The following is a 461,373-nucleotide window of genomic DNA, read 5'->3' on the forward strand; positions in this document are numbered from 1 at the left end:
GGCTTGGTAATCACATACTGCTCATTGATGGGCTGTGTGAAGCTCGGCCAGCCGGTACCGGATTTGTATTTATGGGTGGAGGAAAACAGCGGCTCACCCGAAACAATATCTACATAAATCCCAGCTTGCTTGTTGTCCCAATACGGGTTGCGGAACGCGGGTTCGGTACCGTCTTTTTGCGTGACTTCGTACTCGATGTCTGACAACATCGCGCGAATTTTTTCATCCGAGGGGCGCGAGTAGCGGGTGTTCGTTGCTGTCATCTCTTCCGCTTTTTGCGCATCAATCATTTCTCGCAAGGTGACCGGATTGTCTTTGCGATCGTCACCAAAAATCTCGTCCAGATACTGGTCGCGCCCTGAGGCATAGCGGTAGTAGCTGTAACGCACACTGTGGTTTTTGTAGTAATCCTGATGATAGCTTTCTGCTGGCCAGAATTTCTCGAACGGGATCAGCTCGGTTTTCAGCGGCTGTTTGAACACGCCTAACGCTTCAATTTCCGCCATAAAATCGGCAGCAATTTGTTTTTGTGTTTCAGAGCGATAAAAGATCGCGGGACGATATTGCGGGCCACGGTCTACGAACGAGCCTTGGTCATCGGTGGGGTCGATATGACGGAAAAACTGATCGAGCACCTGTTCGTAATCCACGACTTTTGGATCATAGGTGACATCAATCACCTCAATGTGGCCACTGGTGCCGGACGAAACCTCTTTATAGGTGGGATTTTCAAGCTCACCGGCCGAGTAGCCAGATACCACATCAATCACGCCGTCGAGTTTTTCAAGATCAGCTTCCGTACACCAAAAGCAGCCGCCGGCAAGAGTCGCCTTTTGGTAGCCTTGTGACGTGGTGGCAGTGTCTTTCACCGCCGCATAACTTGCTATCGATAGCAAACTGAACGCTGTAAACGCGATAACGCGCCACATTGACTTGTGCTGTTTCATGATCGCCTCGTTATTGGGGTTGGTGAGGATAAAGACCTGCGCGACAAGCAGAAACTTTCATCCTCTCCCACTTTTCTGTTGTTACAGATAACGTAGCGCAGAAACACCCTTAGCGATCACCTACCAAAGCAGCTGACCCAACACAGGCGCAAGCAACACAGTGACCATGCCCGCAATCATCATTACCACACTCGACACTACCCCTTCGGCATGGCCGATCTGATAGGCTTTAGCGGTGCCCGCTCCGTGTGCTGATGCGCCCAAACTTGCGCCGCGTCCTAAGCGCGAGCGAATCGCAATCACGGTCAAAATACTTTCACCAATCGCCATGCCAATCACCCCAGTGAGAACCACAAACAGGGCGGTGAGATCGCTTTGCCCGCCAATCGCTTTGGTAGCTTCTACAGCAAACGGTGTGGTGATTGAGCGCATCGCCAAACTGCGTTGTAGCAGTTCAGACAGCTCAAACACCCGCGCTAGCACCACAGTACTGGTAATGGCGACCAGCACAGACACTGTGACGCCTATCGATAGCGACAACCAATGGCGGCGGATGAGTACGCGGTTATCATACACGGGGATCGCAAACGCCACAGTCGCTGGGCCCAGCAGCCACAGCAGCCAGTACGATTGCGCCATGTAGTCTTGATACGGGATATTAAACCCAACCACCACCGCGACAATCAGCAAGGGCGCGAGCAACAATGGCATTACCAGAATGGAGGGATGACGGCGATACAGCCATTTGCTCATGTAATAAAAGCCAAGGGTCATTAAAAAGCAGGTAACGCTTAATAACGAGGCGTGAAGCCAAGCAGGTAAAGCAGACATCATGGCTTAGCACTCCGGTTTTAGATCAGGATGATGCGTGTGATGATGATTACTGCGGCGGCGCGCCATTTTAACCTCAAAACGATACACTTTATCGACCACCCAAGCGGTTGACGCAATCACCATCGCGGTACTTAAAATCAGTACAACCATGATCTTACCGCCTTCTTGCAGCAATAAATCTTGGTAATTGACCACCGCCACTACCGCCGGCACAAAAAACAGCAACATCTCGGCTAACAGCCACGCTGCCCCGCGACGTAACCAATCGGCACTGACAATTTTCAACATTAATGCACCTAACAACAGCAACATACCGGTGAGGTTGGCCGGTAGTGGAATAGCAAAGGTTGTGACCAACCAATCAGACAAAAACCAAATGCCTGCTAAGACAAAGACTTGCAGTAAGGTAAGTAAGGCGTTTTTAATCAATTGCATCGAAGGCGTGCCAAGAATCTGTGAGATGGCTCATAGTTTACGTCTTGGCAGAGAGTGAATAAAGTGACTTTTTTTTATTTAAACTATGCCAAAATGGCATGATTTGTTGAGCAATAAAGCTGCGTTAGCGACGACCTAGTCCCGTGAGGAATCAGTTTTTCGTCATACATGCCTGGCACTAAAAGTGAAACTATGTTTTCATATATATCCTTAAAGATAATTTATAGTTTCATTTTTATGGGCAGTCCGTCATGTTGTCTTTGACAAATCGAGTCTTAGCAGATTGTCTTTGATTTCTTTTTAATGTGAAACTATATTTTTACATATTGAGTTTTTATCGAGTTCTAGTTTCATTATGATGAAGTATGATAAGGAAGCGCCACCCAAACGCGGTGCCACTGTGTTCCCGCGGCAGATGAAAATATTGCATCAATTGGGTGAAAACATCTTATTGGCGATGAAACGTCGAGGGATCAGTCAAGATAGAATGCATCAGCGCACAGGGATTTCGAAACCAACGCTACGAAAAATCACAAAAGGCGATCCGACAGTGTCGTTAGGCCATTATGTTAATGTGCTCGCCGTACTAGGTTTGTTAGACGATCTAGGTAAAGTCGCGCTCGATGATGAACTTGGTAGGAAACTGCAAGATATCGAGTTGTTGAAAACGAGACGATAGGGCATCAAACGAATGGAAATCTTTGTCTACGCTGATTGGATTGAAACTGAGCCGCCCTTGTTTATTGGGACACTGAGAGCATCGCGAATCCGTGGTAAAGAGCATTTCAGCTTTTGCTATGACAAGACCTGGCTTAAATCTAAGTATGCTTCTCAAATCGACCCTTGCCTTCATTTATATAGTGGCGAGCAGCACGCTGAAGATGACAAAAACTTCAAGATATTCTTGGATTCTTGCCCTGATCGATGGGGGCGCTTGCTGATGCAACGTCGAGAGGCTGTTATAGCCCGCATTGAGGGACGTAGAGCGAACACATTGTACGAAACCGACTATCTCCTCGGTGTTCATGACTCTTTTAGAATGGGCGCTTTAAGGTTTTGCACCGAGCATGGTGGCAGTTTTCTTGACGACAATGACGATCTGGCGGCTCCGGCTATGACTTCACTCGCGGAGCTAGAATGTGCAGCGCAAGGCATCGAGGACAAACCCGACTTTGATAATCCTGACTACCTCAAATGGTTGAATATGCTTATCTCACCAGGGTCATCGTTGGGCGGAGCTAGGCCGAAAGCTTCTGTAAGAGATGTCGATGGTACTTTATGGCTGGCAAAGTTTCCAAGTCGGTATGACGATTATGATATTGGCCTGTGGGAATACTTGGTTTACCAAATGGCCTTGGACTCTGGGATCAATATGGCTGAATGTAAAGTGCAGGCCATTGGTTCAGACCACCATATTTTCCTGACTAAGCGATTTGATCGTACCGATGACGGCAGGAGACTGCAATTTACGTCAGCAATGACACAGCTTGAATATTTCGATGGCAATGATGATGGAGCGAGCTACTTAGAGTTAGCGGAATTTCTTATCCAGAATGGTTCTAATACGCGGGCGGACTTGGCACAGCTTTGGAGACGTATGCTGTTTAATATCATGGTTGCCAATAGTGACGATCACCTACGTAATCATGGCTTTATTTTTGACATGACAGGTTGGCGACTGTCACCCGCCTACGACATCAATTCAACACAACATGCCCACGGTCTGCACTTAAATATTGACGACAAAGATAATGCTTTAGATATTGACCTAGCGTTTGAGGTGGCGGAGTACTTTCAACTTGATGTGAAAACAGCTGACAAAATTTATCGTCAAGTCGCCCAGGCCGTGTCTAAATGGGAGCGCTTGGCAAAAGGAGCAGGTATCAAACGCGGTGAGCGAGACTTAATGAGAGACTGCTTCATGCTACCGAAAGTGTAACCTAGTGACGCATGGTAAGAAGTGCCAGTTTCTCTGCTTTTTTCGCCATCAACTATGCCAAAATGGCATGGTTAACGATTAGCTTTTAAGGGCCGTTTATGGATATTCGTGCGTTGCGCTATTTTATTGCCTTGGTGGAAAAGCAGAGCTTTACTGCCGCATCGGCGTCGTTGCATGTGACGCAACCGACAATCAGCAAAATGGTGCGTAACCTTGAGCAAGATGTAGGTCAGCCGTTGTTGCACCGAGAGGGAAGGCGGTTTTGGTTAACCGATGCTGGTGAAGTGGTGTATCAGCGTGCGCAGAGCATTATTGCTGAGTTCGAGCAGCTAAATTCCGAGCTCGACGATCTCAACCAACTGGCGCGCGGCCAGCTTAGATTGGGGATGCCACCGATGATAGGGCCGCTGTACGCCAACGTGTTGCGTGAGTACCGCCAACGATATCCGAACGTGGCGCTCAGTATTGTTGAATACGGGGGGCGGCGTACCGAACAAGCATTGATCAATGGCGAGATTGATGTGGCAATCACCATGCTCACCGACACCCAGCCTGAGTGCTTGCAAAGCTTACCCTTACAAACTCACCCCATTTATGCAGTGCTACCTAACCAAGCCGCGTGGCGTGCGCAAAAAAGCCTGACATGGCAGGCAGTCAAAGACGAGCCGTTTTATCTGTATAGCGCTGAATTTACCTTAAGTGATCGAATTATCGCCCGCTGTGAAGAGCACGGTTATCAGCCCACCATTGCCGCGCGTAGCAGTCAGTGGGACTTTTTAGCCGCTTTAGTGAAAAGTGGGGCAGGGGTAGCGTTTTTACCCGCGCCCCTATGCCAGCGCCTCAGCGCCAGCTTGGAAGACAGTGAGTTATTGCTAGTGAAACCAATAAGCCCGGCGATTGAATGGCAACTCGGCTTAGTCTGGCACGGCGAGCGTTATGTCTCACGCACCGCCGAGGCTTGGATGCAGTTGTGTCAGTCGACAGAGGTGCATCGATAGACTTACCATAGACAAGCATTTTGGGAGTATGCTCCAAATAGAACTTTCTCCCTTGCCCAGTTTTCGCGAGCGTGGTTTCCGCCGTATCATGAGGTAATGTTGAAATGTACCTTGCAGAGTAAGTTGAGCCAGAGTAAGAATGAAACAATGAATCCGCGAGTACTTACAGCGCTACGACGGCCTCAATTTCTATCTGCAAGTCCGCATGAATTAGCTTGGATACTTCTACCAGTGAGCATGCTGGTAAATTGTCGTCATAGAAATTAAAAAGTAACTCTCGGATGCTGCCTAACATTGACATATCACGAACAAAAATTGTTAGTTTCACCAGATCGCTTTTTAAGCGTTTCTCTAGCCTAAGTACTTCTGAGATTTGCTCCAGAATCTCTTTAGTTTGCTCTGTCAGACCAAAGGATTGAGCTTCAGTTCCATAGGCTGTAAGCCCTGATATATAAAGCGTTTTATTGTGCTTTGTTGCATGGACGTAAGGCCCTGCGATTTGAGGTAAGCTTTCGTAACTAATCCGTTCAACCACTTGATTTCTCCCTAAAACATAACGAATGACGTAGATCCCCCCTCTTGAAGCTCTACCACACTTAGGAGCGACCTTTAATAACGGAGGTAACCATGTCCACTCAATTATTTTGTGGCGTTTATCTCGCCAAGCACTACTTTTCTCTTCACGCGGTGGATGACCACGGAAAGTCATTCTCCATAAATCTGTTTCACGCACCAAATGACTGGTTACATTAGCAAATATGCCTACGATGTACATAGGTATTGAGTCCTGTAGTGGTGCACATTATTGGGCTAGAGAATTCAACAAGCTCGGCCACAATAACCGTATCATGGCCGCAAAGTAAATCGGTTCTTATCGCACAAAAGGGAAAAATGACCTGAACGATGCCGTTGCCATTTGTGACGCTGTTCAGCGTTCAAACAGCCGGTTCATTCCTGTTAAATCACCCGAACGCCAAGCGATTCTCGCGATTTATCGTGTACGAGAACATTGGCTGCCGGCGCAGCCAAAAAAATGCTATTGCCTATTGACCGGAGAAAGCCTTATATGCTTTAGCCATAAACGCCACATGTAGTGCCAGTGTCAAAGTAAAAACACAATATATAGATATTTCACATTTTCAGATGAAACCAAATGAAATATCCATAAATATAATAATGTTATATTGCAACACATAGCCTAAATGATAATGTAGCATCAAGCCAATAACTGAGGAGTTTGAATGCCTACATTAAGTGTTTCCGATTTTTCTTTGATTGTTGTAACTTCAGGAAAACCAAAGCAGACAAGGGTAAGAAACATCGCTAAACGCGAACCTTACGCAGCTTTTCGCGACTACTATGGTCCGTTACGAAACTCGATTAAACGTCTTTTCATTGCAAAACGACACATTTCTCACCTCTACACGATTTGCAACCGCCAGGAAGGAAGTAAAAAGCGGAATTATGAAATGATTGTCAATACTTTTAAAGATTGGCAATCTGGTAAAAATATTCAGGCTTTTGATCCACCGAGAGAGCACTATAACTTTTCACAAACGAGCATCACTTGTAACCCTGAACTACATGTAGTCTTAGACGGGCAGCCACGCCTAGTTAAACTCCATTTTAGTAATAGTGACAAAATGACTCAGGAAAGAGCGAACATTATCTGTGCTTTGATGGAGGATTCAATTAATGACAGTGGCTTTGAATATTCAGTTTTAGACTTAACCTCAGGAAAAGAGTACTTCTTCAATGGTAACTACGAAAAAATCTATGACAGAATAAATAACGAAATCAAAGAGCTCGAGATATTCTGGTTGGAACTCGCTTAAAAAGTATGGCAGGGATGCCCATTTTTTTGAAAAACGCCCGAAGCACCGGCGCGCGCTAGCGCGTCCAGTCCGAAGGGCGATCCTGCCTTTGCTTGTTGTGTGAGGACAGGTGATCACTCACCCTTATCTTTTTTATTCTTTTGATTTTCAGGCTGAAAGTCAGCCCACCAACCAATATGTTTACAATCAGCACAAATTAGATCTTGTGTGTCTTACCCCATGATTTTTTCTTTGTGTGGTGTTTTGGTAGAACCACACTCTGGGCAAACAGATCCAGCTCGCTTCATAGTAATTTCCTTCCTAAGTTTTTCAGGTTTATTTCACATAACGCAAAGAACAGTTGCAAAATATTTGGCACTATTTGATCGGAGCAAAACTCGAGACATTTACTTTTTCAAGTTCAACGTTCTATAACGGCTCCTTGTTTGGACACCCAACCTTCTCAGTCACGACGAGGGAGGTTCCGCTGGAGATTGTTCCATTAACTCGTTCCCACGCTCCTGCGTGGGAATGTATATGGATTTTGAATCATGGGCACGATTCGCCAAAAGATCACCGAACTGCACTTGATCTCTGTTCTAACACTCGCGGACAGCGTCAATATCTTTAGCGAACAATCCGGTTCAATACTCTAGACGGCGTGATTTTACTCAGGTTATGGAACATTCAGTGTCTGAATGATAACTAGATATGCATTCCCACGCGGGAGCGTGGGAACGAGAAAATGGCCCTGTCACATGATTGGCAGGCAGCGGTGAGACCGCGGTAAGAGATCTTCTATATGTGTTTGCCGTAAGCAATGACTTAATGGCGGAAATGACAGAACGAAGTAGACGACTTTGTTGTTCGAGAGCATTGGCTGCTGTCGCAGCCAAAAAATGCTATTGCCTATTGACCGGAGAAGGGCTCATATGTGTTATAAGCGACCCAACATTCGCTCGATCTGATTTTTTCTAATTTTGTAGTTTGTACCTTTCGATATCTCAGACTTTGTCATTGTTGAGTTTGGTCCAATTAATACAGAATCAACGACACTTGAAAACGGGATAGTCACATAACTTGAATGTTCTGTAAGCGTAAAACCTAATTTCTTATGTAATTCTTGCTTTCGTTTACTGTATTCACTAAAGAAAGCGTCTGCCAATGCATCAGAGTCTTTCGTAGTAAACAAGCCCCACCGTGCTAACTGACTGCAAAAAAATAAGAACAGCGAAAAGTTGTCAGAAACTACGAAACGAAACTCTTTTTCTTTTTCGTACGGTTTTGGAGATTTGATAAAGTTTCTCCAGTACTCCAAGAAGAAAAACCAGATTGTAGTCGCCATATTATTTAACTTAGGATTAGCTGCCTGTATTGCAGGAAGTAACATCTCCAAAAACGAATTTAACCAAGCATCGTCGTATGATATGTAGCAGCACTTCAGATAATCTGGGAGTAATTCAAAGTCTTCAAGAGTCTCTTCTAAGTAGGCTATATATTTGGCTGTCGAGATACGAAGACATATCCCTTTGCCTGCGTTACCATAATTTTCCCATAAGTACTCATTACGACTTGTCGTAGTGTTAGATTGGATGAAAACGTGATCATTGGACAATGCAGAATTGACTACATTTGCAAAGTCGTGCTTTTCAAGAGTCTCATTATTCGTGATACAACCACTAATTCTGCTTTCGATATCTAACTTAACTTTCCGTTCTAATTGATCTTCAAAATTACTAATAGTGAACATACGAATTGTATCGGACTCGACCATGGAGTAAAAACTCTCAACCGACGTGTAATGATAGATATAATCGGGAAGCTCGATATTGAATCGATTATCAACGCCTTTTAGAAAACCAAAGAATAGGTTCCTAGCGCCGTTGAGTTGATCTTGCATTTCTTGATTCATACTTCCTCTGCTTATTTAACCACTTAAGCTTATAACGCCGCGCTCTGCGGAAATTTAAGAGCGCCAGCGAATAAATTTTCCGTAGTAGCGCCTTGTTATGCCTATTGTTCTTCATGCCACCAATCTGGCTCGATATCACCAAAATCTACATCACTGGGAGACGATAAAAGCTCGAAATCCACCAATTCAACATACTCGATTCCTTCGTCAAAATCACCCTCAAAGGTAAGTAAGACTTCAGCCTCAAATTCCATCTCCGTACTTGCCGATGAACTACCAATGGACACGTAATCCTTATCGATTGAATCATGTACCGACAGCGAGAATGATGTAGAAGCCTCAGCAGATACAACAATCTTCGCTTCAACTATGAGGGTGTTGTTTTGCCCTTGAACTGGTTGTAATACCGCACTTCCTGACTCGTCACACACGAAATCGAAACTGTCGAACACAACCTCAACATAATCTGGTTCATAGAAAAATTGTGACGAGGCCTCAGGATATAGTTCTATTTCCGCTACTTGCTCAGACAAGTATTGTTGGATTGACTCGTACAATTCTTCCGGCTTTTCAGTAGGTAATAACTTGGCGATGTCAGTGCAGTAGTCGATAGCAGATGAATGAGGCTGAAACTTAGATATTGCCTCTGCTAGATCTTCTACTAAATCGATGTGATCTGATTCTTCTGCGAACCTTTTCCAGTCTCCATCTCTGGCAACGGCAAGCACCTTCGTGTTGTTTTCTTTCGCCCATGACTCAATGGACATCAAAGCTATCGCATCAGGAAACTCACTTTTCTTTTTTCCTGAATCTTCAAATGGTGGCTCTGCTTGAAAATATTTTTTTATTATTTCATCTAACTCAACTCGGCCTGTTGCTGGAATAATTTCAGCGCCAGTATTCTTAACAAAGTCCTCAAGTCGTTTCTTTGCAACTTCGCCATCCTCAATTTCAGGAACTAAAGCATCAGAAGCAATCTTTGCGCTTTCATCAACGACGGACAGGTGCGCCTTGCTTTCACGTATAGCCTTTACTACTGAAGCCCTGGCCTCTTTAGCCTTTTTTTTGAGATGAGCATGGACTTCTCTAACAACGATCTCGGATAGAATCAGATGAGAAGGTTTCCCATTGAACTGTTCTAAAGTTTTCAGAATTCCAGATTAAAGCTTGAGTCCTTTCTCGTCGAAAATCGATGTATCTACAGATATTGCGCCATAATCCATTTTTACTTTTCTCTACTTCGATAACCTAACTGAGGGGTGACATAACATTGCATTAGTGCGCATGCGCGATTTCCCAAAACCGTTACACGCACTCTTATTCACCTAACCAACTGAAATAAATAGTATTTATCGCCTATCATGCCTATCTCTTTTTCCGAGAAAGTGTGCCCGCCGCCTATCTCTGCTCAGGTGTTCACACTATCCCCAAGCGTTCAGCTGTCACCGCATGACTCATCGACGCTCTTAATCATCCATTCTGGGATAATGTGCATCTGTCACGGATAAACGCGCACGTTTTGCCATGCTACCGCCGATCAGTTGTCGGCACCTAACACGCCATTGAGTTGGCAGATTTGAGATTAGTCTATCAAGGGCTGTTTGGATTTTCGTTCGCTATTGTCCAAAGTGTTAGATAAACCATGTTTTGTGAGGTGGGTGCAAGAAGTTGGTTAGAACACAAGGGACGAGTCGGGTTGGTGTGGCGGTGTGCGCGATTGGAGCGAGGGCTCTTCTCGCGCACTGCTGAGGTTGGGATGCCGCTGTGTCCGTCGGTGCCGATCAGTGCGATTGCGCTGAATGTGTGGTGGCAGAGCGCGTTGCTTTTGTTGCTTGCTGCGTCGGCTGCGGGCGTTGTTGGTTGCGGTGGATTTGATATTGCTGCCAAGCGAAGGTCACCACAAAACAGCCAGTGAGGAGCAATACAATGGTCGGGCCGGGTGCGCTGTCGAGGTAAAACGACAGAGTCACGCCGCCCACGGCGGTGACTAAAGCGATGGCACAGGCAATCCATAACATGCGGCTAAATTGTTTGCTGAGCATAAAGGCGGTGACGCCCGGTGCAATCAACATCGCCACCACTAAGATGATCCCCACGGCATGTAAGCCTGCAACAATGGTAGCAATCATCACCGAGAGCAGTAGCCAGTGAAGCTTTTGTACCGGGAGCCCAAGCACGCTGGCTTGCGCGGGGTCGAACGATAGCAGCATTAAATCTCGCCCTTTAAGCAGCACGAGCGCGAGCACGACCAAGCCGGTGATGGCGGCGGTGAGCAGCTGTTGGTGGTTAATCCCCAACAGGTTGCCAAATAGAATATGATCAAGGTGCAAATCAGACGGGAACTGGCCTTGCAAAATCAGCCCCAGCGCGAAAAAGCCAGAAAACACAATCCCCAGCAAGGTGTCTTCTTTCACACGGCTATTTTGTTTGAGCCAATGCACACTGGTGGCGCATGCGGAGCCGGCGGCAAAGGCGCCAAAAATCAGCGGCAGGCCAAATAAGTTTGCCAACACCAATCCCGGCAGCACTGCGTGAGCTACCGCATCGCCAATTAACGACCAGCCTTTTAATACTAAATAGCAAGAAAGCAGCGCGCAGGGCAGTGCCACCAGAATCGCCATGAGCAGTGCATCTTGCATAAAGGTCAGTTGATACGGATTCATTGCAGTGCCTCCTGACGTTTGGCGCGCCGCGCGAGTAAACCGTGTTTAGGGCCAAACACAAAGGCGGCTAAGAAGAGTCCCACTTGGGCCAGCACAATCAGTGCGCCGGCGTTAAGGTTGGCGAAATAGCTGATGTACACCCCAAATAGTGAGGTGAGTGTGCCGATGACACCGCTCAGCACCAACACGGGCCCAAAGCGATCACTCAATAAATAGGCGGTGGCGCCGGGGGCGATCACCAAGCAAATCACCAAAAAGGCACCGACACTTTTAAGTGCCGCCATGGTGCAAGCGCTGAGCAGCGCAAAAAACAGCACTTTAAGTCCCACCACGGGTAAGCCAATGCAGCGGGCGTGGCTTTCATCGAAAAAGGTCAGCATAAAATCACGCCATTTCACCGCCAGTACGCTGAGGCTCACCAAGGCAATGATCAGCATTTGCACCGCATCGAGCGGGGCAATGGCGAGCAAGTTGCCCAGCATAATTTGTTGAATATCGACCGCAACGGGCGAAATCGAGACCAGAAAGAGGCCAAAGGCGAAAAAGCTCGAGAAAATTAAACCGATGATCGCATCTTGTTTGATGTGACTGCGTTGATGCAAAAACAGCATCACACTCGCGGCCATGCCGCCGGCAACAAAGGCGCCGAGCGAAAAGGGCAAGCCCAGCATATAAGCGCCGGCAACGCCCGGTACAATCGCATGAGAGAGGGCATCGCCCATTAGCGACCAGCCTTTGAGCATCAAAAAGGCCGAGAGCAAGCCGCACACGCCGCCAATCAAGGTGGTGACCAGCAATGCTTTTTGCATGTATTGATAGGCGAGGGGGTCGAGTAAGCTCATTCGCGCCGCTCCTGCGCGCTTTGTTCGCGCTTGCCATACACCACCAAGGGCCGCTCGTCGTCGGAAATCACCGATAGCTCGCGCGGATCGGCGTCTTGGTGGAGCTGATCGCTGGGCATCACATACTGGCGCAGTTTGCCGCCAAAAATGGCACTGAGGTTCTCGGTAGTAAACACATGTTCGGTGCGTCCGCCTGCCACCACCGCGCGATTGACCAACACGGTGCGATCGCAAAAGTCGGGCACGGTGCCAAGGTTATGGGTGGCGATTAAAATGGTTTTGCCTTCGTCTTTGAGCTCGAGCAGCAAACGCATAATTGACTCTTCACTGGTGACATCTACGCCAGTAAAAGGCTCATCCAGTAAAATCAGCGGGCTGTGCTGAGCCAGCGCGCGGGCGAGAAAAACACGTTTTTTCTGTCCGCCGGACAGTTCGCCAATTTGGCGCTGGCGAAATGCACTCATATCAACCCGGGCCAAGGCCTCATCCACCGCTTGATGATCCGCCGCTTTGGGACGACGCATAAACGACATTTTGCCGTAGCGGCCCATCATCACCACGTCTTCCACTAACACTGGGAACGACCAATCAATCTCTTCCGATTGAGGCACATAAGCGACCAAGCCTGCTTTTTGTGCTTGCTTAATCGGGGTGCCGTTGACTGCAATGCTGCCACTGCCGGGGTTCACAAACCCCATGATCGCTTTAAACAAGGTGGATTTGCCGCTGCCATTCGCACCGACTAAGGCAGTGATGGTTTGCGCGGGTAGCGAGAAGCTGGCGTGCTCAAGGGCACATAAGCCGTTTCGATACACAACACGCACCTCGTTGACATCTAACACACTGGGCGTGCCGTCGGTTAAATCATAGTGCGTCATGGCGTAACCCCGCTAACACGGTTTCTGTGGTCACTGTCAGTAAGGATAGATAGTCAGGCACGGGTCCGTCAGCTTGACTGAGCGAATCGACATATAAAATGCCGCCATAGTGTGCGTCGGTTTCTGCGGCGACTTGTTTGGCGGGCGCATCAGACACGGTGCTTTCGGAGAAGACAGCACGCACTTGGTGTTCTCGCACGGTATCAATCAGCGCACGCACTTGTTGGGGGGTGCCCTGACGCTCAGCGTTAATCGGCCATAAGTAGGCTTCGTTGAGGTTTAAATCACGCGCGAGATAAGAAAACGCGCCTTCGCTGCTTACTAGCCAACGCCGGGCGTCGGGGACAGCGGATAGGGCATCTTGCGCACGCGCGAACACGGCTTGAATTTGTGCCTTGTAGGCTTTGGCATTGGCTTGATAATGAGCTTGATTGGCAGGGTCGTATTTAATCAGGGCTTGCTCGATATTATCAACGTATTGCATCGCATCAGAGGGCGACATCCACGCGTGCGGATTGGGTTTGCCGCGATACGGGCCCGAGGCAATCACAATCGGCTCCACTTCGTCCGATAAGATCACATTCGGCACCTCATCAATGTGCTGGAAAAAGCGTTCGAACCAACGCTCTAGGCCTAATCCGTTCCACATCACCACATCCGCACCTTGCGCACGTAGAATATCCCCCGGGGTGGGTTGGTAGTTGTGGATCTCAGCACCGGGTTTAGTAAGTGACACCACCTCGGCATGCTCACCCGCTACGTTAGCGGCCATATCAGCGAGAATGGTAAAGCTGGTCACCACTTTTAACTTGTCCGCGTGTTTTAATTGGTCGGCGTGCGCCAGTGGAGAGAGCAAGAGCGCGACGATAATGATGATGTTCTTCTTCATAAGCCTTTATCTCTTTAACGATGCGTGTGACTACGGCGCGGTGCCGCCAGCCGATCATAAGTTAAAGATAACGGTTATGATAATCATTCTCAAGTAAGTATTGTTAAAAAGGACGCCGATAGCGCCCGTGAGAGATTGCATCTGTGTATTTGCACGTAAGGTGCATGACAGATTAATCGCGAATGGTATCGTGTCTCGCCCACTCCATGATGGTCCAATCTTTCTTTTGTGCGTGCAGACTTAGGTGTGGATCGGGGTTTACTGCAAACGCATTATCAACTTGTTCGAGAAGCGGCACATCCCAGTGCGAGTCACTGTAGCCGTAGGTGTGGCCTACGGTGTCGTGGCGGTCAGAGAGCCATGCCTGCATATAGTCATGTTTGCCACGAAAATCACGCACACAATGAGAAATGGAGCCGGTATACACCCCGTTTATGGTTTCGAGCTCAATCGCAATCACGGTATCGAGTTTGAGCAGTTCGCCAATCGGCCTTGCCAAGTGTGCTGCGGTATTAGACACCAGCACGCAGTGGTCACCACGGTTACGGTGCCATTCAATGCGCTCTAATGCTTGTGGCACCACGACCGGCGCGATCTGTCTATCGATAAAATCAGTGACCCAGCGCTCGACAGTTTGGGTCGATTGCCCTTTCACTGGTGTGAGCTGAACATGCATATATTGCTCAAGGTTAATTCGCGCTTTTTTGAAATCGAGATACGCCTGTTTTTCCTGATCGACCAAGTTTTGTGTGGCGAGATCGCGTTGACAAAGATACTCAAGCCACGCTTGCTTGGTGTCAGTGGCAATAAGGGTTTCGTCGAGATCAAAAAATGCGATGTTGATAGGTGCCGTCATAGCTAATTGCTGATTGTTTTTCATGCCGTCCATCCTAGACAACAACTATGACGATTGGGTTTCAGTTTGCAGTGGTATCGTCTGGTAAGAGCAGCCCGTATTTTTGCTTCAAATCGTCAAAGGTGCCATTTTGTTTGATTATTTCCAACCCGCGGTTAAAGGCTTGAATGTATTCTTGCGCTTTAGGGTTGGCTTTGCCGGCGGTGACATGGATGTGCTGTTTGATCATCGGGGTGGGAGAAAAGTGAAAATCATCAGTATCTAGGTTTAAAGGTTCGAGCTCTTGTTGCATGACAAAGCGATTGCCCACCGCCATATCAACGCGACCGGCGGCGAGCATTTGTAAGCTAGACATCAGTGAGGTGGTTTCCACTCGCTGAAAATATTCTGCGTCTAAAAACCATTGATCATAGCCGTAGTCACGTACGCTGGCGATACGTTTTCCCTTGAGGCTTTTAGGGCCGTTATAATCAAAAATTGTATCTTTTCGCATCATAATATCGATATTGGTTGCGAAATAGGGATCACTGTAAACGAGATATTCACTGCGTGCGTCGGTGTACCAGGTGGTGGTAATTAAGTCGATGCGTGCGTTTCTGACTTCGTGTAAGCCGCGCGCCCAAGGGAAGAGTAGAAATTCGATATCGTAGCCTTGCGTATGGAGTGCCGCGGTGACAACTTCAACAGAAAAGCCGGGTCTTGCATTATCGCGGGTGACGTAAGGTGGCCAGGCGTCGTTCACTGCGGTAATGATTTTCATCTTGCCATACGCAGAGAGAGTGAAGATACAGAGAGCAAAAACGAGGAAAAAACGCTTAAAAGAGGTGGGCCTCATAGCCAGTCATCCTTATCGAACAATGGATATCATCGCCAGACCAAGGCGTCGCTTTTCATGAGTATAGTGAATGTTTTAGTGGTCGATAAAAAACACCCCAGCAGATGCCGGGGCGTTTGAATTCGGATGGTGAGAGACTCGCCGCTTATTGACGGATACCTTCGACGTGAAGCTCCATATCAACATAGGTGGCAGGGCCCATGGTAGGAATACCGAAGTCTTCGAGCTCAAGACGGGTGTTACCCATAAAGCCTGCGCGGTAGTTGCCCCATGGATCTTCACCGTGGCCAACCAGTTCTGCGTCGATTTCAATCGGCTTAGTTTGGCCATGCAAGGTCAGATCGCCTGCGATGGTCATCGAGCCGTCACCGTTGTCGGTGACCTTGGTGCTTTCAAAGGATGCTTGGCCATACTCGCCCACATCCAAGAAGTCACCGCTACGAATGTGCTTATCACGCTCGGCGTGGTTAGAATCGACACTGGTTGTATCAATAGTCACAGAGACACTGGATGCACCAATGTTGTCTGGGTCGAATTCAAACTGGCCGTCAAACTGATTAAAGCGACCTTTGATAAAGCTGTAACCCAGGTGTGGCACTTTGAAGTTGACCGAGGCGTGTGCGCCCTTGGTGTCAATCATATAAGTGTCTGCGAGTGCAGGCCCAGATAAGAGTGTCGCGGCGCTCATTCCCATGGCTAACATGAGTTTTTTCATTTCGAGTTTCCTCCGATCATCTTCCGTAACGTATTGTCTTTATCAATAAAGTGGTGTTTAAGTGCCATGACTGCATGGCCAGCGGCCAATACAATCAAGGTAATGGCAACGTAGTAGTGTACATCCCCAGCAATATCTGACTGGTTGGGGAAAAGCTCACCGGCGCTTGGCACGGTAAACCAAGTGAAGACATCTATCCCTCGCCCATCTGATGTTGAGATCAGATAACCGGAGACAAACAAAGTGATAAGCAACAGATAGATTGTATGATGCCCAGCCGTTGCCGCTTTACGCTCCCACGCTTTGCCCTCGACAGCAGGCATGGTGTGTGTCGCTTTCCACACGAGCCTAAACAAGGTGGCAAGGGCGAGCAATAACCCAATGGATTTGTGCCAATGCGGCGCCGTCTGATACCAGCTGCTGTAATAACTGAGATCGACCATCCAAAGCCCAACAGCGAAAAGACCAATGATCACAATAGTTGATAGCCAGTGTAGCGTACGCATTATCAGATCGTAGCCCGTTTTCGTTGTCATTGTTGCTGCTCCTATTCACTATGCCAACACAGTATATAGGGTGAATGGTAATTCAGAACCGTTTCCCCTTGAACAAGATGTTCGAATAGTTCTAACGAACTCTTGACTGGGTTAGGACTCGTCGGCGGTCCAGCTCAAGCTCAGAGAGACGGAATCAGCGAAGCGAAGTGCGTGAGGCTTATCAATGGTGACTTGCGCATAGCGTACCCAGTGATGGTCACGTGCAATGTCTAGCACGCCTGCCACAAGCTTCTCCAGCAATAAAAAACGGCCATTTTCGACGTAATCGATAATCGCTTTCGTGATCACTTTATAGTTGAGTGCATCATCTACGTTGTCTTCTTCACAGGCTTTGTGGCCGGGATAGTGGATCTCAACATTGATCACTACATCTTGTTTTTTCTCTTGCTCGTCGGGATTAAAACCAATGTAAGTACGCAGGCGCAGGTTGGTTACTTTAATGACAGCGTCGTTCATAATCTTTCCCTGGTCACGAAATTAAATGAGATGGCGTCCGCCATCCAGCTTGATAGATTGGCCGGTCATATGTTGACTGGCGAGAATAAATTCGCAGGCATTCACTACCTCTTGTTCACCCGGTACAGTGCCTAAAATCGATTTACGGCGAGCTTTGTCACGATAGGCGTCATCATCGCCTTCGTTGAACATGATTAGCGCAGGTGAAATGCTGTTCACCTTAATATGTGGCGCAAGCTTTTGCGCGAAGGAGAGCGTCAGGTTTTCTAGCGCCGCTTTGCTGGTTGCGTAGGCGGTATGCTTAGCGCTGCCCTTTTGCGCGACATAGTCGGTAAGGTGAATAATATCGCCCTGCTGCATCCAGCGTGACGCGGCCATGTTAATGAGGTAAGGCGTTTTGGCGTGAATTTGCATCATGTTATCGAATAACGTGGCAATATCTTGGCTTTGCGTTTCACTGTCCCACGACGATGCGTTGTGTATTACGGTATCGAAGGTCGGATGCATCGCATCGAGCGACTCGATAAATGCGTACACGCCCTCATCAGAGGAAAAGTCGGCTTGGAGACAGTGTGCGCCGCGTGCACGTAAGTCAGCCACTTGAGGCCGTTCGGTGCGATAAGATAGGGTCACCTGATGACCTTGGTGAAGAAAGTGACAGGCAAGTGCGTAGCCGATACGCTGCCCGGCGCCAGTGATCAAGAGATGCTTTTTTGTCACGCGTTTTCCTTTCTGTTTATGGATGTCATCAACAACAGGGAGTAACGGTTTTATTACGTTTCATGAATTTATCGCGATCAAAGATAGCGTTATATTCAGCGAAACGATAGCTTTTGCAAGGTTAAGCCGCTGATTTCGTGCCACAAGCAACAAAACGGCTGCGCAACGATTGTATGACAAGGGTGAGGGAAAAGATGGACATTTGCCAATGGGCACAACACAGTGAAGCTGAGCGGGCATACCACGATAGCGAGTGGGGTGTGCCGACATTTGATGATAAGCTGATTTTTGAATTCATTTGTTTAGAGGGCGCTCAAGCTGGGTTGAGTTGGCGCCTCATCTTACAAAAGCGTGCGGATTATCGCGCGGCTTTCTTCGATTTCGACTTTTACCAACTCGCGAACGTGGCCGAACCGAATATCGCTGAGATCATGGCCAACCATGAAATTGTCCGTAATCGTTTGAAGGTGGCCTCTGTATTTACCAATGCCAAGGCGGCGGTGACGCTGGTGGAGGAGTACGGTTCATTGGCTAAAGCCCTTTGGCAGTTTACCGGCGGCGTGCCCATTGTAAACCATCACCAATCGGATGCCGATGTCGCTACCGCGACGGACGAGTCCCGCGCCATGAGCCGTTTTTTGAAAAAGCGCGGCTTTAAATTTGTGGGTGAGACGATTTGTTATTCGCTGATGCAAGCGCTCGGCATGGTCAATGATCATGTCGTCACGTGTCCGCGGTATCAACCCTGTTGCGAATTGGCTGACTCGGTAAAAGCCTCGCCTCAGAAATAACGACGGAATTGCCAGAAGCGCGCTTGCCAATAAGGGTTATCTAATCGTGACACTGTCACTCCCTTTGAGGCGGAAGCATGCATAAAACGCTGTCCACCCAGAAATATGCCCACATGGCGAAGGCCGGGGCGAATATGAAAAAACACCAGATCCCCTTGGCGTGCGGATTGATAATCAATGGCATAGCCGGTTTTTGCTTGGCCGTGGGTGGTGCGCGGTAGTGGGGTAGCGAGCGCCGATTGATACACGTGTTGGGTGTACGCGGAACAATCAATACCTTGCCGTGTGGTGCCTCCCCACCGATAGGGGGTGCCTTGCCACTGACGATAAAGTTGTGTAAGTGCTTGGTCTAGCGCTTGATCGCTAATCGTCCTGTCCGAACTAGGCATATCAGATGTTGTTGCCGCGTCACGCTGCGTGACACAGCCTGTCTGCAACAGGGCGATGAACCCAAATATCATCACTTGTCTAGCGAATTGAGTAAGCGTCAGCGTTTTCATAAGCACGGCTCAATTAATCATACCGCAAAATCAGATCTAGTATATCGCCATTATCATCCGCTGATGTAAAGAGTTATCACACGTTATACCTCATCTTTGAGTTTGCACTAGAGAAGTGCAAGTACAATTTTGCTGGATGTTTTTTATTCTTTTTTTCATCACGATGCCCTTGGTTTCTTCGCCTTTTACGTATTCAAAGCGTTTTTTTCTCTGAATTCCTCCGTTGAGCAAAATAAAGGGAAGCGTCCCTTTTTTGGTGCGCTCTTGCACTATTTACTCTTTTGTCATTATTACTCATGCTGTTTTCACGTTGATTAAGTCATCAAGGCAGATAAATAAATTGTCTTTTGTTTTCTGTAAAGACGATTGTCTTGCTGGGTGTAGGGCGGCATGTGATGACACAGCGTTCATAGGATGAATGTCACTGGTTTTAAAAACCTCATGGAGGATACATGAAAGGAAAACTTCAGACGATTAGTGCAGTAATGCTGACAGCGGCTGCGATGTCGACAAATGTCTTTGCTGCTGAATCCGGGTCGACCTTGGAGAAAGTTAAATCACAAGGCTATTTGACCTGTGGTGTGAGCACGGGATTACCGGGTTTTTCAAACCCTGACTCTGAGGGGGAATGGAAAGGGATCGACGTGGCTTATTGCCAAGCCGTGGCGGCAGCTGTGCTGGAAGATAAGGAAAAAGTAAAGTTTGTGCCTTTAACGGCGAAAGAGCGTTTCACGGCATTGCAATCAGGTGAAGTGGATGTCTTATCGCGCAATACCACGTGGACATTGCACCGTGATACGGCGCTTGGCTTAAACTTTGTCGGCACTACTTTCTACGATGGCCAAGGATTTATGGTTTCGAAAGAACTGGGGGTGGAAAATGCCAGCCAGTTGGACGGTGCGTCGATTTGTATTCAATCCGGCACCACCACAGAATTAAACGTCGCTGATTATTTCCGCAAAAATGGCATGTCTTTCAATCCTGTTGTTTTTGATACCGCGTCGCAAACGGCGGCAGGGTTTGATTCCGGGCGTTGTGATGTTCTCACCTCAGATACGTCGCAGCTTTATGCGCTGCGCTTGAATTTAAAAGATCCATCGTCTGCGGTGGTACTGCCTGACATTATTTCAAAAGAGCCACTTGGACCGGTAGTCAGGCAAGGCGATGATGCCTGGTTTAATGTGGCTAAATGGGTATTGTTCTCGCTGATCAATGCGGAAGAATATGGGATCACCTCTGAGAACGCCGATGACATGCTTAAATCGAATGATCCGAACATTCAGCGAATTCTCGGTGTTGATGGCCCCAAAGGAAAGTCGCTCGGTTTACCGGATATGTGGGGTTATAACGTTGTTAAACAGGTGGGCAACTATGGCGAGTTGTTCGAATCGCAAGTGGGTTCTGGTTCACCATTAAACATTTCACGTGGCGTGAATGCACTGTGGAGTGATGGTGGCTTTATGTATGCACCACCGATTCGTTAAGTAGAAACCTAATACTGGATGCGAAAGAGCGATGCATCATCGCTCTTTTTAGCGATGTTTAAGTAAGTTGGTAGGTTATCGAAGCATGAGCACGCCATTTATTTCAGAACATAAAGCTCAGAAGACGAGCATAATCTATAGCCCCGCTTTTCGATCAATACTTTTCCAAGTCCTATCCCTGATCGCTATTGCGGCATTTCTCTATTCGATTGTTAATAATACACAAGCTAACTTGGAGGCGAGAGGGATCACCACTGGGTTCGACTTTTTATCAGAAAAAGCGGGCTTTAATATCTCGATGTCATTGATTGAATACAGTGGCAGTGACACGTATGGCAGAACGTTTTTTGTCGGTTTGCTCAATACCGTCCTCGTTTCTTTTCTCGGTATTGTACTGGCTTCAGTACTCGGGTTCATTATTGGTGTGGCCCGCTTGTCTTCCAACTGGCTAATAAAAAAGGTTGCGTCTGCCTATATAGAGATATTTAGAAATATTCCCTTGCTATTGCAAATATTTTTCTGGTATTTCGCAGTGCTACAAACCTTGCCCTCTCCTCGTAATAGCTTGAGCCTCGGGGAAGCCATTTTTCTCAATGTACGAGGTTTGTATGTGCCCTCTATTGGTTTTAATCCCGAAGGGTATTTTTTGCTTGGGACCCTAATCTTGGGTGTGTGCTTTACCTTTGTTACGTGTTTGTGGGGGAAAACCTATCAAGCACACACAGGTAAGCAAGTGCCAATGGGCCGCGTCGCGCTGGTGTTGTGTATCGTCGCTCCCGCTGTTGTATTCCTTTTTAGTAGTAGTCCGGTCACTGTTAACATGCCGGTGTTAAAGGGGTTTAATTTCTCTGGTGGTATCACAGTCATCCCCGAATTAGTGGCCTTGTTACTCGCTTTGAGTATTTATACCGCGGCGTTTATCGCAGAGATCGTACGCTCTGGGATTAATTCGGTGAGTGACGGGCAAAAGGAAGCGGCGCTGTCTTTGGGTATTGGTCCAGTGAAGACGTTAAAGCTTATTGTGATCCCTCAAGCTATGCGGGTCATTGTTCCTCCATTAACCAGCCAATATTTAAACCTGACAAAAAACTCTTCACTGGCGATGGCTATCGGGTATCCAGACTTAGTGTCTGTATTTGCCGGAACCACCTTAAACCAAACTGGGCAAGCGATAGAGATCATTGCAATGACAATGGCCGTTTATCTCACACTTAGCCTCGCCACATCTCTGGTAATGAATGTTTATAACAAGAAAGTTATGTTGACGGAAAGGTAGTGGTATCAGGATGAAAAAATATCATTTTAAGGAAGATGAAGCGCCACCTATCAACAACCATGGTGTTTTTTATTGGGCGAAAGAAAACCTATTTAACAGTCCGTTCAATGTGGTTCTGACAATGCTCGTGTTGACGGCACTGTTTGGAGTCATCCCACCCGTTGCTAGCTGGGTGATTGTCAATGCCGATTGGGTTGGTCAAAGCCCCGAAGCATGCAGCAGTAGCGGCGCTTGTTGGGCTTTTATTGGTGTGCGTTGGGACCAGTTTATGTATGGGTTTTATCCCGCTGAGGAGTTATGGCGACCGCAGCTTTTTTACGGCACGCTGGCGATATTGGTCGTGCTGCTTATGTACGATAAAACCCCTTATAAACGTTGGCTAGGCGCGTTTGCCATCAGTGCCTACCCGATCTTGATTGCTACATTGCTGTATGGCGGTGTCTTTGGTTTAGAAAAAGTCGAAACCCATATGTGGGGGGGACTATTAATTACGCTTGTCATTGCTTTGGTCGGCATTATTGCGTCTTTGCCTATTGGCATTCTATTGGCGCTTGGTCGACGCTCTACCATGCCAGTCATACGATCGTTCAGCACGATTTATATCGAAATATGGCGAGGTGTACCGCTGATCACTGTGCTATTTATGGCATCGGTTATGTTGCCTTTATTTCTTGCCGAAGGAACCGATATCGACAAGTTGGTGAGAGCGCTGATTGGTGTAGTGATGTTTGCTTCAGCCTATATGGCCGAAGTGGTACGAGGTGGGTTGCAAGCGATCCCCAAAGGGCAGTATGAAGCGGCAGATGCGCTAGGGTTAACGTATTGGAAAAAAACCATCCTGGTTATTCTTCCTCAAGCGTTAAAGATTTCTATTCCATCGATTGTTAATACCTTTATTAGTCTCTTTAAAGACACTAGCCTGGTATTAATTATCGGTATGTTTGATGTGCTAGGGATTGGGCAAACTGCAAACACTGATCCGGAGTGGTTAGGGTTTGCCACTGAAAGTTATGTGTTTGTGGCTTTTGTTTTCTGGATTTTCTGCTCGGGTATGTCTCGGTATTCAATTTGGCTTGAGAAGCGCCTACATACGGGCCATTAAGCGTAGCGGCAGTAAGGATTAAAAATGGACGTTATCAACAAAGACTATGTGATTGAAATTAAAAAAATGAACAAGTGGTATGGTGAATTCCATGCGTTGAAAGACATTAATCTTAAAGTTGAAAAAGGCGAGAAGATTGTTATCTGTGGGCCATCTGGATCGGGAAAGTCGACCATGATCCGATGTATTAATCACCTGGAGGAGCATCAGCAAGGTCAGATAACCGTTGCGGGTGTGCCCCTAAATGACAATATCAAGAACATCCAAGCGGTACGGGATGAAGTGGGCATGTGTTTTCAGCATTTTAATTTATTCCCCCATTTGACCGTGTTAGATAACTGTACGCTTGCCCCGATTTGGGTGAAGAAAATGCCAAAATCCGAGGCCGAAGAGATTGCCATGCAGTACCTAGAGCGGGTGAAAATTCCTCATCAGGCCTTAAAATTCCCGGGACAGCTCTCCGGTGGCCAGCAGCAACGTGTTGCCATTGCGCGCTCACTGTGTATGAACCCAAATGTCATGTTGTTTGATGAGCCCACATCAGCACTTGATCCAGAGATGGTGCGAGAAGTGCTAGATGTGATGGTGGAATTAGCGGAGGGCGGGATGACCATGTTATGTGTGACGCATGAAATGGGGTTTGCCAAAGAAGTGGCCGACAGGGTGATTTTCATGGACGCAGGGGAAATCATTGAACAAAACACGCCGACTGAATTCTTTAATGCTCCTCAGTTCGATCGTACTAAACAGTTTTTGGATCAGATACTTAGTCACTAATACTGTTACAGGCTCGTATCCATCGAGCCTATTGTATTTCACTGTGTTTTGTTGATTCACTCTTTATGCGCTGCCCTTAATGCAGTTGCGCCCTGCTTCTTTGGCTTTGTACAAGGCTTTATCCGCTAACTGCAATACCTCATCGGGCGTGTCGGCTTGTGAGGCATCGGCAAAGCCAATACTGACAGTAATATTAACGGGCTTTTGTTCGCTTGCGCGTCCACGCTTTTGTCGGCCTTGCTTGTCATCATGAGGACGAGATTCATCACGCAGTATCAAAGGGTAGTTGGCGATGTCCTCACGTAGGGCGTCGAGAAACGGCAAGCAGTGCTCGGTGGTTTTTCCTTTGAATAGCAGGGTAAATTCTTCACCGCCGTAGCGAAAGGCACTGGCGCCTCCTTCACAATGTGCCATATGTTTGGCAACGAGCTTAAGAACATCATCGCCGGTTTCGTGACCGTATTTATCATTGAATTGCTTAAAGTGATCCACATCCAGCATGGCGAGCGTGTATTGTCTGCCTAGGTGTTTGAGCTCGTCTTCAAGTGCGCGACGCCCTGCAATTTCGGTAAGCCCATCAATGAATGCCAGTTGGTGGCTTAGCGAGACTTGGTTGGCAATCAATAACACGCCGGCCAATGAAAATATCAGCGAAGAGATGAAAGGCACATTAAAAAACACCAAGGTCGTGACACCGCATAATACACTGACGAAGGCGGCATGATCTTCAATGCTATTTTTGCGCAACAGTCGAATGGTGCTGACACAGACCAAAATCGAGAGCAACACGATCAGCAGCAGCGGCATGGGACTAACGGCGGTCACTCTGACTAATACCGGATGCTGATGGAGATAGGTGGAGAGTTCACCGAATTGCTGCACCAAAAGGCCGCACCAACCAATTTCCATACCAATCGCGAGGAAAAAGAACAGACCAAACCGAGAGGTGAGTTTTTGATCGCGCACGATGATCATATACAGCAAGTTAATCGGAAGGGCGACGGTGAGCAGCAAGTACTCCATGTAGGTTGTGCCGTGATTGAGTGGCGATTGCAGCCGCGTGAGGATCACTGTGTATCCCACCAATAAGATCACGACCATCATACCGACACGGGCGCTTTTGAATAAGTGGCTTAAAAGTAGTGCGGTGAATAACAGAAAATACGGCGCTGCGTAAATTAAGTTGTAATAGGGGGCTAGCGCAGCAATCAAGGGTTGATAGCTCACGGCAAGCAGCAGCAGTAAAACAATGGGCGTCCCCATACGGACCACGGATGAACGCAAAAATCCCATGAAACCTCTTATTGGGTTGAGGTAACACCATTAACTTACCACGGATCGCTTGTTAGGGGATGGCCTGACGCTCAGAATGTGATAACAGCAATGGTCTAGCGAGTCTCTTTAATTTAATGATTAGATTATCATTTTGGGGGCAAAAAGAAAGCCAAGCGATGGCTTGGCTTTCTGCTGACGTTTCGCATGACGTGCGTGGTTAGAGTGAGAACACGTTTATTCGCTCTGTGACGCCTCTGGCAGGGTAAATACCTGGGTTGGCTTGGCCACAATCGAGCGCGTTGTCTCTTTAATATCGGCAATCACCACTTCTAGGCTATCACCGAGCTTGAACTCAACGTTATCGTCGATAGTGACTGTGCCTGTTTCTTTATCGCAGGCAATCCGGCTTTTGTTATCGATGATCAGCGACGATGGAATAAAGGCAGGCGCGCCGTTTTCCAGCAAGCGTACACGCATTCCGGCCCGGTTGATGTCAAAAATCTCAGCGGTATAGCGGGTTTGCGCTTCAACTTCTGGCTTGAGCAAGCGGGTGTATAGCCAGTCAGCGACATCACGCTCAGCCATACGGTGATGTTTACGGTGGCCGGCAAGCTCTTCACCCACGGTATCGGCCGGGGCATTGGCCTCTGTTTCGCCGCGAATAATCGCTTTGAGCAAACGGTGGTTAATCATATCGCCGTATTTACGGATAGGTGATGTCCACGTGGCGTAGACATCTAGGCCCATCGCGTAGTGTGGCGCTGGCTCATGGCCAATCTCGCTGTACGCTTGGAAACGGCGTAAGCGATTATCGAGATAGGTGGTATCTAGGCTGTTTAGCCAGCGACGGAGCGCACTGAAGCCTTCGACGGTGGCTAGGCTTTCGCTGTCCGCCTCGCCGTCATGCGCTTTTACTAGCTCGACCACGTCGTCGAGTTTTTCACTGTTAAAGCCGGCGTGTGTGTTAAAGATACCAAACCCGAATGCGTCACGAAGCTTTCGACCCGCGCAGATGTTGGCGCTGATCATTGACTCTTCCACGATACGGTTAGCGATACGACGCTGATCGGTGTGGATAGCAATCACATCGTTATCTTCGCTGAGTTCAAAGCGGTAGTCAGGACGGTCGGGGAAGGTGACGGCATGCGTCTCACGCCACTGAATACGGGCTAGCGCAAATTGATGTAATTGATGGATTTGATCCGCAATGTCGCTGCTCTCTGGCTGCCACTGCGCTTGTTCACCGAGTTCGATGTAATCAGAGACTTTATCGTAAGCAAGCTGACCGTGTGATTGGATCCACGCGGAGAAGAATTCAGCATCGTCGGCAATGGTGCCATCAGCATCGATATTAAAGGTGCAGCATAGTGCTGGGCGCTTTTCGTTTGCACGCAGTGAACATAAGTCATCACTGAGATCACGAGGCAGCATTGGGATGTTGCGCCCAGGCAAGTAAATAGTGAACCCACGGTCACGAGCGACTTGATCAAGCGCCTCATCGGCATCGATGTATGCTGTTGGATCGGCGATAGCCACTGTCATGGTGAAGCCACCTTGCGGGTTAGCTTTTACATACAGAGCATCATCCATGTCTTTGGTGGATTCGCTGTCGATGGTAACAAACGGCAAATCAGTCAGGTCGCGACGCTCTAGGCCTTGCTCCAACAATGGCCACGCATCTTTTGGCGCTGGCTCTTGGTTGGGCAAGTTGTGTTTGGCCAGCGTGACCCACCAAGGGGCAATTTTATCGTCCGCATCGGTGATTTTTTCACTGACCTGGCACATAAAGTTGTCATCGCCTTTCAGTGGGTGGCGGATGAGAGACGCCACGACCCAGTCACCTTCTTTCAAGTTGTCTTGCGCCAAGCCACGCTGCGTTTTAGCGCGCAGAGCGTCTTTCATTTGCGGGTGATCGGGGACGACGTTTAAGCGATTACGGATCCACTGCACACGGCCAATAAAGCGATCTAAGCTGGCTTCTACCAGCGTATCCGGCTCAGCCACTTCGCGGTCTTTCTCGGTGCGAACAAAGGCTTCTACTCGATCACCGTGAAGCACTTTCTTCATATAAGGAGGCGGAATGAAAAGGCTGGTTTTGTCATCAACTTCGAGGAAGCCGAAGCCTTTTTCGGTGGCTTTTACCTGGCCTTCTTTTTTCGGCAAGGTTTCTTGGATCTGTTGCTTTAGCTGTGCTAGCAGGGGATTGTCTTGAAACATAACTCGGGTCTCGATAAACGGATCGCCACACTATACGGATTCACTGTTTCAAAACCAACCCGTGGCACTAAAATCCTGTGACCTGACTTAAATGCATGGAAAGTGCGGGGAATACCTACGGATTTCGATGCCTCTGTGAACAAATTGCTATAAACCTGCCCACACGCCGCAAATTTTGTGAACTTGTTCAACTTTTTCTGGCTTTTTTGGTGTAAATAGCGCAGAATGCACATCCTTAATGACCGAGGCCCATGGCGCTGGTGACTGTCACTGCATGAAAGACAGTGTTGCATGGTTGAGCAGAACGCTTGAGGGGCCCCGTTTCGCTACACTCTATAGATTGGGATCCCAATGCAAGAATCTGTAACCAAATTTCGCCAGTTAGATCTGGCCGACACCCTTTTGTCTGCGCTTGACTCAATGGGCTTTGAAACACCGACACCAATTCAAGCCGCTTCCATCCCTGTCCTTCTTGAAGGCCGTGACGCACTTGGTAAAGCACAAACCGGTACAGGTAAAACCGCTGCATTTTCGCTGCCACTACTGAATAAAGTCGATCTAAGCCAGCGTAAACCACAAGCTATCATTATGGCTCCGACTCGTGAGCTTGCTATCCAAGTCGCGGCGGAAATGAAGACGCTGGCACAGAACATCAAAGGCCTCAAAGTGCTTGAGATCTATGGTGGTGCATCGATTGTTGACCAAATGAAAGCGCTAAAAAGCGGCGCGCACATCGTGGTGGGCACACCAGGGCGTGTGAAAGATTTGATCAACCGCGATCGCTTGAAGCTTGACGAAGTACATACCTTTATCCTCGACGAAGCGGATGAAATGCTCAAAATGGGCTTTGTGGACGATGTTACCTGGATCATGGAGCAAGCGCCTGAGAGTGCACAGCGTATCCTGTTCTCGGCAACCATGCCTCCTATCGTTAAACAAATTGTTGACCGCTTCTTGCGTGAACCGGCGCGTGTTGATGTGGCGGGAAGTAATCGCACCGTTGAAAAAGTTGAGCAGCAGTTCTGGGTGGTTAAAGGCGTTGAAAAAGACGAAGCCATGAGCCGTCTGCTAGAAACGCAAGATACCGACGCTTCAATCGTGTTTGTGCGTACCCGTCAAGATACTGAGCGCCTTGCCGACTGGTTATCAGCGCGTGGTTTTAAAGCCGCGGCATTGCATGGGGACATCCCACAGTCACTGCGTGAGCGCACGGTTGATCACTTAAAGCGTGGTGTGATTGATATTTTGGTCGCGACCGACGTCGTGGCACGTGGCCTTGATGTGCCGCGTATCACTCACGTGTTTAACTACGACATTCCGTTTGATGCCGAATCGTACATTCACCGTATTGGTCGTACGGGGCGTGCAGGCCGTGCCGGTAAAGCGATTCTGTTGGTGCGTCCTAACCAAATGCGCATGCTACGCACGGTTGAGCGTGTCACGCAGACCAAAATGGAAGAAATTCAGCTTCCAAACCGCGATAAAGTGGCGGAAGCGCGTGTCGCTCAGCTAGCGGGTGAGTTGGCTGAGAAGAAAGATGGCGATGCCATGGCACCTTTCGTTGAGCTGATTGAGCAACTGCAAAACGATATTGACGTGGATGCAACCACTTTGGCGGCGATGTTGCTGCAACGCCAGCAAGGCAAGCGTCCATTATTCTACAAAGGCCCAGACCCGATGATTGCAGCGATGGAGCGTGAGAAACAACGCCGTGAACGTCGTCGTGACGATCGTCAAAATGGTACTGACCGTCGTGATACTAACCCGGCTGATTGGGATACGTATCAGTTGGACGTGGGTCGTGAGCAAGGTGTACAAGTTAAAGATATCGTCGGCGCAATTGCCAATGAGCTTGGCTTAAACAAGCAAAACATTGGCGCGATTAAACTGGCACCGGCACACACGTTTGTGCAGCTGCCTAAAACCATGCCGAAAGACGTGTTTGCACAATTGCAAAAACTGCGTATTCGTCAAAAAGAGACCAATGCACAGCGTGTTGAAGGTCAAATCATGCGCGAGCGTCGCGGTGGTGACCGCAATGGCGGTGGTCGTGGCCGCAATGAACGTGGCCGTGGCGAACGTCGTTTCAACCGTGACCGCGGCAACGAGCGTCGTGGTGGCTCTGCGCGCGGCGAACGTCGTCAAGCACAGTAAAAGTAGGAAGCCGGGCAGTGATGCCCGGCTTTTTTATAACGTGTCTGCGATGTAATGCCTTGTATGCAGGGTATTAACGACGTAGATATGAGGTCTTTAATCCACCATGACATTCTGGAACAAGACCGATATAGTTAAGCGGTGAGGTGATAAGCGTCACGCCACTGTTTGTCGCTACGCGTGGTGGCGATGGATCGATAAACCACGAGCGTGTTAATGATGAGTTGCCTCTGTCATGATTAACTTTAAAAATACCCTGCGTCTTCTGGGCATGCCTATTTTATGGATGGGTGTTGTCCAATTTGTTTTTGGACTCTTATCGCTTTTTATTTTCCGCGATGGGGTCTCAAAGCACTTCTTTTATCCCTCTTTGCTGATGATGGTTTCATCATTGGCTATCTCGTGGCTGTTTCGGCAAAGCAAACTCAATCAGGTCACCTTTCGCGACGCTTTACTATTTTCAACGCTGACCTGGATACTAGTGGGTTTGCTTGGCGGTATCCCGATAGAACTAGTGACTGGTGTGAGTTTCACTGATGCCACCTTTGAGTCGATCAGTGCGCTGAGTACGGCGGGTGCCACCATTTTGAGTGGCCTGGACAATATGCCTGCTTCATTCCTGCTTTATCGCCAGTTTTTACAATGGATGGGGGGACTTGGTGTGGTGATATTTGTGGTCGCGGTATTGCCGATGCTCAACGTGGGTGGTATGCGGCTATTAAAAGCGGAAACCCCCGGACCAATCAAAGACGAAAAACTCTCTCCTCGAATATCAAAAACGGCGCACTATTTGTGGGGGGTGTACATGGTAATCACCATTGTATGTGCGCTGGCCTATTATGTGGCTGGAATGAGTGTGTACGATGCGATCGCACATAGTTTTTCTACCGTCTCAACCGGGGGGTTCTCCACCCACGATGCCAGTATGTGGCACTTTCAAAGCCATCTTATCTTAATGATTTCTAATATCTTTATGCTGTTAGGAGCGATCAACTTTGGCTTACACTTTCGGATTTTCCGTATCGGTTGGCGCGGCCTAAAGCTATATATTGATGACGAAGAATCACGGGTGTTTTTGATTGTGGTGGCGTGCCTGTCTCTGGTGTTGGGCTTTTACCTTTATGGTGAAGCCCGTTATGAATCGCTCTGGGTGTCACTTAGCTTTGCAGCGTTCCATGTGGTTTCGTTCATTACCAGTACTGGGTTTGGGGCAGCGGATCTAAGCTCGTGGCCAGCGGCAACCGCCTTATTCCTGGTGTTTTGTGCCTATCTTGGCGGGTGCTCAGGCTCAACGGCGGGCGGCAATAAAATTATTCGCGATATTGTTACCTTTAAAATCATTCGTCGCCAATTGCATCAATTGGTGCACCCTTCCGCGATCATCCCCATCCGTTATCAAGATAAGGTGGTCTCGAACGATGTGACCCAAGCGGTAATGGCGTTTATGTCGCTAGCAGCGCTGACCACAGGTGTGTTTACCCTATTGATGATGATGACAGGGCTCGATTTCTGGTCTGCATTTACCGCCGTAGTCGCTTGTATCAATGTGCTTGGGCCAGGGTTTGGTGAAGTCGGGAGTAACTTCCAGCCCGTGACAGACACAGGGATCTGGATCCTAAACATTGCCATGATCCTCGGTCGTTTGGAGTACTTCACCGTGCTGGCATTGTTTATGCCGCACTTTTGGCGTTGGTAACTAAACCAATTGCTCTGCGTGCTCGGGGCATAGTGAAGCCACAAACTCATCTATGTGTGTGTAGCGCGTGTAAGGGTTTAAAAATACCGCTTTTTCACCAGGAATAAATAGGCATTGGCCATTGGGGTCAAACTCCGTGTGTGCAATGGACTCGACCCAGTTGGTTTGCAGCGTTTTACCTTGCCGAGCAAGAAAGTGCTGACGGTGAAACAGGCTATGTTGGGTAATGCTGTCAATGCGCGCCCCGACTTGATGCAAGGTTTGTTCTTGCTGGAACATGACATTTACATCCAGTGTAGGGGAAGGTTGATAGAGGCGAAATGCCACCGTAGGGCCCAGGTTATCACCAGCAACGATCTTGCAATGGGGGAGGGCGTCTAGGTGGGCTTTTAAATACTCGGCATTTTGCAGGCTGTGCGCAATCATGGTCTGATAACCACGTTTGCCCAACATATTGAGGGCGCAATAACTCCCATAGGCGCCTGCTGCACCGCGCGAGCACTCTATTGTTGACTGCAAATGCGTTTGCTGCGTTTTGCTGGTTTCAAAATAAGAAAAGTAATGCGGATCTTGCTTAAGGTGTTCCATGTCCGTTTTCTGTTTGAACATCACCAAGCTGGCGGTATAGGGTACAAACCCCCACTTTTGAAAATCGATAGTGATGGAGTCGGCAAAGCGTAGCCCGCGAATACGGGGTATTAATGCTTGCAGTTTATCCCGTGTCGCCGCGTTGATCCCTATCGGGTTGGCGGCAAAATCATAGTCGTTGAACATCACTAATGGCCAGCCCACGGCCGCATCGACGTGAATGTGTGGCCTAACCGACGTGTTGAAACGCTCACAGGCGCGTGTTGTGATTTGATAGACGCGTTCAATGTCGTCAATGGCGAACGTGTCTGTGGTACCAAAGGTCAGCAAGATGGTGGGCACCGGCATCTTTTCTGCTAAACAATGATTGAGCGAATAGGCAAAGTCATCCAAGTCAAGCCGGTTGTTGGCATCCACTTTAATACGCAGGACTTGGTTGGGGATATCTGTGCCCAGTAAGCCGAGGTTGGTCATATTGGAATAATGGCCAGCCAGTGAGTTAATCATGCGGAAGTCTTGTCCTTGGAACCCCCGCTGGCCTGATAGCGGGAACTGCTTTCTTAGCCCCATTAAATAGCCGTATAAGTTGCCGAACGTCCCGCCTTGGGTAAAGATCCCGGTTGCCTGGTCAGGATCATAGCCAATCAAGTTTGCGACTTGACGTACGAGTGTTTTTTCTAGTTCAACTGACATCCCCGCGTATTCGCTATACACCAAGTTGGGATTAGCCATCGTCGCCAGTAATGCCCCATGTATCGCGGGATCACACGGCGCCGTGATCACGTTTTCCACGGCACGGGGCGATGTCCAATCTTTGGAGTAGGTGGCGGCTTGCAGTGCTAGGTTAGGCAGTGTCTTGGCGCTAATATCACTTTGTTCGGGAACATGCGTTTGTTGACTAAATGGATGCGCAGCGTCGGCCACCGCAGGATGCATACCGTTCTCCAACCAATGAGCCAGTTCTGGCGTCCGATAGACGGGCCAACGATCAGGGTCTCGATTGAAAAAGTGCTGACGAATGGTTTGGTATTGTTGTGTAAACGTCGCGGTTAAGGCGTGTGTTGGTAAGGAACAAGACATAAAAACAATCCTCCCCAATGGGGATCAGGCAGCGTCTCGCTGCCTGATTCAGTGAACGTCAGCCAAACTCATTCGCGTCGCGGTCTGGCCTTGGCGATTTACTGCAATTTAAAGTTATGCACCATGCGATCCAGCTCCTCATTTGAATGGGTGAGGGATTGAGTGGCCGCCGTGGTTTGATTGCCACTGTCTACCAGCTTATTCACCATATCGCGAATCGACAGCATGTTTTTACTGAGCTCTTCAGCGACAGAGCTTTGCTGTTCAGTCGCTGTCGCAATTTGGGTGCTCACATCGTCGATTTCGGTGACAGACGAACTCATGATGGTCAAGCTGTTAGACACTTCCGAGGTTTTGTCTGCGGTGGTCTGACACTGTTCTTTGGTTTTCTCCATGGCCTCGACCACACTCGAAGTGCCATCGAGTAACGCGGTAAGCATTTCGGAAATTTCCGTGGTGCTGCTTTGTGTGCGAGCGGCTAACGCACGCACTTCATCGGCGACGACCGCAAAGCCTCGTCCTTGTTCGCCAGCGCGCGCTGCTTCAATGGCGGCATTCAATGCCAGCAAATTAGTTTGTTCAGAAATTTCGCCAATCACTGTCAGCACGTCACTAATTCGATTCGCATCTTTGTTCATGCTAGTGATCCGCCCCGACATTTCTTCCACCTCATCCACTAAGGCACTGACCGTGATCACCGCATTGTCGACCACTTTAAGTGATTGACTTGCCTCCTTACTTGCCGAGGCAGTGATACTGTTCGATTGGGAAACATTTTCTGCAATGTTTCTCGCGCTTTCGCTCATTTGAGTGATGGCAGTAACCACTTGCTCGGTTTCAGCTGAGTGAGCATCCAGTACGGACTCATTTTCGCTGGTGGTTTGTGACAGCTGGCTAATATTGGCTGAAATGGCTTGGCTGGACTCGGCGACGCTCAACATCATGCCTTGTAGATTTTCGACAAAGCGGTTGAAGCCGTCACTGATTTGCGCCAAATCATCATTGCCGTTCACATCGAGACGAGCGGTAAGATCCCCTTCGCCACGTGACAGATCCAGCACCGCTTCTTTGAGTTTGAGTAAGGGGCGATATGAAAATTGAATAATCGCATAAATCGCGCCAAGACTGACGATGAGCAGTATCACGCCTGTTCCGACAGAATCGATTTGTGCATCGCGAACCCCCGCCAGGGCGGTTTTTTGGTCAACAAAGACCATCAAGGTCCAATACCTGTCTTCGGTTAAGTTGACTCGCTGGAAATAGCCATCAAATTGAATGCCTAAATAGGGGAACGTGAGGTGACCTTGCTCGCTACTGCGGAACATGCTCTCCATTTGTGAAAAGTTAGGACTAATTTGAGAGGGGGTTTTACCGATATCATTGGGGTCATCACTGGCAAAAAACACCGCGTTTTGATCCGTCAATGTCGCGGCTCCACCGGCAAAGCGCATCTCACTGACTTGCGTGATGACATCTTCTAACGGAATATCACCAAGCAGCGCGCCGATAAACTGGCCGTTTTCAAACACAGGAGCCACGGCACTGATCACTTTCTCACCGGTGACCTTGTCCGTGTAAATGTCAGTCAAGTGAATGGACTGATCGGATTTAACCGTGCGGTACCAGTCTCGGTCTCGGAAGTTATATTCATTGGTGGTCACACCATTACCATTGTGATTAGACATGTACGACGCACCGTTTTCGTAGGTCATGATGACATTAGCAATACCGGCGGTATCTGCCAGCATTCGTACTTGCGCCACATTCTCCTGACCGGTGAGATCGGTTGAGAAGTGGCCGGCACCTTGCTCTACCGCAGTGAGCTGAGACTGCACCAGCTGCTCTAACTCGATGACATGATGATCGAGTTTATTTTGAGTTTGGGTGACCAAGGCTTCAACCATTCTGTCACGCAGCGACAGTGCGTTAATTGAACCGAGGATCACGAGTGAGAGTGTGACGAGCAGTCCTACCCCCCAAATAATGCGAGATTTAAACCCTAAGGTCATAGCGATTACCCCTTACTGAGCGCGAGTTTGCCTGTCTAAAAAGTAAGGGTGCTTCCTGTGCTTGATGAGCGTGTTCTGTCCGCTTTTTTGTGCGGGTTTTTGTGTTGCCCACCAAGGAGTCACCCAGCCAACGTTTATTAGAAATTAGTTTATATGGCGTCTATCTGCCAAATAAGAAAGACTTCTTGATAAGAATAACAATAGGGCGAGTGTTCATTTTTTGCTAGGTGAGGGGGTGAAAAATGTATGACATTTTAGCGCGCTTTTAATGAAGGTGTTGTTAGAAAAAAAAGACAGGCGTTCGGGTTTTAAACGCGCGTGTAAGATGTTTACTGACCTAAGCGCCTTATTTTAAGCATTTATCCGCAGCAAGTGAGATAAAACCAAACATTGGCAAGGCGTTGAGACGCCTGAAGGGATGGCGCGATGCGCTCGGCGATAAAAACCGTGTGGCGTACGCTGACTGACAGGTTCCAGCACCAGTGTGAGGGTGCTGGTGAAACCTTATTCGGAGGGAGGGGCCTCAGGGATGATAAAAGCGTCAGGTTGCGCACGGTATTTTTCTACACTGGCGAGATACACCTCGCGTTGCCAGTCGACTAAGGCGCTGGCTTCTTGCTGGTAAAGGCTTTGTGGGGCTTGGTTATTGACTACCTTCCATACGGCGTAGGCAGCTTGTTTATCGAGTTCAATTTTTTGTTTCTCGTCGGCAGGTAGATTCGCCAAGTTGACGTCCATAGCACATCTCTTATCTGATCAGGGCACTCGGATCCTAACCGAGCCGCACGATTCCAGCAAGATTTACTCGCCGTTTACCCCGTGCTGACATTATAGGTAACAGGATTGCTAGGCTGGATGCTTTTAAATGATAGCCAGTGGAAACCGTGATGACCTTTAATGACCAAGACAGACAGGCTTTGTACGAAACATGGATGTCTTATAAAGCTAAAGCTCGGATTACCCAGATAGAAATGGCAAAAAAGCTTGAGATCAGTCACCTTAGCTTCTCTCGGTGCATTCATGGTGACGCCGTGCTCGATAGTCGGTTTGTGTTTGCGTTTTGCCAAGCTATGGGGGTGGAGCCGAACAAGGTCATACCGAGCTTGCGCGATCGTGAACAGGTTGATCAAGACGTGCTTGTCACCAGTAAAGTGATTGTCGATGGGGCGATTGAAGCCGTGCATTATGAAGGAAGCACGGTGATCATTGAGTATCGTAAGCCGCTTGCGCCTTCAGCCAGTGCGGCGCTTGAACGGGTTTCGTGACCGATAAGAGGGAACGGCAGAGGTAGGATCGGGCCGTTTGGGGAGTTGCGCCATAATGGATTCGCGCTCATCGTCGGTCATTTTTCCCCAGCGGACAATTTCATCAAGCGTACGTTTGCAGCCGACGCAAATATCGTCTTCACGTCGACAATGACCAATGCAAGGTGTTAACACGCGAGCTCCTCAACACAAATAAATGACGGACAGGCCGCGGGATACGCTGCCTGTCTGGTACCTAAGATCACGATCTAGTATAGCGATTTTGCTATCGCGTCACCATGCCACGCACTTGTTCGGCACGTTCGTCGTCCGTTGCCTCTTTGGGTGCGGGGGTGAGTAAGGCTTTTTGACAAGCAGGGCGCGCGGCAAGTTTATCGAGCCACGCGCTGAGTGCGTCTAATCCGCTTACATCAACGCCACTCCATTCGTGAATCCTTGCCCATGGCCAGGTCGCCATATCGGCAATGGTATAGCTATCCCCTGCCAAGTAAGGATGCTGTTGCAGTTGCTTATCCACCACTTCAAGCAGGCGGCGGCCTTCTTTTTGATAGCGCTCAATGGCGGCGGGGATTTTTTCAGGAAAATAACGATAGAAGACATTGGCTTGCCCCATCATTGGCCCCACGCCCCCCATTTGAAACATCAGCCACTGAATGGCTTGTGAGCGTGCCTTGGGCTCGCTGGGTAAGAATTGCCCCGTTTTTTCTGCGAGATAGAGTAAAATCGCCCCGGACTCAAACACCGGAAAGTCGCCATTGGCTTTATCGACAATCGCGGGAATGCGACCGTTGGGGTTGATGGCTAAGAAGTCAGGCTGTTTTTGCTCATTTGCCATCAAATCAACGCTGTGTAATTGATAATCCAGCCCCATCTCTTCTAGTGCAATCGCAACTTTTTGGCCGTTGGGTGTCGCGGCAGAATAAAATTCAATCATATTGGCTCCTTGCTCGGGGCGTCACGCTATGTGTGACCCCATGAAAAGTGCGGGCCCTTATCAGTGTCGGGCACTATTAGTCAGTATTGGGGCCAATAGGGTTGAGATCAATCAGTGTGTCATTAACTGTGTCTTGGGCCAAATAAGTGACAGTGTCACTCCATCTTGTTGTGGCCGGTTGTCAGCGACAAGATCGGCTTGATGAAAGTCAGCGATCAACCGTGCGATATACAGTCCTAAGCCAAGGTGCGGTTTATCCGCGCCGTGACCTTCAGGGCGGACACTGACCATAGAGTTAAACAATTGCTCGCGCATATGCTCGGGAAGCAATGGGCCGCTATTGCTGACGGTCATCGCGACCTGATGCGCATTTTGTGACAGCGATAAGGCGATGGGGGCGGCGCCGTTGTCAAACTCCACCGCATTGGCGATAAGCTTATCGAGTAATTGTGCCAGATAATCAGGGACACCTAACACGTTTACCGTGTGGTGGGGAAGGCTTAAGGTAAAGGTCTTATCTGGATAAGCGAATTGGTAGCCTTGGGTACAGCCTTCAAGTAGGGCATTGAGATCCACCATCTCTTTATCGGCGTTATCAAAGCTTTGTTCTAGGCGTGTGGCCTCGGTTAACGTCGATAAAATGCCCGCTAAGCGGTGAACACCGTCCTGCGCTCGGTTAACATAGGTCAGTTGCTCGGGGTTTTCCTGGGTGTAGGCCATGTTCTCGAGCGAGGAGCGTACCACGGCAATCGGTGTGCGTAGCTCGTGGGATAACCGTGAGCTCATGGCCTCCAAGTAGTGATTATACCCGGCAATTCGGCTGACCATATCGGCCATGGTGCGTGATAGTCGACCAATTTCATCATGGCTATGTGTGGTGGTGATATGTCCGGTAACCCGGCCTTGGCTATCGATTGCATGATCGGCCTCGTGCTGTAGGCGACGTAAACGCTTAGCGATATGCGATCCAAATAAGAGCAGTAAAAGCACGCCGGTACATATAACCGCCAGCATGACTGAAAACAGAGTTTCTAACGCTTCATTACGTAAGCTGCGAATGCCATTGGTCGTCTCTTCGACGATCACTGCACCGGCGACACGGTCGTCAAGCCAGATGGGATAAGCGGCCGATAAAATCATTGCTTGATTGTCGTCTGAGCTGCGCCAGCCTGCGTAAGGCCGCCCCTGTAATGCTTGCTGTGCTTGCACCCCTTGGTAGATGGATGCTTGTTGCATGGCGTCGACAAAGTGATCGGGTGGCGTCACGAGCAAGCGGTCATACCAGGGGCGCAGTAGTGTGTCGGTTATCCAGGGGATCAATCCCTCTGGTTGGTCTGAAGGCGACTGAGGCTGCCAAACGCCATTGGAGGTTTGAATATCGCCGTCTTTGGCGAGCACGCGACTGTGCTTATCGACTACCCAAACCCGCGAGGCGTCGTTATTCATTCGCTCAATCAAAGATTGGATAGCCGCAGAGGGCATCATAAAGCTGCCTAATGAGGTGGGAGCGCGCGTTGAAGCACTGCCAATAATGGCGTTGAGTGGCCGCTCGAAACCATTGCCGCGATCATAGTAGGCGAGAGCCAGCTGCTGGCCGACCCAATTTGCCGGGAGTTTCACCTCAATGCTGTAACCCTTGTCTGTCGGTTGCCATTTTGCAGCAATAGGTAGAGGCTGAGCCGGGCCTTCTGTCGAGGTCTTGTCAGCTAAAGTGGGTAGTCCACTGGTCAGGTGACGGATGTGAGCATTATTGCTGTTACTGTCTTGGCTGAGCGCAACACGATAAAAGGCACCTTGGGGGGAAGTGAGCGCCAAGATCATGTGATCTTGGCTGGTGATATCGCCGGTACGCTGTGCTGGGGTAGGACTGGCATCGGTCACTGTGATGCCAAAGTATACGGCATCTCCATTACTCCCAGTGAGCACAGATAATGCCAATTGATCGTTGTGGTAGGGACCTTGGTTAAAAATAAGCCCATCACGCTGATAGTGGCGTTGATGGTGGCGGTCGCGCTGCCAGTCGCCTAAGTCACCGTCCAAGGTGATTGGATGATTGAGGCGAAACGCGTGCAGATCTTTTCCTGGGTCGAGTTGAGAGGGGATGTCTCGATAGGAAAACAAGCTGGGCCTGTCGTTCATCCCCATGGCGAAAGCGCGCGCGGTACCCATCAAAGTCTGCTCTTGTCCCTGTCGTAAGACGTTTTCCATCTCCCACACATATTGATAACCCAAGTAGGGCAATAGGAGCAAAAAGCTCGATAGCACCACAATCTTGGTACGGATACCCGCGATGTGTTGCCATAATTGTTGGGCAAGCAAGTGTAACTTCGCGATCATTCGGGTGCCTCATCCCAACGGTAGCCCATGCCATAAACGGTACTGATGCAATCAAACTGTTCATCAACCACCATGAATTTCTTACGAATTCGTTTAATGTGTGAGGTAATGGTGCTGTCATCCACCACAGCATGTGCTTCATCCATGAGTGCCTGCCGACTTTTAACATGCCCGGGTCGTTTGACGAGGGCGTGCACCATCCAAAATTCGGTCACGGTGAGATCAATCAGTTGGTCATGCCAATAGACCTGCATACGATCAAGATCGAGGTAAAGAGGGCCACATTGGAGACGCTTATCTTCTTTTGAGGGGGTTTGTGCCAAAAGATCAGAGCGCCGGAATAATGCGGCGATACGTGCCATGAGGTGTGGGAGGGAAACATCTTTAGTGAGATAGTCATCCGCGCCCATCCGCAAACCAACCACGGTATCAATATCACTGTCGCGGGCGGTGAGGAATATAATTGGCACCGTCGCCGACACGGCGCGGAGGGATTGGCAAAGAGCAAAACCACCATCGATCTCACTGCCTAAGCCAATATCAATGATTGCTAGATCGGGCAATTGCCGCTCAAAGGCCGCTTGCGCGCTGGGCCGGTCTTGGTAGGTATGGACTTGGTAACCCTGGCGGCGGATAACATCGGCGTAGTTTTCTCGGATCGCCGCTTCATCTTCCACTATCGCGATGTGTTTCATAACTCTGTCTTCTTACTTGCGTTGTGATGACTATACCCAAACTGTGTGCAGAGAAAACCCTCTTCGCGTATGAAACGTAAATTGCCATTTTTTTGCCACTATTGATCGCCAGATTGCCATTTTTACTCCCGCAAAATGCCTTAAGTGCTTGCTGTAATAACGCCATATCAAACAGCACGATTCATCGTAAGCGAGGATAAGATGGATATTAAAAAACAACTGATTCACTCTGTATTTGCCGTTTCAATGTTCGCCGTTGCCACGCCACAAGGGATGGCCGCCAGTGAGATTGAACGTGATAAACAACCCGAACTGATCGGGATGGGAAGCGGCGCTATCGCGGGAGCGGTAGTGGCGGGCCCTGTCGGCGCGGTTGCAGGGGCCATTATTGGTACCGTGATGGGGCAAAATGCCAGCTATGAAAATTTGGCCACCGAGCAGGATGAAACGATTCAAACTATCCGGGATGAGAATCAATCATTGAGTCGCATCAGCCAAAAATATAATGAAGCGCAGCTTGAACTCGCGCGGTTACGCAGTGCGCAGAATCAGGTGGAAGACCTTACGCTGGCGATGAATATTCAATTTCGCACGAGCTCGGCTGATATTGAGCCGCACTTTATGATCCAGCTTGATGAGCTCGCAGGATTTATTCAACAAATGCCAAACGCTCAATGGCAACTCGCAGGCTATGCCGATCCAAGAGGACGTCAAGGCTATAACCAAGCGCTATCGGAACGTCGTGTGCAGGCCGTAAAAGATTACCTTGTGTCCGTGGGCGTCGATCCGCGTCAGCTCAACACGGTGGCGTATGGAGACAGTCAGCCACTGGATAGCCAAGCGGGGAATGAGGGCTTTTTCTTTGACCGCCGCGTGACAGTAAGCCGTATGTCGGGGACGCAAACCGCCCAGCGTTAGTCACTAATACGTGCGAGTTTTGCGACGTGATAACTCATAAAACCTCACCGGCAGATTGAACGGCGGTCTGCGGGTGGGGAAACCCAAACAAGGAAGGCGACAATGATAAGACAAGCCACTAATAAAGATATAGAAACCATTAGCCAACTCTGCGCCCATTGCCAGTCAGATGAGATAGACAAACGTCAGATGCACCGGCATATCAAGCATCTACTTAATCAGGACTTGGTGTCAGTGAGCGTGGCCGAGCTTTGCGGTTTGGTGGCGGGTGTGGTGGTCTGTCAAGTGATCCCACAATTAGGTTTGTCAGGCCACGTGGGTCGCATTAGTACCATTATTGTCGACGAGCCATTCCGCGATATGACGTTGGGACGTCAACTGCTTAATGCTGCCGAGCAGGCGCTGAGAGCAAAAGGATGTGATCACATTGAAGTGGTCCCAAGCTACCAAAAAGACGACGCACAAAGCTTTTATATCCATTGTGGTTTTCATCTGACCCCGGAACGGCTGACCAAACCGCTTGCCGCCTGAGCGGAGACTAAGGCAGCGCCGGGTCTGTGCTGGTCAGCTCATTGGAGACGTAATCGGGCCACTTGCCTGTGGCCTCCCAAATCAACAAGGTGCGTTTGGCGATTAAACCACCCCCATAGCCGACCAACTGACCTTGACGGCCAATAATCCGGTGACAGGGGACAATAATCGAAATCGGATTCTTGCCATTCGCACTGCCCACGGCTTGGTTGGCTTTTGGGTTACCGATAAGATGAGAGATGGCTTGGTAACTGGCCGTTTCACCAAAGGGAATGGATTGAAGCGCCTGCCATACGCGCTGTTGAAAGGCCGTTCCCTGCGGTGCAAGTGGCACCGAGAATGTCTGTCGCGTACCTGCAAAGTACTCATCCAGTTGATGGCAGGCAAGATCGAGAATGGCGACGCTGTCTTGCGAACTGTCTTGAACAAGGTGATTAGGTGCGCGGTTAGGGAGATACAGAGCCGTTAATCCCTGGCTATTGGCCTGCAGTGTTAATGGCCCTAGCGGGGAAGAGTAGATTTTCTTGCTCATGGTACCTCCGTGTTCGACGTGTTTTTTTGTCTTTATTACTGTTATTTTTTGTCTTTATTACAATAGGCGCACGCGGTTAGAAAGGCATTTTCCTGAAATTGCTTCAAGCCTAGCTCTTTTAAATTTACATCGATGGGATGACGTTTTAGCGTTTGTTTCATCACGCTGGAGGAGAAGACTTCGGCGTCAACGCCTTCGATCAGTTGTAGGGCGGCCTCCATTTTAAAGCCGGCACTACTACCCGCGAACTTCCCTTTGGTTTGGCGCTCGCGAATAATGATTTTATCCACCTGATAATCTTCGATGAGCTTGCTCATGGTACGATGGAAATGTTGAATGCTCTCTTGCGCTTCTGGCGAGGGCAGCGTGATTTTCTTGGCTCGACACTCAGGTACCGAAAACAAATCGTTGTCACTGTCGAGTAACACAACATTCGCTTCGTTAGCTTTTAAATCAACCGCGCAAACTCTCATTTTTCTCTCTCTTTCTTAAAAGGCATTGTCACTGAGGGAGGGCAGTATACGCAAAAGCCCTCGCCTCGTCACAGGATTAACGAAATGCATCGACATTGATATCAAGGGCTGTCTCGCTGGTGGCGCGGGCGATACGCAAATCATGGCGCTTAGCGAGATCAATATACTCCACTTCACGAAACCGGTGACTGCGGACTGAATAAAACAACTTGACCACAGGGCGAGTCAAGTCGTCGAGGTTTTCTTGCCATACCAAGCCAACGCGTCCATCCGCTAACTCAACGAGGGAGCCAACGGGGTAAAAGCCAATACACTGAATAAAGGCGCGCAATAAATTGGGATCCAAATGAAACGGCGTGAGTCCCATCATGATCTTAAAGGCTTCAGACGGTGACATCGCTCGTTTGTAACAACGATCCGCGGTCAGTGCATCGTAAATATCGACAATGCCACTCATGCGGCCAATGGTATGTAACGCTTCGCCTTTTAGCCCGTTTGGGTAACCAGTGCCATCCAGTTTTTCGTGATGCATTAAACTCACGTCGCGAGCAATTTGTGATAAGTCAGGGATACTATCCAGTACCGGCTGAGAAAATACTTGGTGGAGTTTCATGTGGTCGAACTCTTCAGCGGTCAGTTTGCCCGGTTTATTGAGCACTTCGTCGGCAACTAGCACTTTACCAATATCATGCACCAGCCCACCGACGGCGAGCTCTTGCAAGGTCGCGTGATCAAACCCTAGATGCCTGCCAAAACTCACCAACAAAAAGGCCACGTTGAGCGAATGCTCCATCAGGTAAGCACTTTTATCTCGAATGCCACTGATCCAAGCAATGGCGTGCTGACGTTCAAAAATGTTGTCGACAATGTCACTGCCCAATGCCTCAAGGGGCGCGACATCAATGGCTTTATTGGCATAGATGTCATTTAATAAGCGACTCAGTTGTTGCTTCGACGAATCGATGAGCGCGCGTGCTTTGTCGATATCCGCGCCGGTTGACGCATACTTACCTTGGTAGAGTGCGCCTTTGTACTGGATTTCATTGATATCTAGGATCTGATCAGCATCTACCCAAACATAGTTAACACCACATTGTTTTAGTTTTTGGATTGTCTCGGGACGGCGAACATAGCCAGGTTTGGTCATCCGGGTGGGTGACTGGGCAGTTTCTATTTGTTCCACGTACATCCCGATTGTCAGCTTGTGGATACTAATTTTCTGCAGCATCGTACCCAGTCCTACCTTGTGTGTTTATCACCAATAATACTAATGATTTTTGGGCGGCTTAAGGTATCGGGTGCGAGACATATTTCATTTTTGTGCACCCGTTAGCGCCTTTCTGCTCTCTTGTTTGGTTGTGCTATACTCCCGCGCTTGTTTTTTGACTATCTGAGTAGTAATGGAAATCATAGCCAAATATACGGATGAGCGGGTGCTGCCGCTGCAAAATAAATCCGTCATTAAGCGCGACGCAGCACGCGCGATTGCCTTAGATGGCGATGAGATTTTGCTGATGTATACCGCACGTTATGATGATTATTCGCTCCCCGGTGGCGGTATGGATGCGGGCGAAACCCCAGAGCAAGCAATGATCCGTGAGCTGCAAGAAGAGACGGGCGCACGACAGATCCGTGATATCACTCCATTTGGCTGTTTTGAAGAGTACCGCCCTTGGTATCGAGATGGTGCGGATGTGATGCATATGTTGTCATACTGCTTCTACTGCCGCGTTGATCGAGACCTCGGTACACCGACCTTTGAGCATTATGAAATCAATAATGGTATGCGACCTGTGTGGGTGAGCCTTAATCATGCTATTGCGCATAACAAAGCAGTGATGGCGAACAGTGCCAAAGCCGGGCAATCGTTGATACGTGAAACCATGTTGCTTGAAATGATTGCAAGTCAACGTCTTGAACAGCGACATGCGACAGCCTAAAACGGGATGCATTGATGGATAAACAACAGCTTATGAAATTAGCCACAATGCCCATGCCATTCGGCAAATACGCTGGGCGCGTGTTGATTGATCTGCCAGAGGAATATCTGTTGTGGTTCCAAAACAAAGCCGAGTTTCCGAAAGGCGAGTTAGGAGAGCTAATGAAGCTGTGCCTGGCGCTCAAAGTTGAAGGGCTTGAGGAAGTGGTTCGCCCTCTCAAGAACCAGCGCCTCTCCCGCTAGCGGCCGATGACCCACAGCCTGTCATCGCCGTTCTCCTCCTGAGTGAGCGCATAGAGAAGTTGTGCTTGTGCGTTCTCATCAGGGGCGACGACATCATAAATACCACTGACTGCTTGACCGTCTAACACCGTATCGACCCGCATGGCGGCGGCGCAGGTTTCTCCGTTTTGGGTGCCTATACAGAGCGACACCGTGGCGTCAGCGATTTCAACACCATCTTCAAGCGCAAGCTGGGCAAAGTAAGCGAGCATATTGGCACGATCTGATTCTGGCCACTGTTGCGCCTGAAGCTTGGCATACTTAATCATCAGTGGGTGATTGTCGACCCAATAGAGAGTGAGTGGCTGATGAGTCGGTGCGTCAGGTTTGTCAAAAGGATGTGGGGGATGAGCAGCGGCATGATAGATATCAAAACCCGCAAGGCTTTCCTTGGTTGGGAATTGCGCTTTTTTTACGTGGCAAGCCATCCAGCGTTGTTTGATATCAAAATGGGAAATAATGGCCGACGCGATCATAAACACCCTACTCATTATCGACAAAGAGAGGCATCATAACTGAGTCAGACGGAATAACAAACTTCTGCTCGTGAAAGCCGGTGCTTATTGCCTGCCAGAGATCACAGCCTGAGTGCGTGTGATCAAGATATGAGCAGACGCTATGCCTTGTTCTGCGTAAAATAGGAAATACTTCCACTGGTTTTTGTGATTGTTGGGTTCCTCTTTTATGTCAGGTCAGCGACTTCGTGCTCAGTTCTCCCGCCTTTATCATCATTTCAATGGCGAAAACACCGATACAACGCTACAAGCTGTGGCGGATATTTTGGTATGTACGCGGCGTAATGCGCGAATGGTGCTCAGTAAGTTAGAAGAGCAAGGATGGTTAACGTGGCAGCCTTCAGTGGGGCGGGGCAAGCTCTCTCGTTTGGCATTTTTGCGTAGTGAAACGGCATTGCGAGAAGAGCAAGCTGCATCTTGGCTGGTGCAAGGGAAAATGGATCACGCGTTGGCGTGCCTTGATCATGACTCGACCAAACTCGCTGCCTTAATCCAAAAACAAATGGGGCCGAGTACGCAAAACGGGCGGCAAATTGTTCGCCTGCCCTATTACCGTCAGCTTGAGACGCTGGATCCGCGCGAACCTTTGCGTCGCTCAGAGCAGCACTTGGTCGGTCAAATTTTTAATGGTTTGGTGCGTTATCGTGGTAGTGAACGTATTGTGACACCGGATTTAGCCCATCATTGGGAAGCGTTGTCGCCGACACATTGGCGATTTTACCTTCGTCCTGGTGTCCGCTTCCATGATGGTCAGCCAATGCGCGAGCAGGATGTGATAGCGAGCCTATCGGCGCTTTCTACGCGGCGTTTTTTTGCTCATCTGTCGCGTGTTGACTCGCCGGGCCCGCGAATGATTGATGTACATCTTTCGTCTCCCGACTCAAGGTTTGATCATGCGCTTACCTTGCCAGAAGCGGTCATTCGTCCTGCTGAGCGCCATCCAAGTCAATCCCTTGGTTATCAACCGATTGGGACAGGTCCTTATCGCGTGGCAGAGAAACAGCCACACCGCTTAGTGCTCGAGGCATTTGATGATTATTTTGGTTATCGTGCCCTGACCGATGAAATCCAGATTATGGTGTTTGATGAGGCCGCAATGTGCTATCTCACTCCCAGCACCTCACTGACGCCGGAGAGATTAGCAAGCCATCAAACCACGCTGAGTCAAAAGTTAGAAATGGATCAGGGGGCCGGTTACCTGTTGTTGAATTGTCGCGATGGATTAGCGAAGCAACCCGCATGGCGTGAATACCTGCATGCAAAGCTGTCATCGCTGCAATTACTGCCACGCTTGGCGCATTGTGGAATGGGTGAGTACCGATTGTTCAATGCGTATGGACTGATGCCAGGTTGGATGCATCATGGTCTTTCGTCCATGTCGCCAGTTGCTCCGTCACCAACGTCACTGACCGTGGCGTATTTATCCGATCATCCTTTATACCCGCTTATCGCCAAGGCAATACACGCGCACTTACTTGAGGATGGTATTCAAGTGAAAACCTTGGCATTGTCATCCGCCGACTACTTTAGTGGTCAATATGGCCGCAAAATCGACATCTGGTTAGGGGCGATGAGCTTTGGTGAACGCGGGCAGGCGGGGTTATTTAACTGGCTAGGGACGCATGATCTGGTATTGAGTGCCTGCACAGATACCATGCTCGAGTCCATTGAGCGTCATACTCAGCGCTGGCGAGAGACGCAAGACGATAGCTGTGCTGAGCACTTAGCCCGTCGCCTGGTTGAGCATCAAATGGTGCCCTTGTTTCATATCTGGATGGGTGTCATGGCGACGCCAGATCTCCAAGATGTGGCATCGAATGCGGTGGGTTGGTTTGATTTCAAAGCCGTGTGGCACAAACCACATTAAAGACTGCTATTATCCTCTTCAACACCGAGCGGAAAGGTGGCGGTGAGCAAAAGGTATTTGTGCAGGGGTAAGCCATCTTTTTTGCGAAACAAAGGGTGAAAGATACGATATCGCCCCTCGGTTAAACCCAAGGGCGCGATAGTCTCAGCCAGGCTCGACGTTGCGCTGGTCAAGCGTATTCCTTGCGCGCGATAGGCGTCTGCGTGGATAGGTTGGTGTCCCAACCACCAAGAAGGAACAGCCTTACTGGCGTTGGTGCGATCAATCCAGTGGTCACTGACCACAATGACCCGCCCAGGCTCGGCAGGGTTTGTGATGCCATGATTCAGTAGCCAAGCAACGTCACGCACCAAGGCATCACGACAGGCGTTATTACCACTGAGTAGGCGATGGGCCAGTATGTATATCGCGCTGCCGTCAAGTTGTAGCTGATAGACAGTTTGGCTATGTGGTCGGGTATCGTCGAGCAAATTAAACGTTGCGGGTTTGTCATGCGCCTCGAGAACCCGCATGAGTCGACGTGCGAGTGCTTTGCCCATGTGGGGATCACGCATTCCCCGATTGTGGACTGTGGGATAGTGATGCTCGCACAATTTGACACAATCTTGCTGAAACTGGCGCAGTGCCAGCGAGACCAGATCATCTAACAAAAACCCGTTACTCCTACCAAAAACGTCTTGAAAGCGGATGCTGCCTTGTCACGCATACTCATAAAAGCGCACAGACTAAAGTATGCAGTATATCACTTTAATCGCCCAATAAATCAGGGAGAAACGCTACTTTGTGCGCACTTTCTCATCGATGGGCGGGGCGAGCGGCGATCGTTGTCATGTTGTGACCGATTAAAGCGGCATGGTTTGTACGCTTTGTACCTTTCCGTATTGGCAGATTATTGCCTCTTTCTGTGGGTGCTTGGTGATGCGTTCACCTCGTAACGCGAGTGATCACCGTATTCTTGCTTTGCCTGCCTAGCCCTGTTTTATGGCTTTATAACCTTGGCACTAAAATTGCTTTAATCCATGTGCTTATCACGGTAATACAACGGAATACCATGAATTTTAACCTTTGGCTTCGTGCGGCAGTCTGTTTGGCTGTTGTCTCATTTCCCGTTTCTTCTTACGCGGCTGATGGCCTTGCTGCGGGGGTTTTCCTTGGTTCGCCAATGTCTGGTGTGACCTTGAAGCAAAACCAATTTAAAATTCAAGCTGGCATCGATAAGGTGGGAGTGGCCGTCGATGGGACTTGGAATTTGGGTGAATGGCTCGGGCGAATGGAATATGCGCCTATGTATGTCTATGCCGGAGGTCAGTGGGTAGATGATTCAACGCATCAGTGGGGACCACGTGCCGGGCTCGGTGTCACTCTTCCGGTGGGTACGGGTGATGTGGAACTATTTGCAGAAGCGGGCACCACTTGGTATTGGGAGGAGAAAGGCGATATTGAGTTTGAAGGCGCTGCTGGAGCACGAGTTTATTTCTAACCTCTCTTGGCCGATGGTAGGCAAAGGTGCCATACAGAGGTTATTAGCCTGTGTGGTACTTTGGGTGTTAGCTGTGCCGACAGCATTTGCCACCCCGTATCCGTTACCCACCGACGGCAGTCGACTTGTTGGCTATCCAGAGGCACACATCGTCAAAGAGGGCGAGCACTTAGAAGCCATTGCTAAACACTATGATATGGGGTTTCTAGCGCTTTTAGCGCTCAACCCAGGGATTGATCCTTACTTGCCTGAGCCTGGCTCTCTGGTGCGCTTACCCAACCAGCTCTTGTTGCCTTCACCACCTCACTCGGGGATAGTGATCAACCTTGCTGAATTACGCCTGTATTATTTTCCTGAACCAGAGGCTAGGGCTAAGGTAACGGGAGAAAAGGCGGACGCGCAACGTGATGTTCATGTATTTCCCATCGGGATCGGTAGAGTGGGTCGCGAAACCCCCACAATGAACACCTATATTAGCCAAAAGCGCGAACATCCGACGTGGACGCCACCGCAGAGCATTCGTGAGGAATATAAAAAACAGCGTGGCATCATTTTGCCTGATGTGGTGCCAGCAGGGTCAAACAATCCCTTAGGTGAGCATGCGCTAAGGTTGGGCTTCGGTAACGGTGAGTATTTGATTCATGGCACTAACAAGTCGTTTGGTATTGGGCTGCGAGTCAGTGCTGGCTGTATCCGGCTTCGACCTGACGATGTGGCATGGCTGTTTGAGCAAGTGGATGTCCACACCCCGGTTAGAATTATCAATCAACCCGCGAAGCTAAGCGTTGAGCCTGATGGGCGAGTGATGGTAGAGGCGCATCGTCCTTTGTCAAAAAATGAAAAAGAGACCAAAGCGCGTTTATCGGTTGAGCCTGATCCTCAGGTGTTAGCGATTTTAGCGCGGCTGGAACTGTCACCTCGGCGCTACCGAGCGGCGTTATCTGTCCAAGAAGGCGTGCCGACAGAGATCGCTACACTGACCCCAGCACAGTTGAAAGCCTGGCAGCGTCTAGAGCGTGTGGACGTAGATGCTAAGCAAATGACGCGATCTGAGCAGTAAAAGTCCGGATAAGGCGGATAAGATCACAGCATAAAAAAACGGCGCATCGCGCGCCGTTATTCATTGTTTGTTCAGTGAGTAATCGGTGCTTAAATCGATACGCTATTTCGTGTAAGACTGCGCCATATTATCAATGCGCTTATTGGCACGTTTTGCTTCGTCATATGCCATTTGAGAGGTATCTTTGGTATCGCTCACGTCGCTTTTCATCATAGATACATCATTCGATAATGCATCGACTTTCGCTGATAAATCATCAACGCTTTGCTGTAACGCTGTGTTGCTGGTACAACCGACGAGCAACATGCTCGATGCGACGGCAGCTAGCGCCATTGGACGGATTTTCATAAATAACCTCGCTATTGTTGTTTGTCATAGCAATCGCGTCATTAGGGTCACGCATCCACGCGACTATTGTCAACCTTAGACGCTTAAACACATTTTTGCTGGATAATCCTTTACTTAAATAGCAGAGCTTGACCGAGTTAACACTTAGCGAGGTAAGAGGTATCCGATATTGTGCTTATTCGTGGTTTGCGTGCATCTCTTTGTTGTGATGTTTCATGCCCGCCATGACCGATTTCACTGGGATCTGCTTGGTGAGTGAATGACCGTCCGCGGTGTTTAATGTCAATGAAATGTGCTCGCCTACTTTGAGTGGCTGAGCCAGATCAAACAACATTACATGTAGGCCACCTGGCTTTAGTGTCACTTGCTCGCCTTCAGGCACCAGGATTTGCGCAATTTGTCGCATTTCCATCATGCCATCCACCATAGCATGCTCATGCAACTCTACCCGTTTCGCTGCCGGCGTGCTCGCACTCACTACCCGTTTTAGCACCTTGCTTTGATTATCGAGAACCATGAAAGCGGCGCTATTTGGTGCACCTGGTGCAGTGGCACGCGCATAGGCATCATGAATAAAAAACTCACCATGGGCATGCACGAATGGTGCAACCATAAAGGCGATAGCGGCAACAAAAGATTTGAATGATGTCATTGTTATTCCTTATTTTGATCAGTCACCCGTTCAATCGCTGCGATCAGCATTTCAGGGTTTAAGGTGTGAGGGACTTTCTCTACGAGTTCACCGTTCGGTGAAAGAAAATAAAAAAAGGAGCTATGGTCAACGGCATAGTCCATGGCGGAGTCTTCCAGCTCGGTGATGCGATACAACACACCGTAGCGTTTTGCCAGCTGCGCAATTTGCGCCTCAGAACCACTGACACCGGTGATGGCCGGATGGAAAAAATGCGCGTACTCCGCCGCTTTTTCGCTTGTATCACGCTTTGGGTCGAGGGTGATAAAGATTGGCGCCACCGCGTTTCGTGTCGACTCAGGGAGCGATTTTAACGCGGCAGATAACACGGCGAGCGAAGTGGGACAAACATCAGGACAATGGGTATAGCCGAAATAAACAATGCGCGGACGTGGGTCATCGGTATTGTAAAGATTAAACGGTTGCCCTTGTGATTGTAATGCCCCTGCTTGAGCCTGCTTTTGTGACGTTTGATAGTTATCAAATAGCGCGCGGGCACCTAAGCCAAAACAAACGGCAATAATGGCGACAAGCCAAGCTTTCTTACTCATAGTCGCTCCATGCGTACTTTAATGGGGAACAGCGTGTTTGCGTCAGCATTTAGGGTAATGGTTCCTGCCCATGTCATGCTGTCTTCGGTGCAAACGGGCAGCATCAGTTGCCCTTGATAAGTCAGTTTATCGGTTTGTTTAAGCACCAGCCGATATTCACCCATGTTCATTTCGACGCCTTTGAGCTTAACGAGCAATGTATCCGTGTTTAGCGCTTGGGGGGCGGTCACAGTGAGGGTATTGGCATGTAATGGATGCACAAGCGGGTCAGCTAAGGTCGCTTGATAACCTTGGTATTGGCACGTTTGCTGATTGAGTGAGCAGTAGGCGGCTGGTGCGATAGTTGTACTCGAGGCGGTCGAGAAAAAGCCAGACAGCCACGAGGGGATAAAAAAAGCCATCACTGCCAGCATCGCAATACTGGCGGTGATTATTAAGGGGTGACTCACGGCGAGCCGTGAGGAGGGTTCATTCATCATCTATTCCTGCTCAGGCGAGAAACGCTCCAGCAATAATACCAGCACAAAGCCACCTATCATGGCAACGATAGCCAAGCCAACTTGTGCCGAGTGTCCCACGATTGCCTCGTAGGCGCCGGGTAAAAGGTTATCTTGCACGAGGGGGACTTGTTCACCGGATGAATTTGTACGCCATGTGAGTGTGTGTTTCCAAGGCCAAATTTTGCCCAATGTGCCCAACATCAGACCGGTGAGAAACGCGAGCGTCAGTGCATAATAGCGGCGCAGCAGCCAGGACAATAGGTGCGAAAACGTCAGTAAGCCAGTTACTGCGCCGACAGCGAACAATCCTAATAAGCCGAATTGCGCTTGGTGAACCGCATCCAGAATGGGGCTGTACATTCCCAGCAATAGTAGGATAAAACTGCCAGAGATCCCCGGCAAAATCATGGCGCAAATCGCGATGGCACCGGCGAGAAAGACGGTGAGCGGACCCGCGGTGAGCTGCAGCGGGTTAGCAATGGTAATCCAGTAGGCAAACCCAATCCCTAACAGTACGGCGAGAACCGTTTTAGGCCGAACCTTGGGGGCGGGCAACTGTTTGGCAATATGCAACGCTGAGGAGATGATCAAGCCGAAGAAAAACGACCAAAGCGGAATGGGATGATGAGTGAGCATCCAACTGATCCCTTTTGCCAAACTGGCAATACTGGTCAGGATGCCGGCCAAGAGTACACAAAGAAAGGTACCGTTAACATGTTGCCAGACCGCCTTGAAACCTTCCTTGCGCCACAGTGCAAAAAGGCGCGGCGTGATACGCCGAATACTCTCCAATAGCTGCGTGTAAATGCCAGTAATAAATGCGATGGTGCCGCCAGAGACACCAGGAACCACATCCGCAGCGCCCATCGCCATGCCTTTGAGGTAAGTTGAGACCAGGTTCTTGATCATAATGCCATTCATCGATAAAAGCTGAGACGCGCATTATACCGATATGAATGGTGAGTGATAGGCCTCCTTATGCTAGGACGACTAGTCGTCTTCGCCATTTAAATTTTGAAGTGCATCGGCTAATGCGCGAACGCGCTCGTTGGTTTGGTCGACTAGCCGGCGGATCTCTGCTGCAGACTCTCCCGAGCGTTGTGCCAATTGTCGTACCTCATCGGCGACTACGGCAAAACCTCGGCCCGACTCACCGGCACGAGCTGCTTCAATCGCCGCGTTGAGCGCGAGTAAGTTTGTTTGTTCGGCGATGCCGTTTATTACACCAATAATTTGTTGTATCTCGCTGCTAGATGCTTCGACTTTTGTCATCTCCTTCTCGGTTACATCAACCGCTTGAGCTCTATTGGTCACATCAATGCCGTAGGAGACGAGGTAAACGGGGTTTCCTTCGGAGTCAAAAATGGGGGCGACGACAGTATCGAAACGGCGTTCGCTTCCGTCTGCAGCGGTAAACGGCAGTACTTCTTTTATTTGTTGACCCGATAGCACATTACTAAATGCCGACTCTCCGAGCTTATTCTTAAGGTTGTTGCTTAGAATTTCTGAGTTTGATGCTGTTTCTGCGCGCAAGTGGTCGAGCATATACGAGTTAAACGAATCAGGTTTACCATCAAGCCGCCATTGCATAATCCCGTTGCTAACACTGATGGCTTCGAAGCGTCTTTCTGCTTCCAATGAGCGTTGCTTGGCTTCGGTGATATCAGCTTGAATGGAAATAAAGCTAGATAAGTGCCCGTTGTCATCAAAAATTGGATTGATAGAAACAGAAATCCAATAGGCATCACCCTGCTTGTTATAATTAAGGAGCTCGTCGTAAAAGGGTTCGCGGTTTTTTAGTTTCTGTGAAATTTTCGCGACTGTTTCGGTATTAGTCCCTGGCCCTTGAAGCATGGTACCTGGTTTTTTGCCGCGCATTTCCGACGTGGTATACCCGGTGAGTTTTTCAAACCCTTGGTTAACATAACGAGTATAGCCATCGGCATCGGTAATGATGACTGAATTATCTGTCTCATCCGCCACCATCGATAGCATTTTGAACTCTTCCCGACGCTCAACGTCTTCTGTGACGTCTTTGACAAACGCGGTGTATTGGATTTCGTTGTCGAGTTCAATTTTCGAGATCGAAAAGCTGCCCCAACGGTGCTCACCATCTTTGCGCACAACGGGTACTTCCCGCGTTGAACCCACAATTTTATTGATGCCAGTCCGGCGGTTTTTGTTGACCAATTCATCGTGCTCATGACGGTGTTGCTCTGGCACCAGCATTTTGACATTGTTTCCTAACATCTCTTCACGCGTGTATCCCCACAAGCGCTCCGCAGAGCGGTTGGCGAAGGTGATAATGTTATTACCGTCAATGGTCACCACGGCATCCAATGCTTGTTCGAGCGTTTGGTTGACTATTTCTTGAGCTTGTTTTTGTGCAGAAATATCGTGAACAAACGCGGTGTAAGTGGATTTGCCAGCATGTTTAATGTGGTTCAACGAGATATTGACCCATACACGAGAGCCATCTTTTCGTTCTAATTGCACATCGCGAGAGGTTCCGACGATGCGATTTTCTTGGGTCATACGGTGATGATTAATGAACCCGTCATGACTGCCCCGAATTTCTTCTGGAACCAGCATTTTGACGTTGTTACCCAATACTTCATTGCGCTGATAGCCCCACAGTGATTCCGCAGCATCGTTGAAATAGATGACGTCATTTTTTTCGTCGATGGTCACGATAGCGTGTATCGACTGATCCAGTGTTTTTTTATAACGCCCATCAACGACCAAATCTTTTAACATTCACTTATTCCTTGTTGACCGCTCACACTCATCAATGGCTATTGATGAGTGTGATATCAGTTCCAATTAGAGAGAAATACCGTACCACATCCTGTACTCGGGTGTTGAGTGAACCGATCAGCGTTTATGCCAATAGCAACACAAAAAACGAGGAAATACTGTCAAAGCGTATTCAAGCGTTGATATCACTATAAATAACGCGAGCGCGGGCCATAAAACTAGTGTAATTAATGGCCTTTTAATGGGGGGACGCGGTCGATGAGGATTGTGCTACGGATAGATGTCCGGGCGGCAAGTGAAACGGGGGAGCCGCACTCCCCCATATAATAGTTAAGGTTGATGAGGTTTCTCGAATACGGCGACGGACCAAGCGGGTACGGTAAGTTTGCCGTTGGTTACGTGAGCCGCCTGTTGGTTATACGCTATCGAGCGGTTGCCCGCATTAGCTTGCAAGCTGTGAAGTTGATAGCCGGTGGCGTCGATGTTATCAAAGTCATTGACGGCCGTGCCCGAGGCATTGATCGTGACGATAATGCCGTCTCGCGTCGCATCAATCGAGCTGTCGTGCAGACTGCTACTGTTATCAAGCAGCATCACAATTAGCCCGGGAATTTGTGAGTCGCCCGTATTGTGAAAGCTGGCACGTTGGTTGATCACACTGCCTTGGCCTAAGTGGAACAGCCCTGATGAAGTGCGCAGTGCCACCAGCTCATTAAAGTAGCTGTCCATGTTGCTGATTGCCTGTGGCGTTGGTTTGGCCTCGCTATTGTGGTTGGCAATCACGGTTTCAATCATCGGCCAGTTGTCGCCGTCTTTATCTTCACGTGGCAGCCCTTTATCCCACTGCGTGGTTTGTTGAGTAAGGTCGACGCGGTTATACCAATCGCCTGAGTCGTAGGAGTCACGCTGCATGGATTTTGAACGAAGCAGTTCGCTGCCCATGTGAATAAAAGGCACCCCTTGTCCCAGCAGTGCCGTTGAGAGTGACACGGCTTGGGCACGAACGCGTGTCTCGAGCGGCATGGCGTAAGGGAATTTGTATTGATGGTTATCCCACAAGGTTTGGTTGTCATGCTTGGAGACATAGTTTTGAACCTCCCAAGCATCTTTTGCGTAGCCAGCCGGTTGACCGTTGTAATCGACCTCGTCACCGCGCACGACATCACCATTGGCAATCTGTAACTGAAAATCTTTTAAGTTACCCGCCATACCCAAACGAACGAGATCGGCATTATGCAGGGCACTGGCTCTTTCCCCGCTGTTTTGCTGTTGTAAATCATTGGGGGCGACCCATTGACCATTACCAAAGCCTTGGTTTTTGCGTAGGTACTCGCCACCATCGAATGGACCGCCGCCGCGAACCGCATCACGAAGTCGGTCAGAAAACGAGCCAATGCCGGTGCCTGCAAGGTTTGTTTGGGTGGCTTGGACAAACTGGCGATCGTTGGCGACTTCACCGAAGTTCCAACCTTCACCATAGAAATACACATCTGGGTTGATGGCGCGGGCAATGGCAAGTGTGTGCTCGATCTGGGCCAGCGGATGATGACCCATTAAATCCCAACGGAAGGCATCGATTTTGTAGTCTTTCACCCAAGTGGCAATCGAGTCATCGATCAGTTTGGCAAACATGCGATGCTCAGGTGCGGTGTTTGAGCAGCAAGTGGATTGTTCAACGTCTCCAGTGACGGGGTTAAGGCGCTGATAATACCAAGGCACGACTTTATCCAGTACAGAATAGGGCCCTAGGCCTGCTTGGTGGGTGTGGTTGTAGACCACGTCCATCACCACATTCATGCCGATATCTTGTTTGATGGTCATGATCATTTTACGAAACTCGAGGATTCGCGCGGTGCCTTCAGGCTCGGTCGCATAACTGCCTTCGGGCACGGTGTAATGGAAAGGATCGTAACCCCAGTTAAAGCTGTCGTACTGACGCATCGCCGCCATCACGGTTTGCACATAGGGGGTATCCGCACTGTCTTGGGTGGCTAAATCCGTCAAGGCCGCTTGGATGGTTTGGTTGTTGTCGCACTCATTCGCCAGCCTTGGCTTCTCTTTCAGCGAAGGTGCTTTGTCACATAGCGTGGAGAAACGGTCGGTTAAATCGATACGTTGCGCCGTGTCTTCGTTGATGGAGGCAATATCAAACACGGGGAGCAGGTGTAAGTGGGTGACCCCAGATTGCGCGAGCGCGGTTAAGTGTTTGACCGGATCAGTGGTGTTTTGGGTAAAAGCCAGATACTTACCGCGTAGATTGTCTGGTGTGGATTGATCGAGTGCGGAAAAATCACGCACGTGCGCCTCATAAATCACACTGTTGGCAGGGTTTTGCTGCGAGTGAGGTGCACTCAGCGTATCCCAGCCACTGGGTTTAAGCGCGGGCGCATTCAGATCCACCACCTGCGAATAGCTGGAGTTGGTCGACAAGCTATGTGAGTAAGGGTCAGTGACTTCGAGACGCTCGATGCGATGTGTTTCAGGGTGATAAACCGATAGTTGATAGCGGTAATAGTCGCCATGATTCAGCGCAGTAGTGGCAATATGCCAGCTTCCTGATTCGGCGTCGAAGTCCATTTTAATGGGCGTTTGGCGCTGTTTTGGCGCGTTTTGTTCGCTCGCCGATTGATAGGGCACCAGCGAGACTTGCTGTGCGGTAGGGGCCCAAAGACGAAACTCAGTGTGTCCAGCGTCAGGGATGGACCCATAGGTAAGTTTTTCGGCGTGTTCTGCGTACAAGGCATCGAGCGCGCGGGCCGGTTGCACATCGGTTGCGGTTAGTACGGTGCCGCCGTCTTTGGCGATGGCGAGAATTTGTCCTTTGAGCCATTGCTTCAGCGCAATATTGGCGCTAACAAAGTCAAAGTCGAACCCTTTAACGTCGCCTTGCAAATGGGGAAACGATGTCTGCCAATTATCGCTCGTGGTAAGGGTGGATTCGACACTCGCAGTGGCGTTTTCCACTTGCTGCGTGTCCGGGTTATAGCGCATCGTGCCATCAGCGGAGTAATACAAGGTGAGCGAGGTGGCGTTAGTTTGATGGGTGAGCAGGGTATCGGCGTCAGCAAATAGCACACTGGCATCGCTGGTGCCCGCGTCTCTAGGGGGCAAATTGGGGTCGTTTTCGATGTTGCAACCCGCTAACGCTATGGTAGCTGCAACGGCGACCGGTGTGCCGAGTGGTTGCAAAAAGTGAGTGCGCTTCATTAATCTTTCCTCATTTATCAATACTGAGCGCAGCTTACTCAAGGAGGGGATCTACCATGCGTGATCGGGTTAAAATTCAGCGTGTCATTACAAAAAAGATGATGAAATTCAGCAAAGTATCACGAAAGGTAGGAGGAGAGCGCGAGGCCTCTACGCCCCCAGAAAAGCCTGAGGGCGTAGACAGGGTTGACTAATTCCCCATAAGTTGTAAAAGGTTTTCGGCGGTGACGACCGCTTCTTTGCGATTAGCGATATTGAGCTTTTGATATAAATTACGAATATGGGTTTTGATCGTTGTTCCCGCGACATCCAACTCATGGGCGATTTGCTCGTTACTGAAGCCTGAATAAATTAAGCCGAGCACTTGCCACTCGCGTTGTGTCAATGAGCTGGTTCGCACGAGCTCTGGCACGTTAGGGTGGTTGACCAGCTTCTCGACAAAGGCTTCATCAAAGTGCGTTGAACGAGAGCGTTGATGGCTCGCAATTTCCTTGAGGAGTTGTTGCGCGCGGTGGCGTTCGAGGGCGCCGAGTGCGTGTTGTTCAATTAACGCATGCAGGAGCGGGGAGAGCGCCTCGCCCTCAATCAAAAAGTTACCCATCATGCCGGTTTGATTGGTGAGGATCAGCGCATCTTGCAAGAGGCTTTTGGCGTATTCTGTCTCTTGTTCTTTGCTGGCAAGGACGGCTTCAACAATCAAATTGCGGTTTTTATCGGTCACCAAGTTGGCTTTGTTCGCTTCGCGGCGCAGAAAATCAATCGCTTGACGTGCTTGGTCATACTGACCCAAATGCAGATGCGCACGGGCAATGTTTCGCCACTGAAGCTGACTAAAGTGGTTGCAGGCGGTAGCGGGGCGAGTGGCTTGGTGTAACCACTCGTCCATGTTGGTGAGTTCATTTTTGGCTTGCCAATAGAGTAACAGCGACAATGATGCATTGGCGGTCCAATCAACGTGATACACAGACTCGCGCAAAAGGTGTTCAATATGCTCAATGCTTTTTGCCGCTTTGTCTAACTCGCCGCGGCTAACGGCCACGCGTGCGAGCATGGAGTAACTATGCAAATGCTTGCTCGGTGGCTGATTTTCTAAAACCTGCAGTCCTTTGTAGGCGCAAGCTTCGGCTTCATCAAGCCGGTTCCAACACCATAAGATTTGGGCACGGAGACGTAAGGCAAACTCGTGGAGAGGGACTTGATGCAGTTGTTGATCCTCAATGAGCTGATCGGCGCTGTCGAGCAACTCAAACGCGGCTTGCACATAGCCTTGTGCCAGGAGAATTTCACTTTGCTGTAAAATGGCCCACAGCGCTTGGTGATATACCTGATGCTGGCGCGCTAACTTTTCCGTTTGTTGCATCATGGATAAAGCGCGATCCAGTTCGCCGAGCACATGATTTACCTCGCCAACCACGGAAGTCGCGACAATACGTCCTCGGTAATTGGCGCTATCGAGTTGCTCGAGCGCTTTTTCTGCCAGCTGCATCGCCTGCTCAGGATTATTCGCGTTAATGGCCACTTGGGCGAGCAACGCATTGGCATTGCCTTGGTAATCGATATCAAGTGGGATTTGTCGGGTTTGATAGGCTTTTTCTGCACTGGCTAAAAGTTCGCCAACTTCATGATACCTGTGCTGACTTTGCGCTAACCAAGCACGCAGTAAGCTCAAATTGGGGTATTGGTATAAAAGCTCATCACTGAGCTTGATAATCGCGGCTTCTAGTGTCGACAATTCACCACGATTAAACATACGCCAGCCGTGCTGATTGAGTATATCGGCCAACAATGCATCGTCTTTGGCGTAGCGTGCATGACGCAACGCTTGATGGGGAGATTGTAACTTCAACCATGCCAGTGCGGCTTGTCTATGCAAGGGCTGTTGCTGGTGGGGGATCCTGGCTTGGCGCTCGTGGGCCAAAAACTCCGCGAATAAATGGTGAAACCGGAACCAATTGTTATCCCCCTCCAGCGCATAGATAAACAAACCATAGCGATTCAGTGACTCGAGCATATTCAATGCATCTTCGCGTTCAGTGAGTGCGAAAACCAACTCGTCATTAAACATCTCTAGTACGGAGACTTTCATGAGAAACTGACGTGTTTCAGCATCAAGCAAATCAAACACTTCTTCGGCCAAATAGTCCCAAAGGTGGGCATGGTTAAAACCAGCGTAAGACGCGGCGCTTTGCATCAGGGTACGCTTTTGGTGCTGCGCTTGAATCGCAATGAGCTGCAAGGCTGACGGCCAACCTTCAACGTAGTTGCATAATGCGTTCGCCGTGGATTCATCCACGCCATCGTCGACACGTTGATTAAAAAAGCGCGTCGTTTCTTCGTTATCGAACGCGAGAAGCTCGTTGCCGATCTCAATCATCAAGTCGCGTACGCGCAAATTCGCGGTGCCCAGTGGAGGGTTGGCGCGTGAGGTGACCACCAAAGTGAGATTATCTGGCATGTGCTTAATGAAAAAGCGCATCGCCTCATGAATCTCCTCATTATCAATGAGCTGATAGTCATCCAACACCAAATAGCTAGTGGCATGAAACCCAGCCAGTTCAGCAAAGACATCAGACAAGAGCGCACGAAGTGATGAGAATTGGCGTTTTTCCGCCAGCTTTATCGTGTTGGCGCAGCCCTCTTGGGTAGCGTGGTGCAGCGCTTGCAGTAAGTAGTTAATGAAGCGAAAGCTGTCGTTGTCACTATCATCAATGCTAAACCAGCCGACATTGGATTGATCCGCGAGCCATTGTGCAGCCATGGTGGTTTTGCCATATCCGGCCGGAGAGCGAAACAGCACCAGCTTATAGTGAGGGGCTTGTTGTAAAATATCGAGCACACGCGGGCGTAATATCGCGTTATAAAGCCGTCCAGGCCGAGTCAGCTTTGATGGGATCCACATAAGACACTGTCCTTTACTGCAAATGCGGTGCGACCCTTTTGGTGCGCACCTCTGTCCTGATTGCAGTGTATGTAACTTCAAACGCACAAACTATGATCTATCCCTGATCTCTTAACGGATGCCCCAATTTAGTGCAGCTACGCCTTTTAATTGTGATTTATATCACTTAAGCGTCATATTGTTGGCCTTTTTAATGGTTGGGATACACATCTATCTCGGTTTATTAGGGCTTAATTTGCGTTAGCGCACAAAAATCACAAAAGGAAAGCGATGTTTTTCACCGTGGACGTAGCCCCTTTTTTGTTTCATAGCGTGACTTAGGTCACTCGATAAAGGGCTGCTCATGGATTTGATGAGAAGCGGCTCACTATTGCTATGTGACCTGGCTCTCTACGCCCTGTGGTCTCCTCCTTTGATGAGCATGACGTGGGAGGATGTTTGCCGTGCTCGGGTTGGGCAAGATGAATAACCATCAAGGTTTCATTCCATTATCGAGAGCGACGACATGACACCAAAACAGCAACATGCGTTTGATAAAAGTGCGTTTAAAATCAGTATGGTTCAACACCTAACCCAGTTAGGTCACGCACCAGACACCGCTCAGCTGCGCGACTGGTACCTCGCACTGGGCCGTGCATTAGCCGAACATACCACGAGTGATCTGGTAGCCACTGAACACGATCAAGCCATTAAACAAGCTAAAAGTGTTAACTATTTATCCCTCGAGTTTTTGATTGGTCGGTTAACCGGCAACAATTTAATTAGCATGGGCTTGTACGATGCGATTGCCGATGCCGTGAGTGAGCTTGGCCTCGGGTTAACGGATTTACTTGAACAAGAGCGTGATCCGTCTTTGGGCAATGGCGGCTTGGGGCGTCTCGCCGCTTGTTTTATGGATTCATTGGCGGCCCAACAGTATCCTGCGGTCGGCTATGGCTTGCACTATGAATATGGTTTGTTCCGCCAGTCATTCAAAGAGGGCGCACAACAAGAAGCACCGGATGCGTGGCGTGAGCCTGAAGGTTACCCGTGGGAAGTGGTACGTCCTGACTTAGCGCAAACCATTGGCTTTTATGGCCATGTAGAGGTGATTGAGGACTCAGGGCACACGTACCGTCAGTGGGTGCCGAGCATGACAATTCAGGCCATGCCCTGGGATCTGCCGATTGTGGGTTATCAAAGCAATACGGTCTATCCGCTTCGCTTATGGGAAGGACGGGCGTTAACGCCGTTTGCCCTTGATGCCTTTAATGACGGTGACTATACCCAGGCTCAGCAATCCGCCATCGATGCAGGGAATTTGACCAAAGTCTTGTACCCCAACGATAACCACGATGCGGGTAAAACATTGCGCTTAATGCAGCAGTATTTCCACAGTGCAGCTTCTGTAGCAGACATTCTCCGTCGTCATCTAGAGGCAGGGCATGCATTGGCCGCATTGCCAGACTACGAAACCATTCAGTTGAACGATACTCACCCCACCATCGCTATTCCTGAGCTGATGCGCGTATTGCTGGATGATTATCGTCTGGGCTGGGATGAGGCTTGGTCCATCGCCAGTCGTACCTTTGCTTACACCAACCACACCTTACTGCCCGAAGCGCTGGAAACCTGGAGTGAGGCGTTGATTGCCAGTTTGCTGCCGCGTCATATGGAGATCATTTTTGAGATCAACCATCGCTTCATGCAAGAGGTAGAAGCGAAGTGGCCCGGCGATGTGGCCAAAAAGCAGGTGTTGTCTGTGATTGACGACAAAGGTGAGCGCATGGTGCGCATGGCTAATTTATGTGTGGTTGGCTCTTATGCGGTGAATGGCGTTGCCGCCTTGCATTCTCAGTTGGTTAAGCGTGATTTATTCCCAGAATTTGACGCGCTATACCCAGGGCGCATTCAAAATGTGACCAATGGCATCACACCGCGTCGTTGGTTGAAGTTCTGTAATCCTGATTTGTCCAACTTGATCAGTGAGAAAATCGGTGAGCAGTGGCCAGCGCAATTGGAGCAACTCGAGCAGATTGCACAATACGCGGACGACACTGCTTTTCAAAAGACGTTTATGGATGTCAAAAAGCGCAACAAGCAGCGTTTGGCGGGATGGGTCAAAGAGCACCTCGATATCACCCTAAATACCGATGCGATTTTTGATGTACAAATTAAGCGCCTGCATGAATATAAGCGCCAGCACCTTAATCTATTACACGTCATTTCACTGTACCAGCGCCTCATCAATGAGCCGAATTTCGATATGGCGCCGCGTGTGGTCTTTTTTGCTGCGAAAGCGGCACCTGGCTATGAATTAGCAAAATCGATCATCTATGCGATTAATAAGGTGGCTGAAACCATTAATAATGATCCACGAGTCGGTGACAAGCTCAAAGTGGTATTTATTCCTGATTATCGTGTCAGTATGGCGGAAATCATTATTCCTGCTGCCGATGTGTCTGAGCAGATTTCTATGGCCGGTAAAGAAGCGTCTGGCACGGGGAACATGAAAATGGCACTCAACGGCGCGCTCACCATTGGCACCATGGATGGCGCGAACGTGGAAATCCGTGAAGAAGTGGGTGACGACAACATCTATATCTTTGGTCTTGATGTCGATGGCGTCACGGCGTTGCGCAAAAAAGGCTATCAGCCTGAAGCGGTCTATCATAGCCAGCCTCTATTGAAGGCCGCCTTGGACAGTCTGTTGGATGAGACGTTTACGCCAGGTCAGCCTGGGGCGTTGCGTCCTGTTTTTGACAGTGTCATGGGTAGCGGCGACCCGTACCTGTGTTTGGCTGACTTTGCCGATTACGTGCGCGCACATAATGACATTGACCGTGATTACCGTGACGCGTCGCAATGGGCACGTAAAGCCATTCTAAACACCGCGCTGGTCGGTAAGTTTAGCTCAGACCGCTCAATTCGCGATTACGTTACTAACATTTGGCAGTTAGAAGCGATTAAGCGCTAATTGCAAAATAATGGGTTAACAACCTCATAGATGGCAGGGAATGAGCCTTGCCATCTAACAATAATGACAACAATATTGCCCAATAAAAGAAGGGGGCAGACCCCTCGGAGAAAGCGATGAAAGAATCTGCATTGAAGACAGTCGCACAAATGGCCAACCTCGCTGATCGCTATATCAGTGCATGGGGCTCAGAAGCGGCCGTGCCGGACAGTACCTTACATGACTTACTAACGTCACTTGGCTATGACACACGAAATGACGAGGCGTTATTGGCATCGGCGGCGAAGAAACATAAAGCGGATGTGCTCGCGCCCGTGCAAGTGGTACAGGAGAATGAGCCAGTCGAAATTGCGCTTCATTTAGGGACCAGTGCGCGAGAAAGTGACTTTAGTTGGCGGTTGGAAACCGAACAGGGCGAGTGCTTTGAGGGTTACTTACAGTCACAAATCGTTCGCGATGAGCGCAGTAATGGCGGCCCATTAGTGTTTAGCCTGCCTTGCTCCCTACCGTGGGGCTATCATCGCCTTTCTGTGATACGTAAACGGCGTCAATCACCGTACCAAATGACGCTCATCATGGCGCCTACTCAATGCTATAAACAACCTGAACTGGATCAACACAAAAAAATGTGGGGGCCGAGTATTCAGCTCTACACACTGCGTACCCCTCACAACTGGGGGATTGGTGATTTTGGTGACTTGAAACAATTGGTCAGTGAGCTCGCCTCGCGTGGCGCGGACTTTGTTGGCCTTAACCCCATTCATGCGTTGTTCCCTGCCAATCCAGAAGCCGCGAGCCCTTATAGTCCCTCATCACGCCGCTGGCTTAATCTTTTGTACATTGATGTGAGCAACGTTCGTGAGTTTTGTTTGAGCGCCCGTGCGCAGCAACTCGTGGGCAGTGCCGAGTTCCAGCGTCGCCTGCAAGCAGTGCGCGACACTCACTGGGTCGATTATAGCGAAGTCGCCGCCCTAAAAATGGCCGTATTGCCTTTATTGTTTCAAGAGTTTAAGCAACGCGAGCTGCTGCAACAGACTCGACGTGGCCGTGCGTTTTTAGACTTTATTGAAAAAGGCGGAGAGAGCTTAAAACAGCAAGCCACCTTTGATGCCTTGCATCAACATTTACGCGCGGAAGACCCTCATGCGTGGGGCTGGCCCGTATTCCCTGAAAAATATCGTCGCTATGAAAATGCAGCGACGCAAGCATTTATCGAGCAGCACAGTGACGACATTCAACTGTACATGTATTTACAGTGGATTGCCGAAGGTCAAATGGAAGAGGTACAAGCCATTGCTGAAGAGCAGGGGATGTCGCTGGGCTTGTACCGTGATCTCGCTGTTGGGGTGTCAGACGCGGGAAGCGAAACCTGGTCGGACAACTCGCCTTTAGTACTGGATGCCAGTATCGGTGCGCCGCCCGATGTGTTGGGACCTCGGGGGCAAAACTGGGGCTTACCGCCATTTGATCCGCAAGCACTGAAACACACAGGCTATCATGCCTACATCGAGTTGTTGCGGGCCAACATGCGTCATTGTGGGGCGTTGCGTATCGATCATGTGCTGGGCTTGCTGCGCTTATGGTGGATCCCTAAGGGAAAAAATGCTACCGAGGGCGCTTACCTGTACTATCCCGTTAAAGACATGCTCGCGATTTTAGCGCTTGAGTCGCACCGTCATCAATGCAGTGTTATTGGCGAGGACTTGGGGACGGTACCCGATGAAATTGGTGCGTTACTTGCGGATGCGGGCGTGCATTCCTACAAGGTATTCTTCTTTGAAACCTCAGAAGAGGACGGGGGCTTTATTTCTCCGGCGCACTATACCGAGCAGGCGATGGCGACGCTTTCCACCCATGATATGCCAACCATTCGTGGCTTTTGGCATTGCGACGATTTAAAACTGGGTCAAGAGCTCGGCCTATACCCAGATGAAGCGCAACTTCAACAATTGTTTGATGATCGTTTGAAAGCCAAGCAGGGCATTTTAGACAGTGTGCGCTGGCATGGCATGCTACCAGATGGGGTTGGGGGCGATGCGCGTTATGTGCCGATGGATGGTCACTTGTGCCGCGCGTTGCAATTGCATGTTGCCGCTGGCAAGTCAGCACTATTAAGCGTCCAGTTGGAAGACTGGTTGGAGATGGACAAACCAGTCAATATCCCTGGTACCGTAGACGAATATCCCAACTGGCGACGTAAGCTTTCGGCCAGTTTGGAAACGCTCTTTAGCCGTGAAGAGTTGAATCAACTTGCCAGAGACTTATCTCGGGTGCGCATGCAAGCGAGTCGGCAAACGGCGTAACCACCATACCATGCTCTAACGCTCTATCCTCAGTGCCAGCCAACACGCATAGGATGGAGCGTTTTTTTATATAAGGAGTCGCTGATGCCAGATTCTTCCATTTCAATACTGCCCCAGTCTATTCAGCCTGATCATTTTGCAATTGATATGGCTGCTTTATATAACCCGAGAGTTGCACATCAGCAAATGGGCGCGCATCCGGTGACGTTACCCGTCGCGGGTAAACCGGTCGAGGGGGTTCGGTTTGTGGTTTTTGCCCCGCATGCACAATCAGTGAGCGTGATCGGTGATTGGAACCAATGGCAGGCAGAGGCTGGAAGCTTTATTGCCATCGAAGGTGGATTTTGGGTGGGGTTTGTCGCTCATCTTGGCCTTAATCAACGCTACAAATATGCGTTAACGGGTCCCGATGGACAATGTTTACCGCACAAAGCCGATCCTTATGGTGCCTATGCTGAACAATACCCGTCATTTGCTTCTCTGACCTATGATCAACATGCTTATCAATGGCACGATCAGCAGTGGCAAGACCGCCCCGTGACTGAAAAACATACGCAAGCGCTCTCTTTTTATGAGCTTCACCTTGGTTCGTGGCAGCGAGATGCATCGGGTCAGTGTCTGGGCTATCGTGAGCTTGCTCACCGTTTAGTCCCTTACTTGGTGGAAATGGGTTATACCCATGTAGAGCTGATGCCAGTCAGTGAACATCCTTTTTATGGTTCTTGGGGCTATCAGCCAGTGGGGCTTTTCGCGCCGACTAGCCGCTATGGCTCGCCGGATGATTTTAAGTACTTGGTGGATTGTTGTCACCAAGCGGGCATTGGCGTCATTCTCGACTGGGTGCCGGGGCATTTCCCTACCGATGATCATGGATTGGCCTATTTCGATGGTACGCCCTTATATCATGACCCCGATCCACGACGTGGCTGGCACAACGACTGGCATTGTCATCTTTACGATATGGGTAAAGAGCATGTGCGCCGCTTTTTGGTGAATAATGCGCTGTATTGGCTCGATCAGTTTCACATCGATGGTTTGCGTGTCGATGCCGTCGCGTCGATGCTTTATCTCGATTACTCGCGTGAGCAGGATCAATGGGTCCCCAACGTGGATGGCGGCAATGAGAACTACGACGCCATTGCCACGTTAAAATGGATGAACGAGTCGGTTTATCACTATTTTCCCAATGCGATGACGATTGCCGAAGAATCGACCACGTTTCCCGGGGTCTCTTCGCCAATTTATGCGGGTGGCCTGGGTTTCGGGTTTAAATGGAACATGGGTTGGATGAATGACAGTTTACGTTATATCCGTAAAGAGTCGGTGTATCGATGCTATCATCACGACACGCTAACATTTCCATTGGGTTATGCGTTTGGCGAGAACTATGTACTGCCTCTGTCTCATGATGAGGTGGTGTATGGGAAAGGCTCATTGATGGGAAAAATGCCTGGTGACGAGTGGCAGCAAACGGCGAACTTACGTGCCTATTTGGGCTACATGTATGGCCAGCCGGGGAAAAAACTCAATTTTATGGGCACGGAGATGGGTCAGACTGCAGAGTGGAACCATGACTGCCAGCTTGAATGGCATTGGCTGCAATACGGTCGCCATCAAGGTATCCAAGCATGGGTGAAAGCGCTGAACCACCTGTATGTCTCAACGCCGGCGCTGCATCGCCTCGACTGCGATCCGGCAGGATTTGAGTGGCGGTTAAAAGACGCGGCAGATATTAGCGTGATAGCCCATGAGCGGCTTGGCGATGACGGCTCGCGGATGCTGGTGGTGAGTAACTTCACCCCTGTCCCCCGGGATGGTTTTCAGCTGGGTGTGCCGATGAGTGGCGACTACCAATTAGTATTAAACTCGGATGGTGAGGCGTTTTGGGGCAGTGGGTATCCCGTTTACGCAACGCTTAGCACCGATAAAAGCGCGGCGCACGATCAACCCCAATCGCTAACATTGAATCTCCCCCCATTAGCCACTGTGTTTTATTGCTGGCAAGGGTGAAGGTACTGAGCCCTTTGGGCGACAAAATGAAGATTGCGCCAAGTTAATCCTTGGCGTTTTTTCTGTCTGAATCGGTACCATAAAAAAGGCCGCGAATGCGGCCTAGTCGCAGTCTCTTACAAGGTGATATTAGGCTGCGTCTTCTTCATCAACGAAGGTGACGCCATTTTCACGATGCAGGCGTTTACACGCTCGACCGTCACTGTGGAACAAATGGCAGCGATGGGCTGGAATACCAATAGCGTACTTCTCGCCGGGCTCAATCTCAACGGTATCGAGTTGGCGATAGATCACGTCTGCGTCTGCACTTTCAAGGTTGAGATAAATTTGCGTCTCGTTGCCTAGCTTCTCGACAATGGTCGCTTCCCCTTCAATCTGCGCATCACCGTCTTTGGCGGCCACCAAATGCTCAGGACGAATGCCGAGAGACATACGATCGCCGCGCGTGACGGTTTTGCCATCGACCGGCATCCAAAAACTGGCGCCTTCACTGAGCTGCACTTTGACACGGTTTGGCTCAACATCCTCAATAAAGACACTCATAAAGTTCATTTTGGGTGAGCCGATAAACGACGCGACAAAGCGGTTTTGAGGGTAATGATAAAGCTCTAGCGGTTTGCCAACCTGCGCCACACGGCCTTCATCTAGTACCACGATTTTATCTGCCATGGTCATGGCTTCGATCTGATCGTGGGTCACATAAATCATGGTACAGCCAAGCTGACGTTGTAATTTGGTAATTTGTGCGCGCATCTGTACGCGTAGGCCAGCATCGAGGTTGGAAAGTGGCTCATCGAGGAGGAAGACACGAGGTTGAGACACCAGGGTGCGGCCAATCGCGACACGCTGACGTTGTCCCCCGGACAAAGACTTGGGTTGTCTGTCGAGTAAGTGGCCGAGTTGTAAGATCTCCGCCGCTTGATGGACGCGCTTATCGACTTCCGCTTTGTTCGTTTTGGCCAGTTTTAGGCCAAAAGACATGTTGTCATAAAGATTTAGGTGGGGATACAACGCGTAAGATTGAAACACCATTCCCACGCCGCGTTTAGAAGGCTCTATTTCATTGACGCGTTGCTCATCAATATAAAGATCGCCCGATGTAATATCTTCTAATCCGGCAACGCAGCGTAATAAAGTGGATTTACCGCAACCAGATGGACCGACAAAAACAACAAATTCGCCGTCTTTAATCTCTAGGTCAACGTTTTTTGAAATCATTACATCGTTGTCATACGCTTTACAAACGTTTTTAAACGTGACACTTGCCATGTCGCTCGCCCTCAATCGCTTTTCATTAATTCGGCTCAATACGCATTATAGGTGGTTGTGTTATTCAATATCGGCCATTTTTGAGCGTTATCTTTTTTGTTGAACGCTGTTTGGTCATTGATTAAGCACATTGGATAGGTTCCACCCGATGCTTTTTTGATGACAGCAGTGTCGCGTATCTGCGCAAGCGGTACATCCTCCCGAGTGAAATTATTGCAGGGGGAGTAGGCGGGGAGGAGGATGATCTCCTCCCTAATTTAGTTTGAGGGCGTACATCACAAAATGATTAGCAAATTAGTTGAAGTTGATCACGTACCGTTTATTTTTGTGAGCCGCATCATTAGCGACGAGCGATATGGATCACGAATTCGCTCGCACAGGCGTAGGGCGTAGAAGCCAGGATGATGAGGAATGCGCGGGAATTACCCATGATAGACCGTGAAATACAGCTCATCCTCCATGGAATCGTGCTACACCTCAGTAGAAGAAGGATAGAAAGATGAAAAAATCACTTAGCGCTGTTGCTCTCGGTACCCTCATTGCACTGGGTTCATTTGGCGCACACGCCAATATCGAAGAAGGCCAACTGACGATTTGGATTAACGGTGATAAAGGCTATAACGGCCTAGCAGAAGTGGGTGACCGCTTTGAGCAAGACACGGGGATTCCTGTGACCGTTGTTCACCCTGATGGTTTGCAGGACAAGTTCCCGCAAACGGCGTCAACGGGCGATGGTCCAGATATTGTTTTTTGGGCGCATGACCGTTTTGGCGGCTACGCAGAGTCAGGCCTGTTGGCAGAAATTCGCCCTTCAGACCGTCTTAAAGAAGGCATGGTCGACTTTGCTTGGGATGCGGTGAAATACAAAGGCAAATACGTTGGCTACCCAGTGGCAGTAGAATCGCTTTCCCTTATCTACAACAAAGATTTGGTGCCAAACCCGCCAGAAACGTGGCAAGACGTAGTTGAGATGGATGCCAAGCTCAAAGAGCAGGGTAAGTCAGCCATCATGTGGAACTTAAAAGAACCCTACTTTACATGGCCATTAATGGCGGCTGATGGCGGCTACGCGTTTAAGCAAACGGCAAACGGCTATGATGTTAAAGACGCGGGTATCAATAACCAAGGTGTGCATGACGCGCTACATTTCATGAAGCAGATGGTCAAAGATGGCGTGATTTCATCAGATATGGACTACTCGGTTTCTGAGTCTTCTTTTAACCAAGGTGACACAGCGATGACCATTAACGGCCCATGGTCGTGGGGCAACATCGAAAAGTCAGGTATCAATTATGGTGTCACCACCTTACCTACCTTCCAAGGTGAAGCGTCCAAGCCTTTTGTTGGTGTGCTTAGTGCCGGTATTAGCACCGCATCGCCAAATAAAGCACTAGCGGTTGAGTTCCTTGAAAACTACCTGCTGACGAAAGAAGGCCTTTCAACGGTCAATGCGGATAAGCCCCTAGGTGCGGTGGCGCTGAATGCGTATCAAGCAGAGCTGGCTCAAGATAGCCGTATTGCTGCGACCATGGAAAACGCCAAACATGGCGAGGTGATGCCGAACATTCCACAAATGAATGGGTTCTGGGCGGCTGCCAAAAACGCCATCATCAATGTGGTCGATGGCCGTCAAAGCGTCGAGGAAGCGCTCGACGATGCGGAAACGCAAATGGTCAAATAAGCTCTATCTGCAGGGGGGCTTGCCTCCCTGCATTTTTTAAAACTATGTGAGTAGCGTTCCTTATGCAGTCAGTCCAAGGTTCCCAAGCTATGACAACGTCAGGCTCTTCTTTGCCCAGCAGCACAAAAGCGTTCATAAAATGGGCGTTACTGGCTACTGTGGCCATCATCAATGGCTATGCCACCGTCTTGATGTATTCGCGTGGTGAAACTGCCTTTGCCCTGTTAACTGTGGTATTAACCGCACTAGCGCTGTACATTTTTGGCAGTAAAAAAACATACGCCCATCGCTATATCTATCCAGGTATCGCGGGGATGATCCTCTTCATTATTTTTCCGTTGGTTTATACCGTTGGGCTGTCATTCACCAACTATAGCGCCAAAAATCAACTCTCTTTCGAGCGTGCCCAGTCCGTATTACTCGAGCGAACCTTTCAAAGTGGCGACAGTTATCCTTTCTCGTTATATCAAACGGATCAAGGCGTTCGTATTGTGGTGGAAGGCGAAAACACACGTTTTGCCACCAAGCCATTTGAATTTGCAACACTGGCCGATGAAAACTTGTCACTTAGCCCAATTGACAGTGTTGAGGGACAAAAAGCGTCACTTCGCGATGTGATTCAAAATCGAGAGGCGCTCGGTAATCTAGATTTGCAATTGTCAGATGATCAAACCATTCGTATGAGTGGGTTACGTAAGTTCGCCGCCATTCAGCCTTTGTATAGTTTGCAAGAGGATGGTCGCACGCTGATCAATAATAAGACGGATGAGACACTCAAACCCAATGATGAGGTAGGGTATTACCAACCGGTTAATGCTTCGGGTGAGTTTGTTGACGACACGGTGTCGCCCGGTTATGTGGTGCAAATTGGCACCGATAACTTTGAGCGTGTCTGGACAGATGAGGGGATTAAAGAGCCCTTTATTGGCATCTTTATTTGGACGATTGTTTTTTCTGTACTCACCGTGGTGTTTACCCTCTTTATCGGTTTGATATTGGCGAGCTTGGTGCAGTGGGAAGAGCTGAAAGGCAAATCGATCTACCGTTTATTATTGATCCTGCCTTATGCGGTGCCAGCCTTTATTTCGATTCTGATTTTCCGCGGTTTGTTTAACCAAAGCTTTGGTGAAATCAACATGGTATTGGAAGCCCTGTTTGGCATCAGTCCGAATTGGTTCTCTGACCCGTTCTTGGCGCGGAGCATGGTGCTAACTGTCAATACCTGGCTTGGTTTCCCTTATATGATGATCCTTTGTATGGGCTTGCTTAAAGCGATCCCCGATGATCTCTACGAAGCATCCGCGATTGACGGCGCGAATTTCATTCAGAACTTCACCCGTATTACGCTGCCGATGATGATTAAACCATTAACACCGTTGCTGATTGCCGCTTTTGCTTTTAACTTCAATAACTTTGTGATGATTATGCTGTTAACAGAAGGTGGGCCAAACCGCATTGGCACCACTGAGCCGGCCGGTTATACCGACTTGCTGGTCAGCTACACCTATCGCATCGCCTTTGAAGGCAGTGGTGGTCAAGACTTTGGCTTGGCAAGTGCCATCGCCACACTGATTTTCTTGATTGTCGGCGCACTGGCGTTAATCAACCTCCGCATGACGCAGAAAAACGAGCACTGAGGGACGTAAATATGGCAATGGTACAAGGTAAATCCTTAAAATATCGCGTCTGGGCAACCCATATTGGCTTGTGCTTATTTTTGGCGCTGATCCTATTCCCGCTGTTAATGATTATTGCGATTTCATTCCGTGAAGGGAATTTCGCTACCGGGAGTTTGATCCCAAAAAATCCATCACTTGAACATTGGAAATTAGCATTGGGCTTCCCGGTGACTAATCCGGATGGCTCGGTCACGCCACCGCCGTTTCCCGTTCTATTATGGCTGTGGAATTCGGTAAAAGTGGCCGGGATCACCTCGCTGTTTATCGTGGTGCTCTCAACCACCTCGGCGTACGCTTTTGCGCGTATGCGATTTAAAGGCAAGCAAACCATCTTGAACGCGATGATGATCTTCCAGATGTTCCCGGCGGTGTTGGCATTGGTGGCTATCTACGCCTTGTTTGATAAGTTGGGGCAGTACATTCCGTTCTTGGGGCTCAACACGCACGGTGGCTTGATCTTTGCCTACTTGGGCGGGATTGCATTACACGTTTGGACCATTAAAGGTTACTTCGAGAGCATTGATGGTTCATTGGAAGAAGCCGCAGCACTGGATGGCGCCACCCCATGGCAGGCGTTTAGGCTGGTGCTGCTTCCGCTCTCCGTGCCTATCTTGGCTGTGGTTTTTATTCTGTCGTTTATCATGGCGGTAGGTGAGGTGCCAGTTGCTTCGATTCTGTTGTCGGATGTTGATTCGTATACCTTGGCGGTCGGCATGCAGCAGTACTTGTATCCGCAGAACTATCTGTGGGGCGACTTCGCGGCGGCAGCCGTGCTTTCAGCGGTACCGATCACAGGTGTTTTCTTACTCGCCCAACGTTGGTTAGTGGGTGGTTTGACGGCTGGTGGTGTGAAAGGCTAAGGCGTTACGCCCTCAGGCGAAGCAAGAGCACGAAAGTAAAGGCAGCTAACATTAGCTGCCTTTTTGATGTGGGTAATATTGGGCTACAGCCAGTCACCGTCAATGCAGACTACAAAGTGCTTGCCTGCCAATATCAGGGATGGTTCGGGTGTGGTGATAGTCGTTTCATTGGTTGCGCTGTCACAGACAATACGCCACTGATGATTTGGTGGAAGCCGTAGATTGTGCGCGGTGTCGCCGCTGTTAATGGCAATTAGCAGCGATTGACCCGCGTCAGAATGATGCGCACCGAGTGTGATCTGACAGCTGAGTGCTTGCAGGCTTGGCCATTGATGATCGTGAATAGGATCGCCATTCGGATGTCGCCACTCAATCTGATTGCGATGGCGCTGTGTGCCACTCAACGCATCAATAAAGCGCGGTATGATAGCATTGCGACGTGCAATCATGGTGGAAAGCCAGTTTGACCAAACATGATCCTGCGTTTGCCAGTTTAACCAACTGATGGGGTTGTCTTGGCAATAGGCATTGTTGTTTCCCTGTTGCGAGTGCCCTAAAACATCGGCCATTAGAATGTGCGGCGTCCCCAGAGAGAAGAGGGTGCTCGCCATCATATTCCTTTTTTGCCGAGTTCTTATCTCAATAATATCAGTATTGTTTGTGGATCCTTCAACACCATAGTTGGCGGAGCGATTATCGCCATGGCCATCTCGGTTGTTCTCGCCATTGGCGTGATTATGCCGCTTGGCATAACTGACCACATCCTGCAGGGTAAAGCCATCATGGTAGGTGATGTAGTTGATGGGCAGGTGATCCGGCCAATACGCTGCGCTGAAAAAGTCGCGTGACCCCATCAACCGCGTGGCGAAATCCTGTAGCATACCTGGCTCTCCTCGCCATAAACTGCGCGTGATGTCGCGGATTTTATCGTTACATTCGGCCCAGTTAACCGGAAATTGTCCTAGCTGATACCCATCGGGACCTATATCCCAGGGTTCCGCAATCAATTTGACCTTAGAAAGGATCGGATCTTGGGCGATGGCATGGAAAAAGGCATTGTGGGGATCAAAGATATCGCCGTCTCGCCCTAAGGTGGCGGCGAGATCGAACCGAAACCCATCCACGTGATAGTCGCTGACCCACATCCGTAAGGTGTCGAGCACCTGCTTCAGGGCAGCAGGATGGCGTATATCAATGGTATTGCCACAGCCGGTATGGTTGCGCAGCCGTTGGCCATCATGTAAGTACATGGCATGATCAAGCGCTTTATAATGAAGAATCGGCCCACCTTCTCCGCCTTCCGCCGTGTGATTAAACACCACGTCTAAAATGACTTCGATGTCGTGGCGGTGTAGTTCGCGTATTGCCGTTTTCAGCTCGTCAACCGCATTTTTCTCCGCGTAGCGTGGATCCGGAGCCATCCAAACGTATGGGTTGTAGCCCCAGTAGTTGGTTTTTTGCTGGCTGAGTAAATGCGGCTCCGGTAAGCAGGCAGTAATAGGAAGCAGTTGCAGGCAATTAATCTGATGTTGTTGATAGAACGCCAACATCGCTGGTGACACCAAGCCTAAATAACGCCCTTGCTGTGTTGGCGCGACATCTGGGTGCTGTTGAGTTAGCCCTTTAACATGGGTTTCGAAAATAACGGTGTCGCACATTGAGCGTAGGGGCGATGACACGCCTTGCCAATCAAATAGCTCATGATCGACGACTTGGCAGCGCGCAACCTGTGTGCTTTGCGATGATGTATAGGGAGGCTGATAGGTTAAAGGGCCGGTAATGGCCTGAGCATAAGGGTCAGCCACACACCAGATTTGACCATCATGTGAGACCTCAAAGCTGTATTCTTGCCCTGCAACGACATCAGCAACATCTTGTGTCCAGTAGCCACGCTTATATTCGTGCATAGCGATCCGCTGAGGTTGGTGCGCTTGATGCCACAATAGTAAATGCACGCCGTCCTGGTCTGGCGCATACAGTGTAAACCGACAGCCTGATGGGTGTAATTGCGCCCCTAATACATAAGGAGATGGGAAACATACCGACATAACTAACACCGTTAAATGAGACGAGTCGCTATTAGAGCGGTTAACTATAAATAATTCAATCTGACGTCACATTTATGATCATTGCCCCTCATGTAATAAAGTTTCATATCTCTATGAATAAAATTATTAATAGTGATCTATTCGACGTTTTGTAGGGGATAAACAAGAAACCCAGTTACCAATTACGCCTTGGTTCAGTGATCGATGTCGACAAGTTAGGATAATCCGCCTTAGCTCCTCCTTACTCCTCCTCCCCCTTCAACCACATCCCTGGATGACGCGCACTTTAGTGTGCAGGGATAGGATATTTCTAGGATAACGAAGAAAGCTAAGCCTTGGACACACTGTCTTTTTCCACTACCCACTGCCGGTGTGAAGAGACATGTATAAAAGGCACATTATGGAGTAAGGTATGAGAAAAGTAAGTTTAATTGCGGCGGCTGTCGCAGCTGCTGTCACTGCCACCTCAGCATTCGCTGTCGACTTTAATGGCTACATGCGAGCAGGGACTGGAATTAGTGCCTCCGGTAGCGGTGACTTGGCTATTAACAAAAAAGGTATTGGCCGCCTCGGTAACGAAGATGACAACTACTCTGAGTTTGGATTTTCGGAAGAGCTAAAAACCGGTGAACAAACTTGGCGAGTTGAGTCAATGATTGCGTCGGGCGCGCCTGGTGAAAGTGGCTGGGAAGATGGTGACTTTAATGTCGCTCAGTTTGCCGTAAAAGCAAAAGGCGTGTTGGCCGACAAAGATGCAACACTTTGGGCGGGTAAAACTTACTATCAACGTAAAGATATCCACATCACTGATTTCTACTTCTTGAATACATCAGGTACCGGTGGTGGTATTGAGAATCTATCCGTTGGCGACCAGAAATTGTCTTTAGCACTGATTCAAGATAACGGTTCCCAGAAACTGAAATCTGAGGGTCAGAAGCTTGTTCTTGACCAGGCTAATAGCTTTGATTTTGATGGTACAGATCAGTCACTAGAAGATCATTTAGATGATTGTGGTGACAGCGCTGAATGTACAAAGAGTGTAACGGAAGCTGCTAAGATTCAACCAGGTGCGTATAAAAGCGAGCCTCATACAACTACAACATCAGAAGATGTTAATGGCTATATTGCCGATATCCGCCTAGCCGATATCGATTTATGGTCAGATGCTAAGTTAGAACTGGCGGCAGCCTATAACTTTGGCGTTGAAAAAAGCGATCAATATCTCCAAGCAGATGATGGTCTGTTGGTCACTGGTATTGTCCACCAGGGCATGGATAATGGCTTCAACCAAACTATCCTCCAGTACGGTACCAATGGCTATGGCGCTCAAGCGGCTAACTTTTGGGGGGCTGGGACTTATTACGATCGTTCTGGCGCGCAAAACGAGGCGACAGGTTACCGTTTGATTAACTGGGGGGTCATGAACCTAGGTGAGTCTTGGGAAATGGGCCATCAATTCGCACTTCTCAAAGGTAATGATATCGGCGGTAAAGATAAAGGTGGTAATTATACCGGTGAGAACCTAGATATTGACCAATTCTCTGTTGTCGTCCGTCCAATGTACAAATGGAATAATACCATGCGTACTGTATTCGAAGCTGGCTATAATGCGGGTGAGAAAATCAATGATGACGGTAACGCGGTCGAAGACTTTGGTAACTCTAAATTGACCATTGCACAAGCATGGGCAATGGGTGACAGCTTCTGGGCACGTCCTGAAATCCGTGTATATGGTTCGTATATCTCTGACCTTGAAAACGATGACGCTTTTGGAACGGGTGAAGATAATGAACTTGTAGCTGGCGTACAGGTTGAAGCTTGGTGGTAAGCCTTTTTTAAACTGTCTTTTTTCATAGCCGACAATTGTCGGCTATTTTTTTAGGTATTTTATATGAATAAGAAAGTGTTATTTATTTCTGGGCTATTATTACTTAGTGGGTGCTCGACGATCGTGGATAACCAATATCAGATTGCACCTACGGGAGAGGCAGTGACACAGATTGAGAAAGCGAAACAACTACCGCTAGAGATGGATAAAGAGATCAAAGTAGCGGTCACCACACAAACACAAGTCCTCGATATCTATAGCATTGATAGCCCTGGCGTCATTTTCGACTTACCAATGGTAAAAAATGGACTAGCTATCAATATTGAGGCAGAAGTCAACGACAGTGTTTTTGTCCCAAGTGCTAAAGTCATTAACCAGTCTGGCGATATTCGTGCTGAGCTTGATGATGATGGGTTAGTCTATCTAAAGCCCCGTCTAGCCGATGGAAACCGTTTGCAAGGGAATATTAAAGTCCATCCACAAATTGGCGACAGTTCGCTCTATTTGGTTATTTTTACCGATAAAGATAAACTTAATGAAACGGTGGCGGTTAGCCACCCAGCGAAATTGGACGCAGAGGGGAGAGGGAATTACTTTCCGGAGGTAGGTGATATTCAAGTGTCGCGCGCGTTGACTGGCACGTTTTCGATTGAAGCAACCGCATTGGGCGCACGTAACAATGCTCAGTCTATCGTCCTGCCAGCGCTCTCCGCCACTGAACGTCCGCAACAAGAAAGCGTTAGTTTTTATCATCAGGCTATTCGGGCCGCCATTGCAGACAACGATGTCGACAAAGCAATGGGATTGCTGCGTGATGCGGAGCAATTGGGTATTACTGACGCTGACCAAGTCTTTCGTGACGCGATGAAAGCACAATTAGACAAGAAGTAATCTCACCATTTAAGCTACGTTTTACATCGCGTCTTCAACAAGACATAACCTCAAAAGGGCAACGTTGGTTGCCCTTTTTTAGTATGAGAGGTAAGGCTGGAAACTAGACCGTAAACGTATCGACCAGTTGGCGAATCGTTTTGGCCTCGTGGTTGAGGGTTTGGTTTGCGCCTTGCGCTTGCTCACTGAGTGACAAGGTTTGTTCTATGCGTTGTGACAGTGCCTGGATGTTTTCAGCCACCTGCTGAGAGACGGCACTTTGCTCTTCCGCCGCGCCTGCGGTTTGGTAATTGATATCGCCTAGCTGCTGCACCAAATCAACAATCTCGGTTAAGGTTTCCTGCACGGAAACACTCGCGTGATAACCCTCCGCCGCACCACGCTCACCTTGTTGGATGACGGCTTCAATATCGGTAAGGAGTTGGTTGAAGGTTTCAAGCGTCGATACGATTTGGTCGACAGATTTTTGTGAGTGCTGGGCCAAGGCGCGCACCTCGTCAGCGACGACCGCAAACCCTCGGCCAGCTTCACCGGCGCGTGCCGACTCAATCGCGGCATTGAGCGCTAGCAAGTTGGTTTGATCTGAAATGCCGCGAATGTCGTCGAGTAGAGAGGCAATATCGCTACCACTGGCTTTGACTTCGCTGACAAAACTGTTGGCTTTTTGCAGATCTGTGTTGGCGGTTTGGTTACGTGCCACATTGTTAGCCACATTCTCCATGCATTGATTCAGCGATGAAACCACTGCGGTATTTTTCTCTTTTGAGGCTTCAGAGTTGGTTGCCACATCTTTTGAGGTCGCGGTCAGTTGCTCCATTGCCGTCGCGGCTTGGTGTAATGTCTCGGTATTATCAGACAGGGCTTGGTGAGCATCGGTGATGGCGTTATTGGCGGTCGTTGATGTGTCGGACAAACGTCCACCTGCTTGTTGAATTTGTCCCACCATCGATTGCAGCGCATCCAACATGTGATTGACTGAGTGTTTAATACGATCAATCTCTGTCTTACCATTAACCGACAAGCGCTGCGTTAAATCGCCACCACCTTGGGCTATCGCTTGAATCGATTGCTCGACGCTACTCAACGGTGCTAATTGACGTTTGATAACGATTTGAATGATCACAAAGGCCAGCAAAAGGACGAGGCCACTCACCCAATATATGGTGTTTTGAATATCGCTTTCGGCGTCTGTCATCATTTGATTCAGCTGTGTGACGGGGGCCATCGCGGCCTGCTTGGGGGTCACAATCATCACTGACCACGTCTGAGACATATTGCCAAATTCGATCGGTTGCGACACATAAAAGTGCGAATCGGTTTGTTTGAATTGGCTTTTATGGCTTTGCTTTTGAAGCTTGGCAAGAGAGTGATACGCGGGAGAGGATAGTTTGGAGACCGCGGCACCATGCTGGACTTGTTGATCGGTGCTAGCAACGATTCGGCCATTTTGACTGACAACAAACAGCTTAGCGTTACTATCAGCACGTTTAGCCAGAATGGACTGGATTTGTGCTGTAGTCAGTGTACTCCCCACCATGGCAACGGTTTTATCGAAACGGAAAACGGGGGTTGTCACATCAAACACCGTTTGGGTTTTGCCATTAATCTCAGCGGTTCTCGGGTCGGTGATACAATCTTTTTGTGTGCTCACCGGGCATTGATACCAAGGGTTAGTTTCAGAGAAATTTTGCGCGGCGGTAAGGCGCATTTCCCCGCTCTCATCTACCGACACAGACGGCACATAGCGTCCATCAGCAGCGCTTGTTGGGTCGCCGTAGTAAAAAGCATCGGCGCCTAACACGTTTTTTTGCCACTCGGTGTAGATGTTGTGCCATTCAGGTTGGCGTTTCAAAATCGAATACATGATCCGAGGTATATCATCTCGGTCGAGGATCCGTGCTGACTTATTCTTTTCCGCTTCGGAGGTATAAATCTGGGCGATAGTCCGCACCGTATCGAGGGGAGAGGCAATATACGCATGGATCTCCTCGCTAATCGCTGTCGCGCGATTTTGCATCTTAATCACCTGATCACGCTTTACGTTTTCAGTGACCTGGGATGACATTGCTGACTGACTGCTATTCAGCGTTGACAAGGAAACGGCACTCACTGCTCCAAGACCGATCAGTACGATGGACGAGGCAGCTAAGCTTATCCGTTGACTTATAGAAAGGGTACGCAACTTTTTCATAATCACTATCCGCACAAAGAAAACCGCACAAAGAAATACTCTGAGTCGTCGAGTGGCGAGACAATGGCGTCGTGCGAAGAGTGATGGCACAACCGGTAGCGCGCCGACAGGGACGATAAGTGACACTAGTGTTACTTAATTAAGAAAAGGGCACATCCTCCTTAACTAAGTGGTCTTAGGGAGGAAATAAAACTCGCAAGACTCTTTTATTCCCCGCATGATCTGTCGCATATTTTTTAATGAGCAATCACGAGTAACTAGGGGCAAGTTCTCAATTCTTATAAGTTAAACAGACGCTAAAAAGCATTAGTTCACATTTTGCCAATTTGTTTGAGGGGCGTAGAGAGGGGGCGTAGGTTATATCTTTCCGGTCAACATCGCTAAATAACTCCTAGGAACTTGCGACACGAGAGTTATGGGGTCAATGTCTAAAAAAGCGAACAAAAAGTTGAGGCTGACTTAACTTTTCTGGTATTCACACTCAGTCGAATTTTTACTGTGTAAATAAGGAAGGGACATGACAGATACAGCACCTGCACCAGAGAAAGACTTGAAGAGTTTTAAACCCAAAAATAGAATAATTGCACTAATTCTAGGCATGTTTTTAGGGTTTGTCGGCGCAGATAGATTCTATCTAGGTAAACCTGGTTCTGGGTTACTGAAAGCCTGCACGTTGGGTGGCTTTGGTTTATGGTGGTTTATTGATAATGCATTACTAATGGTTGACTTAATGGGTCATAGTCTAGGCAAAGATACCGGTATTGTTAAAGATGGTAATGGCAATGAGCTACAATTCGGTTTTTCGATGTACCGTTTCAAAGACGGGAAGCTAGAGCGCGATTGGAAATAGGGATAGCGAATATAAATTGCTTCACGTTTGCATAAAGGTGGGGGAATTGATACGGCAGCCTTTTAAAGAACGTCTCCAATGTAGGCTCCCTCTAAAAAGAGGGAGTTATCGGGTTTTATCTGTTCGGGAATGCTTTCTCGCCCATTCGCCCCTTTTTTATTACTTATTGGCGAGCAAACCTATCCAACGCTTGCTCCGCACTCATGGGTTTGAAGAAATAGAAACCTTGAATTTCATCGACATGTCACATGGGCAGCATGCGTCATTTGCGTAATTGAGAGGCGGTTTCTACGCCTACTGCTGCGGCTGTCAGTCAAAAGAGGAAGGTGGCGAGTGCCATGGTTTGAAAATAGGCGAAGGATTGCCAATGATCAATCTATTTGGTTTCACGGTGAGGAAGGCGTAACGTTTTACAGTGTAAACTGTGCGGAAGCGTGATTAACGCGGCGCCGCCAGGACGCCGCTTGTGGGCTAAGATGACCCATCAATTGCTTTGAGGCTCATTTACGGCGACAGAACTCCGCAATCACAAACAGGGTTTGGCCGTTTACTTTTCCTTGCACGTGGGTAGGGTCGTCGGTCAAGTTAATGCCGCGTATCACCGTGCCTTGTTTGATCACTTGGCTTGAGCCTTTAACGGGCAAATCTTTAATCACGGTCACGTCGTCGCCTTTTTGCAGTGCCACGCCGTTAGCGTCCAATACTTTGACTTCTTCGATATCTTGACCGGTTTCTGCCCACTTACGGACATCGTCTTCCATATACATCATATCAAGATTATCTTGCGCCCAACTTTCGCTAGAAAGACGAGAGAGCTGGCGGTAGGCAACTACCTGTACCGCAGGCTCTTGGCTCCACATACTATCGTTCAGGCAGCGCCAGTGGTTCACATCCATATTGTCTGGGTGTTGAAGTTGGTCGTGACACGTGCTGCAAACCAATACGCAACTGTTCGCTGTGGTGTCGGGCGAGTACGGGACTTCATACACAGATAAGTTGTCTGGGCTGGTGCAGAGTTCACATTGGCCGCCACTGCGCGCCTGAAGCGTTTGTTCAATACTCATTGATTATCTCACGGTTGGCAGGGGATCCCTGCAGTTACAGTGCCGCAGAGTGTAATCGCTGAAATAATTTCTTACAAGTTGTAAGGGATTAGGTCATCGCATGACGTTGCTTTATGTAGGCTCAGTACGAACACAAAAATGCCACGCATGGGCGTGGCATGGGTAACGTTTATTGTTTTCAATAATTAGGCATTTGCCGTGTCTTGCTTCACCACTTCATGGTGATCGAAGATGGTCTTATCTTGGCCACCGGTCAATCGAGAGGTGAGGGTACCGGCCGTCATTGAGCCGCTCACGTTCACAGCGGTACGACCCATATCGATTAATGGTTCGATAGAAATCAACAGACCCGCTAGCGCGACTGGCATATCTAGTGCCGAGAGTACAATCAGTGCCGCAAAGGTCGCGCCGCCGCCCACACCGGCAATACCGAATGAACTGACAGTGACAATCGCAACCAAGGTGGCGATAAAGCCCGGATCGAGTGGATTAATGCCAATGGTAGGCGCAATCATGACCGCCAGCATAGCTGGATACAAGCCGGCACAGCCATTTTGACCCATGGTGGCACCGAATGACGCTGAGAAATTGGCGCTGGCCGGATCGTTACCCAAGTTCTTCATTTGCGAATCGATATTGAGCGGAATCGTGGCCGCACTTGAGCGAGACGTAAAGGCAAACGTCAGCACAGGGAGCACTTTTTTCAGATATTGAATTGGGCTCATACCGACAAGGCCAATCAATACCAAGTGCATGACTAGGATGGCACCTAAGCCTACATAAGAGGCGGCAACAAAGTTGGCAAGTTCAAGAATTTCACTTACGTTTGAGCCAGCTACCACTTTGCTCATCAAAGCCAAAATACCGTAGGGAGTGAGGCCGATGATCATTCTAACCAGCGTACGCACTAATTCTTGAGCCACATCCATAAAGCGCTGAAAACGCTCGCCAAGTTCAGGTTGAGTGCGCGACAATGTGACACCAGCGATGCCTACGAGCGCAGAGAAAATCACCACAGCGATAGTCGAGGTTGGACGGCTACCGGCTAAATCTGCAAATGGGTTTTGTGGGAAGAAAGAGATAACCATATCGGCCAATGATAAGTCTTCGACCGAGCCCAAGCGCTGCTCCAAGGCGGCACCACGCGCCATCTCTCGCGCACCTTGTACGATATCTTGCGCAGACAACCCAAACAGGTTGCTGACGAGTACACCAATGAGCGCAGACGCGGCGGTGGTGGCCAGCAAAATACCGATATTCAAGCTGGAAATTTTGCCCAGTGAGCCTGAGTCTTTCACTTTCAAAATCGCGCCAATAATCGACACCGTAATTAACGGCATGATGATCATCTTGAGCAGGCTGACGTAGCCTGAGCCGACGATATTGATATAGTTGATGGTTTCGCGCGTGATCGCGCCGTCAGCACCGTATAACGCTTGCAGCGCCGCACCGAAAGCAACTCCCAAGCCTAGGCCTGTAAACACACGTGTGGATAAGGATTTTTGTTGCTTGTGCAATTTGACAAGCACCGCCAGCAACAGCGTAAAAGCGATCAGATTTAAAAGGATAACTGTCATAGTCGGCGTTCCAATCTAGAGAATTATAATGACGTGAAGCTCTAACCCCGTTAAATGTATTCAAGGATTAGCGATTGCTTGGCATCATATGCCGGAAGGTGCATGCAATGAAGACCTATGTCACATTCTTGCTAGATAAAAAAAGCACTTATTAAAACCAAAAAGAATATGGCGCAAAATTTCAGCAATGTTTGCTGAGTCAGTGTGCAATAGCATGAAAGGTCTACCAATGTTGGAGGCGATGACACGGTTGGAGCGAATCTCAATTGGATAAAAACGAACGTTCGTACTATAAATGAAGGCATCGTTGGGTTAAAGTGAACCGACTGCGCCACTGTTAGCAATAGATAGTGGCGTATCAACTCGGCTGCTTTGAGGGAGAGTGTCATGGCCGTTTCCGTAGACTCAACATACTCGCTGTCTAAGCGCGAGCAAACGAGATTGCGTATTCTCGAAGCCGCGTTTGAAGCTGCCAGTGTATATGGGTTGGAGAGCTTAACGATAGGTAGTTTGGCGCGCGACGTGCAAATGTCAAAAAGTGGTCTCTTTGCGCATTTTAATTCGCGAGAAAACTTGCAGATCGCCGTGGTCCATTTTGCGGGCGATTGCTTTGTCGAGCGGGTGATCACCCCCAGTCGTGAAGCGGACCACGCGAGTATTGAGGCCAAATTGCAACACTTACTGCGTAATTGGATGGGTTGGCATCAGCACTTTCAGGGTCAGTGCTTGTTCTTAGATGCGTGGCATGAGCAGCGCGCGAGCAATGATCCCATCCATCAGGCGTTGCAGCGTGTTACTCGCCAGTGGCTCGATTACCTGGCCGCGCAATTTGAAAAGGGCAAACAAGCCGGAGAGTTTCGTGCCGATCTCGATACGTGGCAAGCTGTTTATCAGTTATATGGGCACTATTTGAGTAGCCAGTTATTTCTGCGTTTGTCACTTGAATCGCCGGAAGGAACACGCTTTTGGCATGGTGTCGAGCAGTTGCTCGCGCAAAGTCGCCGCTAATTTTCCCAATAAGATGAAGAGGGTGTCGGTATTGAAAACAACGACACTTTTCAGTGTAAAAACGAACATTCGTTCGATTTTAAGGATTCAATGACCATGAGTAAAAAAGTGTATTTTTCAACGCTGGGTCGCTTTAGCGCCAAACGCACGCTCGTGGGGGCGGTGAGCCGTTGTCATCACCGCTTGGCACCTCGACATGCTAGAAAAGTGGCGCGTAAGCTGTTTCTCACACCAACGCGCAGTCCAATGGTGAACGCAGAGCCTGAAGGTTTAGTGCGCTCTCAAGTGCAAAGCCAAGCAGGGGTCTTGCAAATGTATAGTTTGGGGGCGGGGCCAACTTGGCTGCTGACGCATGGCTGGTCTGGATCCGCCAGCCAGTTTTTCCCTCTGATGGCGCACATTGCCTCATTGGGCTTTCGTGCGGTGGCATTCGATCATCCCGCACATGGACAGAGTGAGGGGAATGAGAGCCATATTCCCGGTTTTGTACAGGCAATCAATGATGTATTAGATCAAGTCGATAATGTCTCTGGGGTGATTGCGCACAGTATGGGCGCAGCCGCGGTGTTGGAAAGCGAACACCCCCAGGTGGATGATTTACCGCTCTTTTTGGTCGCACCTGTGCTGAATTATCGCGAGAATTTATACGCCACGGTCCGTAAATCGGGGTATTCACTGAAGCTGTTTGATGAAATTGTCCGAGAAGTGGGTGATCAACATGGTTATCCGATCGAGACCATTGAGCCGCTCGAAAAATTGTCGCGTCGCCGTCATCCGGTGGTGATTGCCCACGATAAAAATGATCGTTTTGCTTCCTTTACCGTCACCGAAAAAGCCACTGACTACCCACATGTGACTGTGCTAGCCACCGAAGGGTTGGGGCACGGGCGTATTCTGACCAGTGACGTCGCCATGCAGGCATTCACCGATTTGGCGGCAAAGATGAATCCTGCGGTACACAGTGTGGAAGCACAAACCGAGAATAAAAAGGCATCAGCCTAAACCGATGCCTTTAGAGGATGCGCCGTTATTCACCCGCGATGGATAAGCGGGCGAAGCGGATGCGTGGCGCAAAGAAAGCGCCATCATAGTTGGGTAAAACGGTATTGCCGATGGCATCTATCTCATTGAGCATGGTATAGAAATTGCCGGCGACTGTGATCCCGCGAACCGGACGAACCCGTTTCCCATTTCGGCAGACAAACCCACTTGCACCGAAAGAGAAGTCGCCACTGATGGCATTCGCGCCTGAATGCACACCTTGCAGTGACACCAACTCGAGATATTCACCCGCATGCACGTCTGCATCACTGTGTTTACCTGCGGCAATCACATCATGACGAGAGGTAACATCCAAACCGCCCTTAGGACTGCGGCCCGCGTTCGCCGTATGGGGAACACCAAAATGCTGTGCTGTGGCGCTGTTGTGTAAAAAGCCGACTAAGACGCCGTTTTCAATCAAAGGCGTGTCGGCGGTGGCAAAGCCTTCGTTATCAAAGGTTTTAATACGCATCCCGCCATCAAGTCTTGCCACATCGGTGATGGTGAGCGCCGTATCTGCAACGGACTTGCCGACTTTTTCACGCCACGGGTTAGTCCCGCGCATAGCGGCATCGCCGGAGAAGCAGCTGCCAAAGGCGCCCAGCAATTCGCTGAGACAATCATGCTCAAAAATCACCGGATACGAACCGGTTTTCACTGGGCCCCCCTCGAGCAAGGCGTCAGCGGTTTGGTAGGCCAGTTGAGTGGCATGGGCGCGATCAAGGTCAACAAAGCGGCGTGACACTGAGGCGCCGAGATGCATCGCTTGCTTACCGTCGTGATTGAGCAGTGCTGCGGTATAGCAACTAAAGCTACGCTCACTGTGATAGCAGCGTGTGCCTAGAGTATTAGCAAGCAACTGATATTGGGTTTGCTCACTGTACCCATTGTAGGGCGCCCCCGTTGCGCGGGGTTGGCTGACCACATCTTGCTCAAGGGCCAGCGCCAACGCGATCTTGTCTTCAATCGGGGTGTTATCTGCTTGTAGCAAGCTGGGATCTTGCTGATCAATTTGCTGCCCTTCAGCGCGAATTTGCTGATCCGGGTCGGCTTTGGTAAAGCTTGCGTTGGTGAGTGCGGCGTTCACCATGCTGGCAAGACTGTCGCTATCTAGCGATTCTGAATAGCTGGTGGCGACTTGATCCCCTTTGATCACTCGCACACCAATCACTTGACCGGCGGTGACTTTGTGCTCGGAGAGATCGCCTTGGTCGGCTTTGAGTGACAAGCTTTCGCTGGCATTGGCAATCACGTCTGCTTGCGCACCTTGCTGTTTCACCAAGCTGAGGACCTGATCGACGGCATCGCTTAGGGTTGCTTTAATGGTTTGCTCACTCATGCGTTACCGCCTCCTACTAGGATGTTATCGACTTTCAATGCAGGTTGGCCCACGGTGGTGGGGACAGCGCCGCTCACCGAACCGCACATGCCGGCGGCGAGGGCAAGATCTTTGCCGACCATGCTGATTTCTTTAAGCACCTTAGGTCCCGTACTGATTAAGGTGGCAGATTTGAGTGGCACAGTGATCTTACCGTCTTCGACCAAGTAAGCTTCTTGGACCGCAAAGTTAAACTCGCCGGTGCCGGGTTGTACTGAGCCGCCCCCCATCTTTTTGGCGTAGATGCCACGCTCCATGGAGCCAATCATGGCGTCTAAGCTGTCGTTGCCGGGCTCAATAAAGGTGTTTCGCATCCGCGAGGTCGGTGCGAATTTATAAGACTCACGTCGGCCAGAGCCGGTGCGGGCATAACCGGTTTTCAGGCTACCCATGTGATCGACCATAAAGGAGGTGAGCTTACCGTCTTTGATCAACTGGGTATGCTGGGTTTCCATGCCTTCATCATCGATATTGATTGAGCCCCACGCATTCGCCAAGGTGCCATCGTCCACCGCGCTCACTACAGGGCTGGCAATCATTTCGCCCATTTGGTCATGGAAGACGGAAGCCTTTTTAGCAACCGAGGTGGTTTCTAACAAGTGGCCACAGGCTTCGTGGAAAATTACCCCACCAAAACCGTTGCCAATCACTACAGGCATTTCGCCTGATGGACAGGCTTGGGCACCGAGTTTAATCAGCGCTTGTCGTGCCACACGCTCGCCCAGCGCAACCGGATCGATATCCTGATGGAACTCCCAGCCTGTGAGTGCACCGGGGGCATCAAAGCCCGTTGACTGTTCTTCACCGTTAGTTGCGACCGCTGTAGCGGCAATACGCGTGTAGTGGCGGGTATCTGTGACATGCAGGCCGTGAGAGTTAAAAATCTCGACCTGTTGCTCACGTTGGCCGACACGACCAATAATTTGCGCGATTTTATCGCTCTCGGCACGAATACGCGCATCCACTTGGCGTAAGAACGCCACCTTATCGGCCACATGTTGATCTGCCGATAACGGCTCAGACACCGGATGTTTGTCATTTAAATGGGACAAATTAAGTGGACCAGCGGTGGCGATTTGATCGCGCTTATCACGCGCGCACAGCAAGCTGGTGACTTTTTTCAATTGTTCTTCATCGCGGCTGTTGGTGTAGCCATAAAGCACTTTGTGGCCGAAAAACAACCGGATACCAATACCAAAATCAATCCCTGAGCTCACTTTATCCACCTCACCAGACAACAGCTCCACGTTGCCTGAGTGATGGCGTTCGACAAAGAGTTCGGCGAAATCCGCGCCTAAAAACAGGGCATGGTCAATCACCGACTTTGCCGTTGATGGATTCAGCATACTTCCTCCTAAAGAAGTGTGTTAGCGAACCTTTTATTTTACCAAGCTTTTATGCGTAATGATCACCACTTGCAGTGAGTGCATGATATTTCATCATTTTTTGTGCTACTCACTGAGCTGCATATGGCTGGTTCAATGTGCTTTACCAAAAGGCGACGAATGTGGCGCAATCCGTTACACTGCGCTGATGCAGATAACAAGCAGGATAAAGCAATGAGTCAGTTCGCAGCCAACATTATCACTGGGTTTCTTGGCGTGGGGAAAACCACGGCGATTCGTCATTTACTCGCGAATAAACCCGAGCATGAGCGTTGGGCTATCTTGGTGAACGAGTTTGGTGAGGTGGGTGTCGATGGCGCTATCCTCTCTGAACAAGGTGCGTTGGTAAAGGAAGTGCCGGGAGGATGCATGTGTTGTGTGGCCGGCCTACCCATGACGGTGGGGCTAAATACCTTGCTTGCCGAGAAGCCGGATCGAATTTTGATTGAGCCGACGGGACTCGGTCATCCCAAAGATATTATCGGTAAGCTGACTCAGCCGCCTTTCGATACTTCTTTGTCGCTGGGCGCGACCATTACTTTGGTGGATCCGCGTTGTATTGATGATGTGCGCTATCGTGAAAATCAAAACTTTCATGATCAAATCGCGCTCGCGGATGTGGTAGTGGCCAATAAGCTTGACCAGTGTAGCGAGGCGCAAATCGCCACCTTTTATGATTATGTCACCGCGTTTGATGGCGAGAAAAGCTTGGTAACCGGTGTTGAACAAGGGGCTCTCGAGACCGCGTGGCTTGCGTTACCGCGTCACGCTCGTCAAGCGCACTATCATCACCACCACAACGATGCCGAGCCCATGACTACATTAGCGCTGGGCACGGACGATACCTTTACCCGCAAAGAAAACCAAGGGCAGGGCTATGTCAGCTGCGGTTGGTTGTTTGCCGCGCACTGTTGTTTTCCGTTTGATGCCTTGTACGGTCTATTGAGCAACATCAACGCTCAACGGATTAAAGCGGTGGTCAATACAGACGAGGGTTTTTACGCGTTTAACGTCGCTAATCAGGTGGTTACCGTGACGCCTATGTCGATTGAACAGGCCGAGTCGCGCATCGAAGTGATCGATACCGACGCCTTACCGTGGGATGAGCTGGAGTCGATCCTGCTTTCTTTTCTGACCCCGTCCCAATAAATGGCATAAACAGAGCTTGTCAGCGGCGCGTCCGTGCCCGCTAAAAAAACCGGCCCAAGTGGCCGGTTTGGTGTGTGTCGCGTGCTCGTCGCGTCTAGCTAGCATATTTGGCGGTAAGCACCTGCCAGCTGCGTTTTTGTTGCTGAAAACGCACCTTTAAATCTTGGTATTGCTGGGTTAGCTCGGCGTTTTCGACTTTTTCGCGCAGCTTGTCACGCTCGAGCGCTAACAGCTGTTTTTTCAGTGTGTAGTAGTCCGCCATTTTGGCGACCAAGGCATCATACTCTTGTTGCAAGATTTGCAGACGATGCGACGCGTGTGGCTTGTCACTAAGCTGTTGCGTGATACGCTGCAATTGCATGGTCGCACGCGCCTTTTCAATCTTCTCTTCGGGGGTTACGCGCAGTTTTTCGGCCAGGCCCAACCAAGATGCGGTTTTGATCAGCCATTTAGTCGGATCAAACTGCCACCAGCGAATGCCATTGCGGTAGTCGTTCTCAAAGATATGGTGAAAGTTGTGGTAGCCCTCGCCAAAGGTCATCAAGGCGAGCACGCCATTATCCCGCGCGGTGTTTTTATCGGTATAAGGCTGGCTGCCCCACACATGCGCCAACGAGTTAATGAAAAAGGTGGTGTGGTGGCTTAGCACTAATCGAGTAAAGCCGACCAGTAAGATAGCGCCCCAAAGATCGCCATGGAGCAAACCAAACGCGATAGGGAAGCCAAAGTTGGTTGCCAGTGTCAGCGCAAGGTAGTGCTTGTGTTGCCACATCACGATCTTATCTTTTTGCAGATCGCGACAGTTGCTGTAATCGCCATAGCGGTTGGGATGGTATTCGCGCAGCATCCAGCCAAGGTGTGAGAACCAAAAGCCGCGCTTGGCCGAGTAAGGATCAACATCGTTGTCATCGACATGGCGGTGGTGAATGCGGTGATCTGATGACCAATGAAGTGCACTGTTTTGCAGCGCAAATGCCCCACCAATGGCGAAGATAAAGCGTAGAGCCGGATGAGCCTGATAGGTTTTGTGAGCCCACAACCGGTGATAGCCGGCGGTGATCGACAGGCCACAAAAGCTGAATGCGACGATCAGCGCAGTGATCTGCATCCAATCAAAACCATGGTGCCATGCCCATAGTGGCGTTCCTATCACCGCAATCAAAAAAGTGAGGGTAAACACGCTAATATTTAACCAGATTAAGCGTGGTTTCTGAGGGGGAGAGGTTGAAGCCTTGGTATCCATAACTCGTTATCTTTATTTAAGCGTACACTTGTACGCTAGAATAGGTGCGTGTTACCGCTTGGTCAAGTCCTCACTGTCGCCTTTGCGCGCAAAAATGTTTCAGGGTTTGTCGTGACTTGCCAAGTTAATGGAAGCACTATATTTTTTTAAATTAGCTACAGGTACGACAAATCAGCCACAGGTACGACGGCTTTTATCGCATTATTGTCCGCTCGGTACAGTTTTCCGCACGGAGGCCGATACCCTTCATAGGTGCTGGAGCACGCATTGATATCCGTGAACGAATGACACAAGGTTAGGAAACGATGATGTCCTATCCGGCCATTCCGCATTTTGTGAAAGCGATGGGCCACCGTGTGGTGAGTTACATCCTGAATGTCACAGAAGCGGAAGGCCGTTTAATTTTGATGCAAAAACTCGGCTTGAGCCGGATTCAGCGCGACACACTCAATCAATATATTGAGCTGTGTCGCCAGCTACGTGTGTCTGCGGTTGAGCAAGGGGAAAGTGAACAATCCTTCTTTTATCGTTTACCGCACGTGATGCAAAACGGCCGCCACGTCTTTAATGTTTGGCGTGCACAGCAGGGCGGTGAACTGGCGACGCGAATTAACAGTTCAGACCCATTAACCAGTGCTTTTTGCCAACTGGCGGGTGAACTTTATCCTTTATTTTTGATTAAAGCAGGACAGCGGCCGCATCTTTTTTATCGAGGCGCCGGCTATCTCACCGCAGCCATTGAGCAATTCCCGGTCAGTAAGCAGGTTCAAAAACGCATGGCGGCAGACCCTGCTCTGTCTCGCCTATTCACAACGTCGGGGAAAGAGCCGCAGCAAACCTGTGGCGACTACAAAGATGCCAGTGGCCACCGCGGCGTGGTCAGCTTGGCCAGTTTACCCGTGTCGATTCTGGTTAATAGCTACGACCTGATGCGTATTCGTGGGGTTGTCAGTCCTGATACGTTCGTAGAAACGGTGCAAGAAATGTTGGAGATGGCACGTAGCTTAGCTGATGGTGAAGTCGCTCATATTCCGATGTTTGTGGGCTTTCGCAATGCGGCGCTCACGAACTTGGCCGAGCTGGATACCAAATGGGGCAGTGTACGTCGCTATACCCCAGGGATTGCGGAATATGTCCTACAAGCGGCGAGTTTAATGGCTAAACGTCGCGATAACGGGTTCATGCTCGAGTCGGGGTATGCGTTTGCGATTAACTTTGGTGATTTTCTAGAGGACGATGATTGGCCAGAAGAGGTATTGGACGCCACGACTGAACAACAAACCACTGAGCTCAACATTGTTTTGTGTATGGCGCTTTGTTACCTCGGTGAACACAAAGCGTTTGTGGCGCCAGAGTGGGTTTGGCGTATCGATCCATTCTCGCTTGATAATCGGCGACAAGACTTTGGTTCAGTGGCAGAAACGGACGATCCTGTTGCTATCAGTGAGACAGACTTAGTCGATATTGAGCGTTGGAGTATGCTCGTGGATGACACCGACTCGAGGGGTATTCGCTTGGCAATGTCTCGTCTATATACCGCAGCGAAAAAGCCAGACACACAAGACGCATTGGTGGATGTGATTATTGCGCTGAGAAATATTTTTGCCGCGAGTGAAGATATTATCCCGATAAAAAAGGCCTTGAGCCATATTCTTGAGCGAGAGACAGACGTCACTCTGATCGATAGGCTTGCCGAGGATTGGCAAGCGTTACTGACCGGTGAATTTGACGCTTCGCCTGAGCTCATCAGCGAAAAAGTGTACGAATGCGTTCAGCTTTGTTTAACATGTTTGCATTATTTCTACTTGCATGCGCCCAGCCTGATCAGTCGCTCTGATCGCCTTGCTCAATTATGCCAACGACAAGAGTAGCCCCCTGATATAAAAAGAATCATCGCATTTTGACTGGTTTGCCCTCATTCCTCGCGATATTGGTTTATGCTTACAGTGTTTACCCAGCCACACTCTCAGTAAAGATGTAGGAAAGGAGAGGCTTTTGACCACACAAATTCTGATCACTGACGATTCTGCGCTCGCTCGTAAGCAATTAGCGCGAACTTTACCCAACGATTTGGATGCCGACGTGCACTTTGCCGAAAATGGCAATGTTGCCCTGGATGTGTTGAGTAGTCAGCCGATCGACATCATGTTCCTTGATTTGACTATGCCGGAACTTGATGGGTATCAGACACTTGAAGCGATGCAAGAAGCCGGAATGACGGTGCCTGTCGTCGTGGTCTCAGGCGACATTCAGCCGCTTGCCCAGCAGCAAGTGCTGGAGCGGGGGGCCAAAGACTTTGTTAAAAAGCCCATCAGTCGTGAGCGCGTCGATGCATTGCTCAAGGCGTATTTGCCCACTGCTTCTGCGTCAGAGACCGAGCGTTCACACGCGCCTAAAGAAAAACTCAGTCGCCGAGATATTTACATGGAAGTGGTGAACATTGCGATGGGGCAGGCAGCAGATAAACTTGCCCGACATTGCGGTGTGTTTGTCCACATGCCACTGCCACAGGTTAATGTGTTTGAAGTGACCGAGTTGACGATGACTATCCGGCACTTGGCCCAATCAAATACCATGAACGGTGTGTGTCAGGGTTTCAGTGGGGAGGGGATCGCTGGTGAAGCGCTGATGCTGATTAGTGATTCCAGTATTACTGAGATGGTGACATTGTTGGACTATCCCGAGGATGGGTCGGTCGACAACGAGCTCGAATTGCTGGTCGATATTAGCAATATTCTGATTAGTGCCTTTTTAAAGGGCTTAGGCGATCAAGGCGCGTTAGAGTTTTCGCAAAGCTATCCGGCGCTCTTGGGTCAGCACGCTGAAGTGGATCAGTTGATAGCGGCGATGAAAGGGTCATGGAAACGCACAGTGACCATTGAAGTCAGTTATCAAATTGATGAGACAGATATAAAATGCGATTTGTTACTATTGCTACTGGATGAGTCTTTGCCGCTGCTCGATGCGAAGTTGGCCTACCTAATGGATGAGGAGTAATGCGATGAGCACAGAAGATTTTGACCAATTCCATTGGATGCTCGACATGGTACAGCACATCGACATGGGATTGATTGTGTTAGACAGAGACTTCCATATCCAAATGTGGAATGGCTTTATGGTTCACCATAGCGGTAAACACGCTAAAGATGTGCAAAACCGCTCGTTATTCGAGGTGTTTCCGGAGATCAATGAGCCTTGGTTTCGTGCCAAGTCGCAACCCGTGTTCGATCTCCGTTGTCGCAGTTTTATTGTCTGGCAGCAACGCCCGTATTTGTTCCGTTGTCGTCATGTTCGCCCGATCACCGGTCAGCTCCCCTTTATGTATCAAAACGTCACCATGCACCCAATGGCGAATACGCGGGGTGAGGTCAATCACATGTTTATCTCCATCCAGGATGTGACTAATGAGGCGCTAGCAAGCCAAACGCCGCGTGCCACAGCACCATCACAACAAGCCGCGCCAAAATAAGCACCTCAAAATAGCCAACACGTGAGTGTCTAGAGTGATTGTTTCCCGCGGTTGTTATTCGTGGTTGCATGATTATCAGGGTCACAGACGGCATAAGTGCCGCCTTTTAGCGATTTCTTCGCATAATACATGGCGGCATCTGAGCAATTGAGCAGCTGTTCGACCGATTCTCCATGATCTGGATAGCAAGCGATACCGATGCTGGCGGAAAGGTGTGCGTGTTGCTGGTCATCTATTGCAAATGGCTGATTGAGACTGGAGATAATTTTCTCGGCGACGCGTGCTGCGTCTTCTGAGTGGCTGGTATATTCTAAAATCACCGCGAATTCGTCGCCGCCCAGTCGAGCGAGGGTATCTGAGTTACGGATGCTTTGGCCCATCCGCTTAGTCGTTTCCACTAACACACTGTCTCCGGCGTCATGGCCATAGGTATCGTTTATTTTCTTAAAGCCATCGAGATCGATAAACAGTAAGGCAAAATGTGCACCTTGCTGACGTGCTTGCGCCAGCACAATATCCGCACGCTGCTTAAAGGCGACGCGGTTAAGCGCGCCTGTCAGGGTGTCGGTATGCGCCATATGCTCAAACTGCAGGTAAAGACGCTTGGTTTCGTTGATATCTTGGTGCGTGCCCGCCATGCGAATTGGGTTATGGTCGCGATCCCACTCCATGACTTTACCCTTGGCCAAGATCCAAACCCAAAACCCATCTTTATGCAGCATGCGAAACTCACATTCATAAAAAGGGTTAGAGTCGCTAAAGGCGGCATCAATTTCTTTAGACGCGCGCGCGAAATCTTCGCTATGACAAAGCTTTTTCCAGGTTTCAAATGAGGCAGGTATCAGCTCGTGTTTTTGATATCCCAAAATTTCTGCCCAGCGCTCATTAATAACCAGCTCTCCACTAGGGATATGCCACTCCCAAGTGCCGACATGGGTACCGCGGATTATTTCATCTAAGCGTTTACGCTCCAGTTGCAGCTCATATTCGGTGCGTCGTGACTTAGTGAGAACAAACCACATTGTCGCGAGCCCTGCACCGAGCACAATGATAATCAAGGATGTAATAATCAGTTGGTGATTTTTTTGCGTGGCGATTTGCTCGGTCTGTTGTGCCACCATTTGCTCGAGTCGGTTTTGATAGTGCCACAGTGATGCCTGGGTGGCCCGATAATCACTGATATCGGTGATAATTGAAAAAAGGGTTGGTTCATCGCGGTAGATAATGGGTATCGAGGATACCCTTACGGTTTTGGTCGTGCCGTCCGATAATATATGGCTGAAAACGAAATAGTTTCGGTTTTCTAATTCCGCCAGCTTACGTTCTTCAGCGACGGCATCAGGGGGCAGGGCATTAATGCTGGCGATATTCATTTGGGTCAGCGTCTGCTGTGAATAGCCGTAAAAGTCGCTAGCTGCTGGGTTGGCGGCTTTGATTTCACCAGTATCTGGGTCAAGGAGAAGCATGACCAGTGCATGTTTCTCAAACAGCTGATCGAAAAGATCGTTTGTCTCTTGCGTCGTTGCGAACGCAAACGGCACCTGCAGTATAAAAAAAAATAAGATGAAAAACGGCTTCATCACGCGTGTCGTCACTCGTCCCCAATGAAAACTTAAGCGTAACATATAGGTTAATTTTTTGTGTGACGGCGACGGGCTGTTCTCACGCGACGACGCTTTGTCCGTGTTTGTATGCAGGCTTTGTGATGATGCTCACTATGTTAGTTAAATGTTTTTACTCTGTTTCTTTGATGGTGGTCGAGGGCACGACGATGTCAAGCGATGGGGCACGTTAGGCAGTTGATTGACACCTGTTTGTAACGTATTAATACGCGTGTCGGGTGATGGATGGGTTGAAAGCAACTCCGGCGGCGCGCCTTTGGACGCTTTTGCCATATTTTGCCACAGGGTAACGCTGGCGCTCGGGTCAAACCCTGCTTGATGCATTAACTGCAGACCAATCTTATCCGATTCTGATTCTTGAGCGCGGTTGTAAGGAAGCAATATCCCCACTTGGACGCCAAGCCCAAGCCCTGCGAGGGCAAGATCGCCATAGGGGTTATCAGAAAGAGTGATGCCGGTAATGGTCAACCCCAAGGCAGTGAGTTGCGAGCGCGATAAGCGCTCGTTACTGTGATCGGCAAGGACGTGCCCAATTTCGTGGCCGATCACTGCAGCCAATTGATCGGGCGTTTTTGCAACGTCGAGCAGTCCGGTGTAAACGCCGATCTTTCCGCCGGGAAGTGCAAAGGCATTGACTTGATCACTGTCGAATACCACCACTTCCCATTCCGAGAAGTTGGATTGCGGTGGCACCACTTTTAAGATGGCGGCGGTGACGCATTGCACGTAGGCGTTGATGGCTTTGTCGTCACTGATAGGTTGCGACTTTTTCATCTCCTCAAACGAACGCTGTCCCAGATTCGCCATGTCATCACCGGAAAAAAGCAATAACTGGTTTCGTCCCGTTGGCGAGTGAGAGCAAGATGAAAGCATAACCATCAGGCATAGAGATAGCATGACGGTTTTAGCAGTGCGTAGCATGGTCATTTCCTGTATCGTTTTGCGCCACAGTCGCAGTGAATATAAGCAAAGATATCAGAGTGCTAATGTACTGGCTTCTTGGCTTAACGTCTACTGGTGCGCGCAGGCAGCGTTAGGCGCGGCTTGATAGTCCGCGTTTCGCGCAGCGATTTCCTTTCCATCGGGATAAACAGCAATGGGTGAAAGTATTGTGAGTATTTGGAAAAAAGACATGTCGTTAGCGGGGTTAAATGCCTCTTCGACTAATACGTTGGTCGCGCATTTAGGGATTGAATATACGGCTTTTGATGCGCAGAGTTTAACGGGAACCATGCCTGTGGCACCGCATACGCATCAGCCGCTGGGCATGCTCCATGGTGGCGCATCTGTCGTGCTTGCTGAAACACTAGGCTCCTTGGCAGCAAACATGTGTGTGCCAGAAGGAAAGTACTGCGTCGGGTTGGACATTAATGCCAATCATCTGCGTGCGATGCGAGAAGGCACGGTGACGGGCGTGGCGAACCCAGTGCATCTCGGCGCAACCACGCAGGTGTGGAATATCACCATCCAAGATGAACGAGGCCGGGATGTGTGCGTGAGCCGACTCACTATGGCGGTACTCACTGATAAGCGCGCCGATAAATCCTTGGAGGACTGAGCAAGATGGTGGTCGATATAGAACACGGCAAGCTAATCGTGACCGCGCATGAGGTGGTGATCCAATTGCCTGCAATGAAATTGAGCATGCAGGTGCAATCTGACTCGTTACGGATTATCGCCGACGCCAATGTGCTGGTGGCTGATGCCGGTGATGTGCGTTGGTCATTGCCGTTAAGTGCACAACATATTGCGTTGATTTCAGATATGACGGGCATCCAACCTCAGTAGCCACCTTACCAATACCGTGCTAGTGGCAACGATCACTCGCACGGTTGGTTAGATGCTAACTTGATGCGCCGTTAGCCGTGTGAGGTGCTGACTTCGTAGCTGGTGAATTTACGCACGTTAATCACGCCAGTATCGAAAATCAAATACTGCCCTTTAATGCCTTTCAAAACCCCACTCACCTCGGCATTTTTATCAAAGTTATGTGAACTTATTTTGGTTGGATGCTCAGTGACAGGGTAACTAAAAGTGAGGGCGTCAAGTGCTGCAGGCAAGACCGCATCATTGCCAAATTGCAAGCGGATATCCGCTAATTCTGGCTCGATCGCTTGGGTTAAACGTTCAGCCTCTGCGTGAAGATCAAGTGGGTCATTGTCGCCTTTTAGGAGCGCGCGCCAATTGGTTTTATCCGCGACATGTTTCGCCATCGCGACTTCAACTAGCCCGGAAATCTGGCGTGTTTTAATCCGAAACACCGGGAGAGCTTGCGTGGCACCTTGATCGTGCCAGCGTGTTGGCATCTGGTTAGCGCGGGTAATCCCCACTTTTAATCCCGAGGTGTTGGCGAGATAAACAATATGATCCGTCATGCAGAACTGTTCTCCCCACTCGGGCTCTCGACAGGTTCCTTGCGCATAGTGGCAGGTTTCAGGCTTCATAATACACATATCGCAACGCGCGAGCTTTTTCATGCAGGGGTAACAATGGCCTTGCGAATAGCTTTTTTTGGTTTTTCGCCCACAGGCATCGCAAAAGATATTGCCAGTATGAGTCAGGGTTAATCTCTGCCCAAGCAATGGATTGAGGTGTAGCTCTTCATTACCCACCCGCAGAAAGTATTGTACGTCGGCGCCGGCTTCTGTGCGCATCTTATCTAGGGTTCCAATCACGACTTTGCTCATTATGGTTTTATTAAGAGCGGCAAGTGTAGCAAATGGGAGAGAGCGGAGTAAGGCAGAGAGGAAAACAGGCAAGCGACAACCTGCCTGTCTCGAAAACGGATTAGCCGAGGCGAGCTTCTATGCTTTTTTGTGTGTCTGTGGTGTGCTCACGATAAAGCGTAACGGAGACCACTAAGAGGTCTTTCTGGGTATCTTCGCTAACCTGATCGATCACGAAATAATCCGCCTCTTCTTTTTCCACCCCTCGTTCGGCCAGGCGTAAGACATCTTCTTGAATATCGCCTTGTATCTCCACGTTGGCCGTTTCTTCAAAATCACCAAACTCAAGCGTGGACTTGGCAATTAGCTCAGGCGCTGCAGAGGCGTGAAATGATAAAAAAGAGAGAACAAATAGCGCAGTAGAGAGACCTTTTTTCATAAGACATCGGATACATTGGTGGATTTACTGACAACCTACTACGCAGCGGAAAAGGGGTTGTCAGCGTCATGTTAGAAACGTGATATCAACGCCTATCGTGTGGCGTCTTCGATATCGTCGCTAAATACGTCGTTATCACAGCGTGCGTCTTGGCCTTGGAGCACGCCAATATCGCCGTAGTAGTCGGCTAATAGGTCGTCATCGGTTGGGATGACTTGATGTTGTAAACTATCCATTTTTTTCTCCTTGGGTGACTCTAACAGCCCACATGAAGGAAGGCTAACGACCCTTTATGTCATCACCATGACAGCTTGCTAGACTCTCGCAATCTTTTTGGTAGGTCAATGACTTTTAGCGCTTATTGGGGTTTGAACGTCGCCACGACGGGACAATGATCGCTGAGCCTGAAGTTCATGACGTTATGATAGGCAAAATGATGCTGAAAACTATATTGCCACCGAGACGCCAACGATTCGGAGACTAAAATATGATCGATTAAGCGGCTGTACATCACTTGGTTCCAGGTCTGAGTACGCCAGTTATAGCGTCGTGCTTTACAACGTGCGCGGACACTCTCTGTTACGTTGATGATGTTTGTTGGTCTCGAGGCATCGTCGAGAAGGGATTGGCGGAATTGTTGCCAAAACGGATCCTGCTTTTCACTGATATAGCGATTAAAGTCACCCGCAATGAGGATGTTTTTATCACCATGTTCACGCACCCAATCGGCTAACACACTGAATTGCTTGCGTAGCTTTTCGCAGCTTCGTGAGGCTTGCGCTTGCTTAAAACAGCCGGACTTAAGATGCACCGACAGCATATGAACCGGTTCTTGGCCCGGCGGTGTGACCACAACATAGGTGCCATATCGCAGAGAGGGCACGCCAAAAAAACCAGGTAGCGCGATTTGACGCAGATCGCGAGGGTCGTCTACTTTCCAGTCTTTACGGACGGCGAACCCCGTCAGTTGCTGGCTTTGTGTGCTTTCTTTAAGGGCGGCATAACGATCGGAAAAATAGACATTATACGCCTCTGTGGGAATGACTCGTGCCAGTGCCTCAGGACTATCAACCTCCTGAAAAGCCAACACATCGGGGGCGAGTTGAACAAAGATCGACGAAAGCTGTTGATAATCGTCTTGATGACGGACGCCGGCTCGTTGATCACCCTTTAAGGTCAGCCACTCAAAATTCCATGTTGCCACTGTCAGTCCATAGCTAGGGGCCGAAAATACCCCAACAAGCACGAGCAGACCTAAAACTCGAAGTACGATGGTGGATACCTCATTATTACGCGTTCCACTGTGATCCTACTGGAAATGTTGCGCATGCAGTGGAGCATTGTAGCACTTTGCGGAGAACCTTTGATTTTAACTGATAACTATCATAACGAAGATCAGTGAGATTGCGGTACAGATAGGCATTTGATTCGTCAGTTGGACGTTATTCGAGACTTCGATGATCTGTGTCAACACAATGTGCCCCCTAGTTGCTATCTAATACCACATCTTGTGTTTTAGTGTATTTTGTATCCTATATATGGTGTGGAGGGCATATGCCAGCGGTAATTAAGCGCGATGGAACACGCGTCCCATTTGATGCAGATCGGATTGTCCAGGCGGTGACATGTGCGCGAGAGTCGGCGCAATCGATGCGAGAGGCTGAGCTGTGTCAACTGACCGACGCAGACATCCTCCGCTTAGCAGATACCATCGCGACGCAGTTTGCTGGCGAGGCCGAGGTGGATATTGATCATATTCAATATGCCGTTGAAGATGTCCTCATGACCGGACCGCATAAAGCGGTGGCACGTGCCTATATTGAATATCGCCATGATAGAGACATCGCTCGCGAGCGCCGTGGCCGTTTGAATCATGAAGTACAAGGGCTGGTCGGGCAAACTAACACTGAATTGCTGCACGAGAATGCCAACAAAGACAGTAAAGTCATCCCCACTCAGCGTGACTTGCTCGCGGGGATCGTCGCCAAACACTATGCCAAGCAACACATGTTGCCCAGTGCCGTGGTAAGAGCGCATGAGTCGGGTGAAATTCACTATCACGATTTGGACTATTCACCTTTCTTTCCGATGTTCAACTGCATGCTAATTGACTTGGCTGGCATGCTGCAAAAAGGCTTTAAGATGGGCAATGCGGAAATTGCGCCGCCCAAATCCATCTCAACCGCTACCGCGGTGACCGCGCAAATCATCGCACAAGTCGCGAGTCATATTTACGGTGGCACCACGATTAACCGCATTGATGAAGTGCTGGCCCCTTATGTTGAAGCCAGTTATCAAAAGCACTTGTTGGTGGCGCGTGAGTGGTCTATCAGTGATCCCGACGCTTATGCCCGCGCCCGTGCTGATAAAGAGTGTTTTGATGCTTTTCAGTCGTTGGAGTATGAGGTCAACACGTTGCACACGGCGAATGGGCAGACTCCCTTTGTCACCTTTGGCCTCGGCTTAGGTAAGAGCTGGGCGGCACGTGCGGTGCAACGTGCTGTTTTAGCAAATCGGATTGCTGGTTTGGGTGAAAATCGAAAAACGGCCGTCTTCCCGAAATTGGTGTTTTGTATCCGAGAGGGCTTAAACCGCCGCCCGAGTGATCCCAATTACGATATCAAACAATTAGCACTCGAGTGCGCCTCTAAGCGTATGTACCCAGATATTCTCAATTATGACCAAGTGGTATCAGTCACGGGCTCCTTCAAAACCCCAATGGGGTGCCGAAGCTTTTTAAGCGCTTACGAAGAGGACGGTACACTGGTGCATGAAGGACGTAACAACTTGGGTGTCGTCAGCGTTAATTTACCTCGTTTAGCCATTGAGGCGGAGGGGGACGAAGACGAGTTCTATGCGCGCCTTGATGCAACGTTAAGCCTTGCGCGCCAGGCACTCGATACCCGGATTGCTCGTTTTAAAGGGGTGAAAGCGCGGGTGGCACCGATTTTATATATGGAAGGCGCATGTGGTATCCGTTTGAACCCAGACGATGATGTCAGTGATATTTTTAAACATGGGCGTGCGTCCATTTCGCTAGGTTACATTGGCCTGCACGAGACTATCAATGCGCTGTACGGTAGCGTGCCGCACATCTACGACAGCGTGGTGAAACAAAAGAAAGCCAAAGCGATCGTGGCTTATTTGCATGATGCGACCGAGCGTTGGAAAGCCGAAACAGGTTATGGATTTAGTTTGTACAGCACCCCAAGTGAAAACTTGTGCAGTCGTTTTTGTCAGCTCGATACCCAGGCGTTTGGTGTGATTGAAGGGGTGACAGATAAAGGGTATTACACCAACAGCTTCCATTTGGATGTGGAAAAGCAGGTGACGCCTTACGATAAAATCGATTTTGAGATGGATTATCCGCGCTTAGCCAATGGTGGCTTTATTTGCTACGGGGAATACCCCAACATTCAACACAACCTAGAAGCGTTAGAGAACGTTTGGGACTACAGCTACGATCGTGTGCCGTACTATGGTACCAACACGCCGATTGATGAATGCTATGAATGTGGTTTTACCGGCGAATTTAATTGCACCAGTAAAGGCTTCACTTGTCCGGCTTGCGGCAATCATGACCCAGCACGTGTGTCAGTGACACGACGTGTGTGCGGCTATTTAGGAAGCCCTGATACGCGACCTTTTAACCCGGGTAAACAGCAAGAAGTGATTCGCCGTGTGAAACACATGTAGGGGGAAGCGTGAATTATCACCAATACCTTCCCGTTGATGTGGTCAACGGGCCAGGCACACGTTGTACCTTGTTTGTATCGGGGTGCGAACACCAATGCCGTGGTTGTTACAACAAAGCCACCTGGCCGCTGAACAGCGGCCATCCTTTCACTGATCTGATGCAAGAGCAGATTGTTCAAGACTTACTCGATTCACGGATCCCGCGCCGAGGATTATCATTGAGCGGTGGTGATCCGCTTCATCCTGCTAACATCGACAGTGTAAAAGAATTGTTACAAGAGGTGGTTAGCCGCGCACCGAGCAAAGACATTTGGCTGTGGACAGGCTATACATTGGCAGAATTGTCATCAAAACAGCGAGATGTTGTCGATTTGGTTGATGTATTAATTGACGGCAAGTTTATCCAAGATGAAGCGGATCCTCATTTAGCGTGGCGGGGAAGTGCCAATCAATGCGTACACTTTCTGTCCGAGCGTGCCCGAAAAGGGCAAGAGAATCATGGTTAAGAGGTTGCCAATTTTCCCGCATGGGGTAGGGTATAGCGTATCTTGAGCATTCAGGCTTAAAAGGACGTAATACTATGTTAGATCTGCTCTCGCCTGCTCAGCAGGATCCGATTCTCTCCTTGTCATTGGCGTATCGTGACGATCCGCGTGAGCACAAAATGGACTTGGGCATTGGCGTATACCGTGACAGTCAGGGTCAAACGCCGATCATGCACGCCGTTAAAGCGGCGCAACAATCACTGGCACAAAGCCAACAAACCAAAGCCTATGTCGGGCTGGCGGGTAATGAAAACTTCAACCAAGCCATGGTTGACCTCTTGCTCAAAGGGACCGATGCTTACCACCGATGTGCGGCGGTGCAAACCCCAGGTGCGAGTGGCGCACTGCGCATGTTGGCTGATTTGATGAATCTGGCCAAGCCGGTGACCACTGTGTGGTTGACCGATCCTAGCTATGTGAATCACAAACCTGTCATGGAAGCGGCAGGCCTGACGGTCAAGTTCTACCCGTATTTTAATCGCGACACCAAAATGGTGGATACCGATGCCATGCTTAACGCGTTGTCGCAAGCTGGTGCGGACGATGTGGTATTACTGCATGGCTGTTGCCATAACCCCACGGGCGCTGATATCAGCTTGAAAGAATGGGAAGCAATTACCGAGCTTGCAAACCGTAATGGCTTTACACCGTTTGTGGATATTGCCTACCAGGGCTTCGGTGATGGTGTGGAGGAAGATGCGCGTGGTTTGCGTATTCTCGCCGACAACGTTGAGGAAATGTTGATTGCCACCTCGTGCTCTAAGAGCTTTGGGTTGTACCGTGAGCGCACTGGCGCGGCGATTGTGGTGGGTAAATCTTCCCAAGGAGCGCAAAATGCGAAAGGGCGTATCCTTCAGCTTGCGCGAAGCACTTATACCATGCCGCCTGATCACGGTGCAGCGATTGTTGAAACCATCCTCACCGACGACGCCCTCACCAAACAGTGGCGAGATGAAATTGAGGCGATGAACACTCGGATCAATACGTTACGTGAAGGGTTGACAGCAGCACTGCGCGACCGTACGGGCGATGGTTATTTTGATTTTATTCAGCACCACCGTGGTATGTTCTCTGTCCTCGGGTTAACGGTTGATCAGGTGAATCAGCTACGCGACCGACATGGCGTGTACGCAGTGGGTGATAGTCGGATTAACATTGCCGGCTTGGCTGAACGTCATATTGATAGACTGGCCGATGCGCTGGTGGATGTAACTCGTTAGGTCCATGGTCAGGTAGAAGTATTCTCATAGGCTCGTCATACTTTGGTAAGACGGGCTTTTTTATAACTGTGCACACATAATGTGATGTTCCCCCACGCTTTTCTTAGTACACAAAAGTATGGTGACGTGAGCAACTGAGCTGTTCGTAAATAGGGAATTTTTTATGACAACGATTCGATCACCGTTTGCCACCATACAAGGCCGATACAGTATCGGATTGATCGTATTTATACTGATCGCGACGATCCTGACGATATTTAGCATTCAGACATGGATTGCTCCAACGCTAAAAAAAGAGGGAGAAGAAAGGCTTAAGCTGAGCCTGAATGAAGTTGGGCGTGATATTACCTTTGCACTGCGTGAGGTCAAAGCGCAGCAACGGGCTATTACGCAACTAATCCCAACCTTAACCAGCGCCCAAATCGATACCCAGTTACCGCACCTAATTGATCAGTACGGCAACCCTTTGGTATTCGGGGGCGGTATATGGCCGCTGCCTAACAAACGTCTCGCAGGCGTTGATCGCGCCTCCACCTTTTATCATCGTGATGAAAGTGGGCAACTGGTTGAGAATACCTACTGGAATAGTGACGAGGCCCCGAATTATTACACCCAACCTTGGCACCGTGCGGGCCAAAATGCCCCTCAGGGAGAATGTGTTTGGGCCAATGCGTACAAAGATGGAGCGAGTGCGCAGCCTCGTACTAACTGCGCCATGGGAATTTATCAACAAGGTGACTTATACGGTGTGGCCACCATAGATGTTACGCTTGGCTTTTTTAATCAATTGGTCGCCGAGAAGCAAAAGGCACTAGATGCCAAGATTGCTATTGTGGAATCTGATGGAAAGATCCTTAGCCAAAGCCGCGGGGGCTTCACGCGTGATGATGTACTTAAATCGGTGTCAGGTTTTAACACGCCTTTTGCCAAAGCCATTGAGACAGCCTTGAATCAACAAACGCAACGTGTGACTTTTCAAGGTAAAAGCCAAGAGCAAACCTTATTGTTGTCGCCAGTCCCTGGTACGCCCTGGACGCTCGTCGTTGCTAAACCAACCTCGGCACTCACGGCGCTGAGCGATAAAATGCTCACTACTCTTGCTTGGATCCAGTTACCCTTGATTGGCCTATTGCTCGTGATCATGCTCATTGCCTTTAAGCGACTTCATAGCCGCTTTGAGACGTTTAAGCACAACGTGGATAGTTTATCTTCAGGCGATGCGGATCTCACACTACGCTTGCCAATTAAAGGTAATGATGAGCTTGATAATATTTCTCACTCAGTGAATGATTTCATCGCGTACTTGCAAGATTTAGTACAGAAAGTGATGAGCGCAAATCAAACCTGCTCCAACTATGTTGAGCAAATTGCTCATGACGCCAGCCAAACACTATCGACGTTAGAGGCTCATGTGCGAGAAACCGAAGGCGTGGCTACCGCGATTAATCAGCTGAGTGCCTCTGCCTCTGATGTGGCGGAAAACGTGAATCAAAGCCATGATGTCACGCGTCAGATGCAATCAGAAGCGCAGCAAGCACGTGAAGAGACACAGGCATCGACACGCAGTGTTATAGCACTCGTCGATAACGTTGAAACCAGTGAGGAAAAAGTCGCGCAAATGCGAGAGCATGCTACCGCGATTGAATCCATTCTCGGTGTGATTGGTGATATTGCTGAACAGACTAACTTGCTTGCCTTGAATGCAGCGATTGAAGCGGCTCGGGCGGGTGAGCAAGGGCGTGGTTTTGCGGTCGTTGCCGATGAGGTAAGAAACTTAGCCTCGCGGACACAACAGAGCACGGGTGAAGTTGATAAGATGTTGGCACAGGTAAGCGAGGCTGTGACACAGGCTAGTCAATCCATGCAAAATACTCGAGAGCAGTGCGTCTCATCCTCAGAGCGGAGCCAACAGGTTGAACAGAGGATCGACACCATGACCCAATCGGTGACGCAGGTTGACGAACTCAGTACGCAAATCGCCACGGCGGCCACCGAGCAAAGCCAAGTCACTGAGGATATCAGCCAAACCATGACGTCTATCCGTGATATCGTTGCCAAACTGCATCAACACGGACAAACCACCGAGCAACGAGCACATGATTTACAAGCTGCAAATACGGCGCTGCAACAACTAGTGGGGCAATTTAAAGTCTAGTATATTTTTGCCAAAGGGGACGAATGCCCCTTTGGCATATGACGTGTTGTCATGTCACGAGTTGTATTAACGTTTGTTTTTGAGGTAACGCTTACGACGAGCCTCTTTTTTAGCGGCTTTTTCTTGTTCTCGGCGGGCGTTGTCTTCTTCAACCTGTACCAGCTCGGTTTCAATCATATCCGGTTTTTCTAAAGTGAGGCCACCTAGCGCACCGGTGCGTAAGTCGTGCAAAAGCACTTCTGAGGCTTTATGGAGGTCAACCCGTCCCCCCGCGCGCAAACAACCGCGTTTGGCACCAATCGCTTCCATTAACTCAATGTCTGTTTCGGGCAATACATCAAGCTGATAGCGTTCTTTAAGCCGCTCGGGATAGGCGCTCGCCAAGTATTCCACGGTATAAAAGGCGACTTCGTCATAATCCATTGCCGTGTCTTTCACGGCGCCGGTTGCCGCGAGACGAAAACCGCTGTGTGGGTTCTCAACCTTTGGCCATAAAATCCCGGGTGTATCAGAGAGCACGACGCCGTTTTGCAGGTTGATCCGCTGTTGTTGGCGCGTCACCGCCGGTTGGTTGCCGGTTTTGGCTATCACTCGGCCAGCAAGGCTATTAATGATGGTGGACTTGCCGACGTTGGGGATCCCCATGATCATTGAGCGAATGTTTTTTCCCATGGTTTCCCGATGCGGTGCCAGTGCGCGGCAGCGATCCATAATCTGGTTTACTTCATGCGGGTGCGAGGTAGTAATTGCCATCGCTGACACACCCTGTTCTTGCTCTAGGTGCGCCATCCACATTTCGGTCATCGCCGGATCGGCTAGATCGCGTTTATTCAGTACCTTGATCACTGGCTTTTCACCACGCAGCGTGCGGATCAGGGGATTTTCGCTACTAAACGGAATGCGCGCGTCGAGCACCTCGATGATCACGTCGATCTTAGGGATGGCCTCTTCGATCTCCTTACGAGCTTTATGCATATGCCCAGGAAACCACTGGATTTTGTTGTTAACCATGTTTGTACAACCTTGCTGATGCCAGTGCGCCAACACGATATCAGTCAGTGGCGCAAGAATGGCGCGCATCATACCACTTAATCAGAGGGATGAGAAAAGCTGGGGCAGGTGTGACTAACTACGTATCTTTCTTTCTCGGGCTTAATTGCTTATCACACCATTTTTCAATAGAGGGGGCGTATAAGGTGAACAGACCAACCATCATGGCGATGGCGCAGATTACATAGATAGCTGTCATTGCAACCCTCCTTATTGGTTAACTTTAGTATACACCTTGTTTCGCCTTTCCTCGGCCTCAGGTGCCGAGGAAAGGCGCGTGTTTGGATCAGGTCGATGAAGATGGTTTGGTATCTGTATCAAACTGCTTGATCAGGACCGAGGTGTCGCAACGGCCATAGCCGCGCGCTTGTAACTTGTTATACTGTTGATCCACCTGCTCGGTTAAGGGAAGTCCCACGCCTAACTTGGCGGCTTCTTCTATACAAAAGCCCAGATCTTTACGCATCCAATCAATCGCAAAGCCAAAATCAAAACTGTCTTCTGCCATGGTCAAAGCACGATTTTCCATTTGCCAAGAGCCTGCGGCCCCGTGCTTAATGGCATTGATCATCTTTTCGATATCGAGATCAGCGGATTGCGCGAAGGTGAGTGCCTCGGATAAGCCTTGTAAGACGCCGGCAATACATATTTGGTTAGCCATCTTGCAGCGCTGGCCGCTGCCATGCGGGCCAATATGCTGGATTGCGCTGGCATAGACGTTCATGACGGGTTCAACGTCACTGAACACAGCCGGGTTGCCACCGACCATAATGGTGAGTGCGCCTTTTTCCGCACCGGCTTGGCCGCCTGAGACGGGGGCATCGAGAAAGCTCAGGCCTTGACGCTCGCATACTTGTGCCAACTCAAGGGCTAGCTCGGCAGAGGTGGTGGTGTGATCGACCAGCGTACTGCCTTTTTTCATATTGGCTAACACACCAATATCGCCATACACCACACTGCGTACGTCATCATCGTTTCCCACGCACATAAAGACGATGTCAGCATCAGCCACGGCTTCGGCTGGCGTTATTCCATATGTGCCTGAATAGGTGTCGCACCAAGCTTCGGCTTTGCCGGTGGTGCGGTTATAGACGCAAGTTGGGTAGCCGTGGCGCTGAAGGTGCCCAGCCATTGGAAAGCCCATCACGCCTAGGCCAATAAAGGCCACCTTGATATCGTTAACTTGCATGGTCATCTTGCTTCCTTGTCGTTTCGTTGTCGTTAATTTATCAGAAACTTAACCTTTCTTGCATGTGTCAATGTTAAGCTTGTATCATCCTTTTTTGTGTTGTAACACGGATAATTATGACAGCACGACAACCTTTCTCGTTAACGATTGCCCATATTAACGACACCCACTCTCATTTTGAGTCCACGCCTGTCTCGCTGAACTTGGATGATAATGCGACACCGGTTTATGCCAATAGCGGCGGGTTCGCACGCATTGCTTCAGCCGTGGCGCATTTTCGTGAGCAAGCCAAGCAAGATGACCATGCATTCCTTTTTCTGCACGCAGGTGATTGCTTTCAAGGGACTCTGTATTACTCCTTGTTCAAAGGTAAGGCGAATGCAGATTTGCTGAATCGACTCGGTATTGATGCGATGGCGATTGGTAATCACGAGCTTGACCAAGGGAATGGCCCCGTGGCTGACTTTCTTGATGATATTCAATTCCCATTGCTTGCGGGGAATTGGCATGTGGCGGATGAGTCAAAAGACAAGGACAAGCGCGTCAGTGAGAAACCCGCTTTACTGCCATACATCGCCCCGGAGGAGCGCGCGAGTACACTCATTAAAACCTATGCCGGACACAAAGTGGGCATCTTCAGTTTAGCGGTTGAGCAAATGGCGGCATTGGCACACCCTGATCATGATACTCCTTTCTTGCCTGCAACACGCATCGCTGAAAACACCGTGGCTTTTTTGCGTCAACAAGGCGTGAACACCATTATTCTATTGAGCCACTTGGGTTATGACAAAGACAAGGAATTAGCGGCTGCGGTTAATGGGATTGATGTGATTGTGGGAGGACATACCCATGTGCTGCAGGGAGACTTTCAAAACCTTGGTTTGGCGAAAGAAGATCCCTACGGCTATAAAGTCAATGATACCTGGATTGTGCAAGCGGGTTGCCATGCGCAAGCCATCGGTCGCTTTACGTTATCTATCGATGAAAACGGTCGGCCAGTTGCCTTTGATGGTCAAAATTACTTGTTGCTCGGGCGCAGTCTCGCGATGGATGCCTCGCGGGAACAGCAATTGACTGAAGGCTCATATCAAGCAGTAAGAAGCTATCTTAACCGACAAGACAATGTACTGATATTACCCAGTGATCTCGCGTTGAAACAGCATCTACAGCGCACCTACCGTCCCCATGTGGCGCAACTAGAAAGTGACGTTGTCACACATGTGCCGCAACGACTCCGTCATGTGCGCGTGCCTGACAGCGAGGGCGGCAGCGAAGTGGCGCCGCTGGTGACAGAAAGCTTTTTATGGGCGGCTCGTGAGCAAGGTATTGAAGCCGATTTTGCTATTCATAATGCGGGTGGCGTGAGAGTCAGTTTAAACGCCGGGCCGCTCTCGGCCGCTTTAATTGCAGGCGCGTTGTTACCGTTTGCTATCGACGTGATCGCCTACCAGGTAACCGGGGCACAGATCCGTCGTGCGATTGAAGGCGCAATCAACAATGCCACAGACAATGGCATGACGGGCCTCGGGTCAGGCAGTTTTCCGTATTGCGCCGATATACGCTGTCGCTACGAAGCGTGGCAGCCGATGGGTGCGCGGGTAACACAACTCGAGATAAAGCGCGGTAATCACTGGATAGCCATAGATAATGAGCGACAATATACAGGTGTGTCGTCATCTTATACCGCCCAAGGAAAAGAAGGATACGATGCGATTCAAACCGGCCACCGTCGCTCGATTGGTTTATCCATGGCGGAGTGCTTTATTGACTATGCGCGTCAGCAGCCAGTGTTAGCGCTACCTACTGAGCCTTTAGTGTGTTACCTCCGAACGTCTGGAGAGAGAAAAACCTGCTGGGGGGAATAACTTGGCCTATCCCTTGCTTATTGATAGTCAGCTTGGTGTTTACGGCAGACAATTGCCGTTTAAGTTTTTGACAAGATTGTCGATACATAGAGTGAACCTGAATTGATCGACACACTATCGAAAGGTGAGGGGTTATGGAAAAACGTGATTGGTTTGATATCGGCTTGATCAGTTTTTGGTTGGTGGCTTGGGCATCGATTGTCTACTTTGTGCCGGTCATTTAACCCATTTACTGATCCGCGGATTGCGGGGGAACCTGTTTGAGCCGGGTTCCCCAACGCACTAACAATGGTTGTAAATAGATTGGCAGCTGTATCGCGCCGATTAATGGCAGAAATGCTGGCCCGAGCGCGGCACCGGCAACGGTGTACGTTAACAGTACATTCCGATTGACCGCCGAAACGGCGGCGATCATGCTCGCCTCCCGCCCCCGTTTGCGATATAGCCCATACGCAATGATGAAAAAAAGTATGCAAATTGCAACTGAAATGGCTAAAAGTTCTAACGCATACCCAGAGTCGTTTTGCCACATTGCCCCGAATGGCCCTACTAGCCCTAATGGAAAACTGAACACTAGCACAATCGTAAACTGTGCCAGTTTGTTGTGAATGCGTTTGAGCTTTTCTGGTTTGATCAGCGCGTGAAAAAGCGCGGCAAACAGCATGGGCCCAAAAATGAAGATCACCAGTCGCACGGCATAGCTTTGCAGGTCCAGTGAAAATGAGTCACCGGATAGCACCGTGAGATTAATAAACAAGACCACGGGCATCAGCAACGTTGAAGCAATGGTATATGCCATGGCGATGAGCGCATCCATTCCCAAAGAACGAATGATGGCTGGTGTTGCAAACAAAGATCCAGTAGCGCAAATACCACTGATGGCAAGTAACAAAGGTGCAGACGCGCCGAGTAGCCACGCGAGAGAACAAGTGAGTATCGTAAGTAGCACTGAGTGAATTAATGCGTACACCCAGACCTGCCACTGAGCTAACGCTTTCACTAATAGGCCTTGATGAATGCCAAGTAGGGTAAACAGCATCAAGGCGAATAGCACATAAGGTAAAAACGGAAATAAGGCTAATGAGACGCTCGGAAAGGCAAAGCCAATCAATGCGGCAATAAAAAGACACAACGCTGAATGTTTGGCGAGAAACGCGAGCATGGTCAACACCTTGGTCACATGTGTAATCACGATGTTATCAGGTTTACACAACTAATCGAGTGAAAAATAGTCTTTTCCAATGATTAATACGCCTTGTCGTACAAAAAGTCAGACAGGATAAGGGAGCGAGCAGTGAATTCAAACAGACAAACTGAATTCATTGATGGTTTGTATGTCAGGTAAGTGATTAGCTTATTTTACTGCAACTTAACATAATGAATACGTGCTAACCGGCAAGCACTTTAGATTAGAAAAACTAATCCATTGGTTTAATTTTCATCAGTTTAAATCTCGGGGCAGCACCTTATAATTTGTGGCGAGTGATTAAGACAACAAAGCGAGGATCTTATGACGACTGCAACGGTTAATATGCCCCGTTCTCGTCGATCTTACGCGGTAACAATCAAAGGACTGATCGCTCACGCCATGGATGTGCTGTTCACTAGCAGCACACACGCTCCCGCTTATGATGCCAGTCGCTTACCGGCACATTTGCAGCGTGATATTGGTATAAACCGATAAGACGACTTAAAACGGATAGAACGCGAAACGCCACATCATCGAGATGTGGCGTTTTTTTTATGGTTTAATCGTTCTCGAATGTTTACGTAAAATGAGTGGCTTGCTAAGCCGACGAATGCGATCAATTGAGGAGTACAAAAGATGGGATGGTTCTCTGCACTGTTTTCCAAGGGAAGCGACAAACAACCACAGGTGTCAGTCACCCCCACAGAATACCAAGGCTATTTAATATACCCTGAATCGACCGCCGAAAACGGTCAATATCGTGTCAGTGGCCGCATTTGCAAACCGCTTGATGACAAGGTACTCACTCATACGTTTATTCGCTCAGATTTGCTGGGAAGTCAGGAAGATGCCAACAGCTTGATGGTCACAAAAGCAAAAATGATGATTGATCAAAACGGTGATCGGCTATTTGATTGAGGGGCGTCAACGAATCGCGCGATAGCAAAAATAATGCATAAATATGAGCAATTAATTCGGATAAAGTGTAGCCCAGATCACATTTATGCCCCAATGGCGATCCCCGCCCTGTGGTGATTAAGGAATAAACTCGTTAAGTTAACACTGTTGCGTTGCTAAGCACGAAATACTGACAACAGACCGCAACAGCGTGATAAGCGAATAAAACCGCTTGGAATGCTTATTTTTGTCAGTGAACCTATTTCAGGCCGCGGTTTTAGCGCCTGTGATAACCAAAAAAATTTCTTATAAGCCAACATTCAGGGAATAGCTATGCAGATTGGTGTTCCAAAAGAGAGGCTCGTTAATGAAACGAGGGTAGCTGCGACACCTAAGTCGGTTGAGCAGCTTATCAAGCTCGGTTTTGACGTCGTAGTAGAGAAGGGTGCAGGTGAAAAAGCAAGCTTTGAAGACACTGCGTACGAACAAGCTGGGGCGAACATTGTTGATACAGATGCTGCCTGGCAGTCTGACATCATCTTTAAAGTTAATGCACCAGGCGTGATTGAAGAGACAGGCCAAGATGAAGTGGCATTGCTGCAAGCAGGCACCACCTTGGTGAGCTTTATTTGGCCCGCTCAAAACGAAGAATTACTCGAACGTCTGTCAGCGCAGAACGTGAATGTGATGGCCATGGATGCGGTCCCACGTATTTCGCGTGCGCAGTCATTGGATGCGCTAAGTTCGATGGCGAACATCGCCGGTTATCGTGCGGTGGTTGAAGCAGCGCATGAGTTTGGTCGCTTCTTTACCGGACAAATCACGGCGGCGGGTAAAGTACCGCCTGCGAAAGTGTTTGTCGCGGGGGCTGGCGTTGCTGGGCTAGCGGCGATTGGCGCAGCCGGTAGCTTGGGGGCGATTGTCCGTGCTTTTGATGTTCGTCCTGAAGTGAAAGAACAAGTCGAGAGCATGGGCGCGGAGTTTCTAGAAGTCGACTTTAAACAAGACAACTCAGACAGTGGCGATGGTTATGCCAAAGAAATGTCTGACGAGTTTAATCTGGCGGCGGAAAAGCTTTATGCGCAGCAAGCAGAAGATGTCGACATTATCGTCACGACCGCACTGATCCCTGGTAAGCCAGCGCCCACGCTGATCACCAAAGAGATGGTTGACAGCATGAAGCCGGGCAGTGTGATCGTCGATCTCGCCGCAGCCAATGGTGGCAACTGTGAGTACACGGAAAAAGACCAAGTGATCACCACGCCCAATGGTGTAAAAGTGATTGGTTACACCGATATGGTCGGCCGTTTGCCCACCCAATCGTCACAGCTTTATGCGACTAACTTAGTCAACCTCACCAAACTGCTTTGCAAAGAGAAAGACGGCAACATCCAGATTGATTTTGATGATGTGGTCGTGCGCGGCGTTACCGTGATCAAAGAAGGCGAGGTCACCTGGCCTGCGCCACCGATTCAAGTCTCTGCGCAACCCAAAGCAGAGCCTAAAGCAGAACCCGCTCCTAAGCCGGCACCCAAAAAAACCTCTCGTGCGACCAAGTATGGCCTGATGGCCGCTGCCGCAGGGGCGTTCGGGTGGATTGCCAATTATGCCCCCAGTGAATTCCTCTCACACTTTACCGTTTTCGTACTGGCCTGTGTGGTGGGCTACTACGTGGTATGGAATGTTACTCACGCGCTGCATACCCCGCTGATGTCCGTGACCAATGCGATCTCAGGCATCATCATCGTTGGGGCGTTATTGCAGGTAGGGCAAGGCATTGGCTTTGTAACCTTCCTTGCTTTCATTGCCGTGTTGATCGCCAGCATCAATATATTTGGCGGCTTTACTGTTACAAAGCGCATGCTTGAAATGTTCCGTAGAGGGTAAGGAGAAAGAATGTCTGAAGGATTGGTACAAGCTGCGTATATTGTCGCTGCGCTTTGTTTTATTCTCAGTTTGGCTGGGCTATCAAAGCAAGAGTCAGCGCGCGCAGGCAACTATTGCGGGATTACCGGGATGGCGATCGCTCTGGTTGCCACTATTTGGGGGCCGGAAGTGCAAGGTGTGGGCTGGATTATTCTGGCCATGGTCATTGGTGGCGCGATCGGTATTTATTACGCTAAGCGCGTAGAAATGACAGAAATGCCTGAGCTGGTGGCGATGCTCCACAGTTTCGTGGGTTTGGCTGCGGTATTGGTGGGTTTTAATACCTACATCGATCACCCGCCGCTGACGGGCGCGATGCTTAATATCCATTTGGTTGAGATTTTTCTCGGTGTCTTTATCGGTGCGATCACTTTCACCGGCTCGATTGTCGCCTTTGGTAAGCTACGTGGCGTGATTTCTTCCAAGGCGTTGATGTTGCCACATCGCCACAAGCTTAACTTGGCTGCTGTCGTTGTGTCGTTCCTGTTGCTAATCAGCTTTGTCAACGCAGAAGGTTCAACAGCGGCACTGCTGATAGTGACCGTGATTGCGTTAGCGTTTGGTTATCACCTGGTGGCCTCGATCGGTGGTGCAGACATGCCCGTGGTGGTATCGATGCTGAACTCCTATTCAGGTTGGGCCGCCGCTGCAGCTGGCTTTATGTTGGCAAATGATCTCTTGATTGTGACAGGCGCGCTAGTGGGCTCATCGGGGGCGATTCTGTCTTACATCATGTGTAAAGCGATGAACCGCTCTTTCATTAGTGTGATCGCCGGTGGCTTTGGCTCTGATGGCACTGCGTCTTCTGGTGATGACGAAGTCGGTGAGTATCGAGAAAGCACAGCCGAAGAAGTTGCCGAAATGCTGAAAGAGTCTAACAGCGTCGTCATCGCCCCGGGTTATGGCATGGCGGTTGCGCAAGCCCAATACCCTGTTTACGAGGTGACAGAAAAACTCCGGAGTATGGGGATTGAGGTGCGCTTTGCGATTCACCCTGTTGCGGGTCGTTTACCAGGCCACATGAACGTCTTGTTGGCTGAGGCCAAAGTGCCTTATGACATTGTACTGGAGATGGATGAAATCAATGATGACTTCCCTGACACAGATACGGTTTTGGTCATTGGTGCCAACGATACGGTAAACCCTGCGGCGATGGACGATCCATCGAGTCCCATCGCTGGCATGCCGGTCCTTGAGGTTTGGAACGCCAAAAATGTGGTGGTATTTAAGCGCTCAATGAACACAGGTTATGCCGGAGTGCAAAACCCGCTGTTCTTCAAAGACAATAGCAGTATGCTATTTGGGGACGCGAAACAAAGCGTTGAAGCGATCTTTAAAGCATTATAAATGACGTCTATTGATTGGTGGCGTTGCCGAGAAGAGCCAGTTTCGACTGGCTCTTTTTTTTTCGCCACGTCTTTTGGCGTGACGGAGAGTGCCGGGCGCGGCCTTGGAACTTACACGGCACTGACATTTTGATAAAAATTGATGGTAAGCTTGCGATCATGCGAATTCTGCTGCTACTCATTCTCACATTGACTGGCTGGCCAACCTTGGCCGCGAGCACGTTCTCGGAACAGATGACTGCCTTTCGTGCGCAGTTATTGCTTGCCGATCCCGTTGCTCGCTATAACCTGATTGGTATTAACCGTGCGTTCCCTCGTGTGCTGCTTAGCCCCGATAGCTTGTTGCCGCAGAGCGCTAATTATCCTTTAAAAGATATTCGCCGCCTTTATCAAGCTGCACAAAAATGCCAAGGCCCGTGGCCCGTCAATCCGAAGGTGACAGAGCCGTTGGTGTTCACGCGAGCGATGTGTAATAACACCCAGCTTCCGGTGGCATGGTTCTCTCGGTCTGGCTTTATTCATCCCGGTGGGGGAAGTTACGCGGCAAAATATGCAGAGCAATTTCCTGAGCGGCGCAGCGAACTAATGCGTTTTTTTCATATTCAAGAGCGGCCTCAAGCAGAACCAGACAGCTTGTTGGGACGATTGCAGCGGATGGACTCTAATGCCGTTGATGCTTTAAACAGCGGCGCTAAATCGTTAATCAGTCAGAATGAGATGTGGGTGCGCGTTGGCAGTTATTACCATTTATACCAAGCTTCGCAATGGCAGCCATTACTGGCCGAGTTTGATTTAAGGATCACCCCTCGTGGGGAGCAAGATTTCTGTTTGGCGCGAGTGGGCAACATTTGTTGGAATGAGGAAAAAGCGCCCAGTTATTGGCCCTACTTGGTCGGAGCATTAATCGTTATCAACCTTGTGGCACTGGGTGGTTGGGCGTTTAACCGTTGGACGGTGCAGCGCCGGTTGATGCAAGAGCGTATGCTGGTGTTGCAAATTCTCACCCATGAACTGCGCACGCCGATTGCTAGCCTCTCCATGACAGTGGAGGGCTTTCGGCGCAAATTTGATAGTTTACCCGATGAGTTTTATGAGGAGTTCCGCCGGCTTTGCGAGGATTCGCGACGCCTAAAACAATTGGCAGAGGCAAGTAAAGATTATTTACAATCCAACCAGAAACCTCTCAGTAAAGAGACGATCCCTTCTGTTGAAGAGTGGTTGGGTTATATTTGCGACGAGCACCAAGTTACGTTACACGTAAGCCAAGATGGTGCCGTGCGAGCGAATGTTTATTGGTTAGCAACATCGTTGAACAATTTGATTGCTAATGCGGTCAAATATGGCGTTGCACCCGTCGATGTTCATGCTCACGTGTCTGAGGATCGTTTTACGATCGCGATACGCGATCAAGGGGAACTCACGGCCAAGGACTGGAAATACATACGTAAACCTTTTGTCAGCCAAAGTGGACTTGGACTGGGGCTGACGATTGTAGAATCCATGATTGAGCGAATGGGAGGGAAGTTAATTTTATCTGGCCCACCCACCACATTTACTTTGGAGATTCATTGTGACGCAAGCGACGTTACTTCTGGTTGAAGATGATGCCAACCTGGCTGATGGTTTACTGGCAAGCTTGGAACAAGCAGGCTACCGCTGCTTATATGCAGAAAATGCGACAAAAGTGGCCGAATTATGGAGAGATGCCGATCTCGTGATCCTCGATCGCCAATTGCCAGAAGGCGACTCCATTGAGTGGCTAGCGGATTGGAATAAGCTTAAAACCATTCCTGTGATTTTACTGACGGCCATGGTCTCGGTGCGCGATCGTGTAGGCGGCCTGGACTCCGGCGCCACAGACTATATCACCAAACCCTTTGCGGAGGCCGAGTTGCTTGCGCGCGTGCGTGTGCATCTTCGCCATCCCGTGGGTGAGGTGGAAGTCTCGAGCGATGACCTCATTATCAATGATGTGCGTATTGATACCGCGAGCCGAGCGGTATTTTGTGGCGAAGAAGAGATGACTTTGACACGAACTGAGTTCGACCTTTTACACTTTTTGGCCAAGAATGCGGGACGGGTATTTACGCGTGATGAACTATTGGATCAAGTGTGGGGCTACAACCATTACCCCACAACTCGCACCGTCGATACGCACATATTACAGCTGCGGCAGAAGCTACCTTCGGTCAATATCGAAACCTTGCGTGGCGTTGGCTACCGTATGAAAGCATGATGAAAAAGTGGGTCGTTTCTGGAACATTACTGACGATTTTGACTGCAAGTGGTGTGCATGCAGCATGGTTTGATGGCAATGATGCATTAACCAGTGCCCATCAGCGCCTGTTAGAGGGGAAAACAACGGCCAGTGTCGAATCGATGATTGAGGCGTGGCAACAGCCCAGTCTTTCAGCGTCGCGTCAGGATCATCTGGCTCAGTTATTGGCACTGGCCATTACTGAAGATTGTGGACGTAGTTTGAGTCGTCAGACGTTGCCGGATTGGCTGAATAATGTCTCCATTCGTCGAGAAACGGTGCAGACTACCAGTCGCGTTTACTACCGCGTCCAAGTGGCGGGAGAGTCGCAGCCTGGTGTTGAGGCGTTTACACTGAAAAAATGGCCGGACGAAACCGTCATCAGTGACGATTTATCGACAGAGCAACAACATCGCTGGCGCCTTGTGAAAGATGGGCTATCAGAGCCGGTTTCTGAAGGGCTTTACCAGTTAATCGCTGAGTCAGTGGCGGGAGAGACATGGTCTAGTTGGTTATTGCTGACACAACCTCAGCCGCGTCAAACGCTGAGCTGGAAAGACACCCGCAGTTGGCACATTGCGCCTTTTGATGATTTTAACTCAACCTGCCAGCGTCCTTTTTTGACGCTTAATCTTTATCCGCAAAACCAAACTGATGGCGCACCGATTTGGTCGGCAGAGAAGCACAAACGACTCCCGACTCAGTTACCCATGCTGGATGTACCCAATGGACAGTATTGGTTCAGTGTTGCCTTGATTGAGCGTCGCTGGCAAGGCGCGTTATTGATAGAAGAAGTACAGCGCATCGGGCGTGCGATTGATCTACCGGACTTGGACCCCGGCTCACTTGAGGCGATTGCGCCTGAGGCTGATAATCAGTAAAGCGACGTTTAGGTGTGTCGTAGTTTGATAAAGCTCACAGGTTTTAGTGAACGCTCTCCACCCATTGGGTTTTGCCTCTATTCTTGCTTTTAGTAGCGAGACAAACAATATAGAGGTCGCTCAATGACTTTTAAAACGAAAGCACTTGTTCTAGCGTTAGCCACGTGCTCTGCTAGTGCGATGGCTGCAACCAATCCCACCGATGCGCGCGGCAATGCGATGGGCGGAGTGGGTGTCGCATCGGGCGACTACCTCTCTGCTGGCTTTCATAATCCTGCTTTGGCGGCGCTTGACCCTGACAGCGCGTTTGGTGTTCTCGTGCCTTATCTTGGCGCTGAGGTGCGTGACCCTGATGAGCTGGTTGATGGGCTTGATGATGTGGCGGATGCGTTTGATACCAATGATGCCAATCAAATTGAACAATCATTGAGAGCGGTGCAAGGCGATAAAGCGTATCTCAATGCAGGCGTCGGTGCCGCAGTCGGCATTCCTACTGGCTCTGTCTCGGCCACCCTTTATACCTCAGGGTTAATTGAGGGCGCGGTGTTACCCGACGTCCGTGACTCAGACATAAATAAAGCTCAGAACAACAATAGCACTTTTGAACCTGAATCCTCAGCAACCATCCTCGCCGCCGGGGTTGGTGAGTTAGGGATAGCACTGGCGACTAACCTTGATATTGCCGGCCAGCGCGTCGCGGTGGGTGTGACGCCGAAACTACAGAGAATTACCACCTATAATTACGGTGTCGCGGTCGACGATTACGATACGGATGATTGGGATGATAGCCGCTACCGAGAAGAAGAAAACACGTTTAACCTTGACCTTGGCGCCGTCTGGCAGTCCGGCCCTTACCGGGTGGGGCTTGCAGGTAAAAACCTTGTTAGCCAAGATGTTGATACTGTGACTAGCGCGAGAACCGGTCACAGTTTCACCTATGAACTTGAGCCGCAAGTCACGCTGGGTTCAGCCTTTGTATCTGACTTTGTCACCCTCGCGGCGGATTTGGATTTGAACAAGAAAAAGGGCTTTAAAGGTACCCTGGATGTGGACGATGACACCCAGTTTTTCCGGGTTGGGGCAGAGTTTGATGCCTTTGGTCATGCGCAGTTACGTACCGGTTATCGCGCGGATCTTGAAGATAACGTCGACAATGCGTTTACGCTCGGTTTAGGGTTGTCTCCCTTTGGTGTGGCCAACTTCGATATTGCTGCCAGTATTATTGATAGCGACAGTTATGGCGGATCGGCTCAGCTGGCATTTACATTCTAGTCCTTTATTGATGATGACAAATGATGAGGCAGGTCCTAAAATGGCCTGCCTTTTTTTGATCACGATTTACCACCAAGAGAGCTCCCTATGTTTGATGGCGTCACGTTAAACCATGAACAACAGCAAGAAGCGGCAGAGCGCATTCATGCACTGATGGCAGAAGGGATGAGCAGTGGCGAGGCCATTATGCACGTTGCTAATGAAATCAGAGCGCAAGCGGCGCAGGCATCTTCGTCTGAAGAGTGAGACAAGCTGCAAACAAATCGCCTTTTTATTTACAATTCCGCCAATCCCTGATTTATTTAAAGGAGATCAGTAAAAGGAGTGTCGGATGAGCAATCGGCTTGAAAAGGCGCGCGAGTGGGCGAGGGTGCGGCACGCACTGCAACGTTATGGTGCCCAGCCTTATCGTTGTCACCTTGATCATGTTGAGCGCATTGCCGCGCCCTTTGGTGAGCAAGCACGCATTGTGGCGCAATTGCATGACATTTTGGAAGATACCGCCACACGTGTTGACGAGATCTCAGCACTTTTCGGCCCAACGGTTGCCAGAGCTGTCATGCTCGTGACGGATCCCCGACGGCCAAGCCGGGAAGAGAGAAAGCGCGCATTGAACCAGCGTTTGATCGCGCTCGATCCGAGCGATGAAGCTGCGTGGCTAGCATTAGTGGTAAAAACCTGTGACCGTTTAGCCAATGTGATTGCCAGTAGTGAGCACAGTCCGCCGCGTTTTTTACAATATCAACGCGAGCATGGAGGCTTCCGGGTCGCGGTGTATCGGCCAGGGTTATGTGATCACCTCTGGCGTGAGCTTGATGGCTTGATTGATGCCGGCCAACAAGCAGACCGGCACCCAGATCATCAACTGCACGCATCCATCTCTTGACTCAGACTAAGCCAGACACGCTTTTCTCCTTAATGCTTTAGTTCATCAATCAGTTATCGAGATCATAAATTGTCGGAATCGGTTGACGTTTGTGCTGCGTGGCTTGGTAAACCTGTATGATTTTCTCCTTAACCGCGTTATCGACAGGCTTGCCCTCAAGAAAATCATCTATTTGCTCATAGGTCAGCTGTAGCGCATCTTCATCCGCTTTTTGCGGCGATAAGTCCTCTAAATCAGCGGTGGGCGTTTTATGCACCAAGATGTCTGGCGCCCCCAATGTGGCCGCGAGTTGACGAACCTGGCGCTTGCTTAAACCAAAGAGCGGCGCAAGATCACACGCACCATCGCCGAACTTGGTATAAAAACCCGTGATGTTCTCAGCTGAATGATCGGTACCGATGACCAGCCCTTGGGTTAATCCTGCTATTTCATACTGTGCCACCATTCTTGCGCGTGCTTTGACATTGCCTTTAGCAAAATCAATACGGCTATCACTATCGGGCAGTAGGCCAACGGCAGATACCGCGTCTAAAACCGATTGGTGGTTACCATCGACACCCGGCTTAACGTTTACTGTGACGGTTTTACTCGGCTTAATAAAAGACAGTGCGAGTTGCGCTTCGTCTTCGTCTTTTTGTTCGCCATAGGGCAACCTAACCGCAATGAATTGATAGTGGTCGTTGCTTGCTTCTTGGTTAAGCTCTTCAACGGCTAACTGTGCCAGTCGTCCACATGTCGACGAATCGACACCACCACTAATACCTAACACGAGGCTACGTGTCCCTGAACGTTGCAACATGGTTTTGATAAAAGCGATGCGACGACGGATCTCTGTCTCAGGATCGATATTCGGTTGAACGCACATGGCTTCGCGGATCTGGTGTTCCATCTTATGTTCCTCTCAATCACTCTGGCATACGATGTAAATGAAGACGCTATGGGGTTATTGTGCATGATCTCTGTTGGCTTGGGTATAGCGCGAGTGAATCTCCTCACGTTGATGGCGACAGGTTAGGCTTTTGGTCAGATTCATGGCATCATCTCCCGTAATCCCTAAACGCGAGAATGACTTGGCGAAGAGCGTATAATGACAGAGCAAATAGCCGTATTTGGCAGTGCATTTAATCCACCCACTCAAGGCCACGCGTCTGTTTTGGCGCAATTGTGTCATTTTGACAAGGTGCTGCTAGTGCCAAGTTATAAACACGCATGGGGCAAAATGATGGCACCTTACGAGACACGATGCGGGTGGGTACAGGCATTGATTGATGATTTGCGCTTACCGAATCTACACGTGTGTCAGCGAGAGGCGTCGTTAGGGCAAAAAGGTGACGCTGTCACGACATACATGCTGCTTTCCGCGTTACAGCGCGATTACCCTGATGCAGCACTCACGTTCGTCGTTGGCCCTGATAATTTGCTCAAATTTGACCAATTTGCGCATAGTGCGCAAATACTCTCTCGCTGGTCAGTCTTAGGGATGCCTGAGACGGTGGTGGTGCGTAGTACACATATTCGTGAACGACTGGCGCAAGGCTTACCGATTGATGATCTCACCACACCCAGTATCGCAGCACAGCTGAGCGAGACGGTCTTTTGTCGCTAACGGCCTATCGGTGCGTTTTCAAGAACACGCGCGTTTAGCGTTCAAACACACAGGCATAGCGGGTATACAGGGTGTCAGCGTCGGCTGTGGAGAGTCCGGCCGACTCAGCCGCGCGCTGCGGTGTTTTACCGGACTTTATCGCCGCTCTGAGTTGTCGAACAGTAAAATACTCTTGCAGTTGTGCAATGGTTAGCTGGGTGAGTGCTTGTAATTGGTAGTGTTGCGCCGCGCTCACCGGTGGCTGACCTGTTTGGGCGCACGCCACACAATCTGCCAGCGCTTGCGTGGGCGCATCGAGTTGTTGCGTCGGAGCCAGATGCATGATTTGGTCAAGCAGCACGGCTTGAATGTGATGCGATTGCTGTGCCGTTAATACAGATGCTGTCGGCGTGCCAAGTTCCATCAAGCCAGCGGTCAGTAATGGAGGCAAAACAACATGCCCCACGCGCTCAGGGAGAGGGTGTTGTGTGCGTGGTGATACGGCCAATTGGTGTAAACGGGTATCGGGCGTGATGGTCAGTGCGTGAAGGCACTCAAAAGGTAGCCAGAACCCCTGACCGGTATAGACAGGGATATCTTTTTTTCCTAAGCGAACAAGCACCAAACCGTCCTCAACATAAAGCAGGTTCGCTGTGTAGCGGCGCTTTCGAGGGGTGAATATCAATGAGGGTGTGTGATAAAGAGTGTATTCGCTCGTGTTCTTCATAACCGTGTCTCGATGTAATAAGGCGGCAATGGTGATCACTTTTGTTGTCGAGGTCAAGTCAAGGACGGCAAGTGGAACTCTTAACCCGCTTGAAGGTCTGACCTCCAACCTGTGTAAAATTTCGGTGGGTTCACTTTGAATCCTTTGTTGACTGCGTAGAATGGCGCGGTTTTTACTCGATATAATGGAAGAAAGTGCAGACAGTTAACGATCCCTATCAAGAGATTCGTCCTTATCACGACGACGAAGTTCCCAGTGCGATTCAGCGCCTCATCCAAGATGATGAGTTCATTAATGCGATCTTGTCTTATCGCTATCCACATGCGTCTGGCCCACTTGGTTGGCTTTTAAAGCCAGCGCTTAAATTGTATCTAACCAAAAAGTGGAACAACATCAAAACAGTGCAGGATGTTCAACTGCATGTTGCCAGTTACATGCGCAAGATGATTAAAACAACGTGCGACAAAGTCACGGTTTCAGGCATAGAAAAGTTGGATCCGAATAAAGCGTACCTCTTTGTCTCGAATCACCGAGATATTGCCATGGATCCCGCGTTAGTAAACTGGTGCTTGCACCAGCAAGGGCTTGATACCGTGAGGATTGCCATTGGTGATAACTTATTGCGTAAGCCGTGTGCGACCGAGCTGATGAAGCTCAATAAAAGCTTTATCGTCAAACGCTCTGCCAAAGCACCACGTGAAATGATGAAGTCGCTATCACAGCTTTCTGCCTATTTACGCTTATCGCTGGATGAGGGGCAATCTATCTGGATTGCTCAGCGTGAGGGGCGGGCAAAGACCGGTCAAGATGTCACGGATCCGGCGATCTTAAAAATGTTCTTCATGGAAGGACGAAAACGTAAGCAAGCGTTTGATGCCTATATGGAGGCACTGAATGTGGTGCCTGTGGCTATCTCTTATCAAAATGACCCGTGTGATGTGGACAAAGCGACTGAATTAGATGCGGTCAACCGCCTTGGCGCCTACGAAAAAAGCGAGTTTGAAGACATTCAAACCATTGTGAAAGGGATTGTCGGAGATAAACGGCATGTGCACGTGGCGTTTGGTGAACCTGTGACGTTGTCACAAGACACGCCCGAGTCAATGGCTGCGAAAATTGATGCGCAAATCCACCAGTTATACCGTTTATACCCCGCAAATTATATTGCCGCTGGGGTAGAACATGACAGTGTCACGCCAGCAGAGCAGCGCTTATATGAGCAAAAGCTTGCTCAGGCTCCCGACGCGGCACGTGATTACTTGCGCCAAATGTACGCAAACCCGGTACTCAACCAATCAAAGACGGTGCCAACCTCCAATACGCCAACCAGCGGTCTCACTGCTGAGCAGCGATAAGTGACGGCGTCACAATTAAGGGCGATCCCAAGTCGGGGGATCGCCAATTTCTTGCAGCATAAAGTCGACAAACTCTCTCACTTTGGGCGCGAGATGCTTGCGTCTTGGGTAAACAATGTAAATGGGTAACTCAAGACAAGGCTTCCATTCAGGAATGAGCTCAATAAGCTCGCCTTTTTCTATTTCCTCGTTGATAAGGTAAGTAGCTAAATAGGCAATGCCAAGTCCCGCCTTTACCGCCTCTAGCACAGCGGGCGCGTTATTTATTGTGTACTGTCCGCTAACATGCACCACTTGCTCTATGCCCGCTTTGACAAACGGCCATTTATCATAGCGGCGTTCACGGCTTTGATAGGTAATGCAATCGTGCTGACGCAAATCACCCAGTTGTTGTGGTGTGCCTCTCGCTTCTAGGTAGCTGGGTGCCGCGACCAGTTTAAATTGGCAATCAGCCAGCTTTCGCGCCACCATGCCTTCAGGAGGATGTTCATGGATCGCGACCCAGCAATCATAGCCTTCCTCGACGAGGTTAGGGCGATGGTCAAAAAGGTTAATGTTAAGATTAAGCGCTGGATAAGCTTGGCGGAATTTAGCGAAGTGGCGCGTCATTAATGTATTGCCAAACGACTGTGCGACCCCAATTTTTAGTTTTCCTGTTACTTCATTGCGATAGCCTGCCACCATCGCTTCCGCTTCGTCCAAGGTAGCGATCAACTGGCTGCCATACTCCGCATATCTGCTACCGACTTCGGTAAGGGAAACAGAGCGGGTGTTGCGCTGCACCAACTGCACACCTAAGCGATCCTCTAAATAGCGAACCTGTTTACTGACCTGAGACTTCGAAATTCCCAGCCTGTCTGCTGCGCGAGTAAAGTGCTGCTCTTGTGCAACAGCGGCTAGCACAACGATTTGTTGAAGGTAATCGAGCATTCTACGCACATCCATTTCATCAATAGCGTGAGACTACCACATAACGTCGGTGGTCAGGAATGTGTGTGACAATGTCACGCATTATGTTCGTCTAGGGTAGTCATCTATGCTGCCTCGAATCTATTTTATTAAATGCGAATATGTTGTGACTTCGACACTTCTATGAGAGCACGACTTTTTGCCTTTGTAAGCGACAGATGATCACCTTACCCTCATTATCACGATAATCATTACAACATGCAAAATATTGTTTTATATGTAAAAATAATTACTGTTTCTCTGAGTGGACACTTAACTTTTATAGTTGTAAGTACTCACTCTTGTTTGTGTTGTAAACTTACACATCACAATTATGCGGCGCTACGCCTTTTTTATTTATTAATTTAATCGATTCATTTAATCGAAATGTCTTGTTTTTGTTCATTGTTCTATTCGCATACACTCTTAGCAGGAGGTGAGCAATGATTGAGTTGATCAAACAGTTTTTTTTGTTGGGCTGTATGTCCTTTGGTGGGCCCGCCGCCCATGTGGGTTATTTTGAGCGGGTTTTTGTCAAAAATAAGCGATGGTTAAGCGAAGAAACATTTGCTTCGGGTCTGGCAATCAGTCAGTTTTTACCCGGTCCGGGAAGTAGCCAGTTAGGCATGTATATTGGCTATCAGCGTGCAGGGTACCTGGGGGCGTTCGGCGCATTTGTGGCGTTTACCTTACCTTCCTTTGCCTTATTGACAGCAGTGGCGGTACTAAACAGTGGTGCGCAGGCAGCAGACTGGGTGGCAACGATCATCAGTGCGGCGAAGTTATTGGCGGTGGTGGTCGTCATTGATGCGACGGTGTCGATGGGTAAAAAGTTTGTCAGCTCGTGGGTGACTGCCGCTGTCGCAGTTATAACGGCATTGTGGTTGTTACTGACGCCTTCAGGCGTGTTGTACCAAGTTCTGCCCATTTTGGTCGCCGGCATGATTGGCGCAATAGGGTTTGCAAAACCGCAGCAGAGCCACACTGCCGTGTCTATTGCGTGGCGTCGTAGTGCCATTATTATTGGCCTGTTTTTATTATTGCTAACGGTGCCTTGGTTGTTTAACCAGACACTTTGGGTACAAGTGTTTAATCTTTTCTATCAGGCAGGGAGCTTTGTGTTTGGTGGTGGCCATGTCGTGCTACCTTTACTTGAGCCCATAGTTGGTGACGTTGTCACAGATTCTGCGTTGATTGAAGGGTATGCGGCGGCACAGCTTGTGCCTGGCCCAATGTTCACGATGGCGAGCTACCTTGGTGCCAGTATTGATGGCTTGTCACCGCTTTGGGGCAGTATTATTGCCACTATCGCGATTTTCTTGCCTGGCGCGTTGCTGATGTTTGGTGTTTTACCTATCTGGGAGGCGGTGAAAACGCAGCCTCGTTTAGCCGGTGCGATCAGCCTCATTAATGCCAGTGTCGTGGGGTTACTCGCTGCCGCGCTTTACCAACCTGTATGGGTGTCTGCCTATACGCAACCCCTTGATTTATTGCCGATAGCGCTAGGTTTAATGGCACTTATCAAGTGGCGTGTTTCAGTGTTTTGGTTGCTCCTATTGATGATGGTGTATCAGTTTACTCTCGCGTAATACGCGCCGAATTTTGTAGCCCTGCCATGTTCTGGGCTACATTTTGGCATTATAATGCACTATAACTTTAGTGGTTGTTCGACAAAAGCTCAGTCACATCTGTCAATGTAGCTAAGCTTTATTCATCAATTGGTGAGGGTTAGGCTTGGAACTGCCAGGGTTGGCGACTGCCCGTATCAGAGGCTGTTTGTGCCAGCTCAATGGCATAGATAACTTTGCTGGCGGAGATAGGGCAAACAGGCGAGGGTTGGTCATTTGTAATTGCCTGAGCTAACCCGTCGAATAGTCGATGGTATTGGCCATCTTCTAAGGTCAAGGGATCAGGTGTGACACTGTCACCAATTTCAAGCATTCCCTGATACGCTTGTTCTCCGAAGCCGGAGACGGTGACCATTAAACCGGCGCGTAGTTGATCCTCTTGGATATCTAAACCAAACGTACTAAAGGTCGCTTTTTCACCATGAACAACAAAACGCTCTGTGGTCCCAGATCGATAGGGGCTTGAGGAGAGAACCACCTCTTTGTCTGGGTAATGCAGGGTGACTTGAAAGTAATCTGTCGTCTCACTGCCTGGGCGGAGTGCGCGGCAACTGGCCGAAACCGCATTCGGATCCCCTAATAAGTGCAGTGCTTGGTCAATTAAATGTGAGCCCAAATCATACAAGATACCGGCGCCTTCACCTGGTAGCTCACGCCACCGTTGACGAACCTCTGGACGGTAGCGATTAAAGCTAGAGTGCATGACTTTGATGTCACCGAGCTCGCCTGCAAGATGTAAGCCTTTCAGAGTGAGAAAATCACCATCCCAGCGGCGGTTATGGTAGGGGCACAATACTAAGCCTTTCTGTTTAGCCAGCGCGGCCAGCTCAAGGCCATCACGACTATTGGTGACAAAAGGCTTTTCCACTAAGACATGACAACCGGCTTCTAATGCTTGTTTAACATGTTGGTAGTGGAGATGGTTGGGCGTGGTGATCACCACCAAATCCGGGGCTTGTTGTGCTAATAAGGTGCTGAGATCATCAAAGCAGGCCGCTTTAGGTAACCGTTGTGCAACCTGATCGGGTTTACTGGACACGACAGCTGAGATAGCAAACTCAGAGATTGCGCTCAGAAAAGGAACATGAAATGTATTGGCAGAAAAGCCAAAACCCACCAAAGCTGTTTTTATCATAAAGCTCACTCGCATTGACGACGTATTATCAGCACTTTATCGGACATCGACATGCCAATCAATCCAAGCGAGATGAGGAGTGATAACGCGTCGCTGTTAAATGCGCTAAGGCATACAAAAGGGCGAAATCAGAAGAATGCTTTAGATCGTTGATATGGTTGCGAGGTTTGGTCAACCCAAGACGAAAAAATGTCGCGAGCTGTGTAAGGTTATCGGTCTCATTGTGGACAAAATTAAACATTAGGTCCACAATGAGAGTGTGCAAACATGAAATGGTGAATGATATGACAGCAGCACAAGCACTAAAAGCGGCAGACAAGAAGAGAATGGCTCAGGTCGGCTTCAAGGCTGCTGTAAACATAATGGAAGGATGGGGATGTACCGGAGCAGACATGCAACGAATTCTTCGCATACCAAGGTCTACGTTCCAAAAGTACAAGGCTAACCCAGACACGATATCTATGGATGATGATCAGCTTGAGCGTTTAAGCTACATCGCAAACATCCACGGTAGTCTTCGAATCATCTTCGATAATCAAGAGAACGTTCAGGGTTTCATGTCTATGGAGAACAAAAACGCTTACTTTGAAGGGCGGACTCCTTTATCTATTATTAGTAGCGGCAAGTTTGCTGACCTCTACGAAGTGTTCTGTCGTGTCGACGCGTTACGTTCCGGTCAGTGGGGATAAAATGCTGAATGCTCGAGAAAATCAAGCGGTAGGATATAGGCTTATTCCGTCTAAGTACCCGACGATTGACTTGTTTGATGATGTCCTCAACCCTGAGGACTTTGAGGTGATGTATCAACTGCAAGCATTGACGAATCCACGTATTCGCGATGAAGTGGGCGATGTATCCCTGATTAAGCCGGAAGAAATCCCGTACCACTGTGAGCGTGGGCGTAGCTATGCTGTCGCTGCCTTTACTCACATTAATCGTGATGGTTCGCGTTTCGCTGATGGCAGCTTTGGAATGCTGTATATCGGCGACACCGAACAAACCGCTTTAAAGGAAGTCATGTATCACCAGCGCAAGTATTGGACTCATGTTAATGGGCTTCACTATGATCGCTTGGTGTTTAGGGCGCTTCGTTTCACATTTGATGACGATAAAGTGATTGATGTGCGCGATAAGCCAATGACCGATCCAATCTACGACCTTATTGATTACTCCGCGGCACAGACGCTTGGTCGTCAGGTTCGGCAAGATGATACATTAACAGGGATCCGCTACAACTCAGTACGAAATGAAAAAGGGAGCTGTTGGGCGATGTCTACGCCACAAGTCGTTAGCGACGTCATACAATGCTTCCATGCAGAAATGATTTGGAACGGAAAAGAAATCAGTCAGGTCGAGAAGATTTACGCAATGGCGTAATCGACACGATTGCGTGTTAACAAATACATCCTTAGTGCGCATTATGTATGTTATGTTAAATATTATTTGGGAGTGCTGAAGTAAAACGAGGTTTGTTGTTTATCATATAGAGCGCTGCTGATGCGCCATTACGACAACTGTCGCCCTACTTAGCGACGTGTATTCATGCTTGCCCATCATTCACCATAAACGATATTTACCATAAAATAGCTAATCACCACTTTCTTTAACCCACTCAGTTCAAATGCTCCGCTTGATCTGAGATGCTTCAAGCGCGCGGTGATGAGCCAGACGGAACGGCTTTACGGGTTATACCAAGCTATTTTGGCAAACACTGGGGCTTCACTTACCTTGGCGGGTGGCGCTAGTAAGGTGATGGCGGCAGCCGTTCAAAGTCATCAATCACTTTAACCATGTTGGGTGGCGTATCACTCCATCGCCAAAATACGATGTTTTTCATCCCTCGGGGGGCGCCACGCGCAAAACTGGGCACAATAATGGCGTTGACCTTTGCACTGATAAGCTGTTTCGATAAGTGCCAACTATCGGGAGTTTGGCTCTGGGTCACTTGATCTAACCAAGCACAGCTTAGCGTCGAGGGCTTGATGCCACAGTTTAGCAGCACTGTCTCATCGGTCAGGTCGAGTACATTGTCACAGTCGACATCATATTGACATATTGTCAAAGGCTGAGCTTTAAAACGAAACCCCTGCTGAGCCTCTACCCATGCACCCGATTGAGACAATGAGGTGTACAGAGCGGCAACGCCTTTGGGGTTAAAGCGTCCACCATTGCGTCTTGCTCCTTCCCCAATGTTAGGCGCGTATGACCAGCGAGGGTTATGGCCACGAAATACCGCACCTTCAAAGCGAAATAGGTATTCCTGTAGCTTTTCTTTACGCATAACCGCCTTCGGTCGTATGGTTAAGGTAGGCTCTCAGCGCGTCCATTCGATCGTGTTTAACCAGTTGCTCTGCGGTTAATCCGCCAAACTCTGGTAGCCCTTCGCTCCGATACCATGCGTAGGCATGAAATTCATTTCCCGTCCACGGAAGGATTCGGTTGATCACTTCTGTGCAGTTACGCAGTTGTTGCTGTGCCTTGATCGTTGAGTATCGCTCTGTGCGGCTTAACGTGGAATAAGGTAATCCAGACAAAGACGCGATTTCTTTCAAATTGGTATGGAAGAACGCGGCCATTTTGCTTGGTTCGACGATACCCTCTGCATTCATGACTGCGTCTAAAATGGATTGGTTCATTTCGCTCACCATGTCAGCAATATTTGACTTATATACATCCAATATGATTGTCAGTATGGTTATTGTCAAGGCGAGTATGTGCTGTGCTTAGCGTATCAATCATGGCACGTGTAGGGCGACGGATTGTGAAAAGTCATCTTATCGGCGAATTCCACCTGTTAACCTTTTTAGTCTGCAGAAGGTTTGCTAAAGTCTCGCTAGTTCTAAACTGATTCGTTACATAAGGATAACCATGAAAGCGCACATTTGGGCTTGTTTGCTCGTGGCGTTGGCAAGCTTCAGTGTTATTGCTGAAGATGAAAACGATGTCAAGCATACCAAAGCGGCGAAAGAGCCGACGTCGTATGCTGAGCAAAGTATCTACGATAAGCCGTTGATGGAAAGATACGTTTTGGATGAAATCCGAAACTTAAGAACAGATTTCCAGGCGCTAGAAAAGCGAATGGTGACGGAAATTACCGATCGTGAGCTGGACGTAGCGGATAAGTCATTGAACTATGCCAACGTGACGGTGACCTACTTCTTTTATTTGATAGCCGGTGCGGCCTCATTGATTGCATTGGTGGGTTGGCAGTCTTTGCGCGATATAAAAACCAATACCAAAGAGTTGGCCGATCAACAACTGTCAGAGATTGCAGAGCAATATGAACGCAAGTTCCAAGCCTTGGAGCGGGACTTGAAGCGTAAAACACGCATTATTGCTGAAAACAACAAAGAGATTGAGCGTATCAATGAGATCCACAACTTATGGCTACGCGCTCAACACTCGCAGACGCCTGAGCAGCGAATGGAAATTTACAATGAAATCCTGAAAATTCGCCCAGGTGACCTCGAGGCGCTCACCCATAAAGCGGATGCGGCAATGGAAATGGGCGAATACCATTGGGCGCTGAGCATCAGTAACCGCGTACTGGAAGTGGATGAACGTAATGCCAACGCCCTCTTCCAGCGTGCGTGCGCCTATGCGCGATTGGGGGCTGAAGATCAGGCAGTGTCTGACTTAGAGCTGGCGGTTGCAGAAAGTGCGTCGCTGCGCGAAGCCGCCCGTGAAGAAGCGGACTTTGAATCATTGCATGGTAATGAGCGCTTTGATGCCTTGATTGATGCTGAAGGCCAAGTTTAAATCAGGCGGAATACAAAAAGGCAGCGTGGGCTGCCTTTTTTACTGCTATTAGGATGTTGTTTTTAACACCTAGCCACCTGCCAGTTTCACCGTATGGCCTTTCTTTTCTAAATGCGCCTTGAGGGCATCGCGTTTGTCCCCTTGGATCTCAATAACACCATCTTTGACTGCGCCACCACAGCCACATACTTTTTTAAGTTCAGCGGCGAGCAGTTTCAGCGCGCCATCATCAAGATCCAACCCAGTTACCAGGCTGACGCCTTTACCTTTGCGCCCTTTGGTTTGTCGCTGAATACGAACGATGCCATCACCTTTAGGGCGGCTTGGCTTTTCTGGCTCGGCTTTAATTCTGCCAGTTTCTGTCGAGTAAACTAAATGATTATTATCAGACATAATTCTGTATCGTTGAAGCGTTTGGGCACACTATATCAAAGCTGAATCCACATAGCAGCCGATGACAGGGAGAGCCACTCAGTGACTTTCCCTCTTAAGCGCGGAGTTGCTCTGCATTTTTGTCAATAAAGTGTTTGAGTGCGGGCAGCGAGCCTTTCATTAAGTTACCGCGTACAATCATGTACCAGCCCTTTTCATCTTTTTCTGGGTCGTCGTTCATGATACGAAAACCTTTATATTCTTCCACCTGCTTTTTTGACGATACGTCATTCTCTTCATCGTCAAAATCAGCGGGCTCCACGAATGTGTTTGTGTCAGCCCACCACTCGATTGACTTTTTTACATTCTGCAAACTGCCAGAGATCGATTTACCTGCGACTCTAGCCCGGTAAACCTCCGTGGTCTCATTACCACCTTCTGTCTTTTCAATCGTATAACCACGATGAAAAAGGCGTCGAGTCATGGTTATCTCCTTTCGCGAACAATAATCCGATACACATACATGGCGTACGAACATCTTTCATTTTTAGACTATTATCACGCGTTGTTCGAGAAATTTCACCCGCACAAGCGGCTGTTAGACTAAGGAGTAGGCGAATTGAGATATATTTCAAACATTCCCCACTAAAGTCTGATACATTGGGGTTATTAACAACAAGTTATAGTGCGTTATGAAAAGACTATTGCCTTTAGACCCTAGTGATATTGAAGAAAGTCAAGCTCGCTTTAATACAGGCACATTGAGCATTGAAGAATGGTCTTCTGTCACGCAAAACGTCTATAGTCAAAACTCGCTGTTGAGTTATCGTAATGACTGGCGTGTTTTCGTTGCCTTCTGCCAAGAACAGAATGTGACGCCACTTCCTTGTGCTGTCACCACGCTGCGCCGTTTTGCTGAAATAACAGCCAATCGGCGTAAGATTTCAGCCGTGCGTAGGATGGTTATTACCGTCGGCTTGGTGCACAAGCTTCACCAATTTAAAGATCCCAGTAAACACCGGGAAGTAAAGTACGCAATGGCGCGCCTACTCCACGCGAAGTTACCAGAAAGCCGAGAGGCCACTCCCTTTCAATCTCATCATCTAGCGGCGTTAAACCAACAGCTTGCCCGTTCAAAGCGCTTAAAAGACATACGTGATCGTTTAGTTTGGTCGCTCTCATACGAAGGATTATTAAAACGCAGCGAGCTAGCCGCCCTGTCGGTAGATGACCTGATCACGGTCGAGGCGCAAGCATTTATTATGGTGAGAGACCAGCGCGTCCCACTGTCTGAATCTGTCGCTAGGTTATTGATGGACTGGTTAGACAAAACAGGGATCCGCCAAGGCCCCCTACTTCGGCGAATCAACAAGCATGGTCAGTTGGGAGAAGCGCCGCTTGACCCATCATCGATTTATCGTGTCTTTCGACGAGCTAGTGCGCTGTTGGATGAGTCCGTCACCTTTTCCGGCCAGTCACCGCGTGTGGGAGCGAGCCGATCGCTGGCGAAACAGGGAATGTCCATTAAACAAATTCAGTATATGGGACGTTGGAAAAGCCCAGCCATGCCAGCGCAATATGTCGGTAACACGGTAGCTAGTGAGCAAGCCAAGTCGCGTTACCGACGCAAAAAGCTCACCGATTAATCAATTAACCCGCCGGCCCGTGGCCGTGCTAATACAGGATGCCAAATATTCATGGAATGCCAAGCCATGGTGCTCCACCAGTTTGGGGAACATAGAAATAGGTGTCATGCCAGGAAACGTATTGATTTCATTAACTAAGATTTCGTTGTCTTCCGTTAAAAAGAAATCGATACGCGACATATCTTTTAAACGTAGTTGCTTGAATGCTTGATGTGCGTATGAACGAATTGCCTCGACCTGGTCTTCGGTCAGATCTTCTGCCTCAATGTAGGTATTACTGTGGCTACCCTCGCTATACTTTTCTTCGTAAGTGTAAAAGCTCCCTTCAGGGCAACGGATTTCCCCAGGGCGCGTCACTATGATCTCATCGCCGACTTGAAACGCCGCCACTTCTAATTCACGCGGCTTGATGGCTTTTTCGATCAATACTTGGTCCGAGAAGGTGAATGCATCGGCAATCCGCGCTTGTAGCTGCGCTGCATCCGTTACGTGGTAACAACCCACACTGGAGCCTTGGCTCGCCGCTTTCACAAACACCGCCTGATGGTCGGCTAAAAACGCGGAGGCACGTGCTTGACTCTGCTCGCCTTGGTCGGTGATAAACACATAGGGAGTATTGGGGATGCCCAGTGCATCAAACCATAGCTTTGACGTTATTTTATTAAAACAGATCTGGCTACCTTCCGCGTCACACCCTAAATAAGGAAGGCCAGTGATCGTCAGTAATGACTGAATATCGCCTGTTTCGCCCGGGAAGCCATGAAGGCAAGGCACGACATAGTGAATTTGCGTGTGTTCTACTTTACTGCACAGGTTGCCATCTGTATCGAGGTGACAGCGCATGCCATCATCAAGGCGCCACCCGTCTTGGGTCATTTCAACTTTGTGCACCTTAATGCGCGGTAATTTAGCCAATTGTGATTCAATATACTGAGCAGACACGAGGGAAATATCATGTTCTGCCCCGCCGCCGCCGCATAACAAAAGCAGGTTGAGTTTGGTCATTTTCTTCTCTCATCACGCGTCGAAACGCGCTATTCGGACATTAACGCCATAGTAGACAAATGCCGTTTCGCTTTCATCTATCAGAGACGTTTTATTGGTTGATTAGAGCCCATTTGCTGCAGGTTTGTTCAATCTGTGCTGCCAATGCGTCTCCACAATACAGGGATAAACGCCACGCAACAAAAAAGCTGGCATTCGCCAGCTCTTTTCAACCACACCAATTTGCGAATTAATTTATACGGATCATCTCAGGTGTTGAAGACCGTTTTATTTTACCAATATCGCGTACAAAAGGACCATATTGCTGAATCGTTTGTGGCAGCGCTTTAATCGCACGCTTGGCCGCATCACGGCTTGGGTACTCACCATACAACAAGGTGTACCAAGGCAAACCATCTACCATTTTTTTGTTGCTCCACAATGGCTGGTCGCTCGGAAGCCGTTTGGCATAATCACTGAACCCTCTATCATGGCTAAGGGCAACGACTTGGATGGTATACCCAGCGCCTTGCGTCGCTGATTTCACCGTTTGCTTTTTCGGTGCCGGCTTCGGCTCAGGCTTGGCCGTGTTCATCATTGGCTCGGCGTCTGCCGTTTGCGCGGCATCGCGCTTGTCAGTTGATTCAATTGTCTGACTGTAGATTTCAGTGGTAACGCCACCGCTACTGCACCCAGTTAGCAGTATCGCGATGGCCAGTAAGCCCAATTTTTTCATTGTGATTCTGTCAGTTATCCAAGTTTGTTTCATTGTGCCCCCGACCCAGTAGCCATTCAACCAAAAGTTATCCTCTTGCACGAGGTTTCCGGCTACAGCTCACAGATAGTCATGTTAAACGTCGTTTTTTAGTCTATCTCACGGTTCACTTTCTGCCATGCCGAGATCACATTGCGTTAAAAAAAACCGTTGAATTCAAGCGCGAACCGATAAACTGGCTTGTGAACACGCTTGCGCCATTGCGCACCACAAGCAAGCACTCATCAAACCAACGGAGGGCATCATGGCCGGTATCGATCAACTCCTCAAGCCAAAGTCCATCGCGGTGGTGGGCGCCTCTGATCACAGTGGTCGTGCAGGCTACGTTGTTACACGCAATTTGCAATCCGGCGGCTTCCAAGGCCCTATCATGCCCGTGACACCCAAGTACCAAGCGGTCGCCGGTATCTTGGCCTACAAAACAGTGGCAGGTCTCCCCTTGGTGCCTGATTTGGCCATCCTCTGTACGCGTGGCGAGATCACGCCTCCTCTTATTGAGCAGCTTGGCGAGCGCGGGGTAAAGCTCGTGATTGTGCTAGCAGCGGGAATGCGGGGGCAATTAAATGCTGAGGGGGTAAGTCAGTACGATGCTATGCAACAGATTGCGGCGAAATATACCATGCGGGTGCTCGGTCCCAATAGCCTTGGCATGATCTTACCTTGGCTCAATCTCAATGCGTCGTTTGCGCCAGTACCCGCCAATAAAGGCAATATTGCCTTTGTGTCTCAATCAGCCGCCGTTTGTACCACCATCTTAGATTGGGCGCGGAACAAACGCATCGGCTTTTCCACCTTTATCTCGCTCGGTGAAGCGAGCGATATCGACTTCCCAGAGTTACTCGATTTTCTTTGTCGCGACAGTAAAACCGACGCCATTTTGCTGTATGTCGACTCTATACGCGACGCGCGCCGATTTATATCAGCTGCTCGTGCCGCTGCCCGTAATCGACGAATTCTCGTGCTTAAAAGTGGCCGCACACGAGGTGGCTCTGTTGCACTCGAGCAGCTCAGTCATACCAACATTGGCTTAGATGCCGCTTATGATGCGGCTATTCGCCGCTCGGGGATGCTACGTGTCAACAATACCCACGAGCTTTTTGCCGCTGTTGAAACGCTTTCTCACTCGGTACCACTTCGCGGAGAACGCCTTGCGATTATTACCAATGGGGGGGGGCCGGCGGTGATGGCCGTCGATACGCTCATGGATGCCGGTGGCAAACTGGCCACGCTCAGCGAGCAGACGCTCGACGCATTGCACCAGGTCCTTCCCAAAAGTTGGTCGCAAACTAACCCCATTGACATTGTTGGTGACGCCGACATGCAAAGATATCAAGCGGTGATTGATATCGTACTAAACAGTGACGATGCCGATGCTGTGCTCATCATGCACTCTCCTTCTGTCACCGCACCAGGACTGGCAACCGCTAAGGCCATAATCCATTCACTCAAAGAAAACCGGCGCGCGCGTCGATTCAATATTCTGACCAACTGGCAAGGCGAAGGCGATGATGCCACGGTCGCGCGTCTCGCTTTTACCCACGCCGGGTTCCCGACCTATCGCACACCCGAAAGCGCCGTCACCGCCTACATGCACCTTGTAGAATACAGACGCAATCAAAAGCAATTAATGGAAACGCCCACATCAACCGGGAGTATGGACTACGACTTGCCCGCCGCTCGCGCCTTTATCGATCAAGCAGAAGATATCGAGCATTTGACCTTAACCACCCATGAAGTCCGTCCCTTGCTCGAAGCCTATGGCATGCAAGTGATATCGACATGGCTCGCCACCGATTCCGTCGAGGCGGCACAAATTGCCGAGCAATTCGGCTATCCTGTGGCGGTAAAACTCCGCTCCCCAGATATTCGCCATAAATCCGATGTACAAGGCGTGATGCTCAATCTACGCACCGGCGCCGAAGTCGCAAATGCCGCCCAAGCAATTGTTGATCGCGTCGCGGTCACATTTCCAGAGGCTCGAATTCAAGGCTTACTTGTTCAATCCATGGCTTCCCGCGCTGGCGCGCAAGAATTGCGGGTCACCATCAGCAACGATCCCGTATTTGGTACCATTATTCTGCTGGGTGAGGGAGGCTCGGATTGGGATGTGACCAAAGATGCCGCCGTTGCGATCCCGCCATTAAACATGGCATTGGCACGTTATCTGGTCATTGGCGCGATAAAGAGCGGCAAAATCAAACAACGTGGTTTTCCGATCTCCATTGATATTGCCAGTTTGTGTCGCTTTTTAGTGACCCTGTCACAGATGATCATTGATTGCCCCGAAATTGATGAACTCGATATTCATCCTTTATTGGTGTCTGGCAATGAGCTGACTATTTTGGATGCATCCCTACGATTGCGCAATTACGCAGGTAGTCAACAAAAGCGGTTAGCGATACGCCCCTACCCGAAAGAGCTTGAGCAGTCTATCCAGCTCAAAAACGGGCAGACCATTCTACTGCGCCCCATCCTCCCCGAAGACGAGCCGACGCACAAAGCCTTCGTAGAAAAAGTGTCCGAAGAAGATTTGTATCGTCGTTTTTTTTCTGACGTCGGCGAGCTCAACCATGAAGCGCTCGCTAATTTAACCCAAATTGATTATGACCGTGAAATGGCACTCGTGGCTACTTGTCATCTTGCGTCTGGCGAAGAAGAGATTTGGGGGGTAGCACGCTTGCTGGCTGACCCACAAAACACCGACGCTGAGTTTGCCGTGCTCGTGCGCTCCGACCTAAAAGGAGTGGGGTTAGGTCGCGTGCTCATGCAAGCGATCATCGATTATGGTCGTCAAGCGGGGTTGTCGCGGATCACCGGGATGACCATGCCCAATAACCGTGGGATGATCGCATTGGCACAAAAATGTGGTTTTAGTATTGATGTGCAAATGGAAGATGGCATTGTCGATATGCAACTGTCTTTGCACCCAAACCCGCCGATTAACGATTAAGAGCGTCTCGGCGGTCTTCGACTGTGTTCGTACGCCGTGCGATCGGACTCACTGATCGCGGCTAAAGACGAGCGAGCGTCCCCCTATTTCATCGACTTGTCAGCAATAGGCATATCCCCAGCTTGTAAGTAGGGTTCAAGTAGCTTGGGAAGCTGGCGTACTAACCATGACTTAGCATTGCCCATTCGGTTGCGTTTCCACGCCAGCCCGAGCGTTAACTCGAATGGCTCTCCGCCTTTTAAACGTTTCAAACGACCCGTATTAAGGTCATCTTGTATCCAGAACCAAGGTAAGGTACCGATCCCTTGTCCGTTTAAGATGGCTGCGTACTTATCGTGCATTGAGCTGACAGTAAGCCGTGGTTGGTCTTCTAACACATTGAAGGTTTTAGGTTGCATACCTCGCGCGGTATCCGCCACCGCCACCCCGCGATATTTGGCACGCACATCAGGCTCTACGGGACGCGCTTCTTTGTGAATAGGATGGTCGGGCGCTGCCACCCAGTAGGCACTCATATCGCCCAAAGGCTGAACTTTGATGCCCTGCGGCACTGTGTCGGGAATGGGTGCCACCAACACATCGGTGCGGTCTTGAGCTAGCGCTTCCCAACATCCTGCCAATATTTGTTCCGACAGCTTAAGGCGTGTATTACTTTTTTTCGCCAAGCGCTCAATCAAGGGAAAGAAGAAATGGCTTTTAAATAACCCGTCATACGCTAAGCAAATTTCTAATTCCCAACCATGCGCCAGAGAAGCGGCGTCGGCCACCATTTCATCTGCTGCGTTCAACAGCATGCGCCCGCGTTCAACTAATAAATACCCGGCATCGGTGAAGGTTGCACGATGCCCTGAACGGTCAAAGATGACTAAACCGAGCTCGTCTTCCAACTTCTGAACCTGATAGCTCAGCGATGATGGCGCACGATTCAATGATTCAGCTGCCGCGGCAAAACTTCCTTTTCTCTCAATGGCATCAAGCACTTGCAAAGCTTCAAATGATAGCATGACGGTCTCTTAGTCGTTGCCCATTAGGGGCGAGATAACTCATGTTAAACACTATATCAGGGTTTGGCTCACCGCCATATCGCAAATCTGGCGCTAACATGCGCTCGCTTAAATGCAATAAATCAGGCATATAGCACAAAACCATCACGGGTTTGGTTTCCTTTTTAGTGAAGGTGTCATACTGTAAAACAGAGGTGACGATGAGACTAGACCGAATTGAAATAGCAGGCTTTCGTGGTATCAATCGCCTGTCACTGCAAGTAGATGAGCTGACCGTTTTAATCGGTGAAAATGCATGGGGAAAATCGTCTCTGCTTGATGCGCTAGAAATTGCATTGCACCCAAGTGGCGATAAACCCCAGTTTAAACGGTCGGACTTTCACGTTGACCATGTCTTAGGTGTCTTGCCTGAACAACAGTTTCAAATCATCCTTCGCTGGCAAGAGAGCTTCCCCGGTGAGCATAAAGCGCGCCGCTATCGTCGTTTTAAACCCGTTTGGAATGGGAACAACGCGGGGTGTCGAACCCTTGATTATTGCTTAAGCGCCACCATCCAAGAAAGTAAAGTCGCGGTACGGAGAGAGTTTTTATCCTCACAAGGCGATATTATTGAGCAAGCAGACAGCGACGCGCTCGCCAGCCACCTAATGCAAATTCACCCAGTTGTTCGTGTGCGTGATGCCAGACGCATGCGCGTGCCAGGGCAAGCAGTGACAAAAGATAACACCCGCCTTGAGCAGCGGCTAGACAACACCTATCGCCGCCTGTTGATGATGCCCGGCCATGTGAATAAAGGCGAGATAAAAAGTGGCCTGCATGCCATGCGTCAATTGCTCGATCACTATTTTGCCGCCTACGAGCATGACCGCGATCCTTATCCCATTCATGCCCCGGGCGCATTAGCCATCACTCATAACCAAATGCACCCGCTCGAAGCGGTGGCCGCCAATACCTCTAATCAAAGTCGGCTCGTGCTCATGGGCTTATTGAGTGCATTTGTCCGGGCGCGCGGGCCAAAACAGCTCAAACGTAATGCGCGGCCAGTGATGTTATTTGAAGATCCAGAAGGGCGACTTCATCCAACCTTACTGAATCAAGCGTGGCGCTTGATTCAGTTGATGCCGATGCAAAAGTTGCTCACCACAAACAGCGGTGACTTGCTCGCGGGCGTACAACTGGATCATATTCGCCGACTGGTGCGACACCCCACTGAAACGCATAGCCACCAAGTACCGCCTCACCTTCTTAGCAAAGACGAGCGCCGCCGCGTGACCTTCCATGTCCGTTTTCACCGACCCAGTGCGCTATTTGCACGCTGCTGGTTGCTGGTGGAAGGAGAAACGGAGATATGGCTGTTTAACGAGCTAGCGCGATTGCAAGGTTATGACTTAGCTGCAGAGGGTGTACACCTTATCGAGTTTGCCCAAAGTGGATTACGCCCGCTTATCAAGGCGGCAAAAGCATTAGGTATTGAATGGCATTTGGTGGCGGATGGTGATATGGCTGGTAAGAAGTACGCTGCGACGGCGCGCGGGCAAATAGAGCATCAACCAGAGGGCGCGCGTTTAACCGTGCTGCCTGATAGAGATATTGAGCACTACTTGTACAACAACGGCTATGAGCCTTTGTTTCGCGACATGGCCGGCGTCACCAGTCAACAGCCCCACATGAATGACAAACGTATTATCGCCAAAGCCTTAAAACGCTATGCCAAGCCTGACGCCGCGTTGGCGATCATCGCCTATACCGAGAATGAGTTAAAAGCCCCCATTCCCAAGCTGCTGCGCTGGATTATTCAACGCGCAATCGGATTGGCCAGAGGTGTTGGTTAACGCCTCTGACTCGTCCTATTCGCGAACTATTGCTCCACCCGCTCAAAAAACAGCGTGACTTTGCCTACTTCAATCCCCCACTTGCGCATTGAGGTAACGTTAAAAAGGCGATCTTGGTCTTGCCGAAACATCCAGTCATCAAAGTGAATCTGATATTCGCTATCGCCGACGGGAACCACTAAATCATAACGCCAATTAAGCGCATTGCCCGCCACAACACCTGTTGCTGTCCCGACGATATCGCCCGCCGTCCCCGTGTAAGTGCCATCAGAGTGACGTTTAATCGTCCAAACCCGGGTTTGCGTTTCGCCATCAGCATACACAAAGGATTCATCCAGTGTCAGTGTGTCGCCTTCTACCACACCGTCGATATCGACAACGAAGCGTCGGGTTTGCTCGCCGGTAAAATCTTGTACCATGCCCCACGCTTTTGTTTGTCCCTCAAAGTACTCAAACAAGTTAAAGTCTGGCTTGCGCCCTTGATAGTCTTCAATGTCGGCAGAGCACGCCGCCAATAGCAAAGCACTCACCAATACCGTCAGAATTTTGCCTATCGTCTGCGTCACTTGTCTCATGGCGTTTCTCCTAATAATGCTCGACGATGATCTGGATAGTCAGTGTCTTCTGATAACCAGATTGCGAGAAAGGCATCTGCCAATTCGATGTCCTTGACCGTCAAGGTCTTTTCCCAGTCTTTCCCTTTTGGCTGAGCGTAAAAAACGCCCTTTTGCGCGTGGCGAACAAACGCAAGACGATCGCCCTCTGTTATCTCTCCCCATGCATTGTCCAGCGCTTGTTGCCAACGCGTTCGTTGTGCTTCCGAAAAGCCCAAGTGCTCCCATTGATCGTTTGTTGCTTTCATCAGTCGTTGGTCACTGATATCGCGCGCGTAGGTAATCACTAAAGCATGAGGCGCTTGCGCTTGATAACGCCCGGTCGGTGAGCGCAGTGATGACTGATATATCGTCCACCAACCCCAAGTTAGCGTCGCTTCGCCAACTTGTGGCCAGCTTTGCCATGTCATTGAAGACGAGGTCGCCCCCATGGTGGCGTAAGGCGTTGCGAGCGCGAGCATTAATACAAGGTGTTTCACCCACTTATTCATGGCTCTCTCCTTGTCGCGACAGAACGGACATCTAACTGGTGTTGCAGCCATTGCATCAGATTAATCAGGATGATGCTGTAGACTAACCAAGTGCCAATCAGCACCGCGCCAGTGAGCCATATGGACTCTGGGAAGCTTAAAACCCCTAAACGCTCTCCTGCCCAGTAACTGCTTGCGCCACCCAAACTGCCCAGCGCCGCCATAAACCAAAATGCGCGTGCGAGGATAAGCTCACGCATTAACCACGCAAAGCTGCAAAATCCTAGCCAGAGTAATAGTAGCCACAACGGCATCACAACGTACTCGGTATCAACCGCTAACCACTGTGTGTGGAGTAATAAGCTATCTCCAATCAACCCAACAGGCGTAAGCACGGCAATGGCCCACATCACGCTGCGGTCATAAAGGATCGCGCCTAGTAGCATCGCGACCATTAACCACTGAAAGCTTGGCGGGCCAAGCGCCGCCGAAAACCAGTAAACATTGAACAATAAAGAGATAACGACAAAGCGCACAGATTATGCCTCTCGCCAAGCAGGACGGCTTAGGAGTAGCTGGACCGCACTGATCGTACGTTCCTTAAAGCCGCCCTCACAATAACAAAAGTAATAGCGCCACAAACGTGCAAAACGATCGTCATAGCCGTAATCGCGCAGTACCTCCGTCTGCTGATTGAAGCGTGTGTGCCAATCAGCCAAGGTTTGTGCGTAATCCAAGCCGATGTCTTTTAGGTCTCTGATCACAAAATCAGTTTGAGCGGTGAGGTGAGACAACAATACGCTCACTGAGGGTAAAAACCCTCCGGGGAAAATATGCTTTTGGATAAAGTCGACGTTACGGCTGTAATGCTCGTAGCGCTGATCAGCAATGGTGATCGCTTGAATGGCCATTAAACCACTGGGCTTAAGCAATGACTGACATTGACGGACAAAGGTATCTAGATACTCTTTCCCCACCGCTTCAATCATTTCAATCGATACCAGCTTATCGTATTCGCCGGTCAGATCGCGGTAGTCTTTTTGTAGCAGCGTGATCTTATCTTCCAGCCCTTCTCGCTCGACACAGGCTTTTGCCCAAGCATATTGCTCTTGTGAAATCGTGGTGGTGGTCACGCGGCAGCCGTAATGCTTAGCCGCGTAGACCGCCATTCCTCCCCAGCCAGTGCCAATCTCGAGCAAATGATCGTTAGAGGTCAGCGCCAGCTGTCGGCAGAGCCGGTCCATCTTTTCCACTTGGGCCTGCTCTAGGGTCATTTCTTTGTCAGTGTAAATAGCACTGGAATACAGCATTTGCTCATCAAGAAAATGACGGTACAAGTCGTTGCCGAGGTCATAATGCGCTGCGATATTGCGGCGCGCGGTCTCTTTTTCATTGCGATTGCGCCAGTGAGCAAGCTTGTTCCCTAGTCCCACCAGCCAGCCAGTGTGCTTTTCAATTCTGTCGATAGCAGGAAGGTTGCGAGCAAATACGCGAATAACGTCGGTCAAGTTCGGTGATTCCCACCAACCATCGATGTAAGCCTCGGCCGCCGCAATGCTACCGCCGGTTAAAATCCGGGTGTAAAAACGTGGGTCGTGTACCAGCACGGATGCATGTAATTGTGCCTGAGGATCACCACACTGTAAGGTTTGGCCCTGCTCATCAACCAGAGAAATACACGCTTCATCAACATGTGCTAGCAGGGTATAAACCAACTGTTTAGCGTAGTGCTCTTTACGTGTCAGTGTGCGTTGACTCTGAGGTACGTCCGTTGCAGACATAATTACTCCTTCTTCGCACTCGGGTGCGGATAAAACGGTGCGCCCTTTATCCAAAGTTTGAGCGCTTGCCAATAAATACCAATGACAACTTTTACTGTTTCCATCGGCGTCCGGATCAATAACTTACTCAGTGTTTTTGATGTAAATGGACGTCGCTGCAGTCCAAGTGTGGCGTCGAATTCTTTCTGTTGTCGGTGAGCCTCGAGGTGCAAGTGAACCCGCGTACCTAAAGGGCGAAGACGCCAGTGATAACGTTGCTTAATGGGATTAAACGGTGAGACATGAAACGCTTTGTCATGCTCATACCGCTGACCCGCAGGCACGGCATAATAATGCCGCTCTCCCCACGGGGTATTACTCACTTCGGCTAATAAATAACGCCAGTTATGGGCTTGGTCATAGAGGTAATAAAAGTTGGCCGGACTGAAATACACGCCCAAATAACGTAGCTGGCACAACGCATACACTTTCCCCTCAATGCGCTCGCCCGTCAGTTCCTGAACCTTATCGATGCATGCCGCTTTGGTGTCGGCTTGTCCATTCAAATAATCGCGATGATCAAAGGCAGCTAACCCCCACTTACCCAAGCGAAACCCTTTGACCTGTGATGCCAACAAACTAAGCTCATCAAGATCAATCACAGGCATAAACACCGAGTAATTGAACGTGTGTTTTATCGGGCTAAAACGCCGATGCCGCACTTGCCCGACATATAAACCGCTATTTAGTGCTGAAACCGACTCACTCACGAATTAATCCCCTCCACGACATCAAGCGCACTCCGCACACCATCCTCGTGAAAGCCGTTATACCAATAGGCGCCACAGAACCAGCTGCGTTGCTGGCCATTAACCCGATGGCGCTGCTGCTGTGCGGCAACACTGTCGGTATTAAACACGGGGTGAGCATAGACAAATTGCTTAAGAATTTTACTCGGCTCGATCCTGTCGGTTTGATTTAACGTCACGCAAAATGTCTCAGGCGCCTGAATTGACTGCAATATATTCATATTGTAGGTCAAAGCCGCTGGTTCTGTGTCTATTTTGTCTGACAAAGGTAAATGATAATTCCAACTCGCCCACGCGCCTTGACGCTTAGGCAACAGCGACGTATCAGTGTGAAGCACAACCTCATTGTCTTGATAGGGAATCGCCCCAAGCACCTGTTGTTCCGCTTCACTGGGATCGGCCAGCATGGCCAAGGCTTGGTCACTGTGACACGCAAAAATCACCTGCTCAAACGCCTGCTCACCGGCTTCTGTCGTCACCCACACCGCATCAGGGGTCCGGCGGACCTTTGTCACGGGTGAATTCAGATGGATCTTATCCTCAAAAGCAGGCGTGAGCTTTTTAACGTACTCACGTGAGCCTCCGGGGATCACATACCATTGCGGCCGATTCGCGATATCCAACAAGCCGTGGTTTTGGAAAAAACGCAAAAAGAACGCCAAGGGGAAGCCACGCATATCCGACAAGGTAGATGACCAGATAGCCGCGCCCATGGGGAGAATATAGTTTTGACAAAAATAATCACTGAACCCATGTTGATTGAGAAAATCGCCTAGGGTATTAAGTGCGCCTTGCCGCTCCGCTTCACCCGTTTCATGTGCGTCGCGCGCGAGGCGGTTGAATCGCATGATCTCCGCCAAAAAGCGGTAGAAGCGTACATTGATGACATTACGCTTCTGCGCAAATAACGAGGAAAGGCTATGCCCGTTATACTCCAGTCCATTCGCATCATTGCGAACACTAAAGCTCATCTGAGAAGGTTGACGACCTACACCAATTTCATTGAGTAAACGTTCATAATTTGGGTATGTGCGATCGTTAAAAACGATAAACCCGGTATCAATCGCGTACTGTCCACTGGCGACGTCGACATCGACCGTGGCCGTGTGGCCCCCCAAATAATCATTCGCTTCAAACAAGGTGATGTCATGCTGTTTATTGAGATAATGAGCACACGTCAAACCGGCAATGCCTGAGCCGATGATGGCAATTTTCATGATTTAGTTCCTTGTCATACGTCGTGCGAGAGCTCGCTGCCAGGACATAGGCAATAGCGCGAGAAACTTGAGAATAAAGGTAAATTTTCGCGGAAAATGTATTTCCGTTTTTCCTTTTGCTAATCCTTGTTGAATCGCCGCCGATGCTTGCTCCACCGTGATGCGCATTGGCATCGCAAAGTCGTTTTGGTCTGTCAGTGGTGTCTTTACAAACCCTGGCGAAATAAGTGACACCGTCACTCCTTGTTGCGCCAGATCTGCCGATAAGGTGTTGGCTATGTAGCTAATCGCCGCCTTCGATCCGCCGTATGCCTCCGCACGTGGCAGCGGCATGTAACTGGCCGACGAGCCGACAATGGCAAGATGCGTACTGTGGGTGAACCGACTCTGTAGCGCTTCAATACAGTGGAGGACGCCGAAGACATTGATCTCAAAAACGCGTTTAAACAGCGCCACATCGACTTTGCCATGGTCGATATATTCACACGTCCCAGCATTTAGAATAATTAAATCGGGAAAGACGCTTAGGTTACTCAGCGCTTGATGCGTTTGTTCGCCATCCGTGGCATCAAACGCCAATGCATCTAATGATGCGTGATCGCGAGCCATAGTGTTGAGCTTGTCTTGATTTCGCCCACAGGCCGTTACCTGCCAACCTTGACGTGCATAGTCTCTTGCCAATTGCTCACCAATTCCCGACGTGGCGCCGGTGATCAATACGTTTTTCATTGTCCTAGCCTCGTTTTGATATGTTTGAGCAGGCGACCTATCACAGGCAGCGCCTCGTACAGCATTTCACCTAAGTCGAAGTAATCACGATGGCGAATGATTTTGCCGTCATAAAAACGTAAGTGAGAGCAGCCCTGAACTTGTCGCGTTTTCCCCCCATCCAACTTGGGATGCGTTAACATCATGGTCCAGGTCACAAAGGCATCGTCTCCGTCTACCGCGGTCGTGTGTATATGAAATTGACAATCGGTAACGTTTTCGTACAGCAGCGAAAAATACTGGATAAACGCTTCTAAGCCGGTTATCTCATGCGCTGGGTCGACAAACACAATCTTGGGGTGATAAATCGTCGCCAGTGATGACAAGTTATCTTTATTAAGCGCTTGATAGGTCGTCACAAATTGCGACACACCGACATGGGTTGGGGAGCGAGTCATGGTGTTTGCTCCTGAGGCTGATTCTTCGCCGCTTCAAAAATAGCCAGCGCCTTTTTGCGCTGAGTGGCGTGATCCACCACCGGACGCGGATAATCTAGCGTCTGGGCGTAGTGATCTGCCCATTGCCAAGGCTGGTGAATATGCTTGCCCGGCACCTGTTTAAGCGCCGGTAGCCAGCGACGAATAAAGCGCCCATCACTATCAAACCGCTCTCCCTGTGTGGTCGGATTAAAGATCCGAAAGTAAGGTTGAGCATCGGTCCCTACCGACGCAGACCATTGCCAGCCCCCGTTGTTAGAGGCAAAATCGCCATCAATCAGCTTGGACATGAAGTAATCTTCTCCCAAGCGCCAATCGATAAGTAGATCTTTGGTCAAAAAGCTGGCCACAATCATTCTCAACCGGTTATGCATCCAGCCCGTTTGATTAAGCTGGTGCATGGCCGCATCAATAATGGGAAAGCCCGTTTTGCCCGCCTTCCACGCCTCAAACAATGTAAGGTCGTTATCCCATACCACTGACTCGCCCCAAGCTAAAAAGCTATACTTTTTGCTGATTGCCGGATTTTGCGCACTCACTTCCTGATAGAAATCACGCCAAATAAGTTCCGAAAGCCAGGTGGCTGCCCCTGTATCGGGCTCGCGCCAATCGGCATGCTCTTCTTGTAAACGTGCTAAGCATTGACGTGGGGATAACGCGCCAATGGCTAAATAAGGAGAAAGTTGACTGGTGGCATCAACAGCGGGAAAGTCACGCTGTCTTTTATAATCAGCCACTTGCTCGCGGCAGTAACGACGCATGTGCGCGAGGATCCCTTTCTCATCGGACGCCCAGTCGGAGACATCCTCTGTCGGATAATCAAAGTGAATCGGTTTAAGCTGTGAAAAGATCGCGTCGACGGCCGAATTTATCTCGCGTTTAGGTGGCTTTTGGCGCGGTGAGGCATCCATGCCGTCTAAGGCACGTAAGCAAGCCTTTTTAAAGGGAGTAAACACCTTATACGGTTCACCTTTTCCCGATTTTATGGTACCCGGTGCAAACAAATTGCGGTCATCATAGGCATACCACGCGATGCCTTTGTCCGCCAACGCCACGCGCGCCTGTTCATCACGCTTGCTTTCATTGAGCTCGTACTCCTTGTTAGCAAATACCGCTGTTGCACCAATGCGGTGGGCATAGTCAGCCACTTTTTCCGCCGATTGAGAAAAATCAGCCGCACGTTCAACCACCAACGGAATGTTTTGCGCGCGAAGCTCTTCACGTAACGCCTCTAGCCGTGCTTTGATAAGGCCCGCTTGTTTGGGGGCAAGATGGTGCGATGCCCACTGTTCCGGTGTCTCAATAAATATCCCGACCACAGGATCGGACGCTTCGCTGGCTGCGCTCAAAGCACGGTTATCCAGCCCACGTAAATCGCGCCGAAACCAGACTAGATGCATAACGTTTTGTTCTCCTTAAGTTCTTCGAGCTCGTCACCGTGTACGGAGCGGATAAAAGCTTGGCTCACAACGTCAATATCATCTTGAGCAAGGCAATGGCGTACTTGATTGATTTGGGCGCGATCGAGACGACGATTAGCCATTAAGGCCAATGTTGTCACCCCCTGCTCGCGCATCACCTCAACCACCAAATTCAATTGCTGATGCGGACTGGATAACATTGTGACACTGTAACCCTTCTCGTTGAGTGCCATCGCCATAAGCACGCGTTGATATTCGCTGGTTACCGTTAATGAGACAAGCCAGCATCGAGACTGGGCATGTCGTTTGGCATTCGCCGCCAGCGCCGTTCTGCATCGGTCAATCACGGCGCTTTGCCACAGGTCGCGCTGCAATACACGAACCGCTTCATCCTCGTCACCTAACCATTGGTCGATCGGTGTAAAGGCATGTTCAACTAACCAATAAAAGGGGTACTCTTTTAAAATCATATCCAGGGCTTTCCCAAGCCGTTTGACTGAGAATGTATGAATACAGTCAATCAGCTCTTGTGCCACGCTGTCGTCTTCCGCCTCGGCCGACGCGGGACTGTGAGCAAGAAGAGGTTTGACCTTGCTAATCGGCACGCCTTTGTCTAACCACTGGAGAATATGAGCGATAGTCTCTACATCTTCTTGGCGATAAAGCCGATGTCCCTTGGCCGTTCGCTCAGGCGCAAGCAATCCATAACGTCGCTGCCAAGCACGCAGTGTGACAGGGTTAACCCCGGTTTGATCCGCGACCTGACTGATGGTCAGAGTGTGAGTCGTGTTAAAGGCCATAGCGAAGCCTCAGCGCATCAGGATAAGGCTTGAGATAGGCTTGGTTAGCTAAGTACGCATCAGGGTGATTATGTAGGTGATGCGAAATCAACGTCAGCGGCGCCAGTAAAGGCATGGTGCCCTGACGATACGCATGAATAAGGTTCGCTAACTCAGCTTTTTGGCTTTTATCAAGGTTGTTTTTAAAATAGCCTTGCAGGTGCATCAGCACGTTGGTGTGTTTTTTACGCGTCGCACGAATGGCGATGGCTTGCATAAACGCGGTGCGGTACTGTTCAAAAAAACGATCAAGGTCATAATGGCCGATGTTGGCCATAAATCGCCCAAGCTCACGGTACTTTTCAGGTGAGTGCGCCATCAGCACCAACTTATAGCGTGAGTGGAAATCGACAAGAGCTTTCTTGGTCACCCCTTGCTCGACACTCTGGTAAAGATCATCAAGCGCAAATAGCCGAAAAACAAAGTTCTCTTTGAGGATAGGATCGTTAAGCCGGCCGTCTTCTTCAACAGGTAGCCATGGCATACGCGCCATCAGTGCCTGAGTGTAAAGCCCTACCCCGGAAATATCTGAGGCGTAACCATTCTCGCGGTAGACTTTCACCCGCTCCATGCCACAGGTCGGTGACTTGGCACAGACAATGTAGCCACGCAGTGCTTTGTGAGCGAGCTCTTCCGCTTTCTGTTCACTGAACGCTATCATTTTCTCGGTGTAGTCTTTTTGCTGATCTTTGGTTTCTACCAACCTCACTGATAGGTCGCCTTTATCGACTAACCGAATAGCGGGGCGCGGCACGGGGAGTCCAATCCCGACTTCAGGGCACACTGGCACGAAGTCGACATACGGTGCCAACTCTTTGGTGACAAATGGGCTACGCTTATGACCACTGTCAAATCGTACTTTTTCGCCAATAACACAGGCGCTAACACCTACAGGGAATGACATGTCTCACCTCTACACTGACCGCGCAGCATTGGCTGCGGAGTTGTACATTTATAATATGTTGTACAACTAAGAGTAGAAGATAGATCAAAATTGTACAAAAAAAATTATTTGTACAAGTAAGTGCCCTGTCGCATCCACGTCAGTTACTGGGTTAACGCCGAGATTTTGTTGGCAGCAAGCGGCCGACTACTGTCTCAGTATTGATACGCGCAATCCCCCATTCTTAGCACTACACTGGAACTATCTGGTTGTCACCATAATCCTTACGCGCAGGCCCTATGCCTTTATCAACATTCAATGATCACAACGAGGATCCACTCACACTTGCCAGGCGGTCGGCACAGCCTCGTGGCCGTGCGTTCATTTTCATCGCGCTCGTCTGTTTTGGTGTGCTCGTCGCGACGTTTTTGTTGTATCAGGCTGCCCAGTCACAACAAGCGCAACGCACTGAAAAGCTTCTCAATGTGGAAGTTCAAGCCTTGGCCAGCGCCGTCGAACGCAGCATTAATACCCAACTCACACGGCTTAGTTCATTAGCCAGTAACATCGAGTTGGATGTGCCCTCGACCTTCTCGACATGGCAAGCTTTGGTGCAACAAACCCAACAAGACAGTGCCTATATTTCATCATTGTTTTGGGCGGACAGTCGAAAGGAAATAAGTTGGCAAACACACGCAGATACCAGCCATAATAAACCGCGTTTTTCATTTGACGTAGTGGGCGAGCCAGAGGGCCAGCTTGAAACGGATCAGCACGATCTCACCCGTTGGCGAATTGCTTACCCGATTTACAGTCATAGCCGCGCCGCGCCAAGTTACTATCTTGGCGCAGTCGTTAATCTTGACGCGCTTGTTGACGAAATTGCGTCCGACTATCTGAATAAACATCAACACCTCACCATGACCCGCTGGGCAAACGACACCGTGTTGCTTGGTGACACCATCTCGCCGTTTGCCGCGGTTGGGTCGGCACCTTTAACCTTAGCAGGCACACAACCCGCTATGCAGCTCGCGCTTTGGCAAGAACCAGGCGCCAGTCAATTTATCTCATTACCCATTCTGATTTATATCGCCGGCATGCTTGTGGCTCTTTTATTAGGCGTCGCGTTGTATTTGGCTGAGGTGAATTTGATGTCTCGCCGGGCGGCGCAGACCACGATTGACTATTTAAAGAATGAAATAGAGCAACGCAAAGACGTCGAGCAACAGCTACATTTTATCGCGAATCACGACGCCTTGACGTACCTGCCCAACCGTCATGCCCTCACTCGCTATATTCAGCAGCGTGTACATGAATCTAACGCGCACCCCCACGATCTGGCGTTAATCTGTGTAGACATTGATAATTTGAAAGAGATCAATGATTTGTACGGGCAAGCGGTGCATGACCAGCTTTTAGTTGAATTGGCACAACGTCTACAACGCGTGAGGCAAACCGATGACTATATTGCCAAAATCAGCGACGACCAATTCGCGATTGTCGGCAGCGAGCTTTCACCGCTAAAAGCGGAGATTTACGCGAAAAAAATCCGAAAAGCCATTGAGCAGCCCTTCTTCCACGACGCAGAGGAGATTATTGTGACCTGTGCCGTCGGCATTAGTTATCGCTACGATGCCTCCATGCCCGCTCAGGAACTGTTGCGTCACGCAGACACCGCGGCGCATCGCGCTCGTCAACTCTCTCATCACAGAGTCGTGGTGTTCCAAATGGCAATGCGAGACCACCTGCATCAGAAAAAGGATACCGAGTACGCCATCCGCAAAGCGATTCAAGGTAACGAGTTGAGCTTACATTTTCAGCCGCAAATCGATCTAAAAGATCACAGCATTGCGGGGATTGAAGCCCTGGTACGCTGGCAAGATACAGAGGGCGCGGTGATTTCGCCTGATACCATCGTCCGTACCGCAGAAGACACAGGGCTTATGCGGCAGTTAGGCACTTGGGTAGTCAATGAGGCATTAGAGACCTATGCAACCTTGCTAGCGCAGCACTGTGCCCCCCCATTTATCGCGATAAATATCTCTGGGCATGAATTCCAAGACAGCTTCCTTGCTGATACCATTCTACGCGCCATTGAACGCCATCAAGTCCCGCCCGAACGTGTGCAAATTGAACTGACAGAACAAGTTTTCATTGAGAACCTTAGCCAAAACCAACATACCTTACACACACTCGCGGCAGCAGGTGTTTCTTTGGCGATTGACGATTTTGGCACCGGATACTCATCTCTGGCCTATCTTAAGCATTTCCCGGTGGACACCGTCAAAATCGATCGCAGTTTTGTCGCCGATCTGCCTCACTGCAAAGACGACATCGTGATTTGCCAAGCCGTCATTAACATGGCGCAATTGCTGAAATTAAAAGTGGTCGCAGAAGGTGTGGAACGTGAAGATCAACGTGACTTTTTGTTTGACCTGGGGTGCCGCTATGCGCAGGGGCACCTTTATTACCCCTCAATGAATATCCATCAGTTGACTGCGCTCCTCACGCAGTCACAACCCATCACTCGCTTATTTAATTAATCACCACCATTGTCACGCACACAACAAAAGCGTGCACATAGCGCTTCCTTACGCTGCTTCGGCCATTGCTTTATTTGCCATTCGCGCTGCATCGCCGTTCGCTTTTCCATCGGTTGCGATTGCCACGCCAGTGACAGCGGTCCTTTCCCTCGTAGCGCACGTGCACCTTTACCCTGGCGATGTTGTATCAACCGGCGGCTAACATCCGTTGTTACGCCACAGTAAAGCTGCCCTTGGCGCGTTCGAATCAAATAAACAAACCAAGGCGTATCCATAGGTGTTATCGCTCCAAAACAGCCTCTAACATCTGACGGAGTTCCGCCACTTCTTGCTCCAACGCACTCACTCGCGTCACCAAAGAGGCATCGGTGGTCGGTTCTGGTTCCAATTGCGGTGCTGAGTTCGTCGGCATATTAACGCCGTCAGTAAATAGGTGTTGATAGCGCGACTCGCGCTTTCCAGCCTCACGCGGCAATTTTTTTACCCAGTTTGACGTAATCATGTCAGCCAATGTGCGCTCGACATCTTCGACACGATTAAAGGCATAGAGGCGCTGTGTACGGGTTCTCAACTCCCCGGGCGTCTGAGCGCCTCGCAATAACATGACACAAAGGATCGCTTTCTGTGGCTCACTGAGGGTTAGGTCGCCAAATTGTGTATTACAGAAACGATGTTGATACTTGGCAACACGCCCACCGCTGCCCTCTTGCGGGCTAACCAGACGCATCTCAATCAAGGTCTCTACGATATCTAATACCTCTGAATCGGCCATCTCATAGACAGGATCACGGTTGCTTTTTTGATTCACGGCGGTGGTCAGCGCATTGAGTGTGAGCGGGTAATGATCCGGGGTGGTGACTTCTTTCTCAAGTAAACAACCGATGACACGTTGCTGATACGGTGAGAGTGTCCTTAACATAGCGATGATCCCATTTAGTCGATTTCATCGAGTTATATCAACTGAATGTCGTGCAAGCAATCACTGCGCCGATAACCGCGCAATAATCCATCCGAGGCGACGATCACCAATACTGGTAGCAGGATCACATCTTACGCATCGGGTTGTACACCAGAGCGCCACCATCTGTGCACAGCTAATGATATACTTGACCAAAATGATGTATGTGGAGTGCACGACATGGGTCTGTTTAGTTCAAAGTCTACCCCGAATCATGGCTTATCGATCGTCGCCAGAAACTGTAAAGTGGTCGGTGATATTGATCTTGAGGGCGATATTCAAATTGATGGATTTGGGGAAGGCAATATAACCCAGGCTAACGCCGTTGTTATCTCAGCATCTGGCCACTTTCGCGGTACCATCAACGCTAAGCATATCACCATCAATGGCTTAGTAGAGGGGCAATGTGATGCAGACGCTATCGATATTCTCTCGCAGGGAAAGATGAAAGGCGTACTGAATACCGAGCAACTGACCATTGAAAAAGGTGGGCTTCTTGCTGGTGAGAACCGTGCCACTCTATCAACAGACACAGTGGTACCCTTAGCGGAACAAGCAAGATCAGACGATAAAGCAAGCAAAGACAAAAAAGCTCATCCACCCTCCTCGAAACAGTCGTAAGGAAGCCTGTGAATGTCCGACTCTAATCAATCCCCCGTCAGCTTTGATAGCTTTTCTCCTGAGCTACAATGCGTGATCCGTTATGAACAAGCCCCTGAAGCCATGTACACGATGATCGCCTCGGTACACGATGCGTCCAGTGCCAGTGTCAAAGAGGCGTGGGAGAAACTGCCTGCCAGTGCGCAAAACATTCTCGACAACTATGATCAATTTCACGCACTCGTCGCCATTAGTCAAAGCTATGCGGGTATCGATGCGCTGAGCGAGCTCGAGAAGGTTGACTTAAGTGATATGTCTGATGAAGAGCGCGACAACTACAAAGCGCAAATTCTTGATGATGTGCTCAGCTCTTGTGTCAAAGATTTATCGAAGCAACTGAAACAAGCACGTTTAAAGCCTGGATTAAAACGCGAGTTTCAAGCTATTTTCCAAAAATAAGAAAGGCCAGTGCCATGCACTGACCCCTGTGATTCGCCCCCACCGGTTGGGGGCTTCTTGTGACTAAACAGACGCAATTAAGCGGATTCACTGAGCGGCGTCGTCTTTTCACGACGTGCACGCACAGAGGCCGCCAATTGATGGAGCACTCTCTCCGTATCTTCCCAACCAATACAACCGTCCGTAATGCTTTGACCATAGGTAAGCGACTGACCGTCCGTTAAATCTTGGCGACCTTCGACGAGATGACTCTCGATCATCACACCAAAGATGGCTTTGTTGCCTGCTGCAATTTGCCCCGCCACATCTTCGCTGACGTCTTTCTGCTTTTGATATTGTTTGCTGCTATTGGCATGGCTCAAATCAATCATCAATTTTTGCCGTAACCCAGCATCAGCCAGCGCCCCACAGATCTGATCGACATCACCCGCGTAATAATTAGGCGTTTTGCCTCCACGTAGAATCAGATGACAATCCTCATTACCTGCGGTTGCGACGATCGCAGAGTGTCCATACTTGGTCACTGATAAAAACTGGTGCGGTGAACTCGCTGAACGAATGGCATCCGTGGCAATTTTGATATTCCCATCTGTGCCATTTTTAAATCCAACCGGACACGATAGCCCAGAGGCAAGTTCGCGATGCACCTGAGACTCTGTAGTCCGTGCCCCAATCGCGCCCCAACTAATTAAATCGGCCATATACTGTGGCGTGATCATGTCAAGAAATTCACCCGCCGCAGGCAAACCAGAATCCGCAATATCTAGCAGTAAGTTACGCCCTAGTCGCAGCCCATCATTAATTTTGAAACTGTTGTCTAAATACGGGTCATTAATTAGGCCTTTCCAACCAACCGTCGTGCGCGGCTTTTCAAAATAAACCCGCATCACCACTTCCAAATCGGCACTTAATGTCTCACGCAGCTGTTTAAGTTTTTTGGCGTAGTCGCGCGCAGCATTAGGGTCGTGAATAGAACAAGGCCCTACAACGACAACCAAACGGTCGTCTTGGTCGTTTAAGATCTGATGGATCGCCTGACGTGCATTAAATACGGTGTGTTCCGCCGCGTCGGTCGCTGGAAACTTTTCCAGTACAGCGATAGGTGGAAGGAGTTCTTTTATTTGGTCAATTCTAACGTCATCGGTTGGGTGTACACTCATGAGCTAATCCTGTGTTTGCGTGTCGCTGACTCACGTAGCTGATTGCCACGTTTTCGTTATTCGACTCCTACGCTAACCTGCCACATTCTTTTGTGCAAATATTTTTTTACGCAATAGCAAAATCCTAAATCAAACAAAATATTGACACATCAATCCTCGTGAATTAGCGACGCAATGTGCGCTGTGGTTTAAATATGGGCGCAAGATCGGCTAAGTTATTGCACTGACTGCGTTGAAGCTATTACACTGATGTTAAATGCACATGGAGTAAATGCTGTGATCACACGCCTTAGTAAAGCGGCACTATTGGCCATGACCCTGTCCGTACCCGCTGCACATGCGACCAATTTTGATTACAACCATATTCAGGTCAACGTCCTTGCAAATCCTAGTGGAATTGGCGGGTTGGGACGTTTTGCATTTACGGAGGGCGCACACTTCGTCGCTAAAGGGGATACGCAATTCGAAGGTGACTGGTATACCTCGGGCGGTGTTGGCTTTCATGCCCCAATTAACCAGTTTGTCGATGTGTATGGCGAGCTGGAAGGTGCATGGTTTCGGCGGCCAGACGACGACAAGCACGATACCGGTGATTTTGCCACTGTGATTGGTGCCGGATTGCGCGGCTGGGTAGCCCCACCGATTGAGGCCAATTTGTATGTCGGTTCTATCATTTTTGATCAAGACGACACCACCAGCTTAGTGGAAATTGGCGGGCGCTTTCACTCCACTGAAACCTTGTCGTTAGGCGCAACGTGGCGTGCCAATGGCTTGGAACAAAATCGCTTGATTTTTTCTGTCAGATACCTGTATTAATAGCAAACGGTAACCATCTCACTCCCTTGTGTTACCGTCCAGTGTGACCTCTCTCACTGGTTATCTTGTCAATCTAAACTAAGTTTAAGGTATGGACGTAATCGCTGTTACAAGGCGGGCGTCTTAGTGCGTGGTGCAACTCCCACAGCGATGCTCGTTGTGATTGTGCGTGGGAACTGTCGGAGGGTATAACGATGGTGATGACTCAACGTATTGATGAATTTGAAAGAAAAATCCAAGAAGCCTATCAAGAAGGCAACATTGAAACCGCTCATCGCTTGGAAGAGCAAGTAACGATGTTACGGCGACGTCAACTCAAGCCTGCTGCTGACTTCCAAGCCGCCAGCCAAGTAGAAGACTTTCATGAAGTGTCAGACGGCGACTATTACGACAACTGACGCCGAGCATCGAAACACGTAAGCATAAAAAAGCCTTCTCCATGGAGAAGGCTTTTCATTTTTGCTGAATAAAACGAGTGTGTATAAAAGGGCTCAATCAGCAGATTATTGTGCAGCACGTTCACGGCGAACAATCCACGCCGCAGCAGTGATAAAAGCAACGACCAGTGCAGTTTCCACAGCAATTTTCCCAGTTTAAAAATGATAGACAGAGTGATACGCGTTTCCAGCAGCTCAAGTTGTTCAAAGGATGAGCGCTTTCCAACAGATGGACGTAGTTTACGGATAAATCACTGTAAAATCAGCCGTAGAATCGATCTCACGCAAAGAAAAGTGAGTTTTTTGGCCAACTAGACAGTTGAACGCATAAAGTTTCATCACTTAACACCTTGTGGTGCGACAAAGCGCAGCTTTCACTGTTAGCGATACATCACATTTAACCAATGACGCCTTTAGCTAGGGAAGTTGCCACGATATTGAGGCAAAGACAGAGATAAATCGTGGAGAGAGGTTTGATACTCGGCCTATGTCTTAAAAGTAACAGTAAAGTGGCAGAGCAATCGTTATATTGCGTAGTCGAGAGGTTCCGCTACACCATTTGGCATAGCGGAAGCGTCAGTGTTTAATGGTCAGCGCCAACACGCTCAGCCATTACAGCTCGATTAAGACTCAGGTTTGGACTTCTTTTTTACCAAAGGCGCATCACCAACCGGCACATTGGTATAAAAGCTTCTATCTCGCTTTTTTGGCGCCTTTTTCTTGTTCTTAACGGGTGCTTTTTTGGGTTTAGCTGATCTTGAAGGTTTTGCTTTTTCAGCTTTTTTCTCTTTAAAGCCTTTGAACTTTCCTTCAAAGCCTTCAATCTTAGTAAAGTCGAGTTTTTGCTGTAAAAAACCTTCGATATTTTTAAAACTACGCCAATCTTTAGGCCCTACCAGTGAGTAAGCCAATCCTTGCTGCCCAGCACGACCGGTACGCCCTACTCGATGAATGTATTCTTCCGCATGCTTTGGCATATCAAAGTTGATCACCAAAGACACATTCATTAAATCCAAACCTCGCGATGCCACGTCCGTGGTCACCAAAACCTCATGAAATCCACGCTCAAACTCGTTCATGATCCGGCTGCGTGTGGCTTGGTTCAATTCACCACTGAGTGCAATCGCTTGGTAGCCAGCCTGAGAAAAACGTTCAGCTAAACGCTCTGTGTCAGCGCGTGTCGCGGTAAAAATCATGACTTGCTTATGCGCATTAGCTTTTACCAGTTCCTCAAGCAGCGCATGTTTATGGTCGAGGTGATCACTCAGCACAAAATGTTGCTCAATATCGCTATGTAGCGCTTCAATTTCCCCTACGGCAATACGTTTAGGAGACTTGAGCATCCCCGCGGCGATGTCTGTCACTTGCTGATGATCCAAAGTGGCAGAAAACATCAGTGTCTGCCTTAAACGGTGATCCGCATGTTGGTTAACCGCGTCGAGCTGCGCTTTAAAGCCCAGGTCAAGCATACGATCCGCTTCGTCCAAAATCAGCATTTCCAATCCCGACAAAGACAAGTGGCGTTGTTCAAGATGATCAGCTAATCGACCTGGCGTCGCGACCACAAAGGTTGGCGACTGGCGAAACACCTTCGCTTGCTCGTTAAAATTCTCGCCACCGAGTACCAAGGCCGGTTTGTGGCTGGTGCCGCTGGTCAACATACGCAGCTGACCATACACCTGTTTTGCTAGCTCACGGGTCGGCGCCAAGATCAAGACACGCGGATCGCGACGACTGAGGGGCTTAGAACGCAACACACGCTGCATAGCTGGCAACAAAAACGCCAGCGTTTTCCCCGATCCTGTTTTTGAAGAGGCCAGTAAGTCTTTGCCTGCCATGACAACGGGGATGGCTTGACGTTGAATGTCTGTTGGCTGTTCAAATCCACGGTGGGCAATAAGCGATAGTAAGCGTCTATCGAGTCCCAGATCGTCAAATTGCAAGGTATCACTCCAAAGGTCAATCAAAAGCAAAAGGCGTGCACACGCCAATTAAGGCGGCGAATGCTATCATACTTTAGCAAAAAACACCGCACCAAAAATATTGATTACGCCACGAATGGAGAGCCACGCTAACATGAATGACACACTACGCTACCAGTGGAAAAAGCTCAGCTTGGTGGAAACCCATACACAGACACCTGATGGTCTGCACCACGTACACCACGTCATACGCCACCCTGGTGCCGCCGTGATATTACCTCTGTCAGAAGATGGCAATATACTGCTGCTCAAACAATTTCGTCCTGCCATCAATCAATGGATTATCGAAGCGCCTGCGGGCACACTGGAAGCGAAGGAGCCACCGCTAGAAGCCGCCAAAAGAGAGTTAGGAGAAGAGGCCGGTTATGTGGCGACTCGCTGGCATTTTCTCGGCATCGCTCACCCTGTGCCCGGGTTTTGCGATGAAGTGCAGTATTTTTATATTGCCCAAGCGCTCACTCCCACCCAAACGCAATTAGATGACGATGAGTTTATTGCGCCTTATTGGGTGAGCCCTTCCCAGTTACAGGCGCTCGTTGCAAATGGACAAATCACAGACACCAAAACCTGCGCCATTATTCTCCGTGCCCTATTTAATGGGTTGATCCCGACAATGGGCGTCTAACCTCTGAAAAATAAAGCACTAGGCCACAACTTTGTTAACAAGATGTTGACGGCAAATTGAACACCAAGGTAGCGTAACAGGTACGACCAGATAACAAGGAGTGTCTATGTTCTCGTCTCCGTTAGCACGCGCTAATCAACATTTGTCGTTGTTTGGCTTTTTAAAAGTACCCATGATCGGTTGGTGTCGGCCCAAGATCCTCTCCATCGACGATAAGCATGTCACGATGCGAATCCCGCTGGGGCGACGTACCAAAAACCACCTCAACAGTATGTATTTCGGCGCGTTGGCAGTTGGCGCTGATGTCGCAGGTGGCTTTCTTGCCATGGCCATGGCCGAGCAACGCGGGGTTAAAATTAGCTTAGCGTTTAAATCCGTCAACGCTGATTTTCATAAACGACCAGAGGATGACGTGGTGTTTACGTGTCTTGATGGAGACAAGATTAACCAGATGATCAGTGAATCAATCGAAACGGGTCATCGCGTTAATCAGCCTGTCACCATTGTGGCCACATGCCCAAGCTTACACGGGGATGAGCCTATGGCGACCTTTGAATTGACGCTATCGGTCAAAAAAATCGGCGAATAATCCCCCATCACCGCACTTGTCTCTTTTTATTGTTTGTCACGCCTTCAGCCAGTCTGTCTCGTCAATAGACTGGCTTGGTTATCACTACAATATAATCAACCAGTTACATAATACCTAGCATCATTGTGACTTTGGTTCTGAATTCTCCCTTATATTATTGACTTTACACAACGCCGATAAAATCGCGAGATTGCGGTGAAATTCACCGAGTTATCAACCGTTTTTGTGGATGAAATTCAAGTTATACACAGGCGCTTTTGTCTTAAGGTTGAAACAAAAAAGCACCGTCAAAACGGTGCTTAAGGTGGGATTATTCAGGGTGATAGCGAATTTGGTAGAAGATACGATATAGCACAGGCACCACAATCAACGTCAGCACGGTGGCAAACCCGAGCCCAAACATAATCGTCACCGCCATCGGCCGGAAGAAAACATCCGGCAATAAAGGAAGCATCCCTAAGATAGTGGTAATGGCCGTCATGCACACTGGGCGTACCCGGCTCACCGCCGCATCGACGACGGCTTGATAGCGCTGTTTACCACTGGCCACTTCGATATTGATCTGATCGATCAATACAATACCGTTTTTGAGCAGCATTCCACTCAAACTTAAAAAGCCCAAGAGCGCCATAAAACCAAACGGGGTATCCAACAACAGCAATCCTGTGGTGACCCCAACCACCGCCAAGGGAACCGTCAGCCAAATGATCAATGACTCTTTCACGGAATTAAACAGCAATATCGTGACCAAGAACATAAACAAATAACCAAGTGGCATAATGCTAAATAAGCCCTCTTTCGCCTCTTTGGAAGACTCGTACTCCCCGCCCCATTCAATGCTGTAACCTTCAGGCAGAGGAATTGACTCAATATCAGTGCGCACGCGGCTTAGTAAGGTCGCCGCGGTGGTTTCCCGTAACGGATCGGGGTCGGCCAACACGGTGAGCATTCTTTTGCGGTTTTTGCGCATGATAATCGGATCTTCCCAACGCATGTCGTAATCGAGAATGACTTGCTGCAAAGGAATGTAGTCTTTCAATACCGGGCTCCATATTTTCATCCCTTCTAAGGTATTGATATTCACGCGCTCCTCATCGGGCAATCGAGCAACAATCGGCATAAGGTTGGTCCCATCCCGATAAACACCAATCCGTTTGCCGCTGAATGTCATTGTCAGCAACTCGTCGACATCTTTTTTGGTGATGCCATAGCGCCGTGCCTGACTTTCATTAAACGCCGGCTCAAGGACTTTGGTGCGATTACGCCAATCATGGCGAATATTTACCGCATCAGGATCCTGATGCAATCGCGCTTCTACTTGTTTAGCAATCGCGCGTAACTTGGTGGGATCTGAACCAAAAATACGCGCTTCAATTTTCGAGCCAGTCGCAGGCCCTAAGGAAATGGGCTTCAGTTTAAGCTGCGCATCTGGATACTGGCTACGAACATGCTCACGCACCATGCCCATAGTGGGTTTAACATGTTCGTATTGGTCAACGCGGACGATCAGCTCGCCATAAGCGGCGTATGTTTTCTCCGGTGAATAGGTCAACATAAAACGTTGCGAACCTTGTCCGGCACTGGTAGAGACATAGTTGACGCCTTGTTGTTTACTCAGCCAGCTCGACACCTCATCCAGTGTACTTTGTGTGGCACGAATATCGGTGCCCTCTGGCAACCAAACGTCGACCATAAACATGGGCGTGGTGGAGTCAGGGAAAAACGACTGCTTGAGGTGACCAAAGCCATAAATACTGGCCCCCAGTGCCACTACCATCACCAACAAGGTGATATAGGCGTGATGCATGCAGGCGGTAAGAAAACGTTTATACACCACAAACAGAATCCCGTTGTAGGGATCACTGCCCTCATCCCCTTCTTCAAGCGGTGTTTCTTTGAAGAACACGCTGGCAAAGAAAGGCGTTAACGTGATAGCGGTAAACCAACTTAACAGTAAGGAGATTAATAACACTGTAAATAAGGTGCCGCAGTATTCGCCCGTTGCATCCTCTGACAAGCCAATCGGGGCAAACGCCGTTACCGCGATCACTGTCGCACCCAGCAAAGGCCACTTGGTTTGCGTCACAATATCGTGAGCCGCCTGTAGACGGGTTCGTCCTCGCTTTAAGCCCACTAGTATCCCTTCGACGACCACGATGGCATTATCCACCAACATCCCTAGGGCAATGACCAACGCCCCGAGAGAGACGCGTTGCAGGTTAATCTCGAAGTAGTACATGAATACAAACGTACCCAGTACCGTCAGCAATAACACCAAACCAATGAGTAGTCCTGAGCGCAGGCCCATAAAGAAGAGCAGCACGATAATCACAATCGCCACCGCTTGGCCTAAACTGGAGACAAATCCGCTGACTGAGCTATCGACCTCATTGGGTTGGTTATAGACATGATGGACATTGATTCCCACGGGCTGATCACTGTTCAACGCCGCGAGACGCTTATCCACACTGTCGCCGACCTCTACCACATTCACACCATCAGCAAACGATATTCCTACCTGTAGCGCTTGTTTGCCGTTGTACGAAATAATCTGCTGCGGTACCTCTTGATATCCACGTTTTACCTCGGCAACGTCACGTAAGTAAATCAGCCCCTGTGACCCAGCTTCGGTCAGGATCAAGTTGCCCAACTCATCCACGGAGGAAAACTCCCCAGTTGGGTGAATGCGAATATATTCATCACCCACACGCAATGCCCCTGCGTTACTCACGAGGTTTTGCGTCGCCAATAAATTAAACAAGGTGTCCGGTGAGATCCCTAAGCTACTTAACCGTTGAATCGAGACCTCAATGAAGACTTGCTCTTGCTGCGTGCCACTGACTTGCACTTTGCCTACGCCATCAACAAGCTCAAGCTCGCGGCGCAAAAAGTCAACATAGTCTTTCAGTTCGCTGTAGCCGTACCCTTCGCCAGTGACGGCTAGCATGATCCCAAACACATCACCAAAATCATCTTTCACCTGTGGCGGATTGACACCGGGAGGAAGCGACCCACGCGCATCATGGACTTTTCGTCGCAACTCATCCCAAATTTGTGGTAAATCATCGGCGCGGTATTTGGGTTTCATTTTGACCGTGATTTGGGACAGGCCACGACTGGAGATCGAACGCACTTCATCCACATAGGTCAGCTGCTGAACCGCTTTCTCCAGCGGATAAGTGACTTCTTCTTCCACCTGTTGGGGGGTGGCACCTGGATAACTGGTCACCACCATCGCATCTTTGATGGTGAAAGCAGGGTCTTCCAACCGCCCTAACCCCAAAAATGCAAGGGTGCCACCAATCAGGAAAATCAACGTGATCATCCAGCTAATCACTTTATTTTGAATAAAATATCCCGCTACACCCTGCTTCATGATGCATTTTCCTCTTTCGATGCCAGCGTCACTTTTTGCCCCTCAGACAGGTGATTGGTTCCTCCCACCACGATACGATCTCCTTTAGACACACCCTGGGTTATTTCTAGCCGCTGACCATGAATGCGCCCCATCGTTACCTGCTGTTTCGCCACGGTTTGTGTGGCGCTGTCATAAATCCATACATAACTGTGGTCTCGATCCAGTGGATCCCCGTCTTGGTTAAACACCGCTTCGATGGGCACGGAAAGTCCGGTGCGTGTCAGTTGTAACCCTTCCCTCGCAATACTGACCTGTACGGGCATGCCATCTAAAATAAACTGCTCCTTTGGCATGGGCATGGTTAGCGTCACTACAAAAGCACCACTGCTCGGATCCGGCTCTGCCGTATATTCATCAATCGTGGCTGGGTAAGACTGTCCTTGCTGAGTTAAGACTTTCGGTTGTAGCCGATCTTGCACTTCTTCTGCACTCGCGCCCGTGTTTTGGGTGAATAACACATCCGGCACTTGCACACGAATATCAGCACGCGAGGCGTCATGAATATTCATGATCCCTTGTCCTGGCGCAATGGTTTCAAATGGCTCAACATTCAGCTTAGATATCACCCCGTCAGCTGGCGCTCTGAGCGCAACATAAGATAAACGAAGCTTGGCCAGTGCCAATTCCGCTTGCGCTATTTCGCGCTGCGCTTTTAACTCATCAAATTGCGACTGGGCAAGCATGCCTTTCTCTACCAAGGGGGCTGAGCGCCGATACTGCGAATCGGCTACATCAAAACGTGCACTGGCATTCTCTACCGCTAAGCGGTAATCCGTAGGCTCCAAACGTGCCAATACCTGTCCCTGCGTCACGCGATCGCCCGCTTTGACATTAATGGCTTGGATCTCACCTGGCACGCGAAAAGCGAGTGTCGCTTTATCAGCCGCCGCTGCCACCGCGGGAAAAGAGATTCGTTCATTCAGTTGCTGTTGGCTCACCGTAAATGTGGTTACCACAGGCAAAGGCGCCGGTTGAGCATCAGTTGCGGGCTCGCATCCAAACAGCGCATTAACTGCGAGCAGACCAAACATGGCTTTTATCGCTCTCATAGTCCTCTCTCCTTCACCCATGCTTTCACACGGTCACCTTCTTTAAGCGCACTGACGCCAGTTGCGACAATGACATCGCCATTTTCAAGGCCTGAAACAACCTTTCCTTCACGCAAGGTTACTGGGGTCAACTTAACGGTTCCTTGTCGACTGACACGCCACACGGCTTTCTCACCATTTGCGTCGAGCAAAGCAGAGTCCGGTATTTGCGTTTGTGACTCGGTAGGAATAGTGGCATGCACTTTTGCTGCCATGCCTGGCAATACATTGATGGCATCAGGCCGATTTAAACTCACCGTGACATGGTAAGAGGCGGTTTTGGGATCCGCCTCTGTGTCGATTTCTTTAAACTGTGCAGGAAACTGTCGCGATGGATGGGTATCAAATGACACCTTCGGCACGAGTGTGTCAACATGCTGAGCAAAATAGTGAAAGTAGCGCTCTGGTAATTGGAAACTGACATTAATAATATCTTTAGATTGAATGTGTAACACTGGCGCTTGCGCTTGAGCGAATTCATTACGCTCTTTCATTCGGAGTGAGACAGTTCCCGCATACGGCGCTTTTAGTTGCGTATAATTCACATTAGTTTGCGCTTGCTCTAGGCCAGCCGCCGCTTCACTGAGTGCCGAGCGGGCTTCATCAAACCTTTGTTCGGAAATTACTTTATCGTTATGCAGGCGTTCGGCACGATTAAATTGTACCTGAGCAAGCTGATATTGCGCACGCGCCTTATCTAATTGCAGCTGATACTGCTGGCTGTCTAACGCCGCCAGCACTTGCCCTTTCGCGACATCCATACCTGCTTTGACCGGCATTGACTCAATCACCCCTGACACTCGGAATGAGAGTAAAGCTTTATCATCCGCTTCAACTTGAGCTGGAAACTGGCGGGCAAGCCCATCTTCATTGGTGACTACGGTCAGTAACTTGGCGGGTCGAGGCGGTGTTTCAGACGGTGCTGACACCTGGGGTTCACCACAGCCAGCTAGGGCGAGAGCGAGGCAACCGCTCAATACAAAACGCTTTATCATCAGCTTTTCCTTACAATAAAACCCAGGTTCCGACAGCGTTTGCCAGGCCCTAGGTCTTTGATGGGTCATTGTTTTTATCTTATTCCGCGCTAACCGCTATGCTAACCAGTGCCGAATAATGTATCAAGATGTTTCAGATAGATGCTCTGCCTGTTGAATCACGCGTGTTGTCTGATCCTCTATCGGCTGGAGGTAGGGGTGTAGCGCCTCCAACTCATCATACGGTGATTTCTCCAACTCAAGACATGTTTGTAATAGCTCTTTGGCTCCAATCATTGCCGCTGCCCCCTTCATTTTGTGGGCAAGCTTTTTGATCTTGCCGATATCTTGCTCTGCAAACGCGGCCTTCAACGCCTCTAAATCATTCGTTTGGTTTTTTACGTACTTATCAAGCAGCATTTTTACCAAGTCCATGCTATCACCGATCTGGTCTTTGACATGCTGGATATCAATTGGGGGTGAGGTATCGCTCATTGTGCTCCCTCCGGATGACTGCTCTGGTTCTGGTTCTGGTTCTGGTTCTGGTTCTGGTTCTGGTTCTGGTTCTGGTTCTGGTTCTGGTTCTGGTTCTGGTTCTGGTTCTGGTTCTGGTTCTGGTTCTGGTAAGGAGTTTGTATCTATGGATGCATCTGTAAAGTGCTCACTGGCCAAATCATCCAACCTTGTTTCCTCTTCGTCAGTATGCTTATCACCATAACTGACCGCATCTGGATTCGCATATAGGAGCAACAATTCAATGAGCTGATCTTTACTGAATGGCTTAGCGAGATGCCCATTCATTCCCGCCTCCACACAACGCTCTGCATCGCCTGAGAGCGCGTTAGCTGTCACAGCCAAAATGGGCGTGGTTTTGTCGAATTTTCGGATCTCTCGTGTCGCCTCAAAACCATCCATTTCTGGCATCTGACAATCCATTAAAATGATGTCGAATGGCGAAGACTTGTGAAGTTCTAACGCTTCTTTACCATTGACGGCAAGCGCACGCTGACAGCCCAGTTTGGACAAAATAATGTCAATCAATTCTTGGTTAACCAAGTGATCTTCGGCCACTAGAACGTTGAGATTGAATTGAATATCATCATACTGCCCAGCCACGGGCTCAGGCTCTGTCAATGCATTCTCATCCTCGTTCAATACACGATACAATTCAACGTGATAAATCGGACAGGTCAGCGTCGCCATGCCAGTGTCATGATGGCCATCATGGCTGATAGCAATCGATTTATGTGCTTGACTGATCAAACGCTGACAGCTTTGCATTTTGTCCTGATCGATCATCAACACTGATTGGTTCGAGTTATCAAAAGCTATCTCACTGCCATCCGAATAGTTGATTAAATCCAACTTTAGACGCTCTAAATAGGTCGATAGTATTTCTATCAAAATGGCGTCTTCAGACACGAGGTAAACCTTGCTATCTGTCATGCTCTCGTCAGGCTCGTAGCTTGACATCAATGTCGAGTCAGTATTCGCCACCGTCACGGGTACTTCTGCAGTGAAAGTCGTGCCTTGGTTTTCTCGACTGCGGATAGAGATATCACCATCCATTAGGCGTAAAAGCTTACGACAGACAGGCAAGCCCAGTCCTGTGCCTTGATAAGAACGTGAATACGAATTATCGACTTGCGTAAAGTTCTCAAAAATAGCTTCGTGGCGGTCTTCCGGGATCCCAATCCCTGTATCTTCTACTTCCATGACCAATGTGACCGAACCATCGCCTGCTTGCCGTTGGAATAAGCGCACGGCAATGTGCCCCTGCTTTGTAAACTTAACGGCGTTGCCGACCAAGTTTATGATCACCTGCTTATAACGTATGGCATCTAATTCAATGTCACAGGGCATATCAGGATCGATATAACAATGTAAGCGCAACTGTTTTTCCGCCGCTTTTGCGGTAAAAATACTTAAGGATTCGTGAACAAGTTCCGCCAGATCTAATGACTGTTTGGTGAGCGTCATCTTGCCGGCTTCAATCTTGGTTAAGTCGAGTACATCGTTAATGATATTCAACAGTGCAGTCGAAGAGTGCTGTAAGGTATCAACAAAATAGCGTTGCTGCTGATTGAGCGAGGTCTCCATCAAAAGATTAGACATGCCAACAATGCCATTCATCGGTGTACGGATCTCATGGCTCATCATCGCCAGGAAATTGGTCTTCGATTCATTTGCTCGCTCGGCTTGTTCTTTAGCCCGTGCCATTTCCCTTGAAATCATGTCATTAAGCGCCTTCTGCTGCACAAAGTGCACCATAGCGCTCAAACTTGATAGTATCGGCTCGATCCACCCCTGAAGCTCTTCATTATAAGTGGTCGACTCGTCAAACAAGCACACCACCCCTACCATCTGGCTAGACATATATAGGGGCGTACCGTAGACGTTAATAATCATTTTCTGATTATTCCCCGCCACACTCGCCATTTGCAGACTACGTTTGCTTTGCTTGGTCTCGATAATTTCCTCAATGAGCCCTCGCACAAACTCTTCACCAATAAACTCATTTTTCACCAATCGCGTTTGTGCCAGCACTTTATAAGGCAAGTTGTTCTTTATTGCTTCTTCGTCGTTATGGCCTACCTCAACAATAATGCCATGATTACTTTCGCCTATCCTTAGCAGTACCTGCAAGACATCCTGAAAGCTCTTACCAAAGTCTTCCCTGATAAGAAACTTATCTTGTAAGCTTTTCATTGCAGAAAAAAGCTCGGCCCCTTTAGATACCTTCTGTTTATCCAGGTGTTGTTCTGTGATATCGCGAATAATCGCTACGTTCAGCGCTCTAGGATCTTCATCTTTAATGGGGGTTGATTTGACCTGCACAATACGGACACCTTGATCCGTATCTATCTCGTACGACCGCTGTAACTGTCCACCGAGGCCATAAAGCGCTTGTGAAAAATAGCCGCGCGAATTAGGGCTTACGCGAGAGATAATCGTCGATAGGCTGATCGCTTCATCGGGCACAGATTCTAATTCGAATAGTTTCTTAGCCGAATCATTAATGGTAATAATACTGTGTTTATCACCGAGCACTAATAATGCATCAGTGTAACTGTGAATCACCGTATTTAAATACGCACGGCTTTGTTCTGCTCGATTAATTTGCTTAGCGTATTTCCAAATAAAAAAACCAACCAACAAGTTCAGTAGAATGATTTGCGTCGCAGTGCGAAGTATTTCTGTGTTAAGCTCTTTATCGATATAGCGACTGTCTTGATAAATGATCAGTCGACCTACATCCACAGGTTGCTCTCCCTGATCATAAACCAAGGGAACGTTGATTTCTTTTAGCTCATCACTTGACCGCATGCCTTTAGAGTCAGTCACATAACGAAATTGCTCATTGGTATCCGTCAGCTCAAGACGGTGGACATAACGAGAGCCCATTTCACTGTCTAAGTCATTTTGAACATTATTAAAATCATAATTCCACATCAAAGTAGGAATTCGTTGCTTTAGGCGTTGAGTGATAGAATTAATGTCTTGGTTCATATCAGACTCAAGCCGACCTTTAGCAACATGATAATTGTAATAACCAAACACACCCAACAGTAAGGTTGCTAATACAATTAAAATGACAGCGAGCCGCATACCTACTTTATTCATCATGATCACACCTGCATTGTCGCCGCCAGGATTTGGGTTTGGTATCGGGCTTTATCAAACGCTTTTAAAACCGCACGCTCTCTTAGCGACATTTTTTCACACAGTGACCCAACCCAATCCCAATTCGCATGCTCAATATGTTTACATAGTTCCAAAAGGTCACCATAAGGACCTGCACGTGATAGTAATGCTTGTTTTGCCTGTTGGTTTAGGGCAAGTTGCTCTACGACATCCTCCATTGGAACACCTAACATCGCGTCTAGGAGTGAAAAAGCGCCCACCAAGAAAGCTTCATCAGGGTCCAAGTCGTTCATCAATGGGCCTGCTTGCTGCATAAAAATGGCCCGAAGAATGGCCGCATTCTGCAAGTGTGAGCATTCTTGGTGATTCATGTTAGACATAATCAGCAGAGAAATCAGCCGCCGCAATGACTCTAACCCCAAGTACACCACCGCTTGTTTGGGATTAGTGATCGCTTTCTTTTTTGACTTCGCTAAGATATTGGCGCTTGTGACGACTTTGTAGAGCAACGAGACATCGCGAGAGATCACCTCTGTGATTTCATCGATATCATGAGGGCTGCGATTAATCACGATACACGCATCCAGTAAACTGATTACTGAGGGTGCCACATCGCTATGACTTTTAATTTGAGGTTGTTCGAAAAAGTATCCTTGAAACAAGCTAAACCCAAGCTGTTTAGCCAAAACAAACTCTTCGTTGCTCTCCACTTTACTTGCCATAAAACGCGTCTGGGCATAGTCCGAAATCGCTGCGGTCCACTCGTTCAAGCTTTCTGTTGCCATACTGACCCGCACCACATCGAATAAGTCCAGATGCCTTTGCCAGCGGCTCGAGAAGACATCACTCTCTCCTAAAATGGTAAAGCCTGCTTTCCGGTAAGACTCCAGTTGCTTCACTAGCATTGGCGTCGCATTGCACTTTGCAGTGACACAGATCACCAAAGATTTTACTGGAATAGAAAAGGGGATCTCATCAAGCAGTGCCGCCTCCGAAAAGCTCACCACGTATCGCAAGCTATCATCGAGTTCTTTCCCTGATAGAAAATTGGCGCTGAGAATGCGCGATGTCGCCGTATCTTCATCAATTGAAGGAAACTTGTTTTCTTGACCTTCCCTAAACAGAAGCTCATTGCCCCATTGGTTCTGCGCTTCGTCAAAGATGGGCTGGCACGAAAAAAAAATTTCACTCACAACTCACTCTCCTTAAAACAATCCCTTACTACAAACGTAGACCAAAGGTATGACTTATGGCGCCTTTTTTTTGATATAACTGAGTGTGTTAAGTCCAACTACTTGGGACGTGCTCGTCTTTTGCTTGGGCAAAATCACGATTTTTGCTAGGCTCTGCGCTAAGCATATCACGAGGTATATTTATGGATGTTTTGAATCAACTTGCCGATGACGCGCCCGAGCATGAGCCGGACACCTTGCCATCGCTCGACGAACAAAAAGCGATTGTGGCAAAACTCAAAGCCCTTGAGGAGAAAGGTGAGCTCACAGACGAAATTCTCGCGCAGTATTTTGTCGTTAAGCAAAAAGACACAAGCGATGAAGAAGAGTAAGAACAACACGAAAACGTGACCGCGTCACTTTTAAAATTTATCTTATTCTACGAAGAAGATGCCGAGAGATGATAATGAAAGGCATTAGCGGCGCAGGGTTGATACTTGCGTGGCTAGGATAGACAGAAGATTATCGACACAGATCCGCCCCGAGCTCAAACTCGGGGCGTTTTTCTGGTTTACTCAGGAGCAATGCCGTCGGTTTTCGCCGCACAAATAAAATCATTTTTGTGCAGGCCTTTAATCTTATGCGACCACCACGTCACGGTCACTTTACCCCACTCCAGTAAGATAGCGGGATGGTGTCCTTCTTGCTCAGCCAGCTCAGCCACTTGGTTGGCAAATGCCCACGCCAACTTAAAGTTGCGGAAGGTGAACTCACGTTCGAGCTGATCAATCCCATCTCGTGTTACTTTACGCCACTGCGGAATGTCTTTAAGCAGCGCTGGCATTTCCTCAGCACTGACCAAAGGGGCATCAATATCGCAGGCTTCACATTTCAACTCAGTTAGTTCAGACATGTTGCGTTTCCTTTTGCTGTTCTGTCTTTTTCGGTTTGGGCGGAAACAAAGGCGCGTGAAGGCCCAGTTCCATCGCTTGATGCACATCAGCAATCAAATCACGTTGACTGATGGCAAATAAATCGTCAATCGACTCAATGGTAAAGTAAATGGGTTGCATGATGTCAATCCGGTATGGCGTGCGCATGACATCTATCACTTCTAAAGGCTTACGCATCGCTTTGTCGCTATTAAAGGCGTACTCAGTCTCCGCCGGCGAAGACAAGATCCCGCCGCCATAAATACTGCGATTGCCTTGCGAGTCACTGAGCAAACCGAACTCGACCGTAAACCAATATAAGCGTGCAAGATAAACGCGCTCTTTGGGCGTGGCTTGCTTACCGAGCTGGCCGTACATATGGGTAAACTCAGCGAATGCTGGGTGAGTCAGCATCGCACAGTGACCGAAGATCTCGTGAAAGTAATCCGGCTCTTGCAGGTAATCGAAATCGTCTTTGGTGCGCAAAAACGTCGCCGCTGGGAATTTCTTATCCGCCAGCAAGGCGAAGAAATGGTCAAAATCGATCAATGCAGGCACAGGAGCCACTTGCCAACCTGTTTCTCGCATTAACACGGCATTCACATCTGGGATCTGTGGTACCATGTCATGCGGCAAATCCAGCATTCGCAACCCGTCGAGATATTCCTGACACGCTTTATCTTTGATACATGCAAGCTGCCGCGTAACTAGCTGGCGCCATACATCGTTTTCTTGTGCCGACCAGGCTACACGACCCAGCTCATCAACTGGTTTGGATTCGTATTTACTCTGTTTCACGTTCACCGCCTTGTGTCGTTGTCTGGCGTAAAAATCGCGCGTAAACAGCGGCCCTTAGCCTTACGCAATGTCTCCGTTACTCACAGATTACGTCGACTTTGCAGAGAAAATCATCTCTTCACTGCGGTTTTAATTTTACCTTTGCGTAACATTTATTTTACATTACACATCCAAAAGGCTGCTGCTTTAGCCAATGCTTCACCCCCGAGGGATCCGCGTGCTTGCATGGCTCGTAGTATCTTGAAAAGACCTGACTGCAAGGACGAGTGATGAATTTACAACTGAGCGAACTGATAAATTGCGACAACATTGACAAGATTCAGATCCGTGGCATTGATGGCATGTTATATCAAGCCATCGCCTTTTTACGTCACGGCGATACGGTGGAGCAGAAGCTAATTTATCAAGGCGATAAACCCTATTTATCTCGCAGCTTGCTGGCGGTAAAAGATGATTTTGAATGGGTTAATGCCGCGCAATATGTATTAGTCACTGACACGGCATATGATGAAATGATAGGGCTTGGCACGGAAAAGCCTTTGTCGACCCTCGAGCAGCCATTGCATTGGAAATAACGCAACAATGCCCCAACCTATGGGGCAATTTCTTCCCCGTCCCACGCAAACAGACGCCCAGTATGACGACTATCGAGGCCATCCAATACCGACAACAAATAGCCAGCCGATTGAGCCGGGCTGAATAATTTACCGGGCTTAACATTGGCTTGGAATGGCGCGGATAAACGACTATCGACGGTCCCCGGATGCAGGCCAACCACGGTTAATGATTTGTCTTGACGGCCAAGCTCAATACTCATGCACTTGATCAACATGTTCACCGCCGCTTTACTTGCGCGATAGGCGTACCAACCGCCCGCACGGTTATCACTGATACTGCCCACGCGCGCCGACAAAATGGCAAGCTTCGCCTCGGCGTTGCGTTTCAATTTGGGCGCGAGGTGCTTGCTCAATAGCAGCGGCGCGACGGCGTTGACGTCAAAGAGCTGATGCATGGCCTCACTACTGCACGCCGCGAGCCGCTTTTCTGGGCTGACCGCATCGTCATGCAACATTCCCGAGGCAATGATCACCGCATCTAAACTATTGTCGTCGATTTGCTCGGCCGCTGCTTGTATTGATGCTTCATCGCGAATGTTCACCGCCACAGGCACCACCTTTTCACTTATCTCAGCAAGTGGCGCGGGGTGACGCCCTAGGGCGAAGACTCGCTGAATGGATGGCTTGTCGAGCAATGCGCGGCAAAACGCTTCACCAATCGCGCCGCCTGCGCCGACAACCGCCACACGCTGCATGGAATCACTGTTCATTCTCTTGGCTCCTCAAACAAAAAGAGATGCAAACTGCATCTCTTTAGTTAGGGATGAGGCAATCCTGTCGATCACCGAGTGTTAAAACTAAAGCTTACGTAGCACAACCATCAGATAGAGCCCACCAATCAAGGAGGCAATGATCCCAGCTGGCATTTCTTGCGGATATAACCATTGTCGTCCGAGCCAATCTGCAAACAGCATCAATCCCATGCCAATCAATCCGGCGGTGATCATATGCGCCCGGGCATTTTTCGCTCCCCAGCTACGCGCAATGTGTGGCGCCATCAAGCCGACAAAACTGAGCGGCCCCACCACTAAGGTGGCACTGACGGTCATGACCGCGACGAGGGCCAGCAACAGCATGCGGGCACGCCCTACCTTAACCCCCAGTGATTGAGCAGTTTCGCCACCGAGCGGCAAAATATCGAGCCAACGCTGACACATTGACCCTAGCGCCATCAGCACCGCAGCGACCAAGGCCAGTGTGGTCACCGTACTGTCAGTCACATAGTAGGTTGAGCCTGAAATCCACGCGAGCACTTGATATGCGCGAGGATCGCCACCCGCCATCAAAAAGCTTTGTACCGCTTGCATTAGAGCGGCTATGGCCACCCCAGTGAGCAACACCTTTTCTGGCTGGAAGCCGGTTTTGCGATTAAGCAGCACAATCAACGCCAAGGTCGCCCCCGCACCGATTAGACCGCCGATATATAAGCTCAGCATAGATGCGCCCATGCCCGCAAAAATGGTGACAATCAGTCCCAGCGCCGTACCAGCACTGATCCCCATCACTTCAGGGCTCGCCATCGGGTTAGCACTCAAACGCTGAAGCACGGCACCCGCAACAGCAAGCACACCACCCGCCAATGCCGCGGCCAGCAAGCGTGGCAAGCGCCATTCCAACAAGGACCAATCGCCGCTGAGCGCCAGCCACTGCCAGCCCTCACTTTGACGCGATACAGTGGCAAAAATCACCACACCCAACACAAGTAACATCAACGTTCGGCCTAGTGGCCAATCCTGACGCGGTGCGGGCGATCCCGATTGCATCTGTTGGCGTTGACGATTGCCCAGCGATACCCGTGGCAACAGCCACAATAATAGCGGCGCACCTAACGCTGCCGTGGCGGCGCCCGTGGGCACCATCATTGCCCGGCGGCCGGGTAACAGCTGGACAGCCAAATCGGTGGCTGCCAACATCAAGGCGCCTAAAATCATCGCTAGGCTCAATCGGGTGATGAGCTTGCGAGCGCCACATAAGCGCGCAATCGCGGGCGCGGCGAGACCGACAAAGCCAATCACGCCAATTAAGCTGACCACCCACGCGGTCAGAAGTACCGATAGTCCCAGTGCAATCACACGGATTTTAGCCAGTGATACGCCTAAGCTTTTTGCTCCTTCATCTGAAAGGCTCAGGACGTTGAGCGGCTTTAATAAGGCAAGGATCAACACGACCGCCAATCCAATACGCGGCAGTAAGGCTTGCACACTGTGCCAGTCGGTTTGCACCATCGAGCCCGCGCCCCACACCATCATGCCATGTAGCGCTTCTTGATTCATCAGCAGCAGCACGGTGCTGAGCGCGCCGCAGTAAAGGTTTAAAATCAACCCCGCGATCACCACTACGGTGGGCGATAGGCCGCGTCGCCATGCTAGCGCAAACACCACCAGCATGGTCAGCACCCCGCCAGACATCGCCACCATCGCGCTCGACCAAGTCAGTAGCCAAGGAGGGGCATAAAGCGTAGCTAGCATCAGCGCCAAGCTGGCACCATTCGCCACCCCCAGCGTCGAGGGCGAGGCCAAGGGGTTACGCAATACCTGTTGCATCAAGGTACCGGCCAGCCCCAAACACGCCCCCGCCAGCAATGCGGTGACCAAGCGCGGCCACCAGGTTAAATGCATCACAACGCCAATCGACGCACTGTCATCCAGCGACCACAGCGACTGCCAGAGCATGGATGCATTCACATTCCACTGCCCCAACTGAGTTGTTGCGAGGCTTAACAGTGCCGCCAATAACGCCAAGGGCACCCATAATAGGTTCAGTTTCATGACTGCCCTCCTTGCTCGATCAATGCTGCGGTCACAAGGCGGGCAAAACGTAACGCCGACGGAATCGCGCCAAAGCTCCATACCGGATCAATCATCAATGGCGTATGCCCCGTATGTTTAACCAAATATTGCCAAAACATATTAGTCTGAAGGGTTTGCTCGACGCCCGCGGGGAGCGGGCGCACAATCACTAGTTGCGCATCAAGGTCAAGCAGCTCGCGGGTGGAGACCATGCTAAACCCCCAACTGTTGGTGGTATTTTGCCACGCGTTGCTGAGCCCCAATTCACTGATAGCGGCGTGATACAAGCTGTTCGTCCCAAACACCCGCACATGATTGGCATCCAGAAACTGGATCATCAACAGCGGTGGCTGTTCGCCGGGAATGGTATCGCGCAGGCTCGCTAATTGCTGTTTCGCATTGGCAATCAAGGTTTCACCGGCCTCCGGACGGTTGGCCTCGCGCGCAATTTTCCGCGTCACGGTTTTGAGCGACGCCCAGCTTAGGCCGCTTTCATACAGAGGAATTGAGCTGACCGGCGCAATGGTGCTTAGCTTGGGCTTCATTGCCTTAAAAATGGGCGAAATCAGAATTTTATCGGGGTGAAGCTCGGCCAAACGCTCCATGTTGGGCTGGGTGCGAAGCCCAATATCGACGGTTTTTTCTGGAATGGGCGGGGCTTTCACCCACGAATTGTAATCCGCCTTTTGCGCGACCGCGACGGGCGTCACCCCTAAGGCCAACAAGGTTTCAGTTTGGGTCCAATCCAGCGAAAGAATACGAGGCGATGCGCTGACGCTCGCTGGCATCATGGCCGCGGTCAGCCAGACCACAAGCGTCAAAAAAGAGGACTTGATCATACCGGCGATAACTCCCCCGGCATAGCAACCGCATAGCCGGCGGTATGATCGGCAATCGGCATTTCAATGCCATAAATCGATTTGAGGGCCGACTCTTGAAACACATCGCTGACCGCGCCTTGAGTCAGGACTTGTCCGCTGTGCAGCGCGACAATTTCATCACAAAAACGTGCCGCCATATTAATGTCGTGCACCACGATAATGATGGACTTATCCAACTCTCGACTGAGTTTGCGCACCAAGGTCATCACTTCGACTTGGTGGGCGACATCCAGTGCAGATAGCGGCTCATCGAGCAGTAAGTAACGCGTTTGCTGTGCCAGCAGCATCGCAATCCACAACCGTTGGCGCTCGCCCCCCGATAAGGTATCGACCAAGCGATCGGCATAATCTTGGGTGCCAGTGAGCGCCATTGCCTCGTTAATCGCTTGGTGATCGGCTTTGGTCAACCGCCCCAGCAAGCCATGCCAAGGATAGCGACCAAAACTGACCAACTCATACCCAGTTAAGTTATCGGTTGCCGGTAAATGCTGTGGCAAATACGCCACCTCGCGCGCAAAGGCTTTTTCCGACCATTTTGATAAGGGCTTTTGGTCTAATGCGATCTGCCCGCTGCTGGTTGCCTGTTGCTGCGCTAACAGCTTTATCAACGTCGACTTACCCGAGCCATTATGCCCGACCAACGCACAGATTTTTCCGGGCGTAAACGACAAGCTCACCTTATCGAGTAACACTTTTCCGTTGACGGCAAACGCAACGTCCTTTGCCTCTAACATATCTCGATCCTACTATTGCAAACACAAGCGCGTAGCACTTGCCCGTTATCTCTAAGAGCGCTAATTTTCCGATGCTTAAAAGGCAAATGCAAACCATTTTGATTTCGCTTTGTGTGCTTAGCGCTTGTTAATGAGAGAAATTAGACCTCAACCAAGTCCCTCTCAGGGATCCAAGCGTCATTCAGCCTCGTATCGCCCATGGATAAATATAAATTGTTGTTGCGACTGTCGAGAGCCCTATGTCCGCGCCCATCAGCCTTGTGTGGCTAAAACGCGATTTACGCCTGCGGGATCATGCCCCATTACAAGCCGCCATTGCAGCGGGGCGCCCCTTGGTGATCCTGTACCTGTTTGAACCACTGCTGCTTAACGATCCGCACCATAGTGAACGCCATTGGCGATTTGTCTGGCAATCGCTGTGCGATCTTAATCAACAGCTCGCACCACTGGGCGGTCACGTCACCATTTGCCAAGGAGAGGCGCTCTCAGTATTCGACGCCATCCACCGGCAACAGGCCATTGGCGCGGTGTACAGCCATCAAGAAATTGGCGTCGACGCGACATTTTCTCGTGATAAAGCGGTGGCAAAATGGCTGGAGAGCCATCAGATCCCGTGGCATGAATCCCCCACTGGGGCGGTGATCCGCGGCGCTAAAAATCGGGTTGATTGGGACACTGAATGGCAAAAGGTGATGCGCGCTCCCCTTGCCGATCCTGATTGGCAACAAGCGCGCTGGCTAAACGCATCACTCACGCTACCCGCGCTCGATCACCACAATTGGGACTCTCCCGCGCCACGCTTTCAACCCGGCGGGCCGAGTTGGGGGTATAAAACCTTGCAATCTTTTTTCCGCGAGCGCGGACAACGCTATCAACGCCACATCTCTAAACCGCTCGCCAGCCGCAAAAGCTGTACCCGACTGTCACCCTATCTTGCATGGGGTAACATCAGCTTGCGCGAGATGTATCAAATCACCCTCCTCCATTGGCAGAAAAAAGGCTGGCGGCGAGCGCTGGTAGCTATGGTGTCGCGTTTGCATTGGCACTGTCATTTTATGCAGAAATTTGAAAGCGAGCACCACATGGAGCATCGGCCCGTCAATCGAGGCTACTTACATTTTGAGTACGCAAATGGTCCGCAGAGCGATGCGCACCTGCGCGCATGGCAACAAGGTAATACCGGTTATCCGCTCGTCGATGCTTGTATGCGTTGCCTACACGTCACTGGCTATATCAACTTTCGGATGCGGGCGATGCTGGTCAGCTTTTTAACCCACCATTTATTGATTGATTGGCGCCGCGGTGTGCATCACCTCGCGCAGTTATTTCTCGATTTTGAGCCCGGTATTCATTACCCCCAATTTCAAATGCAAGCTGGTGTGACAGGCGCCAATACCTTGCGTATTTATAACCCAGTGAAACAATCGCAGGAGCAAGATCCCGAGGGGGCATTTATTCGTGAATGGTTACCCGAGCTTTCTCCCTTGCCCGACAGTTTGATCCACACCCCATGGCAAATGACCGACATGGAAGCGATGATGTACGGCGTGGTGCTTGGCGAAGACTACCCGAAACCCATTGTCGATATCGAACAAACCGGCAAACGTGCGCGAGATATTTTATGGTCGTTTCGTCAACAAGACGCCGTTCGTATCGAGAAAGCACGGATCCTCGCCACCCATGTGCGTCCAAGCAGCCCTGAGCCAACAAACAGCCCTGAGCGAACAAATAGCTCTGAGAACGCGGACAAGCGCAGTCAAAAATCACGTTCACCTGCCACTCAGTCTACTGGAGACAACCAAGATGGCGCATAAAAAGCCACATCTTCCCAGTAAGGTATGTTTGACGTGCGAAAGGCCGTTTACATGGCGTAAAAAGTGGGCGCGCTGTTGGGACGAGGTTAGGTATTGCTCTGACCGTTGCCGTCGCGAAGGTCGTCGCCATGCGCGAGCGGCGAAGATCTAAACGCTTCTAGCAGCGAGCTAAGTTGCGGATGCACCCACTGACGTTTAATCGATACCGCATAAAACGGCTCATACACACTCGGCAGTAAAGCATAGCGGGTGAGCATGCCGCTATCTAGCTCATCGCGAACCACCACCTCGGGCATCACCGCCAACGCGTCATTGTCTCGGGTTAATAGGCGCAGCATCGCCATATCATTGGCTTCAGCCATGATGTAAGGCTTGAGTTGATACTGGGCAGAGATGGCATCAAACCCTGAGCGAATCGGGTTATCGCCATAAGGTAACACCCACGCTTGATGCTGGTAGCTGGCGTCTAAGGTCGGCGACAAAGCTTTACCCGGCCAACCAATCACAGCGACCGGCTGGCGAGCCAATTGCTGATACTGCCAAATCTGTTTGTTGGTGCCCCGCACCGCAATATTGGTTAGCGCCAAATCTAACTGGTGATCAGACAGCGCATGGAGCAAGCCGGTTTGATCCATCGACTGCAACACGTAGCGGCACTCTCGTTGATTAACCAATGGCTGAATAAACTGCTCGATAAAATTCCGCGACATGGTGGATAAGGTGCCAATGCGAATCGTGGCACTGGACAGGGCCCCGCCGCTGGATAGCAACTGCTCGAGCTCTTCCCCTTGGCGGAATATCTCTTCGGCATAGTTCATCGCTTGATAGCCACTTTCGGTCAACGTCAACGTACGACCTTGGCGCTCAAACAATTGCACCTGCATCGCCTGTTCAAGCTGCTTGATTTGCGACGACAGCGCCGACTGCGAAATATGCAGCTGACGGGCGGTCTGGGTCAGGTTCCCGTGACGCGCCACCTGCCAGAAATAATATAAATGATGGTAGTTGAGTCGGCTCATCGTTCTCTAAAACAGAATGAAAAATGATTTATTATGTATTTTACTTAACTGTAGTAAGTTTTCACAATGTATCTCATAACTATTGCTGTGAGGTAAGTCATGTTATCCCTATTTCTCGTCACCCCGCTCAAACTGGTGCTGCTCGCACTGGTTGCTCTTCTTGGCGGAGTTATCTGGCGATACAGTGCCACTGCGTTTGCAGGTGAAGCCGACAAACACCGTTTTCTTTCCTCTTTACTGCTCACCTTGTCGGCAGTCTTGTTGGTTTTAGTCAGCAATCACCTGTTGCTGTTTTGGCTCGCCTGGGTGGCGGTTAGCCTCTCATTGGGTCGCTTAATTCTTTTCTATCCGCATCGGCCTCGCGCCCAACTCGCGGCACACAAAAAAATGCTGCTCGCCCGCTTTAGCGAATTGCTACTCGGTGGCGCATTTTTACTGTTGTTTTTCCACTACCAAACCGCGCAGATTGACCAATTGATGTTTCAAGTCAGCCAGCAACCTCATACGCTGACTGTAAGCATCGCCGCCTTTATGTTGGTGGGCGTGGCGATTATCAAGTGCGCTCAACTACCCTTGCACGGCTGGCTCATTCAAGTGGTGGAAGCGCCAACACCTGTCTCTGCCTTGTTGCATGCTGGCATTGTGAACCTTGGCGGGATCTTATTGATGCTGTTCGCGCCAGTGCTCGCGGCGAGCCCCAGTGCCAGCTTGGCACTGCTGGTTATCGCGGGCGTCAGTACGCTGGTTGCTGGGCTGGTGAGCCTGACACGCGTGAGCATTAAGGTAAAACTGGCGTGGTCGACCGTCGCACAAATGGGTCTGATGTTAGTCGAAATCGCCCTAGGTCTTTACGAGTTGGCACTGCTGCACTTGCTGGCGCACTCTTTCTACAAGGCGTTTTCTTTCCTCAACAGCGGCAATGGCGTGAATCATTGGCTCGCCACCCAACTGGCTGACGCCTCAGTTCCGCGTCGCTGCCATTGGCTTGCCGCGATGACCACCGCCGCCGGTTTGATTGTCGCCGTGCATCTGGGTGTTGATATTTTAAATAGTTTGGCCGCCGGTTGGTTGCTGTGGATGGCGATGATCATGCTGCTATTACCGGCCTTTACCCGCCCAGGCGCTGCTCGCCCGACACGCGTGCTGCTCAGTAGCATGTTTGCCCTTGGCCTGCTTGGGCTTTACGCCGCCATTAAACATAGCTTGATTGTGTTTGTCGCGGGTGGAAATGCCACCTATTTGTTTGCCGATGCCTTTGCGCTAGTGCTGTTTATCGCGCTGTTTGCTCTATCAATGGCGGTCCAGTACTGGCCTCACAAAGCGTGGGTCAACCGCCTATTTATCTGGCTGAACGCCGGGGCTTATCTTGATGAGTGGGCGACGCGCCTAACACTCAAATGGTGGCCGAGTGCTTCTTTAATCCAACTACAAACGACCCAATGGCAACCGCATAAGGAGACGCGTTAATGATTGCGAAAACGCCCAACGTATCTGCACTCCCAGAGTCCCTCAATGTGAGCGATTTTCGCGATGCCACCCAGCAAGCGGTCGCCGCGATTGCGCCAAGCTGGCCGTTGGATCAAATGATTGCAGTGAATCCATGGTGGCCGCAACGCTTTACCCCCATTGAGCAAGTCTTTGCCGAACAAGCGGTGTTAAGTGGCCACTGTCCGCTAATGCCGTCGGCGTACTATCTGTCGCATTGGCAATCGCCCATTAGTGAGGCACATCTTGCCGAGGCCATTTCAACCTCTGACAGCGCATTGACGGTCAGTGATTGTCTGCGTGCGCTGCGTAGCCATAGCAGTGACCTCCCGCGTTGGAAGCCATTAGCTGAGTTGTGTGACCGCACTCGAGAAGCACAAGAAGGCTTATCGTGGCAGCAAGAAATTCAGCAGCAAGTGAGCCAGTTTCTCGCGCTCTATCACCAATACCCACAGCGCTTTGATGCTCAAGGCCAAGGCGGTGAGCACCTTTATCAATGCTGGTTGGATGTGGTGAGCCAAGATAAAGGCATTAAAACCCTCACTGGCGTGGATTTGCTTGCCGATTTCGCCGCACTACCCACCCAAATCGATGCATTGATCGCTGAAGCGGCCGACTTTTGGCGACCGACTCTTCACGACCAAGACGGTAACTTGGCCTATTGCCACGCGCTTATGCACGGTTTATCGGGTTGGGCAAGCTGGCAGGCTTGGTTAGATTGGCAGCAACAGCTCAGTGACAGTGAACAACAAGATCATGGCATGGGCCTATTCGCGATTTTACTCGCGTGGGATACAGTGCTGGCACGCTGGCTTGCTAAACATCGTGACGCAGCGTGGGCAAGCATTCGTCAGTCCATGCACCATCAAGCGGTGAATGTCCGCCATTGGTATCACCAAGCACAACAACAGCTCGCGCCCCTGTGGATTTGGCAACAAGCGCTGGAAATCAGTCAGCAGCGCCCTTGGGCACATGCCCTATCTGCGCAGGCCAGTGTCGACACGCTCGACACCTCCCCCACGCTTCAGGCTGTATTTTGTATCGATGTGCGCTCTGAGCCAATGCGTCGCGCATTAGAAGCGCAATCCGAACGAATTCAAACCCTTGGCTTTGCTGGCTTTTTTGGCTTGCCGATTGCCTATCAGCCCACGGATAGCCATATTCATCGGCCACAACTGCCCGGCTTACTGGCGCCAGCGGTCACCGCCTCACAAACTCATGCTACCCCCGAACGCTGGTTGCGAATGACCAAGCTCGGCTGGCAGCGTAGCCTCGATGCGCCCGCCGCTAATTTAGGGATGGTCGAAGCCGGTGGCATGTTAAAGCTAGTGAGCTTATTAAAACGCGCATTGCGCATTTCTGGCACCGAAAACCCGCTAAATCGACTCAGCCATACTGACAGTGATTGGGCGCTCACCCGTGACAATACACCGTTAACCGCAAAAGAAAAGGCGGAGCTAGGCGCTGGTATCTTGCGGGCAATGGGCATTGCTGATCAACTGGCCGATGCCGTCTTGTTGGTGGGTCATGGCAGTGAAACCTGTAACAACCCTCATGCAGCAGGGCTTGACTGTGGTGCCTGCGGCGGACAAACCGGCGAGGTAAATGTCCGCGTACTTGCACAGCTTCTTAACGATGCCGACGTACGTGATGCCATGGCACAGCAAGGCGTGACGATTCCCGTCAGTACCCGTTTTTATGCCGCCATGCACAACACCACCACCGACGCACTGGATGTCTTTCACGCCCCCGAGCATACCGAGTGGCAAACTTGGCTAGCCGGCGCAAGCGAGCAAGCACGTGCAACCCGCGCCAACCAGTTTGATCAGGCGCCTACCCAGCCATCCAAACTCAAACGCTTCTTTGGTACACGGGCCAAAGACTGGGCGCAAATGCGTCCTGAGTGGGGACTGTGTGACAACGCGGCGTTAATCGTAGGCCCGCGCACCCTGTCTCGACAGATTAATTTGCAAGGTCGCAGCTTTTTACACGACTACGACATGCACAAAGACCGTGACTTTAGCCAGCTTGAAACCATACTCACCGCGCCCATGGTGGTGACCAATTGGATCAATCTGCAGTACTTTGCTTCTGTCACCGCACCGGAAAAATTCGGCAGCGGCAACAAGCTGCTCCACAACATCGTGGGTGGGCACATTGGGGTGTTTGAAGGGAATGGTGGCGACTTACGAATTGGCTTATCGCATCAATCCGTGCACGATGGCCGTCGATATCGCCACCAGCCAGTGCGATTAAGCGTATTTATCGCTGCCCCTCGGGAGGCAATTGATAGTATACTTGCACGCCATGACGATATAGCCGCGCTGGCGAATCACGGCTGGCTGTACTTGATGCAAATTGATGCGCAAGGTGCAGTATGGCAACGCGATCGCTCGGGTCAGTGGTATCACCTGAACGTAGCAAAATAAAACGGAGCATGTCGTTGAAAACGCAACTTCTCTCAGCGCAGTGTTCAACGGACCTAACACAAGCCGCCGAACTGCTAAAAGCCGGCGAACAAGTCGCGGTGCCCACAGAAACCGTGTACGGTTTGGCAGCGGATGCCAGCAATCCAGACGCCGTCGCGGGTATTTTTACCGCCAAGGGTCGACCCGCGAACCACCCTTTGATTGTGCATCTCGGTGACGTCGCATCGATTACCGAGTGGGCAACGCAAATCCCGGATGAAGCATATAAGCTGGCGAATGCCTTCTGGCCAGGGCCGATGACACTGCTGTTGCCACGTGCCGAGCATATTTCACCAGTGGTCACGGGTGGATTGGATACCATTGGGCTTCGCGTACCCGCGCAACCTGTGTTGTTAGACTTGCTCGCCACCCATCAGCTTGCTGTTGCCGCCCCGTCTGCGAACCCGTATAAAAAGCTCAGCCCCACCACGGCGGAGCAAGTGATGCATGGTTTAGGCGGAAAGATCGCTGCGGTGATTGATGGCGGCCCTTGCCAACATGGGCTGGAGTCGACCATTGTCGATCTTACTAAGCGTCCATTCCGCGTACTTCGCGCCGGTCCAATCACCGCCAGCGAGCTGAGCGCCGTGCTGGGTGAAACAGTCGACGCCCCTGAGCAGCACGACACCGTGGTGCCCGGCAATGTGGGAAGCCATTACCAACCCAACACCCGGTTACAGATGGTGGCGGCAGACTTGTCTGATCTCCCTGCGCCCCATCCTGAAAAACGAGCGGCCTTGCTTCACTTTGGCGATGCCCCAGCACGGGATGATCTGGTCTGTATTGCCATGCCAGATGACGCTGCACGCTACGGGCAAGCGTTATATCACCAACTTGCCCAAGCCGACCAACTCGGCGTCGATGAGATCTGGCTCGCCCAGCCTCCTCATGGTGAAGCGTGGCTTGCCGTGCATGATCGCCTGCGCCGCGCCGTTAGCTAGTTTTTGACGCACGCATTCGCATAAAGCTTGCCGTTGCACTGGCACACACAGTGCCCGCAACGGTGAGCGTTGCCTCCAACTGACTCATTCCATGTTTGGCTTTCACACACCATGCTCGTACCTCCGCCTCAACGGCAACGGGCACTGGATGGTGATAGCGAATATTAAGTGACCCTGTCACACTTTGCGGGGCAAACAAGAAGGTACAATGGGTGAATGCTGCATCTAAAAGCGTGGCAATCACCCCACCGTGTAGCTGATCTTGATACCCCTGCCAAGTGCTTTCTAACCATACTTTTGCGCTCACTGCAGTTTCATCGTCTTGGTAAAATCTAAGATTAAACAGCCCGTTGTCACTGCAAGCCACACACTGATGATGGGAAACCGGCGGGATAACAGGCTGCTTATTCATGGCAACCACAACCCTGTCCACGAACGCGGCCGCCTTTACCTTGCCCCTTACCACACCCTCGATGTTGATGACCTGAACTGCGGCCTTGCGCGCCACAACCTTTCCCGCGCTCTGAGTGACAAGCGGCGTTCTGTTGTTGTGGTTTTTGCTGCTTCATTCGCTGCAACGCCGGCCGTCCTTGACTGGCATCCGTAAGCGGTTGCCAGTACGCAGGCGACAACCACTGGGTGGGATTTAGGCGACCATTAGTTAACTGATAAACATGTAAGCCAGCATCAAGTAATCCCGCTAACGCATGCTCGCCAATATGACGAGTCACCACACGTGTTACTTGGTTAGCTTTCAGCATCGCTATCAAGGCGTTTTTGGCACCGCAACCTTCTGTTACACGTGGGTTGGCGAACTGAACGAGTGCTTGGCCATCGTCGTCAAACAGCGCAAAGTGCTCGGCCTTCATAAAGTGTCCCGCAGGGCAGTCTTGATTCATCGCAATAGCAATTGTCATCTTCCGTTCTCTCTTTATATAAATAGCATATGCCAAAAATACGCTTGATTTGTGGCATATGCAAACTATTCTGTGAGAGAAAAATGAGGAAAGTTGCGTCAAGACATCGCGAGTATTCGCGTCAAGCTGCAACGTCGCGCGACAGAATGCTTTTTCGAACACGCGCGCATCCTTGCTAAGCCGCATGATGAATGACAATAACTAAATGGAAGTATTGGTTTAAAAATACCTATTTTCACGGCAATCATTGACGTGAAATTACAGTTTAGTAAACCATAAAAGCACCTTGGTGAGTCACACGCAGCACAGATCTTGTTTTTGTAGATGGCTAACCTAACACGACTCTTCTGACTCAAACACCAAGGCTTTGCCTTCTACGAGGCAGGCGGTGGTTTTGGCGCGGGCGCGTTTGACTAGGTTGGCTAACGTTTGACGAGATACGCCCATGACTTCCGCCGCTTGCAGTTGCTGCATACCCTGATGATCAACAAGACGCATGGCTTCGAACTCATCCAAACCAATGGTCACTGTCTCTAGCTCACTGAGTGGAATGGCGTTGGGTTTAAAACAGTTGGTATGGGGTGTCCCGCAGATACGGCGGGGCATTTTAGGACGCGGCATAGGATCTCCTTTTTCGCTTATGCTAAGTGAGTTTATTGCTTAAGCCAACAAAAAGGGATGCCGAGGCATCCCTTTTCTAGTTATTGCGACAGGCAGTGACTTAGTCTGTCACGTTACACGTCGTACGTTACACGTCGTACGTGGTCGAGGCGGTGTTACCGCCGGTGCCTGTCCAGTTGGTGTGGAAGAACTCACCGCGCGGCTGATCAAGACGCTCATAGGTGTGCGCGCCAAAGTAGTCACGCTGTGCTTGCAGCAAGTTCGCGGGCAAGCGTGCCGTGGTGTAGCCATCCAAGAAGGTCAGCGCCGATGTGGTACATGGCATTGGGATACCGGTTTCCATCGATTTTGCCGCCACTTTACGCCATGCTGCCAAGCAGTTATCCAAGATCCCTTTAAAGTACGCATCTGAGCCCAAGAAGGCCAAGTTAGGATCCTTATCAAACGCATCACGGATATTACCCAAGAAGGCTGAGCGGATAATACAGCCACCGCGCCACATCAGTGCAACATTACCGTAGTTGAGGTCCCAGCCATTCTCATTAGACGCTTCACGCATCAGCATAAAGCCTTGCGCGTAAGAGATAATTTTTGACGCCAGCAACGCTTGACGCAGCGCGTCAACCCATTCGGCTTTATCACCATCAACCGGTTGAATATGTTTTTCAAACAGCTTCTCTGCCGCGACCCGCTGATCTTTAAGTGCCGACAGGCAACGTGAGAACACGGATTCAGAAATCAAAGTGAGCGGAATGCCAAGATCCAGCGCGTTGATGCCGGTCCATTTACCGGTGCCTTTTTGACCTGCAGTATCGAGAATTTTCTCAACCAGTGGCTCACCGTCTTGGTCTTTATACCCCAAGATGTCTGAAGTGATCTCGACCAGATAGCTATCTAGCTCGGTTTTGTTCCAATCGGTAAACACCTGCTGCATCTCGTCATGGCTCATGCCAAGGCCGTCTTTCATGAACTGATACGCTTCGGTGATCAGCTGCATGTCGCCATACTCGATACCATTGTGCACCATTTTCACAAAGTGGCCCGCGCCGTCACGGCCGACCCAGTCACAGCATGGCTCGCCGCTATCTGTTTTTGCTGCGATACCTTGGAAGATAGACTTGACCGCTGGCCATGCTTCTTCCGAGCCGCTTGGCATAATTGACGGCCCAAAACGTGCACCCTCTTCACCGCCAGACACACCAGCACCAATAAAGTGAATGCCTTTTTCACGCAGTGCTGCCACGCGACGGTTGGTATCTGGGTAGTTGGTGTTACCGCCATCGATAATGATGTCACCTTCGTCCAGCAATGGCGTCAGTTTGTTGATAAAGGTATCGACCACATCACCAGCGCGAACCATCAGCATCACTTTGCGGGGTTTTTCGAGCTTCTCAACCAGCTCTTCTAACGAGTAAGCGCCAACAATGTTGGTACCCTTCGCTGGGCCTTCCAGAAATTCATCGACTTTAGCCGCGGTACGGTTATGCGCCACCACTTTAAAGCCGTTGTCGTTCATGTTAAGGATCAGGTTTTGGCCCATGACCGCCAAACCAATTACGCCGATATCACCTTTCATCGTGCTCTCCATTAATTCTGTTCTGGTAATTTTTTTGCTGCCGCGGTATCGAGTACCCATTCCGTGGTGCCTTTGGCACTACGGATATTGGCGGCAGGATATGGCAGTTGGGTAGGCTCGTGTGTGGCGATCTCATGCACGATCGCTTGCTTACCTTCACCCAACACCAGATAACTGATTTTCTTCGCCGCACGCAAAACACGGGCGGTTTTTGATACACGCTTTTGACCCGATTCAGGATGCGAGGCCACCAGCGCGAGCGCAGTATTGTCATACTGAGGATCGTGCGGGAACAGTGAGGCCGTATGGCCATCGCCACCGACGCCCAGCAAAATCCAATCAAACACAGGCGTGCCGTTTTCGCTTGGGATCAAGGCTTGCATTTCGGCACTAAAGCGCGCCGCTTCCACGTCCGGGTCGTCTTCACCACGAATACGGTGAATGTTCTCTTCCGGAATGCGAATGTGGCTAAACAGCAGCTTATTGGCTTCGCCGAAGTTACTCTCGGCATCATCCGGTGCCACACAGCGTTCATCGCCCCACCAAAAATGCAGGTTTTGCCACTGAATCGCATTGGCATAATCATCACTGGCTAAACGCTTAAACAGCATTTTGGGCGTGCTGCCGCCAGAAAGCGAAATGTGCACGGCACGATCTTGCTCACTGAGTGCTTGCATCGTGTCGGCTAAATGATTGACCACCGCGTCGGCATCATCAAAAATTCGGGCATTTATCATAATTCGCAGTATTCCGTGTCAGTCAGGTTTTTGCAGGGGAAGCGCCAAGCATGGCCATCACGCTCCAGCAACTGATCCGCTTCTTTCGGTCCCCATGTTCCGCAGGCATAGCCAAACAAGGCCTTGTCATTTTCTTTGTACTGCAGAATAGGCTCAACAAACTGCCAGCAAGCTTCGACTGCATCACTCCGTGCAAACAAAGTGGCATCGCCTTTAAGGGCATCCAGTAACAAGCGCTCGTAAGCCGTCAGCATCTGGGTTTCTTCCAGTGATGTATAGTGGAAGTCCATATTGACCGCTTTCGCGTTAAAGCCGGCACCTGGCTCTTTAAGACCAAAGCTCATTTGGATGCCTTCGTCGGGCTGAATGCGAATCACCAAACGGTTCTCAGGGGCATTCTTACCAAATACAGGATGCGGAGTTTGTTTAAAGTGGATCACCACTTCGGTCACGCGTGTTGGCAAGCGTTTACCGGTGCGCACATAAAACGGCACCCCATTCCAACGCCAGTTGTTGATAAACATCTTCAGGCCAACATAGGTCTCAGTACGCGAGTCTTCCGCCACACCTGGCTCATCACGATAACTAGGAAGCGGCTTACCACCCACGTGAGATTCGGTGTACTGACCCAGTACCAAATTATTGTGTAAGTCGTCTTCAGAGAGCGGCTCGAGTGACTGCAACGCTTTGAATACTTCATCACGCATGGCGTCAGCATTGATTTGCGCTGGCGGCTCCATCGCCACCAGAGACAGCACTTGCAGCAAATGGTTTTGGAACATATCACGGACTGCGCCCGATTGGTCGTAGTAACCACCGCGACCTTCCACACCAAGGTTTTCAGCCCCCGTAATTTCCACATAGTCAATGAAGTTACGGTTCCAAAGCGGTTCAAACATCGCATTAGAAAAACGGAAAACCAGCAGGTTTTGTACCGTTTCTTTACCTAAGTAATGATCAATGCGATAGATCTGATGCTCGGCAAAATAAGCATGAATGTCTTTGTCTAACTGACGCGCGGAGGCTAAGTCATAGCCAAACGGCTTTTCAACCACCAAGCGTTTCCAACCGTTGCTCTCATCATTGAGGCCATGCGCTGCCAGGCAGGCAGGAATAAAGTTATACAGCTTCGGTGGAGTCGCGAGGTAGAAAAGCGTATTGCGCTGTGTAAAGCCATATTGGTCAGAAAGCGCATCCAAGCGGCTTGTCAACGCACCATATTCGTTGGTGTCAGAGATATTAAATGATTGATAGTGAACATGCGCCATAAAGGCGTCGAGCGTGGCAGGATCGGTCTCTTCAAGCTCTTGCATGGAGTGACGTAGTTTATCGCGAAATGACTCGTCACTGTAGAAGGTGCGGCTTGCGCCTAGAATCGCGAAAGACGCAGGCAGCTGTTTGTTCGCATATAAGTGGTACAGGGCTGGGATCAGCTTACGGAAGGTCAGATCGCCAGATGCACCAAAAATAACAATACTGCTGTTTTCTGGAATTACCATCATCTTTCCTTTGATAATAAAGGTACTGCATGTGATTTGCGCCACAAATTAGCAGCGCTAAGGCCAAATTGGTAATTGGCGCTACCTATTGATTTCATCGATGTCACCACTGGAACACCCTGAATCGGCTAGCTAATCCCTACATTCGCAGCCAGCACGACACAGACAGTGTGCGACAAAGGCGACTTAGTCTAGCACTTTCTTAACCAATAAGCTTTACCCTAACTGGTATGACATGGCGAAGTGTCCATCTGATGAGCCGCCTCACACAGCTGCTGGATCAGCGCGTCGACTTTTTCATTCCGCTCATTGCGCAAGGTATATAAACCGACGTTACCTCTCTTACTCGGGTGAGCACCCAACACTTTTACCCCCTGACTCGCCAGATACATCTGGGCTCGACTGGTATAGGGCATCACCGACTGAGTGTCGTGTAATAAGTCAATACCGGGACTGAGGGCATCAACATCAAACACCACTTGGTTGACGTGCGTCGTTGGGCTGATGGGGTTCGCCAGCAAATGCGCATGCCGGGCATGATCAGGCGTGACACGCATCAAAGGCCAATCACTTAGGCGCTGAGAGTCGATGCTGGCGGATGTGTCTGTGAGTAGCGGATGGTTATCAGCCACATAATAGCTTTCTGCATCCTGAAACAAGGGCATAAAGCGGACTTGCTGGCTCGCAACCAGATCGTCAATTTCATGACCGATAAATACATCCACATCGCCACTAAGCAGCGATGCCATCAGTGCCAAACGATTGCCAAATTCGATGTGGACGGCACACTGACGATCGGCTTGATAATCAAGCACTGCCGGTTTGACAAACAAGGGCCACCACGCCTCCCCAGTGCCAAGCTTTATTTGTCCTGCTTCACGCGCTTGCAAAGCATGAATCTGGGCATGAAGCCTTTGCCGCTCGGCGTGCAGTGCCGTGGCATGCTGATAATAAAGCTCTCCTGCTGCAGTCATACTGACGCCGCGAGGATGACGGACCAATAACTGACACGCGAAACGTTGCTCAAGCTTTTGGATCTGTGCCGTCAATGAAGGTTGGCTGATCCCTAACTGCAACGCAGCCGCTTTAATACCCCCTGCCTCAACCACCGCAATAAAGTAGCCGGCGACTTTTTCTACATCCATACCGCCCCCACTCACAGTTTAATGGCTTACTTTATAGCCTAATCAAGATACGTGATTCAATCATAACGCATATTTTTCACCTATTATCACTTTACCTATAGCCAGTCGGTTATATCAACAAGCGTCACGCCTATTTTTCTTGGCACCGCCCGCGCGCTAGGCTGTTGGCCACAGCTCAAGCCGAGGCTTTGAGGATTTTCATTGTCAATAAGAGGTAATCGGTATGCAGAACGCTTGGTGGCATGATGCCGTTGTTTATCAAATCTACCCACGCAGTTTTTACGACACCAATGGTGATGGCATTGGCGATCTTAACGGAATTATCGAGAAGCTCGATTACTTACATTGGCTCGGCGTCAATGTGTTATGGCTATCGCCGGTGTACCAATCGCCGATGGATGACAATGGCTATGACATTTCCGATTACTGCGCGATCGCGCCTGAATTTGGCACCATGGGAGACATGACGCGCTTAATCGATAAAGCCGGCGCGCTTGGCATCAAAATCGTGATGGATTTGGTGGTCAACCACACCTCCGACGAACACCCTTGGTTCCAAGCCGCGCTTCACGACAAAAACAGTCCTTATCGCGACTTTTACATTTGGCGCGATGCCAAACCCGATGGCAGTGCACCCGATGATCAAGGCTCAATTTTTGGTGGCAGCGCATGGCAATGGGAGCCAAACACCGAGCAGTATTACTTTCACTTGTTCTCCAAACGCCAGCCCGATCTGAACTGGGAAAACCCCGCCGTCCATGACGCCGTGTATAAAATGATGAACTGGTGGATTGACAAAGGCATTGGCGGATTCCGCCTTGATGTGATTGATTTAATTGGTAAAGAAATCGATAAAGGCATCACTGGCAACGGGCCGCGCCTTCACCCACTGCTACAGGCCATGAATCGGGCCACATTTGGCGGCAAAGACTTGCTTACCGTCGGCGAAACATGGGGCGCAACGCCCGAGATTGCCAAGCTTTACAGCGCACCGGAACGCAATGAACTCTCCATGGTGTTCCAATTTGAACACATTACCGCTACCTGGAAAGACGGCGATAAATGGCAGCCCGTGCCGCTGGATGTCGCCGCCCTCAAACAGGTGCTGTTCAAATGGCAACAAGCGCTGGCCGATAGCGGTTGGAACTCACTATTTTGGAACAATCACGATTTGCCTCGCGCCGTATCCAAGTTTGGTCACGACGGCCAATATCGAACCCGCTCGGCAAAAATGCTCGCCACGACCTTGCACTTGATGAAAGGCACGCCCTACATCTACCAGGGGGAAGAGATTGCGATGACCAATGTCGCCTTCCCGTCTATCGACGATTATCAAGACATCGAAACCCGCAATTTTTACGACTTGCGTGTTGCAGAAGGCGTGGATCCAGACACCATGATGGAGGCGGTATACCAAAACAGTCGCGATAACGCCCGTACCCCAATGCAATGGGAGAACGCACCGCAGGCAGGCTTTACCCAAGGAACACCATGGTTGCCGGTTAATCCTAACTACACCACCATCAATGTGGCACGGGCGACAGAAAATAGCGGCTCAGTGCTTTATCACTACCGTGAACTGATCAAGCTGCGCAAGCAATATCCAGTGATCGTACACGGCCAGTTTGCGCCTGTGGAAGAATCACACCCTAACGTGGTGGCTTACGAGCGCTTCGACGATACCCACCGTATTTTGGTAGTCAGCAACTTTAGCGAGCAAAAACAAGCCATCACTCTCCCCGAACACTGGCGCGATAAGCCCCTAACCTGCCTTAGCTACAATATGGATCCGGTCAAACAGTTAAGCACTACCTACAAACTGGCTCCTTATGAGTCGTTTGCGGTGATGCTGTAGCAAGGGCGTTTAGTCGCCGATATCACCAATATAATAGGATCGCGCCTGCAGACAGCTGCAGGCGCCCAGCCAAAGCCGACTCACCCCTCTTACACGCCATAAACCACGTCTACCGAGGGCATTAATACATATACCCAAGCCAATCCATATGCCCTGCTGGCCATGGTTTGTCTTTCATCGGTTTTACATACAATTCATCGACATACTCGACCGCTACGCCATAGTTGGTATGTTCATGGATGCGTAGCCAAGAGGCATATGACTCGACAAGCTGAAAGCCATTAGCCACATAAAAATCGTGCACCTCAGAGATAAGAACAATGAAATCAACGTCTTTATCTTTGGCATAGTCAGCCAGTTGCGACAGCATACTCGAGCCTATCCCTTTTCTTTGCCAAGCGCTGTCGATGCAAAAATCACTCACCCCTAACACTTTGTATACGTCGCCACCGACATTCACTGCCCTATAATCCAACCCCATATAGCCAATCAGTTGATTATCTTGGTACTGCAATGCCCGCATGTGGAGAAGCTGCTTATAGTAAGAACGGGCAACTTGATGGTCAGGAAATGCCTTGTTTCTAAGCGCTTGAATACCCTCATGCTGCGCGTTCGACACTTCGATTTCTGGGAGAATTTCCATGTTTAAGCTATTGATAATAAATTCATTTATTCAATTATTAACCAGTTCGCCATACTAATAGGGTTCCAATCATTTTGGCTCATCGGTGACGGGAAAATGTGTTTTAGCTCACACAATAAAAATGGCGGCTTCCATGTGGGAGCCGGAAAAACACTTGGTCTAATCAAGATTCTTGACGGTAATCTTTGCCCCTGTTTGACTGGTAATCGTCTTATGGTGCCGACCATTAACGAAATGTAGTGCTGAATAATCACTGATCCCGTAGCAAGGCATGTTTACGTGATGGCTAGCAAACTGAGAAAACAGCTCAGCTTTCGCGTCACTCTCCGTAAAGTGTGCTGATGCTAAGCCTTGCACAAAACCAAGCCCCTCGATAACGGAATACTTCTCAGGATCGTTATCTGTGATCCCGTAGTCGAACCAACATATTGCGCCCGCACTCATGCCACACAATATGATGCCACTTTCATAGCAATCTTGAAGTATTCTATCTATTCCCCACGCTTTCCATACTGCGAACATAGAACGTGTATTACCACCGCCGACATAAATAACATCTTGCTCTTGCAGATGTGTTCGCCAGTCTAGGTTGGGTTTAAATAATGGAAAATGACTTAAGCGGCGACTGAGTTTAGACTGATAAAAACGATCGATTGCTTCCTCAGCATCCCCAGTGGCAGTGGGAATATAGCAAACTTTCGGATCACTTTTCTCAGTTAAACGGAGCGCATATTGATCTAATTCGCTTTGTTGTTCTCCCATCATCCAACCACCACCGCCTAACGCGACAATATGTTTATCCATTACGTGGCCTTTTTTTTAATTACTATTGAAATTCGTCACCCTGATTTTTTAAGGTTTTATGCCCGCACCTTGTACAAACTTCGTATCGATCGATTAAGTCCAATGATGCACCAACAGGACTGGCAACACCACCAAAGAGACCGTCGAGAAAGGCCTTAAATTGTTCTTTTTTACTCTTCCCATATTTCGAAGGCTTTTGCTTTATGGTTTCTTTATGCTCAGTTTCTTGCCCACATTTATCACAAAATTTAGTGCTCACTTTATACCTCTGGCCAACCGATAGATTTGGTTTAAATTGCCATATAACGGCATAGAAAAGGTTGACCGATTTCAAAGTTAACGTATAGATAATTCGTCGCGGGCGCAAGGCGAACAGAATAGGGAGAATGGCGTTCACTCAAACACAGGAGAACAAACCGACAACAGCCACATCGTTAACCTAACGTATTGAAATAAGGTCTTTTCTTCTCACTTCTTGGCTGCGCTCGCGCTAAAAAAGTGCCAGACGCAGCGCCTACCTATGCGCATTCGAGCTATTTACTTAATAAAGCAACGGGCTTGTTCAACACCCAAATAAGTATCGGCTGCGCGACACTTATTTTTATTTGTTATAAAGAAGATATAGCATAGCTCTAACTGGATTTCGAACAAGTAAGTAGCTTATGGTGTCACCACTTTCATGATCTCTTTATAGACAAGTTTAATTGGCTGACTAGAGTTTTCTTCGTTACAAAGTTCCAAGTTAGTTATTAACTCGTGAATTTCTCGAATCTTTGGTGATTTAAATGCATCGAGTCCATTTGTGACAGTAATTGTATAGCCATAAAGCTCTAACCAATGATTGGTATGACGTCCCTTTGAGCCTTTTATAATTTTTATGTTTTCATAGCCTCTCATTTGTAAGTATAAACCTAAAACTTCACACCAAAATTTATTTGTTTTCTCTTCTGATAGCTCAAACTCACTCGGAATTACATCCCAATTTATTGCATCCAGAGCCATATTGAACTCCGTAAATTCATGCTCTATAAACTTAGGCTCTAACTGTATCCTTAGACGAAGTTTCTCGACTTCATCGTATGCTTGTCTTATTGTCTTTACTCCTCGTAGAGGCTCACTACGATCATCTTCAAGGCAATCATTGTAGTTCTTTAATGCTTCGTGAAACTCGTTATTAAACTCTGTGCTAACGGCTTCAATTATCGTAGAACATATTGCACTCAGAAAAAAAACCTCTGCTATCGAGTTAGGATAATCTGGGTTTTTACTATAATCACTCAATAGAACAACATCTTCCTTATTGCTAGCAATCCGAAAGTTATGGGCAACAAGTGCATTCCTATAAGCTCTTAACCCTTTAACTTCGTCAATTCTTTTCAAAGCAGGCTTAACCTGCTTGCAAACTCGGCTAACTCTTTCATTATTTCTTCCCAAAGATTTAAATAAATTAAACCCATCTAAAAAGGCGCAAACATCAATAATTTGCTTTAAGAATAAGGTTTGTTTTAGATCTTCGTTGAAGTGAGCTATTTCCTTACATCGCTTCCCATATTTTTTTGTTTTTTCTACAGAAAACTCTACTAAAAACTGATCTCTTTCAAATTTCTCTTTAAAGAAATGAAAAATAGTTAAGCTATTATGTAGCTGATCCATTATTCATCCCTAATAATTCAACATAATCAATTGGTTATGAATTGTTTATTTCTGATTTATAACGCCGGCGTAACGGGCCGTTTTGTGGAGCGCAGCGGAACAAAGCGGTCCCGTTGACGCATTGGTTATGTATTATTGCTGCAACCCAAACTGCTGATGGTCGTCTCGAAAATCTTCGAATGCTGCCAAAGTTCTCTCAGTGGGATAGGGATAGAAAACAGGGATTAGGTGATTTTCGCGACAGAACCTCAACACCTCATGCCCCATGAGCTCTATTGTTTTATCCCTCTGCTTGTCAGTCATGTTCGAGTTTCGCCAATGATTGAAGAAAATTCGATCTTCAAAGTTTGAGACAGCCTTCTGGGCGGTACGCTTGTACTCAGTGAGGCTAATTTTGGAAAACTTAGCATAAGGCAAATGCTCGTTCAGAAGCTCATAGAAGTGCTTCGGATCATAGCTATGGTGATTACGACACTTCATTAGCTGATCCACGGCCGCTCTATGATTAATGAAAGCACTAGCGTTTTCACCATTAAGCGAGCAAGTGAATCCAATATTGTGATCAACAAAAGCAAAAAGAAATTTTCTCTGCGCTGCAGAGTATGCTGTTTCAATTAGGCAGTCATGGTACTGAAAGTTGAAGAATGCAACAGTAACCCCACTACTAGCCATTCGGTTTTCGAATAACCGGATATTTGTGAATCTCAATATTTACTCCATTTATACATAACGCCTGTAGCTGCGGCAAATTGCGAGCGCAGCGAGTAATTTGTCCTACAGCCTACACTTGTTACGCGCTGCCACTCTCAGCTAAAACCTTGATGATAGCAATTGCACCACCAATAACTGCCACCCATATTGGTATAAGCACCGTCCATCTTTGACTGCGCCGAATTTGCCTATCATGTAGTTCTATCGCCGAATTTAGTAGCGCCTGGGTATGCTCGGGAGATAGTGGTGGCCGCTTTTCCCCACTTTCATTCGATACATGGCGAGTTACCAATGATATTGGATACTTTCGTCCTTCAACAACTCGAAAGAATTCCTGATGCTCTTTGGCTAGTTGAAGCCAACTGTCTGCCGAGTTTGGGAGCGCTGGAAGCTCGGATTTCACACCTTCCTCGCTCCGATGTGAATCCTTATCGAGAGCCAAGACTTGAATCAATGCCAGCACATCTTCAAGGCGACCATCTTTGAGATACTTATATTCTTTTCTATGGAAGCACATGCGGTGTTCCCTTTGACGCGTAACATTGTATTAGCACGCGCACTCGATTTCCCAAAATCGTTATACGCGGCTATTCTTACCTAACTAACTGTTATAACTAACATTTATTGCTTTCAGGGTCTATCTCTTTGCCGAGAAAGTGTGCATGCCGCCTATCTCTGGTGGCACGTTCACATTATCACCACGCCTACTTGCCTAATCTATTGATTAGAATTACTTTTCTCTTTGGTGTTCTGAGATAGTGTGAATGAACGACGACAAAGCGTGCACTCAAATGGCGTGCTTCCACGGATAAGCTGGTTATCCAGCTAGTATTTTCCACGCTACCGACGATCAGTTCTCGGTACCTAACACACCTTTTCGTCAACGTTGTCAGGCTAGCTTATCAAAGCCATGCTGATTTTTTCGTGCTTAATTGTCCAAAATGTTAGCGAAGGCAGATTTTGTGGGGCAATGGCTGGATCGGCAAAAAGCGCTGAAGGCATTTAATTCCGTCACCCACAACAACCTGTAATCGCCGCGTACTACGTGCCCCATTCTAGAAGGGTGAGGTCGCCAGTTGTGCGATGGGAGATTTATCACACAGTGTCTATGTGGAGTATGGCCGCAACTTATTTTGGCTGTTCACCAAGCTGGGGCCAGGCAGTGTAGCAAGAAAATCCATGCTTGCCGTCGCCAAGTCAACGCATTGCAGATGTGATCTAAACACACTTTTTCTTCCCCCTATACATTCCCTCTTGTAGACTACGCGCGCGTTGACTATCGACTGATAAGAAAATTGATTTATGCCTGCGATTACACCGGCCTTTAAAGTGATAGACGGTTTCTCCCTCTGTGCCACTGACACAGAGCGCCTTGATGTATTCTTTACCTACCTGCGTGAGGGTGCGCCCGAGTTAGCAGAGTTGCGTCTTGAGCAGCTTGTCTTAGCGTTAGCCAACTCCCCCTCTCAAGCCGCGCTCTTTGCCAATAGCGTGTGCAATGAGGCCAAGAAAATAAAGCTATCGCCGGCGTTTGTGCAGCTGGGGATTTTCTCTAAAAACGGCCTTGTGACTGACATTTTTCGTCGACTTTATAACAAAGTGAACCCGCCGCCTAAACGCTGCAACGACATCAATGATCTGCTCAGTTACTTTGTCGGTGGTGAAGATAAAGCGTGGGTAAAGGCCATCTCTCATAAGTGCTGGTTTAAGCTATACCGTCTACTCGTCAAAAACGCCGCCCCGGAAGCCATCCGCTCAACCGGAGCTTATATAAAAAGCGAGTTGTGTTATTCGCTAGAAATGCTGTCTATCTGGATCGCCGCCGAGGAACTTGATCCCGAGCTACTTCGGATCGATCGCCGTTTGAGTGAGGTCGATTCCCCCTTCATCGCGCTACAGCGTGAAACCCATCAACTCGTTAATGCGATTAGATACGAGACGTTGGATCCCAAAGACAGGGCACATTTTTGGGTGATGATTGAGCAATGCCAGCAGCAGGTGAAGCGGATCCGAGCCCGTGGTATCAACCAAATGGGCTTCTCCGCGCACGCTTCACGTATGCTTGAGCGCTTGGATCAAACATTAAATCGCATGGTGCTGTTGATCCAAATTCTTGATTTTCGTCACCCGCATCAGAAGGCGCGCTGTGTATTCAACCTCTGGCGGCAATTGCTTATTTCGGTGACAGAACGCAACAGTGTGCGCGCGATTTACCGCAAAAGCACTCGCACCTTTGCGCAAAGTGTCACCCAAAACAAAAGCAATCACGGCGAGCACTACATTGCCAAGACCAAAAAGGATTATTTTAAAATCCTGCGCGGGGCCTGTGGTGCTGGGGTGATTATTTCGCTACTAGCGTGGGTAAAGATGTATATCGAAAGCCTGCAGCTTGCGCCACTTAATAATGCGCTATTGGTCAGCCTAAACTACGGCGTCGGCTTTATGCTGGTGCATATTTTACACTTTACCATTGCCACCAAACAGCCGGCGATGACAGCTGCAAACTTTGCCGCGCACGTAGAAAAGAACAAAATGGGGCGTACGCGCAGCAAAAAACTCGCGCGCCTGCTGATTAATGTAAACCGCTCTCAATGGTTTGCGGTATGGGGAAACATTACCGCCGCAATTACCGTGAGTGTGCTGGTGAGCCTGGTGTTTAGCCACTTTTACCACAGCCCGCTACTCAGCAGTGAGCAAGCGGCCTATCAAACCTCAGCCATTCATCCTATCAATGGTTTAGCCTGGCTTTACGCCGCTATTGCCGGGGTCTGGCTGTTTTTGTCGGGTATTATTACCGGCATTCTTGATAATCGGGCGGACTACATTGAGCTCAAAGATCGCTTAATCGGCCATCCATTATTCCGCGCAATCTCGCTACAACGACGAGAGCGGATAGCACTTTACATCCATCAAAATTATGGTGCATTAGGCGGTAACTTTATTTTTGGTGTGCTTTTAGGCATGACAAGCTACGTCGGCTACCTTATTGATGTTCCGCTTGATATTCGCCACGTGGCGTTCTCATCTGCTCACGCGGCATACGCACATATGAGCGATTACACGTCGTGGTTTTCTGTTTTATCCAGTCTGTTTTTTGTGTTGATGATTGGCTTTATTAACCTGTGGGTCAGCTTTGGTCTCGCATTATTCGTTGCGCTGCGCTCGCGTAACTGTGAGTTGGATATGAAGTCGGTGAGAACCGCGGTGCTGACACAAATCAAGCAGCATCCCTCTAGCCTATTTTGGCCTAAAGACCCAGCGCCTATGGCCAAACCGCAAGGTACAGGTCAACGCCGTGCGCCATAAAACCTAACGCGTTTGTCACCGGCCAGCGGATGGCCGGTGAGCGCTGATGGCTAAAGCGTCTCTTTTGGCCAAAAGCGCTGGCGCTATTTCAACCCACCAGCCCGCTTCACCTCGGCACCATACCAGTCACAGTGTGAGCATGGTTCACGTTTTCATAGACATGGATATTCATCAATATTGCGGTAAATATCTCATAAATGAACAGTCATTTATGCTGTAAAGAATTATGGTCATCAATTAATAATTAACCAGCGCAACTGTCAGATAAACTAGTCACCATGCGTTTTCTACCTTATTGACGTTTGAAACACGCCGATAGCGTAATTTATTGTTTACACGGTTAATTGTAACGAGCTTGTAAATGATTCTATTGATAGGCCACGTTAAAGATGCGAACCGACATGTTCGTCTTCCTATTGTGCAGTTGGGAAGAAAGGAATCTTTCAACAACAATTAGGGCAATAAAATGAAACTCTCTAAATTGACATGGCTTATCGCCTCTAGCGTTGTCGCCAGCACACCGGCACTGAGTGCAGAACTGATTAACGTCACTGATGATGCAATGCTAAGTCAGGTCTTAAACCAACCTGCAGGTGTTTACGCGCCATCAGGTTCACAAGCCAACCCACTAGGGTTCAAAGAAGTGAAGCGTATCACCTTGCCAAACGGCAAAGTCAAAGTGCGTTACCAGCAAACCTATCAAGGTGTGCCCGTTATTGACACGGCTGTCGTCGCGACAGAAAAACAAGGTCAACGTAGCGACGTCTACGGTACCATGGCACAAGGTGTCGCGAACGATATCACCTCTATCTCACCCGCGCTCAATAGCCAAGCGGCCTTAGAAACCGCGAAGGCTGCTTTCACGCAGAGCCAACAAACCATTACCTCTGCCCCATTTGAAAACGAGAACACTCGCTTGGTGGTCAAGCTGGATGATGAGCAGAATGCGCAGCTCGTCTACATCGTTGATTTCTTTATCGCTGGTGACGACCCAAGCCGTCCTTTTTATATGATTGATGCCGACACTGGTGAGATCTTGAAGCACTGGGATGGTATTAATCATGCGACTGCCGTTGGAACAGGCCCTGGTGGGAACGAAAAAACGGGCCAATATATTTATGGCACGGACTATGATGGCTTCCCTATCGACAAAACCGGCACCACGTGTACGTTAGAAAACGACAAAGTGAAAACGGTCGATTTAGAGAACGGTACCACAGGCAGCACTGCCTTCACCTACCCGTGTACAGATAGCAGTAACTACAACGACGAAAGATATGTTAACGGCGCTTACTCTGCACTGAACGATGCGCACTATTTCGGTAACGTTGTTTTTGACATGTACCAAGATTGGATGAACACCGCACCTCTGACTTTCCAGCTCACTATGCGCGTCCACTACGGCAACGACTATGAGAATGCATTCTGGAATGGTAGCTCAATGACATTCGGGGATGGCAAATCAACGTTCTACCCACTGGTCGATATCAACGTGAGTGCCCACGAGGTCAGCCACGGCTTTACTGAGCAAAACTCTGGTCTCATCTATGCAGACATGTCGGGCGGGATCAATGAGGCGTTTTCTGATATTGCCGGTGAAGCGGCAGAATACTACATGCATGATGAAGTCGATTGGGTGGTCGGTGCCGACATCTTTAAAGGCACTGGTGGTCTGCGCTATTTTGATCAACCTTCACGCGATGGCAAATCAATTGATGACGCCAGCCAGTACCGTGATGGCATGAATGTGCACTATTCAAGCGGCGTATATAACCGTGCTTTCTACCTCCTCGCTAACAAAGCAAACTGGGATGTTCGCAAAGGCTTTGAAGTATTCACCACCGCGAACCAACTGTACTGGACCGCCAGCAGCACATTTGACCAAGGTGCGTGCGGCGTAGTGAAAGCCACGCAAGACCTAGCTTACAATGGGCAAGACGTTATCGATGCATTTAATACCGTAGGCGTCGATGCAAGTTGTGGTGACAACGGTGGAAACGTGCTTCAGCCCAACCAGCCGGTTACCGGTCTAAGTGGTGGTAGCGGCAGTGAAACCTTCTTTACGTTCACAGTTGATAGCAGCCGCAACGTCAATGTGGTAATGAGCGGTGGCACGGGTGATGCCGACCTTTATGTAAAAGCAGGCAGCAAACCCACGACTGATAGCTGGGACTGTCGCCCGTACAACTATCGCAACGATGAAACCTGTCGTATTAGTGCACAAGAAGGTACCGAGTACCATGTAATGGTGCGTGGCTACCGTAGCTACGCTAACGTTAGCCTTGAGCGTGATTAATCACTCCCTGACAAGCCGCTGTTTCAAACAGCGGCTTTTTGTCTGGGCAAAAACTACTTTTTACTAGATATATAGACACTCAAATAATCCCTAACACTTTTTTCCTTCCACAATGGCTGATAAACAGTCTGTAAAAACCACAAAAGTCTTAATTTTCATCACATTATTACGGTAAAACTCTAGAAATGCTTCAAGTCATCTAGATCACAACACCCATCTATTTTTATCTCGTCTACGCTTAAGATAATCATGGATAAATTGGAGTCATTATGTTCAAGCATCTGTTCGCCATCGTTTTCTCGGCCCTTCTTCTAGTAACACCAGCTCGAGCCGATACTCTCACCATGCCATCGCTCGAATGGCCGCCTTATTCTGGCAAAAATTTGCCTAATCAGGGCGCATCCGTTGCGGTGGTGCGTGCGGCCGTACAAGCCATGGGTCACGAACTTAACGTCGAATTTTACCCGTGGTCGCGCACCGTGTATTTGGTCAAGAATGATGCGCAGTACGCTGGCTATTTCCCAGAATATCACTACGAAACAGACGAACTGATCTTCTCTGACCCCATAGGCACAGGCCCGCTCGGGTTCGTTGAAAACGTCAATAGGCCTATCGAGTGGTCAACCCTTGATGATCTTACTCAACATACCATTGGTGTGGTGCGTGGCTATGTCAACACACCAGAACTAGATGAGCGCATTGCGAATGGCACACTAAAGTCGTCTGCGGTCACCAGTGACACACAAAATTTACAAAAAGTAGGACGTGAACGTATCCCGCTAGCCGTCGTGGATGCCAATGTGCTGGACTATCTCAAAGAGAATGACTCTGCTCTCAGTGCCGTTAAAGACAATTTACAAATGAACAAAAAGCTATTGGTTGATAAAAAACTCTATATTGCGTTTGCCGATAATGCCGAAGGGCAAAAATGGCGCGACATCGTCAATCAAGGACTAAAGAAAATCAATATTGAACAGGTAATGAAAGAACACCTGGGTGAATAATGAACACTCGAGGGGAAAGTGGCCGCAGTCAGGTCGCATGACAATGTAAATGGAAGAGTAGCGCTATGTTTAAGAGTCTAAAAGCAATATTTGTCACTCAAGTGGTTATTGCTGTTTCTGTGGTATTAGGGATATCAAGTTATATTGATTATCAAAATACCAAACAGGAACTGAATAGCGCGCTTGAAACCACAGTGGAAAATGCCACCAATCGTATGAATCTCAGTTTGCCCAAAGCCATTTGGGACTTCGATTTGGAAGCGGCCAAGCTGTCGATTTCCGCCGAGTTGAAAGCCCCCGATATCAAAGCCGTTCGGGTGCTCGATAATCAGGGATCGGCAATCGTCTTTCTGCGCCTCGGGCCACCCAATGAAGAGGGGCAACGCCAGCCCAAAGACATCGGCGACGGCGAAAAGTCGATGTACGAGTCCATGCCCAACGAAGAAAGTGAGCTTTCATTTACCGAGTATGGTGAAACTAACAAGGTAGGGACACTTCAGGTATTCTATAACACCGACAGGCTCGAGGCGGAGTTATCCGAGACCCTCACCCGAAGCCTCATTGAGCTGCTAGTGCTCGACCTTGTGATGATTGTGTTCCTGATTTTGGCATTAACTGCCACCGTCGTTAAACCGCTCAACGATTTAACTGGGCGCGTCAGAGATCTCGCCAGTGGTGATGGCGATCTCTCTACCGTTATACCAGCACCGAAATACAAAGAATTCGCCCAGATCACCGAGCATATTAACCACTTCACCGCTTCGTTGCGTGAAATTGTCAATGAAGTGACCCAAGCTTCTATCAATCTCGCTGAGGTTTCGGCAGAGAGTGGGCAAATGGCGCGCACGAACGCGGAACGCTTGGAGCAACAGAAACAAAGCCTCTCTACCGTTGCTGCCGCCGCTACGCAGATGAATCAATCCATTGCTACCGTTGCGGATACGGCGAACGATGCGGCTACCCGTGCGGCGGGTGCCACGGATCTGGTTAACCAAGTGTACGGCACCATTGAGAGCTCCGCGTCTGAAATCATCAACATGCGTTCAGAGATGGAGAACGTGAATGCTGAAATGCATAAACTGCTTGAGGAAGGTGAGAAAATCTCAGATGTCGTAAACGTCATCAATGATATCTCTGAACAAACCAACCTCTTGGCGCTGAACGCTGCGATTGAGGCGGCGCGCGCTGGTGAGCAAGGCCGAGGCTTTGCGGTGGTGGCTGACGAAGTACGCAGTCTGTCAGTCAAAACCAGTGAATCCACCGAGCAAATTCAATCCAACATCAAGTCGTTGAGTGAAGCGACTGAGTCGGTAGAAAAAGAAATCAATCGCATTGGTAGTATTTTGGAGAGCACAGCAGGTCGTGTTTCAGAGTCACAAGAGTCAGTGAGTCAGGTGCGCGAGACCATCACGGATATTTCCGAGCGTAGCGGACAAATTTCGCAAGCCACTGATGAGCAACGTCAAGCCATTGATGAAGTGAGTCAAGCAATCAATGAAGCTTCAGAAGCAACCAATTACGTGACTGAAGGTGCACAAGAAAACGCAGCACGCACCGACAAAGTGCTTACCCTAAGTGAAGACATCAAAGCACAAATGGGGAAATTTAAAACGTAATCAAAGGAATAACAAGGAGAGAACATGAAAAAGCTGTTTACCGTTATCTTGACAATATTATTACTGGTGCCTAGTGCGATGGCAAGAACACTGACAGCGGCCCAAGACCCGTGGCCACCCTTTGTGACCACAGATCCCGATCGACCGGGGATTTCTGTCGAGCTTGTCAAAGCTGCGATGGCCACCCAAGGCTATGAAGTCGAGTTTAAAAACATGCCATGGGCTCGCGCCCTCGATGCTGTCAGCAAAGGGAATATCGACTTGCTTCCCGCCACTTGGCACACGGAAGCTCGCACTGAGTTCCTACGTTACAGCAACCCTTATATGAGCAATCAGCTAACGTTTATTAAACGTGCAGATGACGTTTTTCAGTTCTCGAGTTTAAATGACTTACAGGGAAAAGTGGTTGGTATTGTGCGCGATTACGGCTACGGTGATGCGTTTTTGGAGGCGACGCATTTTGATAAACCTGTTGTCAATAACCTAGCAACCAATTTGAAAAAGCTGCTCGCCGACCGTATTGACCTGACCTTGGAAGACAAGTTCGTCGCCCAATCAGTGATGCAGGAAGAGGGGCTTGATAGTAACCAGTTTGCCTTTACTGACCAGGCGCTCTCAACCAACCCTTTACATGTCACGAGTGGCAAAGCCAACCCCGATAGCCAGATGTTTATCAATGCCTACAATAAAGGGCTTAATACGATAAAAGCAGATGGTACATTTGAAAAAATCCTGAAAAAATATGGCATAAACTGATCGCATACAGAAATATTGAATCTGCTTAAGGGGAAGAGAATGGTTCTTTTCCCCTTTTTTAGCTTGGAGCAATATGGTTTTACCTCGCCGCCTTAAAACTTGGTTTATCCTTTTCACGCTCGCGTACCTAGGTGCTGCATTAGGCATGACGGCTCTCATTGGCGACACTATCGTCAACCGAGTCATCCAAGAAGAGCAAGAGGACATTAATCGTAAAGCCTCCTTGATACGGTCCCGGATTGAGGCGGCGATATATCACGATACCTATGTCGCTGATAGCTTAGCGACCGTGGTCACCATTGATCCGGAATTCGCCATGGCCAATTGGGACAGTGTGGCGCAAAAACTCCTAGACAAGGCAGATTATGTCCGCAATGTGGGTTTAGCGCCCGATAATATTATCAGTCATGTGTATCCTCTCGAAGGGAACCAAGCTGCCATCGGATTAGACTTTCGCTCTCGTCCAGACCAGTACCGTGCGGTATTAAAAGCGCGAAATCTTGGCGACGTTTACATCGCCGGACCCGTTAACCTCGTTCAAGGTGGTCAAGCGATCATTGCACGGTTTCCTATCTTCTCCTCCCCGACAGATACGTCGAACTACTGGGGAGGAGTCAGTGTTGTCATTGACCATATCAAGATGCTCGGTGAAGTCGGATTATACGATCTCAGTGGCGCCAATGTAGCCATCAAAAACAGTGAAACACTGGCTTACTTTTATGGCTCCCAATCGACAGCTGTCAATGCCGACTTTACAGTCCCGATTTCTTTACCTAGCGGCGAATGGTCTCTCGCCGTCGAATACACACTTAAACGCTCGCCCGAAATCGTGCGCCTAGGTATCATGATTTACGTGATCAGCGCGGGCATATTTATCGTTATTTATGGCCTGATATTACTTTTCTATCGCAGTTTTCTTATCGCGAAAAAACAAGCACTCGTCGACGAGTTAACCCAACTTCCTAACCGGCGGTTCGCGATCGAAAAACTTGATTCACTCACACAAGAGAAAAAAGAGTCCTTTACGCTGCTCAATATCGACTTAAATGATTTTAAGAAGGTTAATGACGCATACGGTCATGAAGCTGGCGATGCATTGCTTAGCCATGTAGCCTCAGCGCTAAACCAAAGCACCCGCTCATCAGACTTGATCGCAAGAATGGGCGGTGACGAGTTTATTGTTGTATTGCGAGATGTACACCCTAGCGATGTCAACAAAGTGCTAAAAAGCCTAAAAGAAACGGTCGAGGCCTCCGCATGTCGATGGCAACGCTATCATATCTACCCATCGCTCAGTATTGGCTGTGCCCTCTTTAATCATCGGTCCCCTCGTGATTTAGATGAGCTGATGGCCTCGGCAGATCAAGATATGTACAAAGCAAAATCAGAGAAAAACACATCTGGGCTATCCATTAACGCCATCGGTTGATCGAAAGAGAGCGCAAACCATTTTTTCGTGCTATAGACTGGGTTTACACCCAACTATTAAAACGACTGTCTGTTGGTCTTTCTACTACAATGTTTATCAACAATAAAAAAGAGGTGACGCATCACCTCTTTTTTATTGTTGATAAACATTTATTTAATATAAGTATCGAGAATAGACTGTAATTCACCGGCGTTACGCATTGACTCAAACCCGGCATCAAGCGTGGCTTTTATTTCCATGGCTTCTGGATGTTCACGCGAGATCATCATATGGAACTTATCACCACTGTTTCCCGGAATAGGTTCAGCTTGCATTCCACCGGCGAGATAATCAGTGCCTTTAGCCACTTTAAACCCCGCCAATATTTCATAACGCGCCAAGAAGACATCACAGCGGCCTACTTCTGTTTTTTGCACTAATTGATCAAAGCTTTTTGCTGATTTTCTGACTTTACTGTCGTCAACACCAAAGCCGGTATAGTTATAGCCAAGCAGACCACACATTCTTAGGCCGTTTAAATCGTCCACTGAGCTTATATTCAAGCCATTAGGGTGCTGATTTGTCGAATAGATGTAGCTCGGCTGCAGTGTGTAGTAATACTCGCTGAGAATAAAGTCTTTGTTCCGCTCTTCACTGTAGGAGGCACTAAGCGCAATATCATAATTGCCCGCTTTCGTCTGCAGTACACAACGTTTCCAAGGAGGCATTTCGACCGAAACATCAATCCCTTCTTTGCCGAGTATCGCGTCAAGGACGTCAACATCATACCCTTGCACTTGTCCGCCTTTTTCAAAGGTATATGGTGGCCAACCAGCACCGTCCCCACAGGCTTTGAGTGATGATGTTTCTAAAGCGAGGGCTGGCCCGGATAGTAGGGAGCCAGTGAGTACTGTCGCGGCGATTGCCGTTGCAGAAAGTGTCGCTATTTTCATAGTGAACTCCTTTTAGGAAAACTCACCTTAAGTATTGATGATATCTGCGAGAACGCGACCTGAATCACTTATTTTTTACGGATTCAATATAACTACTTCGCCAGGCTTTAACCCCTTACGTACGCGTCCTTGCTGTGTGAGCGATACCAGCCGTGTGCTCACCTCACCCGCATCGAGCACCTTCACATAGTTAAGTTGTCCAATTTGATAATACACATTGCTCGGTAGATAAAGTACTGGCTCGGCTTTTTGTGACACGGTCACTTTTGCAAACATTCCTGGTAGCAAAGTATCACTCGCCTCCGTGTTTGGCAGTGTCACGGCAACACGATAACTGCGTGACGTGGCATCGGCGGCCGGTGTCACGGTGCGCACCACGCCCGTCAGGGTTTTATCATAGGTCGGGAGCGTAACCGTCAACGATTGACCGATGTCGACAAAGGGTAACGCAGATTCCGCCACATTGACCGTCGCTTCAATGCTTTCAGGATTATACAGAGATAGCAGCGCCGCGCCCGGTGTCGCCGTATCCCCTTGGTTGATGATTTTATCCGTGATCAACCCTGAAAACGGCGCTCGCACCAGACTAAAGCCAAATTGGGTTTCAGCCTCATCCACCGCAGCAAGGGCACGACGGTATTCAGACTGCGCCGTTTTTAAGCGATTCTCCGCCTCATCGAATTGAGATTGTGGCACCAGCTTTTTCGCCAACAAGGTCTCCATGCGGCGGTAGTCACTGCGCGCGGTATTCAATTGCGATTGCGCCGAGGCCAAGGCTTGTTGAACTTGGCGGACTTTGGCACTGAGATCGGCATTATCCAAACGCAGCAACACATCCCCTTGCTCAACGCGGTCGCCGACATCAACCAGCACTTCCGCAACGGTTGCGGTCATTCGCGCCGCTAAGGTTGCCGTCTGTCTTGCCTCCAACTGGCCGGAAAAAATGCGGGTTTGTGGCTGCTCGACCGCTTTAAGCGTCAGCGTCTCAACATCATTCGGTCTCTCAGTCGGTGTTGAGACGGGCGCGACATTCGAGGTAAACACCCCAGCCATCACCAAAAACAGGGTTAATAACCCAGTGCCTAGCACCAGTGCGAGTAAGCCTTTTTTTGCCTTCATGCATCCTCTCCTTCTACTGATAAGCCATGGGTCGGGTGATGTTGATACGCAAGGTTGTACACCACAGGCACAACCAGCAAGGTAAACACGGTAGACGCAGCAATACCGAAAATAATTGCCCACGCTAAGCCATTGAAAATAGGGTCGAGGGTGATAATCACATTCCCCAATAAGGTGGTGCCGGCGGTGAGCAGAATAGGCCGCATTCGCACCGCGCCCGCTTGTACTAAGGCTTCGCTCAGCGCCATACCTTGAGCGAGTGACTGTTGAATAAACTCAATCAATACCAGTGAGTTGCGTACCACAATCCCCGCCAGTGCAATCATGCCAATCATCGCGGTGGCGGTGAACAGCGCCGGATTTGGATAGCCGCTGATCTGACCGCTCAAACCATTGAGCAACCAAAAGCCTGGCATGATGCCAATCACGGTCAGTGGAATTGCAAGCATAATAATGCCTGACACCGCCGGTAGCCCGGTTTGTATCAGCATCACTATAAAGACGCCCAGCAGTGCCGCACCATAGGCAATCCCCAGATCACGGAAGACATCAATGGTGATCTTCCACTCTCCTTCACCACTCCATACCACCTCGATACCCTCATCAACTTGCCAACCATCACCCGCGCCATTATCTAGATAACTACGCGCTGATAGCGGGCGAGTACTGTCCGACTCAGGTTGATTAAAATCAGCCATCATATCGGCGACTACCTCGCCCGGTACCCTTCCAGTGGGTTCGGCATACACATACACGACGGGGCGTAAATTCTTATGATAAATAGGCTGATCAACCGGTTGCCGCTCAAAATGGCCGAGTTCACTCAACGCGACCAGCGGCTGCGGCGCATCCACCAAGGCACCTTGAACCGATTGTTTAGCCACTCCAGCCCGACCGCGTACGTGCAGGGCGAGCAGCGCATCAAGCTGATCACGGGCATCTGGCGCAAGTTGCAGCCTCACGGGCAAAGGATCCATTTCATCGGCGTCGGCCAAATGGGCCAGTGTAACCCCTTGGTTCGCGGCCCTGAGCGCTTGGTTAATATCGGCCACCGCAACACCTGACAAGGCGGCTTTTTCTTGGTCTACGACAAACTGCCAGCTCGATAGAGGCCCTTGAACACTGGTGCTCACTTCTGACACCAAGGCTTCACGCTTTAATCGCTCGGCCACCTGCGTAGCTTGCGCTTGCAGGGTTGAATACGGCGTGCTTGGTGAGCCATACACTTCCGCGACAATGGTTGCCAGCACTGGCGGCCCTGGTGGCATTTCCACTAATTGCACCTCGGCATCATATTTTGCTGCAATGGCTTCTAACTCATCACGCATGCGTGTCACCAAGCCATGTGATTGCAACGTACGCCGGTGCTTATCCACCAGCACTACCCGCAGTTCACCTTGGTAAGGCGCATGACGAGTAAAGTAATGGCGCACCATGCCATTAAAATCCATCGGTGAGGCGATCCCGGCAAAGCCGGATACCGACACCACCTCGGCTTGCGTGTGTAGATAACGGTTCATCTCTCGCAGCACGTTGGAGGTATCAACATGATTGGCGGTTTCCGGCAAATCCAGTACCACCTGAAACTCGTTTTTATTGTCATACGGCAAGAGTTTGAGTGGCACGAGGCGCAAAGCAGGCAGCAAGGCGGCGATGACGAACAACACGCCCACTAGCCATAAAAACGCTTTGGCGCGACGATTACTCTCGAGCAATGGCAGCAACACGCGTCGGTAGGCACGGTACAGCGGCGTGGTCTCTATGCGATAGTCATCACCTTTATTGGAAGCGCGGACAATTTTTTTGGCAAGCCAAGGGGTGACTAAAAACGCTACCAAGGTACTGATCACCACACTGACCGGCACATTGAATGCAAGGGGCGCCATATACGGCCCCATCATGCCGGTGATAAAAAACATCGGGGTAAATACAATCACAATCGCCACCGTCGACATGATCAATGCGCGTTTGATTTCCAACATCGCCAGCACAATCGTGCGTCCACGCGGCTTATTATCATGAGTCAGGTGCCGTTCAATGTTGTCGATACTGGCAATCGGATCATCAACAATCAGCCCCAACGCCAAAATTAATGCAAACAGGGTGACACGGTTAATCGAATAGCCAAAGGCTAAATCCAGCCCTAATGCCGCGCCATAACTGATTGGGATCGCAATCGCTACCACTAAGGCACTGCGCCAGTTTAAGAACAAACCAACAAAGACCACCACGGTGAGCACCGCAATACCGAGGCTGGACACCAAGTTTTTTACTTTGGCATCGGCGGTTTGACCGTAATTGCGAATAACCTCAACGCTCACGCCCTCAGGAAATTGCGTGGCGACCAGATGATTGAGCGTGGCGGTGACATCCTCGGCCACACTCACCGCGTTCGAGCCTTTTTGCTTCGCCACCGAGAGAAACACCGCTGGATGCGGCTGGCTATCATCGGTCGATTGGATCCAGGTATCTGTGGTGGACTCTTGCGCACCGTCGGATAATTCGGCCACATCCTGCAGGTACACAGGTTTGCCATTCACCACCGCCACCACTAAATGACGTATCTCCTCAAGGCTTTGATACCACTGGCCGGTTTTTAATACATAGCGCTCACCCTGATGCTGAATATCCCCGACATCGCGCTTTTGATGGCTTAGCGAAAAGGCATTAGTCAGATCAGACACGCTGATCTGATAGCTAGCCATAGTCGCAGGATCAAGCGTGACCAATACCTGCCGCGGCACCCCGCCCACTACCTTCACCGCATTGGTTTCGGGAAGGGCTTTAAGATCCAAGGTAGCCTGCTCGGCAATGCGTCGAAGCGCATAATGGTCGAGCTGGTCCGGTTTGTCGCTACGCAGCGCCGCAATCACAATCGGCACATCATCAATTTCCACCGGCTTGATTGCCCATTCGCTCACAGCAGCTGGGATCGCATCTTGATTGGCGTACAGCTTGTTATAAAGCTTCACCAAGGCTGCCTCGCGATCTTCACCCACGTAAAAGCGCACCGTGACCAACGCGGAGCCTGCTTGGGTGGTGGAATAAACATACTCCACCCCATCAATTTGACTGAGTTTTTTCTCGAGCGGCTGCGTCACCTGCTTTGCCACTTGTGGCGCACTCAAACCGGGCGCTTGTACCACCACATCTGCCATTGGTACCACGATTTGCGGATCTTCTTCTTTGGGTGTAAGCCACAGCGCCGCCGCCCCGACCAGCAGTGCGAGCACGATGAGGATGGGCGGGAAGAAGCTATTCATTACTCGGGTGATCAGCTGACCTTGTGGCTGGGCATCTCGCATATTCGATCCTTTGGCTGATGTCAGTAACGACAAGAAAACGATAAGTAAAATGGCTGAATGTTAATTAACTTAGCGCATCGACGGGCAATGAATGTGTGCTGATCTCTCAGATTCAGACACATCAGGCACAATAGAGCCGCTGCAAGGTGGCGATAATCGCCGCGACATGGGGGTCATTGAGCTGATAAAACACCTGCTGGGATGACTTGCGCACCTTAACCAGTTGATGCCGCTTTAACACGCTAAGATGCTGAGAGAACGCCGACTGACTGAGCGACGACCCTTGCAGCAATTGCCCCACGGAGCGCTCTCCGGCCAAAAGCTGGCACAGCACAATTAATCGCTCAGGATGGGCCATCACTTTCAACATGGTCGCCACCAAAGACGCTTGCTCACGCATGGCAACAATGTCCATGTCAGGTATGCTTTCTGCCTCAAACCGCACGCTTGACTCTGCCATCGCCTACTCCTCTCTCGCCAATACTCATAGCTTAGCGCGGCATTTTATTTAGTCAATTCTAATTTAGTTTAAATATTATTAGACTTTTCTAAATGTAACTTCTAGAGTGATCCCAGTGCCGACAAACACTGAAGGCGTTCGAGCCAAAGCGGTTCGGTCTGTCGGGGAATCGTATAGAGGATGCAAAGGAGTCTTGCTATGACAATTGATAATGGCGTACGTGTAACCGCTGGCATGATGGTGCTACTTTCTGTCGTGCTTACCCTCACAGTTCACAGCCAATTTATTTGGCTAACCGTCTTCATTGGCGTAAACCTGATCCAAAGTGCGTTTACAGGGATTTGTCCGGCTGCCTTTTTCCTGAAAAAACTTGGACTAAGCAACGCTTGATGGAGTCATAATGACCAAAATCGTAATTATTGGCGGCGTCGCTGGTGGCGCCTCTGCCGCCGCTCGCGCCCGTCGCTTAAGTGAACAAGCCGAAATTATCATGTTCGAACGTGGCCCGTACGTCTCGTTCGCTAATTGTGGTTTGCCTTATCATATCGGCGGAGATATTACCGATCGCAGTAAACTCTTGCTGCAAACCCCAGACAGTTTTCGCGCCCGTTTTAATGTAGACGTGCGCATCAACAGTACGGTCACTGCGATTAATCGCGAGGACAAAACTGTTACCGTCACTCGTGCCGATGGTAGCAATTATCAAGAAAGCTACGACAAATTACTGTTAAGCCCAGGTGCGGCCCCCATCATGCCGCCCATTCCTGGCTTAGATAACCCGTTGACCCACTCGCTCCGCAATATCCCAGATATGGATGCGATTTTGCATACCATTGATATGAATAACCCCAGCCATGCGACTGTCGTTGGCGGGGGCTTTATTGGCCTTGAGATGATGGAAGCGCTGCATCAACGCGGGATTAAAACCACCCTATTGGAGATGGCCGATCAGGTCATGACGCCAGTTGATCGCGAAATGGCCGGCTTTGCCCACCAGAGCATTCGCGATCAAGGAGTGGATTTACGCCTAGGCACAGCGCTGGAGTCCGCCGAGTTTATTCCCACCACGCATGTCGCCAGTGATGATGCCGGCGAGCCGAGTGAGCCGCAACACCTAGAAGGTTCACTGAACCTCACGCTAAATAATGGTGACACGCTGCATACTGAATTGTTGATCATGGCGGTTGGCGTTAAGCCTGAAGTCACGCTGGCGCAACAGGCGGGGCTTGCCATTGGTGAAAAAGGCGGCATTGTGGTCAACAGCACCATGCAGACCCAAGACCCCGATATTTACGCAGTCGGTGATGCAGTGGAAGAAATCGACTTTGTGACCCATAAACCGACGTTAGTGCCACTGGCAGGTCCGGCGAACCGTCAAGGGCGGATGGCCGCTGACAACATGCTAGGAAGCACTGAGCATTATCTTGGCACACAAGGCACCGCCATCTGTAAGATTTTCGATCTGGCCGTTGCCTCGGTGGGCCAAAATGAGAAGCAGCTTAAACAGGCCAACATTGATTATCAAAAAGTCTATGTTCACGCTGCCAGTCATGCGGGTTACTACCCGGGCGCAGAAATTGTCTCGTTTAAAATGTTATTTGCACCCGACACGGGCGCTATTCTAGGCGCACAAGCGGTAGGCAAAGATGGCATTGATAAACGCATTGATGTCATGGCGGTCGCGCAGCGTGCTGGTATGACAGTCGAGCAGCTTCAACACTTAGAGTTGACTTACGCGCCACCTTACGGCAGTGCCAAAGATGTGATCAACCAAGCGGCGTTTGTAGCGACAAACCTGATTAAGGGTGACGCAAAAGCAATTCATTACCACGAGTTAGATACACTACGTGATGATCAAGTACTGCTAGATGTGCGCAATGCGCCAGAGCGCGAAAACGGCCAGTACATTGAAGGCGATGTGCATATTCCGGTCGACGAGCTGCGCGGACGCATTAATGAGCTGCCAAAAGACAAAGAAATCTTGATTTACTGTCAAGTCGGTTTACGTGGCAACGTCGCCTACCGCCAGTTAGTCAACAATGGCTTTAAAGCCCGCAACTTGATTGGTGGCTATCGCACCTACAAATTCGCCACCGCCTAACCATTCAGATACTCCCTGTCAAAAAGCACGAGCACCCGCTCGTGCTTTTGTTTATTGGCAAATCTGCCCTACCTTGTTTATACCTTAACTATTGTCATGATTAGTTGTAAGGCTTTTAGTCATTAAATCGTACATGATGTCGCGACATCACTCCAATGAGTCTCATTTCCCTTTTTGAGCAAGAGGATAACTATGCTAGGTCGCTCTAACACTCACTTACAAGCATTTGAGCAAGCCATTATCGCCGTTGTCACGATTGATCATCACAATAACATCACCTTTTTTAATCAAGCCGCAGAGGATATATGGGGATACGCCGCGAACGAGGTACTAGGTAAAAACGTGGCAATGCTGATCCCTACCGAACTGCAAGCTGATCATGATAGTTATGTTAACCGACACAGAGAGGGCGGGGAGGATCGTATCGTCGGACGTTAGAAATTCAATCCAACCATGATGCGTATATCGATAAGAATCGCAAAACCGGCGAAGACAAAATTGTTGGCACCAGTCGAGAAGTTGAGATTGAACACAAAGACGGCCATCGTCTCTGGGGACAACTCTCACTGTCCAAGGTGCGTCTTGATAATCGGACACTCTATACCGCATTCGTAAAAGATGTCACTAATGCCGTACAACGACGAGAAGAAATGCGATTACTGTCCATGGTCGCTAACGAAACCGAGTGGTGACGAACCCGAAAGGTGAAGTGGTATACGTTAATCGCGGCTTCGAAGATATGTCAGGCTATACATTTAATGAAATGGAAGGGAAAAAGCCTGGGCATGTTTTGCAAGGACAAGATACTGATCCCCAAACCATACAAGATATCCGCAATCATTTAGCTCGTTATGAGCCCTTTTATGATGGAATATTGAATTATAATAAAAATGGAGAGCCCTACTGGATCTCCTTATCGATAAACCCCGTTTGGGATAATCAAAACCAACTAACCCATTTTATATCCGTACAAGCCAATATTACGCAAGTCAAGCAAACCTATTTAGATTTCACCCGCAAACTGGATGCTATTGGCGGCGCGCTCGTCATTATGGAGATTGACGCTACTGGCAAGCTTGATTCCGTGAACCCCTTATTTGAAGAGGCGCTGGGGCAGATTGACAAGTCATGTGAGGAGGCCTCACGTTCTATTTATCATCAAATTACTCACGAATTAAAAGAAGCGATTGATAAACAAGGGCATGCTTCGGCGTTGATCGAGTTTGATGATCAACATGACCAACTGGCGATTGATGCGAGAATCTGTGTACTTAAAGATTTATCCGGCAACATACTCAATTATGTCATGTTCGGTATCGATATCAGTACGCGCGTAAAACCGTCGCAAAAACACAAACATCAATGCAGTCCGTCTCTCAGTCCAGCCAAGAGGTCATGAAAATCATTGATACCATCAACAACATTTCAGAGCGCACTAACTTACTCGCACTCAACGCCGCCATAGAGGCTGCTCGCGCGGGTGAGGTTGGGCGTGGTTTTGCCGTGGTCGCCGATGAGGTTCGTCAGTTAGCCCAAAGCTCTCATCAGTCGAGTAAACAAATCAGTGAATTAGTAGAGAGCACAGTGAAAAGCATCGATGAACTGGCCACCTTGTTGAATGACATAGAGAGCTAGAACGTCGAGAAGCCCAAGAGCCAACACTCGCGCCATTTATTTACTCAAAAACTAAATTAGTATTGACTTATATTAAAACCTCAGTATGCTGCGTGTCTGATTTAATCGTAACCTGTTTTGACTCACTGAAAGGAAAATCATGACGTTTCAAATTCCATGGGAAGCCTTAGTTGGTGGCATGCTTGTGGGCACAGCCTGTCTGGCACTATTAGCTTTGAATGGTCGCATTGCGGGGATCAGCGGTATAGTGTCAGGCGCGTTGTCATCACGCGGTCGTGAGGCACAATGGCGAGGGTTGTTTTTGCTGGGGATGGTCAGTGCTGGTATCTTGATGCCATTCATTGGCTTCGAATTGCCCGACTACACAAGCCTTACACCGGGATTAACACCTATGGTTGCCGTACTCGCAGGATTATTGGTCGGGGCAGGAACAACGCTCGGAAACGGCTGTACCAGCGGTCATGGTATTTGTGGTATGGGTCGCTTGTCGAAACGGTCTATTGTGGCAACGCTTACTTTTATGAGTGCTGCCTTTGTCACTGTTTTTGTTCGTTTACACCTTTAAGGACGTTTATCGCTTATGTTCCGCCTTGTTGCTCTACTCTCAGGCTTTATCTTCGGTGTGGGTATGATGGTGTCAGGCATGACCAACCCGTCTAAGGTGATTGGCTTTCTAGATGTATTCGGCCAGTGGGACCCCAGCCTTGCATTTGTGATGGGCGGTGCGCTGCTGGTTTTTGTTCCCGGCTACTTTTTGGCCGTGCGTCGGCAGAAAAAACCCTTAATGGCCGATCAATTTTTCCTGCCTAAAACGCGAAAGATTGACAAAAAGCTCGTCGGCGGCGCATTACTCTTTGGCGCCGGCTGGGGACTCGCTGGACTTTGTCCAGGCCCAGCAATCACGGCCATTGGCTCAGGGTCGCTCCCAATTGCTTTATTTATGGTTAGCATGCTCGTTAGTATTCGTTTTGTCGCCTACCTTCAGCGGCCACCTGCATCCTCCCCATTAAACGCTTAAAGATCTAGCAAGGGATTATGCGCCCTAATTATCTACTTTTGGTAGGGCGCTATTCTTCCATACTAATTGGCGAGGCGTTGAACCGTATCTGAGACTTCCTCAGCACCAGCATAAATATCACGCATCACGGCTTCCGCTGACGTAATCTTTTCTCGGCTCTGTTCGGATTCTGCGACGACTTCTTCCATCGACTCACTCACTCCCTGAGTCAATTTTCTATTTTCATCGACAACATTTGCGATTTGCGTTGTCGATTCACTGGTGCGTTTGGCTAAACTTCTCACCTCGTCAGCAACCACGGCAAACCCTCTACCCATTTCGCCGGCTCGTGCTGCTTCAATCGCCGCATTCAGGGCAAGTAAGTTGGTTTGTTCGGCAATTTGATTGATGGTGGTGACAATCTCTTCAATGCTCTGTGCATGCTCAGTCAGTTGATGGAGCTGCTCTGCCGTGGATTGCATTTTTTCTGTGACATGGCTCGTAATGTCAACGGCCTCTTTGAGCAAGGCACTACCACCCTCAACATGTTGAAGTGTCGCGGCTGAAGAGTGATGAGCGAGTTCAGCAGCTTGTGAAACTGCATGGCTTTTCTGCACGCTAGTGGTTATATTTGAAGCAAATTTCACCACTTTCTCAACACGCCCACTATCACCGAATATTGGATTATAGGTGGCCTCTAACCAGATTTCGTTGCCAAATTTATCACGACGTTGATACTGCCCGCTTTTAAATTGTCCACTTTCTAGCTCTGCCCAGAAATCCGGGTTTTTCTCATAAAAATCGGCGTCGCAAAACATGCGATGATGTTGCCCCGTGATTTCATCTAATTCATATCCCACTGTGGCTAAAAAGTTGTCGTTAGCATGGATAATGTTGCCTTGGGGGGTAAAAATGATGGCCGCCATGGAACGGTCGAGCGCCACAAACAACGCCTCTTTTTTGGCTTTTTCTTGGTGGATCCGCGTCACGTCCGACGCGATTTTGCGGACTTTAATCACTTTTCCGGACTTATCTTTAACCGGAAAATAGGTCGCATCCATCCAAATTTCGTTACCGTTTTTATGTCGGCGCCGGACAACTCCCTTTTGTCTTTCACCCTGACCGAGCCGCGCCCAAAAATCTCGATATTCTTGAGACTGCGAGGTTTCAGGAAAACAGACCGCAGAGTGATGTTGCCCGACAACCTCTTCAGACTCATAACCGATAATATCCAACAGCAACTGGTTGCAATTAAGGACAGTTCCATCTGTCGAGAATGTAATGGTGGCAACACTTTCGTTAATCGCATCTAGCTCTATCTCTAGATACTCTCTATTTTTCTCACTGTCGGCAAGCAAGCGTTTTGTTTGATTAAACATCATGGTGGCTCCCTATTACCTCTAGGCCCATATTTTTGCTCCTTGCGCTTCTCATCTGCTGTGGCTAGCCAATCCACATGAGCGCTTGAGAACATGTTAAATGACGTCTATTCGCGCCATACCAAAAAGCATAGCGAATCACCATGGTTACACCAGTCAGACTTTTTAATGAACAAGCATGATAGGTGTCAATTATGTAAGTAAATAATAAAAACTATACTAAACAATAGGATGAATAATTATTTTTTGTATGCTTAGTTTGCCAAACCGTCCAACAAAGCAGCCACTGTATCAATGAATGGTGTAATGCTTATTGCGCCATCCATTGCGCTCATACTATTGAATGAGATGCCGACTGACTATTACGAAGAAAACAACCCCGACGACAAATACCGATCGCCGCGATCGCAAACAATGGCTACCACCACAGAGCCGGGTTCGGCTTTGGCGACTTGCAGGGCAGCAAACACGGCACCACCCGAGCTAACACCTGCACAAATACCCTCTTCTCTGGCGAGGGCACGCGCGGTCTCTTTCGCCTCTTGCTCAGAAATATCTATCACCTCATCAATATTTTCATCGGTATAGATACCCGGTAAATACTCAGCCGGCCAGCGCCGAATACCAGGGATCGCGCTCCCCTCGGTAGGCTGTAAACCAATGGTTTTAATCGCAGAATTTTGCGTTTTTAGATACTTTGAGGTTCCCACAATGGTACCTGTGGTGCCCATGCTGGCAATAAAGTGGGTGATTTGTTGCTGGCTTTGTTGCCAAATTTCTGGCCCCGTACCCGTTAAATGCGCCCGCCAGTTATCCGGGTTATTGAACTGATCCAACACTTTGCCCTTGCCCTGTGTTTGCATGGATAAAGCTAAATCGCGAGCGCCCTCCATCCCCGCGGCTTGAGAGACGAGGATCAACTCACTGCCATAGGCTCGCATGGCATCTTTGCGCTCCTGTGTGGCGTTTTCAGGCATGATTAAAATCAGTCGATAACCTTTAATCGCCGCCGCCATCGCCAGCGCGATCCCTGTGTTGCCACTGGTCGCTTCAATCAAGGTATCGCCGGGTTGGATATCACCCCGCGCTTCTGCCTGCACGATCATATTGAGTGCGGGTCTGTCTTTCACCGAACCGGCCGGATTATTGCCCTCGAGTTTAACTAAAACAGTGCTGCCTGTCTCTGCGGCTAACCGCTGCAAGCGCACCAAAGGGGTCTGACCCACATAGTCTTCAAGCGTGGGGAAATCAGCCACGTTGTTTACCTCTTCATGTTTCATGAATTGCCTGCCTGATGGATGCTCTCAACACCGCGTAAGACACTGTCTACCGCCACATCCTACAAGGAGGCTTGATACGACACGCAGACATTTTTTCACTAACATATACAAAATGGTTATATTTAAACTGTTTTTTATTCCCTTCAATTGCTTTTATTCTGTGACCTATCCCAACTTTCTTTGCTGATAACAGCAACAAACGGCCATCAAGGATTTAACAATGAAGGTATTCAAAACTCTGGCTCTTTCGGCCTTGCTTGCCACCAGCGCGGCACCGGTATCTGCCGCCGAGCAAACCCTCTTGAATTCATCTTACGATATCGCACGTGAGCTTTTTGCTGATTACAATCCACTGTTTGCAGCGCACTGGCAAGAAAAAACCGGAGAGTCGGTGACCATTAAGCAGTCGCACGGTGGCTCCTCGGCGCAGGCGCGCGCCATCATGCAAGGGCTGCAAGCGGATGTGGTCACCTTCAACCAAGTCACTGATGTGCAGGTATTGTACGATCGCGGCAAGTTGATCGATAAAAACTGGAAAGAGAATTTCCCCAACAGTAGCTCGCCGTACTACTCCACCACCGCGTTTTTGGTGCGCAAGGGCAACCCAAAGAACATTGAAAATTGGGATGATTTAGCCAAGGACGACGTAGCCTCTGTCTTTCCAAACCCAAAAACCTCCGGTAACGCCCGTTATACCTACCTTGCCGCACTCGGTTATGCACAAAAGGCATTCGGCAAAGATAACACCGAGCAGCAAGACCAATTTTTGAAACAGCTTCTCGCCAATGTGGCGGTGTTTGATACCGGCGGCCGCGGCGCAACCACCTCGTTTGTTGAACGCGGAATTGGCGATGTGCTGGTCACCTTTGAATCAGAGGTCAATAATATCCGCCAGCAATATGGCAGTGATAAATACGATATTGTGGTGCCTAAAACCTCGATTTTGGCCGAGTTCCCCGTCGCCGTGGTCGAGCGCAACGCCAAACGCAACGGCACTACCAAGCTGGCGACCGAGTATTTGTCTTACCTTTACAGCGAAAAAGCACAACGCTTACTGGCCGATTTTAACTACCGCGTCCATCACCCTGACGTGGTCAAAGACAATGCCGATCGTTTCCCTGAAGTCGAACTGCTGACCGTAGAAGCCATCGCAGGGGGTTGGGACGAGGCCATGAAAACGCACTTTGCCAGTGGCGGAAAACTCGACCAACTACAACGCCGTTAATGTTTTCTAGGTATTGAGACGCTATGCCATCGCTATCGTATCAACGCCAATCCACACCTTGGGCAGCACGTCAGCAGCGCGTGCTGCCCGGGTTTGGCATCAGTTTGGGCGTGTCTTTGCTGTTCATCAGCTTAATCCTGCTGTTACCGGCCAGCGGCCTTATCATGCAGACCAGCCAAATGACATGGCAAGAATACTGGTTTGCCATCACTGACCCACGGATTGTCGCCAGTTATAAAGTCACGGCCGGTGCGGCGCTGATTGCCTCATTATTAAACGGTGTGATTGGCCTACTCTTTGCGTGGGTGCTGGTGCGATACGACTTTGCGGGCAAACGCTTGGTCGATGCGCTGGTTGATTTGCCGTTTGCCCTGCCCACCGCCGTTGCCGGTGTCACGCTCGCCACCCTGTACGCCGATAACGGCTGGATAGGCAGTATGCTTGCTAACCTCGGTATCCAAGTTGCTTACACGCCGCTTGGGATCGTGATTGCCATGATGTTTACCAGCTTGCCGTTTGTGGTGCGTACCGTCCAACCCGTGTTGGAGGAAATTTCCCAAGAGGAAGAAGAGGCCGGTACTGTGCTCGGGGCGAGCGACGCTGCAGTATTTTGGCGGATTATTCTACCGACCATCAAGCCAGCGTTGTTAGTCGGTGTGGCCTTATCGTTTACCCGCAGCTTAGGCGAGTTCGGCGCGGTGATTTTTATTGCTGGCAATATGCCCTACGTCAGCGAGATCACGTCGCTGATGATCTTTGTTCGCTTGCAAGAGTTTGATTTTCCAGCGGCTAGCGCCATTGCCTCGGTGATCTTGATGGCATCCCTGTCATTGTTATTTGCCATTAACCTTTGGCAAGGTCGCTACTTAAAGCGCATTCACGGGCGATAAGGACACCTTATGAGTAGAAACACGGTGAGAATCGGTGATACCCCATGGATCAGGCGCAGTTTAATCGCGCTTATGCTGCTTCTCGTGGCCCTGGTGTTGGTTGTGCCACTGGTAAGCATCTTTTCCATTGCCTTCGCCGATGGCATCACAAGTTATTTTCAGCATTTACTCGCACCCGATACCCGCCACGCGATTGGCCTTACATTGTTGGTGGCCGTTCTTACGGTGCCCATCAACCTCGTATTTGGCGTGATGTTGGCATGGGCGGTCACCCGCTTCCAATTTCCGGGGCGAAAACTGATCACCACCTTGATTGATATCCCGTTTGCCGTGTCGCCCGTGGTCGCAGGCTTACTCTATTTGCTGCTATATGGCAGTAACGGCTGGCTGGGCGCGTGGCTATTTGAGCATGATCTTCAAGTGATGTTTGCCCTACCCGGCATTGTGTTGGTCACTATTTTTGTTACCTGCCCTTTTGTCGCCCGCGAGCTGATCCCGCTCATGCAACAGCAAGGACAAGCAGAGGAAGAAGCGGCGGTGGTGTTAGGCGCATCATGGTGGCAGCTTTTTCGCCGCGTCACCTTGCCCAATATTAAGTGGGCCCTCATCTACGGGGTCATTTTGACTAATGCGCGCGCCATCGGCGAGTTTGGGGCGGTCGCTGTGGTGTCAGGCAGCATTCGCGGTCAAACCAATACCCTGCCTTTGCAGGTACAGCTGCTCTATGAGGACTACCAAACCCAAGCGGCGTTCGCCTGTGCGTCATTACTTGCCTTTATGGCTCTCGCCACCTTGGCGCTAAAAGCTTTGGTGGAATGGCGTCAGCATCGTGTGCACGCCAGTACCGCGCCGATGGATGAAAGCAGTGCTTCAACGCCTGCCCACTTAACCTAACAAACGAACCAGAGTGAGCCGTAAGCCATGCGCATTCAACTGAACGATATCACCAAACACTTTGGCCAATTCCAAGCGTTATCGCCGTTATCACTCACCATTGAGCAAGGTGAAATGATGGGGCTGCTTGGCCCCTCAGGATCCGGGAAAACCACTTTATTGCGCATTATTGCCGGATTAGAAAGCAGTGACAGCGGCCAGATCCTGTTTGGAGAGCGCGATGTCACCCGCGTTCACGTGCGAGATCGCCGTGTCGGGTTTGTTTTTCAAAACTATGCCTTGTTTAAACACATGACGGTGGCAGAGAACATCGCCTTTGGCTTGCAAGTGATGCCGCGTCGCGAGCGTCCTTCACCGGCCACGGTGACACAAAGGGTTAATCAACTGCTTGAGGTCGTGCAGTTGGGCCACCTGGGCCAGCGGTATCCCGAACAATTATCAGGCGGGCAAAAGCAACGTATCGCGCTGGCGCGAGCGTTAGCGACACAGCCGGAAATCTTATTGCTTGATGAGCCGTTTGGGGCATTAGATGCCCAAGTGCGCAAAGAGTTGCGCCAATGGTTACGCCGACTGCACGATGAAATGGCATTCACCAGTGTGTTTGTCACTCATGATCAAGACGAAGCACTCGAGCTATCGGATCGCGTGGTGGTGATGAGTAATGGGCAAATTGAGCAAGTCGATAGCCCAGTCGATCTGTATGCTGCGCCAAAAAGCCGCTTTGTGTTTGATTTTTTAGGAAACGTGAATGTTTTTTCCGGCCACTATCAACAAGGTGTCTGGCAAAATGGCAATGCCTTTATCCAACCCACACTAAACACGCACACCCAACAGTCCGGCAGTTTATATGTCCGCAGCCATGAGTTAACCCTTGCCGATAAACCCAATAGCCAACTCTCGCTGCCCATGCGTGTGGTCTCTATCAATCCGGTCGGTGCCGAGGTGCGGGTATCACTCGCCCCACAAGGCTGGGAAAGTGAACAACTATGGGAAGCCACCTTAACTCATCATGCGTGGCAAGCCGCAGCGTATCAAAAGGGCGATACCGTGTATGCGATGCCGCACCGCGGATATTTTTTCAACGGCACTGACATGGAGCCACAACGCCTTAATTGGCCATTTTTGGCGAAAGATAGCTTGGTGTATGATATTTAATGGTATAAAAAGGTAAAGCTAATATAGCCGAAGATACACAGATCTATTCGCAAACTTATGATAAAAAAACGCGGGCTCAATCACCCGCGTTTGGACTACCGCCGGATTAGCGACAAAGCACTAGCTCTTAAGATTACTGCCTCGTGTTTCTATTACTTTTTTGTACCAATAGTACGATGCCTTCTTTTTCCTGGCTAAACCATTAGCATGGTCAACATAGATAAATCCGTATTGCTTTTTAAATCCATTGAGCCAGCTCAATAAATCAATTGCCGACCATGCGTAATAACCTTTGACATTTACGCCGATCTCTATCGCTTTTTTAACAGCCACTAGGTGATCATTAATAAAATGAATCCTCGGGATATCACAGACCTCCCCCTCTATAATAGGGTCCTCATCCCCTAAACCATTTTCAGTAATATATATTCTAACATCACCATAGTATTCTTTGAGTAGCTGTAGGCCACTCACAAAGCCATCAGGTGATATTTCCCACCCCCATTTTGTATATCGCTTATCATCCATAGCAACTGTTCGATACACTCCGTCAAAACTCGGATTACCTGGAGCTCCTGTCGCGTTCTCTCGCGTCGGCTCAACAACATCGCCTGGCGTATGTATTCTTTCTACTCGCATAGGCTGATAGTAGTTTAATCCAATAAAGTCATTGAGCGGTGCAGAAATTATTAAACTTTCTCTATCATCTTCCGTTATTTTGGGTTGAATTCCTTGGGTTTCTAGCCATGCCATCACATAGTCTGGATACTCTCCCTTCAAAATAGGATCATAAAACCAATTAAGATTAAACTGATTAGCATGCATAGCTGCAAATAGGTTATCTTCACTATTATCAACTGAAAACGCGGGTGTGAAGACATGGCTCAAGCCTATTTCTCCATATTGTTTACGCTTTTTATACGCGATTACAGCTTTAGCATGCGCAGTAAAGACATGATGCGTCGCTTGAAAATACTTTTCTGGCGCATTATGAATACCCGGAGGATGTGCACCTGCAAGATACCCGTGCCCACAAAAAATAACAGTTTCATTGAATGTAATGAAATGTTTGACACGATCTCCAAAGCTCTCAAAGCAAACATTTGCATAATTCAAAAAAGCATCGATTGTTTTTCTATTTAACCACCCCCCATCTTTTTCCAAAGAGAGAGGAAGATCCCAGTGATACAGGGTTACAAAAGGAACTATTCCATATTTTAAACACTCATCAATGATATTATTATAAAACTCAATACCTTTAGGGTTTATAGCACCTACACCATCAGGAATAATTCTTGCCCAAGAAATAGAGAAACGGTAAGACTCAAGTCCCATTTCAGCCATTAACTTAATATCTTCCTTGTAACGATGGTAGTGATCAATCGCTACTTCACCCGTTGTTCCTTCAAAGGTTTTTCCCGGGATTTTTACAAACTCATCCCAGTTAGTTGGCCCTTTGCCGTCGACATCTTTTGCTCCCTCTATTTGATAAGAAGCCGTCGCGGCACCAAAAAGAAAATCATGTGCAAATTTCATAAAAAAATCTTTTTATACTAGAGGCTTAGTCGAATCGCGCACAAATAAATCACCCACAACAATCTCTGGTTTTATAGTTACTTGATCCTCGATAAGTTGTTGGGCAACTTCCATCGCTCTTTCCGTAATACGTTCGATAGGAATATCAACTGTCGTAAGCTGTGGTACAACAAACTCAGTCATTTTTTCATTGTCGATACTCACGATTGATACATCTGAAGGTACATCAACGCCTTTCTCTCGACAGGCACGTAGAATACCAATAGCAATATCATCACTCGCTGCGACAATGGCACTGAAACGCCAATTTTTGGGAATTTGTTCCAGCGCTTGTTCATAGGCTGCTTTTACATCAAAGCCACACACCAAATGCTGTGTTTCCACAGAAAATGGCTGCTTCTCAGTAATCGCTTTAAAAGCCTCTAACCGAACTTGGGTCGTTCTTGTTGTTGGACAAGGCCCAAAATACGCAATGTGTCGATGACCAATGCTCATAAGGTGGGTCGCCGCAGATTCTATCGCGCGCTTTTGATCAAATGCAATTGAATAACCTGCTGATTCTGGGAGCTCTTGCCCAACGTGAATCAAAGGCGTGGATATTTCATGATTAAGCTCGACAAGTTGTTGCGTCGTCAACTGACGGCTGTAAAGCACAATCACATCACACTTCTGTTCAACCAGGGAGCTCACTGCTTGTAATTCAAACTCAGCTTGATTTTTCCCATCAGCAATAATCAGTTGCTTACCCATCCTAGTCGCACTGGCAGATGCTTGCTTAAGTAAACTACCAAAGTAGCTACCATCAAAGTCTGATAGCACTAGGCCAATACTATTACCGCTACTTGCAGCTAATGTTTGTGCCAAGCTACTGGGCCGATAGTTCAATTGTTCAATAGCTGCCTCAACTTTCACTCGGGTGCTCTCTTTGACCTGTCCAGTCTTATTAATGACACGGGACACTGTTGCCTTAGATACACCGGCAGCCTTGCAAACATCTTTAATTGTGGCCATTCGTACCTCTAAAGGTGAGAGGGGGTATACCCTCGAAACTACAAACTTTCGGATTTTCAGTATTGTAACATTAATTACACAGAATCCAGTTTGCGGTGAATAGCAATTAATTCTTCAACCAGTTCTCTGGCTAACATGCTGGTCATAATATGATCCTGGGCATGCACCATCACCAGATTCACGGGCACCTTTCCTTCGCCCTGATCGAGCCCAATCAGCTGAGTCTGCACATCATGTGCTTGCTTCGAAGCGACAGACGACTGAGACAGGTATTCGTCAACCGCGTTCCAGTCACTCGCTTTCGCGGCTCTCAACGCCTCCATTGCGAAAGACTTTGCTGAGCCTGCATTGATGATGAGCTCCATCACCGTTGATTCTTGGTCAAAATCTGCTGGTAATGTCATTAGTTTTCCTCCCCTTGGGCTTCTTGTACTAAAAGCTGTTTTTCATACACTTTAAAAAATGGGTAATAAATGGCGGTCGCCACAAACATGAGGACAACAACCAATAAAGAAGAGCTAATTGCCCAACCTGCTGCCCATGCCGCGCCAATCGGAGCAGGTGCAGTCCAAGGCACCACTGAAATCACAGCACCGACAATCCCCGTTTTGACACAAAAGTACGCAATCGTAGCGTTAACTAGTGGGGCTGTAATAAATGGGATAAAAAAGGTAGGGTTCATAATCAAAGGAGTACCGAATATCACTGGCTCATTGATATTGAATAGCGAGGGTACAACACTGATTTTCCCTATCGTTTTTAGGTGAGCGGCACGACTACGCATAAACAAAAACACCAGACCTAATGTCGCACCAGAGCCCCCTAGCACGATAAAGAAGCTCCAAAAACCCTCCACAAACACGTGAGGAATTTGGGCACCAGCAGCAAGCGCAGTTTGATTAGCGGACAGATTAGTGAGCCAAAAAGCTTGCAACATACCGCCGACAATAGCGGCACCATGGATACCTGCAAACCACAACACGTGTGTAAGTAGCACGGCCAAAAGAATAGCCGGCAACGAATCAGCAGCACTGACCAAAGGTTTAAACGCTGTCATGATAGCTTCAGGGATGATCATGCCAGTCTGACTTTCAACATATAAGTTGAGAGGATATATGGTCAGTACAACCAAGAGTATGGGAATCAACAGATCAAAAGATTGTTTGATTTTTCCAGGTACTTGGTCCGGCATTTTGATCCCTATGTTTTTCCGTTGGAGAAAGTACATCAGCTCTGTGCTGTAAAGAGAAACCAGAATTGCCGTGAAAATGCCCGTACCTCCGAGATATCCGGCGGGCAGTCCTCCTTTAGTCAGTGGCGCAGATACCAATAGGAAGGACATCAATGACAGCATCGCTGGCATAAATGGTTCCATGCTGTAACTTTGTGCCAAGTTATAAGAGATGGCAGCAGTGATATAGACAGACATGATGCCCATTGTCATGTTAAATGGCGTGAGTAGTTGCCCTTGATATTGCTCAGCAAGCTGCAACCACATTTGTGCAATAGCCCAGTCTGAATCTGCAGCAAAAGGCGGGAACGCAAATATGAGTAGAAATGAGCCTACGATCATAAATGGCATCGCAGAGATGAACCCATCTCTCATCGCCATAATATGACGCTGTGACGCCGCTTTACCGGCAATAGGTGTCACTCTGTTCTCAATAAATCCGAATACATTATCCGTTAATGTCGTCATTGCGACCCCCTAACCTAGCTCTACTAATGTATCGTTGAGGATTTTTTCACCATTCATCATTCCGTAATCCATGGTGTTAATCACTTTAACTTTTTTGTCTTGTTTAGCTGCACTTGCCGAGAAGTCTGCTTCTTTATACTTTACTTGTGGCCCCAGCAAGCAGATATCGAATTTCGGAAGCATATTTTCAAATTCATCCAAACCAACAGCTTGAATATCTGCCGCTATGCCTTGATTCTGGGCCGCCTGTTCCATTTTCTTAACCACCATGCTGGTTGACATGCCCGCCGCACAACAAAGAAGAATTTTTACCATTTTGATACCTCTTGACACTCTGGATAGTTAACAGATGACCCTAAAGTACTCAATAAAGAAATCGGTTTCAGTAACCGGTTTCAAAGTTGAAGACAAGGATCACAGAAACCGGTTACATAAAGCGTTCCATTGTGGTTTTGATCACATAGGCTAAGAATTTTTGTTAAAGATTATTCGAAGAACTCAGGACAGAGTGAGAATAAAAAGAGAGGCGGAGTAAAAGTGCTATTCACTGTATGCGAAGCTATACACTAAACCGATAGCGCCACGGTTAGTTGCGTGAGAGGAGCAGGATAACCAAGATAATATCCTTGTGCATGCTCACAGTCGAAGCCTTTCAATAGTGCAAGTTGAGTGGCTGTTTCCACGCCTTCAGCCACCACGTTTATGTCAAGTCGTTTGGCAATATCAATAATACCTGCAGTGATCGCTTTGGCACGACTGTCGGTTTCCATCGATTGGATGAAACTGCGGTCAATCTTGATCTCATCGACGTTGATTCGGTTAAACATCCCTAAAGAGGTATATCCCACACCAAAATCATCAATGGAGAAGGCCACGCCATGGCGTTTGAGTGTATCAACCACTCGTGCGCACTCAAGAATATCATCAAGTGCCGCGGTTTCGGTTATTTCTAGGCACAGGTAACGCGCGAATTCTGGATTCAATTGCAAGTAGTCATCAATACGCCGGATTGCACTTTCGCTATTAAACTCAACCGCAGAAATATTAACCGACACACGCTGAATGACAGCTCCCAACAGACCGCTATCATGTAACTGCTTGGCAGCTTTTTCGAGTACGAGCGCCGTTAGGTCTTCGCAAAAACCCTGCTCTTCGGCAAGCCTGATAAACGTACTCGGTGGCACCACACCATAGGTTTCATGGGTCCATCTCGCCAATACTTCTAAGCCGGTTAGCTCGCCTGATGCCAAGCGATATTGCGGCTGAAAGACAACCTCAATCTCTTTGTTATTGATCGCAACCCTGAGTGCGGAAACGAGCTGCCTACGCTTTTGAGCTTGCTCAGTTAAATGAATATCATGATACGTTATCGCCCCTTTGCGCTTTTTGGCATCATTCAGGGCGCGCGTAGCCGCCGTCATCAAGGTGGCGGCATCGTCACCATCTGGCCCAAATAACGCCACCCCTATCGAGCAAGTGGCTTTTTGATCGTATCGTTGCAAATGACGATGACACTCACGGTGCAACCTATCAATATATAGTTCCATATCGCTGGCACCGCCTAACGCTATAAGGCAGGCAAAGCGGTCTGCGTGGACGCGCGACGTAAGTTTATCGAGTAGCGTTGATACCTCAATGGCATGAGCCATGTCAGACAGCAGATGATTAGTACGTTCAAACCCGAGTTTATTGGTGAGTGATGTAAACCCATCAATGTCGATAATCACCAAAACATACGAGGTTTGTTGCTCCTGTAGGGCAAGCAAGGTATCCACATGACGCATAAACACTGAAGGGCTGTGCAACCCTGTGACACTATCAATGTCACTCGCTCGCTCTAACGCTAGGTGATTCCTTCTTGCCAGGTTCCAGAGCATAATCGATGTCACCACCACAAAGAAATGCCCTTTAAATGCTTGTGCTAATTCATGCATCTCTAGATTCGTTGATAAGGCAGTCACTACGCGATCGGAGAATAAGATCCACAAAGTCGCAAAAAAGAAATAGATAAACGCCAGCTTCAGAGCGTAGTAGTTCGTTTTTTTCATTGTGGTTCCCGTGCGATGACGTCCATTCAACCTTTTTGCAACACCCTACCTCACGCCCACCGTGACGCAGAGTGAAGGAGGCGGCAATAAAACCGGCCTCTTTCAATCCATTATTAAAAATGAGACAGCGCTTTTAAAGTGTGTAACTGCATATTAGGTCTAATGTTAGTTGTTCGCTAGAAAAAACGACAATAAACAACCTACTAATTGATAAACGCCTTCCATCTCTATCAGCCATCTCATCAATGATTAGGCGTTAGACTACCTAGCATCAATCCAACACAGTCCGGTAAAGCGTCATACATTACCCCGCCGCGCCATCTGCGCGTGCTTGACTCAACATAGGGCCAAATCGCACCGCAAACCAGCCATAGCTGATCGCCCAAAGCAGTGCAGACGCAGAAACAAGCTCTAGGGTATAAACGGGCCAAAACCACATGCCAAATACACGGACGAGGGCTGAAATGAGTAAGGCATAAAAGAGCCAAGAAACAGTGGGACCTTGATAGACATTGCGCCCAGTATGGCCGAGCGTGACTCGCACAATCATGGCCAAGACAACGCCACCGAGCGCACCTATCGCGAATAAGTGCCAGATAAGATTTGATGCCCAGGGGTTAATCACCAAGGCTTTTAATAACAAGCCAAGTGGTAAAAAGAGATAGAATACGTGCAACGAGAACAGCATTGGTACCTGGTACGCTCTCCAACCTTGCCAGCGGTAGAGCCGAACACATTGCGCAATACCCGCTGTAAGCAGCAACCCACGCGCGACCATGTTATCAGTACCGGACACCAAGGTGACGCCAATCAGTAGCACAAACAGAGCGATAATCGCTCGCTCTAGCCACACAGGTGGGCTGGACACCTGTATACCCAACTTTTTCTCCGTGAAAAACGGGATCACGCGGCCACCCATGACGCTAATAAGCAGCATGAACCACAACAAGGTACTGTGCCAAACTTGATTAATAGGTAGTGAGACTTCCCCTAGCATTACGCCGTAAGACAATGCGTTAAGCAAAGCCGCCACCGCTAAAATAGGAATAAACAGATAATTGCGCTGACGCTTAGTCACTACCACGCGATAACCCAACGACCATGCCACGCAGGCCATAAACAGGGTATCAAGTACTAGGCTCGACCAAATTGGGACATCCACCCAGAAGCTCAACCGCGCCAACAGCCATAATGAAAAAATGGCGAAAAGCTTCAGCCCTCGGGTACCCGGCACACCCGTCCAGTTTTGCACCGCCGTCATTAAGAACCCACCGACAATGGCCATCGAAAACCCAAACAGCATCTCGTGGGCATGCCACCAAAGGGAGGGAACGGTCAGTGAAACCATTCCAGGATGCGTGTAAAGCCCACTCCATATAATAATAACCAGACATGAGTACAGAGCACCAAAGAGGAAGAAGGGCCTAAAGCCCAATCGGAGCACCGGTGGAATCTTATCCTCTTTTTGTTTGTCGGTGACATTCAGTAGCATGGTAAAGCGCTCCATAGGGCAAAATGAATATTGCTACCCTAGCACACAGAAGAGCACCACTATTGATATCAAACAAACTCAAACCAATTTAACGTGCTACAAAAAGAAAGGTTATTGTGGTTATTGAGTAACCAAGATCCATGTTGTCAAATCAAAAGGCTGGACGTAACCGATATTAACCACAACAATTTTCTCATCACCAACCGGTGCAACATTCAAGCTGGCAAAGCCAAAGAATGAGGAGGCCCATGACCTATCCATCTAGCAGCAAGTTTGCGGTACTCGGCGCGGCACTTATCGCCATAAGCTATGGATTAGCCCGCTTTGCATTCGGTCTGTTCGTCCCACCGATCCGCGATGACTTAGCACTGAGCCCCTCGCAGATAGGTGTGATTAGTGCCCTGCCGTTGATTAGCTTTGTGATCGCAACTGGTTTTGCGCCGCTGATTGCCGATCGCATTGGCGCAAGAATCACTGCAATTGTTTCTGGCTTGTTTGGCGCTCTGGGTCTAGCCGTCATCAGTCAATCGACTAACAGTGTCTCACTAGCTGTCGGTGTGTTTGCTTGCGGCATTTGCACCGGCTTGATGATGCCCGCCCTCACCGCGGCTATGCAGGCGATCGTCAATCGCGCCCTGCACGGTAGAGTCAGTTCAGTGATGAATGCGGGTACCAGCATTGGTGTAGTCGTTGCTGTACCTGTAGTGCTAATGCTCGAATCGGCTTGGCGCACTGCTTATTTGTCTTTTGCCATAATTGCTTCACTTGGCGTATTGGCCGCATGGCGTATGTTACCGTCTGTCTCGCCTGTCACACCCACAGATGCAGCCCCTGCGCCACCGATCAGCCGATTACAATGGGCGCGGCTGTTCCGTTTATCGTTGTTTGCATTCGCGATGGGATTTGTCTCTGCCGCGTACTGGATTTTCGCACCGGATTTGGTTATTACGCTTGGCGCGCTTCCTACTGATACAACCGCTTGGCTATGGGTTGCCGTTGGCATTGCAGGTTTAGGCGGAGCAATAGCCGCAGATCTTGCAGATCGCAACAATCCCCCAATTACCCATTCACTAATGCTAATGATGCTCGCCGCAAGTATGGCACTTATTGCCGCCAGTCCGGAAAACAGCGGAATAGCGGTGTTTTCTGCTCTGGTGTTTGGTCTTGCCTACATGAGTTTAACCGGCTTGTACCTAATGACCGGAATCCGACTTCTCCCCGGGCGCTTATCCCTCGGACCTGTTTTGCCTTTTATGGCGGTATCACTCGGCCAAGCGGTTGGCTCTCCGGTATTAGGTTTATTGATTGAAAACATGGGTTATGCTGGCGCTTTTTCGGTATTTGCCTCCGCCAGCATTGTGGTTGCCATTATCTCTCCACTCTACCCTCGTCAGCTCGAACAAGAGTGGGACGAAGACGTGATTGAGGACACTGGCCTACAAGCGGCCTATGATCATCAACTACATGATGAAGAAGGTGAGCCTTATCGCGGTGTGGAAATAGAAGAAGAGATCGAAGCCGTTGAAGAAGACCACACCGATGAAAATTAATTACAAAAATGTCATTTAATATCGACATATGATTTAACATTGATCACGTTTAAAAGATAAACTATGATAAATAAACACTAAAATGTAATTTAGTTACACACAAGGAGCGTGCTATGTTATCTGCAATTAAGGAACTTTTTACCCCTCATAAAGATTATGCGGGTCGACATATTGATGCGGTTATTGACCGTTTGGCCGCACAAACAGGGACAGAGGCCCATGCCTGGTCTTACCTCCGCGAGCAAGCTGTTTATGAAAACACGCTCAATGGTATGCGGGTATATCCTCATGAGCTCAGAAAGTACGCGGCCTAGAACAAACTGTTCCTAGAACACCAACAGATTTTGCGTCGTGCTACTGTAAGGTTCGTGCTAGACTCCACGCCATTCAGTGTGTCTGAGCGGGAACGCGGACACACGCTTCTTGTTTGTTGAGTCTGTTATGCCATTTAAAAAACTGGGTTTAAGCGACCCTCTTTGCCAAGCCATTGTCCAACGCGGCTTTACCACGCCAACATCGATCCAAACGAAAGCCATTCCGCTTATCCAGCAAGGGCATGATCTGATTGCCGCGGCACAAACGGGCACGGGGAAAACCTCGAGTTTTATCTGGCCTATCATCGATAAATTATCTGCCGGTGAAGCAGGACGTAAAAAGCGCGCTCGCGCACTCGTCATCGCTCCCACTCGTGAGCTCGCGCTGCAAGTAGCTGAGAGCGCACGTCAAGACAGCCAGTTTACTGAGCTGAAGACCTTGGCGATGGTTGGCGGCATGGACGAGCAGGCACAAAAGCAAGCCTTGATCGACGGCGTCGATATTTTGGTCGCCACCCCGGGACGCCTACGGGATTTACTCAGCCAACGTGCCGTCTATTTAGATGAAGTGGAAGTGCTGGTTCTCGACGAAGCGGATCGCATGCTCGATATGGGCTTTATTGATGCCATTCAGAATATTCTTGACCGCTTGCCGGCAAGCACGCAGTGCTTACTGTTTTCGGCCACGCTCTCTAATAAAGTGCGCGATCTGGCCAAAGCGACCATTGGCGATGAAGGCAAAGAAATCAGCATTGCCGCACGAGATGCCTCGAAAGACAACATCACCCAATGGTGCATTCCAATCGATAAAGATAAGAAATCCGCCCTACTGAGTCACTTAATCAAAGAAAATGGCTGGGAGCAGGCACTGATTTTTATCGAAACCAAGCACGGCGCCGCCAAGCTCGCCACTCAGTTGGAAAAACGGGGCATTGCCGCCGAAGCGTTTCACAGTGGACGCAGCCAAGCCGTGCGGACCCAACTGCTGGAAAACTTTAAAAGCGGTGACATCCAATTTTTAATTGCCACCGGTGTCGCTGCGCGTGGCATTGATATTGAGTCGCTTGAGCGCGTGGTCAATTACGATCTACCCTTTCCGGCCGACGAGTACGTCCACCGAATTGGCCGTACCGGTCGCGCCAGTGCTCAAGGCGAAGCGATTTCATTGGTCTCAAAAGATAACACCAAAAACTTGCGCATGATTGAGGCACGTCTCGGGCATCCACTGGAACGTCGCATCATCGAAGGCTTTGAGCCCAAAAAGCCGATACCACTGACTGCGCCCAAGTGATAATGTGCAAATAATGATCGCGACAAAAACCGGCGAGCCTCATGCTCGCCGGTTTTGTTTGCTTTATGCCTGAGTCAGTGTTTGCCAGAGCGCCTGCCATGCATCTGGGCGGCGATAGTATTGGCTCACTGTGATGGCTTGCCATTGACCGTTTTGCTCCACCAGCATGGATGGAAAACCGCGTAAGCCATGCGCTGCCATCAATTGACGGGTTTGATTCACCGCAGGCATCACGTCATTTTCGGCGCGATTCATCGCCTGTTGCCAAGCCCCTGCCTCTATCCCCATCTCACTGGCAAGCTCTGCGAGCGTGTCAGCTTCATAGACGGAGCGACCTTGCTGATAATGGCCACGCTGGATGCGTTTCAGCATCTCTGCACCCTGACCATCAAGCTGCTGGGCAGCGAGGATGGCTTGCGCGGTAACAAAGGAATCCAAAATTACTGGCTGGTCGCTTGCCACGCGGTCAAGATAGGTTTGACCAAATGTCTGTCCGGTTTGATCGGCAATGGTCTGATCCGCCGCCAAGATGTGTTGACGAAAACTGTCTTCAATCGGCGCACGCTCTCGCATGCCACCTGGATGAAGCTGCAAGTTAATCTCAGGGGTGTTGCTCAGGCTTTCAATCAAGGTGGCGGCGCCAAAGCACCAGCCACACATTGGGTCAAAAATATAGTGGACGTTTACCATTCCATCTCTCCCATATGTACTTTGGCACCAATTTCCAAAGCCATCGGCAAACCCGCTTTCGGATATTTCGCTTGCATGGTTTTAATCAGCTCAGCACTGTCTTTACTGTTTGCTTTCGCCTCGGCAAAGTCTTGCAAATACTGCTGGGCAAAAGTAATGGTGTCAGCGTTCAGTGCCGTGCCCGCGGTCATGTGTCCTGGGATCACGACTTTAGGCTTCAGTGCTGCCATTTCTTCTAGTTGTGCGGCCCAACCTTCACGCGCTTGGTCAGATTGTGCGTCTGCCATCCAAAGGTGAACATTGCCATATACAGCGACGTTACCCAGGATCGCCTTGTTGGCTGGGATCCAAAGATACGGACGATGTGCCAACTCGCCTTTCGCGCCGCGAATTTCAATTTTACGACCGTCCAGTGTCAATGACGTACGGGTATAAGCAGCAGGTACCACGGGATTTTGCGGCGCATTGTCACCCATTTTTGGGCCCCAAAATGCCATTTTTCCATCCAGTTTTTCTGCAATGGTGGCGCGTACTGCCGGTGTGGTGATCACGTTTGCGTCAGGGAACATGCCGTGCAGCACTTCCGCACCAAAATAGTAATCTGGGTCGGCTTGGCTAATAAAGATAGTGGTTAGCTCTTTCCCAGAGTCCAGCACCTTAGCGGCAATGCGAAGCGCATCTGCTTTAGTAAAGCCCGTATCAACCACCATGGCTTCGGTTTCGCCATACACCAAGGTTGAGTTTACGTGGAAGCTGTTACCATCCGCGTTATATACGTCCAAGTTCAAGGGTTCAGGGTTATTGGCTGCCATTGCGCTGCCGGTCAGTAATAAAGAGGCGGCTAGGGTTTTTATCAATTTCATTATCGTGCTCCGTGGGTTTGCATTCGGTGTTGAGATGCTGTGCAGTTTACGGGCTCGACTTGTTCGGATATATAGCTAATAATTTGCATCATTGTTTCATATTTCGATCATATTGATGCGTCGTCGCCATGCATTACACGATCGATATTGTTTATAGCCAACCTCGGAGCACACTCATGGATAAACTTACTGCGGCAAGAGTCATGGTAGATGTCGCCCTAACGCAAAGCTTTACCGCCACTGCCGAGCGTCTCGAGATGTCTCGCCCGATGGTGACTCGCCATGTCGAAGCGCTAGAAGACTGGTTAGGCGTGCGGTTATTACAGCGCACCACGCGCAAAGTATCGTTAACCTCCGCCGGCGAGCACAGCTTGCCACAACTGGAACAATGGGTTGAGCAAGCCAATGCCCTGACACAGCAATGGCAACAAGATGCGGGCTTGACTGGCAAAGTGCGGGTGGCCACCAGTATGTCGTTTGGATTCGCGCAACTGATCCCTGCGGTAAAGCCTTTTATGGCCGCTCATCCCGGGGTAGACGTAGATATTGAGGTGCAAGATAAGGCCGTCGATTTAATTGCAGAACGGATTGATATAGCCATCCGTATTGCGTCTAACCCCGACCCTTCCCTAATTGGTCGCCCGATCGCCGCGTGTGATTCCGTTTTGGTAGCGGCACCGGATTATTTGGCGGCCCATGCACCGATCCGTTCACCGGAAGATCTCACCGCGCATAGCTGTCTCAGTTACAAGCAGTTTGATCGACCGATTTGGCATTTAGACAAACGCGAGGAACACGCCGCGGTTGAAGTGCAAGGTAAGCTCTCAGCTAACGAGGCAACTACCTTACTCAGTGCTGCCATTCAGGGCATGGGCGTGAGCATGCAGCCGGTGTATCTGGCTCATAGTGCCATTGCGCGAGGTCAGCTAGAGGTGGTGCTACCCGACTGGCAGCCCAAAGCGATGGATATCTACGCCTTGTACCCGTCACGTCGCAACCAGCCACCAGCGGTCCGTGCGCTGCTGGATGCGCTGATTGCCCACTTCGCCAATCGCGAGTGGGCACCGGTTGCTATTTAGTCAGCAGAAAAAATTGAGTAAGGCGAGCTATTTAGTGAGAGAAAAAGCGCGCAGACTTAATCAGACGATTTTGCTCGCGCAGCATGATAACGCTGGGCTTTAACCAGCCATTTATCAAGCTGATTGGCAAAGGCTTGTTTTTGCTGCGGACCAAGCGGAGCAGGCCCACCTGTGTGCACACCGCTACTGCGCATGGTTTCCATAAAATCACGGATATTAAGCCGGGCGCGGATGTTTTCTTTGGTCAGCAATTCGCCGCGGGTGTTAATCACCGTCACGCCCTTTTCAATCACTTCATCCGCGAGCGGAATGTCTTGGGTGATCACCAAATCGCCCGCCTCTGCCTCGGCAACAATTTGGTTGTCCGCCACATCAAAGCCCTTTTCTACCTGACGTGAACTGGCGTAAGGCGACGGCGGTAAACGGATAAACTGGTTGGCAATAAAGGTGGCTTGAATGTGCGTTCGGTGTGCCGCGCGCACTATCATCTCGCGCATCGCGACCGGACAAGCGTCCGCGTCTACCCATATTTGCATGCTGGTTCTCTTAACGTTAGCGTCAATGCCTGCATTAAACCCCAATTCACCGCAAATTGAAACGTTACCCCTGCGTCATATCCGCATTTAGTACTGGCTTTACATCGCTTGGCTGCTCAGGCGCGCAGATATTAGTCTGTGTTGGCCGCCCGCTCTTAAACTGCGCTAGCCAAGACGTTAAGCATGGCATCACACCATCTGCAAACGCTGCCCCCCCTTGCCACCAAATCCGTGCCAGTGTTAACCAGCGGTGACGCTCACTGTGTGCATTGGCGATATTATCGGTGCGCAGTAGGCTGTGGTCGGCCTGTTCAAACACACGCACGTGATAAAAAGGCAGCGGCGCTTTAGCAAGCAGCTGGTGATACGTAGAAGCGGTTTTATCTGAATCGACATAAGCATCCCGCGCACCAAACAACGCTAACATGGGCACGTCGAGATCGATTAAATCAGCAGTCACATCCGAGGCCCAATTACGTTGTACAAATTGCCAAAAGGCCTCGCTCATGGGCGCTTTCTCATCCTGTTTTACGTGGTTGAGGTACTGTTGATACGACGCGCCGGACTGGATCAAGGCATCCACTGTCGCCTCGGCAGCTTGCTCTTCCGCAATCGCTGATTCACTGTATCCGGCGGCTAATCGCCGTTGATGTCCAGAATACTCGGATTGCGCCATCCAGTTGACTGCTCCACCGACACTGATCAGAAAATCGATGTTTTCGACTTGGTGCGCCACCTTAGGGATCACCCAACCAGCTTGACTATAGCCCATCAACCCCAGCTTGCCATCCTTTAGCCCCAAGGTTTGGCGCAAATAGCGAATCGCCGCCGCGACTTCATCGGCCCGATCTTGCATCGATTGCGACCGCCAATCCCCGCTCGACTCTCCCACTCCCGGCTTATCCCAAGACAACGCACACCACCCATTCGCCGCTAACACTCGCCAGAATGGGAGGTAATAACCAAACGCATCGGTCGGCACGTCACCAGAGCCATGCACAAACACCACACACTGATTCGGGCTCTCAGAACCTAAAGGTAAAATTAACTCACCCGTGAGCTGATTATCGCCTGTGTTAAAGTGAATGGCTTGACGCTTTAGCCCCGCGTTTGGGTCATCCATGGCTATCACCAAAAACGTGCCCATCAGCACCAGCGCTATCAAACCTCGCTTTAGCCACTTCATACCCTTTCTCCCTCCACCCAATTACCGCTAAAAGGTGTATAAATAGCCGGTATTGAACGACCACAAATCGTCTCTATCAACAATCGGGCTGTCTGATACTTCATCGCCATAGTGGCGATAGCCCACCCCCAACAACAGATGATGCGCGCGGCCAAGCCTGTAATAGAGATTGAGGTCGGATTGAAGCATGCAGGTTTGATCAGGTTGATAAGTGGGTCGGCCAGCTTTGGTGTCTTGGGCTGACACACCGACATAATAACGACTTACCGCGCGACCCACACAAGTCAGTGACACTTGAGGATCAAGCACCCACTGGCCTTGTTCCATCGGCGCGCCATAGCGGCCCACCACCGCGCCACTGTTATGATTATCCGAGATATCATGATGGTAGCCGAGCTCAAAATAGCCCACCGACGTTATCCAGCCGGTGGTTAGATTAGCGGTATACACCGTATCGAGACTTTTCATATCTTTGAGGGTTTTGCTGTCACCGCGGGCGTGATCGCCAAACACATCGTCGCCCACGCCCGCCGACACATACCAGCTGTCGCCCTCGGCGAGATACACACCTAGGGTATCGTTGCGATAAAAAATCCCCTCCCATTGCGCCTCAACCACCAGCTCAATGTCTTGGTCATCTTCACCACCGAGATATATCGACGGCTCGGTATAGCCGGCTAGGCCGACAGTCAGATAATTATCCGCGGACATACTGTCGGTTTGCGCATGCCCGGCTAAGGGCACCAAGATCAAAACGAGACAGATAAGTGTGACAAATGGGTTCACCGGCGATTCTCCATAATGGCGAAATAGTAACTGAGAGTTCGCCCTTATCTTGAAACAACCGGTATTAAGAAAACCTTAAGACTCTCCCGTCATTTTGTGCGCGGCTTCCCAATTGATAACCGCCTTCGCCATCTGAGCGTCGCACTGAAATTCAAAATGCCAGTTGAGCTGTCCGGCAATGCGCTCAACAAGCTGTAGGCCTAGACCAAATCCGATCTGATTCTCGTCCACGTCTGAATCAATAGAGTTGGCAATCGAAAACTGCCCGTTGGTGATCTTAATCTCAATCGCGCCGGGCGCACTGTAGGTGAGCGCATTGCGAATCAGGTTGGTACTCGCAATACGAAACAAATCCCTCTCAATGGAAATAGGATCACTGTGATTATCGATATGGACAGTCACTGGCTTATGCGCAGCAAGATACGCCAGCTCATCCACCAGGGTTGCGCAGAGCGAGCCAAGGTCGACCTTTGATTGGCGAACCTTATCTGGATGTTGCCGTGCCAGCCAAAGCAGTGATTCAGACAGTGCCATCATATTGGCGTTGGCACGCGAGGCACGCTGCAAGGCCGGATAACTGGCATCCTTGTCATCGATGCGCAGTGACAAAGTATCCAAGGATGCTTGCATAATCGCCAACGGCGTACGCAGTTCATGGCTGGCATGCTTTAAAAACTGTTGCTCCCGTTGGTTATGTTCACGAACCTGTTGCAGCGAGGCCATCAAGTGGTCGGCGATTTGGTTAACCTCACGTACCGAAAAGCGCACATCGATAGCTTGATCAGGGTGTGTTTTTACCCGCGCCGACCATGCCACCAACTCTTTGAGTGGCTTCAATGCATTGTTAAACAAAAGCCCAATCACGGTGACAAGCACCAGCATAAAAGCGGTAATTAACACGCTGGCATCGGCCAAAGAGCGCTCGACAATCATGGCGGCTAATGCTTCGATTTTTTCTGCCGCTTCAAACTCGACCAAGTATAGGCCTTGGGATAGGTGCTGATCGGAGTACAACAAGTAGCCATACTCACGCGCTCCACTGTCATTGATGCGCTGTATTTCAATTGGATCATCGGGCTGTATCGGCTCTGAAGAGAATAAATCACGCACCGATGTCGGGATAGCCTGCCAATCTCGATACGCACTAACAGTGTTGCTTTGGGGCAATGGATAGTTAGGATCGGCGGCCAGCTTCTGCTCGAGTTTGATAGCATCGAGCCGCATGTAGTTTTTGCCTGCCTGACTGATTTGATAAAAGCTAAACACGGTGACAAGTGCCAACAACCCGATAAAGATCGCCACCGCCATGAACACAAGCTGGCGGCGTGATTGTGCGGCAAGGCTTCGAACAGGGCTTTGGCTCATACCGGCGCGGCCTCAGAAAGGGACAAACCAATACCGACATGGGTGTGGATCAGCGTTTTAGCAAAGGGCTTATCAACCACTTTACGCAAATGGTGAAGGTGCACGTTAATGGTTCCTTGGCGCACATCATCGCTGGCCCAAATCGCCTCCTCAATATCGCTTTTGGACACCACAGTGGGTGAGCGGCGCGCGAGTAGCAACAGAATGTTCCAACCGATAGGGGTCAACTTAAGCGGCGTATCACCGCGCGACGCGATATGCTCTTTGGGGTAAATCGTCAGATCAGCAATGGTAATACACTCTCGTACCGGTTGATGACGCCGATGCAAGGCCTGTAAACGTGCGAGCAACAACGGCATGGTGCAAGGTTTGACCACATAATCATCCACGCCGGCGCGAAAGCCCTCAAGCTGGTCGGTGTCCGCGCCGCACGCAGTCAGCATTAACACCGGGGTATCGATACCCTGCTCGCGCAGCTCACGACAAACCGCCGTACCCTGTGTTTTGGGCAGCATATTGTCGAGTATCACACAATCAAACGTCTGCTGGCTGGCAAGCTGGATCCCCGTTTCGCCGTTATAGGCAAAATCACAGTCGATATTATGCAGCTCTAAATATTCTGACATCGCTAAGCTGAGATCGTGGTCATCTTCAATGATGAGTATTTTCATGCGGCGTGCTCTTCCATCCGTGTCGTTTTTAATCTACACGAATCCATTGGATAAAATACACCCCACTTAATCTCGTCCGATACAAAAAAAGCGCCCGAAGGCGCTTTCATCGAGAGACTATCATATGACTTACTTTAGCAATGCCAACACCGCATTGACGCAGGCTTCAGACGACACCGGGTTTTGCCCTGTCACTAAGTTGCCATCAGTAACCACATACGAGGTAAAGTCATCCGCTTTCTCATAAAGACCGCCGTTTTCTTTGAGCATATCCTCAACCAAGAACGGCACCACCTCGGTCAAGCCAACGGCGGCTTCTTCGCCATTGGTAAAACCGGTGACCCGTTTCCCTTTCACTAGTGGCTCGTCGCGATCTGAACGCGTATGGCGGAACACTGCCGGGCCGTGGCATACCGCACCAACCGGTTTGCCCTGATAATAGAAGGTCTCAATCAGCTGACGAGATGTCGGATCTTCCGCCAAGTCCCACAATGGACCGTGTCCTCCGGGATAGAAAATCGCGTCATACTCATACGCATTCACATCGCTCAGCTTGACGGTGTTATTAACCATATCTTGCAACTCCGCATCGCCATCAAACCGGCGTGTGGATTCCGATTGCGCATCTTCCGCTTCGCTGTTCGGATCAATCGGTGCCGCGCCACCTTCCGGGCTGGCAACTACAATGCTCGCTCCAGCATCTTTAAACGCGTAATAAGGGGTGGTGAACTCTTCAAGCCAAAAGCCTGTCTTGTGTCCCGTATCGCCCATGGCATCGTGAGATGTCAGCACCATCAAAATTTTGTGTTGTTGCATCATCGCTCCTTATTGTCACGCGTTTGGGTAGTATTTGCTTGGTTTTCATTGAGTAGACTAACAAGACATGAGTGTTAACGTAAAAGGTGGTCGCTTAGATCACTCTCATCAGTTGACGGTTTTTTTACGTTTATTGTCTAACTCTGACCTAATGCTAGCGCAATAATGACACCTAAGCGCAGCAAACGCCTATCATGAAGTCATTCATCGCTGGTCCCCAGCAACGATTTAGCCTTTAAACATTGATTAAACGAGGTAAACATGAAAAAAACCTATTTACTCGCACCACTGGCACTGGTTGTCGCACTGGTTGGCTGTGAACAGCAAACCAACGAACCACAAGAGGCGCAATCGCAAGTCGAATCTAGCTTAGACGACGCCCAAAATGCAGTGAAAGAAGGCACAGAGCAAGCGATGGATAGTGCAGAAAACGCCATCGATAGCGCAGAAAACACCGTTTCTGAAATGGTTGATCATCATAATGCAAAAACATCACTAGACTGGAACGGTACGTATCAAGGTGTGGTGCCCTGCGCCGACTGTGAAGGTATTGATACCACACTAACACTGAACCCAGACAACACGTATTCACTCACCAAAACCTATCTGGGCAAAGAGGGAGAAGCACTTAAAGAATCGGGCACCTTCAAGTGGGATGAAACAGGCAGTGTCGTCATCCTTGAAGGGCTGACTGACAGCCCTAACCACTTCTTTGTGGCGGAAAACCAGGTGATCATGCAAGACATGAATGGCGAAACCATCGAAGGCGACCTTGCTGAGATGTATCACCTGAAAAAGCAGTAATCTACCAATATAATCTTACTTGATAAGAGCCTAGCGCTTGCCCCATAAACCAGCACTAGGCTCTTTTCGCGTATTTCGTATCCCCTTCCCACGCTTTCCCGCTTCACGCCAACACTTGCCTGTCTGCACAGATTGGCAGTTTAGTGACAAATTTGTTGCTAATAAAACTTGACGGGTTTTCACTCCATGGTTTAACTCTTAAATAGAGGCGAAACAAAATCTTATCCGGTGAGCAGGCCGAATGGGCTCACTGAGCAACAGCCGCACCAGACAGTAGAGTCGCCTAGACAGGACCGCGCAACACTCGCGCTTCCTCCGTTTGTTCGATAACAAGACCGAAAAACGGCACCTTTCTGTACCGGTAATCATACTTGATCCAAGTTTGATTACCGGTCAGTAGTACGTTTATCAGCGCCACAGTCGTGGTATTGAACAGGAGTCACGCGTATGAGCGACGTTGTATTGAAGTTCTCTCACGAAGAATACAGCGCCCGTTTAGCCAAGGTTCGCTATGCCATGGAAGAACATGAAATCGACACCTTATTGGTGCACGACCCCTCCAACATGGCGTGGCTTACCGGTTACGATGGCTGGTCTTTCTATGTGCCTCAGTGCGTAGTGATTGGCGCAACGGGTGACCCTTTGTGGTTCGGACGTGTCCAGGACGCGAATGGCGCGCTGCGTACTGTTTATATGAGCGCTGAGTGCATCACCTACTATCCTGACCATTATGTGATGAATCCACCGCTCCACCCCATGGAGTACCTTTGCAATTACGTCCTGGCAGAACGTTATTGGGATCGTGGCCGCATCGGCGTCGAGAAAGACAACTACTATTTCAGTGCCACCGCCTTTGAGTCGCTCAAAGAAAATCTACCGATGGCAACGCTGGTCGATACGACTGGGCTGGTTAACTGGTGTCGCGCGGTCAAATCCGATCAAGAGCTCACCTACATGCATACGGCCGCCCGCATCGTGGAGAACATGCACCGCGTCGCCTTTGAGATGATCGAGCCCGGCTTACCCAAGCACCTACTGGTGGCCGAAATCAATAAACACGCGGTGGTCGGCCACGATGGTCACTTTGGGGATTATGCCGCGATCGTGCCTATGTTACCCTCGGGCGGTGATGCGGCAGCGCCTCACTTAACGTGGGATGATCGTCCGTTTAAACGGGGAGAAGGGACCTTTTTCGAAATCGCCGGGGTGCATCGCCGCTATCACTGCCCACTCTCTCGCACTATCTTCTTAGGAGAGCCGGGCTATGAATTCTTGCGTGCTGATGAGGCTTTACAGGCCGGTCTCGAAGCAGGTCTCGCGGTCGCCAAGCCTGGCAACACATGCGGAGACATTGCCAACGCACTCAACGATGCCTTGTTACGCTATGGGTTTGATCGAGAAGGCGCGCGCTGTGGTTATCCGATAGGATTAAGCTACCCACCCGATTGGGGCGAGCGCACCATGAGCTTGCGCCCCAGTGATCAAACCCTATTGCGTGAGGGAATGACCTTTCACTTTATGCCAGGGCTGTGGATGAAAGACTGGGGCATCGAAACCACAGAAAGCATTGTGATCACCCGCGATGGTGCGCAAACTTTGTGCGATCTACCGCGCCAATTGTTTGTCAAACATTAGCTTGGTATAACGAGTCAGAAACGGGGTACCCTACTTGTGCCCTTTTCTGTTCAGCCTGATTATTGATTTTAGCTACACTCATAAGGTGATGATTTAAAGATTAAACTTTACCCGTTTCCGCCGGATTGAGCGTCACAACAGATCACAAGGAGAGGTTATGGAACCCACCGCAATTGAAGCCACCGTCGATTTTCATGCCGATGGTGTACAGCATGGCTTTCTTAAACTGCCTCACTCACACGACCAATCCGCATGGGGCTGTGTCACCATTCCGATCACTGTGGTTAAAAACGGCGAGGGGAAAACGGCCCTGCTGACGGGCGGCAACCATGGGGATGAATACGAGGGCATCACAGCGTTACTCAATAGCTGTCATCAACTGATGCCAAAAGACATCAAAGGCCGTGTGATCATCTTACCAATGATGAACGCGCCCGCGGTGACCGCAGGTACACGCACTTCCCCTTGGGATCAAGGCAACATGAACCGCGCTTTTCCTGGTTCACCAACCGGCAGTGTCACCGAACAAATTGCCGATTACTTCACCCGATATTTAATCCCACAGTGCGATACCGCTTTAGACATTCACTCAGGCGGTAAAACCTTAGATCTTATTCCCTATGCGGCGTCCCACCGCTTAGAGAACCTTCAGCAAGCCGACGCCTGTGCCGAAGGGGCTCGCCTGTTTGGTGCCCCCTATCAAGTGCAAACCACTGAAATGGATGCCACCAGCATGTACGACACGGCGGTAGAGCAACAAGGTAAGATTTTTGTCACCACAGAGCTCGGTGGCGGTGGCACCAGTACACCTGACTCTATCGCCATTACTCAGCGCGGTATTCACAACTTTTTAGTGTTTTCGGGCATTCTACAAGACGATTATCGCCATCCACCGGCCGCGCCCGTCAAGCTCGAGCTACCCGACAAACACTGCTATGTGCAAAGTGAACACGCAGGGATTATTGAGTTCTCTGTGCACTTAGGCGATACCATCAAACAGGGTGATTTAATTGGCAAAGTGCATAATATTGAGCGTACAGGGACTGAACCCATCCCCTACTATGCCGAGCGCGACGGTATTTTACTGGCCAAACGTCACCTCGGACGGATTTATATCGGCGATACCTTTGCGGTGATTGCCGAACCTGTTTAGCGGAGGGGCCATGAAGCTGGATAAATTTGATATCAAAATCTTACAGATCTTGCAGCAAGATGGCCGTATTACCAAATCTAACCTCGCACAGGCGATCAACCTGTCTGTAAGCCCCTGCTGGGAGCGGGTAAAACGGCTCGAGCAAGCAGGTATCATCGAGGGCTATGGCGCACGTATCAATCCAGATGCGGTGGTAAAACTTAACACTGTGCTGGTCGAGATCACCCTTGGCCAGCATGATGTTGACAGCTTTCAACGTTTCGAACGTGCCATGCAGCACTGCGACGATGTCAAAGAGTGTTGGGCGACGGGCGGTGGGATAGACTATATCGTTCGTCTTGGTGTCACTGATATCGACTATTATCAGCGTCTGATTGATAGCTGGTTGACCGATGACCTTGGCATCAAACAGTACTACACCTATATCGTCACCAAACAGGTGAAGCGACCAGCCCTCACCTTACCACTTGAAACACCAGATGTTGCTGCCAATGGCTAATCATTGCTTGTCCTTGTTTGCTAGTACTCAATGACATTGACGCATGACCCATTAACTTTTTAGCAACATATCTCTTCCTGTTACATCACGGCATGATTTGTCCAACATTACAGACAAACAAATTCACCTATCAATAAAACCTTCACTAGCCTCTATCACTGTGACGTTTGCACATTGACACTCACGGAAGATAGAGGAAATCATGAAACGACCGTTCTTAGTTTGTACAACTCTCGCAGCAATAACACTTTGTTCATCATCGGCACTGGCGAGCATGGGTGACACCCCGCTCAGCCCAATCCAAATCGCCAGTCAGTTTGCACTGGATGCCGACCTTACACCACCGCCAAATTTCCAGGCATTTTCACTCACAAGCCCTTACCAAAAAACCATCACGGTACATCAGACTGACGCGGCTTTTATTAAGGTGCATTTTTCACAATTTTCTTTACCAGAAGGGGCCTATGTCACGGTGAGCAGTGAAGATGGTCAAGAGCAATATCGTTACACCATGCAAGCCAATGGTCAGCGAACCTTCAACGCAGAAAACGGCGAAGACGGTGTGAATCAGTTTTCTGCCATGTCAGTGCATGGCGACACCGCAAGAGTCACGCTCACCCTCCCCGCTGGCACACAATGGCAATCAAAACATGCCTTGCGTATCGATACCTATAAAGCGGGCGATCCCAGTGATGAAATCATCGCCGAGCAAGAGGTAGGTCAACTCTCAACCTGTGGTATCAATGAGCGCAAAGACGTCGCTTGCTGGCAGGACAGTCACCCAGAAGAATATGAGCGCAGTCGCCCAGTGGCGCGCTTATTAATGAATGGTAGTGGCTTATGCACCGGCTGGCGTGTAGGGCCAGACAATCACATGTTCACCAACAATCACTGTGTCGAAAGCCAGACCGAGCTTGCTAATACCGAAGTGTGGTTTAATTATCAGCGCCCCACCTGTGGCAGTGGTCAAATTACTGATGTGGTAAAAGTCACTGGCGCGCAACTACTCAACACCGATTACACCCTCGATTACACCCTATTTAGCGTAAACAACTTCGCCAAAGTGGCGCAGTTCGGTTATATGGGACTTGATGTGCGCCAACCTCAACGTGGCGAAACCATTTTTATTCCGCAACACGGCGCAGGTAACCCGAAAGAACTCTCGATTGAAAGCGACCAAAACAGTGGTGGAATATGCCAGATTGACGTCGCCATCACGAATGGTCGAGGCAGCAACACGGATACAGGCTATTTTTGTGATACCACCGGCGGCTCATCGGGCTCACCCGTACTCGCAAAAGAAAGCCACAATGTGATAGCGCTTCACCACTTTGGCGGCTGTGAAAACCAAGGGGTACGCATTGACAAGATTTGGCCACAAGTGGCCGGTGAGTTTGATAATGTCCCTCCGCAAGGCGATCATCAATCGGGAGGCGCGCCGAATGCCGTCTTTACAGGCCAATGCACAGCACTGAGCTGTAAGTTTGACGCCAATGGCGCCAATGACAGCGATGGCAGCATCGTCAGTTATCAATGGGACTTTGGTGATGGCTATCAAGCGACTGGCGTGACAGCGTCACATGAATATGGCAGCGCTGGCACCTATTCCGTGACACTGACCGTCACCGATGACCAAGGGCTGACTGACTCGGTAAACAAAGCCTTTACCGTGGGTAGTGTTAACGACTTTCCACGCACCGAGCTAAGCGGCCAACGCAGCAGCTGGCAATACTTCGCTTATACCGCGCCACAAACAGGTAGCGCCACCGTGCGCATGTATGGTGGCACGGGCGATGCCGACTTGTATGTACAAAAAGGCACCAAACCAGACCAAAACCAGTACCAATGTCGTCCGTACACCAGTGGCAACAGTGAGAGCTGTCAGGTGGATGTCAACGCCGGCGACGAGGTGTTTATTGGTATTCGTGGCTATCGCGCGTTCAGTGGTGTCACACTGGATGTTAGCCAATAATAGCGGCAAGGCGCACGGTATTTTCGTGCGCCTGATTCATTGCTTAACCGCTTACCTCTCATGGTTTTATCACGCCAATCCGACCTTTTTATCGACACCAGAAAATTTTCTTCTGTCATTGCGCGGTTTCAGAAAAAAATTCGTTAATCCCCCTTCTTAACAAAAAACCTCTTTTTTGTTCATTGCATACAGTAACAGTAGGCAAACGCTGATAGGCAGCGTGGCGATTTTGAATCAGGAGGGAGTATGACCGTATTCCAATCACGCGATCTTAACCACACTGGCAGCGCAGCCAATGCATTGCGTCATGATGTAGCCGGCAAAGCCAGTTCAGACGTTCTCGCGTACCTGGACGATCAGCGTCTATTTCGCCAACTTGCCTATGCCAATGGTAAATGGGTCAATGGCGATTCAGATACACCCGTGCTCAACCCGGCAACGGGCGAAGTGCTCGGCTACACCGCATCACTCAATGCTGCGCAAATCAATCAAACCATTGATGACGCCGAGACTGCTTTCCATTTGTGGCGTGCCGAGTCCGCCGAAACGCGCGCCAAGCTGTTGATGAAATGGCACGACTTAATCATGGAAAACCAACACGATCTCGCGCATCTAATGGTGATCGAGCAAGGCAAAACGTTGCGCGACGCCGAGGGGGAAGTGGCGTACGGGGCCTCGTTCATTCAATGGTTTGCCGAAGAAGCGAAACGCGTGTATGGCGACACCATGCCTAGCCACATTCCCAACGCCCATCTGGCGACACTACGTGAGCCCATTGGGGTGGCAGCCTTGATCACTCCATGGAATTTCCCTAACGCGATGATCACCCGCAAGGCAGCAGCAGCGCTCGCGATTGGCTGTAGCGTGATCGTCAAGCCCGCAGAAGAAACGCCCTTTTCTGCACTAGCGTTGGCCGAGCTCGCGGAACGTGCTGGGATCCCTGCAGGGGTGTTTAACGTGATTATGGGTGACGCACCCATGGTCTCGACCCAGCTTTGTCAAAGTGACAAAGTCAAAGCGCTAAGCTTTACAGGCTCAACGCGTGTGGGCCGCTTATTGCTCGAGCAAAGTGCCCAAACCGTGAAAAAGTGCGCCATGGAGCTTGGCGGCAATGCGCCCTTTATTGTGCTGCCAGACATGGATATTCAACAAGCGGCGCGCGCGGCCATCGATGCCAAGTTTCAAACATCGGGACAAGATTGTTTGGCCGCCAACAAAATTTTAGTCCCGCGCGACAAACATCAAGCCTTTGTCGATGCCTTCGCCGCGTTTATGGATGAACTTGAAGTGGGTAATGGTTTGCTGCCCAGCACAGATATCGGCCCATTGATTTCGTCTCGTGCCGTGGATAAAGCCCAAGCCATTGTCGATGACGCCATTGCCAAAGGCGCGACCGTGATGGGCGGAAAACTCAACCCCAACCTAGGCGAAAACTTCTTTGCCCCTACGCTTATCACCAAGGTGACGCCCGATATGCTGGTGTATCAAGAAGAGAATTTTTGTCCTGTGGCGGGCGTGATTGCCTATGACAATCTAGATGAGGCAATTGCCATGGGTAACGATACCGAGTACGGACTCTCGGCGTATGTCTATGGCAATGATATTCGAGATATTTGGCGCTGTCTGCGCGGCCTTGAGGTCGGCATGGTCAGTGTCAACTCAGTGAAAATGACCGGTCACCCTATTCCATTTGGTGGCGTCAAACAGTCGGGCTTGGGCCGTGAAGGAAGCCGCTATGGCATCGACGAATTTAGTGAAATCAAATACTACTGTTTAGGTGGCTTGCCCACGGTGAGCGGCAGCTAATTCAGGTTTGCTGACGGATAAGGAGACTGATCATGCGTCCAGAAACAAAAGCCTTGTTGGAAAAAGACAGAAACACCGTCTTCCATGCTTCAACCCACTTGAAGCAGTATGCGCACGGCGAGATGCCAGGCCGAGTGATTGAGACAGGCAAAGGTATTCGCATCACCGATTCCGAAGGGGTCGAGCTGATTGATGGCTTCGCTGGGCTCTACTGCGTCAATATCGGCTATGGCCGTGAAGAAATGGCCGACGCCATTTATGAGCAAGCGAAAAAGCTCGCCTATTATCACACTTATGTGGGCCACACCAACGAAGCGCTCGTGACCTTATCGGAGCGCCTGATCAACATGGCCCCCGGCATGAGCAAAGTCTATTACGGCATGTCAGGCAGTGATGCCAATGAGTCACAGCTTAAAATTGTTTGGTACTACAACAATGCGCGTGGTAAACCTGAGAAGAAGAAAATCATCTCACGAGATCGGGGTTATCACGGCTCCAGCGTAGCATCAGGATCACTCACGGGGTTACCACTGTTCCATGCGCATTTTGATCTGCCCATTGAGCGCATCAAACACACCATGGCTCCCTACTATTATCGTCGTGAAGACAGCGGCATGACCGAGCCTGAATTCGCGCAACACTGTGCCGATGAACTGGAGAAAATGATCCTCGCGGAAGGACCCGACACGGTCGCAGCGATGATTGCCGAACCTGTACTCGGCACCGGTGGCATCGTACCGCCCCCCGAAGGTTACTGGGCGGCGATTCGCAAAGTGCTGGATAAGTATGATGTCTTGTTGATCGCCGACGAAGTGGTATGTGGCTTTGGCCGTATCGGGAGTGATTTTGGCTCTATTTACTACGACATGAAGCCTGATCTGATTACCGTTGCCAAAGGATTAACCTCTGCCTACCAACCTCTCTCTGGGGTGATGATCGGTCACAAGGTATGGGATGTGCTGGAAGACGGCACCGATGCGTGGGGCGCGATTGGCCATGGTTACACCTACTCTGGCCACCCACTGGGCGCGGCAGCCGCACTGTGTAACCTCGATATCATCGAGCGCGAGAATCTGACTCAGAACGCCGCGACCACGGGGGAATATTTGCAAATGAAGATGAAAGCCGCGTTTGCCAATCACCCACTGATTGGCGATAGCCGCGGAGTGGGTTTGCTCCATGCTCTCGAGTTTTCGCCTGATCGTGCCAACCGCAGCCACTTTGACCCTAGCCTTAAAGTGGGCCCACAAGTGGCCGCAGCCTGTATGGAGCAAGGTCTGATTGCGCGTGCGATGCCACATGGCGATATTCTTGGTTTTGCCCCACCCTTGGTGGTCACCCCCAACGAAGTGGATGAAATCGTCGCTAAAGCGCAAGTCGCCGTCGATAAGGTGATGGATAAACTCGTCACCAGTGGACAATGGCAACCCAAATAGCGCGATGATTCCTATCCAATAAGCAAAAAAAAGCGCCGACAACTCGGCGCTTTTCTCATTAACAAACTCTGGTCTTACTAGCTGGCGGTCGCCGGCTGTAATGCTAAGTTCGCTTCTTTCTCTTGCTGCATCCGCATCACCGCAATCGGACCGGTGATAAAGGTAAAGGCAATCAAGAAAGACACAGGCACGGCGGTGATCACGATAAACGACTGAAGCGCATTCAAGCCACCATCGCCGGCAAGCAGAAGCACACCGGCAACCACACCCATCACAATCGCCCAGAACAGACGATGACGGCGCGTTGGCTGGTTGTCACCTGATACGGCCATCGCAATCGAGTAAGCCATCGAGTCACCCGTGGTCGCCACGAAGGTGGTGGTCAGCAGCATAAAGGCTGGGATCAGAACCACGCTGTAAGGCAGCTGTGACAAGGACGCAATCAAGATAGCAGGCAAACCCGCATCCGCCATTGGGCCAGAAATGCTGCCAGGCGATTGCAACTCATAAAAGATACCCGTACCACCCAGTACTGAGAACCAGAAGTTAGTGGCAATCGGTGCACAAATAGCCACGGCGACGATCAGCTCACGAATCGAACGGCCTTTCGAGATACGAGCGATAAAGATCGCCATCATCGGCGCAAAGCCAATAAACCAACCCCAGAAGAACCAGGTCCACCATGCATTCCAGCTACCGTTATCGGTATTCAGTGCTAGCGTATGCATATTGTTGAGGTAGTAGCTAAAGCCTGAGCCAAACTGTTCGAAAATAAAGCCAGTTGGACCCAGCACAATCACCACGCCCAACAATACGGCTGCACCAATCACATTCATGCGGCTCAGCCATTGTAGGCCTTTATCCATCCCCGTAAATGCAGAGATCGAGTAAATCGCCACGACGGCAGCCAGAATCAGCATCTGCATTGGCATGGTGTTTTCGATACCCACAAAGCTTTCTAGGCTGTAGCCAAGCTGGGTGGCCAAAAAGCCAATCGGACCGATGGTACCGGCCGCCACGGCAATGATAGAGCAGGCATCAATCACAGAGCCTAACCAGTGGTTTTCCAGCTTGTCACCGAGTAGCGGATACAGCAACGCACGAGGGCGCAGGCGCACACCCGCTTGATGGTGGGCATACATAAGTACGATGGTTGCCAAGGTGCCTAATACTGCCCAGGCTAAAAAGCCCCAGTGGAAAAAGCTTTGGCTCAGGGCAGGGGCGACGGTTTCCATCACACCCGCTTCCATGTCACCCAACGCCGGCGGCGGCGTCATGAAGTGATAAATAGGTTCCGCGGCTGACCAGAAAACACCACCACCCGCAAGCAGGGTGCACATGATCATCGCAACCCAACGGAAACGACTCATTGAGACAGTATCCGTGGCGCCAAGTTTTAATTTACCAAATTTACTGCCGCCAATCGCAAGCGCCAGTACAAAATTGATCACCATCAACCACTGCCACCAGTAACCAAAAAGGTTGGCAGACTCAGAAAATAGAGACTGGATAACAGAAGAGAAGTGTTTCAGGTCAAACAAGGCAAAGGCAAGGAAGACAGCAACAAAGCCGATAGTAAACACGGCTACAAGACGGTCATTATTTTGTGTAGATTTAAGCATTAGTTCGCTCACAAGGTGTGTGAGGGAGGGGACTCTATCAGTGTGGCGAATGAATGACCAGAACAAATTGTTACAGTCAAAGAAGGGAAAAACGTGACAAGTATCACCTATTCAGCCATGGCGGGGGCTGAACAGGAATATGACATTTTTGTTAAGTGGGCAAAATTTACCCAACACCGTGTCGTCACGCTGGTGTCTTCGGTTTCTCTGTCTTATTCGCCTTACCCGTTTCGAGCACTTTTTTATGCAGCAGCACGGTGGCGCGATACAGTTTAGGGTGAACCTGTGACTCGCCTGTTTTTGCACGATTACACGCCGAAATCACTGCCGCCGTTATGCAAGCGGCCACTTTCAGCTGTCCAAGCTGATAGGCATAGTTAGCAACCTTTATCGCCATAAAAATCGATTGGTCGCTGTATTTGTAATTACGGGCGGCGAATTTCTCAAAGCGGAGAAAGTCTTTGTGATAACCCTTAAGAATGCGACCAACGTGGCGATCGTAATACTTTTTATACTTGGCGTAGCTCCCTTTGGGGTTGCTCGCCATAATGTCTCTCACCCAGACAAACGATTGCAGCTGTTCTTTTTCAAATAAGCCACTCAGCCAGGCAAACATATGACCTCCCTACTGCTAGCTTAGCGGCCTTATTCTACTCAATTTCCGTGACTAATCTATGAAAAGGCGAAAGTAACTCATTGACTGGCGGTTATTTAATCAGTGTTGGCCGCTAACTATTACGAGGCCCCAATGGGCAACAGTGAGCGACCACAGAAAGGTTAGGCTTGTGTGTTGATGTTAATGGTATAGGTGGCGTCCCCGACGGGGAGCATATGTAGGATCTGCTCGCCAAGCGCTGGATGGGTAAGCAGGTAATTGCCTTGCGGAAAGCGGGTGTCTTCCGGCCCTTTCAATACTAGGCTGAAGTTTTCTACCGCGTGCCCACCCACCTCATCACCGTGGCCAGGATGGGTGTCGACACGCGCCAGCGTCATTGCGTATTCCGTATCCGTTCCATCAATGAGCGTGATCGTTTCATTAATCAATTCATTGACATGCTGGAAAGATAGTACATTCATCGTCCCTCCCGCGCCCCTCTTTGGGTCAATGCGCTTGTTAAAGCTTTACTGATAAGATTAGATGAAAAATTCGACAATGCACAATAGCTTAGTGATTTTTTCAATCGCTTAGAACGACAAAAGGCAACCCATCGGTTGCCTGACTAACGCTTGATTACGCTGACCCAGCCGCTTTAACTGGGCGGGTCTTATTCGACTTTGTTTTGTAGTAATACCACAAACGTCTGCTTTTGTTGTTCATCGAACACCTCTCAATCAGATTAATGAACGATATTGATGCCAAGCGCCGAATGCGGCGCCAATTCATAGTCTTATATTATTTCGTTTCGGAAAGCAAATTCGATCACTGTCAAGCAGCGATAAGGCGAGAAAACAGCCAGCTCAAGGTGCTAAATACGTATTCAATATGTCAGGTAGGTCAGGCGCAAGGCCCACAAAAGAGAAAGCCGCTCTATTGAGCGGCTTCAAGACGCATTCCTTGTTGGTTGTTGGTCAATGAACATGTTTCTTACATTGCCCCGTGTGCTCACTACGTTGAGCGTCCTCACCGCATGGTCTTGTGTTAATTGCCTGGCTGGCGGCTAACAAGGTGTCGTCATGGGCGCCTGACATTAACGGGGACTTAACGCATTATGTGGCGCGTCACTGCGCGCTAATCATCTACCAAATTGTGTGTCAGCTCAGCTGACATTTTCAGTAAAGCACACTTTTGCCACTGTGCCATGGTGTGCCGTTCAAGTTGTGAACAGAGTAATAAATCTGACACAAACTGGGATTTCGCACAGCATACCGGCCTGATTTATGCCACCGAACCACGCCAACATAAAAAATTCTCGCACCACTAGACGACCGGTCTAATTTTGATTATGCTACCCCACATGAAATCGAGCAGCACCCAAGAAACCAGCACTCACAACGCGACCCACCAACACTTGTTGGAAACGGGCGTGAGCGTGATGGCGCAATTTGGCTTTAGCGGCGTCGGCCTTAGCGCGATACTAAAACAAGCCGGCGTGCCCAAGGGGTCTTTTTACCACTACTTTGCGTCGAAAGAACAATTCGGCCAAGCCGTGTTAGACCACTATTTTGCTTGCTACATTGCCGATGTAAACCGCTTACTGTCAGATAGCACGCTCTCTCCCATTGTACGTGTACACAGCTACTTCAGTCGCTGGCAAGCACAATATTGTAGTTTGGATCCGGTGCAAACGTGTTTGGTCGTCAAGCTGAGTGCAGAAGTGGCTGATTTATCCGAGCCAATGCGGCTGGCACTGCGGGATGGCACCGATCAGCTGATTAGCTGCTTGGCGAGTACCCTCGCCCAAGATAGCGATATGTTTGATGAAAAAACCGCGCTTACCACTGCCACGACCTTGTATCAGTTGTGGCTGGGCGCCAGCTTATTAACCAAACTACATCGTAACGACAGTCATCTTGCACAAGCGATGACCATCACCGAAGAAAAGCTCGGGCTGATCGATTAACGGCGCTTTGCTGTACCAAGCATCGCTTAAACAACAAATTAATCTCCGATGCGTGGCGCTCGCGACGGCACTCGTTGTTAGCGCACAGCCACCATCTACTCTAAACCCGCTTTGGCGGGTTTTTAACCGGCACTCACTAGACGACCGGTCTAATTTAAACAAACGCTTGATACCATCAAGCACAATAAAAGGAAGGATGGGCAATGAACAACTTTGAGTTCTACAATCCCACACGTATCGTTTTTGGCGAAGGTAAGATTGCCGAGCTGGATCGGCTCATCCCGGCTGATGCCAAAGTACTCGTGTTATTCGGTGGCCAAAGTGCACGAAAAACAGGCACCTTGGATGAAGTCGAACAAGCGCTAGGGCAACGTCAATTTGGCCTATTTGGTGGCATTGAACCCAACCCGCGCTATGAGACCTTGATGAAGGCAGTCGAGAAAGTCGGCGCTGAAGGTTATGACTACCTTCTCGCCGTGGGCGGTGGCTCAGTGATCGATGGCACCAAATTCGTTGCCGCGGCCGCGAAATATGACGGTGACGCATGGGACATCCTCACCAGCATGGGCGGAAAAGTGGAAGCAGCGCTGCCATTTGGCTCCGTGCTCACTTTGCCTGCTACCGGCTCTGAGATGAACAAAGGCTCAGTGGTGACCCGTGAGTCAATGCAAGCGAAACTGCCGTTTATGAGCGAGCTGGTGTTCCCGCAGTTCTCAGTGTTGGATCCGGTGAAAACCTACACCCTACCGATTCGCCAAGTGGGGAACGGTGCGGTCGATGCGTTTGTTCACGTGGTGGAACAATACCTCACCTATCCTGCCAATGCGCCGGTGCAAGACCGCTTTGCTGAAGGCCTGCTACAAACCCTCGTCGAGCTCGGCCCACAGGCATTGGAGACACCAGAAGACTACAACGTGCGTGCGAGTCTGATGTGGACAGCCACCTTAGCGCTTAACGGCTTGATTGGCGTGGGTGTGCCGCAAGATTGGTCAACCCATATGCTGGGTCACGAGCTTACAGCCCAACATGGCTTAGACCACGCACAAACCCTTGCGGTAGTACTGCCTGCGATGCTCAATGAGAAGTTTGAGCAAAAACAGGCCAAGCTCGCACAATTTGCAGAGCGCGTTTGGCATATTGACCAAGGCAGCGAAGCAGAAAAAGCGCAGCAAGCGATTGAGAAAACGCGCGACTTTTTCGAACGCATGAACGTGAAAACGCGCATGAGCGATTACGATTTGGATGAAACCGCGATTGAGCCCTTGATTGAAAGCCTGACTCAACACGGTATGACCCAGCTCGGCGAACATGGCGATGTGACGCCAGATGTTTGCCGCCGCGTGCTGCAAGCCGCGCTTTAATCGCCGGTTTATTTCATTGCTATTGTGAGGCGCGCTGAAGCAGCCGCCTCTTTTCCCAACATCAAGGGAGGAACTAATGTCAGCATTAACCAATCAACGTTTTGTTCTCGCATCACGCCCAGTTGGCGCACCCACTGCCGAGAACTTTCGCTTAGAAGAAGTCGCCATTCCCGCACTAGGCAACAATGACGTCCTGATTGAAAACCATCACCTATCGATTGACCCATACATGCGCGGCCGGATGAGTGATGCTAAATCATACGCTGAACCCGTAGCCATTGATGGCCTAATGGTCGGTGCCACCGTGGGTAAAGTGCTAGAGTCCAACCATGCCGATTACCAAGCCGGCGATTGGGTACTGGCTTATAAAGGCTGGGAAACCCATTCTGTCGTCGATGGCGATACTCTGCTTAAACTCAACCCTGATCTCGCGCCGGTTTCATACGCGCTTGGGATCTTGGGGATGCCCGGCTTCACCGCCTACATGGGCTTATTAGATATCGGCCAACCCAAAGAGGGCGATACCTTGGTGGTCGCAGCCGCAACCGGCCCCGTTGGCGCGACCGTCGCACAAATCGGTAAGCTGAAAGGCTGCCGCGTGGTAGCGATTGCCGGTGGTGAAGACAAATGCCAATACGCTCGTGAACACCTCAGTGTTGACGCCTGTATCGATCACAAAGCCGATAACTTTGCCGAGCAGCTTGCCGAAGCCTGCCCGCAAGGCATTGATGTGTACTTTGAAAACGTCGGCGGCAAGGTATTTGATGCGGTGATGCCACTACTTAACACAGGGGCACGTGTTCCCGTGTGTGGCTTGGTATCTCAATACAACAACACCGCCCTGCCAGAAGGCCCAGACCGCCTTTCGCAGTTGATGGGAACCATCTTGGTTAAGCGCCTAACCGTAAAAGGTTTCATCATTTTTGATGACTACGCGCACCGTTATCCCGAGTTCGCTCACGACATAGCCAAATGGGTCGGTGAAGGCCAAATCCATTACCGTGAACACGCGGTGGATGGCTTTGAGCAAGCGCCTCAAGCACTGATTGATGTACTCGAAGGCCGCAACTTCGGCAAGATGGTCGTCAATATTAAATAAAGTATCCGCGCTTTATTTCGTCATACCGAAAACCCTGCCTCCCCCTTAGCGATGGATAGCTAAGGGGGTTTTTTATGAGTGACGTTCGCTTTTCCGTTCCACTCCCCTTTTTGATGCAGAAGAAACACTCAGTGCCAACTACACTAATGGGGATGATTGACTAGCTTCATCGAAATTTGGCAAGGCTGACCGCAGGACGCAACCGCTCCACACCTGTTTCAGCTAAGAAAGAGGATGTATTCAAAATGGCCAAAGTCGCACCCATGATTCGTCATCAGATCAACCTCGGTTTTGCGTTTGTTCTGATTATGGCATTACTGACGATTTTTGCGGTGGTGGAATGGAAGGTAAAACCCGAGCTTATTGAGCAGCGACAAGAGCGGATCAGCATCAATCAACACGCCCTGCTCGATTTACTCGACGCCAAACTCGGCCAAATTGAACTGTTAACCAGCACCATGGCGTTAGCGGGGACCACACTCCCCAAAGATGAAGCTCTGTTCCGCACCACCTTTCCCGAGATCCTCAATAATCATGGCGATCCAGCGATTGCCGGCGGTGGTATCTGGCCCGAGCCCGGCACATTTACACAAGGGGTGGCGCGGCGAAGTTTTTTCTGGGGCCGAGCAGGCGCGACCATGGAGTACTACGACGATTACAACCATCCAGACGGGGAGGGGTATCACAATGAAAGTTGGTACGTAGCGGGCAAAACAACCCCCGCCGATCATTGCAGTTGGTCCAACGCCTATATTGACCCTTTTACCAAAGAGCCGATGATCACCTGCACCGTGCCAATGAAAGATGATAAGCGCTTTGTGGGTGTCGCCACCGTCGATATGAGGCTCGCCGGCATCTCAGATATTTTGTCCCAGTATGGCAAAGAAAACGGTGGCTATGTCTTCGCCTTCGACGCAGACAGCAAAGCGATCAGCTTTCCGCAATCAGCCGTCACCTTTCAACCCTACAGGAACACACTATGGACGCGAGACGAACTGCAAGTGCAATTGCCTTGGTTGCAATCGGCGTTCAAGGCAACCCAAACACTCAGCACCAGCAAGCTAATCACGGTAGAAAATGACGGCATCCTCAACGAAGCCGCATATGTCCATTTGATTCGCTACCCTGAAGCCGACTGGGTGATTGGCCTCGCCATCCCTAAAAGCAAAATGACCGCCGCCGCTGACAACATGGGGTTGTTTTTAATGATAGCGATTGGTGGCTTGCTGCTCGTTGTCGGTGTCATCGCGACGATCACCGCCCGCAATTTACTGGATAAAATTCGACAAACCACCCATCAGATCCGAGAGTTGATCGATGGTGAAACCACCCAAGCACTCGACGTGGGGAACCTGAATGAAGTCGGGGAATTACGCCATGCCGTCAACGATTATGGTGATAAACTAAAGGCACTGCTATTGCGTTTAGAAACACTCCAAGATGAATTAGTTCAGAATGAAAAACTGTCCTCACTCGGCTCCCTGGTCGCAGGCATCGCACACGAGCTGAATACCCCCATCGGCAACGCACTGATGTCTTCAACCTCCATCTTGTCGATGAAGCAAGATTTTGTCCAACAACTCGAAAAGCCGATCACACGTGACGATTTAGACCAATTTCTCACCCATGTTGAAGATGGGACACGGATTGTTGAACGTAACATGTCACGTGCCTCCGAATTAATCCGTGCATTTAAACAACTGGCCGTGGATCAAACCAACGACCACCAGCGCGAGTTTGACCTCCATCATCTTATCAACGAAGTGCTTCTGTCTTTGCGTCCGACACTGCAGCGAACGCCTCACCACCTTGACGTAGATATTCCTGAGGCGATTAAGCTCAATAGCTACCCTGGAGCCCTCACCCAAACGCTGATCAACTTAATTAACAATGCGTTAGTACATGCATTTACCACGCAAGATCAAGGCCATATTCAAATCCATGCGAGTCAGGATTCACACGATCAGGTACATATTACCGTCCAAGATAACGGCGTGGGCATGACGCCAGACGTGCAAAAACACATTTTTGATCCCTTTTATACCACCCACCTCGGTCAGGGCGGATCTGGCCTTGGCTTACATATTACCTTCAACCTCATCACGAGTGTGCTCGGTGGCCGTATTCAGGTAAAAAGCAAACCGCAACAGGGCAGTCGCTTCATTGTGACGATTCCACTGACGGCCCCCGAACGTGCCTCGTCGTCTTCATGAAGATGGCTGGTAAATGGAATATCATTGTCCAGCCAACTGCAACGCCGTGGGCAATGCGGTCATAGCACCTTTGGCGGTCGTGGCCAGTGCGCCACAGCGGTTGCCTTGACGCACTGCCTCAGTCACCGCCTCTGGCGACTGCCAGTTGGGCAACTTGGCTAGGGCAGCCAACAAGCCGCCCATAAACGCATCACCAGCGCCAGTGGTATCCACGACCTTGGCGGGTGTTGCCGCCACCTGCCAAAGCGCTCGGTTGAACGCAACTTGTGCACCGTCACTGCCTAGCGTGACCACCCACAGGGACACACTCGGTACGTGCGAGACGAGCACTTCAAGCGCGGATTTGATAGAACGGCTCTCGCCGGGCTCGGAGCCTGTCACTAACGGCGCAGTCAGTAAAGCAAGCTCATCATCAGACACTTTGACCACATCCGCCAGCGGCAAGGCTTGCCTCACGGTCTCTAGCATCTGCGCCTCGCTTTGCCACAAATCATCACGCAAGTTAGGGTCAAAGCTGACAAACCCACCCTGGTCACGACACGCTTGCATGGCGCCGAGCGTGGCCGATCGCGAGGGTTCGTTAGCTAACGCAATGGAGCAAGCATGTAACCACTGCCCCTTTTCAAACACAGGGAAGTCATCGGGCTGCACAAACTGATCGGCACTGGGTTTGACCATAAACGTAAAGCTGCGCTCACCCGCCTCATCTAACTCGACCAACACGGTTGAGGTGCGTTGCGCGTTATCGCGATGCATAAACGCAATGTCTACGCCTTCATCGGCCAACGTGGTTTGCATAAAACGTCCCAATGGATCGTCGCCCACTCGACCAATAAAGCCCGTTTTCTCCCCCAGCCGGCTAATCGCCACGGCCACATTGGCGGGCGCACCGCCCGGACATTTTAGGTAGTGGCGTTCACCGTCAGGGATCAAATCCACTACCGCATCGCCAGTGACCCATACCTTACTCATCACGCTTGCTCCTCGTTCAATGCTCGATTAGGCCGCCGCCGTTTGCGCATATTTTTTACGGGTACCCAGTACATAGGTCACCGCAAACGCCACGACAAAAGCAATGGCCATTCCGATGATATACGGCACCACTCCGTCAGGGCGAATCGAAATGATCCCTGGCAGCCCCGCGGCACCCAGCGCTTGCGCTTTCACTTTAAAGAAGGTGATGAACGCGCCTGCACAGGCTGCGCCTACCAAAGCCCCGATAAACGGATAACGGTATTTAAGGTTAATACCAAACATCGCCGGCTCAGTGATGCCAAGCAGTGCCGTGATACCCGCCGGCATCGCAATTCCTTTCGCTTTCACATCCGCGGTTTTTAGCCCGAACGCCAAACAGGCTGCCCCTTGCGCCACATTTGACATCGCGGCAATCGGGAAGATGAAGGTACCGCCAGTGACCGCAATGTCTGCCAACAGTTGGGTTTCAATTGCGATAAAGCTGTGGTGCATCCCGGTGATCACAAACGGCGCATACACAAACCCAAACAATGCACCACCAATCATCCCTGCTGATTCATACACCCAGTTGAGACCATCGCCGAGCAAGAAGCCGAGATCACGGGTAAATGGACCCACCAGAGTAAAGGTGATCAGCCCGGTGATAAAAATCGCCAGTAGAGGCGTCAGCAAGTTATCCAGCACCGAGGGAATAATACGACGTAGCCCTTGCTCGACTTGGGCGAGAATATAAGTGGCAACCAGCACAGGCAGTACCGAGCCTTGATAACCGACTTTTTCAATCTCAAAACCAAAGATTTCCCATACTGGAATATCGCCGGACACCGCCGCACCACCAAAGCCCCAGCCATTGAGCAGATCAGGGTGGACCATTAACATCCCGAGTGCCGCACCCAAAAAGGGGTTGGCGCCAAACTTTTTACTGGCAGAAAACGCCAGCAGTACCGGCAAGAACACAAATGGCGCATTAGCGAAGGTATTGATCATATTGGCCAAGTCGCCCATTTGTGGGTAAGCCTCAATTAAAGACTTGCCATCAATAATCAAACCCGGCGCCGTCAGGATATTAAAAATCCCCATCAGCAAACCACCGGCGACGATGGCTGGAATAATGGGAACAAAAATATCTGACAGCCCTTTCACCGCGCGTTGTAGCCAATTTTGTTTTTCAGCGCCAGCCGCCGCCACGTCTTTCGACGACATGTCTGACTGGCCCGTTAATTTGCTGAATTCGGCATAAACATTATTGACAATGCCCGAGCCAAAAATGATCTGTAACTGACCACTGACTTGAAATTGGCCTTTCACACCTTCAATCGATTCAATCGCGCTTAAATCCGCCAAGTTATCATCATGGAGTGCGAGTCTTAGCCGCGTGGCACAGTGTGCCGCCGCCGCGATGTTTTCTTTTCCACCCAGTTTATCGAGTAGTTGTTGTGCTATTTTTTGGTAGTTCATGGCTACTTCCCCTGCACGCTCTCACCGTCTTTGCCACCGTCACTTTTATTTTCGTGTGGCGTCACACGCTCCACATTTTCGGGAACGATCCCGAAAATGATGTGCTGAATCCTGTAAAGCATCAAGTATGAGGGCTAATCGCTGTGAGATCGATCGGTAAACCGCCGCGTACCTCTCACCTTAAACGTGATGAATATCACTAAATAGGGGGCATTTAAGGCGCTATGTTTGCAAAGGATCCGTAAATGGAACGATCATGCTACTCCCAGCAAAGGAGAACCCATGGCTAGCTTGAATGATGTCGCCCGTTTAGCGGGTGTTTCTAAATCAACCGTTTCACGCGTGATTAACCAGGAATATGGCGTAAAGCCCGCCACCATTGAAAAAGTTAACCGCGCCATTGAGCAATGCGGCTATGTGGTCAATCAAATCGCTAAGGATTTGAAATCCAACAAAACCAACCTCATCGGGGTGATTGTACCGCGAGTATCGTCGAATGCGATGTCAGCCAGCGTTGATGGGCTTAGCCATGTCTTTGATAAAAAAGGCAAAAACGTGCTATTGGCCAACACGCGCCAAGACGATCAGCGTATTTGCTACTACCTCGATTTGTTCAACCAAAAACGCGTAGAAGGGATACTGCTGTTTGCCTCCACGCTCAACCCCGACTTGGTGCACGCCATTAAGCGCTCGAGTGCGCCGGTGGTGGTAATTGGTCAAGACGGCTCACCCTATAACATTCCCAGCGTGATCCATGATGATTATCGGGTGGGCTTTTGTGCTGGCGAGCAGCTTATTAATGCTGGCTGCCGACAGGTGGGCTTTCTGGGGGTACAAGCGGAAGATATTGCCGTTGATCAGCAACGTTATCAAGGCTTTGAGAGCGCATTGACCACGTTGACCCAAACGGTACCCTTGTTCCATTACCAAGGTCAATTCTCGATTCAATCGGGCTATGTCGCCATGACCGCTATGTTAGAGCAATATCCTGATCTTGACGGCGTATTTTGTGCCACCGACCGTATCGCGATTGGCGCTATCCAAGCTTTGCAAGCACAAGGGATCACCCCTGGGCACACCGTGAAGCTGATGGGAGTGGGCGATGATGAACTTGCCCAAGTGGTATCGCCAAGCTTATCCACGTTTGACTATGCCTTTGATGCAGCAGGAGAAAGTGGTGCCAAAATGCTGCTCGAATTACTGGAAACCGGGCAAAGTCATGTGTCCAAATTGGTGATGGGCTTTAACTATATCAGCCGCGCCACCTGCCCTTAACACAGCGACCGTTAACCCAATACAGAGAAATTTTACTTGCGCCACCGCCGTCTTATTCGCTATTTTTGGAACGTTCCCGAAAATAAAATTGGTACGGATAGATGGAAATAACCCCAACAGGCCTGGTTGACGCATGTGGTGGCGCCGATAACGTGCGACGAGCATTGCGCCATCAAGACAAGGTGATCATTGAGCTCATCGAGCTTGAACGCGTGAACCAAGACGTGCTGCCAATCAGTACGATTGACCATTCACTACGCCAGATCACCCTCGATCAACCCGTCAGTCAGGGGGCGCTAACGGCACTGGGACGCGTGATCGATCACAACCTGCGTGAACAAGCCGCGCCCTTCTATTCACCCAGCCAAAAGACAGATTTCCATCGCCCCGGATGGCATATCAGCCCTCCCCAAGGGCTGCTGAATGACCCCAATGGTTTTATTTACTTTCAAGGTCACTATCACCTTTTTTATCAGTGGTATCCCTTTGCCTGTGAGCACAAAGATAAATTCTGGGTGCATTTAATCAGCCCTGATGGGGTGCAATGGCATACCGCGCCGCTCGGCCTCACCCCCAGTGATTGGTATGACAGCCATGGGGTATTTTCAGGCCACGCCATGGTGATGAACAACGCCCTTTGGCTGTATTACACCGGCAATACCCGCATTGGCCCCGAGCGTTTGCGCCAAACGACCCAATGTGTGGCGCGGTCAAGCGATGGCATTCATTTTGAAAAGTTCGGCCCGGTGATTGATGCCCCACCAGCAGGCGTGACCGAGCATATTCGCGATCCCAAAGTCATCCATGACGGCCAACACTATCGGATGCTGTTGGGCGCGCAACGTGAAGATAAAATAGGCCGCCTGGCGCAGTATTCGTCTGCTGATGGTCTTACGTGGCACTATGACGGACTAAGCGGTGATAGCTTAGGCGAGCATGGTTATATGTGGGAATGCCCAGATCTGTTCCAATTAAGCGATCAATGGCTCTGTATTCTCTGCCCACAAGGCAGCCCATCACCAACGCCCGATCATCAAGTTCCTCACCACAATGGTTACGCCAAAGCCACGCTAGAAGCGGACGGCATCAGGCTTGATAACTGGCAAGTGCTGGATCATGGGTTTGATTTTTACGCCCCGCAGACGGCGCAGACCCCTGACAATAAGCGCATGCTTATCGCTTGGATGGGCCTGCCAGACGAAGTTGAACAACCCAGTTTAAGTGCGGGCTGGTTGCATCAGTTAACCTGTCCACGTGAGTTACGCTGGGAAAATGGGCAAATTTATCAGCGCCCAGCCGCCGCGCTGCAAAGCTTAAGAGGCCCTCAGCAACTTTTGGTGATTAACCCTGAGTGCCATTCAACCACCGTGGATTTAGGCACCAAGCAGTTTGAGCTCAACACCACGCTGCCCATTCCGACCAGCGGCCACTACACGCTATACTTTCACAGCCGCAGCGGCATGATGACGCCAGCATCCTCCGGCAAACCATCCGGTTGTGCACTCATCATTGACGGTGAGAGCCGCACCCTAACACTGGATAGAAGCGCAAGCCTCGCCACAGAAGGCGATACCCGTCGCTGTATTCACTTGCCCGAGCCGCTAGAAGATTTACCACTACAAGTCCTCGCCGACACCAGCTCGCTGGAGTTCTTTATCGCCGGCGGGCGATGGACGATGACCAGCCGTTACTTCAGCGCTATTGATGCGACCTTTTTAGCGCTGACACGCGATCGCCACGACACGCCTTTGCCAAAAGAGATGGATTGGTATGCGTTGAAAAACGCCAGTGTTAGGTGATACATCAGGGAAGTGGCGTTGACCATACTACACCACATCTGACTGGCACAGTTAACGCCCATCAACTAGCATTAAGAGTTTGAATCTTCTGTGTTTAATCATCGCCATGATATTATTGGTGATGATTAAGCACGCTTCTTATTTCAACTAGGGTGACGATATGCTGCTTGCAATACTGGCGATTATTGCTGGATTTGCGCTTTTGGTGTGGAGTGCAGATAGGTTTGTAGAAGGCGCGGCTGTGAGCGCCCATTATGCCGGTATACCGCCGCTACTCATTGGCATGCTGGTGGTAGGGTTTGGTACATCAGCGCCTGAAATGGTGGTCTCAGCGATGGCTGCAGTCGATGGCAATCCTGCGTTAGCACTGGGCAATGCGCTAGGCTCGAACATCGTCAATATCACCTTAATTCTCGGGGTGACCGCCCTCATCGCGCCTATTGCAGTGCATTCCACCATTGTGCGCAAAGAGCTACCCATTCTTTTAGCCATCACTCTCATTATCGGGGCAATGCTATGGGACTTCACGATCAGCGCCTACGAAGCTTTACTGCTTATCACAGGCTTTTTACTGCTGATCGGCTGGTCAGTGTGGTCTGGCGTACGTACTAAAAACGATACCCTCGCCACCGACATGAATGCCGAACTCAACCAGCAAACCCTGTCGCTAAAAAAAGCACTGATGTGGCTAACGATTGGGCTGGCACTGTTAATTGTCAGCTCGCGCATCTTGGTATGGGGTGCCGTTGAGATCGCCCAACAGCTGGGCATCAGCGATCTGATTATTGGTTTAACCATAGTCGCATTAGGCACCTCCCTGCCCGAGTTGGCCGCCTCAATTATCGCCGCCCGCAAAGGAGAGCACGATATTGCCGTGGGCAACGTGGTCGGCTCCAACATTTTTAATTCCCTTGCCGTGATTGGTATTGCTGGCGCCATCGAGCCGATTCGCGACATCACCGAAGCGGTCTTCTGGCGAGATTGGATGGTGATGCTCGCCGCCACCGTGCTCTTGCTGCTGGTCGCAATACGCTTTGGCAAGACACGTGAAATCAACCGCGCCGAAGGGGGATTACTGTTTGTGTGCTATATCAGCTATACCTGTTTGCTGATCTATGCCGTGCGGTAGGGGCTCTACACATCAAGATCTGAAGCGTACATCGTCTCAACAAATAGTGATTAGCGCCTCGAACAAGCAATGAGTTGATTTCACACATAGTTACACAACGGTGCGCTTTTGCGCTTTACATCGATCGCGGGTCGATGAACACTGCTTGGCAGAGTATAATGACAACCGATATCACGTAGAGTTAGTCACAGATTATGAGCAATACCACCGCGAAAAAGCCGAGTCCCCTGTTTGAAATCCTGTTCAACGTTTTCATCCCCTCGATCATCCTGATGAAGTTGAGCGGCGATGAATACCTAGGTACAGCCACGGCACTGGTCGTCGCTTTGGCCTTTCCTCTCGCTTACGGCGGGATGGATCTGGTCCGTAACCAGAAATTCAATTTTATCGCAGCGCTGGGCTTTATCAGCGTGTTACTGACAGGCGGGATTGGCCTACTCGAGCTCGATACCCGTTGGTTAGCCTTAAAAGAGGCGCTGATCCCCGGCCTTATCGGCTTGGCGGTGTTAGGGTCAACCTTTACCCGCTACCCACTGATGCAGAAGTTAATTCTGAATGACACCGTGCTCAACCTCTCGTTGATTAATCAGCGCCTAAAAGAAAAAGGACAATCCGACGCCTTTGAGCGCTGCTTGATGTGGTCAAACTACCTGTTCGCCAGCACCTTTGTGTTCTCATCGGCGATGAACTACTTCCTTGCCACGTGGATTGTGACCAGCCCTGCCGGCACGTCCGCGTTTAATGAAGAGCTAGGCAAAATGACGCTATACAGCTACCCGATGATTGCTATCCCTAGCATGTTGATGATGTTCGGCATCTTTTACTACATTTGGCGTCAGATACGCGCGATGACATCGCTAGAAACAGAGCAAATTTTCCACCTGAAATAACAAGCGCCACACGCGCCGTTTCAAAAACGGGTCAAAAACAGATCAAAAAAGGGAGGATAGCCTCCTCCCTTGCGTTATCACTTCCACCCTTGACGCCACTTCTCGTCACTTTTGAGCTCACGCCAGTCAATCGGATATTCTTTTTTCGACAGCACCGACTCGAGCACGCACAACACCACCACACCGTCTTCATCATACTCAACGTCAGAGACTACAAAGTGCTTCTCGCGATTAATGGGTTTGACCGCCGTCCACTTGCTATTGCGTAACTTGGCTGGATTGATTTGATTCACACTCACCCCGTTAGATACTGCATCACTTAAACATAACGATACCTAGTACGATCGAGGTTCGGTTTGGTTCAGTGGTTGGGGTTGGAGTGCTGCCTCTCACGGGCACTATTTTGATAACTCGTTCCCACGCTCCTGCGAGGGAACGAGTCCAGCGGGAGCCCAATATCTTGTTACCATTGTAACTAGCGAATATTTAAGAACTTTCTATATGAAAGATGTATAGCCCAAACAAGTTTATTATCTCTATTTTCAATTGTTTTGAATAAATCAGGATTATCACAATAATGTGTAAATGTTCTAGAATCTTGCTTATGAGAAATCAGCCCCAGCTTATAAATGAACGCACCTAGGTCTTCTGTAGATTTATATTTAATACCATCTACTTTCGGAATTTCACTACTATCCCGACCTCGAATATAGTGAGTTTCAATCACGTCATTAAGTTCATGATAAGTATACTCTTTACTCCTCGCCCGAAAACAATCAATCAATGCATCAAGTTCAGAGAACTGATGTTTATGTTCCTTGATTAAATCATGCTTACGATTTTTCCCGAAGCTTTCTAGGATTTCATCAATGTGACGGAACTTAATTTTACGATTTCTTGAGCTTGAGCGCTTACATTGAATGGCAGACATACGACATAGTTGTCCCATCCACCTTGGGCGTTTATTGGAAAATGCAGCTATAGCCTCCCAAATTGAAGCGTCTGTTCTTCCTTTCCATTCAATTGGTGTATCAAATACAATTTTAAAAATTCGATTATAATCACTTAAATAAGAAAGTTTAGCTTCACTAGATTGTGGATAATTTCTTTTAATATAAGACAGAATCTTATTAGCTAACATATCTCTCATATGCCTGTTAGTCCAAACAATCTCAATTATATATTGTTCCCATTTATCAAGATCTTCCAAGTGTCGCAAATTTAACCATACATCCGTTCTAACTGTTGAACGTATATTGAGGTTTTTGGTATTGAATGCCAATGAACGTATTGCACTAAAAAAAGAACCCACTCTCGCCTGATAATCTTCTGTATCAACATACTTAGAATCTATGTCATCGATCAGAATCCAAACCTTAGAGTTTTCATTTTTATCTTGATAATTAGAAAGAAGGCTTTCTAAATTTTCCGGGATGTTTTCTTTTAGTTCCGCATTAATAAAAGGTATTTTCCCTTTAACTCTTGCCAATAGCCCACCAATAAAGTTTTTGCTTTTCAAGCCATCTAGCTCAGAGCTTTCTACCATTGCAATCTCATCGCTTGACAACGCAAAACCTATCTGACTTCCGATCTCTATGATTACTTTCTTACAAATAATTCTTTTCCAATAATTTTCTAGATATGCTTGATCTTTTGAAGAGAAATCACCTAAGCCTAGCAATTCGTTTCCCGTAACTCTTATTACCATTGGTTCATCGTATTCATCATGGTTTTTTAGTTTGTACTCAAGACGAGAAAGTAAAGCTGACTTACCCATACCTTTTCTAGCACTTACAACGCTCAATCTACTCTCCGAATCAAAGAAATCATAGAATTCATCATTATCAATATAGTAAGAGTTAAGAACATCTAAATCTTCGTCCTCCCCTGCCTCATTACCGAATAATTTATTATCGCGAATATCTACAACGATCATCATAACCCTCTTTTATATTGCTAACGAATGACATGGATTCTCCCTATTTAAGATCTGCTATACTTAGGTGCGCTTTAATACAGGAGGTAACAGTGTCTACTCAATTATTTTGTAGCGTTGATCTCACCAAACACTATTTTTCTGTTAATGCGGAGCATGATCATAGAACACTCACCTCTTGGTAGTGCTCGCGCTGAAAAAAGTGCCAGACGCAGCGCCTACCTATGCGCATTCGAGCTATTTACTTAATAAAGCAACGGGCTTGTTCAACACCCAAATAAAGTGTCGGCTGCGCGACACTTATTCTTATTTGTTAGGTTAATTTTTAACCCGATGCCAAAAGTTCTCAGACTGTGGGTATAAGACACGGTCAACCTTAGATAAAGGAAACTCAACTACATCGCTACTACTAATCAGTACAAAGTAGTAATCATTACTTTGAATTAGTAACTTCCCAGACAATGTTTCCTCTTTGTCTTTACTTATTATGGTAATATCTCGCTCACCACCAAAACCTATAACATTCAAAAAGCCAGAGTACAAATTCCCATTAAATAAAAAACCTATTAACAAGAGAACACTTAAAAGTGAGCTAACTATTGCCATATGCTTTATATATCTAGGTCTAAAAGCAGATAGATACGTGATAAATGCAGCCACAAAGATAGCTATTTGCCATTTAAAGTCAAAGTTCCCTAAACCCATTGCAACATATTTATCACTGTTAGATATGGGAGTATAGTTCACTAATAACGTCAGTAGAGCCACGACGCCTAAAGCTGCAAGCGTGGATAATAATAGAACTTTTCTCTTACTACTGTTTCTCATATCCTCGGTTAGTGACAGAGCAGAGACTCGATTTTCACTAATTTTAAGTTTCTTTGCCAAAAACTTTAGCCCTTGCTCGGGAGCAGACATGTACATTGCGGTAGATTTAGCAAAAGAATAGACAAGTAAAAATCCTAATGCTGCAAAAATCAACAAACACAGGCTAATTAGAGTCACTGTCGGTCTTAGATATGGAATACCTTCAACCGGAACTCTAAAACCTTTTACAAGAGCATAATTGTAAACTGCAAACTCGCTCAAAAGTCCGAGAACACTCGCACTTCCGACAGCAGTAACAAGCAGCCCTAACACCAACTTTAGAGGAAGGGTATATGAAATAACCCCCTTTATATCATCTTTAACTTTTATCGCTTTATCTAACCAAGCATTCATTATTGTTTCTCAAATTAATATTAACGCTGAGCTTAGCGGCGCCCTTGTAATGGAGGCGAAGCCGCAATGAAAAGGGCATCCGGCGGCCATCGGCCGCGTACTACAGCGACTTGTTAATTTGCACTTCAGCCGCCCAATGCCGAGAGAAGGAATGAGCCTATTGAAGCAATGCTACCAGCACTCGGCAAAGCACCCAGGAGCGTTTTCACGACAACCTTGCTAGGTGAGCTTGATTCGAACTGACCCTCAATGGCATCAACCACCTCAAGAGCGGGTTGCTGCTCATTATCAGGTAAAAGGCGCTTCACCTCATGCCGCAACATAGAGATATGCTCAGCGACATCAGGATTAATATTGACGGTGTTAACTGAGTTATCAGTCGAGTGATTGTTGACTCGGGCATTTGGCCCGGAGATGTGATACGTGATGTTCTGAACTGCCGCCTTTGCTTCTGGCAGGCCAAGTTTCCGGTGGGTCATTTGGTAATGCGCTTCAATGCTACCGAAACTTTCATGGAACCCAGGGTCGATAACCTCGTAGGTCTCCTCACCGCCGTTCGACATTTGCCGCTGAATAAGATCACCGGTTTCGATCAGAATATCAGAGCGATTTATGAAGATCTTCTTCGACTGAACACTGGCTTTGATGCCCTCTACACAATCACCGTTCTTTTTCAGAAGGGTAACGTTGTCATTTAACATGTCTGAAAATGTCACGATGACTCCTTGTGCAAATTAACATTGTATTAGTGCGCACGCACGATTTCCCAAAACCGTTATACGCACTCTTTTCTACCTAATAGACTGTTATTATTAGAATTTCTCACCTCTAGTGGATACTGCTCTTCCGTGAAAGTGTGCATGCCGTCTATCCCTACTCGGGCATTCACACTATCCCCGAGCATTGAACTGTAATCATATGAATAATCGATTATTTTTATCGCCCATTCCGAGATAGTGTGAACCTGTCACGGATAAACGTGCACGCTTTTGCCTGTATCTAGCCGATAAGCTGGTTAAGCATCCAGTGCTTAGCCACACGCTACCGCCGATCAGTTGTCGGCACCTAACACGCCATTTATTGGCTAATTTGTGGATTAGTGTATCAAGCGCTGTGTTGGTTTTCGTGCGCTATTGTCCAAAGTGTTAGCCAAGCCATGTTTTGTGAAATGGGTACAAAAAAAGCGGCCTGGGTGGCCGCTTGGGTCTCGACGTTTTTTCTGTGCCTTACCGCGCAAAACGGGTCGCGTGGAAGGCGAGGTGTTCATCAATAAAAGTACTGATGAAAAAGTAGCTGTGGTCGTAGCCGGGTTGCATGCGCAAGGTGAGCGGGGAGTTGTGTTTCTCGGCCGCTTGTTTCAGGGCTTGCGGGTTAAGCTGCTCGGCCAAAAAGCCGTCTTTGTCGCCTTGGTCCACCAGCATCGGCATGGCGGTGGGGCCTTGGGCGAGTAACGCGGTGGCATCGTAGGCTTGCCATGTTTGTTCGTCATCACCTAAATAGGCGCTAAAGGCCTGTTTGCCCCACGGGCATTCGGTGGGATGACAAATCGGGCTGAACGCGGAAATGCTGCTATAACGTGATGGGTTACGCAAACCAATCACTAGCGCGCCGTGGCCGCCCATGCTGTGTCCGGCAATCGCGCGCTGGTTGTTGACCGCAAAGTGCGATTCAATCAGCTCCGGCAGTTCGTGGGCAACGTAGTCGTACATCTGGTAGTGCGACTGCCATGGCGCTTGGGTGGCATTGACATAAAACCCCGCCCCTTGGCCGAGATCGTATTGATTGGCATCGGCCACGCCCTCGCCGCGCGGGCTGGTGTCCGGCGCCACAATCGCCATCCCCAAGGTGGAGGCTTGTTTAAACGCGCCGGCCTTTTGCATAAAGTTTTCGTCAGTGCAGGTCAGGCCCGAGAGCCAATAAAGCACCGGCACAGGTTGTTCTTTCGCTTTCTCTGGCAGAAAGATCGCAAAGGTCATTTTGCCGTTGGTGGCTTTAGAGTCATGCTGCCAACGTTGGTGCCAACCGCCTGCGACTTTGTTTTCGCTTATTTTTTCTAGTTGCATGGTTATTTTACCGCCGCGTTGCCACGGCGGCCGTCCTGTTATTGGTCCATGTGGATCACGCTGCGGATGCTTTTGCCTTCGTGCATCAGTTCAAAGGCACGGTTCACGTCATCAAGGCCCATGGTGTAGCTGATAAATTCTTGCAGGCCAAACTCACCATCGAGGTAGCGCTCGACAATGCCGGGCAGCTCCGAGCGGCCTTTAACGCCACCAAACGCCGAGCCTTTCCAGACGCGCCCTGTCACTAGCTGGAACGGACGGGTCGAAATCTCTTGGCCTGCGCCGGCAACCCCAATGATCACTGACTCGCCCCAGCCTTTGTGGCAGCACTCGAGCGCTTGGCGCATCACATCCACATTGCCGATACATTCGAACGAGTAATCGACGCCGCCGTCAGTCATCTCCACAATCACTTGCTGGATTGGCTGATCGTAATCTTGCGGGTTAATCACATCGGTGGCACCCAGCTGCTTGGCAAGGGTGAACTTGCTCTCATTAATATCAATGCCAATGATGCGGCTCGCGCCGGCCATACGTGCGCCGATGATGGCTGACAGGCCAATGCCACCCAAACCAAAAATCGCCACCGTGTCGCCTTTTTCTACTTTGGCGGTATTCATCACCGCGCCCATGCCGGTGGTCACGCCACAGCCGAGCAAGCAAACTTCTTCGAGCGGTGCGGCTTTGCTCACTTTCGCTAATGAGATCTCTGGCAGTACGGTGTATTCCGAGAAGGTCGAGCAGCCCATGTAGTGGAAAATGGTCTCGCCGTTGATAGAAAAGCGCGACGTGCCGTCTGGCATCAGGCCTTTGCCTTGGGTTTCACGTACCGCGCCACACAGATTGGTTTTACCCGAGCGGCAGAATTTACACTCACCACATTCGGCGGTGTAAAGCGGGATCACATGGTCGCCCACGTCCACGCTGGTGACGCCCTCGCCGACCATTTCGACGATCCCGCCGCCTTCGTGGCCGAGAATCGAGGGGAAGACGCCTTCAGGATCGTCGCCCGATAAGGTGAACGCATCGGTATGGCACACGCCGGTAGCGACGATTCTGACCAACACCTCACCCGGCTTGGGCAGTTCAACATCGACCTCTTCCATTTTCAGTGGTTGACCGGGTCCCCAGGCAACCGCGGCTTTGGATTTGATATGTGTTTGTCCTGGCTGGATGGTTAGTGCCATTGGAGGTTCCTTTCTGTTCTTGTTAATTGCATACCTGACTATGCTAACCAAGTTAGATTTAGTTATAATCCCGCAAATTTGAAAATTATTATTTCACTCACGAAATAATGTATATGTGTGTATAGAGACAGGATAGACAGCAATGGCGCCCCACTGGGAAGGACTTAACGAATTTTTATCGGTCGCCGAGCATGGCAGCTTCACGCAAGCGGCCAATAAACTCGACACGACGGTGGTGTCAGTGAGTCGTCGGGTGGCTGCGCTCGAGGCGTATTTAGGGGTGAAGCTATTTCATCGTACTACGCGGAAGGTGTCGTTAACCGATGAGGGCGAACTCTACTATCAACGCTGCCGACCGCTGATGGCCGCGTTGATGGATGCCGAACAAACCATTACTCAAGCTCAGTCATTACCTGCCGGGCCTATTCGCGTCACCGCGCCGGTTAACTTTGGTGAGCAATATATCGCCCCGCTGCTCGCGCCATTTATGGTGACCTATCCGCAAGTGGCGGTGGATTTACATCTGACTAATCGGCGAGTGGATATGACAGATACCAGCACCGATGTGGCGATTCGTATTGGTCATTTGCCGGATTCGAGCCTCAAGGCGAAAAGGCTGGGATCGCGCCAATTAACCATCTGCGCCAGCCCAGGCTATTTGGCCTTAAATGGCCGCCCCGAGTCGCCCAGTGCACTGAGTCACCACAGCTGCTTAGTGGGATCGAACGAGCATTGGCATTACCAAAGCGGCGGCAAAGTGCGCACGTTAACGGTATCAGGCCGATTGCGCTGCAATTCAGGCGTGGCATTACTCAATGCCGCCAAGCACGGATTAGGGCTGGCTCAACTGCCGCATTATTACGTGCAATCCGCGTTGGCAAGCGGCGAGTTGGAGGAAGTGTTAACCGATTATCGGGTAGAAGATGAAGGCATTTGGGCGCTGTATCCGAGCGGGCGGCAGTTACAGCCCAAGGTATCAGCTTGGTTGGCATTTCTGGCCGAGCACTTACCCGCCCAGCAGCTACGAACAGGCATTTAACTGCCTGATTCGGGCTCAGTGTGATGCGCGAGCTGGCAAAAAAATCGCCAGCACAAGGCTGGCGATAGAGGTTGCTCGGGGTAAACGCTCAATTAGTCGCGCGCCGCCCGCAATGCGCTCTCGGCAGGTTTAATTGCCGAGATTTTAAATGCGCCGACATGGTGATCCAAGGTACGCGCCAAACCGGCCAAATCTTGGCTGCTCGCCTCAAGGCTGTGGCTATCATCCAGCCCTGCTTGCGCCGCTTGGTTGACCGTATCCATATTGACGTTGATTTCATTCGCCACGCTCGATTGCTCTTCGGTCGCCGTCGCCACATGGGTGTTCATGTCCAAGATGGTGCTGACTTGCGTGGCAATGCTTTCGAGTGCAGTCAGTGCTTGCTCAGTAGCACGGTTGCCCTCGGTGGTCAGCGCTTTGCTGGTATCCATGGCATCAACCGCATTTTTCGCCTCTTGCTGAAGCTGATCGATGGTTGATTGAATTTCTTCGGTTGATTGCGAGGTTTTGGTCGCCAAACTGCGCACTTCGTCAGCCACCACCGCAAAGCCACGTCCCGCTTCGCCCGCGCGTGCTGCCTCAATGGCTGCGTTTAGGGCAAGCAGGTTCGTTTGCTCGGAGATCCCCCGGATCACATCCAGAATCGACACAATGGATTGTGTGCGCTCGGCCAGTGAGGTGATCACCGTCGACATATTATCCATCTCGGTGTCGAGCTGGTTAATCGTCGCGGTTGCTTCGGCCAAGGTTTGCTTACCGGCTTCGGTTTCACTGTTCGCCGACGAGGCCGAATCTGCCGCATTCGAAGCACTTTGTGAGATCTCGTTGATGGTAGCGATCATCTCATTCATCGAGGTGACCACCAGCAAGGCTTGTTCGCTTTGCGACTCACCACGTTTCAGCGAGTGCGCCGCTTTATCACGCAGCGATTCGGCCGAGCGCCCCAGCTCTTCACCGGTTTCCACCACATTGGCAATGATTTGGTCGATTTTTTCCACAAAGGTATTAAACGCCACCGATATACGGGTAATTTCGTTGTTGCCGGTCACTGGCAAGCGTACGGTAAGGTCGCCATCACCTTTGGAGATATCCGCCAGCGCATGCTCTAGGCCTTTGAGTGGCGCGAATAAACGGCCTAATAGCCATACCAGCACCAGGGTACAACCAATAAAAATCAAGCCAATCGCGGTGAGCTGGGCAATGGCGATACCATTAGCAGCGGCATCGACCTCCGTAATCGGGATGCCAACATCAAACGCGCCCCACAGGCGGCCATCGACATAAACCGGCATCATAATGTCGTATACCCACACCTCTTGCACATCGGCATACCAGCGAGAATGCTGCGGTTGGCCTTGGCCAGCACCGGCGACGGTATAGTTATCGCTATACACCTTGCCAAGCTTTTGGGTGTCGCTGTGGGCAATGGCTTTGATGTTTTTATCAATCATTACCGCATAGCTGATGTCGTCGCGACCTTTGAGATCCGACACCATGTCTTGTAAATCGGCGGTGGGAGTAGAAGAGTTTTCTAAAATGTATTCAGCACGATCGGCCAGGAGCTCAGCCTGTGCTTGCGAACGCTTGAGAATAATGTTGTCTATCTCGTCATGCGAGATAAAGGTGGTTGCGGTGATACTGGCAATCGCCGCAACGGCAAACATGGCGCATACCACGATCAGGATGAGTTTTTTCACTTCGCTGACTTCCTATCTGTGCATCATAACAGCCATGGAGCATAGCGACAGGTCGGAGGAGAAACAAGCGATACCTCGCAAAAGTCAAATTAGGATGAGACATTTACCGCAAAAATAATCATTATCAATTGACTAAAGCGAGGAAGATATTCAGTAGTTCATACGCTTACGCGGCACCAAACCGAGTCGCGGAAAAGCAATTAAGCAGCTTGTGCACCATAAAACACAACATCAAGGTGAGCACAATCGCTACCAGGTTACTACTCACTCTGTATAAGGCATCATACATAAAGTCTTGGTTGGGACTTAAGTATTGCCCGAATAAGATCCCAAGCGTAGCCATGGCACCAAACCCCACACCTGAGCCACCGGCCTCCTTTAAGTGGGCGTTGGCAAACAGCATGGTGCCTATCCATAGCAGCGGGATTACTAAAATCAGCACGTTAAACCAATCATATAATATTACTTGGCAGCCAATGCCGTAGGCGACGCCGAGCACTGTGCCTATCGCCCGTTTTCGTGCATAGCTGAGCGAGCCATTCCAGTGCATCGGAAACAGCAACAACACAGTGGTGGCTTGTGCTGAAATTGAATCGCGCAAGTCAAACAACTGGAAGATGAAAAACGAGACCGTGGCCAAGGTTGCGCCCATCAGCGCTTCGTGTCGCATCCGGTGTGATTGTTTCCCCACTGCCGGTGCAGCAGGCGGCTGACGCGGCGTCACATCGGGAATTAACCAAGTCACTAGATACGCCACCGCGACCGATAACACATTGGCGACCAGGTTACCGAAGATTAAGGTGTTAATCGGTAAATCGGGATAGCTGGCAAAGTGCAGCATAATGCTCAAGCTTAACACACTGTTGGCGCCAAAAAGAAAGAAGCGCCCTTTAGACATACAGGCAAACTTATAGGTGAAGAGCAAGAACACCAGCGGCGTCATTAATCCAGGGTGCGCGCCAAACAATCCGCCTAGCAGCCCGACTTCTATCCCACTGATCACCGCGGAGGCGAGCAATTGCCGCGCAGCACGACCGTTAATCACGGGTACAAGTCCAAGCAACAACATCGGCGTGACAGTAAAAAACACCCCGAAGCTAAAACCGAAAAACTTACACACCGCAAATCCGAGCGTGGCACCGGTGGCAATGCGCGCGCACTGGCGCACATCGTTATCACTTAAGGGGTGATGCCATAACCTCATCATCAGCTCCCCTTAGTAAATGTAATGCAGCATACTCAAAAAGCGGACTTGCGCACGGGCCAGCCACTGCGTCACCACGCTTTCTGGCATTAACTGTACCGTGGCGCGAGCTCCGGTTGGCAACGAGTGGCCAGGCCATTCGTCGAGCTGAATGTGCAGGCGCATTCGCTGCGCATCACGCACCCAACGGTTGGAGTTAGACGGTGAGGCCAGTTGACCATTGGCGTCGATTTGTCCGGCACTGACCCCAGCATCGACACTGCTCACGTGTCCCGCGTAAAGTTTGCCCGGCTCGCTATCAAAAGTGACATTCACTGGCGTGCCGGTGTGCACATCACGTACGCTTTTTTCGCGAAAGTCGGCAATCACATCGGCGCGTTCAGACACCAAGGCCATCAGCGGTTTACCCGCACTGGCATAAGCCCCTACATCCAGCTGCAAGTTGGTTACCACCCCATCATGGCTGGCTCTAACAGTGGTGTAGGATTGGTTAAGCTGGGCTTTTTTTAGTTTACTCAGCGCCACTTGTTCGGCGATATTGCTGGCACCGTCACCGCCACGTTGAATTTGAAGGGCACTAACGCGCGCTTTCGCGGCTTCCCATTTGGCGCGGGCGGTATTAGCCGCACTGATCGCATCATCACGTTGCTGCTGCGAGACACCATTTTTAGCGAACAAAGCTTTTAAGCGTTTTGCTTCACGCGCTTTTTGTGCCAAGACCGATGCCAATGCTGAGACATCTTGCCGCGCGGCCATCAGTGAAGCATCCAATTGGGCGTTAGTCTGTCTTGCCTGGGCAAGGGCGAGTTTGGCTTGGTCGACCGCAATGCGATAAGGCGCACTTTCAATCCGAAACAGAATATCGCCTTGGTGAACCCGTTGGTTGTTTTCTACCGCCAGCGCACTGACCGGCCCACTGACTTGCGGGGCCACTTTAGTCACCGTGCGCGTGACCATCGCGTGAGGCGTCAGCGGCATCAAGTTATCGGCGACCAAAAAGTAGCCAAAAATCAAAACAAAACTGAGGGCGGCCACTTTTACCCAACGTGCAAATTTTTCATCCGGTGTCATTCGTACTTCTTACCTCTATTACCTATTCTTCTGTGCCGCAGTCGTCTTCGGTGGTGGCGGTATAGTCCATTGCATTTTGATTAATGGTGACCAACACCCGCTCCAAGGCGTCAAAATCTTCAGCCGCAATACCAGAGAGCAAATGCTTGCGCACCCGCAATACCCGCGCTTCGATGCGTGACATTAAGTCACTACCACTGTCGGTGACATGCACCGTACGGGTGCGCTTGTCCTCGGGCGAGCAGCGCCGTGTGATCAGCCCCTGCGCTTCTAAATGCTTCAACGTGCGCATCAAAGAGCCCAGTTCAATTTCCAGCGCCTGTGCCAATTCACTTTGGCTGATGCCATCCCCCAATCGGCGCAACATCCAAAGCGCACTCCAACGTGGATAGCTCAGCCCCAGAGGCTCAAGCTCTGAATTCGCCACACGGCGCCATAATCGCGCCGTGCGCCCTAAGTGCTCAGCGATAGACATGTGTTCGGGATTGGGCGATGTCATCGAGTTTTCCTTCCATCGTGAAAATACTTAGCAGGCTAAGTAATACCAGGCAGACACTATAAAATAGTTAGCAGGCTAAGTAAATAGAAAGGTGACGAGCATCACAAAAACATAGCAGGTTGCTTGGATGAAACGCGCTCGCTGCTTACCACCATCTCTGGTAATCTATCTCGCGTCATCTTTTTGTTTGTAAAGGAATTACCATGCAAGATCTGTGGGATCGCCATCTCCGTTATCGCAGCCATCATATTGATGTGCCGCTGGATCATAATGACGCTAACAGCCCCTCTCTCTCGATTTTCGCCCGCGAAATCGTCGATACGCGTAAAAATGAGCAAGCGTTACCCTGGCTAGTGTATTTTCAAGGTGGACCTGGCATGGAATCGCCTCGCCCTAATGGCGCGAGCGGTTGGTTAAAACGGGCATTAGACGATTACCGCGTGTTGTTGCTCGACCAGCGCGGCACAGGGTTAAGCTCGCCGGTGAATCACCAAACGCTTGCCCATCTCACTGCCGCTGAGCAAGCGGACTATCTGAGCCATTTTCGTGCCGATAGCATCGTGAAAGACGCCGAGTGTTTACGCGAGGCGTTAGGCATCAAGCAATGGGCGATCCTCGGACAAAGCTTTGGTGGGTTCTGTGCCCTCTCCTATTTGTCGTTCTTTCCACAATCGCTATCACGCGCCTTTGTCACCGGCGGTATCCCGCCGCTCGAGGGGCACGCCGATGCTGTGTATCAAAAAACCTATCAGCGCGTGGAAGATAAGAACCAGCAGTTTTTCGCTCAGTTCCCCGATGCACAAGCCCGCTGTCACGAGATTGCCCAGTATTTGCAAAACAATGCGGTGACGCTGCCAAACGGTCAGCCGTTTACGGTGGAGCAGTTCCAGACCATTGGCCTAAATCTCGGCCGTGGTCATGCGGGGCTGCCGCTTTATTATTTATTGGAACGAGCCTTTATTGAGGTGAATGGCGAGCGTGTGCTGAGCTATCCATTCCTTGATGCGATGCAGGCAGAACAAGGGTATTTAACCAACCCTTTCTACGCTATTTTGCATGAATCGATTTACTGCCAGCAGCAGGCGTCGCAGTGGTCAGCCCATCGAGTACGCGATCAGTTCCCGCAGTTCCACTATCAGCCCGATCAACCGTTCCGGTTTACCGGCGAAATGGTCTATCCGTGGATGTTTGATCAACTTGCCACGCTCAAACCACTCAGAGAGGCCGCGATGTTGTTGGCAGACAAATCGGATTGGCCGGCGCTTTATGATCTCGAGGTGCTCAAGCACAACACGGTACCGCTCGCCTGTGCCACCTATGTGGATGACATGTTTGTTGAGTTTGATTACTCCCGCCAAACCTTGGCGAAGGTTGCCAACAGCCAAGCGTGGATGACCAACGAGTACGAACACAACGGCATTGGCGTCGATGGCGAGCGTATTTTGGATTGCTTAATCGATATCGGCGATAACCTAGCCGCCCTCAATGGTTAATGACGCTCCGCTTACCTAATGACGATGGCCATGCCTTTGCTGCTTTGGCATGGCCGCATCACGGTTACCAATCTGATGTAGCGTCTGCGGACATTTTCACTGCAACAAACTGTGATCTAATTCAAATCAATTATTGGCGCTGACAAAGCTGATACGCTGACTGTTAATACGGTGCACACCGGTTAAACGTATAAAAATGTTCGCTTACGGCTGTCTCGTTAATGTATCGCTTACTCCCACGGATTTTGTCTTTATCACTGGACAATTAGGCATCCGTCAAGCGCTTGCATGTTGCGTTAATTGGCGTAGTATAAATGCGTTCTCTCAGGGAACAGGACGTTCCCAGCACGATGTTAGCGTAGGAAGTTGTGCCACCGTACATCGTCACTTTTCTTTTCAAACTTTGCGTTCACACAGATGAAAATTGTAAGTAAAACAGGCAAGAAGAGAGCCATTTTTTACAAATCTAGTGTTTTCTTTGATAAATTATGGTCTCGCGATAAAACGCCCGTTTCTATCCTTTTACTCGCGGTAGTCATTGGCTTTTTGGGCGGCGTGGTGGTCACCCTTTTCGAGCTCGCCATCCACTCACTGTCTCAATCCAGAACCGAATGGTTAGACAGTAACATCAACTCGATGATTCCATTGGGTGTACTCGCGTTTCTTATTAGCGCGGGGCTCGCCTTACTCGGCTATTGGCTTGTTCATCGTTTTGCTCCTGAAGCGGCAGGCTCGGGGATCCCAGAGGTTGAGGGCGCGATGGAAGGCATCCGTCCCTCACGATGGTGGCGAGTTATTCCAGTGAAGTTTTTTGGTGGTTTAGGCGCGTTAGGCTCTGGCATGATTCTCGGTCGCGAAGGCCCAAGCGTGCAAATTGGTGCCAATATTGGCCGAATGGTCACCGATACCTGCCGCATCAAAGACAGGAACAGTAACCAAACCTTGCTCGCCTCCGGTGCTGCAGCGGGGCTGGCGGCGGCTTTTAATGCTCCATTGGCGGCTATCATGTTTGTGGTTGAGGAAATGCGACCACAATTTCGCTATACCTTAATTTCAATTAAAGCGGTGATCATTGCTGCGATTATGGCCGATATCGTCTTTCGCTATATCAATGGCCAAGAGGCGGTAATTGTATTACCACAATACGAAACGCCGCCACTTATTTCGCTGTGGTTCTTTCTCGTTCTGGGCTGCTGTTTTGGGGTATTTGGCGTACTGTTTAATTTTCTGATTATGCGCTTTCAGGATTTTTTTCAACGCTTTTATCAGAAAAGCCAAAAACGGATCTGGTTAGTGGGTGCCACGTTAGGCGGCTTTTTTGGCTTGCTACTTATCTATGCGCCTGAGCTGACCCATGGTGGCATTAATTTAGTGCCAGATTTCGTCACCCTCAATTATTCAATCAGTGCCCTGCTGTTTATCTTTATGGCACGCACATTACTGACAGTGATTTGCTTTAGCTCGGGTGCGCCTGGGGGCATTTTTGCGCCCATGCTGGCGCTAGGGACCTTGTTAGGCACAGTGTATGGGTTAGTAGTTGCCAATATGTACCCTGATATGGGAATAGAGCCGGGTATGTTTGCGATTGCGGGCATGGGCGCTCTGTTCGCCGCAACCGTGCGTGCGCCGATTACCGGTATTTTGTTGGTGATTGAAATGACCAACAACTATTATCTGATTTTGCCGTTAATCATCACCACCCTCGGTGCCACCTTGGTCGCACAGTTGCTTGGTGGACAACCAATTTATACGGAGCTATTGCGTCGTAAAGTACGCGAGCAGAAACTTCGGATAGAAAATGCATCTCAATGAGGGATGCCGTGTTTTTCGAGTAGAGCGGTGATCGTGCCACTATCTCTCATTTCTTTTAATACGGCATTCAGAGGTTCGATTAATTGCCGATGACGTTGATGTAAGACGAGAAAAACCGAGACAGAATCAACCGGTTTTTCTCCCATACGAACCTCAGTAAACTGCTCTTTATCCAGGATACTTTTAATGCCACCATAACCTATCATCGCTTGAACCCGGTGGCTATTAACCATATTCAGTGCAGCGCGTTCTGTTCTAGCACTAACAAGCTGCCACTGATAGCGTTTTGCAATTTCAACAGTAACCTGATCACCAATAACTCCCACGACATACTGGTAGTCTTCTGGCTCTAACACGTGCGTGTATCCAAATAAATAATAGTCCAATGACATCAGAGGTTCTTTCGGATAAACCGCTTCAGGAATATTCTGATAGGCCAGTCGTGTCCGGCCAAAATCCGCATCGATAATCCCTTTGGCTAGGGCGTTTTCGGACCGTGCGAGTGGCATTTCCATCCATGTCAGTACAATACGCTCATCAATGGCAGTGAATGCATGCTCTACAATCGCTTTAGTAGCCAAAGAAACAGAGTCACTGGCATCACGATAAGCAATCGTTAGTGTATTTGCCATGACACACAACGGTAACCAACAAACGACAAAGATCCATCCGTTTTTCACATTACCACTCCAAGAGTCCACATCCCTTTAGAGATTAGAAGAGCTCCGGCGTATCGTCTATGCGCTTGTTAGTGACGTTGTCACTTTTAGATTTATTCCTAGGGTCTTATTAAGCTTCGTAACATGGCAAGACATAACTCACGGTCGGGGAGTACATCAAATTCAGCCCTTACGATTAGCCCTTCCAACAGCGTCATCACCGCATCAGCAGTGGCCTTTGAGCCAACAACCTGTTCAATTAAGCCGTAAATTTTGTCTTTGTGCGCTTTAGCAATCTCTACAATTTGGCTGTCTGTACTGCTCTTAAACTCGCCAATTGCGTGCATAAACATACAGCCTTTAAAGTCGTCTTGTTTAAACCACGCCAGATGCCAATCGAGGAGCGCCGCCAATTGGGCGTCTTTATCCTGATGCGCATCAATAGCCTGCTGCAATCCCTGCTCAAATCTTGTATGACGCGCTTGCAGCACAGCCTCAATCAAGGCCGATTTAGCGCCAAAATGGCGGTACATAGAGGTCTTTGAGACCGCGGCTTCATCACGGATTTTGTCGACGCCCACCGCGGTGTAACCAAACTGATTAAATAACGACTCGGCCACCGCCAAGATGTGATCGCGCTTGCTCATATTGCGGCGGTGATCAATAACCTCGGTGAACCACATCATTGGCCTGTGTATTGGCATGGGATCAAGCGGGGCTAAAACAGTTCAGTTCCTAAGTCGCGCAAGGCTTAGGAACCCATACCAACACTAATGAAGCAAATAGCCTGAAAGGGTTAGCCACACGCCTAGCGCGAACGCGCCTCCGAGAATCATGGCTTCCAGTAAGTAAGCCTTAATCACGTTATACCATTTCATACCTAACCAATCTTTTTTTATCTTTCGAGCATCAAATCAAAAACCGATGCACTTTGTCTACCATTATATACAAAAAGCCTTATGACGGATCACATAAGGCTTGATATAGCTTGATTTTTAGGCATAAAAAAAGCGAGCCACAGGCTCGCTTCATAGACAGTGGAAGATACGACAATCAGGCCATTGCCATAGCTTGTTGTGCGATCACCAGCTCTTCGTTGGTTGGGATCACCAATGCTAGCGGTGACGCTTGGGTGGTGATTTGTCCTGCGGCACCAAAACGCGCGGCGGCGTTGGCATCGGCGTCCGCTTGATAGTCGAAAATGGCCAGCTCTTTGAGAATCATCTCACGCACTGGCAGTGAGTTCTCGCCAATTCCGCCTGTGAAAACAATCGCATCCAGGCGAGATAAAGGCACCATGTAACTTGCGATGTATTTTGCTACGCGATACGCGAACATTTCTAACGCCAATTGTGCACCTTTGTGACCCTGCTCTGCCGCCTCGACCAAGCCTCGACAATCGTTCGTCAATTCCGAAACACCCAATAAGCCTGCTTTGTCGAGCAATTCATGATGGATCTCATCGGTACTCAGGCCTTTTTTGGAGAGAAACTCTAAAATGGATGGGTCGATATCGCCACAGCGTGTGCCCATCATCAATCCCGCCAATGGCGTGAAACCCATGCTGGTATCGACACTTTGGCCATCTTTCACCGCACACAAAGAGGCACCGTTGCCAAGGTGTACGGTAATTACGTTGGTTTGCTCAGGTGCTTGGTTAAGCCATTTAGCGGCTTCACGGCTCACATAATAATGGCTGGTGCCGTGGAAGCCGTAACGGCGAATGCCATAATCATTATAGAGCTGACGCGAGATCGCGTAGTGATACGCTTTTTCCGGCATGGTTTGATGGAATGCAGTATCGAAAACCGCGACTTGCGGCAAGCTTGGGAAGGCTTTGCGTGCCGCTTTGATGCCCACTACATGCGCGGGATTATGCAATGGCGCCAAGGCTTTTAGTGCATCAATTTGTGCCAGTACGGCATCGTCTATCAAGGTGGCTTGGCTGAAGGTTTCACCGCCGTGTACCACTCGGTGGCCAACGGCCTGCAGTTTGTCACTCAACTGGTTGCTTTCGATAAGGCCCACAATGATATCCATGGCCTCTTGGTGGTGGTTGCGTCCTGCACTTAAGGTTTTCTCGGTTTTTTCACCGTCGACTTTCCAGCTCATCCGCGCGTCATCGCGCCCAAAGCATTCTCCAGCGCCGGAAATCACCGCATCGCCAGTTTGCGCATCCATTAATGCAAACTTTAACGACGAGCTACCTGAATTAATAACGAGTACCAGTGCATCACTCATAGGGTTACCTTATTGGCAGAATTAGGATAACGGCTCACGGCCGTCACCCCATTATTAAAATATTTTTGAACAATTCAACTGTCGTTATAGTGATAGCATACTTGCGCAACAATTTACTGCGTAAGATCAAGCTAAGTGCGCACGGACTAGACAAAAACAAAAACCGATAAATAGCTCACGGCAGCGACAGCCAACACTAATGAAAAATAAGTAACCAGGGCACGTCTCCGGCGGATCCAAGTCCCCACGCCCTCGAGTAGACTGCGATGTGGACCCGTCACCCCTAGGCTGAGAGCATATTGATGAGCTAGACGTTGGTGGCCTTGCGCATATAACCGCTCAAGCAGCTGGTGGACATGCGCCACTGAGCAGTGACCCAGCACAGCCATACACTCCTCATGGGGCATGACCGTGAGCAATTCAACTTGCTTGTTGAGCTCATATTGCAAAAAGGCATTGCGAGCAGCCACGATTTCTGACCTTGAAAAAGTGGTCGGTTCAGTAAAAGCGTTGTTCATTACCGTCATGGCGAATCTCCCGATTGGCAGCAGGTAACGACCATCAACAACATAGTGCCCAGCAGGGCAGAGTGATGTATAACAGCGAGAGGAGAAAAACAAAGCAGGCGGGGCCAACTATCAACGACAGTCGGTCACAATGAAATGTAGCAATACCAACAGTCGCTATTTTTCTCCGTTAAGACTCGGAGGATGGTCGGTATTGTTCATGGTTATCTCCAAATACATGTGTTGCTTAGAAAGCATGACAACTATACCAAAAAACGCAGGGACTGTCTGTCAACGGAAGGTCATCTCTCGCACCATAACCCGGGTTAAAAGGCGATGACATTAGGATTTCGCGTCAGCTCGCTGACGGCACAGCAACACACTGGCCCCTAACAGTTGCGAAAAGGCGACCGTTAAATCGGTTTGCATCTGCTGTTCACACTCTTGCTGCAGCGTTTTTAAACATCTGAATGCGGCACCATGATCGGCTTTGCCGCTAATTAACACATAAAAACAAAGCTTTAGCGTTGATTTAAACTCACCCTCGGCATGCATCGCCTGCATCCAGCTTTTCATAAACGCATTGATGGTACTGCGAGTATCGAGGGGCGTACGCAGGCTCTCCACCAAAAAAGGCTCTAATGCGACCATAAAATCTTGCTTGCGGGGAAAGTGGTGGCTGATCCCGGTGCGCGATACGCCTGTCGCTTCACTGAGCGTGGTATAAGACATTCCTTCATAACCAAGCGCCAACAGCTGCCGCTTCGCCTCTGCCAAGATAGTCTCAATGGTTTGCTGTGTTTGGGCTTTACTGCGTTTTGGCATGCGTAATCTGTTCTCCCCGTCAATCGCCGTCATTGGCGCTGTGATGACACGCGCGCCACTCGGCTCGCGGTCAGGCTAACTCACGAAAAAGTCCCGCCCCTTTTAAAATAGTACAGACTGGCTCACTCAGCCTGACACTAACGCTTTACCAAGACGCTGAAGCGGATCAAACTTCCAAAAACCTTATTGAGAAGAATATGAAAAAACTGAAAAATCCGAAGCAAATCACTGCAAATAGTGCCGTCAGTCATAATTTGAACACGTGTTTAAATGATTATCTTGCTTCTCCTCGCCCCTGATCACTAAATTAACATTATTATAACGTTTAAACGTAGTCTTACGTTGCGACAATGAGGAAGTCCAATGTCACATATCAAACCGAACGATCAGATCCTGCGGTGGGCCGATGAACGTCCAAGCCATGTTTTTCTGCGCCAAATTCACGGCCGCCGCTTCCATGACTACACCTTTGCTGATGTGGCCGACCAAGCATTGCGCATGGTTACCGCACTGCGTGATATGGGACTGAAACCCGGCGATAAAGTCGCGCTCATCTCCAAAAACTGCGCAGAATGGTTTATTGCCGATTTAGCGATGATGATGGGCAGCTATATCAGCGTGCCGATATTTCCCACAGCCGGGACAGACACCATTGATCATGTGGTGACCCACAGCGAATCGAAAGCCATGTTTGTAGGCAAGCTTGATGACAGTAAAGCCCTGAGCGCCTCACTGGAAAACATGCCAGGCTTAAAGACCATTGCCTTTCCTTATCCCACGATTAGCTGCCATTACGAGTGGCATGATTTGATCGCCAACCATGAGGCATCAGATGAGCGCCCTGTGCATCAAGACAGTGATGTGATGTCCTTGGTGTATACCTCGGGCACGTCGGGCTTACCTAAGGGGGCGATTTTAAGTTATGGCGGCTACTGCTGGTCCGCTCAGCGTTTGATTGACCATATTGGCATTGAGCCTGATGACCGTTTGTTCTCTTATCTCCCACTGGCGCATATTACCGAGCGGGTTTACATCATGGGGTCAGCAATTATGGGCGGGATCCCTACCGCTTTCCCTGAATCGCTCGATACCTTTATCGAAGATGTCAAAATGCATCGCCCCACCTTGTTCATTTCTGTTCCTCGGCTTTGGACGCTGTTCCAGCAACGTATTCAAGAAAAGCTGCCGGACGGCAAACTCAACCTCCTCCTTCGCATCCCCTTGGTCAATAGCCTGATTAAAAGCAAAATCGCGAAAAATCTGGGGTTGGATCAGGCGCGCGTGTTGGGCTGTGGCTCGGCGCCTGTCGCTCCTGCCCTGCTGCAATGGTATGAAAAACTTGGGTTGCACATTACCGAAGCATGGGGCATGACTGAAAGCTATGCCTACAGCACCCTCAATTATCCGTTTAGAGCAGACAAAATCGGTACTGTAGGCAATGCAGGTCCCGGCGTTGAAATCAAGATTGCTGACGATCAGGAGATCTTAGTCAAAAGTCAGGGGCTTTTTAGCGGCTATTACAAAAACGAAGCAGCCACCGCAGAAACCTTGGTAGATGGCTGGTTGCATACCGGCGATCTCGGTGAACTCGACAACGAGGGATATCTCAGTATTTCGGGTCGCAAAAACGACACCTTTAAAACCGCCAAAGGTAAGTTTGTCGCGCCCGTGCCGATTGAAAAGCGTTTGTTCGAGCTCTCTAATGCCGAGATGCTCTGTGTGATCGGTTCAGGCATGCCAGCGCCTATTCTGCTCGCGCTGCCACACCATTTTCCACATTTTGACCGCGCGCGTTATGAGCGCCGGGTGAAGAAGGTGATTGATACCATCAATGGGGAGCTGGAGTCACACCAGCAAATCAAAGGCGTATTGATGATTAAAGAACCTTGGAGTATTGAAAACGGCAAACTCACGCCGACGCTGAAAATTCGCCGCCACAAGCTGGAGCAAGAGTATCATGATATCGGTACTCACTGGCCAAAAGGCACCTTAGTGCAATGGGAAGAAGACTGGGACTGATCCTTTCTCTCATCGCCTGATAACACTCACCCACTATTGGCATAGACGCGCATAGTGGGTGATGTTTTTCTCCATACCTGGCTGATATCGATAAGCCGTGCTACAAACATCGTAAAACCTGACCTGCCTCAATGTGCCACAACCAAGACTTTGCTAAAGATCGTCGTATCGACTTACAGCAGGCCACTCGCACACTTTTTATGCCTGCTGCTTTTAACGTAGGGAAAGACCATGAAAGAGAATCAAACCGACACCTGTGATGCATGTGGTGTCAGCGCTGAAATAGGTTACATCATTTCTGAGGGCGACGAAGTGGCAGAAGTGACCATTCACGGCGACAGCAACGACGCGGTGCAAGCACGCTTCGAGCAATACCTAACCCTTGCAGAAAGTATTAATCCTGCCGTTAAGCATGACTTTGATCCGCAACAGCTCGACGGCCATCGCGCGCACATCAAGCTACAGTTTGAATGCAGTGCCGAAAAGCTGATTTTTGAATTGCGCAGCCGCGGGCTCAATAACGCGTAAATATCACACGAAAACACCATGCGTTTCAGTGGTTCAAGCAACAGGGTGTTATCTCACACCCTGTTGTTGCTTGCTGAACACTGTTTATAAGCGCAAACTTTGCCAAGCCTCGCACATCTCTCGGAAGGTGGTTGCATCTCCCTCGGGCCGATCTGGATGCCACTTCAGTGCCATTTTACGCCACTGACGACGGATTTCATGCTCACTGGCATTCTCATCCAACCCCAACACTTTTAACGCCTTATTGCGCTCCAACATGGCCTCGCCCGGCGCCTCATTGCCAATATGACGCTGATAGTGCTTCCAAAACGACGACAGCAGCTCTTTCACGTCATCTTGGCTGGCGTCATAGTTATTCCAGTCCATGTAGTAATCACGCAATGGATCCTGATAATCAATTTCTTTGGCCACAAAGCCACTGTTACCAACCCGCCATTGCAGCTGGATATCCATTGACTCAACCTGCAACCATTGCTGTGGCAACAACATTTCTTGTAGTTGATACAAGGCATTCATTATCAAGAAATTGCGTTTGAATAAATCAAGGTGGGGGTCAGCATCGAGCTGGGCCATCATGGTGTCTTTTTGCAGCTCACCGAGTAGGTGGTGCACTTTCCAGCTTTGTCGCGTTGATTCTAGAATACTGAGTATTGGCCAAATCAGGGGGTTGTCTATTTCATCCCGTTTTTCAGCAAGCATGACGTTCATCCTCTGTCACTGGCCAGCTACCTTGAACCGGCGTCTCTTAGGGTTGGTTGTAAAGCCACCTTATTAAGGTATAAACCAATTCTGGCTATTTTGTAGCAAATATCGGGAAATCCATTTTCGGCACGCCTATATGACCGCGTTCTCCGCCATCATAATGACACTCCCAACGTTGCCGATTAAATATTAAGCATATCCAGTGCCAACTTATGATGAAAAAGAGACCGTTTTGGCATATTAAAACCAAGTCTTGTCTGTTTATGTCGAGTCGGCATCACAAGGCATTCACCTTAAACCGTGCAAACCCCATAATTTTTGTCATCTCATTCGCATTCTGACCAGAACTCCATTAACCTTTTTACAAGCACATACTAAACAACTTTTCCTCTATGACAGCATCTCCAACACAATGTGAGGCCTGCAGGGATGCGCAGCCGCTCACATTCGAATTTACCATGGCATTCCAACCGATAATTCAGCTTTCTACCGGTTCCATTTATGCCTATGAAGCACTAGCTAGGGGGATAGATGGCAGTGGTGCAGGCAGTGTGTTCCAACATGTCAATGCAGATAATCAGTATAAGTTTGACCAAACCTGTCGCATCAAGGCAGTGAAGCTGGCCGCTGAGCTGGGTATCCCTTGTTATCTCAGCATTAATTTCATGCCCAATGCGGTTTACGAGCCAGAGCGTTGTATTCGTACCACCCTTAAAGCGGCGAACGACTATAACTTCCCACTTGATCGGATTCTGTTTGAGTTCACGGAAGGTGAAGAAGTGTTGGATTACAGCCATATTCAACGCATTATTCGCTATTACCGCTCGCAAGGTTTTTTGACCGCAATCGACGACTTTGGTGCTGGCTATTCCGGCCTAACAGCGCTGGCCAAAATTGACACCCATATGGTGAAACTGGATATGGCATTGGTACGGAATATTGACACTGACGTCACCAAGCAAGCCATTGCTCGCCACAGTGTGGCTATGTGTCATGAGCTACATCGTCAAATTATTGCCGAAGGCGTTGAAACAGAAGGCGAGCTTCAGTGCCTGGTTGGCTTGGGCGTCGACTTCTTTCAAGGGTATTACATCGCTAAACCCGGGTTCGAGTGTTTACCACCTATCAATCAAGCACCTGGATTAGAAGCCTTCCACCGTCAATAAGATGACGACTCAGCGAGTCTTAGCACTCGCTGTTTTAACTCCCTCACAATCACAATTGATAATCTTTCTCAGCTATCAACTTTCAAGGTATACTGTCGCGCAATTACCGCGTTGAATAGGTGTAAAGAATGAATGGTGAATCGCTGAACGCACGTGGCCTCTCCCGGCGTCAATTCTTACAAACAACCGCAGCGGTGGCAGCTCTTTCCACCCTACCCGCTTGCTCATTAGTCTCAGCGTTCCGAGAAAACGAGCAATGGGAATACCATCTCAGCGCCGAGCCCAGTCAGGCCGCGTTGGTTCCCGGTCATCAGACCGACGTCCTCGCCTTTAATGGCAACATCCCAGCGCCCACGCTCCGCTGCCGCCAAGGCGAGCCAGTGACGATTCACTTTACCAATAACCTCAACGAACCCACCACCATTCACTGGCATGGGTTACGTATCCCCATTGAAATGGACGGTGTTCCTTTCTTATCCCAAGCGCCTATTCAGCCCGGTGAAACCTTTACCTATCGTTTTACCCCACCTGATGCCGGCACCTTTTGGTACCACCCGCATATGAACTCTGTCGTGCAGTTGGGTAAAGGGCTGGTCGGCGCGATTGTGGTCGAGGAAGCCACGCCTGTCGTGTTCGATGAGGAGCACACTCTGACACTTAAGCACTGGCATCTCGACCGACAAGGCCATTGGAAAGATCTCGCCATTCCACGCTACAGCGCGCGCATGGGGACACCCGGTGAATGGGGCACCGTGAATGGTATTCATCACCCTGAATACACACTGCAAGAAAAGGCGACCACACGGCTGCGCTTAGCCAATGTGGACAATACGCTCACCTATCCGATTCAAGTGCGCGGCGCAGAAGCCTGGATAATCGCCATCGATGGTAACCCGATTGCCACACCACGCCGACTAGAGGAGCACAAGATAGCCCCAGGGATGCGGCTAGATATTGGCCTGATTGCACCAAACGCTGGCGAAAAAATCGAGGTGATGCATATGAAAGGTGACTTTCCTTTCTTACTCGCCAGCTTTACCTCGACACCTTCTCATCTAGAAGAAAAGCCATTGCCCGCTTTGCCGCTCAATCCCGTCACGCCGATCGATTTAGCCAACGCCGAAACCCGCCACTTTGTGTTTGAGTGGGCAGGGGCGATCACACCGGCTGATAAACAAGGCAAAGGGAAACACGAATTTTGGCTGATGAATAAACGCGCTTGGGAAGGAATGAGTAAAGGTAATATTCCTGAGCCGATCGCCAAACTGGAACGCGGAAAGACCTATATCTTCGATTTAAAAAACGTCACGCAATACCATCACCCTATTCACCTGCACGGTCACACCTTTACTGTGCTGGAAATGGATGGCAAACCGGTCACGCCATTCCACACTGACACCGTGCTGTTGGGTAAAAATGGCCACGCCAAGGCAGCGTTTGTGGCCGATAATCCGGGCCGATGGATGTACCATTGCCATGTTATTGAGCACATGAAAACCGGCCTGATGGGGTTTGTCGAGGTCGCATAGCGGCCAAATCACGCCTATAAAAAACGACGAGCACTTGGCTCGCCGCTTTATGCCGTCACTCGGTTTTCACCCGCTGCGATTAACTGTCCTTTTCCGTTTTAAAGCGATTAACTAACTCTGATAGCTCTGAGGCCACCATACGCAGCTCGGCGGCTGTTGCATTGGTTTGCTCTGCCGTTGATGCTGCACTGTTGGCACCTTCCAAAACACTGGTCACATTCTGATTAATATCTTCCGATACCGAGTGTTGCTCTTCTGTCGCCGTGGCAATTTGTGCCGCCATGTCGTGAATTTGTCCTACCAAACTTTGGATGGTGTCAAAGACACTCAAGGCCTCTTCCGTCGCTTCAGTGGTGGTTTGTGAATGCTCAACACTGCCTTGCAGCTTTTCAGAGAGCTGGTTGGTGCGTTGGGTTAAGGCCTGCAACAGTTCATCGATCTCTTCGGTTGATTTGGTGGTTTTTTGCGATAGCACCCGCACCTCGTCTGCGACCACCGCAAAGCCTCGTCCATGCTCCCCAGCGCGTGCTGACTCAATCGCCGCATTAAGCGCAAGCAAATTGGTTTGCTCGGCAATACCTCGAATGGTATCTAACATGGCGGTGATATTGTCGTTCTCTTTGGTGAGCTCCGCCATCGCACTATCTGCTTCGTTGAGCGTGGTGGCCATTTCTTGCACCGCGGCACGCGTGTTATTCATCAATGCCATGCCTCGGTCCACTTCTGACTGGCACTGCTGGGCGGAGTCCGCCGTTTGATTACAGTTGTGCGATACCTCATTGGCCGTGGCCACCATTTGGTGGAACGCGGTGGCAATTTGCTCTAGCCCTGAGCGCTGCTGATGACTGGCACCATCCAGCTGCTCCGCAAATTGGGTGGTTTGATCGGCATGAGACGACAGCTTGGTCGATCTGTCCTTTATACCGATGATCAGCTCTTGAATCACATCCACAAACTGATTAAACGCGCCCGCCGTTTTGCCCAGCTCATCCTCGCCACGCACCGGTAAACGTTTGGTCAGATCGCCATCGCCACTCGCGGCATCGCTCAGCCCGTCGCTGACCGCAATGATGGATGCCGATATACGGTGGATCATAAAGTAGCCAAGCACACCGAATGCAAGCACGAGGATCAGACTGATGGACAGGATCACCGTTTGCAATTGCGTTACTTGGCCGAGTACCTCTTGCTGCGGCACAATACCAATCAGTCGCCAACCACTCTCCGGTGCTTTGTACTGGTTGACAAAGTAGTCTTTGCCAGCAAAGGAGACGGCGGTAAGTGATTCACTAAAATTCCCACCGCTGTATACACTTTCGACACTCCGGGCAGGCTCAAAGTTATTGTCTGGATTGTTCGGATCCGCAAGCACTGTGCCCGTGTCTTCCACCAACACAATATAGCCCGACTCACCGAGGGTGACGTCGCCTAACATATTTGTCAGCGCTTCTAGCGTAACATCAACACCAATCACACCACGCAAGCCGTCTTGCGCCTGAAACTCCATCACATAATCGAGCAGAGGTGCGCCAGTGTTTACATCTTGATACGCCGGCACACGCACTGGGTTGTTGCCACTTCCCTGACCCGTTTGGTACCAAGGGCGCTGGCGTGGGTCATAATCCCCCAACTCTCCTTGTGGCCATTGAATGTACCCACCATCGCTCAGCCCAAGAAACACATAGGCGAAATCCTCTCGTGAGTCCCCCATGGATTCCAACAAACCATACGCCCGTGCTTCGACGGGGCTGTTTTGCTCAGAGGTCATGGTTTTCGTCGGGCCCATATATTTGGTGACTGAGCTATCCAAGCGTTTAAGCGCGTCGCTATTACCCAGCATTTTGGCGTTTGCCGCCAGCCCTTCTAAGTAGAATTTAAACGCATTGCCTATGTGCTGCATTTCTTTGTATGAGCTCTGCTCATAGCTTTGTAATGTACTCGTTCGAAACTGATAGAGTGACACAATAGCGATAATGAGGGTGGGCAGGATAACGCCTGTCAGGACGACAACGAGTAATCGTTTTTTAATACTCATACTGACCTCCGTCAGTGACAGCACATAGGAGCATGTTGGTAAAAAGGTTGAATGTGTTGTTTTAAATTAGAACAACTATTAATGACAATCTAATAAATAACCTATTTCCCCTCACTTTTCCCACGACACAGCGTCGAGCTGATTGCTTTTTTAGACAAATGTAGAGACTCGGCAGACACAGATTGCATCAACACGCAAAACCCTTTAAATTAGATAAATCTAAATTAAAAGAGAGGCATTATGACAAAGAAGAACTATCAGGAAATCAATCAGCAACAACTGGCGCTTAATAAACAATTCAAAACACACAGTAGTGATACCCTGTCCGCATTCGGACAGCTGCACCGGGCGGCAATGGCTGAGGGCGATCTTGACGTAAAAACCAAAGAGTTAATTGCACTAGGGATTGGTATTGCCGCACGCTGCGACGGCTGTATTGGTGCCCACGTGGCCGCCGCTCTCAAACATGGCGCAACCAAACAAGAATGCGTAGAGACCATTAACGTCGCGATCGTGATGGGTGGCGGCCCGTCATTGATTTACGGCTCTCAAGCACTAGAGGCGGTTGAGCAACTAAGTGAGGCGTAGGGATCGCAACCACCTAAAAAGTGGACGTGACCTGCAACAAAAACGCAGCCATCTCTGGCTGCGTTTTTCTCGTCGTCGTATGCGTTCAGGGAGGGCTTAACCGCGATAATACCGCTGCGGCACAAAAGGCATTTTTTCGACCGTCATGGGCAGTTTTTTGCCACGCACTTCCGCGTAGACCTCGGTGCCGGGGGCAATAAACTCAGGCGGGAGATAACCCATCGCCACGGGCATCCCTTTGGTGGGGCCAAAGGTGCCGCTGGTCACCACGCCGATTTCATTGTCGTCTGCATCAAACAGTTTGCTGCCTTCACGGACAGGGGCTTTACTTTGGCCCACCAGCCCAATGCGCTTGCGGCTCACCGCTTTGGTAGCGATTTGTTCAAGGATTTTCGCCTCACCGGGGAAGCCACCCGCACGCTCACCATCGGCGCGACGCACTTTACTGATTGCCCAGATCAATGTTGCTTCAACCGGCGTAGTGGTGGTATCAAGATCATGCCCATATAAACACAATCCGCATTCAAGACGCAGCGAATCACGCGCACCCAAGCCAATCCATTCTACCTCGTCGTAAGCTAACAGTGCTTTGGCAAGAGCTTCTGCATGTTCAGCCGGGACAGAAATTTCGAACCCATCTTCGCCAGTGTAACCTGAGCGGCTCACCACGCAGTGAATGCCATTAATCTCAACCGGTTGAATGTCCATAAACACCATATCGTTTACGGTTGGGTTGAATGTCGCCAGTACTTGCGCCGCTTTGGGGCCTTGTAGAGCCAGCAAAGCACGATCTTCTAGGACCTCGACCGACACATCTCCTGTCAAGTTATCGCGCAGGTGCTGAATATCCTGCGCTTTGCAGGCGGCATTCACGACTAAGAAAAGGTGATCGCCTAAGTTGGCAATCATCAGATCATCTAAAATGCCACCTTGCTCGTTAGTGAACAGTGCATAGCGCTGCTTTCCTTCTGGTAAATCCAGTACATCAACCGGGACTAATCCCTCTAATGCTTTCGCCGCATCCGTGCCATGAAGACGAATTTGTCCCATGTGGGACACATCAAACAAGCCCGCATGCTCACGACAATGGAGGTGCTCTTTGCGCACGCCCAACGTATATTGCACTGGCATATCATAACCAGCGAATGGAACCATTTTTGCACCCATATCAAGATGCAAGCCGTGTAACGGGGTCGTCAGTAACTCTGCCATTGTTCACTCCATATTGCGCCGGCGGGCCTCTTGCCCACGTTAAGCGATGTATTTGTGTCGTTGGTTAGGAAGCGGTCACCCATAAGATCAGTGCATCGGCATCACTGACGGAGGCCAACATGTGCCCCATGGTAGCGTCGTAATAAACACTGTCGCCCTCATTGAGGATGATCGCTTCGTAAAATTCGGAAAAAAATTGGATGCTACCTTCCAGCACCAATAAAAATTCTTCGCCGTCATGGCGGATCCAGTCGCTATAGTCTTCAAACGCGCGCGCTCTGACCCGCGATTTAAACGGCATCATTTTTTTGTTGCTAAGCTGCGTCGCCAACAGCTCATGTTCGTAGGTACCGGTAGGATGCGCTTTTCCCTGACCCGCTAGCGTCACGTCTCGCCGGCCTGTTGCTTGCCGTTTTTTTGGCGGAGCAAACAGTTGCGGAATATCGATATCCAAGCCGTGCGCGAGCTTCTGCATCGCTTGGAAGGTTGGGGATATCTGCTCATTTTCAATTTTGGACAATGTCGAGCGAGCCAACCCAGTCCGTTGGCTTGCCTCTTCAAGCGTAAGCCCAAGTCCTACCCTGACTGCTTTTAAGCGCGGGCCCAGCCGCAATGGCGCAATGGGCTCGCGCGTTTCACCCTCACGTTGCGATCGTTCAACCTGCATCGACGGGTACACATCCTGTGTTGATTGGTTTGTTGTCACCTGCTTTCGCCTCTATCGGTTGTCCCGCTATGTTTGACGCTTTAACACTTTTAACAAAAAAGTTTCCTATCGGAAAATACCGGTATCATAAACGTGACGCAACCAGCGAATTGGTGAAAGCACGCAACCTATCACGCTCACCCCAAACTGAGCCCCTCACTTTATTTCTCGTAAAAACAAAGCATTACACACTTGTTTATTTACCCGTTATTCAATGAACGACGAGTAACCCCCGAGCATTCACCGACATTGATTTGCAATTTACCCTCGCTTAAGATAAAAAGGCAAACGTTTGCGCAGTTATGCAATGGTTTAAAAAGAGAAGGTTTTGTCTCTAGGATCACAACATAGGTTTCTTATTGGAAATTTATTTTGCGGAAAAGTGAACGCTTAGGTACGTTAACAAAATGTTTAAATCAACAGTGCGCGTATTCATCGATCGCGACTGTTGAGTGCAACGTGAAGCAATGTCGACATCTTCGATGTAAGACAGCATGAATAATGACAAAAACGTACCTTACTGATTGAGGAGACAGGCCATGAGTCACAGCATGTTTGACCTGTTCAAAGTCGGTGTCGGGCCTTCAAGTTCCCACACCGTAGGCCCGATGGTGGCCTGTGCACGCTTTACGCAATACGCGGCACAAACGCTCTCAGTGACCGACATCGAACGTGTCAAAGTGGACTTATACGGCTCACTCGCGCTCACCGGGAAAGGCCATGCCACCGATGTCGCCTGTGTGATGGGATTGATGGGCGAAATGCCCGCGACCATAGAGTCAGATGAAATCGATACCATGACCAAGCTGGTCAAAAACGGCGGCGAACTCCCCTTTGCTGGACGCCACTACATCCCATTCAATTGGCAGGCAGATATTGCCTTTCACTATGAGCAAGTACTGCCCGCGCACCCCAACGGGATGACAGTCAGTGCATACGATAAAGCCGGTGACTGTTTGGCCAGCAAGACCTATTTCTCTGTCGGCGGCGGCTTTGTGGTGGAAGAAGGCGAAACCGATGCATTGGCAACAGATTTTGTCCCTCCTCACCCGTTTAATAGTGCGGCGGAGTTGCTTGACCAATGTGCAAAAACGGGCATGTCCATCAGTGAGCTGATGTTTACTAACGAAGTGGCACGCGCGCGATATCACGATAGTAGCGCCACACGTGACACGGTTAACCAGGGACTGGATCATATCTGGCAAGTGATGCGTGAGTGCATCGATAGAGGCATTAAACAAGGTGGCGTGTTGCCGGGTGGTTTAAACATTAAGCGACGTGCCAAAGGCATGTACGACGCCATTCACGATAAACAAGCCCATGGCTTACCCACAGATACCAATGATTGGGTCAACCTATTTGCCATGGCGGTCAACGAAGAGAATGCCGCCGGTGGTCGTGTGGTCACCGCCCCAACCAATGGTGCGGCAGGCGTGATCCCTGCCGTGCTTGCGTATTACGACAAATTTGTGTCGCCCAATAACCCAGCCGGGATCCGTACCTTTATGGCCACCTCTGCGGCTATTGGCTCTTTGTACAAGACCAATGCCTCTATTTCCGCCGCAGAGGTCGGTTGTCAGGGAGAAATTGGCGTGGCGTGCTCCATGGCAGCTGGCGGCTTAGCCGCGGCGATGGGAGCGAGTAATCAACAAATTGAGAACGCCGCAGAGATTGGTATGGAACATAACCTAGGTCTCACTTGTGATCCCATCGATGGCTTGGTGCAAGTTCCCTGTATAGAACGCAATACCATGGGCGCCGTCAAAGCCATTAACGCTACCCGATTAGCCATGGGTGGCGACGGCGAGCACCACGTCTCGCTTGATAGCGTGATCAAAACCATGCATGAGACCGGGCTCGACATGATGAGTAAATATAAAGAAACCTCACAGGGTGGCCTAGCCACCAATGTGATCCCGATTAACGTCGTGGCCTGTTAGCCACCATCGCCAATAAGGAAAGCGCAATGAAACCGAGCTACCCGAATGTAGAATTGGAGCAGTTTTTCTCCACTAACTTATCGGAATCCGATGGTGCTGTGATGTCGGCAGTGCAGGCCGAACACAAACGTCAGCAACAACAAATTGAACTGATCGCCTCGGAGAACATCGTCTCGCAAGCCGTGATGCAAGCGCAAGGCACCTGCTTAACCAATAAATACGCAGAAGGCTATCCGGGCCGCCGCTACTATGGCGGCTGCGAGCACGTTGATGAAGTCGAAGCCATCGCCCAAACCCGCGCCAAACAGCTGTTTAGCTGTGAGTATGTCAACGTACAGCCGCATTCGGGCGCACAAGCCAACGGCGCCGTCATGCTGGCCCTACTGCAACCCGGTGACACCATTTTAGGTATGTCACTCGATGCTGGCGGCCACCTCACTCACGGCGCGCGCCCAGCTCTATCCGGTAAATGGTTTAATGCTGTGCAGTACGGCGTGAGCAAAGACAGTCTAGAAATTGATTACGATGAAGTCGCGGTGCTGGCTCGTGAGCATCAACCTAAGATGATCATCGCTGGTGGCAGTGCGATCCCGCGTCCGATTGATTTTGCCCGTTTCCGCGCGATTGCCGATGAAGTGGGTGCCTATTTAATGGTCGACATGGCACACATTGCTGGCCTAGTGGCCACCGGCACCCACCCTTCGCCACTGCCCCATGCACATGTGGTCACCACCACTACCCACAAAACCTTACGTGGGCCACGCGGCGGGATGATCCTCACCAATCACGAAGACATCAACAAAAAGATCAATTCAGCGGTATTCCCCGGCTTGCAAGGGGGACCACTGATGCATGTGATTGCCGCCAAAGCGGTGGCATTTGGTGAGGCGCTGGAGCCTGAGTTTAAATTGTATATTGATCAAGTGGTTGCTAACGCCAAAGTCCTGGCCGAGGTTCTACAAACACGTGGCTGCGACATTGTTACAGGCGGCACCGATACCCATCTGATGCTCGTCGATCTACGTCCAAAAGGCCTAAAAGGCAACCAAGCGGAGCAAGCGTTAGAACGCGCTGGCATCACCTGTAACAAGAACGGCATCCCTTTCGATACCGAAAAACCCATGATCACTTCAGGCGTTCGCCTTGGCACACCGGCCGGCACTAGCCGTGGCTTCGGCACTGAGGAGTTCCGCCAAATCGGAGAATGGATTGGTGATGTGCTGGATGCCTTAGTCGAAGCGCCAGAGGGCAATGCCGATATCGAGGCACGCATTCGTAAAGAGGTGCAACAGCTGTGCGCGCGCTTCCCGCTATATCGCCAATAAATGGCGGCGCGAAGCCATAAACAGTCTTGCAACGACTTAGCCAATACCATTGACACGTACGTTATTAAGACACAGGAGGCGGTATCGTCATCCACAGACCGCCTCACTTTACATTGTAAATCGCTCAACGACTGAGCAGCTCGCATTAAACGCAGGAGAGTAACAAATGGACGCGACACTAAAGTTTTCTGAAAGCCATGAGTGGGTCAAAGACAACGGCGATGGCACGGTGACCATGGGGATCACCGATCATGCCCAAGGCCTGCTGGGCGATGTCGTGTTTGTCGATCTGCCCGAGGTTGGCGACAGTACTGAAAAAGGTGAAGGCTTCTCATTGGTGGAGTCGGTGAAGGCAGCGTCTGATATCTATGCCCCGGTCGATGGCGAAGTCATTGCCGTCAATGAGGATCTTGAAGATAGCCCAGAGCTAGTTAACGAAGCGCCTTTTGAAGGAGGCTGGATTGCCAAAATTAAACTCGCTGACGACACCAATTTGGATCATCTAATGGACGCGGACGCATACACCGCCGCCATCGACGACTAATTCAGGACGACTATCATGACGCATACTCGTTTACTCGATAGCCTGGTGGCCGATAATGACTTTATCGCTCGCCACAACGGCCCAGATACTCAGCAACAAAGCGCGATGCTGGCGGCGATCAATGCCACCAGCCTCGAGCATGTGATTGAAGAAACTGTCCCTGCCGATATCCGCTTGCCACAGCCGCTAAACCTCAGCGCCCCCAAAAGCGAAACCCAGATGTTGGCGGAACTGAGCGACATTGCCGCGCAAAATACCATTAAGCGCAGCCTGATCGGCCAAGGCTACTACCACACGCATACCCCACCGCCTATTTTACGCAATGTGCTGGAAAATCCTGGCTGGTATACCGCTTATACGCCCTATCAGCCCGAGATCTCGCAAGGCCGACTCGAATCGTTGCTGAACTTCCAGCAAATGGTGATGGACTTAACGGGAATGGATTTGGCCAACGCGTCGCTGCTCGACGAAGCTACTGCCGCGGCGGAAGCCATGACCCTGTGTAAGCGTGGCGGCAAGCACAAAGGCAACGCGTTTTTTGTTGCCAGCGATGTGCATCCACAAACGCTGGACGTGATTAAAACGCGCGCCAATTTCCTCGGCTATGACATCATTGTTGATCATGCGGACCAGCTGAATCAGCACGACGTATTCGGTGCCCTGCTCCAGTATCCGGGCACCACCGGTGAAGTGCGCGATCTCAGCACGCTGATTGCAGACGCACAAAGCAAGAAGACGCTGGTTGCGGTCGCCACCGATCTGCTTTCACTCACTGTGCTCAAAGCGCCGGGTGAAATGGGCGCGGATGTAGTGATTGGGTCGGCACAACGCTTTGGTGTGCCCATGGGTTACGGTGGCCCACATGCCGCCTTCATGGCGACACGCGACAAGCTCAAGCGCACCATGCCCGGCCGCGTGATTGGCGTATCGGTCGATAGCAAAGGCAACCAAGCCCTGCGCATGGCGATGCAAACGCGCGAGCAACACATTCGCCGTGAAAAAGCGACTTCCAATATTTGTACCGCCCAAGCCTTGCTGGCCAACATGGCCGCTTTTTACGCGGTGTATCACGGCCCTGAAGGCTTGAAGAAAATTGCCCGCCGAGTGCATCATCTCACCGCACTGTTCGCCAAATCGGTACAAGCGGCTGGGTTGAGCCTTGCCCACGACAGCTTCTTTGATACCGTCACGCTCAACACGGGCGAGCAAACCGACCCCTTGTATCAAAAAGCACAGGATGCCGGCTTTAACTTGCGTAAATTAAATGGCCAACTCGGCGTGAGTTTCGATGAAGCGAGCACGCTGGCAGAAGTCAACCAATTGCTTACCGCGCTCACCGGTCAAGGCAATGCAGAAAGCGTGGCGAGCGATATTGAAGCCAACGAATTTGCCGCGATCCCTGCCGCATGCCGCCGCACCAGTGCATACCTAACGCACCCCGTCTTTAACCGCTATCACAGTGAAACCAAGCTGATGCGGTATATGAAGGCGTTGGAAAACAAAGACTTCTCCCTTACCCACGGTATGATCCCATTGGGCAGCTGTACCATGAAGCTGAATGCCGCGGCCGAGATGATCCCCGTCACCTGGCCAGAATTTGGTGCCCTACACCCATTTGTGCCGCTGGCGCAAGCCAAAGGCTATCAAACACTGGGTAAATCACTGCGTGACATGCTGTGTGAAATCACCGGCTACGATGAGATCTCCATGCAGCCGAACTCAGGTGCGCAAGGGGAGTATGCGGGCTTAATCGCGATTCAGCGCTACCATGAAAGCCGTGGCGACAGTCACCGCAACGTGTGCTTGATCCCAAGCTCTGCCCACGGTACCAACCCTGCTTCCGCGGCCATGGTCTCAATGAAAGTGGTCGTAGTTGGCTGCGATGATGACGGCAACATCGACATTGACGATCTGAAAGCTAAAATCGACAAACATCGCGATGCGCTCTCATGCATTATGATCACCTATCCATCGACACATGGTGTGTACGAAGAAACCGTGCAGCAAGTGTGCGAGCTGGTACACGAGGCTGGCGGCCAAGTTTACTTGGATGGCGCCAACATGAATGCGCAAGTGGGGCTGACCACACCGGGCTACATTGGCTCAGACGTTTCGCACCTCAACCTGCACAAAACCTTCTGTATTCCCCACGGTGGTGGCGGCCCGGGCATGGGGCCAATTGGCGTGAAATCGCACCTTGCGCCTTTCCTCCCCGGTCATGTGGAGCAAGGTGACGAATTTGCCGTGTCGGCCGCACCAATGGGCAGTGCCTCGATTCTCCCTATTTCATGGGCGTACATTGCCATGATGGGTGAACAAGGCCTAACGCGCGCGACCGAGTTAGCAATTCTCAGTGCCAACTATGTGATGGAGCGTTTGCGTCCCTACTACCCCGTGCTTTATCGCGGTAAAAACGGACGCATTGCGCACGAATGTATTATCGACATTCGCCCACTCAAAGAGGCATCCGGCATCAGCGAAGAAGACATCGCCAAACGCTTGATGGATTATGGCTTCCACGCGCCGACCATGTCATTCCCGGTCGCGGGTACTCTGATGGTTGAACCGACCGAAAGTGAAAGCCAAGAAGAGTTGGATCGCTTCTGTGATGCCATGATTGCCATCCGCGAGGAAATTGCCAAGGTGCAAGACGGTGAGTGGACGCTGGAAGACAACCCATTGGTCAACGCGCCTCACACCCAAGCGGATCTGATGGCAGACGAGTGGTCTCACACCTATTCCCGTGAGCTGGCTTGCTTCCCATCCGCCCATAACAAGGCAAGCAAATACTGGCCATCGGTCAACCGTGTCGATAATGTCTACGGCGACCGTAACTTGATTTGTTCTTGCCCTAGCATTGAAAACTATATGGATGAGTAATCCACTAGTCACAGATAACCAAGTTAAAAACTAACTTGATAAACGAAAGGCGAGCCGCTCGGTTCGCCTTTTTTATTGCCCCGTTTTGTCGGCTAATGTCGTTCTTCGCAACAGCCAGTCTTAGCGAAATTTTCTCCCGTCTTACTGCTTGCTGGCTAAACTTAAGGCAATACACCTTTTCACTGAGAGTGATTAAGCCTTGCTGAGTTCATGTCGACGCCCTGTTGTACGCGTGCTGTTGTTGATACTGCTGTTGGGAATGGCCGGAATGGTCCATGCGGCTACGCCAACTGTGCGTTTAGTCACGCTCGAATATCCCCCTTACATTCAAACCGCCGATGGTGCCCTCGACGGTGTGGCGGTACGAGTTGTCCGCCAAACTTTTTCCAAGCTCGGTTATGAGGTAGAAATTGAAGTACTGCCATGGGCGCGAGCACTCTATCAGGTCCGAACTGGCTTAGCGGATGGTATATTCACTATTTTCAAAACACCTGAGCGCGAAGCGTTTCTCGATTACTCTCAGCAGGTTTTATTTCAACAAGGGATCCGCTTTGTTCATCGCCCCGATGTCAGTATCTCTGAAGATGCGATTCAATCGTTCAATTTTGGCGCTTACTCCGTCTGCGTGATCAACCAAGTCAGTTACGGCAGCCGGATGGATGCTGCCTTGGCGCAAAATCAATTCGATCAGGTTTTCCGCCTAACTCGCGCGCCACAGTGCCTTCGGATGTTGGAAAGTGGCCGCGCCCGCTTGTGGCTCAGCAACCATTTTGGTGCACGCGCACTGATTAGTCAGCTTAATATGAAGGGTATTGTCGAGATCAACCCCCACCCGATTGAGGACACCCCCAGTTACATTGCCTTTTCTGAAGTGCAAGGGCTATCAGCTCTACGCGACCAATTTGATCAAGCGTTAGCAGACATGAAAGCCACCGGAGAGTACCAAGCGATCATTGATGACTTTTTTAATGATTAATCGCTGACATTCCTGCACAAGGTTTTATCGCGCACTCACTTTGAGCCGCTAAACAAAGGCCGCTTATCATCCAAGTCTACCCTTACACCGTAATGGAGCATGTCAGTTATCAACAAAGGACGCGACATGCTCTCATTTTTAAAGCCGAATCCGGTTAAAAAGCTTAAAAAGCAGTACGAAGCTAAGCAACAACAAGCCTTTCAGGCGCAGCGCAACGGCGACATCCGTGGTTATTCACTGCTCACCGAAGAAGCAGAAAAGATTGACAAACAAATCAAAGAATTGGAAAACAACGCTTAGCCATTTGAGACATGGCTAAACTGCCGTTTTACCAAGCGTTGGTACAGAGGGCAGCGTGCCAGCAGGTCGGTATGGCTGCCTACATCAACAAGCTTGCCTTGATCCATCACGACAATGCGGTCAGCATGCTGAATGGTCGATAAGCGGTGAGCGATAATCAAGGTAGTGCGGTCACGCATTAAAGCCGCCAAGCCTTGCTGAACCGCATGCTCACTTTCGCTATCAAGGGCGCTGGTGGCTTCATCGAGCAATAAAATTCGCGGGTCCTTGAGAATCGCGCGGGCAATCGCGATTCGCTGCCGTTGCCCACCCGAAAGCCGCACGCCTCGCTCACCCAAAAAGCTGTTGTAGCCGTCCGGTAATTGCTGAATAAACCCATCGGCGTGCGCTTGAATCGCCGCCGCTTTGACGGCGTGCTCACTGGCGCCTGGCCTGCCGTAGCGAATATTGCCTATTACATCATCGCTAAACAGAGCGGGTTGTTGTGGCACCAGTGCCATTTGTTGGCGCAACGCTTGCGGGGATAAGCGACGAATATCTTGCCCGCCCAGCCTAATCGCGCCTGACTGCGGATCATAAAAGCGTTGCAGTAATTCAAATACGGTGGTTTTTCCCGCCCCCGACGGTCCGACTAAAGCGACGACTTCACCGGGCTGAATCACAAGGTTCAACGCATCAATCGCCGCTTGATGAGGACGCGTGGGATAATGAAAATGTACCGCTTCAAAACGAATATCGTTGCTTAATGATTGAGCATCGACACTCGGCGAGGTGGCGGGAGTGCGAATATGGCTTTGCACGTGCAACAGTTCCACCAAGCGCTCCGTCGCGCCTGCCGCACGCTGCAACTCCCCCATCACTTCCGACAAGGTAGCCATCGAAGAGGCAACCATGATGGCGAAAAACACAAACGCACCCAGATCCCCTGCTGACATAGTACCTTGAATCACATCGCGACCGCCGACCCACAACATGCCAGTAATGGCGCTGAACACAATCACGATCACGCCGGAAATAAGAATGGCTCGTTGTTTGACGCGCTCGCGTCCGATCTGATAGGCGCGTTCCACCTCTTGACCAAATGCGGCTTTGGCGTGATCTTCTACCGCGAAGCTTTGCACGGTTTTAATATTGGTGATGGCTTCACCGGCATAACTGCCCACGTCCGCCATTGAATCTTGGCTTTGCCGCGACAACGCTCGCACACGACGGCCATAAATCAAAATCGGCACCAGAATAAAGGGCACGGAGGCCAGCACAATCAAGGTCAGTTTAATATTGGTGGCAAACAGCATGATGATGGCGCCCACACACATCAACGCACTACGCATCGCCATGGAGAAGGAGGAGCCGATGATGTTTTGCAGCAAGCTGGTATCTGTGGTGATCCGCGACATGATTTCGCCACTGCCGTGGGTTTCAAAATAGCTCGGATGTAGGCCAATCACATGATCAAACACCGCTTGTCGAATATCGGCACTGACCCTTTCACCCACCGATGACACCAAATAGAACCGGAAAAAGGTGCCGATCGCGATCAATACCGTGATCAGCAAAATAAACTTTACCGCATTCCCCAGCTCAACCAGTGATTGCTGTGCAAAGCCTTGGTCGATCAAAAGGCGAACGCCGTGTCCGACAGAGAGCGTCAATGACGCGGTAAACACTAAGGCCAGCAATGCCGCGCTCACTTGCCAGCGGTAAGGGCGAATAAACGCAATCAGCTCCCACAGAACCGTCAGATTTTTACTGTTGCGACTTGAAGCAGATGGCGTCGAGGCGGCGCGCGTTAAAGCGGAATTAGCCATAAGCTCTACTTAGTGCTGTCCTTGCACATTTAGGGGCGAGTGAGCAGGATCATTAACTCGCGATTGTCGTTGATAAGCGCATCGATGGTGCATGCATCTAACTCCTCTAAAAAGGCTTGCTTGGCTTTCACCATATGATTGCACGACACATCAAACAAGCGTGTCACCTCGGTAATGTTGGTAAGCTCACCCTCTGGTAAAAAGGCCAGAAAAATTAACATGCAAAATGCGCAGTCTTAAAGCTGGTTCGTTGCATACTTTCAATCATTCTGTCCGCACTCTCGCGCGTCAGCCCGCGCATATTCAGACGCACATTTGGTACAACCAACCTCAACCCGCAGATGCGTGTTAAGCCAGATTCATTCAGCTTTTTAGAACAAGATGCTCAATCATACGCTGTGTTCGCACGACGTTTTTGTTTCTACACTGCAGCTATTGTTCAGCGTCACCGTTGTTCAACATCGAATCAGTGAGGAGAAACATTATGATTACCGTCCGTCATGCCAGCGATCGCGGTCAGGCCAACTTTGGCTGGCTACAAAGCCGCCATACTTTTTCATTTGGTAGCTATTACGATCCTCATCATATGGGCTTCTCTGCACTGCGTGTGATCAATGATGATATCGTCTCGCCCGCCGCAGGCTTTGATACCCACGGACACCGTGATATGGAAATCATCAGTCTGGTGCTGGAAGGGGAAATAGAGCACAAAGACAGTCAAGGCAACCGACAAACCCTACCGGCTGGCGAGTTCCAACTGATGTCGGCTGGGCGCGGTATTTATCATAGCGAGTATAATGCCTCATCAACCCAAGCCTTGCGCTTTCTACAAATTTGGATTGAGCCCAATGAGCAAGGCGGGGAGCCGGGTTATCAGCAAAAAGATTTTGGTAAGCAGGCTGGCTTTACCGTCATCGCGACCCCAACCGGAGAAAATGGCACCTTACGCATCAAACAAGATGCGCGTTTGCTACAGCTGATTCTACCGCCCAGTGAATCGGTTACCTTGCTTTTGGAGGCAGGACGCCATGCCTATATACATCAAGTCGCGGGCCCGCTCGACGTTGAAACGACATCTCTGGCTCCCGGCGATGGCGCAAAGATTGAAGATATCCATCATGTCACCTTTAGCAATAAGGGCAACGAAACCAGCCAAGCACTGGTGTTTGATCTCCCCTAACGCGCAGATTCAGCCACTCTGGCCTGCCGGTCTATTTGCGCCGCAGGCCTTAGTCTGTGTACACTGCGCCCTTTCTTCATGCATGAGAGGTTGAATGCTCACTCTATCGAATAAGGTGGCGATTCCCGACAATGAGATTGAACTCACAGCTATTCGCGCCGCAGGGAAAGGCGGGCAAAACGTCAACAAAGTATCGAGCGCCATTCATCTGCGCTTTGACATCCAAGCCTCGTCACTGCCTGATGCGTACAAAGCCCGATTAATGGCTCTGTCTGATTCGCGCATCTCCAAAGAGGGCGTCGTAGTCATAAAAGCGCAAAACTACCGCACCCAAGAGCTAAACCGAGAAGACGCGCTAGAGCGCTTACAGGCGTTGATCAAAGGCGCGATGGTAGAGCAGAAAAAACGTAAACCCACCAAACCTACCAAGGCCTCACAACGACGCCGCGTGGATGCTAAAAAACGTAAGAGCCAAACTAAAGCCCTGCGTGGCAAAGTGGCTCCTTAACCATTTCACGCCACCACTTTATTACGACCACCCGCTTTAGCCGCATACAAATTCGCATCCGCTTGACGGTTGATTTCTTGGGCACATTTTGATGCCTCGCTTTGGGTGACCCCGATACTGACCGTCACAGGAATAGCGCGCTGCTGGTAAACAACGGGCGTTTGCTCAATACTCTCACGGACTCGCTCTGCCACCGCCAGTGCATTTTGGTGCGAAACATCCTCTAAGAGAATACAGAACTCCTCGCCGCCTTGACGAAATACGTTTTCGCTCCCTGCGACGTCAACCATGATATTCACCACCGATTGCAATACGACATCGCCGCCATCGTGCCCATATTCGTCATTAACCGCTTTGAAGTGATCAATATCGAGCACCAAAAGATGAAACGCAGCCTGCTGATTCTGTAATACCTGATAGCGATGTTTCAACGCGAGGCGGTTATTGGCTCCAGTTAGCGGATCACACGTGGCTAGTTTACTTAACTTGTTTTCAGCCAATACACGGTTAATCTCATAAGCATGAGCGACAATGGCAATGCTGAAATAACAAAACGCAAAGTTGAGCATCATAGTCAACATGTCGAAGTACTGCTCGACATAAAACTGAAAAGCAACATTAGCAATTTGGATAATAAACAGCGCTAATGTCGCTGCCAGACCGGCTTTATAGCCCAGTAACAAATAGTAAATAATCGGAAAAAACAGCGTCCAAATAAACACCCCATAGTCTGTTGGCTTGAGAAAAGTACCGACAACCACCAAAGCCGTCAAACTAGCCGACATGATATATTTGTGGCCACTAAAAACGGTGTTTTTGGCGGTTTGTCGATACACATACCAAGAGTAAAAAGCATACAAAACCAAAAAAGAGGCATAAATATAGCTTTGACTAACAACAACATTACCCATCGCCACCAAGGCTGCTAAACCACCCACACCAAGGCTCATTCCTTTAAGCACTTTGATACGCAACTCGGAACTGCTGCTGAGTTCACTCACTTCCATTGTTCATTCTCGTGTAGGCCAATGTTTTAACATCAGCTATCATAGCTCGGATTTATTAACATGTTAATAACAAAGGTATCAATGATATGTGCACACGCATATTTAACAATCTCAACCGACAATACCCTGTCACGGCGCGCAATATGGACTGGTTTTGACCCATTAATACCTACTTCTATCGTTTCCCAAAAGGTACGATAAGTCGAGGGCTAAGTGCGAAGTCTGCTAGCCAGCTCGGTATTAGTAAGCAGCTGATGGCAACAGTGCTACGCAACGCTTTGAGCGAGCCAGCTATTACTTAACCTTTAGCCAGCCCGCGCAAAACCGGCGTGAAGCTGTCTATCAAGCACGCTCGCTCGTAGCCACGTGCGCCGTACCTGTCAATTTTAATCCTTATCACACTGAAAAAGCGTCTTACACCATTTGGACCAATGTGGCTGATCACCGTAAGCACGTTTATTACCTTTCCAATACCTTGACCATGGACAGCGTATGGATAAACTTTTCATCGGACCATCAAGACTGTCAGCGACTGCAACTACAAAAAGAAAAATCGACAAAGTCCGCCTGCCCGGTTCAATCGGGTGATGTGAGTCGCTACCTCACGCTATGCGAGAACCCGTTTCAATAGTGTATTTGTGACTGTTTCGCTATTAAGCGTTTTACTGTAAGGGAACCCCCATGACTGAACTGAATCAACGCCTTAAGGCAATTCGCATCGTGCCAGTGATTGCGATTAATAATGCGGATGATGCTGTGCCGCTAGCAAAAACCTTGGTCGATAACGGCCTACCGTGCGCTGAAATTACCTTTCGCACTGACGCGGCCGCCCGTGCTATTCGTCTCATGCGCGATGCCTATCCCGATATGCTGATTGGTGCCGGCACGGTACTCACTACAACCCAAGTCGACGCCGCAATTGACGCAGGCGCCGATTTTATTGTCAGCCCTGGGCTTAACCCAACCACAGTGAAACATTGCCAGCAACGCGGCATTCCTATCATCCCCGGGATCAACAACCCCAGCTTAGTCGAACAAGCCATGGAACTGGGGCTGGATACGTTGAAGTTTTTTCCTGCCGAAGCTTCAGGCGGCATTGCAATGTTAAAAGCATTATCTGCCGTGTATCCCGTGAGTTTCATGCCAACTGGCGGCGTGAGTGAGGCGAACGTAAGCGATTATCTCGCATTGCCTTCGGTGCTTGCATGTGGTGGCACTTGGATGGTCCCTGCCAATTTGATTGACGCGCGCAACTGGGATCACATCGCTGCATTGGTTAAGGCGTTGTAATGGCTGTCACCTCAAGCAAGGACATCTTTTCCGCTTGAAAAAGATGCTGGAGTCGCTCGCACTCGTCATCGCTTGTGCTTGCAACGCCAACGTGTCACCGATACCGTCTCTTCTCGATTTATAAAAGATGCTGGGTTAAAAACGGGGAGAGGCGGTATGTTGACCAAGGCACTTGAGCACGTTTTTGGGTTTTCATCATTTCGTGCAGGACAAGAGTCGGTGATTTCTCAGATAATGCAAGGGGAGTCGGCCTGTGCGATTTTTCCTACCGGTGCGGGTAAGTCATTGTGCTATCAACTACCAGCCACGCAACTGCCCCACTTAACCCTAGTGATTTCACCTTTGCTAGCATTAATGCATGATCAAATCGCCTTTATGCGCCGTAAAGGTATTGCCGCCGCTACCATTGATTCCACACAGACTCCCGAGCAAACTAAACAAGTGATGGAGCAGATCCGTCGCGGCGACATCAAAGTCCTGATGATTTCGGTCGAACGGTTAAACAACGAACGCTTTCGCCAATTTATTGCGCCCATCCCGATCTCCTTATTGGTCGTAGATGAAGCACACTGCATCTCTGAGTGGGGCCACAATTTTCGCCCCGATTATCTCAAACTCCCCGCTTATCGACAGCAATTAAATATTCCTCAGGTATTGCTTCTCACCGCGACTGCGACACCCGCGGTTGTCGAGGACATGCAAAAAAAATTCGCGATCCCAGCAAGTAACACAACATTAACCGGGTTTTATCGCTCCAACCTTTACCTGAATGTGGTCGCCGTGGAAGAGGATCAAAAACGGCAAGCGCTGGTTGAGCAGTTGCAGCCTGCTCCCCACTTACCAACTGTCATTTATGTCACCCAGCAGCAAACGGCGGAGAATATGGCCGAGTGGCTACAAACCCAGCATATCCCCGCGACGGCTTACCATGCCGGCATGAGTCACGATACGCGTGTATCAATACAAGAGGCATTTATGTCGGGCCATGCGCCGTGTATTGTCGCGACCATCGCCTTTGGGATGGGCGTCGATAAGGCGGATATTCGTCGTGTCATCCATTTTGATTTGCCTAAATCGATTGAGAACTATAGCCAAGAAATTGGCCGCGCCGGACGAGACGGAGAAAACGCTACGTGCACTGTGCTCGCCAACCAATCTAGCCTGAATGTGCTGGAAAATTTTATCTACGGCGATACGCCAGACAAAACGGCGATCCAAGGGCTACTGGAAGAAATAAAACAAGCCGGTCAACCATGGGAAGTCATGCTACACAGTCTGTCACGGACGTATAATATACGGCTTTTGCCGCTTAAAACCTTGCTGGTTTATTTAGAAATGGCCGGTGTAATCACCAGCCAATACAGTTATTTTGCCGATGTGAAGTTCCAATCCGTTGAGTCACCAGAAACCATTACGGCTAAATTTCAGGGTGAGCGGCGCGAATTTGTCGCCCAACTATTTACGTGCGCGGTCAAAGCTAAAACCTGGTACAAGATGGATTTCCAACAACTGTGGCAACGCTTTGGAGCAGAGAGAAAGCGCGCGTTAGCGGCACTGGACTATTTTCACGAGCAAGGTTGGATATCACTTGCCACCCAACAGGCCACGCAAGTCTTTTCGGTCAGTCCCCATGAGATTGATGTTCAAGCGCAGGCTGAACAATTACATAACCTTTTTGCTAAAAAGGAAGAGAGCGAACTGGCCCGCATCAACCAATTACTGGCTTTATTGGCCTCTTCAACCTGTATTAGCCAGCGCCTTGCCGACTACTTTGGCGATCACGCGGCGCCAACTACTTGTGGCCATTGTTCGGTATGCCAAGGACATATTGCTCAGCTACCCCCACGCCCTGAATTACCCGCGATCGATGTGCAGGCATTATCATCATGGTGCCAGCACTTCGCCGCCGCTTGCGATGCCACGCCAAGTCACGCGGCAACGACACGTTTTTTACTCGGGCTGTCTTCACCGCTTCATACCAAAATCAAGGCGAAGACAATACCTGGTTTTGGCGCCCTTGCGTCGTATCCGTTTCAAACGGTCAACGCTCGCGTGCTCGCTGAGCACGGTGCCCAACAATAACGGATAACAATGTGGCGCATCCAGCTTAGCAACGCTCGGAGCGCCACCTCATGCCGCTGGCATTGCCACAATCGGGTGTATCATCACGAACGCACTACCCTCTCAGTTTTGCGGAAAAAGTGACATTTATCCCCAGCTGCCAATGTTTTGTTCATATACTGGTAGTAATGGTCGCATGCATTGCGCGCCATCATTTCTAGCCATTGCCAGATTCAAGGGTTGTTTATGCGGCATTCTGGGGTGTTATCTGTGGTGACTCGTATCATCGTTGTGGTTCTGAGCATTGGCGTCCTCTTGACCATCACGCTGAGTGTTGACGCTGAGCAAAACCAACAGTCCAAGCCACAAAGCCCTGTTTTAAAAGTGGCAAACTCGCATGCTTGGCGACCATTTTCCTATCTTGACCGCAATCAAGAGCCAAAAGGGATCCTAATTGATTTTTGGAAAGAATTTGGCAAACGTAACGGCTATCAAATTGAATTTGTGCTAACTGATTGGCAACAATCGATTGATGCTGTGCGAAGCGGTCAAGCCGATGTTCACGCAGGCTTACTTCGCTCACCAGAACGGTTAGCGTTTATGGATTTCGGCACCCCACTTTTTAGCATCGATACGCAAGTGTTCTTCAGCCAAGCTCTCACGGGCGTATCGGCAGATTATGTGTTAGCGGGCGACACCGACCACGCAGTCGGTGTTGTGCAAGGCGGGTACGAAGAAGAGTTTATGAGAACCGAATTTCCAGACGTAACGCTACAGCTCTTCCCGAATAACCAAGCCATGCTTGATGCAGCGTTATCTGCAGACATCCAAGCATTCGTCGCCGATCTGCAAGTCGCCAATTATCACCTTTATACCACCACTAACCAAAAATTGTTTATACCCGTCAGGCACCTCTATACAGAAATGTTATATGCCGGTTTTGCGAAAGGGAAGACGGCATTACTCAATCAAGTTGATAATAAATTTGCTTGGCTCGACGATGAAACCAAGCGGCGGCTATTAAATCGCTGGGTATATTACGATGTCGAGACCGTCTATCCCGCGTATTTGTTACCAACGCTAATCGCCTTGGGTGTGATAGTGGGCATCAGCTATATCTTTTTACTGAAAAGAACGGTTAAACAGAAGACGTATGCGCTGCAAGCAGCCAATGACTTACTGCAAGCGCAAGCGATTACTGACTCTCTCACTCATCTTCACAACCGACGTTACTTCTATCAGTGCCTATATAGCCAAATGCGCGAAGTCAAGGGGATAACCTTGATGGTGTTCGATATTGATGACTTCAAAGCCTTTAACGATGGGTTCGGCCACGCACATGGCGACGAAGTGCTTTGCTTTGTCGCTCAAACAGCGCGGAGTCTATTACCCAATGACGCCGTGGTGGCAAGGATCGGGGGAGAGGAGTTTGCCGTGCTGCAGTATTTTTCTACCGCTGAGCGTGCCGTGGCGCAAGGCAAACTGCTGTGCAACGAGATATCAAGACAAAGCCTTGCGCTATTTAATCATCCATCTATGCCCGTCACAGTGAGTTTGGGCGTGGCTTACTACCCAAATGGTATGCCTCACAGTGAAATTGTTGATGCCGATAAAGCTATGTATCAAGCTAAAAAGCAAGGTAAGAACTGCGCCGTTCTCAATGTGTTCGATTGATCTTTAATCGCGACTGCATAACCACTGCGCTAAACGCTGTACGTGCTTTGACGAGAGAAAAATAATGGTGAATGCGATCGGCCAAGCGACGATAAAAGCCTCAACCCAACGCCAAACAAACCCATCACTTAACCCAGTATTCACAGCCGTAATTACCGCTGTCATCAATGTCACCATTAACACTGACATTAAAAAAGGCGCAACAATAGGAAAAAATCGTTTAGGCAGCATAGCGACCTTTACATAAGAAAAAACTAATATTTAGACTTTAGCGATACAAAAGAAAAATAGCAAGTACTGTTAGTGGTCTCTTAGTACATTATTGAGGGAGAGTTTAAGGGAGGGTTGTCAGTCACTCTCCATAAAATTCAGTAGTAACGACTCACCATATTGAGGCCTTGCTCACGTTTTTTATTTGCGCTTAGAGGCCTAAAAGCGCCCATTGGACGCTTTTAACAGGTTATAAGGGTGTTCACTAGCCTATCAAGTTATAGAGCAACGCTGAAATCGCCAGCATACCTGTCACAAAGATAAAGTAAGTACCCGCTTTGCCGCGATACTGCGCCAGCGCTTTGACTTTGTAGGCCGCAACCGTTGGCATAATAAATAAGATCATCGCAATCACAGGCCCAGACAATGCGCCCATCATATCGAGGATACTGGGGTTAATCACCGCACACCACCAAATAGCAAAAAACATCACCACCACGCCGAGCTTATCGGCCTTTTTATAAGTGAGTTTGCTATGTTTGGTGACCAGGCCGTTCAGACTTTCGCGTGCACCGAGGAAATGCCCCAAGAACGATGATGTGATAGCAATAAAGGCGACCAAAGGCCCTAAGGTGCCAATAAATGGATTTTGGGTGACATTAGCAAGGTATGAGAGCACAGACACATTTTGCGCCTTCGCTTCCGCCATTTGTGCCGGGGTGAGCGTCAACACGCACGAGAAAACAAACAGGAGTACAAAGGTAACTAACATCACGCCCGCGCGTTTAAGAATTTGCTCTGACTTGCCTTGGGCATCATCACCATAGTGACGGCGCTGAATGTTGGCAAAGCTAGAAATCGCCGCCGCATGGCTGAACGAGAAAATCACCACTGGCACGGCGAGCCATAGATTCATGCCCAGTTCTCCCATCCCGGGCATAGCGAGGTTCGGTGCTTGCCATGATGGTATTAGGTAAAAAGACAAAAACGCCAAGATAGCAACCAGCGGATAAACCATCGCCGCAAATGCACGCAGCATCAGGCGCTCGCCCCCCATCATGATCGCAATCATACCTGCGACTAGCACACCAGACAGCATGACACGGTTTGGCGACGCCCACCCGAGTTGATTAACCAAAAAGCTATCAACTGTATTAGTCAGCCCAACGCCATATATCAACAAAATGGGGAAAATAGAAAGAAAATACAGCACGGAGATCAAACGGCCTGCATGGCTGCCGAAGTGTTCGGCAACCACATCGGTGAAATCGGCATCTTTGTGGCGAGACGACAACACAAAGCGCGCTAAGCCTCGGTGAGCCATAAACGTCATCGGAAACGCCAGTACGGCCATAATCATGAGTGGCCAAAAGCCCCCCATCCCGAGATTAATGGGAAGGAACAGGATCCCGGCCCCCACCGCTGTACCGAACAAGCTGAGTGCCCAATGGGTATCATGTTGGGTCCAGCGGTGCGATACACTTTTTGAGGAGATATCTATAGTCTGGTTCACGTCAAACTCTCTTAGTTATAATATTTTGTGCGGTTGCATAGTAGCGAGTTCAACTTAAAGTATCACATAAATGTAATAGATATATGTCCTAATTGTTTTGTTAAATACTTGTCATATAATCTAGGTTAAAATCTAAAAAGCAGTTTATAACTCTATTAAAACCCTAAACTTCCAACATAAACCTCCAAATTACCAAGCAAAGACAGATTGATTGAATTGTTTGCAAAATAATGCAACAACCACATTTTCGTTCGCAACATGTTGACAATGTGTAACAACTCATCTCTCAGTTTTTGATGATAAATTATTCACCTGTTACATTTCGATCGCGTGAGCAATTAGCGAGGACGATCACACGCTGCAAGTAGCAAGGCGTTTATCCTGTGCTGACCGACGTGTTCTCCAACTCCGCGATAGGCCAGCTTATGCGTGAACCCATTATTATCGACTGCGATCCCGGCCATGACGATGCCATTGCACTGGTGATGGCTTGTGCACTCCCCCAGCTTGATATCAAAGCAGTCACCACCAGTGCCGGAAATCAAACCCCAGATAAAACCCTTTACAACGCCAGACGCATTTTGACTTTGTTGCAACAAACACACATCCCTATCGCGGGTGGCGCACATAAACCACTCACCCGTGAGCTCATTATTGCTGATAATGTTCACGGTGAGTCGGGCTTGGATGGTCCTGCGCTGCCAGAGCCCACGATGGACGCCCATCCTGATAATGCCGTTAACCTAATGGCCAGTGTACTTCAAGACGCTGACCAGCCTATTACCTTGGTCGCGACTGGCCCTTTAACCAACGTGGCTTTACTCCTGGCCGCCTACCCGGATTTAACCAACCGGATTAAGCAGATTGTGCTGATGGGAGGCGGTGTGACCTTGGGCAATTGGACACCAGCAGCCGAGTTTAATATTTATGTCGACCCAGAAGCCGCTGATCGCGTGTTTCGCGCTGGGATCCCAATCACCATGTTTGGATTAGATGTTACCCACCAAGCGTTAGTCAAAGATGAAGATGTGGCTTCCATCCGTGGCATCGATAATCCCGTGGCACAGACAGTTGCGGGTTGGCTTGATTTCTTTATGCGCTATCACCGCGATCCCAAGTGGCGCCTAGACGGCTCACCGCTGCACGATCCCTGCACCATCGCGTGGCTGGTGATGCCTGAGCTCTTCGAGTGTGAATCACTATGGGTGGGTGTCGAGACACAAGGGACGTTAACCACTGGAATGACGGTCGTCGACCGCTATCACGTCACGGGCAATCTCGCCAATACCGAGGTGGCAATGGCCGTCGATCGAAAGGGCTTTATCAACTTGCTATACGATTGCTTGCGCCAATACCACTAAAAAGCGCGGCTTTGTGCCGCGCTTTATCGTCATCTTGGGTCATAAAACGGTTTCGGTCATAACGCGACCGCCTTAGCGACAGTGCATTAGTATCGCGCTGTCACACTGACACCGTTAAAAGCAGTGTAACCATTAAGCATCACGTGATAGCGACCGTTTTGTGTGCTTTGTACCGTACACACTTCACTATTGCCGTAGTTGTATGGACGGCAGTCCCAGCTATTTAAAGTTGGTTTCGCCCCATAGCGTACGTACAAATCTGCATCGCCTGAGCCCCCGCTGATATTGACCGTTAGACGTTGCCCCGCGTCAACATCAACGTAAAAGAATCGCTGCGTACCTTGTGCCCCAGAAATACCCGTGACTGGCTGGCCATTTTTGAGCTCATTTTTTGGCCCTGGCGTTGGGTCACAATCAGGCTCACAACTGCTATCCGCTTGGCTATAGAGCAGTTTGTTAACCGAACCACGAGGATCACTGATTTTATTTACGCTAGCACGGTTGCTAATTAAGCTCTCGACTTGTGCTGGCGATAGGCTATTGTTTTCTTGTAAATACAAGGCCGCAACACCGGCAACATGAGGTGTCGCCATTGACGTGCCACTGATGGTGCGATAACCACCGTCATACCAGGCAGATTTGATTTGCGAGCCTGGTGCAAATACATCAAGACAGCTGCCCCAGTTGGAGAAACTTGATCGGCTATCGCTGCTTGTTGTTGAGCCCACGGTGACGCCACTTGGCTCACGGGCCGGCGAGCTGTTACACGCATCGGCATTGGAATTGCCAGCCGCCAGCATAAAGCTCACACCCGATTGCACCGCACTGGCAACCGCACGATCCAGTGCTGTAGACACACCACCACCTAAGCTCATGTTTGCCACCGATGGTCCACTGGCATTGGCAGCCACCCAATCAACCCCGCCAATCACACCGGACGTTGAGCCCGAACCACTACAGCTCAGCACTCTCACCCCAACAATGTCGACATTTTTAGCGACGCCATATTGGCTACCACCGATAGTGCCGGCCACATGGGTGCCGTGACCGTTACAGTCTGACGCGTCATTATCGTTATCAACAAAGTCATAGCCAGAGCGAGCACGACCACCAAACTCTACGTGTGACGTTGTCACACCTGTATCAATGACGTACGCCGTCACACCTGTGCCATCAAAATTGGTACTGTAATTGTTATCCAAAGGCAGGTTACGTTGGTCAATGCGATCCAACCCCCAAACTGGATTACTCTGGTTGGCGTTTGGGGTGATTACCGGGTCCAAGGAAATCGTCTTATCTTGCTCGATAAAGTCCACTTGCTCGTCCATACGCAACGCGCGCAGTTGCTCTGGCGTCAATTTGGCTACAAAGCCACTCAGCGAGCGATCAAACACTTTCTCAACTTTAACCGCGTGTTGGTTAACCATGCTTGAAACGGTTTGCTGAGTGAAGGTTTGTAGCGCTTGTGGATCGTCGCTGAGCGTCATCGGTTGTTTGAATACCACAATGTATTGGTCTTCAATCCCCTGCTTGTCTGACGCGACAACGAGTGGCGCTAGCGTTTGCTGCTGAGAGATCGCTTGTTTACCCTCTTCCTGTTTTGCGAGCGCTGCAGACGATGCAGCGACTAATGCTGATGCAATACAGCAGCTAAGTACATGCTTTAACATATTGTATTCCTTACAATGGTTAAACGTATCAAAAATTAATTGCCTACAAATAACAACAAGCACGTTTATAAAGCTATGCATCAACAGCACTTTTTTCCGCAGAGAAAATCGCTTTATTTGTCCAACCTACCAGCATTATTTACTACTACATCAGCAGCATCACTTTTAACTTTTTGTTTACAAAGTGTTTATGTAGGCCATCCGTGAGCACTTAACACTTTTTTACTAAAAATGATTGATGAACAATTCTTTGATGCTGCTCACAGCTAAAATGAAAGTGAATTAACACATGCAGTTAGAGAGTGAGATTGATTGGCATAAAAAAGCCAGTGACAGAGCACTGGCCGGTAAGATACTCGGTGTTCAACCTATTAACTTGGCTGCTCATGCACCAACACGCCGCCTTCAAGCGCCCCAACTAATACATTCGGAACGTCGGCTTCATCAGAGGTAACAGCAATACGCGTGCCCGGCCCAATCGCTGAGATAGGGGCTGCCATCATCAAAGAGCCACGCTCCCCTTCATCAACAAGCTTCCACGATGGCGCGGCTGCCGCATGATCATTGGCATATAGCCGACACTTGTTTCTGTCAGGTTCAATTAAACAGTCCAGGCCATACTCAATGTCGTCATAAAAAAACGACCACTGATAATAACCCGCATTGACGCTGCAAGGGGTTTTGATAAAACTCAACGCCTCTGCGTTATCTTGGGTTAAGGTAATAAAGCGCTGTGCATCTGGCACCATCGCTAAATACCCCAGTGATTTGCCATTGGCATCGGTGACCGCGAGCTTTACCTCTTGCTCAACCATCGCGCGCTCATGATCGCCAATGTCTGGCAACATGGAATCGGGTTGTACTGAAAACGCCATTGTGTCGCTCCTTTGGTTGCTTCGCACCACTTTTAACAGTTATGTAACAACCAAAGATATAGATCAATTTTTCGGAAAAGTTTAGTGATTTAATTGGACAATATGTTGATGAACCGCTCGATACGATCATCATGCCCGTTGGTCGAACAACGACGCTGATTGTGGCTTCAAAACGATCGCTGCTAAGATCGTAGTGTATAGTGTCGCACCTATCGCAACCATGATTAACATCACCCAGTCTGCGGCACCATTAAGCATCGCAAGTGAGGAGCCCGTTAACGGTGGCGCTGATAGAGCACAGACAAGGCCGACTACAATACTGAACACAAAAGCGCGCTTGGCGCTGCGCAAAGAAAAGCGACGAAAAATCACTAACGACACTACAGGCAAACCCACTAAAAATAATAACCATCCCCAGTAAGGAGCGGCTGAGTACAGTAGTACGGTAAAAATTGCGTCAAGAGTCATGTCCGCCTCCATTAAATTTTTCCATCCAACATCGCTTGATAGGCTGGTAACAACATTTGTTCTTTCATTACCCAAGCCATCCACGTTTCTTCTGTTGGACTAATAAACGGGAAAGAAGGGAGTAATTTGCCACCGTAACCGAACTCAGCCAGAATCGCTTTGCCGAACCCAGTGATCAATGGGCAAGAGGTATATCCATTGAACTCAGCCTCTAAAGGCTTGTCGTTCAGATAACTTAAGAGGTTTGCCTCAACGATGGGAACTTGTTTTTTTACACTTGCAGCCGTTTTCGATAGCGGAATACCGGTCACATCACCAATGCCAAATACATTGGGGAAAGTGGGATGTTGTAGCGTATATTGGTCTGCCGCCATCCATTCGCCCTTATGAGGACCTTGATTCCAAACCAGATCACTATGCTTGATCACATCGGGCGCACTCATTGGAGGCACGACGTGGATATAATCATACGCTTCGACTAGTGTCTTTCCCGTTGCGGTGAGTGAGAAGCGTGCTTTTTTGTTGGTCGGATCGATGCCAATCAACGTTTTCTGATCAGCAATGTCTACCCCTTGGTCACCAAAGCGCGCCATGACAAAGTCGTTATAAACGGGAATCGAAAACAATCGATCTTTAAACGGCGTGGCGAAGCTCACATCAAATGCATGACGCCGGCCAGTTTGCTCAAGACGGGCGAGAGAGGTAAAGGTCATTTTAAGTGGCGCACCTGCGCACTTGATGGGAGTTTCAGCAAGCGTAAATATAGCTTTGCCCTCGCCTTTATTCATAAACTGTTTAAACGCCGTATCCGTTGCCAGTGCACCTTCTGGCCCCGGATAAACACTACCAATACCATGCTGACCGATAAGACGTTCATCCATTCCCTCAATGTGGGTGTAATTAAGTTGGGTGCCCATGGCAACAACGAGTACGTCATAGCTGAGCGTCGTTCCATTCTCAAGTACAACTTTTTGTTGTTCAGGTAAAAACGCACTGGCATTTTGTTCATGCCAGGTTATGCCGGGAGGCAGCCATTGCTCTGTAGTTGATAAGACTTGAGACGCTTTCCATAATCCAGATGCCACCAAAGTTTGTCCAGGCTGATACAGGTGACGCTGACGTGCACCCACTAATACTATCTGATCAGCGGAAAGGTGTTGCACAAGGCGATTAGCCAACGAGATACCGGCAGCGCCATTCCCGACAATAACGACCTTGGCGCGCGTCTGAGCGCGTGAGGGTAAGCTTGCCGGCATCAAGCTTATCGCGCCTGCGCCTGCCAGTAGTTTTAAAAATCGGCGTCGTTCTAGATTCGAATTTTGATACGACATGACCACCCTCACTAATTAAGATATCACTTAATTAGTAGTTTCGAATCAAAATAAGCGCAACATCATTAGATAGCTTTTGTGGCTTTATTCACAATTCAATCAAGAGTCATTACCACATTAACCACCAGCGCATTAAGCGTTTGTACCAGCGGTTGTACGGGGGTTTGACTAAAAAGCTGGTGTCCCATTTATCACGGGTGAGGACGGTTTTACGGTGGCTAAAAGTATAAAAGCCTTCAATGCCGTGGTAATGCCCCATGCCGGAGTCACCAATGCCGCCAAAAGGCGCATCTTCGGCAGCGACATGGAACAAGGTTTCATTAATCCCCATACCGCCAGCGTGAAGCTGCGTGGTGACCTGCGCGCGTATCTCAGCGTCATTGCTCATCAAATACAAAGCGAGCGGTCGCGGGCGCGCCTGAATATAACGCAATGCCTCAGAGATATCTTGATAGGTAACCACAGGCAGGAGCGGGCCAAAAATCTCTTCTTGCATCACCCGCATATCATCGGTGACTTGGGTCAGTAGCTGAGTTGGCCAGCGTCGTTTTTCCGCAGTTGGCACGGTTTGCTGGTCGAGCGCACACCAGCGACGCGCACCCTTATCGAGCGCATCTTGGAGCGTTTCTTCTAGCCGCATCGCTTGGGGTTGATTAACGATCTGGCTGTAATCTTGATTGGCCTCAAAGTGAGGATACATAGCACGAAATGCACGTTGATAGGCATGTATAAAGGCTTCTTGCCGATGTTCAGGGCAAAGCACATAGTCGGGGGCAACACATATCTGCCCAGCATTTAAGCACTTCCCGTAAATGAGCCGAGAGACAGCCACGTCCATATCAATTTGATCATCAATGATCACCGGCGATTTACCCCCCAGTTCGAGGGTCACCGGGGTCAAATTATCGGCCGCCGCCAGCATGACTTGACGTCCGACCTGGGTTGAGCCGGTGAAAAAGAGATGGTCGAACTCTAACTCGGTAAAGCGGCGCGACACTTCAACTTCACCTTCAACCACGGCCACTTCGTTTGGGCTAAACACCTCAGCGATTAACGCGCGTAATACCTGGTTGGTGTTGGGCGTGAACTCCGAAAGCTTAAGCATTACCCGATTGCCTGCTGCCAACGCGCAAATCAGGGGACTCACTGCCAGCATAATCGGAAAGTTCCAAGGCACAATGATCCCAACCACGCCTTTTGGCTGAGGGTGCACGGCCAATTTGGTGCCTAGCAGAGTAATACCAGGACGCCGTTTTTGCGGCTTCATCCATCGCTTTAATCGGCGACGGGTGTAATCAATTTGGTGCAGCAAAGGCAAGATGTCGGCAATTTCAGTATCAACGGGCGCACGGTAGCCGTAATCGTCGCTAAGGGCTTGTTGTAACGCAGACGATTTTTGCTTGATGGCCTGACGCAAGCGCAGAAGCGCGTCGCGACGATGGCTGTACTCTAAAAAAGGATACTGAGACACCTGTTCTTTTTGCGCGTCGAATGTCTCTCGCATCTCTTTAACCGTTTCCAACCACTGTGAGCCTGACTCTGTCATCCTTGCCTCCTCTGCCGATACAAGATCGCGATACACCACTTCTTCATTGATGACATAGTCTTACTAACAACGCAACTTGGTATGCTTTACATCGTTGTACTGGGAATAGCGACCAAGGCATGCGCTCCCCATCTCGACTTTGACATGTTAAAGCCTTGTATCTTCATGCTTATTATTCATCAGTTTTTAGCGCGATAGCCCACAGAAAAGCAGCTCGATTATCGAGTAAAGATTGTCGCTTTGTTGATCTCAGGCTTATACTGGATCAAACTCAGTTTAACGCCAGCTTGATTCGCTGATATCGAAAGGAAATGTGGTAGGCATGAACGACGAGCCAACAAAAAACGAAATACTGACGGAAAGTGGTACGAATGAGCTAGAAATCATTGAGTTTCACTTAATCAAGCAACTTCCTGACGGCAGTACCAAAACCTGCTATTACGGTATCAACGTTGCCAAGGTTCGCGAAGTTATCCAAGTTCCGGAAACCACTGACTATCCAAACGCCCAAGCGCACATGATTGGGGTGTTTTCGTCACGCGACAAGCTAACGCCACTGATTGATCTCGCAGGCTGGTTAGGCGTCCCGACGCGTCCAGAGAAAGACAATAAGTTTGTGATTGTCACCGACTTTAACAACATGACTAATGGGTTTTTGATTGACAGTATTAGTCGTATCCATCGTATTTCCTGGGAAGCGGTTGAGTCCCCGAGCCAATTTTTAGAAGCAGGCGAGCAAGATTGTGTGGTCGCCGTTGTCCGCAAAGACAACAACCTGATTATGATCCTGGATTTTGAGAAAATCATTGCCGATATTAACCCTGAGTTGAGTATGGAAAAATACGATGTCACTCAGGACAGAAACGTCAACATTTCCGAATCCAGCGCGAAAAAACGCGAAGCAAAAACGATTTTAGTGGTGGACGATTCCGCCTTCATCCGTAGCTTGATTGAGAACACGCTACGCTCAGCTGGCTTTAACATTATATCGGCCAAAGATGGTGGCGAGGCCTTTGACAAACTCACCGAATTCGAACGCATTTCCAAAGAAGAAGGTGTGTCGATCAATGAGTTTGTGGATGCGATTGTGTCAGACGTAGAGATGCCACGTATGGACGGTATGCACTTAGTCAAACGCCTCAGAGAGATGGATACCTATAAAACCATGCCTATTATCATGTTCTCGTCGATCATGAGCGAGGATAACCGCGCTAAGGCTCTGCAATTGGGCGCCAATGATACCATCACCAAACCCGAAATCGGTCGCATGGTTAGCCTAGCTGATACCTATGTATTCGGCGCACCACTTGATGATTAATCAACGATAAAGGCCAACATAGTGAACAAAACAAAGGCTGCACATTGGCAGCCTTTGTTCGTTTTAGCGTGACAACAAAGTTGTCAGTCAAGCCATTAACTGTTGGTTACCTGTGAGCGATGGCTTTCACGGTAACGGTGACTGGCAAAATACGTTTTCGCCGCTTGGTTTACCTTAGGCGCCAGCAACAGCGCTGAAACCATGGTGGGCACTGCCATCAGCCCATACGCCCCAATGAGGAATAAGAACACCACATCCAGCGATAATACCGCCCCCAGCACCACAAGCGATAAGTATAGGTACTTATAATACTGACCCGCCTGCTCGCCAAATAGATACACAAAGCATTTATAGCCGTAATACCAAAATGTAAATACCGTGGTGAAAGACAAAACTAACACCTGTGCCGCCAATAACCACGCTCCTGGCGCGCCAAAGGCCGCTTTGAATGCCGCCATGGTCAGACTAACACCTTGCATGCCCTCGGCTTGATCAAGCACACCGGTCACCAAGATCACTAGCGCAGTGCAACTACAGACAATTAAGGTATCAATGATAGGACCTAGGCTAGCGACCAATCCTTCTCGGACTGGCTCATTGGTTTTTGCCGCGCTGTGTGCCATGACCTCGGTGCCAATCCCGGCTTCATTAGAGAAAGCACCACGACTCACCCCCACAATAATCACACTGATCAGGCCACCGAACATCGCATCCGGTGAAAAAGCACTGGCGAAAATCGACTGAAACACGCCAGGCACGCGCTCGGCATTAAGTGCCAAGGCGGCGATCGCCATCACCATATAGCTGCCCGCCATCAAAGGCACTAGCGCACCAGCAACATCAGCCACACGCTGCAAACCACCCCAGATCACCATACCGACGAAGACCGCCAGTACAATGCCCAGTGCCCAAGAGAACGCACTACTCTCTAGCCAAGCGATCCCCGGAAATAGCTGAGTTTGCACCACGGCACCAAGCTGGTTAATTTGGAAAGACGGCACAAATCCCATCAAGCCTGCAATGGCAAACATCACCGCTAACCATTTAAATTTTGGCCCTAAACCGTGCCGAACCGTATACATGGGGCCACCGTGGACATTGCCGTTCGCATCTTTGTGACGATACATGACCCCCAATGTACAGGTATAAAACTTGGTTGAGACTCCTAATAATGCCGTTAACCACATCCAAAACACCGCACCGGGTCCACCTGCGCTGAGCGCCAGTGCCACGCCGGCAATATTACCAAGGCCCAAAGTGCCGGAGAGAGCGGCGGCGAGCGCCTTGCGATGAGATAAATCACCATGGCCACTGCCATCGTCCACCTTACCGGTTAACAGCTTGATACTGTGTGCCATATACCGAAACGGCGTGAGTTTGCCATAAAGGGTAAAGAAAACCCCGCCACCAACCAATAAGATCAGCATCGGCTTACCCCAGATAAACCCGACAAATGCGTTAATCCATTCTTCAATCATGTTTTGCATCCTTTCTTGATGCTTGGCTAATTACTTTGCTTACTAGACCACTGTCTAGCCGATGCACGCCAACTAACAAAATAATTAGACCATAAAGCAATAAAACCATTCTGGCGTGACTAAAAACTTATTCAAACTAAGTCCAAACACGCTTTCAGGCGATAGAAACTCCGTTCATACGTGATGTTGATCTCATAAAAACCAGACGTTATTGAATAACTAACAATACAATTTGATTTGAACACAAAGTAGAGTGCATCGCCTTCGTCGCTATCAGAGCGCTCGATATTTAACCTTACTTTTATCCGGTGTTTTGCGTCAGTAGCATTCGCTATACTCCGCGCTCACGTATACATACACCACCCATGCACTGGATTTACGCTCCAGCCAGCAAGAGGAAACAAGATGTCTAAATATGTCATTTGTGCCTTATATAAATTTGTCACACTCGACGACTACCAGTCTTTGCAAGCACCATTGCTTGAAGTAATGGAAGCCAACCAAATAGGCGGCACGCTCCTTCTCGCCCAGGAAGGCATAAATGGCACAGTAGCAGCGACAAGAGAAAATATGGATGCGCTGTTTGCGTGGTTTAGAAATGACCCACGCCTAGCGGATATTGACTATAAAGAGTCGTTCGAAGACAGCCAGCCATTTAGTCGCACCAAGGTAAAACTCAAAAAAGAAATTGTGACCATGGGGGTTGAAGGCATCGATCCGCGCCAAAGCGTGGGCACTTATGTCAAACCAACAGAGTGGAATCAATTAATCAGCGATCCAGATGTGTTAGTGATCGATACGCGTAATGATTACGAAATCGAGATTGGTACCTTTGAACGAGCCGTTAATCCGCATACAGATAGCTTCCGTGAATTCCCAGACTATGTTGAACAGCAGCTTGACCCTAGCACGCACAAAAAAGTCGCCATGTTTTGTACCGGCGGGATCCGCTGTGAAAAATCGACCGCTTTTTTGAAAGAGAAAGGCTTTGATGAGGTGTATCACCTAGAAGGCGGGATCCTTAAGTACCTCGAAGAAGTGCCTGAGAGTGAAAGCTTGTGGAACGGAGAGTGTTATGTCTTCGACAGCCGTGTTGCCGTTAATCACGATTTGGAGCGAGGGTCTTACGCAATGTGTAATGCCTGTCGCCTTCCCATCACGCAAGCGGACATGGAAAGCGAACACTATGAGCAAGGCGTCTCTTGCCCCAAATGCATCGACAAACACACCGACGCCCAAAAGGCAGCGTTTCGAGAGCGAGAGTACCAAGTCCGTCTCGCACGAGAACGTGGTGAACAGCACGTTGGCGGTGAGGCGAGAAAGATCATTGAACAACGTCGCGCAATGAAAAAATTCCGGCGCCAACGTCAAAATCAAGATAAATAATAATACAAAAACGGCACGCTAGACGTGCCGTTTTTTATGATATTGGGCAGGGCTAACGTATAGTAAAAGCTGGATTGTTTTACCGATGGCGTCTGTGCTGAATAAAAAGGAGTGAATAAGCGTGTTTATAGGTCCCTTTTATAGCTTGGTCGCCGCGTGTTTATTCACGATCAGCTGGTGGATACCTAACGTACTTCTTACCTTACTTTTCTCATGGTGTGCGGCAGCATTTTTCGCCGTTAGTATCGCTTATTGGCGCAATCAGCCTCGCCTTTTTCGCAAACGCCAATCCGGGCAGTTGCCTCGCATCAGCCAGTGGGTGTTTGCGCCATTTTTTACCTTTACCCACCTGTACAATCGTTGGGCAAGAAAACGCGATGTTGCACCGCCCGTCCAGCAAGTCGCCCCTGGGCTCTATGTCGGTGCCCGCCTGACCTACAAAGACATCCCCGATCTGCAAGCGCAAGGTATTGATGGAATATTAGATGTTACCGCTGAATTCGAGAGCGTCGACCGTTTCACACAATCACAGGCTGTCGCCTATCTCTCGGTGCCCGTATTGGATCATGCCTATCCCTCGCGTAGCCAACTGATGCGCGCGTTACAATGGCTACATCAACAGCGACAAGCGGGACACAAGGTGGTGGTGCATTGTGCACTAGGACGCGGGAGGTCCGTGATGGTTGTTGCCGCCTATCTTTGGGCACTTTCTCCCCACCATTCGCTCGAGGATGTGCTTGGTGACATCAAAATGGTACGCCCCAAAGCACACTTGAACCAACGCCAGCGCCGCGCTTTAGTGCGTTTTCAGCAAAGCGGTGCGTTGCGGTTGGCGCGTCCCATTGCCTGGATCATTGCTAACCCTGCTGCAGGTGGAAAGAAATGGCGTAAGCACCGCGACTATATTCAGGCCTATTTAGGTGACGGGTATCGGTTAGTCGTCCATCAGACACGCCATAATCGTCGTAGTTATCAACTCGCTTGCCGCGCTGTTTCACAACAGGCTGATGTGGTGATCGCCGCCGGTGGAGACGGCACTGTGAACGCCGTTGCGCGAGCACTGATTAACACCGCAATCCCTTTAGGCGTATTACCGCTTGGCACCGCAAACGCCTTATGCCATGCATTGTGGGGGATAAAGACCAAATTTTTAAATATTGATGCCGCTTGCGATGTAATTTTAGATGGGACGCCACGAACCATCGACACCGCACGCTGTAACGGCAAAGTGGCGTTGTTAGTCGTGGGCGTTGGCTTTGAACAACAAATGATTCGCCACGCCGCTCGGGAGCAGAAAAATCAATTAGGCCAGTGGGCGTATTTGCAGGGTCTACTCGGGGCTGCCAGTCAAAATCAAGCCATCGATCTCACCGTTCAATTCGATCACCAAGCGCCTCAGTTGATCCGCACAACCAGTATGGTGGTCGCCAATGCAGCACCAATGACAACCTTATTAGCCCAAGGGCAAGGCCAACCAAATTATGCCGACGGCAAACTCGATGTCACTTGGCTCACCGCGAGTTCTACCAAAACAGATACCGCGTTGTCTCTCATGGAATTAGCATTCGCGAGCCTGTTTGAAACACGATTAGGCCGCTTTACTCACTATCAACAAGTCACACGCGTCTCGATACGTGCTACATCAGTCATTGACTATGTCATTGACGGCGAGCTTTATCGCGACCGAAAACTGACGATTGACGCGCAGCCTCAATCACTCGCGATCCTGTCTCCGCCTCTTCCTGATGCCGCTCAATCAGACGATAATGCATGATATTGCTGGAGTTTGTTGTATAAGGTTTTAGGGCTGATCCCAAGCGCCTTAGCCGTACGCTGACGGTTTCCTTGACAGCGCGCGAGTGTTTGTAAAATCGCTGCTTTTTCGAGTTCATCAAGTCTGATTCCCTCTGGCAGCGAAAGCGCCTCAACCGCTGTTGACGGATCATCAGCCATCACGTTAGCGGGTAGGTCCGTGACTTCAATGCACCCATTACTCAATAGAAAGCCATGCTCAATAGCATGTTTGAGTTCACGTACATTCCCTGGCCAGTGGTAGTGCTGGACGTGCTCGAGCGCGTTATCGCTAATGCTCACGGTTGTCTGATGATTAAAATTCAATTCAGCGAGGAAATGCGTGGTCAGTGCATGAATGTCATCTCCTCGTGCCCTTAATGGCGGCACCGTCACCACAAAGTGTGCCAAGCGATAATAAATATCCTCACGAAGCTTGCCTTGCTGAATCGCCTCTTGCGCGTCGCGATTGGTGGCGGCCAAAAGACGCACATTCGCTTTTTGATTGCGTGTCGAACCAACTGGGCGGTATTCCCCTGACTCCAGCACCCTCAATAATTTCACTTGCAACGACTGGGGCATTTCCGTTATTTCATCGAGAAACACCGTTCCCCCTTCGGCTTGGTAAAAAATCCCTTGGTGATCCTGATGCGCGCCAGTGAACGCCCCTTTGACATGACCAAACAACTCACTTTCGATCAGTTCTGGGCTCAGCGCCCCACAGTTGACTGCCATAAAAGGGGCATCCCCCCCTTGGCTTCGCCTCTCCATCCCGCCTATACCAGTCGGTCGACCCAAGCCATGGAGTGTTTTTGCGACATGCTCCTTGCCCACCCCACTCTCACCGATGATAAACACATTCGCTTTCGTTGGACCTAGTCTTTGAAGCTGGCGGTACAGGGCCAGCATCGGGCTTGATGAGCCCAATAAATAACCGTATTGATCTGCCTGGCTAGTAATAACGGGGGTACCCTGTGATTGCCCACGATCCTCACCGCGCATCTGATCAATAACGAGATGCTGGAAGGCCTGCTTATCGATAGGACGACGAAATACCGTCGCAGCCATGTCTTGGGCGTGGTGATTCCAAGCAGGAAAGGGCGCGCCATCAGTCAATAACACCCATTGCGTGTGGGTGATACGCGTCATGATGGCGAGCAGCTCATCGATATCGCCATCCTTGGTGTCAACATCTAATACGACCCAGTCAGGGTCATCAACCTGACACGCTTCTAACAGTGCGGCTAACGTATCAAACCACACCACGTTCGTCGCTCGCGCGTTAAGCGCCACCTTTAGCATCTGACGCAAAGAGGCATCTGACGACTGAGGTAAATAAGCGAACAAGCAAGACATATACATCGCATTCCTTCCAAGCGTTTTCTTGTTCTAGACTGCCATATCCACCCCCAGTTATTAAGTAATAATTGCCAACACTTAGGAAAAAGTTACCTAAAAGGAAAAACCATCAAATCATCAACCACTAGATAAGCTGTTGATATTTAGATTTTTTAAGAATTGGCATAGATTTCGCTTTTGGGAGCTTAGCAGCGCCACAACGTTGCTCACACTCATTGAAAAAGGAGGATTTAATGAAGACGACTCCGCAAGGTCGATTTCATCCTTTATTTGTATCATTAGGGTTAGCGCTTGCGCTTGGCGCTTCTTCTGTCTCTGCGGCGAGCAGCGCCAATGACTGGCAAGATGAAGCCAAAGACGCTTGGATTGATGGCAAAGCCGAGTCCATGCTGATGGTGAACACTAACCTCAATAACTTTGATATCAACACAGATGTTGAGCAAGGCGTAGTCATTCTAACCGGGAAAGTCGATACCGAGCTTGATAAAAGCTTGGCCAGTGGCTTAGTTCGTCAGATTGATGGCGTGAGTGAGATAAAAAACGAGCTCACTGTGTCGCAACCTGCGAGCCAGTCAGCCGACCTAGGCCAAGCCGTCGTTGACACCAAAGTCAGCGCGGCGCTTAAAACAAGCTTGTTGCTGAATCCCGATATTAGTGGAACCAATATTGATGTATCCGTTAACGATGGCGTCGCAACCCTATCAGGCGAAGTGAAAAGTGATGCCGCGCGCGATCTTGCCGTATTAATGGCAGAGAACGCGCAGGACGTTGAACGAGTCATTGATGAACTCGACGTCGAAGGCAATGCCTAAATAATAAGGCGTTTCGCCACTGCGTTTCGCCACTGATTAATCGCCTGTACGTAGACTTAGGCCCTTTTAACAGGAGGTATTATGCAACGCCAAGAGATGATAGATAAGTTACATAATCGCTTGCAAGACTGGAATCAAGAAATTGATAAACTCGAAGAAAAAGCGAATGTTGCTTCGGCAAATGCAAAAGCAGAGTACCGAGAGTCAATTGAGCATTTGCGCGCAAGAAAAGAGCAAGCGAAAACACGCATTAATGAGCTGCAGCATGCCAGTGACGATGCTTGGGACGACATTAAACAAGGCGCCGAACAGGCACTGACGTCTCTCAAAGATGCCTACGACTCAGCTAAACAAAAATTCTAGCGAATACGATAGGATTGAGACAATTCGCTCCAAAATCTTTGCCGCTCTCATCGGAGCGGCTTTTTTTTGCCTCTATGTTAAGGTAATAGCTCTATTTTACTGAAAAGGAGGGATTATGCAGGCTCGTGCGCTTTTTGTTGCGATATTGAGTGTTTTTGGTGCCATGTGCGCCATTCAATTTGGCGCATCCTTTGCCAAGCAGCTTTTCCCTCTGGTGGGCCCTATTGGGACCACTGCCCTGCGTGTCGGCTTTTCTGCCCTCATTTTGTGGCTCGTCTTTCGCCCTTGGCGTCAGTGGCCACGCGCGCGACATTGGAGAGCGATAACGGTATATGGTGGCTGTCTTGGTGGCATGATGATGCTGCTTTATTTGTCTATCGAGACTATTCCGTTAGGGATTGCCGTCGCACTTGAGTTTACCGGTCCTTTATTGGTGGCTTTAATCTCTATTCGTCGCGCCAGAGACAGTCTTTGGATCGTGCTCGCCGTTGGCGGTGTTATTACCCTCCTACCCGATTTGTCAGGCGTGGATGCCTTGGATCCAAAAGGGGTGGCTTACGCATTAGCGGCGGGCGGCTGCTGGGCTGGCTATATTCTATTTGGACAAAAGGCTGGAAATTTAGCGCCAGGCGGCGGGACGGTTGCTCTGGGGATGAGCGTTGCTGCCCTTTATCTCGTACCAGCGGGCTATATTGCGACTGATGGTGCGATTTTTCAATGGCAATTGATACCCTTGGGGATCGCTGTCGCCCTTGTCTCCAGTGCTATTCCTTATTCTCTGGAGATGATAGCGTTACGCAACATGCCCAAACAAACCTTCAGTGTGATGATGAGTTTAGAGCCTGCTGTTGCCGCCATGGCTGGGCTACTCGTGCTCGATGAACAACTGGCCTTGCGTCAATGGCTCGCGATTGGCATGGTGATCAGCGCATCACTCGGCAGCACGTTATCGGCCAAAAGGCGTTAAAAAACAGTCGATCGAAAAGAGCGCCGACCATCGGCGCTCTTTTTTGTCATCCCATTGTGTTAGCGACACAGGCTCACTTTGCCGAGTGCTAGCTTGCCTCGCTTAATGGCAGTGCGTGTACTTTAACGCGCTGCTGCTCGATGTATTGGCTAATCGCATCAGCCTGTTCTTCAGTCAGATACAAACCTAATTTGGTGCGACGCCATAAGGCATCTTCCGCATGCTGAACAAACTCATATTGCACCAGATAGTTAATTTCCACCTGGTAAACCCCATCAGCAAACCGATGACCCATATCCGCTTCACTGTGACAACCTCTCATCAGTTGATGTGTGCGGGTACCGTAGGTATCGACAAATCGCTGCGCCGTACTATGGCTTAACCACGGATAACGTTGTTTAATCGACAGGGCGAGCTCATCCCGTGTGCAGCTGAAATCACCACCGGGAAGCGCACCGTTAGCCGTCCAAGGCTGACCCATCTTGTCAAAGAATGGCTCGAGTTTGCGCATCGCAGACTCCGCCAGTTTACGATAAGTCGTGAGCTTACCGCCAAAGATGGAAACCAACGGCGCTTGATTGCCTTGTTGCTCCAACTCTATGGTGTAGTCGCGTGTCATCGCCTGTGGCGAGTCCGATTCATCATCACACAATGGTCGCACGCCACTGTAGCTCCAAACGACATCCTGTGGCTGAATTTGGTGAGTAAAGTGCTGATTGACGACATCAACTAAGTAATCAATCTCAGCCTCGTCAATTTTTGCTTCTCGGGGATCGGCTTTATGCTCCACATCCGTGGTACCAATCAATGAGAACTTGTCGAGATATGGGATCACGAAGACGATACGGCCATCATTATTCTGCAGAATATACGCTTGTGGGTCTTGATGAATACGTGGCACAACAATATGAGAGCCTTTGATCATTTTGATCCCACGCGGCGATTTTTCGTGGAGACTGTCATCGTAGAATTGCTTCACCCAAGGGCCAGTCGCGTTCACCAATGCCTTGGCTTTGCGCTCAAAGCGCTCACCGGTATGTGCGTCCTCTAGCGTCACTCGCCAAATCGTGTTTTCACGCTCTGCCGCGACCACTTGGCAGTAATTGCGCACCTCTCCCCCTTTTTCACGCGTATATTGCGCATTGAGTAAGGTTAAGCGCGCATCATCCACCCAAGCATCTGAGTACTCAAACCCGACTTTCATGTCTTTGTTCATGTAGCCAGTTTTACGCAAATCAACCTTGTGGCTGCTCGGTAATGTTGAGCGCTTACCAAGGTGGTCATATAAAAATAATCCACAACGGATCATCCAGGCTGGGCGCAGATACGAGCGATGCGGCAAACGGAAACGCATCGGAAACGCAATATGGGGCGCCTTGTTGATCAGTACCTCACGTTCGGCCAGTGCTTCCGAGACCAAACGGAACTCATAATGCTCGAGATAGCGCAATCCACCATGAATAAGCTTCGAGCTCGCGGAAGAAGTGGCCGATGCGAAATCTTTGGCATCGTACAGACCCACATTGAGTCCACGACCCGCCGCATCAGCAGCGATACCGGCACCATTAATCCCGCCCCCAACCACGAGGATGTCGAAAAGTGCGTCTTGATGAGAATTATGCGTAGTCATTTTTAGCCGACCTTGTTCAAATGTGAGCGAACGAACATTAACTGATGGGTGTAACTGTATATCAACTTTCGTTTTCGGTCACTATATATGTTCGAAAAATTATTATTGACTGTGACAAGTGTAGAAGAAGTGTTAAGAAAAAGGCGTTCATGTGAACTAAAAACCCGTCTGGCGAGTAGTCCTATGCCTTTATAGGGGGAGAAAAAACGCAGTAAAAGAGAAGAACACGATCAATCGGCCGGCGACAGGGCAATATGAAAAAAGGCGCGAAAACGCGCCTTTCATTATAAAAGAGTGATATCAGGCTTACACATCTTCTTCTTCATTATGCAGCTCAGCCCACGCTTGTGCGCATTTTACTGCTCGCTTCCAACCACGATAGCGGCGATTGCGTTTTTCTTCGTCTCGATGCGGTTCAAAGCTTCGGTCCAGTTTGGCTTTATCTTTTAGCTCATCCAGGCCATCCCAGAAACCGACCGCCATACCCGCAAGGTACGCCGCGCCTAACGCGGTGACTTCTGTCACTTCCGGACGATGCACGTCGGTGTCGAGCACATCGGCTTGGAACTGCATCAAGAAGTTATTGGCAACGGCGCCGCCATCAACACGTAACGCTTCAAGCTTAATACCTGAATCCGCCTGCATGGCATCCAATACATCACGCGTTTGATAGGCAATGCTTTCTAGGGTTGCGCGAATGATATGGTTAGAGTTCACACCACGGGTCAGCCCCACAATGGTACCGCGAGCGTAGGCATCCCAATAGGGTGCCCCTAAACCGGTAAATGCCGGGACAACATACACGCCATTCGATGTATCAACTTTAGTGGCAAAATATTCAGAGTCATGGGCGTCTTCCAACACTTTTAGCTCGTCACGGAGCCATTGAATCGAGGCACCCCCCATAAAGACTGCGCCCTCAAGTGCATAGGATGGTTCGCCCTGCGGGCCACAACCAATGGTAGTCAACAAGCCATGGCTCGATGTCACCTTCTCTTGCCCGGTGTTCATCAGCAAAAAGCAGCCCGTTCCATAGGTGTTTTTTGCTTGGCCGGCTTCAACACACATTTGTCCGAATAGGGCTGCTTGTTGGTCACCCGCAATCCCCGCGATAGGAATACGCGTACCGCCTTTACCACCGATGTTCGTTTGTCCATAGACTTCGGAAGAGCGGCGCACTTCAGGGAGCATTGAAGCAGGGATCCCAAGCTCATCGAGCATTTTTTGATCCCAGCACATATCATTGATATTGAACAGCATGGTGCGCGATGCGTTAGTATAATCAGTCACATGCACACGCCCTTGAGTCATCTTCCATACCAACCAGGTATCCACAGTACCGAATAGCAGTTTACCGGCTTCTGCGTCTTCGCGCGCACCTTCTACATTGTCCAAGATCCATTTCACCTTGGTGCCAGAGAAGTAAGGGTCAAGGACTAACCCAGTATTATCACGCACATAAGACGCCAATCCACGCTCGCGCAAGTCATGACAGATGTCAGCAGTACGGCGGCATTGCCACACGATGGCATTGTAAACCGGTTTACCGGTTTCTTTGTTCCACACAACCGTGGTTTCACGTTGGTTAGTAATCCCGATCCCAGCAATCTCATCGCTACGAATGCCGGTTTTGCCCAGCACTTCCACCAGCGTTGAGCTTTGGGTGGCATAAATTTCCATTGGATCGTGCTCAACCCAACCTGCTTGCGGATAAATTTGCGTAAATTCGCGCTGAGATACACCGACGATATTGGCATCGTGATCCATAACCACTGCACGTGAGCTGGTGGTGCCTTGGTCGAGAGCAACAATATACTTGTTCGCTGACATAATAGGGTTTCCTTCTATCTCTCTTATTTTAGTCTGTATCGCGACATTTCGCGCCATGTGTTATTGCACATTGCTCAATGTCGCGCATTGCTTTATTTCATGCTGAGCGCCATTGGACACAGTGCTAGGTTAGGCGTTGACTTCTCGCGTCTCCGTTTCAGCCAGCTCATCGTCGTCACATTGGTTAGGGATCGTACAGCCATGTCCTGCTTGGGGGAGATATGGGGCAATCGCTTTCGGATACAGCCAACCGCCAAAGCAGGCACCCAAAATAGGGGCAACAATAGGGACAATGAAGTACGGGATATCACGCGCGCCCGTCAGGGCATAGTCCCATCCAGCGAGGTAAGCAAACAGCTTCGGACCAAAGTCACGCGCTGGATTCATCGCAAACCCGGTCAATGGACCCAAAGAGCCACCAATGACGGCAATAAGAATACCAATTAGCAGCGGATTCATTGGACCACGAGCCGCACCATTGTTTTCATCACCCAGTGCGAGAATACCGAACATCAGTACCGCAGTGATCACAAACTCTACCGCCATGGCGCCCGTAAACGACAAGGCAGGATGCGCATAGGTCGAGAAGATCCCCGCCGTCGACAAGGCCTCAGGGCTACTGCGCAGCATGTTGTTTGCCAGCTCAAACTCGACAAAAAGGTTACTATAAAGGCTATAGACGAGCGCAGCCGAGGCAAACGCGCCAAGCATTTGTGAAATGATGTATGGAACAACTTTACTCTTATCAAAGCCGTGGAACGCGGCGAGTGCAATGGTGACCGCGGGGTTAATGTGCGCGCCGGACACCCCTGCGGTACAGTAAATGGCGATGGCGACACCAAAGCCCCATACAATACTGATTTCCCACTGACCAAAGTCAGCGCCGGTGAGCACTAAAGCGGCCACGCAGCCCACACCAAAAAAAATGAGTAAGCCCGTGCCGATAAACTCGGACACGCACTCTCCTAATAGAGTCGACGATGCCTTTTTCATATGATTATCCTTGTCACTGTTAGTAGGGTTACACGTTCAAAACCACACTATCATTTTGCATAATCACAGCATCTCGAAAACAAACTCACAACAAAAATGAGCGTTCGAGCATAATTTTATGTCTCAATACTGACATTTTTGTTAACCACATCATCATTTGAGCAAGTTCGCGCACAAAGTGAGCAAGTGGAGCTTGGGCAGCTTGGAAGGCAGGCGGGGCGTCGCTCGCCCCGCCTGTTGCGGTATTAGCCGGCTGGAGAGAATGTTTGCTATTTGTTAATTTATGGTTGCTTAGCGATACCGATGGTATCTAGATCAATCCCCTGCTCTTTCGCAAGCGATTCGAGTACGGGAAGTAAAGGACCCAATTGCTCATTGAGCGTCTCGCGCACCGTGTCGACCATGACTTGCGTCTGGCGCTCGATTTCGATATTCACTTGATCCCCTTCTGCCTTTCGCTCGAACGTTGTCATTCGACGTGTTTCAGGAATAAGCCAAACATCAAACCAGCCTTGGTCTTTGTTCACCTCTGCGATGGTCAAACTCGCACCATTGATGGCAATATAGCCTTTGGAAAAAACATAGCGCATCCATTCAGGCTGTACCGAAAAGCGCAAACGATAATTTTCTTCTTGTACCAGCACATCGGATAAGGTCGCACGGCAATCGACGTGTCCCGATAACGGATGTCCGCCAATTTCAGCGCCATCTTTCGCGGCACGTTCAGCATTCACCGTATCCCCAGCTTTGATGCTGTTTAGCGTCGTAATCGCGAGACTTTGTACCATCACATCGAAGCGAACCAGCGTCTGCTCAAGCTGCGTAGTCACTGTCAAGCACACACCATCGATAGCAACGCTGGCTCCCACCGCTAACCCCTCACAAAAACCATCCGGGAAACGAATATCGAATGTTCGAATACCTTGATGATCGCGGCAAACTTCAATATGTGCCACCGCTTGAATAATTCCGGTAAACATGTGCATATCCTATTGAGCATTTCCCAGTATCATACTGCTTGGCAACAAAAATGACCAATGCATAACTGATAATAAATCTCATTAGCATTGATAGTTACCCAGAGCTGGCGTATAGTGCGCGCTTTTATACGTCAGTGAAGTAGTATCAATATGCCATATCGCTCTCTACGTTTTTCCATTTTGGCAGCCTTTGCCGTTAGTGCCCAAACCGCCAGTGCGACCACAAACTCCTCTTCTAGCCGCATTGAAACTATCGAGATACAAGGTGAGCAATTAAACCACCCTATCACCCTCACCTCACCCGGAAAGTCGACGTTAGAGCTAGACGATATCCAACGTGAACAGGCGCATAATATCGGAGAATTGGTAATGAAGATGCCTGGCGTCTCACTCGACGCTGGCGCACGTCCAGGCAGTGAACGTATCAATGTGTGGGGCTTTTCGCATCCCTCGGCACTGTCTGTTCGGATCGATGGTGCCCCCGTCGGCTTTCAACAGTATCGCTATGGTAGCTTTTTCATCGATCCTCAGTTACTACGATCCGTGCGCGTAGTAAGAGGCGATCATAATGTGCGTGCCAGTGTGGGGGCTTTTGGTGGCAGCTTTATCATGGAAACCAAAGAAGCGGCTGACTTTCTTGACCCTGATTCGTCGATTGGCGCGATGGCTCAAGCCGGCTTCAACAGTGTGAACCAACAATGGAAGCGCAGTGTGACCACTTATGGTGCTTCTGACGCTGGTTGGTCAGTGCTGTTGCACGGCTCTCGACGTGATGCCGATGATATCGAACTGGGCAACGGTGATGTCTTTACGTTTTCTGGCTACCGTCAACACAGTTTGCTGGGTAAGATTCGCTACCAGTCAAACGCGCACAATATGATGCTCAGCCACACCCGCTATGACGACCAAGGGAGAAAGCCGTGGGCGAATCGTCGCGGCACCATGCCTTCAATTAGTGATTACAAAATCAATAAATATGGTAGCTACGAAGCCGCATTATTCGCCACCTCAGTAGATAATCACTATCGCGAATATACCAGTACGTTGAATTATCACTATCAACCGTTTAACGACAATATCGACACCCGTGTCGTGATCGCGCATTCACAAAACCATCGCTATTGGGAGCGCCCAGATAGTACCTATCAGTCTTACATCACATCAGGCCAATACGGCCACCAAGTTTGGTTGTCCTATGAGCGTTGGTTCGCCGAGATCACCAATACCAGTTACCTCGGTGATCACGAAGTCATGATCGGGGCCCAGTATCAAGATCAAGACCGAGACTCACACGTCTACAACCATACGTATCGTAAAAAGCCATCGAAAAACAACGGCTACTACACACCCAACTTTGAACCATCGGGCGCGCAACAAACCACCAGTGTGTTTGTACAAGATAAGTACTTTATTACCCCAGATCTCGAATTCACCGCCTCGCTGCGCTATAACCATATTCGTTCACAAGGTGTGCCAAACCCAGCGCCTGATTACAACGATCCATCAGTCGGCCATGATTACAGCGCTATCAGCCACCAAGGCTGGGAGCCCCGTGTTGCATTGACTTATGATGTCAGTGCATCAACACAGCTTAAAGCGGCTTATGCCTATGGAATGAAAGCGCCAACCATTGACGAGTTATATACGGTGCAATATGCCAAGGCCTCAAAACGGGCATCTTCAAGTCGCGACCTTTCCGTCACTCGTATCAATGCGTATCTGTTGGGCTTGTCTGATAAACGTCAAAATGTGTTAACTGCAGGCGATCATCTCGCCTCCGAAGTCACATTATTCTGGAATGATATTATTCATGATGTTGCCCAGCGCCGAGGTGTCAATGCAACCAAGCAAAAAGAGGGCTATTACACCAACTTGGACGGGCGCTATACCTATGGTTTCGACGCACAACTGCAATATCGTCTCGGCAAGTGGTCTGCCGATGCGTCTGTCTCTATGGTGCGAGGTAAACACAAAGGTTCGTTGCGCGATAGCACTGGCGACGATGAATACTGGTATGAAAACCCACCACTCAATGCCAAGTTAGGGATTGGACACCAATTGACGGATACCGTCCAAATCGGGTGGCAAGGACAATACTGGGATGAGCAAGACCGTCTTCCAGAGAACTCCTTTTTGTATACGGCAAATGTGGAGAGCGACGCTTACTTCTTCCAAAACCTGTATGGAGAATGGAAACCCAGCGATGATTTCGTGCTTCACGCAACCATCGTCAATCTTACCGATCAGTATTACACGCCTTATCTGTCTGCCGGTGTGCCAGCCGCTGGCCGAGATATCCGCATTAATGCCACGATGCGTTTTTAACCAATCGGGAGAAGCCCAACTCGCAAAGCCGGACACACGTTCGGCTTTCTCATTACATCGATGCGAGCCAACATTTTCCAACCGGATCAATCACTCATCATTTAGGCTATTGACAGACAAAACGGTTGTCCTGCTGTGAGCTTGCCCATAAAACTTGGATTTCTGCTCACGGGTTAACCCACGTTCTGACTTCACGCGCTCCGTTCATACCCAATGAGTACTGTATATAAAGGAAGAGTAATTACTCTATTAGCCATATTTTTCGACTCAGCCTCAAATTCTGTCTAATTATACCTATAAATTCGATATCAACATCCATATCATAGCGCGGTTAATTTTCCACCTTTTACTGCCTCACCACCCGAAGGACAATGAATATGGCTAACGAACGATCATCGGATCAGTCGCAAGAAAGCACGTCAAGTTCCCAAATGGAAAAAACACCGTTAGTAAAAAAACTAGATAATCAAGAGTTAAAAAACACAGGTTTCTGGCTTAGCCAACTATTTATGATCATATCAACAATAGTGGGCGTCTACTTGGCTGCCCAAAGTGGCTTGGAGCAAGCATTAACATTTGATGCATACAGTAAAATGGAGGACAACTATTATTTACGCCAATCCCTTCATGCTGAGCTTACCGACAATGCTGATGCGATTGAGGCCTATGCCGATGAATTTCTAATTCGTAGTCGTCCATTACAAGAAATCAAAGATTTTCGCCCCCCTCTTGATCGTTATGTTTGGGAAACGATGAAATACAACCCAACAACGTTAGAAACACCCAGTTCGTTAATCACTCAGGCTCGCCGATTTTATTCACACTCCGATAATTTAATGGATAGAGCCGAACGGCGAGCCTTGGGTGCCAACTATGCAGGTAAGCAGCTCAAAAAGCTGGTTAAAAAGCTTCGCGAACAAACATTACCCGATTTAAAACGCAGTGCTGAGCAATTGAAAAAGGAACTCAGTGAGAAAGGTGTAGAAATCGGTTCACTTAAGGAAACGTAATTATGACCAAGCGTAATAGTTGCCCAAAATGTCAAAACCAAGAGTTACTTGCGACCGAGTATCAGGGTGAAACGATTGACGTATGTCGTGGATGCGGAGGTCTCTGGTTTGAGAACATGGAAGTCAATCGTCTAATTGAAGAAGTTAATGATGGGCCAATAGGTGAATGTTTCAGCGAGCGTTTTGGCGATTGGATCGCTGATACGGAACTTGATTGCCCAGAATGTAATGAGCATATGACACGCCACCACTTGCTGGAAAACTTTCATGTTGAGATTGATGTATGTCGACAATGTAACGGTAGCTGGATAGACAAGGAAGAGCTAGAAGCAGTAGAGAAAAGTCCCGTTCTAAAAGAGACGCTCGATCATCTCAACAAAAAAATTAGTTGGAAAACATATTTGTTTCAAATGCTCACGGCCATGCCTGTTGAGTACAACATCAAACCTCAAAGCAAGCCATGGGTAAACTGGTCATTAATCGCAATTAACATTCTCATTTTTCTGACCTATGCAGCGAATGACAGCAGTATGCATTATGTCCTCGATAACTTTGCAATGATTGCAAACGAAGTGAGCCATGGAGAAAAGCTATATACGTTACTGACTGCGACATTTTTGCACGGTGGTCCTATACATCTCGCTGGCAATATGTACTTTCTTTTTGTTGTCGGAGATAATATAGAAGATGTGCTCGGCCATAAAAAGTATCTCATTCTTTACTTGCTCTGCGGTTTAGGCGCGTCACTGATCAGCATGGTGGCTCATATAGGCAGTGCTATCCCAGCACTGGGGGCGAGTGGGGCTATTGCGGGGCTCTTTGGTATTTACCTTGTATGGTTCCGCAATGCTAGCCTAACATTCATGTTCTTTTTTTATCAGCGCAAGCTCGCCGCCGCTTGGTTCTTTGCTATTTGGCTTGGTTTTAACCTCTTGGGAGCACTTTCCGGTGCAATGGGTGTCGACTACGCAGCGCATATTGGTGGTTTTTTAATTGGCTTGGGCATTGGCCTAGCCACTAAAGAAAAAATATGGGAAGCAAACCCTCTGGTGCGATTGATAAATAGCGACTTTGCTCAAATCAAACGTACCTAAAAGACCCGCTCTACGCATCGCGCCGGTCAAGGCAGCGATGCGTCTCTCTCTAGCCCCCATTTCCATGCTATTTGGGGGTTTATTTTTGATGGAAATCACGTTATTGATACATATCACATTTCCTCCTCGACAGCTTCGGAGGCTAGTTAATGACGACCATTGCCGTATTTAGCGCCAAATCTTATGACAAGGCCGCCTTCTCCCATGTGAATGCTGCGTTTGATTATACGTTTGAGTTCCATGATTTCTTACTCACTGAAAAAACCGCCAAGATGGCGCAAGGCGCACAAGCCATTTGTGCTTTCGTGAACGACGATCTTTCTCGGCCCGTTTTAGAAATCCTCGCAGATTCAGGGGTTTATTTAGTTGCATTGCGCTGCGCGGGATACGATCGCGTCGATTTAGATGCCGCCAAATCGCTGGGCATCACCGTGGTACGAGTCCCCGCTTACTCGCCTGAATCGGTCGCCGAACACACGGTTGGCATGATGATGTGCCTCAACCGCCGCTTCCATAAAGCATACCAGCGCACCCGAGACGCTAACTTTGAGCTGGAGGGTTTAGTTGGGTTTAATTTCCATGGTAAGACAGCTGGGATCATCGGCACGGGCAAAATCGGTATTGCTACCATGCGCATTCTTAATGGGCTAGGCATGCGTATTCTCTGCCACGACCCCTATGAAAACCCCGAAGCAATGGCGCTTGGTGCTGAATATGTCTCGAAAGAAACACTGTATGCCCAAAGCGACATTATTTCCCTGCACTGCCCGATGTCTCAGGATAACTACCACTTGCTTAGCGCCGACGCCTTTGCGCAAATGAAAGATGGCGTGATGGTGATTAATACCAGTCGGGGCGAGCTACTCGACTCGGTTGCCGCGATTGAGTCGCTCAAACAAGGACGGATCGGGTCATTGGGACTCGATGTTTACGATAATGAGCGTGAATTATTTTTCCAAGATAAGTCGAATGATGTGATTGTCGATGATGTGTTCCGTCGCCTTTCAGCGTGCCATAATGTCCTGATCACTGGCCACCAAGCGTTCTTGACCAAAGAAGCACTGCACAATATCGCCGAGACGACGTTAACCAATATTCAAACCGTTTTGAGCGGGCAAGCCTGCCAAAACCAGATTGCCGAAGTGGAAGATCGTAGTGATTAATCGAGACTGGACCATTGATTAATCTTGACCTCTAACTAAGAAAGCAGGCCTGAATCATCAGGCCTGCTTTATAATGGGGCGATACGCTTTGATACGTTACATGGCTTCCATGAAAATCTTGGCGATTTCGTCGTGTGTTGCTTGTTTCGGGTTAGTGAAACCACACGCATCTTTCAACGCATTTTCAGTCAGCACATCAATATCTTCTTGCTTGGCACCTAATTCGTTCAAGCCTGCAGGAATGCCTACGTCCGTTGAAAGCGACTGAATCGCTTGGATGGCGGCTTTCGCTCCCTCATCAGCCATCATATTCTCTGTATCCACGCCCATTGCAGTGGCGACATCACGCAAACGCTCAGCACAAACCTGCGCGTTATAGCGCTGAACATGAGGCAGCAATACGGCATTGCACACGCCGTGCGGCAAGTCATAAAAGCCACCAAGCTGGTGCGCCATGGCGTGGACATAGCCCAAAGACGCATTATTAAATGCCATGCCCGCCATGAACTGGGCATACGCCATTTGCTCGCGCGCTTCGATGTTTTGTCCATCAGCGACAGCAGTACGCAGATGCTGTTGAATTAACGTCATCGCCTTTAATGCCACTGCATCCGTAATCGGCGTCGCCGCGGTAGACACATAGGCTTCAATCGCGTGAGTGAGCGCATCCATACCTGTGGCCGCGGTTAATGACGCAGGCTTAGCCAACATTAACTCAGGGTCGTTGACAGAAATAATAGGCGTGGTGTGCTTATCGACAATCGCCATTTTAATGTGGCGTGCCTCATCAGTAATAATGCAAAAACGCGTCATTTCCGATGCGGTTCCCGCCGTGGTATTGATTGCGATTAACGGCAACTGAGGTTTAGCTGATTGATCAACCCCCTCATAATCACCAATTTGCCCGCCATTGCTGGCCACCAAGGCAATCCCTTTTGCACAATCGTGTGGGGAGCCACCGCCGAGTGAAATCACGCAATCACACTGGTTCTCTTGTAACAGTGCCAGCCCTTGCGCCACGTTTTCGGTGGTCGGGTTTGGCTGCGTGCCATCATAGACCACACTGTCGACCTGTCGGCTATCAAGCAGGCCTGCAATTTGTTTTACCACGCCAATTTCGTTCAGCACCTTATCTGTCACGATCAGCGCTTTTTTGAATCCATGTGATTGAATCGCGTCTGCCGCTTCTGCAAGGCAACCGGCCCCCATCAGGTTAACGGCTGGGATAAAGAAAGTGCTCGACATAATCGTTGGCTCCTTTTGTAGGGATAATCGGGCTAGCACGAAAACGGTGCTCCCTTTTTGCTTTGAAGCCTTTTTGTAACACGTGGTTTGTTCGTCACATTTTGATCCAGCGCAATTCGCTTGGCAGGATGCAGAGATAAAAAGGCAAAATTGAGAGTTATGTCATCGGCGCGCACCATATCGTTTAAAACGGCAGCAACCATTCATTTTTTTGACACTTTCTTGAAGAACACTGTCTAACGTGCGATAGGTTATGGAAGCTAACGCGTAAACAGAGAGAAAACCATGGGAAAAAAATACACACTAACCGCTGTGGCAGTATTGACGGCATCTTTGGCGCTCACCGGGTGTGAATCAATGTCCAACGCCCAAAAAGGCGCAGCCATTGGTGCCATTACTGGGGCTATCGCGGGTAAGTCAACATCCAACCACAAAGACAAGCGCGCATTTATTGGCGCCGCGATTGGTGCCATTGGGGGCGCAGCGGTCGGCAACTACATGGATAAACAAGAGCAGGCTTTTCGTGAGGAATTGGCTGGCTCTGGCATCCAGGTCGTTCGAGAAGGGGATAATATTCGCCTGATTATGCCGTCAAACATCACCTTTGGGCTTGACCAAGACGCTATTGCCGCTGACTTTTATCCGACCCTGAACGCCGTTGCTAACGTCATGCGTAAATACGATAAAACCTTTTTAAGCATCGAGGGGCATACGGATAACACTGGCGCGGCGTCGTATAACCAAGGCTTGTCTGAACGACGTGCGATGAGCGTTAAACGCTATCTTGCCAGCCAGTCTATCGACAATGCGCGCCTTTATACCTCTGGTTTTGGTGAAACGCGTCCTCTCGTCGCCAACAACAGCGCCTCTAACCGCGCCTTGAACCGTCGCGTCGAGATCCAAGTCGTTCCTAATACCCAGTGATCATGAGTCCGGCGCGTTCATCGTACGTGAGCGCGCCGAATAAACAGACTACAAAGCATCTAAGTTATCGAGCAACGCTTCTGCGTGACGTAAGATGCCATCACGCTGGGTCGGCGCCATTTTGTCCCAATTTCTATAAGGCATTGCTGTACGCGGGTTATGCGCAAATCGCTCGCGATGCCGATGCATAAAATGCCAATAAAGTGCGTTGAGCGGGCACGCTTTCTCGCCGGTTTTGTCCTTCACCGAATAATGACAATCACCGCAATAATCACTCATGCGATGAATATAGGCCCCACTGGCGGCATAAGGCTTAGTCGCCACAAGCCCGTTATCGGCAAACTGGGTCATCCCTCGGGTGTTAGGCATCTCAACCCACTCAATCGCGTCGATATAAATCGACAAATACCAATCATCTACCTCATCCGGCGCGACGCCCGCCAATAGGCAAAAGTTGCCCGTCACCATTAAGCGTTGGATATGATGCGCGTATGCGGTCTGCAAGGATTGCGTGACCGCCTGTGAGACACAACGCATTTTGGTATCGCCCGTCCAAAAAAAACGAGGAAGCGGCCGCTGCGCGGATAATGCGTTCTTGTTAGCGTAGGCAGGCATGTTTGTCCAATATACCCCGCGTATATACTCTCGCCAGCCTAGAATTTGACGCACAAACCCTTCAATTTGAGCAAGGTTAATCGCCTCCTCCGCTCGAAAGTGGCTAATCGCCGTTTCAATCACCTGCATTGGATGCAATAGCTTGGCATTTAACGCAAAGGATAGACGGCTGTGATAGAGGCTCCATTGGTGTTCGCTTTGCCCTGTCATAGCGTCTTGGAATTGACCAAACAGGGGCAGACAGTGACGACAAAAATGATCCAACAACGTTTTAGCCTGTGAACGGGTCACAGGCCAGAGCAAGTCTGGCGCAGGCTCTCCGATCGTCGCCACGTGATGCCGTTCAATACGCGCCAAAATATCGCGTACATCATTGCTAAATATTAAGGGGGTTGGAATAGCCGCTAAATCACTTTTCTTGAGTTTATTACGATTGTCTTGATCGAAGTTCCACCGCCCTCCCTCTGGAGATTCTCCCTCCATCAAAATGCCAAACTGCCGTCGCATATCGCGATAGAAATACTCCATTTTGCGATGTTTATTGGCAGTGAACTGCTTGGATATTTGATCGAACGGCAGTAAAAAGTGCTCGGTATCCACGCATGTCACTGTGACAGGCTGGGGTAAAGCCATCTCTTTTAATTGCTCGTCTAGCCGGTATTCGTCCGGGCGTTGATATTCAAACGTTTTGATCTGATAGTGCTCGCACAGATCAGCCACTAACGCCGGTAAGTTTTCGTAATTTTGCGTGTCATCCAAGGTTAGGTAGCAAACATGATGCCCCGCTTGACTCAGGGCATGGGAAAACGCTTCCATGGCAGCGAAGAAAGCGCACACCTTTTGGATATGATGTTTGACATAGGTTGCTTCTTGCTTGAGCTCGGCAACAAGATACAGCACATTTTCATCGGTCTTTTTGTACCATGAGTGGCTGGCGTTGAGTTGATCACCTAACACAAGACGCAACGTTGAGTACTGGCTATTGGTCACTGGCACCTCGGTATTTATCAAATAAGCGTTAAGCGATACGCAGCAAACCACATTTTCGATGATTAACCCTGGCGGGTGCTTGAATCTTAGGGAAAACCCTCTACATTAGAGCCAGTATTGATCACCCATGCGGCGGCGAGGCGATGAGAGCATTCTTTGTCGGGCTTTTTTTACTCCCAATAGCAATGATAGTGGCTGAGCCAGCGCGTGCCATGAATGAACCGGCAAGCCAATTTGTTCAAGATCTTCGCTTTCATGGCTATATCGACAATTATGGCAATGTGAAACTTCGCTTTGCCCCGATTACCGCTTTACCGGCAGGTTTTAAGACCAAAGGTTACTTGGATATCGAGGCCAGTGATATCGTACGTCTCCCGCGTGGGCTTGATGTTGGTGGTTACTTTAATGCCGCCAATACAGCGATTAGACAACTCCCAAGAATGAAAGTGGGGGGATATATCAACCTCACCAATACCGCCATTAACCGCCTTCCTCCTAATTTAGTCGTTCGGGGTGATTTAAGCCTCGTCAACACACCGCTTACGCAATTACCGCGCCGTTTGTTTGTGGAAGGAAATCTATACCTGACAAATTCACCCATTGAGCGCATTCCTGACGATATCTACGTAGGCGGAAATCTCTATATCCGCGGTACCAATATCCAGTCAGTCAGCCCCGATCTTCGTATTGAAGGCCAAGTGCTTCCTTCTTTAAATCAATGATCTCGCGCTCGGCGTTGATCGAATTAGTTGTCAATCCGTACGTTAATCCCGAGCCTAGTTTTTAAATTACAGTCAAAAAAACGGTCCACTATGATTATCTTACATCATCTAGAGCAATCGCGATCGCAGCGGATTGTCTGGTTATTAGAGTCGCTGGCGATTCCGTATCAGCTGGTACGTCACCAACGTGATCCAAAAACCAAACTTGCGCCTCGCGAACTGAAGAAGATACACAGTTTAGGGAAAGCACCCATCATCGAAGACGGCGATGTGGTGATTGCCGAGTCAGGGGCGATCATTGAATATCTTATCGACAAGTACGGCGATGGCACGCTAACCCCCAACACGGATAAAGAAAAGGGCCTGTACCGCTATTGGATGCATTATGCGGAAGGCTCCCTGATGCCGCCGTTGGTGATGTCTTTGATCTTTAGCAAGATCCCAGAATCACCGATGCCATTCTTTATTCGTCCCGTGGCAAAAAAGCTGATGAAAGGCGTCACTGAACAGTTTCTCGCCCCTCAGCTTCGCGATCATTTTGCGATGATTGATTCACATCTCGCCAAACACACCTGGCTGTGTGGAGATACGCTAACAGCGGCCGACATTCAGATGAGCTTTCCGTTACTAGCGGCGCGCAAGCAATTGGATGCTCAAAAGCACGCCAATATTCTTCGCTACCTTGAACACGTTGAGCAACAGCCTGGGTATCAAAATGCCTTGTGTGTTGTCGGCCCTCTACAAGCGTTATAAAACCACCCAACGCTTATGTGGGCAGCGTTGATGCTGCCTGCATCACCCAGCGTTGATAACCGGGTCGGTCACTCAATTGTTGATGCCAACGGGAAACATTGGGTGGTAGCACCCAGTCGCTTTGCTGGCTAAGGCAATGGATTAAACTTCCCACGGCAATATCTGCCAACGTCATGCGATCTGAGGTGAGATACTGCTGGTCGTCGAGTGCATCATTGACTCTCTCTAACTCATAGCGGCATTGTTCCATCGCCCGTTGCTTCGCTTGCCCCTCATCGGAACCGTCAGGGGTAGAGGCAAACAAAGCGGCTTTGATAACTGGCTGGAAAGAAGACAAACACCAGTCCATCCAGCGCTCATAACAGGAACGTTGAAAGGCACAATCGGGATACCACATTTTATTGCCGTAACACGCGACGAGATAACGCAATATAGTGTGTGACTCCCAAACACTATTGGGACCATCTTCGAGCACGGGCACCTGGCGCATCGGACACCGCTGTGCGACCGCTTGTGCATCGTGCCGATTGTGGTGAATATCCACTTCTTCTAGCGCGATACTTAAATCTAACTCATCGATTAGCCACATCACTTTCTGAACATTAATCGATAGCGGATGCCCATAAACTTTCATTTTGCTCTCCTTGTCACGCGATAAAGCAGTTCCTTGCTCGGCTGCACCTTCGAGGCTCGCACAATCCTTTTTCCATAGCAAGTAATCGGGTAGATCAGCCAAAAACCTCAAGACTTGACCAATAATGCATCACAAAAGCAACAGGTTGCACCTCGTTATAAGCTTTTTGTGATGTTTCCTTCTGAAACGGATACGCCAAATTACGGTGGGCTTATCCAGCTATGTCACATTTCTTTCATCACGTATTGGCCTACCCGGGTATCAGCGTTAATCTATTGATTGTTATGACTTATTAACAAAACACTCAACCAAGGAAGGATTATGAAAACAACGGTATTAGCCAGTGCGCTAGCACTCGCATTGAGCAGCTCGGCGTTTGCCGCGCAAGTCCCTGATGACGTCACCCTTGCCGAAAACCAAACGCTTATCTGGGGTGTCGCGGGGGAAGTACCCACGTTGGACCCCACCAAGTCCAGTGATACCGCCAGCAATAAAATCATCTCGGATTTGTTTGAAGGATTGATGGTACGCAATCCAAATGGCGACGTCGTACCTGGCCTGGCCAAAGACTGGGAGGTAAGCGAAGACGGGCTCACCTATACATTCCACCTTCGCAAAGCAAAATGGTCTGACGGTGAGCCCATCACCGCAGACGATGTAGTGTATACGCTACAGCGTGTGGTTGACCCAGTCACTGGCGCGCCTTATGCCTGGTACCTAGGGACTGCCAATATCCAAAATGCCAAAGCGATCACCGACGGTGAAAAATCCGCTGAGCAGCTTGGCGTCAAAGCCATCGACGATCACACGATAGAATTTACCCTTGAGCGCCGCACGCCCTACTTCCCGAATATGCTCACCCACTCGTCCACCTATCCGGTGCCACAGCATGCATTGGAAGCTTTTGGTGATAGCTGGACCCGCCCAGATAACATGGTCAACTCAGGCGCTTACAATCTCACCAACTGGGTCATCAACGAACGGATTGATTTGGCGCGCAACCCACTTTACTGGAATAACGACGAAACAGTGATTGATAAAACCTCGTATGTCGCTTCCAGTGATGTCAACGCTGAATATAACCGCTACCGAACAGGTGAAATTGATATCACTTCGAGTTTTCCACTCGAGGCCTTTGATCAGATTAAAAAGGAACGCCCTAATGAACTGATCACTATGCCGTCTCTGGCGACTTACTATTATTTGTTTAACACAGAGAAAGCGCCCTTTGACGATGTGCGAGTCCGTAAGGCGTTGTCGTATGCGATTGATAGAAACATCATTACCGACATTATCCTCGGTCAGGGCCAGCTTCCGGCATATAGCGCCACACCGCCAGCCATCAACCATTTTGAGCCACCTAAGCTCGAGTGGGCGGAAATGAGCCAAGATGAGCGCTATCAAAAAGCCAAAGCCTTGCTGGCAGAAGCCGGCTATACCCAAGATAACCCACTGGAATTTGAGCTGGTCTATAACACCATGGAGTCACACAAAAAACTGGCGTTAGCCGTGACGTCTATGTGGAAGCGTCATCTTCCTGTCAATGTCAATTTGGCCAATCAAGAGTGGAAAACCTTCTTACAAAAAGTCTTACAAAAAGACTTTGATGTCGCCCGCGACGGTTGGATAGGTGATTACAACGAAGCGTCCACGTTCCTGAGCTATTTCAGTAGTGATGGTATGAACAAAACCAGTTGGGGCAATGAAGATTATGACAAGGCACTTGATCAGGCTCTAACGGTCGCGGAGCCCGAGAAACGAAAAGCGTACTACCAAGAGGCAGAGCGTATTTTCGCCCGAGACATGCCAGCGATCCCATTGTATTTCTATACCCGTAGCGTGATTAAGAGTCCGAAAGTGGGCGGGTATAACACCGATAACCCCAACAAGCTAAGGTATACACGTAACCTGTATATCACCAAAAATTGATCGCCTCTGAATAAAGGCAACCTATCAATGAGGCCAACGCCACGCTCTGACGCGTGGCGTTTTTATTCATACGCACAAACAAAAAAAGCGCCAGCCTTTCGGCTAGCGCTTCTTTTTAATTTGGCTCCCCCAACTGGACTCAACGGGGGCGCCCAGCCCAGTGACATATTCCGCGCAGCGGAACAGTTAAAAAAATTTGAGAGCCTTGATTGAAACGACTCTCCGCACGACAGACTAGATTCCAAGGTTATTCAAATTCGCGAGAACACTTTGGGAATTCGAACAAAAAAGCGCCAGCCTTTCGGCTAGCGCTTCTTTTCAATTTGGCTCCCCCAACTGGACTCGAACCAGTGACATACGGATTAACAGTCCGCCGTTCTACCAACTGAACTATGGGGGAATCGTCTTTTGCGACAACGAGCGAGATGATAGGCAATCCATTATCTCGGTGCAACCCTTTTTTCAATAAATCCCCACACACTCGGCTCGAATGGCTAAAAAGGCAACAAATCAGACGATTAAACTATCGTCTTTGCACTGACGTAGGTAAAAGTGCAAATATACAACCCAGTAGCTGACTTCGAGGACCCAGAGACATTGGATAAAGACGCACTCCCACTGTTTATTGCCGGCCCCATGCTAAGACGTACCACACAGCATGAAGTGACCTTATGGTCAGTGCTAACACAAAAGCCCGATGATGGTACCGTGTCCGTTTATCAGCACCACCAGATATTAGCATCCATGCCATTGTCAGCCGGGCATTGGTTTCGTATTGGCGAGCGCGCGTGGGTCGTGCTTCATCATCTCCGGTCAGCCCATGGGTTTCCCGTCGATAGCCCATTGTCATACGACATACAGATCAACCACAGTGGAATGGCAGACATCCAACCGGAGATCTTGTATGACAACGAGCAAGCTCCCTCTTTTTGTATTCCCTCAAAAGCCACCCACATCGCGCATGGCTCATGCCGACACCCACACCACCACTGCGATGATGCCCTCGTCACTCTCGACCAACACTTGGCCACGACCCCCATGACACACTGGCCTAATATGTTGATTATGAGTGGGGATCAAATCTACGCAGATGACGTCGCCACGCCGATGCTGCAGCGTATTCGCCGGTTAATTGCCGTATTAGGTCTTAAAAATGAGTTTTTCGAGGCCGCGCCCATTGTCGACTGCCGTGCCTTGGATACACACCCTGACAGCTATGTTCAACGCGGCAAGCTCCTCCCTAGCCAGCGCGCGGAAAAGGGCGGCCGTTTAGAGAGACTGTTTGGTCAACCACTGCCTATTTTTACATCCAAAACCGTCTCCAATCACTTGATAAGCTTTGCAGAACACGTCGCCATGTATTTGCTGGTTTGGGCGCCCGTTTCTTGGGCGCTAACAGACGGACCTCATCTTCATCCCCCCAGTCAGCTGACCGACAGTCAACGCGAGCGCTATCAACAAGAAACACTCGCACTCAATGTGTTTCGTTCCGGTTTAATCGGCGTGCAGCGACTATTCGCACACCTATCAACCTATATGATCTTTGATGACCATGACATCACGGATGATTGGAATATCACCGTCGGTTGGGAGCACGCCGCGTATCTCAATCCCTTTTCTCGTCGTATTATCGGCAATGGTCTGATGGCTTACTGGTTGTGCCAAGGTTGGGGCAATGCGCCCGATAACTTTAGCCAAGACTTTATCACTACCGCCCGCCAAAGCGCCTATCAGCCCATGAGTGTTTGCGATCTGGACACACAAACAGAGACGCATCAAGCCATGGTGGAGCAATGTCTACGCTTTGAACACTGGCATTACACGGTGCCAACGACGCCACATCTCGTTGTGTTAGATACACGCACTCGTCGCTGGCGATCCGAGTCACGAATGAATAAACCGTCGGGCCTGATGGACTGGGAAGCGCTGATGGATTTTCAACATGATCTGTTAAGGCATGATAGCGCGGTGATCGTCTCTGCCGCCCCCATGTTCGGTATTAAGTTTATTGAAGTATTGCAACGAGTCGCGACCTGGCTGGGCGCGCCAACTGTTGTCGATGCGGAAAACTGGATGGCACACCCAGGGAGTGCCAATACGCTACTCAGTATTTTTCGCCATCAACGGACACCCACCAATTATGTGATTTTATCTGGGGATGTGCATTACTCGTTTGCTTATGATATCCGAATCCGATTTCGCGCCCATAGTCCGCGATTGTGGCAAATAACTGCCAGTGGTTTCAAAAACCGCTTCCCCGAGCCACTGCTCAGCTTTTGCGAGTGGTGCGATCGCGTTTTATTCAGCCCACTGTCTCCACTGAATTGGCTCACGAAACGTAAGCGTATGCGCATTGACCGGCGCGACCCTGATACGCCAGGCCCGAAGCGTCTCGTCAATGCCAGCGCCGTGGGATTGGTCACCCTGAATGAAGATGGCTCTCCACGCACCATTAGCCTTCTGAAGACCGATGGTCAACGCGTCTCTTTTCCGGAAAAGACAAACACATAGACAGCTCGCCTGCTACATCACCGTGATTATCATCGATGAAGTTTGGATAATCGCGGTAAGCAGGCCTAACCTTATTAAAGGTAGGCCGATAATAGGAGGCTTTATGCAAGGAGAAAACCACGCACTCGTTTTTGATTTCCCAGAGCACCGCGATCGTATCCATCACCTGAAACAATATGATCCAGCGTTTCAGCTCGATGCACAACGCTACCATCAACTCGATCATCATATTCGTGGTTTAGAGATGAACCAAATCCCTACCAGCGACGATGTTTTTACCGCCATGAAACGACAGCGCGCGCACCTCAAAGACCGTCTATACCAAAAACTACGCACGCACTAACAGGAGCTGACAATGCATATGTTGCATCGACTCTGCCTGTTGGTTCTTTGCCTAGGCATTGTAGGGGCGACCCACGCGAAAACCATCAACACGGAGGCGGTGAACCTTCGTGTTGAAACACTGAAGTCCGGTTTTTCTCACCCATGGGGGATCACTGAACTTCCGGATGGTGATCTGCTCATCACTGAGCGAAACGGTAACCTGAAGCGCTTAACCCCCAATGGCTTGGTCGTCTCCATTTTAGGTACCCCGAAAAACGTGTTTCAAGAGGGGCAAGGGGGGCTATTAGATATTGCTTTGGCGCCTGATTTTGCGACCAATCAGCGTTTATACCTCTCTTATGCCGCCGTCGACGAGCAAGGGCAGGCAGGTACTGAGGTAATGGTGGCCACACTGTCTAAGGATGTACTGATTGACAGTCGCGTTATCTTTAAAGCCCTTCCCAAGCGCGGTGGCGGGCGCCATTTTGGCAGTCGTTTATTAGTCACGCCTGAGTATTTGTATATTACCCTCGGTGACCGAGGACACCGTGATCGCGCTCAATTCGCTGATGATCATCTTGGCACTCTTGTGCGCCTTCATCATGACGGCACCGTGCCCGAGTCAAACCCTTTTGTCCAAACACCGAGTAAGCAATCGGAGGTCTTTAGCTTCGGGCACCGGAATATCCAAGGTATCGCGTTAGATAACAACGGCACCCGTATTTGGGCACATGAGCACGGCCCCCAAGGTGGCGATGAACTCAACGTAATCCTCGCCGGTGAAAACTATGGCTGGCCAACCATTACACATGGCGTTAACTATGGGCTAGGCACACAGATCGGAGAAGGCACATCCAAACCTGGCATGCGCCAACCTGTCTATTACTGGGAACCCTCTATTGCACCATCAGGCATGACGATGGTGAACAGCCAGCAGTTTCCGATGTGGCAGGGGGATTTACTGCTCGGGTCGTTAAAGTTTGGCTTGCTAGTAAGGCTAGAGCTGGAGAACGGCCAAGTCAGGCATGAAGAGCGAATGTTAGAGGGTCAGTTTGGCCGCATTCGCGATGTGATACAAGCACGTGATGGCAGTTTACTCATCCTCACCGATAGAAGAAACGGCAGTGTACTGCGTGTCACACCATTACCTCAGTCTTAGATAGAAAGGCTGGAGGTCAGCTCGCCATCATTGTGAGGTATCGACAGACGATATTGCTCACCATCGTAGTCTAAATTGGTGACTAACCACGCGCTTCGTGACTTAGAACGGTCGTCGAATTTAAGCCCACAATGATAACGCTCACCTTTAAGACGGTGACTCAATATCACGCCGCTCATTGTCAACGCTTGGCTGGCAGGGATACCTGTCAAGCTAAGCGCTGCACTTTTCTCCTCATCAATCTGCAAGCCAATCGCACGGTAAGAAAACAAGCACCCGCCCACAGAGAGATCGTGTATCGTCACGGGCACGCTGGCTTTACCGTCTATATTTAACGCTGCAGAGAGCTCGACATTGAAACGCTTGTCTTGGCGCAAAGGCGTGGCGTTCGCACCGTCACGAACAAGCTCGACACATAAAAGGGTATGGTGAGCTTCCATCAAGCCTTGTACTTTTCCACCAAATCGAATCAGCGATCCATCGGCAGAAACACCATGAAGACGTAAACTATAACCCGCCCCAAAGTACTGCTTTTTCTGTTGGCTCGACAGTTTAGGTAGTTGCAGATAACAAAAACGTTGTCCATCACTGCCAATCAACAACCCATTAAATCGGAACAAAGCTTTAGTAGGCGTCTGAATGTGAACACGCACCAAGGTTGCCACCCCCAACTTAAGTACCGCGTGAGTGACAGCTAAAGCGATGGCTTCTTGGTTTTTTTCTATCGCATTAAGTTGCTCTTTTCTTGGCATAATGGCGTTCGTTGTCGTCCGCTAATAAGGATTTCAGTATTTTTATTAAGATCGGTTGCGTTGAGTATAGATCGCCCTATTCGCCCATGTTACTTTTTCGATACATAAAGCACTCATCTATCAAGGACACATCATGAAAGGGACGCTAAAGCGGCTACTGATAGGCTCAATACTGGCCTACTCCCCCCTTGCCCAAGCCAGCGATGACGCGGCATGTGGCAAGGTCTCTATCGCGGATATGAATTGGAACTCAGCCACACTCATGGCACATGTTGATCAATTTATCTTAGCCCATGGGTATGGGTGTGATGCTTCTCTTGTCCCAGGCGACACCATGCCTACTGGCGTCTCAATGACAGAAAAAGGCGAGCCTGATATTGCCCCAGAGTTTTGGACAAACTCACACAAAGCAATGTTGGATAAAGGCGTGCAAGAGGGACGGTTAAGGTATGCAGGCGATGCATTCTCACAAGGTGGCAACGAAGGCTTTTGGGTACCCAAATACATGGTCGATCAACACCCCGAGTTAGCGACCATTGAAGGTATCAAAGCGCATCCAGAGCTGTTCCCTCACCCTGAAGACCCTGACAAAGCCGCATTTATGGGCTGCCCGGCGGGGTGGACATGTCAAATCTCAGCCCAGCACATTTTTAACGCCCTTGAATTGGACAAAGCCGGCTTTGAAATTGTCGACCCAGGCTCTGCGGCAGGCTTAGCCGGTACCATCGCACGAGCCAATGAGCGAAAAAAACCTTGGTTTGGTTATTATTGGGCGCCGACCCCTGTGATGGGAAAGTATGAAATGGTTAAAGTCGATTTGGGTGCCGATGTCAATTTAGCGCACTACAAACAATGTATCACCCAAGCGGACTGCCGTTCCCCCCAGGTCACCGCATTTCCCACCTCTCCCGTGCATTCGCTAACCACAGCATCCTTTGCCAAACAAGCGCCCGCGGCATTTAACTATATCAGCCGCCGTGAATACGATAACCAAGTAATGAGTGACATGCTGGCTTGGATGGACACCTACCAGGCAGACGGTGAAATAGCCGCAGACGAGTTTCTTCGCCGCTACCCTGCCGTTTGGCATCAATGGGTTGATGCACAAACCGCGCAACGTGTCGAAGACGCGCTGCGATAATGGTAGCGCATACACGGTGGGAAACGTAAACAGACATGACTTGCCGAGCGTCAAACATGACCTCGGCAAGCATAAAAGTGTGTTACTCGATCACGCCAAGCTCACGGAGGCGTTCCATCAAATAGCTGTTAGCCGTATGGCGCTCAGACAGTACAACATCTGGCTTAGGGTGCAAAAATAGCGGCAGCGAGATACGCGCTTTGGTTTTATCCGCACCTTCCGGGTTCACGACACGGTGAGTGGTAGAAGGGAAATAACCGCCGGATGCTTCTTGAAGCATATCACCAATATTGACGATTAAATTACCAAAATCACAAGGTACATCTAACCAGCTCCCATCTTTCGCTTTCACTTGCAAGCCAGGCTCATTGGCAGCAGGCAATATTGTCAGCAAATTAATATCTTCATGAGCAGCCGCTCGAATCGCCCCAAGCTCTTCATCACCCTTTAACGGCGGGTAGTGTAAGACACGCAATAAGGTCTGTTGGCTACCATTAATCATGCTAGAAAGTGGTTGCGAGAAGTGTTGACTTATATCTGATGGTGATTGGCGCTCAACCCACGAGAGCAAGGTTTCCGCTAAATGCGTGGCATGCTCGTAATAAGACTGTAAATTGCCTCTCAAGGCGTCTGGACACTGTCCCCACGGGTAATAATGAAAGAACTCTTTCAGATCACGCTTGGTATGGCCTTTCGCGGTCTCTGCGACTTTTGAGGGAAAAAAGCCGTCTTGCGTGTCGGGCTTATAGGTAAAGCGGTGCTTGTCTTCGGTATTAAAAAAACCTTCCCATTGCTGATAGATATCGGCGACCCATTGTTGCTGTAATGGGTGATTTTTTAATACACCAAAACCTGTTTCACGTAGGGATTTAACAAACGCCTGCTCTGCATCAGGCGCAGTAAAGTCAATGGCTTGCAGTGTCATAATACTCTCGTAATCGTTTGCTTTTTATCATGAGGTAAGTGAAACAATAGTTTAACAGGCAGGTTAACGGGTACAATGCCATCCTGTTTTTAGAGAGAAACGCTTTGTTTCTATAAGGGGACAATCTAACCTCAAGATAGGCAAACGTGTATCACGTGTTACACTCTATGCCGTTGTCAACGCATGGAGGTTATATGGGCGTTATTCGTTGGATCCTAGGTAAAATTATTCTGGTTGTTGAGTCATTGACCCAACCCAAATCCCCTCAATTAAACGCAGCACAAAAGCAAGCGATGGACACATTGGCACAGCAGGTCACTCTATATCAATTCGCGGCCTGCCCCTTTTGTGTAAAAGTGCGCCAGGCAAGCCGAAAACTCGGCTTACCGCTTCAGACCAAAGACGCGAAGCGCAACATGGATGCCAGAAAAGAGCTTGAACAAGGGGGAGGGCGAATCAAAGTACCCTGTTTGCGTATCCAACAGGCAAACGGTGAGGCGCGCTGGATGTACGAATCGGATGATATTATTGCCTACTTAAACAAACAGGCCACACCAATTATCGAAAAATAATTAGACACCCGCCAAGCTAGCGTCTATGTTTTTAGTGACAAGACTCCTTCGCTTGCCCCTTGTCGCCCGACCGGCTTATGCCTTTTATCGGGCTTTGCTAAACTGCCCTAGCCCTATGCGTGGGCAGTTTTCTTTTTCAATTCAACAATAAATCTCGTGACTGTGTCTGATCGATTTGCACGATCCACCCGCCGTTACTACGGGAGAAATGGACCCTTTCCCATTTTCCTTCGGAGCGTATATCATGGCGGTCACCGCTCTGTCTTGAGTTAGGTTCAATCACAAACTAGCTTTAAAAAGATGGAGATAATAAGGAGTGTGACATGACAACGTACGATCCCAGATATACTATCCGCAAAAGCCGTTATACCGACCAACTCATTTTGCTGGCGCTGTTGTGTCTCATGCTGGTCAGTCATGCTGTCGAAGCAAGACCGATTTTGACCATTTATGGTGATGTCGCCAAGCAATCCTTTACTCGTGAGGAGCTGATGCAGCTGGCTGACCGCACAATTGAAACGGAAACCCCTTGGACGGAAGGTCAGCAGGTTTTTCTCGGTGTGTCAGCACAAAAACTGCTGAAAACGTATGACAAACAAGGCCATGCATTGAAAGTTCACGCCCTCAATGATTATTGGTCAACAATACCGAGTGACGAGATTAATAAGTACAACCCTGTTTTCGCCATTAAGAAAAATGGCGAATGGATGCCGATTCGCGACAAAGGGCCGATTTGGGTTATCTACCCATTATCCGAATTTAATCAGTACGATAATGAGATTTTGCACAGTCGTATGGTATGGCAAGTTAACCATATCGAAATATTAGAAGAAGAATAACAACAGCCCTATTAGCTCAACCACGGTTTTTGCCTACTCCACGAGCTTCCCGACTCAACCACAAGCAGCTGGGCAAAACACAGCAGTAAAGGAATATATTGGTATGGTAAAGCGCCCTCTTATCGGTTTCATCATTTTTGCATTTACCACGTTAGCCTTCGCGGCCTCAGCGCTTTACCAGTTTCATAATGCCTACGCACGACAGGCACTGCATACCCAATTGTCAGCATGGGCTTTAGCACAAATGGAACTCGAAACCTTAGAGTTTCGTAATGAGCTCGCTTTGTACCTCGCCACGGCCTCAGACAAACAATCTCTTGTCCTCTCTTATGATATCCTATGGAGCCGTTATGATACGTTTTTAAGCAGCCAAGAGGCTGCGCCCATGCGCCAAGCATTTGATGCTAAGCCCGTGGTACAACGTGCTTTTCGTTTAATTCAGCAACATGAGCAAGCGGTATTGAACGGTGACCGACAGCGACTTTCTGGCCTTCTTCATGAAATGGATATTGTGCTTCCTCAGGTACGAAATCTGATGGTCAATAATTTTACCGGGCCGGCAGCTATCGAACAGCGTGAATTTTTACAAGACCAAATAAAAACCATGTACGCGGCCATCATTATACTGATGTCGTTATTGATTTTTTTCGCCTTTCGCCTCTATCGCAATAGTAGCAAACAGCAAAAAATGGCATGGCACGATAGTCTCACTGGCCTACCCAATCGCAATTACCTTTTGGAGTATCTCTACAAAGCAGCACATAAAAAACAAATACATACCTTATTGCTGATCGATGTTCGTCGTTTTAAAGACATCAATGACCTGATGGGATACGAACAAGGCGATGTCGCGCTAACACAGTTGGCCAATGAATTAAAAAGCATGTGTTTGCCTTACGGTTATCCTTGCGCGCGGATCAGCAGTAATGAGTTTGCGGTTCTCGCATACACCGACAATCGTCAGCTGAGCTTCTTTACTCAGCCTTTGTGCAACGCGCTGCGAAGCGCGATCGACAGTGTCTACCCAGGTCATCGATTAGCGGTGGCTATTGGCGTCGCAAAGAGCCTCGATTTGGATGACAACGTCATCAGAAATCATCGTCAGTTTGCCAATCAACTGTTAAACAACGCAGACCTTGCACTGATGAGAGCCAAACAAGCGCCTGTGACGCAAGACAGTGTTGATATTTTTAAAGCGGAGTACGAGCAAGAAGCGAAGCAACGTCGTCAATTACGCGATGAGCTCAAAGCTCACCTTGACGATCCTTATCAAGAGACACTCTATGTTTTGTTCCAACCCATGGTGGCAGCGACGTCAACACGCCTTGGCTGTGAGTGTCTGATTCGCTGGGACCATGCTGAGTTTGGCCCCATAAATCCAGCGGTCATCATCAATATCGCCGAGGAATCTGGTCTGGGTCGGGCACTCGGTGCTTGGCTTTTGCGTCAAGTTTATCTGGCATTAAACACCGAATGGCAAACCATTAATGACCATATTGATATTGCGATTAACCTTTCTGACTCGTTTTTCAACGAGTCCTTGATTGCCGATGTGATCACTGTATTTGCTGATCACCCAGAACAACGTAAACAACTGATTTTTGAGATCACAGAGACGATGACCATCGACGATATTGGTCGCTTCAATCTGCTGATGAATCAACTGCGCGACGTCGGTATTCGGATAGCGCTGGATGATTTCGGCACGGGTTGGTCATCCATGTCGGTACTCAGCCACCTGAGTTTTGATAAAGTCAAAATTGATCGCTCATTTGTCACCGGCATGGCCAATACACCGCGCCAGCATGTGTTAGTCGACACCATTTGTCATATGGCCCATCAGCTCGGTATTTGTGTGGTAGCCGAAGGCGTCGAAACACAAGAACAACTCACCAGCCTAAAACAGATGGGCGTTGACGAATTCCAAGGCTACTTCTTCGCCAAGCCGCTATCCGCACTCGACTTTTATGCTTTCTGCATCGATCACTTAAATCATAAAGACAAGTTATTGATGAGTGATTAATCAAACACTTCTTCTATATCGACCACTTTTGAGCGGTTAACCGTAATTTTCCAACGCTGATACACCGTCGGCTGCCCTTTTAACCGCTGACAACTAATAAGGTTAAACTGATGCCGCTTTTCAACCGAATCTTTGAGTACTTGGCCTTCATTAAGCCGATATAAGCGCTGACTACCACGGTCCATAAGGCGAGAAAAAGAGCGGAAATCAAATTTCCACACGTCACGAGTGGTGTCATAACCCGACAAAAAACGGGTTGTCTCTAACTGTGTTTTCACTTTAAGACGCACTACCGCCTCTTCCCGTTGACGCAGTTTGCCACGACGCAATTTCTTCACTTCATCGGGTAGGGCAGCAAAATCCATATAATCTAGCCACTCTAACTGCCGACCTATTTGTCGATTGGATGTGGGGTCAATAAAACGTTTTCGCCACTTGGGACGTCCTTTACGAATCCAGCGCCACAACGCGTCACGTAAATCATCTTTAAAGATCTCTCGCAATGCATACACACCCGCCATGGCCAACACGAACGATAGGGTGATTTCGCCTAAATATTGACGTGCACGGACAATAACAGTGGTGACAAACAACATCACAAACGCCGTCGCGGACGCTTTAGCCAGTTTGTTAAGGTTTTTACCTAGCGCCTGCGGCACTTGGCGAATCGTCACGGGAAACTCAATCAAGCGGCGCGCCAAGCGCATCTTATTGACCATACGAGTGGGATCGCGCCGTGCTTTATCCGAGTTATAACGGTTAACGAGGCGGTGTGCCTCTTCAGCTTGGCACAATTCAATCAATTGCTGGCGTACCCCCTTGTAGACGTTTCCACGCGGCATATGGGCTAATAACGACAGAAAACGTTGCTCCGTCAACCAAGATAAATAGTTGTCTATATTATGGTAATACTTGAGTAGCTTGGTATTTTGCGGTTTGTAGCGCCGGAGTCGCCGTAAAATCTCCACCGCCATCTCTATCGTATCTTCTAACTGCTCTAACGCTTGTTCATCCTCTAGCCCAGAAACGGATTCAAAAAAATCGTGCGTCGCTTTTTCAAGCGATAAGGCATACTGGTACGCATAGAGACTCAAGCTCACTCGATATTGTTCGGTTGGCAGTTTGTCACGACTGGCTAGGCGAGCATGTACCAAGGGCAGATGATAACGAGACGTAAAATACGTTCGACTATTGGCGAGGACACGGTAGTAAAACTCATCTTCAGAAAGCACATGCTTACCAAACTTAAGCTCACCAGGGACGAAGAGATAAAACTCGACCTCTTGGGCACTGACTTCCTCGTTGAGCACAGCCACCCTGACTGATAAGCCCTCATGTTTGTCTACTGTGATCACGACTGCTCTCCTGTGAACGCCAATAAATTTGCTACCAAGCCGATCCCCCATAATACGCGTACGACCAAGGTGTTACGAGTATCGCACATTTACCGCAACACAAGTGAAAAACCGCCATATCGCGTCAATCAAGCTGGTTGTTTTTTGCTCAATCGATCGTCTTGGGGTTGCTCTCCACGACTCGCGCGTACTGCCGCCATTGCCTACAAAGAAATTAACGGGGTTATCCACAGGTACAGTAGATAACTTTACAATCCAAGCGCTAAATATAGTTCAGAGCGCACCATATCTAGTATGCATATGACAGCATCCTGTTCCATAGACGACGCTAGCCTCGAAGTCGCTTAGGCCAGTCGAGAAAGCAAAGCTGTGCATGCGTATTCGCGATCTCTGTCCAGTGCTCGACGGGATACTGCACCACCGCCACACCTGAGGTCGGCAAGTTATCCTTAGTCATTCCCACGCCATGCAAATAATTGTTTAGTGCGGGGTTGTGGCCAATAATCATCGCCACATCATGCTCTAACTCGAGTGCTTGGATGGTATGAATGATTGCCGATGCATGCTCACTGTATAACGTTTCCTCTAAAACAATGGGCGGCTTATCGGTCAGCGTTTGTGCCACCAGCACTGCCGTATCTTTCGCGCGTTGCGCTGTGCTGGTCACAATCGTTTGTGGCTGGTGCAACCAAGCATTCAAGCGCTCCGCCATTTGCGGCGCTTGCCGAAATCCTCTCGGATTGAGCGGACGTTCGTGATCATCGAGGCTCGGATCATCCCAACTCGATTTTGCGTGGCGCATCAAAAATACCGTTTTCATCGTCACCCCCTCAATGTTCAATAAAAAAAGCGAGCCACGGCTCGCTTTTGGTTTTCACTGGTGTCTAGGCGGTTTAACTCGCCACGACTTGGCGCAAACGCTCCTGCACCACATTGACCAAAAGGTCGGGCTGGAATTTAGAGATAAACTGATTACAGCCCACTTTTTCAACCATTGCCTCATTGAAGCTACCGCTTAGTGAGGTGTTCAGTGCAATGTACAAATCACTCATCCGACTATCAGAGCGCACTTCATGCGTCAGTTTATAACCGTCCATCTCCGGCATTTCCGCATCAGTGATCATAAGCAAAATTTCGTCACTCACGTTTTTGCCTTCATCGCACCAACTCTTGAGCAAGTTCAGTGCTTCAGCACCATTTTTCTTGATGATGCACTCAACGCCAAACTGCGACAAGGTTTCACTAACCTGCGCGCGCGCCGTGGATGAGTCATCGACAACCAGTACTCGCTGCCCCGTCATATAAGGGGTCAGTTGCGGGTCGAGGACATCTTCAGAAACGCCAACTTCATACGCAACGATCTCAGCCAGCACTTTTTCCACATCCACAATTTCCACTAAACGCGTTTGACCATCAAAGTCTTGGCGAGTAATGGCCGTTAAGTAATTATTGCGCCCAGAGCTGGAGGGCGGCTCCATGATCTCATCCCAGCCCATGTTTTTGATATTGATCACCTGCCCAACGAGGAAAGCTTGGATAGTGCGGTTATATTCAGTCACGATCACGTTACATTCATCCGACATGCCTATCGAGCCCATGCCGATAGACTGACGTAGGTCAATCACCGGAATAGATTTGCCGCGAATCATGGCAACGCCACGGATGTTCGGATGGGAGCCAGGCATTTGGTTGAGCTTTGGCACTTTAATGACTTCACGTACTTTAAACACGTTGATGGCAAAAGGTTGGGTAGAGCCAAGGTAAAACATTAAAAGCTCGAGGCGGTTTTCACCCACCAATCGTGTCCGCGAATCTACCGAATCTAAAATATTGGTCATAGTCTACTCAACCGTCGTATTACTGCTCATTCGCATTTATCCGGACACGTAAATCCTTGCTAACGTGCCTCAATGTTGGGGCTTTTGTGTCGCATTGCACTGAGACTTTCAAGTACCGAGACAAAAAGCGTGTTCTTTCTTATTTTAGGTAAGATACAGCCACAGGCAACCTCTTTGCAGAAGGTGACGTCTAAATGACTGGCTCACTTAGCCTATATCTTTCGCTATCTTAACAAAAACCGTGGCCTAAAAGCGTGGTATACACCACGTTTAAATGAGACTATCAATAAGTTTCAAATGTGAGACAATAGCAGGCAAAAGTTTTATCTTTTCACCCGTTAGCCCTATCCTTGGGGTAAGAATAGGTGTTTAAAGACAACACTGTTACCCTAAACAGAAGACTGACGATAACACGCAGAGTGATGCTATGAAGAGCAAAGCGAATCAAGCACAAGGCATGTTGATGTTCCGCCTCACCGCCACCCAATCTTTCGCGATTGGCACGTTGAAGGTACGAGAAATCATTCCTTTTCAGCCGCTCACGGATTTGCCGGGATCTCACCCAACGGTGATCGGAACCACTAGCTTCCGTGGCATCGCGACCCCTGTCATTGATATGGCAAAAGCGATTGGCTACAAACCCGTGGCTAAGTCAGAATGGGAGTCTTGCTACATTATCGTGACCGATTGTCAGCGCCGGGTGATGGGCTTTTTGGTCCGTGGAATCGACAAGATCAGCGAGTGCGATTGGCGTTCTATTTCAGAGCCACCGGAAACCTTAGGAACACGCGCGTTTCTTACCGGCGTGATGAACATCGACGACAAGTTGGTGCAACTGCTTGATGTTGAATACATTATGGAGCACATTTTCCCCTCTGATCCTGACAAGCTGCACCCCATCTTAGCCGACGTCGATCGTGAGAAACTCAAACCCATGAATATCCTCTTGGTCGATGACTCATTGACGGCGAGACGGCAATTATCAGAGGCGCTTGATAGTATAAACATCCCCTACTTTGTCACCAATAACGGCCTAGAAGCGCTGCAAATGATGAAAAATGCCGCCTCAGCCGGCAAGCCGTTTGATATTATTGTTAGCGATATCGAAATGCCTGGGATTGATGGCTATGAGCTAGCCTTTGAAATCCGCAGCGACGATAAACTGGCGGAAGCTTACTTGATATTACACACCTCGCTATCAAGTGATATTAGTGTCGACCGTGCCAAACAAGTCGGGGCGCACGAAGCACTGACGAAATTCGATGCCACTGAGCTAGTGCAAGCCATGTTGCGCGGCGCGATGATGAAAACATCCGGTTCATCGGTCAAGCTCGAGGGCAGCCCAACCGACTACTGAGCGTGATTACCACGCTATCGGTGAGCCTTGATATGTGTCATGACACTGTCAATGCTCACCTGTTATCGTTGCCACCATCAATCAGCGAAGAAGGTAGGGTGACGGTTTAGCCAGCTAATGAGGTTGTTGATAAACTGGCCTCACAATGTCTTTTCTTCACCCGCCTGTTTCATTCAAGTGTTTAAAAACTCCCCACTTCAAGCGCAAAAAGACTGGGTTTGCCGCAGCGCTTGTGGTTTAATTTTTTCATACTTCAAAAAATAGAAGGCGACTACTATGACCAGCGTATACGAGATTGTTAAGCACTCACGACAAAAGAACAAACTGAAGCGCGAAATCCAGGACAACGACAAGAAAATCCGTGACAACCAAAAGCGGGTGGTGCTGTTAGAAAACTTGCTCGACTACATCCAGCCAGAGATGTCCTATGAAGAGATCGTGGAGATCATCAAAAACATGAAAGGCGATTACGAAGATCGCGTTGATGATCACATCATCAAAAATGCGGAAATTTCTAAGCAGCGCCGTGAAATCAGCCGCACTATCAAAGAGCTAACTAAACAAAGCAAGGGCGGTAAGTAATCGCTTGGCTTGATTGACCCGAAGAAGCCCGCCAACTGGCGGGTTTCTTTATTGCGCGAGAGGGTTAGTAATAGGCTCACCAAACATCGGTAACGGTCGCTCGTTACTATCGTCGTAGCCAATATTAAATCTAACCCGGTTGATACACACCTTCTCTTTAGTCTGACTAAACACATCAAACAACCTAAATCGCTCACCAAGCTCAGGGTGTGCTTGTTGATAGCGACGAAGGGTATCACCTAATTGACGATAGAATGCAGCCTCGCTTATTCCAAGAGATACAAACCACGGCGAAATAAACCGCAGTGTGGTGACAAAGTGTCCTGTGTATAAGTCATGCACCAGATAGTGTGGCGGTAAGTGTTTGATCGCCGCTCGCACGGCTTTATCCAAGCCATCCAACTCTGGAAACGGTTGATCGACAAAGCGTAAGTCACCATGAAAATCTTTGATCATGCAGCCCACAGGGATATCGCCTTCAAGTACCACGGTAATGTTTTGTCCGTGCGCAACTAACCCAACTCCGTATTGGCACAATAAGTGATAAAGGGGTACCACAACGTGATCAAACAAACGCTGCAACCATTCGCTAGGCGTTAACTTGGTGCGCGTAATCAGCGCTTCGACACAGCTGACCCCATCACCACCCGCTTGCATTAAGGTCGCCATACTCATGGGTCGCTGGTGAGACGGCAACAGGCTTTCGGCACGTTCACGCCAAACGCATCCCAACATTTCGTGATATTTGTAACAGCTGTCAACTTGCGCTTGATAAGGTTGCGGACAGTACACGCCGGCGACTTCCTGCTGCACATGCATACCAAGACGCGATAATAACGCATCCTGACGTACACAGGTTGACAGCCATTTTGACAGCACTGGGCCATGCGCAATAAAACTCCCCGGTACGCCGCGATAGCAGGAGGTATTGAGAATGGTTAACGCTGTTTTTACGTCATACTTGCCTTGTTCATCCGCCCGACTCAAGGTACGAATCGACTGCTGTGGACGCCACTGTTCTGTACTCGCACCCAGGTCAATGATGTCACCTGAAGCGAATAAAGACGCATATTGGCTGTAGATATAACGCTGCATCTGCCACGGATGCACCGCCATTATCAGGTAATCATCCCGTTCATCGACCGCTAAGCGCGTCATGAGTGCATCATAAGCGGCCGGTGATAGGGTCTCAGTGAGTAAAGAGGCCTGATCTAGTCCATCACTAAAACCATAGCGAGCACACGTTCGATGCACGGCGAGATAGTGCAACGCAAATGTGTTGCCATACTCAGGCGCATACTGATGACTATCTTGCTGGCCCCACCCTAATCGCCCTTTATTGGCAAGTGCCTTGGGATGAGCATCCAAGTAAGGCTGGCGATCGGTTTCTGATAACGACACGAGTTTATCGGCTGGCAGACTGCTAAGCATCGCGAGATGCTGTTGTTCCGCCATGAGTGTTTCTTGATACTCCTCGATAAAACCGCCCAGATGCAAAGGCGCCATATCGATAACAGGCTGTAAGTCCATCACCAATGTCATCAACTCCGGATGGTGATTGTCGCCCCGTGACACGCTGCCGCTGTCTACTATCACCATTCCCCAAACATTCATCGTACCCGTAAACCACCACTCTGCATCGGGCAACGCCAACCTAAACCGATGTTCTTCAAGGTGGTCAACGGTAATCGCATTTTCAAAATGAAGCTCACTGATCGCTTTTGCGAGCAGTTTCTGATTGGCCGCTTGCCAATAATTCCCCTGCATTTTTTACGTCCTTTATGCGTTATTTTTCACCAATTTAGGTGAAATGTGGCAATTCGGTTATCAATGTATTGACATTAGGAGTAAATATCAATAATCATAATGATATCCATTATCATTTGATTTTGGAACTAAGGTAGTGACGAAGAAGTACTGCAGGGACGCAGCCTCATCATGCCCTGCAGCGTTGTGACGAATAAGGATAATTATGAACACCAAAAAAGCAGTCGGCTTTTCGCTCTCGCCGCTGGCGTTAGTGATCAGCGCTCATCTCGCCCATGCCGCCCCTTCTGCGGCCAATACCGAAACCATCATTGTAACCGGTAGTAAGATTCAAACGACCATCGCCGATTCCGCCAGCACTAACTGGGTGATCACCAATGAAGAGTTAACCCGTGAAATTCAAGGCGGTGAGTCATTAAAAGGCGCGCTCGGGAAGCTGATCCCAAGCTTTGACTTTGGCAGCACCAACGCACGCACCAACGCCTCACAGAATTTACGTGGCCGCAGCGCGCAAATCATGATTGATGGCGTTGCTCTGAATGCTGCTCGAACCATCAGCCGCCAACTGGATAGTATCGACCCCTTTAATGTTGCGCGTGTTGAGGTACTATCAGGCGCGACTTCCATTTATGGCGCAGGCGCCACCGGCGGTATTATCAATATCATCACCAAGCGCGGTGAAGCGGGCGATGCGCAACTCGAGGTGCAGACTGGCGTCACCACTGGGTTTAACAACAGCGAAGATCTCACCAAGCAAGCCGCGGTCGCGGTCTCCGGCGGCAGTGATAGCTTGCAAGGGCGCTTATCCTTCGCGTATGAAGGTAAAGGTGCAGCCTACGACGGCAATGGCGATCCTATCCTGCCCGATGTGACCCAAACTGATACCCAATTCAATGACAGCATTGATGTGATGGGTAGCCTCGATTATCGCCCTGATGACCAACAGCACCTCTCTCTGACTGCTCAATACTATGACAGTCAGCAAGATACGGATTATGGGATTGATTACGGGCCGGAACTTAGCTCCTCCGGGATACTGTCAGGATTACTAGATGACTCGCTAATTAAACGTTCAGATGGACTCCAACTGGATGAGCAACCCTTTACTGAGCGCATGATGCTAAACGCTCAATATAGTCACGCTAATGTCTTTAACCATGCTTTACTGGCGCAGGCTTATTATCGTAAAGAAACATTTGGATTCTTTCCGTTTCCAATCAAAAAACTTAATTTCAGCCACTTAGGCGCGTCTGAACAAAGTAATCAAGTGATAGGAACTAAGATATTATTGGAAAAGTCGTTAGATAGTTTGACATTAAACTATGGTATCGATCTTAGCCAAGAAAAGTTTGACGCATTTCAGCGGATCTACGAGCAGGCTGCAAGTCTAGAAAGTAACGGACTCACATTTAAGCATCTAGGCAATGTTGGGCGTTACCCTGATTTTACGACCCAAAACGCAGGCATTTTTGCGCAAGCGGATTGGGCCATCAACGATAAGCTGAATGCCTTTGCCGGATTACGCTATCAGTACACCAAATATAAAGGCGATGACTTTATCGGTTTTGCAGAGCAAGCCAAAATACTCGTTGGTGCACTCAACAGCGCGGATACTATCCCCGGTGGCACCACAGCCAAGGATATTTGGCTCGCGAATGCGGGACTCAAGTATGACATGACCGACAACCAACAAGTGTGGGCTAACTTCAGCCAAGGCTTCAATATGCCCGATCCGGGAAAATTTTATGGTCAGGCAGATTATACAAACGGAAATCATGACGGCAACTATGTGAGTGTATCCAATACACCACTGGATGGCGCTAAAACCAACTCCTTTGAACTTGGCTGGCGTACCCAGCAACAAGACTATAATGCGCAGCTTGCAGCGTATTACTCCCTCTCTGATAAAACCTATAAGTACAATGGCGCTGATTTAGAATTAAACAGCAATAAAAAGCGTATTTATGGTTTGGAAGGACAGATTAAATACTACCTTACTGATGCTTGGTATAGCCGCGCACAGGGTCACTTAGTGCAAAGCGAAGTGAAAGACCAAGGTAGTTGGGACGATCTCACTATCGAAAACGCGAGCCCTTCTACCGCGATGGCGGCAGTCGGCTACGATAACTTCGATTGGGGCACCGAGCTCAACCTCCAACACGTTGGCGATCTGTCTGATGAAGATGGAGACCAACTAGAAGGCTATGAACTAGTCGGCCTTAATGGTTACTACACTTTACCAATCGGCCAAATCAACTTTGGTATCCAAAATTTACTCGACGAACAGTATCAAACCATTTGGAGTCAAAAAGCACAAAAGACCTATGGCTCTGGATTAGCCGAACTATTCAACTACGCCGGCGTTGGCCGTACCTTTAGCTTGAGCTACAGCGCCACGTTCTAGTCGTATTACCATTCGCGCCTAGTCCTCGCTGGGCGCCTTTTCTCCCAATGTGTTTCAACCATAGTTGCACCACAACATTGCCCAGTATGCCCGTGTCTGTAAGGAGTTGTCATGACACATCCCCTGAGTTTAAATGCGTTTTTCAATGCGTTGTTTGTCGAGCACCCACACACGCGGGTGATAAAAGGTCAGCCTGACCACGCCTGTTTCCCGTGTGAACAGGGAGAATTATTGTTACCGCTCACCTACACCTCAGCAACCGGCCGTCATCGTTATCAAGGTGACATACTGTGGCGCGGTAGCGACGGTGAAACTATCCCTACAACCTTTGCCGATGCGGTTTGCCGTATCGCGCAATCAGTGCCTAAGGTCAGTGGCGAGCGTCTCGACCGCTTTGCATCACGTGTTAGCCAGTCTGACACCTATGTGCAACGGGCAGAGGCACATTGGCAACACAGGTTCGCCGACCGCTGGCCTCAGCGTTTTATCGAATCGGAGCAGTCTCTGACCGGCGGACATAGCATGCACCCTGCCCCCAAGAGCAATGAACCACTGACGCCTGAACAGCAAGAAGCGTATCTACCCGAATTTGCGCAGTCATTTGCGATTGAATGGTTTGCGGTTGCGCCGGGGCAATGGACAGGTGAAGGGGTTAACCATGATGTACTCGACACCTTGCAATCCTTGTTTGTCGATAGCGTGGGCTTAACCCATGCGGCCAATTTGCCGCAAGGCTGGCTTCCCTTGCCCATGCATCCTTTACAAGCGCAAGCATGGCGTGACAGTGATGACGCATGTGCACTTAAAAACAGCGTGATTGATTTAGCCTTGACCAGTAGCGGCTGGCTGGCCACCTCATCGTCACGCGCCATCTATCATCCCGACCATCCGTGGATGTTAAAAGTCTCTCTGCCTGTCAAGCTCACTAACTCGGTACGGCTATTAACCGCCACCGAAGCCAAGCGTGGTACCTTACTAAGTAAAATGCTCAACGCAGCCCCCGGACAAACGCTGCAGCAGCGAGCCCCCACGACAACCTTTATCGAAGAGCCAGTCTGGTGCACCATTTTATCCGCGCAAGGTGAGCCTTTAGCACTGCCTGTAGTGAGCTTGCGCGACAATATATTCGCCCACCAAGCCGATCAAGATGTCCACCTGCTCGCCAGTATCAACCAGCCACATGGGCAAGGCAGCCAAATTGGCGCACTGATCGCGCAAGCCGCACAACATCATCAATGGACACAGCACGACGCCGCACATCATTGGTTAGCCGCCTTCTTGGACCATATTCTGTATCCCTTGTGTTTGGCACGCAGCGATTATGGCATCTTGTTACTGGCCCACCAGCAAAACGTCTTGCTGCGTACCGCGCACGGTTTGCCTAACGCCATGATGTACAGAGACTGCCAAGGTATTTGGGTCACCGACCCTGCCCCTACGCTGTTCCCCGATGCATTCAGTGAAGGGTTACCCAGCTGTTACGTCACAGCCGACAAGGTTGACCCATATCTGAGTTACTATCTGATTGGTAATACGCTAATCAATACACTTTCCACGATCAGCGAAGCTACCGGTGTCACGGAGCAACGTTTGTGGCAGCTCTGCCGTCAAGCTTTCGCAACGTGGCGAGCGAGCCACCCTGTGGATAGCCGCCTGTATGACTATCTTCTCGACTCGCCGACCCTACACTGGAAACGGAACTTTAACACCTTTCTCGCCGATCACAACGAAGCGACACTGGCCGACCCAAGCCAAATATACACCGATATCGATAACCCATTTTATGGTGATAACGCACTGGGCTCATGGGTATTTAAACCGGTCAATCTTGATCGCACCGTGGGACTTCGCAGCCACTTGCTCGACGCGTCTTATCACCTCATCGACGTGATGGAGCATGGTCAAGCCAAAGCGACCTTCGTACTGCACCAACCGGACAATGAGACCGCGACACTAACCACGCGCTATTGCAATGATGAATCACTCTGGTGGTCGGCCGTTGAACACGCCTTTTATCAGCATCAGTGCCAAGCACTGCATGCCAGTGATTACCCTCACGCTCTGCAATCAGTCGTCTCCCCCGGCACTCCACTGACGCTGTCGCAGTTTAAACAGCACTGCCCGATTTGGCACCAAGCTCAGGCCCCCTCCAATGAGGGATACCAAACCGCAGACAACGGCTTAACCCACCCAACGCGGCCTGAAAAGCCACAAGGTGTGTTCTATCGTCGCTACTTTTATCACCTCAAACGCACCCTGACGCTGCGTCCGGTAGAAACAGAACGTGATCTTGCATGCTTTCACGCATGGCATAACCATCCGGATATTGCCCCGATTTGGGAATTAGAGGGCTCGCTCGACTTTCATCGCCAATATCTGCAAAAGGTGCACCATGACGCACACCTTATCCCCGTGATTGGCGAGTTTGATGGACAGCCTTTCGGCTACTTTGAAATTTATTGGGTCGCCGAAGACCGGCTCGGGCCTTACTACGATGTCGATGCTTTCGATCGTGGTATCCATATGCTGGTCGGCAATCCTCACTTTTTGGGACGTCAGTTTTTTAGTACTTGGGCGCAATCGCTCATCCACTACTGCTTTTTGGCCGAACCTCGCACCTTAAATGTGATGGGAGAGCCGAACGCGGCAAATTGGCGTGTGGTACGTATTAGTCGTGGCGTAGGCATGAAAAAACAAAAAGAATTCGATTTCCCGCATAAGCGCGCCGCACTGTTGCAATGTGAGCGTAACGATTTTTTCGCACATTATGCGCAATAAGGATGCAGTGATGACAAGGCATTACTCTGTTTTAGGTGTCGGGCTTGGCCCCTTTAATCTTAGTGCGGCGGCACTGCTGGCTCCCCACACTCAAACGATTTCAAGTTTGTTTGTTGAGCAAAAGCCACGCTTTGCATGGCATCCTGGGTTATTACTGGATGATGCCAAAATGCAAACCTCGTACCTGAAAGACATGGTAACGGCGGTTGATCCAACCAGCCCTTATACCTTTATTAATTATCTGGTTAAAACCAAAAAATTCTATCCTTTTACGGCGCGGGGCGAACAGACGGTCTCGCGTTTAGAATTTTCAGATTATATGGCTTGGGTGGCTCACCAGCTTCCCAATACCCAATTCGACACCCCCGTCATTAACATTACGCCACACGGCTCAGGCTTCGCGGTGAATACGCCACACGGACAATTGACCTGTGATCATTTGATCCTTGGTACTGGTACCCACCCGTTTATGCCTGACTGTGCTGCGCCGTTTGTGGGTGATCAGGTCTTTCATGCCAGCGAACTGGCACTTCGACAACCGGACTTGAAGGGTAAAAAAGTTGCCATTGTTGGTGGTGGCCAAACTGGTGCCGATGTCTTCCAGCACCTCTTTGATGGTGAATTTGGCAAAGTCGCGCATATTGATTGGATATCTCGCCGCCCTAACCTACAAGGGTTGGATGAGAACCCGTTTACTGATCAGTACTTTATGCCTGATTATGCAGAGCAGTTTCACGGTCTCGACCCCAAGGTCAAACACACTCAGCTGGCACAACAAAAGCTGGCCAGTGATGGGATCACCGAGAATTGCTTACAAGGGCTATATCAGCGCCTCTATCATGACAAATATGTACGCCGGTCACCGCTGTGGTGGCGACTGCTTCCAGGACAAACACTCACGGGTATGCAATCGCATCCATCCGGTTACCAGTTAACCACAACGGCAACGTTGACCGGTGACTCAGCGACAGTCGATGCAGACGTGGTTATCTTGTGTACCGGCTTTTCTCGTGCCCTGCCTCAGTGTCTCGATACCCTGCGCGATTGTCTCGATCTCGATGACAAAGATCGGCCAAGTGTGAATGCGCACTACCGAGTAAAGATGCGTGAAGGCTACGTGCAATCGTTGTATATGATGAATGTCGGCACGCATTGTCATGGCATTATTGAGCCGCAATTGAGTCTTGCGGCATGGCGAGCCGCCACCATTATCAATGCGATTAACGGTACACCACTGTACGATATTGCCCATCACCACGGCCTACTTGATTGGACACTGGCGGCGTCCACCTCTTCCACAGCTAAAATGCAAAAAGTAGCAGGTTGGTAATGGCCCACGCACAAACACAAGCGGCGAGACAAACCGCAAGGTGGCAACCGATCACTTTGACCTTGATTGCGGCTTTGATGGGCATCGGTCAGAACGGACTCTTGGTCTCGCTCCCCCTACTGGTGGCGCAAGGTGGCTTTTCACTGTCGACATGGGCAGTGATTATTGCTGTAGGGAGCGTGTTGTTTCTCCCCGCCGCGCCATTTTGGGGACGGATCAGCGACCAATATGGTCCCAAGTTTGTGGTCCTGCAAGCGCTAATCGGCATGGCGACTAGCTTTGCGTTATTGCTCGCTGCAACAGTGGGCGCGCAAAGCAGCGCTATCCAATGGCCTTGGTTAGCGCTCGCAGTACTGGCACGGGTGATCTACGGCTTAACGGTTGCAGGGATGGTGCCTGCCAATCAGCATTGGGCCGTGTTACTCGCCGGTGAGGCGCGTCGTATGCAAGCGATCACCTCCATCAGTATTGGCTTAAGCCTCGGCCGATTAGCTGGCCCGTTGATTGCCTCGGCCGTATTATTGATCAGCCCCTACGCGTCACTGACGCTGATGCTATTACTGCCACTATTAGGCGCAATCGCTATCAGTATGATGCCTCACTGCGCGGATAAGAAGGACGAACCTCATTCATCCGCCCATCTATGGCTCGCGCCAAAAGCCATTTGGCCCTACATGGGTTACGGTCTTGCCGTATGTGCAGCGATTGCTCTGTTGCAATACAATCTCACCCCCATGCTCAATCACCTCACCGAATGGTCCGCCGATAAAGTTAGCCAAGCCATCGGCTATTTGCTGACGTTAAGCGGTATCGCCACCTTAGCCGTACAAGTGTTAGTGGTAAAAAGACAGCGTCTGAGCACCGAGCGTATGCTAAGCCTTGGCGCAATCAGTATGGTGATAGGTTATGCCTTGCTATTAGTGCCACATTTTGCGGCGTTAGTGATGGCAATGGTGGTGATATCTGGCGCCTGTGCACTCCTGATTCCCGCCTATACCAGCCAAGCGATGCAACGGCTCGACCATGAACCGGGAAGAGTCAGTGGTTATATCGCCATGGCGCACACACTGGGTTATGGGTTCGCCTCCTTGTTAGCAACGCTCACGTTAAATTATCCGCCGTTGCCAACTTTCACCTGCATTATGCTTTCTTGCGCCGTCATCATTGGGGTACTGACTATCAAACCCTCACCTCCCACTTTGTCTCGTTAGCCACCTGAAAATTTCATCATTTCGAAAGATGACTGCCACTTTTCTCGCCCTCGTATGCAAACATCAAGTTGTCATCGAGGGCGAGCAATGTGGCCTGAGTTCAGAAAGAAAAAAACGGTTCGTAGGTTACAACCTGATTTCATTAACTTAATCACACAGGATTGCATGGCAAGGATAGATACAGGTAACTACACTGTCTAATAGTTCGTCAGTTACTGGGTGAGGGATGATCAGATGAAACAAATTTTACTGTCATTATTGCTAAGCATTGCCGTTATTGGCAATGTTCAAGCGAGAGACATTACCTTTGGTATCGTGCCACAACAATCTGCTATTACACTGGCCAACAACTGGGGCCCGATTTTAGAATACGTCTCTCAACAATCAGGGTACAACCTTGTCTTTCGTACTGCCAAAGACATTCCCGAATTCGAAGGACGTGTACTCACCGGTGAATATGATGTCGCGTACATGAATCCTTATCACTACACGGTTTTCCATCAAAAACCCGGCTACCAAGCGTTTGCGAAGCAAAAAGATAAGCGGATTCACGGTATTTTAGTCGTCAAGAAAGACACGTCCATTACCTCCCTTGAGGAGCTAGATGGCAAGCGCTTAGCGTTTCCCTCACCAGCGGCATTCGCAGCCAGTGTAGTGCCTCGCGCGGCGCTGAAAAATCAAGGCATAAACATTACACCGCAATATGTCTCGTCTCATGACTCCGTTTATTTAAACGTTGCGCGAGATTTCTTTATTGCTGGTGGTGGCATTGAACGGACGTTTAATAATACCGATCCCGAGGTTAGCAAACAGTTGCGAGTATTATGGAAAACCCCCGGCTATACGCCTCATGCGTTCGCATTTCATCCTGACCTTGACCCTCAAGTCGCCGATGCGATTAAAGCGGCCTTTCTCTCCCTCAATAACAGTGAAAAAGGCCAAACGCTGCTGGGAAATATCAGTTTTAAAGGGATAGAGCCAGCGCAGAACGAGGATTGGGACGATGTAAGAGCGTTAAACATTACGCTGTTGCAACACTTGCTGAGTGACTAGCCCATGTCCTTACGATTAAAGACCATCTTAGGTGTCGCCCTGATTGAGGCGATCCTGTTGGCGATTCTGCTGACATTGACTCTCAACTATTTAGAAACCACCAACTATCAAGGGCTCAACCAACGTGCCAGTTCAACAACCCAGTTATTCGCTTCCACGGTAAAAAATGCGGTGTTATCGTTCGATCTCGCCACTGTTGACTCCTTTACTCAAGAGCTACTCCATAACAGCGATATTATGTATGTCGCGGTTTTAGGCGATAACGGAAGCATCCTATCATCAGCCGGGGACCTTCCTGATTCTCTCACTACAGACATTCTTGAGATGAATGCACAGTCCGTTACGGATGGACTATATGATGTACGCGCGAGTATTTCCGAGTCGAATATTGAATTTGGCTCGGTCTGGATTGGATTTGACATGACGGGTCTGCTTGGCCAGATACAAGATGCCAAAAACTGGAGCATGCTCATTGTGCTAGGCGAGATGCTATTGGTGGCCTTATTCTCTTATCTGTTGGGGAACTACCTCACTCAGCGCTTATCAGAACTTAAAAATGCTGCCGATACCATCGCCAGTGGCGAGCGAGACGTACGCATTTCAACCCACGGGAAGGATGAACTGGCCAGTGTGGCCGCTGCGTTTAGTAATATGATTACAGCATTACGTGAGTCCGAGAATAAAACCGCGACCTACCAAAAACGGCTAGAAGAAGCCAACCAGACACTAGAAAGCAAGGTGGCGCGACGCACGGCCGATTTAGTGCGGTCCAATGACCAACTCCGTGAGATAAACCATCAACTCAAACAAACGCAAGAAAAGCTGGTCGAAAGCGAGAAAATGGCCTCAATTGGGACCATGGCGGCAGGAGTTGCCCATGAAATCAATAACCCCATCGGCGCAGTGAAAAGTAACCTAAAAATATGCCAAGAATATCTTGGCACCTACCAAAAGTGGACTGAGATTGCCGAGCAGGTTGTTCACCAATCAGAGCAGCTTGAAACCCTCACTCATTGGAAAAATCGCCACTATGTCGATGACCTTTATGATGATTTTAATGATAGCCTTGCCGATGCCAACGACTGTGTGCAACGCGTAGTCAATATTGTTTCCGCCTTACAACAGTACTCCAGCTATAACCAACAAACACGCCAACACTTTCAAGGCGTTGAGATTTTTACGGTGATTGATGAGGCGCTGAACACTCTATCACCGCCGACTAATATCAAGATATCGATTGCCGCTAGCGTGTATCAACTCCCCCGAGTTATGGGACGCTATGATGAGCTGGTAATGCTGTTTAAAGAAGTGATCAAAAATGCACAGCAAGCCTGTGATCGCGGTACTCCAGACGTTGCACACAGTATTGATATAGAGGGTGAAGACAATGGTGAATCGTGCACCATCACCGTGAAAGACTCGGGGCCTGGGTTACCGCATGATCAGAGTCATCGTGTTTACGACCCTTTCTTTACCACCTTGCCGGTTGGACAAGGCATGGGGCTCGGGTTAACTTATGTCTACGACATTGTCCGCCATCACCAAGGCGATATACAACTCACCTCATCAGTCCACGGCACCACAGCCGCTATCACCCTACTCCGACACAAAAGTGATGCTATCGCAAATCATGCCTCATGATGACAGTCTTCCTCGTTAATAAGGCGTCTCTTGTGCTTTAAAGTTAGCTAAAAACTCAAGGAGTTTATCTCCGCTGAGCGGTGCGCCAATTCCATAACCTTGTACTCGCGTACACCCCTTTTCTCTCAAAAAGTCGATTTGGTTTTGATTCTGTACCCACTCAGCGACCACCTCGACGTTCATCAGCCGCGCACTCTGACCCACTGAAGTCAGGATCACTTCATCCATCTCACTCTGACCAATATTACGAACAAAGCGGCCATCTATTTTTATCACATCAAAGGGGAGGTCGCACATGGACTCAAACCCCGCAAAACCAGTCCCAAAGTCATCTAGCGCACAGGAGATCCCGAGGGATTTCAAACGTTCCATTTGCTGGCGCGTTAATGAAAAGTCATCAATCCGGTCAGTTTCTACCAACTCGACTTCAAGGTGTGCAATCTCATCGGGGTAGTGCGGCGAAAGGTGCTGGATAACATCAACCACAAACCCAGTCTCTAATTGTTTTGCAGTGACATTAACACTCACCGTTTTCGCGTAACCCGCCTGACGTAGTCGCCCAATCGCTTCCAGTGCTTGCTCAAACATCGAGGTGGTTAGTACATTTTCAAGTCGATATTGACTCAATAACGGCAAAAACTCCGCAGGGCTTTGGTAGTGTCCCGATGCGAGTCGACGCCTCACTAGCGCTTCAAAACCATCTATTTCATTGGTTACAATATTTAACTGAGGTTGAAAGAATGCCTCGAAGTGCTTGGCCTCAATATCATGAATCAAGGCGCGTAACGATGCGTCGTCTTGATGTTCTTCAGGGCAAGGTAGCCAATAGAGCGCATCATAAAGTGGTATTTTTTCTGCTTTACGCGCCTGAACTGTATCAAAAGACAATTCCTGCCAAGAGCGAAGGGCACTGATCATTAATTGTGTCGACAGGCCTTTCTCTTCTGCGGCGTGCAAACTTTCAATCAGTTCGCTTAACAACCGGTGGCCTTCTGATGAATACTCAAATAGAGCAATAAATTTGTCGGCGATCCGATACCATTTAAATACCTCCAACTCATGCAAGTGTTCACTCACCCTTTGCAGACGTTGATTCCCCACCATCACCGACTCGGTTTCATTAAGATTACTCGTGCCTTGGTTATCAACAATCGCCACCAACCACGGTGTTTTTGCATCCACCCCCATACCTTGAATTTTCTCGTTGAGCGCCTCTTTTGAAAAGCAAGCCGTCAGTGTGTCGTTGGGCAAAGACGCGTGTTTATGGGTCAAAATGGTTTTCACCGTGTCACACAACACGTCGCGGTCCCATGGTTTGCTCACATACTGGCTCAACGCACCAGTATTAATCGCTCGAGAAACGCCCGGTAGATCGGCTTGCCCGGACAACATAATGGTCGCGATATCGGGATAACGTTGGTGAATACTAATCAGTAACTCTGCACCGTCCATATTCGGCATGCGGTAATCGGAAATCACAAGACCAATTTGATGTTTGGTTAAAATATCGAGCGCCTGCTGCCCCGACTCTGCGGTATGAATATGCGCCACAAAACGACGTAACTCTCGCTTTAATGCGCGCAAAATATGTGGCTCATCATCAACCAGTAAGATTTCCGTGTACGCCATCATGCGCTTTAGTCTCCTCTTATACCTTCTGCATCAGACGGGGCAATTTCGTCGGCGCAGCCATCGGAACAAGGCAGCACGATAGTAAACGTGGTTCCTTTTCCCTGCTCACTTTCTACTGTTATCTGGCCACCATGTGCAGCGATAATATCGCGTGACACCGACAACCCAAGCCCGGTTCCCTGCCCCACAGGCTTGGTGGTATAAAACGGCTCAAAAATCGTCGTCAGCACTTCATCAGGGATCCCGAGACCGGTATCTTTAATTTTTATCATTAAGTGCTCAACATCGAGAGGCGCAACATCGATGTTTATTTTCCCTTCGCCCTCAATCGCTTGAGCGGCATTAATCAACAGATTGAGAAAAACCTGATTCAATTGCATAGGCTGACAAAGGATATCAGGTGTCTGAGGCGAGTAGTTTCTCTCTATTTCAATCGCATACTTAATTTCGTTGTGGATAATCTTCAGTGTCGAGTCGATACCGCGACGAACATCGGTTAAAACCCATTCGCTATTATCAGCACGGGAAAACTCTTTGAGATCTTTGACAATCGTCATCACTCGCGTGACCCCTTCTAACGACTCTTCAATCAGCTCACTAGCATCCTCGAGTAAATAGCTCAATTGGAGCTTATCTTTTAGCGCCTGCCTATCAGCGACTAACACCTTGTTCTCACTCGCATCAATCTTTTCATCCAACTGATGGACATAAGCGGAAAATTTCTCTAGATAGTCGTACAAGGTGCGGATATTGGAAGAAATAAAAGCGATAGGGTTATTGATTTCATGGGCAATTCCCGCCGATATTTGCCCAATCGACGCCATTTTCTCAGACTGAAGTAGTTGCCCTTGAAGCTGCTTAAGCTCTGACACTACTTCTTGATAGGCGTCCGAGCTTCGTTTGAATCGCTGACTCTCAGAAATACTAGGGCGTGTGTCTTGCTTAGAGGCCGCCAACGCTGTGGGTCGGTAAAAACAAATCGCAACCTGTGTTACCACACCACACGCTGACGGGATGGGAAGAAACTCGGTATCTTGCCAATTATGAGCGACGTCGCTACCCACTTCCACAAATGTATCAATGATGACAGAGCCGGAGGACTGTAAGGGCGTTTGCGTCGAGAAGACCGAATCGATGTTTTGCTGTAAAAATTGACGGTGGTCAGGAAAGCATGCCAATAGTGAGCGTCCAACCACTGTACCTGGTTTTGCTGCTAAGCGAGCAAAGAAGCACGCGTTTGCACTCTCAATGGTGTACTCATGATCGACGATGCATATCGCTATTGCCAGTTGATTAAACAATGCTAGTGACATATCGCTATTCTTCACGTTTTCCCTCCCTATTCACCGGACAGGAAAAAACAAACAACGATTTCGTATATTACTCGCCAACACACTCAGATCGTCTCCTGGTAGGATTGAGTAAAAAAAGCACCAATATTCGCCGACCAAGACTGTAAAAGTTTCGCTTTCTCGATATCGTTCGCGTGAATCCACTGCCGGCAGTAATGCAATAGCGCGCCATCCTTGGTTCGCTCACTTTCAGGGGATAACGGAATGGCGCCGCTTGCCAACACAATCTCTGCAAGCTCAAAATCATAGCCCCATAAGATAACGATATAGCTGGACACAATGAGCGCGGTATCAAAGCGAGTGGGTAAATCACAAATGGGATTATTACCACTTTCCCGACAACCTAGCTCTCGTGCCATTAACTCTCCCAACGATGACAAGACAGATGCCAGATATAAGCGCTCAGCATGCGCTTTGTCGTGCCCTAAAAAGACACCCAGTGATTTGCTTAGATTAGCCAGTTCGATATGTTCGTCGACCACTTCATAGTGCTCCTTGGTGGACAAGTGCTTAAAGGCATTATGTCCCACCATAGTGGCAGCAATTGACTCGACCGATTGAATGCCCAGCCGATTAATCGCTGTTTCTATTGACCAAGTCCGGTTTCGAAAGCCCAAATAAGCAGAATTAGCAAGCTGTAAAAGTCGGGCAACTAGGGGAGGCTCTTCGCTGACCACTCGTGCAATTTGTTCCATGTCTGAATGGGGATCATTAATCGTGGCACGTAAACGGCGCACGCAGTCAGGCAAGACGGGAAAATCCTCAATACCGACTAACCGGTTACGCGTTTCAGCATCAATCGGCAACTTATAGAGGCGCTCAACACTATTAAGCACATTATCAAAGTCATCTTCAGAGAAGGGTTTGGGTAGGACGAAGTGCACACTAGGCGTCGCGAGTTCGGTAATTTTTTGGCGCGTATCCCCTGTTATCAGGGCACGTATCGTACCAGGAAAGCGCGCTCGAACCTGCTCTAATAACGCATCCCCCTTTAGCTTGGGCATCAGTAGATCACTGATCACCAGAGAAGGGGACTGATCATCTAACAGGCCTTTCTCCCAATGGGTAGGATTCTTAATCAAGCTGATAGCCCAACTCGGTTTCAAGCGGCGAATCACCCGACCAATCGCCTTTAATGTGAGCGCGTCATCGTCAACGTAGATGACATGGAAACGCGGCCTACTCATGCTTCCCTCGTATTCTCATCGTTGTCCTCAAACGACCTAGCGCTATCGTTAGGCAGTCAGTGAGAGAGTAATCAACGCTGCGGCTTATCTCAGTGGAACCTTATCCAAGGTGAGATACCCAGCAATCCTTTCAGTAAGCGTAGTCCAAAATCCCAGACTGTCTTGGCATACGGGAAGAAATTAGCGGTGTCTGGATAACGTTAATAGGGGGAGGGAGGGAGGGAGGGAGGGAGGGAGGGAAAGCGGGCTCAACATGCTTGAGCCCTGTAACAATGCACTCTATCAAGCGCTGAAATTACTCAAATTCAAACTGTACCATGACTGGATAGTGGTCAGAGAGTTCATGGTAGTAACCATCATGATAGGTTTGTCCAGCCGCTTGCGGCCACTCGCCTTCAAGGTAGTCCCAATACCAGTCATCGTTGGCGGTCAATTGCACCACCTTCATCTCAGGTTGATTGGCAGGCACTGCATGGTCACGGCTCCACAAAATATAATCTAGCGTCGTGTTGTAGTTAAGGTCATATTCAAAGTGATACGCGTTCGCTTTCGTGAACCAATTATGCTTGGCGGAAAAAGACGTTACCTCAGGCTCGGTGAACCGCAATGCGCCATTTAATACCGCTTTCATGTCTTTAATTTCATCCTGGCGGCTCCACTCCACGTTCATATCACCACCAATAATCACAGGCTCGTCAGCGGAAATCGCTGCCTGGTCGATAAAATGTTTGATTTCTCCCAGCTGACCCAGACGAACTTGATGCTCTTCGTCAGACATCCCATCATGTGTGGCTTGTAAATGGGTACCAATCAGGTGAAAAATCTCACCGTTTTTATCTATCTTGGCATATGCAAAGCCTTTGTTAGCCTGATAGTCCCAGCTGCCCTTTAAACTGTGATTATAAATATGAGCCTTTTGAGTCAAGATGGGATACTTAGATAGGATAGTCACGCCGCCTCGCACCACAAACAACGAATTAGAACAATCCCCAGTGAGGGCGTCCCAACCTTCCCCGCTGCAGTCTTGCCCAACATTGGGAGTTTGATAAGGGTACAAACTTGCAAGCTGATTCATCGCTTGCTCGGCCTCAGCATTGAAGGCTTCACTGATCAGAATCACATCCGGTTGAGTGTCCATATCAGAGATGGCTTGCGGCAAACGGGCCGCTCGCTCTGCCTGATCCCAATCCTGAAGGTTACTCAGCTGCATAATGTTATACGCCATGACATTGAGCTGACCCGCATGCGCACTGAGACTAAGCAGCAACGCAGCTGCCGTTGAGAGCAGTTTATTGATTTTCATGTTTCCTCTTTTCGTTTTGCTTTCTAATTGTTTTAGGTGTTTCGCCCACCAAAAGATTAGAAGCCTAACGAAAATGGCGTGAGCCGCCCCAGGATTTGTTTACTTTTTCTGATATTTTTGTAACTAAGCTCACGTTCCTTGTATTACGTCATTAATGCGTCACTAAGTAAGTTTGCGAGGTAAAGGTGTGTTTTCTCAACATGGTCGCGAGCTCATGCTGCCTGACCGGTTTGGCAATATAATCATCCATACCCGCGGCTAAACACGCTTCCTTGTCTTCCGTTGTCGCATTGGCGGTCAGTGCAATAATGGGGGTTCGATTAAAGCGCGATTCTTGTGCCCGAATGTGTTCAGCGGCTTGGTAACCGTCCATCACAGGCATCTGACAATCCATGAAAATCGCGTCAAAAGGTTGGCTTTTCCACAGTTCCAGCGCCTGCTCACCATCGGCAGCCGAGCGAACATGTATCCCTAGTTGGGTCAACATCGCCTCAGTCACTCGTTGATTAACTTTGGAATCTTCCACGACCAAGACATGCAATCCAGCCAGCGATGTGCCTTTTCCGGTAGATCGTACGACCCCCAGTGTCGGTTGGCGCTGTTGTAAGATGCGCACCAAATGCGCTTTTAAGTCATTAAATTGGTAGGGACGGCCTAAGTAATCCTCTATGCCTGAGCGTTCAATCCGCGGCTTATCCAATGCATCGGGCGCCGCCGTTAACATCATAATCGCAGGGCTTTTATCTCCAAACGTGGTAATGATTTGTTCAGCCAAGCGAAAACCGTCCATTTTGGGCATCACTTTATCGAGTAAAATCACTTTAAATGGATAGTGGCTATCAAGGCGTTCGCGAATTAAAGGAATCACGTCATCCGGGTGCATGCAGCATGTGACTTGGCAACCAAGGTTGCTCAATTGTGCCGTGGTGATGCGCATGTTTAAACGACTATCGTCTACCAATAACATCGGGGCGCCCGCGAAAAGATACGCCTCAACTGGCGTGGCTAAAGGAATATCTGCACAATCAAAACGCGCGGTGAAGGTAAACACACTGCCCACATTCACTTCACTGTTAAGGGTAATTCGCCCCCCCATTAAATTGACAATTTGCTGTGAGATGGCGAGCCCAAGCCCGGTACCTCGGGCGGTTGCTGTTAAGGAGTCACCTTGTTCGAACTTACCAAAAATACGGCTTTGTTCTTCAACGGGAATGCCTGGCCCGGTATCACTCACTTCAAAACGAAGCACACTGGCCGTATCCTCGTCACTCACCTGCTTGATAGAGACAACCACTTCCCCACGCTCAGTAAACTTGATTGCATTACCCACCAAATTAATCATCACTTGGCGTAATCGAGGTGCATCACCGATCAACAAAGGGGAAATATCAGCATCTATTTCGCAGCGAAAAGCGAGCTGCTTTTCCTTCGCTCGGAGAATGAACAGATTCTCAAGATCTTTCCCCAACTCAAATATATTGAGCTCTAATGGTTCCAGTTCTAACTTACCTGCTTCAATTTTAGAGAAGTCGAGGATGTCGTTAATGATATCTAATAACGACATCGACGATGTTTCCAACATCTCGACAAACTCTTGTTGCTCGTTGTTTAAGCGAGTGCTTTTTAACAGCGAGGCCATCCCAATAATGCCGTTCATTGGAGTACGGATTTCATGGCTCATGTTGGCCAAAAACTCACTTTTCTTTTGGCTAGCCTTTTCAGCGTCGTGCTTCGCGTCCTCCAACTGAGCTAGTTGTTGCCCTAGCGCCGTGATCATAGCGTTATAACGCGTTTCAAAACCTCGCCAATGATGGAATTGGGGGGGGACCTGAATCGGCGTGGGTACGCCATTATCCCACTGGTTGACCTGCTGGTGTAGCGCCACTAACGGCCTTTCTAAGTGGCGACGCGCAATCCATATCGAGCTTAAGATCCCCAATCCTGAAATAGCCAACCATCCAAGAAAAACCCACTGGGCACTATCACCAAAGTAGGCATTTAACGCCGTATAATTTGACGCCACCTCAAGTTGCCCAAGGGTATACTCGTTCCCCTCGTCTCTTGCAATTAACGACCAACGCTTTTGCAACGATTGTGCAGCAGGCTCCACGCCACGCTCAATTAACGAGCCATCGGCATCATACACATGGATATAATCAATCTCAGGTTGGGCGATGAGCTGCTCTATCCGTTGCTCAAACGCTTGCGTTTCCACACGCCATAGATGTCCAGTCATTGCACTGAGATCTCTGTTGCCCACCTCTTGCAAGGCGCGATCGACATCTGCTTTATGCGTTTGGTAATCGCCCAGCAGGAGAAGCGCCGCAAATAACGCAGTCAGTACGGTCCAGCTTAAGGCTAGCTTGGTAATGATTCCCGCAGAAAGAGAGGGGCGAGTCAGGGGGCTGCCTACCTTCATAATCACCTTTTATCGAAAAAGCTTCTCTGCTAATCATAGAGTCTAATCTTATTTTGGGCGAGAAATGTCCTAGTTAGTGGGCGAAAAAGAACAAAAAAGGCGCTCACAAGGGAGCGCCTATAACATAGGATGTCTACAAATAACGACACCCTATCGGCTTGAGTCAGTTTATCCGGATAACCCGTATCGCAGCCTCAAGCGAGTTTGTTATGTACCGTTTCGGTTAGTCCAATACACCACGACGCATTTGATCCAGCTCGATAGACTCGAACAAGGCTTTAAAATTACCTTCGCCAAAGCCTTGGTTACCCTTACGTTGGATGATTTCAAAGAAAACCGGTCCAATGACAGTATTGGTAAAGATTTGCAGTAAGATACCGCTGTCGACGTCACCATCAATCAATACCCGGGTATCTCGCAACTCATCGATGCTTTCTTCATGGCCATTGACACGCTCGTTGATTTTCTCATAGTAGGTGTCCGGCGTATCCATGAATGCCATGCCTCGTTGGCGTAACGTCCGCACGGTTTGGTAGATGTTGTCGGTGGTCATGGCGATATGCTGGATCCCCTCACCGTTATACTCTTTCAAATATTCTGCAATCTGTGACTTGTCATCACTTGACTCATTGATAGGAATACGGATTTTTCCGCAAGGTGCGGTCAGCGCTCGCGACTTCAGCCCGGTCTTTTTGCCTTCAATGTCAAAAAATCGGATCTCTTTGAAGTTGGCAATACGCTCGTAAAAGTCAGCCCATACATCCATGTTGCCAATATCCACGTTGTGGGTCAGGTGATCGATAACTTTCAATCCTGCATCCGCTTCTTTCAGGCGCGATTGCCAGTCTGGATAAAAGTCAAAATCGACTTCATAAATACTTTGGTCACCATAGCGGTCGACAAAGTAAAGCAATGAATCACCAATGCCGTATACCGCAGGAATGCTGAGCTCCATTGGACCAATGTTTGGCTCAACCACTTTGGCGCCTTGTTTGGCCGCATACGCAATCGCGTGTACCGCATCTTTCACTCGAAACGCCATGGCGTTGACACTCGCACCGTGCTGCTTCGCAAAGCCTTGCGCTTGTGATTCGGGCTCACCGTTTACGATAAAGTTGGTGTCACCCTGACGATACAGCCAAACATCTTTGTGCTTATGTTTGGCAATTTCCGCAAAACCCATCAACGAGAACAAATTTTTAAGTGCATCGATACCCGCTTGATCGGGCGCTGTGTATTCGACGAACTCAAACCCATCTGTGCCCAATGGATTAATCGTTTTGACAGGTGCTTGCATGGTTGACGTCATAATCGCTTCCTCCTTGTGTGTAACATTAGAGATAGCATTAGACGGTGACAGGGACTAGAGAAGACAAGCGGACAGCTGGTTAATCAAATGTTAACCAATAGTGTCACTTATGCTGAACAGTGAGAGAAAAGCGTCGCTAACCGCGTTTTTTTAAGGGTTTAAGCCAATAAAAAGTGTAAAGAATAGCAACCAAAACGCCACTACATTTTACATTTTTGCAACGCGAGATGAAAGCCATACAGCGAAAACACAAACGCCGCCCAAAGGCGGCGACCAAAAAGCAGGCGGGTGGGCGTATTAAACCTTGAGGCTGTAACTGTTTTGCTGGCCGTTGGGTGTGATGGTTTTTTGCACCTGATCCATCAGCGCTTGTTGCTGTTGGTTGTAGGCATCCGCTCGCGTTTTCTGCGCTTCTTGTTCCGCCACACGATCAATGAGGGCTTGATAATCACGCTTATCCTCACGCTGCTCGCCCGATGCTGCGGCTTCTTTTTGCTCTTCTCGCTCTTTACGGATCAGCTCGGCACGCTCTTGCACGCTCATCGAGTTATTGAGACCGCCATTGACCTGATCATCTTGACGATCGCGCTGACGCTGCATGTATTGCTGCGCTAAAGGTTGCGAATTGATTGACGTCGGCATAGGTCCTCTCTCGAACAAGGTGACAACTTGATTAAATTTTAGCCCATACGCCCACAAATTGATATCTCAATTTACTATAGAGGATGTCACCACTGGCCTAGTTGTTGCACGTTATCTGACGTTGGCCGCGAGATACCAACGTAGAAGCAGGGGCTTAGGTGACCCAACGCCCAAGAAAAGCACGATGAATATAATGAGGAGAAACACCATGCTGACCGGTAAACACTGTGTCATTACAGGTGCCGCACAAGGGATCGGCCGCGCCATCGTTGAAACCTTTGTCGAACAAGGCGCTACCAAGATTTATGCATTAGATAGGAATATTGACAACATGCAAGACTGGCAAGCACATCGGGTTATCGTTCCCGTTGCGCTGGATGTCTGCGATCAAGAGGCTGTCGCGAATTGGGTGCAGAGCTTGCACCAACAACACGCAGTTATCGATGTGCTGGTGAACAATGCTGGCATCACTCGTGACAACCTGCTGACCAAAATGAGCGAAAGTGACTGGGACGCGGTCATTGACGTCAATCTAAAGGGCGTCTTTACCATGACACAAGCTATCGCGCCACTGATGATGGCGCAAGAGAAAGGCGCGATTGTGAGCTTGTCTTCGGTCGTCGGCACCGACGGCAATATTGGTCAAACCAACTATGCCGCCTCAAAAGGTGGCGTGATTGCAATGACAAAGACTTGGTCAAAAGAACTCGCTCGTCACGGTGCGCAAATACGCGCCAATTGTGTCGCTCCCGGTTTTATTGAAACGCCCATGACGGAAAATTTACCCGATAAAGTCATTGAGATGATGAAAGGGAAAACACCCTTGGGCCGCATGGGTACCGCGCAGGATATCGCCAACGCGATTAGTTTTCTTGCCAGCGATAACGCGAGCTTTATCACAGGTCAAACGCTTAAAGTCGATGGAGGGTTAGTCATATAATGGAAGGACACTTCCGGCCATTATGAGGCAACAATGACTCCAACACTTCTTATCACAGGCGCGAACCGTGGGATTGGCCTGGCGCTCACTGAGCTGTATCTCGAGCACGGTTGGCAGGTGATTGCCTGCTGCCGCTTCCCCGGCTCTGCGCCTCACTTGATGACACTAAAAAACCGTTACTCAACACTCACCACCTACGGATTAGATGTCACGGATCATACGGCAATACAGCAACTTGCATTACAGCTTATCGACACGCCTATCCATTTACTGATCAACAATGCAGGTCTATATGGCCCCAAAGGGTATCAATTCGGTGACGTGGATACAGCGGCCTGGCGCGAGGTGCTGGAAGTCAATACCATCGCTCCCCTGGTTATCGCTGAACATTTCACCCCGCATCTTGAAAAGGCAAGCCAAAGTGGCCATACACCCATTTTCGCTTTCCTATCCTCAAAAGTCGGGAGCATGAGTGATAACCAATCAGGCGGCGGGTATATTTATCGAAGTTCAAAAGCCGCGCTCAACGCGGTGATCAAAAGTCTATCTATTGACCTGCGAAGTAAAGGCATTCGTTCGATTGCTCTCCACCCCGGCTGGGTACAAACGCAAATGGGTGGACCCAATGCCCTTATCAATACTGCCACATCGGCCCAAGGGTTGAAGTATGTGCTCGATACCCTAACGGACAGTCAAAACGGCAACTTTATTGATTATCAAGGCCAAGAAATTGGTTGGTAAGGAGCGAGGCGGTGATTGCGCCGCCTCGTTAATTAGATAGGGAAGAACGTCATCGACGCCATGCTGTGTACCACCTGATTAATATTACGGTTAGTACTGTCCGCCACCATAATGGCCATCATGTCTTGAATAATAATCATCTGACCCAACAAGCGCTCGTAACTATAATTGGGCACACCATTTTTGCCCATGCCATTACTCAGCAACAGCAGTTGACCGTGTTCGTCCTTTTGATTGTTTAAAAGCCAGGCAATTTTTTCTAGGTTTCGAGCACTGTTATAGAGTTTTTGTTGGTCAATATCATCGAGCAAAAAAAACTCAAGTTGATGATTATAGCTCGCACTGATCATGCCGGTAACACCCGCCATGAGCGCAAACACGCGGTCGCCCTCAAATTCACTTGAAAAGGCTAAAGGCAGCAGCGCGATGCCATCCATTCCTCCCAGCTCTCGAAAGCCATTGTCGGGGCGTTCTGCCGTCATCAACTGCGCCACGCGTTTTTCAATCGTCATGCCGGGCACTTTTTTGAGTTCACGCGGGTTACGCTTGTACAGTTTCACGATGAGGGCTTCGCTGAGATCACGAATCTCAGCAATGTGAATATCGGTAATTAAATCCATGTCTGACTTGGCGAGATTTTTAATATCAAATGGCCGACCAAGCTTCTGCGCACACCCTGTAAGGCTAAGCAATAATACGCTCACCCATACCCAGCGCATCATAACAACATCCTTGCATCCTCTAACTCGGCGCTAGCATAACGATTTACGCCCGCTCGGTGCACTCTTAGAAAAAATCTTGTATGGAATATCACACTTTTAGCGTATAACTGGCGCTGCAATCATCAATCCACCTTGAACCTTTTTGAGCCAATATGTCCCCCATTGGCGGCGGGCAACGCCAAGAAGCGATCGTCATCACAGCATCGCGACACAATCAGCGGCAATAACGCGCTCTTCATCAGTGGGGATCACCCACACACCGATCTGACTATCCGATGCGGATATACAGGCTTGATTGGCTTGATTGGCCGAGGCGTCCAAGCGCATACCTAGCCAATCACACTGTGCCACCACACGCTCGCGTACAGGTGCAGCATGCTCGCCAATCCCAGCGGTGAACACCAGATGTTCGACACCGCCCATTGCCGCACAGAGGCTGCCGATTTCTCGCGCAATCCGATAACAATAGTGCGCTATCGCCTGCTTAGCTCTTGGTTTATCGCTGCGTAATAAGGTGCGCATATCACTGCTGATACCCGATAAACCTAACAGCCCAGACTCTTTATATAAGAGCGTGCTGACGTCGTCTGCAGTCATGCCTTCTTCGGTGATCAGATGCAGCACTAATCCCGCATCAATGGCGCCACTTCGCGTTCCCATTGGTAACCCCTCAAGCGCGGTAAAGCCCATGGTGGAAGCCACACTTTGTCGTGATTGGATAGCACACAAACTCGCGCCATTACCAAGATGCGCAACAATCACTTTGGCGTCGCAATCAAAATCCGGGATCACCTCGGGTAAGCAACGCGAGATAAAGTCGTAAGACAAGCCATGAAAGCCATAACGTTGAAAGCCCCTGTCATACATTGCGTAAGGAAGCGCAAACTGGCGCGCCTCCTTGGGCTGCTGGGCATGAAAGGCGGTATCAAAACAGGCAATTTGGCGCATGTTGGGTAATCGGGTCTGAAGTGCTTTAATCGGGGCAAGGCTATAAGGCTGATGAAGCGGCGCCAGCGAGGTTAATGCCTCCAACAGCTTGACGCTGCGCGCATCAAGAGACGTTGCTTGCTGAAAGTGCGTACCACCATGAACCACGCGGTGACCGACAGCAATCAGATTATCAAGAAAGCCTCGCGGTTCGAGCCACGCCAATAGCGAAACAATCGCGGCATGGTGATCCGCTGCGTTGGCGGGCGGGATAGAAAGCCCATCCGCGCCGCTATCAACGGACACCGCGTAACCTTGGGTCCCCAAACCGGAAAATTGTCCACCCATTAACCGATTAACACCCTGCCAACGCGTTTCCTCAACCGGATCCGCATTGACGTCAAACAGCGCGAATTTCAAACTCGACGAGCCGCTGTTAATGACCAGTATGTTCGCCATTGTCGCCTACTTATACTTATCCAGTGCTTTACGTTGATGCTCCGCAAGCAACAACGCCAGCGCACTCGATGCAATGCGGGTCAATGCATCATCGGCACGGCTGGTCAGCATAATGGGCACACGCGCCCCCACCACCACACCCGCGCCGGTGGCATCTGCGAGGTAGCTCAGCTGTTTCATCAGCATATTGGCAGCCTCAAGATCAGGGGCCACCAGGATATCCGCACACCCTGCAACCGGGGAGTTAATCCCTTTGGTCACGCGAGAGTCTTCGGAGACGGCACTGTCAAACGCCAGCGGTCCATCTAAGATACCGCCCGTTATTTGACCACGCTCCGCCATTTTACACAGTGCCGCGGCATCAAGGGTCGCATTCAATTTAGGGTTAATGGTTTCCACGGCCGACAAAATCGCCACCCGTGGATGACTGTTGCCAATCGCATGAGCCAGTTCGATGGCATTTTGAATAATATCGCGCTTTTGAGCCAACCCTGGATAGATATTAATGGCGGCATCAGTAATAAATAGCGGGCGCGGATAGGTCGGCACATCAAAGGCCATCACATGACTGAGGCAACGCTCAGTTCTCAACCCTCCTTCCCGTTTAACCACTTCATGTAGCAATTCGTCGGTATGCAGTGCGCCTTTCATCAGCGCCTCTATCTCCCCCGCACGTGCCATAGCCACCGCTTTTTCCGCCGCCGCGTGACTATGGGGTACATCAACAATGTCAAAGTCGCGGATATCCAGTTCAGCTTTATCCGCCGCCGCCATTATTTTGTCACGAGGCCCGACCAGGGTAGGAATAATGAGCTGTTGCTTCGCCGACTCCACCGCGCCGCGGATCGAGCTGTCGTCAACGGGGTGCACCACCGCGGTATGCATGGGATCAGGGTGATCGGCCGCGGTTAAAATCGCATGCAACTGCCCGCGCTCAGATAAGCGCACTTCTGGTAATACCGTGCGTTGACGTCGAACTTTTTTAGTGGGCGCCAGTACGCGTGCTTCCCCTTCAATCACAGTATCACCGCGTTGGTTTTCACACCGGCAAGCAAACACAATGTGGTGACGCTTTTCGTCCATTTTATCGACACGAACAGCGACGCGCAGCACATCGCCTAGCATGACGGGGGCTTTGAACGCGAGTGTTTGTCCGAGGTAGACAGTGCCAGGACCGGGTAGCTTTGTCCCCAATACGGTAGAAATCAATGCTCCGCCCCACATACCGTGCGCAATCACTTCCTGAAAGCGACTGCTTTTGGCAAAGTCATCATCCACATGGGCAGGATTGACATCCCCCGACATAATCGCAAAAAGCTTAATGTCCTCCATGGTGAGGCGCTTTTCTAAAAACGCTTCATCGCCTAATGAAATCTCATCGTACGTCTTATTCTCGATGACTTCCTCGTTATTCGTCCCTGACATGGTGGGCTCCTCAATAATCGATCAAGTCAAAAAAAGTATGTGTTAGCCTCGTTGCGCTTAAAACCTAAGGTGATGACCGGCATCAACGTAGTGGGTGAGTCCCGTCAACACTTGGCCAGCATCGGCGCTAAGGTAAACCACGGCATGACCAACATCTTGCACTGTGGCCAAACGTCGAAGGGGCGAGCGCGTTTCTCCATCCACGGCCAAGGCTTCAAATTCTTTTAACCCCGACGCAGCACGCGTTCTGATCGGGCCGGGGGAAATAGCATGCACCCGGATCCCTTTTGGTCCTAATTCTGCTGCCAAGTAACGGGTGGTCGACTCAAGCGCCGCTTTAACAGGCCCCATTAGATTATAATTATCGACGGCTTTCTCCGCCCCATAGTAGGACATGTTAAACAGCGTGCCGCCCTCAGACATCAGTGGCTCTGCGCGTTTCGCCATACGGATAAACGAGTGACAAGAGATATCCATCGCCAGCGAAAACCCCTCTCGTGAGCAATCGACCACGCGACCGTGTAAATCTTCCAAAGGCGCGAAGGCAATGGAATGCACAACAAAATCGACCCGTCCCCATTTTTCCTTGGCACGCGCAAATAGTGCATCCAGTTGTTGATCGTCCTGCACATCACACAGCATCAGTTCTGGATCGCCCATGGCCGCTTTGAGCGGGGTCACAAATCGCTCTGCCTTGGGTGTGCCATAAGTGACCAGCACATCGGCACCCGCTTGGCTCAGCGCTTGAGCACACCCAAACGCAATGCTGTTTTCATTGGCCAGTCCGGCGACAATGCCGACTTTACCTGCAAGTGAAAAAGGATGTTCCACAATATTCTCCCTACATTGGATAACGACGCGTTCATCGCTCAGGAACCTGAGTGATTACACTAAAACAGACATCATCCACTTTAAATCAACCGCAAACCCTCAACGTAGACTTAAATCAGCGTTAGGTGCAAAAGTATAGAAGAAAAAAGGCCGAGTGACGTGCTAGATAAAAAGACAATTTTGACAATTTTTTATGACAGCCGCGCCTTGGACCACAGCGATAAGAGCTTTCACTCTAATCGGTATTCTCTTCTCACAACCAAAAACGCCACCGCGATCAACGGTGGCGTTTTACACAAGCGAGAAGCGTAGGACTACGCCAACTCGGCCATCACACACTTGGCGAGGTCAGCGGGACGATAGTAGACCGATTTCATCACCTTGCCTTCACGGATAAGCTTGCCGTCGACACTGACATCGGCGGCACATTTGGCGATGATGCCATCTTCTTTGGGACTGGCGACAACATCAATGCCTTTTTGAGCGTAAAACGCTTGGGTGTCGGCAAACTCTTGTTGATTGCGACAGACTTTACTCATATTGCTGCTATGCACCTCATCCCAACAGGTCACAAAATCAACACCTAGGCGCGAGGCGATTTGAAGCAAGATATCAATCATGTAGCTCACTTCGAGTTGTTCCCGGTATCCACGCGACCCCATTTGAACAGCGCGCCCCATCAGCACGTAGACACTATCAACAATAGCGTCCACTTGCTCAACCAGCGAGTCGGCTTCCGCAAGCTCTGTCATTTCCTCGACCGCCAACGCCGTGTGCAGATCATCGGCTTTATCATCGAGAGAATCAGGATCATTGCAGGGCAGATCAAAGGTGGAGCGAAAGGCTTCAATATCACGGTAAAGGTGGTCGTAGATCGCTTGATTGAGAACAGCAAATTTCATTTATAGGGCCCTTTGAGAAACAAACACGCATGCGTTCATGCTGACATACAAGGGGCATTACAATAGCACTGCTCACTCAGACTTAAAATCGATCATGATGATTCTTTGTCACCAGACAGCGTTAAAGCACAAATATCACTCAAGCTTGGTGTACGCCCGCCGCTAACACCTTATACTGAATCTATGACGTCATTTGCACGCTCGGCCAAAAGGATAGTTACTATGACCAAACGTTTATCGCTCGCCACACTGTGTGCTGGTATGTTGCTGGCCACAACCGCACAAGCACAAACCTCTCCGCTCAGTATCGGTGCTAGCGCAAGTGTTACCGACGTAAAATATGGCTCTCAAACTGAGACAGGCCACACTTGGGAAGTCAATGGCACTTTACGTGTCACCGATTACACAAGCCTGTACACCGGGTATGGCGAAACCAGTGCCGATTTCGACAATGAAAATGGCACTGAAACCAAGCTCACTTCATCCTATATTCCAGTTGGATTACAAGTGAATTTCCCCATGACAATGGGGAGTGTCTACCTGCGCGGCGGTGGCAACTACTATCAAACTGAGTTCGGCACAGATAAGGATATTGGCTGGGGTGCAACAGGCACCGTAGGTTTTGAACTACAGCCTACCGTCGGCCCCAAAATGGCGTTTGAGTTGACCTATGCCGATCGAGGCGATGCAGAAACTAGTTCAGTAAGTGTCGGAACCAGTATTGGCTTTTAGTGGCATGGCATGATCAACCTCGAGGGGTAAGTGGGCCACTAATGGCCTGCTGACCCGACACGGGGCGCCATCGTAGTAATACATATTTGCGGTATCCGCGTTCACGCAGATATGTGTCAAACTCACTGTACTGGCGTCTTCTCGGTGCATACACACAGATAAACTCCCCAATACTGGCTCGTGGCTTCGATGATAATCGAGTAGCGCATGGGCGGAAGAAGATGAATCACGCAATTTTGCGGCGAGGAGCGCTGAGCGCGTGCGACGTACGTCATCTGCTACCACCGCAGAGGAGACAATAGGTGGCACACAGTCGATACCTTGCAACGTGCGTCCATTCCACTGCCAAGCCACCGGTGAACACGCCGCGTGTTGGGTCTTATCGGTATTCATCGGGCTAAAGACCAACAAGGTAAAAGGCGCAAAATCCGTCATTTCATGCTCAGTCACGATGGCTGCCACCTGAGACAGATCGCTTGCCCTCGCCACGGATTTCACCAGCTGGCCCCGACTACGCTTGGGCACAACAGACGGTTGACTTTGATAATCATTTAACAAACAGACCAATAGCCCATGTTCATTCGCCGCTATCCAGGTTCCCATCCCATCAGGATCAATCGGCATGAGTACGCGTGTTCCCGCGATTTGATAAATTTTCGGCGGTATTGCACGGCTTCGACCTCGTGCCTCATCACGGTTAAAACACAGCTCAAACCCTTGCTCCGAGGTCAACCATGTCAGCGTGCACATTGATGTTGCTCTCGCTGATAACTTGCTGTCGCGGCGGCGATGCCAATCTCTTTATCCAACACTTCGCCCAGATCGTGGGCTGCTGTGCGCATCATAGCAAAATGGTGAGTGGCATGACTGGCCACTGCAATCAATTCACGCATTATGGTTGAGGGGGTGGTCACTGTGTTGGAGGCATATAAGGTGACTTGTGTCGATACGTGTATCGACTGCTTGAGTTGTTGATTAGACAGCGTGTGCAACCAGCTGGCTATGGCTTGCCACTCAGCTTGGGCAAGGGATTTATCGGTTTCTACACGATGGCCTCGCCGACGTTCATCTGCATCCATGACGCCACTGCCCTCTCCTTGGTGTAAGGCCCAATACATATCAAGCGCATGACGCATATGTTGGCCAATGGTGCTGGTAAACCCATCAGCCTGCATACGACTATAAGCTTCGTTCGTGACACTCGCTAGTAGCTGCTGTGCCTGATAAGCCACATCCAGGTTACCACGAATAATCGCACTATCTGCTTTGGTTAGACTCGAATGCATACCCTCACCTTAGTACATGTTGCGGCAATTTGGCGCCATCATCTTCATACAAGCAGATGTCATGCCGTTTTAGTCCGTTCCTGGGTATTGCTTCATCCAGCGCCTTTCTTGATACCAGGCGCGTAGCAAAGCAAACACAGAAGGTGGTTGGTGCCCCCGCAATCGCAAGCGTGCGCCAATATGGTACAAATGCCGATATTGGTGCAAAAGTGCTCTAATGGCTTGGAAATAGCCCCCCTCACTGTCCCAAATATGCGCCGGCTCACTACTCGCGCCGTTGATCTCGACAATACACAGCCCCTTCCCTTGTTGTAACGACGCGATATCGCGAAACTTGATATCGAAGCGGCCGAAGTAAAAGCCATTAATGTCTTTGGCGATCGTATCTATTTTTGCCGTCAGCGCCGGCGTCACCCAAGCCGCCCCATCTTTAAAGATGGCACCGCGGCAGTGGCTACCCGAGAAGGCTAGCGGAATACGTACGCCAGCTGGTATTACCTCATCAAGCTGATGATGGTGGCGCTGATGATAAAGATGTCCACGCACAGAGGCGGCATCATGGTGTTGGATAAGCGCGGCTAAGGTGCGCTTACCATCACCGATCACAGCGGGCAAGTATTTCAACCCGAGGGAAAATATTTGCCCCCTTTCCTCGCCGGGATAGCGAATATAGAAAACCCCCGCTTCCGCGTCGTAAGGTGCCAATGCTTGGAAAATAATGTCTCTGTCGGGTGGAAATGTGCGGATATAGGCGAAGAGCTTTTTTTCCGTATCAATGCGCTGAACACCAGCCCCTCGACAGCCTTTGTCCGGCTTAGCCACCAGCGGCATAGTGATACCTGCCTCCGCAAGTTCGGCAAGTAGCGTTTTTTTAATGCTGGGGGTGATGGCATTGGGCCGCGTCCATCGCCAATAGGCAGCGATGTATCGTTGCGCCGTGTCGCCCGCTTGAGCAAACACCTCTGATTTAGCCTCACCCACCATTCCAGAAAGGGAGATGCCTGGGTTGGCAATCAATGGCAATGTCAAACTGCGATAGTAGAGGCCAAGCCCGATTGATTGAACCACGACGGGCGTGTAGAAACACCAAGCAGGCAGAAACTCAAACCAGCCCAACGGCCGTGACACAGGGTAATTGGGCATGCCAGCTTGACCGATGAGCATCATCGAGGGCTTTGTCATACCGATCCTTTTGCGGGGGTTAACAATGCGCGACGACGAAGAAAACGATTCATCAGCACCAACGCGATAACCGCAATAGCAAAGGCCCACCCAGTGAGTTGTTTCTCTGCTAGCCATTCACTGTGCTCAATGGTGAATGCCCCCCAAAAGATCACGCCTGTCCAACAGGCGGTGGCAATCCCCACGGACAATAAAAACGTACGAAACGGGATAAAAAGAAACCCACTGAGGCTGTAGGTAACCGTTCTAAGCCCGGGAATAAAGCGTATAAGAAACAGGTTTAAAAAAGCATGCCGACGCAACAAGTGGCGCGCGTCACGGACGCCTTTTAGCATTAACAGACGGGCACGTAAACGCCGGTAGCGTCGCGCGTACCGGCCCAGTAAGAATAGGGCGATATCACCACTTGCGATGCCCAGGAAAATCGCCAACAAGGCCGTGTGCCACGCCAAGACCGATTCAACCGCTACAAAAGCAGCCAGCGCAATCGCACCGTCCTCAAAAACATACGAGGCAATTATAATGACAAAAAATAAACCCAGTGACGGTAAGGTCGCCAAACTGGGTATCATGCTCTCAACCATTGGCTTTCTCCTCCTTATTAATCATAGACAGGAGAAAGCCCAAGTTACTTACAAATTGATGAAAAAATAAGGCTACATGCCGCCCGCCACATCAAATAAGCTTCCTGTCGAGTACGAGGCATTATCAGATAATAACCAAGCAATCATTTCTGCCACTTCTAGGGTAGAGCCACCGCGACCCAGTGGAATGTTATCCGCGACACGGGCGACGCGATCCGGCTCACCGCCTGCGGCATGCATATCCGTATCGATGGGTCCTGGCCGCACTGCATTCACACGAATCCCTTCACGCCCCACTTCTTTTGCCAACCCCATGGTAAGCGTATCAAGCGCTGCTTTGGTGGCTGCGTAGTCAACATATTCATTGGGCGACCCGGTTTTTACCGCTGCGGAAGATACGTTGACAATCGCGCCACCGTTCCCGCCGCGGGACTGCGCCATGCGGTGTACCGCTTCGCGGCAGCACAAAAAGGCACTAGTGACATTCGCTTGGAACATCGCGTTAATCCGATCGGCATCCATACTGCTCACCGTCGACTGTGGCAACATGATCCCCGCGTTGTTCACCAGTGCAGTGATATTTCCCAGACGGTTGTCTGCTTCGCTGAATAAGCGTTTAACGCCCTCTTCGCTCGACACATCCGCCTGAACCGCAATCGCATTGACACCAATCGCTTGAAGCTCATCAACAAGCGCAAAAGCAGATTCACTGTTGCTAAGATAATTGATGCAAATGGCATAGCCACGCTGTGCCAATAGTTTTGCCGTCTCACGGCCAATGCCGCCACTTGCCCCGGTTACAATCGCAACTGGATTCATTGCTACTCCTTTTCGCTTAATCCGCCGATACCGGTGGATAATACCCCATTCTCACTGCGCCCCAATGTTGACCTGCAACAAAAAGAGGAACAGAAAGATCATGCATTACCTCACCGGTATCGCGCTTGTAGGTCTGCAACAACATGGTATCAGTATGTTGACCGCAACGCCTACCTGTTCGGTCATCAAATAAGCGTTTAGTCCGGTTTCCGGTGATATCTTGCGCATAATCACCGGTGAGAGGCTGGCAAAAGCGCTGGTTATGCGTGGGGACGTAGCCATGGTTGTCATTGGCTATCACATAAACAATGTTCTCATCTGTCTCAAGAATGGGCTCTTGAATAGGCGGTAAGATCCGATCACACAAGCTATCAAATCGGGTGGTATATTTTTTAGGATCGGTGTTCGCGATCGGCTGGTAGTGGCGATCAAACAAATCACTTTTACTGATCTCACCCTGCTCAATGGCGTGTGCAAACGCCGCCTCTATACGATCACGACATAAGCTGGCTGCTTTAAAAAAGCGTTGATGTGGGCTCGCCTCAGACAGCTCAGCGAAAACGGCATTGGTTTTTTCGGTGGTTTCCATCAAGCCTTCCGCTTCTTGGCTCAGCGCAATGACCTGGTTATCACTGTCTTCTAGTCCAGTCCGCACTTGGGTCAATGCTGAAGCAATTTGCTCGAGGCTTGCACTGTTTTGTGACGATCCATCCGCCATTTGTCTCACGGCCGCTTCAACCTGATCGGCTCTGGACGAGAGGTCGGTTAAAATCTCTCCCACCCTCTCAACATTCCACGTCCCCGCCTCGACATCCGATGACAGCGTTTGAATATGGGTCATCACATTACTCGACTCTGTCATGATTTGTTTTATGATCGCCGCAACTTCACTGGTGCTTTGTGACGTGCGCTGCGCAAGCTGACGCACTTCGTCGGCCACCACCGCAAAGCCACGCCCTTGCTCTCCCGCTCGTGCCGCTTCAATGGCGGCATTCAACGCCAATAGGTTTGTTTGCTCTGCAATCGCATCAATGACCTGTGCGACATCACTCACTTTATTGACGTTAGCGTCTAGCGCTTCAATACGTGCCACTGTTTCAGCCGTTTTTTGGTTAATATCACGCATTTCCGCTATTGAGGCAGTGAGCTTATCGGCCCCCTCCAAGCTCAGATCTCGCATGCGCGTTACTTGCTCAACAGACGCCGCTTGCGCTTGGCAGGTGTCAGACAAAGTCTGTTCGATATGCTGCGCGGTCTCGGTGACCTCGACTACAGAAGAAAACTGTTCGGTTAATCGCGTTTTTAATATATCCGAGCGATGCGAGACTTCCGCCGCATTCATGGCATTCATGGTAGCGCGCGTTGCCAGCCGTCCGACTGTTTTCATCGGCAGCGTTTGCGTTTCTTCCTCGGTATCTTGCCCCGGTACCACCTTGGGTGCCGACGAGTACGCCTTCATCGCCAACACGGTCACGAGCGCTTGGCAGGCGAGGAGTCCCGCTACCGTATAAAACTGCTCAGAAAAAAAGCGCCAACTCACTAACACTAAAAGTGACAACGTGGTGCCTATTACAACCCAAAACCATGATTGTTTGTTCGCTGCGTTCCCTGTCATCGAGCCACCTTTGTTCCTCACTGAACCGATTTTATCCAATGTCATGGCATGCGGTCGTATCACGACACACAGGACTGCCACGTTTTGATTACTAATGCCATGCTTCACACTCAATAGCGGTGAAAGTGATCAAATTTCGACTAAAGCATTAGATCTGAGGCGCTAGTAACCAAACAATTAATAGGACGCAGGTGCCACTCAATACGGCGGGCAACAATTCAGTACCGACAAAGGTAGCGGAAAGTCAATAAAGGTCGTTAACTCTAAGACAAAATGCGCTAAGCTACAGCTAGGTCATTGTAAATAATGGGAGAGCCATGCTCCGCGGTCTACGAGTGCGTCAGACGATTCACGCCTTTTCGGTATTGATGACAATTAGTTTCTCGCTGGTGTGGTTATCATTGGCGGTGTTGCCTGAAAGCGAAGAGTTTGCGGTTATTTGGTATGTCTCAGCTGCCGGTGCATTTGGGTTTAGCTGTTTTCCTCGTTACGCAAAACTGTTTGCAGCCGTCGGTTTTTTTATCGGTGTCTACTGTGCAGACACACTAATGGGTATTCCTCCGTTGCTCAGTGCCAGTATGGCAGCAGTCAATACTGCAACAGCGGGGATAGGTTGCACAGCCTATCATTTAATGCGCAAACGTTACGGTGATCCACTCGAGAGTCTGTGGCCCTTTATCCGAGGACTCGCCCCCAGCCTTGTTTTGAGTCCGCTAGTGGGTGCGATATTTGGAGCGAGTATTCAGTCAGTGGGTACTAGTCAACCTTTTGATTATCTTTTACTACGCTGGTTTATTAGTGAGTTTGTCGGTTTTGTTTCACTGTTTCCTCTATTGTTAGTGATAAAAAATCATTTTAACCAAAGACGTTATGATCCAGTGATAAAGTCAGGAAAGTCTTGGGGCTCATTGATTGGCCTATGTATATGCGCACTCACTGTAATTACTCTCTTACTTTATCTCTCCCCTCACCCCTTTATCGCACTGACTGCCCTATTTTTATTGGCCGCAACGTTGCAAAACCGCTTGGTTGGCTTTATCTGCATCGCACTCACGCTTCTTAGCTTTGACATCTTATCTGCCCTTGGCGCACTCACGTTTCATGCGAGCGCTGATCAAAAAGCTTCACTCTCCCGGATGGCAATGGCGGCCGCAGCCATGGGCACCGGCGTGGTGATGACACAGCTGGCGTATAGCTATCGACGTCATCAACGACACCACATTGAGCAGCACTCGCTGCTCACACAAGCGATGCACAACTCATTGATTGGGATGGCGATACTGGATCCGCGAGGTATCATCCAAGATGCCAATGCCAGTTTGGCGCAGTTTTTTGGCTGTGAGCGGCGCGTGCTTATCGGTTCGCATGTGTCTTTGTTCACGCGAGCACAAGACCAATCGTCACTGGGGGATTATCTTAATGATTTGATCATGGGCCATTCTGATAATAAGCGATTGGAAAAGCGCTTTGTACGCGCCGATGGCGAGATAGTATGGGGACGCCTCTCCGTCACTGCGGTGCGGGATAAACACGCTGGGCATGTCACTCACTTAATCAGCCAAGTCGAAGATATTAACGCCCTCAAAGCGGCACAGCGTGAACAAAAACGTTGGCTTGAGCGTTGGCGTTTTGCCCTCGATATTAACAAACTTGCCGTCTTTGAGCTCAACGTTGATACGGGCGCACTCCTGTTTTCTGGGTGGTCCGCGCCTTTGCTCGGCATCAATGCCAAACAGATACGCACCTACCAAGACTGGATCAGTCGCATACATCCAGACGATCGCGCCGCCTGGGAACAATCTATGCGCCTGCTGGTCGACAAACACACCGATCGGATGGTGGAGATCTTCCGATTTAATAATGACGCGAACGCCTATCGCTATCTACGCCAATCATCGGCGCGGCAAACGGGGGAAGAAACCGAAACCGTTTTGAGTACCGTGATTGACATCACTGAGCAGTATCTAACTAACCGGCAAACAGACACCTTACGCCGCCGCCTAGAAGCCGCGACAAAAGCGGCCAATATTGGTATTTGGGAGTATCACGTTAACGAAGACAGGCTGGAGTGGGACTCGCAAATGTACAGCCTCTACGACGTGCCTCCGGCCGATGGCAATGAAAAGCTGGCGACCTGGCAGCAACGCCTTCATCCCGATGATGCAGAGACCATCAACCAAACACTCCAGGACGCGCTTACACATCATCAACGACTCGATACCCAGTTTCGGATCATTGATAGCCAAGGGCGGATTCGCTATCTCCGAGCTCTCGCCAGCTTACAACTAGACGATAATGGCAACACAGTACGGATGATCGGCGCCAATTGGGACAATACCGAAATCAACGAGCTTAACTACGCACTGGCCCAAGAGCGTGAACAGCTGGATGTGGTGATGAACTCCATCAACGATGCGGTGATCACCATCGACGATCAGGGCAACTTGGCCTACCTCAACAACACCGCGCAGTGGCTTGTTGCCAATGATAGCGTGCTGCCACTCGGCCAACCTGTGGACGCGGTTTTCGAGCTTTACAACAACCAGCAACGGGTGCTGCTTTCTAGTTTTAGCAGTCAGCAAACAGAGACCTTTTTTGAAACCCAAATAAAAGACGCCTACCAACTGGTTATCGCGGGCGGCAAACGCCTGTATGTATCGGTGGCTATGTCGCCACTGACCAGTAACCAAAACGGTGAACACGGGTATGTGTTTGTGCTGCGAGACGTGTCGGATGAGCATGCGCTGATGGCACAGTTAGACTACAACGCCAATCATGATTCGCTCACGCAGCTACCCAATCGCCGCGCCTTTGAAACCCTCATGGAAAATCACTTGTCCCGCGAGAGTCAGTCGCCTTCCGTGCTAGCGTTTATCGATTTAGATCTTTTCAAAATCATCAATGACTCGGTCGGCCATCACGCCGGTGACGAAGTCCTATGCCAAGTGTCACAAGCCTTAGCCGATAACATACGCAGTGATGATGTGGTGGCGCGTTTGGGCGGCGATGAGTTTGCGTTGCTGCTCACGCACTGCAATATGCGCGACGCGAAACATACGATCGCCGACTTAATCAAACAGCTTGAACATTTGTCTTTCTCCTATGGTGAGCGCATTTTTGCCATCAGTGCCAGTGTGGGTCTGGTGGATGTTAACGATGCGACATTAACCCTCTCGGATTTGATGAGCCGCGCCGATGTAGCGATGTATGAGGCCAAATCGGCAGGACGTGGCCAGATAGTGGATTACAACGATATCTCAGGCACCGCGCAGGGACGCCACAGCGACATGCAAATGGTGGGGAAAATTACACGAGCACTGACTGAAAACCGCTTTGCGCTCTATGGCCAACAGGTGGCACCCGCACAAGGGCCTGTGATTGAACACTGGTACGAACTATTAATACGCATGATAGATACCGACGGTAATATTATGAACCCGGGGGAATTTATTCCCGCTGCTGAGGCCTTTGGCTACATTCGCGATATCGATGGCTGGGTAGTGAACTATGTGCTCAATACGCGCGCCGCGGAGTTGGCAGAGTCAGGACTCAGGTTCAACATCAACCTCTCAGCAAACTCAATCAGTGACCCTAAATTTCAGGCACAACTCAAACAGCTATTAAGCGCTTCCGTCCTGCCTGCCGAGCGACTGTGTTTTGAGATCACTGAATCAGCCCTCATTAGTCATTTAAACACAGCCGTCTCTTTTATCGACGAACTACGCCACTATGGCGCGCATGTCGCGCTGGATGATTTTGGCGCCGGCCTCTGCTCATTTCATTACTTAAAGCTGTTCAATGTGGATGTGGTTAAAGTTGATGGTCAATTTGTGGCTAACCTGACCGACCGAGAAAACAAAATCGATCGCGTCATACTGGAATCCATTGTCAGCATTTGTGACACCATGGGTTACAAAACGGTCGCGGAATGGGTCTCCGACGAAGAAAAACTTGCCTGCGTACAAGAAATTGGCATTAACTACGTGCAAGGGTTTCTTATCGACTACCCAACACCGCTTGATACACTGCTTGCCACGCATACCCTCACACCGCCGAGTCACTGACGGTGCCCGACGACCACCGACTACTGTTTGACTCATTCACCTAATACGCAGTGGCGATGGTGGTTGCACACGTCCAATAAAAAAGGCAATTTAGAGGTTTTGCTTGGACGGCTACCTCATGAACCGATATACGCTGGCCGGATGCGGCGCCATCATGCTTTGGAGCAGCAATGTCGCCTTTATCCGTCATGTCACCGAACTGCTTGGGCCACTCGGTGGCGCAGCGGCGATTTATACGCTTGCCTCTCTTTGTTTGATTGTCGTCGTCGGCCTCCCCAAACTCAACACCTTCCCGCGCCAATATTTGCTGATTGGCGGCGTTTTATTTGTCGTGTATGAATTGTGCTTAGCGCTCTCATTGGCTTGGGCGAATACCCGCACCCAAGCGATCGAAATGGGGGTGATCAACTACCTCTGGCCGTGCTTAACTGTCTTGTTTTCGGTTATTTTGACCCGTCAGAAAGTAAGCCTGTGGCTCTATCCTGCGTTAGTCGTCGCTTTTATGGGCGTGGTGTGGACAGTAGGAGGCAAGCAAGGCGTATCTTGGTCTCACCTTGTGACCAACATTCAGTCGAACCCGGTTAGCTATATATTGGCGTTTAGCGGTGCGATTATTTGGGCGATTTACTGCAACCTCACCAAGATGCGCGCGCAGGGTAAAAATGGGATCACCTGGTTTTTCTGTGCCACCGCGATCACTTTGTGGGTGGGCTATCTCGCCTCTGACGCACCCGCCATGCATCTTTCATGGCAAACCAGCGGCTATGTGCTGCTCGCTGGACTCGCCATGGGAGGCGGTTATGGGCTGTGGAATATAGGTATTCTCAAGGGCAATTTGATGGTCTTGGCCACCCTATCCTATTTCATCCCTATTTTATCGACCTTATTGTCGGCAGTACTACTTTCTACTTCGTTGACGCTCACCTTTTGGCAAGGTGTGGCCATGGTCACTTTAGGCTCACTGGCAAGTTGGTGGCTGACTCGGGCACCCGTTAAAAAAGCGGCGAACAAACGCGCAGAGGCCAAAGCACACTAAGACGGCTAGCCGCTAATAGCGGCTAGTCATTCACAACACGCTTAAGACTCTGCAGCGGCCATCGATGGCGTGGCGGCGCCATAATACAGACAAATGCGCTGCCCGTTTATCTCCTCGACTTCAAAATCAATCTCGTAAATCCGCTCCATGATGGGTTTAGTCACCACGTTTTTCACTTGGCCACTGGCAACCACTTCACCCGCTTTCATCGCAATCATGTTATCGGCGTAGCACGCGCTAAAATTGATATCGTGCATCACCACCACCACCGCTTTGTTGTATCGGTGTGCCAACTCTCGTACCGTTTTCATAATAGCCACAGAGTGACGAATATCGAGGTTGTTGAGTGGCTCGTCGAGGAAAACATAGTCGGTGTTTTGCGCCACCACCATGGCAATGAATGCCATTTGACGCTGACCACCACTGAGCTGATCAATAAAGCGCTCTTGCAACTCTGTCAGCCCGAGTTGCGCTAAGGCGTCATCAATCACCGCGTTGTCTTGTTCGGTTAGCCGTCCTTTGGAATGCGGAAAGCGCCCAAATGAAACCAACTCACGCACCCGAAAACGCATATTGACGTTGTTCGCTTGACGCAACACGGCCAAGCGCTGCGCCAACGCCTGGTTACTCCACTCACTCAGTGGTTTATCACCAATCAACACCTCACCGGCATCACTGTCTGTCAGTCGGCTCGCCATCGATAGCAGCGTACTTTTCCCAGCCCCGTTGGGACCAATGATAGCGGTCACTTTACCGAGGGGAAACAGTGCGCTGGCTTGATTGACCACCTGTGTTTGGCCATAAGCTTTCGATAATCCAATTAATTCAATCATAATGTTAAAACTTGTTTTTCGTCAGTAGATACAAAAAGTAACCGCCACCGACAAAGTTAATGATCACACTCACCGTGGTCTCAAACCCAAACCATTGTTCGACAACATACTGGCCACTTAACAGCAAAAAGGCGGCCAACACGCTGGTGGCCACAATTAAAAAACGATGCTGATAACTGACAAACATTTGTCGTGCGAGGCTCACCACAATCAAACCAAAAAAGAGCACCGGTCCAACCAAAGCAGTTGATAAGGCAATCATCACCGCAATCACCATCATCACTTTCAGTGTGAGTCGGCGCGTATCGATGCCAAGGCTGGTTGCGTTATCCTCACCCAACAAGCACACATCAAGCTGATTGCTAAATCGATATAGCACCAGCAAACAGGCGGCTAAGACCGGTACACTGACATAGACCAGCTCACGATTCGCATTATTGAAGCTGGCGAACATCGCATCTTGCAGGATGGCGAACTCACTCGGATCGACCAACAAGGTAAAAAACTGACTGATACTGCCAAACACGCTACCTAACACAATACCAATTAACAGCAGCGTATAGATGTTGGCGCGATGTCGACGAAAGTAAAGCGTGAACAACACAGTCGCACTTACCGTCATTAACACCACACTGGCGGTAAAGTTCGCGTAGGCATTAATCATCAATACGCTACTTGAGCCAAATACCACCAATAAAACGGTTTGCAAGAGAACGTATAAACTATCAAAGCCCAGAATCGAAGGGGTCAGGATCCGATTGTTGGTGATGGTTTGAAACACCAGCGAAGACGCAGAGATGGCCACGGCAGCCAGCGTGATTGCCAAAACCTTAGGGGTTCGTCGCGAAAGAAAATACGCGTAATTATCCGCCGTTAATCCATGCCCTAAAAAGTACCCCGCCACGAGCACCACACCCATTGCGACCAGGGAAAGCTTGATACCATCACGCATTCGCTTTGTCCCTCATCACTAGATAGATAAACACCGCACCGCCTAAGATAGAAATGATCATCGCAATCGGGACTTCATAAGGGAAGATAATGACACGGCCCAGAATGTCGCAGCTCAACACCAACACCACGCCCCAAAAGGCCGTCCAAGGCAAGTTGCGTTTAATGTTATCGCCCATAAAAAGCGAGACAACATTGGGCACAATTAAGCCAAGAAAGGGGATGACCCCAACAATCATCACCACAGCGGACGACAGCAACGCGACCACCATGACACCGAATAGCACTACCTTTTGATAATCAAGGCCAATGTTTTTGGCAAAGCTTTCGCCGATACTGGCGGCGCTGAATTGGCTGGCATACGCATAGGCGATACCACATACCGGAATAGCCACAAAGAGTACTTCATAATTTCCCGCGAGCACCGACGAAAAGTTGGCGACCGTCCACGCTTGCAAGGTTTGAATCAGATCGTACTTATAAGCTAAAAACTGGGTTAGCGAAGAAACGACATTGCCGTACATAATGCCAATCAAGGGAACCAGCACGGTATTTTTAAACTTCAGTCGTTGGAGAAAATGGACGAATAGCCAAGTACCTGCCATCGCCATCCCCACAATAACGGACAAGTCCAGCCATTGGCTGGCGCCTCCAAACGCTACCAACGTCAGCACATAACCCAGCAGTGCACAATCAATGGTGCCGGTGGTGTCGGGCGCGGCAAAGCGGTTTTGACAGATCTGCTGCATGATGAGTCCAGCCACACTTAAACCTGCACCAGCCAAACAGATAGCCAGTAATCGAGGAATACGACTGGTGGTAAAAATTGTCCACGCTTCTGGATCGCCCGCCCACAAGCTCGCGAAGGACACGTGCGCCACACCAATGGATATCGACAGGATCGCCAGCACCACGAGGACAGGAATAGAAAGATACTTCACAGAATCACTACCGTTGAGGTCTATAACCACAAAGACCCAGGGCCAGCCTGGGTCTGTTTGTTTCTCGTATGATGATTAAAGCACGCGGTTTACATCATCGATCATCTTATCCATCGCCGTCATGCCAGCCATGGTAATGTACCACGCGGTTGGGTCGAGATAGCTGATACGTTGCTGTTGGTGAGCATGCGTTTTGTTGACCAAAGGATTATCAAAACGCGCTTTTGCCTTGCCTTCACCTTCCCCAATCGCCTGCTCACGATCAAGGACTAATAAGACATCTGGGTTGGCGTCGGCAATATATTCGAACGAAATCAAATTACCGTGTGAGCCTGCCACTTCTACATCATCGCTTTTCGCAGGTTTCAAGCCTAGCTCATCGAACACCATACCAAATCGGCTATTCTCGCCGAACATCGCCACTTTACTGCCGTTGCTCATAACCATCAACGCGTTAAAGTTATCTGCCACCGCTTTATCATGGGTCTGCGCGATCTTGGTATTCATTTGTTCAATGATCGCGTCGACTTTTTCTTGCTTGTTAAACACCTCGCCTAGCATGCGCCAATTAGCTTGCACACTTTGCCAGTAATTCTCGTAGTCCGCTCGAAACATAATTGTCGGAGCGATTTCCTCTAACTCGCCCATGAGCGAGGCCATACGCGCTTCCGCAATGATCAAATCCGGCTTAGCGGTGAAAATGGCCTCATAGTCAGGCTCTTTCACCGTCCCGACCGCGACATACTTATCGTCTTGATAGGTTTTGGCAAGATAATCCGGCATTAAAGACTTCACCACGCCAACAGGCTCAACACCGAGGCGATCCAGCACATCTAAACTGCCCTGCCCCAACACAACGACGCGTTGTGGTACGCCGTCGATTTCAACGGTGCCCATCGCATGGGTGATGGTTTTTGCGGCCGCCTGGCTGCTCAACAACAAAGAAACAGTGAGAAAAATAAATGGAAAAAATGAACGAAAAGCTTGCATAGCCCTTTCCTCGCAAAAATCGGTGGGGGAATGCTAACGCAGTTGAATAAGCAAGTCACGAATAGAAGTGAGAACTATTCATATTTATAGTGTTATTGATTAAGCGCATGGCATGAGGCAATAGGTTTCGCTCGCAAAAGCCAGTCATCATGTCTTTCATCCGGCGATGCCAGTTACGCTTACCAAAACTGTTTTGATCTTGCGCAAAAAAACCGCAATTGAATCGGCTACCTGCTGTTGATTCGTCATCACCACGCATCTGAGAGGCGATAAAACCGCGCCATTTGACCAAAACGCAAGCGATTGCATCGACACTATCAACATATTTAGTAATCATTGTGGCCATTACGCGCTAATATGGGGATAGTTGTGATCAAGATCGCGCGTAAATGCGCATGGGTTACATACACTGGACTCATCTCATGCGGCACCACTTAAAAGACAATAAAGACAGCTATGACTGTCGCAATTTGGGTACCGATTTGAGCTGGACTGCACCTAACTAGATGTTTGAGGGTTATAATGAACGAAATTTTACTTGCGGTCGTCGCTGGCGCCATCGTTGGCTTTTTCTTCAGCGCGATCAAGTTACCACTGCCTGCTCCCCCGGTAATTTCTGGGATCATGGGCATTGTTGGTATCTACCTTGGCGGCATGGCTTACCAAGCTGTGATCGAACGCTTTTTTTCTTAACTAAAGATAATTGGAGCACACTATGGCTACCCCACATATCAATGCTGTAGACGGCGCATTTGCTGAAACTGTCCTCATGCCAGGTGATCCGCTGCGCGCGCAGTACATTGCCGAAAACTTTCTCGAGAACGCGGAGCGCGTCACCGACGTGCGTAACATGTTCGGCTACACCGGCACCTACAAAGGCAAGAAAGTGTCTGTCATGGGTCACGGCATGGGGATCCCATCTTGCTCAATCTATGTGCATGAGCTAATCAAAGATTACGGTGTTAAGAACGTGATCCGCGTCGGCAGCTGTGGTGCGGTTAAAGACGATGTCAAACTGATGGATGTCATCATCGCACAAGGCGCATCCACGGATGCGAAAGTAAACCGTACACGCTTTGCTGGCCATGACTTCGCGGCTATCTCTGACTATCACCTCCTGGAAACGGCCGTGGGCGAAGCACGTAAGCAGAATGTGTCTGTGCGTGTCGGTAACGTCTTCTCTGCCGATCTGTTCTACAGCCCAGAAGGTGATTTGTTCAATAAAATGGATAACTTAGGTATCCTCGCTGTAGATATGGAAGCAGCAGGCATCTACGGTGTTGCGGCTGAACTGGGTGCGCGTGCACTCACCATCCTGACCGTGTCTGACCATATCATCCGTGGCGAAGCACTAAGCTCTGACGAGCGTCAAAAATCATTTAACGAGATGATGACGGTCTCGCTAGAAACCGCGATCAACCTGTAAGTGTTGGTCGGAGGAAACGTGTCAAGCAGTAAGCTGCCTCTTGCAGCCGGTGAATTACAGCTAAACTTTTGTAAAACACTCACCTGCCCCAACTTTGGGTCGAAAGATGAGCAAGATTACTTGGTTCAACACACCAATCCTGCTCGCCCAACCTTGGTGTGTCGAGAGTGTGGCGCGTTTCCTCCACTGTTAAATAACCATGATGTTCAAGCTGAGCTGATTGCTCAGCGTCAACTTCATGCCGATGGTTTGTGTGCCTGTACCAACCCAGAATGTGAGCATTTAGGTAAACCCGTGCTCACGCATCGGCATTGTTATCATGCGTTCGGCTATAGTGGCGATCGTCAGCGTTATCGCTGCAAAAGCTGCCAAAGCACCTTTGTCGACCGCTGGTCTGGGGTCAACAAAAAAAGTGAGTTACAGCAAAAGCTGTTAGCGTTTCTTTTTACTGGCCACACAGTGCGTGACATCTGCCGAAGACTGTCACTGAACCCGAAAACCTTCTACGACCATCTTAACCAAATAGCCGCGCGCTGCCGACAAAAGCTTGCCGCTTACGACAGCCGGTTTTTAGCCGATACCTCAACGGGCCATCTGGCCAGTGTCCACACCGCCTTGCAACCCAAGAGCGACAATGGCGTGCAATGGCTGGCAACAGGAGAAGCGCACAGTGGCTACGTGCTGCAACAGGATGTGAATTATCATACGGATGACCATCACCACTTGCATACACATCATGACCCTTATCAGCCTGACTGTCGCTTTATGTCGACGCACAGTGCGGGTCAGCCGCAAGATACAGTAGCACGCCCAGAGGGGTTATTGGGTCGAGTGGATGCCAAATACCGCGACGTCTTTGCCCGCTCGAATGTCGAAGACCCCTATACGCAGCCGCTGCACTTTATTTATCCTAATCGCGGCACGCTGATCCGCCCTCAATACACCACGTATGCGCATTACCTCAACCTCAAGCCGTTAATCGAACATTGGCAGCAAATTGTGGTTTTTTCGCCGCAAGAGCCCTTATTGCGCTCTTCTTGCCTCTCCGTTTTCGAGGCCGATATTCGAGATAAGCGCGTCAGCCATGTATACGTCGAGCAGGATGCCGGTTGGCAGCCCGGATCAGAGCCAGAAAAAATTGATATCGTTTTGCTAAGCTGGTGGCGTGACCGTTGGGCCTTTACTCGCAGTGGCGACGGTGCTAAAGCAATCTGTGATCATGGCCAAAACAAAGGTCAAGAGGCCTATTGGTTAACCCATGCAAGCTGTGATGCGTTGAAAAAATATCAACAACACTTCCACCAGCAGTTTTCATTATTGGTCAATGAGCCGAGACGCCGACTGCGCCCTGGTGGGCTATTGCCCCTGCTGGATATCTATCGGGCATGGCATAACTTATGTTGGCAAGACCGCGCGCATCTCACCCCAGCCCAACGGCTTGGCTTGACCGAACGCCCTTTGACACTGGCAGATCTGATGCTCTGATCCATCTCGCGCGCATTCACTTGACGTGCATCGAAGTTTTTTGTCTAAATGCCCGATATCGCCGAGAAGGAAAACGCCATTGGACATTCAACTACTGCGTACATTTATTGAAGTGAGCAAGACGCGTCACTTCGGTCGTGCAGCGGAAAACCTTTACCTGACCCAATCCGCTGTGAGCTTTCGCATTCGACAACTAGAAACCCAGCTAGATACATCACTGTTTGTTCGTCAGCGCAATAATGTTCGTCTGACCGATGCGGGTGAGCGCTTACTTCCTTACGCTGAAACCATGCTGCAAACGTGGCAGCGCGCCCAACAGGACGTCAGTGCAATGCAGCACGCGAGCGCACAACTCACGCTTGCCGCCTCCCCGATGCTGTGGGAACTCGATGGCGTCAGCACATGGGTCAACCGCGTGTGTGCGGCACACCCAGACTGGTTGATCCGTGCCGAGTCGACACCCGCCCAGTTGCTAGCACGCCATTTGATTGAAAAACGTATTGATGCCGGGTTGACCTCAGAGCTGCCTAAGCTTGAAGGGTTACAATCACACCACCTAGGCGATTATCAACTTCAGTTAGTTAGCCATTTACCGGGGCTCACACTGGACACGAGCGACACGCTACCGCTGGTTTATCTTGATTGGGGAACTCGCTTTTCACTTGAGCAAAGCCAAATTGCGCCACTACAACGCTCACCCGTGTTACATACCCAGTCATGCCAACTGGCATTAAACTATTTACTCGTGCACGGCGGCGTCGCGTTTCTGCCGTCACTGGCAGTTCACCCTTATCTGAACAACGGACAACTCCATCTTATTGATCACGGCCATATTCTTACCCACCCCCTTTACCTTACCTGGCTAACTAACAGTGATAAAAACCCGCTAATCAATGAGTTAGTATCATCGACCGGTCAGTTATAAGTGCTCAGAAAAAATCGGTAAATTCACGCCTATTTCACTAGTCGACGTTCAATTTTTAGGCTATCTTAGAATCGTTAGGCAAACATTAAATGTCTAACACTCCGGCTACACATAGCACTGACAATCAACAAGCGTTAGGAAAACACCACCATGGCACAGTGGGATCAATGGTTAAAACACGGCTCGCAACATAAAGAGAAGTTTAAATCTCGCCACCACGATGATTTTGATGACGATATGCCACGCGGCAAAAAGGACAAGAAGCGCCATAACAAACGCGCGCAACGCGCTCAGCACGACGACAGTTATTTTGGAGAGGATCGCTAATCGCGAAGTAAGGTTCGCGATGCATTGCACTCTCCATTAAAAGGGTAAAGGCAACGTGATGATGTTGCCTTTTTTGTTTGTTGTGTCCCGTCCCGAAATACGTTGACGCTAGTGCACTCGCTCAGGCTTGTTGCGCTTGCCACTCTTCCGCATGTCGCTTAATCTCACGCTGTGCCGACTGCCAACGCGGATCTTGCTGTAAGCGTTGCCACTCCACGGATTGGCGCATCCGCAATGTCCCAGCAGCAGGGACCGACTGAATGGGCAAAGCGTCGAGCACCGACACCGCACTGTGGCGGTCATTGCATATCAAGGCCATGTCGCATCCCGCATCAAGCGCCGCTTTGGCACGCGCGGGCGCGTCGCCGAACAAATGCGCACCGCCCATACTTAAATCATCCGAGAAAATAATCCCTTTAAACCCAAGTTGTTGGCGCAAAATCTGGGTAAGCCAGTACGGCGAGCCACTGGCTGGCAAGGCATCGTGTTGCGGGTAAATCACATGGGCAGGCATCATCGCATCCACGAGCCCCCGCGCAATAAACGATTGGAAAATCGCAAAGTCGTCTGAGTGCAAAATATCGCGCGTATCCTCAGGTGTCACTAAGTGCGAGTCTTCTTTCACCCCACCGTGTCCAGGAAAATGTTTGCCCGTGGTGGCCATGCCTGCCACGCGCATACCCTTAGCAAAGGCGCCAGCATAGTCAGTGATAGCTTGATGTGTCGCACCGAAGGCACGGTCTTTGATTGCCGCACACCCAAATCCTAAATCCAGCACAGGCGCAAAACTGAGGTCAATCCCATGAGCGATCAGCTCCATTGCCATCACCCAACCCGCTTGCTCCGCGAGCGCTGGACTCGCACTTAACGCACCATAAGACTGCGCGGCGGGTATAGGGGTAAACGCGTCGCGAAACCGTTGAACACGGCCCCCTTCTTGGTCAACACCGATGAGGATATCTCGCCCCGCCGCTGTGCGTATTGACTGAGTTAATGCACGCAGCTGCGCGGAGTCAAAATAATTGCGAGCAAATAGAATAACGCCTCCCACAGAGGGATGTGCCAAGATTTCTTTCTCTTCGTTATCAAGTTGCTCGGTGTGCACATCTAGCCAAACCGGTCCCATCGTTTCTCCTTCATACTCTTGTCAACCCACTGACAACCACTTTGATTATATTCGTCCAATCAGACCATTAACTATTGCAAGGCGCCAGTACCACAAAGGGATCATCAAGCACTTTGCCACTTATCGCAATCTGTTTATACTCAGTACCTTGGTTCTTATCGTCATTTTATCGCTGGACTACTGAAAGGAAGCACCCAATGCCACAACCCGCCGCCGATATCTACATAGGTGTTATGTCAGGGACGAGCTTAGACAACATTGATGTCGTCGCTGTCCGGTTCACTCAAGCCGGCCACGTGGAGTCAATTGCTCGTCATAGTGACCCGCTACCGCAGGATATTAAAGCTACCGTGATCACCTTGAGCCGAGGTCATCCGATGTCGGTCAAAGCCTTGGGTGAACTCGATCGTCGCTTAGGGGAGTGTTACGCCAGTGCCATCAATACCCTACTTGAACAAGCGGCGTTACTGCCTAAACATGTCGCGGCGGTCGGTTGTCATGGTCAAACCGTCTATCACCAACCGAGCGGCGATTATCCATTCACCATGCAACTTGGCGACGCCAATGTGATTGCAGCACGAACCGGCATTACCACTGTCGCTGATTTTAGGCGTAAAGACATGGCGTATGGCGGTCAAGGCGCCCCTTTGGTGCCCGCCTTTCACAATGATTACTTTGCCGATAGCGAACAAGCCACCGCAGTAGTGAATATTGGCGGTATTGCCAACGTATCAATGATTTGCCCCGATCGCCCTTTATATGGCTATGATACGGGTCCAGGGAATATGTTGATGGATGCCTGGACGCAGCGTCACCGTCACCAAGCCTATGACAAAGATGGCGAGTGGGCAGCCACCAGCTGCGCGTATCAACCCTTACTCAACCGCCTGTTATCCGACGCGTACTTCTCACGTCCGGCACCTAAAAGTACTGGGCGGGAATACTTTAATCTCGATTGGCTCGATCGTCACCTGCTCGCGTTTTCACTCTCTCCAGACCAAGTGCAAGCCACCTTACTGGCATTGACTGCCGAAAGTATCGCGTTAGCGATCCGTCCATTAGAGCGTGGCCGAGTGTTCGTGTGTGGCGGTGGCGCGCACAACCAGGCATTGATGCATGCGTTACAACAGGCACTTCCGCAGTGGTCCATTGCACAAACTGACGATGCCGGGATCAGTTGCGACGATATGGAAGCCATTGCCTTTGCTTGGCTGGCCAGGCAAACCCTTAATCACCAACCAGGCAATGTGCCCGCCGTGACAGGCGCGACGCAAGCCTGTTGTCTTGGTGCCATTTATCTACCTTACTGAGGAACGATTATGTCAGCCCCCAGCGTCGACCAGCTAAAAGGCTTACTCTCAGAAACACGCAACCCGCATACACTGACGATCGACCAACAAGACACACTTGGCTTGGTGACAATGATTAACGCAGAGGATAAGGGCGTAGCCTCCGCTGTGCAGACGCAGCTCCCCGCGATTGCAAAAGCGGTCGATGCGATTGCGGCAAGTTTTAACCAAGGCGGCCGTCTTATCTACATCGGTGCGGGGACAAGTGGTCGACTGGGCGTGCTTGACGCGGCCGAATGCCCGCCCACTTTTGGGGTGGATAGCCAGCAAGTCATAGGACTGATTGCCGGTGGCGAGCCTGCTATGTTCGTCGCCCAAGAAGGCGCGGAAGACAACCCAGATGCAGGTAAAGCGGATTTGGTCACACAAGGCCTCACCGCGAAGGATGTGGTGGTCGGTATCGCCGCCAGTGGCCGCACGCCTTATGTCATCGGTGCACTCGATTACGCCAAGCAAGTCGGCGCAGTCACGGTCGCTTTGTCATGTAACCCCAATACCGCCATTAACGCCTACGCCCAGATTGCCATTACGCCCGAGGTTGGCCCTGAAGCGCTCACAGGCTCAACCCGAATGAAGTCAGGCACTGCACAAAAACTGGTATTAAATATGCTGAGCACCGCCGCCATGATAAAGACGGGCAAGTGCTATCAAAACCTGATGGTCGATGTAAAAGCCAGCAACGATAAACTGGTTACCCGTTCCACGTTGATCGTGATGGAAGCGACAGGATGTGAAGAACACACCGCAACACACGCCCTGTCACAGTCAGATGGTGAGGTGAAGGTCGCCATTTTTATGATTTTAGCGGAGCAAGACCCGGCGACGGCACGGCAGCGGCTTCAGCAGGCCAATGGGCATTTACGTGATGCATTGCAATTAGGTTGATGCAATGCACCCACTCTTATCCTCTTGAGGACGAGCGTATATTTTGTTCTCTTAGCACCGTGGTCGGTTGCACGCTGTCCATGCGCTCAACGTAAGCCTGATATTGTTGGAACGGAAGCGGCCGAGAGTAATAATAGCCCTGTGACACATCGACACCATAACGTCGCAATAATGTCTCCGCTTCCTCGGTTTCCACGCCCTCAGCAACGACCATTACCCCCAGTGATCGCGCCATGTCCGTGGTCGCACGAACAATGCTTTGGTGACGACCACTCTTGTGAAGATCTCGCACAAAACTGCGATCAATTTTAAGCTCAGTGAATGGGAGTTGCGAGAGGAAATATAACGAGGAATAGCCCGTGCCATAGTCATCGATCGATACTTCAATGCCACTGGCTGATAGTGCTGTAATCAGTTGTTTTAGCCAGTTGTAGTCCTCGACCATCACCGACTCTGTCAGTTCCAGCGAAATCAAGTTAGTCGGTATGTCATATTGATGCGCCAGCGCGACCACACGGTTGGCCAGATCCGGAATATAGATATCAGACGCACTGATATTGATTGACAGGCGGCGACAATGGCCGTTAGTGATCAGCTGCGCTTGCTGCTGGAAAGCCCGCTGAATCACCCACAGCGTGAGGTTATTGATGATACCGACATCTTCTGCCATCCGCACAAACACTTCAGGCGATATTTGCCCGTACTCAGGGTGTGTCCAACGCGCTAAGACTTCCGAGCCATGGACAGAGCCAGTGCGTAAATCAATCTGCGGTTGGTGATACAGCTCTAATTGATCATTCTCGATAGCATCCCTCAGGTCGGTCACGAGAGAAACATGCAATTGATGGTGTCGTTGCTCGTAAGAATTAAAATGTGCATAGTGGCTGGCAAGCGATCGATGTTGATCAATGGCGCTCAGGGCGCGGCTGATTAAAAGGCTTGGGTGGTCACCGTCAGTGGGATAGTGGCAAACACCAATACGCGCATTCACTTGCGTCACAAATGAGCCAACACATAAGTCACCATTTAATCCTTTAATGACGGAATCGAGAATCGTATCGCAAGCCGAGCGGTCGACATCATCAATCAAAAACGCAAACACGCCCTCTTTTAAACAACCCAAACGATAATCCAGCATATCACTGTCGGTTTTCACCCCCAACACAGGTTGCATCATCAACACATCATTAATACGGCCAGCAATCGCGTTAATGTATTCCTCGCGGGCGTGCTCATCTAAATACGGAAGCAGGCTGTTGTAATTATCCACTGATAAACAGCACAAATTGAAACGGGCATTTCGGCTGATCAAATCATTGACCACCATATGTAACACATTGTTATTCGGTAGATAACTCAGCGTGTCATGCGTCAGCGCCTGCATTTCCTGTAATCGCTGGTACCGGAAGCGTTCAGCAAGAGCCAATGAAAAGAAAATCATGGTCATTCCCAGCGACATCATCAGTGCGTAACGTGATAGCAGACTGTAATCAATAACGTTGAGCATCAGAGCGTAGAAAATCACCCCGCCCACCATGGCCGGGATCCAACAGAGGGTAAAGAGCGATAGCCAAAATTTATTGGGTTGCCATTGGTGCCATACATAATAGGCCACCAAGCCATAGACCGGTAATTGCGCGATAAAAACAAATGAAAGCGACACATACGTGGGGGTGATAAAACTTAGCAAGGCCAAGCCAAACAGCCCCCCGGTGGTCATAAAAAAGAGTGAGCGCGCGCGCTGATAAAGCCGACTTCGCTCAAAATCCAGAAAATAGTAGGTGAACCATAATCCCGCCATGAGTAGGCAAACGGCCAACGTCACCAAGTGATTACTGATAAATATCTGCAACGGATCCGGCAAAAAATAACGACTGAAACCATGATTCACACTCACAAGCATCGCACTCATAAGGGCAACGAGAACAAAAATGAGATAGACGCGCTGACGACTGTAGACATACACCCCTGCACTATACAACGCGACCATAAACGTAAAGGTGATAAATCCCCCCCAGACCAAATGCATCGATCGGGACAGATGATCAAACGCCTGGTGCGACATCACGCTTAACGGCATGATCGCCATATCATTCGAGGTGACTTTGAGCAGTAATTGGTTATCGCGCTCCGGCAGTAAGTTAATCGGAATGGAATGGGGCATTGGCAAGCGGCTCAAGCGTGCCGATGTTTTATCCCCTGCTTTTATCTGTGAGCGCACCTGCTCGCCATCCAAAATATGGTACGCGTCTAGATAGTCAATCAGTGGGTTATCGGTGAGCACATGAATGTCGCGCTCAGTCAATCCGTGGTAATTAAACTCAAGTTTGATCCAATAGGTTTGATAAGCCAGCTTCCACGGGATCTCACCCGTGTTATCGGCTTTCGTAAAGGGGGCATGATCGAGCACATAGTTAAGAGATAGCTCGTTTGTCTCGTCAATGAAATAGCTATAGTCCGTATCCACCAGTGATAGTTCGGGCGCTGTGGTGCGGCTCAAACTCGTCATCCAAAATCCGACAGCCAATACAACCACCAATGTGAACAAGGTCGTCACCCAAATAAGGGGCTGCCGAGACTGTAGTGCGTGCATAAACATACACTCCTTAACCAAAAACGAGTCTGCCGCCCGAGGTTACTCCCCTTCCCTTGTACTTCTTGCGATTTAATCTGCTCGGAATGCTGGCGGGACGTAATAAAAATAGATAGTGATGGCTACTTTTTCAAACAGAGCGCCTTTAAAAACGCTGCCTATACGATTAATCAGAGGGTTACATAGCGCGTCGTAGAAGCCAAAATAAATGAACATAAGTTTTAAAATGGAACATTTGTTCAATCATCATAAGCGCGATACACTGAGACCCATTACAGTGAGCCGTACAGTGTGCGGTGAGTTTGATTCGATCGATGAGCGAGACCAAAATACATGAGTACGCCGACGTCCCTAGATAACGTTCACGAAGACACTGATTTGCTTACCGAAATCGCCATTCTGTATTACCAGCAAAGCGCGACCCAAGAGGAGATCGCACGCAAATACAAAATAAGTCGCCCCAAAGTCAGCCGCCTGCTCCGAAAAGCACGTGAGGAAGGGATTGTTGAAATCACGGTGAAGTTTCACCCGGTGCACAGCGCGCAGTTGGAGCAAAGGCTCATGGCGCGATTTAATCTCAAACGCGCATTAATTTCTCTCGACCAGCCCAGCCCCGAAGAGCAGCGCACTCAAGTCGCGACCCTGGTTTCCACTTACTTGGATGGTAACCTCAACGACGGCATGGTGGTCGCGGTGGGACAAGGCCAAAACGTCGCCGCGGTGGCTGATCATCCAGGGGTCGTCTCTCATCGCCAAGCGCGCTTTGTCTGTGCGATCGGCGGTACCCACCGAAGTGGTGATGCCTTTAACGCGGATCATATCTGCCGGCGTCTCGCCAAAAAATTTGGCGGCAGCAGTGAAACCCTGTATGCCCCCGCCTACGTCGATAACGAATCAATCCAGCAAGTGTTTGTCTCTCACCCCAATATCAGTGAAACCTTGAATCAGGCGAGAAAGGCAGAGTTTGCACTGGTCGGCATTGGCGATATGGACGAAAATAGCCATATGGTCAAATTGGGCTGCTTTACCGCACGCGAATTTGTTGAAGCACGTGTTAACCATGGTATTGTCGGAGACATCGGTGGCTTTGATTTTTTCCGTCTCGACGGACAACCCACCGATAATTTGATGCGAGGGCGAGTGGTTGGGCTAGCCATGCCTGACTTGGCACGTATTCCCAGTGTCATCGCGATGGCCAGTGAAAGTCGTAAAGCCTTGTCGATACTCGGCGCTTTGCGCACGGGCGTGATTGATGTGTTGGCCACCAGTGCCAGCTGTGCGATGGCGCTGCTCAACATGTCTGAGCCTGCCCCCGATGAAACCGCGTTCACGTTTCAACAGGATGAGTAAATTCGTGACGAAAGAGTGAGACTTAACTCTCTTTATGTCGCAATACAATTGACAAGTGACGTAAAAAACTCAAAGATCGTCACATCATTTGCTCAGACGCGTTGCATCTGTTCATATTCAGAGCAAGCGTTAGCACGTCACACGGCGTCTGGGCCTACCACGTAAAGAAGGTGAGTGAAGATGAGCAACAAACTGGATCAACTCCGTGCCCTAACCACAGTGGTCGCTGACACAGGCGACATCGAAGCGATTAAAAAATATCAACCGCAAGATGCCACAACTAACCCTTCTCTGATCCTCAAAGCCGCGCAAATTAAAGAATATGCGCCGCTGATCGAGGAAGCCATTGCCTATGCAAAATCACATAGTAGCGATGCAGACCAACAGGTTGCCGATACCTGTGACCGTCTCGCCGTCAACATTGGTAAAGAAATTCTCAATGTGATCCCTGGCCGTATCTCTACCGAGGTAGACGCACGTTTGTCGTATGACACAGAAGCCAGTGTTGCCAAAGCGCGCAAGCTTATCAGCATGTATAACGAAGCTGGGATCAGCAACGAGCGCATTCTGATCAAACTGGCGTCAACTTGGGAAGGTATCCGTGCGGCAGAAATCCTGGAAAAAGAAGGGATCAACTGTAACCTGACGCTTTTGTTCTCATTCGCACAAGCACGTGCCTGTGCCGAAGCGGGCGCTTACCTGATTTCTCCGTTTGTGGGCCGCATCATGGATTGGTACAAAGCCAGAGAAGGCCGTGATTTCGAGGCGGCAGAAGACCCAGGCGTTAAATCTGTCACCACCATTTACAACTACTACAAAGCTCACGGCTACGACACCGTCGTGATGGGCGCAAGCTTCCGTAACACAGGCGAAATTCTAGAGCTTGCTGGCTGCGACCGTCTCACCATCAGCCCACAATTGCTGCAAGAGCTTAGCGACGCCGACGGTGACGTGCCTGTTAAGCTAAAAGACGCGGGGGCCACCGAGCAGCGCCCAGCGCGTATGACGCATGCTGAATTCTTGTGGGAGCACAACCAAGACGCGATGGCCGTTGAAAAGCTCGCTGAGGGTATCCGCAATTTTGCGGTAGACCAAGGCAAGCTTGAAGACATGATTCGCGAACAATTGTGATCCAACACAAAGCGTGATTTAACACAATAAAAGCGGCTCAGTCCGCTTTTATGATACTGTTTGACCCTATTTCACCTGTTCAACCTGTAGGTAAACACATGGAACGCAAAATGCTAGCTAACGCCATCCGCGCCCTTGCGATGGACGGTGTTCAAAAAGCCAAATCTGGTCACCCAGGCGCCCCAATGGGCATGGCTGATATCGCCGAAGTCTTGTGGCGCGACCACATGAACCACAACCCACAAAACCCAGATTGGGCCAACCGTGACCGTTTCGTACTGTCAAACGGCCACGGCTCTATGCTGATTTATTCGCTACTGCACCTGACCGGGTATGGCGTATCGATTGACGATCTTAAACAGTTCCGTCAATTGCACTCGAATACCCCAGGCCACCCTGAATATGGTTACGCACCGGGTATTGAAACCACCACAGGTCCACTCGGCCAGGGCATCACTAATGCGGTGGGCATGGCAGTGGCAGAGAAATCGCTCGCGGCGCAATTTAACCGCGACGGCCACGACATCGTCGATCACCACACCTACGCATTCTTGGGTGATGGCTGCTTGATGGAAGGTATCTCACACGAAGCATGCTCACTCGCCGGCACCCTAGGCCTGGGCAAGCTGATCGCCTTCTGGGATGACAACGGCATTTCTATCGATGGTCATGTTGAAGGTTGGTTCTCTGACGATACCGCGAAACGCTTTGAATCTTATGGCTGGCACGTAATCCCTGCAGTAGATGGCCATGATTCGGCGGCTATTCAAGCAGCCATTGACGCGGCAAAAGCGGAAACCGGCAAGCCGACATTGATCTGCACCAAGACCACCATCGGTTACGGCTCACCCAATAAAGCGGGCAGCCACGACTGCCACGGTGCACCACTGGGTGATGATGAAGTCCAAGCCGCGCGTGAATTCCTCGGTTGGGAGCATGGCCCATTTGAGATCCCACAAGATATTTACGCACAGTGGGATGCCAAAGAAGCCGGTGCGGCCAAAGAAGCCGCATGGAACGAGAAGTTTGCCGCCTATCAAGCACAATACCCTGAGCTAGCCGCTGAGTTTACTCGTCGCATGAAGGGTGAGCTGCCCAGCAACTGGGACAGCGAAACGCAAAAGCTGATTGCCGATCTGCAAGCTAACCCAGCCAAAATCGCATCACGTAAAGCATCACAAAACGTGTTAGAAGCGTTCGGCAAGCTACTGCCAGAACTGCTCGGTGGCTCTGCTGACTTGGCACCGTCTAACTTGACCATGTGGTCAGGCTCGAAAGCGATCAGTGCCGACGATGCCAGCGGTAACTACCTGCACTACGGTGTGCGTGAATTTGGTATGACCGCCATTATCAACGGTATTGCCCTGCACGGCGGTTTTGTGCCTTACGGTGCGACCTTCCTGATCTTTATGGAGTACGCACGTAACGCGATGCGTATGGCTGCCCTGATGAAGGTGCAGAATATTCAAGTGTATACCCACGACTCGATTGGCCTAGGTGAAGATGGTCCAACTCACCAGCCAGTTGAGCAAATGGCCACGTTGCGCCAAACGCCGAATATGAGCATGTGGCGTCCGTGTGACCAAGTTGAATCCGCGGTCGCGTGGAAAGCAGCGGTTGAGCGTAAAGACGGCCCAAGTGCCCTCGTGTTCTCTCGCCAAGGCCTGGCTCAGCAAGAGCGTGATGACGCACAATTGGCTAACATTGCCAAAGGCGGCTACATCCTAAAAGACTCAGCAGGCAAGCCTGATCTGATCTTGATTGCGACGGGCTCGGAAGTCGAATTGGCGATGGAGTCAGCTGCGAAACTGAACGACGCCGGCAAGCAAGTGCGTGTCGTCTCTATGCCAAGCACTGACTTGTTCGATAAGCAAGACGCCGCCTACCGTGAGTCCGTGCTGCCATCAGACGTAACAGCACGTATCGCCATTGAAGCGGGTATCGCCGACTACTGGTACAAGTACGTGGGTCTAGACGGCCGCGTTGTCGGTATGACCACCTTCGGTGAGTCCGCACCGGCTGACGAGCTATTCAAGATGTTCGGCTTTACCGTTGAAAACGTGGTTAACACCGCTGAAGAGTTGCTCGCTTAATCGCATCTCTACGGCACGTTAATTCTGCGAAGGCCAGTCAGCAATGACTGGCCTTTTTTCTACCCTCGCTTCTCGCATCCTGCAACCCATGCTGTAACAGCGACAGATGCAGCGCGCTTATAGAAAGCGACTCGCCGAGGGACGCACATTAGCATCCAGAGTATCCACCCCTATGTCATTTTGAAGGTGGGCTGGCATCGATGCGATTGGCACTGCTTTCGGTTTACGGCTCGTACCAACTCGCCCTTGAACACCTTGGATAATCGCCAATAACATTGAGGTAACGCCCGCTTTCATTTCTTTCATCGTGATTCCCCTCTCATTGTGTTGTGAAGATGCTAGTCAGGATAAAACCTCAAGTTATATTGAGGTAAACAAGGAGTGGCAGAAAAAGGTGAAAAAAGATGGAAATGAGCGTTGGGCAAGTGGCAAAACGCGCGGGGTTAAAGGTGTCTACCCTGCATTTTTACGAGCAAAAAGGCTTGATCACCAGTTGGCGTAATGCGGGCAATCAACGCCGCTACGACCGCGCCGTCCTTCGCCGCCTCGCGGTGATTAAAGCCGCACAACATGTGGGGCTCTCACTTGAAGAGATAGGCGAAGCATTAAGTGAACTGCCCTCTCACCGCGCTCCCACCAAAGAGCAATGGCGTGATATGGCACAGCGCTGGGATGCCACCCTTGATGAGCAAATCGCACGCTTACAGCAGTTACAGGCCAATTTAAGTGGCTGCATTGGCTGTGGCTGCCTATCAATGAAAACCTGCTCGCTCTATAACCCCAATGATGTGGTTGGTGAAGTAACCCAAGATGACAACGTGTTGAATCACCCGGACTTGGGCGTTAGCCAGCTATTAAAAGCATGGGGACAGGGGCGATAAATAGCCCAGTCGCAACGCTTCACCCAACGATTAAATAAAAATACTCACAACGCTTTACATGTGAGTGGAATGCTGTATGGTGGTGACAGCTCTGGAACATGGAGCATCAATGATACATCAAGTAAAAGTCAACATAAGCTACGCTATTATCAATATTATAGAGTTTCTAACGTTACCCGCTTTCGCTTTTAGACATTTCATCGACTCCGTTCAAAGCTATCCTATTTTTTGTAATTTAAGAGAGAATGATTATGTCTAATCAAGCAACTGGTATCGTAAAGTGGTTTAACGAAGAGAAAGGTTTCGGTTTCATCACTCGTGACAACGGCGAAAAAGACGTGTTTGTACACTTCCGTGCGATCGTTGGCGAAGGTTTCAAAACCCTAACTGAAGGCCAGCGTGTGAACTTCACCGTTGAGCAAGGCCAAAAAGGCCCACAGGCTTCTGACGTTTCTGTAGCATAAGAAATCAGACCTGATTGATAGAGGGCGCTCAGGCGCCCTTTTTTTGTGCCTATAGTTTGGCGAACGTGATCAACACAGCGGATGGCAAACGATAGACGCAACACGTTTTCACAAAAAAGCCCCGGCTATCTGGTGTTGCACCAAGCTGGGGCTTTTTATCAGAGTAACCGACCAAGAGTCACTCGCTACCTGTGACTTAATCAGCCTCGCTGCATTGTCTGACGCTTTTTCAAAAACGTTAACCAGCTCTCTACCGCCTCATCAGGGGCAATCTTTTTAGCAATGCGTGCTTGCTCAAGGGCCTGGTCAAACTGCTTCAGTTTGTAGTAGGCGCGCACTTTTGTCAGCGCTATCTCTTTAGCAGATGCCCCTTTACCCGCTTTATCAAGCGAAGTAAGTGCTTGCTGATAGTCGCCTTGCTGAATTTGCATTAACGCCAATTGCCAATGGTACTGACGGTCTTTTTGTGCGGCTAAACGCCAAGCTGAAACCGCTTGAGGCCATTCTCGCGCTTGCTGCCATAAGCTTGCTTGCTGCGCGAGCGTTTGCGCATCTTGCTCGTTCTCAGGCAAGCGTTTGAGCCACTTCGCTGCCCGCTCGGGGACGCCGACATTGGCATACAACTGCGCCACCGTGCGCTGCTCACTCGGTTCAAGCGCTATCCCTTTTCGCTTGGCGAGCAAATAGGTGCTGATCGCCTCTTTTGGCTGCTCCAAGCGCACATAGTTGGCCGCCAATTGGCGCCACCATTGCTTATTGTCAGGCTCGAGCTTCAACAATGCTTTAAGCGTCGGTGTCGCCCCGCGCCATTGTTCAAGTTGTAGCTGCGCTCCCAACTTCAATGACAGCGCTGACACGCTGGCGCTATTTTTTACTACGCCCTGATACGCCGGATAGGCGTTTAATACCTGGCTCCATTGTTCACGCTGATAGTGCGCCTGCATAATCCGCAGCCATACGTCTTCCGCTTGATCCGATTTCTCTTTGGGAACCGAACGCGCCAGCGGATAGTAGTATTGAAGTGCAGCGGCATATTGACCATCAATCAACAATAAATCAGCGAGCATACGCTTGGTTTGCCAGGCTTGCGCATCTTGCAACTGTTCACTGTCAACCGCACGTTGAATATGGACGATCGCCTTGTCGTTATTACCATATTGCCAATAGAACACCCCCAACGCGCGATCGACAAACGCTTTATCGTAGGCGCGTTCAGCAGACAGCGCTTCGAGCACGGCAATCGCCTCCCCCAGTTTGGCGTCTTGCTCTAACGTTTGTGCTTTTTCAATCGAGCGTGCCACCGAGGGTGACAGCTGGGCAGCGACTGGCAGCGCGGTGAACAATACTAAGGTAACAATGAGTCGTTTAAACATTAGCGTAAGTTAAACTCCAGTTTCACCTGTTGACCGGGTTGGGCCACGGCTTCTCCGTTAACCACTTTCGGCTCATATTTCCATTTTCGAAGCGCGCGTAACGCCTCTCGCTCAAAAACACGTGGCGGGTTCGCATCGACCACCGTCAAATCTTGTGGACGTCCCGAGGGGCTAATGGTAAAGCTCACCACCACAAATCCCTCTAGGCCACGGCGCATGGCGCGTGGTGGATAGTTGGGCTCGACCCGAAATAGCGGCATCGCCTGCTGATTGTTCGGCCCAGTGCTGACATTTAAATCGCCTAGCGACGGGGCTTGCACCATCACCCCTTGAATATTGCTTTGCACATTCAAGTTAGGCATATCCGGTTGTGGCGCCGCGCTGGATTGTGTCTGCGTTTGCGTGACCGGCGTCGGTGGATCGGGCACCTCAGGCGGTGTCGGGCGCTCCGGCACACTGCGTTGGCGGCGTTGTACCTCGGTATCCGGCTCTTGCATGAAAATATCAATGCTTACCGAGGAAGGCGTCTCCTGAGGTCGCTGAGACGACTGTCCGACCATCAACGCCATCAACATAAACAGGCCAAGCGTAAAGACCAACGCCGCCGGCAATGAGATTAGCCATCGCTTCATTACGGCGACTCCGTGGCCAACGCAATGCTACCAATGCCGGCACCTTTCGCCGCGTCCATCACTTCAACCACGGTGCCATTGTAGGCCAGCTCATCGGCTTGAATCACCAGCGAAGCGTCAGGCTTATCGAGCAACAGGTGTTCAAGGGTCGCTTCCACACGTTCCACATCGACAAGACGCTTATCAATGTACACCTCATTCGAGGCGGTGACCGCGACAAAAATACCCGCCTCTTTTTGGCTGGTTGAGTGGCTGGCTTCCGGACGGTTTACTTCCACGCCAGACTCGCGCACAAACGAGCTAGTGACGATAAAAAAGATCAGCATGATGAACACAATGTCCAACATGGAGGTTAAATCAACCTGCGCTTCCTCGCGCTGTCTTTGGGCTCGAATCAATCGCATTACTGACTCCGAAGCGCCTGCTCCAGCGCGACTTCACGACGCTGACAGGCTTTAACTAAACGGGCATGGGCAAACATACCGGCCAAGGCAGCCACCATACCTGCCATGGTGGGTAAGGTGGCCATTGAAATACCTGAGGCCATTAAACGGGGCTCACTGGTGCCTTGACTGGCCATGACATCAAACACAGAAATCATCCCCGTGACCGTGCCTAACAGCCCCAACATCGGACAAATCGCCACCAAGGCTTTAATAAAGCCAAGATAACGGCCGAGATCCTGTTGGGCTTGAAACAACCAGCCTTGGCGAATGGCGCGTGCATGCCAAGAATGGTGATCGGTACGCGCTTGCCACGCCGCAACCCACGCGCGACGTTGTGCGGGGAACCGTGAATACAGGTATAGCAGGCGTTCAATCACCAACACCCAGCACACCAATACCACCACACCGAGCCACCAAAGCACGGGCCCACCTTGCGCCATAAAATGACGCAAGGTGCTCCAAATATCTTGCTGGCCAAGCTGTGAGAATAACTCGACGTCTGTCATGCCGCTTGTCCGGTTTCCGCTCGCTGATCACTGTTTTCAGCTTGTTCAGCCACCAAACTAATGCTTTGCTTTTCCAGCATGCCGCGAATGTGATCAGCTTGCCCACTGAGGATGTTATGCGCCAGCAGTAGCGGAATGGCCGCAATCAAACCAAGCACTGTGGTCACCAACGCCATCGAGATGCCATCCGCCATCACTTTCGGGTCGCCATTGCCAAACTGGGTGATCACTTGGAAAGTTTCTATCATCCCGGTCACCGTCCCCAGCAAGCCGAGCATCGGTGCTAACGCGGCAAGCAGTTTTAGCATCGAAAGGCCTTTTTCGCAGCCTTGTTGCTCATCCACCACCGCTTCCAATAAACGCAGCTCCAGTGATTCCACATCACGCTTTGGTGCATCATGATAGACCTTTAGCACACGGCCAAGCGGATTATCCTCTGGCGACTCAGGATGTTTAAGCTGGCGATGCATTTTGGCGTGAATCGAGAGCAAGACAGCACCGCGATAAAGAGCAATTAACAAGCCGACAGTCAATAAGGCCGCGATCACTTTGGCGACGAAGCCACCCTGCGCAAAGCGGTCGCTCAAGCTTGGCGCATTTTCAAGCTGTCCGAGTAAAAAGCCCCGTGATGGATCGACAAGCACGGTCTCACCCACGTTGCCGATGGCTTGTTCAAGCTTTGCGGATGTTAACGTGTCATCCGGTTGGGCGCGGTAGGGAACGGCCACTTGTCGTGCCGATTGCCAGTTTAAATACCCTTGCTCATTCACCAAGCCTAGGTTACCCACTCGCACCACCGACTGTTCCGCCGACACACCTTGCGCATTCACCACAGGTAAAGAAAGGGCTTGCAGCTCGCCACTGGTTTGCATTTGCGTGAGCATGCCCTGCCACAGGCTATTAAGCTGCTTGAGCGAGGGTAAAGTATCGGCGGCAACAATATCCGCCACCGTTTGATTAAACGCAGGTTGAGTGATCGCCACATAGCTCGACGTCCCGTCGGTCTGAATGGTTTTACTTGCCTGGCGCACCACACCAAACAGCTCACCCAAACTGCCCGACTCTAAACGCAGCTTATCTTCTAACGACGCCAGTTGTTGCTCGTTATCGCTGAAGGTGTCACTGAGCTTCTCGGTTTCCGCCTCTAACGCGTTGCGCGTGGCTTTGAGCTGATTGAGCTTCTCACGTAGCTCACGCTCGGTCATCGCGAATTGTGCTTCTCGCGCTTGGTTATGCTCACTCGCCTGTTGATGCGCCTGTTGGGTTTGACCAACAAGATCATCAGCGTGGGTAAAAGGCGCAACGACGACAAAACAGATTGCGGCAATCAGGGTTTTCCAGCTCATGATTTCACCCCTTGGTTGGCACTCAAAGGCAGAGATAACAATGACGGTGCCATTTGCTTTTGCGCCACCGCAAAGGCCTTATCCACCGCTTCCGCGACACTCGCATCCAACGCGACCCACTGATCATCGCGGGCACTCCACAGCCAATACTGCTTACCATCTAAGCTACGCGCCACCAGCGACATACGGCCCAGATGGAGGACATCGACCTGGTGATCTCGACCATTGAGCACAACGGTATCTTGATAGGCATCAAGCTTGCTGCCATAGTCTCGCTCAATCTGGTATGCCTCGAGAATACGACGGAATTTCTCCGAGTCCGCCACATCGGCACGGGTCATCATGGCTTTCAGTTTTTGTAAACGGGCTTGGCGTTGATCGGCTTTGAGAGGAATATCCTCGGCAAGCCACTGCTCGAGCCCACCCAACATGCGATACATTAAAGGCACGATGCCTTGGCGAGTGTCTTTAATCTCGTCGATTTGATTCCGCAGGCTGGTCGCCTCTTTATCCTGATTGACCACCAAGTTTTGCAAGTGATCGCGATAGATTTCCAGGTTACTGATCTGCGCTTGTAGCTGCTCAATTTCTTGGCGCATGGCCAAGCTGCTATCAGAATGACGATTAATCCGTGACTGTGACTGCGCGGCCTCTTGGGTAGTGTTCCCCTCAATCGCTTGCGCCTTTTCGAGTTGATCCGCACTCACTGCTGGGGTCAGCGCCAAACAGGACGCAACGCCTAGCGCGAGCCGAAATGAAGACAATTTTATCATGGTGATATCTGCAAACATGCTTTGATGATGTGGCTTTGCCACAAATAAAAGTGAGAATAGTTTCTATTTGCGTGCAATGTACCGAGTTTAGCGACAAAAATCTAGCCTAGCAGGTCCAGTGGTGCGGGAATATTACTCATATCAAGTCACGATAAGCTGACAGTGCTATAAAGCGGGATAGTGCATTTCATCACGATGGTCTGCGCCGATGTGACAATGACTCACTAACGTCAGTTTACTCGTTCCCACTTGTTATCTCACTGGCTACAGCGATCCAGTGGATTACGCAATGGCCGGTGCCGTGGTACTGGTTTACATTGCGCTGTCGCACTTAACCGGCGACGGCCATGTCCACTCACTCAGTCGCTAAAGGTGGCGTCGGGCACACTGGTGACCGAGCAGTGATAGAACATAACCTGAAAAATACAGATAGCATAATGACTTACCCTTCACCTAAAAAAGGCTTTGAGGTACAGATGAACATTGCGACCACAATCAAGAGCATGCTGGCACCTGTTTGGGAGCAAGAAGGCGAGCTTTTAGATAAGGTTGTCGACCTTACTGATTACGATGCCGTCAACCAAGCTATTCCCGACGACACACTACCAATTGAAGAAGTGTTTGCCGAAGATGAGTTAGAAGAGGTATACCTAAACTTTGTCCCTTATCTCGATAACGAAGCGATCCTTCCGTTTATGGGCAGCTACGGTAACGCTGTATTTTGTCTCGGCATTGGCGAAGAGAGCCAAGGGTACGTCTACTATTTTGATCTTGATTTTGGCCTACACCTCCTCACCAAGGAAGGCCTAACCACCTTTGTTTGCTCGTTGAAAGACGCGTAATGGCAAGTCGATAAAAGGCATAACTTACGTAAGAGATGCGTGTAAAAATGAAAAAATCATCAAAAAATACACGCTAGAGGTCATTATCCTTGGCTTAATGCTAAGGGCAGCGATTTAGCTTATTGTGTAGGGGGTAAAGTCTAGTGATGCTAGGAACGGCTCGTGCGCTTTGGGGAGATCTAATAAGTTATGCATCATTTCAATGGCATACTCTTGGCCGGTACCGCGCTTGGGGGAACACCGTAACGCAGAACTGCCCCAATATGAGCTAGCCAGACAAAATTGACCGATTCCTTTTGTCAGTTCTTGACCTACTTTTTTCAATGGCAGATTATGAGTCTAGTTAAGCAATCAAGACTATACATACATGTTCTGCAATTTGTGATTGCAAGGAAAAATAAGACCTATAGAACAGTATGTTGCTGCTATCGTGTCTGTATTTTCTAAAAAATATTATAAAGACAATGTCTACTTTAAAGACACTGTTAAAAATCAAGGGTGGAATTTTGTGGATTTGGTACTTAAATCAGGAACATCAATAGCAAGTTCACTTGCTAAGTCATTTGCTTCAAATGTTATAGAAAGATGGACTAAGCACCGAGCGGAGAAGTTTTTTGAAGAATTTCAAGCAAAAATTATTGAATGTAGATTATTAGGTGATAATCAAGTTGAAATAGCACAAGAAATAGACTCTATTATTTCCACTGAAATAGGAAGTGAGGTTGTATTCGATGCCTATCGAAGTGTTAGCTTATCAAAATCAAAGATCATAGGGCCAAGAATTATTGGTTTTCTAACGGCAGAGATTTGTTTAGAAAAGCGGCTTTCTGACGAATTTGAAGAATTATTCTTTTCTGTGGCTGAATCATTAAGTGATGTTGAAATAATAAATATTGCGAGTGTTATAGAAAGTTGGATCGAATTATCTCATGCAGAAAAAAAGAAAGGTTATCTAACCCATACTTCATATATAGAAAGAGATGAGTTAGTTTATGTATTAGAACACCAAGAATCAGATACAACATCCGGTAATTCAAATGAAATTGATTTAAATATTGGGAACCTTGATTTTGAGTTTTGTTCTGGATTAGAAAAATTTAAGAGTTTAGGCTTGCTAATTCCTCGTGTAATACAATCATCGTACAGCTTTAAAGAAGATAGTGAACGGCATATTGATTATGATGGTACGATTCAAGTTACGATAAAGACACTAGTTTTTCCTTTAATGTATAGACGAATAATTAGCCTGATGTCAGAAATGTCAGATGGCGTTGAGTTTTAAAAAGACGTTCCAATTGACCTCATCCTGTCACGATTTTTGATTCTCAAAATATCGCGCCAGCACTCGGGAAATGAACTTTGCGTTATATTTATACTGGAGTTTCTATGGTTACAGCTAGTGTCAAAACAGAGTCGCGTCCTGCATATGATAATTTTCGTATTGCTACAAACTGTTTAGAGCTTGCTAGGCGCTCCAGTGAGGATTGGGAGGTAGAGCATCATTCAATAACTGGGATTGCTTTTGTAGCATTTTCTATTGAAGCGATGTTAAACCATTATGGACGTATACTTATAGAAAACTGGGATGAGATAAAAGAGTGTCGAAAACAGTCGCACAGACGATTATTTAAAGCCGCGAATCTTCCTTCGTATCTCGGCACAACAGAATACCAAATCGCTAAGCAATGCTTTGATCTACGAGATTCGCTCGCCCACGGTAAAACGAAGCACGAAACGGTTGATCTAGAACTGCCTGATGGTTTGGATGATAGAGCTAAGTTGGCTCATATGCTCAAAGTCAGAACAGAACCTTTTAGGCGTGCTAACTATGAATTGCTCAAGATGTTTATAGAAACAACGATAAAAATTGAAAAAGACATTGAGGAACATGGATATTACCCTAATCAAGACCATATCGAAGAGGGCTTGCGTGAAAAACTGCAAGAATCCCCTTTAAATGTGTCAGGTGTTCGATACTTATAAATATAGAAAATGATCGAGGTATCAACATACTTTTCCTAATCCAATAGGAACGTTCTAAAGCATTAGATCTAACGAGTTTCTGTCCAAAACTAAGTTATGTCGAAATGAGCGCCATATACCAAAGCATTGAGATTTTGATTCAATACCCCGCATAACTTACGTAAGTTATGCGGGGTATTTCGTTTACGCAACAATCATAACTGCGTGGCCAAGCCGGTTTATGTATTCCCACGCCGGCGCGTGGGAACGAGTTAATCTGCTAACTGCGAGAACTTGATGATCTCGTGAGATTGCTCAAGGGTGTGCGCGAGGTGTTGGATATGGGCGGGGGTGATTTCGCAGCAGCCGCCGACGACGAGGGCACCGTCGGCAATCCACTGTTGTACGCGTTCGGTGTGGACTAAGGGGGAGAGATCTTCCCGCGCTTGCAGGGCATCGGCTTTGCTGCCTTTGGCCATGTCTTCTACCGATTTAAACGCGTTGGCATAGCCGCCCACAGTGTCGGCTTGGGTCGCCATCTTTGGCATCGCCGTGGTAAGCACTTCTGGGTCGCAGCAATTGAGCATCACTGCTGTCGGTGCATATTCAGTGACCGCGAGCATGGCTTGTTCTAGCGACTCGCCAGAGCGGAGTGCGCCATTAGGCTCCAACCGAAACGCAACCCCAAACGGTTTACCTTGCTCACGGGCGGCGGCGCACGCTGCACGAGCTTCAAGGGTGTTGGTCATGGTTTCGATTAAAAACACATCCACGTGAGGTTGCAAGCGGGCGATGTGCGAAAATTCCGCTTTCATGTCTTCAAAGCTGCGTTGCGGCTGACCGAGATAACTGCCCACCAGCGGCGGCAAACAGCCGGCAATATCAACATCGGCGCTTGTCTCATCCACCGCTTGCTGCAGCGCTTCGAAGGCTTTTTGGTAAATAATGTCTATTTTATCGCTCAATCCCGCTTTGGCCAGACGCGTGGGGGTCGCTGGGTAGGTATTCAGGGTATGCGTTTTCGCACCGGCACGAATAAAGTCTTTGTGCACGTCTTTGACAATATTGGCATGTTTTAACATCACCGCGACCGACCAAAGCTTCGAGCTCACATCCGGCCCACGTTGATAAATTTCTTGTCCTAGGCCGCCATCGAGTAACGCTATCGATGTCATGGTAACTTCAGCCTCCTTCGGCCATTTATCCTTGGTTTAGTTTGAGGTTACCATGTGCTTATCGATTTAACACCCCGTTGTTACGCTACCTCTTCACTGCCCTCAATCGCGAGATGTTCAAGCTTATCAATCACCGTCATACTGGCGCTTTCCATCTCTTTTAATGCAGTGACCATTTGCTCGGGTTGCTGAGCATGAAACGCTGCCACCGCTGCTTTCGCGTGGGTATGCACTTGCTCGTGAGGCGCGGCAATGGCTTTAAACGTTTGCAACTGCGCGAAATATTGCTGGCCTTCACCCTGTTCATACCATTGGCCGAGACGGCATTGGGTGTGATCGGTGACATCGTCCGCGGTCATGCTGTCTTCACCCAGCACGACGCGGTATATCGCAAATTTAAAGCTAATATGGTCAAGTTTCGCCAGTTCACAAAAAGCACGCAGCGCAGAGGCTTTAATAGTGGTACGGCTATGCTGTGCTTGCTCACTCTGCGTGGCCATCGCATCGGCCACCTGTTGGCCTTGCTCGCTATATTCAATCGCGTCACTGGCAAGCTGATCGGTGAGTGTGCAAGCATGCCCACTCCCAGCGCGAATCTTCTCGACCAGCTGGGTGATATCTTGCGTGGCACTGGCGGTGCGTTCCGATAAGCTACGCACTTCATCGGCAACCACCGCAAACCCTCGACCCTGCTCACCGGCACGTGCCGCTTCAATCGCTGCGTTTAACGCTAAAAGATTGGTTTGATCGGCGACATCGCGAATCAACTTCACAATACCGCTCACCTCTTGGGCATGCTGGTCGAGCGCACGAATTGCTTCTGACGATTGCTGACATTGCGCGGATAACGACTGCACATGACGCGCAAGATCATTGACTTGTTCGGCACATGACGCCGCCTGATGGCTCACGTCCGTTACCCGTTCTTTTTCACCGTTGATGGTGTCTGCCAAGGTGGCCAGAGACGATTGCGTCGCATTGATTGAGTCACCGAAGTGGCACAAGTTGGCGTCGATGGCTTTTCCCGTTTGGCGTTTTTTCTCTACGGTGGCTAACTCTGCCTGCAATGCCTCTTTCTCTGCATTCAGCGCGTCGATGGTATGGTTAATCTGCTCAATTTTTTGCTGCAGAGCGACTTGTTTTTGCTGCTCTTGTTCTAATTGACGACGAGATATAAACACGCTGACTCCTCATTAAGTAATTAAGCTTCCTACAATATTTTAGCGGTTTATCTCACTGATGTATGATTATCCAAGCAAAGTGTGATCGCATTGACGCAAGGAGCTGATTTACACTGTAAACCTGACGCAAATCACTTCATACTGCGATCACTGTAAATAATGAGCGAACATTTATGACCTTTTGGTTGCTTTTTAAACGTTGGATTATCAGCCACTTCGCGCATTTAAACGGGCGTATTTTGGGGTTGGTGGTACTCGCCTATGGCGGGATTGGCTGGCTACTTTTACACGGCGCCGGTGAAACTGAGATGACCCAGTCACTCGGCCGCTATGTCTATTACTTGATGGTCACCGCGTCCACTGTCGGCTATGGCGATTATTCGCCCGCAACAGAAGCAGGACAGTGGATTACCGCCTTTTGGATTATTCCCGGTGGGCTAGGGCTGTTCGCCGTTGTGATTGGGCATGTGACCAGTGCGTTGGTCGATTATTGGCGACGTGGATTACAAGGAAAACGGAGTCTTACTGTGAAAAATCATATTCTGGTGTTGGGCTGGAATGGTCAACGCACCATTCAGCTCATTCGTCTACTACAAAGCGGTGTGCATGGCGATCGTCCGATTGTGCTTTGCGTACGTCCCGAAATGGAAAATCCGCTCCCCGGCGAGGTGGAATTTGTACGCGTCACCAGCTTTACCGATGCAGAGGGGATTGCGCGTGCGGGGATTGATAGTGCTTCGAGCATTATTATCGACAACCCAGAAGACGATATCACCCTATCAGCGGCCCTGTTCTGCGCGCATAAAAATCCGTCAGCGCATCTGCTCGCCTACTTTCAAGACGACGCGCTGAGCCAAATACTCAAACAACACTATCCACACGCAGAATGTGTACCGTCTGTTTCCGTAGAAATGCTGGCGAAAGCCGCTGTTGATCCGGGTTCCAGCCAGTTGCATCACGAGTTGTTGAGTACCGCACAAGGGATGACACAGTATTGTGCGCGCTACCCGACTAACGCGAGCACGACGGATGTGGGTACCTTGTTCAATCAGTTAAAGCATGAATACGATACAACCTTAATTGGTATCGACAAAGGTGAGGGCATTACCCTTAACCCCAGCTTGCAAACCGAAGTCGCCCCCGGCGATCGCCTTTTCTATATTGCCGCTGAACGTTTACCGCATTGGTCGGCGGCGTGATTCGGGCACCTTTTATCACACGCGACACTGGCTATTAACCCTTCCGGAGCAGTCCGCCGCCGCCAAGACGGAGGCGGCGGACTGGCTTTACGTGCCCTATTCGCGAAAAAACGGTCTATTCGACCACCGAGGTTTCTTGTGCATCAGAATGACACGCTTCGACTGGGTAGGCGTAAAAATGATGCACAGGCCCCGCGCCTCTTCCCACCTTTAACTGCTGACTATGCGCTAAAGCCTCTGTCAAATACTGCTTAGCCGCCCGCCCGGCTTCAACGGGCGTCATTCCCTGCGCGTAATAAGAGGCCATCGCCGCAGACAGTGAACAGCCTGTGCCGTGTGTATTAACGGTTTCAACCCGACGGGCGCTCAGGGTTTGACAGGTATCTTGGCTAATCCACACATCCACGCTTTCAGGGGCGTGATGTAAATGCCCGCCTTTGAGCATCACATACGGGCACCCGAGCCGACGTAGGGCTGGAACTAACGCATGCATTTGCTCAATGGAGGTGGGAACAGGCTGACCGGTTAATCGCGCCGCCTCAGGCAGGTTGGGGGTGAGCACGGTTGCTCGCGGGATCAGCGCTTCAATCAGCGCTGTCATGGCGTGTTCATCCAACAAAGGATCGCCGCTGGTGGCTACCATCACGGGATCTAAAATCACCGGTAAGTGAGGCGATCGCGCCAGCACGGCGGCCACTTCGCGAATAACCGCTTGGTTGGCGAGCATACCAATTTTCACTGCACGCACCGGCATATCGTACAAGACGGCCTCTAACTGGGCACGGACAAAACCAGGATCAACCGCCGAGACGGCCTCAACGCCACAGGTGTTTTGCGCGGTTAACGCGGTGATCACCGAGCACGCATAACCGCCGGTGGCTGAAATCGCTTTGATATCGGCTTGAATGCCAGCACCGCCACCGCTGTCTGAGCCGGCGATGGTAAGAATAACAGGTGGAGATAGGTTCATAATGGCCCCTTAATCATCAGGGGCGGAAGGAGACAAAGCGAGCCAGAATGCGCCACTTCGTGTGCTGAACGTGTCAGTTCCCTCCGCCAGTGCTAACTGGATCAGGTTCTACGGGTCCTGCTTTCGCAGTCTCAGCAATCACTTGCTCCCCGACTAACACGGTCAGAATATAAACCTTAATGATAAAGCGCAAGTCTGATGTTTCTGATGGCGCGTTTACACATTCTCGTAATGGTTAATGGTCGTATTGCCTTGTTGGGCGGTTTTAAGCAGTTGTTCGAATCCATCTTGGATAAGCGGCCGCGCATATAAAAACCCCTGCACTTGGTCGCAGCCAATTGTCTGTAGCACCTGCTGCTGGCTGACTTCTTCCACCCCTTCGGCAACCACGCCATGACCAAAGCCATGGGCTAACTCAATCACGCTACCCACCAAGTGTTTGTCACTGGCGTTGGTGGCCAAATCTTGAATAAAACTGCGGTCGAGTTTAACCCAGTCTACTGGCAGTTGCTTAAGGTAACTTAACGAGCTGTAACCGGTGCCAAAGTCATCCAACGCGATATGCATCCCGGCATCCCGCAGCTGTTGTAGCTCGCGCAATGCCACCGAGATTTGCTGAATCAGTGCCGATTCCGTGACTTCCAATTGAATAATCGCCGGCGGCGTGTTTGTCGCATGGCAGCGAGCCAGCACACTCTCGGCAAAACCATGCCGGAGTTGCTGGGCAGAGACATTGATTGACAGATGAAAGTGCTCATCAGTCAGGCCCTGTACGCGCCATTGCGCCACCGCCTCCAGTGCCATCGCCAGTACTTTATCGCCAAGTTGCATCATATCGGCGCTGCGCTCGGCAATGGGAATAAATTCGGCGGGACTTATCGCCCCTAGGGCTGGATGCTGCCAACGCAGTAGTGCTTCTGCGCCCACCAGCAGGCCCCCATCAAGCCGCCATTTAGGTTGATAGACCAAGGAGAGATGATTGCTTTGCAAGGCCGGGCCTAGCTCAGTACGGATCAAGTGCTCTCGCTGCGCTTTACTGTCTAGCTCGGGCTGATACTCACCGACAGCCTGATCATCGGTCGGAATAGCCAGGATCGCTTGGCGAAACAACTGCGGCACATCGGCGCTTTCCGAGTCAGCACGGCTGATCCCTATATGGCAATGCAAGAACATCAGTCGCCCTTCGAGGGTATGATGACCACTGATGAGTCGGTGAATCCTCGCTGCTTTTTTCACCGCCTCTTCTCCGTCTCCCTCTATCAGCATCACCAGTCTCGAGCTGTCCCAAACCCCCACTCGATGCGAGCGCGCCACCGCACTGTTCGCCAGCAGCTCAGCAATGTGCTTATACAGGGCTTCGGTCATTAAATGCCCTTGATGCTGCGTCACCGCTTCCATCCCATCAAGCGCAATCATCAACACCGTCACCGACCCTCGCATCAATTGTCGCTCCGCTGCATCCAATAAGGCTCGGCGATTGGGGAGACCTGTCAATGGGTGGGTAAGAGAAAGGGCGCGTAAAGTGGCGGTTTGTTTGTTCACCAACATTTGCAAACGCGCAGCTTGGTCACGCTCTTTCAATGTTTTAAGCTGTAACTGCAGTAGGTTGTGAATACGCTGAAGCACTTCGTCATAATCAAACGGCTTGCTGATATAATCTATCGCCCCTCGGCATAGCGCTTGATTACGTAACCCCACATCATTATCCGCAGTGAGCACCATGACGGGTGGACAATGGTCCCCCAATGCTTGGTTCAGATCATCCAGCACCATGAGTCCCGAGCGCCGTGGCATGCGCATATCAAGCAAGATAAGATCGGGCACCGGCGACAAGTGGTCGTGCACAGCACAGGGGTCCGTTAGCCCAATCAGATGCACGTACCCCGCTTGGTCAAGCATCGCGGTGAGTAAGTCAATGTTTTCCGCGCGATCGTCAATGATCAAAATGGTCGCTTGTGATGGTGACTTTATCATTCCCTGTCCTCTAATAACGATTGAATAGCCGCGGCGAGCGCAGTTGACGATACGGGCTGCTGTAGTCGTATGTGTGGTGTGGCGGCGCTGCAATGGGCTTGCCCTTCCGCCCCAAGTATGATCAGCGGTTTATGCTCCATCAGGCACGTCCAATGTGCGGGCATTCGCGCTAAGTCATTACCATGGATGATAAAAAGTGATGGGGCGAGCCTATGTGTCATCGCTTCAGCCAACGAAAAATCGTGCGCATGGTGCAAGGTCAACAGCGGCCAGTCCTCAAAGCAATCAGAGACCAGCCGTTGCTGGTGACTGCCTTGGTCAATATAAAGCACACGGTGTGGCTGAGTGAGGCGTATATTCGCGTCAGAGGCTTCTGCAACCAGGGGCTCAGAGGAGTGTGGCTTCGCGCGATAAGGGAAGGTCACCGAGAAGGCACTGCCCTTGCCCTGTTGACTCGCAACCCTGATCTCACCTTGCATCTGAGTCACCAGTTGATAGGTGACGGCCAGCCCAACCCCCGCGCCTTCTATCAAAGAGTCTTCTGCCACTAAACGGTTAAAGGGCTCGAAAAGGCCGTCGAGCTGGTCGTCGGCAATACCAATGCCTGTATCATTCACCGTCATGGTCAGATTGCCGTGATGCGTGTGCGCATCCACCCAAACCCTGCCTTGTGGATGGTTATATTTCACTGCATTGCTGAGTAAGTTAATTAAGATTTGCTTAAACCGCGTTGGATCCACATAAAGCTCTCCCTCTTGCTCCGCAGGCAAACAATTTTGCAAGCTAACGTTCTGTCGCTCTGCCAGCGGCGATAAGGTTTGAATGGCATCATTGACCAATGCGCTAACAGGGTACCAGGTGAGATGAAGCACTGTTTGTCCGGCCTCTATTTTGGCCAGATCGAGCACGTCATTGATCAGTGCCAGCAAATGTCGCCCACTTTGGTGGATATGATCAACGTACTGGCGCTGATCATCGGCCAGCATCTGAGTGGGAGATTTGAGTAGTAGTTGCGCGTACCCCAGCACACTATTTAAAGGCGTACGTAGCTCGTGACTCATAGCGGATAGGAAGTCACTTTTTGCTTGGTTGGCGCGCTCGGCCTCTTGCATCGCTTGTAATAGCGGTGTGGCATCATACGCCACCGTTACAATCGCGTAAGGCTCTCCGGCAAGATGGTGGATCAGTGTTTTCGCCAACTTAAACGTCCGGCCGTCACGCAAGGTCACATCAATATGTACAGGCTCACCGTCGACCGTTAATTGGTGATCGAGTGCATTGAGGGTATCGCGCATGCCGTCAGGGAGCGCGCGACCAAATGCGTCAGCCAGTTGGCTCACATGATCCGCTCCCACCGCTTGTAAACAGGCTCGGTTTGCCAACGCATATTGGCCACCTAATTCTCTAACAAATACCGGATTACCGATGGCATCGATGATGGTTTTTAGCCGATTTCGCTCGTGCTGAACAGTGGCTTGGGCATGCGTGAGTGCGCTTAAATCCGACATAATGCCGATAAACTCTCGTCGTTCATCGATCCACACTTCGCTCACCGCCAAATGGATTGGGATCAGGCGCCCATCACGGTGCCGCGCGTTCACGCGCCGCCCTGTGCCAATAACATTGGGCTGACCGGTTGCAAGGTAGTTTTCTACGTATTGGCCGTGCTTGCCTCGATGCTCGGGAGGCATTAAACACGCCACATCCTGGCCGATAAGCTGCTGTTGCTCGTAGCCAAGTAGCGTGTGCGTGAAAGGGTTAGCATCAAGGATAATACCTTGGTCATCAATGACTAAAATGGCGGCGGCCGCACTGTCAACCAGCGCTTTGTAGTGAGCCTGCGAGCCGCCCGTGCGCCACCCATCCATGGTAGATTGATCCGTCATCGTGTTCCCGCCTCTAACAAAAACGCCCCAGCTATATTGGGGCGTCTACCACGGACCTAACGAGTTGATATCGTAGTCATTTTTTGTAGTTTTTGACCAAAGCGTCCACCTTTTTCAGGAACTGCTCTTTTAGGTTTTCGTGCTCATAGTCGAGATCATAGGTATTGTGGAACCCCACACGTAACTGTACGCCATTGCCCGCTAAATAAATGGTATAGCCGTCATAATCTGAGAAAGCGTCGATGCCATCTAGGCGGTGTCCATCTTCAATTTCTTCACCATACTCTGTCACTATCTCAAAGGCGCGTAGTAGGTGGGTAGGATTGAGTTCGTTTTTCACGCTTCCCTCCTGGCAGTGTTAGCGAAACTGTGCCCCACCTCCCGGCCGTGATCCACGACCATAAAGTGGGCCGGCCAATACCGGTGGCGTGGTCAACACATGCCCTGACACCTTAATCCGGTTTGGCTTAGAAATAATATTGGGCAAGGTTGCCAATGTATCAAGGGTGGTGTCTGGTCCCGTTTTTTGGATCGCTGTACCATAATTATAGCCATAATCAACGCAGACGACAGGAGAGCCCGCCGCCCTTGCCGCATGAACATCATTCACCGCATCGCCAACCACCAGCAATTCTGATGGCGGAACCGCTAAAATCGCCGCCGACTCAAAAATACTATCGGGATCCGGCTTTCCGGCCGCGATCGCATCCGTTCCTAAGATACGGGTAAAAAAGTGGCTGACCCCAAGCGCTCTAAGAAGGCTGTTCGCATGCGCCGTTTGCATGTCCGTGGTACATACCATCGGGAACTGGCGCTGAGAGAGTCCTTCAAGGCAAGCAAGTACCCCTGGATAGAGTCGAGTTTTTGGCGGTTTTTTGCCTAGGTATGAGGACAGGAACAACGCACGGGCTTGATTCAACACTGTGGTTGAAACCCGTCCATCAATGTGTCGCGTGAGCACCCGATGGATCAATAGATCCGCACCATCACCAATCCAGTCTCGAATCGCACTGGGCTCTTCCTCTGGCAAATTAAACCCTCGCAACATGCCGAGGACAGCGTCATAAAGATCATCAAAAGGGTCTGCGATCGTGCCGTCTAAGTCAAAGCATATCGCAGAGATATTCTCCAATTTTTTCATGGAACGCCTCCACAATCAGTGTGTTATAGCCAGAAAGGAAAGGGAACGGTGGATCGGACTTGCTATCCAACGAGTCTTTGAAAGTTAGCAGAGAACGAGAACGCGTCCTACCAAAACCGCAGGCAGAATGTATCGAATCACCGAGACAAAATTGTATAACTGACCGATTGCGCCCAAACTTCAGAGGCGAATCAAGCCCCTAACCATACCGTGATCAATTTCACATTTACATATCTTCGCACTCACCGATACCGACCTTAACCCTGTATAAAAAACCGTCACATTTTTGACGATTATTTGACCAGATGACTGCGCCCTGCGATCGAAAACCATCGCTTTGTCACAAAAATGAAACCTAAATAGGCACAGATTGTCATCGATGCACTCTACCCTGTCTCTCTCGATAGTGAGACTCGATGTATTCTTTATATGCGGTATTTTTCCTCACAGCCTCTATGGCGTTACCTAACGGTTATTATGATTGCGCTGATCGCAGGTTGGTCAGTCTATACCTTGGAAAACCAGCGTCAGCAAAGCCGGTTTTCTACCGATGTTGAAAAGCAGCGTCACGCACTCAGTAAAGCGTTTTCTCAGCTCTATGAGCTACAACTATCGGCGCAGCTTTATCTGCAACAAGAAGGCGGCCCAACGCGTGATAAATTCCATGCCTTTATCGATAACCATACCCAAAAGCGCTCAGGGCTTGATAGCGTCATGTGGCTACCTCGGGTCAATCGCGCTGAGTTAAAACAGTTTGCCGCGCAACAAGGTCACTATCACCCCTTTCCGCCACTCAATAACCACGCCTGCCAGTGGGTGATGCGAGGTGATACGTTTCCCGCACTTTACTTGTCTCCCAAAGCCGCGGCAGAGGGATATTTAGGTTGGCGCGCGGATGCGCAATGCGAGAATACCGTCACCATGGAGCGTGCCTATTTTAAGCGCCAACCGGTGGCAAGACTGATTCACGACGAGCAAGGACATGGGGTGCGTTGGTTCGCGGCCATTACTGCACGAGACGGCCAATTAGCCGGTTTTCTCTCCACCACACTTTATTTTGATACCTTTCTACCCACACTCTGGCAAGATGACACCCCCGCGCCCGATATGGGGCTAATCGCCCGCGAAGCCTTTGGCCACCAGCAAATGTTTACCACGCACTCAACGCAAGCATTGCAAAAATGGCGAAATACTCACTCGCCCGACATCACTATTCCGATAGCCGGAAGCGAAGAAGGGTTAGTGGTCAGGTTCACCCATCTACGCGGCTTGCACACGGGGCTACTCTACGGGGTGCTGGTTGGACTATTGGTACTGTCACTCGGCTTGTCGGTTCTGGCCAGTTTTTGGTCCTACGCCAACCGACTGTCATTGGCACAACAATTAGTCAACAAGCAGACCCGCCAGCTCACCCACCAAGCACAGCACGATAGTTTAACGGGGCTGGCAAACCGAGCGGCGCTCGACAATGCCTTGGAGGGCGCACTCCAGCAAGTGAGCGCCCAGTACAGCGAGCATTTTACCTTGCTGTTTATCGATCTCGATCGGTTTAAAGTGGTTAACGACTCTCTCGGTCATATGACGGGTGACAAGCTTCTCAAGCAGGTAGCCAAACGCCTGAACCAATCCGTCAGTGGCGAGCGTGTGTTTCGCTTTGGTGGCGACGAATTCATCATTTTGCTTAAAGCCGACAGTTCACTGGCATTGGCACAAACTAGGGCCAAGCACCTACTTCAAGCGCTTAGCACACCTTACAAGGTGGACGAGCATATGATTAACCTGTCCGCCAGTATTGGCATTGCCTCGGTGAACAAAGCCAATGCATCAGTGACGGATATTATTCAGCAGGCGGATATTGCCATGTATCACGCCAAGCAAACCCGTGATCGCCTCGCGATTTTCCAGCCGGCCATGCTTGCCAAAGTCCAGCAACGTTTTATTGTCGAACAAGACTTAAAAAAAGGGTTGGCACAGCAGCAGTTTCATCTGATGTTTCAACCTATTTTTGATGGCGAACAAGAAACACTCAGCCATGCAGAGGCACTGCTCCGGTGGCAGCATCCGACGCTAGGGGGGATCTCGCCCGCAGAGTTCATCCCAATCGCAGAAGAAACCGGTTATATTATTGAGCTTGGCGACTGGGTGCTCGAGCAAGTCGCCGACGTATTGGATAACTGGCACACCCGCTTCCCTGCCAATCAATGCCCTTCTATCACCGTGAATGTGTCCGCCAAGCAGTGTCAGTCCGCCACCTTCGCCGATGACGTCGCCTCACTGATCGCCAGGCACCAGTTCGCGCCTCAGTGTCTAGGGTTAGAAATGACGGAGACGGCCTTACTTGAGCACTCAGAAACGGTGGGGAGGAACTTGCGTCAGCTTCACGCACTGGGAATAAAACTGTACCTCGATGACTTTGGCACCGGGTATTCATCCCTCTCGCTGCTGCGCCAATATCCGTTTAGCGTGATTAAGATGGATCGCAGTTTTATTATGGATATCGATCAGCCTAACGGTAAAGCGGCGCCCCTGTGTCGAGGAATGATTGCCATGGCACATGCCGTCGGTTTAACCGTAGTAGCAGAAGGCGTCGAGACGAAACAGCAGCTATGCTGGCTGCGCCAACACCAATGTGACTACTTGCAAGGGTATGTGCTCTCTCGCCCGATTGAACGGACAGCACTTGAAGATTGGTTACTGCCGCAATCAAACCAGCGAATGGTCTTGGTGCATGGTTGAGGCGACAGCGGCCAGGGTGTTGGCGGACGAAGGACCGTTTTGACGCACTGGCGCAGCTTGCTGCAACCACTCATCGCGCAATACCCCATAACGGAGTGAGTCATAGTACTCACCTTGATAATAACGGACGGCGCGTAAGCGCCCCTCTTCGCGCATCCCTAGTGCTTTAGCACAGCGCATCATCCCCGTGTTCCCCGACCAAGTGGTCAAGCCGATTCGGTTTACTTGATGGCGAATAAATAATTGGTCAATCCACTGCGTCAGAGCATGTCGGCCGATACCTTTGCCCCAGTGGACAGGATCGAAAATGGTGATCCCCACTTCCAACCAACGCGTGCGCTTGTCTTCCCAATACAGGGTGACATAACCCACAGGCTTATTGTCCACACAAATCACCTGCGCCGTGTCACCCACGATGAAACGACGAAAAAGCCCAAAACGAAACGACCAAAACGACACCGGATCTATCGGTGTATACGGCGCATCATACTGCTTCCAAGCACGGGAATAATATATATTACGCCAAAAGTAGCGCGCTTCGTTGCGCTGCGCAGGCCGAATGGTGACGACGCAACATTCAGATACATCCACATCCATGTAAGATTATTGCTCTCTCTTTACCAAATGATGGGCGACGACGCTGTCCGCTCAGCGCGACCGCTTGTCGGTATGACCCACAAGGGTACCCAGTCTAACTCAATTAACCACCACATTGGCGACCTCCGTCAAAGAACCCACTTAATTGAGTGTAGACGGTTACTGACAGGACGGCTGCCTTGATTGCTGTGATATGGCAACGCCCAGCATCACAAGCCCTCCACCGAGGATGTGATACTGAGTCAGTATTTCTCCCAGTACCGCCACTGCAATAGCCGCTGTCATCACGGGTAAAAGGTTCATGTACATCGCCGTTCGACTCGCCCCATTGAGCGCGATAGCGTTTAGCCAAATCGCAGGCGCAAGCACGGAAGCGCCTAAGGCGGCAAACCCCACTAGCGGATAGGCGTCAGCGGGGATGGCAGGACTGGGCGCCATCCACAGAACGGGCAACAACATCACCACCGCAAATACAGCTTGTACATACACAGACACCCAATTGGACAGCGCCATCGACCAACGTTTAAGTAAAACGCAATACAGCGCATACGAGGACGCACATACCAGCATTAGCCCGTCTCCCACCGACGCGCCTGCGTGAAAAAGAGAAAGCGGTTTGCCCAGCGTTAGCATATACACCAAGCCAGCGAAGGATAACACAGCCCCGAGGATCGCACGCATCGTCAACGGCTGTGACAGCACAGGCACACTGATCAACAAGCTCAACATGGGCACCAACGACATAATCAGCGCCATATTGGTCGCCGTCGTGGTTTGCGCAGCAAAATAGGCAACGGATTGGTTAGTGACCATGCCTAACAGCGCTAGAATGGCAAGACGTGGTGCATAGCAACGCACCGCACGTCGTTGGCGCCATAATGTCGGTAAACAAAACGGCGTTAATACCAAAATGGCAAAAAACCACCGATAGAATGCCATCGCACCCGGTGCAATCACAGTGACAGACATCTTGTTTACAATCGTGTTTACCGACCAAATGAGCACCGCCGCCAATGGCAAGAGAAATGGCATCATGGCCTCGCAAAGCCCAATATAGGGTGGAAGAAAGTAGGCAGTTTACACTGTAAAACGCAGAATAAAACCAATAGCTGACGTGACCCCACGACAAAGAGGGAAACGCATCATCGTTGGCAAGGAAGAAAAAAGCGGGCAAAGCCCGCTCGGCAAGTGATTAGCCAAATGGTGCCATCAAGGCACCCAATAGGACAAAGGTATCTATCGGTGAGTAGTTTACGCCGCTCATCAAAGGTTGTGTCATTACCACGTCAACAACCTGAAAAATCGGTCACTACCCTCCCATCGCTATGTCATCCAAGGCCTTGAGCACTTGCCCATCGAGATGGCCCTCAAACACGCGCTGACAGACTTTTCTTCGCACGGCTAACCCAGATATCAACTTTTCAATAGAAAGATGTCTATCGAGCTTTTGTTGATTGTAAAACTCAATCGTACGGCTGAGCGTTTCATAGGAGACGACCTGATCACCGACCCGCAACCAATCCAGTTTTTCGAGATAACCCTGACATTCTTCGGTAATCACGGAGGAAGGATGGCCTGTCATCGCCGACAACGCGGTAATGCTGCGTTGCAACGCCTCCTCAGACGTATACTTTGAGAGCACAATGGTCAGCTCATCCGCATTAATCTCAACCAAGTGCTTGCGTTGTTTCACACGACGCCCTAACCGGCCACTGCTCTTCTCTTTGCGCTGAATCGGTTCAAACTCGCCATCAATGATCCCGGAAAGCTGATCAAGGTCTTGGCTAGGAAGGATCTCATTTCTCAGCGGATTGGGCATAGTGGGAGCCAACGAGCGCTTGCCCTCGTTATACATTTTGGCACGAGAGTAGCGGATCACTTCGTCGACGTTGCACTTTATATCCATGCGATAGTCAGGATATTTTTTCTCTTCATCTTCGCGCGTTAACGTTAAGTGATATCCCCACAAGTTCACCGCAAAGACAGACTCTGTCACCTTACCTTCAGCCAGCTTTCTGAGCTCCCGGGTTAAATCACTGGAAAAACGGCGCCATTCGATATTACGGGCCATTTTTTGGTTCAGCTCGCTAAGTAGCATGGTATCTTCGAGTCGACGCGACATACGGCTTCTGAAGAGCGAATAGAGTTGAAACACCAAGGTATGCTGACGCAATATTTCTGGTGGAAATAAAAAGAAGTAATCACGCGTCATCAATTCTTCAAAGAACGAGGGCTCCCATACCAAGATATAAAGGTTGGGCTTGATCCTGACCTCACCGTCTTCACCCTCTTTGGGCGCTTCCTCGGAAGCGGTAATGGTTCTGGCTAAGAACCGGAATCGGTCACTTTTAAACCCTTCTGGCATGTTTTCACTCAGCCAACGACCTGTTAGTTCATGAAGCTGAAAGTCAGTAAACTCGATTCTATCAATGCTCTCGCGGATGGCATCACGCGCAGGACCACTGTCTTTTTTACCCCGTAACTGCAGGATATCAGTGATATAGATCGGTGTTTTGTTGCCTATAGATTGGGTCTGTAACTCGTAATTGGGTAAATGATGATCATGATATTGCACCGTGAGGGTAAACAGGGCGAACAGTGTCATCAGATCATCAACCGTCATGATCGACTTGGCCGATCGCGTTTCAATGATCGCCTTAGTGCCGCTGATCGCCACCATCGACTTCTGATAACCCTTTTTGGTTCGCGGCGGAGCAAGCGCTTGATCAATGATCCCAGCCCAACTGGTCGGTGAGACCAAAATTTGATCTTTTTCACCAGGCATCATCGGAGGGGTGCCTAGTCCATGTTCACTGAGCAATTGTCGATTAACTTGCGTTTGCGCTAACGCTTTCGACCGTTTTTGCTTGACGGCATCGCGACTTTTTTCTGTCATCAAGCCTGCACTGCCGAGTGATGAAATCAATCGGCTGGGATTAACAAACTGATGCAGCATGGTTTTGCCTGCGAGTCCTTCTTCAAACCGCACGGGTTGCTGAATGAACAGCCCTAACTGGACAGCGGCACGGAGTCGTTGTTGGATGGCTGCGCGAGTGAGTTGCCCGTCTGTTGCGTCAACCAATTCAGTGGTGGATACATACCCGTCTTGAGAGGCAAAACCGCGTACTGAAATTAAGTTCAGTAGCTCTAGAATACTTTTGGTTACCCCTTTAAAGTGCTCATACTGTGCAAGCCAATCAATCAACTGATCGTGTACGGCGAACAAATGCCCGTCTTTGTGGGAGCGAGGGGCTTTTATCAAGATTTTTTCGGGTTTACTGGCACTCATGTCAGCTTAAATCCTTTGTCACGGGCATACTCAACGCGCATTTTTTTAAATTGAGGTGACGGAAACCGTAAATCGATCACTCTTCCAGGTAAAGACTAATAAAAAAAGACCCAAAAAGAAAGATCTTTTTTATTGTGCTTTTTAACTGATCTTTATGATTATTCTGATCTAATTTGATGATCTGATCTTATGATCCGAGTGGCTATTTTTTTATAACACCATGATTTTTATGAATTATAATTTCAGCCCTCTCGAAAGCATGATCATCAATGTCTTGGAGGCATGATCAACATCATGCACCAACGATGATCAAGTGAGGCCTGCATCAATGATCAACACCTTACCGCATTAATGATCAGATAATAACTGAAACAATGATCAAGCGTGATACACATCTTATCCACAGCTATAGGATGTCGCGGGTGATGACGTTATTGGATTCGGTGGTTAATCAGGCTAATGAGGCTTAGGAACAATGATCAAGACAGCGCTTTTTTAGCTGATTTGATGAAAAAGCGTGCATGTTGCCGATAAGGCTAGCGACTATTTCACTCTCATCCTCCAAATCGAGATGACATTGACAGTATAACTGCCATAGGAATGTATGTGTCCGGTTAGTGGAACAATGATCATGTATGAGATCGTGCTGTTCGATCATCTTGATGTAAACCGTTGTTTAGTCCACGTGATATGGATGGAATGCCCGGATCCTTCTCGATCCCTTGTTACACCTGACGTTATCCGTAATTTGGCGGTTCGACTATATCGTTCCGAACAACCGCCCAGGCTGGTAGTCTTTACAGCCAGTCTTGATCATTGTTCCGTAATATACAGAGACACATCGCGCAGATTTGCCGATGATTTAACCCATAATTCTGCTTGATCATGCTTCCCCAACAGCGCCTTTACTCTCGAAAGCATGATCAAGTATTAGCATCTATTAAGGCCGAACACCTTGATCATCGTTACGGGAAAAATGATCAAAACCGCGGTAAGCCATCGCATGAACGGCTAATGGGTGAGATTGTTAACCGCTCTCCCCTCTTAAGGGGTAAAAGGCGATAAATTCGGTTCAACGATCGGGTACCGTAAATTAGCCATTCAAAGATAGGCTTCCGACTCTATCAACTGTTTACATTGTAAATAAGTGACGCTGTGACATTTTAAATGTGAGGAATTTATCGCATGGTTTGTCGAAGTGAGTATAACCAACTATTCGTCGATGTTTTCATCAATCATCCATGATAACAATTGTGAGCAGGATCTTTATTTGATTGGCTTTTGTTCACCTTTTTATTGTCTTGTGTGGAATGTGCTGTACAATCGGCAATTATTTCTCGTTAAGGCGAAAAAGAATATGGATAGGGAAAAGACGATTGAAAACCTCCGCAATATCGCCGCGCAGACGAAACAGGTTCAGTCTGATCGGGTCGAGATTGTGATGGAAGAGCGCCACGACCAACTCTTTCCACCGATGTCAAAAGCATTAATGGAAACACGTTCGGGATTAACGCGGCGAAAGCTCGATGAAGCGATCTCTCGCATGGAGCAAGAGGGACATCAGTTCACTAAAAACAATGCTAACCATTATTCGATTACACTCGATGAGGCGCACCAAATCATGGATGCGGCGAACGTGCCGACTTTCCATGAGCATAAAGGAAAAACCCATAAGCCTTGGGTGGTAAACATCCAGAATCAGAAAGGCGGAACGGGTAAATCCATGAGTGCGGTGCACTTAGCAGCATGTATGGCCCTCAACTTGGAAAAGCGTTATCGCATTTGCTTAATCGACTTGGATCCACAAGGCTCATTGCGACTGTTCCTCAATCCACAAATTAGTTTGACCGAGCAAGAGGGGATTTACTCCGCCGTTGACGTCATGCTGGATAATACGCCCCAGCCTGCAGACAAAGACTTCATGATGCGAAATGTCTTACTGCCGACACAGTATCCAAACTTAAAAACCATGGCGGCCTTTCCAGAAGACGCGATGTTTAATGCTGAGGCATGGCAAGCACTAGCGACTAGCCAGTCTCTGAACGTGGTTGAGTTGCTGCAAGAAAAAGTCATCGACCCAATCAGTGATGAGTTTGACATTATCATGATAGATACAGGCCCGCATATCGATCCGCTGGTGTGGAATGCGATGTACGCCTCGAACTCGTTAGTGATCCCTTGTGCGGCAAAACGCCTCGATTGGGCGTCGACGGTGAACTTTTTCCAGCATCTGCCACAAGTCTATGAGATGTTCCCTGAAGACTGGCATGGCCTTGAGTTTGTTCGTTTAATGCCGACTATGTTTGAAGATGACAACAAAAAACAGATTTCGGTCTTAACGGAAATGAATTATCTTTTGGGTGAACAAGTAATGATGGCGACCATTCCAAGAAGTCGCGCGTTTGAGACCTGTGCCGACACTTACAGCACAGTCTTTGATCTTACCTCTCAAGATTTTGAAGGCGGTAAGAAGACCTTGTCGACAGCCCAAGATGCCGTCCATCGTGTCGGTTTAGAACTAGAGCGTGTGCTGCACAGCCACTGGTCTCAGCTCAATCAGGAGTAATCACAAAAAATGGCCATTAAGACCTCTGATTTAAATGCGCGTTTGTTTGCCAAAGCAGACAAGCGACGAGCAACGACAACGCAAGAAGCTCAGAGTGCGGCGAGTGAGAAAGCGGCAGTCATTGAACTTGCGGTCGCCGGTGAACACACGGTTGAATTTGAGCTGGTAAAAGTCCCTGCCAGTGAGATCCGAGATAAAACGACCGTTTTTGATAAGAATGCGCGAGAGCAGTCATTTCTGAATGAACTCGCGTTATCCGATATTTTGGTAACGTTAAAAGCACATGGCCAGCAGTACCCTGCTGTGGGTCGTTGGCTTGACGATGGTCGTATTGAAGTCCTCGACGGTAGCCGACGCCGCATGTCGTGTCTGATTGCAGAACAAGATTTCTTAGTCTACGTGGCGAAAGGCATCAGTACACGCCATGCTAAATTCTTGTCCGATGTCGCCAATGCCCACAAACCGTTATCGCTTTATGAACGCGGTAAAGAGATGCAGGCAATGTTAGACAGTGGGGAAGTGAGTGATCAAAAAGCATTGGCGAGTGCGTGTCAGTGTAGCGAAGCCTTGGTCAGCGGTGCCTTAAAAGCCGCGGCCCTGCCCTTACCACTACTGCAAGCCTACCCGAGTGTGTCTGAGCTGGGACGGCCAACCATCGTGAAGTTGCATCGCTTATATTTTAGCCTTGATGCGTCCCTGCAACAAAAGCTGGTTGCCAAGCTTGGTGACACGCCTTTATGGCAACAGGTAGAGGCGCAAGGAGTGACGCGTATTACGCGAGAAGTCACCCAGTTGATTGAGCAGTTTAAAGATGAACTTGTCGAGCCGACATCGAGTGAACGAGAGCAAACCAAAACCTTATTGGACGGACGTGCGTCTTATCGTCGCAAAGGAAATAACCTGAATATTAGTTTAAGGAAAGTCAGTGATGAGGACGCAGACCGAATTCTGGCACTGATTAAACAAGCGCTAGAAAACTAATATTTTGCACATGCCCCAGCGTTAAAAACGACATGCCTAGCGTGTCGTTTTTTTTTGCGTGTTATCATCTCCTATCCGCTTGGTAAAAGCCTTATGGAAACATGATGACATTACCCACATTGGAAGACTTTTTTGAGCCACTGATCTTACGTGCAGCGCACTACTCCCACCGTCAACTGGTTTGTGTCGATCAGGACTTGGCGACTGTACTGGCCGGCTTTGGTGAGACTCAGCCCCCGCTGCTTGTGGGAAACACAGAATATGGTTTGAGTTGGCGCCAAGCACATCAAAAGCTGGGACAAGAATGTGGTCATATCGTGGTGGAGGTGAATGCGCAATTTAATGCGGAGGCCTTTTGCGCCATAGTCGGTTGTTGCCGCGCGGGTGCGCTCATTGTGCTCCGAATTGCCGCCCTCGATAACGAAATGCCTCCGTCCGTACAACGCCTTCTTCGCTGTTTGAGTGAAGATGATAGCGTCGCATTTAATTGTCATTGGCTGCATCGTTTACCCCAGCAACGTCCAGCGAAACATCAAACGCATTCAGTGACTCAGGATGATGCGATTGCTGCCGTGGAAAAAGTCGTGACTGGACATCGGCGCCGCCCCCTGCTGCTAACCGCTGACCGCGGTCGGGGGAAATCAGCCGCATTAGGGATGGCCGCGGCTAATTTGATGATGAAAAAACCAAGACGCATCATTGTGTCATCGCCTTCCCCTGCCCATGCATCAACGCTTTTTCATCATCTGAAAGCCACCCTTCAGATCGATGATGCTGGCCAACATATCGACTATCAAGGAAGCCAGATACGCTTTATTGCCCCTGATGCGCTGCTACAAGACGCGCCAGCAGCAGACTTGTTATTGGTTGATGAAGCGGCGGCAATCCCACTTCCGATAATCAGCCAATGGCTGAATCAATACAGTCGCGTTGCGATTGCGACGACCGAGCATGGCTATGAAGGGACAGGACGTGCTTTTACGCTCCGACTCAAGCAAATGTTGGACGTCGAGCAGCCGCAGTGGCGCACATTGAAGCTCACGGCGCCTATGAGATGGGCTGACGATGATCCGGTTGAGCGCACGTTGAACGCCCTCTTTTTACTGAATGGCGACGACGTAGGCAGCGATCAGACCGATATGCTCGAAACAGGGTGGGTGAACGATATGGTGATTGAGCCGCTTAGCCGTCAGCAGTTGTATCGAGATGAGGCGTGTTTACGGCAGTTATTCACATTACTGATCGCGGCCCATTATCAAACATCGCCTAATGACTTAGCCCGTCTTCTGGACGATGACGCCGGCTTAATCTTTGCTGGCTGGCTCAATAATAAATTGATTGCCGCGTGTGTGGTGAGCCAAGAAGGAGGATTAGATTGGCAAACTTGTCACGCGGTGGTCGCAGGGCAACGCCGGATAAAAGGGCATCTGTTTAGCCAATCGGTCGCCGCGCATTTGGGGCTTGCGGAGGTTCTGCACGACAGGCTCTGGCGAGTCCAACGCATTGCCGTGTCTGAGCCTTATCGACAGCAAGGCGTCGGTCAACGGTTGCTCGCGACCGTGAATAAACACGCGGCTGAAGCCTCAGTGGTCGGGGTCGGTGTTAGCTTCGGTGCAACCGCAGTGCTGACGCCGTTTTGGTTTAAGCAAGGATTTAAGCCGGTTAAATTGGGATTAAAACGCGATCAAGCCAGTGGGTGCTATTCGCTGCAAATGCTTAAGCCTATCCAGCCTTTGAAATGGTGTGATCAGGCGTTACGCTTATTTAGGCAAAACCTTCCCATTCAGATGCTCACGAGCCATCAACGGATGGAAACTGACATCGCTGCCTCTATCATTGCTGGGTTACCAACTGCACCGCTATCGGAGGAAGTAAGACAACAAATTGATGGCTTTGTCGCCGGTGGGGTGGGGGTCGATGCTGCCCTCTCAAGCTTACAGGCTTGGTTATATCATCATATAGGTGGCGTTCGGAAAAACGACGAAAATGCCACGTTACCCATTCTGGTTAGCCGTATTTTGTTAGGGTTGCCTTGGTCTGTTGTCTGCACCAGGTATCTGCTGGCAGGAAAGAGGGATGCGGAATCCCGGATACGGAATTATATTCAAACACACATGACGACATGACCCATTTACACTGTAAACTGAACACGTGGCAGTGGCTTGGTTTACAGTGTAAACGCTGTCGCTTATTACGTTTATTTACACTGTAAATCGGTCTACTACCCTTCATTATGGG

At 49.7% G+C, this 461,373-nt stretch carries 401 protein-coding genes, 1 tRNA gene, 7 pseudogenes and 1 riboswitch (1 of these 410 cut by a window edge); of the genes and pseudogenes, 187 read left to right on the forward strand and 222 right to left on the reverse strand.

Annotation, left to right across the window (positions count from 1 at the left end; translation table 11 throughout):
* The 3 genes from msrB to EHW58_RS00245 form a co-directional block, all read right to left on the reverse strand.
* Nucleotides 1-947, reverse strand: the 5' portion of a protein-coding gene (gene msrB, locus EHW58_RS00235) for a peptide-methionine (R)-S-oxide reductase MsrB (protein WP_152793900.1). The gene continues 193 nt to the left of window position 1, outside the view; only the first 947 of its 1,140 coding nucleotides appear in the window; it begins with the start codon at nt 945-947; its stop codon lies off the left edge, out of view.
* Nucleotides 948-1,067: 120 nt separating this feature from the next.
* Entirely contained in the window at nt 1,068-1,778 is a 711-nt protein-coding gene (locus tag EHW58_RS00240) for an LrgB family protein (protein ID WP_152794536.1), read from the reverse strand.
* A 6-nt stretch (nt 1,779-1,784) separates the two neighbouring features.
* A complete protein-coding gene (locus EHW58_RS00245) occupies nt 1,785-2,216 on the reverse strand; it encodes a CidA/LrgA family protein (protein ID WP_152793902.1) in 432 nt (143 codons plus the stop codon).
* 415 nt (nt 2,217-2,631) lie between these two features.
* Here EHW58_RS00245 and EHW58_RS00250 point away from each other — a divergent pair, with 415 nt between their 5' ends.
* The 3 genes from EHW58_RS00250 (at nt 2,632) to EHW58_RS00260 (ending at nt 5,153) form a co-directional block, all read left to right on the forward strand.
* Nucleotides 2,632-2,895 carry a helix-turn-helix domain-containing protein gene (locus EHW58_RS00250; RefSeq protein WP_051503382.1) on the forward strand — a complete coding sequence of 88 codons (264 nt, stop codon included), beginning with the start codon at nt 2,632-2,634 and terminating at the stop codon, nt 2,893-2,895.
* A 12-nt stretch (nt 2,896-2,907) separates the two neighbouring features.
* On the forward strand, nt 2,908-4,155 hold the full coding sequence (locus tag EHW58_RS00255) for a type II toxin-antitoxin system HipA family toxin (protein ID WP_152793904.1): 1,248 nt from the start codon (nt 2,908-2,910) through the stop codon (nt 4,153-4,155).
* Nucleotides 4,156-4,253: 98 nt separating this feature from the next.
* Entirely contained in the window at nt 4,254-5,153 is a 900-nt protein-coding gene (locus EHW58_RS00260) for a LysR family transcriptional regulator (RefSeq protein ID WP_152793906.1), read from the forward strand.
* Nucleotides 5,154-5,316: 163 nt separating this feature from the next.
* On the opposite strand, the gene EHW58_RS00270 is transcribed toward EHW58_RS00260, so the two are convergent.
* Nucleotides 5,317-5,688: a RidA family protein gene (locus EHW58_RS00270; RefSeq protein ID WP_370517807.1), complete on the reverse strand. Its 372-nt coding sequence runs from the start codon at nt 5,686-5,688 to the stop codon at nt 5,317-5,319.
* A gap of 92 nt (nt 5,689-5,780) precedes the next feature.
* On the opposite strand from EHW58_RS00270, the pseudogene EHW58_RS00275 reads away from it, so the two are divergent.
* Together EHW58_RS00275 and EHW58_RS00280 are read left to right on the forward strand one after the other, a co-directional pair.
* Nucleotides 5,781-6,169 (forward strand): annotated as a pseudogene (locus EHW58_RS00275) (IS110 family transposase); the annotation flags it as partial.
* 225 nt (nt 6,170-6,394) lie between these two features.
* Complete coding sequence (locus EHW58_RS00280) at nt 6,395-6,988, forward strand: hypothetical protein (protein WP_077458418.1); 594 nt, start codon at nt 6,395-6,397, stop codon at nt 6,986-6,988.
* A 916-nt stretch (nt 6,989-7,904) separates the two neighbouring features.
* Here the strand turns inward: EHW58_RS00280 and EHW58_RS00285 are convergent.
* The 12 genes from EHW58_RS00285 to folM form a co-directional block, all read right to left on the reverse strand.
* On the reverse strand, nt 7,905-8,879 hold the full coding sequence (locus EHW58_RS00285; RefSeq protein WP_152793908.1) for a hypothetical protein: 975 nt from the start codon (nt 8,877-8,879) through the stop codon (nt 7,905-7,907).
* A 101-nt stretch (nt 8,880-8,980) separates the two neighbouring features.
* Nucleotides 8,981-10,033, reverse strand: coding sequence for a PIN domain-containing protein (locus EHW58_RS15625; RefSeq protein ID WP_370517816.1), 1,053 nt, complete (start codon nt 10,031-10,033; stop codon nt 8,981-8,983).
* 627 nt (nt 10,034-10,660) lie between these two features.
* Nucleotides 10,661-11,542 (reverse strand): metal ABC transporter permease, encoded by an 882-nt coding sequence (locus EHW58_RS00295; protein WP_152793912.1) that lies wholly within the window; start codon nt 11,540-11,542, stop codon nt 10,661-10,663.
* Nucleotides 11,539-12,384, reverse strand: coding sequence for a metal ABC transporter permease (locus tag EHW58_RS00300; protein ID WP_152793913.1), 846 nt, complete (start codon nt 12,382-12,384; stop codon nt 11,539-11,541). The genes EHW58_RS00295 and EHW58_RS00300 overlap by 4 nt, the downstream gene beginning before the upstream one ends.
* On the reverse strand, nt 12,381-13,262 hold the full coding sequence (locus EHW58_RS00305; protein ID WP_152793914.1) for an ATP-binding cassette domain-containing protein: 882 nt from the start codon (nt 13,260-13,262) through the stop codon (nt 12,381-12,383). The genes EHW58_RS00300 and EHW58_RS00305 overlap by 4 nt, the downstream gene beginning before the upstream one ends.
* Nucleotides 13,249-14,151, reverse strand: coding sequence for a metal ABC transporter substrate-binding protein (locus tag EHW58_RS00310; RefSeq protein WP_152793915.1), 903 nt, complete (start codon nt 14,149-14,151; stop codon nt 13,249-13,251). Before EHW58_RS00310 ends, EHW58_RS00305 begins: the two co-directional genes overlap by 14 nt.
* A 172-nt stretch (nt 14,152-14,323) precedes the next feature.
* The gene (locus EHW58_RS00315; RefSeq protein WP_194163191.1) at nt 14,324-15,031 is read right to left on the reverse strand and encodes an HAD family phosphatase; all 708 of its coding nucleotides are present in this window, start codon (nt 15,029-15,031) and stop codon (nt 14,324-14,326) included.
* Between the two features lie 37 nt (nt 15,032-15,068).
* Nucleotides 15,069-15,842 carry an ABC transporter substrate-binding protein gene (locus tag EHW58_RS00320; protein WP_077579307.1) on the reverse strand — a complete coding sequence of 258 codons (774 nt, stop codon included), beginning with the start codon at nt 15,840-15,842 and terminating at the stop codon, nt 15,069-15,071.
* A gap of 145 nt (nt 15,843-15,987) precedes the next feature.
* Nucleotides 15,988-16,557, reverse strand: coding sequence for a YceI family protein (locus EHW58_RS00325; protein ID WP_046075932.1), 570 nt, complete (start codon nt 16,555-16,557; stop codon nt 15,988-15,990).
* Nucleotides 16,554-17,093, reverse strand: coding sequence for a cytochrome b (locus EHW58_RS00330; RefSeq protein WP_046075931.1), 540 nt, complete (start codon nt 17,091-17,093; stop codon nt 16,554-16,556). Before EHW58_RS00330 ends, EHW58_RS00325 begins: the two co-directional genes overlap by 4 nt.
* A gap of 111 nt (nt 17,094-17,204) precedes the next feature.
* Entirely contained in the window at nt 17,205-17,570 is a 366-nt protein-coding gene (folX, locus tag EHW58_RS00335) for a dihydroneopterin triphosphate 2'-epimerase (protein WP_046075930.1), read from the reverse strand.
* Between the two features lie 21 nt (nt 17,571-17,591).
* Nucleotides 17,592-18,290, reverse strand: coding sequence for a dihydromonapterin reductase (gene folM / locus EHW58_RS00340; RefSeq protein ID WP_046075929.1), 699 nt, complete (start codon nt 18,288-18,290; stop codon nt 17,592-17,594).
* 194 nt (nt 18,291-18,484) lie between these two features.
* On the opposite strand from folM, the gene EHW58_RS00345 reads away from it, so the two are divergent.
* On the forward strand, nt 18,485-19,081 hold the full coding sequence (locus tag EHW58_RS00345; protein ID WP_152793917.1) for a DNA-3-methyladenine glycosylase I: 597 nt from the start codon (nt 18,485-18,487) through the stop codon (nt 19,079-19,081).
* Here the strand turns inward: EHW58_RS00345 and EHW58_RS00350 are convergent.
* Both EHW58_RS00350 and EHW58_RS00355 read right to left on the reverse strand, forming a co-directional pair.
* The gene (locus tag EHW58_RS00350; protein WP_227486439.1) at nt 19,072-19,581 is read right to left on the reverse strand and encodes a C40 family peptidase; all 510 of its coding nucleotides are present in this window, start codon (nt 19,579-19,581) and stop codon (nt 19,072-19,074) included. The two genes, EHW58_RS00345 and EHW58_RS00350, sit on opposite strands and share 10 nt — an antisense overlap.
* A gap of 90 nt (nt 19,582-19,671) precedes the next feature.
* The gene (locus EHW58_RS00355) at nt 19,672-19,851 is read right to left on the reverse strand and encodes a hypothetical protein (protein WP_152793918.1); all 180 of its coding nucleotides are present in this window, start codon (nt 19,849-19,851) and stop codon (nt 19,672-19,674) included.
* A 215-nt stretch (nt 19,852-20,066) separates the two neighbouring features.
* Between EHW58_RS00355 and EHW58_RS00360 the strand changes: the two genes are divergently transcribed.
* The 4 genes from EHW58_RS00360 to EHW58_RS00375 all read left to right on the forward strand — a co-directional run bounded on the left by EHW58_RS00360 (nt 20,067) and on the right by EHW58_RS00375 (nt 24,220).
* On the forward strand, nt 20,067-21,065 hold the full coding sequence (locus tag EHW58_RS00360) for an amino acid ABC transporter substrate-binding protein (RefSeq protein WP_370517127.1): 999 nt from the start codon (nt 20,067-20,069) through the stop codon (nt 21,063-21,065).
* Nucleotides 21,066-21,150: 85 nt separating this feature from the next.
* Nucleotides 21,151-22,341 (forward strand): amino acid ABC transporter permease, encoded by a 1,191-nt coding sequence (locus EHW58_RS00365; protein WP_152793920.1) that lies wholly within the window; start codon nt 21,151-21,153, stop codon nt 22,339-22,341.
* A gap of 10 nt (nt 22,342-22,351) precedes the next feature.
* Entirely contained in the window at nt 22,352-23,443 is a 1,092-nt protein-coding gene (locus EHW58_RS00370) for an amino acid ABC transporter permease (RefSeq protein ID WP_152793922.1), read from the forward strand.
* A 24-nt stretch (nt 23,444-23,467) separates the two neighbouring features.
* The gene (locus EHW58_RS00375) at nt 23,468-24,220 is read left to right on the forward strand and encodes an amino acid ABC transporter ATP-binding protein (RefSeq protein WP_152793924.1); all 753 of its coding nucleotides are present in this window, start codon (nt 23,468-23,470) and stop codon (nt 24,218-24,220) included.
* Nucleotides 24,221-24,283: 63 nt separating this feature from the next.
* Here EHW58_RS00375 and EHW58_RS00380 read toward each other — a convergent pair whose 3' ends face one another.
* Both EHW58_RS00380 and EHW58_RS00385 read right to left on the reverse strand, forming a co-directional pair.
* Nucleotides 24,284-25,513 carry a diguanylate cyclase gene (locus EHW58_RS00380; protein WP_152793926.1) on the reverse strand — a complete coding sequence of 410 codons (1,230 nt, stop codon included), beginning with the start codon at nt 25,511-25,513 and terminating at the stop codon, nt 24,284-24,286.
* 216 nt (nt 25,514-25,729) lie between these two features.
* Entirely contained in the window at nt 25,730-27,712 is a 1,983-nt protein-coding gene (locus EHW58_RS00385) for an exoribonuclease II (RefSeq protein ID WP_152793929.1), read from the reverse strand.
* Between the two features lie 351 nt (nt 27,713-28,063).
* Between EHW58_RS00385 and EHW58_RS00390 the strand changes: the two genes are divergently transcribed.
* Together EHW58_RS00390 and EHW58_RS00395 are read left to right on the forward strand one after the other, a co-directional pair.
* Nucleotides 28,064-29,866: a DEAD/DEAH box helicase gene (locus EHW58_RS00390; protein WP_077638889.1), complete on the forward strand. Its 1,803-nt coding sequence runs from the start codon at nt 28,064-28,066 to the stop codon at nt 29,864-29,866.
* Between the two features lie 235 nt (nt 29,867-30,101).
* The gene (locus EHW58_RS00395; RefSeq protein WP_152793932.1) at nt 30,102-31,562 is read left to right on the forward strand and encodes a TrkH family potassium uptake protein; all 1,461 of its coding nucleotides are present in this window, start codon (nt 30,102-30,104) and stop codon (nt 31,560-31,562) included.
* Here EHW58_RS00395 and EHW58_RS00400 read toward each other — a convergent pair whose 3' ends face one another.
* From EHW58_RS00400 to EHW58_RS00410, 3 genes are all read right to left on the reverse strand, one after another.
* Entirely contained in the window at nt 31,563-33,230 is a 1,668-nt protein-coding gene (locus tag EHW58_RS00400; protein WP_152793934.1) for a pyridoxal-dependent decarboxylase, read from the reverse strand.
* Nucleotides 33,231-33,328: 98 nt separating this feature from the next.
* Nucleotides 33,329-35,239 carry a methyl-accepting chemotaxis protein gene (locus tag EHW58_RS00405; RefSeq protein ID WP_152793936.1) on the reverse strand — a complete coding sequence of 637 codons (1,911 nt, stop codon included), beginning with the start codon at nt 35,237-35,239 and terminating at the stop codon, nt 33,329-33,331.
* Between the two features lie 504 nt (nt 35,240-35,743).
* On the reverse strand, nt 35,744-35,977 hold the full coding sequence (locus EHW58_RS00410; RefSeq protein WP_046075920.1) for a DUF3283 family protein: 234 nt from the start codon (nt 35,975-35,977) through the stop codon (nt 35,744-35,746).
* Nucleotides 35,978-36,171: 194 nt separating this feature from the next.
* Here EHW58_RS00410 and EHW58_RS00415 point away from each other — a divergent pair, with 194 nt between their 5' ends.
* Nucleotides 36,172-36,504 (forward strand): XRE family transcriptional regulator, encoded by a 333-nt coding sequence (locus EHW58_RS00415; RefSeq protein ID WP_227986256.1) that lies wholly within the window; start codon nt 36,172-36,174, stop codon nt 36,502-36,504.
* Here the strand turns inward: EHW58_RS00415 and EHW58_RS00420 are convergent.
* The 4 genes from EHW58_RS00420 to pdsR all read right to left on the reverse strand — a co-directional run bounded on the left by EHW58_RS00420 (nt 36,472) and on the right by pdsR (nt 40,470).
* Nucleotides 36,472-36,678, reverse strand: a complete 207-nt coding sequence (locus EHW58_RS00420; protein ID WP_046075919.1) for a DUF1289 domain-containing protein — start codon at nt 36,676-36,678, stop codon at nt 36,472-36,474. The two genes, EHW58_RS00415 and EHW58_RS00420, sit on opposite strands and share 33 nt — an antisense overlap.
* Nucleotides 36,679-36,769: 91 nt before the next feature.
* Entirely contained in the window at nt 36,770-37,438 is a 669-nt protein-coding gene (locus EHW58_RS00425; protein WP_077638895.1) for a glutathione S-transferase family protein, read from the reverse strand.
* Between the two features lie 111 nt (nt 37,439-37,549).
* Complete coding sequence (pdsS, locus tag EHW58_RS00430; protein ID WP_152793938.1) at nt 37,550-39,775, reverse strand: proteobacterial dedicated sortase system histidine kinase; 2,226 nt, start codon at nt 39,773-39,775, stop codon at nt 37,550-37,552.
* On the reverse strand, nt 39,772-40,470 hold the full coding sequence (gene pdsR / locus EHW58_RS00435) for a proteobacterial dedicated sortase system response regulator (RefSeq protein ID WP_077607234.1): 699 nt from the start codon (nt 40,468-40,470) through the stop codon (nt 39,772-39,774). Before pdsR ends, pdsS begins: the two co-directional genes overlap by 4 nt.
* Nucleotides 40,471-40,671: 201 nt before the next feature.
* Here pdsR and pdsO point away from each other — a divergent pair, with 201 nt between their 5' ends.
* Both pdsO and EHW58_RS00445 read left to right on the forward strand, forming a co-directional pair.
* A complete protein-coding gene (pdsO, locus tag EHW58_RS00440) occupies nt 40,672-41,388 on the forward strand; it encodes a sortase-associated OmpA-like protein PdsO (RefSeq protein ID WP_152793940.1) in 717 nt (238 codons plus the stop codon).
* Between the two features lie 102 nt (nt 41,389-41,490).
* Nucleotides 41,491-41,919, forward strand: a complete 429-nt coding sequence (locus EHW58_RS00445) for a GNAT family N-acetyltransferase (protein WP_152793942.1) — start codon at nt 41,491-41,493, stop codon at nt 41,917-41,919.
* A 7-nt stretch (nt 41,920-41,926) separates the two neighbouring features.
* On the opposite strand, the gene EHW58_RS00450 is transcribed toward EHW58_RS00445, so the two are convergent.
* The 3 genes from EHW58_RS00450 to EHW58_RS00460 form a co-directional block, all read right to left on the reverse strand.
* The gene (locus EHW58_RS00450; protein WP_046075915.1) at nt 41,927-42,451 is read right to left on the reverse strand and encodes a methylated-DNA--[protein]-cysteine S-methyltransferase; all 525 of its coding nucleotides are present in this window, start codon (nt 42,449-42,451) and stop codon (nt 41,927-41,929) included.
* Nucleotides 42,452-42,492: 41 nt separating this feature from the next.
* Nucleotides 42,493-42,924: a DUF3010 family protein gene (locus tag EHW58_RS00455; protein WP_046075914.1), complete on the reverse strand. Its 432-nt coding sequence runs from the start codon at nt 42,922-42,924 to the stop codon at nt 42,493-42,495.
* A 76-nt stretch (nt 42,925-43,000) separates the two neighbouring features.
* Nucleotides 43,001-44,152: an HD-GYP domain-containing protein gene (locus EHW58_RS00460; RefSeq protein WP_077638897.1), complete on the reverse strand. Its 1,152-nt coding sequence runs from the start codon at nt 44,150-44,152 to the stop codon at nt 43,001-43,003.
* 172 nt (nt 44,153-44,324) lie between these two features.
* Here EHW58_RS00460 and EHW58_RS00465 point away from each other — a divergent pair, with 172 nt between their 5' ends.
* Together EHW58_RS00465 and EHW58_RS00470 are read left to right on the forward strand one after the other, a co-directional pair.
* Nucleotides 44,325-44,864 carry an NUDIX hydrolase gene (locus EHW58_RS00465; protein ID WP_152793944.1) on the forward strand — a complete coding sequence of 180 codons (540 nt, stop codon included), beginning with the start codon at nt 44,325-44,327 and terminating at the stop codon, nt 44,862-44,864.
* 14 nt (nt 44,865-44,878) lie between these two features.
* Nucleotides 44,879-45,106, forward strand: a complete 228-nt coding sequence (locus tag EHW58_RS00470) for a DUF3820 family protein (RefSeq protein WP_046075911.1) — start codon at nt 44,879-44,881, stop codon at nt 45,104-45,106.
* Here the strand turns inward: EHW58_RS00470 and EHW58_RS00475 are convergent.
* Nucleotides 45,103-45,621: a hypothetical protein gene (locus EHW58_RS00475; protein WP_152793946.1), complete on the reverse strand. Its 519-nt coding sequence runs from the start codon at nt 45,619-45,621 to the stop codon at nt 45,103-45,105. The two genes, EHW58_RS00470 and EHW58_RS00475, sit on opposite strands and share 4 nt — an antisense overlap.
* A 208-nt stretch (nt 45,622-45,829) precedes the next feature.
* Between EHW58_RS00475 and EHW58_RS00480 the strand changes: the two genes are divergently transcribed.
* Nucleotides 45,830-47,527: an SgrR family transcriptional regulator gene (locus tag EHW58_RS00480; protein ID WP_152793948.1), complete on the forward strand. Its 1,698-nt coding sequence runs from the start codon at nt 45,830-45,832 to the stop codon at nt 47,525-47,527.
* On the opposite strand, the gene EHW58_RS00485 is transcribed toward EHW58_RS00480, so the two are convergent.
* Nucleotides 47,524-48,177, reverse strand: a complete 654-nt coding sequence (locus EHW58_RS00485; protein ID WP_046075909.1) for a hypothetical protein — start codon at nt 48,175-48,177, stop codon at nt 47,524-47,526. The genes EHW58_RS00480 and EHW58_RS00485 overlap by 4 nt on opposite strands.
* A 401-nt stretch (nt 48,178-48,578) precedes the next feature.
* Between EHW58_RS00485 and EHW58_RS00490 the strand changes: the two genes are divergently transcribed.
* Both EHW58_RS00490 and EHW58_RS00495 read left to right on the forward strand, forming a co-directional pair.
* Nucleotides 48,579-49,007, forward strand: a complete 429-nt coding sequence (locus EHW58_RS00490) for a hypothetical protein (RefSeq protein ID WP_077579327.1) — start codon at nt 48,579-48,581, stop codon at nt 49,005-49,007.
* Between the two features lie 13 nt (nt 49,008-49,020).
* Nucleotides 49,021-50,067 (forward strand): L,D-transpeptidase family protein, encoded by a 1,047-nt coding sequence (locus tag EHW58_RS00495; protein WP_152794544.1) that lies wholly within the window; start codon nt 49,021-49,023, stop codon nt 50,065-50,067.
* 102 nt (nt 50,068-50,169) lie between these two features.
* On the opposite strand, the gene EHW58_RS00500 is transcribed toward EHW58_RS00495, so the two are convergent.
* The 8 genes and pseudogenes from EHW58_RS00500 to malT form a co-directional block, all read right to left on the reverse strand.
* Nucleotides 50,170-50,415, reverse strand: coding sequence for an Lpp/OprI family alanine-zipper lipoprotein (locus tag EHW58_RS00500; protein WP_046075907.1), 246 nt, complete (start codon nt 50,413-50,415; stop codon nt 50,170-50,172).
* A gap of 175 nt (nt 50,416-50,590) precedes the next feature.
* On the reverse strand, nt 50,591-51,067 hold the full coding sequence (locus EHW58_RS00505; protein ID WP_077638904.1) for a copper chaperone PCu(A)C: 477 nt from the start codon (nt 51,065-51,067) through the stop codon (nt 50,591-50,593).
* 2 nt (nt 51,068-51,069) lie between these two features.
* Entirely contained in the window at nt 51,070-51,657 is a 588-nt protein-coding gene (locus EHW58_RS00510) for an SCO family protein (RefSeq protein WP_077666715.1), read from the reverse strand.
* Complete coding sequence (locus tag EHW58_RS00515) at nt 51,654-52,136, reverse strand: hypothetical protein (protein WP_131826108.1); 483 nt, start codon at nt 52,134-52,136, stop codon at nt 51,654-51,656. Before EHW58_RS00515 ends, EHW58_RS00510 begins: the two co-directional genes overlap by 4 nt.
* Nucleotides 52,137-53,066, reverse strand: a complete 930-nt coding sequence (locus EHW58_RS00520) for a DUF368 domain-containing protein (RefSeq protein WP_152793950.1) — start codon at nt 53,064-53,066, stop codon at nt 52,137-52,139. It abuts the gene before it with no gap.
* A gap of 161 nt (nt 53,067-53,227) precedes the next feature.
* A pseudogene (locus EHW58_RS15935) lies at nt 53,228-54,914 on the reverse strand (PAS domain S-box protein); the annotation flags it as partial.
* A gap of 330 nt (nt 54,915-55,244) precedes the next feature.
* The gene (pulA, locus tag EHW58_RS00530; protein WP_152793954.1) at nt 55,245-58,121 is read right to left on the reverse strand and encodes a pullulanase-type alpha-1,6-glucosidase; all 2,877 of its coding nucleotides are present in this window, start codon (nt 58,119-58,121) and stop codon (nt 55,245-55,247) included.
* Nucleotides 58,122-58,311: 190 nt separating this feature from the next.
* Nucleotides 58,312-61,020, reverse strand: a complete 2,709-nt coding sequence (gene malT / locus EHW58_RS00535; RefSeq protein ID WP_152793956.1) for an HTH-type transcriptional regulator MalT — start codon at nt 61,018-61,020, stop codon at nt 58,312-58,314.
* 505 nt (nt 61,021-61,525) lie between these two features.
* On the opposite strand from malT, the gene EHW58_RS00540 reads away from it, so the two are divergent.
* The 3 genes and pseudogenes from EHW58_RS00540 to glgB form a co-directional block, all read left to right on the forward strand.
* Entirely contained in the window at nt 61,526-63,976 is a 2,451-nt protein-coding gene (locus EHW58_RS00540; protein WP_152793958.1) for a glycogen/starch/alpha-glucan phosphorylase, read from the forward strand.
* 116 nt (nt 63,977-64,092) lie between these two features.
* The gene (gene malQ, locus EHW58_RS00545) at nt 64,093-66,279 is read left to right on the forward strand and encodes a 4-alpha-glucanotransferase (protein ID WP_046075902.1); all 2,187 of its coding nucleotides are present in this window, start codon (nt 64,093-64,095) and stop codon (nt 66,277-66,279) included.
* A gap of 156 nt (nt 66,280-66,435) precedes the next feature.
* A pseudogene (gene glgB, locus EHW58_RS00550) lies at nt 66,436-68,289 on the forward strand (1,4-alpha-glucan branching protein GlgB); the annotation flags it as partial.
* Nucleotides 68,290-68,418: 129 nt separating this feature from the next.
* Here the strand turns inward: glgB and malK are convergent.
* A complete protein-coding gene (malK, locus tag EHW58_RS00555; RefSeq protein WP_077579335.1) occupies nt 68,419-69,558 on the reverse strand; it encodes a maltose/maltodextrin ABC transporter ATP-binding protein MalK in 1,140 nt (379 codons plus the stop codon).
* Nucleotides 69,559-70,057: 499 nt separating this feature from the next.
* Here malK and malE point away from each other — a divergent pair, with 499 nt between their 5' ends.
* The 3 genes from malE (at nt 70,058) to malG (ending at nt 73,778) form a co-directional block, all read left to right on the forward strand.
* Nucleotides 70,058-71,239: a maltose/maltodextrin ABC transporter substrate-binding protein MalE gene (gene malE, locus EHW58_RS00560; RefSeq protein ID WP_077579336.1), complete on the forward strand. Its 1,182-nt coding sequence runs from the start codon at nt 70,058-70,060 to the stop codon at nt 71,237-71,239.
* A 62-nt stretch (nt 71,240-71,301) separates the two neighbouring features.
* A complete protein-coding gene (gene malF / locus EHW58_RS00565) occupies nt 71,302-72,876 on the forward strand; it encodes a maltose ABC transporter permease MalF (RefSeq protein ID WP_152793962.1) in 1,575 nt (524 codons plus the stop codon).
* Nucleotides 72,877-72,887: 11 nt separating this feature from the next.
* Nucleotides 72,888-73,778, forward strand: a complete 891-nt coding sequence (malG, locus tag EHW58_RS00570) for a maltose ABC transporter permease MalG (protein WP_046075898.1) — start codon at nt 72,888-72,890, stop codon at nt 73,776-73,778.
* Nucleotides 73,779-73,861: 83 nt separating this feature from the next.
* On the opposite strand, the gene EHW58_RS00575 is transcribed toward malG, so the two are convergent.
* Nucleotides 73,862-75,826: a glycogen-debranching protein gene (locus EHW58_RS00575; protein WP_152793964.1), complete on the reverse strand. Its 1,965-nt coding sequence runs from the start codon at nt 75,824-75,826 to the stop codon at nt 73,862-73,864.
* Nucleotides 75,827-76,238: 412 nt separating this feature from the next.
* Between EHW58_RS00575 and lamB the strand changes: the two genes are divergently transcribed.
* Together lamB and EHW58_RS00585 are read left to right on the forward strand one after the other, a co-directional pair.
* Complete coding sequence (gene lamB, locus EHW58_RS00580; RefSeq protein ID WP_152793966.1) at nt 76,239-77,654, forward strand: maltoporin LamB; 1,416 nt, start codon at nt 76,239-76,241, stop codon at nt 77,652-77,654.
* Nucleotides 77,655-77,717: 63 nt separating this feature from the next.
* Nucleotides 77,718-78,545 carry a MalM family protein gene (locus EHW58_RS00585; protein ID WP_152793968.1) on the forward strand — a complete coding sequence of 276 codons (828 nt, stop codon included), beginning with the start codon at nt 77,718-77,720 and terminating at the stop codon, nt 78,543-78,545.
* A gap of 103 nt (nt 78,546-78,648) precedes the next feature.
* On the opposite strand, the gene EHW58_RS00590 is transcribed toward EHW58_RS00585, so the two are convergent.
* Nucleotides 78,649-80,736 carry a methyl-accepting chemotaxis protein gene (locus EHW58_RS00590; RefSeq protein ID WP_152793970.1) on the reverse strand — a complete coding sequence of 696 codons (2,088 nt, stop codon included), beginning with the start codon at nt 80,734-80,736 and terminating at the stop codon, nt 78,649-78,651.
* Between the two features lie 517 nt (nt 80,737-81,253).
* On the opposite strand from EHW58_RS00590, the gene EHW58_RS00595 reads away from it, so the two are divergent.
* Entirely contained in the window at nt 81,254-81,586 is a 333-nt protein-coding gene (locus tag EHW58_RS00595; protein ID WP_046075895.1) for a TM2 domain-containing protein, read from the forward strand.
* A gap of 500 nt (nt 81,587-82,086) precedes the next feature.
* Here the strand turns inward: EHW58_RS00595 and EHW58_RS00600 are convergent, their stop codons facing one another.
* On the reverse strand, nt 82,087-82,650 hold the full coding sequence (locus EHW58_RS00600; RefSeq protein WP_077667081.1) for a PhnA domain-containing protein: 564 nt from the start codon (nt 82,648-82,650) through the stop codon (nt 82,087-82,089).
* Nucleotides 82,651-82,835: 185 nt separating this feature from the next.
* Nucleotides 82,836-84,227 carry an L-cystine transporter gene (locus tag EHW58_RS00605; RefSeq protein WP_152793972.1) on the reverse strand — a complete coding sequence of 464 codons (1,392 nt, stop codon included), beginning with the start codon at nt 84,225-84,227 and terminating at the stop codon, nt 82,836-82,838.
* A gap of 417 nt (nt 84,228-84,644) precedes the next feature.
* On the opposite strand from EHW58_RS00605, the gene EHW58_RS00610 reads away from it, so the two are divergent.
* Together EHW58_RS00610 and EHW58_RS00615 are read left to right on the forward strand one after the other, a co-directional pair.
* A complete protein-coding gene (locus EHW58_RS00610) occupies nt 84,645-85,235 on the forward strand; it encodes a TetR/AcrR family transcriptional regulator (protein ID WP_046076083.1) in 591 nt (196 codons plus the stop codon).
* Between the two features lie 96 nt (nt 85,236-85,331).
* Nucleotides 85,332-86,237 (forward strand): alpha/beta hydrolase, encoded by a 906-nt coding sequence (locus tag EHW58_RS00615; protein ID WP_152793974.1) that lies wholly within the window; start codon nt 85,332-85,334, stop codon nt 86,235-86,237.
* A gap of 25 nt (nt 86,238-86,262) precedes the next feature.
* Here the strand turns inward: EHW58_RS00615 and EHW58_RS00620 are convergent, their stop codons facing one another.
* Both EHW58_RS00620 and EHW58_RS00625 read right to left on the reverse strand, forming a co-directional pair.
* Nucleotides 86,263-87,615, reverse strand: coding sequence for a TldD/PmbA family protein (locus EHW58_RS00620; protein WP_152793976.1), 1,353 nt, complete (start codon nt 87,613-87,615; stop codon nt 86,263-86,265).
* Nucleotides 87,612-89,000 (reverse strand): TldD/PmbA family protein, encoded by a 1,389-nt coding sequence (locus tag EHW58_RS00625; protein WP_152793978.1) that lies wholly within the window; start codon nt 88,998-89,000, stop codon nt 87,612-87,614. Before EHW58_RS00625 ends, EHW58_RS00620 begins: the two co-directional genes overlap by 4 nt.
* 213 nt (nt 89,001-89,213) lie before the next feature.
* Here EHW58_RS00625 and EHW58_RS00630 point away from each other — a divergent pair, with 213 nt between their 5' ends.
* Entirely contained in the window at nt 89,214-90,188 is a 975-nt protein-coding gene (locus EHW58_RS00630) for a GTP-binding protein (RefSeq protein WP_152793980.1), read from the forward strand.
* A 94-nt stretch (nt 90,189-90,282) separates the two neighbouring features.
* Here EHW58_RS00630 and EHW58_RS00635 read toward each other — a convergent pair whose 3' ends face one another.
* Nucleotides 90,283-91,431, reverse strand: coding sequence for a fatty acid desaturase (locus tag EHW58_RS00635; RefSeq protein WP_152793982.1), 1,149 nt, complete (start codon nt 91,429-91,431; stop codon nt 90,283-90,285).
* A 305-nt stretch (nt 91,432-91,736) separates the two neighbouring features.
* On the opposite strand from EHW58_RS00635, the gene EHW58_RS00640 reads away from it, so the two are divergent.
* From EHW58_RS00640 to EHW58_RS00650, 3 genes are all read left to right on the forward strand, one after another.
* Nucleotides 91,737-93,302, forward strand: a complete 1,566-nt coding sequence (locus EHW58_RS00640) for a hypothetical protein (RefSeq protein ID WP_152793984.1) — start codon at nt 91,737-91,739, stop codon at nt 93,300-93,302.
* Between the two features lie 124 nt (nt 93,303-93,426).
* Complete coding sequence (locus tag EHW58_RS00645) at nt 93,427-94,428, forward strand: response regulator (RefSeq protein ID WP_152793986.1); 1,002 nt, start codon at nt 93,427-93,429, stop codon at nt 94,426-94,428.
* 4 nt (nt 94,429-94,432) lie between these two features.
* Nucleotides 94,433-94,900, forward strand: a complete 468-nt coding sequence (locus EHW58_RS00650) for a PAS domain-containing protein (RefSeq protein WP_077639162.1) — start codon at nt 94,433-94,435, stop codon at nt 94,898-94,900.
* A gap of 29 nt (nt 94,901-94,929) precedes the next feature.
* On the opposite strand, the gene EHW58_RS00655 is transcribed toward EHW58_RS00650, so the two are convergent.
* Nucleotides 94,930-96,480, reverse strand: coding sequence for a sensor domain-containing diguanylate cyclase (locus tag EHW58_RS00655; protein ID WP_172969893.1), 1,551 nt, complete (start codon nt 96,478-96,480; stop codon nt 94,930-94,932).
* Between the two features lie 144 nt (nt 96,481-96,624).
* The gene (locus tag EHW58_RS00660) at nt 96,625-97,449 is read right to left on the reverse strand and encodes a M48 family metallopeptidase (RefSeq protein ID WP_152793990.1); all 825 of its coding nucleotides are present in this window, start codon (nt 97,447-97,449) and stop codon (nt 96,625-96,627) included.
* A gap of 184 nt (nt 97,450-97,633) precedes the next feature.
* Between EHW58_RS00660 and EHW58_RS00665 the strand changes: the two genes are divergently transcribed.
* Together EHW58_RS00665 and EHW58_RS00670 are read left to right on the forward strand one after the other, a co-directional pair.
* Nucleotides 97,634-98,080, forward strand: coding sequence for a hotdog fold thioesterase (locus tag EHW58_RS00665; RefSeq protein ID WP_172969924.1), 447 nt, complete (start codon nt 97,634-97,636; stop codon nt 98,078-98,080).
* A 5-nt stretch (nt 98,081-98,085) separates the two neighbouring features.
* On the forward strand, nt 98,086-98,310 hold the full coding sequence (locus EHW58_RS00670) for a DUF3389 family protein (RefSeq protein WP_152793993.1): 225 nt from the start codon (nt 98,086-98,088) through the stop codon (nt 98,308-98,310).
* A gap of 71 nt (nt 98,311-98,381) precedes the next feature.
* On the opposite strand, the gene EHW58_RS00675 is transcribed toward EHW58_RS00670, so the two are convergent.
* The 4 genes from EHW58_RS00675 to EHW58_RS00685 all read right to left on the reverse strand — a co-directional run bounded on the left by EHW58_RS00675 (nt 98,382) and on the right by EHW58_RS00685 (nt 100,831).
* Nucleotides 98,382-99,209, reverse strand: coding sequence for a DUF2797 domain-containing protein (locus tag EHW58_RS00675; protein WP_152793995.1), 828 nt, complete (start codon nt 99,207-99,209; stop codon nt 98,382-98,384).
* Nucleotides 99,210-99,309: 100 nt separating this feature from the next.
* Nucleotides 99,310-99,627 (reverse strand): hypothetical protein, encoded by a 318-nt coding sequence (locus tag EHW58_RS00680; protein ID WP_152793997.1) that lies wholly within the window; start codon nt 99,625-99,627, stop codon nt 99,310-99,312.
* 92 nt (nt 99,628-99,719) lie between these two features.
* Entirely contained in the window at nt 99,720-99,863 is a 144-nt protein-coding gene (locus EHW58_RS15630) for a hypothetical protein (RefSeq protein ID WP_172969894.1), read from the reverse strand.
* 122 nt (nt 99,864-99,985) lie between these two features.
* A complete protein-coding gene (locus EHW58_RS00685) occupies nt 99,986-100,831 on the reverse strand; it encodes an endonuclease/exonuclease/phosphatase family protein (RefSeq protein WP_172969895.1) in 846 nt (281 codons plus the stop codon).
* 350 nt (nt 100,832-101,181) lie between these two features.
* Here EHW58_RS00685 and nrdD point away from each other — a divergent pair, with 350 nt between their 5' ends.
* The 4 genes from nrdD (at nt 101,182) to EHW58_RS00705 (ending at nt 107,243) form a co-directional block, all read left to right on the forward strand.
* On the forward strand, nt 101,182-103,323 hold the full coding sequence (gene nrdD / locus EHW58_RS00690) for an anaerobic ribonucleoside-triphosphate reductase (protein WP_077579162.1): 2,142 nt from the start codon (nt 101,182-101,184) through the stop codon (nt 103,321-103,323).
* Between the two features lie 8 nt (nt 103,324-103,331).
* Complete coding sequence (gene nrdG / locus EHW58_RS00695; RefSeq protein ID WP_172969896.1) at nt 103,332-103,829, forward strand: anaerobic ribonucleoside-triphosphate reductase-activating protein; 498 nt, start codon at nt 103,332-103,334, stop codon at nt 103,827-103,829.
* Between the two features lie 74 nt (nt 103,830-103,903).
* The gene (locus tag EHW58_RS00700) at nt 103,904-105,088 is read left to right on the forward strand and encodes an amino acid aminotransferase (RefSeq protein ID WP_152794001.1); all 1,185 of its coding nucleotides are present in this window, start codon (nt 103,904-103,906) and stop codon (nt 105,086-105,088) included.
* Nucleotides 105,089-105,251: 163 nt separating this feature from the next.
* Nucleotides 105,252-107,243, forward strand: coding sequence for a methyl-accepting chemotaxis protein (locus EHW58_RS00705; protein WP_152794003.1), 1,992 nt, complete (start codon nt 105,252-105,254; stop codon nt 107,241-107,243).
* A gap of 66 nt (nt 107,244-107,309) precedes the next feature.
* Here the strand turns inward: EHW58_RS00705 and ylqF are convergent, their stop codons facing one another.
* Both ylqF and EHW58_RS00715 read right to left on the reverse strand, forming a co-directional pair.
* The gene (gene ylqF / locus EHW58_RS00710; RefSeq protein ID WP_152794547.1) at nt 107,310-108,254 is read right to left on the reverse strand and encodes a ribosome biogenesis GTPase YlqF; all 945 of its coding nucleotides are present in this window, start codon (nt 108,252-108,254) and stop codon (nt 107,310-107,312) included.
* Nucleotides 108,255-108,579: 325 nt separating this feature from the next.
* Nucleotides 108,580-109,491, reverse strand: a pseudogene (locus tag EHW58_RS00715) (NAD(P)-dependent oxidoreductase); the annotation flags it as partial.
* A gap of 107 nt (nt 109,492-109,598) precedes the next feature.
* On the opposite strand from EHW58_RS00715, the gene EHW58_RS00720 reads away from it, so the two are divergent.
* The gene (locus EHW58_RS00720; RefSeq protein WP_152794007.1) at nt 109,599-111,347 is read left to right on the forward strand and encodes a bifunctional UDP-sugar hydrolase/5'-nucleotidase; all 1,749 of its coding nucleotides are present in this window, start codon (nt 109,599-109,601) and stop codon (nt 111,345-111,347) included.
* A gap of 229 nt (nt 111,348-111,576) precedes the next feature.
* Here EHW58_RS00720 and EHW58_RS00725 read toward each other — a convergent pair whose 3' ends face one another.
* Entirely contained in the window at nt 111,577-112,509 is a 933-nt protein-coding gene (locus EHW58_RS00725; protein ID WP_194163192.1) for a hypothetical protein, read from the reverse strand.
* 663 nt (nt 112,510-113,172) lie between these two features.
* Here EHW58_RS00725 and EHW58_RS00730 point away from each other — a divergent pair.
* From EHW58_RS00730 to EHW58_RS00770, 9 genes are all read left to right on the forward strand, one after another.
* Nucleotides 113,173-113,454, forward strand: coding sequence for an HlyU family transcriptional regulator (locus EHW58_RS00730; RefSeq protein WP_046075873.1), 282 nt, complete (start codon nt 113,173-113,175; stop codon nt 113,452-113,454).
* 312 nt (nt 113,455-113,766) lie between these two features.
* Nucleotides 113,767-115,320, forward strand: coding sequence for a Re/Si-specific NAD(P)(+) transhydrogenase subunit alpha (locus EHW58_RS00735; protein WP_152794008.1), 1,554 nt, complete (start codon nt 113,767-113,769; stop codon nt 115,318-115,320).
* Between the two features lie 9 nt (nt 115,321-115,329).
* Nucleotides 115,330-116,706, forward strand: coding sequence for a Re/Si-specific NAD(P)(+) transhydrogenase subunit beta (gene pntB, locus EHW58_RS00740; protein ID WP_152794010.1), 1,377 nt, complete (start codon nt 115,330-115,332; stop codon nt 116,704-116,706).
* A gap of 158 nt (nt 116,707-116,864) precedes the next feature.
* Nucleotides 116,865-118,304 carry a DUF3404 domain-containing protein gene (locus EHW58_RS00745; protein WP_152794012.1) on the forward strand — a complete coding sequence of 480 codons (1,440 nt, stop codon included), beginning with the start codon at nt 116,865-116,867 and terminating at the stop codon, nt 118,302-118,304.
* Nucleotides 118,276-118,941 carry a response regulator transcription factor gene (locus tag EHW58_RS00750; RefSeq protein WP_046075870.1) on the forward strand — a complete coding sequence of 222 codons (666 nt, stop codon included), beginning with the start codon at nt 118,276-118,278 and terminating at the stop codon, nt 118,939-118,941. Before EHW58_RS00745 ends, EHW58_RS00750 begins: the two co-directional genes overlap by 29 nt.
* Complete coding sequence (locus EHW58_RS00755) at nt 118,941-119,843, forward strand: DUF2861 family protein (protein ID WP_152794552.1); 903 nt, start codon at nt 118,941-118,943, stop codon at nt 119,841-119,843. The genes EHW58_RS00750 and EHW58_RS00755 overlap by 1 nt, the downstream gene beginning before the upstream one ends.
* A 123-nt stretch (nt 119,844-119,966) precedes the next feature.
* Nucleotides 119,967-121,115: a conjugal transfer protein TraF gene (gene traF / locus EHW58_RS00760; protein ID WP_152794016.1), complete on the forward strand. Its 1,149-nt coding sequence runs from the start codon at nt 119,967-119,969 to the stop codon at nt 121,113-121,115.
* Between the two features lie 87 nt (nt 121,116-121,202).
* Nucleotides 121,203-121,361 (forward strand): YoaH family protein, encoded by a 159-nt coding sequence (locus EHW58_RS00765; protein WP_077579155.1) that lies wholly within the window; start codon nt 121,203-121,205, stop codon nt 121,359-121,361.
* Between the two features lie 85 nt (nt 121,362-121,446).
* A complete protein-coding gene (locus EHW58_RS00770; protein WP_046075867.1) occupies nt 121,447-122,001 on the forward strand; it encodes an HD domain-containing protein in 555 nt (184 codons plus the stop codon).
* A gap of 49 nt (nt 122,002-122,050) precedes the next feature.
* On the opposite strand, the gene nadE is transcribed toward EHW58_RS00770, so the two are convergent.
* Nucleotides 122,051-122,890 carry an ammonia-dependent NAD(+) synthetase gene (nadE, locus tag EHW58_RS00775; protein WP_077606614.1) on the reverse strand — a complete coding sequence of 280 codons (840 nt, stop codon included), beginning with the start codon at nt 122,888-122,890 and terminating at the stop codon, nt 122,051-122,053.
* A gap of 198 nt (nt 122,891-123,088) precedes the next feature.
* On the opposite strand from nadE, the gene EHW58_RS00780 reads away from it, so the two are divergent.
* On the forward strand, nt 123,089-123,607 hold the full coding sequence (locus EHW58_RS00780; protein ID WP_152794018.1) for a nicotinate-nicotinamide nucleotide adenylyltransferase: 519 nt from the start codon (nt 123,089-123,091) through the stop codon (nt 123,605-123,607).
* A gap of 34 nt (nt 123,608-123,641) precedes the next feature.
* On the opposite strand, the gene EHW58_RS00785 is transcribed toward EHW58_RS00780, so the two are convergent.
* A complete protein-coding gene (locus tag EHW58_RS00785; protein ID WP_152794020.1) occupies nt 123,642-124,313 on the reverse strand; it encodes a hypothetical protein in 672 nt (223 codons plus the stop codon).
* Nucleotides 124,314-124,507: 194 nt separating this feature from the next.
* Here EHW58_RS00785 and EHW58_RS00790 point away from each other — a divergent pair, with 194 nt between their 5' ends.
* On the forward strand, nt 124,508-125,668 hold the full coding sequence (locus EHW58_RS00790) for a 1-acyl-sn-glycerol-3-phosphate acyltransferase (protein ID WP_046075864.1): 1,161 nt from the start codon (nt 124,508-124,510) through the stop codon (nt 125,666-125,668).
* Nucleotides 125,669-125,683: 15 nt separating this feature from the next.
* Here EHW58_RS00790 and EHW58_RS00795 read toward each other — a convergent pair whose 3' ends face one another.
* Entirely contained in the window at nt 125,684-126,598 is a 915-nt protein-coding gene (locus EHW58_RS00795) for a LysR family transcriptional regulator (RefSeq protein ID WP_152794022.1), read from the reverse strand.
* A 461-nt stretch (nt 126,599-127,059) separates the two neighbouring features.
* On the opposite strand from EHW58_RS00795, the gene chrA reads away from it, so the two are divergent.
* Entirely contained in the window at nt 127,060-128,205 is a 1,146-nt protein-coding gene (gene chrA, locus EHW58_RS00800) for a chromate efflux transporter (protein WP_152794024.1), read from the forward strand.
* A 139-nt stretch (nt 128,206-128,344) separates the two neighbouring features.
* Here chrA and EHW58_RS00805 read toward each other — a convergent pair whose 3' ends face one another.
* On the reverse strand, nt 128,345-129,379 hold the full coding sequence (locus EHW58_RS00805; protein ID WP_077606610.1) for a Gfo/Idh/MocA family oxidoreductase: 1,035 nt from the start codon (nt 129,377-129,379) through the stop codon (nt 128,345-128,347).
* Between the two features lie 284 nt (nt 129,380-129,663).
* On the opposite strand from EHW58_RS00805, the gene EHW58_RS00810 reads away from it, so the two are divergent.
* Nucleotides 129,664-130,068, forward strand: a complete 405-nt coding sequence (locus EHW58_RS00810) for an antitoxin Xre-like helix-turn-helix domain-containing protein (protein ID WP_046076072.1) — start codon at nt 129,664-129,666, stop codon at nt 130,066-130,068.
* The gene (locus tag EHW58_RS00815) at nt 130,034-130,756 is read left to right on the forward strand and encodes an RES family NAD+ phosphorylase (protein ID WP_370517123.1); all 723 of its coding nucleotides are present in this window, start codon (nt 130,034-130,036) and stop codon (nt 130,754-130,756) included. The genes EHW58_RS00810 and EHW58_RS00815 overlap by 35 nt, the downstream gene beginning before the upstream one ends.
* Nucleotides 130,757-131,120: 364 nt before the next feature.
* Here EHW58_RS00815 and EHW58_RS00820 read toward each other — a convergent pair whose 3' ends face one another.
* Nucleotides 131,121-131,660: an RES family NAD+ phosphorylase gene (locus EHW58_RS00820; protein WP_152794026.1), complete on the reverse strand. Its 540-nt coding sequence runs from the start codon at nt 131,658-131,660 to the stop codon at nt 131,121-131,123.
* Complete coding sequence (locus EHW58_RS00825; RefSeq protein WP_152794028.1) at nt 131,653-132,015, reverse strand: XRE family transcriptional regulator; 363 nt, start codon at nt 132,013-132,015, stop codon at nt 131,653-131,655. The genes EHW58_RS00820 and EHW58_RS00825 overlap by 8 nt, the downstream gene beginning before the upstream one ends.
* Before the next feature lie 232 nt (nt 132,016-132,247).
* Here EHW58_RS00825 and EHW58_RS00830 point away from each other — a divergent pair, with 232 nt between their 5' ends.
* Entirely contained in the window at nt 132,248-133,138 is an 891-nt protein-coding gene (locus EHW58_RS00830) for an alkyl sulfatase dimerization domain-containing protein (RefSeq protein WP_077579138.1), read from the forward strand.
* 69 nt (nt 133,139-133,207) lie between these two features.
* Here EHW58_RS00830 and yciH read toward each other — a convergent pair whose 3' ends face one another.
* Together yciH and EHW58_RS00840 are read right to left on the reverse strand one after the other, a co-directional pair.
* Nucleotides 133,208-133,531: a stress response translation initiation inhibitor YciH gene (gene yciH / locus EHW58_RS00835; protein ID WP_152794030.1), complete on the reverse strand. Its 324-nt coding sequence runs from the start codon at nt 133,529-133,531 to the stop codon at nt 133,208-133,210.
* A gap of 94 nt (nt 133,532-133,625) precedes the next feature.
* Nucleotides 133,626-133,994, reverse strand: coding sequence for a DUF3319 domain-containing protein (locus EHW58_RS00840; protein ID WP_077523177.1), 369 nt, complete (start codon nt 133,992-133,994; stop codon nt 133,626-133,628).
* 208 nt (nt 133,995-134,202) lie between these two features.
* Here EHW58_RS00840 and EHW58_RS00845 point away from each other — a divergent pair, with 208 nt between their 5' ends.
* Nucleotides 134,203-135,156: a tyrosine-type recombinase/integrase gene (locus EHW58_RS00845; protein ID WP_152794032.1), complete on the forward strand. Its 954-nt coding sequence runs from the start codon at nt 134,203-134,205 to the stop codon at nt 135,154-135,156.
* On the opposite strand, the gene EHW58_RS00850 is transcribed toward EHW58_RS00845, so the two are convergent.
* Both EHW58_RS00850 and EHW58_RS00855 read right to left on the reverse strand, forming a co-directional pair.
* Nucleotides 135,157-136,161 (reverse strand): D-alanine--D-alanine ligase, encoded by a 1,005-nt coding sequence (locus tag EHW58_RS00850; RefSeq protein ID WP_077606604.1) that lies wholly within the window; start codon nt 136,159-136,161, stop codon nt 135,157-135,159.
* 229 nt (nt 136,162-136,390) lie between these two features.
* Complete coding sequence (locus tag EHW58_RS00855) at nt 136,391-136,876, reverse strand: SPOR domain-containing protein (protein ID WP_152794034.1); 486 nt, start codon at nt 136,874-136,876, stop codon at nt 136,391-136,393.
* A 283-nt stretch (nt 136,877-137,159) separates the two neighbouring features.
* Here EHW58_RS00855 and EHW58_RS00860 point away from each other — a divergent pair, with 283 nt between their 5' ends.
* Nucleotides 137,160-139,865: a bifunctional acetate--CoA ligase family protein/GNAT family N-acetyltransferase gene (locus EHW58_RS00860; protein WP_152794036.1), complete on the forward strand. Its 2,706-nt coding sequence runs from the start codon at nt 137,160-137,162 to the stop codon at nt 139,863-139,865.
* Between the two features lie 83 nt (nt 139,866-139,948).
* Here EHW58_RS00860 and EHW58_RS00865 read toward each other — a convergent pair whose 3' ends face one another.
* Entirely contained in the window at nt 139,949-140,869 is a 921-nt protein-coding gene (locus EHW58_RS00865; protein WP_046075835.1) for a LysR family transcriptional regulator, read from the reverse strand.
* 200 nt (nt 140,870-141,069) lie between these two features.
* Here EHW58_RS00865 and EHW58_RS00870 point away from each other — a divergent pair, with 200 nt between their 5' ends.
* Nucleotides 141,070-142,701, forward strand: a complete 1,632-nt coding sequence (locus EHW58_RS00870) for a DUF2813 domain-containing protein (RefSeq protein WP_077667965.1) — start codon at nt 141,070-141,072, stop codon at nt 142,699-142,701.
* A gap of 26 nt (nt 142,702-142,727) precedes the next feature.
* Here EHW58_RS00870 and EHW58_RS00875 read toward each other — a convergent pair whose 3' ends face one another.
* From EHW58_RS00875 to EHW58_RS00925, 11 genes are read right to left on the reverse strand one after another with little or no spacing between them, the layout of a single operon-like run.
* Nucleotides 142,728-143,276, reverse strand: coding sequence for a DUF3833 domain-containing protein (locus EHW58_RS00875; protein ID WP_152794038.1), 549 nt, complete (start codon nt 143,274-143,276; stop codon nt 142,728-142,730).
* The gene (locus tag EHW58_RS00880; RefSeq protein ID WP_227986258.1) at nt 143,273-143,806 is read right to left on the reverse strand and encodes a chalcone isomerase family protein; all 534 of its coding nucleotides are present in this window, start codon (nt 143,804-143,806) and stop codon (nt 143,273-143,275) included. The genes EHW58_RS00875 and EHW58_RS00880 overlap by 4 nt, the downstream gene beginning before the upstream one ends.
* Nucleotides 143,803-144,321: a DUF2878 family protein gene (locus EHW58_RS00885; RefSeq protein ID WP_152794040.1), complete on the reverse strand. Its 519-nt coding sequence runs from the start codon at nt 144,319-144,321 to the stop codon at nt 143,803-143,805. The genes EHW58_RS00880 and EHW58_RS00885 overlap by 4 nt, the downstream gene beginning before the upstream one ends.
* 3 nt (nt 144,322-144,324) lie before the next feature.
* Complete coding sequence (locus tag EHW58_RS00890) at nt 144,325-145,566, reverse strand: cyclopropane-fatty-acyl-phospholipid synthase family protein (protein WP_077606600.1); 1,242 nt, start codon at nt 145,564-145,566, stop codon at nt 144,325-144,327.
* 2 nt (nt 145,567-145,568) lie between these two features.
* Nucleotides 145,569-146,315 (reverse strand): DUF1365 domain-containing protein, encoded by a 747-nt coding sequence (locus EHW58_RS00895; RefSeq protein ID WP_046075831.1) that lies wholly within the window; start codon nt 146,313-146,315, stop codon nt 145,569-145,571.
* Entirely contained in the window at nt 146,312-147,571 is a 1,260-nt protein-coding gene (locus EHW58_RS00900) for an NAD(P)/FAD-dependent oxidoreductase (protein WP_152794042.1), read from the reverse strand. Before EHW58_RS00900 ends, EHW58_RS00895 begins: the two co-directional genes overlap by 4 nt.
* 3 nt (nt 147,572-147,574) lie before the next feature.
* The gene (locus EHW58_RS00905; protein WP_152794045.1) at nt 147,575-148,300 is read right to left on the reverse strand and encodes an SDR family NAD(P)-dependent oxidoreductase; all 726 of its coding nucleotides are present in this window, start codon (nt 148,298-148,300) and stop codon (nt 147,575-147,577) included.
* Nucleotides 148,297-148,737 (reverse strand): nuclear transport factor 2 family protein, encoded by a 441-nt coding sequence (locus tag EHW58_RS00910; RefSeq protein ID WP_046075828.1) that lies wholly within the window; start codon nt 148,735-148,737, stop codon nt 148,297-148,299. The genes EHW58_RS00905 and EHW58_RS00910 overlap by 4 nt, the downstream gene beginning before the upstream one ends.
* The gene (gene phrB, locus EHW58_RS00915) at nt 148,734-150,176 is read right to left on the reverse strand and encodes a deoxyribodipyrimidine photo-lyase (protein WP_152794047.1); all 1,443 of its coding nucleotides are present in this window, start codon (nt 150,174-150,176) and stop codon (nt 148,734-148,736) included. The genes EHW58_RS00910 and phrB overlap by 4 nt, the downstream gene beginning before the upstream one ends.
* Nucleotides 150,167-150,997: a MerR family transcriptional regulator gene (locus EHW58_RS00920; RefSeq protein ID WP_152794050.1), complete on the reverse strand. Its 831-nt coding sequence runs from the start codon at nt 150,995-150,997 to the stop codon at nt 150,167-150,169. Before EHW58_RS00920 ends, phrB begins: the two co-directional genes overlap by 10 nt.
* Nucleotides 150,987-151,940, reverse strand: coding sequence for a DUF523 and DUF1722 domain-containing protein (locus tag EHW58_RS00925; protein ID WP_152794052.1), 954 nt, complete (start codon nt 151,938-151,940; stop codon nt 150,987-150,989). The genes EHW58_RS00920 and EHW58_RS00925 overlap by 11 nt, the downstream gene beginning before the upstream one ends.
* A 278-nt stretch (nt 151,941-152,218) precedes the next feature.
* Here EHW58_RS00925 and EHW58_RS00930 point away from each other — a divergent pair, with 278 nt between their 5' ends.
* Nucleotides 152,219-154,462 carry a bifunctional diguanylate cyclase/phosphodiesterase gene (locus EHW58_RS00930; protein WP_152794055.1) on the forward strand — a complete coding sequence of 748 codons (2,244 nt, stop codon included), beginning with the start codon at nt 152,219-152,221 and terminating at the stop codon, nt 154,460-154,462.
* Here EHW58_RS00930 and EHW58_RS00935 read toward each other — a convergent pair.
* Together EHW58_RS00935 and EHW58_RS00940 are read right to left on the reverse strand one after the other, a co-directional pair.
* Complete coding sequence (locus EHW58_RS00935; protein ID WP_152794057.1) at nt 154,459-154,737, reverse strand: GIY-YIG nuclease family protein; 279 nt, start codon at nt 154,735-154,737, stop codon at nt 154,459-154,461. The genes EHW58_RS00930 and EHW58_RS00935 overlap by 4 nt on opposite strands.
* 5 nt (nt 154,738-154,742) lie before the next feature.
* Entirely contained in the window at nt 154,743-155,381 is a 639-nt protein-coding gene (locus EHW58_RS00940) for a YceH family protein (RefSeq protein ID WP_152794059.1), read from the reverse strand.
* Between the two features lie 219 nt (nt 155,382-155,600).
* Between EHW58_RS00940 and EHW58_RS00945 the strand changes: the two genes are divergently transcribed.
* Both EHW58_RS00945 and EHW58_RS00950 read left to right on the forward strand, forming a co-directional pair.
* Nucleotides 155,601-156,041: a polymer-forming cytoskeletal protein gene (locus EHW58_RS00945; RefSeq protein WP_046075823.1), complete on the forward strand. Its 441-nt coding sequence runs from the start codon at nt 155,601-155,603 to the stop codon at nt 156,039-156,041.
* Between the two features lie 12 nt (nt 156,042-156,053).
* On the forward strand, nt 156,054-156,479 hold the full coding sequence (locus EHW58_RS00950; RefSeq protein ID WP_152794061.1) for a DUF3069 domain-containing protein: 426 nt from the start codon (nt 156,054-156,056) through the stop codon (nt 156,477-156,479).
* A gap of 77 nt (nt 156,480-156,556) precedes the next feature.
* Here the strand turns inward: EHW58_RS00950 and aroG are convergent, their stop codons facing one another.
* Nucleotides 156,557-157,639 (reverse strand): 3-deoxy-7-phosphoheptulonate synthase AroG, encoded by a 1,083-nt coding sequence (gene aroG, locus EHW58_RS00955; protein ID WP_077666666.1) that lies wholly within the window; start codon nt 157,637-157,639, stop codon nt 156,557-156,559.
* Between the two features lie 276 nt (nt 157,640-157,915).
* Between aroG and EHW58_RS00960 the strand changes: the two genes are divergently transcribed.
* A complete protein-coding gene (locus EHW58_RS00960; RefSeq protein ID WP_231637467.1) occupies nt 157,916-158,455 on the forward strand; it encodes a hypothetical protein in 540 nt (179 codons plus the stop codon).
* Between the two features lie 200 nt (nt 158,456-158,655).
* Nucleotides 158,656-158,853 carry a hypothetical protein gene (locus tag EHW58_RS00965; protein WP_131825352.1) on the forward strand — a complete coding sequence of 66 codons (198 nt, stop codon included), beginning with the start codon at nt 158,656-158,658 and terminating at the stop codon, nt 158,851-158,853.
* 662 nt (nt 158,854-159,515) lie between these two features.
* Here EHW58_RS00965 and EHW58_RS00970 read toward each other — a convergent pair.
* Nucleotides 159,516-160,835, reverse strand: a complete 1,320-nt coding sequence (locus tag EHW58_RS00970) for a DEAD/DEAH box helicase (RefSeq protein ID WP_046076061.1) — start codon at nt 160,833-160,835, stop codon at nt 159,516-159,518.
* 133 nt (nt 160,836-160,968) lie between these two features.
* Between EHW58_RS00970 and EHW58_RS00975 the strand changes: the two genes are divergently transcribed.
* Together EHW58_RS00975 and EHW58_RS00980 are read left to right on the forward strand one after the other, a co-directional pair.
* Nucleotides 160,969-161,499 (forward strand): NUDIX hydrolase, encoded by a 531-nt coding sequence (locus tag EHW58_RS00975; protein ID WP_158011367.1) that lies wholly within the window; start codon nt 160,969-160,971, stop codon nt 161,497-161,499.
* A 106-nt stretch (nt 161,500-161,605) separates the two neighbouring features.
* On the forward strand, nt 161,606-162,088 hold the full coding sequence (locus EHW58_RS00980) for a PaaI family thioesterase (protein ID WP_046075817.1): 483 nt from the start codon (nt 161,606-161,608) through the stop codon (nt 162,086-162,088).
* Nucleotides 162,089-162,398: 310 nt separating this feature from the next.
* Here the strand turns inward: EHW58_RS00980 and EHW58_RS00985 are convergent, their stop codons facing one another.
* The 5 genes from EHW58_RS00985 to EHW58_RS15970 form a co-directional block, all read right to left on the reverse strand.
* A complete protein-coding gene (locus EHW58_RS00985; RefSeq protein ID WP_152794063.1) occupies nt 162,399-165,464 on the reverse strand; it encodes an efflux RND transporter permease subunit in 3,066 nt (1,021 codons plus the stop codon).
* A complete protein-coding gene (locus EHW58_RS00990; protein ID WP_194163193.1) occupies nt 165,461-166,555 on the reverse strand; it encodes an efflux RND transporter periplasmic adaptor subunit in 1,095 nt (364 codons plus the stop codon). Before EHW58_RS00990 ends, EHW58_RS00985 begins: the two co-directional genes overlap by 4 nt.
* The gene (locus tag EHW58_RS00995; RefSeq protein ID WP_152794067.1) at nt 166,552-167,589 is read right to left on the reverse strand and encodes an efflux RND transporter periplasmic adaptor subunit; all 1,038 of its coding nucleotides are present in this window, start codon (nt 167,587-167,589) and stop codon (nt 166,552-166,554) included. The genes EHW58_RS00990 and EHW58_RS00995 overlap by 4 nt, the downstream gene beginning before the upstream one ends.
* 123 nt (nt 167,590-167,712) lie before the next feature.
* Nucleotides 167,713-171,195 (reverse strand): ATP-binding protein, encoded by a 3,483-nt coding sequence (locus EHW58_RS01000; RefSeq protein ID WP_152794069.1) that lies wholly within the window; start codon nt 171,193-171,195, stop codon nt 167,713-167,715.
* A gap of 2 nt (nt 171,196-171,197) precedes the next feature.
* The gene (locus EHW58_RS15970; RefSeq protein WP_172969900.1) at nt 171,198-172,406 is read right to left on the reverse strand and encodes an HDOD domain-containing protein; all 1,209 of its coding nucleotides are present in this window, start codon (nt 172,404-172,406) and stop codon (nt 171,198-171,200) included.
* Between the two features lie 182 nt (nt 172,407-172,588).
* Here EHW58_RS15970 and EHW58_RS01010 point away from each other — a divergent pair, with 182 nt between their 5' ends.
* Entirely contained in the window at nt 172,589-172,777 is a 189-nt protein-coding gene (locus EHW58_RS01010) for an ATPase (protein WP_152794071.1), read from the forward strand.
* A 179-nt stretch (nt 172,778-172,956) separates the two neighbouring features.
* Here the strand turns inward: EHW58_RS01010 and EHW58_RS01015 are convergent, their stop codons facing one another.
* The gene (locus EHW58_RS01015; RefSeq protein ID WP_046075811.1) at nt 172,957-173,298 is read right to left on the reverse strand and encodes a 4a-hydroxytetrahydrobiopterin dehydratase; all 342 of its coding nucleotides are present in this window, start codon (nt 173,296-173,298) and stop codon (nt 172,957-172,959) included.
* The gene (phhA, locus tag EHW58_RS01020; protein ID WP_152794073.1) at nt 173,291-174,163 is read right to left on the reverse strand and encodes a phenylalanine 4-monooxygenase; all 873 of its coding nucleotides are present in this window, start codon (nt 174,161-174,163) and stop codon (nt 173,291-173,293) included. Before phhA ends, EHW58_RS01015 begins: the two co-directional genes overlap by 8 nt.
* 221 nt (nt 174,164-174,384) lie before the next feature.
* Between phhA and EHW58_RS01025 the strand changes: the two genes are divergently transcribed.
* A complete protein-coding gene (locus EHW58_RS01025) occupies nt 174,385-174,690 on the forward strand; it encodes a DUF6482 family protein (RefSeq protein ID WP_152794074.1) in 306 nt (101 codons plus the stop codon).
* A gap of 17 nt (nt 174,691-174,707) precedes the next feature.
* Here the strand turns inward: EHW58_RS01025 and EHW58_RS01030 are convergent, their stop codons facing one another.
* From EHW58_RS01030 to EHW58_RS01045, 4 genes are all read right to left on the reverse strand, one after another.
* Nucleotides 174,708-175,442 (reverse strand): SDR family NAD(P)-dependent oxidoreductase, encoded by a 735-nt coding sequence (locus EHW58_RS01030; RefSeq protein WP_152794076.1) that lies wholly within the window; start codon nt 175,440-175,442, stop codon nt 174,708-174,710.
* An 87-nt stretch (nt 175,443-175,529) separates the two neighbouring features.
* Nucleotides 175,530-177,500 (reverse strand): Fe(3+)-hydroxamate ABC transporter permease FhuB, encoded by a 1,971-nt coding sequence (fhuB, locus tag EHW58_RS01035; protein WP_152794078.1) that lies wholly within the window; start codon nt 177,498-177,500, stop codon nt 175,530-175,532.
* Nucleotides 177,497-178,360 carry an iron-siderophore ABC transporter substrate-binding protein gene (locus EHW58_RS01040; RefSeq protein ID WP_152794080.1) on the reverse strand — a complete coding sequence of 288 codons (864 nt, stop codon included), beginning with the start codon at nt 178,358-178,360 and terminating at the stop codon, nt 177,497-177,499. Before EHW58_RS01040 ends, fhuB begins: the two co-directional genes overlap by 4 nt.
* The gene (locus EHW58_RS01045; protein ID WP_077666653.1) at nt 178,357-179,136 is read right to left on the reverse strand and encodes an ABC transporter ATP-binding protein; all 780 of its coding nucleotides are present in this window, start codon (nt 179,134-179,136) and stop codon (nt 178,357-178,359) included. Before EHW58_RS01045 ends, EHW58_RS01040 begins: the two co-directional genes overlap by 4 nt.
* Nucleotides 179,137-179,375: 239 nt before the next feature.
* Between EHW58_RS01045 and EHW58_RS01050 the strand changes: the two genes are divergently transcribed.
* Both EHW58_RS01050 and EHW58_RS01055 read left to right on the forward strand, forming a co-directional pair.
* Nucleotides 179,376-180,950 carry a deoxyribodipyrimidine photo-lyase gene (locus EHW58_RS01050; RefSeq protein ID WP_152794083.1) on the forward strand — a complete coding sequence of 525 codons (1,575 nt, stop codon included), beginning with the start codon at nt 179,376-179,378 and terminating at the stop codon, nt 180,948-180,950.
* Nucleotides 180,940-181,101 (forward strand): DUF2256 domain-containing protein, encoded by a 162-nt coding sequence (locus tag EHW58_RS01055; protein WP_074214700.1) that lies wholly within the window; start codon nt 180,940-180,942, stop codon nt 181,099-181,101. Before EHW58_RS01050 ends, EHW58_RS01055 begins: the two co-directional genes overlap by 11 nt.
* On the opposite strand, the gene EHW58_RS01060 is transcribed toward EHW58_RS01055, so the two are convergent.
* Nucleotides 181,037-181,969, reverse strand: coding sequence for a LysR family transcriptional regulator (locus tag EHW58_RS01060; protein ID WP_046075806.1), 933 nt, complete (start codon nt 181,967-181,969; stop codon nt 181,037-181,039). The genes EHW58_RS01055 and EHW58_RS01060 overlap by 65 nt on opposite strands.
* A gap of 99 nt (nt 181,970-182,068) precedes the next feature.
* On the opposite strand from EHW58_RS01060, the gene EHW58_RS01065 reads away from it, so the two are divergent.
* Genes EHW58_RS01065 through EHW58_RS01075 form a run of 3 tightly spaced genes read left to right on the forward strand, consistent with a single transcriptional unit; the run spans nt 182,069 to nt 186,863 of the window.
* A complete protein-coding gene (locus EHW58_RS01065; protein ID WP_152794085.1) occupies nt 182,069-183,436 on the forward strand; it encodes an NADH-quinone oxidoreductase subunit L in 1,368 nt (455 codons plus the stop codon).
* Nucleotides 183,436-185,883, forward strand: a complete 2,448-nt coding sequence (locus tag EHW58_RS01070) for a DUF2309 domain-containing protein (protein WP_152794087.1) — start codon at nt 183,436-183,438, stop codon at nt 185,881-185,883. The genes EHW58_RS01065 and EHW58_RS01070 overlap by 1 nt, the downstream gene beginning before the upstream one ends.
* Nucleotides 185,884-185,891: 8 nt before the next feature.
* Nucleotides 185,892-186,863: an L-threonylcarbamoyladenylate synthase gene (locus EHW58_RS01075; RefSeq protein WP_152794089.1), complete on the forward strand. Its 972-nt coding sequence runs from the start codon at nt 185,892-185,894 to the stop codon at nt 186,861-186,863.
* Here the strand turns inward: EHW58_RS01075 and EHW58_RS01080 are convergent.
* The 7 genes from EHW58_RS01080 to EHW58_RS01110 all read right to left on the reverse strand — a co-directional run bounded on the left by EHW58_RS01080 (nt 186,856) and on the right by EHW58_RS01110 (nt 193,358).
* Nucleotides 186,856-187,275, reverse strand: coding sequence for a PaaI family thioesterase (locus tag EHW58_RS01080; RefSeq protein ID WP_152794091.1), 420 nt, complete (start codon nt 187,273-187,275; stop codon nt 186,856-186,858). The genes EHW58_RS01075 and EHW58_RS01080 overlap by 8 nt on opposite strands.
* On the reverse strand, nt 187,268-187,780 hold the full coding sequence (locus EHW58_RS01085) for a NifB/NifX family molybdenum-iron cluster-binding protein (RefSeq protein WP_172969901.1): 513 nt from the start codon (nt 187,778-187,780) through the stop codon (nt 187,268-187,270). Before EHW58_RS01085 ends, EHW58_RS01080 begins: the two co-directional genes overlap by 8 nt.
* Nucleotides 187,781-188,113: 333 nt before the next feature.
* Nucleotides 188,114-188,401: a DUF134 domain-containing protein gene (locus EHW58_RS01090; protein WP_152794095.1), complete on the reverse strand. Its 288-nt coding sequence runs from the start codon at nt 188,399-188,401 to the stop codon at nt 188,114-188,116.
* 127 nt (nt 188,402-188,528) lie between these two features.
* Entirely contained in the window at nt 188,529-189,977 is a 1,449-nt protein-coding gene (gene gnd / locus EHW58_RS01095) for a decarboxylating NADP(+)-dependent phosphogluconate dehydrogenase (RefSeq protein WP_152794097.1), read from the reverse strand.
* Between the two features lie 11 nt (nt 189,978-189,988).
* Nucleotides 189,989-190,714 carry a 6-phosphogluconolactonase gene (gene pgl / locus EHW58_RS01100; RefSeq protein ID WP_152794099.1) on the reverse strand — a complete coding sequence of 242 codons (726 nt, stop codon included), beginning with the start codon at nt 190,712-190,714 and terminating at the stop codon, nt 189,989-189,991.
* On the reverse strand, nt 190,711-192,213 hold the full coding sequence (zwf, locus tag EHW58_RS01105; RefSeq protein ID WP_046075800.1) for a glucose-6-phosphate dehydrogenase: 1,503 nt from the start codon (nt 192,211-192,213) through the stop codon (nt 190,711-190,713). The genes pgl and zwf overlap by 4 nt, the downstream gene beginning before the upstream one ends.
* Nucleotides 192,214-192,434: 221 nt before the next feature.
* Entirely contained in the window at nt 192,435-193,358 is a 924-nt protein-coding gene (locus EHW58_RS01110; RefSeq protein ID WP_152794101.1) for a LysR family transcriptional regulator, read from the reverse strand.
* Nucleotides 193,359-193,581: 223 nt separating this feature from the next.
* Between EHW58_RS01110 and EHW58_RS01115 the strand changes: the two genes are divergently transcribed.
* Complete coding sequence (locus tag EHW58_RS01115) at nt 193,582-195,213, forward strand: alpha-glucosidase (RefSeq protein ID WP_152794103.1); 1,632 nt, start codon at nt 193,582-193,584, stop codon at nt 195,211-195,213.
* Between the two features lie 121 nt (nt 195,214-195,334).
* Here EHW58_RS01115 and EHW58_RS01120 read toward each other — a convergent pair whose 3' ends face one another.
* From EHW58_RS01120 to EHW58_RS01145, 6 genes are all read right to left on the reverse strand, one after another.
* Nucleotides 195,335-195,856 carry a GNAT family N-acetyltransferase gene (locus tag EHW58_RS01120; protein ID WP_152794105.1) on the reverse strand — a complete coding sequence of 174 codons (522 nt, stop codon included), beginning with the start codon at nt 195,854-195,856 and terminating at the stop codon, nt 195,335-195,337.
* Between the two features lie 159 nt (nt 195,857-196,015).
* Nucleotides 196,016-196,660: a peptidase E gene (locus EHW58_RS01125; protein ID WP_152794107.1), complete on the reverse strand. Its 645-nt coding sequence runs from the start codon at nt 196,658-196,660 to the stop codon at nt 196,016-196,018.
* A gap of 22 nt (nt 196,661-196,682) precedes the next feature.
* Nucleotides 196,683-196,919 carry a hypothetical protein gene (locus EHW58_RS01130; RefSeq protein ID WP_370517817.1) on the reverse strand — a complete coding sequence of 79 codons (237 nt, stop codon included), beginning with the start codon at nt 196,917-196,919 and terminating at the stop codon, nt 196,683-196,685.
* Nucleotides 196,920-197,320: 401 nt separating this feature from the next.
* Nucleotides 197,321-198,313, reverse strand: coding sequence for a hypothetical protein (locus tag EHW58_RS01135; protein ID WP_152794109.1), 993 nt, complete (start codon nt 198,311-198,313; stop codon nt 197,321-197,323).
* Nucleotides 198,314-198,445: 132 nt separating this feature from the next.
* Nucleotides 198,446-198,985 (reverse strand): hypothetical protein, encoded by a 540-nt coding sequence (locus EHW58_RS01140; RefSeq protein ID WP_227986259.1) that lies wholly within the window; start codon nt 198,983-198,985, stop codon nt 198,446-198,448.
* Between the two features lie 118 nt (nt 198,986-199,103).
* On the reverse strand, nt 199,104-199,541 hold the full coding sequence (locus EHW58_RS01145) for a hypothetical protein (RefSeq protein WP_152794114.1): 438 nt from the start codon (nt 199,539-199,541) through the stop codon (nt 199,104-199,106).
* 785 nt (nt 199,542-200,326) lie between these two features.
* Here EHW58_RS01145 and EHW58_RS01150 point away from each other — a divergent pair.
* The 6 genes from EHW58_RS01150 (at nt 200,327) to EHW58_RS01175 (ending at nt 209,431) form a co-directional block, all read left to right on the forward strand.
* Nucleotides 200,327-202,330: a recombinase gene (locus EHW58_RS01150; protein WP_152794116.1), complete on the forward strand. Its 2,004-nt coding sequence runs from the start codon at nt 200,327-200,329 to the stop codon at nt 202,328-202,330.
* 466 nt (nt 202,331-202,796) lie between these two features.
* Nucleotides 202,797-204,626 carry a M4 family metallopeptidase gene (locus EHW58_RS01155; RefSeq protein WP_152794118.1) on the forward strand — a complete coding sequence of 610 codons (1,830 nt, stop codon included), beginning with the start codon at nt 202,797-202,799 and terminating at the stop codon, nt 204,624-204,626.
* 269 nt (nt 204,627-204,895) lie between these two features.
* Nucleotides 204,896-205,630, forward strand: a complete 735-nt coding sequence (locus tag EHW58_RS01160) for an ABC transporter substrate-binding protein (RefSeq protein ID WP_152794120.1) — start codon at nt 204,896-204,898, stop codon at nt 205,628-205,630.
* A 65-nt stretch (nt 205,631-205,695) separates the two neighbouring features.
* Entirely contained in the window at nt 205,696-207,246 is a 1,551-nt protein-coding gene (locus EHW58_RS01165) for a methyl-accepting chemotaxis protein (protein ID WP_152794122.1), read from the forward strand.
* 24 nt (nt 207,247-207,270) lie between these two features.
* Entirely contained in the window at nt 207,271-208,002 is a 732-nt protein-coding gene (locus EHW58_RS01170) for an ABC transporter substrate-binding protein (protein ID WP_152794124.1), read from the forward strand.
* Nucleotides 208,003-208,075: 73 nt separating this feature from the next.
* The gene (locus tag EHW58_RS01175; protein WP_152794127.1) at nt 208,076-209,431 is read left to right on the forward strand and encodes a diguanylate cyclase domain-containing protein; all 1,356 of its coding nucleotides are present in this window, start codon (nt 208,076-208,078) and stop codon (nt 209,429-209,431) included.
* Nucleotides 209,432-209,580: 149 nt separating this feature from the next.
* Here the strand turns inward: EHW58_RS01175 and EHW58_RS01180 are convergent, their stop codons facing one another.
* The 4 genes from EHW58_RS01180 to EHW58_RS01195 all read right to left on the reverse strand — a co-directional run bounded on the left by EHW58_RS01180 (nt 209,581) and on the right by EHW58_RS01195 (nt 215,202).
* Complete coding sequence (locus EHW58_RS01180) at nt 209,581-210,363, reverse strand: ABC transporter substrate-binding protein (RefSeq protein ID WP_152794128.1); 783 nt, start codon at nt 210,361-210,363, stop codon at nt 209,581-209,583.
* Between the two features lie 75 nt (nt 210,364-210,438).
* On the reverse strand, nt 210,439-211,482 hold the full coding sequence (locus EHW58_RS01185; protein ID WP_152794130.1) for an efflux RND transporter periplasmic adaptor subunit: 1,044 nt from the start codon (nt 211,480-211,482) through the stop codon (nt 210,439-210,441).
* Nucleotides 211,479-214,787: an efflux RND transporter permease subunit gene (locus EHW58_RS01190; RefSeq protein WP_227986260.1), complete on the reverse strand. Its 3,309-nt coding sequence runs from the start codon at nt 214,785-214,787 to the stop codon at nt 211,479-211,481. Before EHW58_RS01190 ends, EHW58_RS01185 begins: the two co-directional genes overlap by 4 nt.
* Nucleotides 214,788-214,908: 121 nt before the next feature.
* Nucleotides 214,909-215,202: a metalloregulator ArsR/SmtB family transcription factor gene (locus tag EHW58_RS01195; protein ID WP_069586674.1), complete on the reverse strand. Its 294-nt coding sequence runs from the start codon at nt 215,200-215,202 to the stop codon at nt 214,909-214,911.
* A gap of 243 nt (nt 215,203-215,445) precedes the next feature.
* On the opposite strand from EHW58_RS01195, the gene EHW58_RS01200 reads away from it, so the two are divergent.
* The 8 genes and pseudogenes from EHW58_RS01200 (at nt 215,446) to EHW58_RS01230 (ending at nt 220,001) form a co-directional block, all read left to right on the forward strand.
* Nucleotides 215,446-215,637 carry a DUF2892 domain-containing protein gene (locus EHW58_RS01200; protein ID WP_152794131.1) on the forward strand — a complete coding sequence of 64 codons (192 nt, stop codon included), beginning with the start codon at nt 215,446-215,448 and terminating at the stop codon, nt 215,635-215,637.
* 10 nt (nt 215,638-215,647) lie between these two features.
* Nucleotides 215,648-217,348: an FAD-dependent oxidoreductase gene (locus EHW58_RS01205; RefSeq protein ID WP_152794133.1), complete on the forward strand. Its 1,701-nt coding sequence runs from the start codon at nt 215,648-215,650 to the stop codon at nt 217,346-217,348.
* A gap of 192 nt (nt 217,349-217,540) precedes the next feature.
* Nucleotides 217,541-217,786 carry a PAS domain S-box protein gene (locus EHW58_RS15925; RefSeq protein WP_216644443.1) on the forward strand — a complete coding sequence of 82 codons (246 nt, stop codon included), beginning with the start codon at nt 217,541-217,543 and terminating at the stop codon, nt 217,784-217,786.
* A gap of 59 nt (nt 217,787-217,845) precedes the next feature.
* Nucleotides 217,846-218,040: a PAS domain S-box protein gene (locus tag EHW58_RS15975; protein ID WP_370517630.1), complete on the forward strand. Its 195-nt coding sequence runs from the start codon at nt 217,846-217,848 to the stop codon at nt 218,038-218,040.
* Nucleotides 218,037-218,747 carry a PAS domain-containing protein gene (locus EHW58_RS01215; protein WP_370517818.1) on the forward strand — a complete coding sequence of 237 codons (711 nt, stop codon included), beginning with the start codon at nt 218,037-218,039 and terminating at the stop codon, nt 218,745-218,747. The genes EHW58_RS15975 and EHW58_RS01215 overlap by 4 nt, the downstream gene beginning before the upstream one ends.
* Nucleotides 218,711-218,983, forward strand: a pseudogene (locus tag EHW58_RS01220) (methyl-accepting chemotaxis protein); the annotation flags it as partial. The gene EHW58_RS01215 and the pseudogene EHW58_RS01220, both read left to right, overlap by 37 nt.
* A gap of 139 nt (nt 218,984-219,122) precedes the next feature.
* Nucleotides 219,123-219,548 carry a YeeE/YedE family protein gene (locus tag EHW58_RS01225; RefSeq protein ID WP_152794137.1) on the forward strand — a complete coding sequence of 142 codons (426 nt, stop codon included), beginning with the start codon at nt 219,123-219,125 and terminating at the stop codon, nt 219,546-219,548.
* Between the two features lie 15 nt (nt 219,549-219,563).
* Nucleotides 219,564-220,001 (forward strand): YeeE/YedE family protein, encoded by a 438-nt coding sequence (locus tag EHW58_RS01230; RefSeq protein WP_152794138.1) that lies wholly within the window; start codon nt 219,564-219,566, stop codon nt 219,999-220,001.
* Nucleotides 220,002-220,063: 62 nt separating this feature from the next.
* Here EHW58_RS01230 and EHW58_RS15980 read toward each other — a convergent pair whose 3' ends face one another.
* From EHW58_RS15980 to cysM, 3 genes and pseudogenes are all read right to left on the reverse strand, one after another.
* Nucleotides 220,064-220,462, reverse strand: a complete 399-nt coding sequence (locus tag EHW58_RS15980; protein WP_370517631.1) for a methyl-accepting chemotaxis protein — start codon at nt 220,460-220,462, stop codon at nt 220,064-220,066.
* 141 nt (nt 220,463-220,603) lie between these two features.
* Nucleotides 220,604-221,362 (reverse strand): annotated as a pseudogene (locus tag EHW58_RS15985) (PAS domain-containing protein); the annotation flags it as partial.
* A 359-nt stretch (nt 221,363-221,721) separates the two neighbouring features.
* Nucleotides 221,722-222,615 (reverse strand): cysteine synthase CysM, encoded by an 894-nt coding sequence (gene cysM, locus EHW58_RS01240; protein ID WP_370517819.1) that lies wholly within the window; start codon nt 222,613-222,615, stop codon nt 221,722-221,724.
* Between the two features lie 244 nt (nt 222,616-222,859).
* Here cysM and cysP point away from each other — a divergent pair, with 244 nt between their 5' ends.
* Genes cysP through EHW58_RS01260 form a run of 4 tightly spaced genes read left to right on the forward strand, consistent with a single transcriptional unit; the run spans nt 222,860 to nt 226,803 of the window.
* A complete protein-coding gene (cysP, locus tag EHW58_RS01245; RefSeq protein WP_152794142.1) occupies nt 222,860-223,864 on the forward strand; it encodes a thiosulfate ABC transporter substrate-binding protein CysP in 1,005 nt (334 codons plus the stop codon).
* A 23-nt stretch (nt 223,865-223,887) separates the two neighbouring features.
* Complete coding sequence (gene cysT / locus EHW58_RS01250; RefSeq protein WP_152794144.1) at nt 223,888-224,754, forward strand: sulfate ABC transporter permease subunit CysT; 867 nt, start codon at nt 223,888-223,890, stop codon at nt 224,752-224,754.
* A gap of 9 nt (nt 224,755-224,763) precedes the next feature.
* On the forward strand, nt 224,764-225,648 hold the full coding sequence (cysW, locus tag EHW58_RS01255) for a sulfate ABC transporter permease subunit CysW (RefSeq protein ID WP_152794146.1): 885 nt from the start codon (nt 224,764-224,766) through the stop codon (nt 225,646-225,648).
* A 27-nt stretch (nt 225,649-225,675) separates the two neighbouring features.
* A complete protein-coding gene (locus EHW58_RS01260) occupies nt 225,676-226,803 on the forward strand; it encodes a sulfate/molybdate ABC transporter ATP-binding protein (protein ID WP_152794148.1) in 1,128 nt (375 codons plus the stop codon).
* 120 nt (nt 226,804-226,923) lie between these two features.
* On the opposite strand, the gene EHW58_RS01265 is transcribed toward EHW58_RS01260, so the two are convergent.
* The 7 genes from EHW58_RS01265 to EHW58_RS01295 all read right to left on the reverse strand — a co-directional run bounded on the left by EHW58_RS01265 (nt 226,924) and on the right by EHW58_RS01295 (nt 234,589).
* Nucleotides 226,924-228,339, reverse strand: coding sequence for a glycoside hydrolase family 1 protein (locus EHW58_RS01265; protein WP_152794150.1), 1,416 nt, complete (start codon nt 228,337-228,339; stop codon nt 226,924-226,926).
* Between the two features lie 12 nt (nt 228,340-228,351).
* Nucleotides 228,352-229,350, reverse strand: coding sequence for a LacI family DNA-binding transcriptional regulator (locus EHW58_RS01270; protein ID WP_152794151.1), 999 nt, complete (start codon nt 229,348-229,350; stop codon nt 228,352-228,354).
* 74 nt (nt 229,351-229,424) lie between these two features.
* Nucleotides 229,425-229,754, reverse strand: coding sequence for a PTS lactose/cellobiose transporter subunit IIA (locus EHW58_RS01275; RefSeq protein WP_152794153.1), 330 nt, complete (start codon nt 229,752-229,754; stop codon nt 229,425-229,427).
* Nucleotides 229,754-231,049, reverse strand: a complete 1,296-nt coding sequence (locus EHW58_RS01280) for a PTS sugar transporter subunit IIC (RefSeq protein WP_152794155.1) — start codon at nt 231,047-231,049, stop codon at nt 229,754-229,756. The genes EHW58_RS01275 and EHW58_RS01280 overlap by 1 nt, the downstream gene beginning before the upstream one ends.
* Nucleotides 231,050-231,058: 9 nt before the next feature.
* Nucleotides 231,059-231,364, reverse strand: a complete 306-nt coding sequence (locus EHW58_RS01285; RefSeq protein ID WP_152794156.1) for a PTS sugar transporter subunit IIB — start codon at nt 231,362-231,364, stop codon at nt 231,059-231,061.
* A gap of 251 nt (nt 231,365-231,615) precedes the next feature.
* A complete protein-coding gene (locus EHW58_RS01290; RefSeq protein ID WP_152794158.1) occupies nt 231,616-233,097 on the reverse strand; it encodes a bifunctional diguanylate cyclase/phosphodiesterase in 1,482 nt (493 codons plus the stop codon).
* Nucleotides 233,098-233,401: 304 nt separating this feature from the next.
* A complete protein-coding gene (locus EHW58_RS01295; RefSeq protein WP_172969905.1) occupies nt 233,402-234,589 on the reverse strand; it encodes an NnrS family protein in 1,188 nt (395 codons plus the stop codon).
* Between the two features lie 248 nt (nt 234,590-234,837).
* Here EHW58_RS01295 and EHW58_RS01300 point away from each other — a divergent pair, with 248 nt between their 5' ends.
* The 3 genes from EHW58_RS01300 (at nt 234,838) to EHW58_RS01310 (ending at nt 237,744) form a co-directional block, all read left to right on the forward strand.
* Entirely contained in the window at nt 234,838-236,139 is a 1,302-nt protein-coding gene (locus EHW58_RS01300) for a nitrate/nitrite transporter (RefSeq protein WP_152794162.1), read from the forward strand.
* Between the two features lie 113 nt (nt 236,140-236,252).
* Nucleotides 236,253-236,453 (forward strand): hypothetical protein, encoded by a 201-nt coding sequence (locus EHW58_RS01305; protein ID WP_152794164.1) that lies wholly within the window; start codon nt 236,253-236,255, stop codon nt 236,451-236,453.
* Nucleotides 236,454-236,580: 127 nt separating this feature from the next.
* Nucleotides 236,581-237,744, forward strand: coding sequence for a DEAD/DEAH box helicase (locus EHW58_RS01310; RefSeq protein WP_152794166.1), 1,164 nt, complete (start codon nt 236,581-236,583; stop codon nt 237,742-237,744).
* Nucleotides 237,745-237,807: 63 nt separating this feature from the next.
* On the opposite strand, the gene EHW58_RS01315 is transcribed toward EHW58_RS01310, so the two are convergent.
* Both EHW58_RS01315 and EHW58_RS01320 read right to left on the reverse strand, forming a co-directional pair.
* Nucleotides 237,808-238,434 carry a DsbA family protein gene (locus tag EHW58_RS01315; protein WP_152794168.1) on the reverse strand — a complete coding sequence of 209 codons (627 nt, stop codon included), beginning with the start codon at nt 238,432-238,434 and terminating at the stop codon, nt 237,808-237,810.
* On the reverse strand, nt 238,428-239,297 hold the full coding sequence (locus EHW58_RS01320) for an MBL fold metallo-hydrolase (protein WP_152794170.1): 870 nt from the start codon (nt 239,295-239,297) through the stop codon (nt 238,428-238,430). Before EHW58_RS01320 ends, EHW58_RS01315 begins: the two co-directional genes overlap by 7 nt.
* Nucleotides 239,298-239,473: 176 nt before the next feature.
* Here EHW58_RS01320 and EHW58_RS01325 point away from each other — a divergent pair, with 176 nt between their 5' ends.
* On the forward strand, nt 239,474-240,376 hold the full coding sequence (locus EHW58_RS01325) for a LysR family transcriptional regulator (protein WP_152794172.1): 903 nt from the start codon (nt 239,474-239,476) through the stop codon (nt 240,374-240,376).
* Between the two features lie 56 nt (nt 240,377-240,432).
* Here EHW58_RS01325 and EHW58_RS01330 read toward each other — a convergent pair whose 3' ends face one another.
* The 6 genes from EHW58_RS01330 to EHW58_RS01355 all read right to left on the reverse strand — a co-directional run bounded on the left by EHW58_RS01330 (nt 240,433) and on the right by EHW58_RS01355 (nt 245,736).
* A complete protein-coding gene (locus EHW58_RS01330) occupies nt 240,433-240,912 on the reverse strand; it encodes a YaiI/YqxD family protein (protein ID WP_069587832.1) in 480 nt (159 codons plus the stop codon).
* A 64-nt stretch (nt 240,913-240,976) separates the two neighbouring features.
* The gene (locus EHW58_RS01335) at nt 240,977-242,098 is read right to left on the reverse strand and encodes a S9 family peptidase (protein WP_152794174.1); all 1,122 of its coding nucleotides are present in this window, start codon (nt 242,096-242,098) and stop codon (nt 240,977-240,979) included.
* Between the two features lie 27 nt (nt 242,099-242,125).
* Nucleotides 242,126-242,884 (reverse strand): MipA/OmpV family protein, encoded by a 759-nt coding sequence (locus tag EHW58_RS01340; protein WP_152794176.1) that lies wholly within the window; start codon nt 242,882-242,884, stop codon nt 242,126-242,128.
* A gap of 75 nt (nt 242,885-242,959) precedes the next feature.
* Nucleotides 242,960-244,249 carry a HAMP domain-containing sensor histidine kinase gene (locus EHW58_RS01345; RefSeq protein ID WP_152794178.1) on the reverse strand — a complete coding sequence of 430 codons (1,290 nt, stop codon included), beginning with the start codon at nt 244,247-244,249 and terminating at the stop codon, nt 242,960-242,962.
* Nucleotides 244,246-244,920, reverse strand: coding sequence for a response regulator transcription factor (locus EHW58_RS01350; protein ID WP_152794180.1), 675 nt, complete (start codon nt 244,918-244,920; stop codon nt 244,246-244,248). Before EHW58_RS01350 ends, EHW58_RS01345 begins: the two co-directional genes overlap by 4 nt.
* A 129-nt stretch (nt 244,921-245,049) precedes the next feature.
* Nucleotides 245,050-245,736: a type 1 glutamine amidotransferase domain-containing protein gene (locus tag EHW58_RS01355; RefSeq protein WP_046075760.1), complete on the reverse strand. Its 687-nt coding sequence runs from the start codon at nt 245,734-245,736 to the stop codon at nt 245,050-245,052.
* Between the two features lie 261 nt (nt 245,737-245,997).
* Between EHW58_RS01355 and EHW58_RS01360 the strand changes: the two genes are divergently transcribed.
* The 7 genes from EHW58_RS01360 to EHW58_RS01390 all read left to right on the forward strand — a co-directional run bounded on the left by EHW58_RS01360 (nt 245,998) and on the right by EHW58_RS01390 (nt 255,041).
* On the forward strand, nt 245,998-246,540 hold the full coding sequence (locus EHW58_RS01360; protein WP_046075759.1) for a copper resistance protein NlpE: 543 nt from the start codon (nt 245,998-246,000) through the stop codon (nt 246,538-246,540).
* Between the two features lie 447 nt (nt 246,541-246,987).
* Nucleotides 246,988-248,175 (forward strand): ectoine hydrolase DoeA, encoded by a 1,188-nt coding sequence (gene doeA, locus EHW58_RS01365; RefSeq protein ID WP_152794181.1) that lies wholly within the window; start codon nt 246,988-246,990, stop codon nt 248,173-248,175.
* Between the two features lie 157 nt (nt 248,176-248,332).
* Nucleotides 248,333-249,328 (forward strand): N(2)-acetyl-L-2,4-diaminobutanoate deacetylase DoeB, encoded by a 996-nt coding sequence (gene doeB, locus EHW58_RS01370; protein ID WP_077668483.1) that lies wholly within the window; start codon nt 248,333-248,335, stop codon nt 249,326-249,328.
* A gap of 10 nt (nt 249,329-249,338) precedes the next feature.
* A complete protein-coding gene (locus EHW58_RS01375) occupies nt 249,339-249,827 on the forward strand; it encodes an Lrp/AsnC family transcriptional regulator (protein WP_046075756.1) in 489 nt (162 codons plus the stop codon).
* A 202-nt stretch (nt 249,828-250,029) separates the two neighbouring features.
* The gene (locus EHW58_RS01380; RefSeq protein ID WP_152794183.1) at nt 250,030-251,799 is read left to right on the forward strand and encodes a PKD domain-containing protein; all 1,770 of its coding nucleotides are present in this window, start codon (nt 250,030-250,032) and stop codon (nt 251,797-251,799) included.
* Between the two features lie 246 nt (nt 251,800-252,045).
* Nucleotides 252,046-253,605, forward strand: a complete 1,560-nt coding sequence (locus EHW58_RS01385) for an NAD-dependent succinate-semialdehyde dehydrogenase (RefSeq protein WP_152794185.1) — start codon at nt 252,046-252,048, stop codon at nt 253,603-253,605.
* A 32-nt stretch (nt 253,606-253,637) separates the two neighbouring features.
* Nucleotides 253,638-255,041, forward strand: a complete 1,404-nt coding sequence (locus EHW58_RS01390; RefSeq protein ID WP_077607526.1) for an aspartate aminotransferase family protein — start codon at nt 253,638-253,640, stop codon at nt 255,039-255,041.
* Nucleotides 255,042-255,118: 77 nt separating this feature from the next.
* Here EHW58_RS01390 and EHW58_RS01395 read toward each other — a convergent pair whose 3' ends face one another.
* The 3 genes from EHW58_RS01395 to EHW58_RS01405 form a co-directional block, all read right to left on the reverse strand.
* Entirely contained in the window at nt 255,119-256,663 is a 1,545-nt protein-coding gene (locus tag EHW58_RS01395; protein ID WP_046075753.1) for a BCCT family transporter, read from the reverse strand.
* 184 nt (nt 256,664-256,847) lie between these two features.
* The gene (locus EHW58_RS01400) at nt 256,848-257,279 is read right to left on the reverse strand and encodes a hypothetical protein (RefSeq protein WP_152794187.1); all 432 of its coding nucleotides are present in this window, start codon (nt 257,277-257,279) and stop codon (nt 256,848-256,850) included.
* Between the two features lie 161 nt (nt 257,280-257,440).
* The gene (locus EHW58_RS01405; protein ID WP_077578378.1) at nt 257,441-257,740 is read right to left on the reverse strand and encodes a hypothetical protein; all 300 of its coding nucleotides are present in this window, start codon (nt 257,738-257,740) and stop codon (nt 257,441-257,443) included.
* An 878-nt stretch (nt 257,741-258,618) separates the two neighbouring features.
* Between EHW58_RS01405 and EHW58_RS01410 the strand changes: the two genes are divergently transcribed.
* The 4 genes from EHW58_RS01410 to EHW58_RS01425 all read left to right on the forward strand — a co-directional run bounded on the left by EHW58_RS01410 (nt 258,619) and on the right by EHW58_RS01425 (nt 263,897).
* Nucleotides 258,619-259,224 carry a TetR/AcrR family transcriptional regulator gene (locus EHW58_RS01410; RefSeq protein WP_152794189.1) on the forward strand — a complete coding sequence of 202 codons (606 nt, stop codon included), beginning with the start codon at nt 258,619-258,621 and terminating at the stop codon, nt 259,222-259,224.
* A gap of 203 nt (nt 259,225-259,427) precedes the next feature.
* A complete protein-coding gene (locus EHW58_RS01415; protein WP_152794191.1) occupies nt 259,428-260,585 on the forward strand; it encodes an iron-containing alcohol dehydrogenase in 1,158 nt (385 codons plus the stop codon).
* A 76-nt stretch (nt 260,586-260,661) separates the two neighbouring features.
* Nucleotides 260,662-261,684 (forward strand): NADP-dependent oxidoreductase, encoded by a 1,023-nt coding sequence (locus EHW58_RS01420; RefSeq protein WP_152794193.1) that lies wholly within the window; start codon nt 260,662-260,664, stop codon nt 261,682-261,684.
* 245 nt (nt 261,685-261,929) lie between these two features.
* Nucleotides 261,930-263,897, forward strand: a complete 1,968-nt coding sequence (locus EHW58_RS01425; protein ID WP_152794195.1) for a sensor histidine kinase — start codon at nt 261,930-261,932, stop codon at nt 263,895-263,897.
* Between the two features lie 21 nt (nt 263,898-263,918).
* Here the strand turns inward: EHW58_RS01425 and EHW58_RS01430 are convergent, their stop codons facing one another.
* Together EHW58_RS01430 and EHW58_RS01435 are read right to left on the reverse strand one after the other, a co-directional pair.
* Nucleotides 263,919-264,869, reverse strand: coding sequence for an aminoimidazole riboside kinase (locus tag EHW58_RS01430; RefSeq protein ID WP_152794197.1), 951 nt, complete (start codon nt 264,867-264,869; stop codon nt 263,919-263,921).
* 27 nt (nt 264,870-264,896) lie between these two features.
* The gene (locus EHW58_RS01435) at nt 264,897-266,330 is read right to left on the reverse strand and encodes a sucrose-specific PTS transporter subunit IIBC (RefSeq protein WP_046075745.1); all 1,434 of its coding nucleotides are present in this window, start codon (nt 266,328-266,330) and stop codon (nt 264,897-264,899) included.
* Between the two features lie 282 nt (nt 266,331-266,612).
* Here EHW58_RS01435 and EHW58_RS01440 point away from each other — a divergent pair, with 282 nt between their 5' ends.
* The 4 genes from EHW58_RS01440 to EHW58_RS01455 all read left to right on the forward strand — a co-directional run bounded on the left by EHW58_RS01440 (nt 266,613) and on the right by EHW58_RS01455 (nt 271,423).
* The gene (locus EHW58_RS01440; RefSeq protein ID WP_152794199.1) at nt 266,613-267,605 is read left to right on the forward strand and encodes a LacI family DNA-binding transcriptional regulator; all 993 of its coding nucleotides are present in this window, start codon (nt 266,613-266,615) and stop codon (nt 267,603-267,605) included.
* A gap of 101 nt (nt 267,606-267,706) precedes the next feature.
* Nucleotides 267,707-269,404 carry a glycoside hydrolase family 32 protein gene (locus EHW58_RS01445; protein ID WP_152794201.1) on the forward strand — a complete coding sequence of 566 codons (1,698 nt, stop codon included), beginning with the start codon at nt 267,707-267,709 and terminating at the stop codon, nt 269,402-269,404.
* A 160-nt stretch (nt 269,405-269,564) separates the two neighbouring features.
* On the forward strand, nt 269,565-270,533 hold the full coding sequence (locus tag EHW58_RS01450) for a calcium/sodium antiporter (protein ID WP_152794203.1): 969 nt from the start codon (nt 269,565-269,567) through the stop codon (nt 270,531-270,533).
* Nucleotides 270,534-270,727: 194 nt separating this feature from the next.
* Nucleotides 270,728-271,423 carry a VC0807 family protein gene (locus tag EHW58_RS01455; protein ID WP_077653210.1) on the forward strand — a complete coding sequence of 232 codons (696 nt, stop codon included), beginning with the start codon at nt 270,728-270,730 and terminating at the stop codon, nt 271,421-271,423.
* A 77-nt stretch (nt 271,424-271,500) separates the two neighbouring features.
* Here the strand turns inward: EHW58_RS01455 and EHW58_RS01460 are convergent, their stop codons facing one another.
* The 6 genes from EHW58_RS01460 to EHW58_RS01485 form a co-directional block, all read right to left on the reverse strand.
* Nucleotides 271,501-271,716 (reverse strand): TIGR02450 family Trp-rich protein, encoded by a 216-nt coding sequence (locus EHW58_RS01460; protein ID WP_069587895.1) that lies wholly within the window; start codon nt 271,714-271,716, stop codon nt 271,501-271,503.
* A gap of 182 nt (nt 271,717-271,898) precedes the next feature.
* Complete coding sequence (locus EHW58_RS01465; protein ID WP_227986262.1) at nt 271,899-273,362, reverse strand: P-loop ATPase, Sll1717 family; 1,464 nt, start codon at nt 273,360-273,362, stop codon at nt 271,899-271,901.
* Between the two features lie 315 nt (nt 273,363-273,677).
* Complete coding sequence (locus EHW58_RS01470; protein ID WP_152794205.1) at nt 273,678-274,580, reverse strand: hypothetical protein; 903 nt, start codon at nt 274,578-274,580, stop codon at nt 273,678-273,680.
* A gap of 125 nt (nt 274,581-274,705) precedes the next feature.
* Complete coding sequence (locus tag EHW58_RS01475; RefSeq protein WP_370517808.1) at nt 274,706-275,296, reverse strand: hypothetical protein; 591 nt, start codon at nt 275,294-275,296, stop codon at nt 274,706-274,708.
* A 510-nt stretch (nt 275,297-275,806) separates the two neighbouring features.
* Nucleotides 275,807-276,643 carry an S-formylglutathione hydrolase gene (gene fghA, locus EHW58_RS01480; protein ID WP_152794208.1) on the reverse strand — a complete coding sequence of 279 codons (837 nt, stop codon included), beginning with the start codon at nt 276,641-276,643 and terminating at the stop codon, nt 275,807-275,809.
* Between the two features lie 38 nt (nt 276,644-276,681).
* The gene (locus EHW58_RS01485; RefSeq protein WP_152794210.1) at nt 276,682-277,830 is read right to left on the reverse strand and encodes an S-(hydroxymethyl)glutathione dehydrogenase/class III alcohol dehydrogenase; all 1,149 of its coding nucleotides are present in this window, start codon (nt 277,828-277,830) and stop codon (nt 276,682-276,684) included.
* A gap of 142 nt (nt 277,831-277,972) precedes the next feature.
* Between EHW58_RS01485 and EHW58_RS01490 the strand changes: the two genes are divergently transcribed.
* Nucleotides 277,973-278,869: a LysR family transcriptional regulator gene (locus EHW58_RS01490; RefSeq protein WP_152794212.1), complete on the forward strand. Its 897-nt coding sequence runs from the start codon at nt 277,973-277,975 to the stop codon at nt 278,867-278,869.
* Between the two features lie 92 nt (nt 278,870-278,961).
* Here the strand turns inward: EHW58_RS01490 and EHW58_RS01495 are convergent, their stop codons facing one another.
* The 4 genes from EHW58_RS01495 to EHW58_RS01510 form a co-directional block, all read right to left on the reverse strand.
* On the reverse strand, nt 278,962-280,566 hold the full coding sequence (locus tag EHW58_RS01495; RefSeq protein ID WP_370517809.1) for a methyl-accepting chemotaxis protein: 1,605 nt from the start codon (nt 280,564-280,566) through the stop codon (nt 278,962-278,964).
* A 166-nt stretch (nt 280,567-280,732) separates the two neighbouring features.
* Nucleotides 280,733-281,770, reverse strand: a complete 1,038-nt coding sequence (locus tag EHW58_RS01500) for a DUF2955 domain-containing protein (RefSeq protein ID WP_152794579.1) — start codon at nt 281,768-281,770, stop codon at nt 280,733-280,735.
* A 12-nt stretch (nt 281,771-281,782) separates the two neighbouring features.
* Nucleotides 281,783-282,841 (reverse strand): HlyD family secretion protein, encoded by a 1,059-nt coding sequence (locus EHW58_RS01505; RefSeq protein WP_152794214.1) that lies wholly within the window; start codon nt 282,839-282,841, stop codon nt 281,783-281,785.
* A gap of 22 nt (nt 282,842-282,863) precedes the next feature.
* Nucleotides 282,864-283,340 (reverse strand): MarR family winged helix-turn-helix transcriptional regulator, encoded by a 477-nt coding sequence (locus EHW58_RS01510; protein WP_046075728.1) that lies wholly within the window; start codon nt 283,338-283,340, stop codon nt 282,864-282,866.
* A gap of 203 nt (nt 283,341-283,543) precedes the next feature.
* Here EHW58_RS01510 and EHW58_RS01515 point away from each other — a divergent pair, with 203 nt between their 5' ends.
* Nucleotides 283,544-284,833 (forward strand): alpha/beta fold hydrolase, encoded by a 1,290-nt coding sequence (locus tag EHW58_RS01515; RefSeq protein ID WP_152794216.1) that lies wholly within the window; start codon nt 283,544-283,546, stop codon nt 284,831-284,833.
* Between the two features lie 417 nt (nt 284,834-285,250).
* Nucleotides 285,251-286,645 carry a H(+)/Cl(-) exchange transporter ClcA gene (gene clcA / locus EHW58_RS01520; protein ID WP_077578407.1) on the forward strand — a complete coding sequence of 465 codons (1,395 nt, stop codon included), beginning with the start codon at nt 285,251-285,253 and terminating at the stop codon, nt 286,643-286,645.
* Here clcA and EHW58_RS15990 read toward each other — a convergent pair.
* The 5 genes from EHW58_RS15990 to EHW58_RS01545 form a co-directional block, all read right to left on the reverse strand.
* Complete coding sequence (locus EHW58_RS15990; protein ID WP_152794219.1) at nt 286,639-287,325, reverse strand: transporter substrate-binding domain-containing protein; 687 nt, start codon at nt 287,323-287,325, stop codon at nt 286,639-286,641. The two genes, clcA and EHW58_RS15990, sit on opposite strands and share 7 nt — an antisense overlap.
* Before the next feature lie 98 nt (nt 287,326-287,423).
* A complete protein-coding gene (locus EHW58_RS01530) occupies nt 287,424-287,951 on the reverse strand; it encodes a TetR/AcrR family transcriptional regulator (protein ID WP_152794583.1) in 528 nt (175 codons plus the stop codon).
* Nucleotides 287,952-288,357: 406 nt separating this feature from the next.
* Nucleotides 288,358-289,545 (reverse strand): acetate kinase, encoded by a 1,188-nt coding sequence (locus EHW58_RS01535; protein ID WP_152794221.1) that lies wholly within the window; start codon nt 289,543-289,545, stop codon nt 288,358-288,360.
* Between the two features lie 146 nt (nt 289,546-289,691).
* Nucleotides 289,692-290,072 (reverse strand): hypothetical protein, encoded by a 381-nt coding sequence (locus EHW58_RS01540; RefSeq protein WP_152794223.1) that lies wholly within the window; start codon nt 290,070-290,072, stop codon nt 289,692-289,694.
* A 321-nt stretch (nt 290,073-290,393) separates the two neighbouring features.
* The gene (locus EHW58_RS01545; RefSeq protein ID WP_194163195.1) at nt 290,394-290,876 is read right to left on the reverse strand and encodes a TetR/AcrR family transcriptional regulator; all 483 of its coding nucleotides are present in this window, start codon (nt 290,874-290,876) and stop codon (nt 290,394-290,396) included.
* A gap of 363 nt (nt 290,877-291,239) precedes the next feature.
* Between EHW58_RS01545 and EHW58_RS01550 the strand changes: the two genes are divergently transcribed.
* Complete coding sequence (locus EHW58_RS01550) at nt 291,240-292,895, forward strand: AMP-binding protein (RefSeq protein ID WP_152794227.1); 1,656 nt, start codon at nt 291,240-291,242, stop codon at nt 292,893-292,895.
* A 231-nt stretch (nt 292,896-293,126) separates the two neighbouring features.
* Nucleotides 293,127-293,423: a DUF406 family protein gene (locus EHW58_RS01555; protein ID WP_152794229.1), complete on the forward strand. Its 297-nt coding sequence runs from the start codon at nt 293,127-293,129 to the stop codon at nt 293,421-293,423.
* Between the two features lie 84 nt (nt 293,424-293,507).
* Here EHW58_RS01555 and EHW58_RS01560 read toward each other — a convergent pair whose 3' ends face one another.
* Complete coding sequence (locus tag EHW58_RS01560; protein ID WP_046075714.1) at nt 293,508-294,122, reverse strand: DNA-J related domain-containing protein; 615 nt, start codon at nt 294,120-294,122, stop codon at nt 293,508-293,510.
* 395 nt (nt 294,123-294,517) lie between these two features.
* On the opposite strand from EHW58_RS01560, the gene EHW58_RS01565 reads away from it, so the two are divergent.
* Together EHW58_RS01565 and EHW58_RS01570 are read left to right on the forward strand one after the other, a co-directional pair.
* A complete protein-coding gene (locus EHW58_RS01565) occupies nt 294,518-295,291 on the forward strand; it encodes an EAL domain-containing protein (protein WP_152794231.1) in 774 nt (257 codons plus the stop codon).
* Between the two features lie 128 nt (nt 295,292-295,419).
* A complete protein-coding gene (locus tag EHW58_RS01570; protein WP_152794232.1) occupies nt 295,420-296,820 on the forward strand; it encodes a multicopper oxidase family protein in 1,401 nt (466 codons plus the stop codon).
* 79 nt (nt 296,821-296,899) lie between these two features.
* Here EHW58_RS01570 and EHW58_RS01575 read toward each other — a convergent pair whose 3' ends face one another.
* Nucleotides 296,900-298,855 (reverse strand): methyl-accepting chemotaxis protein, encoded by a 1,956-nt coding sequence (locus EHW58_RS01575; protein ID WP_152794233.1) that lies wholly within the window; start codon nt 298,853-298,855, stop codon nt 296,900-296,902.
* A 240-nt stretch (nt 298,856-299,095) separates the two neighbouring features.
* Here EHW58_RS01575 and EHW58_RS01580 point away from each other — a divergent pair, with 240 nt between their 5' ends.
* On the forward strand, nt 299,096-299,443 hold the full coding sequence (locus EHW58_RS01580) for a carboxymuconolactone decarboxylase family protein (protein WP_152794241.1): 348 nt from the start codon (nt 299,096-299,098) through the stop codon (nt 299,441-299,443).
* 96 nt (nt 299,444-299,539) lie between these two features.
* On the opposite strand, the gene gcvT is transcribed toward EHW58_RS01580, so the two are convergent.
* Entirely contained in the window at nt 299,540-300,655 is a 1,116-nt protein-coding gene (gene gcvT / locus EHW58_RS01585) for a glycine cleavage system aminomethyltransferase GcvT (RefSeq protein WP_077666097.1), read from the reverse strand.
* Nucleotides 300,656-300,719: 64 nt separating this feature from the next.
* Entirely contained in the window at nt 300,720-301,322 is a 603-nt protein-coding gene (locus EHW58_RS01590) for a helix-turn-helix domain-containing protein (RefSeq protein WP_046075708.1), read from the reverse strand.
* Between the two features lie 578 nt (nt 301,323-301,900).
* Between EHW58_RS01590 and EHW58_RS01595 the strand changes: the two genes are divergently transcribed.
* From EHW58_RS01595 to EHW58_RS01620, 6 genes are all read left to right on the forward strand, one after another.
* Complete coding sequence (locus EHW58_RS01595; protein ID WP_152794244.1) at nt 301,901-303,301, forward strand: L-serine ammonia-lyase; 1,401 nt, start codon at nt 301,901-301,903, stop codon at nt 303,299-303,301.
* Nucleotides 303,302-303,327: 26 nt separating this feature from the next.
* Entirely contained in the window at nt 303,328-304,626 is a 1,299-nt protein-coding gene (locus EHW58_RS01600; protein WP_152794246.1) for a serine hydroxymethyltransferase, read from the forward strand.
* A 166-nt stretch (nt 304,627-304,792) separates the two neighbouring features.
* On the forward strand, nt 304,793-305,170 hold the full coding sequence (gene gcvH / locus EHW58_RS01605; protein WP_074214574.1) for a glycine cleavage system protein GcvH: 378 nt from the start codon (nt 304,793-304,795) through the stop codon (nt 305,168-305,170).
* 15 nt (nt 305,171-305,185) lie between these two features.
* The gene (gene gcvP, locus EHW58_RS01610; protein WP_152794248.1) at nt 305,186-308,050 is read left to right on the forward strand and encodes an aminomethyl-transferring glycine dehydrogenase; all 2,865 of its coding nucleotides are present in this window, start codon (nt 305,186-305,188) and stop codon (nt 308,048-308,050) included.
* A 268-nt stretch (nt 308,051-308,318) separates the two neighbouring features.
* Complete coding sequence (locus tag EHW58_RS01615) at nt 308,319-309,026, forward strand: ABC transporter substrate-binding protein (RefSeq protein ID WP_172969907.1); 708 nt, start codon at nt 308,319-308,321, stop codon at nt 309,024-309,026.
* A 126-nt stretch (nt 309,027-309,152) separates the two neighbouring features.
* Nucleotides 309,153-309,326, forward strand: coding sequence for a DUF6435 family protein (locus EHW58_RS01620; RefSeq protein ID WP_106407173.1), 174 nt, complete (start codon nt 309,153-309,155; stop codon nt 309,324-309,326).
* Here the strand turns inward: EHW58_RS01620 and EHW58_RS01625 are convergent.
* Nucleotides 309,323-311,134: an ABC transporter transmembrane domain-containing protein gene (locus tag EHW58_RS01625; RefSeq protein WP_152794252.1), complete on the reverse strand. Its 1,812-nt coding sequence runs from the start codon at nt 311,132-311,134 to the stop codon at nt 309,323-309,325. The genes EHW58_RS01620 and EHW58_RS01625 overlap by 4 nt on opposite strands.
* A gap of 29 nt (nt 311,135-311,163) precedes the next feature.
* A complete protein-coding gene (locus EHW58_RS01630) occupies nt 311,164-311,355 on the reverse strand; it encodes a hypothetical protein (protein WP_152794254.1) in 192 nt (63 codons plus the stop codon).
* A 263-nt stretch (nt 311,356-311,618) separates the two neighbouring features.
* Here EHW58_RS01630 and EHW58_RS01635 point away from each other — a divergent pair, with 263 nt between their 5' ends.
* Together EHW58_RS01635 and arfB are read left to right on the forward strand one after the other, a co-directional pair.
* The gene (locus EHW58_RS01635; RefSeq protein ID WP_152794256.1) at nt 311,619-312,314 is read left to right on the forward strand and encodes a pirin family protein; all 696 of its coding nucleotides are present in this window, start codon (nt 311,619-311,621) and stop codon (nt 312,312-312,314) included.
* A 94-nt stretch (nt 312,315-312,408) separates the two neighbouring features.
* Complete coding sequence (arfB, locus tag EHW58_RS01640; protein ID WP_077520596.1) at nt 312,409-312,822, forward strand: alternative ribosome rescue aminoacyl-tRNA hydrolase ArfB; 414 nt, start codon at nt 312,409-312,411, stop codon at nt 312,820-312,822.
* A 5-nt stretch (nt 312,823-312,827) separates the two neighbouring features.
* Here the strand turns inward: arfB and EHW58_RS01645 are convergent, their stop codons facing one another.
* The gene (locus tag EHW58_RS01645) at nt 312,828-313,829 is read right to left on the reverse strand and encodes a GGDEF domain-containing protein (RefSeq protein ID WP_152794258.1); all 1,002 of its coding nucleotides are present in this window, start codon (nt 313,827-313,829) and stop codon (nt 312,828-312,830) included.
* Nucleotides 313,830-314,151: 322 nt separating this feature from the next.
* Here EHW58_RS01645 and EHW58_RS01650 point away from each other — a divergent pair.
* The 4 genes and pseudogenes from EHW58_RS01650 to EHW58_RS01665 form a co-directional block, all read left to right on the forward strand.
* Nucleotides 314,152-314,460: pseudogene (locus EHW58_RS01650) on the forward strand (choloylglycine hydrolase); the annotation flags it as partial.
* A gap of 50 nt (nt 314,461-314,510) precedes the next feature.
* Nucleotides 314,511-315,119 carry a bifunctional 4-hydroxy-2-oxoglutarate aldolase/2-dehydro-3-deoxy-phosphogluconate aldolase gene (locus tag EHW58_RS01655; protein WP_152794260.1) on the forward strand — a complete coding sequence of 203 codons (609 nt, stop codon included), beginning with the start codon at nt 314,511-314,513 and terminating at the stop codon, nt 315,117-315,119.
* A 156-nt stretch (nt 315,120-315,275) separates the two neighbouring features.
* Nucleotides 315,276-317,201 carry an ATP-dependent DNA helicase RecQ gene (locus tag EHW58_RS01660; RefSeq protein WP_152794262.1) on the forward strand — a complete coding sequence of 642 codons (1,926 nt, stop codon included), beginning with the start codon at nt 315,276-315,278 and terminating at the stop codon, nt 317,199-317,201.
* A 225-nt stretch (nt 317,202-317,426) separates the two neighbouring features.
* The gene (locus EHW58_RS01665) at nt 317,427-318,854 is read left to right on the forward strand and encodes a transporter substrate-binding domain-containing protein (protein ID WP_152794265.1); all 1,428 of its coding nucleotides are present in this window, start codon (nt 317,427-317,429) and stop codon (nt 318,852-318,854) included.
* Nucleotides 318,855-318,857: 3 nt separating this feature from the next.
* Here EHW58_RS01665 and EHW58_RS01670 read toward each other — a convergent pair whose 3' ends face one another.
* Both EHW58_RS01670 and EHW58_RS01675 read right to left on the reverse strand, forming a co-directional pair.
* Complete coding sequence (locus EHW58_RS01670) at nt 318,858-319,085, reverse strand: DUF2798 domain-containing protein (protein WP_069360975.1); 228 nt, start codon at nt 319,083-319,085, stop codon at nt 318,858-318,860.
* A gap of 244 nt (nt 319,086-319,329) precedes the next feature.
* Complete coding sequence (locus EHW58_RS01675; protein WP_172969908.1) at nt 319,330-320,577, reverse strand: aromatic amino acid transport family protein; 1,248 nt, start codon at nt 320,575-320,577, stop codon at nt 319,330-319,332.
* 425 nt (nt 320,578-321,002) lie between these two features.
* On the opposite strand from EHW58_RS01675, the gene rihA reads away from it, so the two are divergent.
* Entirely contained in the window at nt 321,003-321,938 is a 936-nt protein-coding gene (gene rihA, locus EHW58_RS01680) for a pyrimidine-specific ribonucleoside hydrolase RihA (RefSeq protein WP_046076034.1), read from the forward strand.
* A gap of 86 nt (nt 321,939-322,024) precedes the next feature.
* Here the strand turns inward: rihA and EHW58_RS01685 are convergent, their stop codons facing one another.
* From EHW58_RS01685 to EHW58_RS01705, 5 genes are all read right to left on the reverse strand, one after another.
* A complete protein-coding gene (locus EHW58_RS01685) occupies nt 322,025-323,608 on the reverse strand; it encodes a S8 family peptidase (RefSeq protein WP_152794267.1) in 1,584 nt (527 codons plus the stop codon).
* A 371-nt stretch (nt 323,609-323,979) separates the two neighbouring features.
* A complete protein-coding gene (locus EHW58_RS01690; protein WP_077638362.1) occupies nt 323,980-324,483 on the reverse strand; it encodes a hypothetical protein in 504 nt (167 codons plus the stop codon).
* Between the two features lie 129 nt (nt 324,484-324,612).
* The gene (locus tag EHW58_RS01695; RefSeq protein WP_152794269.1) at nt 324,613-324,951 is read right to left on the reverse strand and encodes a hypothetical protein; all 339 of its coding nucleotides are present in this window, start codon (nt 324,949-324,951) and stop codon (nt 324,613-324,615) included.
* 11 nt (nt 324,952-324,962) lie between these two features.
* Entirely contained in the window at nt 324,963-326,282 is a 1,320-nt protein-coding gene (locus EHW58_RS01700; RefSeq protein WP_152794271.1) for an NAD(P)/FAD-dependent oxidoreductase, read from the reverse strand.
* Nucleotides 326,283-326,391: 109 nt separating this feature from the next.
* Complete coding sequence (locus EHW58_RS01705) at nt 326,392-327,828, reverse strand: coniferyl aldehyde dehydrogenase (protein WP_152794273.1); 1,437 nt, start codon at nt 327,826-327,828, stop codon at nt 326,392-326,394.
* Between the two features lie 322 nt (nt 327,829-328,150).
* Here EHW58_RS01705 and EHW58_RS01710 point away from each other — a divergent pair, with 322 nt between their 5' ends.
* Entirely contained in the window at nt 328,151-329,146 is a 996-nt protein-coding gene (locus EHW58_RS01710; protein ID WP_152794277.1) for a chemotaxis protein CheV, read from the forward strand.
* Nucleotides 329,147-329,241: 95 nt separating this feature from the next.
* Here the strand turns inward: EHW58_RS01710 and EHW58_RS01715 are convergent, their stop codons facing one another.
* A complete protein-coding gene (locus tag EHW58_RS01715) occupies nt 329,242-330,624 on the reverse strand; it encodes a sodium:alanine symporter family protein (protein ID WP_216644444.1) in 1,383 nt (460 codons plus the stop codon).
* A gap of 405 nt (nt 330,625-331,029) precedes the next feature.
* On the opposite strand from EHW58_RS01715, the gene EHW58_RS01720 reads away from it, so the two are divergent.
* The gene (locus EHW58_RS01720) at nt 331,030-332,010 is read left to right on the forward strand and encodes a rhodanese-related sulfurtransferase (RefSeq protein WP_077666079.1); all 981 of its coding nucleotides are present in this window, start codon (nt 331,030-331,032) and stop codon (nt 332,008-332,010) included.
* A gap of 121 nt (nt 332,011-332,131) precedes the next feature.
* Nucleotides 332,132-333,784, forward strand: a complete 1,653-nt coding sequence (locus tag EHW58_RS01725; RefSeq protein ID WP_046075681.1) for a diacylglycerol kinase family protein — start codon at nt 332,132-332,134, stop codon at nt 333,782-333,784.
* Here the strand turns inward: EHW58_RS01725 and EHW58_RS01730 are convergent.
* On the reverse strand, nt 333,763-335,157 hold the full coding sequence (locus EHW58_RS01730; RefSeq protein WP_227986263.1) for a sigma-54 dependent transcriptional regulator: 1,395 nt from the start codon (nt 335,155-335,157) through the stop codon (nt 333,763-333,765). The genes EHW58_RS01725 and EHW58_RS01730 overlap by 22 nt on opposite strands.
* A gap of 236 nt (nt 335,158-335,393) precedes the next feature.
* Here EHW58_RS01730 and EHW58_RS01735 point away from each other — a divergent pair, with 236 nt between their 5' ends.
* The 3 genes from EHW58_RS01735 to EHW58_RS01745 all read left to right on the forward strand — a co-directional run bounded on the left by EHW58_RS01735 (nt 335,394) and on the right by EHW58_RS01745 (nt 337,302).
* Entirely contained in the window at nt 335,394-335,972 is a 579-nt protein-coding gene (locus EHW58_RS01735) for a BON domain-containing protein (RefSeq protein ID WP_046075680.1), read from the forward strand.
* Nucleotides 335,973-336,053: 81 nt separating this feature from the next.
* Nucleotides 336,054-336,335, forward strand: coding sequence for a hypothetical protein (locus EHW58_RS01740; protein WP_046075679.1), 282 nt, complete (start codon nt 336,054-336,056; stop codon nt 336,333-336,335).
* 115 nt (nt 336,336-336,450) lie between these two features.
* Complete coding sequence (locus EHW58_RS01745) at nt 336,451-337,302, forward strand: DMT family transporter (RefSeq protein WP_046075678.1); 852 nt, start codon at nt 336,451-336,453, stop codon at nt 337,300-337,302.
* Nucleotides 337,303-337,390: 88 nt separating this feature from the next.
* Here EHW58_RS01745 and glpD read toward each other — a convergent pair whose 3' ends face one another.
* The 4 genes from glpD to EHW58_RS01765 form a co-directional block, all read right to left on the reverse strand.
* Entirely contained in the window at nt 337,391-338,932 is a 1,542-nt protein-coding gene (gene glpD / locus EHW58_RS01750) for a glycerol-3-phosphate dehydrogenase (protein WP_152794281.1), read from the reverse strand.
* A 306-nt stretch (nt 338,933-339,238) separates the two neighbouring features.
* On the reverse strand, nt 339,239-340,762 hold the full coding sequence (glpK, locus tag EHW58_RS01755; RefSeq protein WP_152794283.1) for a glycerol kinase GlpK: 1,524 nt from the start codon (nt 340,760-340,762) through the stop codon (nt 339,239-339,241).
* Nucleotides 340,763-340,891: 129 nt separating this feature from the next.
* Nucleotides 340,892-341,755, reverse strand: a complete 864-nt coding sequence (locus tag EHW58_RS01760; protein WP_046075675.1) for an MIP/aquaporin family protein — start codon at nt 341,753-341,755, stop codon at nt 340,892-340,894.
* 281 nt (nt 341,756-342,036) lie between these two features.
* Nucleotides 342,037-342,735: a riboflavin synthase subunit alpha gene (locus tag EHW58_RS01765; protein WP_152794285.1), complete on the reverse strand. Its 699-nt coding sequence runs from the start codon at nt 342,733-342,735 to the stop codon at nt 342,037-342,039.
* 150 nt (nt 342,736-342,885) lie between these two features.
* Here EHW58_RS01765 and EHW58_RS01770 point away from each other — a divergent pair, with 150 nt between their 5' ends.
* From EHW58_RS01770 to EHW58_RS01785, 4 genes are all read left to right on the forward strand, one after another.
* The gene (locus EHW58_RS01770) at nt 342,886-345,060 is read left to right on the forward strand and encodes a TonB-dependent receptor domain-containing protein (protein ID WP_152794287.1); all 2,175 of its coding nucleotides are present in this window, start codon (nt 342,886-342,888) and stop codon (nt 345,058-345,060) included.
* Nucleotides 345,061-345,437: 377 nt separating this feature from the next.
* Nucleotides 345,438-346,070: a hypothetical protein gene (locus EHW58_RS01775; RefSeq protein WP_227486429.1), complete on the forward strand. Its 633-nt coding sequence runs from the start codon at nt 345,438-345,440 to the stop codon at nt 346,068-346,070.
* Nucleotides 346,071-346,072: 2 nt separating this feature from the next.
* Nucleotides 346,073-347,164 (forward strand): rhomboid family intramembrane serine protease, encoded by a 1,092-nt coding sequence (locus EHW58_RS01780; protein WP_152794289.1) that lies wholly within the window; start codon nt 346,073-346,075, stop codon nt 347,162-347,164.
* Between the two features lie 149 nt (nt 347,165-347,313).
* A complete protein-coding gene (locus EHW58_RS01785) occupies nt 347,314-348,327 on the forward strand; it encodes a 2-hydroxyacid dehydrogenase (protein ID WP_152794291.1) in 1,014 nt (337 codons plus the stop codon).
* Nucleotides 348,328-348,423: 96 nt separating this feature from the next.
* Here EHW58_RS01785 and yiaY read toward each other — a convergent pair whose 3' ends face one another.
* Nucleotides 348,424-349,572, reverse strand: coding sequence for an L-threonine dehydrogenase (yiaY, locus tag EHW58_RS01790; RefSeq protein WP_152794293.1), 1,149 nt, complete (start codon nt 349,570-349,572; stop codon nt 348,424-348,426).
* Nucleotides 349,573-349,857: 285 nt separating this feature from the next.
* Between yiaY and EHW58_RS01795 the strand changes: the two genes are divergently transcribed.
* Nucleotides 349,858-350,496 (forward strand): OmpA family protein, encoded by a 639-nt coding sequence (locus EHW58_RS01795; protein WP_069360956.1) that lies wholly within the window; start codon nt 349,858-349,860, stop codon nt 350,494-350,496.
* A gap of 48 nt (nt 350,497-350,544) precedes the next feature.
* Here EHW58_RS01795 and EHW58_RS01800 read toward each other — a convergent pair whose 3' ends face one another.
* Nucleotides 350,545-352,101 carry a cryptochrome/photolyase family protein gene (locus EHW58_RS01800; RefSeq protein ID WP_172969909.1) on the reverse strand — a complete coding sequence of 519 codons (1,557 nt, stop codon included), beginning with the start codon at nt 352,099-352,101 and terminating at the stop codon, nt 350,545-350,547.
* Nucleotides 352,102-352,292: 191 nt separating this feature from the next.
* On the opposite strand from EHW58_RS01800, the gene EHW58_RS01805 reads away from it, so the two are divergent.
* Both EHW58_RS01805 and EHW58_RS01810 read left to right on the forward strand, forming a co-directional pair.
* The gene (locus EHW58_RS01805) at nt 352,293-352,823 is read left to right on the forward strand and encodes a hypothetical protein (RefSeq protein ID WP_052708116.1); all 531 of its coding nucleotides are present in this window, start codon (nt 352,293-352,295) and stop codon (nt 352,821-352,823) included.
* Between the two features lie 90 nt (nt 352,824-352,913).
* The gene (locus EHW58_RS01810; protein ID WP_046075667.1) at nt 352,914-353,576 is read left to right on the forward strand and encodes a glutathione S-transferase; all 663 of its coding nucleotides are present in this window, start codon (nt 352,914-352,916) and stop codon (nt 353,574-353,576) included.
* A 13-nt stretch (nt 353,577-353,589) separates the two neighbouring features.
* Here the strand turns inward: EHW58_RS01810 and EHW58_RS01815 are convergent, their stop codons facing one another.
* Nucleotides 353,590-354,210, reverse strand: coding sequence for a glutathione S-transferase family protein (locus EHW58_RS01815; protein WP_152794297.1), 621 nt, complete (start codon nt 354,208-354,210; stop codon nt 353,590-353,592).
* 321 nt (nt 354,211-354,531) lie between these two features.
* Between EHW58_RS01815 and EHW58_RS01820 the strand changes: the two genes are divergently transcribed.
* Nucleotides 354,532-356,139 (forward strand): ABC transporter substrate-binding protein, encoded by a 1,608-nt coding sequence (locus EHW58_RS01820; protein WP_152794299.1) that lies wholly within the window; start codon nt 354,532-354,534, stop codon nt 356,137-356,139.
* Nucleotides 356,140-356,463: 324 nt separating this feature from the next.
* Here the strand turns inward: EHW58_RS01820 and EHW58_RS01825 are convergent.
* Nucleotides 356,464-356,539 (reverse strand) — tRNA-Asn (locus tag EHW58_RS01825).
* A gap of 236 nt (nt 356,540-356,775) precedes the next feature.
* On the opposite strand from EHW58_RS01825, the gene EHW58_RS01830 reads away from it, so the two are divergent.
* The 3 genes from EHW58_RS01830 (at nt 356,776) to EHW58_RS01840 (ending at nt 360,133) form a co-directional block, all read left to right on the forward strand.
* Complete coding sequence (locus EHW58_RS01830) at nt 356,776-358,650, forward strand: alkaline phosphatase D family protein (protein WP_152794592.1); 1,875 nt, start codon at nt 356,776-356,778, stop codon at nt 358,648-358,650.
* 103 nt (nt 358,651-358,753) lie between these two features.
* On the forward strand, nt 358,754-358,993 hold the full coding sequence (locus tag EHW58_RS01835; protein WP_046075664.1) for a YdcH family protein: 240 nt from the start codon (nt 358,754-358,756) through the stop codon (nt 358,991-358,993).
* 12 nt (nt 358,994-359,005) lie between these two features.
* The gene (locus EHW58_RS01840; protein WP_152794301.1) at nt 359,006-360,133 is read left to right on the forward strand and encodes a PQQ-dependent sugar dehydrogenase; all 1,128 of its coding nucleotides are present in this window, start codon (nt 359,006-359,008) and stop codon (nt 360,131-360,133) included.
* On the opposite strand, the gene EHW58_RS01845 is transcribed toward EHW58_RS01840, so the two are convergent.
* Nucleotides 360,130-360,885 carry a PilZ domain-containing protein gene (locus EHW58_RS01845; protein ID WP_152794303.1) on the reverse strand — a complete coding sequence of 252 codons (756 nt, stop codon included), beginning with the start codon at nt 360,883-360,885 and terminating at the stop codon, nt 360,130-360,132. The genes EHW58_RS01840 and EHW58_RS01845 overlap by 4 nt on opposite strands.
* Before the next feature lie 133 nt (nt 360,886-361,018).
* On the opposite strand from EHW58_RS01845, the gene EHW58_RS01850 reads away from it, so the two are divergent.
* Nucleotides 361,019-362,026: an ABC transporter substrate-binding protein gene (locus tag EHW58_RS01850; RefSeq protein WP_152794305.1), complete on the forward strand. Its 1,008-nt coding sequence runs from the start codon at nt 361,019-361,021 to the stop codon at nt 362,024-362,026.
* Between the two features lie 82 nt (nt 362,027-362,108).
* Here EHW58_RS01850 and EHW58_RS01855 read toward each other — a convergent pair whose 3' ends face one another.
* A complete protein-coding gene (locus tag EHW58_RS01855) occupies nt 362,109-362,951 on the reverse strand; it encodes a 2OG-Fe(II) oxygenase family protein (protein WP_046075660.1) in 843 nt (280 codons plus the stop codon).
* A gap of 194 nt (nt 362,952-363,145) precedes the next feature.
* Between EHW58_RS01855 and EHW58_RS01860 the strand changes: the two genes are divergently transcribed.
* The 3 genes from EHW58_RS01860 (at nt 363,146) to EHW58_RS01870 (ending at nt 366,385) form a co-directional block, all read left to right on the forward strand.
* Nucleotides 363,146-363,523, forward strand: coding sequence for a glutaredoxin (locus EHW58_RS01860; RefSeq protein WP_046075659.1), 378 nt, complete (start codon nt 363,146-363,148; stop codon nt 363,521-363,523).
* A gap of 323 nt (nt 363,524-363,846) precedes the next feature.
* Entirely contained in the window at nt 363,847-364,362 is a 516-nt protein-coding gene (locus EHW58_RS01865; protein WP_172969910.1) for an oxidoreductase, read from the forward strand.
* A 103-nt stretch (nt 364,363-364,465) separates the two neighbouring features.
* On the forward strand, nt 364,466-366,385 hold the full coding sequence (locus tag EHW58_RS01870; protein WP_152794307.1) for a bifunctional diguanylate cyclase/phosphodiesterase: 1,920 nt from the start codon (nt 364,466-364,468) through the stop codon (nt 366,383-366,385).
* On the opposite strand, the gene EHW58_RS01875 is transcribed toward EHW58_RS01870, so the two are convergent.
* From EHW58_RS01875 to EHW58_RS01885, 3 genes are all read right to left on the reverse strand, one after another.
* Entirely contained in the window at nt 366,382-367,740 is a 1,359-nt protein-coding gene (locus EHW58_RS01875; RefSeq protein ID WP_046075657.1) for a hypothetical protein, read from the reverse strand. The two genes, EHW58_RS01870 and EHW58_RS01875, sit on opposite strands and share 4 nt — an antisense overlap.
* Before the next feature lie 328 nt (nt 367,741-368,068).
* The gene (locus tag EHW58_RS01880; RefSeq protein WP_152794311.1) at nt 368,069-368,560 is read right to left on the reverse strand and encodes a histidine phosphatase family protein; all 492 of its coding nucleotides are present in this window, start codon (nt 368,558-368,560) and stop codon (nt 368,069-368,071) included.
* Nucleotides 368,561-368,633: 73 nt separating this feature from the next.
* On the reverse strand, nt 368,634-369,578 hold the full coding sequence (locus EHW58_RS01885; RefSeq protein WP_046075655.1) for a chemotaxis protein CheV: 945 nt from the start codon (nt 369,576-369,578) through the stop codon (nt 368,634-368,636).
* Nucleotides 369,579-370,005: 427 nt separating this feature from the next.
* Here EHW58_RS01885 and EHW58_RS01890 point away from each other — a divergent pair, with 427 nt between their 5' ends.
* Together EHW58_RS01890 and EHW58_RS01895 are read left to right on the forward strand one after the other, a co-directional pair.
* A complete protein-coding gene (locus tag EHW58_RS01890) occupies nt 370,006-370,935 on the forward strand; it encodes a chemotaxis protein CheV (protein ID WP_046075654.1) in 930 nt (309 codons plus the stop codon).
* A gap of 276 nt (nt 370,936-371,211) precedes the next feature.
* Nucleotides 371,212-371,517, forward strand: a complete 306-nt coding sequence (locus EHW58_RS01895) for a DUF496 family protein (protein WP_046075653.1) — start codon at nt 371,212-371,214, stop codon at nt 371,515-371,517.
* A gap of 48 nt (nt 371,518-371,565) precedes the next feature.
* Here the strand turns inward: EHW58_RS01895 and EHW58_RS01900 are convergent, their stop codons facing one another.
* Nucleotides 371,566-373,284: an IucA/IucC family siderophore biosynthesis protein gene (locus EHW58_RS01900; RefSeq protein ID WP_152794313.1), complete on the reverse strand. Its 1,719-nt coding sequence runs from the start codon at nt 373,282-373,284 to the stop codon at nt 371,566-371,568.
* Between the two features lie 205 nt (nt 373,285-373,489).
* Between EHW58_RS01900 and EHW58_RS01905 the strand changes: the two genes are divergently transcribed.
* The 6 genes from EHW58_RS01905 to EHW58_RS01930 all read left to right on the forward strand — a co-directional run bounded on the left by EHW58_RS01905 (nt 373,490) and on the right by EHW58_RS01930 (nt 383,701).
* Complete coding sequence (locus tag EHW58_RS01905; RefSeq protein WP_152794315.1) at nt 373,490-375,688, forward strand: TonB-dependent receptor; 2,199 nt, start codon at nt 373,490-373,492, stop codon at nt 375,686-375,688.
* 111 nt (nt 375,689-375,799) lie between these two features.
* On the forward strand, nt 375,800-378,466 hold the full coding sequence (locus EHW58_RS01910; protein ID WP_152794317.1) for a GNAT family N-acetyltransferase: 2,667 nt from the start codon (nt 375,800-375,802) through the stop codon (nt 378,464-378,466).
* A gap of 10 nt (nt 378,467-378,476) precedes the next feature.
* Nucleotides 378,477-379,796: a lysine N(6)-hydroxylase/L-ornithine N(5)-oxygenase family protein gene (locus tag EHW58_RS01915; RefSeq protein WP_227486428.1), complete on the forward strand. Its 1,320-nt coding sequence runs from the start codon at nt 378,477-378,479 to the stop codon at nt 379,794-379,796.
* Nucleotides 379,796-381,007 carry an MFS transporter gene (locus EHW58_RS01920; protein ID WP_152794321.1) on the forward strand — a complete coding sequence of 404 codons (1,212 nt, stop codon included), beginning with the start codon at nt 379,796-379,798 and terminating at the stop codon, nt 381,005-381,007. Before EHW58_RS01915 ends, EHW58_RS01920 begins: the two co-directional genes overlap by 1 nt.
* A gap of 234 nt (nt 381,008-381,241) precedes the next feature.
* Nucleotides 381,242-382,060, forward strand: coding sequence for a phosphate/phosphite/phosphonate ABC transporter substrate-binding protein (locus EHW58_RS01925; protein WP_152794324.1), 819 nt, complete (start codon nt 381,242-381,244; stop codon nt 382,058-382,060).
* Between the two features lie 3 nt (nt 382,061-382,063).
* A complete protein-coding gene (locus EHW58_RS01930) occupies nt 382,064-383,701 on the forward strand; it encodes a sensor histidine kinase (protein WP_152794326.1) in 1,638 nt (545 codons plus the stop codon).
* A 15-nt stretch (nt 383,702-383,716) separates the two neighbouring features.
* Here EHW58_RS01930 and EHW58_RS01935 read toward each other — a convergent pair whose 3' ends face one another.
* The 7 genes from EHW58_RS01935 to EHW58_RS01965 form a co-directional block, all read right to left on the reverse strand.
* A complete protein-coding gene (locus EHW58_RS01935) occupies nt 383,717-385,333 on the reverse strand; it encodes an EAL domain-containing protein (RefSeq protein ID WP_152794328.1) in 1,617 nt (538 codons plus the stop codon).
* A gap of 5 nt (nt 385,334-385,338) precedes the next feature.
* The gene (locus EHW58_RS01940) at nt 385,339-386,661 is read right to left on the reverse strand and encodes a sensor histidine kinase (protein ID WP_370517122.1); all 1,323 of its coding nucleotides are present in this window, start codon (nt 386,659-386,661) and stop codon (nt 385,339-385,341) included.
* Nucleotides 386,662-386,729: 68 nt separating this feature from the next.
* Nucleotides 386,730-387,872 carry an HDOD domain-containing protein gene (locus EHW58_RS01945; RefSeq protein ID WP_152794331.1) on the reverse strand — a complete coding sequence of 381 codons (1,143 nt, stop codon included), beginning with the start codon at nt 387,870-387,872 and terminating at the stop codon, nt 386,730-386,732.
* A 295-nt stretch (nt 387,873-388,167) separates the two neighbouring features.
* Complete coding sequence (locus EHW58_RS01950; protein WP_152794333.1) at nt 388,168-389,175, reverse strand: sphingomyelin phosphodiesterase; 1,008 nt, start codon at nt 389,173-389,175, stop codon at nt 388,168-388,170.
* Nucleotides 389,176-389,326: 151 nt separating this feature from the next.
* Nucleotides 389,327-391,594, reverse strand: a complete 2,268-nt coding sequence (locus tag EHW58_RS01955; RefSeq protein WP_152794335.1) for a response regulator — start codon at nt 391,592-391,594, stop codon at nt 389,327-389,329.
* A gap of 223 nt (nt 391,595-391,817) precedes the next feature.
* Nucleotides 391,818-392,903, reverse strand: coding sequence for a 4-hydroxyphenylpyruvate dioxygenase (hppD, locus tag EHW58_RS01960; protein WP_046075645.1), 1,086 nt, complete (start codon nt 392,901-392,903; stop codon nt 391,818-391,820).
* Nucleotides 392,904-393,200: 297 nt separating this feature from the next.
* A complete protein-coding gene (locus tag EHW58_RS01965) occupies nt 393,201-393,545 on the reverse strand; it encodes a hypothetical protein (protein ID WP_046075644.1) in 345 nt (114 codons plus the stop codon).
* A gap of 208 nt (nt 393,546-393,753) precedes the next feature.
* Here EHW58_RS01965 and fabG point away from each other — a divergent pair, with 208 nt between their 5' ends.
* A complete protein-coding gene (fabG, locus tag EHW58_RS01970; protein WP_077578485.1) occupies nt 393,754-394,485 on the forward strand; it encodes a 3-oxoacyl-ACP reductase FabG in 732 nt (243 codons plus the stop codon).
* A 33-nt stretch (nt 394,486-394,518) separates the two neighbouring features.
* A complete protein-coding gene (locus tag EHW58_RS01975) occupies nt 394,519-395,226 on the forward strand; it encodes an SDR family oxidoreductase (protein ID WP_152794337.1) in 708 nt (235 codons plus the stop codon).
* A 32-nt stretch (nt 395,227-395,258) separates the two neighbouring features.
* Here EHW58_RS01975 and EHW58_RS01980 read toward each other — a convergent pair whose 3' ends face one another.
* The 5 genes from EHW58_RS01980 to EHW58_RS02000 form a co-directional block, all read right to left on the reverse strand.
* Entirely contained in the window at nt 395,259-395,948 is a 690-nt protein-coding gene (locus tag EHW58_RS01980) for a hypothetical protein (RefSeq protein WP_046075641.1), read from the reverse strand.
* A gap of 195 nt (nt 395,949-396,143) precedes the next feature.
* Nucleotides 396,144-397,334 (reverse strand): acetate/propionate family kinase, encoded by a 1,191-nt coding sequence (locus tag EHW58_RS01985; RefSeq protein ID WP_152794339.1) that lies wholly within the window; start codon nt 397,332-397,334, stop codon nt 396,144-396,146.
* A gap of 6 nt (nt 397,335-397,340) precedes the next feature.
* Nucleotides 397,341-398,759, reverse strand: coding sequence for a bifunctional enoyl-CoA hydratase/phosphate acetyltransferase (locus EHW58_RS01990; RefSeq protein ID WP_046075639.1), 1,419 nt, complete (start codon nt 398,757-398,759; stop codon nt 397,341-397,343).
* 57 nt (nt 398,760-398,816) lie between these two features.
* The gene (gene fabI, locus EHW58_RS01995; RefSeq protein ID WP_172969911.1) at nt 398,817-399,590 is read right to left on the reverse strand and encodes an enoyl-ACP reductase FabI; all 774 of its coding nucleotides are present in this window, start codon (nt 399,588-399,590) and stop codon (nt 398,817-398,819) included.
* A gap of 314 nt (nt 399,591-399,904) precedes the next feature.
* Entirely contained in the window at nt 399,905-400,492 is a 588-nt protein-coding gene (locus tag EHW58_RS02000; RefSeq protein ID WP_077457121.1) for a nucleoside triphosphate pyrophosphohydrolase family protein, read from the reverse strand.
* Between the two features lie 222 nt (nt 400,493-400,714).
* Between EHW58_RS02000 and EHW58_RS02005 the strand changes: the two genes are divergently transcribed.
* Nucleotides 400,715-401,224: an outer membrane beta-barrel protein gene (locus EHW58_RS02005; RefSeq protein ID WP_077606695.1), complete on the forward strand. Its 510-nt coding sequence runs from the start codon at nt 400,715-400,717 to the stop codon at nt 401,222-401,224.
* On the opposite strand, the gene EHW58_RS02010 is transcribed toward EHW58_RS02005, so the two are convergent.
* The 6 genes from EHW58_RS02010 to EHW58_RS02035 form a co-directional block, all read right to left on the reverse strand.
* Nucleotides 401,192-401,974, reverse strand: coding sequence for an NRDE family protein (locus tag EHW58_RS02010; RefSeq protein WP_152794343.1), 783 nt, complete (start codon nt 401,972-401,974; stop codon nt 401,192-401,194). The genes EHW58_RS02005 and EHW58_RS02010 overlap by 33 nt on opposite strands.
* A complete protein-coding gene (locus tag EHW58_RS02015; protein WP_069360923.1) occupies nt 401,962-402,510 on the reverse strand; it encodes a hypothetical protein in 549 nt (182 codons plus the stop codon). Before EHW58_RS02015 ends, EHW58_RS02010 begins: the two co-directional genes overlap by 13 nt.
* Nucleotides 402,511-402,579: 69 nt before the next feature.
* Nucleotides 402,580-403,692 carry a D-alanine--D-alanine ligase gene (locus tag EHW58_RS02020; protein ID WP_152794345.1) on the reverse strand — a complete coding sequence of 371 codons (1,113 nt, stop codon included), beginning with the start codon at nt 403,690-403,692 and terminating at the stop codon, nt 402,580-402,582.
* A complete protein-coding gene (locus EHW58_RS02025) occupies nt 403,689-404,276 on the reverse strand; it encodes a DedA family protein (RefSeq protein WP_152794347.1) in 588 nt (195 codons plus the stop codon). Before EHW58_RS02025 ends, EHW58_RS02020 begins: the two co-directional genes overlap by 4 nt.
* Before the next feature lie 72 nt (nt 404,277-404,348).
* A complete protein-coding gene (locus tag EHW58_RS02030; RefSeq protein WP_046075632.1) occupies nt 404,349-405,095 on the reverse strand; it encodes an SDR family oxidoreductase in 747 nt (248 codons plus the stop codon).
* A gap of 16 nt (nt 405,096-405,111) precedes the next feature.
* Entirely contained in the window at nt 405,112-406,710 is a 1,599-nt protein-coding gene (locus EHW58_RS02035) for a methyl-accepting chemotaxis protein (RefSeq protein ID WP_172969912.1), read from the reverse strand.
* Nucleotides 406,711-407,027: 317 nt separating this feature from the next.
* On the opposite strand from EHW58_RS02035, the gene EHW58_RS02040 reads away from it, so the two are divergent.
* Nucleotides 407,028-410,774 carry an EAL domain-containing protein gene (locus EHW58_RS02040; RefSeq protein WP_152794351.1) on the forward strand — a complete coding sequence of 1,249 codons (3,747 nt, stop codon included), beginning with the start codon at nt 407,028-407,030 and terminating at the stop codon, nt 410,772-410,774.
* A 118-nt stretch (nt 410,775-410,892) separates the two neighbouring features.
* The gene (yddG, locus tag EHW58_RS02045) at nt 410,893-411,810 is read left to right on the forward strand and encodes an aromatic amino acid DMT transporter YddG (RefSeq protein ID WP_152794353.1); all 918 of its coding nucleotides are present in this window, start codon (nt 410,893-410,895) and stop codon (nt 411,808-411,810) included.
* 41 nt (nt 411,811-411,851) lie between these two features.
* On the opposite strand, the gene EHW58_RS02050 is transcribed toward yddG, so the two are convergent.
* The 5 genes from EHW58_RS02050 to EHW58_RS02070 form a co-directional block, all read right to left on the reverse strand.
* Nucleotides 411,852-412,643: an ABC transporter ATP-binding protein gene (locus tag EHW58_RS02050; protein WP_152794355.1), complete on the reverse strand. Its 792-nt coding sequence runs from the start codon at nt 412,641-412,643 to the stop codon at nt 411,852-411,854.
* Between the two features lie 4 nt (nt 412,644-412,647).
* Nucleotides 412,648-413,595 (reverse strand): iron chelate uptake ABC transporter family permease subunit, encoded by a 948-nt coding sequence (locus tag EHW58_RS02055; RefSeq protein WP_152794357.1) that lies wholly within the window; start codon nt 413,593-413,595, stop codon nt 412,648-412,650.
* The gene (locus EHW58_RS02060; RefSeq protein ID WP_046075627.1) at nt 413,588-414,535 is read right to left on the reverse strand and encodes an ABC transporter permease; all 948 of its coding nucleotides are present in this window, start codon (nt 414,533-414,535) and stop codon (nt 413,588-413,590) included. Before EHW58_RS02060 ends, EHW58_RS02055 begins: the two co-directional genes overlap by 8 nt.
* 75 nt (nt 414,536-414,610) lie before the next feature.
* The gene (locus tag EHW58_RS02065) at nt 414,611-415,525 is read right to left on the reverse strand and encodes a siderophore ABC transporter substrate-binding protein (protein ID WP_077606684.1); all 915 of its coding nucleotides are present in this window, start codon (nt 415,523-415,525) and stop codon (nt 414,611-414,613) included.
* Between the two features lie 55 nt (nt 415,526-415,580).
* Nucleotides 415,581-415,871: a hypothetical protein gene (locus tag EHW58_RS02070; RefSeq protein WP_046075625.1), complete on the reverse strand. Its 291-nt coding sequence runs from the start codon at nt 415,869-415,871 to the stop codon at nt 415,581-415,583.
* 176 nt (nt 415,872-416,047) lie between these two features.
* Between EHW58_RS02070 and EHW58_RS02075 the strand changes: the two genes are divergently transcribed.
* The 5 genes from EHW58_RS02075 (at nt 416,048) to EHW58_RS15635 (ending at nt 419,688) form a co-directional block, all read left to right on the forward strand.
* A complete protein-coding gene (locus EHW58_RS02075; RefSeq protein ID WP_021023774.1) occupies nt 416,048-416,218 on the forward strand; it encodes a XapX domain-containing protein in 171 nt (56 codons plus the stop codon).
* Nucleotides 416,219-416,240: 22 nt separating this feature from the next.
* Nucleotides 416,241-416,951: a purine-nucleoside phosphorylase gene (deoD, locus tag EHW58_RS02080; protein WP_046075624.1), complete on the forward strand. Its 711-nt coding sequence runs from the start codon at nt 416,241-416,243 to the stop codon at nt 416,949-416,951.
* Nucleotides 416,952-416,969: 18 nt separating this feature from the next.
* Entirely contained in the window at nt 416,970-418,436 is a 1,467-nt protein-coding gene (locus EHW58_RS02085) for a lactate dehydrogenase (protein ID WP_370517810.1), read from the forward strand.
* A 79-nt stretch (nt 418,437-418,515) separates the two neighbouring features.
* Nucleotides 418,516-419,361 carry an HTH-type transcriptional regulator HdfR gene (gene hdfR, locus EHW58_RS02090; RefSeq protein ID WP_152794359.1) on the forward strand — a complete coding sequence of 282 codons (846 nt, stop codon included), beginning with the start codon at nt 418,516-418,518 and terminating at the stop codon, nt 419,359-419,361.
* A gap of 150 nt (nt 419,362-419,511) precedes the next feature.
* Nucleotides 419,512-419,688 carry a hypothetical protein gene (locus tag EHW58_RS15635; protein WP_172969890.1) on the forward strand — a complete coding sequence of 59 codons (177 nt, stop codon included), beginning with the start codon at nt 419,512-419,514 and terminating at the stop codon, nt 419,686-419,688.
* A 121-nt stretch (nt 419,689-419,809) separates the two neighbouring features.
* Here EHW58_RS15635 and nagZ read toward each other — a convergent pair whose 3' ends face one another.
* Nucleotides 419,810-420,814, reverse strand: a complete 1,005-nt coding sequence (nagZ, locus tag EHW58_RS02095) for a beta-N-acetylhexosaminidase (protein ID WP_152794361.1) — start codon at nt 420,812-420,814, stop codon at nt 419,810-419,812.
* A gap of 197 nt (nt 420,815-421,011) precedes the next feature.
* Between nagZ and EHW58_RS02100 the strand changes: the two genes are divergently transcribed.
* Both EHW58_RS02100 and murQ read left to right on the forward strand, forming a co-directional pair.
* Nucleotides 421,012-422,124 carry an anhydro-N-acetylmuramic acid kinase gene (locus EHW58_RS02100; protein ID WP_152794363.1) on the forward strand — a complete coding sequence of 371 codons (1,113 nt, stop codon included), beginning with the start codon at nt 421,012-421,014 and terminating at the stop codon, nt 422,122-422,124.
* 9 nt (nt 422,125-422,133) lie between these two features.
* Nucleotides 422,134-423,048, forward strand: a complete 915-nt coding sequence (gene murQ / locus EHW58_RS02105) for an N-acetylmuramic acid 6-phosphate etherase (protein ID WP_152794365.1) — start codon at nt 422,134-422,136, stop codon at nt 423,046-423,048.
* A 16-nt stretch (nt 423,049-423,064) separates the two neighbouring features.
* On the opposite strand, the gene EHW58_RS02110 is transcribed toward murQ, so the two are convergent.
* On the reverse strand, nt 423,065-425,641 hold the full coding sequence (locus EHW58_RS02110; RefSeq protein WP_172969913.1) for an EAL domain-containing protein: 2,577 nt from the start codon (nt 425,639-425,641) through the stop codon (nt 423,065-423,067).
* Between the two features lie 333 nt (nt 425,642-425,974).
* On the opposite strand from EHW58_RS02110, the gene EHW58_RS02115 reads away from it, so the two are divergent.
* The 3 genes from EHW58_RS02115 (at nt 425,975) to tkt (ending at nt 430,215) form a co-directional block, all read left to right on the forward strand.
* The gene (locus tag EHW58_RS02115) at nt 425,975-426,991 is read left to right on the forward strand and encodes a sugar-binding transcriptional regulator (RefSeq protein WP_046075617.1); all 1,017 of its coding nucleotides are present in this window, start codon (nt 425,975-425,977) and stop codon (nt 426,989-426,991) included.
* 180 nt (nt 426,992-427,171) lie between these two features.
* Complete coding sequence (gene tal / locus EHW58_RS02120) at nt 427,172-428,122, forward strand: transaldolase (protein ID WP_152794369.1); 951 nt, start codon at nt 427,172-427,174, stop codon at nt 428,120-428,122.
* 98 nt (nt 428,123-428,220) lie between these two features.
* A complete protein-coding gene (gene tkt / locus EHW58_RS02125; RefSeq protein ID WP_077638397.1) occupies nt 428,221-430,215 on the forward strand; it encodes a transketolase in 1,995 nt (664 codons plus the stop codon).
* A gap of 117 nt (nt 430,216-430,332) precedes the next feature.
* Here tkt and EHW58_RS02130 read toward each other — a convergent pair whose 3' ends face one another.
* On the reverse strand, nt 430,333-430,521 hold the full coding sequence (locus EHW58_RS02130; protein ID WP_046075614.1) for a hypothetical protein: 189 nt from the start codon (nt 430,519-430,521) through the stop codon (nt 430,333-430,335).
* Between the two features lie 98 nt (nt 430,522-430,619).
* On the opposite strand from EHW58_RS02130, the gene soxR reads away from it, so the two are divergent.
* Both soxR and EHW58_RS02140 read left to right on the forward strand, forming a co-directional pair.
* The gene (gene soxR / locus EHW58_RS02135; protein ID WP_152794371.1) at nt 430,620-431,096 is read left to right on the forward strand and encodes a redox-sensitive transcriptional activator SoxR; all 477 of its coding nucleotides are present in this window, start codon (nt 430,620-430,622) and stop codon (nt 431,094-431,096) included.
* Between the two features lie 251 nt (nt 431,097-431,347).
* On the forward strand, nt 431,348-431,560 hold the full coding sequence (locus EHW58_RS02140; protein WP_069360900.1) for a cold-shock protein: 213 nt from the start codon (nt 431,348-431,350) through the stop codon (nt 431,558-431,560).
* A gap of 200 nt (nt 431,561-431,760) precedes the next feature.
* On the opposite strand, the gene EHW58_RS02145 is transcribed toward EHW58_RS02140, so the two are convergent.
* The 6 genes from EHW58_RS02145 to EHW58_RS02170 are packed head-to-tail and all read right to left on the reverse strand — an operon-like array spanning nt 431,761 to nt 436,627.
* A complete protein-coding gene (locus EHW58_RS02145; protein ID WP_077638399.1) occupies nt 431,761-432,933 on the reverse strand; it encodes a lipopolysaccharide assembly protein LapB in 1,173 nt (390 codons plus the stop codon).
* A complete protein-coding gene (locus EHW58_RS02150) occupies nt 432,933-433,565 on the reverse strand; it encodes an energy transducer TonB (protein ID WP_046075610.1) in 633 nt (210 codons plus the stop codon). Before EHW58_RS02150 ends, EHW58_RS02145 begins: the two co-directional genes overlap by 1 nt.
* Nucleotides 433,565-433,969, reverse strand: coding sequence for a biopolymer transporter ExbD (locus EHW58_RS02155; protein ID WP_152794373.1), 405 nt, complete (start codon nt 433,967-433,969; stop codon nt 433,565-433,567). Before EHW58_RS02155 ends, EHW58_RS02150 begins: the two co-directional genes overlap by 1 nt.
* Complete coding sequence (locus EHW58_RS02160; protein ID WP_152794375.1) at nt 433,969-434,517, reverse strand: MotA/TolQ/ExbB proton channel family protein; 549 nt, start codon at nt 434,515-434,517, stop codon at nt 433,969-433,971. Before EHW58_RS02160 ends, EHW58_RS02155 begins: the two co-directional genes overlap by 1 nt.
* Nucleotides 434,514-435,863 carry a MotA/TolQ/ExbB proton channel family protein gene (locus tag EHW58_RS02165; RefSeq protein ID WP_152794377.1) on the reverse strand — a complete coding sequence of 450 codons (1,350 nt, stop codon included), beginning with the start codon at nt 435,861-435,863 and terminating at the stop codon, nt 434,514-434,516. Before EHW58_RS02165 ends, EHW58_RS02160 begins: the two co-directional genes overlap by 4 nt.
* Nucleotides 435,860-436,627: a DUF3450 domain-containing protein gene (locus tag EHW58_RS02170; protein WP_172969929.1), complete on the reverse strand. Its 768-nt coding sequence runs from the start codon at nt 436,625-436,627 to the stop codon at nt 435,860-435,862. Before EHW58_RS02170 ends, EHW58_RS02165 begins: the two co-directional genes overlap by 4 nt.
* A gap of 446 nt (nt 436,628-437,073) precedes the next feature.
* Here EHW58_RS02170 and EHW58_RS02175 point away from each other — a divergent pair, with 446 nt between their 5' ends.
* From EHW58_RS02175 to EHW58_RS02185, 3 genes are all read left to right on the forward strand, one after another.
* A complete protein-coding gene (locus tag EHW58_RS02175) occupies nt 437,074-437,478 on the forward strand; it encodes a hypothetical protein (protein ID WP_152794381.1) in 405 nt (134 codons plus the stop codon).
* Nucleotides 437,479-437,863: 385 nt separating this feature from the next.
* Nucleotides 437,864-438,760 (forward strand): hypothetical protein, encoded by an 897-nt coding sequence (locus tag EHW58_RS02180; RefSeq protein WP_227986264.1) that lies wholly within the window; start codon nt 437,864-437,866, stop codon nt 438,758-438,760.
* A gap of 104 nt (nt 438,761-438,864) precedes the next feature.
* Nucleotides 438,865-439,461, forward strand: coding sequence for a hypothetical protein (locus EHW58_RS02185; RefSeq protein WP_152794383.1), 597 nt, complete (start codon nt 438,865-438,867; stop codon nt 439,459-439,461).
* A gap of 251 nt (nt 439,462-439,712) precedes the next feature.
* On the opposite strand, the gene EHW58_RS02190 is transcribed toward EHW58_RS02185, so the two are convergent.
* Nucleotides 439,713-440,615: a homocysteine S-methyltransferase family protein gene (locus tag EHW58_RS02190; RefSeq protein WP_152794385.1), complete on the reverse strand. Its 903-nt coding sequence runs from the start codon at nt 440,613-440,615 to the stop codon at nt 439,713-439,715.
* A gap of 80 nt (nt 440,616-440,695) precedes the next feature.
* Nucleotides 440,696-441,796, reverse strand: coding sequence for a methyl-accepting chemotaxis protein (locus tag EHW58_RS15945; protein ID WP_152794387.1), 1,101 nt, complete (start codon nt 441,794-441,796; stop codon nt 440,696-440,698).
* Between the two features lie 173 nt (nt 441,797-441,969).
* On the opposite strand from EHW58_RS15945, the gene EHW58_RS02200 reads away from it, so the two are divergent.
* On the forward strand, nt 441,970-442,995 hold the full coding sequence (locus EHW58_RS02200) for a potassium channel family protein (RefSeq protein WP_046075602.1): 1,026 nt from the start codon (nt 441,970-441,972) through the stop codon (nt 442,993-442,995).
* A gap of 115 nt (nt 442,996-443,110) precedes the next feature.
* On the opposite strand, the gene thiD is transcribed toward EHW58_RS02200, so the two are convergent.
* From thiD to EHW58_RS02225, 5 genes are all read right to left on the reverse strand, one after another.
* Nucleotides 443,111-443,965, reverse strand: a complete 855-nt coding sequence (gene thiD / locus EHW58_RS02205; protein WP_152794389.1) for a bifunctional hydroxymethylpyrimidine kinase/phosphomethylpyrimidine kinase — start codon at nt 443,963-443,965, stop codon at nt 443,111-443,113.
* A gap of 61 nt (nt 443,966-444,026) precedes the next feature.
* A riboswitch (TPP riboswitch) is annotated at nt 444,027-444,127 on the reverse strand.
* A 54-nt stretch (nt 444,128-444,181) separates the two neighbouring features.
* Nucleotides 444,182-445,939: a bifunctional diguanylate cyclase/phosphodiesterase gene (locus tag EHW58_RS02210; protein ID WP_152794391.1), complete on the reverse strand. Its 1,758-nt coding sequence runs from the start codon at nt 445,937-445,939 to the stop codon at nt 444,182-444,184.
* Nucleotides 445,936-447,825 (reverse strand): PAS domain S-box protein, encoded by a 1,890-nt coding sequence (locus EHW58_RS02215; RefSeq protein WP_152794393.1) that lies wholly within the window; start codon nt 447,823-447,825, stop codon nt 445,936-445,938. Before EHW58_RS02215 ends, EHW58_RS02210 begins: the two co-directional genes overlap by 4 nt.
* Nucleotides 447,826-447,901: 76 nt before the next feature.
* Nucleotides 447,902-448,165, reverse strand: coding sequence for a DUF3081 domain-containing protein (locus tag EHW58_RS02220; RefSeq protein ID WP_074214461.1), 264 nt, complete (start codon nt 448,163-448,165; stop codon nt 447,902-447,904).
* 18 nt (nt 448,166-448,183) lie between these two features.
* The gene (locus EHW58_RS02225; RefSeq protein ID WP_152794395.1) at nt 448,184-448,966 is read right to left on the reverse strand and encodes an HAD-IA family hydrolase; all 783 of its coding nucleotides are present in this window, start codon (nt 448,964-448,966) and stop codon (nt 448,184-448,186) included.
* 477 nt (nt 448,967-449,443) lie between these two features.
* Between EHW58_RS02225 and EHW58_RS02230 the strand changes: the two genes are divergently transcribed.
* A complete protein-coding gene (locus EHW58_RS02230) occupies nt 449,444-451,702 on the forward strand; it encodes an EAL domain-containing protein (RefSeq protein WP_172969914.1) in 2,259 nt (752 codons plus the stop codon).
* Here EHW58_RS02230 and EHW58_RS02235 read toward each other — a convergent pair.
* The 3 genes from EHW58_RS02235 to EHW58_RS02245 all read right to left on the reverse strand — a co-directional run bounded on the left by EHW58_RS02235 (nt 451,670) and on the right by EHW58_RS02245 (nt 455,588).
* Nucleotides 451,670-452,299 (reverse strand): GNAT family N-acetyltransferase, encoded by a 630-nt coding sequence (locus tag EHW58_RS02235; RefSeq protein ID WP_152794399.1) that lies wholly within the window; start codon nt 452,297-452,299, stop codon nt 451,670-451,672. The two genes, EHW58_RS02230 and EHW58_RS02235, sit on opposite strands and share 33 nt — an antisense overlap.
* A 159-nt stretch (nt 452,300-452,458) precedes the next feature.
* On the reverse strand, nt 452,459-453,331 hold the full coding sequence (locus tag EHW58_RS02240; protein WP_046075597.1) for a DMT family transporter: 873 nt from the start codon (nt 453,329-453,331) through the stop codon (nt 452,459-452,461).
* 277 nt (nt 453,332-453,608) lie between these two features.
* Nucleotides 453,609-455,588 carry a replication initiator protein RctB domain-containing protein gene (locus EHW58_RS02245; RefSeq protein ID WP_152794402.1) on the reverse strand — a complete coding sequence of 660 codons (1,980 nt, stop codon included), beginning with the start codon at nt 455,586-455,588 and terminating at the stop codon, nt 453,609-453,611.
* Between the two features lie 1,357 nt (nt 455,589-456,945).
* Between EHW58_RS02245 and EHW58_RS02250 the strand changes: the two genes are divergently transcribed.
* The 3 genes from EHW58_RS02250 (at nt 456,946) to EHW58_RS02260 (ending at nt 461,261) form a co-directional block, all read left to right on the forward strand.
* A complete protein-coding gene (locus EHW58_RS02250) occupies nt 456,946-458,154 on the forward strand; it encodes a ParA family protein (RefSeq protein WP_152794404.1) in 1,209 nt (402 codons plus the stop codon).
* Nucleotides 458,155-458,163: 9 nt separating this feature from the next.
* A complete protein-coding gene (locus EHW58_RS02255; RefSeq protein ID WP_152794406.1) occupies nt 458,164-459,135 on the forward strand; it encodes a ParB/RepB/Spo0J family partition protein in 972 nt (323 codons plus the stop codon).
* A gap of 104 nt (nt 459,136-459,239) precedes the next feature.
* Nucleotides 459,240-461,261, forward strand: a complete 2,022-nt coding sequence (locus EHW58_RS02260; protein WP_172969915.1) for a GNAT family N-acetyltransferase — start codon at nt 459,240-459,242, stop codon at nt 461,259-461,261.
* Nucleotides 461,262-461,373 lie beyond the last annotated feature (112 nt).

It is taken from the genome of Salinivibrio sp. VYel1 (assembly GCF_009377945.1).
GTDB classification, from domain to species: Bacteria; Pseudomonadota; Gammaproteobacteria; order Enterobacterales; family Vibrionaceae; genus Salinivibrio; species Salinivibrio siamensis.

Coding starts and splice junctions, on each gene's coding strand:
- EHW58_RS00240 (WP_152794536.1), bottom strand. CDS start 1,778: ATGTCTGCTTTACCTGCTTGGCTTCACGCCTCGTTATTAAGCGTTACC.
- EHW58_RS00245 (WP_152793902.1), bottom strand. CDS start 2,216: ATGCAATTGATTAAAAACGCCTTACTTACCTTACTGCAAGTCTTTGTC.
- EHW58_RS00250 (WP_051503382.1), top strand. CDS start 2,632: ATGAAAATATTGCATCAATTGGGTGAAAACATCTTATTGGCGATGAAA.
- EHW58_RS00255 (WP_152793904.1), top strand. CDS start 2,908: ATGGAAATCTTTGTCTACGCTGATTGGATTGAAACTGAGCCGCCCTTG.
- EHW58_RS00260 (WP_152793906.1), top strand. CDS start 4,254: ATGGATATTCGTGCGTTGCGCTATTTTATTGCCTTGGTGGAAAAGCAG.
- EHW58_RS00280 (WP_077458418.1), top strand. CDS start 6,395: ATGCCTACATTAAGTGTTTCCGATTTTTCTTTGATTGTTGTAACTTCA.
- EHW58_RS00285 (WP_152793908.1), bottom strand. CDS start 8,879: ATGAATCAAGAAATGCAAGATCAACTCAACGGCGCTAGGAACCTATTC.
- EHW58_RS00295 (WP_152793912.1), bottom strand. CDS start 11,542: ATGAATCCGTATCAACTGACCTTTATGCAAGATGCACTGCTCATGGCG.
- EHW58_RS00300 (WP_152793913.1), bottom strand. CDS start 12,384: ATGAGCTTACTCGACCCCCTCGCCTATCAATACATGCAAAAAGCATTG.
- EHW58_RS00305 (WP_152793914.1), bottom strand. CDS start 13,262: ATGACGCACTATGATTTAACCGACGGCACGCCCAGTGTGTTAGATGTC.
- EHW58_RS00310 (WP_152793915.1), bottom strand. CDS start 14,151: ATGAAGAAGAACATCATCATTATCGTCGCGCTCTTGCTCTCTCCACTG.
- EHW58_RS00315 (WP_194163191.1), bottom strand. CDS start 15,031: ATGAAAAACAATCAGCAATTAGCTATGACGGCACCTATCAACATCGCA.
- EHW58_RS00320 (WP_077579307.1), bottom strand. CDS start 15,842: ATGAGGCCCACCTCTTTTAAGCGTTTTTTCCTCGTTTTTGCTCTCTGT.
- EHW58_RS00325 (WP_046075932.1), bottom strand. CDS start 16,557: ATGAAAAAACTCATGTTAGCCATGGGAATGAGCGCCGCGACACTCTTA.
- EHW58_RS00330 (WP_046075931.1), bottom strand. CDS start 17,093: ATGACAACGAAAACGGGCTACGATCTGATAATGCGTACGCTACACTGG.
- folX (WP_046075930.1), bottom strand. CDS start 17,570: ATGAACGACGCTGTCATTAAAGTAACCAACCTGCGCCTGCGTACTTAC.
- EHW58_RS00345 (WP_152793917.1), top strand. CDS start 18,485: ATGGACATTTGCCAATGGGCACAACACAGTGAAGCTGAGCGGGCATAC.
- EHW58_RS00350 (WP_227486439.1), bottom strand. CDS start 19,581: ATGAAAACGCTGACGCTTACTCAATTCGCTAGACAAGTGATGATATTT.
- EHW58_RS00360 (WP_370517127.1), top strand. CDS start 20,067: ATGCTGACAGCGGCTGCGATGTCGACAAATGTCTTTGCTGCTGAATCC.
- EHW58_RS00365 (WP_152793920.1), top strand. CDS start 21,151: ATGAGCACGCCATTTATTTCAGAACATAAAGCTCAGAAGACGAGCATA.
- EHW58_RS00370 (WP_152793922.1), top strand. CDS start 22,352: ATGAAAAAATATCATTTTAAGGAAGATGAAGCGCCACCTATCAACAAC.
- EHW58_RS00375 (WP_152793924.1), top strand. CDS start 23,468: ATGGACGTTATCAACAAAGACTATGTGATTGAAATTAAAAAAATGAAC.
- EHW58_RS00380 (WP_152793926.1), bottom strand. CDS start 25,513: ATGGGATTTTTGCGTTCATCCGTGGTCCGTATGGGGACGCCCATTGTT.
- EHW58_RS00385 (WP_152793929.1), bottom strand. CDS start 27,712: ATGTTTCAAGACAATCCCCTGCTAGCACAGCTAAAGCAACAGATCCAA.
- EHW58_RS00390 (WP_077638889.1), top strand. CDS start 28,064: ATGCAAGAATCTGTAACCAAATTTCGCCAGTTAGATCTGGCCGACACC.
- EHW58_RS00395 (WP_152793932.1), top strand. CDS start 30,102: ATGATTAACTTTAAAAATACCCTGCGTCTTCTGGGCATGCCTATTTTA.
- EHW58_RS00400 (WP_152793934.1), bottom strand. CDS start 33,230: ATGTCTTGTTCCTTACCAACACACGCCTTAACCGCGACGTTTACACAA.
- EHW58_RS00405 (WP_152793936.1), bottom strand. CDS start 35,239: ATGACCTTAGGGTTTAAATCTCGCATTATTTGGGGGGTAGGACTGCTC.
- EHW58_RS00410 (WP_046075920.1), bottom strand. CDS start 35,977: ATGGACGTCAACTTGGCGAATCTACCTGCCGACGAGAAACAAAAAATT.
- EHW58_RS00415 (WP_227986256.1), top strand. CDS start 36,172: ATGTCTTATAAAGCTAAAGCTCGGATTACCCAGATAGAAATGGCAAAA.
- EHW58_RS00425 (WP_077638895.1), bottom strand. CDS start 37,438: ATGATTGAATTTTATTCTGCCGCGACACCCAACGGCCAAAAAGTTGCG.
- pdsS (WP_152793938.1), bottom strand. CDS start 39,775: ATGATCGCGAAGTTACACTTGCTTGCCCAACAATTATGGCAACACATC.
- pdsR (WP_077607234.1), bottom strand. CDS start 40,470: ATGAAACACATCGCGATAGTGGAAGATGAAGCGGCGATCCGAGAAAAC.
- pdsO (WP_152793940.1), top strand. CDS start 40,672: ATGGATATTAAAAAACAACTGATTCACTCTGTATTTGCCGTTTCAATG.
- EHW58_RS00445 (WP_152793942.1), top strand. CDS start 41,491: ATGATAAGACAAGCCACTAATAAAGATATAGAAACCATTAGCCAACTC.
- EHW58_RS00450 (WP_046075915.1), bottom strand. CDS start 42,451: ATGAGCAAGAAAATCTACTCTTCCCCGCTAGGGCCATTAACACTGCAG.
- EHW58_RS00455 (WP_046075914.1), bottom strand. CDS start 42,924: ATGAGAGTTTGCGCGGTTGATTTAAAAGCTAACGAAGCGAATGTTGTG.
- EHW58_RS00460 (WP_077638897.1), bottom strand. CDS start 44,152: ATGCTGCAGAAAATTAGTATCCACAAGCTGACAATCGGGATGTACGTG.
- EHW58_RS00465 (WP_152793944.1), top strand. CDS start 44,325: ATGGAAATCATAGCCAAATATACGGATGAGCGGGTGCTGCCGCTGCAA.
- EHW58_RS00470 (WP_046075911.1), top strand. CDS start 44,879: ATGGATAAACAACAGCTTATGAAATTAGCCACAATGCCCATGCCATTC.
- EHW58_RS00475 (WP_152793946.1), bottom strand. CDS start 45,621: ATGATCGCGTCGGCCATTATTTCCCATTTTGATATCAAACAACGCTGG.
- EHW58_RS00480 (WP_152793948.1), top strand. CDS start 45,830: ATGTCAGGTCAGCGACTTCGTGCTCAGTTCTCCCGCCTTTATCATCAT.
- EHW58_RS00490 (WP_077579327.1), top strand. CDS start 48,579: ATGAATTTTAACCTTTGGCTTCGTGCGGCAGTCTGTTTGGCTGTTGTC.
- EHW58_RS00495 (WP_152794544.1), top strand. CDS start 49,021: ATGGTAGGCAAAGGTGCCATACAGAGGTTATTAGCCTGTGTGGTACTT.
- EHW58_RS00500 (WP_046075907.1), bottom strand. CDS start 50,415: ATGAAAATCCGTCCAATGGCGCTAGCTGCCGTCGCATCGAGCATGTTG.
- EHW58_RS00505 (WP_077638904.1), bottom strand. CDS start 51,067: ATGACATCATTCAAATCTTTTGTTGCCGCTATCGCCTTTATGGTTGCA.
- EHW58_RS00510 (WP_077666715.1), bottom strand. CDS start 51,657: ATGAGTAAGAAAGCTTGGCTTGTCGCCATTATTGCCGTTTGTTTTGGC.
- EHW58_RS00515 (WP_131826108.1), bottom strand. CDS start 52,136: ATGATGAATGAACCCTCCTCACGGCTCGCCGTGAGTCACCCCTTAATA.
- EHW58_RS00520 (WP_152793950.1), bottom strand. CDS start 53,066: ATGATCAAGAACCTGGTCTCAACTTACCTCAAAGGCATGGCGATGGGC.
- pulA (WP_152793954.1), bottom strand. CDS start 58,121: ATGAAGCGCACTCACTTTTTGCAACCACTCGGCACACCGGTCGCCGTT.
- malT (WP_152793956.1), bottom strand. CDS start 61,020: ATGTGGATCCCATCAAAGCTGACTCGGCCTGGACGGCTTTATAACGCG.
- EHW58_RS00540 (WP_152793958.1), top strand. CDS start 61,526: ATGACACCAAAACAGCAACATGCGTTTGATAAAAGTGCGTTTAAAATC.
- malQ (WP_046075902.1), top strand. CDS start 64,093: ATGAAAGAATCTGCATTGAAGACAGTCGCACAAATGGCCAACCTCGCT.
- malK (WP_077579335.1), bottom strand. CDS start 69,558: ATGGCAAGTGTCACGTTTAAAAACGTTTGTAAAGCGTATGACAACGAT.
- malE (WP_077579336.1), top strand. CDS start 70,058: ATGAAAAAATCACTTAGCGCTGTTGCTCTCGGTACCCTCATTGCACTG.
- malF (WP_152793962.1), top strand. CDS start 71,302: ATGCAGTCAGTCCAAGGTTCCCAAGCTATGACAACGTCAGGCTCTTCT.
- malG (WP_046075898.1), top strand. CDS start 72,888: ATGGCAATGGTACAAGGTAAATCCTTAAAATATCGCGTCTGGGCAACC.
- EHW58_RS00575 (WP_152793964.1), bottom strand. CDS start 75,826: ATGTCGGTATGTTTCCCATCTCCTTATGTATTAGGGGCGCAATTACAC.
- lamB (WP_152793966.1), top strand. CDS start 76,239: ATGAGAAAAGTAAGTTTAATTGCGGCGGCTGTCGCAGCTGCTGTCACT.
- EHW58_RS00585 (WP_152793968.1), top strand. CDS start 77,718: ATGAATAAGAAAGTGTTATTTATTTCTGGGCTATTATTACTTAGTGGG.
- EHW58_RS00590 (WP_152793970.1), bottom strand. CDS start 80,736: ATGAAAAAGTTGCGTACCCTTTCTATAAGTCAACGGATAAGCTTAGCT.
- EHW58_RS00595 (WP_046075895.1), top strand. CDS start 81,254: ATGACAGATACAGCACCTGCACCAGAGAAAGACTTGAAGAGTTTTAAA.
- EHW58_RS00600 (WP_077667081.1), bottom strand. CDS start 82,650: ATGAGTATTGAACAAACGCTTCAGGCGCGCAGTGGCGGCCAATGTGAA.
- EHW58_RS00605 (WP_152793972.1), bottom strand. CDS start 84,227: ATGACAGTTATCCTTTTAAATCTGATCGCTTTTACGCTGTTGCTGGCG.
- EHW58_RS00615 (WP_152793974.1), top strand. CDS start 85,332: ATGAGTAAAAAAGTGTATTTTTCAACGCTGGGTCGCTTTAGCGCCAAA.
- EHW58_RS00620 (WP_152793976.1), bottom strand. CDS start 87,615: ATGAGTGAGCAAACCATTAAAGCAACCCTAAGCGATGCCGTCGATCAG.
- EHW58_RS00625 (WP_152793978.1), bottom strand. CDS start 89,000: ATGCTGAATCCATCAACGGCAAAGTCGGTGATTGACCATGCCCTGTTT.
- EHW58_RS00630 (WP_152793980.1), top strand. CDS start 89,214: ATGAGTCAGTTCGCAGCCAACATTATCACTGGGTTTCTTGGCGTGGGG.
- EHW58_RS00635 (WP_152793982.1), bottom strand. CDS start 91,431: ATGGATACCAAGGCTTCAACCTCTCCCCCTCAGAAACCACGCTTAATC.
- EHW58_RS00640 (WP_152793984.1), top strand. CDS start 91,737: ATGATGTCCTATCCGGCCATTCCGCATTTTGTGAAAGCGATGGGCCAC.
- EHW58_RS00650 (WP_077639162.1), top strand. CDS start 94,433: ATGAGCACAGAAGATTTTGACCAATTCCATTGGATGCTCGACATGGTA.
- EHW58_RS00655 (WP_172969893.1), bottom strand. CDS start 96,480: ATGAAGCCGTTTTTCATCTTATTTTTTTTTATACTGCAGGTGCCGTTT.
- EHW58_RS00660 (WP_152793990.1), bottom strand. CDS start 97,449: ATGACCATGCTACGCACTGCTAAAACCGTCATGCTATCTCTATGCCTG.
- EHW58_RS00670 (WP_152793993.1), top strand. CDS start 98,086: ATGGTGGTCGATATAGAACACGGCAAGCTAATCGTGACCGCGCATGAG.
- EHW58_RS00675 (WP_152793995.1), bottom strand. CDS start 99,209: ATGAGCAAAGTCGTGATTGGAACCCTAGATAAGATGCGCACAGAAGCC.
- EHW58_RS00680 (WP_152793997.1), bottom strand. CDS start 99,627: ATGAAAAAAGGTCTCTCTACTGCGCTATTTGTTCTCTCTTTTTTATCA.
- EHW58_RS15630 (WP_172969894.1), bottom strand. CDS start 99,863: ATGGATAGTTTACAACATCAAGTCATCCCAACCGATGACGACCTATTA.
- nrdD (WP_077579162.1), top strand. CDS start 101,182: ATGCCAGCGGTAATTAAGCGCGATGGAACACGCGTCCCATTTGATGCA.
- EHW58_RS00700 (WP_152794001.1), top strand. CDS start 103,904: ATGTTAGATCTGCTCTCGCCTGCTCAGCAGGATCCGATTCTCTCCTTG.
- EHW58_RS00705 (WP_152794003.1), top strand. CDS start 105,252: ATGACAACGATTCGATCACCGTTTGCCACCATACAAGGCCGATACAGT.
- ylqF (WP_152794547.1), bottom strand. CDS start 108,254: ATGGTTAACAACAAAATCCAGTGGTTTCCTGGGCATATGCATAAAGCT.
- EHW58_RS00720 (WP_152794007.1), top strand. CDS start 109,599: ATGACAGCACGACAACCTTTCTCGTTAACGATTGCCCATATTAACGAC.
- EHW58_RS00725 (WP_194163192.1), bottom strand. CDS start 112,509: ATGCTCGCGTTTCTCGCCAAACATTCAGCGTTGTGTCTTTTTATTGCC.
- EHW58_RS00730 (WP_046075873.1), top strand. CDS start 113,173: ATGGGATGGTTCTCTGCACTGTTTTCCAAGGGAAGCGACAAACAACCA.
- EHW58_RS00735 (WP_152794008.1), top strand. CDS start 113,767: ATGCAGATTGGTGTTCCAAAAGAGAGGCTCGTTAATGAAACGAGGGTA.
- pntB (WP_152794010.1), top strand. CDS start 115,330: ATGTCTGAAGGATTGGTACAAGCTGCGTATATTGTCGCTGCGCTTTGT.
- EHW58_RS00745 (WP_152794012.1), top strand. CDS start 116,865: ATGCGAATTCTGCTGCTACTCATTCTCACATTGACTGGCTGGCCAACC.
- EHW58_RS00755 (WP_152794552.1), top strand. CDS start 118,941: ATGAAAAAGTGGGTCGTTTCTGGAACATTACTGACGATTTTGACTGCA.
- traF (WP_152794016.1), top strand. CDS start 119,967: ATGACTTTTAAAACGAAAGCACTTGTTCTAGCGTTAGCCACGTGCTCT.
- EHW58_RS00765 (WP_077579155.1), top strand. CDS start 121,203: ATGTTTGATGGCGTCACGTTAAACCATGAACAACAGCAAGAAGCGGCA.
- EHW58_RS00770 (WP_046075867.1), top strand. CDS start 121,447: ATGAGCAATCGGCTTGAAAAGGCGCGCGAGTGGGCGAGGGTGCGGCAC.
- nadE (WP_077606614.1), bottom strand. CDS start 122,890: ATGGAACACCAGATCCGCGAAGCCATGTGCGTTCAACCGAATATCGAT.
- EHW58_RS00780 (WP_152794018.1), top strand. CDS start 123,089: ATGACAGAGCAAATAGCCGTATTTGGCAGTGCATTTAATCCACCCACT.
- EHW58_RS00785 (WP_152794020.1), bottom strand. CDS start 124,313: ATGAAGAACACGAGCGAATACACTCTTTATCACACACCCTCATTGATA.
- EHW58_RS00795 (WP_152794022.1), bottom strand. CDS start 126,598: ATGCTCGATTACCTTCAACAAATCGTTGTGCTAGCCGCTGTTGCACAA.
- chrA (WP_152794024.1), top strand. CDS start 127,060: ATGATTGAGTTGATCAAACAGTTTTTTTTGTTGGGCTGTATGTCCTTT.
- EHW58_RS00805 (WP_077606610.1), bottom strand. CDS start 129,379: ATGATAAAAACAGCTTTGGTGGGTTTTGGCTTTTCTGCCAATACATTT.
- EHW58_RS00810 (WP_046076072.1), top strand. CDS start 129,664: ATGACAGCAGCACAAGCACTAAAAGCGGCAGACAAGAAGAGAATGGCT.
- EHW58_RS00820 (WP_152794026.1), bottom strand. CDS start 131,660: ATGCGTAAAGAAAAGCTACAGGAATACCTATTTCGCTTTGAAGGTGCG.
- EHW58_RS00825 (WP_152794028.1), bottom strand. CDS start 132,015: ATGAACCAATCCATTTTAGACGCAGTCATGAATGCAGAGGGTATCGTC.
- EHW58_RS00830 (WP_077579138.1), top strand. CDS start 132,248: ATGAAAGCGCACATTTGGGCTTGTTTGCTCGTGGCGTTGGCAAGCTTC.
- yciH (WP_152794030.1), bottom strand. CDS start 133,531: ATGTCTGATAATAATCATTTAGTTTACTCGACAGAAACTGGCAGAATT.
- EHW58_RS00840 (WP_077523177.1), bottom strand. CDS start 133,994: ATGACTCGACGCCTTTTTCATCGTGGTTATACGATTGAAAAGACAGAA.
- EHW58_RS00845 (WP_152794032.1), top strand. CDS start 134,203: ATGAAAAGACTATTGCCTTTAGACCCTAGTGATATTGAAGAAAGTCAA.
- EHW58_RS00850 (WP_077606604.1), bottom strand. CDS start 136,161: ATGACCAAACTCAACCTGCTTTTGTTATGCGGCGGCGGCGGGGCAGAA.
- EHW58_RS00855 (WP_152794034.1), bottom strand. CDS start 136,876: ATGAAAAAATTGGGCTTACTGGCCATCGCGATACTGCTAACTGGGTGC.
- EHW58_RS00860 (WP_152794036.1), top strand. CDS start 137,160: ATGGCCGGTATCGATCAACTCCTCAAGCCAAAGTCCATCGCGGTGGTG.
- EHW58_RS00865 (WP_046075835.1), bottom strand. CDS start 140,869: ATGCTATCATTTGAAGCTTTGCAAGTGCTTGATGCCATTGAGAGAAAA.
- EHW58_RS00870 (WP_077667965.1), top strand. CDS start 141,070: ATGAGACTAGACCGAATTGAAATAGCAGGCTTTCGTGGTATCAATCGC.
- EHW58_RS00875 (WP_152794038.1), bottom strand. CDS start 143,276: ATGAGACAAGTGACGCAGACGATAGGCAAAATTCTGACGGTATTGGTG.
- EHW58_RS00880 (WP_227986258.1), bottom strand. CDS start 143,806: ATGAATAAGTGGGTGAAACACCTTGTATTAATGCTCGCGCTCGCAACG.
- EHW58_RS00890 (WP_077606600.1), bottom strand. CDS start 145,566: ATGTCTGCAACGGACGTACCTCAGAGTCAACGCACACTGACACGTAAA.
- EHW58_RS00900 (WP_152794042.1), bottom strand. CDS start 147,571: ATGAAAATTGCCATCATCGGCTCAGGCATTGCCGGTTTGACGTGTGCT.
- EHW58_RS00905 (WP_152794045.1), bottom strand. CDS start 148,300: ATGAAAAACGTATTGATCACCGGCGCCACGTCGGGAATTGGTGAGCAA.
- EHW58_RS00910 (WP_046075828.1), bottom strand. CDS start 148,737: ATGACTCGCTCCCCAACCCATGTCGGTGTGTCGCAATTTGTGACGACC.
- phrB (WP_152794047.1), bottom strand. CDS start 150,176: ATGCATCTAGTCTGGTTTCGGCGCGATTTACGTGGGCTGGATAACCGT.
- EHW58_RS00920 (WP_152794050.1), bottom strand. CDS start 150,997: ATGGCCTTTAACACGACTCACACTCTGACCATCAGTCAGGTCGCGGAT.
- EHW58_RS00925 (WP_152794052.1), bottom strand. CDS start 151,940: ATGTCATTCCCTGTAGGTGTTAGCGCCTGTGTTATTGGCGAAAAAGTA.
- EHW58_RS00930 (WP_152794055.1), top strand. CDS start 152,219: ATGCCTTTATCAACATTCAATGATCACAACGAGGATCCACTCACACTT.
- EHW58_RS00935 (WP_152794057.1), bottom strand. CDS start 154,737: ATGGATACGCCTTGGTTTGTTTATTTGATTCGAACGCGCCAAGGGCAG.
- EHW58_RS00940 (WP_152794059.1), bottom strand. CDS start 155,381: ATGTTAAGGACACTCTCACCGTATCAGCAACGTGTCATCGGTTGTTTA.
- EHW58_RS00945 (WP_046075823.1), top strand. CDS start 155,601: ATGGGTCTGTTTAGTTCAAAGTCTACCCCGAATCATGGCTTATCGATC.
- EHW58_RS00950 (WP_152794061.1), top strand. CDS start 156,054: ATGTCCGACTCTAATCAATCCCCCGTCAGCTTTGATAGCTTTTCTCCT.
- aroG (WP_077666666.1), bottom strand. CDS start 157,639: ATGAGTGTACACCCAACCGATGACGTTAGAATTGACCAAATAAAAGAA.
- EHW58_RS00965 (WP_131825352.1), top strand. CDS start 158,656: ATGACTCAACGTATTGATGAATTTGAAAGAAAAATCCAAGAAGCCTAT.
- EHW58_RS00975 (WP_158011367.1), top strand. CDS start 160,969: ATGAATGACACACTACGCTACCAGTGGAAAAAGCTCAGCTTGGTGGAA.
- EHW58_RS00980 (WP_046075817.1), top strand. CDS start 161,606: ATGTTCTCGTCTCCGTTAGCACGCGCTAATCAACATTTGTCGTTGTTT.
- EHW58_RS00985 (WP_152794063.1), bottom strand. CDS start 165,464: ATGAAGCAGGGTGTAGCGGGATATTTTATTCAAAATAAAGTGATTAGC.
- EHW58_RS00990 (WP_194163193.1), bottom strand. CDS start 166,555: ATGAGAGCGATAAAAGCCATGTTTGGTCTGCTCGCAGTTAATGCGCTG.
- EHW58_RS00995 (WP_152794067.1), bottom strand. CDS start 167,589: ATGATAAAGCGTTTTGTATTGAGCGGTTGCCTCGCTCTCGCCCTAGCT.
- EHW58_RS01000 (WP_152794069.1), bottom strand. CDS start 171,195: ATGATGAATAAAGTAGGTATGCGGCTCGCTGTCATTTTAATTGTATTA.
- EHW58_RS01010 (WP_152794071.1), top strand. CDS start 172,589: ATGGATGTTTTGAATCAACTTGCCGATGACGCGCCCGAGCATGAGCCG.
- EHW58_RS01015 (WP_046075811.1), bottom strand. CDS start 173,298: ATGTCTGAACTAACTGAGTTGAAATGTGAAGCCTGCGATATTGATGCC.
- EHW58_RS01025 (WP_152794074.1), top strand. CDS start 174,385: ATGAATTTACAACTGAGCGAACTGATAAATTGCGACAACATTGACAAG.
- EHW58_RS01030 (WP_152794076.1), bottom strand. CDS start 175,442: ATGAACAGTGATTCCATGCAGCGTGTGGCGGTTGTCGGCGCAGGCGGC.
- fhuB (WP_152794078.1), bottom strand. CDS start 177,500: ATGAAACTGAACCTATTATGGGTGCCCTTGGCGTTATTGGCGGCACTG.
- EHW58_RS01040 (WP_152794080.1), bottom strand. CDS start 178,360: ATGATCAAGTCCTCTTTTTTGACGCTTGTGGTCTGGCTGACCGCGGCC.
- EHW58_RS01045 (WP_077666653.1), bottom strand. CDS start 179,136: ATGTTAGAGGCAAAGGACGTTGCGTTTGCCGTCAACGGAAAAGTGTTA.
- EHW58_RS01050 (WP_152794083.1), top strand. CDS start 179,376: ATGTCCGCGCCCATCAGCCTTGTGTGGCTAAAACGCGATTTACGCCTG.
- EHW58_RS01055 (WP_074214700.1), top strand. CDS start 180,940: ATGGCGCATAAAAAGCCACATCTTCCCAGTAAGGTATGTTTGACGTGC.
- EHW58_RS01060 (WP_046075806.1), bottom strand. CDS start 181,969: ATGAGCCGACTCAACTACCATCATTTATATTATTTCTGGCAGGTGGCG.
- EHW58_RS01065 (WP_152794085.1), top strand. CDS start 182,069: ATGTTATCCCTATTTCTCGTCACCCCGCTCAAACTGGTGCTGCTCGCA.
- EHW58_RS01070 (WP_152794087.1), top strand. CDS start 183,436: ATGATTGCGAAAACGCCCAACGTATCTGCACTCCCAGAGTCCCTCAAT.
- EHW58_RS01075 (WP_152794089.1), top strand. CDS start 185,892: ATGTCGTTGAAAACGCAACTTCTCTCAGCGCAGTGTTCAACGGACCTA.
- EHW58_RS01080 (WP_152794091.1), bottom strand. CDS start 187,275: ATGAATAAGCAGCCTGTTATCCCGCCGGTTTCCCATCATCAGTGTGTG.
- EHW58_RS01085 (WP_172969901.1), bottom strand. CDS start 187,780: ATGACAATTGCTATTGCGATGAATCAAGACTGCCCTGCGGGACACTTT.
- EHW58_RS01090 (WP_152794095.1), bottom strand. CDS start 188,401: ATGCCGCGTCCTAAAATGCCCCGCCGTATCTGCGGGACACCCCATACC.
- gnd (WP_152794097.1), bottom strand. CDS start 189,977: ATGAAAGGTGATATCGGCGTAATTGGTTTGGCGGTCATGGGCCAAAAC.
- pgl (WP_152794099.1), bottom strand. CDS start 190,714: ATGATAAATGCCCGAATTTTTGATGATGCCGACGCGGTGGTCAATCAT.
- zwf (WP_046075800.1), bottom strand. CDS start 192,213: ATGGTAATTCCAGAAAACAGCAGTATTGTTATTTTTGGTGCATCTGGC.
- EHW58_RS01110 (WP_152794101.1), bottom strand. CDS start 193,358: ATGGATGTAGAAAAAGTCGCCGGCTACTTTATTGCGGTGGTTGAGGCA.
- EHW58_RS01115 (WP_152794103.1), top strand. CDS start 193,582: ATGCAGAACGCTTGGTGGCATGATGCCGTTGTTTATCAAATCTACCCA.
- EHW58_RS01120 (WP_152794105.1), bottom strand. CDS start 195,856: ATGGAAATTCTCCCAGAAATCGAAGTGTCGAACGCGCAGCATGAGGGT.
- EHW58_RS01125 (WP_152794107.1), bottom strand. CDS start 196,660: ATGGATAAACATATTGTCGCGTTAGGCGGTGGTGGTTGGATGATGGGA.
- EHW58_RS01135 (WP_152794109.1), bottom strand. CDS start 198,313: ATGGATCAGCTACATAATAGCTTAACTATTTTTCATTTCTTTAAAGAG.
- EHW58_RS01140 (WP_227986259.1), bottom strand. CDS start 198,985: ATGGCTAGTAGTGGGGTTACTGTTGCATTCTTCAACTTTCAGTACCAT.
- EHW58_RS01145 (WP_152794114.1), bottom strand. CDS start 199,541: ATGTGCTTCCATAGAAAAGAATATAAGTATCTCAAAGATGGTCGCCTT.
- EHW58_RS01150 (WP_152794116.1), top strand. CDS start 200,327: ATGCCTGCGATTACACCGGCCTTTAAAGTGATAGACGGTTTCTCCCTC.
- EHW58_RS01155 (WP_152794118.1), top strand. CDS start 202,797: ATGAAACTCTCTAAATTGACATGGCTTATCGCCTCTAGCGTTGTCGCC.
- EHW58_RS01160 (WP_152794120.1), top strand. CDS start 204,896: ATGTTCAAGCATCTGTTCGCCATCGTTTTCTCGGCCCTTCTTCTAGTA.
- EHW58_RS01165 (WP_152794122.1), top strand. CDS start 205,696: ATGTTTAAGAGTCTAAAAGCAATATTTGTCACTCAAGTGGTTATTGCT.
- EHW58_RS01170 (WP_152794124.1), top strand. CDS start 207,271: ATGAAAAAGCTGTTTACCGTTATCTTGACAATATTATTACTGGTGCCT.
- EHW58_RS01175 (WP_152794127.1), top strand. CDS start 208,076: ATGGTTTTACCTCGCCGCCTTAAAACTTGGTTTATCCTTTTCACGCTC.
- EHW58_RS01180 (WP_152794128.1), bottom strand. CDS start 210,363: ATGAAAATAGCGACACTTTCTGCAACGGCAATCGCCGCGACAGTACTC.
- EHW58_RS01185 (WP_152794130.1), bottom strand. CDS start 211,482: ATGAAGGCAAAAAAAGGCTTACTCGCACTGGTGCTAGGCACTGGGTTA.
- EHW58_RS01190 (WP_227986260.1), bottom strand. CDS start 214,787: ATGCGAGATGCCCAGCCACAAGGTCAGCTGATCACCCGAGTAATGAAT.
- EHW58_RS01195 (WP_069586674.1), bottom strand. CDS start 215,202: ATGGACATTGTTGCCATGCGTGAGCAAGCGTCTTTGGTGGCGACCATG.
- EHW58_RS01200 (WP_152794131.1), top strand. CDS start 215,446: ATGACAATTGATAATGGCGTACGTGTAACCGCTGGCATGATGGTGCTA.
- EHW58_RS01205 (WP_152794133.1), top strand. CDS start 215,648: ATGACCAAAATCGTAATTATTGGCGGCGTCGCTGGTGGCGCCTCTGCC.
- EHW58_RS15925 (WP_216644443.1), top strand. CDS start 217,541: ATGCTAGGTCGCTCTAACACTCACTTACAAGCATTTGAGCAAGCCATT.
- EHW58_RS01225 (WP_152794137.1), top strand. CDS start 219,123: ATGACGTTTCAAATTCCATGGGAAGCCTTAGTTGGTGGCATGCTTGTG.
- EHW58_RS01230 (WP_152794138.1), top strand. CDS start 219,564: ATGTTCCGCCTTGTTGCTCTACTCTCAGGCTTTATCTTCGGTGTGGGT.
- EHW58_RS15980 (WP_370517631.1), bottom strand. CDS start 220,462: ATGCAATCCACGGCAGAGCAGCTCCATCAACTGACTGAGCATGCACAG.
- cysP (WP_152794142.1), top strand. CDS start 222,860: ATGAAGGTATTCAAAACTCTGGCTCTTTCGGCCTTGCTTGCCACCAGC.
- cysT (WP_152794144.1), top strand. CDS start 223,888: ATGCCATCGCTATCGTATCAACGCCAATCCACACCTTGGGCAGCACGT.
- cysW (WP_152794146.1), top strand. CDS start 224,764: ATGAGTAGAAACACGGTGAGAATCGGTGATACCCCATGGATCAGGCGC.
- EHW58_RS01260 (WP_152794148.1), top strand. CDS start 225,676: ATGCGCATTCAACTGAACGATATCACCAAACACTTTGGCCAATTCCAA.
- EHW58_RS01265 (WP_152794150.1), bottom strand. CDS start 228,339: ATGAAATTTGCACATGATTTTCTTTTTGGTGCCGCGACGGCTTCTTAT.
- EHW58_RS01270 (WP_152794151.1), bottom strand. CDS start 229,350: ATGGCCACAATTAAAGATGTTTGCAAGGCTGCCGGTGTATCTAAGGCA.
- EHW58_RS01275 (WP_152794153.1), bottom strand. CDS start 229,754: ATGACATTACCAGCAGATTTTGACCAAGAATCAACGGTGATGGAGCTC.
- EHW58_RS01280 (WP_152794155.1), bottom strand. CDS start 231,049: ATGACGACATTAACGGATAATGTATTCGGATTTATTGAGAACAGAGTG.
- EHW58_RS01285 (WP_152794156.1), bottom strand. CDS start 231,364: ATGGTAAAAATTCTTCTTTGTTGTGCGGCGGGCATGTCAACCAGCATG.
- EHW58_RS01290 (WP_152794158.1), bottom strand. CDS start 233,097: ATGAAAAAAACGAACTACTACGCTCTGAAGCTGGCGTTTATCTATTTC.
- EHW58_RS01295 (WP_172969905.1), bottom strand. CDS start 234,589: ATGCTACTGAATGTCACCGACAAACAAAAAGAGGATAAGATTCCACCG.
- EHW58_RS01300 (WP_152794162.1), top strand. CDS start 234,838: ATGACCTATCCATCTAGCAGCAAGTTTGCGGTACTCGGCGCGGCACTT.
- EHW58_RS01305 (WP_152794164.1), top strand. CDS start 236,253: ATGTTATCTGCAATTAAGGAACTTTTTACCCCTCATAAAGATTATGCG.
- EHW58_RS01310 (WP_152794166.1), top strand. CDS start 236,581: ATGCCATTTAAAAAACTGGGTTTAAGCGACCCTCTTTGCCAAGCCATT.
- EHW58_RS01315 (WP_152794168.1), bottom strand. CDS start 238,434: ATGGTAAACGTCCACTATATTTTTGACCCAATGTGTGGCTGGTGCTTT.
- EHW58_RS01320 (WP_152794170.1), bottom strand. CDS start 239,297: ATGAAATTGATAAAAACCCTAGCCGCCTCTTTATTACTGACCGGCAGC.
- EHW58_RS01325 (WP_152794172.1), top strand. CDS start 239,474: ATGGATAAACTTACTGCGGCAAGAGTCATGGTAGATGTCGCCCTAACG.
- EHW58_RS01330 (WP_069587832.1), bottom strand. CDS start 240,912: ATGCAAATATGGGTAGACGCGGACGCTTGTCCGGTCGCGATGCGCGAG.
- EHW58_RS01335 (WP_152794174.1), bottom strand. CDS start 242,098: ATGAAGTGGCTAAAGCGAGGTTTGATAGCGCTGGTGCTGATGGGCACG.
- EHW58_RS01345 (WP_152794178.1), bottom strand. CDS start 244,249: ATGAGCCAAAGCCCTGTTCGAAGCCTTGCCGCACAATCACGCCGCCAG.
- EHW58_RS01350 (WP_152794180.1), bottom strand. CDS start 244,920: ATGAAAATACTCATCATTGAAGATGACCACGATCTCAGCTTAGCGATG.
- EHW58_RS01355 (WP_046075760.1), bottom strand. CDS start 245,736: ATGCAACAACACAAAATTTTGATGGTGCTGACATCTCACGATGCCATG.
- EHW58_RS01360 (WP_046075759.1), top strand. CDS start 245,998: ATGAAAAAAACCTATTTACTCGCACCACTGGCACTGGTTGTCGCACTG.
- doeA (WP_152794181.1), top strand. CDS start 246,988: ATGAGCGACGTTGTATTGAAGTTCTCTCACGAAGAATACAGCGCCCGT.
- doeB (WP_077668483.1), top strand. CDS start 248,333: ATGGAACCCACCGCAATTGAAGCCACCGTCGATTTTCATGCCGATGGT.
- EHW58_RS01375 (WP_046075756.1), top strand. CDS start 249,339: ATGAAGCTGGATAAATTTGATATCAAAATCTTACAGATCTTGCAGCAA.
- EHW58_RS01380 (WP_152794183.1), top strand. CDS start 250,030: ATGAAACGACCGTTCTTAGTTTGTACAACTCTCGCAGCAATAACACTT.
- EHW58_RS01385 (WP_152794185.1), top strand. CDS start 252,046: ATGACCGTATTCCAATCACGCGATCTTAACCACACTGGCAGCGCAGCC.
- EHW58_RS01390 (WP_077607526.1), top strand. CDS start 253,638: ATGCGTCCAGAAACAAAAGCCTTGTTGGAAAAAGACAGAAACACCGTC.
- EHW58_RS01395 (WP_046075753.1), bottom strand. CDS start 256,663: ATGCTTAAATCTACACAAAATAATGACCGTCTTGTAGCCGTGTTTACT.
- EHW58_RS01400 (WP_152794187.1), bottom strand. CDS start 257,279: ATGTTTGCCTGGCTGAGTGGCTTATTTGAAAAAGAACAGCTGCAATCG.
- EHW58_RS01405 (WP_077578378.1), bottom strand. CDS start 257,740: ATGAATGTACTATCTTTCCAGCATGTCAATGAATTGATTAATGAAACG.
- EHW58_RS01410 (WP_152794189.1), top strand. CDS start 258,619: ATGAAATCGAGCAGCACCCAAGAAACCAGCACTCACAACGCGACCCAC.
- EHW58_RS01415 (WP_152794191.1), top strand. CDS start 259,428: ATGAACAACTTTGAGTTCTACAATCCCACACGTATCGTTTTTGGCGAA.
- EHW58_RS01420 (WP_152794193.1), top strand. CDS start 260,662: ATGTCAGCATTAACCAATCAACGTTTTGTTCTCGCATCACGCCCAGTT.
- EHW58_RS01425 (WP_152794195.1), top strand. CDS start 261,930: ATGGCCAAAGTCGCACCCATGATTCGTCATCAGATCAACCTCGGTTTT.
- EHW58_RS01430 (WP_152794197.1), bottom strand. CDS start 264,869: ATGAGTAAGGTATGGGTCACTGGCGATGCGGTAGTGGATTTGATCCCT.
- EHW58_RS01435 (WP_046075745.1), bottom strand. CDS start 266,330: ATGAACTACCAAAAAATAGCACAACAACTACTCGATAAACTGGGTGGA.
- EHW58_RS01440 (WP_152794199.1), top strand. CDS start 266,613: ATGGCTAGCTTGAATGATGTCGCCCGTTTAGCGGGTGTTTCTAAATCA.
- EHW58_RS01445 (WP_152794201.1), top strand. CDS start 267,707: ATGGAAATAACCCCAACAGGCCTGGTTGACGCATGTGGTGGCGCCGAT.
- EHW58_RS01450 (WP_152794203.1), top strand. CDS start 269,565: ATGCTGCTTGCAATACTGGCGATTATTGCTGGATTTGCGCTTTTGGTG.
- EHW58_RS01455 (WP_077653210.1), top strand. CDS start 270,728: ATGAGCAATACCACCGCGAAAAAGCCGAGTCCCCTGTTTGAAATCCTG.
- EHW58_RS01465 (WP_227986262.1), bottom strand. CDS start 273,362: ATGATGATCGTTGTAGATATTCGCGATAATAAATTATTCGGTAATGAG.
- EHW58_RS01470 (WP_152794205.1), bottom strand. CDS start 274,580: ATGAATGCTTGGTTAGATAAAGCGATAAAAGTTAAAGATGATATAAAG.
- fghA (WP_152794208.1), bottom strand. CDS start 276,643: ATGCAACTAGAAAAAATAAGCGAAAACAAAGTCGCAGGCGGTTGGCAC.
- EHW58_RS01485 (WP_152794210.1), bottom strand. CDS start 277,830: ATGGCACTAACCATCCAGCCAGGACAAACACATATCAAATCCAAAGCC.
- EHW58_RS01490 (WP_152794212.1), top strand. CDS start 277,973: ATGGCGCCCCACTGGGAAGGACTTAACGAATTTTTATCGGTCGCCGAG.
- EHW58_RS01500 (WP_152794579.1), bottom strand. CDS start 281,770: ATGAGGTTATGGCATCACCCCTTAAGTGATAACGATGTGCGCCAGTGC.
- EHW58_RS01505 (WP_152794214.1), bottom strand. CDS start 282,841: ATGACACCGGATGAAAAATTTGCACGTTGGGTAAAAGTGGCCGCCCTC.
- EHW58_RS01510 (WP_046075728.1), bottom strand. CDS start 283,340: ATGACATCGCCCAATCCCGAACACATGTCTATCGCTGAGCACTTAGGG.
- EHW58_RS01515 (WP_152794216.1), top strand. CDS start 283,544: ATGCAAGATCTGTGGGATCGCCATCTCCGTTATCGCAGCCATCATATT.
- clcA (WP_077578407.1), top strand. CDS start 285,251: ATGAAAATTGTAAGTAAAACAGGCAAGAAGAGAGCCATTTTTTACAAA.
- EHW58_RS01530 (WP_152794583.1), bottom strand. CDS start 287,951: ATGAGCAAGCGCGATCACATCTTGGCGGTGGCCGAGTCGTTATTTAAT.
- EHW58_RS01535 (WP_152794221.1), bottom strand. CDS start 289,545: ATGAGTGATGCACTGGTACTCGTTATTAATTCAGGTAGCTCGTCGTTA.
- EHW58_RS01540 (WP_152794223.1), bottom strand. CDS start 290,072: ATGACGGTAATGAACAACGCTTTTACTGAACCGACCACTTTTTCAAGG.
- EHW58_RS01545 (WP_194163195.1), bottom strand. CDS start 290,876: ATGCCAAAACGCAGTAAAGCCCAAACACAGCAAACCATTGAGACTATC.
- EHW58_RS01550 (WP_152794227.1), top strand. CDS start 291,240: ATGTCACATATCAAACCGAACGATCAGATCCTGCGGTGGGCCGATGAA.
- EHW58_RS01555 (WP_152794229.1), top strand. CDS start 293,127: ATGAAAGAGAATCAAACCGACACCTGTGATGCATGTGGTGTCAGCGCT.
- EHW58_RS01560 (WP_046075714.1), bottom strand. CDS start 294,122: ATGCTTGCTGAAAAACGGGATGAAATAGACAACCCCCTGATTTGGCCA.
- EHW58_RS01565 (WP_152794231.1), top strand. CDS start 294,518: ATGACAGCATCTCCAACACAATGTGAGGCCTGCAGGGATGCGCAGCCG.
- EHW58_RS01570 (WP_152794232.1), top strand. CDS start 295,420: ATGAATGGTGAATCGCTGAACGCACGTGGCCTCTCCCGGCGTCAATTC.
- EHW58_RS01575 (WP_152794233.1), bottom strand. CDS start 298,855: ATGAGTATTAAAAAACGATTACTCGTTGTCGTCCTGACAGGCGTTATC.
- EHW58_RS01580 (WP_152794241.1), top strand. CDS start 299,096: ATGACAAAGAAGAACTATCAGGAAATCAATCAGCAACAACTGGCGCTT.
- gcvT (WP_077666097.1), bottom strand. CDS start 300,655: ATGGCAGAGTTACTGACGACCCCGTTACACGGCTTGCATCTTGATATG.
- EHW58_RS01590 (WP_046075708.1), bottom strand. CDS start 301,322: ATGCAGGTTGAACGATCGCAACGTGAGGGTGAAACGCGCGAGCCCATT.
- EHW58_RS01595 (WP_152794244.1), top strand. CDS start 301,901: ATGAGTCACAGCATGTTTGACCTGTTCAAAGTCGGTGTCGGGCCTTCA.
- EHW58_RS01600 (WP_152794246.1), top strand. CDS start 303,328: ATGAAACCGAGCTACCCGAATGTAGAATTGGAGCAGTTTTTCTCCACT.
- gcvH (WP_074214574.1), top strand. CDS start 304,793: ATGGACGCGACACTAAAGTTTTCTGAAAGCCATGAGTGGGTCAAAGAC.
- gcvP (WP_152794248.1), top strand. CDS start 305,186: ATGACGCATACTCGTTTACTCGATAGCCTGGTGGCCGATAATGACTTT.
- EHW58_RS01615 (WP_172969907.1), top strand. CDS start 308,319: ATGGTCCATGCGGCTACGCCAACTGTGCGTTTAGTCACGCTCGAATAT.
- EHW58_RS01620 (WP_106407173.1), top strand. CDS start 309,153: ATGCTCTCATTTTTAAAGCCGAATCCGGTTAAAAAGCTTAAAAAGCAG.
- EHW58_RS01625 (WP_152794252.1), bottom strand. CDS start 311,134: ATGGCTAATTCCGCTTTAACGCGCGCCGCCTCGACGCCATCTGCTTCA.
- EHW58_RS01630 (WP_152794254.1), bottom strand. CDS start 311,355: ATGTTAATTTTTCTGGCCTTTTTACCAGAGGGTGAGCTTACCAACATT.
- EHW58_RS01635 (WP_152794256.1), top strand. CDS start 311,619: ATGATTACCGTCCGTCATGCCAGCGATCGCGGTCAGGCCAACTTTGGC.
- arfB (WP_077520596.1), top strand. CDS start 312,409: ATGCTCACTCTATCGAATAAGGTGGCGATTCCCGACAATGAGATTGAA.
- EHW58_RS01645 (WP_152794258.1), bottom strand. CDS start 313,829: ATGGAAGTGAGTGAACTCAGCAGCAGTTCCGAGTTGCGTATCAAAGTG.
- EHW58_RS01655 (WP_152794260.1), top strand. CDS start 314,511: ATGACTGAACTGAATCAACGCCTTAAGGCAATTCGCATCGTGCCAGTG.
- EHW58_RS01660 (WP_152794262.1), top strand. CDS start 315,276: ATGTTGACCAAGGCACTTGAGCACGTTTTTGGGTTTTCATCATTTCGT.
- EHW58_RS01665 (WP_152794265.1), top strand. CDS start 317,427: ATGCGGCATTCTGGGGTGTTATCTGTGGTGACTCGTATCATCGTTGTG.
- EHW58_RS01670 (WP_069360975.1), bottom strand. CDS start 319,085: ATGCTGCCTAAACGATTTTTTCCTATTGTTGCGCCTTTTTTAATGTCA.
- rihA (WP_046076034.1), top strand. CDS start 321,003: ATGCGTGAACCCATTATTATCGACTGCGATCCCGGCCATGACGATGCC.
- EHW58_RS01685 (WP_152794267.1), bottom strand. CDS start 323,608: ATGTTAAAGCATGTACTTAGCTGCTGTATTGCATCAGCATTAGTCGCT.
- EHW58_RS01690 (WP_077638362.1), bottom strand. CDS start 324,483: ATGGCGTTTTCAGTACAACCCGATTCCATGTTGCCAGACATTGGCGAT.
- EHW58_RS01695 (WP_152794269.1), bottom strand. CDS start 324,951: ATGACTCTTGACGCAATTTTTACCGTACTACTGTACTCAGCCGCTCCT.
- EHW58_RS01700 (WP_152794271.1), bottom strand. CDS start 326,282: ATGTCGTATCAAAATTCGAATCTAGAACGACGCCGATTTTTAAAACTA.
- EHW58_RS01705 (WP_152794273.1), bottom strand. CDS start 327,828: ATGACAGAGTCAGGCTCACAGTGGTTGGAAACGGTTAAAGAGATGCGA.
- EHW58_RS01710 (WP_152794277.1), top strand. CDS start 328,151: ATGAACGACGAGCCAACAAAAAACGAAATACTGACGGAAAGTGGTACG.
- EHW58_RS01715 (WP_216644444.1), bottom strand. CDS start 330,624: ATGATTGAAGAATGGATTAACGCATTTGTCGGGTTTATCTGGGGTAAG.
- EHW58_RS01720 (WP_077666079.1), top strand. CDS start 331,030: ATGTCTAAATATGTCATTTGTGCCTTATATAAATTTGTCACACTCGAC.
- EHW58_RS01730 (WP_227986263.1), bottom strand. CDS start 335,157: ATGTCTTGCTTGTTCGCTTATTTACCTCAGTCGTCAGATGCCTCTTTG.
- EHW58_RS01735 (WP_046075680.1), top strand. CDS start 335,394: ATGAAGACGACTCCGCAAGGTCGATTTCATCCTTTATTTGTATCATTA.
- EHW58_RS01740 (WP_046075679.1), top strand. CDS start 336,054: ATGCAACGCCAAGAGATGATAGATAAGTTACATAATCGCTTGCAAGAC.
- EHW58_RS01745 (WP_046075678.1), top strand. CDS start 336,451: ATGCAGGCTCGTGCGCTTTTTGTTGCGATATTGAGTGTTTTTGGTGCC.
- glpD (WP_152794281.1), bottom strand. CDS start 338,932: ATGACTACGCATAATTCTCATCAAGACGCACTTTTCGACATCCTCGTG.
- glpK (WP_152794283.1), bottom strand. CDS start 340,762: ATGTCAGCGAACAAGTATATTGTTGCTCTCGACCAAGGCACCACCAGC.
- EHW58_RS01760 (WP_046075675.1), bottom strand. CDS start 341,755: ATGAAAAAGGCATCGTCGACTCTATTAGGAGAGTGCGTGTCCGAGTTT.
- EHW58_RS01765 (WP_152794285.1), bottom strand. CDS start 342,735: ATGTTTACCGGAATTATTCAAGCGGTGGCACATATTGAAGTTTGCCGC.
- EHW58_RS01770 (WP_152794287.1), top strand. CDS start 342,886: ATGCCATATCGCTCTCTACGTTTTTCCATTTTGGCAGCCTTTGCCGTT.
- EHW58_RS01775 (WP_227486429.1), top strand. CDS start 345,438: ATGGCTAACGAACGATCATCGGATCAGTCGCAAGAAAGCACGTCAAGT.
- EHW58_RS01780 (WP_152794289.1), top strand. CDS start 346,073: ATGACCAAGCGTAATAGTTGCCCAAAATGTCAAAACCAAGAGTTACTT.
- EHW58_RS01785 (WP_152794291.1), top strand. CDS start 347,314: ATGACGACCATTGCCGTATTTAGCGCCAAATCTTATGACAAGGCCGCC.
- yiaY (WP_152794293.1), bottom strand. CDS start 349,572: ATGTCGAGCACTTTCTTTATCCCAGCCGTTAACCTGATGGGGGCCGGT.
- EHW58_RS01795 (WP_069360956.1), top strand. CDS start 349,858: ATGGGAAAAAAATACACACTAACCGCTGTGGCAGTATTGACGGCATCT.
- EHW58_RS01810 (WP_046075667.1), top strand. CDS start 352,914: ATGATTATCTTACATCATCTAGAGCAATCGCGATCGCAGCGGATTGTC.
- EHW58_RS01815 (WP_152794297.1), bottom strand. CDS start 354,210: ATGAAAGTTTATGGGCATCCGCTATCGATTAATGTTCAGAAAGTGATG.
- EHW58_RS01820 (WP_152794299.1), top strand. CDS start 354,532: ATGAAAACAACGGTATTAGCCAGTGCGCTAGCACTCGCATTGAGCAGC.
- EHW58_RS01830 (WP_152794592.1), top strand. CDS start 356,776: ATGCTAAGACGTACCACACAGCATGAAGTGACCTTATGGTCAGTGCTA.
- EHW58_RS01835 (WP_046075664.1), top strand. CDS start 358,754: ATGCAAGGAGAAAACCACGCACTCGTTTTTGATTTCCCAGAGCACCGC.
- EHW58_RS01840 (WP_152794301.1), top strand. CDS start 359,006: ATGCATATGTTGCATCGACTCTGCCTGTTGGTTCTTTGCCTAGGCATT.
- EHW58_RS01845 (WP_152794303.1), bottom strand. CDS start 360,885: ATGCCAAGAAAAGAGCAACTTAATGCGATAGAAAAAAACCAAGAAGCC.
- EHW58_RS01850 (WP_152794305.1), top strand. CDS start 361,019: ATGAAAGGGACGCTAAAGCGGCTACTGATAGGCTCAATACTGGCCTAC.
- EHW58_RS01855 (WP_046075660.1), bottom strand. CDS start 362,951: ATGACACTGCAAGCCATTGACTTTACTGCGCCTGATGCAGAGCAGGCG.
- EHW58_RS01860 (WP_046075659.1), top strand. CDS start 363,146: ATGGGCGTTATTCGTTGGATCCTAGGTAAAATTATTCTGGTTGTTGAG.
- EHW58_RS01865 (WP_172969910.1), top strand. CDS start 363,847: ATGACAACGTACGATCCCAGATATACTATCCGCAAAAGCCGTTATACC.
- EHW58_RS01870 (WP_152794307.1), top strand. CDS start 364,466: ATGGTAAAGCGCCCTCTTATCGGTTTCATCATTTTTGCATTTACCACG.
- EHW58_RS01880 (WP_152794311.1), bottom strand. CDS start 368,560: ATGAAAACGGTATTTTTGATGCGCCACGCAAAATCGAGTTGGGATGAT.
- EHW58_RS01885 (WP_046075655.1), bottom strand. CDS start 369,578: ATGACCAATATTTTAGATTCGGTAGATTCGCGGACACGATTGGTGGGT.
- EHW58_RS01890 (WP_046075654.1), top strand. CDS start 370,006: ATGAAGAGCAAAGCGAATCAAGCACAAGGCATGTTGATGTTCCGCCTC.
- EHW58_RS01895 (WP_046075653.1), top strand. CDS start 371,212: ATGACCAGCGTATACGAGATTGTTAAGCACTCACGACAAAAGAACAAA.
- EHW58_RS01900 (WP_152794313.1), bottom strand. CDS start 373,284: ATGCAGGGGAATTATTGGCAAGCGGCCAATCAGAAACTGCTCGCAAAA.
- EHW58_RS01905 (WP_152794315.1), top strand. CDS start 373,490: ATGAACACCAAAAAAGCAGTCGGCTTTTCGCTCTCGCCGCTGGCGTTA.
- EHW58_RS01910 (WP_152794317.1), top strand. CDS start 375,800: ATGACACATCCCCTGAGTTTAAATGCGTTTTTCAATGCGTTGTTTGTC.
- EHW58_RS01915 (WP_227486428.1), top strand. CDS start 378,477: ATGACAAGGCATTACTCTGTTTTAGGTGTCGGGCTTGGCCCCTTTAAT.
- EHW58_RS01920 (WP_152794321.1), top strand. CDS start 379,796: ATGGCCCACGCACAAACACAAGCGGCGAGACAAACCGCAAGGTGGCAA.
- EHW58_RS01925 (WP_152794324.1), top strand. CDS start 381,242: ATGAAACAAATTTTACTGTCATTATTGCTAAGCATTGCCGTTATTGGC.
- EHW58_RS01930 (WP_152794326.1), top strand. CDS start 382,064: ATGTCCTTACGATTAAAGACCATCTTAGGTGTCGCCCTGATTGAGGCG.
- EHW58_RS01935 (WP_152794328.1), bottom strand. CDS start 385,333: ATGATGGCGTACACGGAAATCTTACTGGTTGATGATGAGCCACATATT.
- EHW58_RS01945 (WP_152794331.1), bottom strand. CDS start 387,872: ATGAGTAGGCCGCGTTTCCATGTCATCTACGTTGACGATGACGCGCTC.
- EHW58_RS01950 (WP_152794333.1), bottom strand. CDS start 389,175: ATGAAAATCAATAAACTGCTCTCAACGGCAGCTGCGTTGCTGCTTAGT.
- EHW58_RS01955 (WP_152794335.1), bottom strand. CDS start 391,594: ATGAAGGTAGGCAGCCCCCTGACTCGCCCCTCTCTTTCTGCGGGAATC.
- hppD (WP_046075645.1), bottom strand. CDS start 392,903: ATGACGTCAACCATGCAAGCACCTGTCAAAACGATTAATCCATTGGGC.
- EHW58_RS01965 (WP_046075644.1), bottom strand. CDS start 393,545: ATGCCGACGTCAATCAATTCGCAACCTTTAGCGCAGCAATACATGCAG.
- fabG (WP_077578485.1), top strand. CDS start 393,754: ATGCTGACCGGTAAACACTGTGTCATTACAGGTGCCGCACAAGGGATC.
- EHW58_RS01975 (WP_152794337.1), top strand. CDS start 394,519: ATGACTCCAACACTTCTTATCACAGGCGCGAACCGTGGGATTGGCCTG.
- EHW58_RS01980 (WP_046075641.1), bottom strand. CDS start 395,948: ATGATGCGCTGGGTATGGGTGAGCGTATTATTGCTTAGCCTTACAGGG.
- EHW58_RS01985 (WP_152794339.1), bottom strand. CDS start 397,334: ATGGCGAACATACTGGTCATTAACAGCGGCTCGTCGAGTTTGAAATTC.
- EHW58_RS01990 (WP_046075639.1), bottom strand. CDS start 398,759: ATGTCAGGGACGAATAACGAGGAAGTCATCGAGAATAAGACGTACGAT.
- EHW58_RS02000 (WP_077457121.1), bottom strand. CDS start 400,492: ATGAAATTTGCTGTTCTCAATCAAGCGATCTACGACCACCTTTACCGT.
- EHW58_RS02005 (WP_077606695.1), top strand. CDS start 400,715: ATGACCAAACGTTTATCGCTCGCCACACTGTGTGCTGGTATGTTGCTG.
- EHW58_RS02010 (WP_152794343.1), bottom strand. CDS start 401,974: ATGTGCACGCTGACATGGTTGACCTCGGAGCAAGGGTTTGAGCTGTGT.
- EHW58_RS02015 (WP_069360923.1), bottom strand. CDS start 402,510: ATGCATTCGAGTCTAACCAAAGCAGATAGTGCGATTATTCGTGGTAAC.
- EHW58_RS02020 (WP_152794345.1), bottom strand. CDS start 403,692: ATGACAAAGCCCTCGATGATGCTCATCGGTCAAGCTGGCATGCCCAAT.
- EHW58_RS02025 (WP_152794347.1), bottom strand. CDS start 404,276: ATGGTTGAGAGCATGATACCCAGTTTGGCGACCTTACCGTCACTGGGT.
- EHW58_RS02030 (WP_046075632.1), bottom strand. CDS start 405,095: ATGAATCCAGTTGCGATTGTAACCGGGGCAAGTGGCGGCATTGGCCGT.
- EHW58_RS02035 (WP_172969912.1), bottom strand. CDS start 406,710: ATGACAGGGAACGCAGCGAACAAACAATCATGGTTTTGGGTTGTAATA.
- EHW58_RS02040 (WP_152794351.1), top strand. CDS start 407,028: ATGCTCCGCGGTCTACGAGTGCGTCAGACGATTCACGCCTTTTCGGTA.
- yddG (WP_152794353.1), top strand. CDS start 410,893: ATGAACCGATATACGCTGGCCGGATGCGGCGCCATCATGCTTTGGAGC.
- EHW58_RS02050 (WP_152794355.1), bottom strand. CDS start 412,643: ATGATTGAATTAATTGGATTATCGAAAGCTTATGGCCAAACACAGGTG.
- EHW58_RS02055 (WP_152794357.1), bottom strand. CDS start 413,595: ATGCGTGATGGTATCAAGCTTTCCCTGGTCGCAATGGGTGTGGTGCTC.
- EHW58_RS02065 (WP_077606684.1), bottom strand. CDS start 415,525: ATGCAAGCTTTTCGTTCATTTTTTCCATTTATTTTTCTCACTGTTTCT.
- EHW58_RS02070 (WP_046075625.1), bottom strand. CDS start 415,871: ATGGCCACAATGATTACTAAATATGTTGATAGTGTCGATGCAATCGCT.
- EHW58_RS02075 (WP_021023774.1), top strand. CDS start 416,048: ATGAACGAAATTTTACTTGCGGTCGTCGCTGGCGCCATCGTTGGCTTT.
- deoD (WP_046075624.1), top strand. CDS start 416,241: ATGGCTACCCCACATATCAATGCTGTAGACGGCGCATTTGCTGAAACT.
- EHW58_RS15635 (WP_172969890.1), top strand. CDS start 419,512: ATGGCACAGTGGGATCAATGGTTAAAACACGGCTCGCAACATAAAGAG.
- nagZ (WP_152794361.1), bottom strand. CDS start 420,814: ATGGGACCGGTTTGGCTAGATGTGCACACCGAGCAACTTGATAACGAA.
- EHW58_RS02100 (WP_152794363.1), top strand. CDS start 421,012: ATGCCACAACCCGCCGCCGATATCTACATAGGTGTTATGTCAGGGACG.
- murQ (WP_152794365.1), top strand. CDS start 422,134: ATGTCAGCCCCCAGCGTCGACCAGCTAAAAGGCTTACTCTCAGAAACA.
- EHW58_RS02110 (WP_172969913.1), bottom strand. CDS start 425,641: ATGCACGCACTACAGTCTCGGCAGCCCCTTATTTGGGTGACGACCTTG.
- EHW58_RS02115 (WP_046075617.1), top strand. CDS start 425,975: ATGAGTACGCCGACGTCCCTAGATAACGTTCACGAAGACACTGATTTG.
- tal (WP_152794369.1), top strand. CDS start 427,172: ATGAGCAACAAACTGGATCAACTCCGTGCCCTAACCACAGTGGTCGCT.
- tkt (WP_077638397.1), top strand. CDS start 428,221: ATGGAACGCAAAATGCTAGCTAACGCCATCCGCGCCCTTGCGATGGAC.
- EHW58_RS02130 (WP_046075614.1), bottom strand. CDS start 430,521: ATGAAAGAAATGAAAGCGGGCGTTACCTCAATGTTATTGGCGATTATC.
- soxR (WP_152794371.1), top strand. CDS start 430,620: ATGGAAATGAGCGTTGGGCAAGTGGCAAAACGCGCGGGGTTAAAGGTG.
- EHW58_RS02140 (WP_069360900.1), top strand. CDS start 431,348: ATGTCTAATCAAGCAACTGGTATCGTAAAGTGGTTTAACGAAGAGAAA.
- EHW58_RS02145 (WP_077638399.1), bottom strand. CDS start 432,933: ATGTTTAAACGACTCATTGTTACCTTAGTATTGTTCACCGCGCTGCCA.
- EHW58_RS02150 (WP_046075610.1), bottom strand. CDS start 433,565: ATGAAGCGATGGCTAATCTCATTGCCGGCGGCGTTGGTCTTTACGCTT.
- EHW58_RS02155 (WP_152794373.1), bottom strand. CDS start 433,969: ATGCGATTGATTCGAGCCCAAAGACAGCGCGAGGAAGCGCAGGTTGAT.
- EHW58_RS02160 (WP_152794375.1), bottom strand. CDS start 434,517: ATGACAGACGTCGAGTTATTCTCACAGCTTGGCCAGCAAGATATTTGG.
- EHW58_RS02165 (WP_152794377.1), bottom strand. CDS start 435,863: ATGAGCTGGAAAACCCTGATTGCCGCAATCTGTTTTGTCGTCGTTGCG.
- EHW58_RS02175 (WP_152794381.1), top strand. CDS start 437,074: ATGACTTACCCTTCACCTAAAAAAGGCTTTGAGGTACAGATGAACATT.
- EHW58_RS02185 (WP_152794383.1), top strand. CDS start 438,865: ATGGTTACAGCTAGTGTCAAAACAGAGTCGCGTCCTGCATATGATAAT.
- EHW58_RS02190 (WP_152794385.1), bottom strand. CDS start 440,615: ATGACATCGATAGCGTTACTCGATGGCGGCCTAGGACAAGAAATTTAT.
- EHW58_RS02200 (WP_046075602.1), top strand. CDS start 441,970: ATGACCTTTTGGTTGCTTTTTAAACGTTGGATTATCAGCCACTTCGCG.
- thiD (WP_152794389.1), bottom strand. CDS start 443,965: ATGAACCTATCTCCACCTGTTATTCTTACCATCGCCGGCTCAGACAGC.
- EHW58_RS02210 (WP_152794391.1), bottom strand. CDS start 445,939: ATGATAAAGTCACCATCACAAGCGACCATTTTGATCATTGACGATCGC.
- EHW58_RS02215 (WP_152794393.1), bottom strand. CDS start 447,825: ATGACGGATCAATCTACCATGGATGGGTGGCGCACGGGCGGCTCGCAG.
- EHW58_RS02225 (WP_152794395.1), bottom strand. CDS start 448,966: ATGAAAAAATTGGAGAATATCTCTGCGATATGCTTTGACTTAGACGGC.
- EHW58_RS02230 (WP_172969914.1), top strand. CDS start 449,444: ATGATTGCGCTGATCGCAGGTTGGTCAGTCTATACCTTGGAAAACCAG.
- EHW58_RS02235 (WP_152794399.1), bottom strand. CDS start 452,299: ATGGATGTGGATGTATCTGAATGTTGCGTCGTCACCATTCGGCCTGCG.
- EHW58_RS02240 (WP_046075597.1), bottom strand. CDS start 453,331: ATGCCATTTCTCTTGCCATTGGCGGCGGTGCTCATTTGGTCGGTAAAC.
- EHW58_RS02245 (WP_152794402.1), bottom strand. CDS start 455,588: ATGAGTGCCAGTAAACCCGAAAAAATCTTGATAAAAGCCCCTCGCTCC.
- EHW58_RS02250 (WP_152794404.1), top strand. CDS start 456,946: ATGGATAGGGAAAAGACGATTGAAAACCTCCGCAATATCGCCGCGCAG.
- EHW58_RS02255 (WP_152794406.1), top strand. CDS start 458,164: ATGGCCATTAAGACCTCTGATTTAAATGCGCGTTTGTTTGCCAAAGCA.
- EHW58_RS02260 (WP_172969915.1), top strand. CDS start 459,240: ATGACATTACCCACATTGGAAGACTTTTTTGAGCCACTGATCTTACGT.